The organism is Staphylococcus sp. HMSC067F07 (genome assembly GCF_001837405.1).
In the GTDB taxonomy this organism is placed as follows: Bacteria; Bacillota; Bacilli; order Staphylococcales; family Staphylococcaceae; genus Staphylococcus; species Staphylococcus capitis.
This window is the reverse complement of sequence record NZ_KV832237.1, coordinates 1-340,998: the sequence shown is the minus strand read 5'-3', so window position 1 is coordinate 340,998 and position 340,998 is coordinate 1. Positions and strand designations below refer to the sequence as shown.

The 340,998-nt window shown below is 32.7% G+C and carries 294 protein-coding genes, 1 tRNA gene, 10 pseudogenes and 1 riboswitch; of the genes and pseudogenes, 227 read left to right on the top strand and 78 right to left on the bottom strand.

Annotated features, from left to right (window positions below):
- The coding region (locus HMPREF2706_RS08565) for a YSIRK-type signal peptide-containing protein (RefSeq protein WP_256322960.1) at nucleotides 1-2,036 on the bottom strand (2,036 nt) is incomplete at its 3' end.
- A 250-nt stretch (nucleotides 2,037-2,286) separates the two neighbouring features.
- Between HMPREF2706_RS08565 and isdC the strand changes: the two genes are divergently transcribed.
- From isdC to pheT, 10 genes are all read left to right on the top strand, one after another.
- Nucleotides 2,287-2,892 (top strand): heme uptake protein IsdC, encoded by a 606-nt coding sequence (gene isdC / locus HMPREF2706_RS08560; protein WP_023350450.1) that lies wholly within the window; start codon nucleotides 2,287-2,289, stop codon nucleotides 2,890-2,892.
- 20 nt (nucleotides 2,893-2,912) lie between these two features.
- A complete protein-coding gene (locus HMPREF2706_RS08555) occupies nucleotides 2,913-3,992 on the top strand; it encodes an NEAT domain-containing protein (protein ID WP_030065241.1) in 1,080 nt (359 codons plus the stop codon).
- On the top strand, nucleotides 3,989-4,870 hold the full coding sequence (gene isdE / locus HMPREF2706_RS08550; protein WP_030065243.1) for a heme ABC transporter substrate-binding protein IsdE: 882 nt from the start codon (nucleotides 3,989-3,991) through the stop codon (nucleotides 4,868-4,870). The genes HMPREF2706_RS08555 and isdE overlap by 4 nt, the downstream gene beginning before the upstream one ends.
- Nucleotides 4,871-4,881: 11 nt before the next feature.
- Nucleotides 4,882-5,850, top strand: a complete 969-nt coding sequence (locus HMPREF2706_RS08545; RefSeq protein WP_037582579.1) for a FecCD family ABC transporter permease — start codon at nucleotides 4,882-4,884, stop codon at nucleotides 5,848-5,850.
- Entirely contained in the window at nucleotides 5,840-6,622 is a 783-nt protein-coding gene (locus HMPREF2706_RS08540) for an ABC transporter ATP-binding protein (RefSeq protein ID WP_049428482.1), read from the top strand. The genes HMPREF2706_RS08545 and HMPREF2706_RS08540 overlap by 11 nt, the downstream gene beginning before the upstream one ends.
- Nucleotides 6,615-7,343, top strand: a complete 729-nt coding sequence (srtB, locus tag HMPREF2706_RS08535) for a class B sortase (protein WP_049428483.1) — start codon at nucleotides 6,615-6,617, stop codon at nucleotides 7,341-7,343. The genes HMPREF2706_RS08540 and srtB overlap by 8 nt, the downstream gene beginning before the upstream one ends.
- Before the next feature lie 19 nt (nucleotides 7,344-7,362).
- On the top strand, nucleotides 7,363-7,686 hold the full coding sequence (locus HMPREF2706_RS08530) for an antibiotic biosynthesis monooxygenase (RefSeq protein WP_030065251.1): 324 nt from the start codon (nucleotides 7,363-7,365) through the stop codon (nucleotides 7,684-7,686).
- 246 nt (nucleotides 7,687-7,932) lie between these two features.
- Nucleotides 7,933-8,673 (top strand): TrmH family RNA methyltransferase, encoded by a 741-nt coding sequence (locus HMPREF2706_RS08525; protein WP_049428485.1) that lies wholly within the window; start codon nucleotides 7,933-7,935, stop codon nucleotides 8,671-8,673.
- A gap of 391 nt (nucleotides 8,674-9,064) precedes the next feature.
- Complete coding sequence (gene pheS, locus HMPREF2706_RS08520) at nucleotides 9,065-10,123, top strand: phenylalanine--tRNA ligase subunit alpha (protein WP_002435139.1); 1,059 nt, start codon at nucleotides 9,065-9,067, stop codon at nucleotides 10,121-10,123.
- A complete protein-coding gene (gene pheT, locus HMPREF2706_RS08515) occupies nucleotides 10,123-12,525 on the top strand; it encodes a phenylalanine--tRNA ligase subunit beta (protein WP_030065255.1) in 2,403 nt (800 codons plus the stop codon). Before pheS ends, pheT begins: the two co-directional genes overlap by 1 nt.
- A gap of 61 nt (nucleotides 12,526-12,586) precedes the next feature.
- Here the strand turns inward: pheT and rnhC are convergent, their stop codons facing one another.
- A complete protein-coding gene (gene rnhC, locus HMPREF2706_RS08510) occupies nucleotides 12,587-13,519 on the bottom strand; it encodes a ribonuclease HIII (protein WP_030065257.1) in 933 nt (310 codons plus the stop codon).
- 294 nt (nucleotides 13,520-13,813) lie between these two features.
- On the opposite strand from rnhC, the gene zapA reads away from it, so the two are divergent.
- The 12 genes from zapA to HMPREF2706_RS08450 all read left to right on the top strand — a co-directional run bounded on the left by zapA (nucleotide 13,814) and on the right by HMPREF2706_RS08450 (nucleotide 26,923).
- Nucleotides 13,814-14,080: a cell division protein ZapA gene (zapA, locus tag HMPREF2706_RS08505; RefSeq protein WP_002435154.1), complete on the top strand. Its 267-nt coding sequence runs from the start codon at nucleotides 13,814-13,816 to the stop codon at nucleotides 14,078-14,080.
- Complete coding sequence (locus tag HMPREF2706_RS08500) at nucleotides 14,081-14,602, top strand: CvpA family protein (protein ID WP_030065259.1); 522 nt, start codon at nucleotides 14,081-14,083, stop codon at nucleotides 14,600-14,602. It begins immediately after the preceding gene.
- Between the two features lie 74 nt (nucleotides 14,603-14,676).
- A complete protein-coding gene (polX, locus tag HMPREF2706_RS08495; protein WP_049428487.1) occupies nucleotides 14,677-16,389 on the top strand; it encodes a DNA polymerase/3'-5' exonuclease PolX in 1,713 nt (570 codons plus the stop codon).
- 9 nt (nucleotides 16,390-16,398) lie between these two features.
- Nucleotides 16,399-18,747, top strand: a complete 2,349-nt coding sequence (locus tag HMPREF2706_RS08490) for an endonuclease MutS2 (protein ID WP_030065264.1) — start codon at nucleotides 16,399-16,401, stop codon at nucleotides 18,745-18,747.
- A 198-nt stretch (nucleotides 18,748-18,945) separates the two neighbouring features.
- Entirely contained in the window at nucleotides 18,946-19,260 is a 315-nt protein-coding gene (trxA, locus tag HMPREF2706_RS08485; protein WP_002435174.1) for a thioredoxin, read from the top strand.
- Between the two features lie 102 nt (nucleotides 19,261-19,362).
- Nucleotides 19,363-21,147, top strand: a complete 1,785-nt coding sequence (gene uvrC / locus HMPREF2706_RS08480) for an excinuclease ABC subunit UvrC (RefSeq protein ID WP_070862319.1) — start codon at nucleotides 19,363-19,365, stop codon at nucleotides 21,145-21,147.
- Between the two features lie 383 nt (nucleotides 21,148-21,530).
- Nucleotides 21,531-22,145, top strand: coding sequence for a succinate dehydrogenase cytochrome b558 subunit (locus tag HMPREF2706_RS08475; RefSeq protein ID WP_002435177.1), 615 nt, complete (start codon nucleotides 21,531-21,533; stop codon nucleotides 22,143-22,145).
- Nucleotides 22,146-22,201: 56 nt separating this feature from the next.
- Nucleotides 22,202-23,968, top strand: a complete 1,767-nt coding sequence (sdhA, locus tag HMPREF2706_RS08470; protein WP_002435075.1) for a succinate dehydrogenase flavoprotein subunit — start codon at nucleotides 22,202-22,204, stop codon at nucleotides 23,966-23,968.
- Entirely contained in the window at nucleotides 23,968-24,804 is an 837-nt protein-coding gene (gene sdhB, locus HMPREF2706_RS08465; RefSeq protein WP_002435188.1) for a succinate dehydrogenase iron-sulfur subunit, read from the top strand. Before sdhA ends, sdhB begins: the two co-directional genes overlap by 1 nt.
- 207 nt (nucleotides 24,805-25,011) lie before the next feature.
- Nucleotides 25,012-25,812 carry a glutamate racemase gene (gene racE / locus HMPREF2706_RS08460; RefSeq protein ID WP_002435221.1) on the top strand — a complete coding sequence of 267 codons (801 nt, stop codon included), beginning with the start codon at nucleotides 25,012-25,014 and terminating at the stop codon, nucleotides 25,810-25,812.
- 21 nt (nucleotides 25,813-25,833) lie between these two features.
- Nucleotides 25,834-26,421, top strand: a complete 588-nt coding sequence (locus HMPREF2706_RS08455) for an XTP/dITP diphosphatase (RefSeq protein ID WP_030065269.1) — start codon at nucleotides 25,834-25,836, stop codon at nucleotides 26,419-26,421.
- A complete protein-coding gene (locus HMPREF2706_RS08450; protein WP_049428491.1) occupies nucleotides 26,414-26,923 on the top strand; it encodes a YfcE family phosphodiesterase in 510 nt (169 codons plus the stop codon). The genes HMPREF2706_RS08455 and HMPREF2706_RS08450 overlap by 8 nt, the downstream gene beginning before the upstream one ends.
- 309 nt (nucleotides 26,924-27,232) lie before the next feature.
- On the opposite strand, the gene HMPREF2706_RS08445 is transcribed toward HMPREF2706_RS08450, so the two are convergent.
- Nucleotides 27,233-27,306 (bottom strand) — tRNA-Arg (locus HMPREF2706_RS08445).
- Nucleotides 27,307-27,677: 371 nt separating this feature from the next.
- Between HMPREF2706_RS08445 and HMPREF2706_RS08440 the strand changes: the two genes are divergently transcribed.
- The 6 genes from HMPREF2706_RS08440 to HMPREF2706_RS08415 all read left to right on the top strand — a co-directional run bounded on the left by HMPREF2706_RS08440 (nucleotide 27,678) and on the right by HMPREF2706_RS08415 (nucleotide 29,357).
- Complete coding sequence (locus tag HMPREF2706_RS08440; protein ID WP_002435197.1) at nucleotides 27,678-27,812, top strand: beta-class phenol-soluble modulin; 135 nt, start codon at nucleotides 27,678-27,680, stop codon at nucleotides 27,810-27,812.
- 43 nt (nucleotides 27,813-27,855) lie between these two features.
- Nucleotides 27,856-27,990: a beta-class phenol-soluble modulin gene (locus tag HMPREF2706_RS08435; RefSeq protein ID WP_002435168.1), complete on the top strand. Its 135-nt coding sequence runs from the start codon at nucleotides 27,856-27,858 to the stop codon at nucleotides 27,988-27,990.
- Between the two features lie 55 nt (nucleotides 27,991-28,045).
- On the top strand, nucleotides 28,046-28,180 hold the full coding sequence (locus HMPREF2706_RS08430) for a beta-class phenol-soluble modulin (RefSeq protein WP_002435169.1): 135 nt from the start codon (nucleotides 28,046-28,048) through the stop codon (nucleotides 28,178-28,180).
- A gap of 50 nt (nucleotides 28,181-28,230) precedes the next feature.
- Nucleotides 28,231-28,365, top strand: coding sequence for a beta-class phenol-soluble modulin (locus HMPREF2706_RS08425; RefSeq protein WP_002435067.1), 135 nt, complete (start codon nucleotides 28,231-28,233; stop codon nucleotides 28,363-28,365).
- A gap of 55 nt (nucleotides 28,366-28,420) precedes the next feature.
- Nucleotides 28,421-28,555: a beta-class phenol-soluble modulin gene (locus HMPREF2706_RS08420; RefSeq protein WP_002435157.1), complete on the top strand. Its 135-nt coding sequence runs from the start codon at nucleotides 28,421-28,423 to the stop codon at nucleotides 28,553-28,555.
- Nucleotides 28,556-28,670: 115 nt separating this feature from the next.
- Complete coding sequence (locus HMPREF2706_RS08415; RefSeq protein ID WP_030065273.1) at nucleotides 28,671-29,357, top strand: YjjG family noncanonical pyrimidine nucleotidase; 687 nt, start codon at nucleotides 28,671-28,673, stop codon at nucleotides 29,355-29,357.
- A 52-nt stretch (nucleotides 29,358-29,409) separates the two neighbouring features.
- Here HMPREF2706_RS08415 and HMPREF2706_RS08410 read toward each other — a convergent pair whose 3' ends face one another.
- Nucleotides 29,410-29,850 (bottom strand): N-acetyltransferase, encoded by a 441-nt coding sequence (locus HMPREF2706_RS08410; RefSeq protein ID WP_030065275.1) that lies wholly within the window; start codon nucleotides 29,848-29,850, stop codon nucleotides 29,410-29,412.
- A 187-nt stretch (nucleotides 29,851-30,037) separates the two neighbouring features.
- Between HMPREF2706_RS08410 and bshC the strand changes: the two genes are divergently transcribed.
- From bshC to HMPREF2706_RS08260, 30 genes are all read left to right on the top strand, one after another.
- Entirely contained in the window at nucleotides 30,038-31,651 is a 1,614-nt protein-coding gene (bshC, locus tag HMPREF2706_RS08405) for a bacillithiol biosynthesis cysteine-adding enzyme BshC (protein WP_030065277.1), read from the top strand.
- A 143-nt stretch (nucleotides 31,652-31,794) separates the two neighbouring features.
- Nucleotides 31,795-32,226: a division/cell wall cluster transcriptional repressor MraZ gene (gene mraZ, locus HMPREF2706_RS08400; protein ID WP_002435248.1), complete on the top strand. Its 432-nt coding sequence runs from the start codon at nucleotides 31,795-31,797 to the stop codon at nucleotides 32,224-32,226.
- 14 nt (nucleotides 32,227-32,240) lie between these two features.
- Nucleotides 32,241-33,176, top strand: a complete 936-nt coding sequence (gene rsmH / locus HMPREF2706_RS08395) for a 16S rRNA (cytosine(1402)-N(4))-methyltransferase RsmH (protein ID WP_002435203.1) — start codon at nucleotides 32,241-32,243, stop codon at nucleotides 33,174-33,176.
- 12 nt (nucleotides 33,177-33,188) lie between these two features.
- Nucleotides 33,189-33,590 (top strand): cell division protein FtsL, encoded by a 402-nt coding sequence (ftsL, locus tag HMPREF2706_RS08390; RefSeq protein ID WP_023350435.1) that lies wholly within the window; start codon nucleotides 33,189-33,191, stop codon nucleotides 33,588-33,590.
- Entirely contained in the window at nucleotides 33,571-35,916 is a 2,346-nt protein-coding gene (locus HMPREF2706_RS08385; RefSeq protein WP_064212242.1) for a penicillin-binding protein, read from the top strand. The genes ftsL and HMPREF2706_RS08385 overlap by 20 nt, the downstream gene beginning before the upstream one ends.
- A 179-nt stretch (nucleotides 35,917-36,095) precedes the next feature.
- Nucleotides 36,096-37,061 carry a phospho-N-acetylmuramoyl-pentapeptide-transferase gene (gene mraY, locus HMPREF2706_RS08380; RefSeq protein ID WP_023350433.1) on the top strand — a complete coding sequence of 322 codons (966 nt, stop codon included), beginning with the start codon at nucleotides 36,096-36,098 and terminating at the stop codon, nucleotides 37,059-37,061.
- A 1-nt stretch (nucleotide 37,062) separates the two neighbouring features.
- Complete coding sequence (gene murD, locus HMPREF2706_RS08375) at nucleotides 37,063-38,412, top strand: UDP-N-acetylmuramoyl-L-alanine--D-glutamate ligase (RefSeq protein ID WP_002435137.1); 1,350 nt, start codon at nucleotides 37,063-37,065, stop codon at nucleotides 38,410-38,412.
- 15 nt (nucleotides 38,413-38,427) lie between these two features.
- The gene (locus HMPREF2706_RS08370; protein ID WP_070862318.1) at nucleotides 38,428-39,843 is read left to right on the top strand and encodes a cell division protein FtsQ/DivIB; all 1,416 of its coding nucleotides are present in this window, start codon (nucleotides 38,428-38,430) and stop codon (nucleotides 39,841-39,843) included.
- Nucleotides 39,844-39,946: 103 nt separating this feature from the next.
- On the top strand, nucleotides 39,947-41,347 hold the full coding sequence (gene ftsA / locus HMPREF2706_RS08365) for a cell division protein FtsA (RefSeq protein WP_002435260.1): 1,401 nt from the start codon (nucleotides 39,947-39,949) through the stop codon (nucleotides 41,345-41,347).
- A gap of 32 nt (nucleotides 41,348-41,379) precedes the next feature.
- A complete protein-coding gene (gene ftsZ, locus HMPREF2706_RS08360; protein ID WP_030065284.1) occupies nucleotides 41,380-42,567 on the top strand; it encodes a cell division protein FtsZ in 1,188 nt (395 codons plus the stop codon).
- A gap of 252 nt (nucleotides 42,568-42,819) precedes the next feature.
- A complete protein-coding gene (gene pgeF, locus HMPREF2706_RS08355; protein ID WP_049428499.1) occupies nucleotides 42,820-43,611 on the top strand; it encodes a peptidoglycan editing factor PgeF in 792 nt (263 codons plus the stop codon).
- 17 nt (nucleotides 43,612-43,628) lie between these two features.
- A complete protein-coding gene (locus HMPREF2706_RS08350; RefSeq protein WP_002435178.1) occupies nucleotides 43,629-44,303 on the top strand; it encodes a YggS family pyridoxal phosphate-dependent enzyme in 675 nt (224 codons plus the stop codon).
- On the top strand, nucleotides 44,300-44,911 hold the full coding sequence (locus HMPREF2706_RS08345) for a cell division protein SepF (protein ID WP_030065288.1): 612 nt from the start codon (nucleotides 44,300-44,302) through the stop codon (nucleotides 44,909-44,911). The genes HMPREF2706_RS08350 and HMPREF2706_RS08345 overlap by 4 nt, the downstream gene beginning before the upstream one ends.
- Before the next feature lie 11 nt (nucleotides 44,912-44,922).
- Nucleotides 44,923-45,213, top strand: a complete 291-nt coding sequence (locus tag HMPREF2706_RS08340; protein WP_023350429.1) for a YggT family protein — start codon at nucleotides 44,923-44,925, stop codon at nucleotides 45,211-45,213.
- Between the two features lie 120 nt (nucleotides 45,214-45,333).
- Nucleotides 45,334-46,122, top strand: a complete 789-nt coding sequence (locus HMPREF2706_RS08335; protein WP_049428505.1) for a YlmH family RNA-binding protein — start codon at nucleotides 45,334-45,336, stop codon at nucleotides 46,120-46,122.
- Nucleotides 46,123-46,145: 23 nt separating this feature from the next.
- On the top strand, nucleotides 46,146-46,799 hold the full coding sequence (locus HMPREF2706_RS08330) for a DivIVA domain-containing protein (protein ID WP_030065292.1): 654 nt from the start codon (nucleotides 46,146-46,148) through the stop codon (nucleotides 46,797-46,799).
- A 325-nt stretch (nucleotides 46,800-47,124) separates the two neighbouring features.
- Nucleotides 47,125-49,875, top strand: coding sequence for an isoleucine--tRNA ligase (gene ileS / locus HMPREF2706_RS08325; protein WP_049428507.1), 2,751 nt, complete (start codon nucleotides 47,125-47,127; stop codon nucleotides 49,873-49,875).
- Between the two features lie 291 nt (nucleotides 49,876-50,166).
- Nucleotides 50,167-50,964 carry a VOC family protein gene (locus tag HMPREF2706_RS08320; protein ID WP_070862317.1) on the top strand — a complete coding sequence of 266 codons (798 nt, stop codon included), beginning with the start codon at nucleotides 50,167-50,169 and terminating at the stop codon, nucleotides 50,962-50,964.
- 186 nt (nucleotides 50,965-51,150) lie between these two features.
- Complete coding sequence (gene lspA, locus HMPREF2706_RS08315; RefSeq protein ID WP_023350426.1) at nucleotides 51,151-51,627, top strand: signal peptidase II; 477 nt, start codon at nucleotides 51,151-51,153, stop codon at nucleotides 51,625-51,627.
- 12 nt (nucleotides 51,628-51,639) lie between these two features.
- Nucleotides 51,640-52,557 carry an RluA family pseudouridine synthase gene (locus HMPREF2706_RS08310; RefSeq protein ID WP_030065298.1) on the top strand — a complete coding sequence of 306 codons (918 nt, stop codon included), beginning with the start codon at nucleotides 51,640-51,642 and terminating at the stop codon, nucleotides 52,555-52,557.
- 344 nt (nucleotides 52,558-52,901) lie between these two features.
- Nucleotides 52,902-53,429: a bifunctional pyr operon transcriptional regulator/uracil phosphoribosyltransferase PyrR gene (pyrR, locus tag HMPREF2706_RS08305; RefSeq protein ID WP_002435073.1), complete on the top strand. Its 528-nt coding sequence runs from the start codon at nucleotides 52,902-52,904 to the stop codon at nucleotides 53,427-53,429.
- 240 nt (nucleotides 53,430-53,669) lie between these two features.
- A complete protein-coding gene (locus tag HMPREF2706_RS08300; RefSeq protein ID WP_002435254.1) occupies nucleotides 53,670-54,977 on the top strand; it encodes a uracil-xanthine permease family protein in 1,308 nt (435 codons plus the stop codon).
- Between the two features lie 26 nt (nucleotides 54,978-55,003).
- Nucleotides 55,004-55,885, top strand: a complete 882-nt coding sequence (locus tag HMPREF2706_RS08295) for an aspartate carbamoyltransferase catalytic subunit (RefSeq protein ID WP_070862316.1) — start codon at nucleotides 55,004-55,006, stop codon at nucleotides 55,883-55,885.
- Between the two features lie 17 nt (nucleotides 55,886-55,902).
- Nucleotides 55,903-57,180, top strand: coding sequence for a dihydroorotase (locus HMPREF2706_RS08290; RefSeq protein ID WP_002435237.1), 1,278 nt, complete (start codon nucleotides 55,903-55,905; stop codon nucleotides 57,178-57,180).
- Nucleotides 57,181-58,281 carry a carbamoyl phosphate synthase small subunit gene (locus HMPREF2706_RS08285; RefSeq protein WP_002435087.1) on the top strand — a complete coding sequence of 367 codons (1,101 nt, stop codon included), beginning with the start codon at nucleotides 57,181-57,183 and terminating at the stop codon, nucleotides 58,279-58,281.
- Nucleotides 58,274-61,447 carry a carbamoyl-phosphate synthase large subunit gene (gene carB, locus HMPREF2706_RS08280; protein ID WP_070862315.1) on the top strand — a complete coding sequence of 1,058 codons (3,174 nt, stop codon included), beginning with the start codon at nucleotides 58,274-58,276 and terminating at the stop codon, nucleotides 61,445-61,447. The genes HMPREF2706_RS08285 and carB overlap by 8 nt, the downstream gene beginning before the upstream one ends.
- Nucleotides 61,448-61,479: 32 nt before the next feature.
- Nucleotides 61,480-62,172 (top strand): orotidine-5'-phosphate decarboxylase, encoded by a 693-nt coding sequence (gene pyrF, locus HMPREF2706_RS08275; protein WP_002435242.1) that lies wholly within the window; start codon nucleotides 61,480-61,482, stop codon nucleotides 62,170-62,172.
- Nucleotides 62,172-62,783, top strand: a complete 612-nt coding sequence (gene pyrE / locus HMPREF2706_RS08270; RefSeq protein ID WP_070862314.1) for an orotate phosphoribosyltransferase — start codon at nucleotides 62,172-62,174, stop codon at nucleotides 62,781-62,783. The genes pyrF and pyrE overlap by 1 nt, the downstream gene beginning before the upstream one ends.
- Nucleotides 62,784-62,809: 26 nt before the next feature.
- A complete protein-coding gene (locus tag HMPREF2706_RS08265; protein WP_030065305.1) occupies nucleotides 62,810-63,028 on the top strand; it encodes a hypothetical protein in 219 nt (72 codons plus the stop codon).
- 374 nt (nucleotides 63,029-63,402) lie between these two features.
- Nucleotides 63,403-63,804: a VOC family protein gene (locus HMPREF2706_RS08260; RefSeq protein ID WP_002435165.1), complete on the top strand. Its 402-nt coding sequence runs from the start codon at nucleotides 63,403-63,405 to the stop codon at nucleotides 63,802-63,804.
- A 62-nt stretch (nucleotides 63,805-63,866) separates the two neighbouring features.
- Here HMPREF2706_RS08260 and HMPREF2706_RS08255 read toward each other — a convergent pair whose 3' ends face one another.
- Nucleotides 63,867-65,564: an Rqc2 family fibronectin-binding protein gene (locus tag HMPREF2706_RS08255; RefSeq protein ID WP_002435182.1), complete on the bottom strand. Its 1,698-nt coding sequence runs from the start codon at nucleotides 65,562-65,564 to the stop codon at nucleotides 63,867-63,869.
- A 360-nt stretch (nucleotides 65,565-65,924) separates the two neighbouring features.
- On the opposite strand from HMPREF2706_RS08255, the gene gmk reads away from it, so the two are divergent.
- The 4 genes from gmk (at nucleotide 65,925) to priA (ending at nucleotide 70,591) form a co-directional block, all read left to right on the top strand.
- Nucleotides 65,925-66,548 carry a guanylate kinase gene (gmk, locus tag HMPREF2706_RS08250; RefSeq protein ID WP_002435146.1) on the top strand — a complete coding sequence of 208 codons (624 nt, stop codon included), beginning with the start codon at nucleotides 65,925-65,927 and terminating at the stop codon, nucleotides 66,546-66,548.
- Nucleotides 66,548-66,760 carry a DNA-directed RNA polymerase subunit omega gene (rpoZ, locus tag HMPREF2706_RS08245; protein WP_002435135.1) on the top strand — a complete coding sequence of 71 codons (213 nt, stop codon included), beginning with the start codon at nucleotides 66,548-66,550 and terminating at the stop codon, nucleotides 66,758-66,760. The genes gmk and rpoZ overlap by 1 nt, the downstream gene beginning before the upstream one ends.
- A 223-nt stretch (nucleotides 66,761-66,983) precedes the next feature.
- Complete coding sequence (gene coaBC, locus HMPREF2706_RS08240; RefSeq protein ID WP_030065308.1) at nucleotides 66,984-68,183, top strand: bifunctional phosphopantothenoylcysteine decarboxylase/phosphopantothenate--cysteine ligase CoaBC; 1,200 nt, start codon at nucleotides 66,984-66,986, stop codon at nucleotides 68,181-68,183.
- Nucleotides 68,183-70,591, top strand: a complete 2,409-nt coding sequence (priA, locus tag HMPREF2706_RS08235) for a primosomal protein N' (protein WP_030065310.1) — start codon at nucleotides 68,183-68,185, stop codon at nucleotides 70,589-70,591. Before coaBC ends, priA begins: the two co-directional genes overlap by 1 nt.
- A 111-nt stretch (nucleotides 70,592-70,702) precedes the next feature.
- Here the strand turns inward: priA and HMPREF2706_RS08230 are convergent, their stop codons facing one another.
- Nucleotides 70,703-70,906, bottom strand: coding sequence for a TM2 domain-containing protein (locus HMPREF2706_RS08230; protein WP_002435184.1), 204 nt, complete (start codon nucleotides 70,904-70,906; stop codon nucleotides 70,703-70,705).
- A gap of 221 nt (nucleotides 70,907-71,127) precedes the next feature.
- Here HMPREF2706_RS08230 and HMPREF2706_RS08225 point away from each other — a divergent pair, with 221 nt between their 5' ends.
- The 6 genes from HMPREF2706_RS08225 to pknB are packed head-to-tail and all read left to right on the top strand — an operon-like array spanning nucleotide 71,128 to nucleotide 77,692.
- Nucleotides 71,128-71,616 carry a peptide deformylase gene (locus HMPREF2706_RS08225; RefSeq protein WP_030065312.1) on the top strand — a complete coding sequence of 163 codons (489 nt, stop codon included), beginning with the start codon at nucleotides 71,128-71,130 and terminating at the stop codon, nucleotides 71,614-71,616.
- Nucleotides 71,609-72,541: a methionyl-tRNA formyltransferase gene (gene fmt, locus HMPREF2706_RS08220; RefSeq protein WP_030065314.1), complete on the top strand. Its 933-nt coding sequence runs from the start codon at nucleotides 71,609-71,611 to the stop codon at nucleotides 72,539-72,541. Before HMPREF2706_RS08225 ends, fmt begins: the two co-directional genes overlap by 8 nt.
- A complete protein-coding gene (gene rsmB, locus HMPREF2706_RS08215; RefSeq protein WP_049428512.1) occupies nucleotides 72,538-73,845 on the top strand; it encodes a 16S rRNA (cytosine(967)-C(5))-methyltransferase RsmB in 1,308 nt (435 codons plus the stop codon). Before fmt ends, rsmB begins: the two co-directional genes overlap by 4 nt.
- Nucleotides 73,846-73,847: 2 nt before the next feature.
- The gene (gene rlmN / locus HMPREF2706_RS08210) at nucleotides 73,848-74,942 is read left to right on the top strand and encodes a dual-specificity RNA methyltransferase RlmN (RefSeq protein WP_030065318.1); all 1,095 of its coding nucleotides are present in this window, start codon (nucleotides 73,848-73,850) and stop codon (nucleotides 74,940-74,942) included.
- A gap of 6 nt (nucleotides 74,943-74,948) precedes the next feature.
- Entirely contained in the window at nucleotides 74,949-75,692 is a 744-nt protein-coding gene (locus tag HMPREF2706_RS08205) for a Stp1/IreP family PP2C-type Ser/Thr phosphatase (RefSeq protein ID WP_070862313.1), read from the top strand.
- The gene (gene pknB / locus HMPREF2706_RS08200) at nucleotides 75,689-77,692 is read left to right on the top strand and encodes a Stk1 family PASTA domain-containing Ser/Thr kinase (RefSeq protein WP_049428516.1); all 2,004 of its coding nucleotides are present in this window, start codon (nucleotides 75,689-75,691) and stop codon (nucleotides 77,690-77,692) included. The genes HMPREF2706_RS08205 and pknB overlap by 4 nt, the downstream gene beginning before the upstream one ends.
- Before the next feature lie 64 nt (nucleotides 77,693-77,756).
- Here the strand turns inward: pknB and HMPREF2706_RS08195 are convergent, their stop codons facing one another.
- Nucleotides 77,757-78,944, bottom strand: a complete 1,188-nt coding sequence (locus HMPREF2706_RS08195) for a CynX/NimT family MFS transporter (protein WP_049428519.1) — start codon at nucleotides 78,942-78,944, stop codon at nucleotides 77,757-77,759.
- Nucleotides 78,945-79,120: 176 nt separating this feature from the next.
- On the opposite strand from HMPREF2706_RS08195, the gene rsgA reads away from it, so the two are divergent.
- From rsgA to HMPREF2706_RS08180, 3 genes are read left to right on the top strand one after another with little or no spacing between them, the layout of a single operon-like run.
- Complete coding sequence (gene rsgA, locus HMPREF2706_RS08190; protein ID WP_030065326.1) at nucleotides 79,121-79,996, top strand: ribosome small subunit-dependent GTPase A; 876 nt, start codon at nucleotides 79,121-79,123, stop codon at nucleotides 79,994-79,996.
- The gene (gene rpe / locus HMPREF2706_RS08185; protein WP_030065328.1) at nucleotides 79,996-80,640 is read left to right on the top strand and encodes a ribulose-phosphate 3-epimerase; all 645 of its coding nucleotides are present in this window, start codon (nucleotides 79,996-79,998) and stop codon (nucleotides 80,638-80,640) included. The genes rsgA and rpe overlap by 1 nt, the downstream gene beginning before the upstream one ends.
- A 6-nt stretch (nucleotides 80,641-80,646) precedes the next feature.
- Nucleotides 80,647-81,282, top strand: coding sequence for a thiamine diphosphokinase (locus tag HMPREF2706_RS08180; RefSeq protein WP_030065330.1), 636 nt, complete (start codon nucleotides 80,647-80,649; stop codon nucleotides 81,280-81,282).
- Between the two features lie 98 nt (nucleotides 81,283-81,380).
- Here the strand turns inward: HMPREF2706_RS08180 and rpmB are convergent, their stop codons facing one another.
- Nucleotides 81,381-81,569 carry a 50S ribosomal protein L28 gene (rpmB, locus tag HMPREF2706_RS08175; RefSeq protein WP_002435210.1) on the bottom strand — a complete coding sequence of 63 codons (189 nt, stop codon included), beginning with the start codon at nucleotides 81,567-81,569 and terminating at the stop codon, nucleotides 81,381-81,383.
- 366 nt (nucleotides 81,570-81,935) lie between these two features.
- Here rpmB and HMPREF2706_RS08170 point away from each other — a divergent pair, with 366 nt between their 5' ends.
- From HMPREF2706_RS08170 to rplS, 20 genes and pseudogenes are all read left to right on the top strand, one after another.
- Nucleotides 81,936-82,310: an Asp23/Gls24 family envelope stress response protein gene (locus tag HMPREF2706_RS08170; protein WP_070862312.1), complete on the top strand. Its 375-nt coding sequence runs from the start codon at nucleotides 81,936-81,938 to the stop codon at nucleotides 82,308-82,310.
- A 14-nt stretch (nucleotides 82,311-82,324) separates the two neighbouring features.
- Complete coding sequence (gene fakA, locus HMPREF2706_RS08165) at nucleotides 82,325-83,986, top strand: fatty acid kinase catalytic subunit FakA (RefSeq protein ID WP_030065334.1); 1,662 nt, start codon at nucleotides 82,325-82,327, stop codon at nucleotides 83,984-83,986.
- 226 nt (nucleotides 83,987-84,212) lie between these two features.
- The gene (locus HMPREF2706_RS08160; RefSeq protein WP_030065336.1) at nucleotides 84,213-85,280 is read left to right on the top strand and encodes a Leu/Phe/Val dehydrogenase; all 1,068 of its coding nucleotides are present in this window, start codon (nucleotides 84,213-84,215) and stop codon (nucleotides 85,278-85,280) included.
- A 292-nt stretch (nucleotides 85,281-85,572) separates the two neighbouring features.
- Nucleotides 85,573-86,178: pseudogene (locus tag HMPREF2706_RS12395) on the top strand (thermonuclease family protein); the annotation flags it as partial.
- Nucleotides 86,158-86,433, top strand: a complete 276-nt coding sequence (locus tag HMPREF2706_RS12390) for an excalibur calcium-binding domain-containing protein (protein ID WP_227947188.1) — start codon at nucleotides 86,158-86,160, stop codon at nucleotides 86,431-86,433. The pseudogene HMPREF2706_RS12395 and the gene HMPREF2706_RS12390, both read left to right, overlap by 21 nt.
- Before the next feature lie 193 nt (nucleotides 86,434-86,626).
- On the top strand, nucleotides 86,627-88,675 hold the full coding sequence (gene recG, locus HMPREF2706_RS08150) for an ATP-dependent DNA helicase RecG (protein ID WP_049428526.1): 2,049 nt from the start codon (nucleotides 86,627-86,629) through the stop codon (nucleotides 88,673-88,675).
- Between the two features lie 312 nt (nucleotides 88,676-88,987).
- Nucleotides 88,988-89,557, top strand: coding sequence for a transcription factor FapR (fapR, locus tag HMPREF2706_RS08145; RefSeq protein ID WP_037582574.1), 570 nt, complete (start codon nucleotides 88,988-88,990; stop codon nucleotides 89,555-89,557).
- Complete coding sequence (gene plsX, locus HMPREF2706_RS08140; RefSeq protein WP_002435190.1) at nucleotides 89,550-90,536, top strand: phosphate acyltransferase PlsX; 987 nt, start codon at nucleotides 89,550-89,552, stop codon at nucleotides 90,534-90,536. The genes fapR and plsX overlap by 8 nt, the downstream gene beginning before the upstream one ends.
- The gene (gene fabD, locus HMPREF2706_RS08135; protein ID WP_002435219.1) at nucleotides 90,529-91,455 is read left to right on the top strand and encodes an ACP S-malonyltransferase; all 927 of its coding nucleotides are present in this window, start codon (nucleotides 90,529-90,531) and stop codon (nucleotides 91,453-91,455) included. Before plsX ends, fabD begins: the two co-directional genes overlap by 8 nt.
- On the top strand, nucleotides 91,448-92,182 hold the full coding sequence (gene fabG, locus HMPREF2706_RS08130) for a 3-oxoacyl-[acyl-carrier-protein] reductase (protein WP_002435264.1): 735 nt from the start codon (nucleotides 91,448-91,450) through the stop codon (nucleotides 92,180-92,182). The genes fabD and fabG overlap by 8 nt, the downstream gene beginning before the upstream one ends.
- 453 nt (nucleotides 92,183-92,635) lie before the next feature.
- Complete coding sequence (locus HMPREF2706_RS08125; protein ID WP_001830184.1) at nucleotides 92,636-92,869, top strand: acyl carrier protein; 234 nt, start codon at nucleotides 92,636-92,638, stop codon at nucleotides 92,867-92,869.
- Between the two features lie 140 nt (nucleotides 92,870-93,009).
- Nucleotides 93,010-93,723, top strand: a complete 714-nt coding sequence (gene rnc, locus HMPREF2706_RS08120; protein ID WP_211181602.1) for a ribonuclease III — start codon at nucleotides 93,010-93,012, stop codon at nucleotides 93,721-93,723.
- Between the two features lie 126 nt (nucleotides 93,724-93,849).
- Entirely contained in the window at nucleotides 93,850-97,419 is a 3,570-nt protein-coding gene (smc, locus tag HMPREF2706_RS08115) for a chromosome segregation protein SMC (RefSeq protein ID WP_049428527.1), read from the top strand.
- A complete protein-coding gene (ftsY, locus tag HMPREF2706_RS08110) occupies nucleotides 97,416-98,675 on the top strand; it encodes a signal recognition particle-docking protein FtsY (protein ID WP_030064764.1) in 1,260 nt (419 codons plus the stop codon). Before smc ends, ftsY begins: the two co-directional genes overlap by 4 nt.
- Nucleotides 98,662-98,994 (top strand): putative DNA-binding protein, encoded by a 333-nt coding sequence (locus HMPREF2706_RS08105; protein ID WP_002435170.1) that lies wholly within the window; start codon nucleotides 98,662-98,664, stop codon nucleotides 98,992-98,994. Before ftsY ends, HMPREF2706_RS08105 begins: the two co-directional genes overlap by 14 nt.
- A 29-nt stretch (nucleotides 98,995-99,023) precedes the next feature.
- A complete protein-coding gene (ffh, locus tag HMPREF2706_RS08100) occupies nucleotides 99,024-100,391 on the top strand; it encodes a signal recognition particle protein (RefSeq protein WP_002435148.1) in 1,368 nt (455 codons plus the stop codon).
- A 360-nt stretch (nucleotides 100,392-100,751) separates the two neighbouring features.
- Nucleotides 100,752-101,027 (top strand): 30S ribosomal protein S16, encoded by a 276-nt coding sequence (rpsP, locus tag HMPREF2706_RS08095; protein ID WP_002453071.1) that lies wholly within the window; start codon nucleotides 100,752-100,754, stop codon nucleotides 101,025-101,027.
- A 262-nt stretch (nucleotides 101,028-101,289) separates the two neighbouring features.
- Nucleotides 101,290-101,793, top strand: a complete 504-nt coding sequence (gene rimM, locus HMPREF2706_RS08090) for a ribosome maturation factor RimM (protein WP_030064768.1) — start codon at nucleotides 101,290-101,292, stop codon at nucleotides 101,791-101,793.
- Nucleotides 101,793-102,530 (top strand): tRNA (guanosine(37)-N1)-methyltransferase TrmD, encoded by a 738-nt coding sequence (gene trmD, locus HMPREF2706_RS08085; protein WP_030064770.1) that lies wholly within the window; start codon nucleotides 101,793-101,795, stop codon nucleotides 102,528-102,530. The genes rimM and trmD overlap by 1 nt, the downstream gene beginning before the upstream one ends.
- A 105-nt stretch (nucleotides 102,531-102,635) precedes the next feature.
- Nucleotides 102,636-102,986: a 50S ribosomal protein L19 gene (rplS, locus tag HMPREF2706_RS08080; protein WP_049428533.1), complete on the top strand. Its 351-nt coding sequence runs from the start codon at nucleotides 102,636-102,638 to the stop codon at nucleotides 102,984-102,986.
- A gap of 576 nt (nucleotides 102,987-103,562) precedes the next feature.
- Here the strand turns inward: rplS and HMPREF2706_RS08075 are convergent.
- From HMPREF2706_RS08075 to HMPREF2706_RS08060, 4 genes are all read right to left on the bottom strand, one after another.
- Entirely contained in the window at nucleotides 103,563-103,901 is a 339-nt protein-coding gene (locus HMPREF2706_RS08075) for a hypothetical protein (RefSeq protein ID WP_049428535.1), read from the bottom strand.
- A gap of 39 nt (nucleotides 103,902-103,940) precedes the next feature.
- Entirely contained in the window at nucleotides 103,941-104,147 is a 207-nt protein-coding gene (locus HMPREF2706_RS08070) for a hypothetical protein (RefSeq protein WP_227959510.1), read from the bottom strand.
- Between the two features lie 472 nt (nucleotides 104,148-104,619).
- On the bottom strand, nucleotides 104,620-107,232 hold the full coding sequence (locus tag HMPREF2706_RS08065) for a YfhO family protein (protein ID WP_030064780.1): 2,613 nt from the start codon (nucleotides 107,230-107,232) through the stop codon (nucleotides 104,620-104,622).
- Nucleotides 107,225-109,825, bottom strand: coding sequence for a YfhO family protein (locus HMPREF2706_RS08060; protein ID WP_070862311.1), 2,601 nt, complete (start codon nucleotides 109,823-109,825; stop codon nucleotides 107,225-107,227). Before HMPREF2706_RS08060 ends, HMPREF2706_RS08065 begins: the two co-directional genes overlap by 8 nt.
- Before the next feature lie 279 nt (nucleotides 109,826-110,104).
- Here HMPREF2706_RS08060 and ylqF point away from each other — a divergent pair.
- The 43 genes and pseudogenes from ylqF to rny all read left to right on the top strand — a co-directional run bounded on the left by ylqF (nucleotide 110,105) and on the right by rny (nucleotide 160,737).
- Nucleotides 110,105-110,988 (top strand): annotated as a pseudogene (gene ylqF / locus HMPREF2706_RS08055) (ribosome biogenesis GTPase YlqF).
- Nucleotides 110,972-111,742, top strand: coding sequence for a ribonuclease HII (locus HMPREF2706_RS08050; protein WP_030064786.1), 771 nt, complete (start codon nucleotides 110,972-110,974; stop codon nucleotides 111,740-111,742). The pseudogene ylqF and the gene HMPREF2706_RS08050 overlap by 17 nt, the downstream one beginning before the upstream one ends.
- Before the next feature lie 107 nt (nucleotides 111,743-111,849).
- Nucleotides 111,850-113,016 carry an ADP-forming succinate--CoA ligase subunit beta gene (gene sucC / locus HMPREF2706_RS08045; protein ID WP_002436291.1) on the top strand — a complete coding sequence of 389 codons (1,167 nt, stop codon included), beginning with the start codon at nucleotides 111,850-111,852 and terminating at the stop codon, nucleotides 113,014-113,016.
- A 21-nt stretch (nucleotides 113,017-113,037) separates the two neighbouring features.
- Nucleotides 113,038-113,946: a succinate--CoA ligase subunit alpha gene (gene sucD, locus HMPREF2706_RS08040; RefSeq protein WP_002436344.1), complete on the top strand. Its 909-nt coding sequence runs from the start codon at nucleotides 113,038-113,040 to the stop codon at nucleotides 113,944-113,946.
- Nucleotides 113,947-114,170: 224 nt separating this feature from the next.
- A pseudogene (gene dprA, locus HMPREF2706_RS08035) lies at nucleotides 114,171-115,042 on the top strand (DNA-processing protein DprA).
- A 177-nt stretch (nucleotides 115,043-115,219) separates the two neighbouring features.
- Nucleotides 115,220-117,295 carry a type I DNA topoisomerase gene (gene topA, locus HMPREF2706_RS08030; RefSeq protein WP_030064789.1) on the top strand — a complete coding sequence of 692 codons (2,076 nt, stop codon included), beginning with the start codon at nucleotides 115,220-115,222 and terminating at the stop codon, nucleotides 117,293-117,295.
- A 20-nt stretch (nucleotides 117,296-117,315) separates the two neighbouring features.
- Nucleotides 117,316-118,623 carry an FADH(2)-oxidizing methylenetetrahydrofolate--tRNA-(uracil(54)-C(5))-methyltransferase TrmFO gene (gene trmFO, locus HMPREF2706_RS08025; protein WP_030064791.1) on the top strand — a complete coding sequence of 436 codons (1,308 nt, stop codon included), beginning with the start codon at nucleotides 117,316-117,318 and terminating at the stop codon, nucleotides 118,621-118,623.
- A gap of 236 nt (nucleotides 118,624-118,859) precedes the next feature.
- Nucleotides 118,860-119,750: a tyrosine recombinase XerC gene (gene xerC, locus HMPREF2706_RS08020; RefSeq protein WP_023350394.1), complete on the top strand. Its 891-nt coding sequence runs from the start codon at nucleotides 118,860-118,862 to the stop codon at nucleotides 119,748-119,750.
- Between the two features lie 3 nt (nucleotides 119,751-119,753).
- The gene (gene hslV, locus HMPREF2706_RS08015; protein WP_023350393.1) at nucleotides 119,754-120,296 is read left to right on the top strand and encodes an ATP-dependent protease subunit HslV; all 543 of its coding nucleotides are present in this window, start codon (nucleotides 119,754-119,756) and stop codon (nucleotides 120,294-120,296) included.
- Nucleotides 120,297-120,379: 83 nt separating this feature from the next.
- Nucleotides 120,380-121,783, top strand: coding sequence for an ATP-dependent protease ATPase subunit HslU (gene hslU / locus HMPREF2706_RS08010; protein ID WP_002436320.1), 1,404 nt, complete (start codon nucleotides 120,380-120,382; stop codon nucleotides 121,781-121,783).
- 22 nt (nucleotides 121,784-121,805) lie between these two features.
- A complete protein-coding gene (codY, locus tag HMPREF2706_RS08005) occupies nucleotides 121,806-122,579 on the top strand; it encodes a GTP-sensing pleiotropic transcriptional regulator CodY (protein ID WP_002436324.1) in 774 nt (257 codons plus the stop codon).
- A 252-nt stretch (nucleotides 122,580-122,831) separates the two neighbouring features.
- Nucleotides 122,832-123,620, top strand: coding sequence for a 30S ribosomal protein S2 (gene rpsB / locus HMPREF2706_RS08000; protein WP_002436327.1), 789 nt, complete (start codon nucleotides 122,832-122,834; stop codon nucleotides 123,618-123,620).
- A 150-nt stretch (nucleotides 123,621-123,770) separates the two neighbouring features.
- Complete coding sequence (gene tsf, locus HMPREF2706_RS07995; protein ID WP_030064793.1) at nucleotides 123,771-124,649, top strand: translation elongation factor Ts; 879 nt, start codon at nucleotides 123,771-123,773, stop codon at nucleotides 124,647-124,649.
- Between the two features lie 136 nt (nucleotides 124,650-124,785).
- The gene (pyrH, locus tag HMPREF2706_RS07990; protein WP_002436299.1) at nucleotides 124,786-125,508 is read left to right on the top strand and encodes a UMP kinase; all 723 of its coding nucleotides are present in this window, start codon (nucleotides 124,786-124,788) and stop codon (nucleotides 125,506-125,508) included.
- Between the two features lie 17 nt (nucleotides 125,509-125,525).
- Nucleotides 125,526-126,080, top strand: a complete 555-nt coding sequence (frr, locus tag HMPREF2706_RS07985) for a ribosome recycling factor (RefSeq protein ID WP_002436295.1) — start codon at nucleotides 125,526-125,528, stop codon at nucleotides 126,078-126,080.
- A 280-nt stretch (nucleotides 126,081-126,360) separates the two neighbouring features.
- Nucleotides 126,361-127,131 carry an isoprenyl transferase gene (locus HMPREF2706_RS07980; protein WP_002436351.1) on the top strand — a complete coding sequence of 257 codons (771 nt, stop codon included), beginning with the start codon at nucleotides 126,361-126,363 and terminating at the stop codon, nucleotides 127,129-127,131.
- 3 nt (nucleotides 127,132-127,134) lie between these two features.
- Entirely contained in the window at nucleotides 127,135-127,917 is a 783-nt protein-coding gene (locus tag HMPREF2706_RS07975) for a phosphatidate cytidylyltransferase (RefSeq protein ID WP_002436308.1), read from the top strand.
- A 239-nt stretch (nucleotides 127,918-128,156) separates the two neighbouring features.
- Nucleotides 128,157-129,443 carry an RIP metalloprotease RseP gene (gene rseP, locus HMPREF2706_RS07970; protein ID WP_030064796.1) on the top strand — a complete coding sequence of 429 codons (1,287 nt, stop codon included), beginning with the start codon at nucleotides 128,157-128,159 and terminating at the stop codon, nucleotides 129,441-129,443.
- Between the two features lie 19 nt (nucleotides 129,444-129,462).
- Nucleotides 129,463-131,166 carry a proline--tRNA ligase gene (locus HMPREF2706_RS07965; RefSeq protein WP_049428545.1) on the top strand — a complete coding sequence of 568 codons (1,704 nt, stop codon included), beginning with the start codon at nucleotides 129,463-129,465 and terminating at the stop codon, nucleotides 131,164-131,166.
- Nucleotides 131,167-131,421: 255 nt separating this feature from the next.
- Complete coding sequence (locus HMPREF2706_RS07960; protein ID WP_141761280.1) at nucleotides 131,422-135,732, top strand: PolC-type DNA polymerase III; 4,311 nt, start codon at nucleotides 131,422-131,424, stop codon at nucleotides 135,730-135,732.
- A gap of 225 nt (nucleotides 135,733-135,957) precedes the next feature.
- Nucleotides 135,958-136,425 (top strand): ribosome maturation factor RimP, encoded by a 468-nt coding sequence (gene rimP / locus HMPREF2706_RS07955; RefSeq protein WP_002436317.1) that lies wholly within the window; start codon nucleotides 135,958-135,960, stop codon nucleotides 136,423-136,425.
- 20 nt (nucleotides 136,426-136,445) lie between these two features.
- Entirely contained in the window at nucleotides 136,446-137,669 is a 1,224-nt protein-coding gene (gene nusA, locus HMPREF2706_RS07950; RefSeq protein WP_002436342.1) for a transcription termination factor NusA, read from the top strand.
- Between the two features lie 16 nt (nucleotides 137,670-137,685).
- Nucleotides 137,686-137,970, top strand: a complete 285-nt coding sequence (gene rnpM / locus HMPREF2706_RS07945) for an RNase P modulator RnpM (protein WP_002436310.1) — start codon at nucleotides 137,686-137,688, stop codon at nucleotides 137,968-137,970.
- On the top strand, nucleotides 137,967-138,284 hold the full coding sequence (locus HMPREF2706_RS07940) for a L7Ae/L30e/S12e/Gadd45 family ribosomal protein (protein ID WP_002436350.1): 318 nt from the start codon (nucleotides 137,967-137,969) through the stop codon (nucleotides 138,282-138,284). Before rnpM ends, HMPREF2706_RS07940 begins: the two co-directional genes overlap by 4 nt.
- 4 nt (nucleotides 138,285-138,288) lie before the next feature.
- A complete protein-coding gene (gene infB / locus HMPREF2706_RS07935; protein WP_049428549.1) occupies nucleotides 138,289-140,454 on the top strand; it encodes a translation initiation factor IF-2 in 2,166 nt (721 codons plus the stop codon).
- A gap of 156 nt (nucleotides 140,455-140,610) precedes the next feature.
- Nucleotides 140,611-140,961, top strand: a complete 351-nt coding sequence (rbfA, locus tag HMPREF2706_RS07930) for a 30S ribosome-binding factor RbfA (protein ID WP_002436301.1) — start codon at nucleotides 140,611-140,613, stop codon at nucleotides 140,959-140,961.
- 148 nt (nucleotides 140,962-141,109) lie between these two features.
- The gene (truB, locus tag HMPREF2706_RS07925) at nucleotides 141,110-142,027 is read left to right on the top strand and encodes a tRNA pseudouridine(55) synthase TruB (RefSeq protein WP_002436304.1); all 918 of its coding nucleotides are present in this window, start codon (nucleotides 141,110-141,112) and stop codon (nucleotides 142,025-142,027) included.
- 15 nt (nucleotides 142,028-142,042) lie between these two features.
- Nucleotides 142,043-143,014: a bifunctional riboflavin kinase/FAD synthetase gene (locus HMPREF2706_RS07920; RefSeq protein ID WP_070862309.1), complete on the top strand. Its 972-nt coding sequence runs from the start codon at nucleotides 142,043-142,045 to the stop codon at nucleotides 143,012-143,014.
- 121 nt (nucleotides 143,015-143,135) lie between these two features.
- The gene (rpsO, locus tag HMPREF2706_RS07915; protein ID WP_002436359.1) at nucleotides 143,136-143,405 is read left to right on the top strand and encodes a 30S ribosomal protein S15; all 270 of its coding nucleotides are present in this window, start codon (nucleotides 143,136-143,138) and stop codon (nucleotides 143,403-143,405) included.
- A 317-nt stretch (nucleotides 143,406-143,722) separates the two neighbouring features.
- On the top strand, nucleotides 143,723-145,822 hold the full coding sequence (gene pnp / locus HMPREF2706_RS07910) for a polyribonucleotide nucleotidyltransferase (protein WP_070862308.1): 2,100 nt from the start codon (nucleotides 143,723-143,725) through the stop codon (nucleotides 145,820-145,822).
- A gap of 233 nt (nucleotides 145,823-146,055) precedes the next feature.
- Nucleotides 146,056-147,729, top strand: coding sequence for a ribonuclease J2 (gene rnjB / locus HMPREF2706_RS07905; RefSeq protein ID WP_002469869.1), 1,674 nt, complete (start codon nucleotides 146,056-146,058; stop codon nucleotides 147,727-147,729).
- A 257-nt stretch (nucleotides 147,730-147,986) separates the two neighbouring features.
- Nucleotides 147,987-148,842 (top strand): annotated as a pseudogene (locus tag HMPREF2706_RS12470) (DNA translocase FtsK 4TM domain-containing protein); the annotation flags it as partial.
- 104 nt (nucleotides 148,843-148,946) lie between these two features.
- A pseudogene (locus tag HMPREF2706_RS12465) lies at nucleotides 148,947-150,407 on the top strand (DNA translocase FtsK); the annotation flags it as partial.
- Nucleotides 150,408-150,409: 2 nt separating this feature from the next.
- Nucleotides 150,410-151,120 (top strand): GntR family transcriptional regulator, encoded by a 711-nt coding sequence (locus tag HMPREF2706_RS07895; protein ID WP_070862307.1) that lies wholly within the window; start codon nucleotides 150,410-150,412, stop codon nucleotides 151,118-151,120.
- Between the two features lie 41 nt (nucleotides 151,121-151,161).
- Nucleotides 151,162-152,436, top strand: coding sequence for an EF-P 5-aminopentanol modification-associated protein YfmF (gene yfmF, locus HMPREF2706_RS07890; RefSeq protein WP_083319932.1), 1,275 nt, complete (start codon nucleotides 151,162-151,164; stop codon nucleotides 152,434-152,436).
- The gene (gene yfmH, locus HMPREF2706_RS07885) at nucleotides 152,436-153,722 is read left to right on the top strand and encodes an EF-P 5-aminopentanol modification-associated protein YfmH (protein ID WP_030064811.1); all 1,287 of its coding nucleotides are present in this window, start codon (nucleotides 152,436-152,438) and stop codon (nucleotides 153,720-153,722) included. Before yfmF ends, yfmH begins: the two co-directional genes overlap by 1 nt.
- A complete protein-coding gene (gene ymfI / locus HMPREF2706_RS07880) occupies nucleotides 153,722-154,429 on the top strand; it encodes an elongation factor P 5-aminopentanone reductase (protein WP_023350378.1) in 708 nt (235 codons plus the stop codon). Before yfmH ends, ymfI begins: the two co-directional genes overlap by 1 nt.
- Before the next feature lie 157 nt (nucleotides 154,430-154,586).
- Nucleotides 154,587-155,414: a YmfK family protein gene (locus tag HMPREF2706_RS07875; RefSeq protein ID WP_002436330.1), complete on the top strand. Its 828-nt coding sequence runs from the start codon at nucleotides 154,587-154,589 to the stop codon at nucleotides 155,412-155,414.
- 18 nt (nucleotides 155,415-155,432) lie between these two features.
- Nucleotides 155,433-155,825, top strand: a complete 393-nt coding sequence (locus HMPREF2706_RS07870; protein ID WP_030064815.1) for a helix-turn-helix domain-containing protein — start codon at nucleotides 155,433-155,435, stop codon at nucleotides 155,823-155,825.
- Nucleotides 155,826-155,852: 27 nt separating this feature from the next.
- Complete coding sequence (pgsA, locus tag HMPREF2706_RS07865) at nucleotides 155,853-156,434, top strand: CDP-diacylglycerol--glycerol-3-phosphate 3-phosphatidyltransferase (RefSeq protein WP_002469863.1); 582 nt, start codon at nucleotides 155,853-155,855, stop codon at nucleotides 156,432-156,434.
- A gap of 141 nt (nucleotides 156,435-156,575) precedes the next feature.
- The gene (locus tag HMPREF2706_RS07860) at nucleotides 156,576-157,724 is read left to right on the top strand and encodes a CinA family nicotinamide mononucleotide deamidase-related protein (protein WP_030064817.1); all 1,149 of its coding nucleotides are present in this window, start codon (nucleotides 156,576-156,578) and stop codon (nucleotides 157,722-157,724) included.
- A gap of 168 nt (nucleotides 157,725-157,892) precedes the next feature.
- The gene (gene recA, locus HMPREF2706_RS07855) at nucleotides 157,893-158,945 is read left to right on the top strand and encodes a recombinase RecA (protein ID WP_002437037.1); all 1,053 of its coding nucleotides are present in this window, start codon (nucleotides 157,893-157,895) and stop codon (nucleotides 158,943-158,945) included.
- Between the two features lie 232 nt (nucleotides 158,946-159,177).
- The gene (gene rny, locus HMPREF2706_RS07850) at nucleotides 159,178-160,737 is read left to right on the top strand and encodes a ribonuclease Y (protein WP_070862305.1); all 1,560 of its coding nucleotides are present in this window, start codon (nucleotides 159,178-159,180) and stop codon (nucleotides 160,735-160,737) included.
- Nucleotides 160,738-161,018: 281 nt separating this feature from the next.
- On the opposite strand, the gene HMPREF2706_RS07845 is transcribed toward rny, so the two are convergent.
- Nucleotides 161,019-161,234: a hypothetical protein gene (locus tag HMPREF2706_RS07845; protein WP_002437019.1), complete on the bottom strand. Its 216-nt coding sequence runs from the start codon at nucleotides 161,232-161,234 to the stop codon at nucleotides 161,019-161,021.
- A gap of 160 nt (nucleotides 161,235-161,394) precedes the next feature.
- Here HMPREF2706_RS07845 and HMPREF2706_RS07840 point away from each other — a divergent pair, with 160 nt between their 5' ends.
- The 17 genes from HMPREF2706_RS07840 to hfq all read left to right on the top strand — a co-directional run bounded on the left by HMPREF2706_RS07840 (nucleotide 161,395) and on the right by hfq (nucleotide 181,075).
- Complete coding sequence (locus HMPREF2706_RS07840) at nucleotides 161,395-162,189, top strand: TIGR00282 family metallophosphoesterase (RefSeq protein ID WP_070862304.1); 795 nt, start codon at nucleotides 161,395-161,397, stop codon at nucleotides 162,187-162,189.
- 134 nt (nucleotides 162,190-162,323) lie between these two features.
- Complete coding sequence (locus tag HMPREF2706_RS07835; protein ID WP_030064821.1) at nucleotides 162,324-164,084, top strand: 2-oxoacid:acceptor oxidoreductase subunit alpha; 1,761 nt, start codon at nucleotides 162,324-162,326, stop codon at nucleotides 164,082-164,084.
- A complete protein-coding gene (locus HMPREF2706_RS07830; RefSeq protein WP_030064823.1) occupies nucleotides 164,085-164,951 on the top strand; it encodes a 2-oxoacid:ferredoxin oxidoreductase subunit beta in 867 nt (288 codons plus the stop codon).
- 157 nt (nucleotides 164,952-165,108) lie between these two features.
- Entirely contained in the window at nucleotides 165,109-165,726 is a 618-nt protein-coding gene (locus HMPREF2706_RS07825; protein WP_030064825.1) for a poly-gamma-glutamate hydrolase family protein, read from the top strand.
- A gap of 75 nt (nucleotides 165,727-165,801) precedes the next feature.
- A complete protein-coding gene (locus HMPREF2706_RS07820) occupies nucleotides 165,802-166,098 on the top strand; it encodes a thiamine-binding protein (protein ID WP_030064827.1) in 297 nt (98 codons plus the stop codon).
- Nucleotides 166,099-166,290: 192 nt separating this feature from the next.
- The gene (gene miaB, locus HMPREF2706_RS07815) at nucleotides 166,291-167,835 is read left to right on the top strand and encodes a tRNA (N6-isopentenyl adenosine(37)-C2)-methylthiotransferase MiaB (protein ID WP_023350367.1); all 1,545 of its coding nucleotides are present in this window, start codon (nucleotides 166,291-166,293) and stop codon (nucleotides 167,833-167,835) included.
- 3 nt (nucleotides 167,836-167,838) lie between these two features.
- On the top strand, nucleotides 167,839-168,204 hold the full coding sequence (locus HMPREF2706_RS07810) for a YlbF/YmcA family competence regulator (protein WP_023350366.1): 366 nt from the start codon (nucleotides 167,839-167,841) through the stop codon (nucleotides 168,202-168,204).
- A gap of 23 nt (nucleotides 168,205-168,227) precedes the next feature.
- Nucleotides 168,228-168,722: an energy coupling factor transporter S component ThiW gene (gene thiW / locus HMPREF2706_RS07805; RefSeq protein WP_002437014.1), complete on the top strand. Its 495-nt coding sequence runs from the start codon at nucleotides 168,228-168,230 to the stop codon at nucleotides 168,720-168,722.
- A gap of 203 nt (nucleotides 168,723-168,925) precedes the next feature.
- Complete coding sequence (gene mutS / locus HMPREF2706_RS07800; protein ID WP_030064830.1) at nucleotides 168,926-171,535, top strand: DNA mismatch repair protein MutS; 2,610 nt, start codon at nucleotides 168,926-168,928, stop codon at nucleotides 171,533-171,535.
- Nucleotides 171,536-171,550: 15 nt separating this feature from the next.
- Nucleotides 171,551-173,518: a DNA mismatch repair endonuclease MutL gene (gene mutL, locus HMPREF2706_RS07795; protein ID WP_030064832.1), complete on the top strand. Its 1,968-nt coding sequence runs from the start codon at nucleotides 171,551-171,553 to the stop codon at nucleotides 173,516-173,518.
- Between the two features lie 13 nt (nucleotides 173,519-173,531).
- Nucleotides 173,532-174,065, top strand: a complete 534-nt coding sequence (locus HMPREF2706_RS07790) for a glycerol-3-phosphate responsive antiterminator (protein WP_049428563.1) — start codon at nucleotides 173,532-173,534, stop codon at nucleotides 174,063-174,065.
- A 303-nt stretch (nucleotides 174,066-174,368) separates the two neighbouring features.
- Nucleotides 174,369-175,187: an MIP/aquaporin family protein gene (locus tag HMPREF2706_RS07785; RefSeq protein WP_070862303.1), complete on the top strand. Its 819-nt coding sequence runs from the start codon at nucleotides 174,369-174,371 to the stop codon at nucleotides 175,185-175,187.
- A 148-nt stretch (nucleotides 175,188-175,335) separates the two neighbouring features.
- Nucleotides 175,336-176,835, top strand: coding sequence for a glycerol kinase GlpK (gene glpK, locus HMPREF2706_RS07780; RefSeq protein ID WP_002433942.1), 1,500 nt, complete (start codon nucleotides 175,336-175,338; stop codon nucleotides 176,833-176,835).
- Between the two features lie 178 nt (nucleotides 176,836-177,013).
- A complete protein-coding gene (locus tag HMPREF2706_RS07775; RefSeq protein WP_030064837.1) occupies nucleotides 177,014-178,687 on the top strand; it encodes a glycerol-3-phosphate dehydrogenase/oxidase in 1,674 nt (557 codons plus the stop codon).
- A 256-nt stretch (nucleotides 178,688-178,943) separates the two neighbouring features.
- Nucleotides 178,944-179,879 (top strand): alpha/beta hydrolase, encoded by a 936-nt coding sequence (locus HMPREF2706_RS07770; RefSeq protein WP_030064839.1) that lies wholly within the window; start codon nucleotides 178,944-178,946, stop codon nucleotides 179,877-179,879.
- A gap of 4 nt (nucleotides 179,880-179,883) precedes the next feature.
- Nucleotides 179,884-180,882 carry a tRNA (adenosine(37)-N6)-dimethylallyltransferase MiaA gene (gene miaA, locus HMPREF2706_RS07765; RefSeq protein WP_030064841.1) on the top strand — a complete coding sequence of 333 codons (999 nt, stop codon included), beginning with the start codon at nucleotides 179,884-179,886 and terminating at the stop codon, nucleotides 180,880-180,882.
- A complete protein-coding gene (hfq, locus tag HMPREF2706_RS07760; protein WP_002433967.1) occupies nucleotides 180,836-181,075 on the top strand; it encodes an RNA chaperone Hfq in 240 nt (79 codons plus the stop codon). Before miaA ends, hfq begins: the two co-directional genes overlap by 47 nt.
- Nucleotides 181,076-181,339: 264 nt before the next feature.
- Here the strand turns inward: hfq and HMPREF2706_RS07755 are convergent, their stop codons facing one another.
- Nucleotides 181,340-181,816: a glutathione peroxidase gene (locus HMPREF2706_RS07755; RefSeq protein WP_023350360.1), complete on the bottom strand. Its 477-nt coding sequence runs from the start codon at nucleotides 181,814-181,816 to the stop codon at nucleotides 181,340-181,342.
- Between the two features lie 111 nt (nucleotides 181,817-181,927).
- Here HMPREF2706_RS07755 and hflX point away from each other — a divergent pair, with 111 nt between their 5' ends.
- The 8 genes and pseudogenes from hflX (at nucleotide 181,928) to HMPREF2706_RS07720 (ending at nucleotide 188,016) form a co-directional block, all read left to right on the top strand.
- On the top strand, nucleotides 181,928-183,163 hold the full coding sequence (gene hflX, locus HMPREF2706_RS07750; protein ID WP_030064842.1) for a GTPase HflX: 1,236 nt from the start codon (nucleotides 181,928-181,930) through the stop codon (nucleotides 183,161-183,163).
- Nucleotides 183,164-183,179: 16 nt separating this feature from the next.
- Complete coding sequence (locus HMPREF2706_RS07745) at nucleotides 183,180-184,418, top strand: methionine gamma-lyase family protein (protein ID WP_030064844.1); 1,239 nt, start codon at nucleotides 183,180-183,182, stop codon at nucleotides 184,416-184,418.
- 260 nt (nucleotides 184,419-184,678) lie between these two features.
- Complete coding sequence (locus HMPREF2706_RS07740) at nucleotides 184,679-185,047, top strand: MerR family transcriptional regulator (RefSeq protein WP_002433929.1); 369 nt, start codon at nucleotides 184,679-184,681, stop codon at nucleotides 185,045-185,047.
- A 19-nt stretch (nucleotides 185,048-185,066) separates the two neighbouring features.
- Nucleotides 185,067-186,407: a type I glutamate--ammonia ligase gene (glnA, locus tag HMPREF2706_RS07735; protein ID WP_002433573.1), complete on the top strand. Its 1,341-nt coding sequence runs from the start codon at nucleotides 185,067-185,069 to the stop codon at nucleotides 186,405-186,407.
- Nucleotides 186,408-186,478: 71 nt separating this feature from the next.
- Nucleotides 186,479-186,943: pseudogene (locus HMPREF2706_RS12460) on the top strand (minor capsid protein); the annotation flags it as partial.
- Nucleotides 186,944-187,365: 422 nt separating this feature from the next.
- Nucleotides 187,366-187,614, top strand: a complete 249-nt coding sequence (locus HMPREF2706_RS07725) for a hypothetical protein (protein WP_023350352.1) — start codon at nucleotides 187,366-187,368, stop codon at nucleotides 187,612-187,614.
- A 69-nt stretch (nucleotides 187,615-187,683) separates the two neighbouring features.
- Nucleotides 187,684-187,777: pseudogene (locus HMPREF2706_RS12110) on the top strand (hypothetical protein); the annotation flags it as partial.
- A complete protein-coding gene (locus tag HMPREF2706_RS07720; RefSeq protein WP_049428567.1) occupies nucleotides 187,768-188,016 on the top strand; it encodes a DUF4355 domain-containing protein in 249 nt (82 codons plus the stop codon). The pseudogene HMPREF2706_RS12110 and the gene HMPREF2706_RS07720, both read left to right, overlap by 10 nt.
- Nucleotides 188,017-188,133: 117 nt before the next feature.
- Here the strand turns inward: HMPREF2706_RS07720 and HMPREF2706_RS07715 are convergent, their stop codons facing one another.
- Complete coding sequence (locus HMPREF2706_RS07715; RefSeq protein WP_030064855.1) at nucleotides 188,134-189,159, bottom strand: threonine aldolase family protein; 1,026 nt, start codon at nucleotides 189,157-189,159, stop codon at nucleotides 188,134-188,136.
- 318 nt (nucleotides 189,160-189,477) lie between these two features.
- On the opposite strand from HMPREF2706_RS07715, the gene HMPREF2706_RS07710 reads away from it, so the two are divergent.
- The 6 genes from HMPREF2706_RS07710 (at nucleotide 189,478) to HMPREF2706_RS07685 (ending at nucleotide 194,695) form a co-directional block, all read left to right on the top strand.
- A complete protein-coding gene (locus tag HMPREF2706_RS07710; RefSeq protein ID WP_002433822.1) occupies nucleotides 189,478-189,675 on the top strand; it encodes a hypothetical protein in 198 nt (65 codons plus the stop codon).
- 60 nt (nucleotides 189,676-189,735) lie between these two features.
- Complete coding sequence (gene cls / locus HMPREF2706_RS07705; RefSeq protein ID WP_070862302.1) at nucleotides 189,736-191,208, top strand: cardiolipin synthase; 1,473 nt, start codon at nucleotides 189,736-189,738, stop codon at nucleotides 191,206-191,208.
- A 180-nt stretch (nucleotides 191,209-191,388) separates the two neighbouring features.
- Nucleotides 191,389-192,264, top strand: a complete 876-nt coding sequence (locus HMPREF2706_RS07700; protein ID WP_049428570.1) for an ABC transporter ATP-binding protein — start codon at nucleotides 191,389-191,391, stop codon at nucleotides 192,262-192,264.
- Entirely contained in the window at nucleotides 192,264-192,995 is a 732-nt protein-coding gene (locus tag HMPREF2706_RS07695) for an ABC transporter permease (RefSeq protein ID WP_002433649.1), read from the top strand. Before HMPREF2706_RS07700 ends, HMPREF2706_RS07695 begins: the two co-directional genes overlap by 1 nt.
- On the top strand, nucleotides 192,996-194,096 hold the full coding sequence (locus tag HMPREF2706_RS07690) for a sensor histidine kinase (protein ID WP_002470020.1): 1,101 nt from the start codon (nucleotides 192,996-192,998) through the stop codon (nucleotides 194,094-194,096). It abuts the gene before it with no gap.
- Entirely contained in the window at nucleotides 194,093-194,695 is a 603-nt protein-coding gene (locus HMPREF2706_RS07685; protein ID WP_049428572.1) for a response regulator transcription factor, read from the top strand. Before HMPREF2706_RS07690 ends, HMPREF2706_RS07685 begins: the two co-directional genes overlap by 4 nt.
- A 16-nt stretch (nucleotides 194,696-194,711) precedes the next feature.
- Here HMPREF2706_RS07685 and HMPREF2706_RS07680 read toward each other — a convergent pair whose 3' ends face one another.
- Together HMPREF2706_RS07680 and HMPREF2706_RS07675 are read right to left on the bottom strand one after the other, a co-directional pair.
- Entirely contained in the window at nucleotides 194,712-194,897 is a 186-nt protein-coding gene (locus tag HMPREF2706_RS07680) for a hypothetical protein (RefSeq protein ID WP_030064864.1), read from the bottom strand.
- Nucleotides 194,898-195,328: 431 nt separating this feature from the next.
- A complete protein-coding gene (locus HMPREF2706_RS07675) occupies nucleotides 195,329-195,517 on the bottom strand; it encodes a hypothetical protein (protein WP_030063687.1) in 189 nt (62 codons plus the stop codon).
- A 160-nt stretch (nucleotides 195,518-195,677) separates the two neighbouring features.
- Between HMPREF2706_RS07675 and HMPREF2706_RS07670 the strand changes: the two genes are divergently transcribed.
- Nucleotides 195,678-196,214: a thermonuclease NucI gene (locus tag HMPREF2706_RS07670; RefSeq protein ID WP_049428573.1), complete on the top strand. Its 537-nt coding sequence runs from the start codon at nucleotides 195,678-195,680 to the stop codon at nucleotides 196,212-196,214.
- 61 nt (nucleotides 196,215-196,275) lie between these two features.
- Here the strand turns inward: HMPREF2706_RS07670 and HMPREF2706_RS07665 are convergent, their stop codons facing one another.
- The gene (locus tag HMPREF2706_RS07665) at nucleotides 196,276-197,133 is read right to left on the bottom strand and encodes an NERD domain-containing protein (protein WP_030063683.1); all 858 of its coding nucleotides are present in this window, start codon (nucleotides 197,131-197,133) and stop codon (nucleotides 196,276-196,278) included.
- Between the two features lie 334 nt (nucleotides 197,134-197,467).
- Between HMPREF2706_RS07665 and HMPREF2706_RS07660 the strand changes: the two genes are divergently transcribed.
- Nucleotides 197,468-198,061: a hypothetical protein gene (locus HMPREF2706_RS07660; RefSeq protein WP_002433636.1), complete on the top strand. Its 594-nt coding sequence runs from the start codon at nucleotides 197,468-197,470 to the stop codon at nucleotides 198,059-198,061.
- A 69-nt stretch (nucleotides 198,062-198,130) separates the two neighbouring features.
- Here HMPREF2706_RS07660 and HMPREF2706_RS07655 read toward each other — a convergent pair whose 3' ends face one another.
- Entirely contained in the window at nucleotides 198,131-199,507 is a 1,377-nt protein-coding gene (locus tag HMPREF2706_RS07655; protein WP_049428576.1) for an aspartate kinase, read from the bottom strand.
- 188 nt (nucleotides 199,508-199,695) lie between these two features.
- Between HMPREF2706_RS07655 and HMPREF2706_RS07650 the strand changes: the two genes are divergently transcribed.
- The 4 genes from HMPREF2706_RS07650 (at nucleotide 199,696) to HMPREF2706_RS07635 (ending at nucleotide 203,833) form a co-directional block, all read left to right on the top strand.
- Nucleotides 199,696-200,976, top strand: coding sequence for a homoserine dehydrogenase (locus HMPREF2706_RS07650; protein WP_049428577.1), 1,281 nt, complete (start codon nucleotides 199,696-199,698; stop codon nucleotides 200,974-200,976).
- Nucleotides 200,977-200,981: 5 nt separating this feature from the next.
- Nucleotides 200,982-202,043, top strand: coding sequence for a threonine synthase (gene thrC / locus HMPREF2706_RS07645; RefSeq protein ID WP_023350338.1), 1,062 nt, complete (start codon nucleotides 200,982-200,984; stop codon nucleotides 202,041-202,043).
- Between the two features lies 1 nt (nucleotide 202,044).
- Nucleotides 202,045-202,965: a homoserine kinase gene (gene thrB, locus HMPREF2706_RS07640; protein ID WP_002433614.1), complete on the top strand. Its 921-nt coding sequence runs from the start codon at nucleotides 202,045-202,047 to the stop codon at nucleotides 202,963-202,965.
- A gap of 64 nt (nucleotides 202,966-203,029) precedes the next feature.
- A complete protein-coding gene (locus tag HMPREF2706_RS07635; protein WP_030063677.1) occupies nucleotides 203,030-203,833 on the top strand; it encodes a Cof-type HAD-IIB family hydrolase in 804 nt (267 codons plus the stop codon).
- Nucleotides 203,834-203,953: 120 nt separating this feature from the next.
- On the opposite strand, the gene HMPREF2706_RS07630 is transcribed toward HMPREF2706_RS07635, so the two are convergent.
- Nucleotides 203,954-204,268, bottom strand: coding sequence for a hypothetical protein (locus tag HMPREF2706_RS07630; protein WP_002433981.1), 315 nt, complete (start codon nucleotides 204,266-204,268; stop codon nucleotides 203,954-203,956).
- Nucleotides 204,269-204,440: 172 nt separating this feature from the next.
- Nucleotides 204,441-205,889 carry an amino acid permease gene (locus HMPREF2706_RS07625; RefSeq protein ID WP_002433697.1) on the bottom strand — a complete coding sequence of 483 codons (1,449 nt, stop codon included), beginning with the start codon at nucleotides 205,887-205,889 and terminating at the stop codon, nucleotides 204,441-204,443.
- A gap of 218 nt (nucleotides 205,890-206,107) precedes the next feature.
- On the opposite strand from HMPREF2706_RS07625, the gene HMPREF2706_RS07620 reads away from it, so the two are divergent.
- The 5 genes from HMPREF2706_RS07620 to HMPREF2706_RS07600 all read left to right on the top strand — a co-directional run bounded on the left by HMPREF2706_RS07620 (nucleotide 206,108) and on the right by HMPREF2706_RS07600 (nucleotide 210,501).
- Nucleotides 206,108-207,622 (top strand): catalase, encoded by a 1,515-nt coding sequence (locus tag HMPREF2706_RS07620; RefSeq protein ID WP_037548939.1) that lies wholly within the window; start codon nucleotides 206,108-206,110, stop codon nucleotides 207,620-207,622.
- A 94-nt stretch (nucleotides 207,623-207,716) separates the two neighbouring features.
- Nucleotides 207,717-207,866, top strand: a complete 150-nt coding sequence (rpmG, locus tag HMPREF2706_RS07615; RefSeq protein WP_001831295.1) for a 50S ribosomal protein L33 — start codon at nucleotides 207,717-207,719, stop codon at nucleotides 207,864-207,866.
- 187 nt (nucleotides 207,867-208,053) lie between these two features.
- Nucleotides 208,054-208,323: a 30S ribosomal protein S14 gene (rpsN, locus tag HMPREF2706_RS07610; protein WP_002433763.1), complete on the top strand. Its 270-nt coding sequence runs from the start codon at nucleotides 208,054-208,056 to the stop codon at nucleotides 208,321-208,323.
- 161 nt (nucleotides 208,324-208,484) lie between these two features.
- The gene (gene guaC / locus HMPREF2706_RS07605; RefSeq protein ID WP_023350332.1) at nucleotides 208,485-209,462 is read left to right on the top strand and encodes a GMP reductase; all 978 of its coding nucleotides are present in this window, start codon (nucleotides 208,485-208,487) and stop codon (nucleotides 209,460-209,462) included.
- Between the two features lie 22 nt (nucleotides 209,463-209,484).
- Nucleotides 209,485-210,501, top strand: coding sequence for a CAP domain-containing protein (locus HMPREF2706_RS07600; RefSeq protein WP_030062736.1), 1,017 nt, complete (start codon nucleotides 209,485-209,487; stop codon nucleotides 210,499-210,501).
- A gap of 232 nt (nucleotides 210,502-210,733) precedes the next feature.
- On the opposite strand, the gene lexA is transcribed toward HMPREF2706_RS07600, so the two are convergent.
- The gene (lexA, locus tag HMPREF2706_RS07595) at nucleotides 210,734-211,354 is read right to left on the bottom strand and encodes a transcriptional repressor LexA (protein ID WP_070862301.1); all 621 of its coding nucleotides are present in this window, start codon (nucleotides 211,352-211,354) and stop codon (nucleotides 210,734-210,736) included.
- A gap of 142 nt (nucleotides 211,355-211,496) precedes the next feature.
- Here lexA and sosA point away from each other — a divergent pair, with 142 nt between their 5' ends.
- The 4 genes from sosA to HMPREF2706_RS07575 all read left to right on the top strand — a co-directional run bounded on the left by sosA (nucleotide 211,497) and on the right by HMPREF2706_RS07575 (nucleotide 214,703).
- Nucleotides 211,497-211,730, top strand: a complete 234-nt coding sequence (sosA, locus tag HMPREF2706_RS07590; protein ID WP_023350330.1) for a DNA damage-induced cell division inhibitor SosA — start codon at nucleotides 211,497-211,499, stop codon at nucleotides 211,728-211,730.
- A gap of 163 nt (nucleotides 211,731-211,893) precedes the next feature.
- Nucleotides 211,894-212,130 (top strand): DUF896 domain-containing protein, encoded by a 237-nt coding sequence (locus tag HMPREF2706_RS07585; RefSeq protein WP_002433819.1) that lies wholly within the window; start codon nucleotides 211,894-211,896, stop codon nucleotides 212,128-212,130.
- 131 nt (nucleotides 212,131-212,261) lie between these two features.
- Nucleotides 212,262-214,250: a transketolase gene (tkt, locus tag HMPREF2706_RS07580; protein WP_070862300.1), complete on the top strand. Its 1,989-nt coding sequence runs from the start codon at nucleotides 212,262-212,264 to the stop codon at nucleotides 214,248-214,250.
- 216 nt (nucleotides 214,251-214,466) lie between these two features.
- Nucleotides 214,467-214,703, top strand: coding sequence for a YneF family protein (locus HMPREF2706_RS07575; protein ID WP_016898133.1), 237 nt, complete (start codon nucleotides 214,467-214,469; stop codon nucleotides 214,701-214,703).
- A 95-nt stretch (nucleotides 214,704-214,798) separates the two neighbouring features.
- On the opposite strand, the gene HMPREF2706_RS11915 is transcribed toward HMPREF2706_RS07575, so the two are convergent.
- Complete coding sequence (locus HMPREF2706_RS11915; RefSeq protein WP_080550848.1) at nucleotides 214,799-215,029, bottom strand: tyrosine-type recombinase/integrase; 231 nt, start codon at nucleotides 215,027-215,029, stop codon at nucleotides 214,799-214,801.
- 309 nt (nucleotides 215,030-215,338) lie between these two features.
- Here HMPREF2706_RS11915 and HMPREF2706_RS07570 point away from each other — a divergent pair, with 309 nt between their 5' ends.
- The 8 genes from HMPREF2706_RS07570 (at nucleotide 215,339) to sbcC (ending at nucleotide 223,222) form a co-directional block, all read left to right on the top strand.
- Nucleotides 215,339-215,779, top strand: coding sequence for a hypothetical protein (locus HMPREF2706_RS07570; protein WP_064212248.1), 441 nt, complete (start codon nucleotides 215,339-215,341; stop codon nucleotides 215,777-215,779).
- A gap of 37 nt (nucleotides 215,780-215,816) precedes the next feature.
- Nucleotides 215,817-215,999, top strand: coding sequence for a hypothetical protein (locus HMPREF2706_RS07565; RefSeq protein WP_002433834.1), 183 nt, complete (start codon nucleotides 215,817-215,819; stop codon nucleotides 215,997-215,999).
- Between the two features lie 395 nt (nucleotides 216,000-216,394).
- The gene (locus HMPREF2706_RS07560) at nucleotides 216,395-216,937 is read left to right on the top strand and encodes a phage scaffolding protein (protein WP_030062735.1); all 543 of its coding nucleotides are present in this window, start codon (nucleotides 216,395-216,397) and stop codon (nucleotides 216,935-216,937) included.
- A 118-nt stretch (nucleotides 216,938-217,055) separates the two neighbouring features.
- A complete protein-coding gene (locus tag HMPREF2706_RS07555) occupies nucleotides 217,056-217,412 on the top strand; it encodes a hypothetical protein (RefSeq protein ID WP_030062734.1) in 357 nt (118 codons plus the stop codon).
- A 49-nt stretch (nucleotides 217,413-217,461) separates the two neighbouring features.
- Nucleotides 217,462-217,620 (top strand): hypothetical protein, encoded by a 159-nt coding sequence (locus HMPREF2706_RS12230; protein ID WP_002433944.1) that lies wholly within the window; start codon nucleotides 217,462-217,464, stop codon nucleotides 217,618-217,620.
- A gap of 865 nt (nucleotides 217,621-218,485) precedes the next feature.
- Nucleotides 218,486-218,953 carry a CcdC family protein gene (locus HMPREF2706_RS07550; protein ID WP_002433613.1) on the top strand — a complete coding sequence of 156 codons (468 nt, stop codon included), beginning with the start codon at nucleotides 218,486-218,488 and terminating at the stop codon, nucleotides 218,951-218,953.
- A gap of 111 nt (nucleotides 218,954-219,064) precedes the next feature.
- Nucleotides 219,065-220,189 carry an exonuclease subunit SbcD gene (gene sbcD, locus HMPREF2706_RS07545; protein ID WP_030062733.1) on the top strand — a complete coding sequence of 375 codons (1,125 nt, stop codon included), beginning with the start codon at nucleotides 219,065-219,067 and terminating at the stop codon, nucleotides 220,187-220,189.
- A gap of 3 nt (nucleotides 220,190-220,192) precedes the next feature.
- On the top strand, nucleotides 220,193-223,222 hold the full coding sequence (gene sbcC / locus HMPREF2706_RS07540) for an exonuclease subunit SbcC (protein WP_070597794.1): 3,030 nt from the start codon (nucleotides 220,193-220,195) through the stop codon (nucleotides 223,220-223,222).
- 55 nt (nucleotides 223,223-223,277) lie between these two features.
- Here sbcC and mscL read toward each other — a convergent pair whose 3' ends face one another.
- Nucleotides 223,278-223,634, bottom strand: a complete 357-nt coding sequence (gene mscL, locus HMPREF2706_RS07535) for a large conductance mechanosensitive channel protein MscL (RefSeq protein ID WP_070862299.1) — start codon at nucleotides 223,632-223,634, stop codon at nucleotides 223,278-223,280.
- 213 nt (nucleotides 223,635-223,847) lie between these two features.
- Between mscL and HMPREF2706_RS07530 the strand changes: the two genes are divergently transcribed.
- The 3 genes from HMPREF2706_RS07530 to menI all read left to right on the top strand — a co-directional run bounded on the left by HMPREF2706_RS07530 (nucleotide 223,848) and on the right by menI (nucleotide 229,074).
- The gene (locus HMPREF2706_RS07530) at nucleotides 223,848-225,488 is read left to right on the top strand and encodes a BCCT family transporter (RefSeq protein ID WP_049428592.1); all 1,641 of its coding nucleotides are present in this window, start codon (nucleotides 223,848-223,850) and stop codon (nucleotides 225,486-225,488) included.
- A gap of 277 nt (nucleotides 225,489-225,765) precedes the next feature.
- A complete protein-coding gene (gene acnA / locus HMPREF2706_RS07525; protein WP_049428594.1) occupies nucleotides 225,766-228,471 on the top strand; it encodes an aconitate hydratase AcnA in 2,706 nt (901 codons plus the stop codon).
- A 135-nt stretch (nucleotides 228,472-228,606) separates the two neighbouring features.
- On the top strand, nucleotides 228,607-229,074 hold the full coding sequence (gene menI / locus HMPREF2706_RS07520) for a 1,4-dihydroxy-2-naphthoyl-CoA hydrolase MenI (protein ID WP_002433572.1): 468 nt from the start codon (nucleotides 228,607-228,609) through the stop codon (nucleotides 229,072-229,074).
- Between the two features lie 46 nt (nucleotides 229,075-229,120).
- Here the strand turns inward: menI and HMPREF2706_RS07515 are convergent, their stop codons facing one another.
- Together HMPREF2706_RS07515 and plsY are read right to left on the bottom strand one after the other, a co-directional pair.
- Complete coding sequence (locus tag HMPREF2706_RS07515; protein WP_002433639.1) at nucleotides 229,121-229,417, bottom strand: HesB/YadR/YfhF family protein; 297 nt, start codon at nucleotides 229,415-229,417, stop codon at nucleotides 229,121-229,123.
- Nucleotides 229,418-229,596: 179 nt separating this feature from the next.
- Entirely contained in the window at nucleotides 229,597-230,205 is a 609-nt protein-coding gene (plsY, locus tag HMPREF2706_RS07510; RefSeq protein ID WP_002433567.1) for a glycerol-3-phosphate 1-O-acyltransferase PlsY, read from the bottom strand.
- Between the two features lie 209 nt (nucleotides 230,206-230,414).
- Here plsY and parE point away from each other — a divergent pair, with 209 nt between their 5' ends.
- The 6 genes from parE to mprF all read left to right on the top strand — a co-directional run bounded on the left by parE (nucleotide 230,415) and on the right by mprF (nucleotide 241,657).
- A complete protein-coding gene (parE, locus tag HMPREF2706_RS07505; RefSeq protein ID WP_161799207.1) occupies nucleotides 230,415-232,409 on the top strand; it encodes a DNA topoisomerase IV subunit B in 1,995 nt (664 codons plus the stop codon).
- On the top strand, nucleotides 232,406-234,808 hold the full coding sequence (gene parC, locus HMPREF2706_RS07500; RefSeq protein WP_049428596.1) for a DNA topoisomerase IV subunit A: 2,403 nt from the start codon (nucleotides 232,406-232,408) through the stop codon (nucleotides 234,806-234,808). The genes parE and parC overlap by 4 nt, the downstream gene beginning before the upstream one ends.
- Nucleotides 234,809-235,022: 214 nt before the next feature.
- The gene (locus tag HMPREF2706_RS07495) at nucleotides 235,023-236,486 is read left to right on the top strand and encodes a glutamine transporter AlsT (protein WP_023350321.1); all 1,464 of its coding nucleotides are present in this window, start codon (nucleotides 235,023-235,025) and stop codon (nucleotides 236,484-236,486) included.
- Between the two features lie 171 nt (nucleotides 236,487-236,657).
- Complete coding sequence (gene glcT, locus HMPREF2706_RS07490; RefSeq protein ID WP_030062728.1) at nucleotides 236,658-237,506, top strand: glucose PTS transporter transcription antiterminator GlcT; 849 nt, start codon at nucleotides 236,658-236,660, stop codon at nucleotides 237,504-237,506.
- A 161-nt stretch (nucleotides 237,507-237,667) separates the two neighbouring features.
- Nucleotides 237,668-238,882 (top strand): AI-2E family transporter, encoded by a 1,215-nt coding sequence (locus tag HMPREF2706_RS07485; RefSeq protein ID WP_030062727.1) that lies wholly within the window; start codon nucleotides 237,668-237,670, stop codon nucleotides 238,880-238,882.
- A 252-nt stretch (nucleotides 238,883-239,134) separates the two neighbouring features.
- Entirely contained in the window at nucleotides 239,135-241,657 is a 2,523-nt protein-coding gene (gene mprF / locus HMPREF2706_RS07480; RefSeq protein ID WP_070862298.1) for a bifunctional lysylphosphatidylglycerol flippase/synthetase MprF, read from the top strand.
- A 57-nt stretch (nucleotides 241,658-241,714) separates the two neighbouring features.
- On the opposite strand, the gene msrA (HMPREF2706_RS07475) is transcribed toward mprF, so the two are convergent.
- Entirely contained in the window at nucleotides 241,715-242,218 is a 504-nt protein-coding gene (msrA, locus tag HMPREF2706_RS07475) for a peptide-methionine (S)-S-oxide reductase MsrA (RefSeq protein ID WP_023350318.1), read from the bottom strand.
- Between the two features lie 136 nt (nucleotides 242,219-242,354).
- Here msrA (HMPREF2706_RS07475) and HMPREF2706_RS07470 point away from each other — a divergent pair, with 136 nt between their 5' ends.
- Nucleotides 242,355-243,341 carry an LCP family protein gene (locus tag HMPREF2706_RS07470; RefSeq protein ID WP_002433608.1) on the top strand — a complete coding sequence of 329 codons (987 nt, stop codon included), beginning with the start codon at nucleotides 242,355-242,357 and terminating at the stop codon, nucleotides 243,339-243,341.
- A gap of 96 nt (nucleotides 243,342-243,437) precedes the next feature.
- Here the strand turns inward: HMPREF2706_RS07470 and HMPREF2706_RS07465 are convergent, their stop codons facing one another.
- Complete coding sequence (locus HMPREF2706_RS07465) at nucleotides 243,438-243,623, bottom strand: 2-hydroxymuconate tautomerase (RefSeq protein ID WP_002433883.1); 186 nt, start codon at nucleotides 243,621-243,623, stop codon at nucleotides 243,438-243,440.
- Between the two features lie 153 nt (nucleotides 243,624-243,776).
- Here HMPREF2706_RS07465 and HMPREF2706_RS07460 point away from each other — a divergent pair, with 153 nt between their 5' ends.
- A complete protein-coding gene (locus HMPREF2706_RS07460; RefSeq protein WP_030062726.1) occupies nucleotides 243,777-245,039 on the top strand; it encodes a Y-family DNA polymerase in 1,263 nt (420 codons plus the stop codon).
- 80 nt (nucleotides 245,040-245,119) lie between these two features.
- Here the strand turns inward: HMPREF2706_RS07460 and HMPREF2706_RS07455 are convergent, their stop codons facing one another.
- Nucleotides 245,120-246,211, bottom strand: coding sequence for a prephenate dehydrogenase (locus HMPREF2706_RS07455; protein WP_047796241.1), 1,092 nt, complete (start codon nucleotides 246,209-246,211; stop codon nucleotides 245,120-245,122).
- A gap of 154 nt (nucleotides 246,212-246,365) precedes the next feature.
- On the opposite strand from HMPREF2706_RS07455, the gene HMPREF2706_RS07450 reads away from it, so the two are divergent.
- The 12 genes from HMPREF2706_RS07450 (at nucleotide 246,366) to HMPREF2706_RS07395 (ending at nucleotide 259,711) form a co-directional block, all read left to right on the top strand.
- The gene (locus HMPREF2706_RS07450) at nucleotides 246,366-247,400 is read left to right on the top strand and encodes a M42 family metallopeptidase (RefSeq protein WP_049428601.1); all 1,035 of its coding nucleotides are present in this window, start codon (nucleotides 246,366-246,368) and stop codon (nucleotides 247,398-247,400) included.
- 486 nt (nucleotides 247,401-247,886) lie between these two features.
- Nucleotides 247,887-249,293 carry an anthranilate synthase component I gene (locus HMPREF2706_RS07445; RefSeq protein ID WP_049428603.1) on the top strand — a complete coding sequence of 469 codons (1,407 nt, stop codon included), beginning with the start codon at nucleotides 247,887-247,889 and terminating at the stop codon, nucleotides 249,291-249,293.
- Nucleotides 249,290-249,856 (top strand): anthranilate synthase component II, encoded by a 567-nt coding sequence (locus tag HMPREF2706_RS07440; RefSeq protein ID WP_070862297.1) that lies wholly within the window; start codon nucleotides 249,290-249,292, stop codon nucleotides 249,854-249,856. Before HMPREF2706_RS07445 ends, HMPREF2706_RS07440 begins: the two co-directional genes overlap by 4 nt.
- A 3-nt stretch (nucleotides 249,857-249,859) precedes the next feature.
- Entirely contained in the window at nucleotides 249,860-250,855 is a 996-nt protein-coding gene (trpD, locus tag HMPREF2706_RS07435; RefSeq protein ID WP_070862296.1) for an anthranilate phosphoribosyltransferase, read from the top strand.
- 2 nt (nucleotides 250,856-250,857) lie between these two features.
- Nucleotides 250,858-251,640, top strand: a complete 783-nt coding sequence (gene trpC, locus HMPREF2706_RS07430) for an indole-3-glycerol phosphate synthase TrpC (protein WP_070597799.1) — start codon at nucleotides 250,858-250,860, stop codon at nucleotides 251,638-251,640.
- Nucleotides 251,637-252,284: a phosphoribosylanthranilate isomerase gene (locus HMPREF2706_RS07425; RefSeq protein WP_049428608.1), complete on the top strand. Its 648-nt coding sequence runs from the start codon at nucleotides 251,637-251,639 to the stop codon at nucleotides 252,282-252,284. The genes trpC and HMPREF2706_RS07425 overlap by 4 nt, the downstream gene beginning before the upstream one ends.
- Nucleotides 252,262-253,470, top strand: a complete 1,209-nt coding sequence (gene trpB, locus HMPREF2706_RS07420) for a tryptophan synthase subunit beta (RefSeq protein ID WP_049428610.1) — start codon at nucleotides 252,262-252,264, stop codon at nucleotides 253,468-253,470. The genes HMPREF2706_RS07425 and trpB overlap by 23 nt, the downstream gene beginning before the upstream one ends.
- The gene (trpA, locus tag HMPREF2706_RS07415) at nucleotides 253,463-254,194 is read left to right on the top strand and encodes a tryptophan synthase subunit alpha (protein WP_002433703.1); all 732 of its coding nucleotides are present in this window, start codon (nucleotides 253,463-253,465) and stop codon (nucleotides 254,192-254,194) included. Before trpB ends, trpA begins: the two co-directional genes overlap by 8 nt.
- A gap of 143 nt (nucleotides 254,195-254,337) precedes the next feature.
- Complete coding sequence (locus HMPREF2706_RS07410) at nucleotides 254,338-254,997, top strand: type 1 glutamine amidotransferase domain-containing protein (protein ID WP_049428612.1); 660 nt, start codon at nucleotides 254,338-254,340, stop codon at nucleotides 254,995-254,997.
- 272 nt (nucleotides 254,998-255,269) lie between these two features.
- Nucleotides 255,270-256,523 carry an aminoacyltransferase gene (locus HMPREF2706_RS07405; protein ID WP_023350306.1) on the top strand — a complete coding sequence of 418 codons (1,254 nt, stop codon included), beginning with the start codon at nucleotides 255,270-255,272 and terminating at the stop codon, nucleotides 256,521-256,523.
- Between the two features lie 27 nt (nucleotides 256,524-256,550).
- A complete protein-coding gene (locus HMPREF2706_RS07400; protein WP_023350305.1) occupies nucleotides 256,551-257,804 on the top strand; it encodes an aminoacyltransferase in 1,254 nt (417 codons plus the stop codon).
- 1,142 nt (nucleotides 257,805-258,946) lie between these two features.
- On the top strand, nucleotides 258,947-259,711 hold the full coding sequence (locus HMPREF2706_RS07395; RefSeq protein ID WP_049428614.1) for an HAD-IIB family hydrolase: 765 nt from the start codon (nucleotides 258,947-258,949) through the stop codon (nucleotides 259,709-259,711).
- Between the two features lie 80 nt (nucleotides 259,712-259,791).
- On the opposite strand, the gene HMPREF2706_RS07390 is transcribed toward HMPREF2706_RS07395, so the two are convergent.
- The 5 genes from HMPREF2706_RS07390 to HMPREF2706_RS07370 form a co-directional block, all read right to left on the bottom strand.
- Nucleotides 259,792-260,487: an ATP-binding cassette domain-containing protein gene (locus HMPREF2706_RS07390; protein WP_049428617.1), complete on the bottom strand. Its 696-nt coding sequence runs from the start codon at nucleotides 260,485-260,487 to the stop codon at nucleotides 259,792-259,794.
- Nucleotides 260,487-261,266: an ATP-binding cassette domain-containing protein gene (locus tag HMPREF2706_RS07385; protein WP_049428618.1), complete on the bottom strand. Its 780-nt coding sequence runs from the start codon at nucleotides 261,264-261,266 to the stop codon at nucleotides 260,487-260,489. The genes HMPREF2706_RS07390 and HMPREF2706_RS07385 overlap by 1 nt, the downstream gene beginning before the upstream one ends.
- Nucleotides 261,247-262,083, bottom strand: a complete 837-nt coding sequence (gene nikC, locus HMPREF2706_RS07380; RefSeq protein ID WP_037549003.1) for a nickel transporter permease — start codon at nucleotides 262,081-262,083, stop codon at nucleotides 261,247-261,249. Before nikC ends, HMPREF2706_RS07385 begins: the two co-directional genes overlap by 20 nt.
- On the bottom strand, nucleotides 262,073-263,077 hold the full coding sequence (gene nikB / locus HMPREF2706_RS07375; protein ID WP_070862295.1) for a nickel ABC transporter permease: 1,005 nt from the start codon (nucleotides 263,075-263,077) through the stop codon (nucleotides 262,073-262,075). Before nikB ends, nikC begins: the two co-directional genes overlap by 11 nt.
- Before the next feature lie 181 nt (nucleotides 263,078-263,258).
- Complete coding sequence (locus tag HMPREF2706_RS07370; RefSeq protein ID WP_002433873.1) at nucleotides 263,259-263,609, bottom strand: membrane protein; 351 nt, start codon at nucleotides 263,607-263,609, stop codon at nucleotides 263,259-263,261.
- Between the two features lie 249 nt (nucleotides 263,610-263,858).
- Between HMPREF2706_RS07370 and pepF the strand changes: the two genes are divergently transcribed.
- Complete coding sequence (gene pepF, locus HMPREF2706_RS07365; protein ID WP_070862294.1) at nucleotides 263,859-265,667, top strand: oligoendopeptidase F; 1,809 nt, start codon at nucleotides 263,859-263,861, stop codon at nucleotides 265,665-265,667.
- Between the two features lie 66 nt (nucleotides 265,668-265,733).
- Here the strand turns inward: pepF and phoU are convergent, their stop codons facing one another.
- From phoU to cvfB, 6 genes are all read right to left on the bottom strand, one after another.
- Nucleotides 265,734-266,381, bottom strand: a complete 648-nt coding sequence (gene phoU, locus HMPREF2706_RS07360; protein ID WP_002453208.1) for a phosphate signaling complex protein PhoU — start codon at nucleotides 266,379-266,381, stop codon at nucleotides 265,734-265,736.
- A gap of 6 nt (nucleotides 266,382-266,387) precedes the next feature.
- Nucleotides 266,388-267,266, bottom strand: coding sequence for a phosphate ABC transporter ATP-binding protein PstB (pstB, locus tag HMPREF2706_RS07355; RefSeq protein ID WP_002433584.1), 879 nt, complete (start codon nucleotides 267,264-267,266; stop codon nucleotides 266,388-266,390).
- Between the two features lie 84 nt (nucleotides 267,267-267,350).
- Nucleotides 267,351-268,256, bottom strand: coding sequence for a phosphate ABC transporter permease PstA (gene pstA / locus HMPREF2706_RS07350; protein WP_049428624.1), 906 nt, complete (start codon nucleotides 268,254-268,256; stop codon nucleotides 267,351-267,353).
- 1 nt (nucleotide 268,257) lies between these two features.
- Nucleotides 268,258-269,184, bottom strand: a complete 927-nt coding sequence (gene pstC, locus HMPREF2706_RS07345; RefSeq protein ID WP_002433906.1) for a phosphate ABC transporter permease subunit PstC — start codon at nucleotides 269,182-269,184, stop codon at nucleotides 268,258-268,260.
- Between the two features lie 204 nt (nucleotides 269,185-269,388).
- Nucleotides 269,389-270,381, bottom strand: coding sequence for a PstS family phosphate ABC transporter substrate-binding protein (locus HMPREF2706_RS07340; RefSeq protein ID WP_002470038.1), 993 nt, complete (start codon nucleotides 270,379-270,381; stop codon nucleotides 269,389-269,391).
- Nucleotides 270,382-270,855: 474 nt separating this feature from the next.
- Entirely contained in the window at nucleotides 270,856-271,752 is an 897-nt protein-coding gene (gene cvfB / locus HMPREF2706_RS07335; RefSeq protein WP_002433676.1) for an RNA-binding virulence regulatory protein CvfB, read from the bottom strand.
- Between the two features lie 218 nt (nucleotides 271,753-271,970).
- Between cvfB and HMPREF2706_RS07330 the strand changes: the two genes are divergently transcribed.
- The 9 genes from HMPREF2706_RS07330 (at nucleotide 271,971) to lysA (ending at nucleotide 282,349) form a co-directional block, all read left to right on the top strand.
- Nucleotides 271,971-273,578, top strand: a complete 1,608-nt coding sequence (locus HMPREF2706_RS07330; RefSeq protein ID WP_049428625.1) for an ABC-F family ATP-binding cassette domain-containing protein — start codon at nucleotides 271,971-271,973, stop codon at nucleotides 273,576-273,578.
- 212 nt (nucleotides 273,579-273,790) lie between these two features.
- A riboswitch (Lysine riboswitch) is annotated at nucleotides 273,791-273,967 on the top strand.
- A gap of 85 nt (nucleotides 273,968-274,052) precedes the next feature.
- Complete coding sequence (locus tag HMPREF2706_RS07325) at nucleotides 274,053-275,255, top strand: aspartate kinase (protein ID WP_049428627.1); 1,203 nt, start codon at nucleotides 274,053-274,055, stop codon at nucleotides 275,253-275,255.
- A 68-nt stretch (nucleotides 275,256-275,323) separates the two neighbouring features.
- Nucleotides 275,324-276,313, top strand: coding sequence for an aspartate-semialdehyde dehydrogenase (locus tag HMPREF2706_RS07320; RefSeq protein ID WP_023350298.1), 990 nt, complete (start codon nucleotides 275,324-275,326; stop codon nucleotides 276,311-276,313).
- A gap of 1 nt (nucleotide 276,314) precedes the next feature.
- Complete coding sequence (gene dapA, locus HMPREF2706_RS07315) at nucleotides 276,315-277,199, top strand: 4-hydroxy-tetrahydrodipicolinate synthase (protein ID WP_002433548.1); 885 nt, start codon at nucleotides 276,315-276,317, stop codon at nucleotides 277,197-277,199.
- A complete protein-coding gene (dapB, locus tag HMPREF2706_RS07310) occupies nucleotides 277,199-277,924 on the top strand; it encodes a 4-hydroxy-tetrahydrodipicolinate reductase (RefSeq protein WP_049428630.1) in 726 nt (241 codons plus the stop codon). The genes dapA and dapB overlap by 1 nt, the downstream gene beginning before the upstream one ends.
- A gap of 26 nt (nucleotides 277,925-277,950) precedes the next feature.
- The gene (dapD, locus tag HMPREF2706_RS07305) at nucleotides 277,951-278,670 is read left to right on the top strand and encodes a 2,3,4,5-tetrahydropyridine-2,6-dicarboxylate N-acetyltransferase (protein WP_037549025.1); all 720 of its coding nucleotides are present in this window, start codon (nucleotides 277,951-277,953) and stop codon (nucleotides 278,668-278,670) included.
- Between the two features lie 179 nt (nucleotides 278,671-278,849).
- Nucleotides 278,850-280,001 carry an amidohydrolase gene (locus HMPREF2706_RS07300; RefSeq protein ID WP_049428632.1) on the top strand — a complete coding sequence of 384 codons (1,152 nt, stop codon included), beginning with the start codon at nucleotides 278,850-278,852 and terminating at the stop codon, nucleotides 279,999-280,001.
- 5 nt (nucleotides 280,002-280,006) lie between these two features.
- Nucleotides 280,007-281,083 carry an alanine racemase gene (locus HMPREF2706_RS07295; RefSeq protein ID WP_002453220.1) on the top strand — a complete coding sequence of 359 codons (1,077 nt, stop codon included), beginning with the start codon at nucleotides 280,007-280,009 and terminating at the stop codon, nucleotides 281,081-281,083.
- On the top strand, nucleotides 281,084-282,349 hold the full coding sequence (lysA, locus tag HMPREF2706_RS07290; RefSeq protein ID WP_002453221.1) for a diaminopimelate decarboxylase: 1,266 nt from the start codon (nucleotides 281,084-281,086) through the stop codon (nucleotides 282,347-282,349).
- Nucleotides 282,350-282,485: 136 nt separating this feature from the next.
- On the opposite strand, the gene HMPREF2706_RS07285 is transcribed toward lysA, so the two are convergent.
- From HMPREF2706_RS07285 to msaA, 4 genes and pseudogenes are all read right to left on the bottom strand, one after another.
- Nucleotides 282,486-283,235, bottom strand: coding sequence for an ABC transporter permease (locus tag HMPREF2706_RS07285; RefSeq protein WP_049428635.1), 750 nt, complete (start codon nucleotides 283,233-283,235; stop codon nucleotides 282,486-282,488).
- 8 nt (nucleotides 283,236-283,243) lie between these two features.
- Nucleotides 283,244-284,097 (bottom strand): annotated as a pseudogene (locus HMPREF2706_RS07280) (ATP-binding cassette domain-containing protein).
- A gap of 591 nt (nucleotides 284,098-284,688) precedes the next feature.
- On the bottom strand, nucleotides 284,689-284,889 hold the full coding sequence (gene cspA, locus HMPREF2706_RS07275; RefSeq protein ID WP_002433901.1) for a cold shock protein CspA: 201 nt from the start codon (nucleotides 284,887-284,889) through the stop codon (nucleotides 284,689-284,691).
- Between the two features lie 182 nt (nucleotides 284,890-285,071).
- Nucleotides 285,072-285,380: a regulatory protein MsaA gene (msaA, locus tag HMPREF2706_RS07270; protein ID WP_070862293.1), complete on the bottom strand. Its 309-nt coding sequence runs from the start codon at nucleotides 285,378-285,380 to the stop codon at nucleotides 285,072-285,074.
- A 159-nt stretch (nucleotides 285,381-285,539) separates the two neighbouring features.
- On the opposite strand from msaA, the gene HMPREF2706_RS07265 reads away from it, so the two are divergent.
- From HMPREF2706_RS07265 to HMPREF2706_RS07255, 3 genes are read left to right on the top strand one after another with little or no spacing between them, the layout of a single operon-like run.
- Nucleotides 285,540-285,809 carry an acylphosphatase gene (locus tag HMPREF2706_RS07265; protein ID WP_049428637.1) on the top strand — a complete coding sequence of 90 codons (270 nt, stop codon included), beginning with the start codon at nucleotides 285,540-285,542 and terminating at the stop codon, nucleotides 285,807-285,809.
- Between the two features lie 25 nt (nucleotides 285,810-285,834).
- Nucleotides 285,835-286,461 carry a 5-bromo-4-chloroindolyl phosphate hydrolysis family protein gene (locus HMPREF2706_RS07260; protein ID WP_023350290.1) on the top strand — a complete coding sequence of 209 codons (627 nt, stop codon included), beginning with the start codon at nucleotides 285,835-285,837 and terminating at the stop codon, nucleotides 286,459-286,461.
- Nucleotides 286,462-286,483: 22 nt separating this feature from the next.
- Nucleotides 286,484-287,617, top strand: a complete 1,134-nt coding sequence (locus tag HMPREF2706_RS07255; RefSeq protein ID WP_049428705.1) for a toxic anion resistance protein — start codon at nucleotides 286,484-286,486, stop codon at nucleotides 287,615-287,617.
- Nucleotides 287,618-287,696: 79 nt separating this feature from the next.
- Here HMPREF2706_RS07255 and brnQ read toward each other — a convergent pair whose 3' ends face one another.
- The 5 genes from brnQ to HMPREF2706_RS07230 form a co-directional block, all read right to left on the bottom strand.
- A complete protein-coding gene (gene brnQ, locus HMPREF2706_RS07250) occupies nucleotides 287,697-289,052 on the bottom strand; it encodes a branched-chain amino acid-like transporter carrier protein BrnQ3 (protein ID WP_049428639.1) in 1,356 nt (451 codons plus the stop codon).
- A 194-nt stretch (nucleotides 289,053-289,246) separates the two neighbouring features.
- Nucleotides 289,247-291,136 carry a vWA domain-containing protein gene (locus tag HMPREF2706_RS07245; protein ID WP_049428640.1) on the bottom strand — a complete coding sequence of 630 codons (1,890 nt, stop codon included), beginning with the start codon at nucleotides 291,134-291,136 and terminating at the stop codon, nucleotides 289,247-289,249.
- Nucleotides 291,137-291,148: 12 nt separating this feature from the next.
- A complete protein-coding gene (locus tag HMPREF2706_RS07240; RefSeq protein ID WP_049428642.1) occupies nucleotides 291,149-291,940 on the bottom strand; it encodes an ATP-binding protein in 792 nt (263 codons plus the stop codon).
- A 111-nt stretch (nucleotides 291,941-292,051) separates the two neighbouring features.
- Entirely contained in the window at nucleotides 292,052-292,255 is a 204-nt protein-coding gene (locus HMPREF2706_RS07235; RefSeq protein WP_049428644.1) for a DUF6501 family protein, read from the bottom strand.
- Between the two features lie 28 nt (nucleotides 292,256-292,283).
- Nucleotides 292,284-293,093 (bottom strand): VOC family protein, encoded by an 810-nt coding sequence (locus HMPREF2706_RS07230; protein ID WP_070862292.1) that lies wholly within the window; start codon nucleotides 293,091-293,093, stop codon nucleotides 292,284-292,286.
- Between the two features lie 199 nt (nucleotides 293,094-293,292).
- On the opposite strand from HMPREF2706_RS07230, the gene HMPREF2706_RS07225 reads away from it, so the two are divergent.
- On the top strand, nucleotides 293,293-293,466 hold the full coding sequence (locus HMPREF2706_RS07225; protein ID WP_002433919.1) for a hypothetical protein: 174 nt from the start codon (nucleotides 293,293-293,295) through the stop codon (nucleotides 293,464-293,466).
- Between the two features lie 734 nt (nucleotides 293,467-294,200).
- Here HMPREF2706_RS07225 and HMPREF2706_RS07215 read toward each other — a convergent pair.
- From HMPREF2706_RS07215 to HMPREF2706_RS11900, 28 genes and pseudogenes are all read right to left on the bottom strand, one after another.
- On the bottom strand, nucleotides 294,201-294,977 hold the full coding sequence (locus tag HMPREF2706_RS07215; RefSeq protein WP_256322949.1) for an ATP-binding cassette domain-containing protein: 777 nt from the start codon (nucleotides 294,975-294,977) through the stop codon (nucleotides 294,201-294,203).
- A gap of 207 nt (nucleotides 294,978-295,184) precedes the next feature.
- Complete coding sequence (gene sucB, locus HMPREF2706_RS07210) at nucleotides 295,185-296,459, bottom strand: dihydrolipoyllysine-residue succinyltransferase (RefSeq protein WP_049428653.1); 1,275 nt, start codon at nucleotides 296,457-296,459, stop codon at nucleotides 295,185-295,187.
- 17 nt (nucleotides 296,460-296,476) lie between these two features.
- Complete coding sequence (locus HMPREF2706_RS07205; protein ID WP_049428655.1) at nucleotides 296,477-299,281, bottom strand: 2-oxoglutarate dehydrogenase E1 component; 2,805 nt, start codon at nucleotides 299,279-299,281, stop codon at nucleotides 296,477-296,479.
- A 234-nt stretch (nucleotides 299,282-299,515) separates the two neighbouring features.
- On the bottom strand, nucleotides 299,516-300,880 hold the full coding sequence (locus HMPREF2706_RS07200) for a HAMP domain-containing sensor histidine kinase (RefSeq protein WP_002433583.1): 1,365 nt from the start codon (nucleotides 300,878-300,880) through the stop codon (nucleotides 299,516-299,518).
- On the bottom strand, nucleotides 300,877-301,536 hold the full coding sequence (locus HMPREF2706_RS07195) for a response regulator transcription factor (RefSeq protein ID WP_002433827.1): 660 nt from the start codon (nucleotides 301,534-301,536) through the stop codon (nucleotides 300,877-300,879). The genes HMPREF2706_RS07200 and HMPREF2706_RS07195 overlap by 4 nt, the downstream gene beginning before the upstream one ends.
- A 229-nt stretch (nucleotides 301,537-301,765) precedes the next feature.
- A pseudogene (locus HMPREF2706_RS12380) lies at nucleotides 301,766-301,877 on the bottom strand (hypothetical protein); the annotation flags it as partial.
- 255 nt (nucleotides 301,878-302,132) lie between these two features.
- Nucleotides 302,133-302,900 carry a DeoR/GlpR family DNA-binding transcription regulator gene (locus HMPREF2706_RS07190; RefSeq protein ID WP_002433585.1) on the bottom strand — a complete coding sequence of 256 codons (768 nt, stop codon included), beginning with the start codon at nucleotides 302,898-302,900 and terminating at the stop codon, nucleotides 302,133-302,135.
- Nucleotides 302,901-302,906: 6 nt separating this feature from the next.
- Nucleotides 302,907-304,232, bottom strand: coding sequence for an MATE family efflux transporter (locus HMPREF2706_RS07185; RefSeq protein WP_049428658.1), 1,326 nt, complete (start codon nucleotides 304,230-304,232; stop codon nucleotides 302,907-302,909).
- Nucleotides 304,219-305,073, bottom strand: coding sequence for a metallophosphoesterase family protein (locus HMPREF2706_RS07180; protein ID WP_049428660.1), 855 nt, complete (start codon nucleotides 305,071-305,073; stop codon nucleotides 304,219-304,221). Before HMPREF2706_RS07180 ends, HMPREF2706_RS07185 begins: the two co-directional genes overlap by 14 nt.
- 14 nt (nucleotides 305,074-305,087) lie before the next feature.
- Nucleotides 305,088-305,984 (bottom strand): carbohydrate ABC transporter permease, encoded by an 897-nt coding sequence (locus HMPREF2706_RS07175; protein ID WP_002433538.1) that lies wholly within the window; start codon nucleotides 305,982-305,984, stop codon nucleotides 305,088-305,090.
- Between the two features lie 15 nt (nucleotides 305,985-305,999).
- Nucleotides 306,000-307,688 (bottom strand): annotated as a pseudogene (locus HMPREF2706_RS07170) (extracellular solute-binding protein).
- 11 nt (nucleotides 307,689-307,699) lie between these two features.
- Nucleotides 307,700-308,596: an ABC transporter permease gene (locus HMPREF2706_RS07165; protein WP_211181649.1), complete on the bottom strand. Its 897-nt coding sequence runs from the start codon at nucleotides 308,594-308,596 to the stop codon at nucleotides 307,700-307,702.
- A 56-nt stretch (nucleotides 308,597-308,652) separates the two neighbouring features.
- Complete coding sequence (locus HMPREF2706_RS07160; RefSeq protein WP_049428662.1) at nucleotides 308,653-309,744, bottom strand: ABC transporter ATP-binding protein; 1,092 nt, start codon at nucleotides 309,742-309,744, stop codon at nucleotides 308,653-308,655.
- Between the two features lie 328 nt (nucleotides 309,745-310,072).
- Nucleotides 310,073-310,687 (bottom strand): phosphatase PAP2 family protein, encoded by a 615-nt coding sequence (locus tag HMPREF2706_RS07155; protein ID WP_002433679.1) that lies wholly within the window; start codon nucleotides 310,685-310,687, stop codon nucleotides 310,073-310,075.
- A gap of 12 nt (nucleotides 310,688-310,699) precedes the next feature.
- Nucleotides 310,700-311,773, bottom strand: coding sequence for an undecaprenyldiphospho-muramoylpentapeptide beta-N-acetylglucosaminyltransferase (locus HMPREF2706_RS07150; RefSeq protein ID WP_002433989.1), 1,074 nt, complete (start codon nucleotides 311,771-311,773; stop codon nucleotides 310,700-310,702).
- Nucleotides 311,774-311,790: 17 nt separating this feature from the next.
- A complete protein-coding gene (locus HMPREF2706_RS07145; protein ID WP_023350273.1) occupies nucleotides 311,791-312,294 on the bottom strand; it encodes a GNAT family N-acetyltransferase in 504 nt (167 codons plus the stop codon).
- Between the two features lie 216 nt (nucleotides 312,295-312,510).
- Nucleotides 312,511-313,989: a S41 family peptidase gene (locus tag HMPREF2706_RS07140; RefSeq protein ID WP_049428665.1), complete on the bottom strand. Its 1,479-nt coding sequence runs from the start codon at nucleotides 313,987-313,989 to the stop codon at nucleotides 312,511-312,513.
- A gap of 358 nt (nucleotides 313,990-314,347) precedes the next feature.
- Nucleotides 314,348-314,572, bottom strand: coding sequence for a YozE family protein (locus HMPREF2706_RS07135; protein WP_070862291.1), 225 nt, complete (start codon nucleotides 314,570-314,572; stop codon nucleotides 314,348-314,350).
- Nucleotides 314,572-315,072 carry a PTS sugar transporter subunit IIA gene (locus HMPREF2706_RS07130; RefSeq protein ID WP_002453251.1) on the bottom strand — a complete coding sequence of 167 codons (501 nt, stop codon included), beginning with the start codon at nucleotides 315,070-315,072 and terminating at the stop codon, nucleotides 314,572-314,574. Before HMPREF2706_RS07130 ends, HMPREF2706_RS07135 begins: the two co-directional genes overlap by 1 nt.
- A 12-nt stretch (nucleotides 315,073-315,084) precedes the next feature.
- The gene (msrB, locus tag HMPREF2706_RS07125) at nucleotides 315,085-315,513 is read right to left on the bottom strand and encodes a peptide-methionine (R)-S-oxide reductase MsrB (protein ID WP_002433862.1); all 429 of its coding nucleotides are present in this window, start codon (nucleotides 315,511-315,513) and stop codon (nucleotides 315,085-315,087) included.
- Nucleotides 315,506-316,033 (bottom strand): peptide-methionine (S)-S-oxide reductase MsrA, encoded by a 528-nt coding sequence (msrA, locus tag HMPREF2706_RS07120; RefSeq protein ID WP_049428667.1) that lies wholly within the window; start codon nucleotides 316,031-316,033, stop codon nucleotides 315,506-315,508. The genes msrB and msrA (HMPREF2706_RS07120) overlap by 8 nt, the downstream gene beginning before the upstream one ends.
- Before the next feature lie 105 nt (nucleotides 316,034-316,138).
- On the bottom strand, nucleotides 316,139-316,978 hold the full coding sequence (gene fakB2, locus HMPREF2706_RS07115) for a fatty acid kinase binding subunit FakB2 (protein ID WP_023350270.1): 840 nt from the start codon (nucleotides 316,976-316,978) through the stop codon (nucleotides 316,139-316,141).
- A gap of 10 nt (nucleotides 316,979-316,988) precedes the next feature.
- Nucleotides 316,989-317,474: a dihydrofolate reductase gene (locus tag HMPREF2706_RS07110; protein ID WP_047796278.1), complete on the bottom strand. Its 486-nt coding sequence runs from the start codon at nucleotides 317,472-317,474 to the stop codon at nucleotides 316,989-316,991.
- 67 nt (nucleotides 317,475-317,541) lie between these two features.
- Entirely contained in the window at nucleotides 317,542-318,498 is a 957-nt protein-coding gene (locus tag HMPREF2706_RS07105; protein ID WP_049428670.1) for a thymidylate synthase, read from the bottom strand.
- A gap of 187 nt (nucleotides 318,499-318,685) precedes the next feature.
- Complete coding sequence (gene brxA, locus HMPREF2706_RS07100; protein ID WP_023350268.1) at nucleotides 318,686-319,123, bottom strand: bacilliredoxin BrxA; 438 nt, start codon at nucleotides 319,121-319,123, stop codon at nucleotides 318,686-318,688.
- Between the two features lie 51 nt (nucleotides 319,124-319,174).
- Complete coding sequence (locus tag HMPREF2706_RS07095; protein WP_070862290.1) at nucleotides 319,175-320,287, bottom strand: conserved virulence factor C family protein; 1,113 nt, start codon at nucleotides 320,285-320,287, stop codon at nucleotides 319,175-319,177.
- Between the two features lie 33 nt (nucleotides 320,288-320,320).
- Complete coding sequence (locus tag HMPREF2706_RS07090; protein WP_002433917.1) at nucleotides 320,321-320,575, bottom strand: NifU N-terminal domain-containing protein; 255 nt, start codon at nucleotides 320,573-320,575, stop codon at nucleotides 320,321-320,323.
- Nucleotides 320,576-320,587: 12 nt separating this feature from the next.
- Nucleotides 320,588-320,782 carry a zinc-finger domain-containing protein gene (locus HMPREF2706_RS11900; RefSeq protein WP_023350266.1) on the bottom strand — a complete coding sequence of 65 codons (195 nt, stop codon included), beginning with the start codon at nucleotides 320,780-320,782 and terminating at the stop codon, nucleotides 320,588-320,590.
- A 273-nt stretch (nucleotides 320,783-321,055) separates the two neighbouring features.
- Between HMPREF2706_RS11900 and HMPREF2706_RS07085 the strand changes: the two genes are divergently transcribed.
- Together HMPREF2706_RS07085 and HMPREF2706_RS07080 are read left to right on the top strand one after the other, a co-directional pair.
- A complete protein-coding gene (locus HMPREF2706_RS07085; protein ID WP_064212357.1) occupies nucleotides 321,056-321,760 on the top strand; it encodes a queuosine precursor transporter in 705 nt (234 codons plus the stop codon).
- A gap of 236 nt (nucleotides 321,761-321,996) precedes the next feature.
- Nucleotides 321,997-322,389, top strand: coding sequence for a ribonuclease HI family protein (locus HMPREF2706_RS07080; RefSeq protein ID WP_047796282.1), 393 nt, complete (start codon nucleotides 321,997-321,999; stop codon nucleotides 322,387-322,389).
- A 63-nt stretch (nucleotides 322,390-322,452) separates the two neighbouring features.
- On the opposite strand, the gene HMPREF2706_RS07075 is transcribed toward HMPREF2706_RS07080, so the two are convergent.
- The coding region (locus tag HMPREF2706_RS07075; protein ID WP_141761278.1) for a DUF1542 domain-containing protein at nucleotides 322,453-340,998 on the bottom strand (18,546 nt) is incomplete at its 5' end.

The window sequence follows — 340,998 nt, the reverse complement described above, 5'->3', positions numbered from 1 at the left end:
TTTTCTTGATTATCTTGACCACTTGGTGTTGTTTGACCAGGAGTACCAGTCGCACCGTTATTAGTATCAGGAGCAGGAGTACCTGTAGTACCAGTAGTGCCTTGTCCAGCTTGGTTGTTTTGATCAGTAGTATCTGTACCAGGTTTTTGATCAGTGTCAGTACCTTGGTTAGGAGTAGTAGCACCAGCATTATTGTTAGTTTCAGGTTTAGCGACACCATTGTCATTAGGTTTTACTTCAGTATTTTGATCAGGAGAAGGCGTTACAGTAGTGCCTGCACCATTTTCACCCGTTTGAGTACCTTGACCAGGAGTACCTGTTTGAGGTGTGTCTTGGCCTTGTTGATCATTACCAGGAGTACTTGGTTTTTCTTGATTCTCTTGATCATTTGGCGTTGTTTGACCAGGAGTACCAGTTGCACCGTTATTAGTATCAGGAGCAGGAGTACCTGTAGTACCAGTAGTGCCTTGTCCAGCTTGGTTGTTTTGATCTGGAGTATCTGTTCCAGGATTTTGATCAGTGCCAGGTTTAGGTGCAGTACCTTGGTCAGGAGTAGTAACCCCAGCGTTGTTATCAGTACCTGGTTTAGATTGGTTTTCATTACCAGCTTGGTTTTGATTAGGAGAAGGCGTTACAGTAGTGCCTGTACCATTTTCACCCGTTTGAGTACCTTGACCAGGAGTACCTGTTTGAGGTGTGTCTTGACCTTGTTGATCAGTACCAGGAGCGCTTGGTTTTTCTTGATTATCTTGACCATTTGGCGTTGTTTGACCAGGAGTACCAGTTGCACCGTTATTAGTATCAGGAGCAGGAGTACCTGTAGTACCAGTAGTGCCTTGTCCAGCTTGGTTGTTATTTTCAGGTGCAGTAGTTCCAGGAGTACCAGTCGCACCGTTATTAGTTTCAGGTGCAGGAGTACCTGCAGTGCCTGCAGTACCTTGTCCAGCTTGATTATCTTTATCAGCAGGTGGAGTCACAGTAGTTCCTGCATTTTGATTGCCAGCCTCAGGTTTAGCTTGTGTATCTGTAGTCCCTGTATTTTGAGCTGTCCCTGTTTCAGTTGTACCAGGTTTAGATTGAGTACCTTGAGTATCTTGTCCTGTAGTTCCAGGTTGTGGAGTTGTGGCAGCATCATTATTAGTATTACCTGGTTGAGTATCTTGATTGTTTGGAGCAGGTGTAGCTTGATTAGGTTTAGTTTCGCCAGGAGTACCTGCAGCATTTTGAGCATTACCAGCTGAAGTACCTGTTTGTTCTCCATGATCTTCTGTATTAGGTTTCTCTTGATCAGTAGTACTAGTACTTGGTTTAGCTGAACCTGTAGTGTCTGTATTAGGTTGTGTTTCAGGTTGAGATGGAGTAGGTGTTCCAGCACCTACAGTACCAGCTTGAGCACCTTGACCTGTACTATTGTTTTCAGTAGTACCTGGTTTAGATGTAGCATCTTGACCAGTCGTTGCCTCTGGTTTTGTTGAAGCTGCTGGGGAAGTTGCATCATTTTGAGGACTAGGAGTCACAGTAGCTCCATTACCTTGATCTGCTGTTTCAGCATGAGGTTTAGCTTGAGTATCTCCAGTAGCTGTAGTTGGCGCAGTTTGACCTGTGCCAGCAGTTTGAGTTCCTTGTGGAGTACTAGTAGCTTGGTTATCTTGTCCGGTAGTATTTGGACTAGGGTTTGTTTGTGTAGCATCGGCTTGATTAGTTTGAGTTCCTGTAGCTTCTGCAGTGCCTTGACCTTGGTGGTCGGCAGTGTTTGTTTTAGCTCCATCTTGACCTGTTTGTGTAGCAGCAGGAGTACCTGTACCAGCTTGATTATTTTGGTCTTGACTTGTAGTGCTCGGTTGACCAGCTGTGTTAACGGTACCTACAGCTTCTCTTTGCCAAGTATTACCTTCCGTGCCTTCTTCAGCATGTGCCTGTCCGAAGAAAAGGAATGAACCTACAATAATAGAAGCAGTACCAACCGTGAATTTTCTAATTGAATAGTGATTTTTCTGAGTGGGTTTGTCATTTGAAAAATTGTTAGGTTTGTTCATAACTTATTCTCTCCTTTGATAAGTAGTTGTCTCAGTTGTCTTTTGAGAAGTTATAGAATTAGAGTGAAATAAAACATTATCCAATGATAATGGTCAAACAATATATTAGCATATTTTTATAACTTTAAACAACTAATTAAAAATATTATCAATTTTATATTGACGTTGATAACTATTTTCATTTATTATTTTTACAAGAATTAGGGTGAGTAATTTATCAAGTTTTATCACTCTTATGGAGGTTGTATAAATGAAAGTGACTTATAAAACGTTAAGTTTTGTTTTAGTTTTAATAATATTTTTAGTGAATTGGGGACCTAATGTAAGTTACGCAGCCGAAGGTAAGTCTATTAATTTTGAAGTTTTAAAATATAATACAAATGATACTTCGATGGCAAATGACTATTTTGAGAAGCCTGCAAAATTAATTGAAAAAGATGGGAAGAAAGTACTTCAAATCACAGTTAATCATAGTCATTGGATTACTGGAATGACTATTGAGGGTAGCAAAGAGAAAATTATTAGCAAAGATGCTAGTAAAGACATGAGAACATCTGAATTTGTGGTAAACAAAGCTTCTGGTAAAGTAAACGGAACAATTGCAGTTTACATCAATGAGCCAGTAAATGGTAAGCCATTCAAATATGATCATCATTACAATATTACTTTTAAATTTGATGGTAAAGATGGTGGAGCGACTGGATCACCAAATATTGTCCAAGATAAATCAACTGCTGAAAATCCTCAAACTAGTGGTGGAATCCCTACATATACATATTTAATTCCTATAGCTTCTCTATTTGTATTAATTACAATTTCAGTTTTGTCATTCAAATTAAAAAAAGGTAATGAATAATGAAATATTGTAGTCGCTTAATGATGAAATTATTCGTTATAGCGTTTACTTTAGGAATATCTTTAAATAATGATACTTATCAAGTAAAGGCTGATGATAAAAATCTATCATCAGCCGATTATTATATTAAAGAAAGCTTTGAAAAAGATAAAAATCATGCGAAACGCCATAGTGATCATCAACAAATTAGAAATAAGATAGAACAAACGATAGAATTTTACGTTCGTAAACAGAATAATAGGGATGTTTCACATATGGATGAGTATGTAAAACATCCTGGTTATATTGTTAATGACGGTAATCAAACATATTTTGTAATGACTTTATTAAACAGAGAATGGTGGGAAAGTTATAAATTCTACCAACATGATAAAGAATTAAAAGTGAGTATTGTAAATGAGGATAAAGAACAAGATACGGTAACCATTCAAATACCCCTTATTAACATAAAAGAAGAAGTAAAATCTCGTATCCACATTAAAATACCATCGATACATTACGACCATACGTATACCACTTATATCGTTATGAAACATAGCGAAAAGAATGATGAAAAGGTTAACCACAAAGACGCTCAGAATAACAAGTCTAATCAGTTTGATGATAAAGAGAGCCTAAGAAAAAATTTAAAAACAGAAGAAGGACAATTTAATGAAATAAAAAATGAGAATAGTCATCTAAAAGAGTCAAAACAATCAACTCAACAAGATATGTCGTCAAATCAGATTATCAATAGAGAAGAACAAAATAAATTTTCTAATTCAAATAGCAATCTATCAATTAAACCAAGTACAGATAAACCGAGCTCAGATTCATTAAATCGGACTAATTCAAATACTCCAGCTAGTTTAAATACAAATACTAATTCTAGGTATAGCCAATTGCCTCAACTTAATCCTTTTAAAAAGGAAAAAGATAAACCTAATCCAAGCTTCAATAGAGATGCTGATAAGAAGAAAGTTGCAAAAAAAGACCATAATGAGGATGTACTCCCTAATCATAGAAATACATACTATCTTCTTGGCTCTGTTATTTTATTGGCAATTTTAGCTTTAATCGCAACATATTTTGTTAAAAGAAAGAGTGAGTCGAAAAAATGAGAAAAACCCGAATAATTTTTACTATCATATTATTTATCGTTTTACTCAGTGGTTGCGAGGCGGATGATAGCAATAAAAAGAAAGATAAAGCTGAATCGAAGGATATTCGTATCGTACCTACTACCGTCGCTTTAACGATGACATTAGATAAGTTAGATTTACCTATTGTAGGTAAGCCCACATCTTATAAAAAGTTACCAGATCGATATAAAAATGTTCCGGAAGTCGGCCAACCGATGGAACCAAGTGTAGAGGCAGTTAAAAAAGTGAATCCTACACATGTTTTGAGTGTATCTACTATTAAAGATGAAATGAAGCCCTTTTATAAACAATTAAACATGAAAGGTTACTTCTATGATTATGATAGTTTAGATGGCATGGAAAAATCTATTACTGAACTTGGTAAACAGTTTAATAGGGAGAAGAAGGCTAAAGAACTAAATCATCACCTTAATTCTGTGAAAGAGAATATTGAAAGTAAAGTTGCAAAACAAAAGAAACATCCTAAGGTACTGATACTTATGGGGATACCTGGCAGTTATTTAGTTGCCACTGATAAATCATATATTGGAGATCTCGTAAAAATCGCTGGTGGAGAGAATGTCATACAAGACCATTCTAAACAGTATATTTCTTCTAACACGGAACATTTAGTTAATGTTAATCCCGATATTATATTAAGACTTCCTCACGGGATGCCAGATGAAGTTAAGAAAATGTTCCAAAAAGAATTTAAACAAAATGATATTTGGAAGCATTTCAAAGCAGTTAAAACGAATCAAGTTTATGATTTAGAGGAAGTACCATTTGGTATCACTGCAAACGTGGACGCTGATGATGCTATGACACAGTTATATAATCTATTTTATAAAAAGTGATGGGGGAAATAATGTTACAACACTACTCTAAATTACTCTTTCTAATTTCAATTATCCTCCTATGTGTGACTGTATATGTGTCATTTATTGTTGGTACGATACCTATTTCTCTTAAAGATATATTAACCCAATTTACTACTGGTCATGTTTCTAATGTAGACACAATCATTGATTTAAGATTACCTAGAATCATTATCGCTTTATGTGTTGGTGCAATGCTTTCGGTATCTGGGGCATTATTGCAAGCAGTTTTGCAAAACCCTTTAGCCGAGGCGCAACTACTCGGTGTTTCATCAGGAGCACTTGTCATGCGTATGATTCTAATATTGGTGACACCCCAATTATTTTTTGTCATACCTTTACTTAGTTTTCTAGGAGGAATGATACCTTTTCTATTATTATTTCTCTTAAGTGTGAAATTCAAATTTCAACCTACACGTATGATATTAATCGGTGTAGCAATGTATGCAATGCTAACCGGAGTACTTGATTTATTTGCACAGAATCCATTTCTGAAAATACCTCAAGGACTAACTATGAAAACATGGAATGATGTTAAGATTATCGGAATATCAGCGAGTATAGGTTTAGTAATCACAATGCTTTTAACGTCTAAAGTGAATTTATTAGCTTTAGAGGATAAACAAGCTAATAATTTAGGCTTTCACATTACTAAATATAGACTAATCATTGGGGGTGTAGCTGTGTTTCTAGCGAGTGCTTCTTCTGCAATTGTAGGTCCACTAGCTTTTGTAGGCTTAATTATTCCACATATTGTACGTAAGTTAATTGGTAGTAATTATAAAGAAGTGATACCACTATCTATAATTTTAGGAGGATGGTTTGTTGTTACAACTGATTTATTAGGTAGAACGTTACATCCACCACTCGAAATACCAGCGAATGTCATTATGATGCTTATAGGTGGTCCAATTTTAATCTATCTTATTTGTAAGGGAGCTGTTAATGATGCGAGTTAAGGGGCTTCATTTTCAATATAAGAATGATTCGGAAATTATAAAAAATCTGTCATTAACATTTAGCTCTAATGCAATTACTTCTATTATCGGACCGAATGGATGTGGAAAATCCACTCTGTTAAAGTTACTTTCTCGAAATTTGAAGCCTTCAGAAGGTGTTATATATTTAGATGAGTTAGATTTGAAAACATTTAGTAAGAGAGCATTTGCACGTAAACTTGCTACAGTGCATCAAAAGATGAATATTCCGGAAGGATTCACTGTAAGACAATACATAGAACTTGGACGATATAGTCATGAAAGTTGGTTGAAAATGGATGTAAAAAAAGAAACAAATGTTCAAAACATTCTTCAACAACTGAATTTAGTAAATCTTCAGAATAAAAAATTGGCGTCATTATCTGGAGGTGAAGCACAAAGAGTATTTTTAGCAACTGCATTAGTGCAAGAACCTCGTTACATCTTATTGGATGAGCCAACCACATATTTAGATATTCATTACCAATATCAAGTTTTAGATACTATTCGTACTTTAAAAGATCATTATCATATTACTTTTATAATGGTACTTCATGATATTAATCAAGCAATAGAATATAGTGATGAAGTGATTTGCCTAAATGATAAAGGAGTTATTGCGCAAGGTGCGCCTCAAGAAGTGATTAATGAAACAATTTTAAAAGAAATGTATCAAATTGACGCTAAAATTATAAATGACAGTGAATGTGGCATGATTGTTTGTAGAAAAAGGGTGAGGGATTCAAATGATTAAATTCGTTAGACTTATTCAAATTGTATTAATAGCAGTCATCCTTATCTTTAGTTATCAGTTGTTTAAAACATATCTTGAAGACAAAGCGTCAGCTAAAAGGTATAAAAATTTACAACAACAATTTAAGTCAGAGTCCCTGTCTAACGAAAATGAGGTACGTCCACAATTTTCTAAATTAGAATCTATTAATAAAGATATTGTTGGGTGGATACAACTTAAAGGAACATCATTAAATTATCCAGTATTACAAGGTAAAACCAATCATGACTATTTAAGAGAAGATTTTGATCATGAAAAGACACGTAAGGGAAGTATTTTTATGGATTATCGAAATTCTGTAAAAACTCCTAATTCGAATACTATTATTTATGGTCACCACATGGGTGATAATACAATGTTTGATGTACTAGAAAAGTATTTAAAACAAAGTTACTTTGATCAGCATCAAGATATTCAATACGACACGAAATATGGAAAATATCTATTACAAGTCTTTAGTGCATATCGCACTACTACGAAAGATAACTATATACAAACAGATTTTAAAACACCATCTAAATTTCAACATTTTATAGATAATACAAAGAAAAAATCGGAGATACAAACAAAAGTTCAAATTAGTAATCAAGACAAGATAGTTACTTTGTCTACTTGCGAGGACGCTTATAACCAAACATCAGGAAGAATTGTTGTTGTGGCGAAGCTAGTCAAAATAAATTAACAGAAAAGAGGAAAACATCATGAAATTTATGGCTGAAAATAAATTAAAATTAGATAAAGGAACAGCTCAAGATATAATAGAAAGGTTCTACACAAGACATGGTATTGAAACACTTGAAGGCTTTAAAGGGATGTTTGTAACAAATACTAAAGAACAACCAGATTATGATGAAGTAAAAATTTTAACAATATGGGAATCTGAACAAGCTTTTATTGATTGGTTACAATCAGATGTGTTTAAAAAAGCACATAAAAATGTTCGTCACCAATCAGCAGATGCATCAAGCCCAATTCTTGAAAACGTAGTTAAGAAATATGATATTGGATACCAATACTTTAAATAATGTGTACTGTAATTAAAAGAAGTAAGTGTGATTAATTGAAATTAAAAATACTTGATTTCGATACAAACTAAAGCAAGTCGAGAGTTTGTTGTCTAAACATAATTGAAACAAATTATGTCAATTTCAAACCTTCGCTTGCTTCTTTTTTATAGTAGTAATTAAATTTAAAAATTATAGTGGACTTTGAAATCAATTGATATTAGATTACAATATGAATACATTAACTTAAGAGTTGGAGAAATGATCATGGAACAAATTACGTCTGCTCAAAATAATAAAATAAAAAATGCAAATAAGTTAAAAAAGAAACGTGATCGTGATAAGACAGGTCTAGCTTTAATAGAAGGAATACACCTTATCGAAGAAGCGTATCAAAGTGGTATTGAAATAAAGCAATTATTTGTAATAGAACCTGACAGAACAGATGAGGACCTAATTGATTACGCGAATGAAACATATGAAATTAATATGAAAGTGGCTGAAGCTCTTTCTGGTACTGTAACTCCACAAGGTTTCTTTGCGGTGATTGAAAAGCCACATTATAATGATACCGAAGCGCAACAAGTATTATTAATTGATCGAATTCAAGATCCAGGTAATTTAGGTACATTAATTCGCACTGCAGATGCTGCTGGCATAGATTTAATTGTAATGGAAAAGGGGACTGCAGACCCATATCAAGATAAGGTAATGAGAGCGAGTCAGGGTAGTATATTCCATATTCCTATTGTTATTAAGGATTTAACAACTTACATTAATGAATTTGATGGCCCAGTGTATGGAACAGCACTCGAAAATGCAGTAAGCTTTAAAGAGATAGAGGCTCAATCACGATTTGCTTTATTATTAGGCAACGAAGGTGAAGGTGTGAACCAAGAATTATTACAACAAACAACACAAAATCTTATCATACCCATTTATGGTAAAGCTGAGAGTTTAAATGTTGCTATTGCAGGTAGTATATTACTCTACCAGTTGAAAGGTTGACCCCTTGTTCAAATTTCGGCTATAATAGTTGATGAATTTATTAAAAAATGAAGTATTCATTAGCGTTTAAACATCACTGAAACAATTAAATGATCAACCGATAAAAAGACGTAAATTATTTAGAAAGTTGAAAAGGGAGAATAACCGTGACTGAAAGTTATTCCAACTTGAAATAATTTTGTTCATCTTTTTGGTTACTTAAAGAAATTTAAGTCGGAATTGTCATTCCGTTATCAATAGATATACAAGTGTATGCTTAGGCATAAATTTGGGTGGTACCACGGAAAGCTTTCGTCCCAGTTCGATATGGGGTGAAAGCTTTTTTGATGTTGAAGTATTTGAGTTTTCATTTTCAAAAAAAAATAGTGGCATTAAAAGGAGGAGTTCGGTCATGACTCAAAATGATACGATGGCGGAATTAAAACAACAAGCTCTCGTTGATATTAATGAAGCAGATAATGAACGTGCATTGCAAGATGTAAAGGTTAAATATTTAGGTAAAAAAGGTTCAGTAAGTGGTTTAATGAAAAATATGAAAGATTTACCTAATGAAGAGAAACCTGCATATGGTCAAAAAGTAAATGAATTGCGTCAAACAATTCAGAATGAATTAGATGAAAGACAAAAGTTATTAAAAGAAGAGAAATTAAACCAACAGCTTGCTGAGGAAACGATTGATGTGACATTACCTAGTCGCCATATTGAGATGGGTTCAAAGCATCCTCTTACTCGAACAGTTGAAGAGATTGAGGATTTGTTCCTCGGTTTAGGTTATGAGATTGTAGATGGGTATGAAGTTGAACAAGATTATTATAATTTTGAAGCTTTAAATTTACCTAAGTCTCACCCTGCACGAGATATGCAGGATAGTTTCTATATTACTGAAGAAATATTAATGCGTACGCACACGTCACCAGTTCAAGCACGAACAATGGAGAAACGTGGTGGACAGGGTCCAGTTAAAATTATTTGTCCGGGTAAGGTGTACCGTCGTGACTCGGATGATGCGACACATAGTCATCAATTTACACAAATTGAAGGATTAGTCGTTGATAAAAATATTAAAATGAGTGATTTGAAAGGTACTTTAGAGTTATTAGCCAAGAAATTATTCGGTGCTGAACGAGAAATTCGTCTACGTCCAAGTTATTTCCCTTTTACAGAACCATCAGTCGAAGTTGATGTCTCTTGTTTCAAATGTAAAGGAGAAGGTTGCAATGTCTGCAAACATACAGGTTGGATTGAAATTTTAGGCGCTGGAATGGTACATCCAAACGTTCTTGAAATGGCGGGCTTTGATTCTAATGAATATTCAGGATTCGCATTTGGAATGGGGCCAGATCGAATCGCAATGTTGAAATATGGTATTGAAGATATTCGTCATTTCTATACAAATGATGTTAGATTCTTAGATCAATTTAAAGCAGTAGAAGATAGAGGTGACCAATAATGTTGATTTCAAATGAGTGGTTAAAAGATTATGTCAATGTTGATCAACCTGTTCAAGATTTAGCTGAAAGAATTACACGCACAGGTATTGAAGTTGATGACATTATCGATTATACGAAAGATATTAAAAATTTAGTGGTTGGTCATGTTGTGTCAAAAGCACCGCATCCAGACGCCGATAAATTGAATATTTGTCAAGTTGATTTAGGCGAGGATGAGCCGGTTCAAATCGTATGTGGTGCTCCAAATGTTGATGAAGGTCAGCATGTCATTGTTGCGAAAGTTGGAGGTCGTCTACCTGGTGGCGTTAAAATTAAACGTGCGAAGCTACGTGGTGAACGCTCAGAAGGTATGATTTGTTCGTTACAAGAAATAGGTATTTCAAGTCACGTTACGCCTAAAGCGTTCGAATCAGGTATTTATGTATTTCCAACAGAAGTGACTCCAGGTACAGATGCGCTTGAAGCATTATATCTTAATGATCAGGTGATGGAATTTGACTTAACTCCTAACCGTGCAGACGCATTAAGTATGGTGGGCACAGCTTATGAAGTAGCTGCTTTATACCAAACTGAAATGACAAAACCTCAAACTTCAAGTCAAGAAAGTGATAAATCAGCCAGTGATGAATTATCTGTTACAGTTCAAAATGAAGATAAAGTACCTTATTACAGTGCAAGAATCGTTCATGATGTAACGATTGCGCCATCACCAGTATGGATGCAAGCACGCTTGATGAAGGCGGGAATTCGCCCTATTAATAATGTGGTAGATATTTCTAACTATGTTCTATTAGAGTATGGTCAGCCACTTCACATGTTTGACCAAAATCAAATTGGTTCACAAAAGATTGAAGTAAGACAAGCAAATTCAAATGAAAAAATGACGACTTTAGATAACGCCGAGCGCGACTTATTAGATTCAGATATCGTTATTACAAACGGCAATGAGCCGATAGCTCTAGGTGGTGTTATGGGAGGAGACTTCTCAGAAGTTACTGATCAAACACGCAATGTTGTTATCGAAGGTGCAATCTTTGATCCAGTATCTATTCGTCATACTTCTCGTCGTTTAAACCTAAGAAGTGAATCATCAAGCCGTTTTGAAAAAGGTATTGCAACTGAATTTGTTGATGAAGCAGTAGATAGAGCTTGTTATTTACTAGAAAGATATGCTTCAGGTACAGTGTTAAAAGATAGAGTAGCAGCAGGTGATTTAGGAGCAATGGTTACTCCAATCAATATTACTGCTGAAAAGGTAAACCAAACAATTGGATTTAACTTAAGTGACGATGATATCGTTAACATCTTTGAACAACTCGGGTTTGATACCCAAAATCAAAATGGACAATTAACAGTTAATGTGCCATCTCGTCGTAAAGATATTTCAATTAAAGAAGATTTAATTGAAGAGGTTGCACGTATATATGGTTATGACGAAATTCCTTCAACGCTTCCTGTATTTGAAGATGTAACAAGTGGATCACTAACAGATCGTCAATATAAAACACGTACTGTAAAAGAAACTCTTGAAGGTGCTGGGCTTGATCAAGCTATCACTTATTCATTAATATCTAAAGATCACGCTAAGGACTTTGCTTTACAAGATCGTCCTACTATCGAATTATTGATGCCAATGAGTGAAGCGCATTCTACGTTAAGACAAAGTCTTTTACCGCATCTTATTGAAGCTGTGGCATACAATGTTGCGCGTAAAAACTCAGATGTTAAATTGTATGAAATTGGTCGTGTCTTCTTCGGTAATGGGGAAGGAGAGTTACCAGATGAAGTCGAATATTTAAGCGGTATTTTAACGGGACAATATGTTAATCATGCTTGGCAAAGTAAAAAAGAGTCAGTAGATTTCTATTTAGCTAAGGGTGTTGTTGATCGCGTAGCTGAAAAACTAAATATTAAATTTGATTATAGAGCAGGTCAAATCCAAGGTTTACACCCAGGTAGAACAGCTATAGTTTCGTTAAATGGAGAAGATATTGGTTTTATTGGTGAGTTACATCCAACACTTGCTGCAGAAAATGATTTAAAACGCACATATGTATTTGAATTAAATTATGACGCTATTATGAGAGTATCTGTTGGTTATATTAATTATGAACCAATACCTAGATTCCCAGGTGTATCAAGAGATATAGCGTTAGAAGTGAATCATGAAGTTCCTGCTTCAGATTTAATATCTACTATTCATAATAATGGGGAAGACATTTTAAATGATACGTTAGTATTTGATGTATACGAAGGTGAACACTTAGAAGAAGGTAAAAAATCAGTAGCTATTAGATTGAATTATTTAGATACTGAAAATACTCTTACAGACGAACGTGTAACAGCAGTACACGACAAAATTTTAGAAGCCTTACAACAGCAAGGTGCTACAATAAGATAATTAACTAAAAAAAGACCTATCCTTAAAATGAAATTTTTAATGAGGATAGGTCTTTGTATATTTAAGTATATTTTTTCTCGATTAAAGCTAGTGCTTTATCTCGATTTTTAAAATGTTTTTTAGATATAGCATCAAGTTGGCTTAAGCCAAATTTTTGAATGATTTTAGCCGCGAATAAATCAACTTTATTACTTGCACCTTTTGGAACTTCCATTTTAATTTGTTGTGTTATTTGGTTCATATGTTTTACGAAAGCATATCGCGAGATAATACTAGCTGCTGCAATAGCTAGTGATTTTGATTCACCCTTAGTTTCAAATTGAGTTTTTTTAGGAAATGGTAGTTCGGAAAGTGCATAATGCTGGTATACTTCCCGTTTAGCAAATTGGTCAATCACGATATAATCTAAGTGATCCACGTCAATTTTTTGAACAACATTTTTGATTGCTTCATTATGTAAAACGGCTTTCATTTTTACTTGTGACCAGCCCATCTTCTGACGCTCATTATACTTCACATTATTTAAAGTTAGTAGTGAGTGAGGGATAAAAGTAATGAGCTGTTCAGCTAGTTCAACAATTTTGTCATCTGTTAATTTTTTTGAATCATCCACGCCTAAGGTTTTTAAAACTTGTGCATTTTTCTCTGAGACGTATGCTGCACAGACGGTTAAAGGACCAAAGTAATCACCGCTACCTGCTTCATCACTACCTATGCAATTATATTTGTTATATTGAATTGACGACTGTTTAGAGGTAGATGTTTTTGATTGAGAAGATGAAGATATAGCTTGATTTGGTAACATGCGTTGAGCTACTAATTCTGCATTCTTTCCTTGGAACATGACCTTTCCTGAATGATATATATTAATTGTAGTGTTTTGGTATTTAGTTCGTGCTCTCATGCCTTGTGGCAATTGAGTTGTTTCAAATTGAATTTGTGATAATAATTGATCTATTTCACTTTGAGTTAATTTATGAACGACATTTCCCATAATAAGTAACCTCACTTTTAATTTCGTACTCATATATTCTATCAAATTTCATTTTCTATCTCATTGATGAATATAACAATATAACTATTAAATGATTTAACATGATATGATGTCTTAAATTGTTTGATAATAGCTACTTACATAATTTTTTACTCTCATGTATAATGTGTGTTGATAAGTAAAAATTGAAGTTAAATCATATAGCTATTTATTTTCAAGATTAAGAAAAAATCTTGAAGTTTTAAATTATAGAAAGTTAAAATCATTTAAATATTAGGTCAGGAGCAATTAAACATGAGTGAATTTAAAAATAGAATAAATGTTACGATCAACGATCAACATTTCACAATCATTGGCGATGACAGTCCTGAGCATATTCGTTATGTTGCACATCTTGTAGATGAGAAAATGCAAGAATTAGGTCAAAAATCCGCAGGCTTAGATACTACTCGTAAATCGATTTTAACAGCGGTAAATATTATGCATGAGAAAGTTTTACTAGAAGAAGAAAATCGTCGATTACAACAAGAAATCAATCAATTTAAACAAAGTGAAGATTAGATGGTTGTTGATTTAGTTGTCATTATATTGATTTTCTACTTTATGATGATTGGTTTCCGTAGGGGGACGTGGTTGTCGACACTACATTTTATTTCTTCAATCGTATCATTATGGATTGCATCTCAGTTTTATAAGCCTATAGCGCAAAGGCTGATTGTGTTTGTACCATTTCCTAAAACGGTAGCATATGACACAGCTTATGCAATTCATTTTAATCAATTGCAACAACGATTTGAAAATATTGTTGCATTCATTATTTTAGCTACGCTAGCTAAGCTTATTTTGTATCTAATTATTGTTACATTTGATAATATAGTAGCGTATCAGAAACATCAATTAGTTAGTCGAATTATAGGAATTATTCTAGGTTTAATAATGAGCTTAATTGTGATTCAAATTGGACTATATTTTATTTCATTATATCCCGAGCCATTAATTCAAAATCAAATAGCACAATCGTTAATATGTAAAAGGATAATTTTAAATTTACCATACGTATCACAGGTTATTTTAAATTTATAAACTAATTATATAAGGTCAGGACTAGAGCTAACTTTAATGTTGTGTCCTGGTCTTCTTTTTATGGAGAGATGTATATGACTAAAAAAGATGTAATTCAATTGTTAGAAAAAATAGCAACATATATGGAGTTAAAAGGGGAAAACACGTTTAAAGTATCTGCCTATCGAAAAGCAGCTCAAAGTTTGGAAATAGATGAGCGTCCTTTAGATGAAATTGAGGATGTTACCGAGCTTAAGGGTATCGGTAAAGGTGTGGGCGAAGTTATCAACGAATTTAGAAATCAAGGTGAGTCTAGCACCTTACAAGCCCTCAAAGAGGAAGTACCTGAAGGATTAGTCCCTTTATTAAAAATTCAAGGTCTAGGTAGTAAGAAAATCGCTAAACTTTATAAAGAACTTCATATTATTGATAAAGAAAGTTTACAGAAAGCTTGTGAAGAAGGTGAAGTCAGTAAACTAAGTGGCTTCGCAAAGAAGACTGAACAGAATATTTTAGAAGCAGTTAAAGCACTAGGAGCCAAAAAAGACAGTTATCCGATTGATCAAATGAGAGGTCTGAATAATGAAATTATTGATTTCATTAAAAAGCTTAAACATGTAGATAATTATTCTTCTGCTGGAAGTTTTAGACGTTATAAAGAAATGAGTAAAGATTTAGACTTCATTATTAGTACGGAACAACCTCTAGAAGTTCAACAGCAATTGCTTGATATTCCTAACAAAGTAAAAGAAGTAGCAGTTGGGGATACTAAAGTATCTTTAGAGTTATCTTATGATGATGAGACGATAGGTGTAGATTTTAGATTAATTGAGCCTAAAGCCTTCTACCATACGCTTCAACACTTTACCGGTTCTAAAGACCATAACATCCGTATTCGACAATTAGCTAAAGAACGTAACGAAAAAGTAAGTGAATATGGTATAGAAAAAGCTGATGGTACATTACTGCAATTTCAAAGTGAAGAAGAGATTTATCACCATTTTGACGTAAATTGGATTGCACCTGCAATGCGAGAAGATGGCAGTGAATTTGATAAAGATTTAAGTGATATCATTTCTTTAGAGGATATTAATGGTGATATTCATATGCATACAACGTATAGTGATGGTGCTTTTTCAATTAGAGAAATGGTAGAAGCAAATATTGCTAAAGGTTATCAATTCATGGTAATCACAGACCACTCACAAAGTTTGAAAGTTGCAAATGGTTTACAGGTAGAGCGTCTCTTAAGACAAAATGAAGAAATCAAAAAGTTAAATGAAGAATATGATGAAATTGATATTTATTCTGGTACAGAAATGGATATATTACCAGATGGTTCACTTGATTATGATGACGAAGTCTTAGCACAACTTGATTATGTGATAGCTGCTATCCATCAAAGTTTCAATCAATCTGAAGATGAGATTATGAAACGTTTAGAAGTAGCTTGTAAAAATCCATACGTGCGTCATATTGCGCATCCGACGGGTCGAATCATTGGACGACGACCTGGTTATAAACCTAATATAGAAAAATTAATGAAATTAGCTGAAGAAACAAATACGATATTAGAAATTAACGCGAATCCTAAACGTTTAGATTTAAATGCTGAGACTGTACGTAAATATCCTAACGTTAAGTTAACAATTAATACAGATGCACACCATACGAATCATTTAGAGTTTATGAAGTACGGTGTGGCTACGGCTCAAAAAGGTTTTGTAACAAAAGATAGAGTGATCAATGCGTTATCACGAGAAGAGTTTAAATCACTCGTTGAAAATAATATTAAATTAAAGAAATAGAGGGATTGCATGAGACAAAAGACATTAGATGTTTTGGAATTCGACAAGATTAAATCCTTTGTTGCGGATGAAACAATAAGTGATTTAGGTCGTGAAAAAGTAGATGCAATGACACCAGCAACTGAATTTGAAACTGTTGAATTTCAAATCAATGAAACTGATGAAATTTCTCAAATATACAATAAACATCGATTACCAAGTTTAAGTGGTTTAGCTAAGGTATCACCACTTATTCATAGAGCGAATATAGGTGGCGTTCTAAATGTGACTGAATTGAATGTAATTAAACGACTCATTCAAGTTCAAAATCAATTTAAGACGTTTTACAACCAACTCTTAGAAGAAGATGAAGAAGTAAAGTACCCGATATTAGATGAAAAGATGAGTCAGCTTCCGGTACTAACTGATTTATTTCAAGAAATCAAAGATAAATGTGATACTTATGATTTATATGACCATGCAAGTTATGCACTACAAGGTATTAGAAGCAAAATTTCTAGTACTAATCAACGAATACGTCAGAATTTAGATCGTATTGTTAAAAGTCAGAGCAATCAAAAGAAGTTATCTGATGCCATTGTCACAGTTAGAAATGACCGTAACGTAATTCCAGTTAAAGCGGAATATCGTCAAGATTTTAATGGTATTGTGCATGATCAATCAGCATCTGGACAAACTCTTTATATTGAACCCAGTTCAGTTGTAGAGATGAATAATCAAATCAGTCGTTTGCGTAACGATGAGGCTGTGGAACGCGAACGTATTCTTACTGAGTTGACCGGTCAAGTAGCTGTAGAAGTCGATTCCATACTTATAGCTGAATCAGTGATGGGGCAAATTGATTTCTTAATTGCTAAAGCACGTTATGCACGTTCGATTAAGGGAACGAAACCTACTTTTAAGAAAGAGAGAACGGTTTATCTTCCCAACGCGTTTCATCCATTATTAGATAAAGAAACTGTCGTTTCAAATACGATTGAATTTATCGATGATGTTGAAACGGTGATTATTACAGGGCCAAATACAGGCGGTAAGACTGTTACTTTAAAGACACTTGGACTTATTATTGTCATGGCACAATCTGGTTTATTAATACCAACGCTTGATGGCAGTCAATTAAGTATTTTCGAAAATGTATACTGCGATATAGGCGATGAACAATCAATTGAACAGTCTTTATCAACTTTCTCATCTCATATGAAGAATATTGTTGAAATCTTACATGAAGCAGATAAAAATAGCTTAATATTATTTGATGAATTGGGCGCAGGGACTGATCCTAGTGAAGGTGCAGCGTTAGCAATGAGTATCCTAGATTACGTTCGCAACCTAGGATCACTTGTTATGGCAACAACCCATTACCCAGAGTTAAAAGCATATAGTTATAATCGCGAAGGTGTCATGAATGCTAGTGTGGAGTTCAATGTTGATACGTTAAGCCCAACCTATAAATTGCTCATGGGCGTACCTGGGCGTTCAAACGCATTCGATATTTCTAAAAAGTTGGGACTTGGCCTCAATATCATTAATAAAGCTAAAACAATGATTGGTACAGATGAACAAGAAATTAACTCAATGATAGAATCTTTAGAAAGAAATTCTAAGCGTGTAGATGAACAACGTATTGAACTAGATCGACTTGTTCGTGAAGCTCAAGAAACTCACGATGCCCTTGCGAAGCAATATCAACAATATCAAAACTATGAACAATCATTGATGAATGAAGCGAAAGAAAAAGCGAATCAACGTGTTAAATCTGCGACTAAAGAAGCGGATACAATTCTTAAAGAATTAAGAGATTTACGTGACAACAAAGGTGCAGAAGTTAAAGAACATGAATTAATTGATAAGAAAAAACAATTAGATGACCAATATGAAGCGAAGTCAATTAAACAAAGTGTTCAGAAGAAAAAATACGATAAAATTAACGCTGGTGATGAAGTGAAAGTGCTCTCATATGGTCAAAAAGGTGAGGTGCTTGAACTTGTTGGTGAAGATGAAGCAGTTGTGCAAATGGGTATCATTAAAATGAAATTACCTATTGAAGATTTAGAGAAAACGAAGAAGAAAAAAGAAAAACCAGCTAAAATGGTTACACGTCAAAATAGACAAACGATTAAGACTGAACTTGATTTAAGAGGATATCGTTATGAGGAAGCACTAATAGAATTAGATCAATATCTAGATCAAGCAGTTTTAAGTAATTATGAGCAAGTTTACATTATTCATGGTAAAGGCACAGGCGCGCTTCAAAAAGGTGTTCAACAGCATTTAAAAAAACATAAAAGTGTCAGCAAATTTAGAGGTGGTATGCCTAGTGAAGGTGGATTTGGCGTAACGGTTGCAGAACTCAAATGATTAATGATTGATTAATTCAAGCACTGCATTTGATTTTTTGAGAAAATAACGTACAATAAACCCAGTATTATTAGTTAATAAAATGATGTGATGAAGCAAATGAGATAATCATACTTTAATTGAGCAATAGCAATGCAGTTGTTATTAAAGTCTGTTATAATTTGCTCATCATTTAAAAATTAAGGAGGATTGGCATTTATGGCAATCGTAAAAGTAACTGACTCTGATTTCGATACTAAAATTGAATCTGGCGTTAAATTAGTAGACTTCTGGGCTACTTGGTGCGGACCTTGTAAAATGATCGCTCCAGTACTAGAGGAGTTAGCCGGAGATTATGACGGTAAAGCTGATATTTTAAAATTAGATGTTGATGAAAACCCATCAACTGCTGCAAAATACGAAGTAATGAGTATTCCAACTTTAATCGTGTTTAAAGATGGTCAACCAGTTGATAAAGTTGTAGGTTTCCAACCAAAAGAAAACTTAGCAGAAGTATTAGATAAACATCTATAAGAATTATATGACTTAAGACTGGGGCATTTCATTATGTAAATGCTCCAGCTTTATTTAGTTTATAAATAGTAATTATAAAAATTAAAAGAAAGGAGGAAAAAATTGGAGGACTATCAAAAGAAAATTAAGGAAAAATTGAATGTAGTGCCGTTAGAACCTGGTTGCTATTTAATGAAAGATAGAAATGACCAATTGATTTATGTAGGTAAAGCAAAAAAATTAAGAAATCGTCTACGTTCTTACTTTACTGGTGCACATGATGCTAAGACGACCCGCCTTGTTAGTGAGATACGAAACTTTGAATTCATTGTGACTTCAAGTGAGACTGAATCTTTATTACTAGAATTAAATTTAATTAAACAATATCAACCGCGTTACAATATTTTACTTAAAGACGACAAAAGTTACCCTTTTATTAAAATCACAAAAGAAAAGCATCCAAGACTGATTGTTACACGCACTGTGAAAAAAGGAACTGGAAAATACTTCGGTCCTTATCCTAATGCGTATTCTGCTCAAGAAACAAAGAAATTGTTAGATCGTATTTATCCTTTTAGAAAATGTGATAATATGCCTGATAAACTGTGCTTATACTATCATATAGGCCAATGTATGGGGCCGTGTGTTTATGATGTTGATTTAGATAAATATGCACAAATGACTAAAGAAATTACGGATTTTCTAAATGGTGAAGATAAAACGATTATTCATAATTTAGAGAGCAGAATGACAAAAGCTAGTGAAGATTTAGACTTTGAACAAGCGAAAGAGTATCGTGATATGATTCAACATATTCATAACTTAACGAAAAAACAAAAAATTATGTCTACTGATAATACAATTAGAGATGTCTTTGGATATAACGTTTCTAAGGGGTGGATGTGTGTACAAGTTTTCTTCATTAGACAAGGAAATATGATAAAACGAGATGCAACAATGATACCGATACAACAATCAGAGGAAGAAGAGTTTTATACTTTCATAGGACAATTCTATAGCTTAAATCAACATATCTTACCTAAGGAAGTTCATGTTCCAAAGAACCTTGATAAAGATATGATTCATTCAGTTGTAGATACAAAGATTGTTCAACCTTCTCGTGGGGCTAAGAAAGAAATGGTTGATTTAGCTAATCACAATGCTGAAGTGCAACTTGAAAATAAATTCGAGTTAATTGCAAGAGATGAATCTAGAACTATTAAAGCTATAGAAGAGTTAGGAGAACGCATGGGAATTCAAACTCCTATTAGAATAGAAGCTTTTGATAATTCCAATATTCAAGGTGTGGATCCTGTTTCTGCAATGGTGACCTTTGTAGATGGTAAACCAGATAAAAAAGGATACCGTAAATATAAAATTAAAACCGTAGAAGGGCCTGATGATTATAAATCGATGAGAGAAGTAGTACGTCGGCGTTATACGCGCGTTTTAAATGAGGGCTTACCCTTACCAGATTTAATTATTGTTGATGGTGGTAAAGGTCATATGAACGGTGTGATGGATGTCCTTGAAAATGAATTAGGCTTAGACATTCCAGTTGCAGGACTTCAAAAGAACGACAAACACCAAACATCTGAATTACTCTATGGAGCAAGTGCTGAAATTGTACCGTTGAAGAAAAACAGCCAAGCCTTTTACTTACTCCATAGAATTCAAGATGAGGTACATCGTTTTGCGATAACGTTCCATAGACAAACTCGACAAAAAACAGGACTTAAATCAGTCTTAGACGATATAGATGGTATTGGCGCCAAGAGAAAAACTACACTTTTAAGAACTTTTGGGTCAATTAAGAAAATGAAGGAAGCCAATTTAGATGATTTAAAAGGTGCAGGCCTACCTGAAAAAGTTGCTAAAAACCTACAAAAAGCACTACAAAATAAATAAATTTCAAAAAAATGGGCATGAGAATTATTCTCATGCCCAAAAGTAGTATAAAAAATGTTACAATATGGTTAACAAAAGCTAATTTTTTTAAGGTTGTGTGGAAGCGTTTTCTAAATGAGAAATGTTATCAATTAAGTGTTGGTAACTTCAACTATGAGTCGTCACATCTTTATTAAAGAATTCTTTATAATCACTAGCCTTTTACTTTTTTAAGCCATACTTGTGTGGATTTATTTCTCATTTAATTAAAGTGTTTACACGTACAAGTACCAAATAAAGAAGTAAATGTAAGCTAGTCTTTTATATGGAATTTCAGGGCATATTGCATACAATTTTCTGGGAATTAGCAAATTTAAATATTTGTTTCACAGGGGGGACTCCTTTTGGCTCAATCAAAAAACGAATTTTACCTTAGACGACTACATTCGTTATTAGGTATTATCCCAATTGGTGCATTCTTAATTGTTCACTTATTGGTAAACCATCAAGCAACACAAGGCGCAGAGGCTTTCAATAAAGCATCTGGTTTCATGGAATCATTACCATTCTTAATTGTGGTAGAATTTTTACTTATTTATATTCCATTGCTATACCATGGACTTTTTGGACTACATATCGCATTTACTGCAAAAGAAAACATCGGTCATTATTCTTTATTTAGAAACTGGATGTTTTTCTTCCAACGTGTAAGTGGTATTTTAGCTTTCATTTTCATTGCGATGCACTTATGGCAAACACGCTTACAGAAAGCATTTTTCGGTAAAGCAGTAGATTACGACATGATGCATGAAACGTTAAAAAATCCATTATGGGCAATTTTCTATATCATTTGTATCATTGCGGTAGTATTCCACTTTGCAAATGGTTTATGGTCATTCTGTGTTACGTGGGGCTTTTTACAATCTAAAAAATCTCAACGCGTATTCACTTGGATTTCTTTAATTGTATTCTTAGTGGTTTCTTATATCGGTGTATCAGCTATTATCGCATTTATGTAACAACGATGATTTCAACATAAGTCTTAGATTTTTAATATCAGGGGAGTGACATTTCTATGGCAGAGAAAAAAGTTATTGTTGTCGGTGGAGGACTTGCCGGTCTGATGTCAACAATTAAAGCGGCAGAACAAGGTGCACATGTAGATTTATTCTCATTAGTACCTGTAAAACGTTCGCACTCTGTTTGTGCCCAGGGGGGCATTAATGGTGCGGTTAATACTAAAGGTGAAGGAGATTCTCCGTGGATTCACTTTGACGACACAGTATATGGGGGAGACTTCTTAGCTAACCAACCACCAGTAAAAGCGATGGCTGAAGCAGCACCAAAAATTATACACTTATTAGACCGTATGGGCGTAATGTTTAGTAGAACAAATGAAGGTTTATTAGATTTCAGACGTTTTGGTGGTACGTTATATCACAGAACTGCATTTGCCGGTGCTACAACAGGACAACAATTATTATACGCTTTAGATGAACAAGTTCGTTCTTATGAAGTAGATGGATTAGTAACTAAATACGAAGGCTGGGAATTCCTAGGTATCGTTAAAGATGATGAAGATGCAGCAAGAGGTATCGTTGCTCAGAATATGACAACATCAGAAATTCAATCATTTGGATCAGATGCAGTTATCATGGCTACAGGTGGTCCTGGTATCATCTTCGGTAAAACAACAAACTCAATGATTAATACAGGATCTGCAGCATCAATTGTTTATCAAGAAGGTGCAATTTATGCTAATGGTGAGTTTATTCAAATCCATCCAACAGCTATTCCTGGAGATGACAAATTACGTCTTATGAGTGAATCAGCTCGTGGGGAAGGTGGACGTATTTGGACATATAAAGATGGTAAACCTTGGTACTTCTTAGAAGAGAAATACCCAGATTATGGTAACTTAGTACCACGTGATATCGCAACGCGTGAAATTTTTGATGTATGTATTAACCAAAAATTAGGTATCAACGGCGAGAACATGGTATATCTCGATTTATCTCATAAAGATCCACATGAATTAGACGTTAAATTAGGTGGTATCATTGAGATCTATGAAAAATTCACAGGTGATGATCCTCGTAAAGTACCAATGAAAATCTTCCCAGCTGTACACTACTCAATGGGTGGACTATATGTAGACTATGATCAAATGACAAATATCAAAGGTCTATTCGCTGCTGGTGAGTGTGATTTCTCTCAACATGGCGGTAACCGTTTAGGAGCTAATTCTTTATTATCTGCAATTTATGGTGGTACTGTTGCAGGTCCTAACGCAGTTAAATATGTTCAAAACATCGAAACTTCTTATTCAGAGTTAGACGACAGTATTTATGAAAAACGCGTTAAAGAAGAACAAGAACGTTTTGACAAGCTGTTAAATATGCGTGGTACTGAAAATGCTTATAAACTTCACCGTGAGTTAGGTGAAATTATGACAGCTAACGTAACAGTTGTACGTGAAAATGATAAATTATTAGAAACAGATAAGAAAATCCAAGAATTGATGAAACGTTATGAAGATATCGATATGGAAGATACACAAACTTGGAGTAACCAAGCCGTATTCTTCACTCGTCAATTATGGAATATGCTAGTATTAGCACGTGTTATTACTATTGGGGCTTACAACCGTAATGAATCTCGTGGTGCACACTACAAACCTGAATTCCCAGATCGTAATGATGATGAATGGTTAAAAACTACAATGGCTCATTATAGAGGTAGAACTGAAAAACCAGAATTTACTTACGAGCCAGTTGATGTAAGTTTAATTCCACCACGTAAACGTGATTACACTAGTAAGTCTAAGGGAGGTAAAAAATAATGGCTGAACAATCAGTAAAAGAAACTCCAGAAACTCAAGGTAATCAACAAACAAAAGAACAGAATCAACAATCTAATCAAAAAACAGTTAAATTAATCATTAAAAGACAGGACAATAACGAATCTAAACCATATGAGGAAACTTTTGAAATTCCTTACAAAGAGAATTTAAATGTTATCGCATGTTTAATGGAGATTAGACGTAACCCTGTTAATGCTAAAGGTGAGAAGACGACTCCAGTCACTTGGGATATGAACTGTCTTGAAGAAGTATGCGGAGCTTGTTCAATGGTTATCAATGGTCGCGCAAGACAATCTTGTTCAGCAATCGTTGACCAATTAGAACAACCTATCCGTTTAGAACCTATGAGTACGTTCCCAGTTATTCGTGACTTACAAGTTGACCGTTCAAGAATGTTCGACAACTTAAAACGAATGAAAGCTTGGATTCCAATTGATGGTACGTACGATTTAGGTCCTGGACCACGTATGCCAGAGAAAAAACGTCAAACAGCTTACGAATTATCTAAATGTATGACATGTGGTGTTTGCTTGGAAGTATGTCCAAATGTAACGCCTAATAACAAATTCGTTGGGGCTCAAGCGATTTCTCAAGTGCGTTTATTCGACTTACATCCAACTGGTTCAATGACTAAAGATGAACGTTTAGATGCTTTAATGAGCACTGGTGGTTTACAAGAATGTGGTAACTCTCAAAACTGTGTGAATGCTTGTCCTAAAGGTATTCCATTGACAACTTCTATCGCAGCTTTAAACAGAGAAACATCATTCCATATGTTTAAATCATTCTTCGGTTCTGACCATAAAGTAGATTAATATCGATTATATTACGACTAAGACGTTAAAGTCTTAGTCGTTTTTTGTTTAAAAAAAATTTCCCATCAATATGAGTGTCTTTTTAAATTAGTATGCTTCTTAGAAATCATTTTCAAAATAGAAAGTAAAACTAGATTCGTAATAATAAACAGTATAAGTCCATTGTGATAAAATAAAGGTTAACTGAAAAAATAAGGATGAAGATATATGAATAAACCTATAGGTGTTATCGACTCAGGTGTGGGAGGTTTAACGGTAGCCAAAGAAATCATGAGACAATTACCAAATGAGACGATATATTATCTTGGTGATATTGGACGATGCCCTTATGGACCTAGACCTGGGGATGAAGTTAAACAGTTTACTACAGAAATTGCTCAAAAATTAATGGAATTTGATATAAAAATGTTAGTCATTGCTTGTAATACAGCAACAGCTGTTGCATTAGAGCATTTACAAACATTGTTGCCTATTCCTGTTATTGGAGTTATTGAACCAGGTGCACGAACTGCGATTATGACGACTAAAAATCAAAATGTTTTAGTATTAGGAACTGAAGGTACAATTAAATCAGAAGCTTATCGTACTCATATTAAAAAGATTAATCCTAACGTCAATGTTTATGGTGTGGCATGTCCAGGTTTTGTACCGTTAGTTGAACAAATGAGATATAATGACCCAACTATCACAAGTATTGTTATTCATCAGACATTAAAACAATGGAGAAACAGTGATGCTGATACTGTAATTTTAGGTTGTACGCATTATCCTCTATTATACAAACCTATTTATGATTATTTTGATGGTGAAAAAACTGTAATTTCTTCAGGATTAGAAACTGCACGTGAAGTAAGTGCGTTATTAACGTTTAGTAATGAACATGCGAGTTATACAGAACATCCAAAACATCGATTCTTTGCGACTGGTGATACCACACATATCAAAAATATTATTGCCGAATGGCTTAAAATGAATGTACAAGTTGAACAAATTACAGTAGGTGAGTAAGAGAAGGGAGTAAGTATAGTTATGTCAGATATTGTCATTGCATCGAATAACAAAGGTAAAATTAATGACTTTAAAGTTATTTTCAAAGAAGATAATGTCATAGGTATTTCTGAACTTTTACCAAATTTCGATGTTGAGGAAACAGGTACTACATTTGAAGAGAATGCTAAATTAAAATCAGAAGCTGCAGCCAAGGTGTTAAATAAGCGTGTGATTGCTGATGATAGTGGACTTGAAGTGTTCGCACTTAAAGGTGAACCAGGTGTCTATTCAGCAAGATATGCAGGACTAGATAAAAGTGATGATGCTAATATTGATAAGCTATTGGCTAATTTAGAGAATGAATCTGATCGACGAGCACAATTTGTTTGTGTGATTAGTATGAGTGCACCAGGTGAAGAAACTAAAACATTTAAAGGCACAGTTTCTGGTGAAATTACTCATGCAAGACAAGGGACTCATGGATTTGGTTATGATCCAATCTTCTTTGTGCCTGATAAAAAGAGAACAATGGCAGAACTTACTGACGAAGAGAAAAGTGAGATAAGTCACAGAGGAAATGCGATTCAACTGTTGAAAGCGTATCTAGAAGGTGGTCAAAATGAGTAAGTGGATTATTATTAGTGATAATCATAATGAATCAGGGATTTTGTATCACGTGTTTGAAAAGCATCAAGATGCTGATGCCTTTCTACATCTAGGTGATTCGGAGTTTCAATATAATGATACGGAATTAAGTCTATATCATCGTGTTAAAGGCAACTGTGATTTTTATCCTGAATTTCCTGAAGAAGAGATAATTGAAGAAGAGGGTATGAAAGCTTTTTACACACATGGACATTTTTACGATGTCAATCGTACGCGTATGAAACTTGCTGAAAAAGCAAAATCTCTATCTTGCCAATTTGCATTTTATGGACATACTCATGTTGCTAAATATGAGTATATTGCTGGAGTACATGTTATTAATCCAGGTAGCATCTCACAATCACGCAGTAATATAGAAGAAACATTTGCTGAACTTATTATTAATGATACCGGCTCACAGGCTGAACTAAATTTTAGAAATAGAGAAAATAAAATAATAGATACAGTTATGATAAATATTTAAACAGATAAGCATTATAAAATGATACCTGCCCGTAAATGGGTAGGTATTTTTTTAGATTACGACACTTTAGCATTGTTTAAATACAGTTAGGCACAAATAATGGAAAATTTTAACGGATTTAATGATTGTTATGCATTTTCTTTTTAGAAGAGCGATATTTAAGTAATTAAAAGATAGCGAAATTAAACTACGCATCTTTTGTAATCAATCTAATTAAATTATCCGATTTACGTTAAGGATCTTTATTAACGAAAAATGAGGGATACTACATTTTTAGTATCCCTCATCGTCTTGAAAGTATATTATTAGCGTCCTGGGAGGGATTCGAACCCCCGACCGATGGCTTAGAAGGCCATTGCTCTATCCAGCTGAGCTACCAGGACATTTTTTAACACAAGAATTATTATATCTAAATGGGGGAGTTTTAGCAATAGTTCTCTTATAAAAAATGTTTATATTTTTCACTATAGTAGTGCTTTTTATACTAGAATGTTAATTTATTGTAAAGATGCAAGGAATTTTTAACAATTGAATTGTAAACAATACACTAAGGAATTCCAAACTGTTGTGTAAACGTTTTCATTTCACAGTTTAGACCTTTAAATACCGACTTAAGAAAATATAAACAAATTGTGCTAAATCCGCTTTATAGTATAAGTAACAAAACGATAGATAAACAAACAACACAAGTTCATTCATCGTTTTAAATTAATTAACTCACGCATTATCACATTTTACTGAAGGAGTGTTTGTAATGGAAAAATTATTCGACGCAATTAGAAACACAGTCGATGCTGGAATCAACCAAGATTGGACAAAATTAGGAACTAGCATTGTTGACATCGTTGACAATGGTGTAAAAGTTATTTCTAAATTTATTGGTGCATAATTCAGATTATTAATATCGTTTTAATAATAAAGGAGAGATTATAATGCAAAAATTAGCAGAAGCAATCGCAAACACAGTAAAAGCAGGACAAGACCATGATTGGACAAAATTAGGTACAAGCATCGTTGATATCGTAGAAAACGGTGTAAGTGCATTAACTAAAGTATTCGGTGGTTAATTTTCGATAAATAAGAACTTAATTATAAATAAAATAAACTAAAGGAGAGACTATAATGACTAAATTAGCAGAAGCAATCGCAAACGCAGTAAAAGCAGGACAAGACCAAGATTGGGCAAAATTAGGTACAAGCATCGTAGGTATCGCTGAAAATGGAATCAGCTTATTAGGTAAAGTATTCGGATTCTAATTTAATCAACTTACTCATTTTTTAATAAACTACTAAAAGGAGAGATTATAATGCAAAAATTAGCAGAAGCAATCGCAAACACTGTAAAAGCAGGTCAAGATCACGATTGGGCAAAATTAGGTACAAGCATTGTTGGTATCGCTGAAAATGGTATTAACGCTATCACTAAAATCTTTGGTGGTTAATTATCACATTTAATGAAATTCTAAATCTAAAATATAAATAAAGGGAGAGATTTTAATGACTAAATTAGCAGAAGCAATCGCAAACACAGTAAAAGCAGGACAAGACCATGACTGGGCAAAATTAGGTACAAGCATCGTGGGTATCGCAGAAAACGGAATCGGTTTATTAGGTAAAGTATTCGGATTCTAATATATGATTAGATGGACCAGGGCAAGCGCTCTGGTCTTTTTTTATTTGCAGATTATTTGTTATTATTAAAAAGAATAAGAAGTTTGTTCATTAAAATTTGAAACGGGGATAAATTGTGACATATAAACATATCTTATTAGATTTCGATGATACAATAGTTGATTTTTACGATGCAGAGGAAAAGGCATTTTATAATATGGCAAAACATTACGGTCATTTTCCGACTAAACAAGATTTCCAACATTTTAGAAAGGTCAATCAAGCACACTGGGAAGCTTTTCAACAAAATGAATTGACGAAAGAACAAGTTTTATCTCATCGATTTATTAATTATTTCAATGATTATTACATAGAAGTAGATGGTAAAGAAGCGGATGAGATATTTAGAGATGAATTAGCTAAAGCGCCGCTTAAATTTTTCGATCAAACGATTGAAACTATTAACCAGCTGAAAGATAAACATTCATTATATATTGTTACGAATGGTGTGACAATCACGCAACAGCGTCGTATTGCTCAGACAAATTTTAATGATATATTTAATGGAATATTTATTTCAGAGCAGACTGGTTACCAGAAACCTATGCGAGAATTCTTTGATTACATCTTTAATGAGATTGGAAACATTAATAGAGAGGAAACAATTATAGTTGGAGATTCGTTGACCTCTGATGTTATGGGTGGCCTCAATGCTAATATTCAAACATGTTGGTTTAATTACCGTGAAAAAGAAAATAACTCTAATATACAACCTCATTACGAGATTAGTAATTTGTCAGAACTAATTAATATTGTTGAATAGAAAAAAGCCATTAAATGTATTTAGCATACATTTAATGGCTTTTTATATTATGTTAAGGTTTCCAAATTAATACATCGTGACCTTCAGGGTTTTTAGCTTCGACATCCTCAAAACCATGTTTTAAGAAATAGTCTTTTGAGTTTTTTCTAGCAATGGCTTTGATAGGTTTATTATTTTCTTTAGCAAAATCTATAAGCTTTTTAGCATAGCCACGACCTTGATATTTTTCAAGAACTTCTAATTTCCATAATAAAATGTAATCATCACAATCTGGGAAATAAGTTTCTTCAACTTCGCCTTTGTCGAGTAAAGCCATTCTTGCCGCTAATTTATCTCCTACAAAAATGCCATAAAAAGGTGAATCTGAACTTGCATCTATCATTTGACCTTTTAATTCTTCAACCATATAGAGATCTTTATTGCCGAACTCTCTAAAATCTTCAAAGAGCTCATCAGTTTTATAATTTATCTCTAGATGTTTTACCTCGCTCATATTTTCTCTCCCCTTTAATTTCTTTTCTCTATTATACCTTATTTTAATGTTAACTTTCATTTATTTAAAATTATAGAAAATTCCAGTTTTAAAATGAATATATAAATAAATTTAAGCCGTAAAATTGTCATAAATGAGTATAGTCTTTATACTATATGAGTAATAGTGATACTGAAGGAGTTAAAACATGAAGTGCAATGTAATAAAGTTAAATGAAGATGATCAGTTTATCTCTAAAATAAAAAATGGCGATTCTCAAATTGCGAGGTTTTATGAATATGATGCAAGTTTAAGCGATAGTTTCTCTAAAAGACTTAATACTCCAAATAATGGTAGAGAAGAGCAACTTTCTTCTGTTATAAAATCTTATATGAGTGATTTAGATTTGTCAGAATCACAAATTATGAATATTAAAGATTTAGCTGAGGGAGCTAAAGTAGTAATTGGAGGACAGCAAGCGGGATTGTTTGGAGGACCTCTCTACACTTTTCATAAAATTTTTTCAATTATTACTCTAAGTAATCAACTGACAAATCAATATAATGAAAAAATTATTCCCGTTTTTTGGATTGCTGGAGAAGACCATGATTTTGATGAAGTTAATCATACTTTTGTATTTAATCATAAGAAGGCAACGCTCGATAAGATTAAATATCATACGATGACTCCACCTGAAACTAGTGTTACTCGTTTTACTCCTGATAAAGAAGCTTTGTTGGAGTCGCTTAATCAATTTTTTAAAGAATTAACAGAGACTTCCCATAGCAATGAAGTGTATCAGTTATGTCGTAGCATCATCTTACGCTACGAAAATTGGACTGATATCTTCAAAGGACTTCTACATGAAATTTTCAAAGAATATGGGGTATTACTCCTAGATGCTCAATTCACAGAGTTAAGGAAAATGGAAAAGCCTATTTTCAAAGATATACTAGATAAAAGTGAAAAATTGGATCAAGCTTTTCGAGATACACAATCCAAAATTGAAGCACAAGGATTAAATCCAATGATTCAGACAGACACTAATACTCATTTATTTATTCATGATGAAAATATGAGACAGTTATTAAAATATAAAGATGGCAGATTTATTACTAGTAAATCGGAGAAGTCATATTCAAAAGAAGATTTATTTAACATTATTGAAAACGAGCCCGAGAGAATATCAAATAATGTTGTTACTCGTCCAGTTATGGAAGAGTGGTTATTTAATACTGTTGCATTTATTGGTGGACCAAGCGAAATAAAGTACTGGGCAGAATTAAAAGAAGTGTTTAATTTACTTAATGTTGAAATGCCCATTGTTTTACCTAGACTTAGAATAAGCTATATGTATGATAGAACTAAAAAATTATTGAAACAATATAATCTGAAAACTGAAACTATCATTTCATATGGAGTAGAACAAGATAGACAGAAATTTGTACGTGAAAAAGCCTCTCAAGAATTGATAGATGAAGTAGAGCAAATGAAAGTAAAACAGCAACAACTAACTGAAAGATTGAAATCTCAAGTTGCAGGAAATCATGATAATGAATTATTGATAGAGAAGAATAATGAAATTCACCAAGAACAATATCATTACTTGTTAAAACGCTACTTATTAAATGTAGAAAGAGAGAATGATATTAGTATGCGCCAATTTAGAGAAATTAATGAAGTGCTCCATCCAATGGGTGGATTACAAGAAAGAATTTGGAATCCATTACAAATAATGAATGATTTTGGGAAAAATGTGTTCCATCCCTCCACCTACCCACCACTTCATTACACTTTTGATCATATAATTATAAAACCTTGATATAAAGGCGTTTGAACCCGTTTTATCTTTTTGATAAAACGGGTTTTTTTGTGTTTGAGCAAATAAATTGAACTAATTTTGCTTAATTAGTGGAGGATAGTGGGGCGATGTGGTAAATTATAAATAAGGTGAGGTGATAAAAAATGTTCATGGGAGAATACGATCATCAATTAGATACAAAAGGACGTATGATAGTACCGTCCAAGTTTCGTTATGACTTAAATGAACGTTTTATTATCACTAGAGGCCTTGATAAATGCTTATTTGGTTACACACTTGAAGAATGGCAACAAATTGAAGAGAAGATGAAAACCTTACCTATGACTAAAAAAGACGCACGTAAATTTATGCGTATGTTCTTCTCTGGTGCTGTAGAAGTAGAATTAGATAAGCAAGGGCGTATTAACATACCTCAGAATTTGAGGAAATACGCTAATTTAACCAAAGAATGTACAGTAATAGGTGTGTCTAATCGTATTGAGATTTGGGACAGAGAAACTTGGAATGACTTCTATGAAGAATCAGAAGATAGTTTCGAAGATATTGCTGAAGATTTGATAGATTTTGATTTTTAAATGGAGGTATTCAAGTGTTTCATCACGTCAGCGTCATGTTAAACGAAACCATTGATTATTTAAATATTAAAGAAGATGGTGTGTATGTTGACTGTACGCTTGGTGGTGCAGGTCACGCCCTTTATTTACTTAATCAATTAAATGATGAAGGTAGACTTATTGCGATTGATCAAGATTTAACAGCCTTAGAAAATGCAAAAGTTGTTTTGAAAGAACACTTACATAAAGTCACTTTTGTTCATAACAACTTTCGAGAATTAACGAATATTTTAAAAGATTTAAACATTGAAAAAGTAGACGGCATCTATTACGACCTCGGTGTTTCGAGTCCGCAATTGGATGTCCCTGAAAGAGGATTTAGTTATCATCATGATGCGAAATTAGACATGCGGATGGATCAAACTCAATCATTATCTGCTTATGAGGTAGTGAATGAATGGTCTTATGAAGCATTGGTAAAGATTTTTTATCGTTACGGTGAAGAAAAGTTTTCAAAACAAATTGCAAGAAGAATAGAAGCTAATCGAGAACAACATCCAATAGAAACGACTTTACAACTCGTTGACATCATCAAAGAAGGTATACCTGCCAAGGCGAGACGTAAAGGGGGACATCCTGCTAAAAGAGTTTTTCAAGCAATTCGAATAGCTGTAAACGATGAATTATCCGCGTTTGAAGATTCAATTGAACAAGCAATTGAGAGTGTAAATGTTAATGGAAGGATTTCGGTCATCACGTTCCATTCTTTGGAGGACCGCTTATGTAAGCAGATTTTCCAAGAATATGAGAAAGGACCAGAAGTTCCGAGAGGGATACCAATTATTCCTGAAGGTTACTCGCCGAAATTAAAACGTGTAAATCGCAAACCGATAACTGCTACTGAAGAAGATTTAGACGAAAACAATCGTGCGCGTAGTGCAAAACTACGTGTTGCAGAAATTTTAAAATAAGGAGTAATTGAAATGGCTGTAGAAAAAATTTATCAACCTTATGATGAAGCAACTCAAACCAGTATTCCACAAAGACAACCGCAATCTCGTCCAGAAAAACAGACTGTTAAAAGAAAAGTAGTCGTCCAATTAACTAGATTTGAAAAAGTTTTATACATAACGCTTATTACAGTAATTGCCATGATTAGTATTTATATGCTATCTTTAAAAATGGATGCGTATGATACGCGGGGAAAAATTGCAGATTTAGATCAAAAAATAGAAAAACAATCTAGTGAAAACAGCGCATTAAAATCTGAAATCAAGAAAAATTCTTCATATGAACGCATTTACGATAAGGCTAAAAAACAAGGTATGAGCCTACAGAACGATAATGTAAAGGTAGTGCGTAGTAATGGCGAAGCGAAAAATTAAAATTAAAAAAAATAAAATAGGGGCAGTCCTTCTAGTTGGTTTATTCGGACTGCTCTTTTTTATATTGGTTTTAAGGTTCTCATATATTATGGTAACTGGTCATTCAAATGGTCAGAATCTTGTGATGAAGGCAAATGAAAAATACTTAGTAAAAAATTTTGAGCAACCAGAGCGTGGTAAAATTTATGATCGCAATGGGAAGGTTCTTGCAGAAGATGTTGAAAGGTATAAAGTTGTTGCAGTTGTCGATAAAAAGGCAAGTCAAAATAGTAAAAAGCCGCGTCACGTAGTAGATAAGAAGAAAACAGCTAAACAATTATCTAAAGTTATAGATATGAAAGCTTCTGATATTGAAAAACGACTCAATCAAAAGAAAGCTTTCCAAGTTGAGTTTGGTCAAAAAGGAACCAACTTAACTTATCAAGATAAAGAAAAAATTGAAAAAATGAATTTACCTGGGGTTTCATTATATCCTGAGACCGAACGTTTCTATCCTAATGGAAACTTTGCCTCTCATTTAATTGGTATGGCTCAAAAAGACCCTGACACAGGACAACTTAATGGTGCTTTAGGTGTTGAAAAAATCTTTAATAGCTACTTAAATGGAACGCAAGGTACGCTTAAATATATCCAAGATATTTGGGGTTATATTGCTCCTAATACTAAAAAAGAACAAACTCCTAAACGAGGAGACGATGTTCATTTAACGCTTGATTCTAATATTCAAGTCTTTGTTGAAGAAGCTTTAGATGGCATGGTAGAGAAATATGCGCCTAAAGATTTATTTGCAGTTGTAATGGACGCTAAAACAGGTGAAATACTCGCTTATAGTCAACGACCTACCTTTAACCCTGAAACAGGTAAGGATTTTGGTAAAAAATGGGCTAACGATTTATACCAAAATACGTATGAACCAGGTTCTACGTTTAAGTCTTATGGATTAGCTGCTGCTATCCAAGAAGGTAAATTTAAACCTAATGAAAAATATAAATCTGGACACAGAGACATTATGGGTTCTGAGATCTCAGATTGGAATAAAGAAGGTTGGGGCAATATACCTATGACTCTAGGCTTCACCTATTCATCTAACACATTAATGATGCATTTACAAGATTTAGTTGGTGCAGATAAGATGAAGTCATGGTATGAACGTTTTGGCTTTGGTAAGAAAACAGATGGAATGTTTGATGGAGAAGCATCAGGCCACGTAGCTTGGGCTAATGAGTTACAACAAAAAACATCTGCGTTTGGACAATCTACGACTGTTACACCTGTACAGATGATTCAAGCACAATCAGCATTTTTCAATAAAGGTAATATGTTAAAACCTTGGTTTGTAAATAGTATTGATAATCCTGTCACTAAGAAAAACTTCTATAGTGGTAAAAAAGAGTACGCAGGAAAACCAATTTCAAAAGATACTGCTGATAAAGTTGAAAAAGAGTTAGACAAAGTTGTTAATAGTAAACAAAGTCATGCGATGAATTATCGCGTTAAAGGTTACGACATCGAAGGTAAAACTGGTACCGCTCAAGTAGCAGATTCAAATGGTGGCGGATATGTTAAAGGTGAAAATCCTTACTTTGTAAGCTTTATAGGTGACGCGCCGAAGAAAAATCCTAAAGTCATCGTTTACGCGGGTATGAGTTTAGCTCAGAAAAATGATGAAGAAGCTTACGAGATGGGTGTAAGTAAAGCATTTAAACCTATTATGGAAAACACACTCAAGTATCTCAATGTAGGTAAATCAAGTGATTCTGCATCTAAAGCTGATTACAGTAAGGTACCTAACGTTGAAGGTCAAGAAACACAAAAAGCAGAAGATAGTATGAATGCTCAGTCGCTCAAACCAGTTACTATAGGTAGTGGTAAGCAAATTAAATCTCAATCTGTCAAAGCAGGGACTAAGATTTTACCTCATAGTAAAGTAATGTTACTTACAGATGGTGATATCACTATGCCGGATATGACAGGTTGGACAAAAGAAGATGTACTCGCATTTGAAGACTTAACACATATTAAAGTTTCCACTAAAGGTAATGGTTTTGTAACTAACCAAAGTATTACTAAAGGCCAAGCGTTGAAAAACAAAGATAAAGTAGAAGTGACACTATCTGCTGATAAAACTGATGATAGTGAAGATGATTCAAATGCAACAGAAGCTAGTAAAAATTCGAAAGATGAAAGTAAGTCTAAAGATAAAAACTCTAAACAAGATTCAAGCTCATCTTCTAAATCAGAATCAAAGGATAGTTCAAGTTCTGACTCTAAAAAAGACTCCAATAGCAATTCAAAAAATAATTCAAGTTCCAGCGATGACAGCTGATTGAACTAAGCAGACAACAGAGGTTGGGATGATCATTTTAGGGATTAACTAAGAGATGGTCCCAACCTCATTTGTTTATGTTTAAAGATTTATATGAAAATAAACCGAAAACTGATAAACTATTAAAGGTTATTTACAATTAAACGAATATATTAGAAAGTGAAGAAAAGGAGATTCATATGTTATTTATATATGCGATCATCGCACTACTCATAACATTTATATTAGTACCAGTGCTCATTCCTACGTTAAAAAGAATGAAATTTGGCCAAAGCATTAGAGAAGAAGGGCCTCAAAGCCACATGAAAAAAACGGGAACACCAACTATGGGTGGACTCACGTTTTTAATAAGTATTATTATTACATCTATTATTGCAATCATATTTGTCGATAAATCAAATCCTATTATTTTATTATTATTAGTCACTATTGGATTTGGACTAATTGGATTTATTGATGATTATATTATAGTAGTTAAGAAAAACAACCAAGGTTTAACGAGTAAACAAAAATTCTTAGCTCAAATTTTAATTGCAGTTATATTCTTTGTGCTAGGTGATGTTTTTCATTTAGTTAATTTCACTACAAATTTACATATTCCGTTTACTCATTTTGATTTACCACTCTCCTTCGCGTATGTAATATTCATAATCTTTTGGCAGGTTGGTTTCTCAAATGCGGTAAACTTAACTGATGGACTGGATGGCTTAGCTACAGGGTTATCTATCATTGGATTTGCTATATATGCAATAATGAGCTTTATATTAGATTCCCCAGCAATCGGTACGTTCTGTGTCATTATGGTGTTTGCATTAATAGGCTTTTTACCTTATAACCTAAACCCAGCAAAAGTATTTATGGGTGACACAGGTAGTCTTGCATTAGGAGGAATATTCGCTACAATCTCAATTATGTTAAATCAGGAATTGTCGCTTTTCTTTGTAGGATTAGTTTTCGTTATTGAAACATTATCAGTTATGATGCAAGTAGCGTCTTATAAATTAACTAAGAAACGTATATTTAAAATGAGTCCTATTCACCATCATTTTGAATTAAGTGGATGGGGAGAATGGAAAGTAGTAACTGTATTCTGGACAGTAGGTTTAATTTCAGGATTAATAGGCTTATGGATTGGAGTGCATTAGAGTGCTGAATTACACAGGATTAGAAAATAAAAATGTTCTAGTAGTTGGCTTAGCTAAAAGTGGTTATGAAGCAGCAAAATTATTAGCTAAATTGGGTGCAAACGTCAAAGTGAATGATGGAAAGGACCTTTCCCAAGACGCACATGCAAAAGATCTTGAATCAATGGGGATAGAGGTAATAAGTGGTGAACATCCTCTTTCGCTACTTGATAATAATCCTATTATCGTCAAAAATCCGGGTATCCCTTATACTGTTTCAATTATTGATGAGGCAGTTCGCAGAGGTTTAAAAATCTTAACCGAGGTCGAATTAAGTTACCTTATTTCTGAGGCACCTATTATAGGTGTGACTGGCACAAATGGTAAGACGACTGTGACATCTCTAATAGGGGATATGTTTAAAAAAAGTGTCTTAACAGGTCGTCTATCAGGAAACATAGGTTATGTTGCTTCTAAAGTAGCTCAAGAAGTTAAAGCTGATGAATATTTGATTACAGAACTTTCATCTTTCCAATTATTAGGTATTGATGAATACAAACCTCACATAGCAATCATTACAAACATATATTCAGCACATCTAGATTATCATGAGTCTTTAGAAAATTATCAAAATGCGAAAAAACAAATTTATAAAAATCAAACTGAAGATGATTATCTCATTTGTAACTATCATCAAAGACATTTAATTGAAACAGAGAATTTAAAATCAAAAACACTTTATTTTTCAACACAACAAGAAGTTAATGGAATATATATTAAAGACGGATTTATCGTATTTAATGGCGTTCGTATCATAAATGTTAAAGATTTAGTTTTACCAGGCGAACACAACTTAGAAAACATTTTGGCTGCAGTATTAGCTGCTATTTTGGCAGGCGTACCAGTTAAAGCCATCGTAGATAGTCTGACAACTTTCTCAGGAATTGATCATAGACTGCAATACATTGGTACTCACCGTACGAATAAATACTATAATGATTCCAAAGCAACTAATACTTTAGCTACACAATTCGCTTTAAATTCATTCACACAACCTATTATTTGGTTATGTGGCGGTTTAGATAGAGGTAACGACTTTGATGAACTTATACCGTATATGAATAATGTCCGTGTAATGATTGTTTTTGGAGAAACACAAGAAAAATTTGCTAAACTAGGTAATAGCCAAGGTAAATATGTAATTAAAGCAACGAACGTTGAAGATGCAGTTGATAAAATTCAAGACATTATCGAACCTAATGATGTGGTGTTACTTTCACCAGCTTGTGCAAGTTGGGATCAATATAAAACATTTGAAGAACGTGGTGAGAAATTTATCGAGAGATTCCGAGCACACTTGCCATCTTATTAAGGAGTGTGAATGCTCATGGATGAAAATAATAAAAACAAAAATGATAAAGTTTCGCGCATTGAAGATTTTACTACATCTAAGAAAGACAATAATGATAAAGATGATGTGAGTCTTTTTAGAAGAAATAAAGATTTTCGTAATAGAAAAAGAAAACGTTTCGGTGACAGAGTTAATAACGATGAATATTCGAATGAGGAAACACAAGAAAATGATGTTCCCGATAATGATTCTCCAGAGATGGAAAGTACTAATGAAGATAAAAAGATTCAATCCGAAAATGAACATGATAAAGATAGTCTAAACCACGGTGATGAAGCAATACAACATCATAAAGACTCTCAAACAGAGATTAATGAAGACAATACAAATGAAGACATCGAAGATATAGAAGAACAATCTCAATCAGATAGTAAAAGTGATGCTTCTGAATCTAGTAAAGATGAGAGTGGTAAGGCGAATAAAGACGTTCATGAAAGGAAAAGTTATAAAAAAGGTTTTATAAATAAGATGCCTTTTATTAATAATAATAGTGATCACAACTCAGAAAAAGATAAAAATGAACAACAGAAACCTTTAACATTAGAAGAAAAAAGAGCGTTACGCCGAAAAAGACAAAAAAGAATACAGTATATCATTATTACTGTATTAGTATTATTGATTGTTATATTCTTACTTTATATGTTCACCCCTTTAAGCAAGATTTCTAATGTGAATATTAAAGGTAATAATAATGTTAGTAAAAGTAAAATCAATAAAGAGTTAAATGTTACATCTCATTCAAGAATGTACACATTTAGTAAGAGGAAAGCAATTAAAAATTTGAAGAAGAATCCCTTGATCAAGGATGTTGAAATTCATAAACAATTGCCTAACACTATAAATGTAAAAGTAACTGAGTACCAAGTTGTTGGTTTAGAAAAAAGTAAAGACAGTTACGTTCCAATTATAGAAGATGGCAAAGAATTAAAAGATTACAGTGATGATGTTTCACATGACGGACCAATTATCGATGGTTTTAAAGGAAATAAAAAAACACGAATCATTCAAGATTTATCTGAAATGTCACCTGAAGTAAGAAGTTTAATTGCTGAAGTTAGTTATGCTCCAGAGAAGAACAAACAAAATAGAATTGAAATCTTCACTAAAGATGACATGCAAGTTGTCGGAGATATTACTACAATAGCCGATAAAATGAAGTATTACCCGCAGATGTCACAATCTTTAAGTAGAGATGATTCAGGTAATCTCAAGACTGATGGGTATATTGATTTATCAGTGGGTGCTTCATTCATACCTTATAGTGGAGCAACAGGTGCTGAGTCTGAATCCGACCAGAATGTAACAAAATCTACACAACAAGAAAGTGAAGCTAAAGAAGAACTTCAAAGTGTTTTAAATAAAATTAATAATCAATCAAAAGATAATAATTAAAAAATTTCGTTAATACTATGTGTTTATAGTTCACAAGCTATTCAACGTATTGTAAACTAAACATAGTGTATTTTAATAGTAATTTGTCAGGAGGTGCCTATCTATGGAGGAACATTACTATGTAAGTATAGATATAGGTTCATCAAGTGTAAAAACGATAGTAGGCGAAAAATTTCACAATGGAATAAATGTGATAGGTACAGGACAAACCTACACTAGCGGTATCAAGAATGGTCTTATTGATGATTTTGATATTGCGAGACAAGCAATCAAAGATACAATTAAGAAGGCTTCAATTGCCTCTGGTGTAGATATAAAAGAAGTATTCTTAAAGTTACCTATCATTGGTACCGAAGTATACGATGAATCAAATGAAATTGAATTTTATGAAGATACTGAAATTAATGGAACACACATTGAATCAGTTTTAGACGGAATTCGTGATAAGAATGATGTAACAGAAACAGAAGTGATTAATGTCTTTCCTATTCGATTCGTAGTTGATAAAGACAATGAAGTTTCTGACCCTAAAGAATTAATTGCTAGACATTCATTGAAAGTTGATGCAGGCGTTATAGCTATACAGAAATCTATTTTAATTAATATGATTAAATGTGTTGAAGCATGTGGCGTAGATGTATTAGATGTTTACTCTGATGCATACAATTATGGTTCAATTTTAACCGCTACAGAAAAAGAATTAGGCGCTTGTGTCATTGATATTGGCGAAGATTTAACTCAAATTGCTTTTTATGAGCGTGGCGAGTTAGTAGACGCTGATTCAATTGAAATGGCTGGTCGTGATATTACAGATGATATTGCGCAAGGCTTAAATACTACATATGATACTGCTGAGAAGATTAAGCATCAATATGGACATGCTTTCTATGATTCAGCTTCAGAGCAAGATGTATTCTCAGTAGATCAAATTGATAGTGAAGAACATGTTCAATATACTCAAAAAGATTTAAGCGATTTTATCGAACAACGTGTAGAGGATATATTCTTTGAAGTGTTTGATGTGTTACAAGAACTTGGACTTACTAAAGTGAATGGCGGATTTATTGTAACAGGTGGTTCTGCTAACTTACTTGGTGTAAAAGAATTACTACAAGACATGGTAAGTGAGAAAGTAAGAATTCATACTCCATCTCAAATGGGTATTAGAAAACCTGAGTTCTCTTCTGCTATTTCGACAATTTCTAGTAGTATCGCTTTTGACGAGTTATTAGATTATGTTACAATTAGTTATCAAGATAATGAAGGATTTGAAGAGGAAGTTATCGAATCTGAAGATAAAGATAACGAATCTAAATCGAGCGGTTTTGATTGGTTTAAACGTAAATCAAACAAAAAAGAGAATCATGAGGAAGAACCTGAATCACCTCGTGAGGAAACATATGAAGACCGCAGAGAACATCACGAAGATGATTATCATCAATCAGAAGGTAAGGACAAAGAAGAAGGTAAATTTAAAAAACTAATGAAATCTCTATTTGAATGATTATTGGCCATTAAGACTAGGAGGAAATTTAAATGTTAGAATTTGAACAAGGATTTAATCATTTAGCTACATTGAAAGTCATCGGTGTAGGTGGCGGCGGTAACAACGCTGTTAATCGTATGATTGACCACGGCATGAATAACGTTGAGTTTATCGCTATCAATACAGATGGACAAGCGCTTAACTTATCTAAAGCGGAATCAAAAATCCAAATTGGTGAAAAGTTAACGCGAGGTCTTGGTGCAGGTGCAAATCCTGAAATTGGTAAAAAAGCTGCTGAAGAATCTCGTGAACAAATCGAAGATGCTATCCAAGGTGCAGATATGGTATTCGTTACTGCTGGTATGGGTGGCGGTACTGGTACAGGAGCTGCTCCAGTAGTTGCTAAAATCGCTAAAGAAATGGGCGCTTTAACAGTAGGCGTTGTAACTCGCCCATTCGGTTTTGAGGGACGTAAACGTCAAACTCAAGCTGCCGCTGGCGTTGAAGCAATGAAAGCTGCAGTTGATACATTAATTGTTATTCCTAATGATCGTTTATTAGATATCGTAGACAAATCTACGCCTATGATGGAAGCATTCAAGGAAGCAGATAATGTGTTACGTCAAGGTGTACAAGGTATCTCAGATTTAATCGCTGTATCAGGTGAGGTAAACTTAGACTTTGCCGACGTTAAAACTATTATGTCTAACCAAGGTTCAGCATTAATGGGTATCGGTGTATCTTCTGGTGAAAATAGAGCAGTTGAAGCTGCTAAAAAAGCTATTTCATCACCATTATTAGAAACTTCAATTGTTGGTGCTCAAGGCGTACTTATGAACATTACTGGTGGAGAATCACTCTCACTATTTGAAGCTCAAGAAGCTGCTGATATTGTTCAAGATGCGGCTGATGAAGATGTAAACATGATCTTCGGTACAGTAATTAATCCTGAACTTCAAGACGAAATTGTTGTTACAGTGATTGCTACAGGTTTCGAAGATAAACCGTCATCTCAAGGTCGTAAAGCTACAAGTACTGGTTTCGGTTCAAGTGTTAATAGTAATTCTTCTAACCAAAGTCATGCTACTCCTAAAGAAGACTCATTTGCTACAAACACTTCAACTAGCTCTCAATCTTCAGAAGGCGTAAGCGAAAGAAGTCACTCTACAAAAGATGACGACATTCCTAGCTTTATTAGAAATAGAGAAGAAAGACGTTCTAGAAGAACAAGACGCTAATTATATATGATAATTTAGATAAAAAGCCATCAGAGTTTGTACTGATGGCTTTTTAAATTACAGTTTATGAATTACATAATATTACTTATTAATTTTCATGACACCAATATTAAGTATATATTTAAATTATTTATTCTTGTAACTTGTAGTTTAAATGGTAGAAAGTATGATATATAATAGTTTTATAATATACTTAATTGTCATGAATTATAATAATTACTTTTAAACATTCTCAAATGGTGGTGAAACATAATGACTGAAAAGTTTATAAAGAAAGAATATTATTTAGATTATGATGTAAAACCTACTTATAGTATTAAGCTTGGTTTCACAACTAGAGAGAATGGACTGAGTCATTATCCAAAACACGCTTTTAACATGGCTAGATACGTTGATGATAATCAAGCTAATATTACTCAACATCAGGAAATTCTTGCAAATGAAATAGGCTTCAATAGAAATAATTGGGTTTTCCCAATTCAGACACATGGAAATAAAGTCACAGAAATTACTAAAGAACATCGAGGTATGAACATTGAAGAATTAACTGATGACTTATATGGGTTAGATGGCATTTTTACTTATGATTCCAATATATTATTAACCATGTGTTATGCTGATTGTGTTCCTGTTTACTTTTATAGTGAGAAGCATGGTTATGTGGGCCTTGCCCATGCTGGATGGCGTGGTACTTATGGTGAGATCGTAAAAGAAATGGTTAGAAAAATTGACTTTGATTTAAATGATTTACAAGTGGTTATTGGACCAGCAACATCTAATTCCTATGAAATCAATGATGATATCAAAGGTAAATTTGAAACATTAACAATTGACTCATCTAAATATATTGACTCGCGTGCAGCAGACAAACATGGTATTGATTTAAAAAAAGCCAATGCTTTATTACTTGAAGAAGTAGGCGTCCCATCAGATAATATCTATATTACTGAGTATGCTACTTCTGAAAATTTAGACTTATTTTTCTCTTATAGAATTGAAAAAGGTCAGACTGGACGTATGTTAGCATTTATAGGACGCAAGTAAAGTGAGGAGGAACGTTAGTGAGTGTAAAACAAAATTTAAAACAAATTGAACAAGAAATAAGTGAACATTTAGAAAAAAGTTCTAATTCAGCACACCCTCACGTGATTGCAGTGACAAAGTATGTTACAATAGAGCGAGCTAAAGAAGCTTATGAAGCAGGTATTAGGCACTTTGGCGAAAATAGATTAGAAGGCTTCAAAGAGAAAAAAGCAGCATTACCTGATGATGTTGTATTTCACTTTATTGGTTCTTTGCAATCTAGAAAAGTTAAAGAAGTAATTAACGAAGTTGACTATTTTCACGCTTTAGATCGCCTGAGTTTAGCTAAGGAGATTAATAAGAGAGCAGACCATGTTGTATCTTGTTTTTTACAAGTTAATGTTTCTGGGGAAGAATCTAAACATGGTATAGCATTAGACGAAGTTAATGAATTTTTAAAAGAACTGAAAGCTTATGAAAACATCAAAGTAATTGGTTTAATGACAATGGCACCTCTAACTGATGATAGTGTGTACATAAAATCAATTTTCAATGATTTAAGACATAAAAAAGAAGAAATTCAACAATTCAATTTAGAACATGCACCTTGCACAGAATTATCTATGGGAATGAGTAATGACTATCAGATAGCAGTTGAAGAAGGTGCAACCTTTGTCAGAATTGGGACTAAACTTGTAGGAGAAGAGGAGTGAGCCCCTTGGCTTTAAAGGATTTATTTAATGGATTTTTTGTAGTAGAAGATGAAGAAGAAGTTGAAGCACCAGAAGAACGTGAAACATCTCAGACACGTGAGCGTGCACAAGAACGTGATGTTGAATCACGAAATGAAAACAATGTACCATCAACGCAATCACAAAACAATGTAAACAAACAAAATGCAATCAAATCTGTGCCTCAAAAGAGCACAACAAGAAAAGGTGCAACTTCTGAAGAAAGGAATTATCGTATGAATAATAATTCAAAGAGTAATTCTCGTAATGTTGTAACTATGAACCAATCATCTCAAAATTATGCGACACAAGAAAGCTCTAAAATGTGCTTATTTGAACCACGTGTGTTTTCTGATACACAAGATATTGCGGATGAATTGAAAAATAGACGTGCTACTTTAGTAAACTTACAACGCATTGATAAAGTTTCTGCTAAACGTATTATTGACTTCTTAAGTGGAACAGTATATGCGATTGGTGGAGATATTCAGCGTGTAGGAACTGATATATTCTTATGTACACCTGATAACGTAGAAGTTGCTGGAAGCATAACTGATCATATCGAAAACATGGAGCAACATTACGAATAAGGAGTCTAATTATGGATATCGGTCTACTTAGTACTATATTCCGATTTATATTATTTTTGGTTCAAATTTATTATATAGGAATGATTATTTATTTCTTCACGTCTTGGGTTCCAAGCATTAGAGAATCTAAAGTGGGGGAATTTCTTGGTAAAATTTATGAACCTTTTTTAGAACCATTTAGGAAAATCATTCCTCCCATTGGCATCATAGATATTTCTTCTATAGCAGCTATTATAGTATTAGTATTATTTCAAAGAGGTTTAGTTTCAATTTTTAACATCATACTTACACATTTATCATAAAAATGAACTAGTTTGAATTTTATATGAGTATTTTAAGCGAGGCAAAGTATTTATTAAACTTTGACCTCGTTTTTGTCATGTAAAATTGAAGTTACCTTAATTGAATGTTGTTAAAATAAAATGTTAGGAGTGTCTCACATCGATATATATCAACATTTTAGAAGAGAAGAGCAAGAATTGATAGATCAATTAATAGATAAGTGTAATCAAGCTGAAAATCACTATGCGCCTGTGCTCACTGCTTTTTTAGATCCGAGAGGCCAATACATCTTAGAAGTCATCGTGGGGAGTTATGAAATGTTAAAAGTCAACTTTTATGGGGGTCCCTACGCTGAGAGAAAACGTGCTATCATAGCTCCAACATATTATGAAGCACAAGTGGAAGATTTTGAACTGTCACTCTTACAAATCGATTATCCTGAGAAATTCGTTTCAATTCAACATCAACATGTGTTAGGCACCTTAATGTCTTTAGGTATTGAGAGAGAACAATTGGGAGATATTATAGTCGCGGATGATATACAGTTTGTTTTGACAGAGCGTTTGGAATCTTATATTATGTTTGAATTAAATAGGATTAAAGGTGCCACAGTTAAACTTAATTCTATTCCTATAAAAGATATGATACAATCAAAAGAGAATTGGAAAATTCACAGCACGACTGTTAGTGCAATGAGATTGGATGTTGTATTAAAAGATATGATCCATAAATCTCGTAATATAGCAAAGCAATTAATAGAAAAGAAAAGAGTCAAAGTGAATCATACTATAATTGATACACCTGACTTTCAATTAGAACAAAATGACTTACTTTCTATCCAAGGATTTGGCAGAGCTCAAATCACTCAAATTGGAGGAAGAACTAAAAAAGATAAACTACACATTACCTATCAGACATTATTTAAATAGTGATGAATTAAGGAGGATATATCATGCCTTTCACACCAAGTGAGATTAAAAATAAAGAGTTTAGTCGAGTGAAGAATGGTTTAGAACCCACTGAGGTTGCTAATTATTTAGATCAATTAAGCACTGAGATTGAACGACTTAAAGAAGATAAAAAGCAACTTGAAAAAGTAGTTGAAGATAGAGACACTAATATCAAATCTTATCAAGACGTGCATCAGTCTGTAAGTGATGCTTTAATTCAAGCTCAAAAAGTTGGAGAAGAAACAAAATTAGCTGCTAATAAAGATGCCGAAGCTACACTTGCTAAAGCTCAAGTTCAAGCTGATAAAATTGTAAATGATGCGATTGAAAAAGCACGTCGTTTATCCTTCCAAACTGAAGATATGAAACGTCAATCTAAAGTGTTTAGATCTCGTTTCCGTATGCTGGTAGAAGCTCAATTAGATTTACTTAAAAGTGAAGATTGGGATTACTTATTAAATTATGATTTAGATGCTGAACAAGTGACTTTAGAAGATATTCATCACTTAAATGATAATGATCTTACACCAGAAGAACGCGCTATGAAGGAAAGCCAATCTCAAGCAGAGAATAATAGTGGAACAACTTCTACTTCTGAATCTTCACGTACGTCTAATAATCAATCAGAGACTTCTACAACTCATAGTAATTTATAAGCATTCTATTGATAAATGATTAATAGATGGAGACGCAATTGAAGAATTTTAAATTTGTAAATGTATTTATGTTAAAAATACATTTTCTTAATGACAATTTATTGATATGATATAAAAAGACAGACGCGTAAGAAACACTAAACATATTCCAGCGAGTTAGGAATGGTGAGAGCCTAACATATCGTTTGTTTCTTATATCACTGGCTTTTATTTTAATATGTTTATGAGAGAACTCTAAGTTGAGTTAAATAGGGTGGTACCGCGGTTTAGCCGTCCCTTTTAATTGAACTTAGAGTTCTTTTTATCATTAGAAGGAGTGAACAGAATGAATTTCAAAGATACTTTATTAATGCCCAAAACTGACTTTCCTATGAGAGGCGGTTTACCTAATAAAGAGCCTCAAATTCAAGAAAAATGGGATGCAGAAGATCAATATAAAAAAGCATTAGAAAAAAATAAAGGTAATCAATCTTATATCTTGCATGATGGCCCACCATATGCAAATGGTAGTTTACATATGGGACATGCACTTAATAAAATTATTAAGGATTTTATCGTCCGTTATAAAACAATGCAAGGATTCTATGCACCATATGTTCCAGGCTGGGATACGCATGGTTTACCAATTGAACAGGCTTTAACTAAAAAAGGCGTAGACCGTAAAAAAATGTCAATTGCTGAATTTAGAGAAAAGTGTAAAGAATTTGCACTTAAGCAAGTAGATATTCAGAAGAAGGATTTCAAACGTCTAGGTGTTCGCGGTGACTTTGATAATCCTTATATTACACTTACCCCTGAATATGAAGCAGCACAAATTCGTTTATTTGGTGAAATGGCAGACAAAGGTTTAATTTATAAAGGTAAGAAACCAGTTTATTGGTCACCTTCAAGTGAATCTTCATTAGCTGAAGCGGAAATTGAATATCATGATAAACGTTCTGCCTCTATTTATGTAGCATTTAACGTTAAAGACGATAAAGGAGTTGTTGATTCAGATGCTAAGTTTATTATCTGGACTACAACACCTTGGACAATTCCTTCAAACGTAGCTATCACTGTTCATCCAGAACTTAAGTATGGCCAATACAATGTAGAAGGACAGAAATTTATTGTTGCTCAAGCCTTATCTGAGACTGTAGCTGATGCTTTAGGTTGGGATAAAGATACAATTCAACTTGAAAAAGAATTTACAGGTAAAGAGTTAGAATATGTTGAAGCGCAACATCCATTCTTAGATCGTACGTCACTAGTGATTAATGGAGATCACGTCACAACAGATGCAGGTACTGGATGTGTTCATACTGCTCCTGGACACGGGGAAGATGACTACATCGTTGGACAAAAATATGACTTACCTGTCATCAGTCCTCTAAATGACAAGGGTGTATTTACTGAAGAGGGCGGCCAATTTGAAGGTATGTTCTATGACAAAGCAAATAAAGCTGTCACTGACTTATTAACTGAAAAGGACGCACTTCTTAAATTAGACTTTATTACACATAGCTACCCACATGATTGGCGTACAAAAAAACCAGTTATCTTTAGAGCGACACCTCAATGGTTTGCTTCAATTAACAAAGTAAGACAAGATATCTTAGATGCGATTGAAGAGACTAACTTTAAAGTAGATTGGGGTAAAACACGTATCTACAATATGATTCGTGATCGTGGCGAATGGGTTATTTCTCGTCAACGTGTATGGGGTGTTCCATTACCAGTATTTTATGCTGAAAATGGTGACATCATCATGACGAAAGAAACAGTTAATCATATCGCTGATTTATTCGCAGAACATGGATCAAATGTGTGGTTTGAACGTGAAGCGAAAGATTTATTACCAGAAGGATTTACACATCCTGGAAGTCCTAATGGTGAATTTACTAAAGAAACAGACATCATGGATGTATGGTTCGATTCAGGTTCATCTCACCGTGGTGTATTAGAAACAAGACCAGAGTTAAGTTTCCCTGCAGATCTTTACTTTGAAGGAAGTGACCAGTATCGTGGTTGGTTTAACTCTTCAATAACTACTGCTGTAGCAACTCGTGGACAAGCACCTTATAAATTCCTACTTTCACACGGTTTCGTTATGGATGGTGAAGGTAAAAAAATGAGTAAATCGCTTGGTAACGTCATCGTTCCGGACCAAGTTGTTAAGCAAAAAGGTGCAGATATCGCACGTCTATGGGTAAGTAGTACTGATTATTTAGCAGACGTCCGTATTTCAGATGAAATTTTAAAACAAACTTCTGATGTTTATCGTAAAATAAGAAATACACTCAGATTCATGTTAGGTAATATTAATGATTATAACCCTGAGACAGATCGTATCCCTGAAAATGAATTACTCGACGTAGATCGTTATTTACTTAATCGTTTACGTGAATTCACAGCTAGTACTATCAACAACTATGAGAATTTTGATTACCTTAACATCTATCAAGAAGTTCAAAACTTTATCAATGTAGAATTAAGTAACTTCTATTTAGACTATGGTAAAGATATTCTTTACATTGAGGAGAAAGACTCTCATAAACGTCGCAGCATGCAAACAGTGCTTTATCAAATCTTAGTAGATATGACAAAATTATTAGCACCAATCCTAGTGCATACTGCAGAAGAAGTATGGTCACATACACCTCACGTTAAAGAGGAAAGTGTTCATTTAGCAGATATGCCAGAAGTTGTTGAAGTAGATAGAGAATTATTAGATAAATGGAATACTCTTATGGATCTACGCGACGACGTAAACCGTGCTTTAGAACAAGCTCGTAATGAAAAAGTCATTGGTAAATCATTAGAAGCTAAAGTGGTTATTGGCAATAATGAATCATTTAAAGCTGCTGAATTCTTACAAGAATTTAATGATTTACAACAATTATTCATCGTTTCTCAAGTTGAAGTTGTTGATTCAGTTGAAAATGGTGAAACATATAAATATGGTGATATTCGCATCGAACACGCAGAAGGCGAAAAGTGTGAAAGATGTTGGAACTATAGCGATGAATTAGGTTCTGTTGGAGAACTTGATCATCTATGTCCACGTTGCCAAGAAGTAGTGAAAACATTAGTTTAATTTCTAAATGATTGGTAACCATTAATCATAGACCTGAGGAGATTTTATTATAAAGAAGTCTTCTTAGGTCTTTTATACTTTAAGAAACAAATTGATTAGAAAAATTAAAGTAAGATTTATAAGACTTAAATGAGAAAATGTTGATATATTTAAAAATCTCTTTAAATTCACATCATAAATTAGAAATTTGAATTCTTAAATATATTTAGTCATAATGTTAAAATTATAGTAATGAAATCTTATATATAGACAACCATTCAGAGTACAAGTCATTGTTGAGAGGGTAGAATGATGTTTCATAGTAAAGATGCACATTTCGTTAATGGAATAATAATAAATGTACGTGATATAGAAGTTATAAGAGCCTTTTATGAAGAAGTTTTAGGATTTAATTTTGTTAATGAATCTATGAAGGCTGTTCAATATAAGGTTGGAGCAAACAATCAATATATAACTTTTAATGAAATTCAAAATGGTAGAGAGCCACTCATGTTTGAAGCTGGCTTATTTCATATAGGAATTAAGTTGCCAGAACTATCCTCTCTAGCTGATTTATTAGTACAATTAAGTGATTTTGAGATACCGGTTAATGGAGGAGAACAAAGTGTTGGAACATCACTCTTTGTTGAAGATCCTGAAGGTAATGCGCTTAAATTTTACGTCGATTATGACTTTGAAATGTGGAAATACGATGAAGATAATAGAGTGAAATTGGATATTAGACCAATTAACGTACCTCGATTGTTAAAAGAAGTTTCTAATGAAAAATGGCAAGGTGTACCTAATGAAGCGAAATTAGGTCATTTGCATCTTAAAACTATTAGAATCTCAGAAATTAAATCATATTATCTTAATTATTTCGGTTTAGAAGAGTCAGCTTATATAGACGATTTCTCATTATTTTTGTCCTCAAATCATTATTACAATCATTTAGCAATGAATCAGTGGTTATCAGGGACCAAGCGTGTTGATAATGAAAACACATATGGTTTAGCGTTAATAGATTTTCACTATCCTGAATCTACGCATTTAAATTTAAAAGGACCAGATGGCTTGTACTTCAGGTTTAATCGAATAAAAGATGAATAATTGAGTAAGCTAAATATTTACTAAAATTAAGTTGAGACACGATTAAGTCTCAACTTTTTGTATGATATTATTGCTCAACATTTCTAATAATTAGATTTATACTCAGCAATCTTTTTTTATGTCTTGGAGTAGGATATAATGTTAAGTGTTGTCAAAAGTGACGTTGAACTGAATGGAGGCACATGAATGAAAAAGAAATATTATATTGGAATCTCACTTCTTTTAGCATTTTTAATTATAATTTTTGACCAAATTTCAAAGTGGATAATTGCTTCATCCATGAAAATTGGCGATTCCTACGAAGTAATTCCTCATTTTCTTAATATTACTTCACATAGAAATAATGGAGCTGCTTGGGGAATTTTAAGTGGTAAAATGGGATTTTTCTATATTATCACATTAGTTATTTTAGTAGTTCTCGTGCTGTTTTATATTAAAGAAGCTAAATATAATTTATTTATGCAAGTTGCAATTACCTTACTCTTTGCTGGTGCGTTAGGTAACTTTATTGATCGTGTATTTAATGGTGAAGTTGTCGATTTTATAGATACAAACATCTTTGGTTATGATTTCCCAATCTTTAATATTGCAGATTCAAGTTTAACTATAGGTGTTATCTTCGTAATTATCGCATTATTAAAGGATACAACTAAAAAGAACTAAGGAGGTATACTTTTGGAAACACATGAATTTAAGATCACAGATGAAACACAAGTTGGTCAAAGAATAGATAAATTTCTATCTGAGTCGAATGATGCTTGGTCTCGTAGCCAACTTCAAGATTGGATTAAAGAAGATTTAGTTAAAGTTAATGATAAAGTGATTAAATCAAATTATAAAGTTAAATTAAATGATCATATCATTGTCACTGAAAAGGAAGTTGTAGAAGCAGACATTCAACCAGAAGATTTAGATTTAGATATCTATTATGAGGATGATGATGTGGCGATTGTTTATAAACCTAAAGGTATGGTAGTACATCCATCTCCAGGTCATTACACGGGCACACTTGTGAACGGCTTAATGTATCAAATCAAAAATTTATCTGGTATTAACGGTGAAATACGTCCTGGTATTGTTCACCGTATTGATAAAGATACTTCTGGTTTATTAATGGTTGCTAAAAATGACATCGCTCATCGAGGTCTTGTCGAACAACTAATGGCTAAAAGTGTTAAACGTAAATACACTGCGTTAGTTCACGGTAATATTCCGCATGATTATGGTACGGTAGATGCTCCAATTGGTCGTAATAAAAATGACCGTCAAGCAATGGCTGTAGTTGATGATGGTAAAGAAGCTGTAACGCATTTCAATGTAATAGAGCATTTTAAAGACTATACTTTGATAGAATGTGAATTGGAAACTGGACGAACTCACCAAATTCGTGTGCATATGAAATATATTGGCTACCCGCTTGTGGGTGACCCTAAATATGGACCTAAGAGAACATTAGATATTGGTGGTCAAGCATTGCATGCGGGTGTGATTGGTTTTGAACATCCAGTAACACATGAGTATATTGAAAGAAGTACTAATTTGCCTAATGATTTTAAAGATTTATTAGAAGATATTCGACGTAGAGATGCTTAAAAAAACACATTACAAAGTTAAACATTACGAGCGATTTTGTTAACTTTTAGTTTAAAGAAATCATTGACTTATTTATTAAAAAGTTTTAGACTAATAACAGTTTAAATATAAAAAACTTCGTCTTTAATTGCGAGTCCAGAGAGGCTTCGAAGACATGAATAATAGGAATAATCATGCATATCATTGTATTTCGCTTAAGAATGTATGCGCGTTCTCAAAAATGAAATACTGTAAATATATACCTGAAAGTTAATTACCTGAGTATAATTAATTTTCTTGAAGTGTGCCTTAACCTCATGTCTTTATTAAAGATATGAGGTTTTTCTATTATAAGAGGTGAAACGATGTCTGAACGAATCATTTTAGATGAAGCCGCGATACAGCGTACAATCACTCGAATTGCACATGAGATTTTGGAATATAACAAAGGCACTGACAATTTAGTGCTTTTAGGAATTAAGACACGAGGTGCATTTTTAGCGAATCGTATACAAGAAAAGATTCATTCTATTGAGCAGTGCAATGTACCAACCGGCACAATTGATATTACACATTTCCGTGATGATATTGATAATGTCACCCAGCAATCAGACATCAAAGCATTTGATATCGATGTTGACATTACTGATAAAGTGGTGATTATCGTTGACGATGTTTTATATACTGGTCGTACAGTAAGAGCTTCATTAGACGCTATATTGCTACACTCACGACCTGTTAAAATTGGACTTGCAACACTTGTTGATAGAGGCCATCGTGAACTTCCTATCCGAGCAGACTTTGTTGGAAAAAACATACCAACTGCGCGTGATGAATCCGTTTCAGTTTATTTAAATGAAATTGATCATCAGAACGCAGTCATAATAAAATAATATCCCTTTTAAAGCAGTACGAGAGACTGAAAAAGGTGGAGTAAACAAATTAAGCCATAGACGAATGATAAAGCGATGATGTAAATCTTTAAGATTTATCATACCTTTACTATTGCTTAATGTAATACTTCGTTAGAAATGTAATCTTTGAGGTGTAAAACCTTATTCGACTACATTTCAATTAGTCTCTTTGCATTCGCTGATGTAAAGAGATTTTTTTTATGAAAGGAAATGAATGACATGGAAAATGAACAAATGTTTGAGCGCACTGTGAAGCCAGTGCTTGATGTTAGAGACAAACCTAAACCAGCACAATGGGCATTCTTAAGTTTGCAACATTTATTTGCAATGTTTGGCTCAACCGTCCTTGTACCATTTTTAACACATTTACCAATATCAGCAGCATTACTTGCTTCAGGTATTGGAACACTTATTTACATATTAATCACAAAGGCTAAAATACCTGCTTATTTAGGTTCAAGTTTCGCCTTTATCACACCGATTATTACTGGTCTAAGTACCCATAGCTTAGGAGACATGTTAGTGGCTCTGTTTATGAGTGGGTTGATGTACGTCATTATAGGTTTACTTATTAGATTAAGTGGAACTGGTTGGCTAATGCATTTACTACCACCAGTTGTAGTAGGACCAGTTATTATGGTTATCGGATTAAGTTTGGCACCTACAGCCGTTAATATGGCCATGTATGAGAATTCTTCAGATATGAAAGGTTATAACTTAAGTTATTTACTTGTAGCTCTAATTACACTCATAGTCACAATCGTAGTACAAGGTTTCTTTAAAGGATTTTTATCACTGATACCTGTATTAATTGGTATTGTAGTTGGTTATATTGTTTCTATTTTCATGGGCTTAGTAAAATTTGGACCTATTGCCCACGCCAAATGGTTAGATTTTCCACATATATATTTACCATTCAAAGATTACACACCATCATTCCATTTAGGATTGGTATTAGTCATGATACCCGTTGTATTCGTCACAGTAAGTGAACACATCGGTCATCAAATGGTTATCAATAAAATAGTAGGCCGTAATTTCTTTAAAGATCCAGGATTGGATAAATCAATTATTGGAGATGGGGTATCTACAATGTTTGCGAGTATTATCGGTGGGCCTCCAAGTACAACCTATGGTGAAAATATAGGCGTACTAGCGATTACTAAAATATATAGTATTTACGTCATTGGTGGAGCAGCAGTTATCGCTATCATTCTAGCTTTCATAGGTAAATTTACTGCGTTAATTTCATCGATACCTACTCCTGTCATGGGCGGTGTTTCGATACTATTATTTGGTATTATTGCTGCTAGTGGATTGCGTATGATAGTTGAAAGCAATGTAGATTTTTCAAGTAACCGTAACTTAGTCATTGCATCAGTAATACTTGTAGTAGGTATTGGTAATTTACTTATCAATTTAAAAGGTATTGGAATTAATTTACAAATTGAAGGTATGGCATTATCCGCACTTTCTGGAATTATTTTAAATTTAATTTTGCCAAAAGATAAAAAAGAAGAAAATTAAAATTTAATCCATTAGGAGGTCGCTATATGAAAAATTTATTATCTATGGAACATCTATCAACGGATGAAATATATGATTTAGTTACAACTGCAAGCCAGTATAAATCAGGTGAAAGAGCTTTACCGCAGTTTAATGATACGTATGTAACGAACTTATTCTTTGAAAATTCAACAAGAACAAAGTGTAATTTTGAAGTAGCTGAACTCAAATTAGGATTAAAACAAGTGAGTTTTGAAACGAGTACCTCTTCAGTTAAAAAAGGCGAGTCGTTATATGATACTTGTAAAACATTAGAAAGTATTGGAGTTAATTTATTAGTCATTCGTCACTCTCAAAATGCTTATTACGAGGAATTAGAAAACATTAATATACCTATAGCAAACGCAGGAGATGGAAGTGGTCAACATCCTACGCAAAGTTTGCTAGATATAATGACTATTTACGAAGAGTACGGGTCATTTGATGGGTTGAATGTGTTAATTTGCGGTGACATTAAAAACTCTCGAGTAGCCAGAAGTAATTATCATAGTTTAAGAGCATTAGGTGCAAATGTCATGTTCTCTAGTCCTGAAGAATGGGTAGATGAGACATTAGAGGCGCCATACGTTAATATAGATGATGTGATTGATCAAGTCGATATTGTGATGTTGTTAAGAGTTCAACACGAAAGACACGGCATTGCTGGTGAAGCTAATTTTGCGGCAGAGGAATATCATCAACAATATGGGTTAACTCAGTCAAGATATGATAAATTAAAAGATGAAGCCATTGTCATGCATCCTGCTCCAGTCAATCGAGGAGTCGAAATTAAAAGTGATTTAGTAGAAGCACCCAAATCACGTATTTTCAAACAAATGGAAAATGGGATGTATTTAAGAATGGCAGTTATAAGCGCGCTTTTAAAATAGGAAGGGGTTATTTTAAAATGAAATTAATCAAAAATGGAAAAATCTTAAGAAACGGAATTTTAAAAGATACTGAGATTTTAATTGATGGTAAACGTATTAAAACAATTAGTAGTAAAATCAATTCTTCATCTCCTAATATTGAAGTTATCGATGCTAAAGGAAATTTAATCGCACCAGGATTTGTTGACGTTCACGTGCATTTACGTGAGCCAGGTGGGGAACATAAAGAAACAATTGAAACTGGTACAAAAGCAGCTGCAAGAGGGGGATTCACTACTGTATGCCCAATGCCTAATACAAGACCAGTTCCAGATTCAGTTGAACATGTTAGAGAATTAAGGCAAAGAATTTCAGAAACAGCTAAAGTACGTGTGTTACCTTATGCATCTATTACTAAAAGACAAGCTGGAAAAGAACTTGTTGATTTCAAAGAGTTAGCACTAGAAGGGGTATTCGCATTTACAGATGACGGTGTAGGTGTTCAACAAGCTAGTATGATGTATGCGGCTATGAAACAAGCAGCACGCGTTAAAAAACCAATCGTAGCACATTGCGAAGATAATAGCTTGATTTATGGTGGCGCAATGCATAAAGGTAAACGTAGTGAAGAACTTGGTATTCCAGGTATACCAAACATTGCTGAATCAGTGCAGATCGCTAGAGATGTCTTATTAGCTGAAGCTACAGGATGTCATTATCATGTATGTCACGTTTCTACTAAAGAAAGTGTACGTGTGATTAGAGATGCTAAGAAAGCTGGCATTCACGTCACTGCAGAAGTAACTCCACATCACTTACTTTTAACTGAAAATGATGTACCAGGCGATGATGCAAACTATAAAATGAACCCACCATTAAGAAGTAAAGAAGATAGAGAAGCATTATTAGAAGGTTTATTAGATGGAACGATTGATTGTATCGCAACTGACCATGCGCCACATGCAAAAGAAGAAAAAGATCAACCAATGACTCAAGCACCGTTTGGTATCGTGGGTAGTGAGACAGCTTTCCCATTATTATACACTCACTTTGTAAGAAGAGGTAATTGGTCACTTCAACAGTTAGTGGATTATTTCACTATTAAACCTGCAACAATCTTTAATTTAAACTATGGTAAATTGCATAAAGATAGTTATGCTGATTTAACAATTATAGATTTAAATAACGATAAAGAAATCAGAAGTGAAGACTTCTTATCTAAAGCGGACAATACACCATTTATCGGTGAAAAAGTTTATGGTAACCCGATTTTAACAATGGTTAAAGGCGAAGTAGTATTTGAGGAGGAAAAATAGATGCTTGAAAAACGTTATCTTGTACTGGAAGATGGCTCTTATTATGAAGGATATCGCTTAGGTTCAGATGATCTTTCAATAGGCGAAATCGTATTTAATACTGCAATGACGGGGTATCAGGAAACTATTTCTGACCCCTCATATACAGGTCAAATCATTACATTTACTTACCCATTAATTGGGAATTATGGTATTAACCGTGATGACTTTGAATCATTGACACCGACATTGAATGGTGTAGTAGTGAAAGAGGCAAGCACACATCCTAGTAACTTTAGACACCAAAAAACATTACACGAAGTACTTGTTCAATATCATATTCCAGGTATTTCTGGCGTGGATACAAGAAGTATCACACGTAAGATTCGCCAACACGGTGTATTGAGAGCTGGATTTACAGATAATAAAGATGACATTCAAGCGCTTGTAGAACATTTAAAAACTGCTGAATTACCAAGAGATGAAGTTCAAACAGTCTCTACTAAAACACCATACGTATCAACAGGTTCAGATTTAAGTGTGGTTTTACTCGACTTTGGTAAGAAACAAAACATTGTTCGTGAACTAAATACACGTGGTTGTAATGTAACAGTTGTACCATACAATACAACAGCAGAAGAAATTTTAGGCATGTCACCAGATGGAGTGATGTTATCTAACGGTCCTGGAGACCCAGATGAAGTTGAAGTTGCTATCGAAATGATCAAAGGTATCTTAGGTAAAATACCATTCTTCGGAATATGCTTAGGACATCAACTTTTTGCTTTATCACAAGGTGCCACTTCTTTCAAAATGAAGTTCGGTCATCGTGGTGCTAATCATCCTGTTAAGGATTTAAGAACAGGTAAAGTAGACATCACTAGTCAAAATCATGGCTATGCTATTGATCGTGATTCACTTGAAAATACTGATTTAGAGGTGACACATATTGCGCTTAATGATGGGACAGTTGAAGGTTTGAGACATAAACAATTACCTGCTTTCTCAGTACAATATCATCCTGAAGCAAGACCGGGCCCAAGCGATTCAAACTATTTATTCGATGAGTTTATAACGATGATGAATGAGTTCAAAGAAAAGGAGCGTCATTTTAATGCCTAAACGCGACGATATTCAAACAATTTTAGTAGTAGGTTCAGGACCAATTATTATAGGTCAGGCTGCAGAATTTGATTATGCAGGTACGCAAGCATGTCTTGCTCTTAAAGAAGAGGGATATAGAGTCATCTTAGTTAACTCTAACCCTGCGACAATAATGACTGATAAAGAAATTGCTGATAAAGTCTATATTGAGCCGCTAACTCATGATTTTATTGCTCGTATTATTCGTAAAGAGCAACCAGATGCATTGTTACCTACTCTAGGTGGACAAACTGGTTTAAATATGGCAATTCAACTCCACGATAGTGGCGTACTTGCTGCGAATAATGTGAAACTTTTAGGAACTGAGCTTGAATCTATTCAACAAGCTGAAGACCGAGAAATGTTTAGAACATTAATGAATGATTTAAATGTCCCTGTACCTGAAAGTGACATTGTTAATACTGTAGAACAAGCCTTTGAATTTAAAGAACAAGTGGGTTATCCACTCATCGTTCGACCAGCCTTCACTATGGGCGGTACTGGTGGTGGAATCTGCTACAACGATGACGATTTAAAAGAAGTTGTAAGTAATGGATTACATTACAGTCCAGCTACACAGTGTTTAATCGAAAAATCAATAGCAGGTTATAAAGAAATTGAATACGAAGTCATGCGTGATAAAAATGATAATGCCATTGTTGTTTGTAACATGGAAAATATCGATCCAGTTGGTATACATACAGGGGATTCCATTGTCGTAGCTCCAAGTCAAACGTTGTCAGATGTTGAATACCAAATGTTACGTGATGTGTCATTAAAAGTAATTAGAGCATTAGGTATTGAAGGTGGCTGTAATGTACAACTAGCCCTAGATCCACATTCTCTCAATTATTACATTATTGAAGTGAATCCTCGAGTGTCTCGTTCATCAGCTTTAGCTTCTAAAGCTACAGGTTATCCAATTGCTAAATTAGCAGCGAAAATTGCAGTAGGTTTAACTTTAGATGAAATGTTAAATCCTATTACTGGAACATCTTATGCAGCTTTTGAACCAACATTGGACTATGTTATTTCTAAAATTCCTCGTTTCCCATTTGATAAATTTGAAAAAGGTGAACGTGAACTAGGTACACAAATGAAAGCAACTGGAGAAGTCATGGCAATTGGACGTACATACGAAGAATCATTACTTAAAGCGATTCGTTCACTTGAGTATGGTGCGCATCACTTAGGTTTACCAAATGGGGAGAGCTTTGATTTAGACTACATTAAAGAACGTATTGGTCACCAAGATGATGAACGACTATTCTTTATTGGAGAAGCTATTCGCCGAGGTACAACTTTAGAAGAAATCCATAAAATGACGAAAATTGATTATTTCTTCCTAAATAAATTCCAAAACATCATCAACATTGAACACGAATTAAAAGAACATCAAGGTGATTTGGAATATCTTAAATATGCTAAAGATTATGGCTTTAGCGATAAAGTAATCGCTCATCGTTGGGATATGAATGAAGACGATGTTTACCAATTACGAGTGAAAAATGATATTAAACCTGTATATAAAATGGTTGATACATGTGCAGCAGAATTTGAATCGACAACGCCTTATTATTATGGAACGTATGAATCTGAAAATGAATCTGTTGTAACGGATAAAGAGAAAATTCTCGTATTAGGTTCAGGTCCTATTCGCATTGGTCAAGGTGTAGAATTCGATTATGCTACTGTACATGCTGTATGGGCAATTCAAGATGCAGGCTACGAAGCTATTATTGTAAACAATAATCCTGAAACTGTATCTACTGACTTCTCAATATCAGATAAATTATACTTTGAACCATTAACTGAAGAAGATGTAATGAATATCATCAATTTAGAACAACCTAAAGGTGTTGTTGTTCAATTTGGTGGACAAACTGCCATCAATTTAGCTGACAAACTTGCTAAACATGGTGTTCAAATCATGGGAACTTCTTTAGAAGATCTAAATCGCGCTGAAGATAGAAAAGAATTTGAGGCGTTACTACGTCAGATTGAAGTGCCACAACCTCAAGGTAAAACATCTACATCTCCTAAAGAGGCACTCGAAAATGCGCGTGAAATTGGTTATCCAGTTGTTGTTCGACCATCTTACGTATTAGGTGGCCGTGCTATGGAAATTGTAGATAATGACCAAGAATTAGAAAACTATATGACACAAGCAGTTAAAGCAAGTCCAGAACATCCAGTACTTGTTGACCGTTATTTAACAGGTAAAGAAATCGAAGTAGATGCTATCTGTGACGGAGATACAGTGATTATTCCTGGTATTATGGAACATATTGAACGTGCCGGTGTGCATAGTGGTGACTCAATTGCAGTATATCCACCACAAACGTTAACTAAAGAAGAGATTGATACGCTCGAAGATTATACAATTAAATTAGCTAAAGGATTAAATATTATTGGCTTAATCAACATACAATTTGTCATCGCTCATGATGGTGTTTATGTGTTAGAAGTTAATCCACGTTCAAGTCGAACGGTTCCATTCTTAAGTAAAATTACTGACATTCAAATGGCACAACTTGCTATGCGTTCTATTATGGGACATAAATTAGCTGATTTAGGTTATCATCAAGGAATTCAACCATACTCTGAGGGCGTCTTCGTTAAAGCTCCTGTATTTAGCTTTAATAAATTGAAGAACGTAGACATTACGCTTGGACCTGAAATGAAGTCAACTGGAGAAGTTATGGGTAAAGATCTTACTCTTGAAAAGGCGCTTTACAAAGGACTTACAGGTAGCGGTGTAGAAGTAAAAGATCACGGAACAGTATTAATGACAGTAAGTGATAAAGATAAAGATGAAATCGTGAAAATAGCACATCGCTTAAATGAAGTTGGCTATAAAATTTTAGCAACAAAAGGTACAGCTAAAAAACTTGAAGACAATCAAATACCTGTTGAAGTTGTAGGTAAAATCGGTGGCGAAGATGATTTACTTACTCGTATTCAAAATGGTGAAGTACAAATCGTTATTAATACGATGACGAAAGGTAAAGAGGTTGAACGTGATGGATTCCAAATCCGCCGTACAACTGTTGAAAATGGTGTACCATGTCTGACATCACTTGATACTGCAAGTGCATTGACTAACGTAATTGAAAGTATGACTTTCACGATGAGAAATATGTAATACAAAGAATGAATGATTGAAGGAGTATTTAAATGAGAAATTTACCAATCATTGCATTAGATTTTAAATCTGCAGAAGAAGTAAATACCTTTTTAGATCAATTTAATGAACCATTGTGTGTCAAGGTTGGTATGGAATTGTTTTACCAAACAGGTCCTGGACTTATTCAATCTCTAAAAAAGAGAGGCCATGATATCTTTTTAGATTTAAAATTGCATGATATCCCTAATACTGTAAGTAAAGCTATGGAAGGATTAGCGCGATTAGATGTAGATTTAGTTAATGTTCACGCAGCTGGCGGTGTGAAAATGATGGAAGAGGCTAAAAAAGGTTTAAGTAAAATTAATCCAAATACTAAAATTATTGCAGTAACGCAACTTACCTCTACTACTGAACAACAGTTGCATGAAGAGCAAAATATTCATACGACTATTGATGAAGCGGTACTGAATTATGCTCGCCTTGCTCATAAAGCTGGTTTAGACGGAGTGGTGTGCTCACCACTTGAAGCTGAGTTAATTTCTCGAGAATTAGGTCCTGAATTTATGAAAGTCACTCCCGGAATTAGACCTAAGGGCGCGGCTCAAAATGATCAACAACGTATTACTACTCCCGAAGAAGCACAAACTTTAGGATCTACACATATAGTAGTCGGGAGACCTATAACACAAAGTGATCGTCCTGTAGAGAGCTATCAAAATATCAAAGAAAGTTGGTTAGGTTAATGGCTAAAGAAATTGCAAAAGCTTTATTAGATATTGAGGCAGTCTCCTTGTCTCCGAATGATTTATATACTTGGAGTTCTGGGATTAAATCTCCAATCTATTGTGATAATCGTGTCACTCTAGGTTACCCGTTAGTGCGTAATGCTATTAGAGATGATTTAGCACGCTTAATAGATGAACATTTTTCAGAGGTAGAAATTGTGTCTGGTACTGCAACTGCAGGTATTCCTCATGCTGCTTATATTTCTGAAAAGATGGAACTACCAATGAACTATGTTCGTTCTAAAAGTAAAAGCCATGGTAAACAGAATCAAATTGAAGGCGCTAAAAGCGAAGGTAAAAAAGTTGTAGTTGTTGAAGATTTGATCTCTACTGGTGGTTCTTCAGTAACAGCTGTAGAAGCTTTAAAAGAGGCTGGTGCTGATGTACTTGGTGTGGTAGCAATTTTCACGTATGGACTGAAAAAAGCAGATGATACATTCCACAAAGCAGGAATTCCGTTTTATACTTTAAGTAATTATAATGAATTAATTGAAGTTGCGAGGGAAGAAGGAAAAATTTCTGAAGATGATATTCAGACTTTAGTTGATTGGAGAGACAACTTGTCATAAGATAAGTTTATAAAGGGGGAAAGTGAATGACTCAAAGAGATGAAAATAATCATCTTTATATTACGATGAAGCATTGTAATGATTTTCTAAAAAGACAAGATGATTATAGAACCCCAAAAAACTTAAAAAGTATTGACGAAAGTGTTCGAGATTTCTCAGAATCAGTAAATGATAATGCGTTTACACATTCTGGTGATATATTTAAAAGAGCTAAAGAAAGTTTACGTCATAAAGGTCAATTATAGACGAAAATTAAATATGAAAATTTTAAGAGCCAAAGTACTTGGAATTTCAAGACTTTGGCTCTTTCTCATTAGCGTATAAATACTTTAGTGAGCAACCAACCGATTAGTAAAACAATTAATAATATTAAAATGGGTAAACCGTAGTGAATTAACATCTTCCGTAAACCTCCCTATATATAAAATATTATATTCATATTGTTATGTGAGAATAAGATTAGGGTAAGCGATCTTATAAATCATCAAATAAACGAAGACATAGTTTTTTTCATCTGTATCACGATATTCTACAATATAAGAGTTATCATGTTAAAATAATATACGAGATACTTAAATTGGTAAAGTAATTAAATTTTTAAAACTAGGGGAGATATAAAGTGGAAATACCTAAAATAACAACATTTCTTATGTTTAACGACCAAGCTGAAGAAGCAATTAAGTTATATACAAGTTTATTCGAGGATAGTGAAATATTGACGATGGTTAAATATGATGAAGACGGCCCTGGTACTCCAGGATCAGTACAACACTCTATCTTTACTTTAAATGGTCAAGTATTTATGGCAATTGATGCTAATAATGGTGAAGAATTACCTATGAACCCTGCCATGTCATTATATGTCACTGTTAAGGATGCTATGGAAATGGAACGTTTATTTAGTGGTTTGAAAAAAGAAGGCGCTATTCTAATGCCTAAAACTGAAATGCCACCTTTTAGAGAATTTGCATGGGTGCAAGACAAGTTTGGCGTGAGTTTCCAACTCGCTTTACCAGAATAAGAATAAAATATATTAAAAACTCCGTACGGTAACTTATCAAGGTTATCGTACGGAGTTTTTTATTAAGATTCTTTCATTTGTTGAATTTTATCATAGTCAGGTGTTGCATATAATGTTTTTTGATTATCATATGTCACAAAGCCAGGTTTTGCACCTGAAGGTTTGTGAACATTTCTAATTTCTGTATAATCCACTGGAATTTGACCAGAATTTCCTGCTTTAGAGAAGTAACCAGCTAACATTGCAGCCTCTTTAATTGTTTCATCACTAGGACTATCATTTAAGATAACGACATGAGAACCTGGTATATCTTTAGTATGGAACCATATATGAGATTTTTGTGCTTTTTTATTTGTTAAGTAGTCATTCTGCTTATTATTTTTACCGACTAAGATCGTATCTCCGTCACTTGAGCGATACGTTTGTAGTTGAATTTGCGCATTCTTTTTCTTTTTAGTATTTTTACGCTGTTTCATGAAACCTTGGTCAGCTAATTCGTCACGAATATCATCTATATCGTCAACAGTAATATGTTCTAATTGTTGTTCAATATTTGAAAAGTAATCAATGTTTTCTTTCGTTAATTGTATTTGATGATCTAATTCATGTTCTCGTGTTTTTAGACGATTATACTGCTTATAGTAGTATTGAGCATTTACTGAAGGTGATTTGGTCGGATTGAGCGGAATGGTTACCTCTTCACCAGTATAATAATTTAGTGCTGTTACCGATTCATCACCTTGTTTAATTCTGTAAATGTTTGCAGTGATTAATTCACCATAAAGTTGTTGAGTTTCTTTATCCTTAGCACTCTCATATTCATCAATTAACTTACTTAATTTATTTTGTTGTTTTTGCAACTGTTGTTGTACAAATCTTACTAAATCATTTGCACGTTGTTTAACACGTTCTCGCTCTCCTCGAGCATCATAATAACGATCGAGTAAATCGTTAAGTGAATCATATTCTACTACATCATCATAAAACTGATTTAATTTCATAAAATAAAAATCTTCCTTGCCTGTCTCATGATTTTTATGAAAAACAGGGGTCGGAGATAATTGAGTTTCAGCCATAACTTCATCATATGCTTCAGGTAGCGTATCTTGCGTCATAAATTGTCGGCGACTAACTATTTCATTTGTAATAAGTGGGCTAAACCCTTCAAATGAATTTAATAATTGTTTAGAAATTTTACCTGAATTAAAATCAATATATTTTAGAGCCTCTTGTCCAGAAATTTCGTAAGGATTTAACTTATTTTGGCTTGGAGGAGCTTCATATTCAAACCCAGGCATTACCGTACGATATTGGTTAGTATTTGGTGTTAAATGCTTAAATCCTTCAATAATTTTACGATTTTCATCTACAAGAATAAGGTTACTGTGTTTACCCATAATTTCTAATATAATTGTACGATGCATTGTGTCGCCGATTTCATCTTTACTTTTTATATCAATTTCAACGCGACGGTCATTGCCAATTTGGCGTATATTTTCTATAAAGCCACCTTCTAAATGCTTACGAAAGACACGTGCGAACATAGGTGGATTAAATGGGTTATCATATTTTTTATCAGTAATTTGTAACCTTGAAAAGCTAGGGTGAATTGATAATAGTAATTGATGATTTTTGCGATTTTGTCGTACTACCATAATAATAGTATCGTTTTCCGGTTGATTGATTTTATGAATACGGCCTGAAACTAAACTTTGAAGTGACTCAACCATCTTTTTAGTGAATAAGCCATCATATGCCATATTTATCTGCCACCTTAAAAATTTTCATTCATCATATTTTAACATGCGTTGTTTATACGGTCATTGTTTTAGTTTTATAAAATATAAAATGGTGAATAATAGAAGTAAAATAATTTAATTTTTATGAAGGCATTAAGGCGTACTATTTATCAATATGAGAATTAATGGATTACATTAACTAAAGTTAATGCATTAAGAGTCACTAAATAGTTTTTTACTAGATTAAGGAATACATTAACTGAAGTTAATGCATTAAGGAGTACTATTTATCAATATGATAAAAGTACTCCTATACATTCTTTAGTTTGGTATGATATTATATTTAAATAATAGAAGAATAGCTTAGAGAGGTCGTAAGGCATGGATAATGAAAAAGGATTGCTAATTGTTCTTTCAGGTCCTTCTGGTGTTGGCAAAGGAACTGTTAGAAAACAGATTTTTGATGATCCCACTACTTCATATAAGTACTCTATATCAATGACTACTCGTAACATGCGCGAAGGTGAAGTAGATGGTGTAGATTACTTTTTCAAAACGAAAGAGCAGTTTGAAGAGTTAATTAAGGACGATCAATTTATTGAATATGCGGAATATGTAGGCAATTATTATGGTACGCCAGTTCAATATGTTAAAGATACTATGGATCAAGGTTACGATGTTTTCTTGGAAATAGAAGTTGAAGGCGCAAAACAAGTAAGAAAAAAATTTCCTGATGCATTGTTTATCTTCCTTGCGCCACCAAGTCTTGACGACTTAAGAGAGCGTTTAGTTGGCAGAGGCACTGAATCAGATGAGAAAATTCAAAGTCGTGTTAACGAAGCACGTAAAGAAGTTGAAATGATGAATCTATATGACTATGTAGTCGTAAATGATGAAGTTGAACTTGCTAAAAATCGAATTCAGTCTATAGTAGAAGCTGAACATTTAAAAAGAGAGCGCATCGAAGCTAAATATAGAAAAATGTTATTGGAGGCAAAAAAATAATGTTAAATCCACCGTTAAACCAACTTACTGCAAAAATTAATTCTAAATATCTTATCGCAACTACTGCCGCGAAAAGAGCGCGCGAGTTAGACGAAAAACATGAAACAGCACTTATTGAAAATTATCATTCAGCTAAACCAGTTGGTAGAGCTTTAGAAGAAATTGCTGATGGTAAAATTGAACCAGTCATTCCTGAAGAATACTTAGGTTAATATTTTTACTTTAATCTATAATTTTGACACACCTTATTAAGGACACATATTAGAGACGTGTGATCCGTAATGAATTAAGGTGTGTTTTTTTAATTATTAAACTTATTTGTGTATAATAAAATTAAATTTGAAGAACAGGTATCATGCTCTAATTAAGCATAGAACTTAAACATTTAAACCTTTTAAATGAATATTTTAAGTAAAGTATCAAGGAGATTATATAATGAAACACATTTTATTAGCTGTAACTGGTGGCATTGCAGCATATAAAGCGATAGATTTAACGAGTAAGCTAACACAAGCGGGTTATGAAGTGAGGGTAATGCTTTCTAACCATGCACAAGAGTTTGTCACACCACTTTCATTTCAAGCAATTAGCAGAAATCCAGTTTATACCAATACTTTTAAAGAAGAAACACCAGAAGAAATTCAACACGTGTCATTAGGTGACTGGGCAGATGCAATTATTATAGCGCCAGCTACAGCTAATACAATTGCGAAGTTAAGTGTTGGCATCGCTGACGACATTATTACATCAACATTACTTGCTACTGAAACACCGAAGTTTGTTGCACCAGCAATGAATGTGCACATGTATGAGAATCCTCGTACTCAACATAATATTGAAGTTCTCAGAGGAGATGGCTATCAATTCATTGAACCAGGAGATGGCTATTTAGCTTGTGGTTATGTAGCAAAAGGCCGAATGGAAGAACCATTGCAAATTGTGTCCGTGATTAACCAATTTTTCAACAATGATAAAGTTTCGTCTGATAGTTCATTTTCAGGAAAGAGAGCTTTAGTTACTGCAGGTCCTACGGTTGAAGTGATTGATCCGGTGAGATATGTTACAAATCGTTCTTCAGGTAAAATGGGTTTTGCAATAGCTGAGGCTCTTAGAGATAAAGGAGCTGAAGTAACACTCATAACTGGCCCTACGCAGTTAACTGATCCTACGGGTATAAACGTGATACATGTTCAAAGTGCAGAGGATATGTTTAATGCCGTAAAAGAAAGATATGATACACAAGATATTGTTTTTAAAGCAGCGGCTGTTTCAGACTATACACCCTCAGAAGTGCTTGAACATAAGATGAAGAAACGTGAAGGGGATTTATCTGTTACCTTCAAGCGTACTACTGACATCTTAAAGTATTTAGGTGATAACAAAAAACATCAATACTTAGTAGGCTTCGCTGCAGAAACTCAAAATATTGAAGCATATGCGCAAGATAAATTAGCGCGTAAGAATGCTGATGTCATTATCTCGAATAATGTAGGTGACCAATCTATAGGATTTAGTTCTGATGATAATGAATTGATGATGCATTTTAAGAATAAAGATGTGGTTAGTATAAAGAAGGGTAAAAAAGTAGAATTAGCTAAACAAATTTTAGATGAATTAGAAACTAGGTGGCAATGATGATTGCAAAAGTAATTGTTGATATACCATCCAAGAGTGTTGATTTTAAATTTGATTATATTGTGCCAACTCATTTAGAAAGTGTAGTTCAGGTTGGTGTGCGTGTAATTGTTCCATTTGGGCCTCGTACTATTCAAGGTTACGTGATGGATATTCAAGATAAGCCAGATGAAGATGTTAACATCTCCAAGCTTAAAGCTATTAAAGAAGTTCAAGATATTCAACCAGAGCTAACTACAGAGCTTGTTCAATTAAGCGAATGGATGAGTCATTATCATGTCACCAAACGTATATCTGTACTTGAAGCAATGTTGCCAAGTGCAATAAAAGCAAAATATAATAAAGCTTTTGAAATAATTAAGGGAAATGATTTATCTGAAACAATTTTGAAGAAATTTAATAAAGATGGTCATTATTTATACAAAGACGCGCAACATAATAATGATTTAGACGACATGCTTTCTCTAATGATAGAGGGATTGGTACAAGAAGTCACTTTATTATCTCAAAATATTAAGAAGAAAACACAAAGAGCAATTGCTATAAAAGAAGAATTCAATGGTGATGATGTTCTAGCTCGACTTGAAAAGTATGCGAAACAATATGATTTATACGCTTTCTTATTAGAAGAATCGCATCGTACCATATTTTTAAAAGAGATAGAAGATATTGGGTTCTCTAAGTCTAGCTTAGATTCTCTAATTAAAAAGGGCTACGTTGAAAAATATGATGCTGAGGTTAACCGTGATCCATTTGCGAATCGTATATTTGAACAAGAAGATAAACGTCAACTTACCACTGATCAACAACTTGCTTATGAAGCTGTTAAAAATAAAATTGATCATGATGAATCTAGAACATTTTTACTACATGGTGTAACAGGTTCAGGTAAAACTGAAGTTTACCTACAAACCATAGAAGCAGTTTTAAACAAAGGTAAAGAGGCGATGATGCTTGTACCAGAAATTGCACTTACGCCTCAAATGGTTTTACGATTTAAACGTCGTTTTGGAGATGATGTTGCTGTACTTCACTCAGGATTATCTAATGGTGAACGTTATGATGAATGGCAAAAAATCCGTGACGGGCGTGCACGTGTAAGTGTTGGTGCACGTTCGAGTGTGTTTGCACCTTTTAAAAATTTAGGAATTATTATTATTGATGAAGAACATGAATCTACATATAAACAAGAAGATTATCCAAGATATCATGCGAGAGATATTGCACAGTGGCGTAGTCAATATCATCATTGCCCTGTCATACTCGGAAGTGCGACACCAAGTTTAGAAACATATGCAAGAGCGGAGAAAGATGTTTACGAATTATTATCATTACCAAATAGAGTGAATCAACAAGCACTACCTCATATTGATATTGTAGACATGCGTGAAGAATTAAGCGAAGGGAATCGTTCTATGTTCTCCAATGCGCTTAAAGAAGCTATACAACAACGCTTAAATAAAAAAGAACAAATCGTACTTTTCTTAAATAGAAGAGGATATGCTTCATTTATGTTATGTAGAGATTGTGGGTACGTTCCGCAATGCCCTAACTGTGATATTTCATTGACATATCACAAAACGAGTGATCAACTAAAATGTCATTATTGTGGTTATCAAGAAACACCACCTAATTTATGCCCAAATTGTGAAAGTGATCATATTAGACAAGTAGGTACAGGAACACAACGTGTAGAGGAATTATTATATCAAGAATTTCCAGAATCAAGAATTATACGAATGGATGTAGATACAACTTCTAAGAAAGGTGCACATGAAAGATTATTAAATGACTTTGAAGCGGGTAAAGGGGATATCCTCTTAGGTACACAAATGATTGCAAAAGGTTTAGATTATCCTAATATCACATTAGTCGGAGTGTTGAATGCAGACACCATGCTTAATTTGCCTGATTTTCGGGCAAGTGAACGAACGTATCAATTATTGACTCAAGTTTCCGGTCGTGCTGGGCGCCATGAAAAAGAGGGTCAGGTCATCATACAAACATATAATCCGGAACATTATGCTATTGAAGATGTGAAACTTAACGATTACCTCACGTTTTATCAAAAAGAAATGAACTTTCGTAAACTAGGTAAATACCCACCTTATTATTTCTTAATCAATTTTACAATTTCTCATAGAGATATGAAAAAAGTGATGGAAGCGTCAAAACACATTCACCAAATATTATTGCAACATTTAAGTGAGAAAGCTTTAGTATTAGGCCCATCTCCTGCAGCATTATCTAGAATAAATAATGAATACCGTTTTCAAATATTAGTAAAGTATAAAAGTGAACCACAATTACATCAGGCACTTCAATATTTAGATGATTACTATCATGACCAGTATGTAAAAGAAAAATTAGCACTTAAAATTGATATTAACCCACAAATGATGATGTAATAATAAAAACGTGTACTAACAAGATAAATATAAAAAGGCAATTTCTGTATTAACTTTACAGAAATTGCCTTTTTTAAAATATATATTAGAAACAGCTATAAACTTCTAAATTTACATTGTAACATTACCATTTTCATCAGCTGGTCTGAATAGAGTTAAAATGGCACTGATAATAGCTAAAATATGAGGAATGGCTGTCCAACAGAATAAAAGATGCATAATACCCTGGAATGACTTACCAGCGTAAAATTTATGGATGCCGAAGCTCCCTAGAAAAACAGCTAATAAAATATATATCACTTTATTTACTTCCATGATGGTCACCTCCGGTCAGAAATTTAAGTTATTATTAAACTTACCTTACTTAGTATTTTATTAGGTCACAATATAAAATCAATTATTTTACTTTCTCTTTAATCAAATTCAGACTAAAGTTGCAAGAAATTTAAATAATTAATCACACTTTCAAGAAAGGTCGCAATTTCAATTTAAGTAAGTTATAATGATATGATGAATTTTAATGAGGAGCCGTTAGCATGACAGTAAAGAAATTGGTTAAGTCTACACATCCGTTACTAAAAAAAGAAAGCAAGATCGTGAATCAATATGATGACCAGTTAAAATCATTGTTAAAGGATTTGGAAGATACTCTATATGAAGAAGAGGCTGCTGCAATTAGTGCACCACAAATTGGTGTGAATCAACGTGTTGCATTAATCGATATGGAACTTGAAGGGCTTCTTCAATTAATCAACCCAGTCATAAAAAGTTATTCTGATGAGGAAATTACAGACCTTGAAGGTTCAGTTTCTTTACCTAATGTTTTTGGTGAAGTAACTAGAAGTAAAATGATTGTTTTACAATGCAATGATGTAAATGGAAATCAAGTTGAATTGACTGCTTATGATGATGTAGCTCGAATGATATTACATATGGTAGATCATTTAAATGGTATCCTTTTTACAGATAAAGCGAATCGTATTTTAAATGAAGATGAAGTGGAGGCATATTTTGAAAATGAGTAAAATTATATTTATGGGAACACCTGACTTTTCAACTAAAGTACTAGAAATGTTAATTGCAGAACATGATGTGATTGCAGTAGTGACACAACCCGATCGTCCAGTTGGTCGTAAAAAAGTCATGACACCACCACCAGTTAAAAAAGTAGCGCTTGAACATAACATTGATGTTTATCAGCCTGAAAAACTTAAAGATTCAGAAGAACTTGAAGAATTATTAACGTTAGATGCTGATTTAATTGTTACCGCTGCATTTGGCCAGTTACTACCTGAGTCTCTACTTAACGCACCACGTTTAGGAGCGATTAATGTACATGCTTCATTACTACCTAAATATCGTGGTGGAGCACCCATTCACCAAGCAATTATAGATGGTGAAGAAAAGACAGGTATAACGATAATGTATATGGTGAAAAAATTAGACGCTGGTAATATCATTTCTCAGAAAGCAATTAATATTGAGGAAGATGATAATGTAGGTACAATGCATGATAAATTAAGTTTCCTTGGTGCGGATTTACTCAAAGATACACTTCCTTCTATTATTAATGAAACGAATGACAGCATCCCTCAAGATGACTCAGAAGCGACATTTGCTTCTAACATTAGTAGAGAAGATGAACGAATTAATTGGAATCAAAGCGCTCAAGATATTCATAATCACATACGTGGCTTATCTCCATGGCCAGTAGCATATACCACTATGGATGACAAAAATCTTAAATTATATTCATCTCACATTATCTCAGGTAAGAATGGTGATCCTGGTAAAATCATTGAAACGACTAAAAAAGCTATCATTATTGGAACAGGTTCTAATGATGCTATTGCATTAACGGAAATGCAACTTGCTGGAAAAAAACGTATGTTAGTAGCTAATTATCTTAGTGGCGTTCAAGAGTCACTTGTAGGGAAGCAATTGATATGATGAATTCTGTAAGAGCCCATGCATTCGAAACTATCCAACATATATTAAATGAAGGCGCATATAGTAATTTAAAAATTAATGAAGTTTTATCTTCCAATATCATCGCTGATGTTGATCGGAATTTATTTACTGAGCTTGTTTATGGAACAATTAAACGAAAATATACATTGGATTATATTCTAAAACCTTTTGTTAAAACTAAAATAAAAGGGTGGGTACGCCAGCTTTTATGGATGAGTATTTATCAATATGTTTATCTCGACAAAGTTCCCGATCATGCGATTATTAATGAAGCAGTTGATATTGCTAAGCAAAGAGGTGGCCATCATAATGGTAATATCGTCAACGGTATTTTACGTTCAATGATGAGAAGTGAATTGCCTCATTTTCAAGAAATAAAAGATGATAAGAAACGAATTGCTTTAGAGTATAGTTTACCTAAATGGTTAGTTAATCATTGGGTTACGCATTATGGTCTTGTGACGACGGAAGAAATTGCTCAGTCATTATTAGCTCCTGTCAAGACAACAGTTAGAGCGAATATTTCACGTGGTTCTGTAGATGACATTATTAATAAATTGGAAAATGAAGGATTCAATGTTGAAAAAGATGATATTTTACCTTTTTGTTTGCATGTAAGTGGGCAAACTATTGTAAATTCAAGAGCGTTTAAAGATGGTTATGTCTCCATTCAAGATAAGAGTTCGATGATGGTAGCTCATATCATGAAGTTAGGTAGAGATGATAAAGTATTAGATGCTTGTAGTGCTCCTGGAGGAAAGGCTTGTCATATGGCGGAAATATTATCTCCAGAAGGGCAAATTGATGCTACAGATATACATTCCCATAAAATTGATCTTATTAAGCATAATATTAAAAAATTAAAGCTAGATAATATTCATGCGTTCCAACATGATGCAACTGAACCTTATGATGGGCTGTACGATAAAATTTTAGTCGATGCACCTTGTAGTGGTTTAGGTGTGTTAAGACATAAACCTGAAATAAAATATACTCAGTCTCAAGATAGTATTCAATCACTTGTTGATTTACAACTACAAATATTAGAGAATATTAAACATAATATTAAACCTGGTGGTACAATTACGTATTCAACATGTACAATAGAACAGATGGAAAATGAGAATGTAATTTATACATTTTTAAAACAAAACGAAGAGTTTGAATTTGAGCCTTTCCAACACCCTGTTACTGGAAAGCAAGTTAAGACATTACAGATATTACCACAAGATTTTGACTCTGATGGATTCTTTATAACTCAAATTAAAAGAAAGGAAAGTTAAGAATGATTACTGCAGAAAAAAAGAAAAAGAATAAGTTCTTACCTAATTTTGATAAACAATCGATTTATTCTTTGCGTTACGATGAAATGCAGCAGTGGTTGATTGATCATGGGCAACAAAAATTTAGAGCTAAACAAATTTTTGAATGGTTATATCAAAAAAGAGTGGATAGTATTGATGAAATGATGAATCTCTCTAAAGATTTACGTCAAGTTTTAAAAGATAATTTTGCGATGACTACGTTGACAACAGTAGTTAAACAAGAAAGTAAAGACGGAACGATTAAATTTTTATTTGAATTACAAGATGGTTATACAATTGAAACTGTATTGATGAGACATGAATACGGTAATTCAGTTTGTGTCACAACACAAGTGGGTTGTCGTATCGGTTGTACATTCTGTGCTTCAACTTTAGGTGGCTTAAAGCGAAACTTAGAAGCGGGCGAAATAGTATCTCAAGTACTAACAGTTCAAAAAGCTTTAGATGAAACAGATGAACGCGTCTCTCAAATCGTAATCATGGGCATTGGTGAACCTTTTGAAAATTATGATGAAATGATGGATTTCTTAAGAATCGTTAACGATGATAACAGCTTAAATATTGGGGCACGTCATATTACAGTGTCCACTTCTGGTATAATTCCTAGAATTTATGATTTCGCTGAAGAAGACATCCAAATCAATTTTGCAGTTAGTCTACATGGTGCTAAAGACGAAATTCGTTCTCGTTTAATGCCGATTAACCGAGCTTATAATGTTGAGAAATTAATGGAAGCAATTAAATATTATCAGGAACAAACTAATCGACGTGTTACATTTGAATATGGTTTATTCGGTGGAGTGAATGACCAACTAGAACATGCAAGAGATTTAGCACATCTAATTAAAAATTTAAATTGCCATGTTAATCTAATTCCAGTCAACCATGTACCTGAACGTAATTATGTGAAAACTCCAAAGGATGATATTTTTAAATTTGAAAAAGAATTAAAGAGATTAGGAATCAATGCTACAATAAGACGTGAACAAGGATCAGACATTGATGCAGCGTGTGGTCAATTAAGAGCAAAGGAACGACAAGTAGAAACGAGGTAAAGACATATGTTAAACGCACAATTTTTCACGGATACTGGTCAACACAGAGAAAAGAATGAAGACGCTGGCGGTATTTTTTATAACCAAACTCAGCAACAATTGTTAGTTTTATGCGATGGCATGGGTGGTCATAAAGCCGGTGAAGTAGCTAGTCAATTCGTTACGTATGAACTTCAAAAACGTTTTGAAGATGAAAACCTCATTGAAATCCATCAGGCTGAATCATGGTTGCGTTCAAACATTAAAGATATCAACTTTCATTTGTATAACTATGCTCAAGAAAATCCAGATTATCATGGTATAGGTACAACACTCGTGTGCGCTATTGTTTATGACAAGCAAGTTGTGGTAGCTAATGTTGGAGATTCTCGCGCTTATGTTATTAATCAAAAACAAATAGAGCAAATTACAAGTGATCATTCTTTTGTTAATCATCTCGTTGTCACTGGTCAAATTTCTAAAGAAGAAGCTTTTAATCATCCACAAAGAAATATCATCACTAAAGTTATGGGAACTGACAAACGCGTGTCACCTGATTTATTTGTTAAAAGAACTAACTTTTATGACTTCTTGTTATTAAATACAGATGGATTAACAGATTATGTTAGAGATTACGAAATCCAGGAGGAGCTTAATCAAGATGACACAATTGAATCACATTGTGAACGTCTAATGCGTTTAGCGATGTCCCATGACTCCAAAGATAATGTAAGTTTCATACTGTCATCGATAGAAGGTGACAAAGTATGATAGGAAAGATGGTTAATGAACGCTACAAAGTAATTGATAAACTTGGTGGCGGAGGAATGAGTATTGTATATTTAGCAGAAGATACAATACTTAATCGTAAAGTCGCAATAAAAGCTATTTCTATTCCACCTCGTGAAAAGGAAGAAACCTTAAAACGCTTTGAACGAGAGGTACATAATTCTTCTCAGCTATCACATGAAAATATAGTGAGTATGATTGATGTAGATGAAGAAGACGAATGTTTCTACCTAGTAATGGAATATATTGAAGGCCCTACATTAGCTGAATATATACATAGTCATGGTTCTCTAAGTGTAGAAACAGCAATAAAATTTACCGAGCAAATTTTAAGTGGTATCAAACACGCACATGATATGAGAATTGTGCATCGTGACATTAAACCACAAAATGTATTAATAGATAAAAACAAAACATTGAAAATCTTTGATTTTGGTATAGCTAAAGCGCTAAGTGAAACATCCTTAACACAGACGAATCACGTGCTCGGAACAGTACAATATCTTTCACCAGAACAGGCAAAAGGTGAATCAACTGATGAAGGTACAGATATTTACTCTATTGGTATAGTGCTATATGAAATGTTAGTAGGTGAACCTCCGTTTAATGGAGAAACTGCTGTTAGTATTGCCATTAAGCATATTCAAGATTCAATACCAAATATTACTACTGATAAACGCGAAGAAGTACCACATGCGTTAAGTAATGTTGTGCTACGCGCTACTGAAAAAGATAAACATAATCGTTATCATACCGTTCAAGAAATGTGTGATGACTTAACGAGTGCTTTACATGAGAACCGTGCGAACGAGGAAAAATATGAACTAGATAAAACTAAAACAGTTCCGCTCACTAAAGATGAACTCAATAAAAAGATAAATGATACTCATAACGATGATGATTTAAATAAAACAATGCAAATCCCTATTGTTAACGAACCTGTACGTCAGCAAGAATTTCAATCGTTAGAAGGTCGCTATTCATCACCACCTAAAAAGAAACACTCTAAGATGAAAATCACTGTCCTATCTTTAATATTTGCGTTATTGTTAGCGGGATTAGTTGGTTTTATAGGTATGGGTGTTTTTGGTAGTAAGTATGAGGAAATGCCAGATTTATCAGGAAAAACTGAAAAAGAAGCAGAGCAAATATTAAAGGATCATCATTTGACCATGGGTGACATATCTAGGAAATATAGTGATAAATATCCTGAAAACCAAATCATCAAATCTGAACCTAATAGCGGTGAACGGATAGAAGAAGGAGAAGCGATTGATATTATTCTTTCTAAAGGTCCTCAAAAAGTAAAAATGCCAAATCTTGTAGGACTGCCTAAAGATGAAGCAGTTAAAAAGCTGAAAAATTTAGGTTTAAAAGATATTGATGTTGAACAAGCTTATAGTCACTCAGTAGACAAAGGTTTAATTTCAGAACAAAGTGTTGAAGCAAATAGTGAAGTTGCTCTAAATGATCATCACATTAAAATCTATGAGTCACTAGGTGTGCGTCAAGTTTATGTGAGTGATTTTGAAAATAAATCTTATTCATCAGCCAAAAAAGAGTTGGAATCTAAAGGATTTAAAGTACAAGCTACTCAAGAAAATGATGATAAAGTTAAAAAAGGAAATATTATATCTCAATCACCTAAAAATAAATCTGTAGATGAAGGTTCTATAATTAATTTAACAGTTTCAAAAGGCAAGTCAGGTGAGGACGATGATGACAGTGATGATAGCGATGTGAAATCAACGTCTGAAACAGTTAAAGTGCCCTACTCAGGTAGTAAAGGTAAAAGCCAAACAGTAGAAGTCTTTATAAGAGACAAAGATAACTCTGGAAATTCCGCATCTCAAACTTTTAAAATTACTAAGGATAAAACAATAAGCATACCTTTAAAAATAGAAAAAGGTAAAACTGCGGGATACACTGTACGTGTTGATAATAAAATTGTTGCCGATAAAGATGTTGGCTACGATGACTAATAATAAAATACAAAATGAGCCCCTTTCAACTTTTGAAAGGGGCTCATTTTGTAATATTCTGTATTTATTTCGCTTTCGTTTGTTCAATAGTTGTTTGACTACCTGCTTTCGTTCCGAATAGAAGAATGAGTAGTGAAGTAACTAATAGCACACTTAGTGAAAGTGTCCAGTTATGCGTGATATCGTGGAAAATTCCAAATAAGAATGGGCCAATAGCAGCTAATAAGTAACCAATAGACTGTGCCATCCCAGACAATTTCGCTGCTGTTTGTCCACTTTCGGTACGTACAACAAATAATGTGTTAGCTAATCCAAATGCTAGACCACTTGCTACACCTATTAGTATGATGCCTAACCATACATATTTGTAATCAACGAATATTAAACAAAGTACACCTATCATGAATAGAACGCTCGTTAATAACGTTAAGGGTACTTGTGATTTCATTTTTGTAGCAACAATAGGTGTGATGAAAGTTAAAGGTATAATAGCGATTTGTAATATTGATACGTAAATACCTGAAGTTTGTATAGATATGCCATGATCCGTGAGTAATTCTGGTAACCAATTAATAATTGTATAAAAGATCAGAGATTGTGCTCCCATAAAAATGGTTACTCTCCAAGCCAATAGAGACTTCCAAATGTTGATTTGACTATGAACAGAGTTGGTAGCTTTAGGTGGTTGTTGCTTCAGTTGAAAAGTCCAAATTATAATTGTGAATAATGTAATAATAGACATTAGTCCTAATGCAATTGCATAGTTATAACGAGAGGTTAACGGACTTATGACTGAAGAACTTAAACTTCCAACTACATTCATTACTACGGTATATAGCCCTGTCATGATACCAATATGAAAGGGAAATCGTGTTTTGACTATGGCTGGTGCTAATACATTGCCGAACGCAATACCTATACCAATCAGTGTTGTGCCAATATAAAGCCAACTCAATCCAATTATTGAACGTAATAAAATACCTATAAATATCAAGATTAAAGCTACAAATATTGTTCGTTCTAATCCAAATGTATTGCCTATTTTTGACGCAAAAAATGATACAACTCCAAATGCTATTAAAGGTACTACAGTCATTAAACTAAGTGCACTATTAGTTGTATGTAATGTATCTTTAATTGAAGGTAACGCCACGCCAACAGAGGTAATGGGTGCTCGTAAATTTGCTGCTACCAACATGATTCCAATTAATAATAAAAAATTAATGTGCCTGTCTAAATTTTGCTTAGGCATGACTATCCCTCCTCTTTCACAGATGTAAAAATCGTATCACTTGCTTAGAAAAGTGACAAGATAGTTTTATCGATTTTTAATCAAAATATATACTATTGAGAAACGAAGTTATACGTATTATATTTATAACGATTTTGATATACTATGAATAGAAAAAAATCTAGAGAGGTGTCGATTTGAAGACTGGACGTATCGTCAAATTAATTAGTGGTGTCTACCAAGTAGATGTTGATGGTGTTCGATTTGACACTAAGCCACGAGGATTGTTTAGAAAGAAAAAATTTTCTCCAGTAGTAGGAGATATCGTCGATTTTGAAGTTCAAAATGAACAAGAAGGCTATATTCATCATGTTCATGACAGAGACAATGAACTCAAACGACCACCTGTCAGTAACATTGATGAGCTTGTTATTGTAATGAGTGCTGTTGAGCCTCAATTTTCAACTCAATTACTTGATCGTTTCTTAGTCGTAGCACATTCTTATGATTTAGAACCTCGTATATTAATTACTAAGAAAGATTTAACGACACAGGATGATCAAGAATATATTCAAGCTATGCTAGACCTATATCAAGATATAGGATATCCTACACAGTTTATTAGTAAAAATGATGATAGGGTCTCTATTGTAGATGAGTGGAATCATGGTTTAATTGTTTTAAGTGGACAATCAGGTGTAGGTAAAACTACTTTTCTTAATCATTATCGCCCAGAGTTAAACCTTGAAACAAATGATATCTCTAAATCATTGAATAGAGGTAAGCATACGACGAGACATGTTGAATTATATGAGAGAAATCATGGATTTATTGCTGATACGCCAGGATTTAGTGCGCTTGATTTTGATCATATTGAAAAGGATGAACTTAAAAATTACTTCGTTGATATTAAGGACGCGGGACAAGATTGTAAATTTAGAAATTGTAATCATATCAAAGAACCTAAATGTAATGTTAAACATTTAGTTGATGAGGGGAAAATTGCTCAATTTAGATATGAGCATTATTTACAGTTATTTAATGAAATCTCTAATAGAAAGGTACGATATTGATGGTTAAGGTTTTACCTTCACTTTTATCCGTTGATTTTTTAAATTTAAAAGAGGAATTAGATCATTTAGAAAAAGCGAATGTTGATGGCTTACACTTCGATGTGATGGATGGGAAATTTGTACCTAATATTTCGATAGGTATACCACTTTTAGATGCAATACGCAGTTATTCTAACCTACCAATTGACGTACATTTGATGATCGAACAGCCTGAAAACTATATTCAATTATTTGCAGATCATGGCGCAGATATGATTTCAGTGCATGTTGAAGCTACACCTCATATACACCGTGCAATTGAAGAAATTAAATTACTTAACAAGAAAGCTGGAGTTGTAATCAATCCAGGCACACCTGTAGAGTCCATTTTACCTGTGTTAAGTATTGTAGATTATGTTTTGGTTATGACAGTTAATCCTGGATTTGGTGGGCAATCATTTATTGAACAATGTATTAATAAAATCGAACAACTTAACCAAATAAAACATGAGAATAATCTTACATTTGATATTGAAGTTGATGGTGGCATTAATGATTCAACAAGTAAATATTGTGTAGAGCAGGGAGCAACAATGCTTGTTACAGGTTCATACTTTTTTAAACAAAATGATTATGCAAAGGTCACTAATGCATTGAAAGGCTAATTTATTATGAAAATTAATTTGTTATGTTCGGATCGATTATTGCCCACTCAATTATTTAAGTTAGAACAACAATCACAATGGGCCGGTATTGATAGAGGTGCATTGATACTAGTTGAAAATGGTATAGAGCCTGTATTTTCAGTAGGAGATTTCGACTCGGTTAATGAAGAGGAACGTCATATATTAAAAGATCAATTAAATATTCATCCAGTAAAAGCTGAAAAAGATGATACTGATCTCGCTCTAGGCGTGCAAAAAGCCGTTCAACAAGGATATTCTACAATAACTATTTACGGAGCAACTGGCGGGAGATTAGACCATTTTATGGGTGTACTTCAAATTTTACAAAAGCCTGAATATTTAGAGCGTCATATTCATCTTCGAGTTATAGATGTTCAAAATGAAATTACATTACTCAACGAAGGTGAACATCAAGTTAAACAAGATAGCACCTATCCATACATTTCATTTATTCCATTAAATGATGAAGTAAGTTTGTCTTTAGAAGGGTTTAAATATAATTTGAGCAATGAATATTTAGAATTGGGGTCAACATTAACTATTTCTAATGAAATTACAACAAAGGTTGCAAAAGTCAATGTGGAAAAGGGCACTGTCTTACAAATGAGAAGTACTGATTAAAATTTTTATAATAATAAAAAAGACCTTAGAAGCAAATTGCCTCTAAGGTCTAAAAATGTGCTCCTCCACATAAGGACATTTTTTGTGCATTATATTTATTAAACTCTAGTAACTTTACCAGATTTTAAAGCACGTGCAGAAACCCAAACTTTTTTTGGTTTTCCGTCTACAAGAATTCTAACTTTTTGAAGGTTAGCGTTCCATCTGCGTTTGTTCGCATTTAAAGCGTGTGAACGATTATTACCAGTCGAAGCTTTACGACCTGTTACGTAACATTGTTTACCCATGAAAGTACCTCCTTTAATAAATATAAATACACATTACTACTTACATACTTTATTAAGATAACACATAAAGGGTAATTGAGCAATAAATATTTAAGGTAATTAAAATCTAATACGCTATATCTGTCATTATTATGGTATAATTGTAAGCTGTGGAGTTATATAGTATGATACTGTAAAGCAATAGTTGAAATTATACAATTAAATTATAATTTAGGTAGAATGATAACGAAATTGAAACGATTAGTAATTGTTAATTTTTTACAATTGCTCTATTTTTTAGAAATTTTGAATTAAAGAATTTAAAATATTAAGATAAAGCTTAAACACCTTTAACATAAACCATGAGAATTCCAGGAGGAAACAAAAATGACATTAGAAATTTCAAATGATTATGGCAAAATTGATATTTCAAATGAAGTGATTGCATCTGTAGTAGGTGGTAAAGCCGTTGAAAGTTATGGCATAGTTGGTATGGCATCTAGACAACAAGTAAGGGACGGTATTGCTGAAATTCTAGGACATGATAACTATGCTAAAGGCATTAAAATAAGAGAAGAAAATGGCACGATAGATGTAGATATGTATATTATTGTGAGTTACGGAGTGAAAATTTCTGAAGTAGCAAGTAATCTTCAATCAACAGTTAAATATACACTTGAAAAAACACTTAATGTAAAAGTCAATTCTATTAATATTTTCGTACAAGGTGTACGTGTAAACGATACAGGCAAAAAGGTTTAGGAGGACATCGTGAAATGATTAGCAAAATAAATGGTAAATTATTTGCCGATATGATTATACAAGGGGCTCAAAATTTATCAAATAATGCAGATTTAGTAGATTCATTAAATGTATATCCTGTACCAGATGGAGATACTGGGACGAACATGAATCTAACAATTACTTCTGGTCGTGAGGAAGTAGAAAATAATTTATCTCAAAATATTGGTGAATTAGGAAAGACGTTCTCTAAAGGATTACTTATGGGGGCACGTGGTAATTCGGGCGTAATTCTTTCTCAATTATTTAGAGGTTTTTGTAAAAACATTGAAAATAATGATGAAATCAACGCACAGCAATTAGCTGAGAGTTTTCAAGCAGGAGTAGAAACTGCATATAGAGCTGTAATGAAACCAGTTGAAGGAACAATTTTAACTGTAGCTAAAGATGCAGCAGCTGCATCAGTTGATAAAGCTCAAGATACAGAAGATTGTATTGAACTTATGGAACATACTATACAAGCTGCCAAGGAATCATTAGACAATACACCTAATTTATTGCCAGTGCTTAAAGAAGTAGGAGTCGTTGACAGTGGTGGTAAGGGATTATTATGCGTTTATGAAGGATTTCTTAAAGGCCTAAAAGGAGAAAAAGTAGAAGCGCAAGCTCCTAAATTAGATACCGAATCACTTGTCAATGATGATCATGATTTCCACGGTGTTATCAATACAGAAGATATTGTCTATGGTTATTGTACTGAAATGATGGTTCGTTTTGGTAAAAATAAAAAACCGTTTGAAGAACAAGAATTTAGAAATGATATGAGTGAATTTGGTGATTCATTACTTGTAATCAATGATGATGAAATTGTAAAAGTCCATGTTCACACTGAACATCCTGGCGATGTATTTAATTATGGTCAACAGTATGGCGAATTAATTAAACTCAAAGTTGAAAATATGAGAGAGCAACACAGAGAGGTTATCCGCAAAGAACAAAGCGGACAAGAACAAAAGGATAATGCAGATGAACCTAATACAGTAGAAACAGCTGTGATTACAATTTCTATGGGTGAAGGTATTTCTGAATTGTTTAAATCTATGGGTGCTACACACATTATTAGTGGAGGACAGACAATGAATCCTTCAACAGAGGACATTGTCAAAGTTATTGAGCAATCACAATGTAAACGTGCAATTATCTTACCTAATAACAAAAATATTTTAATGGCAAGTGAACAAGCAGCAAATATCGTTGATGTTGATACTGTAGTGATTCCAACTAAATCGATACCTCAAGGTATTACTGCTTTATTCCAATATGACGAAGAATCATCTCTTGAAGATAATAAGAATTATATGGAAACAGCACTTGAGGCAGTTCAATCAGGTTCAGTGACTTATGCAGTACGTGATACTAAAATCGATGGTATTGAAATTAAAAAAGATGAATTTATGGGTCTAGCAGAAGACAAAATTGTAACAAGCGATGCTGATCAATTAACAGCAGTAAAAGGTCTATTAGACAAATTACTTACGGACGATAGTGAAATTTTAACTATGATAAGTGGGGAAGAATCTGATCAAGAAGTCACAGAACAATTAAGTGAATGGATTGAAGAAACTTATCCAGATGTAGAAGTTGAACAACATGAAGGCGGTCAACCAATTTATCAGTATTTCTTTGCAGTTGAATAGCAATTTCATACTTTTTATATAACAGTAATTTCTATTTTAAAGAGATAGGAATTACTGTTTTTTTATGTTGAATTTTGTTTTGGAAAACTAAGTTAAAAAAGTATAATAAGAATTTTCATATAATTCCCAATTTAGCTAATATTGTGCGTGTTTAATATTGAGATTAATAGCTATAAGTCAGGGTATGCGAATAGTGGATAAAAATTTAAGTAAAGGGGTATTCTTAATGATTTTTGAAACTATGGAGCAAAAAGACTATGAACAACTTGTCTTCTGTCAAGATGAAGTAACAGGATTAAAGGCTATCATTTGTATCCATGATACTACATTGGGACCAGCTTTAGGTGGATGTCGTGTTAGAAATGATTATGAATCCGAAGAAGAGGCCATTGAAGATGCTATGAACTTAGCACGCGGTATGACATATAAAAATGCAGCTGCTGGATTAAATCTTGGTGGTGGAAAGACTGTAGTTATGGGCGCACCTGATAAACAGAATGAAGAGGCGTTCTATAGAGCATTAGGTCGCTATGTTAATACATTAAATGGACGTTATTATACTGCAGAAGATGTTGGTACTTCTGAACATGAAATGAATTTAATATATAAAGAAACACCATATGTATGTGGAACTAGTAAGTCATTTGGTTCAGCAGGTAATCCAAGTCCTATGACTGCCTATGGTATTTATATTGCATTGAAACGCACTGTAGCAGAAAAATTTGATGGCGACAAACTTGAAGGTAAGACAGTGGCAGTTCAAGGTGTGGGACATGTATCATATGAGTTATGTCGTTTATTAAATGAAGATGGTGTGAAATTAATTGTCACTGATATTAATAAAGACAATGCACAACGAGCTGTTGATGATTTCGGTGCGGAATTTGTAGAACCTGATGATATATTCTCAGTAGATGCTGATATCTTTGCACCTTGCGCATTAGGTGGCGTCTTAAATGATGATACAATTCCACAATTAAAAGTAAAAGCTGTGTGTGGTTCTGCTAACAATCAATTAAAAGATGAAGATAAACACAGTAAAATGTTAGAAGAAAAAGGTATTCTTTATGCACCAGATTATATTGTTAATAGTGGTGGAGTTATTAATACTGCAGATGAATTGAATGGCTACAATGAAGAGAGAGCTAAAGAAAGTATTGAAAATATAGATCAAATTTTAAAACATATCTTCGACATTTCAAGTGAACACAATGAAACACCACTTGAAGCCTCTCAACATTTTGCTGAAACTAGAATGAAGCAAATTTCTCATATTAAAGATATTAGAAAATAAGAGAATAAACTTTAAATAATTTTTAGCACGACAATGATTGAATGTGAAACAATCATTGTCGTATTTTTTATAAATATATAATTAAATATTATAGGTATGGATAAGAGAGTTTTACAGAATCTAATATAATGAAGCGCAACGATACACAATATTATTTTATTTTAAGTGTTCTATTTAACTTAAAAAGTTATGACAAAAATTAATAATATAAACACTATTTACAAAAAATATACACTACTCTAAATAAAAATGTTATAGAATAAATGTATATTACAAATAAAAGAGGTGTGAAATGGAACCAATGATTCTCTTATCGATTCTAGTTATTTTTTGTTCAAGTTTTATATTTGTTCGAAAATATATGTCACAAACATCTAGTTTAAAATTCAAACGTGTCTTCTCACTAATAGCTATATTGGCTATTGTATTTTCAACATTAGGGCAAACGATTAATGCACAACAGGCACATGCAGCTAATGGATTACATAAAGAGAAAGCAACTTTAGTTAAAGTGATTGATGGCGACACAGTGAAATTAAATTATAAAGGTAAAGTTTCAACGTTTAGATTATTACTTATTGATACACCAGAAACGAAAGATCCTAGAAAACCAGTTCAAAAATATGGTCCAGAAGCAAGTGCATTTACTACAAACATGATGACTAAAGCTAAAAAAATTGAAGTAGCGTTTGATAAAGGTCAAAGAACTGACAAATACGGAAGATTATTAGCTTACGTGTATGCTGATGGGAAAATGGTTAACAATGCGGTTGTAAGACAAGGTCTTGCAAGAGTAAAATATGTTTATCCGCCAAACAATACGTATGAACAATTAATCAGAGCAAGTGAAGCTCGAGCTAAAGCTGAAAAGCTTAATATTTGGAGTGAGTCCAATAGTGTAAAAACTTCTCTAACTTCAACTAAAAAAACTCATAAAGTAGTAAAACCGACATCAGCTAAAACAACAAGTATACATCATTATTCAAAAAAATCTAAGACACCATCCAAAGCTAAAAGTACCACTAAGAAAGAATATTTTAAAAATTGTACTGCTTTAAGAAAGAAATATCCACACGGCGTGAAAAAAGGACATCCTGCTTATCAAGCTAAACTTGATCGAGATAAAGATAACTATGCTTGCGAAGTTAGATAATTAAAAAGAAAATTTTTTGAAAGCTATTAACATATTCAAAAATGTTAGTAGCTTTTTGTATGCTGACTAAGAATAATATTTAGGATTCATTTTCAAAATAAATAACGCGTGTGAATCAAATAATTAGGATGAACATGATAAAATATACAATGACTATTGGAGAAAAACATTATAAAGTTTTAGGTGATGGATCATGACAAAAGTACATTTAATCGAAAGTCCTTACACTTTAGACAAAATTAAAGGAATTGGTCCGAAACGATTAACTATATTAGAAGAATTAAATATAAAAACTGTAGAAGATCTTGTACTCTATTTACCTACACGTTATGAAGATAATACTGTGATTGACCTAAACCAGGCTGAAGATCAATCGACAGTTACTGTACAAGGAGAAGTATATTCGACACCAGCGGTAGCTTTTTTTGGTAGAAATAAGTCTAAATTAACCGTTCATATAATGGTGAACAACATTGCGGTTAAGTGTGTCTTCTTCAATCAGCCTTATCTGAAAAAGAAAATTGAATTACACGGTACCGTGACTGTCAAAGGCAAGTGGAATCGTGCTAAGCAAGAAATTAATGGGAATCGTATGTTCTTTAATGAACAAACAACTCAAGATGATGTTCAGTTAGAGCCTGTGTATCGTATTAAAGAAGGTATTAAACAGAAACAAATTCGAGATAACATTAGACAGGCATTAGAGGATGTCACGATACATGAGTGGTTATCAGACGATTTAAGAGAAAAGTATAAATTAGAAACATTAGAATATACACTACGCACTTTACATCACCCTAAGGATAAACAAAGTCTTTTAAAAGCACGTCGCACATATGCCTTTACAGAACTTTTTATGTTTGAATTACGCATGCAGTGGTTGAATCGTTTAGAGAAGTCATCAGATGAAGCGATTGAAATCGATTATGATATATCTAAAGTTAAACAATTTATCAATCGCTTGCCTTTCGAACTCACAGATGCACAAAAAACAAGTGTTAATGAAATATTTAGAGATTTAAAGGCACCCATTCGAATGCATCGTTTACTTCAAGGAGATGTAGGTTCTGGTAAAACAGTAGTCGCGGCAATTTGTATGTACGCATTGAAAACAGCAGGTTTCCAATCTGCTTTAATGGTACCGACAGAGATATTGGCTGAGCAACATGCTGAAAGTTTAATTGAATTATTTGGAGATACGATGAATGTCGCACTTTTAACTGGCTCGGTTAAGGGTAAGAAACGACGCATTCTGTTAGAGCAGTTGGAGAATGGCTCAATTGATTGTTTAATAGGGACACATGCACTCATTCAAGATGATGTAGTTTTTGAAAATGTTGGTTTAGTGATTACAGATGAACAACATCGTTTTGGTGTTAACCAGCGTCAAATGTTGAGAGAAAAAGGTGCTATGACGAATGTTTTATTTATGACAGCAACACCAATACCTCGAACGTTAGCGATTTCAGTGTTTGGAGAAATGGATGTTTCTTCTATTAAGCAATTACCTAAAGGTAGAAAGCCTATCATCACAAGTTGGGCTAAACATGAACAGTATGAGCAAGTCTTAGCACAAATGACGAGTGAATTACGTAAAGGTAGACAAGCATATGTCATCTGTCCATTGATAGAGAGTTCAGAGCACTTAGAAGATGTTCAAAATGTGGTTGCGCTATACGAATCGTTACAAGAATATTATGGCGCTGAAAAAGTTGGATTATTACATGGTAAACTAACCTCTGATGAAAAAGATGAAGTGATGCAAAGATTCAGTGATAAAGACATTGATATACTTGTTTCAACTACTGTAGTTGAAGTCGGCGTTAATGTTCCTAATGCTACATTTATGATGATTTATGATGCAGATCGTTTTGGTTTATCTACGCTACATCAATTACGTGGACGTGTGGGAAGAAGTGAACATCAAAGTTATTGTGTACTTATTGCTTCTCCTAAGACAGAGACAGGTATAGAGCGTATGACAATTATGACTCAAACTACAGATGGATTTGAACTAAGTGAGCGAGATTTAGAAATGCGAGGTCCAGGAGATTTCTTTGGAGTCAAACAAAGTGGACTACCAGACTTCCTCGTGGCAAACGTAGTAGAAGACTACCGCATGTTAGAAGTAGCAAGAGACGAAGCAGCCGAAATCATACAATCAGGACAATTCTTCCAACAACACTACACACAACTTAGAAACTTCATTCAAAACAACCTCCTACACACCAGTTTTGATTAGGGGGCCCCAGCACAGAGACTTTCGAGAGCGAAAGTCAACAGACAGTGCAAGCTGGGGCGTTGCCCTACACAGAGCATTTCGTAAAGAAATGCAACCGGTCTGAAAGTAGGAAAATATATTAAAACTAAATTGCACTATGAGGACCACTGATGTTGTATAACCTTAGTTAATAATTTATTTCTAGAAATCGGTGATAGATATTCTTAATGAATTAAAAGCCACGTTGCAGTTATTTGTTGAGGAATTGAATCAGAAAGTGTTATGATATGTTAGGAATATTTAAGACTTGGTACTAAAATGAGGGGTGAAAGTTTGAAACTAAAGAAAGACGAACGCAGAATAGCTATTCAAAATGCAATTGATGCTAACCCCTTTATTACTGATAATGAACTTTGCGAAAAGTTTGGAGTGAGTATTCAAACAATTCGCTTAGACCGTACGCATTTAAATATTCCTGAGTTACGTAAAAGAATTAAGTTAGTGGCAGAACAAAATTATGGCCAAATTAGATCGATTGAAGCTAATGAAATTATTGGAGATTTAATACAAGTTGAGCCTGATATTGAAGCACAGTCTTTAATAGAAATTACTGAAGATACTGTCTTTACTAAAACTCAAATTGCTAGAGGGCATATTCTCTTTGCCCAGGCTAATTCTTTGTGCGTGGCATTAATACATAATCCAACAGTACTGACACATGAAAGTCAGGTTGAATTTATCGAAAAAGTGAAATTAAATGATACGGTAAGAGCAAAGGCTCAAGTTATAGATAAAACATGTAAGCACTATATTATAGAAGTTAATTCATATGTGAAAGATAAATTAGTTTTTAAAGGGAAATTTAAAATGTTTTATATAAGTGAGGATGAATTCAATGGTTAAAATTGCGGTTGATATGATGGGTGGAGATGATGCACCAGGTATCGTACTCGATGCAGTTAAAAAGGCTGTAGAAGATTTTAAAGATTTAGAGATAATTCTTTTTGGAGATAAAGAACAATACAACTTAAATCATGATCGTATTGATTTTAGACATTGTTCTGAAAAAATTGAAATGGAAGATGAACCTGTTCGTGCAATTAAACGTAAGAAAGATAGCTCAATGGTGAAGATGGCAGAAGCTGTTAAATCTGGAGAGGCTCATGGATGTGTTTCGGCCGGAAACACTGGAGCATTAATGTCAGCAGGATTATTTATTGTTGGTCGTATAAAAGGTGTTTCAAGACCTGCATTAGTAGTTACTTTACCAACAATGGATGGAAAGGGCTTTGTCTTTTTAGATGTAGGAGCTAATGCGGATGCTAAGGCAGAACATCTATTACAATACGCACAATTAGGTAATATCTATGCTCAAAAGATTCGTGGTATAAAGAATCCTTCAGTGTCACTTTTAAACATAGGCACTGAAGCAGCTAAAGGTAATTCTTTAACTAAAAAAGCTTATGAATTATTTGAAAAGGATCATTCATTTAATTTCCAAGGTAACATTGAAGCTAAAACGTTAATGGATGGTAATACAGATGTAGTTGTTACCGATGGTTATACCGGAAATATGGTATTAAAGAATCTAGAAGGTACAGCAAAATCAATTGGTAAAATGTTAAAAGAAACTATTTTAGGTAGTTTTAAAAATAAAATTGCGGGTGCTATTCTTAAGAAAGACCTAGACGCATTCTCTAAGAAAATGGACTACTCCGAATATGGTGGTTCAGTACTTTTAGGCTTAGATGGAACTGTTGTAAAGGCACATGGTAGTTCAAATGCTAAAGCATTTTACTCAGCCATTAGACAAGCTAAAATCGCTGGAGAAGAAAATATAGTTCAAACAATGAGAGAAACGGTAGGTGGTAAAAATGAGTAAAACGGCAATTATTTTTCCTGGTCAAGGAGCTCAAAAAGTTGGAATGGCAAGTGACTTATATAATGAAGAAACACGTTCAACTGAAATCTTAAATCAAGCACAAGAAGCACTTGATTTCGATTTATTAGAAACAATGTTTACTGATGAAGAAGGTAAACTAGGTGAAACTGAGAATACTCAGCCAGCTTTATTAACTCATAGTGTGGCACTGTTAGAGGCGTTACAAAATTTAAATGCTGATTACACAATGGGACATAGTTTAGGTGAATATTCAAGTTTAGTAGCAAGTGGTGTACTCTCATTTGAAGATGCAGTTAAGATCGTTCGTAAACGTGGACAACTTATGGCTCAAGCATTTCCTAATGGTGTAGGTAGTATGGCTGCTGTACTTGGATTGGACTACGAAGAAGTTGATAAAATTTGTAAAGATTTATCTAATGAAGAAGAAATAATTGAACCTGCCAACATTAATTCACCAGGACAAATTGTTGTTTCAGGTCATAAAACTTTAATTGATAAATTGGTTGAAGAAGGAAAAACTTTAGGCGCTAAACGTGTACTTCCTCTAGCAGTTTCAGGACCATTCCATTCATCTATGATGAGCGTGATTGAAGAAGATTTCGCTTCTTACATTAATGAATTTGAATGGCATGATGCCAAATTCCCTGTTGTCCAAAACTTTAACGCACAAGGTGAAACGGACGCGGAAGTGATTAAACATAATATGGTTAAACAATTATATTCACCTGTACAGTTTATAAAATCAACAGAGTGGTTGATTGAACAAGGTGTAGATCACTTTATTGAAATTGGTCCAGGTAAAGTATTATCAGGATTAATTAAGAAAATTAATAGAGACGTTAAAATTACTTCAATTCAAACACTTGAAGATGTGAAAGGATGGAATGAAAATGAGTAAAAGTGCTTTAGTTACAGGTGCTTCACGTGGTATTGGACGTAGCATCGCATTACAATTAGCTGAAGAGGGCTATAATGTAGCTGTCAATTATGCAGGTAGTAAAGATAAAGCAGAAGCTGTTGTTGAAGAAATCAAAGCTAAAGGTGTAGATAGCTTTGCTATTCAAGCTAATGTGGCGAATGGCGACGAAGTGAAGGCTATGATTAAAGAAGTTGTAAGTCAATTTGGTTCTGTTGATGTATTAGTAAACAACGCGGGTATTACTAGAGACAATTTATTAATGCGTATGAAAGAACAAGAATGGGACGATGTGATTGACACAAATTTAAAAGGTGTATTTAATTGCATTCAAAAAGTGACGCCTCAAATGTTACGTCAACGTGGAGGCGCGATTATTAATTTATCAAGTGTTGTTGGTGCAGTGGGTAATCCTGGCCAAGCAAACTATGTAGCAACTAAAGCAGGAGTGGTTGGTTTAACTAAATCATCTGCTCGCGAGTTAGCTTCACGTGGTATTACTGTTAATGCAGTGGCTCCAGGCTTTATTGTTTCTGATATGACTGATGCTTTAAGTGATGAACTTAAAGATCAAATGTTAGAGCAAATTCCGTTAGCACGCTTTGGTGAAGATACTGATATTGCTAATACAGTTGCATTCTTAGCTTCAGATAAAGCTAAATATATCACTGGTCAAACAATTCATGTTAATGGTGGTATGTATATGTAAAGTAACACTTCTTTCACGAAGTGAAAGTTAGTGTTACTTATGCAACCGCAAAGCGGTTGTAATCCACAAAATAAGCACGAATGACAAGAGAAATGAGAATAAAAGAAGTTTCAAGAAAGTCATGAAGTGCAACTCCACTTCTTTCACGAAGTGAAAGTTAGTGTTACTTATGCAACCGCAAAGCGGTTGTAACAAAAGGCGTATTAAGGCAATTACTTTTTAATGATCACAATGGACAAGCCATTGTGTAAGTATCACTAATCATTAAAATGAAAGTGATACTATATAAGCACTAAAGTGCATCTTAAGGATTACAGTTACTAGCGTAACTGCATAAGAAACACTAAGCACTAAAGTGCTAAGTGTTTCTAAAAATTCTACTTGTATTTTAGAAAGTAAAATGGGAAAATATAGTAGTCTATGGATAGACACTTTTAAAGGAGGTGAATCGACGTGGAAAACTTCGATAAAGTAAAAGATATCATCGTTGACCGTTTAGGTGTTGATGCTGACAAAGTAACTGAAGATGCATCATTTAAAGATGATTTAGGCGCTGACTCACTTGATATCGCTGAATTAGTAATGGAATTAGAAGACGAATTTGGTACTGAAATTCCTGATGAAGAAGCTGAAAAAATCAACACTGTTGGTGATGCTGTTAAGTACATCAATAGCTTAGAAAAATAATAAACTTACATCTGAGTCGTCACTCACGTCGGCTCAGATTTTTTCTTTAGTTTTACTTTATTTTCACGTAAAATTAAGATGTATAATTATTTATTTTAGAGTTAGGAGGTTAGGCAGTGGCTAACCATAAAAAGAGAGAGATGGTCAAAGAATTTCAACAAAAATTTACCAAAAAAATGAATGAGTGGGGTTTTAATTTTAATAATATCGATTTGTATCAACAAGCGTTCTCACATTCGAGTTTTATCAATGATTTTAATATGAATCGACTTGATCATAATGAACGTTTAGAATTTTTGGGTGATGCGGTATTAGAATTGACGGTTTCACGCTATTTGTTTGATAAGCATCCTCATTTGCCAGAAGGTAATCTGACAAAGATGCGTGCAACAATTGTTTGTGAGCCCTCACTTGTAATATTTGCAAATAAAATTGATTTAAATGAACTTATTTTATTGGGTAAAGGTGAAGAAAAAACAGGCGGTAGAACTAGACCATCATTAATATCTGATGCTTTTGAAGCATTTGTAGGTGCTTTATATTTAGACCAAGGTCTAGATACTGTATGGAAATTTGCTGAGAAAGTCATTTTCCCATATGTAGAAGATGATGAATTAGTTGGTGTGGTCGACTTTAAAACACAGTTTCAAGAATACGTACATCGACAAAATAAAGGTGATGTGACCTATCGCCTTATTAAAGAAGAGGGTCCTGCCCACCATAGGTTATTTACTTCTGAAGTTATTTTAGAAAATAATGCAGTTGCAGAGGGTAAAGGAAAGACGAAAAAAGAATCCGAACAAAAGGCAGCCGAGCAAGCTTATAAGTCAATGAAGAAAAATGAGTCATTTTAATGTAGATGAGTGACATCTATAGAGAAGCATACGCATACATAATTATTAATTAATTAGAAATAGTAATAATGAGATTGTATTGTGATATGCTGATAAACTCAACATGAATGTGATAAGGAGAATAAGATGGTTTATTTAAAATCAATAGATGCCATAGGATTTAAGTCTTTTGCCGACCATACCAATGTCCAATTTGATAAAGGTGTGACAGCTATTGTTGGTCCTAATGGTAGTGGTAAAAGTAATATTACTGATGCAATTAAATGGGTATTGGGTGAACAATCAGCTAAATCGTTACGTGGTTCTAAAATGGAAGATATTATCTTTTCAGGAGCAGAACATAGAAAGGCTCAAAACTATGCTGAAGTAAAACTCAAATTAGATAATCATTCTAAAAAATTGCAGATTGATTCAGATGAATTAGTAGTCACTCGGCGTCTATACCGTAGTGGAGAAAGTGAATACTACTTAAATAACGATCGTGCTCGTTTAAAAGATATTATTGAAATCTTTTTAGATTCAGGTTTAGGAAAAGAAGCATTCAGCATCATTTCACAAGGTAGAGTTGACGAAATTTTAAACGCTAAACCTATCGACCGACGACAAATTATTGAAGAATCAGCTGGCGTATTAAAATATAAAAAGCGGAAAGCTGAATCTATTAACAAGTTAGATCATACTGAAGATAATCTAACTCGTGTTGAAGATATCTTATATGATTTAGAAGGTCGAGTTGAACCACTTAAAGAAGAAGCAGCAATTGCTAAAGAATATCAACAGTTATCCAAACAAATGGAACAAAGTGATGTTATCGTTACGGTACATGACATCGATCAATATACGGAAGATAACACTAAATTAGACCAACGTTTAAATGAGTTGAAAAGTCAGCAAGCAGATAAAGAAGCACAACAAGCTCTGGTAAATCAATTGTTGCAAAAGTTCAAGGGCGAACGTCAGCAAGTTGATTATGATATTGAAAAATTAAACTATGAATTAGTTAAAACAACAGAAACATATGAACAACTCACTGGGAAATTAAATGTATTAGAAGAACGTAAAAAGAATCAATCAGAAACAAATGCTAGATATGAAGAAGAACTTGAGAACTTGAATGCTCAGATTGAATCGATTAATCATGAAAAGCAACAAAATGAAGAAACGTTAAATGAACTTAAAGATAAACAGAAACATTTAAATAAAGAAGTACAAGATCTAGAGTCAATTCTGTACGTATCTGATGAACAACACGATGAAAAGCTTGAAGAAATTAAGAATAATTATTATACGCTAATGTCTGAACAATCGGACGTTAATAATGATATACGTTTCCTTGAACATACGATTAATGAAAACGAGGCAAAAAAATCTAGATTAGATTCGAGACTTGTTGAAGCATTTAATCAGTTAAAAGAGATACAAAATAATATTAATGAAACTGAAAAAAGTTATAAAACTTCTAAGAAGGCTTTAACTGAAGCGGAACAACACATTCACCGTCTTGAAAACGATTTAACCAAATCTAAAAAACAGCAATCTGAATATGAAGATAAGCTGTATCAAGCCTACAGATATAATGAAAAATTAAAATCTAGAATTGATAGTTTAGCTATTCAAGAGGAGGATTATACGTATTTCTTCAATGGGGTTAAACACATTCTCAAAGCTAAAGATAACGAATTGAGAGGAATTCATGGCGCAGTAGCTGAAGTGATTGATGTTCCATCTCAAATGACTCAAGCAATAGAAACAGCTTTAGGTGCATCACTTCAACATGTCATCGTTGATAATGAGAAAGATGGGAGACAGGCGATTCAATTTTTAAAGCAACGCAATTTAGGGCGTGCGACATTTTTACCTTTAAATGTTATTAAGCCACGACATATTGCGTCAGATATTAAAGAGATAGCTCGTCAAACTGAAGGGTTTATTAATATTGCGTCAGATGCTGTAAATGTTTCTTCCAAGTACCAAAGTGTCATTGAAAATTTATTAGGAAATACAATCATCGTTAATGATTTAAAACATGCTAATGAATTAGCTAGAGCTATACGTTATCGTACTCGAATTGTAACTTTAGAAGGAGATGTAGTTAATCCTGGTGGTTCAATGACTGGCGGTGGTGCACGAAAATCGAAAAGTATTCTTTCTCAAAAGGATGAACTATCAAAAATGCGTCATCAACTTGAGGATTATCAACGCCAAACTGCAGATTTTGAACGTCATTTTAAAGAATTAAAAGACAAGTCCGAACAATTAAGTGAGCAGTATTTCGATGCGAGCCAACAATATAATACGTTAAAAGAAAAAGTGCATCATCATGAATTAGAGTTAGATCGTTTAAAAACACAAGAGACGCATCTTAAGAACGAACATGAAGAATTTGAATTTGAGAAAAATGATGGTTATCAAAGTGATAAAAGTAAAGAAACTTTAACGCAAAAACAGGCGCGTTTATCTGAAATCCAACAACAATTGACTGAATTAGAGAGTGAAATTGAACGTTATACTCAATTGTCTAAAGAAGGTAAAGAATCAACAACTAAAACTCAACAACAACTTCATCAAAAACAATCCGATTTAGCAGTGGTGAAAGAGCGAATAAAATCTCAAAAAGTCGAGATTGAACGTTTAGTTAAACAACAAGAATCAACGCAGCAACAAATTAAGACTATTGAAGAGAAAATAAGGCTGTTTAATTCTGACGAAATGATGGGTGAACAAGCATTTGAGGATTTGAAATCTCAAATTCAAGAACAAGAAGAGGCACGTGATCAGCTTAATCAACAACATGAAGAACTTAAACAACAACGTATCAATCTAAATGAAACGATTGAGAATAATGAAAGTCAGCTTCAAGTTTGTCATCAAGATATTTTAGCTATCGAAAATCATTATCAAGATATTAAAGCAAAACAATCAAAATTAGATGTGTTGATTAATCACGCGATAGACCATCTGAATGATGTATATCAGTTAACTGTAGAGAGAGCACGCGCTTTATATGAATCTAATGAACCTATTGAAAGTCTACGTAAGAAAGTCAAACTTACGAAGATGTCTATAGATGAGTTGGGTCCAGTAAACTTAAATGCTATTGAACAGTTCGAGGAATTAAATGAACGTTATACCTTCCTCAATGAGCAACGCACAGATTTAAGAGAAGCTAAAGAGACACTTGAACAAATCATTAATGAAATGGATCGTGAAGTAGAAGGACGTTTTAAAGAAACATTCCATGCGGTACAGGAACACTTTACAACTGTCTTCAAACAATTATTCGGTGGCGGACAAGCTGAACTACGTTTAACAGAGGATGATTACTTATCAGCAGGTGTTGATATTATTGTTCAACCTCCTGGTAAAAAGCTTCAACATCTTTCTTTATTAAGCGGTGGTGAACGTGCATTAAGTGCTATAGCATTATTATTTGCAATTCTTAAGGTACGTTCTGCTCCATTTGTTATACTAGATGAGGTAGAGGCAGCGTTAGATGAAGCGAATGTGATTCGCTACGCTCAATACTTAAATGAACTATCAGAACAAACACAATTTATAGTTATTACTCATCGTAAAGGAACGATGGAGTTCTCTGACCGTTTATATGGAGTCACAATGCAAGAGTCAGGTGTTTCTAAGTTAGTTAGCGTTAACCTAAATACTATAGATGAGGTTATGAAGGAGGAACAAGCATGAGTTTTTTTAAACGCTTAAAAGATAAATTTTCAGGTAAAAGTGAAGATGAGATTCAAAAAGAATTAACTGAAGATGTGGAATCAGACGAAACAAGTGATTCGGATGCATCAAGTGAATCAGGTGAACCCAATGTCACTGATATAATCGAAGAGCCTAAACCTAAGAAAAAACCAAAAAAATTAAGTGAAGCTGATTTCGACGAAGATGGTTTAATCTCAATTGAGGACTTTGAAGAAATTGAAGCCCAAAAAATTGGTGCGAAATTTAAAGCTGGTTTAGAAAAATCACGTCAAAATTTCCAAGAACAGTTAAATAATTTAATTGCACGCTATAGAAAAGTAGACGAAGATTTCTTTGAAGCACTTGAAGAAATGCTTATAACGGCTGACGTTGGTTTCAATACAGTAATGAAATTGACAGATGAATTACGTACGGAAGCGCAAAGACGCAATATTCAGGAAACTGAAGATTTACGTGAAGTTATTGTTGAAAAAATTGTCGAGATTTATCACCAAGAAGACGATCATTCAGAAGCAATGAATCTTGAAGATGGTAGATTGAACGTTATCTTAATGGTTGGTGTCAATGGTGTGGGTAAGACCACTACAATTGGTAAGTTAGCATATCGATATCAACAAGAAGGTAAAAAAGTGATGCTTGCAGCTGGAGATACATTCAGAGCTGGCGCAATCCAACAATTAAAAGTTTGGGGAGACCGTGTAGGCGTGGAAGTTGTAAGTCAGAGTGAAGGCTCTGATCCAGCAGCAGTAGTATACGATGCAATTAACGCCGCAAAAAATAAAGGTGTAGATATTTTAATTTGTGATACTGCAGGTCGTCTACAAAATAAATCTAACTTAATGCAAGAACTTGATAAAATGAAACGTGTAATTAGTCGAGCAATCCCTGATGCACCTCATGAAGCATTACTATGTTTAGATGCTACAACAGGTCAAAATGCGTTGTCACAAGCGCGTTCATTTAAAGACGTGACAAATGTTTCAGGTATTGTATTAACCAAATTAGATGGTACTGCTAAAGGTGGTATCGTTCTTGCCATACGTAATGAATTGCATATCCCTGTTAAATATGTAGGCTTAGGTGAAAAACTTGATGACTTACAACCATTTAACCCTGAAAGTTACGTATACGGTTTATTTGCTGATATGATCGAACAAAATGAAGATATTCCTGATGAATTAATTGATGAATCATCGAATGAAACTGAAGAAGGTACTCAAGATGGGCCAAGATGATTTAGTTAAAACAATTAGAATGAATTATTTGTTTGATTTTTATCAATCATTATTAACTCAAAAGCAGAAAAGCTATTTAGAATTATTTTATTTACGAGATTATTCATTAAGTGAAATCGCTGATACATTTGAAGTGAGTAGACAGGCAGTTTATGATAATATAAGAAGAACTGGCGATTTAGTAGAAGATTATGAAACTAAACTAGGTTTATATAGAAGATTTGAGAAACGCCAAGAAATTTATGATTTAATGAAACAATCTCTTAATAATCCAGATTTACTAAAAGAATATATCGCTCAATTAGAAGAGTTAGAGTAGTAATAATTAAAAAAAGGAGGGCACTAGTAATGGCATTTGAAGGATTATCCGATCGATTGCAAGCCACGATGCAAAAAATGCGTGGTAAGGGTAAAGTTACTGAAGCGGATATCAAAACAATGATGCGAGAAGTACGATTAGCATTATTAGAAGCCGATGTTAACTTTAAAGTTGTTAAAGAGTTCGTTAAAACTGTTTCTGACCGTGCTTTAGGTTCAGATGTTATGCAATCTTTAACACCCGGCCAACAAGTGATTAAAATTGTTCAAGAAGAACTTACAAGCTTGATGGGTGGAGAAAACACATCTATTAAAATGGCAAATAAACCACCTACTGTTGTCATGATGGTTGGTTTACAAGGTGCCGGTAAAACTACAACTGCTGGTAAATTAGCATTATTAATGCGTAAAAAATATAATAAAAAGCCGATGTTAGTTGCAGGAGATATTTATCGTCCAGCTGCGATTGACCAATTACAAACTGTTGGTAAACAAATTGACATACCTGTATATAGTGAAGGTGACCAAGTTCAGCCTCAACAAATTGTTGAAAATGCATTAAAACATGCTAAAGAAGAACATTTAGATTTTGTCATCATCGATACAGCGGGACGTTTACACATTGATGAAGCGTTAATGAATGAGTTACAAGAAGTTAAAGAAATTTCTAAACCAGATGAAATTATGCTAGTTGTTGACGCAATGACAGGTCAAGATGCTGTCAATGTTGCGCAATCATTTGACGATCAACTAGATGTATCAGGTGTAACTTTAACGAAACTTGATGGTGATACACGTGGTGGTGCTGCACTATCTATACGTTCGGTGACTCAGAAACCTATTAAATTTGTAGGTATGAGTGAGAAATTAGATGGTTTAGAACTATTCCATCCTGAACGTATGGCTTCTCGTATCTTAGGTATGGGTGACGTGTTAAGCTTAATTGAAAAAGCACAACAAGATGTTGACCAAGAAAAAGCTAAAGATTTAGAGAAGAAAATGCGTGACTCTTCATTTACATTGGATGATTTCTTAGAACAATTAGATCAAGTTAAAAACTTAGGTCCTTTAGATGATATTATGAAAATGATTCCCGGAATGAACAAAATGAAAGGATTGGATAAGCTTAATATGAGCGACAAACAAATTGACCATATTAAAGCGATTATTCAGTCTATGACTCCTAAAGAACGTTCAAACCCAGAAACACTAAATGTTTCTCGTAAGAAACGTATAGCTAAAGGTTCTGGTCGTTCATTACAAGAAGTCAATCGTCTTATGAAACAGTTCAATGATATGAAGAAAATGATGAAACAATTTACTGGTGGCGGCAAAGGTAAAAAAGGTAAGCGAAGCCAAATGGAGAATATGTTAAAAGGTATGAATTTACCATTTTAATAAACATTTTTAAAACATCGGACAATTTTGTTGATTGTTCGATGTTTATTAATTGTGGAAACCCTAGCTAAAAGCTAGTGTGTAAGTCCCACTAACTAAATAAATATAAAGGTTCGCCTGAGCTAAAGCTCATATACGCCGTGATTGATTGGGAATTATGCTTATAATACCCTAATCAATTGTGCGGGGGCGAGAAGACGAATTCATGATGAATTCTGTCTCGCTCCCATAACCAAATCTACGATTTATTTCATAAATCTAGATTTGGTAAAGAAAAAAGTCTTTACAAACTTTTGTGTAACTGTTAATATTTATTCTTGTAGAAAATAAAATGAAAACACATAAAGGAGAGTAATTTAAATGGCAGTTAAAATTCGTTTAACACGTTTAGGTTCTAAAAGAAACCCATTCTATCGTATCGTAGTTGCTGATGCACGTTCACCACGTGATGGTCGTATCATCGAGCAAGTAGGTACTTACAATCCAGCAAATGTTAATGCACCAGAAGTTAAAATTGATGAAGAGTTAGCTTTAAAATGGTTACACGATGGTGCTAAACCAACAGATACAGTTCACAACATTTTATCAAGAGAAGGTATCTTGAAAAAATTTGATGAACAAAAAAATGCTAAATAATTAGCTTAAATTGTTGTAAGTCTGAGACATTATTAATGTCTCAGACTTTTTTAACTTTTGGATAGAATTAAACACATTTAAAAGAGGCATGACTTATTCTCTTTTTTCTAAAGTTTCTCTTATATATCATGCTTACATCGTTATTTCCAAACAATTTGAAATGATTGTTATATCACTTTTTATATAACCACGCATACGTGATAAAATATACATAATTCATTTTCAAAAAAGTTAAAAATAGATAGACTAGGAGGGGCGTTGAATGGAAGTAGAAGTAGGACAAATTGTAAATACACATGGAATTAAAGGCGAAATTAAAGTTAAGTCGAATTCAGATTTTACAGAAACACGATTTCAACCAGGTGAAAATTTAATTGTTAAACACAATAATGAAGATATCGAATATACTGTTTCATCTTATCGCATACATAAAGGGTTTCACATGTTAAAATTTGAAGGAATAAACAATATTAATGATATTGAACATCTCAAAGGTGATTATCTATATCAAGAACGTGATCATGAAGATATCGAGTTGGATGAACATGAGTTTTATTATTCGGATATCATAGGATGTACAGTTTTTGATGATACAGATACTCCTATCGGTCGAGTAATTAATATCTTTGAGACTGGTGCCAATGATGTGTGGGTTGTTAAAGGAGATAAAGAGTATCTTATTCCATACATTGAAGATGTGGTTAAAGATATAGATGTGGAAGGTAGATCAATTAAAATTACACCTATGGAAGGATTGTTAGATTAATGAAAATTGATTATTTAACGTTATTTCCAGAAATGTTTGATGGTGTGCTGAATCATTCGATTTTGAAACGCGCTCAAGATAAAGAAATTATTGATGTAAATACAATAAATTTTCGAGATTATTCAATCAACAAACATAATCAAGTGGATGATTACCCATTTGGCGGTGGGCAAGGCATGGTGTTAAAACCTGAGCCTGTTTTTAATGCTATGGAAGATTTAAAAAGAGATGACGATACGCGTGTGATATTAATGTGTCCTCAAGGTAAACCTTTTACTCAAGAGATAGCTCAAGTGTTAAGTAAATCGCAACATATTGTATTTATTTGTGGTCATTATGAGGGCTATGATGAACGAATCAGAGAGCATCTTGTTACTGATGAAATTTCTATGGGAGATTATGTGCTTACAGGTGGAGAGTTACCTGCAATGACTATGACTGATGCAATTGTGCGCTTGATTCCTGGAGTGTTAGGCAATGAAGCTTCCCATCAAGATGATTCATTTTCAGATGGATTATTAGAATTTCCTCAATATACAAGACCAAGAGAATATAAAGAAATGAAGGTGCCGGATGTCTTATTATCCGGAAATCACGCTCACATTGAACAATGGAGACATGAACAAAAATTGATTCGCACTTACGAAAAACGACCGGATCTTTTAGAAAATTATGAGCTCAGTCAAAAAGATAAAGAAATTTTAGAAACGTACAAAAAGCAATTGAAAAACAAGTAGCGTTATGCTAACATAATTTAAGTGTGAAAAAACACTAAAAATCACTATGATCCGCTGCTATACTTTTGTCTAGGCAAGAACATAGGTTGAAGGAGAGAATTTATAATGAGTAATCATAAGTTAATCGAAGCAGTAACTAAACCACAATTACGTACTGACTTACCTACTTTCCGTTCTGGTGACACTTTACGTGTACACGTTCGTATCGTAGAGGGTTCACGTGAACGTATCCAAGTCTTCGAAGGTGTTGTAATTAAACGCCGTGGTGGAGGAATTTCTGAAACTTTCACAGTTCGTAAAATTTCTTCAGGTGTAGGTGTGGAAAGAACATTCCCATTACACACTCCAAAAATTGAAAAAATCGAAGTTAAACGTCGCGGTAAAGTACGTCGTGCTAAATTATACTACTTACGTAGTTTACGTGGTAAAGCTGCTAGAATCCAAGAAATTCGTTAATCAGCAAACTCGACATTTTCAACACAAGTTATTTGTAACTTGTAATAAAGATAAAGCTTTCAAACATCTTAATAAAAGGTGTTTGAAAGCTTTTTTGTTTCATTTGAATGTTAAGTACTTACAAAATCGTATAAATAAAACACACCATTGTCTTTAAGAATGATATGCTTCCTAAAAGTTGGACTGAAAATCTAAAATTAGGGGCGGACATTTTATAAGTAAATATTACAAATTTAAAATCAAGTTAAAAATAGTTCAAGACTATTTAAATGAATGTCTAAGAATGTCATATTTATACAAAATAACCCATCAACAACTCTGTTGATGGGCAATATTCTAACTTATATTTAATTATTACAATTTAACATTCACTAAAAGGAAATCATTTTCCTCTTAAAAACAGAATTAATATAATAAATCCTGCAACAATATAGTAAAATAATAAAAAATATATCGCATGTATTGGATTGTTGTCTACAATAATTCCTTTATTCCAAATTACTTTAGATATTGTGTACAGACATACAAAAGCCAATGGAAATGCGAATAATATGTATTTTTTCAAAGAACCACATCCTATTTCACTTTACTATTGGCATATCTACTACATTCACCATAAGTCCATGTCAAACTAGCTGCTAATCCAACTACAGTACCTTTACCGCCTAATTTCAATATTATTTTAGCTGCTTTTTGCCAACTTCCTGTAGTCATTGCGTCAATTAAAGTACCCGTAGCAGACACACCTAATATTTCAGGAATTTTATTGTAAAGGCAACCATTACGTACTTTCAGCCATTTCTTCGCATGTTTTTGTTCTGCTGGACTTGCATTTGGCGCATCATCTCCATAATTACCGGAGGCTCTTGATGCTGTTCCGCTATGTTTATATTGATTTGCATCTTGATCTGACAAAAGTAGTCCTTTTTTACTTAACCCATTTATTATTTCTGATTAATATTTGTTATTTTGCAAATTATTTACAATGGTAGATTTTTGATATCCTATAATTTTACCTTCTGACTTTATTGAAGACTGTTCAAACGTAACCTGTAATGCTTGTGCTAATTCATCGACTTCTTTTTGATTAAATTTATGCCCTTCCTCAGCTTTAGAAGAAAATGGAGAAACTACAGTTAATGCTAATACAAACGACAGCAAAGAGATTACAAATCTTGACAATAGTTTATTCATTTTTACAAACAAAACCAAAACTCCAATCTTGATATTTTGTGATACATTTTACTTTTATCATATTGTATAGTTAGGTTTTGTATTATTGCCTATATGTCTGAGTTAAGTTCTTAAAGGTCCTATATTAGTTTTTGACTATTGTTTTAAATAATATTATAAATTAATGTCCAAGCGTTATTTATCGCCTGAGAGTTCGCTTTGACTATGTGTAGCATGACCTAGAAAGAAGTATATATGTTCAAAGAGAATCACATATTTCAAAGTATGTCTAAAAAAGGTAACTGGCTATATAATTTTTATAATAATACTAGAATTAAATCAAAATTTAAAGACTTGTCTCCTAAACAACATTGGAAACAAATCTTTAAAATAACATACTGAACTAACGTAGAACTTTTAGGGTTCAATACATAAGTTAACGCAGTGCAAATCAAAATGATTAAACTTTATTTTTTCTTACTTTTTTAGTAAACATGATACTTAAAATGACTCCAATGATACTTAAAATAATTAACCAATAAAAATGTGGCGGTGTGTAAGTCAATCTAATCGTTGTTTGTCCAGCTTTAGCTGGAATTGTAGTCATAATTCCGTTACCTTTTTTTACATCTAAAGGCTTACCGTTGGCTCTAGCTTGCATGCCATTTTCATAAGCTATAGGTAACACAATATATCCGTTATCGTTTTTATTTTTAGTAATCGTATAACCATTTCTCTCTTTTTTTACTTTTACTGAATGTAATTGTTTAGAAGCTTTTTTAAGTGTGTGATAATTTTCCCCATAAATTCCTTTAATCTTAAATCTATACGTACCTTCAGACATATGAATATTAAGTTTGTCTGAAGCTTTCACACGCATTGTCACAGGTGATACCACACGTCGATATTTATATGACAACGCATTTCGATTTTGACTATATTCATTTACGCCAATACTATGTTCCTTATCAGGAGTGAGCAGTTCAACATCCATTTCGAGATACATGTCTTTATACTTTTTAGTTAAAGAATGAGGTAATGTGAGTTGAACGCCTCCATTATTTTTATCTACCTTTAGCTGATTTTTCTTTTTCCATTGTGAATCTTTTAATTGTAGTTGAGCATCATTTAATAGATTTTTATTAGGGCTAAACGTAGTGTTAACACTTTTCGTATTATTATCGAATACCACACCTTGAAGCATCGCTTGTTCTCTATCTAGAGGTGATTTTAAGTTATTAGAATCATAGACTTTATGCGTAATGTGTGCGCTTGGATAAGAAATCGTATTCTTTGAGTGGATCCATTGATCTTTCCCATCTTTGATAAGATTTTTCTTTTTAAATCCATAAGGCATGTTTAAGTCATTGGGATGTCTTAATCTATCTTGTACATTCCATAAAGCCATCAAATTCGCTCGATTACCTAAATAGCGATATGTACTATTTTTATCTACAGGCATGTTGATTTGCATTGTTTTATCATAGTATTTTAAAATTTGACCGTTGAAAATGCTTGAATATAAAGATGTACCATTGTAGTGATATATAAATGGTGAGTTAAGTGCGTAAAATGAAAAATAATCTAATCTTTTCAAAGGATCTAGTTTATCACTAGTCATTTGATTAATTTTATTGTTTAATACTTTACTTCTATAACTTGAATCGTTAATAGTGTCCATCGTAGTTTGGTATGGTTCAATAGTTATTTTTTTTGAATCATTTACCATAATAACTTGTTCAACTAAAAATAGAATAACTAGCCCGATTGCTATCCATTTTCTTTTTAAAAGTGATTTTCTGTATAATAATAAGCCAATAACTATCATTATTATAATTGCAATATACATCCAATTTACAGAGCGATCAGTGTAAGTGATGTAAAAACAGCTATATAAAAATATAGGTATAGCTATAATTAAATAATTCTTTAGAGATAATTCGCTTAAATGTTGTATGAAAAGTGCAATTAAAGCGCCTGATGATAATGCTAAAAAGTAAACCCAACGTCTTTGAGGTAATGAGAACCCATTGAATGAACTATCAAACCATTGTGATAAAGAACCAATGAGTAGTAACCAAGTTGCAACGGCGAATAACTTATAATAATAATTTTGATATAGCTTGAATGAAAATAACGCAATAATTACAATAATAGAAATTGTTATATAAAAACCATCAGTAAATATATTATAATTTTTTTCAAATAAATTGGTTAAAAAGGTAATTCCAAATTTAGGATTCTGTGATCTATCATTATTTAAAAATGAAGAAACACCAGTATAAAGACCAAATAAACTTGATAAAACACTTAATAAAGTAGCGATAACTAATATGTAAAATTTTTGCCAACGATTAACAATATCTTGCGGATGTACTGCAATGAGGCGATATATTAAATAAAATCCTAATACAACCGCTTCATAATAACTAAAATAGAAATTAGTGAATAGTGTAAATGTAATTGCAAAGATAAACCATCCTAACTTGCGCTCTCTAAAAAATCTTTCCATAGCCCAAATTGACATAGGTAGCATGATAAGTAAGTTACCATAAAATGACCAAGTAAAATTATAATATGTCATAACGGTAGACATGCCATACAAAATAGTTGCAATAAACATAGGTGCGGGTTTGAATTTCAAATACATAAACAAATAAAAAGTAAAAATCAAAGTAATTACAGTTCGCACATATGCCATAACAAGTTGATTAGTTGGCCAAAAGCTAATGTCATGTGGATTAATATGAATAGTATGTTCAAGTCCCCAAATACATGCAAAATTGATCCACATAAGTGGTGACATTGAGTAGTAATATGCTAATGATTTCACATAATCTCCACCCAAACCAAAAGAGGCATCATAGAACCCTTTAAAAGAAGCAAAATGTTCATACAGATACATTTGGAAAGGCATCATTTGCCTAAAACCATCACCACTTCCACTGAAAACGTCGCCTTTTGTCATGTATTGATAGATAAATGGAAAGTAGAGTATTAATGAAAGGATACAGCTTAATATTAGGATAGATAGAAATCGCCTTTTAGGTGTTTGCCAAAACTTTTTAATCACGGTGAATCCTCATCTTTCTTTTTATTGAATTCGTATATCTTATATATATCATACTAAAAATAATACTTATAAATGAAATAAATATCATTGTTTTCCAATAAGGGGGCTGATATTTAATAATTATAGTTTGATCATTCTTGTTTACTGGAACACCAGTCATCATATAATTTACTTTATGAATGTTAACTTGACGGCCGTCAATATAAGCACGCATACCAGCTCGATAAGGAATATTTATGGTAGCTAAACCTTTAGAGTGTTGACCGAGATTCACTTTCACACCATTTTTAATATCATTGTAATCCATATTAAAGTTTGCATTATGATGTGCAGTTTTGAGTGTCTTATAATTTTCTCCACTGAGATTGAGTAACTTAAATTTGAAACCGCCATTTGGAGATAATTTAATAGAAATATTGCCATTTTTATCAGGTTGGGTCCGATAAAGTTGTGTGTTTATCCTCGTTTTGTAGACTGAATTATTATAAAGACGGTTATTAAAGTAATTATTAACATTTACAGTGTAATTACTGTCTGGATTACCTCGTTTAATATATAAAGTTATATAAAAGTCCTGATATTGCTTACGGATTTTTTTAGGTATATGAATGTTAACAGTTCCTATATTATTTTTAACTTCTAACTGATTATTTCCTTTACTTTTAATATTCTTAGTTGTTATACGTGCATGTTTTAGTAAATTCTTACTTTGAGAATTGAAATCTTTGCCATTTGAATCTACAATCGCTCCTTTAAGCATTGCATGTTCACGGTCTATCGGTGTTTTTAAGCTTTGACTATTATATAGGTTATTAGTCACTTTAACGCTAGGTAAATTAAGCTGATTTTCATATATGTCATATTGGCCGCTCGATTTCACTTTTTTGAAGTAAGTAGGTATATTATTTTGATATTTTTTTAACATTACATATTTAATTGAGAATAAACTATCGATATTTTGTCTAGCATTGGTCGATTGATAACGACTAAGTGATTCCTCTGCTAAATTAATTTTTAAAGCATCATAATAGAAATCCAAGATATTGTGATGAAAGATACTAGAATAAAGACTCAAACCTTTAAAGTTTTGATACATCGGTGTATTGTCCTGTTCATTAACCCGCCAATCAATACGCTGGTCATCCTTCTTACTACTCTTCATTTCTTTAACTAATGCTCTTTGTAAATCAGAGCTATATAGACTAGAATTCGCATAAAATGTATTCGCTCGATCTTGATGGTCTTGGAAGTAAATTTGATTTTTTATAAAAACAAAACTCACCATCATACTTAAGGCAACAATTGAAATAATATAAATATATGTAAGTTGTATGCGAATCTTTCTCTCTTTTAAAAATAAAATTAATAATCCAATAATTGAAACTACCGGTACAAGTATTAACCATGGTAAAAATTTATGATAACAATAGGCGCTAATATAAATAATGAGTTGGGCGATCAAACTTGTAGTGATATATGATTTAACACTCACCGTTCTAAAGTACTTTACATATAGTCCGATTAATAAAGATGATGAAAAGGCTAAAATAAAATGCCAACGCTTCTGAGGTGCTGAAAATCCATTAAAAATTTGATCTATAAGTGGTATAAAAGTAAATATGATGAGTACTACGGTCATCAGTGCAAATAATCGATAATAGTAGTGTCTATATAATTTAAAGGTTAATATACTTTGAATTGTTAAAAATAAAATGACGATAAGATAGTTATCGAAAAATATGTTTGTATTAATATTCAGATGCTCAAAAGTTGGAACATTTCCAGAGAATGATACCCGTCTATTGTTTACGAAACTTTCTACGCCGTGAAAGAAAATAAATAAGCTATTTCCTAAAGCTAATACTGCTGGGATAAGTAAAGTGCACAAGGTTCTTATTCGTGTTGAATCATCATCAGGATGCCTAAACATGATTCTAATTAAGCCATAAACACTAGCAATAATTAAAAAATAGTAAGCAAAATAGAAATTATTTATTAATACTAATGTAATAGTTAAGATTAACAGACCACTTTTACGTTGTTGAATTGACTTTTCCATGGCCAATAAAAGTAAAGGTAACCAAATAAACACATCACTGAAAAATGGCCAATAAGCTGTAAATCTGAAATAGAGTGGTGAGATTACAAATAAAAATGCGGTAAATATACTCAAAATTTTATTTTTAAAAATGTATTGAGCATATAAAAATGTACAATAAAGCGCAATCGTCCCCTTAAAAATTGAGACGATTAAAGCGTTATTCATCCAAAACATCACTTGATGTGTATCTAAAGATATGAATAATTTTACAAACGAAATAATTAGAACATTAATGATAAATAATAAATTTGTTGAAAAATAATAACTTAAATCAGTGAAGAAATCCCCACCTAAGCCAAAGTTAGACGCATAAAATAGATTCCCTTGATGCCACTGATTGTAAAGATACATTTGTATTGGAACCATTTGTTCCATGCCATCATTTGGACCAGTTGATAAAATACCATCGTGATAAAAACGATATACGACATAACTATGTCCAATAAGTGATAGCACTATAAATAATACGGTATAACTTAAAACTCTTTTCATTAATTACTCCTAAATAACTTGATGCTTGTTATCTAATTCTCTTATTAGTTATTTAAATTGTAGGCGATAGCGTCAATGAATGAAAGTGATTTTGTTTAAGATATGTGATGTTTACACAAACTTAAATTTTGAGTTATTTAATGTTGTTATTCATTTTTAAAAATAAAAGATAAGCATGTTACACTTAAAGTGGTTGTATAAACAGAATTAAAGTATAATTAGTAAGTCGAATTAATTATACGATTATTATAAATTGAACATGAAAGTAAGGTGATATTAATGGCGATACAATGGTATCCAGGACATATGGCGAAAGCTAAAAGAGAAGTGAGTGAGCAACTCAAAAAGGTTGATGTAGTATTTGAGTTAGTTGATGCTCGTATACCATATAGTTCTAGAAATCCTATGATCGATGAAGTTATTAAACAAAAACCGCGAGTGGTTATTTTAAATAAAAAAGACATGACTAACTTAAAAGAATTAGAAAAGTGGGAAGGATTCTTTAAGGAACAAGGGTTCTTTCCGGTAGCAGTTGATGCTAAACATGGTAAAAATTTAAAAAATGTAGAGGCTGAAGCAATAAAAGCTACGAAAGAAAAATTTGAACGTGAAAAGGAGAAAGGGCTTAAACCGAGAGCGATACGTGCAATGATTGTTGGTATTCCAAATGTCGGGAAATCAACTTTAATTAATAAATTGGCGAAACGTAGTATTGCAGAAACAGGTAATAAACCAGGTGTTACTAAACAACAACAGTGGATTAAAGTTGGGAAATCACTTCAATTGTTAGATACACCAGGAATATTATGGCCTAAATTTGAGGACGAGGAAGTCGGTAAGAAATTAAGTTTGACTGGTGCAATCAAGGATAGCATCGTTCATTTAGATGAAGTAGCAATTTATGGCTTAAACTTCATGATTGAACATGATTTAGAAGGTCTCAGACAACATTACAATATAGATGTAGACAAAGATGCAGAAATTTTAGAGTGGTTTGATGCGATTGGTCGTAGGAGAGGCCTTCTTCAAAAAGGTAATGAAGTAGATTATGAATCAGTCATTGAATTAATCATTAATGATATGAGAAATGCTAAGATAGGTACATATTGTTTTGATATTTTAAAAGAAATGAAGAGTGACTTATAAATGACATCAACAATTAAAGAAATACGTGATCAACTTGCATTAATTCAATCTATAGAAGAACTTGAAGCGCATGTAGCTAATGAAGATACCCGAAAAGGAGTTCAAAAAGCTATAGAATCACGTAAAAAGTATTTAATCAAACAACAAGAACTAGAAAACAATTATATTAGTATGAATCACTATGAAAATGAAATATTGAATCATGATAATGAGGCACTAATATGTGGAATCGATGAGGTAGGACGAGGACCACTCGCTGGTCCTGTTGTTGCTTGTGCAGTCATATTAAATAAAGGCCATCATTATCTTGGGTTAAATGACTCTAAAAAGGTACCAGCTAAACAGCGCTTAATTTTAAATGAAGAATTGAAAAATAATGTTACGAGTTACGCTTATGGAATTGCAACTCCACAAGAAATTGATGACTTGAATATTTATAAAGCTACACAGGTAGCCATGCAAAGAGCGATTAATCAATTAAGTATTCAACCTACACATTTACTTATTGATGCAATGAAACTTGATAATGATATTCCTCAAACATCAATTATAAAAGGAGATGCTAAAAGTGTTTCAATTGCTGCAGCTAGTATTATGGCGAAAGAATATCGTGATAATTATATGAAAGAACTAGCTAATGATTATCCTAATTACGGATTTGAAAAAAATGTTGGATATGGTACTAAACAGCATTTAGAGGCAATTGACACATTTGGTGTAATAAATGAACATCGCAAATCCTTTGAACCTATCAAGTCGATGTTAAAATAATTTGAATTTTAATTTAATTGCAAAAAATATGGTCTTTCAGTTTACAATAGCGCTTTCATTTTTTATAATTAAAAGGGAACTTAACCTAAGAAACAGGAGGATGGAAGATGAATATCCACGAGTATCAAGGTAAAGAAATATTTCGTTCTATGGGCGTAGCCGTTCCAGAAGGACGAGTAGCATTCACTGCTGAAGAAGCGGTGGAAAAAGCGAAAGAATTAGATTCAGATGTATATGTGGTTAAAGCACAAATACACGCTGGGGGTAGAGGTAAAGCAGGCGGTGTAAAAATTGCTAAATCACTTTCTGAAGTTGAAACTTACGCTAATGAATTATTAGGGAAACAATTAGTTACTCACCAAACAGGACCTGAAGGTAAAGAAGTTAAACGCTTATATATCGAACAAGGTTGCGATATTCAGAAAGAATATTATGTTGGTTTCGTAATTGACCGTGCAACAGACAAAGTTACTTTAATGGCGTCTGAAGAGGGTGGTACTGAGATTGAAGAAGTGGCAGCTAAGACACCTGAGAAAATCTTTAAAGAAACAATCGACCCAGTTGTAGGTTTATCTCCTTATCAAGCACGTCGTATTGCTTTCAACATTAATATTCCTAAAGAATCTATTGGTAAAGCAACTAAATTCTTATTAGCACTTTATAACGTGTTCATTGAAAAAGATTGCTCTATCGTAGAAATTAATCCACTAGTAACTACTGGTGATGGACAAGTATTAGCTCTAGACGCTAAATTAAACTTCGACGATAATGCATTATTTAGACATAAAGATATCGTTGAATTACGTGATTTAGAAGAAGAAGATCCTAAAGAAATCGAAGCATCTAAATATGACTTATCATATATCGCTTTAGACGGTGATATCGGTTGTATGGTTAACGGTGCAGGTTTAGCTATGGCAACAATGGATACTATTAATCATTTTGGTGGAAATCCAGCTAACTTCTTAGATGTTGGTGGCGGTGCTACTAAAGAAAAAGTTACTGAAGCTTTCAAAATCATTTTAGGTGATGACAATGTTAGAGGTATCTTTGTAAATATCTTTGGTGGAATTATGAAATGTGACGTTATCGCAGAAGGTATCGTAGCAGCAGTTAAAGAAGTAGAATTAACTTTACCATTAGTAGTACGTTTAGAAGGTACAAATGTTGAGCGCGGTAAAGAAATTTTAAACGACTCAGGTTTAGCAATTGAACCAGCAGCTACTATGGCTGAAGGTGCACAAAAAATCGTTAAACTTGTTAAAGAAGCGTAAGGAAAGGATGGGAGCACTAAGATGAGTGTATTTATTGATAAAAATACGAAAGTAATGGTACAAGGTATCACAGGGTCTACTGCCCTTTTCCATACAAAACAAATGCTTGATTATGGAACACAAATTGTCGCAGGGGTAACACCAGGTAAAGGTGGACAAGTTGTAGAAGGTGTTCCTGTTTATAATACAGTTGAAGAAGCTAAAAATGAAACTGGCGCTAACGTATCAGTTGTATACGTTCCAGCACCATTTGCTGCAGATTCAATTTTAGAAGCAGCTGAAGCTGAATTAGATATGGTTATCTGTATTACTGAACATATTCCAGTTGTGGATATGGTTAAAGTTAAACGTTATTTACAAGGACGTAAGACACGTTTAGTAGGACCAAACTGCCCAGGTGTTATTACGGCAGATGAGTGTAAAATCGGAATTATGCCTGGTTACATTCATAAAAAAGGTCACGTAGGTGTTGTATCTCGTTCAGGTACTTTAACTTATGAAGCCGTACATCAATTAACTGAAGAAGGCATCGGTCAAACAACGGCTGTTGGTATCGGTGGTGACCCAGTTAATGGTACAAACTTCATTGATGTATTAAAAGAATTTAATGAAGATCCTGAAACTAAAGCAGTAGTAATGATTGGTGAAATCGGTGGTACTGCTGAAGAAGAAGCTGCACAATGGATTAAAGATAATATGAATAAACCAGTAGTAGGATTTATTGGTGGTCAAACTGCACCTCCAGGAAAACGTATGGGACACGCTGGTGCAATTATCTCTGGTGGTAAAGGTACTGCAGATGAAAAAATCAAAACATTAAATGATTGTGGTGTTGAAACTGCAGATACACCATCAGAAATTGGTACAACTTTAATCGAAGCAGCTAAAAAAGCTGGAATCTATGATGAATTATTAACAGTTGATAAATAATTGATAGATTTTTATTAGACTCGAACCTTTAATTAGGTTCGAGTTTTTTATAGTCTTAGTGGAAGTGATATATATAATAGTAGAAACTCGTCACCGTTTAATGAAAAATGAGTTTGGAAAATTACTCCTTACAATCACATTAAATTTAACACTTATATGTCTTTGAATAGTAATAACCAACTGGGTTAAATTGAGCTATAATACTTCTAAAGGAGTAATGCATAGTGATTCAACACACTTTATTGAAGCTCTATTGGGCTAATTTCGCCACAACGCAAGTTCATCAATTTATTAAAGAATATCCAGAAGTTATTTCAGAAAATGCACTAATTCAAAATGAGATGATTGAGGATTGGGCTAAAAGACAAACCTCATCCACAGTCAGGAGAAAATTGAGCTTATTTAAATCACTTAATACAGAAGTTATATTTCAAGAAATGACTAAAATGAACCTCAAATATTTAACTTACTTTGACAAACATTATCCTCAATTACTTAAAGAAATTTATGATTTCCCATATGTAATTTTTTATAAAGGAAATAAACAACTATTTAATTGTCCTCATACTTTAGCTGTTATAGACTCAAGAAAGTCAACTTTATATACAACTCAAGCTTTGGAATACCTTTTCCCATCATTTAAATCACTGAAAATGACGATTATTTCCGGATTAGCATATGGTGCAGATAGTATAGCTCACAAGTCGCACTAAAAAATAAACTTCCAACAATAGGTGTTCTTGGCTTCGGCCATTCATATCATTATCCTAAATCATCTTTAAAGACAAGAGAGAATATCGAACGAAAAGGACTAGTTATAAGTGAGTATCCACCTCATTCTCCCATAACCAGATATAAATTTCCTGAAAGAAATAGATTGATTAGTGGACTCGCTCGGGGTCTATTAATTACAGAAGCAGAGAAAATAAGCGGTAGTCAAATAACAGTAGACTGCGCTTTAGAACAAAACCGGAATGTATATGTTTTACCAGGATCAATGTTTAATCCTATGACCAAAAGTAATTTACTTAGACTTCAAGAGGGGGCACAAGTCGTTTTAGATGAAAGTAGTATTCTTTCAGACTACATTTTCTAAAATACTTTTGAATATACCTCTATTTATAGTGAATGACATGTATTAAATTAGTTAAAGTTTTATGTGACAAAATTAATAATATTTGTAACAAAATGTGAATTTAAAAATTAAAACGTTGACAAACATAAAATTAAGCGTTTATCATTTATCTTTAGTAATTCAATTTGCAAGGGGGAAATCACTTTGGCAGATAATTTAGTCATAGTTGAGTCGCCTGCAAAAGCTAAAACCATTGAAAAATATTTAGGAAAAAGATACAAAGTTATCGCTTCAATGGGACACGTACGTGACTTGCCTAGAAGTCAAATGGGTGTCGATACTGAAGATAACTATGAACCAAAATATATTACAATTCGCGGTAAAGGTCCGGTTGTTAAAGATTTAAAGAAATATGCTAAAAAAGCTAAAAAAGTTTTTCTCGCTAGTGACCCCGACCGTGAAGGTGAAGCGATTGCCTGGCATTTATCAAAAATTTTAGAACTAGAAGACTCAAAAGAAAACAGAGTAGTATTCAATGAAATTACAAAAGATGCGGTAAAAGATAGTTTCAAACACCCTAGAGGTATTGAAATGGATTTAGTTGATGCTCAGCAAGCACGTCGTATTCTGGATAGACTCGTGGGTTATAATATCTCTCCTGTATTATGGAAGAAAGTTAAAAAAGGTTTATCTGCAGGACGTGTTCAGTCAGTAGCTCTTCGTTTAGTTATCGACCGAGAAAATGAAATACGTAATTTCAAACCAGAAGAATATTGGACTATTGAAGGGGAATTTAGATATAAAAAGTCTAAATTTAATGCTAAGTTCCTCCATTATAAAAATAAACCTTACAAATTAAATACAAAAGAAGACGTTGAGAAAATTACAACAGCTCTTGATGGAGATCAATTTGAAATTACGAATGTAAATAAGAAAGAAAAAACACGTAATCCAGCTAACCCATTTACTACTTCAACCCTTCAACAAGAAGCTGCACGTAAGTTAAACTTCAAAGCTCGTAAAACTATGATGTTAGCGCAGCAACTATATGAAGGTATTGATTTAAAACGTCAAGGTACTATCGGTTTGATTACTTACATGCGTACAGATTCTACACGTATATCAGACTCTGCAAAGTCAGAAGCTCATAACTATATTACTGATAAATATGGTAAAGAATATGTGTCTAAACGTAAGGCAACCGGTAAACAAGGTGACCAAGATGCCCATGAAGCGATTAGACCTACAAGTACTTTAAGAACTCCAGATGAAATGAAACCTTATTTAACTAGAGATCAACATCGTCTGTATAAATTAATTTGGGAACGTTTTGTGGCAAGCCAAATGGCTCCAGCAATTTTGGATACTATTGCACTCGATGTTACTCAAAATGATATTAAATTTAGAGCAAATGGTCAGACTATAAAATTCAAAGGTTTCATGACACTATATGTTGAAGCTAAAGATGATAAAGAAAATGATAAAGAAAATAAACTTCCTAAATTAGAGGAAGGCGATAAAGTTACAGCAACTCAAATTGAACCTGCACAACACTTTACTCAACCGCCTCCACGTTATACAGAAGCACGTTTAGTTAAGACACTAGAGGAACTTAAAATAGGAAGACCTTCAACTTATGCTCCGACTATAGATACTATTCAAAAGCGTAACTACGTTAAATTAGAAAGTAAACGATTCGTACCAACAGAACTTGGCGAAATTGTTTATGAACAAGTCCAAGAGTACTTCCCAGAAATTATTGATGTAGAGTTTACTGTTAACATGGAAACTTTATTAGATAAAATAGCTGAGGGAGATACGAATTGGCGTAAAGTAGTTGGTGATTTTTATAATAGTTTCAAGCAAGATGTTGAACGTGCTGAAGAGGAAATGGAAAAAATAGAGATTAAAGACGAACCAGCTGGAGAAGATTGTGAAGTCTGTGGTTCACCTATGGTGATTAAAATGGGAAGATATGGTAAGTTTATGGCTTGTTCTAATTTCCCTGATTGTCGAAATACTAAAGCTATTGTTAAATCTATCGGAGTAACATGTCCTAAATGTAATGAGGGTGAAGTAGTTGAACGGAAATCCAAGAAGAATAGAATATTTTACGGATGCTCTCAATACCCTGATTGTGACTTCATTTCTTGGGATAAACCAGTAGGAAGAGAATGTCCTAAATGTAACCACTACTTAGTAGATAAGAAAAAAGGTAGAAGTAGCCAGGTCGTTTGTTCTAACTGTGATTACAAGGAAGAAGTTCAAAAATAGATTAAATTAGGAGGAAAATGATGACTCAAACAGTTAATGTCGTTGGAGCTGGATTGGCAGGTTCTGAAGCGGCATATCAGTTAGCTCAGCGTGGTGTAAAAGTTAATTTAATTGAAATGAGACCAGTGAAACAAACTCCAGCTCATCACACTGATAAATTTGCTGAACTTGTATGTTCTAATTCACTAAGAGGTAATTCTCTGACAAATGCAGTTGGTGTGCTTAAAGAAGAAATGAGACGTCTGGACTCTCTAATTATTCAAGCAGCTGATAAAGCACGTGTCCCAGCTGGAGGAGCTCTAGCTGTAGATAGACACGATTTTGCTGGTTATATCACTGATACGCTTCGTAATCATCCCAATATAACAGTATTAAATGAGGAAGTTAATCATATTCCTGAAGGATACACAATTATAGCTACAGGTCCACTAACGACAGAACACTTAGCTCAAGAAATAGTTGATATTACAGGTAAAGATCAACTTTACTTTTATGATGCAGCGGCACCGATTGTAGAAAAAGATACAATAGACATGAACAAAGTTTACTTAAAATCTCGTTATGACAAAGGTGAAGCTGCTTATCTTAATTGTCCTATGACAGAAGAAGAATTTAATAGATTTTATGATGCTGTATTAGAAGCTGAAGTAGCACCCGTCAATGAATTTGAAAAAGAAAAATATTTCGAAGGATGTATGCCTTTTGAAGTAATGGCTGAAAGAGGTCGTAAAACTTTACTATTTGGTCCAATGAAACCTGTAGGACTTGAGGACCCTAAAACAGGTGAACGTCCATATGCAGTTGTACAATTGAGACAAGATGATGCAGCAGGAACACTTTACAATATCGTAGGGTTCCAAACACATTTAAAATGGGGCGCGCAAAAAGAAGTTATACGTCTTATTCCTGGATTAGAGAATGTGGATATCGTGAGATATGGTGTGATGCACCGTAATACATTTATCAACTCTCCTGACGTTTTAAATGAAAAATACGAGCTTGAGGGTCATGAGCATCTTTATTTTGCAGGTCAAATGACTGGTGTAGAAGGTTATGTAGAAAGTGCGGCAAGCGGTTTGGTTGCGGGAATTAATCTCGCTCATAAACTTGCTGGTAAAGGAGAAGTTATTTTCCCTAGAGAGACGATGATAGGAAGTATGGCCTATTATATTTCTCATGCTAAAAATGAGAAAAACTTCCAACCTATGAATGCTAATTTCGGCTTATTACCATCATTAGAAAAGCGAATTAAAGATAAAAAAGAAAGATATGAAGCTCAAGCAAATAGAGCGCTCGAATATCTAGATAATTATAAACAAACACTTTGATGAGCATAATAGTTCAACTGGGTAGTAAAATAATTACTACCTAGTTTTTTTATGGAATGATTCGATTGTTTTGTGGTGAATAGGTAATATTTAAATCTTGCATTATAGGTTTAATAATTCAAGGTTTTATAAATTCTTTTTGACATTAATTCTCTAAAGATTTTGAATTGATTACCAAATTACTGTATGCCCTATCATTCATATGCTACAATGCAATATGATGGAGGGGAATTATATTGAATGAAATCCAAAAAACATTTTTATACATGTTGAAGGTAGAAAGAAATTTTTCAGAATATACTTTGAAATCCTATCATGATGATTTGATTCAATTTAATGACTTTTTAGTTAGTGAACATTTAGATTTAGCTACATTTGAATATAAAGATGCTCGAAATTATTTATCATTTTTATATTCACATAATTTAAAAAGAACGACAGTATCGAGAAAAATTTCTACTTTACGTACTTTTTATGAATATTGGATGACTCAAGATGAATCAATAGTTAACCCCTTTGTTCAACTTGTACACCCTAAGAAAGAACAGTACCTTCCTCAATTCTTCTATGAAGAAGAAATGGAAGCTTTATTTCAAACTGTGGAGCAAGATAGTAAAAAGGGCATACGAGATAGGGTTATTATTGAATTATTATATGCAACAGGAATACGTGTGTCTGAATTAGTTAATATCAAAATTAAAGATATAGATATGAATTTACCTGGAGTGAAAGTTTTAGGTAAAGGAAATAAAGAACGTTTCATTCCCTTTGGTGAATTTTGTAAGCAGAGTATTGAAAGATATTTAGACGAATTTCAACCTAGAAAAACTAATGACCATGAATATCTTATAGTTAATATGAATGGTGCGCCTATTACTGAACGTGGTGTGAGGTATGTTCTCAATGATGTAGTTAAACGCACTGCTGGTGTCACAGATATACACCCCCATAAACTCAGACATACGTTTGCAACGCATTTATTAAATCAAGGTGCTGATTTGAGGACAGTTCAATCTCTTTTAGGTCATGTTAATTTATCAACGACAGGCCGCTATACTCATGTTTCAAATCAACAACTTCGCAAGGTTTATTTAAATGCACATCCTCGAGCAAAAAAAGGAGAGTAAGTTATGAGTAATACTTTACATGCAACAACTATTTACGCTGTACGTCATAATGGAGAAGCTGCAATGGCAGGTGATGGCCAGGTTACTCTTGGACAACAAGTTATTATGAAACAAACTGCTAGAAAAGTTAGACGTTTATATGAAGGGAAAGTGTTAGCAGGATTTGCTGGTAGTGTTGCTGATGCATTCACGCTTTTCGAAAAGTTTGAAACAAAACTACAACAATTTAGCGGTAATTTAGAACGTGCGGCAGTTGAATTAGCACAAGAATGGCGTGGAGATAAGCAGTTAAGACAATTAGAAGCAATGCTTATTGTTATGAATAAAGATGCAATTCTTGTTGTAAGTGGTACAGGCGAAGTTATTGCGCCAGATGATGATCTTATCGCTATTGGGTCTGGAGGCAATTATGCTTTAAGTGCTGGTCGAGCGCTTAAAAGACATGCTTCACAACTTTCTGCTAAAGAAATGGCTTATGAGAGCTTGAAAGTTGCTGCAGACATCTGCGTATTTACTAATGATAATATTATCGTTGAAACATTGTAGTTGAATTGCATAATGTGATTTTATTTTTAAGAATTAGGAAATGAATCTTAGTTACAAAGTAACAAGATGGAGGAATGTTATATATGGATACAAATGGAATTAAATTGACTCCAAAAGATATCGTATCTAAATTAAATGAATACATTGTTGGACAAGATGACGCAAAACGTAAAGTAGCGATTGCATTAAGAAATCGCTATAGAAGAAGTTTATTAGATGAAGAAGCTAAACAAGAAATCGCACCTAAAAATATTTTAATGATTGGACCAACTGGGGTAGGTAAAACTGAAATAGCTAGAAGAATGGCTAAAATAGTTGGTGCACCTTTCATTAAAGTTGAGGCTACTAAATTTACTGAAGTAGGTTATGTAGGTCGAGACGTTGAAAGTATGGTAAGAGACTTAGTTGATGTAGCTGTTCGTTTAGTGAAAGAAGAGAAGAAAGCACTCGTCAAAGATGAAGCGATTGCTAAAGCGAATGATAAGCTTGTTAAATTGTTAGTTCCAAGTATGAAGAAGAAGGCTTCTCAAGGAAATAATCCTCTTGAAAATCTTTTCGGAGGTGCAATTCCTAACTTTGGTCAAAATAATGAAGAAGAGGAAGAGCCACCTACTGAAGAAATAAAAACTAAGCGTTCAGAAATTAAGAAGCAATTAGAAGAAGGTAAACTTGAACAAGAAAAAGTAAGAATAAAAGTAGAACAAGATCCAGCAGCTATGGGCATGCTAGGAACGAATCAAAATCAACAAATGCAAGACATGATGAACCAATTGATGCCTAAAAAGAAAGTTGAACGAGAGGTATCTGTTGAAACAGCAAGAAAAATACTTGCTGATGATTATGCTGATGAACTTATAGATCAAGAAACAGCAAACCAAGAGGCTCTAGAGCTTGCAGAACAAATGGGTATTATCTTTATAGATGAAATTGATAAAGTAGCAACAAATAATCAAAATAGTGGTCAAGATGTTTCACGCCAAGGTGTTCAAAGAGATATTTTACCAATCCTTGAAGGTAGCATGATTCAAACCAAGTATGGTACTGTAAATACTGAACACATGCTATTTATTGGTGCTGGTGCGTTTCACGTTTCAAAACCTAGTGATTTGATTCCAGAATTACAAGGTCGTTTCCCAATCAGAGTAGAACTTGAAAGTCTTTCTGTTGACGACTTTGTCAGAATTCTTACAGAGCCTAAGTTATCATTAATTAAGCAATACGAAGCGTTGCTTCAAACTGAAGAAGTGACTGTAAACTTCACTGAAGAAGCGGTCAAACGTTTAGCTGAAATTGCTTACCAAGTCAACCAAGACACTGATAATATTGGTGCTCGTAGATTACACACAATTTTAGAAAAGATGCTTGAAGATTTATCATTCGAAGCACCAAATATGCCACATGCTGTTGTAGACATAACACCACAATATGTTGATGATAAACTAAAAACTATCTCAACGAATAAGGATTTAAGTGCATTTATTTTATAATATAAATAGAAGGAGAAAAATTATGAGCTTATTATCTAAAACTAGAGAATTAAACACGTTATTACAAAAACATAAAGGCATTGCAGTAGACTTTAAAGATGTTGCACAAACGATCAGTAGCGTTACAGTCACAAACGTATTTATCGTATCAAGAAGAGGTAAAATTTTAGGGTCGAGTCTTAACGAGTTATTGAAGAGTGAGCGAATTATCAATATGTTAGAGGAAAGACATATTCCTAGTGAGTATACTGAAAAACTTATGGATGTTAAACAAACACAATCTAACATTGACATTGATAATGTTTTAACAGTGTTCCCTCCTGAAAACAAAGACGTTTTTGTAAACAGTAGAACAACTATTTTCCCTATATTAGGTGGAGGAGAACGACTTGGTACACTCGTTTTAGGTCGAGTTCAAGATGACTTTAATGAGAACGACCTAGTTTTAGGTGAATACGCTGCAACTGTAATTGGTATGGAAATCTTACGTGAGAAACATAACGAAGTTGAAAAAGAGGCTCGTGATAAAGCTGCAATCACAATGGCTATCAATTCACTATCTTATTCTGAAAAAGAAGCGATTGAACATATCTTTGAAGAGTTAGGTGGAAATGAAGGTTTACTTATCGCTTCTAAAGTGGCTGACCGTGTTGGTATTACTAGATCTGTTATTGTAAATGCATTACGTAAATTAGAAAGTGCTGGTGTCATTGAATCACGTTCACTAGGTATGAAAGGTACTTTCATCAAAGTTAAAAAAGAAAAATTCTTAGATGAATTAGAAAGAACAAAATAATTAATAAAACATCAAATATAAAAAAGAGTGTCAGCTATATCATGAGCGATACTCTTTTTATATGTGATCATAAATATTATTCATTGTTCAGACACAAAGGCATTGCGTTTCTGGACAAGTTATGATATATTAATTGACGGCTATTAAGCCAATACACACATAATTAATGTAAATATAGAGGGTGCAAATCTTTGGATTTGTCTTTATATGAGTTGATTATGGAGGTAAATAACCAATAGGAGGAATTTTAAAATGGCAGTAATTTCAATGAAACAATTACTTGAAGCCGGTGTTCACTTCGGTCACCAAACACGCCGTTGGAACCCAAAAATGAAAAAATATATCTTCACTGAAAGAAATGGTATCTATATCATTGACTTACAAAAGACAGTGAAAAAAGTTGAAGAAGCATACAACTTCCTTAAACAAGTATCAGAAGATGGCGGTAAAGTCTTATTCGTAGGTACAAAAAAACAAGCACAAGAATCAGTTAAAGCTGAAGCAGAACGTGCTGGTCAATTCTACGTTAACCAAAGATGGTTAGGTGGAATCTTAACTAACTACAAAACAATCTCTAAACGAATCAAACGTATTTCTGAAATTGAAAAAATGGAAGAAGATGGATTGTTTGAAGTATTACCTAAAAAAGAAGTTGTTGAACTTAAAAAAGAATACGACCGTTTAATTAAATTCTTAGGCGGTATTCGTGATATGAAATCTATGCCTCAAGCATTATTCGTTGTTGACCCTCGTAAAGAGCGCAACGCTATTGCTGAAGCACGTAAATTAAATATTCCTATCGTAGGTATTGTTGACACTAACTGTGATCCAGACGAAATCGATTACGTTATCCCAGCAAACGATGATGCTATCCGTGCCGTTAAATTATTAACAGGCAAAATGGCAGATGCTATCTTAGAAGGTCAACAAGGTGTATCTAATGAAGAAGTAGCTGCAGAACAAAACATCAATTTAGATGAAAAAGAAGAATCTGAACAAGCAGAAACAACTGAAGAAAACACTTCTGTTGAATCAAACTAAGATATAGTTTAAATGGGTGATAAGATACTAATGCTTATCACCTTTTTTTAAAAGTAAAACAAATCGTTATAGAGTATTGGAAATATCACCTAAAATAATGGTAAAATTTGGGTATATCATAAATACAATTATATATTGGAGGAGAAATTAATGGCAATTTCAGCAAAACTTGTTAAAGAATTACGTGAAAAAACAGGCGCAGGTATGATGGATTGTAAAAAAGCGCTAACTGAAACTGATGGTGACATCGATAAAGCAATCGACTACTTACGTGAAAAAGGTATCGCGAAAGCAGCTAAAAAGGCTGACCGTATCGCTGCTGAAGGTCTTGTACACGTAGAAGTTAAAGGAAATGAAGCAGCTATCGTTGAAATCAACTCAGAAACTGACTTCGTTGCTCGTAACGAAGGATTCCAAGAATTAGTTAAAGAAATTGCTAACCAAATTCTTGATAGTAAAGCTGAAACAGTTGACGCTTTATTAGAAACTAAATTATCAAGTGGCAAAACTGTTGATGAAAGAATGAAAGAAGCTATCTCTACAATTGGTGAAAAATTAAGTATCCGTCGTTTTGCTATTAGAACTAAATCTGATAATGACGCTTTCGGTTCTTACCTACACATGGGCGGACGCATTGGTGTGTTAACTGTTGTTGAAGGTACAACTGATGAATCAGCTGCAAAAGATGTAGCTATGCACATCGCTGCAATCAACCCTAAATATGTTTCTTCTGATCAAGTAAGCGAAGAAGAAATCAACCACGAAAAAGAAGTATTAAAACAACAAGCATTAAACGAAGGTAAACCAGAAAACATCGTAGAAAAAATGGTTGAAGGTCGTTTACGTAAATATTTACAAGAAATTTGTGCTGTAGATCAAAACTTCGTTAAAAATCCAGATGAAACAGTTGAAGCATTCTTAAAATCAAAAGGTGGTCAACTTACTGACTTCGTTCGTTACGAAGTAGGCGAAGGTATGGAAAAACGCGAAGAAAACTTCGCTGATGAAGTTAAAGGACAAATGAAATAATCTGTCATAATTTTAACAAGAAAGAAGACACCTATTAAGTTTCCTTTCTAATAGTTTTAGAGCTATAGAAAGGAGCCATCCGTGTCTTCTTTACTTATATATTTTTACATATTTCTACTATAGAGAGGATAAGAAAATGGCTCAAACTTCTAAATATAAACGTGTAGTCTTGAAATTGAGTGGAGAAGCTTTAGCTGGAGATAAGGGATTCGGTATCAATCCAATTATCATCAAAAGTGTAGCGAAACAAGTTGCTGAAGTTGCTAAAATGGACTGTGAAATTGCAGTTATTGTTGGTGGCGGAAACATTTGGAGAGGTAAAACAGGCAGCGATTTAGGAATGGATCGAGGCACTGCTGACTATATGGGCATGTTAGCAACTGTAATGAATGCTTTAGCGTTACAAGATAGTTTAGAACAATTAGATTGTGATACACGTGTTTTAACTTCAATTGAAATGAAACAAGTTGCTGAACCATATATTCGTCGACGTGCAATCAGACATCTAGAGAAGAAGCGCGTAGTTATCTTTGCAGCTGGTATAGGTAACCCTTACTTCTCAACTGATACTACAGCAGCTTTACGAGCAGCTGAAGTTGAAGCAGATGTAATCTTAATGGGTAAAAATAATGTAGATGGTGTTTATTCAGCTGACCCTAAAGTTGATGAAAATGCCGTTAAATATGAACACTTAACTCATATTCAAATGTTACAAGAAGGTTTACAAGTAATGGATTCTACTGCTTCATCATTCTGCATGGACAATAATATTCCATTAAATGTATTCTCAATTATGGAAGAAGGAAATATTAAGCGCGCCGTTATGGGAGAAAAAATCGGTACGCTGATTACAAAATAAATTAGAGGTGTAAAAAAATGAGTGACATTATTAAAGATACTAAAGCTAGAATGCAAAAATCTATCGACAACTTATCACGTGAATTAGCTAACATCAGTGCTGGTCGAGCTAATTCAAATTTACTAAATGGTGTAACAGTTGATTACTATGGTGCACCAACACCAGTACAACAATTAGCAAGTATCAATGTTCCTGAAGCACGTTTATTAGTAATTTCACCATATGATAAAACTTCAGTAGATGATATTGAGAAAGCAATCATCGCAGCAAACTTGGGCGTTAACCCAACAAGTGACGGTGAGGTCATCCGAATTTCTGTTCCTGCATTAACAGAAGAAAGACGTAAAGAACTAGTGAAAAACGTTAAAAAAATTGGTGAAGATGCAAAAGTTTCAATTAGAAATATTCGCCGTGACATCAATGATCATCTTAAAAAAGAAGAGAAAAATGGTGACATTACTGAGGATGACTTAAGAAGTCAAACTGATGACGTTCAAAAAGCAACTGATAACTCTATTAAAGAAATAGATCAGTTAGTTGACGATAAAGAACAAGATATCATGTCTGTTTAATCATGTGACTTGTCACTGAGTAGATTAAAATTTATAACTACTCTTCACATGATATTTATAAAGTGTCTAAGAATTAATTAGTGAGCTCGACTTGAGGTCATACTTCTTTAATACTTTATGAATGTTTATGTTTTAATAGTCTAAACTGTACCAAGTAGGACTTTGGTACAGTTTTTTTATTTGCTTATTCAATGGAATAAATGAGTATGATAAAATGGTAGATGATTGTTTAATTAACCTATACAATAAAACAGAGATGATCAGGCTCGGAGGAAAGACCATGTTTAAAAAGCTAAAAAATAAAAATAAGACTGAAAATAATCTAAATAATGATTTAGATTTACATAATATTCCTGAACATGTTGCCATCATTATGGATGGAAATGGTCGATGGGCTAAAAAACGTAAAATGCCAAGAATAAAAGGACATTATGAAGGCATGCAAACAATCAAAAAAATTACTCGAGAAGCGAGTAATATTGGTATTAAATATTTAACACTTTATGCTTTCTCCACAGAGAATTGGTCTAGACCTGAAAGCGAAGTTAATTATATTATGAATCTGCCTGTTAATTTTCTTAAAACATTTTTACCAGAGTTAATTGAAAAAAATGTTAAAGTTGAAACAATTGGATTCGGTGAAGGCTTACCCCAATCAACTATTGAAGCTATTAATCAAGCGAAAGAAAAGACGAAGAATAATACAGGATTAACATTAATTTTCGCTATTAATTATGGTGGACGTGCTGAAATTATTCAAAGTATGAAAGAAATATTTGAAGAGTTACAATCTGCGCATCAAAGTTCTGAAGCTATTGATGAAAATCTATTAAACAAACATTTAATGACTCGCGATTACCCTGATCCGGAATTACTAATTCGTACTTCTGGAGAACAAAGAATTAGTAACTTTTTAATTTGGCAAGCTTCATACAGTGAATTTATTTTTAATGAGAAGTTATGGCCAGATTTCGATGAAAATGAATTAAAAGAATGTTTAAAAATTTATCAATCGCGCCAAAGACGCTTTGGGGGATTAAGTGAGGAGTAAAGTATGAAAGTAAGAACATTAACTGCAATTATTGCCTTATTAATATTCTTGCCATTCTTACTAAAAGGTGGCATGATTTTAATGCTTTTCGCTTACTTATTAGCTTTAATTGCATTAAAAGAACTATTAAACATGAACATGATTAAGTTCTTATCTATACCAGGATTTATTAGTGCATTAGCCTTAATTATTATTATGTTGCCTCAAGATGCTGGGGAATGGGTACAAACTATACAACTTAAAAGCTTAATAGCTATGAGTTTTATTGTCCTAAGTTATACAGTGCTATCTAAGAACAGATTTAGTTTTATGGATGCAGCTTTCTGTCTTATGTCGGTAGCATATGTAGGTATTGGATTTATGTATTTCTATGAAACACGTTCAGAGGGATTACATTACATATTATTTGCCTTTCTAATAGTTTGGTTAACAGATACTGGAGCATATATTTTCGGTCGATTGATGGGTAAACATAAATTATGGCCTGTGATTAGCCCTAATAAAACGATTGAAGGTTTTATTGGGGGAATCATTTGTAGTTTACTCGTACCTTTAATTATGCAATTTTTCGTGAATTTCCATCTAAACATATGGCTGTTATTAATAGTTACAGTGATTTTAAGTATGTTTGGTCAATTAGGAGATTTAGTTGAATCTGGATTTAAGCGACACTTTGGTGTCAAAGATTCAGGCCGTATTTTACCAGGTCACGGTGGTATTTTAGATAGATTTGATAGTTTTATGTTTGTTTTACCACTATTAAATATTTTATTAATCCAAATTTAATTTGTGGTACAGTCTATAAAATAAAATAGATGTTATAATAAAGGAGTTATTGAGATATTGGAGAGAGTGCAATGTCTCTTAACTCCTTTTGAACACTATCACTGTATAAATCGTTAACTACAATTATACATATTTATTAGAGAATGAATCTAAGCGTATTATAATGTTTTATATTATTTGTTTATTCTAGTACTTAGATTTATTGAAAATTAAACATAATATCAATAGAGGTGTAGAGTATGAGCTATTTAATAACAATAGTTTCATTTATCATCGTATTTGGTGTACTAGTTACTGTACATGAATACGGTCATATGTTCTTTGCTAAAAGAGCAGGTATCATTTGTCCTGAATTCGCGATTGGCATGGGGCCTAAAATTTTTAGTTTTAGAAAAGATGAAACATTATACACAATACGTTTATTACCTGTAGGCGGTTATGTAAGAATGGCTGGAGATGGACTTGAAGAGCCACCAGTTCAACCAGGTATGAACGTAAAAATTAAATTAAATGAAAAAGATGAAATTACGCATATTATTTTAGATGATCAACATAAATTCCAACAAATTGAAGCTATAGAAGTTAAAAAATGTGACTTTAAAGATGATTTATATATAGAAGGTATAACATCTTATGATGAAGAAAGACATCATTACTCAATCGCTAAGAAGGCATATTTTGTTGAAAATGGAAGTCTTATACAAATCGCCCCTAGAGATAGACAGTTTGCACATAAGAAACCATTACCCAAATTTTTAACACTTTTTGCCGGCCCGCTCTTCAATTTTATTCTAGCATTAGTGTTATTTATAGGTTTAGCTTATTACCAAGGTACGCCTACAAATACAATTGGAGAAGTAGTAAAGCATTCACCTGCAGATCAAGCTGGGTTACATAAAGGTGATAAAATTGTTGAAATCGGTGATCATAAAATTAAAGACTTTAGTGAAATAAGAAAAGTATTAGATGATAATAAAACTTCTAAAACAACAATTAAAGTACAAAGAGATCACCATTCAAAAACAATGCAACTTGAACCCAAAAAGGTAGAAAACAAAATTAGCAAAAACAAAAAGCAAACAAGTTACCAAATCGGATTTGCACCTAAGTTGGAGCACAGTATTTTTAAACCAATCAGTTATGGAATTTATAATTTCTTTGATAAAGGTAAATTAATCTTCTCAGCGGTTGTTGGTATGATTGCTAGCATCTTTACTGGTGGTTTTTCATTCGACATGCTTAATGGTCCAGTAGGTATTTACCATAATGTGGACTCAGTTGTAAAGTCTGGTATTATCAACCTAATAGGCTATACAGCATTATTAAGTGTAAACTTAGGTATCATGAACTTATTACCTATTCCAGCGTTAGATGGTGGTCGAATTTTATTTGTATTATATGAGGCTATTTTCAGAAAGCCAGTGAATAAAAAGGCTGAAACAGCTATTATTGCAACAGGTGCATTATTTGTTGTTATTATTATGATTATCGTAACTTGGAACGATATACAACGGTATTTCTTATAATTAGGGAGGAAAATAGAGAATGAAACAATCTAAAGTATTTATACCAACGATGAGAGAAGTTCCTGCAGAAGCTGAAGCACTAAGTCATCGTTTATTACTTAAAGCAGGTTTAATCAAACAAAGTACTAGTGGAATCTATAGTTATTTACCACTTGCAACAAGAGTTTTAAATAACATTTCTAACATCGTACGAGAAGAAATGGAAAGTATTGATGCCGTTGAAATTTTAATGCCCGCTTTACAACAAGCTGAATTATGGGAAGAATCTGGACGTTGGGGAGCTTATGGTCCAGAGTTAATGCGACTCAAAGATAGAAATGGAAGAGAATTCGCATTGGGGCCTACGCATGAAGAGGTTGTAACTTCTCTAGTTAGAGACGAACTAAAATCATACAAACGTCTACCTCTTACCTTATTCCAAATTCAATCAAAATACCGTGATGAAAAGAGACCCCGCTTTGGATTATTACGCGGCAGAGAATTTATTATGAAAGATGCATATTCTTTCCACGCTGACGAAGAATCTTTAGATGCAACATATCAAGATATGTACAATGCATATAGTAAAATCTTCAAGCGTGTAGGGATTAACGCACGCCCTGTAGTCGCTGATTCAGGCGCGATTGGTGGTAATCACACTCATGAATTTATGGCACTAAGTGAAATTGGCGAAGATACAATTGTTTATAGTAACGAAAGTGACTATGCTGCTAATATTGAAAAAGCAGAAGTTATTTATCATCCTTCAGAAAAACATACTGAAACAGCTGAACTATCAAAAATTGAAACACCAAATGTCAAAACAGCACAAGAACTCGCAGATTTCTTAAATCGTCCACTAGATGAAATTGTTAAAACAATGATTTTCAAAGTAGATGGCGAATTTATTATGATTCTAATAAGAGGGCACCATGAATTTAACGATGTTAAATTAAAAGCATATTTCGGTACTGAAAATGTTGAAATGGCATCACAAGATGAAATTGTCAATTTAGTTGGTGCAAATCCTGGTTCTTTAGGCCCAATTCATAATAAAGAAATTAAGATATACGCAGATAACTATGTAAAAGATTTAAATAATCTTGTTATAGGTGCTAATGAAGATGGCTATCATTATGTTAATGCTAATGTAGAAAGAGATTTTAACATTGATGAATATGGTGATTTTAGATTTATTTTAGAAGGCGAAATGTTAAGTGATGGTTCTGGTAAAGCTCAATTTGCAGAAGGTATTGAAGTTGGTCAAGTCTTCAAGTTGGGTACAAAATACTCTGAAGCAATGAACGCTACTTTCCTTGATAATCAAGGTAAAGCGCAACCATTAATTATGGGATGCTACGGTATTGGTATTTCGAGAACTCTTAGCGCTATTGTTGAACAAAATAATGATGACAATGGTATTATTTGGCCAAAATCAGTCACACCATTTGATTTACACTTAATAACAATTAACCCTAAAAAAGATGATCAACGTGAATTAGGAGATCAATTATATGATCAATTAAATGGTCAATTCGATATTCTTTATGATGATAGAAAAGAACGCGCAGGTGTTAAATTTAACGATGCTGACTTAATTGGATTACCAATGCGAGTTGTAGTCGGTAAAAGAGCTGAAGAGGGTATTGTTGAGGTCAAACAACGCTTGAATGGTGAAAGTGAAGAGATTCACGTCAATGATTTAGAAAATTATTTAAAAGATTTATATGACAATTTAAAATAGATTTAGATTTTGAAAGTAAACTAGTTGAAGTAGGGCGGGGAATGAATTTTGAGTTTGAAATTCAAACCTGCTCTTCTTTATTGTTTTAAATATACAAATAATTTCTCATGAAAATTAATCAAATGAGTAGTATAATATGAATCAAATTTGCTATAAGATTTGAGTGTGCAGCAATAGTAGTTCTTATCACATACATAATTAGAATTTAAATAAAAGTACAAGTATTAAAAATTTAAGGTGGTTATTATTTTGGCAATGACAAATCAAGAAAAATTCAAAGTACTTGCCGATCAAATTAAAATATCAAATCAATTAGAGACTGATATTCTAAATGAGGGTGAACTGACTCGAATTGATGTTTCTAATAAGAATAGAACATGGGAATTTCAAATCTCATTACCACGTTTTCTTTCACATGAAGATTACCTATTATTTACTCATGCAATTGAAGAAGAGTTTAAAGAAATAGCCACAGTTACAATCCATTTTTCAATTAAAGATACAACTCACCAAGACGAACATGCATTAAAATACTTTGCCCATTGTATTGATCAAACGAGATTATCACCTAAAGTTAAAGGTCAATTAAAACAAAAGAAATTGATTATGTCTGGTAATGTAATCAAAGTTTTAGTATCCAATGATATTGAACGTAACCATTTTGACAAAGCATGTAATGGAAGTTTAGTTAAAGCTTTTCAAAAATGTGGTTTTAATATAGACAAGATTATCTTTGAAACAGATACTACGAATCATGATGATGATTTAGCCTCATTAGAAGCTCATATTCAACAAGAAGATGAACAAAGTGCTAGAGAAGCTACTGAAAAATTAGAAAAAATGAAGGCTGAAAAGGCTAAACAACAAGATAACAATGAAAGTTCTGTTGATAAGTGTCAAATTGGGAAAACAATTCAAGTTGAAAACATTCGCTCTATTGATTCAATTATCGAAGAAGAATTCAAAGTAGCAATTGAAGGTGTTATTTTCGATATCAATTTAAAAGAACTTAAAAGTGGGCGTCATATCGTAGAGCTTAAAGTTACAGACTACACAGATTCTTTAGTTTTAAAAATGTTCACCCGTAAAAATAAAGATGACCTAGACCATTTTAAGGCTTTAAGTGTAGGAAAATGGGTGAGAGCACAAGGTCGTATTGAAGAAGATACATTTGTGCGTGATTTAGTTATGATGATGTCAGATATTGAAGAAATTAAAAAAGCACCAAAAAAAGATAAAGCTGACGAAAAACGTGTAGAGTTTCATTTGCATACAGCTATGAGCCAAATGGATGGTATACCGAATATCGGTTCTTATGTTGAACAAGCCGCTGAATGGGGACACTCTGCTATTGCAGTTACTGACCATAATGTCGTTCAAGCATTTCCAGATGCACATAATGCAGCAGAGAAACATGGAATTAAAATGATTTACGGTATGGAGGGCATGCTTGTTGATGACGGAGTGCCTATCGCTTACAAACCTACTGACCGCGTTTTAAAAGATGCTACTTATGTGGTATTTGACGTTGAAACAACAGGTTTATCTAATCAATACGATAAAATTATTGAGTTAGCAGCTGTAAAAGTTCATAATGGTGAAATTATTGATAAATTCGAACGCTTTAGTAATCCTCATGAACGTTTATCTGAAACAATCATTAATTTAACTCATATCACAGACGACATGCTAACGGATGCTCCTGAAATTGAAGAAGTATTAACTGAATTTAAAGAATGGGTTGGGGACGCGATATTTGTAGCTCACAATGCTTCATTTGATATGGGATTTATTGATACTGGTTATGAGCGCTTAGGCTTTGGGCCGTCTACTAACGGTGTCATCGATACATTAGAACTTTCACGTACGATTAACACTGAATACGGTAAACACGGTTTAAACTTCCTTGCTAAAAAGTATGGCGTCGAACTCACACAACACCATAGAGCGATTTATGATACTGAAGCAACCGCATATATTTTCATCAAAATGATTCAACAAATGAAAGAACTCGGCGTTCTAAATCACTTGGAAATAAATAAAAAGCTAACTAATGAAGATGCTTATAAAAGAGCACGCCCATCTCACGTAACACTTATAGTTCAAAACCAAGAAGGACTTAAAAATCTATTTAAAATCGTAAGTGCGTCTTTAGTAAAATACTATTATCGTACACCTAGAATTCCACGCTCTCTTTTAAATGAATATAGAGAGGGGATATTGGTTGGTACTGCATGTGATGAAGGGGAATTATTTACTGCTGTAATGCAAAAAGACCAATCAGAAGTTGAAAAAATTGCAAAGTATTATGATTTCATAGAAGTTCAACCACCTGCATTGTACCAAGATTTGATGGACAGAGAATTAATTCGTGATCATGAAACTTTAACAGAAATTTATCAACGGTTAATTGAAGCGGGAGAAAGTGCAAATATTCCAGTTATTGCGACGGGTAATGTGCATTATTTATATGAACACGATGCAATTGCACGAAAAATTTTAATTGCGTCACAACCAGGTAATCCATTAAATCGTTCAACGTTACCTGAAGCACATTTTAGAACTACAGATGAAATGCTAGACGAATTTCATTTTCTTGGAGAAGAGAAAGCGCATGAAATCGTAGTCAAAAATACAAACGAATTAGCCGAACGTATTGAGAGAGTTGTTCCGATTAAAGATAAATTATTTACACCAAGAATGGAAGGTGCAAATGATGAGATTCGTGAATTAAGTTATTCTAATGCTAAAAAGTTATATGGTGAAGATTTACCGCAAATCGTTATAGATCGATTAGAGAAGGAATTAGCTAGTATTATCGGTAATGGTTTCTCAGTAATTTATTTGATTTCACAAAGATTAGTTAAAAAATCACTTGATGATGGTTATTTAGTAGGATCTCGTGGTTCGGTCGGTTCTAGTTTCGTGGCTACGATGACTGAGATTACCGAAGTTAATCCTTTACCTCCACATTATATATGTTCACATTGTAAAACGAGCGAGTTCTTTGATGATGGGTCAGTAGGTTCAGGTTTCGACCTTCCAGATAAAAAGTGTCCTATTTGTGGTAATGACCTTATTAAAGAAGGACAAGATATTCCATTCGAAACGTTTTTAGGTTTCAAAGGAGATAAAGTTCCCGATATTGATTTAAACTTTAGTGGGGAGTACCAACCAAACGCGCATAACTATACTAAAGTGCTATTTGGTGAAGATAAAGTTTTCCGTGCAGGTACGATTGGTACAGTTGCTGAGAAAACTGCTTTCGGGTTTGTAAAAGGATATCTCAATGATCAAGGTATCCATAAACGTGGAGCTGAAATTGACAGATTGGTTAAAGGTTGCACTGGTGTTAAACGTACGACTGGACAACATCCAGGTGGTATTATAGTAGTTCCAGACTATATGGATATTTACGATTTTACGCCTATTCAATTCCCTGCAGATGATCAAAGTGCAGCTTGGATGACAACACACTTTGACTTCCACTCCATACATGATAACGTTTTAAAACTCGATATACTTGGGCACGATGACCCAACTATGATACGTATGCTTCAAGACTTATCAGGTATTGATCCTAAGACTATTCCAGTTGATGATAAAGATACGATGCAAATTTTCAGTGGTCCTGAGAGTTTAGGTGTTACTGAAGATGAAATATTATGTAAAACTGGTACATTTGGCGTCCCTGAATTCGGTACTGGATTCGTTAGACAAATGTTAGAAGATACGAAACCAACAACTTTCTCAGAGCTTGTACAAATTTCTGGCTTATCACACGGTACTGATGTGTGGCTTGGTAATGCTCAGGAATTAATACGACAAGGTATTTGTGATTTATCAAGCGTAATAGGTTGTCGTGATGATATTATGGTTTATCTTATGTACGCAGGATTAGAACCATCTATGGCCTTCAAAACAATGGAATTCGTGCGTAAAGGTCGTGGATTAACCGATGAAATGGTCGAAGCTATGAAAGAAAATGATGTACCTGACTGGTATTTAGATTCATGCCGAAAAATTAAATACATGTTCCCTAAAGCCCATGCTGCAGCATATGTTCTGATGGCAGTAAGAATTGCTTATTTTAAAGTACACCATCCGCTATATTATTATGCAGCGTACTTTACTATTAGAGCTTCTGACTTTGATCTCATTACAATGATTAAAGATAAAACAAGTATTCGCAACACTGTTAAAGACATGTACTCTCGTTATATGGACTTAGGAAAAAAAGAAAAAGATGTTTTAACTGTTTTAGAAATCATGAACGAAATGGCACATCGAGGATTCCGCATGCAGCCAATTAGTCTTGAAAAAAGTCAGGCTTTCGACTTTATTATTGAAGAAGACACGCTTATTCCTCCGTTTGTTGCAGTACCTGGTTTAGGTGAGAACGTTGCCAAACGGATTGTTGAAGCACGTGAGGAAGGTCCTTTCTTATCCAAAGAAGATTTAAATAAGAAAGCGGGACTTTCACAAAAAGTTATTGATTACTTAGATGAGATGGGATCCTTACCAGGTTTACCAGATAAAGCACAATTATCTATTTTTGATATGTAGTTTTCCCTTGAAAATGATTGCTATATATCAAATAGATTACCAAAATACAGGATTTAGGTGCTAAACAATAGAATGTTAATAGCACCTCTATCCCGTCTACAACTTATGAAATTTGTTTAGTATCATGAGTTATGATATACTTTAATTGTGTAAAAAATGATTAAACTCAGGCAGAAGAGTGGGCATATACCCGCTCTTTTCTATTTGCCAAAAAAGGAGGCCTGTATGAGTAAAATTACTGAACAAGTAGAAACTATAATTCAGCCTATATTAGATGATTTAAAATTTGAACTTGTTGAAATTGAATATGTTAAAGAAGGTAAAGATCGCTTTCTTAGAGTGTCCATCGATAAAGAAGGTGGCGTAGATCTTAATGATTGTACTTTAGCTTCAGAAAAAATTAGTGAAGCAATGGATGAAAATGACCCTATCCCGGAAATGTATTACCTTGATGTAGCATCTCCAGGGGCAGAACGACCTATTAAAAAAGATAAAGATTTTCAAAATGCTGTAAGTCAACCTATATTTGTTTCACTTTATGCACCAATCGAAGGTGATAAAGAGTGGTTGGGAATATTAAAATCTGTAGATGAAGACAATATAGTTATGGAAGTAAAAGAAAAATCAAAAACCAAAGAAATTGAAATACCAAGAAATAAAATCGCTAAAGCACGTCACGCTGTTATGATTTAACGTGATGAGGAGGAAAAACTGTGTCAAGTAATGAATTATTATTAGCTACTGAATATTTAGAAAAGGAAAAGAAAATTCCTAGAGAAGTACTTATCGATGCTATTGAAGCTGCGCTAATCACTGCATATAAGAAAAATTATGACAGTGCAAGAAATGTAAGAGTAGAATTAAACATGGACGAAGGTTCGTTTAGAGTAATTGCTCGAAAAGAAGTCGTAGAGGAAGTCTTCGATGATAGAGATGAAGTAGATCTAAGCACTGCATTGGTAAAAAATCCAGCTTATGAAATTGGTGATATCTATGAAGAAGATGTTACTCCTAAAGACTTTGGACGAGTAGGCGCACAAGCAGCTAAACAAGCAGTTATGCAACGTTTAAGAGACGCTGAAAGAGAAATCCTATATGATGAATTTATTGATAAAGAAGAAGATATTTTAACAGGTGTGATTGACCGTGTCGATCATCGCTATGTTTACGTAAATTTAGGTAGAATTGAAGCTGTTTTATCTGAAGCTGAAAGAAGCCCTAACGAAAGTTACATCCCTAATGAACGTATTAAAGTTTATGTAAACAAAGTTGAACAAACAACAAAAGGACCTCAGATTTATGTTTCAAGAAGTCATCCAGGTTTATTAAAACGTTTATTTGAACAAGAAGTTCCAGAAATTTATGATGGAACTGTCATTGTTAAATCTGTAGCACGTGAAGCAGGAGACCGTTCTAAAATCAGTGTTTACTCTGATAATGCAGATATCGACGCAGTAGGTGCATGTGTAGGTTCTAAAGGTGCACGTGTTGAAGCTGTTGTTGAAGAACTTGGTGGAGAGAAAATAGACATCGTTCAATGGAATGAGGATCCGAAAGTATTCGTTAGAAATGCTTTAAGCCCATCACAAGTTCTAGAAGTTATTGTTGACGAAGAAAATCAATCAACAATAGTGGTTGTACCTGATTACCAACTTTCTCTAGCAATAGGTAAACGTGGTCAAAATGCGCGTCTAGCAGCTAAATTAACTGGTTGGAAGATTGATATTAAATCTGAATCTGATGCACGTGAAGCAGGCGTTTACCCTGTAATTGAATCTGAAGAAGTTGCAGATGAAATCGTAAACACTGGTGATGAAGATGTTGAATTTGATGACGTTAATTTAGAAGAATCTAATTTAACAACAGCAGAATTAGCTGCAGAGACTGATGAAGAAAAAGACTCTGATGCTGAAGAAGATAAAAATACAGAAGAATAGATTGGAGTGTTAACTTATGAAAAAGAAAAAAATTCCAATGCGAAAATGTATTATATCTAATGAAATGCATCCAAAGAAAGATATGATTCGAGTAGTCATCAATAAAGAAGGCGAAATCTTTGCAGATGCGACTGGTAAGAAACAAGGTCGTGGAGCATATGTTTCTAAAGATGTTTCTCTAGTTGAAAAGGCTCAACAAAAAGAGTTACTTGAAAAGTACTTTAACGCCTCTAAAGAAACACTAGAGCCGGTATATAAAGAAATTATTCGTTTAATTTATAGAGAAGAGATTCCTAAATGATTAAAGATCAAATATTTAATTTCCTGGGCTTAGCAATGAGAGCAGGAAAAGTTAAAAGTGGAGAATCTGTTATTTTAAACGACATTAAAACCAATAAGATTAAACTCGTAATCGTAGCAACCGACGCGTCTGACAATACTTTGAAAGTTATGAAAGATAAGTGCAATAGCAACCAAGTTCCATTAAGGAATTTTGGAACGAGGGCTGAATTAGGGGGAGCACTTGGTAAAGGCGAGAGAGTTAATATTGGTGTAACAGATAATGGTTTTGCTAAAAAGTTATTATCAATGATAGATGAATATCGTAAGGAGTGATTATATGAGTAAAAAAAGAATTTACGAATATGCAAAAGAATTAAATCTAAAGAGTAAAGAGATTATAGATGAGTTAAAAAGTATGAACGTTGAAGTGTCGAACCATATGCAAGCTTTAGAAGACGACCAAATTAAAGCTTTAGATAAAAAGTTCAAAAAAGAACAAAACACAGACGACAAACAAAATACTCAAAATAATCACCAAAAATCTAATAATAAACAAAATCAAAATAATAAAGGCAATCAATCGAATAAAGATAAACAAAATAACAAAGGTAATCATCAAAAAAACAATAACCAACAAAAGAATCAAAACAAAAAGAATGGTCAGAACAATAAAGGCAAGCAACAAAATAAAAATAATAAAAACAACAAAAATAATAAACAGCAAAATCAAGCTGCAGAACCTAAAGAAATGCCTTCAAAAATTACTTATCAAGAAGGAATTACTGTTGGTGAATTAGCTGAAAAACTTAATGTTGAATCTTCAGGTATCATCAAAAAATTATTCTTATTAGGAATTATGGCTAACATTAACCAATTATTAGATGAAGAAACATTAGAATTAATTGCAGATGATTATGGTGTGGAAATTGAACAAGAAGTAGTTATTGATGAAGAAGATTTATCTATTTATTTCGACGATGAAACTGAAGATCCTGATGCGATCGAAAGACCAGCTGTTGTTACAATTATGGGACACGTTGACCATGGTAAGACAACATTATTAGACTCTATTCGTCATACTAAAGTCACTGAAGGAGAAGCTGGAGGTATAACTCAACATATTGGTGCTTACCAAATTGAAAATAATGGAAAGAAAATTACTTTCTTAGATACTCCTGGACACGCAGCATTTACAACTATGCGTGCGCGTGGTGCTCAAGTAACAGATATTACAATTCTTGTAGTAGCTGCTGACGATGGCGTTATGCCACAAACAATTGAAGCAATCAACCACGCAAAAGAAGCAGATGTCCCTACAATTGTGGCAGTTAACAAAATTGATAAACCAACTGCAAATCCTGACCGTGTAATGCAAGAATTAACGGAATATGGTTTAATCCCAGAAGATTGGGGCGGTGACACAATCTTTGTACCACTTTCTGCTTTAAGTGGTGATGGTATCGAGGATTTACTAGAAATGATTGGACTTGTTGCAGAAGTTCAAGAACTTAAAGCTAATCCTGACAAACGTGCAGTAGGTACAGTTATTGAAGCTGAACTTGATAAATCACGTGGACCAGCTGCTTCCTTATTAGTACAAAACGGTACATTAAACGTTGGTGATTCAATTGTAGTAGGTAATACGTATGGTCGTATCCGAGCAATGGTTAATGACTTAGGTAAACGTATTAAATCAGCAGGCCCTTCAACACCCGTAGAAATCACTGGTATCAATGATGTACCACTTGCTGGAGATCGATTTGTAGTATTTAGTGATGAGAAACAAGCACGTCGTATAGGTGAAGCGCGTCATGAAGCAAGCGTGATTCAACAACGTCAAGAAAGTAAAAATGTTTCATTAGATAACTTATTTGAACAAATGAAACAAGGTGAAATGAAAGATTTAAATGTAATTATTAAAGGTGACGTTCAAGGTTCAGTAGAAGCATTAGCTGCTTCATTAATGAAAATTGATGTAGAAGGCGTAAATGTACGTATTATCCACACTGCAGTAGGTGCAGTTAATGAATCAGACGTAACATTAGCCAATGCTTCTAATGGTATCATCATTGGCTTTAACGTACGACCAGATGCTGGCGCAAAACGTGCTGCTGAAGCTGAAAATGTTGATATGAGATTACACCGCGTTATCTATAACGTAATTGAAGAAATTGAATCTGCTATGAAAGGTTTACTGGACCCTGAATATGAAGAACAAGTGATCGGTCAAGCTGAAGTTCGTCAAACATTCAAGGTGTCTAAAGTTGGTACAATTGCTGGTAGTTACGTGACTGAAGGTAAAATCACACGTAATGCGGGTGTACGAGTAATTAGAGACGGTATTGTATTATTCGAAGGTGAATTAGATACATTAAAACGTTTCAAAGATGATGCTAAAGAAGTAGCTCAAGGTTATGAGTGTGGTATTACTATTGAAAAATATAATGACCTAAAAGAAGGCGACATTATCGAAGCGTTTGAAATGGTTGAAATTCAACGATAATAAATGTTTGAACTAATGAAATCTCCTCGCTATTTAGTAAAATAGGGAGGAGATTTTTAATAAAGCACATTGCTAAGAATAATATGATTTAATAAAATATTACTTGCTAAAGTAAATTTAATTTTAAAGAAAAATAAAATAAAGAGGTGAAATAAGATGAGTAATATGAGAGCTGAACGTGTTGGAGAACAAATGAAACAAGAAATCATGGATATCGTTAATAATAAAGTAAAAGATCCAAGAGTAGGATTCCTAACTATTACTGACGTTGAACTAACTAATGACTTATCTCACGCCAAAGTTTATCTCACAGTATTAGGTAGTAAAAAAGAGGTCGACAACACATTTAAAGCACTTGAAAAAGCTAAAGGTTTCATTAAATCTGAGCTAGGTTCAAGAATGCGTTTAAGAATTATTCCTGACTTAACATTTGAATATGATGAATCAATAGAATACGGAAATAAAATTGAACGCATGATTCAAGATTTACACAAAGAAGATAAATAAATTTTCAATTAAAGTAGGTAGGCAGATTCATACAAATTTAAATGTATCTGCTTACCTACTTTTTTATATAAAAATAGTGGTCAATTATATCTAAAGAGATGTTATAATGATTGAGGTAAAATTAACTGTAGATTAAAGGTGTGACAACATGTATAACGGTATATTACCCGTATTCAAAGAAAGAGGTTTGACGAGCCATGATGTCGTTTTTAAACTTAGAAAAATATTAAAAATGAAGAAGATCGGACACACAGGTACGTTGGACCCTGAAGTAGATGGGGTTCTTCCGATATGCCTTGGTAATGCTACTAGAGTGAGCGATTACGTGATGGAAATGGGAAAAACATATAAAGCTGAAGTTACTCTAGGAGTAAGCACAACAACTGAAGATCAAACTGGGGATACATTAGAGGTTAAAGGAATTGATAAAGACGATGTTACAGAACGGGATATTGATCAAACGCTTGAGAAATTTTTAGGCGTTATCGAACAAATTCCACCAATGTATTCATCAGTTAAAGTTAAAGGAAAAAAACTTTATGAGTATGCCCGTAATAATGAAGAAGTCGAAAGACCTGTAAGACATGTTCTTATCAAAAATATTTATAGAACTTCAAATTTAACTTTTCAAAATAACCAATGTCATTTTGAAATTGAAGTGAGTTGCGGTAAAGGCACATACATCAGAACTTTAGCTACTGATATTGGTAAGAAATTAGGTTATCCAGCGCATATGTCACGTTTGACAAGAGTTTCCTCAGGTGGTTTTCAAATCGACAAAAGTTTTAAATTAAAACAAATTAAGGACATGCATGAGCATGATTCATTACAAGATAAGCTATTTCCTATAGAATATGGCTTAAAAGGATTGCAAGAGATTGAAATAAATGATGAAGCATTTAAGAAAAGAATTTTAAATGGACAAAAATTTAATGTTAAGGACTTAGATCAAGAAATAGAGTCACAGTTTGTTTTTATTGATCAAATGTCAAAAAAAGCATTAGCCATTTATATGGTACATCCTGAGAAGATAAATGAAATTAAACCGAAAAAAGTATTTAACTAAAGGAGAAATACATTTATGAAAGTGATAGAAGTTACCCATCCCATTCAAAAAGATCAATTAATAAATGAAAATGTTGCGATGGCGTTTGGTTTCTTTGATGGCATGCATAGAGGTCATGACAAGGTGATTCAAGCTTTGAATCAAAAAGCGGAAGAAAATAATCTAAAGAAAGCTGTAATGACATTTGACCCGCATCCATCTGTGGTTTTGAATCCCGAACGTAAACGTACGACTTATTTAACACCACTTTCAGATAAACTAGAAATGATTGAACATCATGACGTAGATTACTGCATAGTTATTAATTTTTCTTCTCGTTTCGCTAGCGTCACTTCTGAAGAATTTATTCAAGAATATGTAATTAATAATAATGTAAAAGAAGTGATTGCTGGATTTGATTTTACTTTTGGGAAATTCGGAAAAGGAAACATGACTGTTTTACAAGAATCTAATGATTTTAAAACTACAATCGTAGGTAAACAAGAATTGGATTCTGAAAAGATTTCAACAACCGCTATAAGAGAAGCATTAACTGAAGGCAATTTAAGAAAAGCAAACGAAGAACTTGGTTATCTTTATAGAATTAAAGGAACAGTTGTTCAAGGAGAGAAACGAGGCAGAACTATAGGCTTCCCAACGGCAAACGTTCAACCAAGCGACGATTATGTGTTACCAAAAAAAGGTGTATATGCTGTTAGTATGGAAATTGGTCCAGAAAGTAAAATATATAGAGGCGTGGCCAATGTAGGAGTTAAACCAACTTTCCATGATCCAGCTAAAGCTGAAGTGGTTATAGAAGTAAATATTTTTGATTTTGATGAAAATATTTATGGCGAACGAGTTACTGTGTATTGGCACTATTTCTTGAGACCGGAAGTTAAATTTTCAGGTATAGATCCATTAGTTGAACAAATGAATGAAGATAAAGACCAAGCAAAATATTTATTATCTGTTGATTTCGGTGATGATGTATCGTATAATATTTAAAGTTGAGGAAGAAAAGCTAAGATAAATAGCTTACTTCTAAAATACCTTTTTCTTAGTAGGTCGAGTCTCCGACGCCTAACTCAGATTAAGGAGTTAAATTATATTAAGGAGGAAATTGATTATGGCAATTTCACAAGAACGTAAAGATGAATTAATTAAACAATACCGTGTACACGAAACTGATACTGGTTCTCCAGAGGTTCAAATCGCTGTTTTAACTGCAGAAATCGCTGCATTAAACGAGCATTTACGTGAACACAAAAAAGACCACCATTCACGTCGTGGATTATTAAAAATGGTAGGTCGTCGTAGACACTTATTAAACTACTTACGTAGTAAAGATATTCAACGTTACCGTGAATTAATTAAATCATTAGGTATCCGTCGTTAATCTTAATATAGAATAACGAAAGTACCAGTTGAATGATACTTTTATTATAGTTTACTACTAAATAAATTTAATTAAGATGACTGTTTGAAAGCACTTTTCAAACGAGGCGTCAAAATGCATTACGACGGGATTTTACTATTAATAAATGAGCTAGTCATGCATAAGACGACAATGAGTGAAAGAGCTTGTCTACAGTCAAAGGAAAGCACCAGTTGAATGGTACTTTCCTTTTTTTATTATCGTACATAATAAAAAATATAAAAATATGTGAATAAATGATATGATGTAAGTAATAGAATGAAGAGAGGAGATTCATAATGTCTCAAGAGAAGAAAGTTTTCAAAACTGAATGGGCTGGACGCTCTTTAACGATTGAGACAGGGCAATTAGCTAAACAAGCTAATGGTGCTGTGTTAGTACGTTATGGAGATACAGTTGTGTTATCAACTGCTACTGCTTCAAAGGAACCTAGAGATGGTGACTTTTTCCCATTAACAGTGAACTATGAAGAAAAAATGTATGCAGCAGGTAAAATTCCTGGTGGATTTAAAAAAAGAGAAGGACGACCAGGTGATGAAGCGACGCTGACAGCTCGTTTAATCGATAGACCTATTCGTCCCCTTTTCCCTAAAGGATACAGACATGATGTTCAGATTATGAATATCGTCTTAAGTGCTGATCCAGATTGTTCACCTGAAATGGCTGCAATGATTGGTTCTTCAATGGCTTTAAGCGTCTCAGATATTCCTTTCCAAGGACCAATCGCAGGCGTAAACGTAGGTTATGTTGATGAAAATTATGTTATTAACCCTTCAGTTGATGAAAAGGAAGTTTCTAGATTAGATTTAGAAGTAGCTGGTCATAAAGATGCCGTAAATATGGTAGAAGCTGGAGCTAGCGAAATTACAGAAAGTGAAATGCTTGAGGCAATCTTCTTTGGACATGAAGAAATCAAACGTTTAGTTGCATTCCAACAAGAAATCATCGATCATATTCAACCTGAGAAACAAGAATTTATTCCAGTTGAACGTGATGAAGCACTCGTTGAAAAAGTAAAAGCTTTAACTGAAGAAAAAGGATTAAAAGAAACAGTTTTAACTTTTGATAAACAACAGCGTGATGAAAATCTAGATGCGCTAAAAGAAGAAGTAGTTGCACATTTTATTGTTGAAGAAGATCCTGAAAACGAAGCGCTTATTAATGAAGTGTACGCAATTTTAAACGATTTAGTGAAAGAAGAAGTTAGACGTTTAATTGCAGATGAAAAAATTCGTCCAGATGGTCGAAAAGTTGATGAAATACGACCACTTGATTCAGAAGTTGGCTTGCTTCCAAGAGCTCATGGTTCTGGATTATTCACACGTGGTCAAACACAAGCGTTATCAGTGTTAACGTTAGGTGCTTTAGGTGATTATCAACTTATTGATGGTTTAGGGCCAGAAGTAGAAAAACGCTTTATGCATCACTATAATTTCCCTAACTTCTCAGTAGGTGAGACAGGACCTGTTCGTGCACCAGGACGTCGTGAAATTGGTCATGGTGCTCTAGGTGAAAGAGCTTTACGTTATATTATTCCTGACACAGCTGATTTCCCTTACACAATTCGTATAGTAAGTGAAGTATTAGAATCAAATGGTTCTTCTTCACAAGCATCAATCTGTGGATCAACATTAGCTTTAATGGATGCCGGCGTACCTATTAAAGCTCCTGTAGCGGGTATTGCAATGGGTCTTGTGACTCGTGATGATAGCTATACTATTTTAACTGATATTCAAGGTATGGAAGACGCACTTGGTGATATGGACTTCAAAGTGGCTGGTACTAAAGAAGGTATTACTGCTATTCAAATGGATATTAAGATAGATGGATTAACACGTGAAGTTATCGAAGAAGCACTTGAACAAGCACGTCAAGGTCGATTAGCAATTATGGATCATATGCTACAAACAATTGATCATCCTCGAAAAGAACTAAGTGCTTATGCACCGAAAGTTGTTACTATGCATATTAATCCTGATAAAATCAGAGATGTTATAGGACCTGGTGGTAAAAAAATTAACGAAATTATTGATGAAACAGGTGTCAAATTAGATATCGAACAAGACGGTACAATCTTTATAGGTGCTGTAGATCAAGCTATGATTGATCGTGCGAAAGAAATTATTGAGGATATTACACGTGAAGCTGAAGTAGGTCAAGTTTATAATGCTAAAGTTAAACGTATTGAGAAATATGGTGCTTTCGTCGAATTATTCCCAGGAAAGGACGCATTACTTCACATTTCACAAATATCTAAAGAACGAATCAATAAAGTTGAAGATGTATTAAACATTGGCGATTCAATTGAAGTTAAAATTACAGAAATTGATAAACAAGGTCGTGTCAATGCATCTCATAAAGCTTTATTAGATGATTAGATTTAACTATTAAGGTTGAGTATTCTTAAATGAATGCTCAACCTTTTTATTTTATTTTAAAAAATAAAATCAGTTTAAAAGTTTCATTTCAATTAGTTATTTTAATTTAAATGATAATTCAAAATGTTCAAGCGGTTCAACCGTGCAATAATAGTGTACATCACGCATATTTTAACTTATAATAAATGGTGAGTTTATATATGGACGGGTCATTATTTATAGGAGGTAACATTTTGAGTTTAATAAAGAAAAAAAATAAAGATATTCGCATCATACCACTTGGTGGTGTAGGCGAAATCGCTAAAAATATGTACATCGTTGAAGTAGACGATGAAATGTTTATGTTAGATGCGGGATTAATGTTCCCTGAAGATGAAATGTTAGGTGTGGATATCGTTATTCCTGACATTCAGTACGTAATTGAAAACAAAGATAAATTAAAAGGTATTTTCCTTTCACATGGTCATGAGCACGCAATTGGTGCAGTTAGCTATATTTTAGAGCAAATTGACGCGCCAGTTTATGGTTCTAAATTAACGATTGCACTTATTAAAGAAAATATGAAGGCCCGTAATATTAAGAAAAAAGTGCGCTACTATACAGTATCTCATGATTCAGTAATGAAATTTAAAAATGTGAATGTGAGCTTCTTTAATACTACACACAGTATTCCAGATAGCTTGGGGATTTGCATTCATACTTCTTATGGTTCAATTGTATATACAGGAGAATTTAAATTCGACCAAAGTTTACATGGTCAATATGCACCTGATATGAAGCGCATGGCTGAAATTGGTGATGAAGGTGTATTTGCTTTAATTAGTGATTCTACAGAAGCAGAAAAACCTGGCTATAACACTCCTGAAAATGTCATTGAACATCACATGTATGACGCATTCACTAAAGTTAAAGGAAGACTTATTGTTTCTTGCTATGCATCTAATTTTATTCGCATACAACAAGTTCTAAATATAGCTAGTAAATTGAATCGAAAAGTATCATTCTTAGGTCGCTCACTAGAAAGTTCATTTAATATTGCTCGTAAGATGGGATATTTTGATATTCCGAAGGATTTATTAATTCCTATCAATGAAGTTGATAATTATCCTAAAAATGAAGTTATTATTATTGCAACTGGGATGCAAGGCGAACCTGTAGAGGCTTTAAGCCAAATGGCTCAAAAGAAACATAAAATTATGAATATTGAAGAAGGCGACTCAGTATTCTTAGCAATCACGGCTTCTGCTAATATGGAAGTAATCATAGCTGATACTTTAAACGAACTTGTACGTGCAGGGGCACACATCATCCCTAACAATAAAAAAATCCATGCTTCAAGTCATGGTTGTATGGAAGAATTAAAAATGATGTTAAATATAATGAAACCTGAATACTTTATTCCAGTGCAAGGTGAATTTAAAATGCAAATTGCTCACGCTAAATTAGCAGCAGAATCAGGTGTAGCACCTGAAAAGATTTTCTTAGTTGAAAAAGGTGATGTGATCAATTACAACGGTAAAGATATGGTACTCAATGAAAAGGTAAATTCAGGTAATGTACTTATCGATGGTATTGGTGTCGGAGACGTAGGTAATATTGTCTTAAGAGACCGCCATTTATTAGCTGAAGATGGAATTTTCATTGCTGTTGTCACGCTAGATCCTAAGAATAGACGTATCGCTGCAGGACCTGAAATTCAATCAAGAGGGTTCGTTTATGTTAGAGAAAGTGAAGAATTATTAAATGAAGCCGAAGAAAAAGTGCGTACAATTGTAGAAGCAGGTTTACAAGAAAAACGTATAGAATGGTCTGAAATTAAGCAAAATATGCGAGATCAAATCAGCAAATTATTATTTGAAAGCACGAAACGTCGTCCAATGATTATTCCAGTAATTTCTGAGATTTAATCTTAATAAATAACATTTGAAGAGGTTGGGACAATTGTGTATAGCAAATCATTTAAGGGATTTAAGATGATTATGCTCTGCAACGAGGTCTTCTTAATTTTTGTTCAAACATATCTAATTGGGATATAAGAATAATTGAGATGGCTTTAAACAATTAATTGTCCCTGCCTCTTTCATCTTATTAAATATATACATAATAGTTATTATTAGGCCGTAATTAAATAACTGTGAAAGATTAAAAAAGAAGGTGTGAAATCTTGCCACAAACAAAGAAAAAAACAACGAATAGAAGGAAAAGTAATGCTACGCGTAAAAATAGTAAAAGAAAAAAACAAAATGAGAGCCCTTTACGCTACATCATTGCTATTGTCATAATCATTCTTGTCGTTTTAGGAGCTTTTCAATTAGGCATAGTTGGTCAAATGATTGATAGTTTCTTCAATTATCTATTCGGTATGAGTAGATTTCTGACTTATATTTTAGTGATTCTAGGTACAGTCTTCATTACATATTCTAAAAAAATTCCTAAAACGCGTCGAAGTATTGGTGCGCTTGTTTTGCAACTTGCTTTGCTATGTATAACGCAACTTTATTACCATTTTAGTAAAGGCGTGTCATCTGAAAGAGAGCCAGTATTATCATATGTTTATAAATCATATGAACATACACACTTTCCTAACTTCGGAGGAGGTTTAATAGGTTTTTACTTATTTAAATTATTAATACCTCTTATATCAATAGCTGGCGTTATAATTATTACTGTTCTACTAATAGCTTCAAGTATCATACTTTTATCAAACTTAAGACATAGAGATGTAAGTAAAAGCCTATTTGAAAGTATGAAATCATCTAGTAAAAGTGCTTCAGAATCATTTAGAGACAAAAGAGAAACGAGTAAAGCTAGAAAAGAAGAGAGGGCTCAATTAAAAGCAGAGAGATCTGAAGAGAAAAAGAGAAAGAAAGAACAAGAAAGATTGCAACAAGAAAATGTCAAAGATGTTAGTGATCTTCCTGAAGTTCCGCAAAGTAATGACATACCTATTTACGGGCACAGTGACCAAGAAGATAAAAGCAATAGTGCACCTAAGACACGTAAAAAGCGTATTTTTGATCATGAGGCTAATAGTAGTGAAATCACTTCAAACTCACAAGATATTAAACAGAGTGACAACAAAGGTAATGTTTCAAGTTCTAATGAAGACAATGACAATGATAGTAGTAACGCTGAAGGATCAATCTCTGAAGCTGGAGAAGTAGCAAATGTGGAGTATGTGGTTCCACCTTTATCATTACTTAATCAACCAGCTAAACAACAGTCTACTTCTAAAGCTGAAGTTCAAAGAAAAGGTCAGGTCTTAGAATCTACAATGAAGAATTTTGGTGTCAATGCGAAAGTGACCCAAATTAAAATTGGTCCTGCGGTAACTCAATATGAAGTTCAGCCAGCTCAAGGTGTTAAAGTAAGTAAAATCGTTAACTTACATAATGACATTGCTTTAGCATTAGCAGCGAAAGATGTTCGTATAGAAGCTCCTATTCCTGGACGTTCAGCAGTAGGAATCGAAGTTCCTAATGACAAAATTTCATTAGTATCACTTAAAGAAGTTTTAGAAGAGAAGTTTCCATCTCAACATAAATTAGAAGTTGGTATTGGACGAGATATATCAGGAGAACCTGTATCTATACAACTCAATGAAATGCCTCATTTACTTGTAGCAGGTTCTACAGGCAGTGGTAAATCAGTATGTATCAATGGAATAATCACAAGCATTTTACTTAATGCTAAGCCGCATGAGGTAAAACTTATGTTAATTGATCCGAAAATGGTAGAATTAAACGTATATAATGGCATACCTCATCTACTTATCCCGGTAGTAACTAATCCACACAAGGCATCGCAAGCGCTTGATAAAGTAGTTGCAGAAATGGAACGTCGTTATGATTTATTCCAACATTCTTCAACAAGAAATATCGAAGGATATAATCAGTATATTCGTAAACAAAATGAAGAGTTAGAAGAGAAACAATCAGAACTTCCTTACATTGTAGTTATTGTTGATGAGTTAGCAGATTTAATGATGGTCGCAGGTAAAGAAGTTGAAAATGCGATTCAACGAATTACTCAAATGGCTAGAGCTGCAGGTATTCATTTAATAGTAGCCACTCAAAGACCTTCTGTAGACGTAATCACTGGTATCATTAAAAATAATATTCCTTCACGTATAGCTTTTGCAGTAAGTTCACAAACTGATTCTAGAACTATTATAGGTTCAGGTGGTGCCGATAAGTTATTAGGTAAAGGCGATATGTTATATATTGGTAATGGTGAATCGACTCAAACACGTATCCAAGGTGCCTTCTTGAGCGATAAGGAGGTTCAAGATGTAGTGGACTACGTTGTAGAACAACAAAAAGCAAATTATGTAAAAGAAATGGAACCTGACGCACCAGTTGATAAATCAGAGATGAAAAGTGAAGATTCCTTATATGATGAAGCCTACTTGTTTGTAATAGAACAACAAAAAGCGAGCACATCTTTATTACAAAGACAATTTAGAATTGGTTATAATCGTGCTTCACGATTAATGGACGATTTAGAACGTAATCAAGTCATCGGTCCTCAAAAAGGAAGTAAACCAAGACAAATTCTAGTTGATTTAGATAATGATGAGGTGTAAAAATGTCGGAAATGAATGCGATTTATAGAGTTAAACAATACATTTTAAAGTTAATAAAAAATGGAGAATTAGATAGTACCGGTAAGCTACCAAGTAATTTATCTATTGCACGTGCACTCAACGTGAAAACGGACGATGTTTATGATGGAATTGGTGAATTAATTACCGAACAAATTGTAACTGATAATTTTGAAGAGGGGACTAGTGTTAAAAAACAGCCTCCCTTCTTTTATCCATTAGATAAGTTAGTAAGTAATAGTAATATGATTGAAGAAGCTGGGTATAAAGCAGGTATAGAATATTTAAATTTTGATGAACAACCAGCAACTATTCTTGATGCTGAATTATTAGAAATAAGTGATAAAGAACCTGTGACTATCATTGAAAGATTAAGAACGGCTGATCAAATACCAGTAGTTTACTGTTTAGATAAAATCGCTAAACAAAATCTAACTTGTACAGACTATCAAAAAAGTAGTGGCTCTATGTTAAGAGCTATTAAAGAATCAACAGGACATGAGGTTAAACATGCAGAAATGGACTTAGAAGCAATTAGTTATGAACCTCATATTTCAGAAGTGTTAAACGCTTCTCCACATGAAGGTTTAATGCTATTAAAGGTAGTTCATTATGATGAGCAAGACCAACCTATTTTATATTCATTAAACTATATTAAAAGTAGTTTGGTTAAATTTAAAATAAATAAAAGCTAAGTAAAAATTTAATGTTTTTACAGGAATGGGAGGTATGCCGTTTGGAAAATAATACATTAGACAACTCCAATATACATATTAACGTTTTACCAACTAAAAAATTTAAAACAACCATGGTGACCTTTAAATTTATGGCGCCATTAGATTATAAAACAATAACGGCGCGTTCAATTTTAAGCAAAGTCTTAGTACGTGCTACACAACAATGGCCTAACGATAAAGCGTTAAATAGACATTTATCATCATTATATGGTGCATATATCAATAGTTTTGTATCTAAATTTAAGGATAAACATGTGATTACAATTTCTTTAGAAATTGCTAATGAGCGTTATTTAAAGGACTCAACTCCATTATTTGAGAAGGGTCTTAAGACGCTTAAAGAACTTATTTGGAATCCTTTAATTATTGACGAACAGTTTAATGAGAACTATGTAGCACAGGAAAAATCTTTGCTCACTAAAAAGCTTGAAGCAATGATTGATAATAAAGCTCAATATTCATTTTTAAAATTAATGAACCATATGTTTGAAAATGAACCCTATAAATATTTAGCTACAGGTCAAGTAGAACAAATACCTCATGTTACTGCTAAAAACTTGTATGATACATATAAATCAATGTTACATAACGATGATTGTGCAATTTACGTAGTTGGAAATGTAGATAAACAAAATGTGATAGATACAATACAAGAAAACTTTAATATTAAACCATTCAAATTTGAAAGTAATAATCGACCTGAGCATATAGATCAAAATAAATCATCTAAATTTATCATTGATAATGATGAAGTGGACCAAGCTAAACTCAATCTTGGTTATCGTTTCCCAACTTATTTTGGGAAAGAGAACTATTATGCATTCGTAGTTTTAAACATGATGTTTGGTGGCGACCCTTCTTCAGTGTTATTCAATGAAGTTCGAGAAAAGCAAAGTTTGGCCTATTCTATACATTCACAAATCGATGGAAAGAATGGATTTTTATTTGTTCTTAGTGGAGTTTCGGCTTCTAAATATGAGATTGCCAAAGATACTATTTTAGATGAATTTGAAAAATTAAAGAATGGTAATTTTGATGATGATAAATTAGAGTTGGCAAAGAAAATTATTATCTCTCATAGACATGAATCTACTGACAGATCTAAAAGTATTATCGAACTATTACATAATCAGGTGTTATTAGACAAACCTCAATCTGAAGAAGAATTCATCACTGCAATTAATGCTGTCACAAGAGAAGATGTTATAAAATTAGCTAATGAAGCTATGCTAGATACAATCTATGTTTTAACGAAAGGAGGTCAAAGTGAATAATGAAGGTACATAATTATGAATTGATAGATGAGAAAGTCTACGAACATGAACTTGATAATGGGCTTAAGCTGTTTATAATACCTAAACCAGGATTCCAAAAAACATTTGTGACTTATACGACACAATTTGGTTCTTTAGATAATCATTTCAAACCTATTGGAAGCCAACAATTTGTAAAAGTGCCAGATGGTGTAGCACATTTTTTAGAACATAAACTTTTTGAAAAAGAAGAAGAAGATTTATTTACAGCTTTTGCCGAGGAAAATGCTCAAGCTAACGCATTTACAAGTTTTGACCGTACAAGTTATTTATTTAGTGCTACAAGCAATATTGAAAGTAATATTAAGCGTTTATTAGATATGGTTGAAACGCCTTATTTTACTGAGGAAACGGTTAATAAGGAAAAGGGTATCATTGCTGAAGAAATTAAAATGTATCAAGAACAACCTGGTTACAAATTAATGTTCAATACTTTGAGAGCGATGTATTCAAACCATCCTATTCGCGTCGATATTGCTGGTAGTGTGGAGAGTATTTACGATATCACTAAGGATGATTTATACCTTTGTTATGAAACTTTTTATCATCCATCAAATATGGTTTTATTTATTGTTGGTGACGTAAACCCTCAAAATATGATTGATTTAGTAGAACAACATGAGGCAAAGCGAAATAAGACCAACCAACCTAAGATTGAGCGTGCAGAAATTGATGAACCCATTGAAGTGAATCAACACAACGTTACAGAGCAGATGAAATTGCAATCTCCAAGGCTAATGTTAGGTTTTAAAAATCAACCACTTAAAGAAAGCTCGGAAAAATATGTACAAAGAGATTTAGAAATGACATTTTTCTATGAGTTGATTTTTGGAGAAGAAACGGATTTTTATCAAAACTTATTAAATAAAGATTTAATTGATGAAACTTTTGGATATCAATTTGTGCTTGAACCTAGCTATAGCTTTTCTATTATTACCAGTGCAACACAGCAACCGGATGAATTAAAAGAATTATTACTTAATGAATTGAAGAAGTACAGAGGACAATTAGTTGATCAAGAAGCTTTCGACTTATTAAAAAAACAATTTATCGGTGAGTTTATTTCAAGTTTGAATTCACCTGAGTATATTGCTAATCAATATGCGAAATTATATTTCGAAGGTGTAAGTGTTTTTGACATGTTAGAAATTGTTGAAAATATAACACTCGAAAGTGTTAATGAAACATCTGAACTATTTCTAAATTTTGAACAACTTGTCGATAGTCGTTTGGAGATGAAACCATAATGAAAGCACTCGTACTTGGTGGTTCAGGTACTATAGGTTTAGCGATTGTTAAGCAACTCTTAAATGAAGGGTATCACGTAATTGTTCACTATCACTCTTCTAAATTAGAAGCCTTGAAACAAAAATTTAATCATAACCAAAATGTAGAATTCATCCAATGTGATCTATCTCAAAATCTAAATTTAGAAGATTATTTTGGACACATTAATGATTTGGATTGTCTTATTTATACTAGCGGCACTGCATTATATGGCATGTTACAAGATATGAGCGATGATGATATCGATAAGAGTTACGCTCTTCACTTAAGACAATTTATACGTTTATCCAGATTTTTTGTAGATATTTTAAGAAGAAGTGAAAACGGCCGAATTGTAGTTATTTCTTCTATTTGGGGAGAAACAGGTGCAAGCATGGAAACTATTTACTCAGCTATGAAAAGTGCTCAAATAGGTTTCGTTAAAGCGCTTAGTCAAGAACTTGCGCTTACGTCAGTAACCGTAAATGCTATAACTCCAGGATTTGTTTCAGGTAATATGAGCAAGGTGTGGTCAGAAGAGGAAAGAGATTCAATACTTCAAGAATTACCTCAGAATAGAATGATTGAACCTGAAGAGGTGGCCCATGTCTGTGCGTATTTGTGTCACCCCATGTCTAGAAGTATTACAGGTACTGTTCAAAAGGTAAATGGAGCATGGTATTTATAAAAATTTAAAGTATTTTGTAAGTAATTTAGGTTTTGATTTTATATGAAAATAAATACAATTCCTAAGTGCGCGTTTCTTAATCGATGTTATAATGTTTTTAAATCATACTTTGAAAAAGCTTTCAAGTGCGTGATTGAAAACAAGGGGTGGTTATATCATGGCAGTAGCAGAAAGAAAAGAATGGTATCTTGAATATGAGATTACAATTAATCGTGCAGGATTACTTGGGGACATATCAAGTTTATTAGGTATGTTAGGAATTAGTATTGTTACAATTAATGGTGTTGATCAAGGCAAAAGGGGTTTACTTATCAAAACTGATAAACTAGAAAAAGTTGAACGTTTTGAACAAATAGTTAAAGAAATTAATGAAATTGACATTACCAAATTAAGAATACCAGAACTTAGAGATCGTCTTGCAGTTAGACATGGCAGATACATAGAACAAGATGCGGATGATAAAAAAACGTTTAAATTTGAGAGAGAAGATTTAGGTTTACTTGTAGACTTTTTGGCTGAACTTTTTAAAGAAGAAGGACATAAGTTAATAGGAATACGAGGTATGCCACGTGTAGGTAAGACAGAATCAATCGTGGCCGGAAGCGTATGTGCGCATAAAAGATGGCTGTTTATTAGTTCTACTTTAATTAAGCAGACAGTAAGAAGTTCTTTAATCAAAGGTGAATATGATTCAAATCATGTTTATATTATTGATGGTGCGGTGACAGCTCGTGAATCTAATCCTAAGCACCAAGATTTAGTTAGAGAAGTTATGACACTCCCTTCGATTAAAGTAGTTGAGCATCCAGATTTATTTGTAGAAGCGTGTAATTATAGTATGGAAGACTTTGACTATATCATTGAATTAAGAGAAAATGAGAATCAAGAAATACATTATGATGAAATGAAAAAACAGACGATTCAAAGTAAAAATAATTTAGATTTCGGTGATCCATTTGGTGGAGGATTTGGTTTCTTTGAATAGGTTTGAGGAGGGCTATGTGTGAAAACTGTTGGTGAAGCATTAAAAGGTAGACGTGAAAGGTTAGGTATGACTTTAAATGAACTTGAGCAACGAACACAACTTAAGCGTCAAACTCTGATACATATAGAGAATAATGATTTTGATTTATTAGCCAAAAAGGATTACACAGAGGGATTTATCCGTAAATATGCTAATGTAGTCAACATTGAACCTAATCAACTTATTGAGGCTCATCGTGACGAAATACCAAATAATCAGAATCAAATTGATGAATTAATTGCTGCTTTCTCGAACGGTGAAGCTCCCTCGTATCGAAGTAAGTCAAAAGAAACGATGCAATTGATAATGCTAATTGGTCTTATAGTAATAGTTTCTTTAATACTTTGGATTCTTGCAGTGTTAATTATATAAATAAAGTTTAAGAAATGAGGATTTATTATGAATATACCGAATCAGATTACGGTATTTAGAGTTATATTGATACCCGTTTTCATACTATTTGCGTTAGTAGATTTCGGATTTGGAAAGGTATCTTTTTTAGGCGGGTATCACATTAGAATTGAAATTTTAATAAGTGCAATTATTTTTATTCTTGCATCGTTAAGTGACTTTGCAGATGGATATTTAGCACGTAAATGGCAACTTGTTACAAATATGGGTAAATTTTTAGATCCATTAGCTGATAAACTTTTAGTAGCGAGTGCTCTTATTGTAATGGTGCAATTAGGTTTTACGAATTCAGTTGTAGCTATAATAATTATTGCACGAGAATTTGCGGTTACAGGCTTACGTTTATTACAAATTGAACAAGGATTTGTAAGTGCGGCGGGTCAACTAGGTAAAATTAAAACAGCAGTCACAATGGTTGCGATTATTTGGATACTACTAGGTGATCCACTCGTTCATTATATTCATTTTCCACTCGGTGTGACATTACTTTATATAGGAGTGTTCTTCACTATCCTTTCTGGCATTGAGTATTTTTATAAGGGTAGAGATGTATTTAAACAATCTAAATAATATATGAATTTACAAGACTAGGCTTTATAAAAGTAAGATTATAAAGTTTAGTCTTTTTTGAACTCTTTTTTTAGATTTATTAAATCAGAAAATATATAATGAATTTATTGCGAAAAAAGATGGTCAAAGGGGTGAAAGTTGATGAAAATATCTATAATTGCCGTAGGTTCTGAATTACTTTTAGGTCAAATAGCAAACACGAATGGTCAGTATTTATCCAAACTATTTAATAGTATTGGTAAAAACGTGGTTGAGCATACTGTAATTGGAGATAATCCGGAAAGATTGGAATACATTATCAGACAAGGATTTGAACGTTTTGATGCTCTTGTGTTAACAGGTGGGTTAGGACCTACTAAAGACGATTTAACTAAACATACTGTAGCTAAAGTTTTAGGTAAAGAATTAGTTACTGACGAGGCTTCTTTAGAATATATTGAGAGTTATTTCAAGGAGCAAGGACAAGAAATGACACCTAATAATAAACAACAAGCATTGGTTATTGATGGTTGCAAAGTATTACCAAATAAAACTGGTATGGCGCCGGGAATGTTAATTGAAAAGAATGATAAAAAGGTTGTGCTTTTACCAGGGCCTCCTAGTGAAATGAAGCCCATGGCAAAGAATGAGCTATTACCTTACTTACTAGATGACGATAGCGTCATTTTTTCAGAGTTATTAAGATTTGCCGGAATAGGTGAATCTAAAGTTGAGACGATACTCATGGATCTTATAGAAAATCAAACTAATCCAACTATAGCTCCTTTAGCTGGAACACATGAAGTTTATATTAGAATTACTGCCAATTCTGATTCAAAGAATGATTGCAAAAATCTTATTGCCCCCGTCAAGAGGGAAATACTCGACCGTATAGGTGATTATTACTATGGATCTGATGACATTACTCTTGAAGAGGCTGTGATCTCTAAAATAAATGAAACGTTTGCTATATATGATGGAGTAACAAATGGTGCTTTATATACAAGACTTAAAAATGTAGATCAAAATAATGTACTTAATGGATTGTTACCACACAATGGTTTATTTATAGACACTACAGATAGTATCCACGACCAATTATTTAATGCAGCGCAATATGTAAAAGATTTATACCAAACTGATTTGGGTATTGTTTTATTACATGAAAATGAAGACGTCTACTTAGCTATGTACGATGGAGAAGTATTAAACGTTGATACTTTTAAAATGACTCAAAGTAGAAATTTATTAAGAAGCAGAAGTCAAAATTATGCGATGATTAAATTATTAAAATGGTTTGAAAATCGATGATTATTCTTTTACTGTTTTAAAAATAAGTACGTTTGTTCGATTTTGTATCATTTATAATTATAATTACACGAACAAATATTCGCAAAATGCTTGTGTTTTGAATGGATAGCTTGTATAGTAAAGATAAGATATTAAAAAAGATTACTTTCGTAATTAGGAGGTCTCGCTTTGGATAACGAACGTCAAAAAGCTTTAGATACAGTTATAAAAAATATGGAGAAATCATTTGGTAAAGGTGCGGTTATGAAATTAGGCGACAATAAAGGTCGTAAAGTATCAAGCACATCAAGTGGTTCTGTAACAGTGGATAATGCCCTAGGTGTAGGTGGTTATCCTAAAGGAAGAATTATAGAAATTTATGGACCTGAGAGTTCAGGTAAAACAACAGTTGCTTTACATGCAATTGCAGAGGTTCAAAAAAACGGTGGAGTAGCTGCATTCATTGATGCTGAACACGCACTTGATCCTGTGTACGCTCAAGCTTTAGGCGTAGATATTGACAACTTATACTTATCTCAACCTGATCATGGGGAACAGGGACTTGAAATTGCTGAAGCATTTGTTCGAAGTGGTGCAGTTGATATTGTCGTGGTTGACTCAGTGGCAGCATTAACTCCTAAAGCTGAAATCGAAGGTGAAATGGGAGATACACATGTCGGTTTACAAGCAAGATTAATGTCTCAAGCTTTAAGAAAATTATCTGGTGCAATTTCTAAATCAAACACAACTGCAATCTTTATTAACCAAATTCGTGAAAAAGTTGGTGTGATGTTTGGTAACCCAGAAACTACACCAGGTGGACGTGCATTAAAATTCTATAGTTCTGTAAGATTAGAAGTAAGAAGAGCTGAACAATTAAAACAAGGCCAAGATATCGTAGGTAACAGAACTAAAATCAAAGTTGTTAAAAATAAAGTAGCACCTCCATTCAGAGTAGCTGAAGTAGATATTATGTACGGTCAAGGTATTTCTAAAGAAGGCGAATTAATTGACTTAGGTGTTGAAAACGACATCGTTGATAAATCTGGTGCTTGGTACTCTTATAATGGTGATCGAATGGGTCAAGGTAAAGAAAACGTTAAAACGTATTTAAAAGAAAACCCTCAAATTAAAGAAGAAATTGATCGTAAATTACGAGAAAAATTAGGTATATTCGATGGAGACGTTGAAGAAACAGACGCTGAAGAAGAAGCACCTAAAACTTTATTTGATGAAGAATAATTTTTATTCAAAAGCATATATGTAAGTTTGAAAATGGATGGCTTTTTGCTATCCATTTTTTTAGAGTAAACTTTCACAATAACTAAGGATTTTAAACGTAGGATAAGGATTTCATACCTTGACACTTCTCTGTCGAAAAACGTACAATTAGTGTGTATGATTCTTATATAATTTCATATAATCATATTGATTTTGATATACAGAGCAAACCCTAGATAAAGGAGGTGTTTATGTGAATTTATTAAGCCTCCTACTCATTTTGCTGGGGATAATTCTAGGCGTTGTTGTAGGGTATGTCGTTGCCCGAAATTTATTACACCAAAAACAAGTTCAAGCAAGACAAACAACCGAAGATATTGTCACTTATGCTAATAAAGAAGCTGACAATATTAAAAAAGAAAAGTTACTTGAGGCAAAAGAAGAGAACCAAATTTTAAGAGAACAAACAGAAAGTGAACTGCGTGAAAGACGTGGGGAACTTCAAAGACAAGAAACCCGACTTCTTCAAAAAGAAGAGAACTTGGATCGAAAATCTGATCTTTTAGATAAAAAAGATGAGATTTTAGAACAAAAAGAATCAAAAATTGAAGAAAGACAACAACAAGTAGATGCAAAAGAGAGTAGTGTTCAAACATTAATAATGAAGCATGAACAAGAATTAGAACGCATCTCCGGTCTCACTCAAGAAGAAGCTGTAAATGAACAACTTCAACGAGTTGAAGAAGAACTGTCACAAGATATTGCAATACTTGTTAAAGAAAAAGAAAAAGAAGCGAAAGAAAAAGTAGATAAAACAGCAAAAGAATTACTTGCTACTACAGTACAGAGATTAGCAGCCGATCATACAACTGAATCAACTGTATCAGTTGTTAATTTACCTAATGATGAAATGAAAGGTCGTATCATAGGTAGAGAAGGTCGAAATATTCGTACATTAGAAACGCTTACTGGTATAGACTTGATTATTGATGATACTCCAGAAGCGGTTATTTTATCAGGCTTTGACCCAATTCGACGAGAAATAGCTAGAACAGCATTAGTTAACTTAGTTTCAGATGGTCGTATTCATCCTGGTCGTATTGAAGATATGGTTGAGAAAGCTAGAAAAGAAGTTGACGATATTATTAGAGATGCAGGTGAACAAGCTACATTTGAAATTAATGTTCATAACATGCATCCTGATCTAGTTAAAATACTTGGTCGATTAAATTATCGTACTAGTTATGGCCAAAATGTGCTTAAACATTCTATTGAAGTGGCGCACCTTTCAGGTATGTTAGCTGCAGAGTTAGGCGAAGACGTTACTCTTGCTAAGCGTGCAGGTTTACTTCATGATGTTGGTAAAGCTATTGACCATGAGGTTGAGGGAAGTCACGTAGAAATAGGTGTTGAATTAGCTAAGAAATATGGTGAGAATGAAACAGTAACTAATGCTATTCACTCACATCATGGTGATGTAGAGCCAACTTCTATTATTTCTATTTTAGTTGCGGCTGCAGATGCCTTATCAGCAGCAAGACCGGGTGCTCGTAAAGAGACACTTGAAAACTATATTAGAAGATTAGAAAGATTAGAAGCTTTATCTGAGAGCTATGATGGAGTTGAAAAAGCATTTGCAATTCAAGCAGGTAGAGAAATTCGTGTAGTTGTCTCACCTGAAGAAATTGATGATTTAAAATCATACAGATTGGCTAGAGATATCAAAGATCAAATCGAAGAAGAATTACAATATCCTGGTTACATCAAAGTGACAGTTGTTCGAGAGACTAGAGCAGTAGAATATGCAAAATAATTTTAGAGCCACTTACCGAGACATCGGTTAGTGGCTCTTATGCTTGAACGAAGATTCAAGTATGACAATGAAACTTACCGGTAAATCGGTTAGTGGCTCTTATGCTTGAATCAAAGATTCAAGTATGACAATGAAACTTACCGAGACATCGGTTAGTGGCTCTTATGCTTGAAATGAAGATTCAAGTATGACGAAAGGGTTTGACATAAAATAAAAAATCAACATAATCAATTGATTATGTTGATTCCTAAAAACTTAGTTTTTAATAATTAGTTTCCAAATTATTTTAATTGTAGGTCTGCATCATTGATTTCTTTAATGATTTCAGCTGTATCGTAACAATTAGTAGCAATGTTTGAATATTTTTCAGCTAAACGGTAAGCATTAATATAGAGTGTTAAGCTTTCTTTAGCAATATCTTCTGGTTCATCAGATTTTGCTGGATTCGCGTTTACTACTAATTCTGCAAATTTTTCAGGATCAATATTAATAGACATGTATGATTTACAACTCCTAGAATTTTGTTAACTTCATATTAACATATTAAATAAATACAAAAAAGAAAAGTCTTTTAATATTCAGAATAATTAATTTGTACTGGATACTTTAATTATATGACGGTATCTATTAAACTGTTTATGAGAGGATGAACGATTTATGAGAATATTGTTTATTGGAGATATCGTTGGAAAAATCGGTAGAAAAGCAATTTCTACATATTTACCAAAAATAAAACAAAGTTATCGCCCTACAGTTTCCATTGTAAATGCTGAAAATGCAGCACATGGCAAAGGGTTAACAGAGAAGATTTATAAACAATTATTAAGAGAAGGCGTAGATTTCATGACTATGGGTAACCATACTTATGGTCAAAGAGAAATTTATGACTTTATCGATGATGCACATCGCATGGTTCGTCCGGCTAATTTTCCAGAAGAAGCGCCAGGAGTTGGAATGCGTTATATTCAAATTAATGAAATAAAATTAGCTATTATTAACCTACAAGGACGTTCATTTATGCAAGATATTGATGATCCCTTTAAAAAGGCGGATCAATTGATAGAAGAAGCAAGAAAAGTCACTCCTTACATCTTCGTCGACTTTCATGCAGAAACAACTTCTGAGAAAAATGCTATGGGTTGGTATTTAGATAGTAGAGTGAGTGCAATAGTTGGAACACATACTCACATTCAGACTTCTGATAATCGCGTCTTACCAAACGGGACTGGCTATATCACTGATGTGGGTATGACAGGATATTATGATGGAATTTTAGGTATCAATCGCGAAGAAGTGATTAATAGATTTATTACAAGTTTACCTCAAAGACACGTCGTACCAGATGAAGGGCGCAGTGTTTTATCTGGCGTCATTATTGATTTAGATAAAGAAGGTAAAACAACACAAATTGAAAGAATATTAATAAATGACGACAATCCTTTTCAGGGATAAACCCCTGTCTTGATAGTGTTTAAAGGTTATCGTCCATTAGTATGAATTTAATTTTGTACCACTGTTTACATAGTAAAACGGTGGTTTCTTTTGTTATTATTAAATATGAATTATATCCACAGGAGGCATGTGATATGAAATCACAACTATCATGGAAAGTGGGCGGACAACAAGGTGAAGGTATCGAATCTACTGGAGAAATCTTCGCTACTGCAATGAATAGGAAGGGATACTTTTTATATGGTTACAGACACTTTTCAAGTCGAATTAAAGGTGGTCATACTAACAATAAAATAAGAGTATCAACTACGCCTGTTCATGCCATTAGTGACGATTTAGATATCTTAATTGCATTCGATCAAGAAACGATTGAGTTAAATCATCATGAAATGAGAGAGGATAGTATTATAATTGCGGATTCTAAGGCTAAACCGACGAAACCAGAAGGCTGTAAAGCGCAACTTATAGATTTACCGTTTACAAGCACTGCTAAAGAACTTGGGACAGCACTGATGAAAAACATGGTGGCTATTGGAGCTACTTCAGCGCTTATGAATTTAGACACAACTACTTTTGAAGAATTAATTACGAACATGTTCTCTAAAAAGGGAGAAAAAGTAGTTGATATGAATATCGAAGCACTTAACGAAGGTTATCGTTTAATGAAAGAACACCTAAGTTCTATTCAGGGAGACTTTGAATTAGAAGCAATTAATGAAGATCCTCACTTGTATATGATAGGTAATGATGCAATTGGATTAGGAGCAATATCAGCAGGTTCTAAATTTATGGCTGCTTATCCTATTACTCCAGCATCTGAAATTATGGAGTATATGATTGCTAATCTTCCTAAAGTCGGTGGCACTGTTGTTCAAACGGAAGATGAAATTGCTGCAGCTACAATGGCTATAGGGTCTAATTATGCTGGTGTAAGAGGGTTTACAGCAAGTGCAGGTCCTGGTTTATCATTGATGATGGAATCAATTGGTTTATCAGGAATGACTGAAACACCATTCGTAGTCATCAACACTCAACGTGGCGGACCTTCAACAGGTTTACCTACTAAACAAGAACAATCAGATTTAATGCAAATGATATATGGTACACACGGTGATATTCCAAAAATTGTAGTTGCTCCAACTGATGCTGAAGATGCATTCTATCTTACAGTAGAGGCATTCAATTTAGCAGAGGAATATCAATGTCCTGTCATTATTTTAAGTGATCTACAACTTTCTTTAGGTAAACAAACAGTTAAGTCATTAGATTATAATAAGATTCAAATTAAACGCGGCGAATTACTTCAATCTGATATAGAACGTGAAGAAGATGATAAAGGCTACTTTAGAAGATATGCCTTAACAGGTAATGGAATTTCACCTCGTCCTATTCCGGGTGTAAAAGGTGGCATTCATCACATCACTGGTGTTGAACATAATGAAGAAGGTAAACCTAGTGAAGCGGCTTCTAATAGACAAGCACAAATGGAAAAACGTATGCGTAAAACAGAAAATCTAGTTATAGAAAAACCTATTGAATCTAATGAAAAATATGATGAGGCAGATTTATTATATATAGGTTTTATTTCTACCAAAGGTGCTATTAACGAAGGCGCAGAACGTTTGGAATCTCAAGGTATTAAAGTTAATACTATACAAATTCGTCAGTTACATCCATTCCCTAAAGATACGATTCAACATGCAATCGATAAAGCATCTAAAGTGATTGTAGCTGAACATAATTATCAAGGTCAGTTATCTAATATTTTAAAAATGAACACAAAAGTAGAAGAAAAATTAGTGAACCAAACTAAATATGATGGTACACCTTTCTTACCTCATGAAATTGAAGATAAAGGATTAGAGATAGTCAAGGAAATTAAGGAGTTGGTTTAATTGGCTACATTCAAAGATTTTAGAAATAATGTTAAGCCAAATTGGTGCCCAGGATGTGGAGATTTCTCAGTACAAGCGGCCATACAAAAAGCAGCTGCCAATGTAGGTTTGGAACCTGAAGAAGTTGCAATTATTACAGGCATTGGATGTTCTGGTAGATTATCAGGATACATTAATTCTTATGGTGTTCACGCTATACATGGTCGTGCCTTACCTTTAGCACAGGGTGTTAAAATGGCGAACAAAGATTTAACTGTTATTGCTTCAGGTGGCGATGGAGACGGTTATGCAATCGGTATGGGGCATACGATTCATGCATTAAGAAGAAACATGAATATGACATACATTGTCATGGATAATCAGATTTACGGTTTAACTAAAGGACAGACATCACCTTCTTCAGCAGTAGGTTTTGTAACTAAATCTACACCTAAAGGGAATATTGAGAAAAATGTAGCCCCATTAGAATTAGCTCTTTCATCAGGTGCTACATTTGTAGCACAAGGTTTTTCAAGTGATATTAAAGCATTAACTAAAATGATTGAGGATGCGATTAATCATGATGGATTTTCATTTGTTAATGTATTCTCACCTTGTGTAACATATAATAAAGTTAACACTTATGATTGGTTTAAAGAGCATTTAACTAGCATTGATGATATTGATGATTATGATAATTCAGATAAACAGTTAGCTATGCGAACAGTTTTAGAGCACGAATCGCTAGTTAAAGGTATTGTCTATCAAGATACTGAAACGCCTTCATACGAATCTCAAATTAATGAACTTGAAGATGAGGCTCTAGCTAAAAAAGATGTTCATATTACAGAAGATACGTTTAATGATTTGACAGCTCAATTTATATAATTTTTTGGTATCTGAGTGCCTACATGGGGTGCTCAGTTTTTTTATGATGAAAATCTATATTTTAATTCTTGATTAAAAATATTTAAATTGCGTAAATGACTTTTTAAATTATTTATTTTGGGAATATGCAAAATAAACAATCTTATTGGAGGTAGTCATGGATAGATTTAAATCAATGAAAGAATTAGAAAACGTAACTGTGGAAAATGAAGATTGGGAAATTGAAACAGATGATAAAGATAGTAATGTATCAATCTTAGCGATTCACGGTGGTGGTATTGAACCAGCTACGACTGAGTTAGCACAAGTGATTGCTGATAAAGGGAATTTTAATTATTTTTCTTTTAAGGGACTACGTAGTAAAGGCAATAATGAATTGCATGTTACATCTACAAATTACGATGACCCACAAGCTATTAAAATTGTTGAAAAAAGTGAAAGAGCGATAGCATTGCATGGTTGTAAAGGCGAAGATAGTGTAGCTTATCTTGGAGGCAATGATCAGCAACTTATTGATATATTAAGTGATACGTTATCAGATGTAGGTATAAAGGTACAAGAAGCGCCGAATACGATGGCTGGGAAGCAAGATGAAAATATTATTAATTTAACTAAGAATAATGCTGGCGTTCAAATCGAGTTAACTTCAAGTCTTAGAAAAGAATTATTTGTGAATAACAAAAGTTCACGTAAAAGTCGTGAAGACCGAGATAACTGGGGTGACTTAATGTACGACTTTGCAGATGCAACAATTAAAGCACTACAACAAGTTTAGTCTTTAGCGTATACTTACTTTATGAATGTTAAAATATGAGTATATGATTGTATAAATAAAAGGAGTGATATTGTAGTGCAAGATACTTTAATGAGTGTACAAATAATTCCTAGAACTCCAAACAATGAAGATGTGATTCCTTATGTTGATGAGGCAATTAAAATTATTGATGAATCAGGAATGCATTATAGAGTAGGGCCATTGGAAACAACTGTTCAAGGAGAAATGAGTGAGTGTCTTATTCTAATTCAAAAACTTAATGAGAGAATGGTTGAATTAGAATGTCCAAGTATTATTAGCCAAGTTAAATTTTATCACGTCCCTGAAGGAATTGATATTGAGACATTAACTGGCAAATATGATGAAGAATAAACAAAGCATCACATAATAAACTAATGTTAAATTTTTTATAATAGGTTAGAGACAAATTAAGCTTAAAAGGTTTGATTTGTCTCTTTTTATATGTCATTTTTGAAAAATAAAACAAAACGTCTTTTTGCACTTTAACTTTAAATTTAATATAATGTAGTAATGATTATGGGCTTATAGAAAGGATTTTTCAAAGTGAATGAAGAACAAAGAAAAGCTGGTACGATAAACATTTTAGCTGAGCGTGATCGTAAAGCTGAAAAAGACTATAGCAAATACTTTGAACAAGTGTATCAACCACCTAGTTTAAAAGAAGCAAAAAAACGTGGGAAACAAGAAGTACAATATAATAGAGATTTTCATATTGATGAAAAGTATAAAAACATGGGTAACGGTCGTACTTTTTTAATTAAAACGTATGGTTGTCAAATGAATGCACATGATACTGAAGTTATGGCGGGGATATTAAAGGCTTTAGGTTATAGTGCGACAACTGATATTAATCAAGCAGATGTAATTTTAATTAATACTTGTGCTATTCGGGAAAATGCGGAAAACAAAGTTTTTAGTGAAATTGGAAATTTAAAACATCTTAAAAAAGAACGTCCTGATTGTCTAATCGGGGTATGTGGATGTATGTCTCAAGAAGAATCAGTAGTAAATAAAATTCTAAAATCTTATCAAAATGTAGATATGATATTTGGTACACATAACATCCATCACTTACCTGAAATTTTAGAAGAAGCGTATTTATCTAAAGCAATGGTAGTAGAAGTTTGGTCTAAAGAGGGAGATGTTATTGAAAATCTTCCTAAGGTAAGAGAAGGTAGTATAAAAGCTTGGGTTAATATCATGTATGGATGTGATAAATTCTGTACATATTGTATCGTACCTTTCACGAGAGGTAAGGAACGTAGCCGTCGCCCTGAAGATATTATTAATGAAGTAAGAGAATTAGCAAGAGAAGGCTATCAAGAAATTACTTTATTAGGTCAAAATGTAAATTCCTATGGTAAAGATATCGAAGATCTAGATTATGGACTTGGTGATTTACTAGAAGATATATCTAAGATTGATATACCAAGAGTAAGATTTACAACAAGTCACCCTTGGGACTTTACGGATCGTATGATTGAAGTTATAGCAAATGGTGGTAATATAGTTCCTCACATTCACCTACCAGTTCAATCAGGGAACAATGCCGTTTTAAAAATTATGGGTCGTAAATATACTCGTGAAAGCTATCTTGATTTAGTAAATAGAATAAAAACTGCAATTCCTAATATAGCGTTAACAACAGATATTATTGTAGGATATCCTAATGAAACTGAAGAACAATTTGAAGAAACGCTATCGTTATATGATGAAGTAGAATTTGAACATGCTTATACTTATCTATACTCTCAAAGAGATGGAACACCAGCTGCTAAAATGAAAGATAATGTGCCTACTGAAGTGAAAAAAGAACGATTACAAAGGTTAAATAAAAAAGTAGGTGAATACTCTCAAAAAGCTATGAGTAAATATGAAGGTAAAATCGTTACAGTATTGTGTGAAGGAGCAAGTAAAAAGGATGACACAGTATTAGCTGGTTACACTGATAAAAATAAACTAGTCAACTTTAAAGCTCCTAAAGAAATGATTGGAAAACTTGTTGATGTTAAAATCGATGAAGCAAAACAATATTCATTAAATGGAACATTTGTGAAAGAACATCAAAAGGCAATGGTGGTTCATTAAACAATGTATTCAAAAGAGGATATCTTAAAACATGCAGATATACTAGCGCAACGCATTAATGACCTAGATGTTGTAAAAGATTACCAATCGATTGAACAGCAAATCCATAATAATAAAACAATTGAAAGTAAGATGAAAAGTCTAAAAAATCAACAAAAACAATCTGTCAACTTTCAAAATTATGGGAAAGATACTGCCTTCCGACAATCTGAAAATCAAATTCATCATATTGAAGATGAAATAAATAATTTACCAATAGTCGAAGAATTTCGTTCTGCACAATACGATGCGAATGATTTATTACAAATGATGATCAAAACAATGGAAGATAGACTTAATGAACATAACAAACGAGAGCATAAGGAATAAAAGCTAATTGAGGAGTAAATGCTATGAAAATAAGGAATTTGACTATAACTGCATTTTTAATCGCAATCAACGTTGTATTAAGTAGTCTTATTGTAATACCTTTAGGACCTATAAAAGCAGCGCCTGTTCAACATTTTATTAATGTTTTATGCGCTGTGTTTGTAGGACCGTGGTATGGATTAGCTCAAGCGCTTATTTCTTCAATTTTAAGAATTAGTTTTGGAACAGGTAGTCCTTTTGCTTTCCCGGGTAGTATGATTGGAGTTCTCTTGTCTAGTCTATTCTACATGTATAGAAAACATATTTTCATGGCATCAGTTGGAGAAGTTTTAGGAACTGGTGTCATAGGAAGTTTAATGTGTATACCTTTAGCATGGTTTATGGGAATGGAAGACTTCTTTGTAAAACCATTAATGATAGCGTTTATGGTTTCAAGTGTAATTGGTTCTCTAATTAGCTATATAATACTTATTATTTTAAAAAGACGCGGGTTATTAGATAAATTTAAAAAGAAATAATTAATTATCATGTACGCTTTATTATTAAGGGATTAAATAAATGGGGTAACTCTGTTTAATTCGTATAATAGAGCGTGCTTTTTTATTCACTTTTTGATTAAGCGAGTTACATGTTTATATGTTAAAATGTATGAGTTAAAACAGTGCGTAAAAAATTTTAAAAAATAGAAAAATATTTATAAATAAGGGTTGTGAAAATAGAAATGGCGAATGTAACACCGATGATGCAACAATATTTAAAAATAAAATCAGAATATGATGATTGTTTATTATTTTTTAGACTCGGCGATTTCTATGAAATGTTCTTTGAAGATGCCAAAGAAGCCTCAAGAGTACTTGAAATCACCTTAACTAAAAGAGACGCTAAAAAAGAAAATCCAATCCCAATGTGTGGCGTACCTTATCATTCAGCAGATAGTTATATTGAAACCTTAATTAATAATGGGTATAAAGTAGCGATTTGTGAACAGATGGAAGACCCTAAACAAACAAAAGGCATGGTTAAAAGAGAAGTTGTAAGAATTGTCACTCCTGGTACAGTCATGGAACAAGGTGGCGTAGATGAAAAACAAAATAACTACATTCTTAGTTTTGTAAAAGATGAAGAAATAGCACTTAGTTATTGTGATGTTTCTACTGGAGAATTTAAGTCTACCCATTTTCAAGACGAAGCGACGTTATTAAATGAAATAACGACGATAAATCCTAATGAAATTGTTGTTAATGAAGCATTATCTGAAGAACTCAAACGCCAAATTAGTATGACTACAGAAACAATTACAGTACGTGAGACTCTATCAAATGAACAATACGAGACTAATAAGCTTGCTCATAATCTAATGTATAAATCTGCACAATTATTACTAGATTATATTCATCATACTCAAAAGAGAGACTTATCTCATATAGAAGAAGTTGTACAATATGCGGCTGTTGATTTCATGAAGATGGACTTCTATGCCAAACGTAATCTAGAACTAACAGAAAGTATTAGACTCAAATCTAAAAAGGGTACTTTACTTTGGTTGATGGATGAAACAAAAACACCAATGGGTGCTAGAAGATTAAAACAATGGGTAGATAGACCTTTAATTAGTAAAGACCAAATTAATGATCGATTAAATATAGTTGAAGAATTCATTAATCGTTTTATCGAAAGAGATACCTTACGTAATTATTTAAATCAAGTTTATGATATTGAAAGATTGGTAGGTAGAGTCAGTTATGGCAACGTGAATGCCAGAGATTTAATTCAGCTCAAGCACTCAATATCAGAAATTCCACATATTAAAGAATTACTTAATGAATTAGATGCTCAAACTACTACTCAATTTAGTGAACTTGAGCCGTTAGATGATCTTTTAGAACTATTAGAAGAAAGTTTAGTAGAAGAACCTCCAATTTCAGTTAAAGATGGTGGATTATTCAAGACAGGTTTCAATGAACAACTAGATGAATACTTAGAAGCTTCTAAGAACGGTAAAAATTGGTTAGCAGAATTACAGGCTAAGGAACGTGAGCGTACAGGTATCAAGTCTCTTAAGATAAGTTTTAATAAGGTTTTTGGTTATTTTATTGAAATCACACGTGCTAATTTGCAAGGATTTGAACCTAGCGATTATGGCTACAATCGCAAACAAACATTATCCAATGCAGAGCGTTTTATTACAGATGAATTGAAAGAAAAAGAAGATATCATTTTAGGTGCCGAAGATAAAGCGATTGAATTAGAGTATCAATTATTCGTTAAATTGCGTGAGCACATTAAAACTTACACTGAAAGGTTACAACAACAAGCTAAAATTATTTCTGAATTAGATTGTCTACAGAGTTTTGCTGAAATTGCGCAAAAATATAATTATGTAAGACCTTCTTTCAGTGATGATAAAACCTTACATTTAGAGAATTCGAGACATCCAGTGGTAGAGAGAGTTATGGATCATAACGATTATGTGCCGAACGATTGTAGTTTAAACAATGATACATTTATTTATCTCATAACCGGGCCAAATATGTCTGGTAAGTCAACTTACATGAGACAAGTAGCAATTATTAGCATTATGGCACAAATGGGAGCATACGTACCTTGTGATTCAGCTATATTACCTATATTTGATCAAATTTTCACTAGAATAGGTGCAGCTGACGACTTAGTTTCAGGTAAAAGTACATTTATGGTAGAGATGTTGGAAGCACAAAAAGCGTTAACTTATGCTACAGAAAATAGTTTAATTATTTTTGATGAAATTGGTAGAGGGACATCTACTTATGATGGACTTGCTTTAGCACAAGCCATGATTGAGTATGTAGCACAAACTTCTCATGCTAAAACATTATTTTCAACTCATTATCATGAATTAACTTCACTAGATCAAATGTTACCATGTTTAAAAAATGTACATGTAGCTGCTGATGAATATCAAGGAGAACTGATATTCTTGCATAAAGTTAAAGATGGAGCCGTCGATGATAGTTATGGTATACAAGTAGCTAAATTAGCTGATTTGCCAGAAGAAGTAATAAGTCGAGCTCAAGTAATACTAGATGAATTTGAACAAAAACCATCTAATCAAATTATGCCTAATGAATTACCAAATAATCATACAAATGATGAAAATGTAAAAAATGAGCATCACAATAGTGACGACAAATCAATGATCAAAGATTCATTTGAACAAGCTGCATTTGATTTATTTGATAATAGTGAAGAACAAAGTGAATTAGAATTAGAAATTAAAAATTTGAATTTATCCAATATGACGCCTATAGAAGCACTTGTGAAATTAAGTGAGTTACAGAATCAATTAAGATAGAGGTAGGTGTAAGAAATGGGAAAAATAAAAGAATTACAAACCTCATTAGCTAACAAAATTGCAGCCGGCGAAGTTGTAGAGAGACCCAGCTCTGTAGTTAAAGAATTATTGGAGAACGCGATTGATGCAAAATCCACCGAGATAAATATTGAAGTGGAACAATCAGGTATTTCTTCAATTAGAGTTGTTGATAACGGAACAGGTATTGAGCAAGATGATTTAAGTCTTGTCTTTCATAGACACGCAACAAGCAAATTAGATGTTGATGATGACTTATTCCATATTAGAACTTTAGGATTTCGTGGTGAGGCTTTAGCCAGTATTTCATCAGTATCTAAAGTGACATTAAAAACGTGTACAGATAATGAAAATGGCTTTGAAGTATATGCTGAAAATGGTGAGATCGTTAATCGTAAGCCAGCAAAAGCTAAAAAAGGTACAGACATATTAGTTGAATCCTTGTTCTATAATACACCAGCGCGCTTAAAATATATTAAAAGTCTTTATACAGAATTAGGGAAGATAACTGATATTGTTAATCGAATGGCGATGAGTCATCCTGATATTAGAATCTCTTTAGTGTCTGATGGCAAAACACTAATAAGCACGAACGGTTCAGGTCGCACGAATGAAGTGATGGCAGAGATATATGGAATGAGAGTTGCTAAAGATTTAGTACATATTTCAGGAGATACAAGTGATTATCATCTTGAAGGTTTCTTTGCAAAGCCTGAACATTCAAGAAGTAACAAGCATTATATTTCAATTTTTATTAATGGTAGATATATCAAGAATTTTATTCTTAACAAAGCTATTTTAGAAGGATACCATACATTATTAACTATAGGCAGATATCCAATTTGCTATATCAACATTGAAATGGATCCTATTTTAGTAGATGTTAATGTGCATCCAACTAAGTTAGAAGTTCGTTTATCAAAAGAGGACCAGTTATATGATTTAATAGTTGAAAAAATTAGAGAGGCCTTCAAAGATAGAATTCTAATACCTCAAAATGATTTAGACCGAACACCTAAAAAGAATAAAGTCCTTGAATCATTTGAACAACAAAAAATGGATTTCGAAAAACGAAATTCTGAAGTGACAAATGACGACTCAACAACCGCCCATCCTTCATCTAATAAGGACCATTACAATACTAATGATTCAGAAATTAGAGAAGGTATCAATAATTACCAAGATACAAATACTACTTTATCAAACCATGAAAATGAGAAAGGATTTACCTCTCATAATATACAACGTTCCGAAGAGGATAATTACTCTCAAGTTCAAAAAGACATACTTAATGATATGGAGGACGATTACCTTTTAAATACTGAATCAACCTCTAATAATGAAGAAGATATTAAAGGTACAGTGAGTCAAGATCCTAAGCGACGTGTACCATACATGGAAGTTGTGGGCCAAGTTCATGGAACATATATTATTGCTCAAAATGAAAATGGTATGTTTATGATAGATCAACATGCAGCGCAAGAGAGAATAAAGTATGAATATTTTAGAGATAAAATAGGAGAAGTATCTAACGAAGTTCAAAATTTACTTATACCTCTTACATTTCATTTCTCAAAAGATGAACAAATGATTATTGACCAGTATATAGATGAATTAGATAAAGTTGGAATACAGCTAGAGCATTTTGGTGGTCATGATTATATTGTAAATAGTTATCCAGTATGGTTTCCAAAAGCTGAAGCACAGGAAATAATTAAAGATATGATTGAGTTAGTTTTAGAAAATAAAAAAGTAGATGTGAAAAAGATAAGAGAAGATGCAGCGATTATGATGTCTTGTAAGAAATCTATTAAAGCTAATCATTATTTAAAAAATAATGAAATGTCAGATTTAATTGATCAACTAAGAGAAGCAGAAGATCCATTTACGTGTCCGCATGGTAGACCAATTATAATCAATTTTTCAAATTATGAATTAGAAAAACTATTTAAACGAGTGATGTAGAGGAGCTGTTATCTTGAAAGAAAATATTTTACCAGCTATTAGAAACATGAGAGATCTTGAAAGATTAACGAAGACGAACTATAAAGCTTGTGTATTGTTAGATATGCATATCGGCCATTTAAAAAGTATTATGGGGTTACTAAAGCAATATAATATAGAGTGTTATATTCATATCGATTTGATTAAAGGATTGAGCCATGATGAATTTGCTTGTGAATATATCATTCAACAATATCAACCAAAAGGTATCGTTTCTACAAAAACAAAAGTGATTAGGAAAGCTAAATCATTAAATACCTTAACGATATTTAGAGTGTTTATTATTGATAGTCAAGCACTTACTAGAAGTATAGAGTTAATTGAAAAAGTCGAACCAGATTTTGTCGAAGTATTACCAGGTATAGCTAGTAAAGCGATTAATCAAATTCAAAAAGAGACTACAACATCAGTTATTGCGGGCGGATTAATCAATGATGAAGCAGAAATTCAAGAAGCCATATCTAGTGGAGCTAAATATGTTACTACAAGCTATCAAAAGCTCTGGTAGTTACAAATTATGAGTTGTTTAAAGAATGATTTTCTTCTTTGAGCAACTCTTTTTTTATAAAAAATTATCAATAAAACTAAAGTATTTAATAAGTGTTTTGGTTATCAATAATATTTCATCACTATTTTTATAATTATAAATACTAATTATGACAATTATTTTACAAAGTTATTGACAACGCTTACAACACAATAGTAAAATTGTATCAAGTTTAAAAGTTAATAATAGAACAGAGACTGGGAGATTTCTACGAGCTTAATATCGCTATGGTAGGGGTCTCTCTGTTTTTTGGGAGGAATTTATATGAATGCTTATTTAGCAGAATTTTTAGGAACTGCGATTCTAATCCTTTTCGGGGGTGGCGTATGTGCAAACGTCAACTTGAAGAGAAGTGCAGGCAACAACGCTGACTGGATTGTTATCGCAGCGGGTTGGGGACTTGCCGTGTCAATGGGTGCCTACGCTGTTGGTAAATTCTCAGGTGCACATTTAAACCCAGCTGTAACTATAGCTCTTGCCATGGATGGCGGATTCAGTTGGGCTCAAGTACCAGGATATATCATTTGCCAGATGTTAGGTGGTATCGTTGGTGGTGCACTCGTTTGGTTAATGTATCTTCCACATTGGAAAGTCACTGAAGAACCTGACGTTAAATTAGGCGTGTTCTCTACAGCACCTGGTATCAAAAATTATTTCGCCAACTTTTTAAGTGAGATAATCGGTACAATGGCTTTAACTTTAGGTATTCTATTTATTGGTGTAAATAAAATTGCTGACGGATTAAACCCACTTATTGTTGGCGCTTTAATTGTAGCAATTGGTTTAAGTTTAGGAGGCCCTACTGGTTATGCAATTAACCCAGCTCGTGACTTAGGCCCACGTATTGCCCATGCAATATTGCCAATTGCAGGAAAGGGTAAATCTAATTGGTCATATGCTATAGTGCCTGTATTAGGTCCTATTGCAGGTGGTATGCTCGGTGCAGTCATTTACGAAGTATTTTATAAACAAACTTTTAATGTAAGTTGTGCCGTTGGAATTTTAGTAGTAGTAATCACTCTAGTATTAGGGTTGATATTAAATAAATCTTCAAAAAAAGGTGTCATTGAATCAATTTACTAATAGTAACAATATATTAGATAATTATAATTATCGGGATTAAAATTTCTCAATTATGTGTATAGATATAATGGTTGATACTTTATAAATAGTTTTAAAATGTTAACTTTATAAAGCTTATTATTAATCACATCAAAAGGAGTCAAAACCTATGGAAAAATATATTTTATCAATCGATCAGGGAACAACAAGTTCACGTGCAATCTTATTTAATAAAGATGGAGAAATTAAAGGTGTTTCTCAACGTGAATTTAAACAACATTTTCCACACTCAGGTTGGGTAGAACATGATGCTAACGAAATTTGGACTTCAGTTCTTTCAGTAATGGCTGAAGTTATGAATGAAAATGATATTCAATCTGAACAAATTGAAGGTATCGGTATTACTAACCAACGTGAAACAACAGTGGTTTGGGATAAAAATACCGGACGACCAATTTATCACGCGATAGTTTGGCAATCACGTCAAACGCAAGATATTTGTACTGAATTAAAAGATCAAGGTTATGAAGAAACATTCAGAGATAAAACAGGTTTACTACTAGACCCTTATTTTGCAGGAACTAAAGTAAAATGGATTTTAGATAATGTTGATGGCGCAAGAGAGAAAGCAGAAAATGGAGACTTATTATTCGGAACTATTGATTCTTGGTTAGTTTGGAAGTTGTCAGGTAAAGCGGCTCATATCACTGACTATACGAATGCTAGTCGTACTTTAATGTTCAATATTCATGATTTAAAATGGGATGATGAACTATTAGACATTTTAGATGTTCCTAAACAAATGCTTCCTGAAGTTAAAGAATCAAGCGAAGTGTATGCTAAAACTATAGATTATCACTTCTTTGGTCAAGAAGTACCTATTGCCGGTATCGCTGGTGACCAACAAGCTGCATTATTTGGTCAAGCTTGTTTCGACCGTGGTGACGTTAAAAACACTTACGGTACAGGTGGCTTTATGTTAATGAACACTGGTGAAGAAGCGGTTAAATCAGAAAGTGGATTATTAACAACTATTGCATATGGTATTGACGGCAAAGTGAACTATGCGCTTGAAGGTTCAATCTTTGTTTCAGGTTCAGCTATCCAATGGTTACGTGATGGTTTGAGAATGATTAATTCTGCACCTCAAACTGAGAACTACGCTTCACGTGTGGACTCAACTGAAGGCGTTTATATGGTTCCAGCATTTGTAGGCTTAGGTACGCCTTATTGGGATTCTGATGCTAGAGGCGCATTCTTCGGATTAACTCGCGGTACTGAAAAGGAACACTTCATCCGTGCAACATTAGAATCACTATGCTATCAAACACGTGATGTTATGGAAGCAATGTCAAAAGATTCATCTATTGAAGTACAAAACTTACGTGTAGATGGTGGTGCAGTTAAAAATAACTTCCTAATGCAATTCCAAGCTGATATCGTTAATACAGCAGTTGAAAGACCTGAAATTCAAGAAACTACTGCTTTAGGTGCTGCATACTTAGCAGGTTTAGCTGTAGGATTCTGGGACGATAAAGAAGATATTAGAGAACGTTGGAAGCTTGAAACTGAATTTGAACCAAAAATGGAAGATGAACAACGCACTAAGTTATACAAAGGCTGGAAAAAAGCTGTTGAAGCAACTCAAGTATTCAAATTAGAAGATTAAGACAAATTTTTTAAAGGAAAAATGAGCAATAAATGGACTTGATTTTCTTAAATGTGATATACTTTATTTAAGTTAATAAGAAAATCGAGAAACGAGAGATCTGTTCGTACAAAACAATTAAATGTTGTTGTGGGATAGGTGTCTCGTTTTTTATTTATTTCTAGGAGGCGTTTAGATAATGGCATTATCTACATTGAAAAGAGATCATATCAAGAAAAATTTAAGAGAAAATGAATATGACGTTGTTATCGTCGGTGGTGGTATTACAGGTGCAGGTATTGCTCTTGACGCTAGTAACCGCGGTATGAAAGTAGCATTAGTTGAAATGCAAGATTTCGCACAAGGTACAAGTTCTAGATCTACTAAACTTGTTCATGGTGGTTTAAGATATTTAAAACAATTACAAGTTGGCGTTGTTGCTGAAACTGGTAAAGAACGTGCAATTGTTTATGAGAACGGTCCACATGTAACTACACCTGAATGGATGCTGTTACCAATGCATAAAGGTGGTACATTCGGTAAATTCTCAACAGCTATCGGTTTAACAATGTATGATAGACTAGCTGGTGTTAAAAAATCTGAACGTAAAAAAATGTTATCTAGACAAGATACACTAGATAAAGAACCACTAGTTAAACAAGAAGGCTTAAAAGGTGGCGGTTATTACGTTGAATACCGTACTGATGACGCTCGTTTAACTATTGAAGTTATGAAAAAAGCAGCTGAAAAAGGTGCAGAAATCATTAACTATACTCGTTCAGAACATTTCACTTATGATTCAAATAAAAAAGTTAATGGTATCGAAGTATTAGATATGATTGACGGAGAAACATACGGTATTAAAGCTAAAAAAGTAATTAATGCTTCTGGTCCATGGGTTGATGAAGTGAGAAGTGGTGACTATGCACGTAATAATAAACAACTACGTTTAACTAAAGGTGTGCACGTTGTTATCGACCAATCTAAATTCCCATTAGGCCAAGCAGTTTATTTCGACACTGAAAAAGATGGTCGTATGATTTTCGCTATACCTCGTGAAGGTAAAGCATATGTTGGTACAACTGATACTTTCTATGATAACGAAAAAGCAACACCATTAACTACACAAGAAGATAGAGATTATCTCATTGATGCGATTAATTACATGTTCCCAAGTGTTAATGTTAAAGATGAAGATATCGAATCAACTTGGGCAGGTGTTCGTCCATTAATCTTAGAAGAAGGTAAAGACCCATCTGAAATTTCTCGTAAAGATGAAGTTTGGGAAGGTGAATCAGGCCTACTTACTATTGCTGGTGGTAAGTTAACAGGTTATCGTCATATGGCACTAGATATTGTTGACTTATTAGCTAAACGTTTAAAACAAGAACATGGACTTAAATTTGAACCATGTGCAACTAAATATCTTAAAATTTCTGGCGGTGACGTAGGTGGTAGTAAAAACTATCAACACTTTGTTGACCAAAAAGTTGACGCAGCCAAAGGATTTGGTATTGAAGAAGATGTTGCACGTAGATTAGCTAGTAAATATGGTTCTAACGTAGATCATTTATTCAACATAGCTCAAACTGCTAAACAACAAGATAATCATTTACCATTAGAAATTTATGTGGAATTAGTTTACGGAATTCAACAAGAAATGGTTTACAAACCAACTGACTTCTTAGTACGTCGTTCAGGTAAATTATACTTCAATATTCAAGATGTTTTAGATTATAAAGAGGCTGTTATTGACGTTATGGCTGACATGCTTAACTATTCAGATGCTCAAAAAGAGTCTTACACTAAAGAAGTAGAAGAAGCAATTGATCAAGCACGTACTGGAAATAATCAACCAGCAGTTAAAGAATAATCATGTTGAATTAATACGTATGAATATCTAATAAACTACTTGTGAATGTTGGCTCTCGCTTTCATTCATAAGTAGTTTTTTAATTTGCAAATTTTGTGCCATCATTTTCTAAAAATAAATGATTAATAAGGGTAATGTTAATATGCAAACGATTTGATTACATCAATGTCTCACGGTATATTATTTATAAAATGGTTTTAATAAACGCATTGAATTAAACCTAAATTTGAAGTTAGAAAGATCGGGGGCATATGTTGTGAGTCAAAGTCAATTTAAAATTACTGTTGAAGATGGAACAATGATTGAAGTTAAAGTTGATAAAGCGAAGAAAAATACTATCGGTATTATTCATCTTTTTCATGGTATGGCTGAACATATGGACCGTTATGACGAGTTAGTAAATGCGTTGAATATACAAGGATACGATGTTTTAAGACACAATCATCGTGGTCATGGTAAAGATATTGATGAAGTTGAACGGGGTCATTTTGAGAGTATGTCTCAGATTGCTGATGATGCGTATGAGATAGTTGAAACACTATATGGTACTGAACTTAAAGTTCCTTACGTTGTTCTTGGACATTCTATGGGCTCTATTATTGCAAGATTATTTGTTATGAGATACCCAGAATTTGCAGATGGATTAATATTAACAGGTACTGGCATGTTCCCAAAATGGAAGGGTGTTCCGGCGACTTTCGCTTTGAAGCTCATTACGATGATCTTAGGAAAACGCCGTCGAGTAAATTGGGTGAATAAATTAGTTAATAAATCATTTAACAAACGAATATCCAATCCCTTAACTGAAAGTGATTGGATATCTACAAGACGTGATGAGGTAGAGAAATTTGTTAAAGATGAATACTGTGGTTTCAAAGTATCTAATCAGTTAATTTATCAAACTGTAAAATTTATGATGCTAACAATAGAACCTAAATGTCTAGATAAACTTAACAAACAATTGCCAATTTTATTGATTTCAGGAAAAGAAGATCCATTTGGTGATTATGGAAAAGGAATCAAACAATTAGGTAAATTGTATAAAAAATCAGGTATTAAGCACATTACTGTTCAGCTATATAAAAATAAAAGACATGAAATTTTATTTGAGGACGATTATCAAACAACGTGGCAACATATGTTTGAATGGATAGAGAAACAAATTTTAAAGAAAAATAAAGTGAGTGAATAACGAAATGACGAATCAACATAAGCCATTTATTGTTGTTATTGTCGGACCAACAGCATCAGGTAAAACTGAATTAAGTATTGAAGTTGCCAAAAAATTTAATGGAGAAATCATTAGTGGCGATTCAATGCAAGTATATAAAAATATGGATATTGGAACAGCTAAAGTAACACAAGATGAAATGGATGGTATCACGCATCATATGATAGACATCTTAGAACCAGATGAGTCGTTTTCGGCATTTGAATTTAAAAAACGTGCAGAAGCATGTATTGAAGATATTACAAATAGAGGTAAATTACCTATTATCGCGGGTGGCACGGGCCTTTACATACAATCATTACTTTATAATTATGCATTTGAAGATGAAACTATTTCAGAAGAGCAAATGAAACGTGTTCAAGCACAACTTGAAGAATTAAAACACTATAATAATGAAGAATTGCATCAGTATCTAGCATCATTTGATAGTGACTCTGCAGAAGATATTCATCCAAATAATCGAAAAAGAGTACTTCGAGCGATAGAATACTATTTAAAAACAAAAAAACTTTTAAGTTCTCGCAAGAAAGTGCAACAATTTACTGAAAATTATGATACATTATTATTAGGGATTGAAATGTCGCGCGAAACATTATATTTTAAAATAAATAAACGTGTCGATATTATGTTGGGTCACGGATTATTTAAAGAAGTGCAAGACCTCGTAGAACAAGGTTTTGAATCAAGTCAAAGTATGCAAGCAATTGGATATAAAGAACTCGTACCTGTAGTAAAAGGTCATATACAGATGGAAGATGCCGTTGAAAAACTTAAACAGCATTCACGTAAGTATGCGAAACGACAATTAACTTGGTTTAAAAATAAAATGGACGTTCGTTGGTTAGATAAAGAAAAAATGTCACTTCAGATGATGTTAGATGAGATTACAACCCAAATAAATAAAAGGAGTTCTAAACATGATTGCAAACGAAAACATCCAAGATCAAGCACTAGAGAACTTTAAAGCAGACAAAACTGAGGTCACTGTATTCTTTTTAAACGGCTTTCAAATGAAAGGTGTTATTGAAGACTTTGACAAATATGTCGTAAGTTTAAATTCTCAAGGCAAACAACATCTGATTTACAAACATGCGATCAGCACTTTCACAGTTGATAATGAAGCAGAAGAATCAACTGAAGAAAAAAGTGAAGAATAGAAGTTGTAATCAAAGTGCATTAATAACGCCATTTTGTTGAAAGTAAAATCTAATCGTTGGTTTTACTAATCAACGAAATACATTTAAGTATTGAAGATAATGTTTTAAAACACTAAGCACTTTAGAACAAATCAAGGGAATGTTTGTAATAAAAAAATGCTTCATGCAATGTGTTGATTGAAGTTCGTCTTAATTTCAATAATTACACATTACATGAAGCATTTTTCATTGTAGTTACACTTTATATTACTCTTACATATTTAATTATAATAATTTTTCAATTTCACTTGCGATTTGGTCTGGTTTTTTCTGAGGAGAAAAGCGTTTAATAACATTACCCTCACGATCAACTAAGAATTTAGTGAAATTCCATTTAATTTTTTCATTTAACATACCTTTTGCAGCGTCAGTTAAATAACGGAATAAAGGATGTTGATTGTCGCCTTTAACGTCTACTTTCTCATGAATAGGGAAAGTAACGCCATAATTAATTTTACAATTTTGAGCAGCCTCTTCTCCTGAACCAGGTTCTTGTCCGCCAAATTGATTACAAGGGAAACCTAAGACGATAAAGCCTTTATCTTTATAGTTATCATATAACTTCTGTAATCCTTCAAATTGTGGAGTAAAACCACATTCACTAGCAGTGTTTACGATTAGCATTACGTCGCCTTTATACTGTTCTAATTTATAATTTTCACCATTATTTTTTTGTACTACGAAATCATAAATTGTTTCCATATCTATCACCCTTTCGATTTACTTCAAATTTAACATAATTTAATCGTATAGTCTTTGTTTATACTCTATGATAGAATGTTTTGAGTAACTTTTTAAAAGGAGATGTATATCATGGCACAGCAACCACATCCGACTAAGAAGAAATTAGAGACTGCTGTTTTAATCGGTGTACATGCTCAAACGGATAATCAATTTAATTTTGATTCAACTATGGAAGAATTAGAAGCTTTATCTCAAACTTGCCGTTTAAATGTTAAAGGACAAATCACTCAAAATAGAGAACAATTTGATCATAAATATTATGTAGGTAAAGGTAAAATAGAGGAAATTAAAGCTTTCATCGAATTTCATGATATAGATGTTGTCGTTACAAATGATGAATTAACGACGGCTCAATCTAAAACATTAAATGATAATTTGGGCATAAAAATCATCGATAGAACCCAATTGATTTTAGAAATATTCGCATTAAGAGCAAGAAGTAGAGAAGGTAAATTACAAGTTGAACTTGCACAACTTGATTATCTTTTACCACGATTGCAAGGTCATGGAAAGAGTCTTTCTCGTTTAGGCGGTGGCATAGGTACAAGAGGTCCAGGTGAAACAAAACTTGAAATGGATCGACGTCATATTAGAACACGCATGAATGAAATCAAGCATCAACTACAATCAGTAGTTGAACATCGTGAAAGATATAGAAATAAACGAGAACAGAATCAAGTTTTCCAAGTTGCCTTAGTTGGTTATACGAATGCTGGAAAATCATCTTGGTTTAACGTTTTAGCGAATGAAGAAACCTACGAAAAGGATTTACTCTTTGCAACATTAGACCCAAAAACACGTCAAATACAAATAAATGAAGGGTTTAATCTTATTATTTCAGATACAGTAGGTTTCATTCAGAAATTACCTACAACACTTGTTGCTGCGTTCAAATCTACGCTTGAAGAAGCTAAAGATGCAGATTTACTATTACACGTTGTTGATGCGAGTCATCCTGAACATCGTACGCAATATGATACAGTTAATCAAATCATTGATGATTTAAATATGGATCAAATACCTCAGGCTGTCATTTTCAATAAAAAAGATTTATGCACAGAAGCTCAAGAGGCTCCAGTTGCTAAATCGCCATATGTATTTGTATCTAGTCGTGATGAAAATGATAAAGATAAAGTTAGAAACTTAATGATTGATGAAATAAAACATCATTTAGACTATTATGAAGAAACAGTTGATAGTACAGATGCAAATCGATTGTACTTCTTAAAGCAACACACACTAGTTGATGAACTTTATTTCAATGAAGACAATGAGACTTATAGTATTAAAGGTTATAAAAAATAAAGAAGGAAGAAAAATCATGGAAGAAATGACCAAATTAATTGAAGAAGTTGAAACGACTTTAGCACCATTCTTCAAAGATATTGAGAAAACTGCGTTAATCAATCAAGAAAAAGTATTAGACGCATTTCACCATGTCAAAGCTACAGAGAGTGACTTGCAAGGATCTACCGGGTACGGTTATGACGATTTTGGTAGAGATCATTTAGAAGAAATTTACGCTCACACATTTAAAGCTGAAGATGCACTTGTCAGACCACAAATCATTTCAGGTACCCATGCAATTACGCTAGCTCTGCAGAGTACTTTAAAATATGGCGACGAGTTGCTATATATCACTGGAAGTCCATATGACACTTTACTAGAAGTAATAGGTGTGAACGGAAATGGTATAGAAAGTTTAAAAGAACATGGTGTGCACTATAACGAGGTCAAATTGAATAATGGTAAAATTGATATTCCTTCTGTACTTAGTGCAATAAATGAGAAAACGAAAGTTGTCGCTATTCAACGTTCTAAAGGTTATGATCAACGCCCGTCAATTCCGGTGGATGAAATTGAAGAGGCGATTGATACAATTAAAACACAGCATCCGAATGTCATTATATTCGTAGATAATTGCTATGGAGAATTTGTTGAAGATAAAGAACCTATTGAAGTAGGGGCTGACTTAATCGCAGGTTCACTCATTAAGAACCCTGGTGGTGGCCTAGCTAAGATAGGCGGGTATATAGCCGGTCGTAAAGATTTAATTGAGAGATGCGGTTATCGCTTAACTGCGCCAGGTATTGGTAAAGAAGCGGGAGCATCTTTAAATTCTTTACAAGAAATGTATCAAGGATTCTTTTTAGCTCCTCATGTAGTCAGTCAAAGTTTGAAAGGCGCATTGTTTACCAGTCTTCTTCTTGAAAAGTTAAACATGAAAACGACACCTAAATACAATGTGAAACGTACAGACTTAATCCAAACGGTACAATTTGAGACGAAAGAACAAATGATATCTTTCTGTCAAAGTATACAACATGCTTCTCCAATTAATGCACATTTTAGTCCAGAACCTAGTTATATGCCTGGATACGAAGATGATGTCATTATGGCAGCAGGTACCTTTGTACAAGGCTCCTCTATAGAATTATCAGCGGATGGTCCTATTAGACCACCATATGAGGCATACGTACAAGGTGGACTTACTTATGAACATGTTAAATTAGCTGTAACACGAGCAGTTACACAACTGCGAAAACAAAACTTGATATAAAGATTAATTTAACTCTCTAAATAAACTTAATTTAGAGAGTTTTGTATTTGTTTGAACTTTTTGTCAGAAAATTATAAAATTATTTTAGAAAGTATAAGTTGTTGCCTGAAATTAATTAAAAATTTTGAATGAATTTGGTAGTAGAAATATTGATATGACAGTTTTTTGATATTTTATGTTAGAAAACCTTACATACTTTTGTATTATCGATAAAACTATGCTAAATTAATGATAAGTTCAAAAGTAGAGGAGAGGTTCAAGTGCAGTCTAATGATTCAATCAGACGTAACATGGCCGTATTCTCTATGAGTGTAGTGAGTAAATTAACCGAATTAAGTCCAAGACAAATTCGATACTATGAGACACATGAACTCATTACACCAGAAAGAACTGAAGGTAACAAAAGGTTATTTTCAATGAATGATTTGGATAGACTTTTAGAAATTAAATCTTTAATTGAAAAGGGTTTTAACATTAAAGGTATTAAACAAATCATTTTTGATGATCAAGATCACTTATCGACAGACGAACAAGAGACTAGAAAAAGAATGATTGTAGATGCAACGCAGAAACCGCGTAGCGAAACATTACCAATAAATCGTGGTGACTTATCAAGATTTATTAAATAAAATTTGGAGGATTAAAACCATGCCAAAACGTAGTTTTACAAAAGATGATATTCGTAAGTTTGCTGAAGAGGAAAACGTAAGATATTTAAGATTACAATTTACTGATATTTTAGGAACAATTAAAAACGTAGAGGTTCCTGTTAGCCAATTAGAAAAAGTTTTAGATAATGAAATGATGTTTGATGGCTCTTCAATCGAAGGATTTGTAAGAATTGAAGAATCTGATATGTATTTACATCCAGATTTAGATACTTGGGTAATCTTCCCATGGACTGCTGGACAAGGTAAAGTTGCACGTTTAATCTGTGATGTATTTAAAACAGATGGTACTCCATTTGAAGGCGATCCACGTGCTAACTTAAAACGAGTTTTAAAAGAAATGGAAGATATGGGATTCACAGACTTCAACTTAGGGCCTGAACCAGAATTCTTCTTATTCAAATTAGATGAAAAAGGTGAACCAACATTGGAACTTAATGATGATGGTGGTTACTTCGACTTAGCACCTACAGACTTAGGTGAGAATTGCCGTCGTGATATCGTATTAGAATTAGAGGATATGGGCTTTGATATTGAAGCAAGTCACCATGAAGTTGCACCTGGTCAACATGAAATTGACTTTAAATATGCAGATGCTGTAACAGCATGTGATAATATTCAAACATTCAAACTTGTTGTAAAAACTATTGCTCGTAAACATAATTTACATGCGACATTTATGCCTAAACCATTATTTGGTGTTAACGGAAGCGGAATGCACTTTAACGTTTCACTATTCAAAGGTAAAGAAAATGCATTCTACGATCCAAATGGCGAAATGCAATTAACAGAAACAGCTTATCAATTTACAGCAGGTGTTCTTAAAAATGCACGTGGTTTCACTGCAGTATGTAACCCTCTAGTAAACTCTTATAAACGTTTAGTGCCAGGTTACGAAGCACCATGTTATATCGCTTGGAGTGGTAAAAACCGTTCTCCATTAGTACGTGTACCTTCTTCAAGAGGATTGTCAACTCGTATTGAAGTACGTTCAGTTGACCCTGCAGCTAACCCTTACATGGCTTTAGCAGCAATCCTTGAAGCAGGATTAGACGGAATTAAGAATAAACTAGAAGTACCAGAACCAGTAAATCAAAATATCTACGAAATGAATCGTGAAGAACGAGAAGCAGTTGGCATCCAAGACTTACCATCAACATTGTATACTGCGTTAAAATCAATGCGTGAAAATCCTTCAATCAAAAAAGCTTTAGGAAATCACATTTACAATCAATTTATTAACTCTAAATCAATTGAATGGGATTATTACCGTACTCAAGTTTCTGAATGGGAACGCGAGCAGTACATGAAACAATACTAAAGCGCTAAACAAAATAGGGGAACCACATTAGGGGTAAGAGCTGAGGCGAAACTGTCTCGGCTCTTTTTTGTGTTGTTAATAATAATTTTAAAGGTGTGAAATGGTCTAGAAGAGTATGGCAAGATAGTGCCGTAATTCAAAAAGTAGTGGAAAGAACGGCTAGTAATGTGTCACTTAGGGGAAGACATCCTAATGAGTATGTAACTGTTTATGAGAAACATACTGTTACAAATATTTATAATGCAAGTAGATTGTTAGTTACTGAATCAGCACGTGTTCAAGCTGAATCACAGAAGCTAACTTATCTTAAAGATTTAGGTGAAGATGGCGAATATAAATATGTGGCCAAAATAGATAAAAAAACATCTAAAATATGTCACTCTTTAAATGATAAAGTATTTAAAGTTAAAGATATGATACCTGGAGTTAATGCTCCACCAATGCATCCATGGTGTAGAAGTACTACAGTACCGCATTTGGGAAACTGGCGGGATAAATTCTTTAATGAACGTAAAGATAAGTATCAGATTAAAGATTACCTTAGCGAGTCAGGTGCACTTAGTAACAAAAATGATGAATACGGTGTTAAAAGAAGAAAGCACGCACAAACGTATTATAATTCAGTAAAAAATCGTGATAAACTGGCAGAGATAAAAACTATTGCAAACAATGTGAATATGAATGAAAAAGCGATTAAAAGAGTTTATGAACACCTATTTGAGAACAAGTATCTACTAGACAGTGGCATTAAACAATTTGACCCTGATTTTTATATGGCTCAAAGTTGGCAAAGATTGAGAAAAGGGAAAAATATTAAATCTATGGATGTAATAATGCTAAAGCACGAAGCACTTGAACACTTTTTAATGAATAAGTATAATTTAAGTTATAAAGAAGCACATATACTATCTGAAAAAAATACAATTACAGCGCATTAATTAAATAGAGGTGAGATTATTTGCTAATTTTAAAACTTCAAGAAAAAAATAACCAGACTGTTATATATAAATATTATCCTAATGATAATGAAAATATTAAGCCAGGTGTTATTCATGTGAATATAGACAGTCTTCAAATTATCAATGCTGAAAAATCTGAGATAGAAGATAAAGAAAAAGATAATTATTTTATACATGCTATCGAAAGAATAGAATTGAATACCAGTAAAAAAATGTTTCCCAAATCTGAACTTGTAGCTTGGGGATAGAGCACCTAACAAAGATATAGATTAAGGTGCTATTTTTATACACTTTTTTAACCTTCTACGGAAGGTTATTTTTTATGTCCAAAACGTGCTGATGACGTTATAAAAGCAAGTATGGAATACGCAGTCGACAGACTATAAACGGAGGTATATCTCATGGAAAACAACCAAAGTAATATTACTGAAGAAACGAAGCACAATGATAATTCAGAAACAATTCATGAACAATCGCAACAAAAGGAGAAAACATTCTCCCAAGAAGAAGTATCTCAAATGATTAAAGATCGTTTAGCAAGAGAAAGAAGAAAATCTGATGAACGTATTAGAAATGCAATTAAAGAAGCTAAGAAACTGGCAAAAATGAAACCAGTTCAATGCTCAATGAGTCCGGTGTTCAAATTTTAATAAATTAACCATAATAAAAAGATCTCGTCTCATTCTCACAATAATCAATCATTAACCTTTTATTTTCAAAGTAAATTAAGAATAGACGAAATCTCTTCAAATTTAAATAGCAGTATATTAAATTAACTTCAACAACTGTTCTACATTTTCTTCAGTAGTTGCCCAACTAGTCGCAAATCTTACAACACGGTGATTATCATCATATTTTTCCCACACTGCGAATTTAACTTTCTTCTCTAATTCTTTTATTTTATCGTTACTGAGTACAAAGAATAGTTGGTTCGTGGGTGAATCAAAATAGACTTGATATCCTTTTTCTAAAAATCCGTTTTTGACTTTCTTAGCCATATCAATCGCATGTTTACTAATTTTAAAATATAAATCATCTGTAAATAACTCTAAGAATTGGATACCAGTTAATCGACCTTTAGCTAGTAAAGCGCCATGGTGTTTAATAATGGTTGTAAAATTTTTTGGCTCATTATTCTTAGTGAATACAATTGCCTCACCACATAGTGCACCTATTTTAGTACCACCAATATAAAAGATGTCACAATATTTAGCTACATCTTCAATAGTGACGTCGGTATTTTCACTCATCAACCCGTAACCGAGTCTAGCACCATCCATAAATAATGGTATCTCATGTTGACGACAAACTTTGGCTAAACTATCTAATTCCTCTTTTGTATATAGTGTGCCATATTCTGTAGGATGAGAAATATAAACCATCCCCGGAAATACCATATGTTCTTTTTTGAAGTCACTATAAAAAGTTTCTAAGTAAGCTTCAACACCTTTAGCGGATATTTTCCCTTCTTCTGATGGGATGGCTAAAACTTTATGGCCACTAAATTCAATCGCGCCACCTTCATGAACCGCCACATGTCCCGTATCTGCTGATATAACACCTTCGTAACTTTTCAACATAGAATTGATAACTACTTGGTTTGTTTGAGTTCCACCAACTAAAAATCTTACAGTTGCCTCAGGACACTTGATAGTTTCTCTAATTTTATCAGCTGCTTGTGCTGAGAAGTCATCAAAGCCGTATCCAGCAGCTTGAACCATGTTTGTATCAATAAGTCGTTTGAGTACTTTCTCATGTGCACCTTCTAAGTAATCATTTTCAAATGAAATCATTAACTTTCCCTCCTAAGTTAAATCCAATCTTCAATATTATTCAATACATCTTGATGATTCACTTTTATTAGAAAAATAAATTCTCATTTTTAGGGGTAGTAAACAAGAAATGATTAACTAATAAAAATATCAAAAGATAGATAATTCTGAATATTCAATCGAATATTGTTATTATACATCATGATAACTAAAATTAAAATATATTCCGAACAACCTATTTAAATAATTGGCAATTAAACAAATTGTTTCTGTAATAATTGAATTTTTATATGAAAAGTTCTATCATTTAATCAACATAAAGAAAGGGGAATGTACCTTATGCAACAAATTAAATTCAAAACATTTACAGAAGATTCTATTGAAAGATTGGAAAAAAGCGTTAATGATTTTCTTAAGTCAGATGAAGGTAGTGCATATAGCTTATTAAATATCACTATTAAACAAATTGAGGAGCGAAAGTTTCCAAATATAGAAGAAGATTATAACGCAATAGTAACTTTAGTTACTAAAGAATAATATAAGAGAAATATCCACTTGATATGATTCAGGTGGAAATACATATAGGAGTTAACATTCATGAATTTAGGATATTTTGGTACTATTTTAGCGATTTTATTAGTCCTAGGATTTATCATTAATTTGATACTTGCTTTTATTATCATTTTCTTGGAAAAGGACCGACGAAGTGCAAGTTCCACATGGGCATGGCTATTTGTACTTTTCTTATTACCAATAGTAGGATTCATTCTTTACATATTCCTAGGTCGAACTGTTTCTAAGAAAAAGCTAGAGAAAAATAACGGAAAAGAGTTGGATGCTTTCCAAGATTTAGTTAAAGCACAAGCAAATAGCTTTGAAAAATTAAATTTTAATTCTCCAAACGACCAAGTTACAAAACATCATGATTTAATCCGAATGTTATTGATGAAACAAGATGCTTTTTTAACAGAGAATAATAAAATTGAATTATTTACGGACGGTCATCAACTATTTGATAAAGTTATAGAGGATATCTATAACGCTAAAGATTATATTCATCTGGAGTATTATACATTTGAACTTGATGGCCTTGGAAATCGTATTATCGATGCGTTAGAAACTAAACTCAAAGAAGGCTTAGAAGTCAAATTATTATATGATGATGTAGGTTCGAAAAAAGTGAATATGGCTAAATTTAAAAAATTTAAGTCTCTAGGTGGAGAGGTTGAAGCCTTTTTTGCTTCTAAATTACCTATCATCAACTTTAGAATGAATAACCGAAATCACAGAAAAATTATTATCATAGATGGTCAAGTTGGCTATGTCGGTGGTTTTAATATAGGTGACGACTATTTAGGTCTAGGTAAATTAGGTTATTGGAGAGATACACACCTTCGTGTTCAAGGTGATAGTATTGACGCATTGCAACTAAGATTTACTCTGGATTGGAACTCACAAGCACATCGACCACAGTTCGAATATGACCAAAAATATTTCCCTAAAAAGATTGGGGAAAAAGGAGATAAAGCATTACAAATTGCATCGAGTGGACCAGCGTTCGATCTTCACCAAATTGAATATGGTTATACAAAAATGATAATGAGTGCAAGAAAATCAATTTATCTTCAAAGCCCTTACTTTATACCAGATCAATCTTATATTAACGCGCTGAAAATGGCTGCAAATAGTGGGGTAGACGTCAATTTGATGATTCCATGTAAACCTGATCATCCATTTGTATATTGGGCTACATTTTCAAATGCAGCTGATTTGTTAGATAGTGGTGTGAAAATTTATACTTATCAGAATGGATTTATACATTCTAAAATATTGATGATCGATGATGAAGTTTCATCTGTAGGTAGTGCGAACATGGACTTTAGAAGTTTCGAGTTAAACTTTGAAATTAATGCCTTTGTGTACGATAAAGAAATTGCACAACAATTGCGTCATGCTTTTGAAGAAGACGTGAAGAAATCAAAACTTCTTACCAAAGAAAAATATGAGCAACGTCCACTTTCAATTAAGTTTAAAGAAGATTTAGCTAAGTTAATTTCACCAATTTTATAAACTAATAATTAAGTAGAATCCTCGTTCGAAAGAGCGAGGATTTTTAGTTGGTAATAACTTTATTATGTAAACTAAAAAAATAAATGACAAATGTCACGTACTAATAATGACAAAATGAACTAAATTATGTACCTAGTAATTGATAAATTGTATATATCCTAAAGAAAAGGCGTGATTATTATGATAAAGATTAACAATTTATCTAAGTCCTTCAAGAAGACTAGTGTACTCAATGATATTAATTTAGAAATTAAGGAACATTCTTGTACAGCTTTGATTGGTAAAAATGGTGCAGGAAAGTCAACGCTTATAGATATATTAATTGGTAATATGCAAGGTGATAAGGGGGAGATTATCGATAAGTCTAGAATGATCAATCATCATAAAATGGCAATCTTATTTCAAAAAACTAATTTTCCTAAATTTTTCAAAGTAAAAGAATTATTTAAACTTCATCAGTCTTTTTACGCAAATTCGATATCAACATCACGTTTTTTAGATATTACTCAATTTAGTGAAACCCAAATGAATCAGATGGCAAATCAGTTATCTGGAGGACAAAAACGTATTCTTGATTTTGCATTAACACTCGTTGGTCGACCTGAATTTTTAATACTAGACGAGCCTACAACTGCTATGGATATTGAAACAAGAGAACATTTCTGGAGAATGATTGAGGATCTCAAATCAAAGAATGTCACGATTCTTTATACTTCTCATTACATTGAGGAGGTTGAGCGAATGGCTGATCATGTCGTCTTACTAGATGAAGGTCGAATTCAATTAAGTGATTCTCCTGAACAGATTAAAAATCAACAGACTTATTCCACAGTAGTTTTACCACCAATTTGTAAAGATATGGTTGAAGAGTTAGAGAATGAGTTTGAAATTGCAAAGTATAAAAATAATTATGTAGTGAGAACGAATCACGTTGATACAGTTATACAAAAGTTAATTGATAATCACATTGATTTAAACCAAATTGAAATTCATAAAACTTCATTATTAGATATTATGTTTTCGAATAATAGTGATCAAGAAGGAGTGACTTTATAATGGTAGCCACATTTTTTAAAACTGAATTTAAAGTGATGTTTAGAAAGAAGCTATATTTATTCATGTCTATATTTCTACCATTAGCATTCTATCTTTTATTTACTTCGTTGTTGGATTTACCTGAAGAAGCTAAAGAACCGTTTTATAAGGAGTATATGTACAGTATGACTGTATTTAGTTTATTAAATTTTTGTATGTTGTCATTTCCTCTAGACATGATTGAGGAGAGAAACAATGGTTGGTATAAACATTTGATGTCTACTCCTTTAAAGCCATCACAATATTATTTAGTAAAAGTCTTAAAAACCATGTGCCAATTTTTAGGAGCGATTATAGTTATTTTCACAGTGGCACACTTTTATAAAGATGTAAGTATGAATTTATCAGATTGGTTACTATCTGGAGTTACTTTATGGGTGGGAGCAAGTTTATTCTTAACTTTAGGACTGATTATTGCACAATTTAGTGATAGTCAAAAGGCGAGTAGTGTAGCAAATTTACTTAATATGGCTATGGCTATAGTAGGTGGTTTATGGTTTCCGATTAATACTTTTCCAGATTGGTTACAGACCATTTCTAAAAAAATGCCTACTTATCACTTAAAGCAAATGTCGTTAGATTTAGGTAAAGATAAAGGTATAAATTATGAGTCACTTGGCTTTTTACTTGTGTATAGTATAATTTTCCTAAGTATTGCTTTACTGATTAATAAAAAGAAAGATGTGTCTTAAATGAGATCAAAGCGTGGTTTTGGAGTAAGGATGGGTGAAATTTCTTCACTTATATATTTAATATTTCCGATATTTGGATTATTTTATAGTGAACATCAATATAATATTTTGGTGTATAGTATTATTTTATCTATCTTTACTATCTCGTATCTAATCCTTGTCCTCTTTCACACTAAGATAAATAAAAATCACTTATATATCTTTTTGCTTATCCATTATCTCTGCATCATGTATTTTGTTTATGCTTATGAACCATTATTGAGTATGTTCTTTTTTTATAGTGCATTTGCTTTACCCTTCATTTTCGATGTGGGAGTGAAATCAAAAGAATTTATAAGTTTTATTACTACAATGATTATATGTGCCTTTTTAACCTATATTACGCATCATGATTATGTGTATACGATGATAATTTACTACATCGTCATCTTGATGATTGCGTTTGGTAATTTTCAAGTGCGTAAAGATCGTAGGGTGCGTAAAGAACTCGAAGAGAAGAATAAATATATTAACGTACTTATAGCAGAACAAGAACGAAATCGTATTGGTCAAGATCTTCATGATACTTTGGGTCATGTGTTTGCAAGTTTAACGTTAAAATCTGAACTTGCCACTAAACTCCTTGATACCGACAAAGAGGCGGCTAGAAATGAAATGCGAGCAATTAATGAGTTATCTAGAGAGACACTTAATAAAGTACGCACTATTATAGATGACTTGAAAGTCCAATCATTTGAAGAGGAAGTTTTATCAGTAGAATCTATTCTTCATGATGCAAATTTGAATTTTATTTTCAAAAATAAAAGTGCTGCGAGGTCATTAAACCCGGCCAAGCAATCCATACTATCGATGATATTAAGAGAAGCGATTAATAATGTAATTAAACATGCACATGCCACAGAAGTTGTAGGGAAAATTAAAGAAAAGCAACACGAAATCACATTGATTGTGAGTGATAACGGGGTAGGTATCGATGGCGAAGTCGCGAGTTCGCTGAAAAGTATTAGAGAACGTACTGCATATTTAAATGGAGAAGTTGAAGTTCAATCAAATGAAGGCACTACAATAATAGTCAGAATTCCTAGGAGTGAATTAATGTGATATCACTAATAATAGCTGAAGATCAATTAATGTTAAGACAAGCCATGGTACAACTTATTGAAATGCATGAGGATATGAAAGTTTTAAATGATGTCGAGAATGGTGAAGAAGCACTTCAATTAATTGAAAATAAAGAACCCGATGTAGCCATCTTAGATATAGAGATTCCTGGTATGACTGGGTTAGAAATTTTAGCTCAAATTCGAGCTAAAGGGATAAATACTCGTGTAATTATAGTGACAACATTTAAGCGACCTGGTTACTTTGAGAAAGCTGTAGCTAACGATGTAGATGCCTATGTGTTGAAAGAACGTTCTGTAGAAGATTTAGTCAATACAATTTATAAAGTTATGAATGGTGAAAAAGAATATAGTACCTCATTGATGACTACTTTTTTTAGTGAGTCAAATCCATTAACGCATAAGGAACAAGTTGTATTAAAAGAAATAGGCAACGGTTTAAGTAGTAAAGAAATTGCTGAAAAATTGTACTTGTCTAATGGTACTGTTAGGAATTATACAAGTACGATTATTGATAAAATGTGCTCTGAAAATCGCTTTGATGCATGGAAAAAAGCGATTGCTAAAGGATGGATATAAACTTTGATAGAATATATTACTTTTTAATTATTAATTTCGGGCGGTCAGTTTTATCTACATAATTAGATAATAGTGATAAAATTTCTACAACTTTGTGTGTGGGTGTTTCAATACTCAAGGTGTGTTGAAATATTTTTCCTTTAGCTGTTTTTACTTTATGCGTCACAGAGTTTGTGTCGATGATACAATCTAAAATTTCCATCGTTTCGTACCTCCAATCATAAGTTTTGTAAATATGTTAGTCTTAATAAAATTGTAAATAAATTTAGACTTTATCTACTTACAACTTTTATGTCGGAGATACATTTATAAAAATTATTCTTCTATAAAATAAAGCTGAATAGTTTAGTTGTAAAAATAGATATTATATTATTTCTGTAACTATACCACTTTAGATAATTATTACTCCTAATTTGTAAAATATTTTAAATTTGGTTTTAGCTAAATATATTTTTGCAAAAGCCTTATTAATATAAAAAACCATACGCTTTGCGTATGGTTCGTAAAAATTCTATTATCATTAATTGAATTTTTTAATTTATAACGACTTCTCTTCCTTAGGATAGTCTAACTTAAGAGAAGCCATTTGAATTTTCCCCTTGAAGTTTAAATTTTCCTTAGACCATTTTACCTTCACTTTTTCCTTTTATTTAGTGTTGATTGAATAATGTATACAATGAAACCAACTAAAATGCCTAATAATAAGGCTACTACAACACTTACTATAATAGGTAATTTAAATACTATTTGTAATACTACGCCTATGATTATTGCTACAATAATTGCGATTAAAGATATTTTACTTTCATTAGATGAATCCATCTATTTCACTCCTAACATTACATATTATAGCATGAGCTTACATTTTGAAAAAATAACTATTAGAAGAAGCTTTTGATTTATCAGTTTAAATTTAATATTGACTACAAAGTGATTTTTATTTAACATAAATCAGAATATAACGTGAAGTAAGGTGACATCTATGAAATCAAAAAAAGGATTATCGCTAATTGTTGTTGCATTAATCGCAATAATAGTAATACTATTTCAATTTATTAACCATGATGGGCCATTCGGTGCTCATCAATCAACGGAAGAAAATCAAAGCGCAGATTTGAAAGGGAAGGACAAAGTCTACGTTGAGCGTGTAGTGGATGGAGATACTTTTCTTGCTAAGAAAGATGGTGAGCGCATTAAAGTTAGAATGATTGGTATGGACACGCCTGAAACGGTTAAACCTAATACTCCTGTTCAACCCTATGGTAAAGAAGCATCAAATTATAGTAAGAAAGAGTTAACACATAAATATGTTTATTTAGAGTATGATAAAGAAAAAAATGATAGATATGGTCGAACTTTAGCTTACGTTTGGCTAAGTAAAAATAAGATGTTTAATAGAGAGCTAGTTGAGAAGGGGTTAGCTAGAGAGAAATACTATTCTCCAAATGGTAAGTACAGACAAATTCTTAAAAAAGCACAAGAAGAGGCGAAACAAAATAAAGTGAACTTATGGAGTTAATATATTTAAAGGCCAAGAGGATTTATTAGCAATCTTCTTGGCCTTTTTAATCTATGAAATGTTATTTAAAACTCTCAGATATTTCTTGGACTTGTTCATCATTGAGAGGGTGCTTAGAAAGTTGTATAGCATCTTCTATGACCTTTTCAAGAGAAGATTGAGTAGATACTGTATCCACATATTTATCACTTTCATCTGAACCTTCAATAATATTTACGCTACCATCACTGAAATAAACAACGCCGATACTTTGTATCTTAAATCGATAATCTGATTCAATTTGATCTTTAAGTGCTTTAGCATTGTTTGCAGCTTGTTGGTATGGATCTTGATCATAAAACTCGTATATCACACGATTATCTTGTAAGATTTCTGTAAATGTATAGACACCTGTACGTGTCGTATTGAATTGGCTATGATATCTACTACTTACATAATGACCTACTATTTGATCAGTATCATAGGGTTGATTCTTTTCTTCAAAATGTTTATCTGGAACGTCGAAATGGTAGAAAGTTTTTTGATTCCAATTTTTTACGTCGACATTGATGAGTCCTACATCAGTGACAATAATAAAATCAAATGATCTTGCATATTCAAATAATGGGTGTTTCACAGCTAAATTATTTGTAGAAACAATTGAATATGTTTTTAATCGACCGTTGTTTTTAAAGCGATCCAAAATCTTTTGTAACTCACGCTTAGCATTTTTAAAAGCATGGTGTCCTACATCGTTATTAGAACTTAACATTTGATTCTTTAAAGCTAAATTTTCTTCGCTTAAAGTTGAATTTTTAGCAATTAATTGATTTCTAGCGTATTCTTCAGTCTCAACTCTATCTTTCATATATCTTTGATTTAAGACAATAGCTATAATCAAAATAATAATAATTACAGATAAAATGACCGTTACAGACATAAATATTCACCCAAATCTTAAGATTTTAAATTCTAATTTCAAAACAAATTATATACGTCTTAAAATTTGAGTTCAATCATTATGAGTACTAATAATGATTAAACTTTCTTGCGCTATATTTAATGTTTACAAAATTTTAAGAAATCGAAATCTTTACTCAATATCTAAAAGAACGTAATATAACTCTTTTTGTTTTTATGTATATATGAAAAGGCTATACTTTATAAATATATTAATTTTAATTTACTAAATGTTCACAATTCTGCGTTTGATAATTGTATATTTCGAATGTATAATTAAATTTATGAAAGCGCTTGCTTAAGGAGGTGTACGAATGAAACTTGAAGCACAAAAACCAGTCGACCAAATAGTTAAGATATTAATGGATACATCTACTCATATTTTTAAATTTCATGGTGAAGTTGCGATGCAGTTGTTTTTGAATGATGAGTTTAAGTTACCTAATAAAGTGGATATTTGCGTTGAACGCAAAAAATTAATTGAAATCGTCAAAGTTATACCTAAGGATTTCACTATAGAATATTATGGTAAGGCAAATGGGGTTTCGAAGAATAAAAAACTTTCATTATCTGAAGTTGCCCATGTAGAAGTATTCAAAGATGGAAATATGGTTCTCAATATTTTCGTTTATGATGTAGTAAATGATCAGTGGATATTCAGATTAGATAATAAAATCCGTTTACCAAAAAATAATATTTATTTTCACTCATTAAACTGGAATGTAGATTATATAAAACCTGAAATAGTTTTAATGTATGATTTAATGGATAATCAAAATTATCATCAATTTTCAAATTATAAGGCTGTGATTGATTCACTAAGTTATTATCAATTTTATATTTTAAAATTAGTAGTAGGGAAAAAACGTATTGAAGAAGCGGTAATAAATAATAGAAAAATATCATAAAAAGATTTCTACGACATACACTTGATATAGACTAAAGTAGTATATGTATTGTAGAAATCTTTTTATCTTTTATGAACATAAATTTTTTAAACAAATACCATGGTAACAAAATTCATAAGTTGATAGGACAGCTTTTTCTGCATCTTCAACTCGTATACCGAACATCATTGATATTTCAGAAGCCCCTTGGTTAATCATTTTTAAGTTAATATTAGATTCTGAAAGTGCATGAGTGATTTTACTCGCTGTACCAACTACTTGATTCATTCCTTCTCCAACGATCATTAAAATTGCTAGGTCGTGGTCAACGCTAAGTTCATCTACTTCACACCGTTTTCTGATTTCATTTAAAACTTGACTTTCTTTACCTTTGATTTGATTCGTACGCATTATAATACTGATATTATCAATACCAGATGGCATATGATCAAATGAGATATTAAACTCCTCTAATACGGCTAGAATCTTTCGTGTAAATCCTACCTGTCTATTCATCAAATATTTCTTAATATTGATAACTGTAAAGCCTTTGTCGCAACTTATACCACTAATTACATTGTCCGAATTTACTTCTCTGTCATGCCGAATATAGGTACCTTTATCATTTGGGCGATTCGTATTTTTTATTACAACAGGTATCCGATCCTTATATAAAGGTTGTAGCGCTTCATCGTGAAAAACTCCAAACCCTGCATATGAAAGTTCTCGCATTTCTCTATAAGTAATCTCTTCAATTAACTCCGGCTTATCTATAATTGTTGGATTTGCTTTGAAAATACCTGACACATCAGTGAAGTTTTCATAAAGAGATGCTCTTACACCTCTAGCAATTATAGCACCGGTAATATCTGAACCGCCTCGGGGGAAGGTTACAATATAATTTTGTTTAGAAATTCCAAAGAAACCAGGGATAATAAGCTTTTCTTTATAATTACGTAATTTATAAATCTTTTCATATGAAGAATCTATAATTTGAGCTTGTTGTGGCAAATCCGTCACAGTGAGTCCGGCTTCTTTAGGAGAAACATACCGTGTAGGGATACCTTGACTATTATTGTAGCTTGCAATCAATTGCGCATTGAAATCTTCTCCACATGATAATAAAGCGTCGTATAAACGTGAAGGTTTATCATAAAGTTGGTTAATGTAAAGTTCTAACGTTTCATCAATGGTAGTTAATATTTCATCATCCATATCTAACTCTTTTACAATGTCAGCATAGCGTTGAATAATTTCTTTTTTCTTATTTTGATAATCTAAACCATTGAGTATTTTTTCATATAAACGAATGAGTAAATCAGTTGTTTTGGTATCATTATTACTCCTTTTACCTGGGGCAGAAACAATAATTATCTTGCGCTCAGGGTCTCCATTTACAATATCTAATACCTTTTTAATTTGTTTAGCATTGGAGACAGAACTACCTCCGAATTTAGCAACTTTCATGAGTTATCAACCTTTCTAAAAAATCAGAAAATTCTATTCAGTTTTCTGATTAAGCATGGTACTATAGATTTATATTTTCAATATTAAGAACTTTACAAAAATTAAGAATAATTTTATACTAAACCATTATTTAGTATTTTTCAACTGTACAATTGTTTTTCTCAAAAGCACAATAGGAGGTATGATACATGAAAGAATTGAATATTGCATTACTTGGTCTAGGAACTGTTGGATCAGGTGTTGTCAAAATTATTGAGGAGAATAGGCAACAAATTAAAGATACCATCAATAAAGATATTGTCATTAAGCATATTTTAGTACGTGATAAATCAAAAAAGCGTCCATTAAATATTAGCCAATATCATTTAACTGAAGATATTGATGAGATATTAGGGGATGAATCAATTGATATTGTTATTGAGGTAATGGGAGGTATAGAACCTACAGTCGATTGGTTAAGAACTGCACTTAAAAATAAAAAACATGTGATAACTGCTAACAAAGATTTATTAGCAGTTCATTTAAAATTATTGGAAGATTTAGCAGAGAGTAATGGCGTAGCCTTAAAGTTTGAAGCAAGTGTTGCGGGCGGTATTCCAATTGTTAATGCGATTAATAATGGTTTAAACGCTAATAATATTTCAAAATTTATGGGTATTTTGAACGGAACTTCTAATTTTATTCTTACAAAAATGACCCGAGAACAGACAAGTTTCGAGGATGCTCTTGATGAAGCTCAAAGATTAGGATTCGCCGAAGCGGATCCTACAGATGATGTGGAAGGTGTCGATGCTGCGCGTAAAGTTGTCATTACATCTTATCTATCATTTAACCAAGTAATTAAACTTAATGATGTGAAGATAACGGGTATTAGTGGAACAACATTATCAGATATAAATGCTGCTGATCAATTAGGCTTTAAAATAAAACTAATTGGTAAAGGTACATATGAAAATGGCCATGTTCACGCTTCAGTTGAGCCAACGCTTATTCATAAGTCACATCAACTTGCAGCTGTTGAGAATGAATATAACGCTATTTATGTTATAGGTGATGCTGTAGGAGACACAATGTTTTATGGTAAAGGCGCTGGTAGCTTAGCCACGGGAAGCGCTGTTGTAAGTGATTTACTCAATGTAGCTTTATTCTTTGAATCGAACCTTCACACGTTGCCACCTCATTTTGAATTAAAAACTGATGAAACGAGAGAGATGATGGATGGGGAAGAACCTGTTGTAATCCAAGAAAAGTTAAATTACTACATTGTTTTACAAAATAATCATTTAACATTTGATAAGATTGAAAATGATATCAAAGCACTGTTGCCATTCCATAAGTCACTTCAAATTGCTGAAAGAGATGAGAATACAGTAGCAGTGATAATTATAGGATTGGATCAATCTCCAGAGGATGTTCTTAATAAATCAGGATACGAAGTCGAAAAGATTTATCCTGTAGAAGGAGTTTAATAAATATGAAAAGATGGCAAGGATTAGTACAAGAATTTAAAGAGTATTTACCAGTTAATGAAGAGACACCACAAATTACTCTAAACGAGGGTAGTACGCCACTTATTTATTGTGAAAAGTTATCTGAAAAACTTGATATAGAATTGTATGTGAAATATGAAGGTGCCAACCCTACAGGATCATTTAAAGATCGTGGCATGGTTATGGCGGTCACTAAAGCTAAAGAACAGGGTAAAAAGATAGTGATATGTGCATCTACAGGAAATACATCAGCTTCAGCAGCGGCTTATGCAGCGCGAGCAGGTTTAAAAGCAATAGTAGTTATACCTGAAGGTAAGATTGCACTCGGAAAATTATCACAAGCTGTAATGTATGGTGCAGAAATTGTCTCAATTGAAGGCAACTTTGATGAAGCACTAGAGATTGTTAAAGAAATTGCTAAAGAGAACAGCGATATTGAATTAGTGAACTCAGTGAATCCTTTTAGAATTGAAGGACAGAAAACTGGGGCATTCGAAATCGTTGAACAATTAGAACAAGCTCCAGACGTATTGGCAATTCCTGTTGGTAATGCCGGAAATATTACTGCTTATTGGAAAGGTTTTAAAGAATATAATGAGAAAAAAGGTAGTCAATTACCTCAATTGTTTGGTTTCCAAGCAGCAGGTGCAGCGCCAATTGTTCAAAATAAAGTCATAAAAAATCCAGAAACAGTTGCTACAGCCATCCGTATCGGTAACCCAGCAAGTTGGCAGAAAGCAGTTAAAGCATTAGAGGAATCTAACGGATTAATAGATAGCGTAACAGATGATGAAATACTTGAAGCTTATCAATTAATGACTACAAATGAAGGTGTGTTTAGTGAACCAGCAAGTAACGCATCAATCGCAGGTTTAATTAAACTTCATAGAGCAGGTAAACTTCCAAAAGGTAAAAAAGTAGTGGCAGTTTTAACTGGTAATGGCTTAAAAGATCCAGATACAGCAATCTCCTTATTGGACAACCCAATTCAACCTTTACCTAATGACAAGGACAGTATCATAAAATACATTAAAGGGGCAATTTGATATGGAAGAAGTTTTAAAACTTAAGATTCCAGCTTCAACTGCTAATTTAGGCGTAGGTTTTGATTCTATAGGAATGGCATTAGATAAATATTTATACATGTCTATTAAAGAAATAAAAGGATATGCTTGGGAATTCTTGTATTATAGTCCTGAATTAGAAACGTTACCCAAAGATGAAAGTAATTATATATATAAAGTTGCACAAGAAGTTGCAGAAAAATATAAAGTAACATTACCTTGTTTACAAATTGAAATGAGAAGTGATATCCCACTAGCTAGAGGATTAGGTTCCTCTGCTTCAGCGCTAGTGGGCGCTTTATATATTGCAAACTATTTTGGTAATATTCAATTATCACAATATGAGTTATTGCAATTAGCTACTGAAATTGAAGGTCACCCTGATAATGTTGCTCCAACTATATATGGGGGATTAATTTCTGGCTATTATAACCCAGAGACAAAAGTTACAGATGTCGCACGTATAGATGTTCCTAAGGTTGATATTATTCTAACGATTCCACCGTATGAATTACGTACAGAGGACTCTAGAAATGTTTTGCCTGAAACCTTTTCACATAAAAAAGCAGTACAAAATAGTGCGATTAGTAATACTATGATATGTGCCTTAATTCAACATAAATACGGCTTAGCTGGTAAAATGATGGAACAAGATGGGTTTCATGAACCGTTTAGACAACATCTTATTCCAGAGTTTGAGGAAGTACGCCAATTATCGCGAGAACACCAAGCATACGCAACTGTCATCAGTGGTGCAGGTCCTACAATTTTAACTTTGTGTCCTAGAGAACGTAGTGGCGAATTAGTAAGAGCATTAAGAGATCGAATCACTCATTGTACCTCTGAGCTTGCTACAATTAATGAGAAGGGCGTTATAGAAGAAGTTGTGTACCTAAAGTCCTAAACTATTGTAAAATATAGATAAGAATGATTTTTTGATTAAGTCACGGAAGGAGTTCTTTTGCTATATGAGTAAATTTAAAATGATAGTTTTGGATATGGATGATACTTTAATGAACAGTGACAATGAAGTGTCAGCCGAAACTAAATCCTATTTGATAGATATTCAAGATAAAGGATATAGCGTAGTTCTAGCATCTGGTAGACCTACGGAAGGGATGATACCCGTAGCTAGAGAATTACAGTTAAATCACAATGAGAGTTTTATAATTAGCTACAACGGTGGCAAAACAATTAAAATGTCCAATGAAGAAGTTGAAGTAAGTAAACCAGTTTCTAAAGACAATTTTGATTTAATTGTAGATTATTGTAGAGAAAGAGGATTTCTAGTTTTAACGTATGATAACGGTTATATCATTCATGATAGTGATCACGAATATATGAATATTGAATCTGAATTGACTGGTTTACCAATGAAAAGAGTCGAAGATATTAAATCATGTATTAATCATGATGTACCTAAAGTTATGGGTGTAGATTATGTAGGTAATATTACTGAAGCGCGTGTAGATCTTAATGGTTTCTTCAATGAGGACATAGATGTAACGACAAGTAAACCATTCTTCTTAGAATTTATGGCTAAAGATGTCTCTAAAGGAAATGCAATCAAAGCATTATGTAAGAAAGAAAATATTAATTTAGAAGAAGTAGTAGTGTTTGGAGATAGTTTAAACGATCAATCTATGTTTGACGTAGCTGGTTATTCAGTTGCGATGGGTAATGCTAGTGAAGAACTTAAAGAAAGCGCTGATGTAGTTACCTTAGATAACAATTCAGAGGGGATTCCTCATATGTTGAAGAAATTAATCTAACTTAAAATAAAATTACTAAAAATACAGGTTTTAACATATTTAAATGGACTGGGAAGAAGAGTTATTCATACCAGTCCATTTTTGCGTTATTCCATTTTGACAATAGCTTGAGTGTTTATTTTATTTAGCAGTATGTGTCCAATCATGTTTCCCTTTATATCTTTTTATGTGTGCATAGACTTGGTCAGCAGCATAATCAAGATTAGTATATACAGTAATAGTAAAAGCTGATTGATTGTCTTCGAAGGGTTCTTCTAAAAATACATCTTTGAGATGTGTAAATAAATCATTCATTTGATCATGTTTTAAACTAGGGTATTCCCTTAGCGTGTGCTTTAATAAGTTGCCATTTTTTTCTTCAAGGGCTTGAACCACAATGACAAAACGTTCATCTTGTTTTATAACATCATCGAATAAGTTAGTTTGTCCAACCATATTATCCACCTCTAAACCTTTTTATTACTTAAATTATACATGATTACTTTTCAACATAAAATATTCAAAGCTGTCGTAAAAGAAGTTTATTTTAAAAAAAGAATAAAGTAAATTAATGAAAGTAATAAAATAAAAAGACGACAATTCTTATTAGGAATCATCGTCTTTGTAATTAATTTTTATAATTATGTGGAGTTAAATCCATTTCTTCTAATTTAACAAAATGAGTGCGTTTAATTAATTTATGCACGAAATAAATAATTGAAAGGATAATGATAGGTGCAAAGTTTCTTAAAACGCTTAATAAATCTCCGGTAATAATACTACTGTAAGAATTACCTAATAATAAAAACAATAACGTAATAATTACAATTATTGGACCTACTGGATAAAATGGTGCTTTATAAGGGAGTAATTCATCAGGATTTTTACCTTGTCTTTTAATTGCCCTACGCAATCTAATCTGAGACCATATACTAGATCCCCATACTACAATAACCATTGAACCAATGATGTTTAATAGATTAAACACAGCATTTGCATTGAAATTTGCATATATTATAACAAGTATAATAAGGATGTAGGTTGTAACTAAAGCACGCATAGGTAATTTAGTTTGTTTGTTTAATTTGCCGAAAAATTTAGGAGCCTGACCATCGGCGCTTAGAGAAAATAGCATTCTACTCGTTGTATATATACCTGAATTTGCTGCTGATAATAATGAAGTCAAAATAACTGCATTAATAACTGATGCAGCAAATGCGATTCCAATTCTATCGAATACAATAGTAAATGGACTTTGTGAGACCGATTTATGCTCATTTAATAATAATGGATCAGTATAAGGTATAATTGCAGCTATAACTGCGATAGATAACACATAGAATAATAAAATTCTCCAGAATACTTGTTTTATAGCTTTTGGCATTGATTTTTGAGGATTATTTGATTCACCTGCAGTAACAGCGACGACTTCAGTACCGCCTACAGAGAAACCAGCTACAAGTAATACGCTTAATAATCCTGATATACCCCCAACAAATGGTGCTTGACCTTTAGTATAATTATCAAAGCCGTAAGAATGACCACCTAATATACCAAATATCATTAATATACCAACAATGATGAAAACAATGATTGTTATTACCTTGATGAGTGATAACCAAAATTCAGTTTCTCCAAAAGCTTTTACTGAAAATATATTAATCAAGAAAATAAAAGTTAAAAATATTAAACTCCATGCTAGGGGACTAAGTACTTTAAATACATCCCAAAATTGGAGGACATTCGATGCCACAATAATGTCTACACTTGTTACAAGTGACCACATTCCCCAATATAACCATCCCATCGTGAAACCTAGAGATGGATCTACAAAGCGAGTTGAATAAGAACTGAATGATCCTGATACTGGGTAAAAAGTTGCTAGTTCTCCAATAGATGACATTAAAAAGTAAAGCATAATTCCTATTAGAATATAAGCTAATATAGCGCCACCGGGACCTGCTTGCGAAATCACACTAGCAGTTGCAACGAATAAACCTGTTCCGATAGCGCCACCAATTGCAATCATGGATATGTGTCTCGATTTGAGTCCACGTTTCATATTGTTATCTTCCATAAGGTGTCTCCCATCTATTTAAATATATCCACCATTTTAATCTTTTTAGGTATAGTATTCAATAACTTTTTAGCACTTTAAAGCGGAAATATTTAAAAATTTTCTGAAATTTAAATTTAATTAGGAATTGGGTTTAATAACTACTTAAAACGGGTTTATTTAAAATATATATTAGATTATAATTATTACAAATTAGAATTTGTGAGGGGGAGCTAGCCATGTCTAAACAAGATGGTAGATTAACTGGTCTATTTGGTGCACCAGTATCAGATAGAGAAAATAGTATGACAGCAGGGCCACGAGGTCCATTATTAATGCAAGATGTTTATTATTTAGAACAAATGTCACATTTTGACAGAGAAGTAATTCCAGAGCGACGTATGCACGCTAAAGGTTCTGGCGCATTTGGTACTTTTACTGTCACAAATGACATTACTCAATACACAAATGCTAAAATTTTCTCTGAAGTTGGTAAACAAACAGAAATGTTTGCACGTTTCTCAACAGTTTCAGGTGAACGTGGTGCGGCTGACTTAGAAAGAGATATACGTGGATTTGCGTTGAAATTTTATACTGAAGACGGTAACTGGGATTTAGTTGGGAATAATACACCAGTGTTCTTCTTCAGAGATCCTAAATTATTTATTAGTTTAAATCGCGCTGTTAAAAGAGATCCACGTACTAACATGAGAAGCCCTCAAAACAACTGGGATTTTTGGACTGGCATTCCAGAATCTTTACATCAAGTAACAATTTTAATGTCAGATCGTGGTATGCCTAAAGGTTTCCGTAATATGCACGGTTTCGGCTCACATACTTATTCAATGTACAATGACGCAGGTGAACGTGTATGGGTGAAATATCATTTTAGAACGCAACAAGGTATCGAAAATTATACTGATGAAGAAGCTGCTGAAATCGTAGGTGGAGATAGAGATTCATCTCAAAGGGATTTATACAATGCCATCGAACGAGGGGATTATCCTAAATGGAAAATGTATATCCAAGTGATGACAGAAGAACAAGCAAAAAATCATCCACATAATCCATTTGATTTAACTAAAGTATGGTATAAAGATGATTATCCATTAATTGAAGTAGGCGAATTTGAATTAAATCGCAATCCTGAAAACTATTTCTTAGATGTAGAACAGGCTGCATTTGCACCAACTAATATAGTACCAGGGTTAGATTTTTCTCCGGATAAAGTGCTGCAAGGGAGATTATTCTCTTATGGAGATGCTCAGAGATATCGTTTAGGTGTCAATCATTGGCAAATCCCTGTCAATCAACCTAAAGGTGTTGGCGTTGAAAACTTATGTCCATTTAGTCGCGATGGGCAAATGCGTTTCTTAGATAACAACCAAGGTGGCGGTCCTCACTATTATCCAAATAACCAAGGTGTATATGATTCACAACCTGAGTTTAAAAAACCATCATTCCCTGTAGATGGTGATGGATATGAATATAACTTCCGTCAAGATGATGATAACTACTTCGAACAACCTGGTAAGTTATTCAGACTACAATCAGATGATGCTAAAGAACGTATCTTTACTAACACAGCTAATGCAATGGATGGGGTGACTGAAGACGTTAAAGTACGCCACATTCGTCATTGTTATAAAGCTGATCCTGATTATGGTAAAGGAGTAGCAAAAGCTTTAGGTATCGATATTAATCAAATTGATTTAGAAACTGAAGAAGATGAAACATACGAAAACTTTAAATAATATAATTGTAAAAGATGAGATTGCATGTTGACATCAATTATGATAAAATTTTAAATCGTAAGAATTCCTAACAACATTAGAAAGGGTGTTTAACGTGCGCGTAAATATTACTTTAGCTTGCACAGAATGTGGCGATCGTAACTATATTACAACTAAAAATAAACGTAACAATCCAGAACGTATTGAAATGAAAAAATATTGTCCTAGATTAAACAAATATACGTTACATCGTGAAACTAAATAATTTCTTATCTTTCAAATACGACAATTTGAAATTTATAGTCTCTCCTATAATGAAATAGGAGAGACTTTTTTTATTGAAAAGATATAAATCAGGTTTAGTAGCTTTAAAATTTTTCCTTGTATAAATTAAAATTTATGTTATTCTATAAAACGTAATAATTACGATTTGTGAAAAGAGGTTAAATTAAATGGCGAAAAAATCTAAAGTAGTTAAAGAACAAAAAAGAGAAGAACTTGTAAATAAATATTATGAATTACGTAAAGAACTAAAAGCAAAAGGTGATTATGAAGCGCTTAGAAAACTCCCTAGAGATTCTTCACCTACGAGATTAACTAGAAGATGTAAAGTAACAGGACGTCCAAGAGGTGTTTTACGTAAATTTGAAATGTCTCGAATTGCTTTCCGAGAACATGCACATAAAGGTCAAATTCCTGGTGTGAAAAAATCAAGTTGGTAAAAATGAATTTATGTCTTTTGTCCATTTACATTAGTAAAAAAACAATGTACAGTTAATAAGGATAAAGAATAACTGAATAATATGTGTAAATTTAATATAATTATTCGGTTTTAAAGCGTTATCCGATTAAAATTTTTAATTGTAAGGGGCAAATTACAAAAATGAAGATTTTTGACTATGAAGATATACAATTAATACCTAATAAATGCATTGTTAACAGCCGTTCTGAATGTGATACTTCAATTAAATTTGGACCACGCACATTCAAATTACCAGTAGTTCCGGCTAACATGCAGACGGTAATGAATGAAGAGCTTGCACAATGGTTCGCACAAAATGATTATTTTTATATTATGCATCGCTTTGATGAAGAAGCTAGAATTCCATTTATTAAAAAGATGCAAGATGAGGGGCTATTCGCTTCTATTTCTGTTGGAGTAAAAGAAAATGAATTTAAATTCATTGAAGAACTTGCTTCAAAATCTTTAGTTCCAGAATATATCACAATTGATATTGCGCATGGCCATTCAGACTCAGTCATCAATATGATTAAACATATTAAAAACCACATACCTAAAAGTTTTGTTATTGCAGGTAATGTTGGCACACCTGAAGGCGTTAGAGAACTTGAAAATGCTGGTGCTGATGCAACAAAAGTTGGTATTGGTCCAGGTCGTGTATGTATAACTAAAATTAAAACAGGATTTGGTACTGGAGGTTGGCAATTAGCTGCACTTAACATTTGTAGTAAAGCAGCTCGAAAACCTATTATTGCTGATGGTGGTTTAAGAACTCATGGTGATATAGCTAAATCAATTCGTTTTGGTGCATCAATGGTAATGATTGGTTCGTTATTCGCTGCACATGAAGAGTCACCAGGAGAAACTGTTGAACTTGAAGGTAAAAAATATAAAGAATATTTTGGAAGTGCCTCAGAATTTCAAAAAGGTGAACATAAAAATGTTGAGGGTAAAAAAATGTTTGTTGAACATAAAGGTTCACTGAAAGATACTTTAATTGAAATGCAACAAGATTTACAAAGTTCAATATCTTATGCCGGTGGAAAAGATCTGAAATCACTAAGAACTGTAGACTATGTTATCGTGAGAAACTCAATTTTCAATGGTGATAGAGACTAAGTTTAAATAGTAGGTGTAAAAAATTAAAAGATTTCTATTATTCTTTGTAGTTTTATTATGTATCATTATTTTCACACCCATTAAAGAAGCTAAGCCATTAGTAGATTTTCAAAAAGAAGTTCGACAACAAGTTGATACATGGATTAACCACGATTCAAATGTAAACGATAAATCATTATCTGTTCCTAAAAAACAAGAATTTGCACTTAGTAATATCCAAATGAATATGTCTAAGCAAGCCGTTGAAAGTAAATTAGGTCATCCAAAACGTATGACTTCTAATGAATATGGAACTAAGTGGTACACATATTATAATAAAGATTATGATAACTTTATTATGATTAGTTATATTAAAAACCACGTTAATGCCATGTACTCAAATCAAAATATTATATCTTCAAAATCTAAAATTAAGTACGCTACTCCTAAACATACTGTAAGAGAACGGTTAGGTAATCCTATAGAATATATTAGTAAAGGGCGATATCGTTTTGAGGTAAAAAATAATGAATATGATGTTTTCCATAAAGATCACATTTATACAACAGTTTTTTACGACAAACATGAAAAAAATGGAGTGACTGCATTATTACAAGTAAGTGAAAATATGGAAAATCGCTTGCGTCAACAATATGGCGTGCCATCTAGAGAATTAGAAAAAAGCTTTGAATTACAAAATTATGATTTAGTTAACTCGGAAAGAAAGCAACATGGCTTAAATACACTAAATTATTCAAGTAAAATTTCTAATACTGCTAGAAAGCATAGTAAAAATATGTCTGAAAATAACTTTTTCGATCATACAGATAATAAAGGGGATTCTCCTTTTGATAGATTGAAAAAAGATCGTATTGATTTCAATGCGGCAGGAGAAAATCTTGCTTATGGTCAAATCAATAGTATTTATGCTCATGAAGGATTAATGAATTCACTAGGTCATAGGAAGAGCATACTAAATACGCATTATCGAAATTTAGGCGTAGGTGTAGATTTTAATAAAGAGAAGCAACCATTTTGGACTGAGAATTATACAGAATAAGAGTTTATCTTAAGTAGATAAGGGTAAAATAAATTCGTAAGGATGTAGATAAGCATGAAAACGAATAAAGATAAACAACCCGATATACTTGATAAAATAAAAGATGTATTAAACAAAGATTCTAAACAGAAGACAAGGTAGTTCGATAAGAACTACCTTGTCTTTTAGTATTTATATGAGATTTTTATAGAGGTCTTGATATAGGAGGGCTTAAATAGAGAGAAATTGATAGTTACATTTCTCTGTATAACCCTATGACTTTACCAACAACAATAACATTATCTAAATAAATAGGATCCATAGTACTATTTTCAGGTTGTAATCGGTAACGGTTTTTCTCTTTATAGAAGCGTTTAACAGTAGCTTCTTCGTCTTCAGTCTTTGCTACTATAATGTCGCCGTTTTCAGCTATCGTTTGGCTTCTTACAATCACTTTGTCACCGTCTAGAATACCAGCTTCAATCATACTTTCTCCTACTACATTTAATATGAAAATGTCACTATTATGTGTTGAAGTTAAATGTTCAGGTAGTGGGAAATACTCTTCAATGTTCTCAACAGCTGTAATAGGAACACCGGCAGTAACTTTACCTATTACTGGTACGTGAATCGTTTCCTCAACATTAACTTCCTCTAGTTGTTCACTAACAATTTCAATAGCTCTAGGTTTAGTAGGGTCTCTTCGAATATAACCTTTTTCTTCTAATCTTGATAAATGTCCATGTACGGTTGAACTAGATGCTAAGCCCACTGCTTCGCCAATTTCTCTAACACTAGGTGGATAACCCTTAGTTTGTACAATGTGTTTAATGTAATCATAAATCTCACTTTGACGTTTAGTTAATTCTCTCATATATAGGCACTCCCTAATTTTATTTAAGTACATTATAGCATTAATTATCTTCGAAAACAAACGTTTGTTCGTTTTAGTGTTGACACAGAACATTCGTTCTGATAAATTAAATATACAAACAAACGTTCTAGGAGTGAGATTAATGTTAATTAAGACAAAACAAAAGTTTTTAATATATATAGCTGTAGTACTCATCTCTTGCATGGTTTTCCTAACATTCTTTTTAAGTGTAAATCAAAGTGCGCATTCAGAACAAACGTACGAAATGACAGATCATGAAATTCATCAACAGGATAATAATAAATCAAACTATAAAGTTGAAGACAAACAAAATAGCGAACAAAATGACACTTCAGTGTTCGCTTTAGTTAATTAGTAATTTATTAAAAATATGATGAGTAAGTATTGTTAATGAGCGTAACTATTTGGTTACGTTCATTTTTTTGATATATTCTACACAAGAATTTAAAGTAGGAAATCATATATATTTTAAGAGTCTTACACATTTTGTTTAAAATTTAACAAGGAGCGTGACGATAATGTCTAAGGAAGATTTAAATATAGATAGAATCAATGAGCTAGCTAAAAAGAAAAAAGAAAAAGGTTTAACAGAAGAGGAAGCTAAGGAACAATCTAAATTAAGAAAGCAATATTTAGATTCATTTAGAAAAGGGTTCAAGCAACAGCTTGAAAATACTAAAGTAATAGATCCTGAAGGAAATGATGTTACACCTGAAAAGCTTAAAAAAATTCAATCTGAGAAAAACAATAAATAATGGAAGAAGGTTGTTCAAGGTAGTTCTTGAACAATTTGTATGAGCTGATTTATCAGATTTTTCTTTATCATTTTAATTTAAAATAAGTTATAATTATATTTAGATATTATTTAAGAAGGGAAGACACAACGATGTTTAACGAAAAAGACCAATTGGCTATCGATACAATACGTGCACTAAGTATTGATGCTATCGAAAAAGCAAATTCTGGACACCCTGGTTTACCAATGGGAGCTGCCCCTATGGCGTATACATTATGGATACGTCATCTTAATTTTAACCCCCAATCTAAAGATTATTTTAATAGAGATAGATTCATTCTTTCAGCAGGACATGGCTCTGCTTTACTATATAGTTTATTACATGTATCAGGTAGTTTAGAATTAGAAGAACTAAAACAATTTAGACAGTGGGGTTCTAAAACTCCAGGTCATCCAGAGTTTAGACATACAGATGGAGTAGAAGTAACAACTGGGCCACTAGGTCAAGGATTCGCAATGTCAGTGGGAATGGCACTTGCTGAAGATCACTTAGCTGGTAAATTTAATAAAGATAATTTTAATATGGTTGATCATTACACATACGTTTTAGCTTCAGATGGAGATTTAATGGAAGGTATTTCACATGAAGCTGCTTCATTTGCGGGCCATAATCAATTAGATAAGTTAATCGTTTTATACGACTCTAATGATATTTCACTTGACGGTGATTTAAATAAATCATTCTCAGAAAATACACAATCTAGATTTGAAGCATATGGTTGGAATTATATTTTAGTTAAAGATGGCAATGATTTAGAAGAAATTGATAATGCTATTAATAAAGCTAAATCACAACAAGGCCCAACTATTATTGAAGTTAAAACTGTTATCGGTTTTGGCTCTCCAAATAAAGCTGGTTCAAATGGAGTACATGGCGCTCCGCTAGGTGAAGATGAAAGAAAACTTACTTTTGAAGCTTATGGACTTGATCCTGAACAACGATTCAATGTACCTGAAGAGGTTTATGAAATCTTCCAAACTTCTATGTTAAAACGTGCTAACGAAAATGAAGATGCTTGGAAAGCTAAATTAGAAGATTATAGCAAAGAACATCCTGAATTAGCAGAAGAATTTAAGTTAGCAATTAGTGGTAAATTACCTCAAAACTATGAAAAAGAGTTACCTAAATATGATTTAGATCATAAAGGAGCATCTAGAGCAGATTCTGGAGAAATTATTCAAAAACTTAGTCAAACAGTACCATCATTCTTTGGGGGTTCTGCTGATTTAGCAGGGTCTAATAAATCTAATGTCAAAGAAGCTAAAGATTATGATAAAGAAACACCAGAAGGTAAAAATGTATGGTTTGGTGTACGTGAATTTGCGATGGGTGCAGCAGTGAACGGAATGGCTGCTCATGGTGGATTACATCCTTATGCAGCGACATTCTTCGTATTTAGTGATTACTTAAAACCTGCATTACGTTTATCAGCTATCATGGGTCTTAACTCAACATTTATCTTTACACATGATTCAATAGCTGTAGGTGAAGATGGTCCAACACACGAACCAATAGAACAATTAGCGGGCTTACGTGCTATTCCGAATATGAATGTTATTCGACCTGCAGATGGTAATGAAACACGTGTAGCATGGGAAGTAGCATTAGAATCAGAACAAACACCAACTTCTCTAGTTTTAACACGTCAAAACTTACCAACATTAGATATTGCTGAAGAAACGGTAGAAGCGGGAGTTCGTAAAGGAGCTTACGTAGTATTTGAATCAGAAAAGGATCCAGAATACTTATTATTAGCATCTGGCTCAGAAGTTAGTTTAGCAGTAGAAGCTGCCAAAGATTTAGACAAACAAGGTAAAGGTGTTAGAGTTGTATCAATGCCAAACTGGTTTGCATTTGATAAACAATCAGATGATTATAAAGAATCAGTATTACCGTCCTCAATTACTAAGCGTGTAGCAATTGAAATGGCATCTCCATTAGGTTGGCATAAATATGTTGGAACAGAAGGCAAAGTTATTGGTATTGATGGCTTTGGCGCAAGCGCACCTGGTGATTTAGTAGTTGAAAAATATGGATTTACTAAAGAAAATATATTAAATCAAATTCGCACATTCTAATATCTTAAATTATTAATAATTAGAGAAGGGTTACTAGCTCAAGTTTATTAGCTAGTAGCCTTTTATTTTATATAAGTTTAATAGTCAATTTGTTAAGAAAAACAAATATTTGTTATCATTGCTAATGGTAGGTATTAGTTATCACTTTAAAGTGCCTCTTGAAATAACAAAGTGAATTTAGTAAAATTCAGTAGGATAAAGAAAGTGGGTGAAACAATGGCAACTTGGTTAGCAATTATTTTAATCATTTTAGCACTTATCGTAGGATTAATCGGTGGTTTCTTTTTAGCAAGAAAATATATGATGGATTACCTCAAAAAAAACCCACCTATCAATGAAGAAATGCTACGTATGATGATGATGCAAATGGGTCAAAAACCATCTCAAAAGAAAATCAATCAAATGATGACAATGATGAACAAAAATATGGACCAAAACATGAAAGGCAAATAAAGCCTATAATGACGGGCGTTACAGTGATTTTAGATTTTCACTGTAACGCCCGTTTTTGTTTACTGGTAACACTATGGTAACAAAATATTTAGTTTTTAATTGCTTTCTTTGTATCGCTCATTAAGTATTCCAGCTATTTCATTTTCAGTGTTCGGATATAAGTGGCCGTATGTGTTCACGGTTGTTTGTATATCGCAGTGACCTAAATGACGAGACACAACGTATAGTGAGACACCCGCATTAATCAATAAAGACGCATGTGAGTGTCTATGGGCCACAAGTATTTTAGGCAATCCGGCGCGCTGTGTGCCTCTCTTGAGCAACATATTAACTGTTGTATTAGGACACTTAGGCGAGATATTAAACACTTAAGAACTAATATTTTATTAAAGTTTAAATATGTTAATTTATAATTGCAACATAATTATTTTCTATAAGGAGAGATTAAATTGAAAAAGTTATTAGTTTCAACGTTAACTGGCTCAATTGCAATTGCGACTTTAGGTAATACTTATGTTTCAGCGTAAGAGGTGGAGAAAGCGAACAATTAACAAGTAGCTAGTACCAGTGAAAAAGCGAATACTACTCAAACTAAATCAATCAATAACTACAGTAAAAAAGAAATCGACAAACAGATGACTGAAAGAGGATGGCATAAACACAAAAACGCTGATGGTACTACAACATATACTCAATACGAGGGCGATACAATAGCAAATATGCAAAAACATGCTACACCTCAACAAAAAGAAAAAATGAACAAAGAACTTAGACATAACCCTATGCCATTCAAACAGGGCGTAAATTCTTTCAAAATGAGTAAAGATGGGAAACATTTCACTATTAAATTAAGTAAAACAACAGCGAAAGCTATAGCTACAACTGGCACTGCGGCAGCAGGTGGCTTATTCGCTTTACTTGGGCCATTATGGGGATACGGAGCATCTATAGCAACTTCATTAGCGAACGTATACGGTTCAGGCTCAATTAAAAACGGTGTAGTAGGTCATGGAGTTGTTAAAACAAGTCCTAAAGGCGACGCTACACCTTATATCACTAGTTGGGGAAATCAGTAATTTTTAATAACGTTCTGAAATAACAGGGGTGTATAGTATGCATTTGACACCAGAATCTATCATTATTGGTATCGCTACTTTCATTGCAGTTATTGTAGCGTCATATATTGGCAGGAAAATCAAAGATAATGTAATTTTAAGTATGGTAGTAACAGTAATTCTTACTTTGATATTGCTTTTTGTCATATATAAAGTAGGAATATGGATATATTATAAATGACACTTTTTAAATTATATTAAATCACTTATAATTCTTGTGAAATGCGATAGCCATGCATACTAAGTGTGGTTATCGTGTTTTATTTTACTTTTATATAACGGTATACGTGACTATAATTGTAATTAGTAACACATTTTTTTATAATATACTCATATCGCAATAGCGCTAAATAAAAATAGCGTTATTATGTATAACATTATTTAGTTTGCTTTATTAGATTGTATTACACTCATATATATTTTATATGTTTACAGGCTAGTCCACGATAAAGGTGGGCTAGTCTTTTTTGTTGTGTCCTCTTCGCAAGACGTTAAAAGGCGATGACGTAAGTCCGGCGTTAACGGATAATCTTATCGGTGTCGAACACCGTTATCAAAACGTAAGGAACGAATTTTATGGCATTTAGTAGAGAAGAACTCAAAAATATCGGTATAGATGACGAAAAAATCAACGACGTGATGACGTTATACGGTAAGAATATTCAAAGTCTTAAAGATAGCGTTGATGAAGAAAAACGAAAAGCCGAAGAAAATAAGAAAGAAGTTGAATCTTATCGTAAACGTATCAACGAACAAAACGATGAGTTAGATAACTTGAAAGAAAAGATCAATAAAGGCGAAAACTTAGAGGAGCAAATAAATGCACTCAAGCAAGTCAATAAAGAAAAAGACCAACAACACATCAATGAGATGAACGAGGTTAAATTGCAATATGAAATTGACAAAGAACTAAACAGTGCAGGCGCTAAAAATACAACATCAGTCATGGCGTTAGTCAATCGCGACAACATTTCGTTTGATAGTGAAAAAGGTTTACGTGGCTTAAAAGAGCAATTGGACGACCTTAAAGAAATGAAAGTTATCTATTCGTATATGATAACGATGATAAAGGCGGCTCAAAAAATGCCGATAGTCAAAGCAATTCAAACAGTAATATGAACTATAGCGTAGGTAAAGGCAAAGGTAACAGCGGCTCAGAGGCTGAAGCTAACGCATTAGGCGAAAAGTATTACGATGAATTATTTGGAGCGAACAAAAAATAAGGAGGTTAAACCCTATGAGTTTAAAACCGAAAGTAATTAATGGTTTTGGTTTCAATCCAGAGTTTATACGCGACGCTAAATACTTAGAATACACTGTAGGTAATCCAGTGTTAGATGCGTCTAAATTCACAGAGCCAACAACAGTTAAAGCAGGTACAGCTATTTCATGTAATGAAGATACTGGTTTATATGAGTTGGTTACTGATAGCACTTCAAACATCGTTGCAGGTGTATTAACAACAAATGAGGTTGTTGTGTACCCTAACAAAAACAAAGAAGTGCCAGCAGTACGTAAAGCGTCAGTAAGACCCGAACGTATCCACGGTGCTACAGACGCATTTAAAGAGGCTACAAAAGGCCGTATTTCTTAAGATATTTAATCGTATCTATTAATCATTTTAACTATAAGGAGGCATATGAATGGTATTAGAAGATAAGGCTTTCCAAAAGGCTACCTTACAAGCATTCATTAACAAAGGCGACGCAGACCGCGACGTTAGTTTATTCCCGTTAGCGCAAGCGTTCCCAACTGAACAAGTTAAAGATATTGAAAATGTTTACAATATCATCAAAATATAATTAAATGTAGCAGCGTTTATCGCAGGCTTTAATTCAGGTTCTCCCATCAGAAATAAAGGTCAAGGTAGGCAAGCTATGGCGAAACTTACTAAAATTCAAGACGCTTATTTCCTAGTTATAATGGAATTATTACGTTACAACAACGCACATTCAAATGATGAACAATAATAAGTCTTAGACGCAGTATTGATTAGCTCAGAAAACTTGAGTGCAGGCGTTGAAAAAACGAAAGAATTACTACGTACGCAAATGGCTTATCATGGTATTAAAGACCAAAACATGAAAGGCAAATAAAGCCTATAAGTTCAGGCGTCACAGTGTTTACAATAACCACTGTGACGCTTTTTTTATTACTTATTAAGATATGATGATTAATTTTATTTATGAATTAGTAATTTTTAAAGGCAAGTTTTGTAATGATTGATTAAAATATATTGTAAATCGTAACTTAAAAACAAAAGAGTATTAAAAAAGTTAAAATTATTAAGTTACATAGCAATAAGTTTGGTTTACTATTTAATTGGGGGCGATAAATAATGACAAGTCGTAATAAGGAATTACTCAAATTAGGTTTTAATATAGTAAACTTAACTATCTATATCGTTTTAATCTATTTATTAATTAAATTATAGACGTGTTACTTATATATTAGTGATCAAACCTTCAATAACACATGCCTTAGCAAAAAATAATTTGCTAAGGCATTTTTAAAACTGTATGGGAACTTAAATTAGTTATTGATAAAACTGGTTTTTAAATCTTTAGAATTTTAGAAAGTTTAAAGTAGTCATTGATATAAGGATAGTGATATACTATCATATGATGAATTAAGAGTATTAAGTTTATGTCATAAGAAGGTGTCAAATTGGCTTATTTAATTTTTTCTATTGTCGTTGCTTTTTTAATGGGCGCAGTAGTAATTGTAATAAGAATGAAAGCACAAAAGTTTCCAGTTAATGAAAAAAAAATCATTTTACCTCCATTCTTTATGGCTACTGGGGCTTTAATGTATATTATTCCATATTTCAGATTAACAGGTATGGAAATGTTAGAATCACTAATTTTAGGTGTACTATTCTCAACTGTTTTAATTTTCACATCAAGATTTGAAGTCAAAGGCAGCGAAATTTACATGAAGCGTTCTAAGGCATTTCCAGTAATTTTAATTTCGTTATTAGTTATTAGAACTATTATTAAAATCTTTATTAGCAATGAAATTAACCCAGGTGAAATAGCTGGTATGTTTTTCTTACTAGCGTTTTGTATGATTGTACCTTGGAGATTAGCAATGTTTTATAAATATAAAAAGTTAAAAAAATCACTAGTTAAGTAGTGTATTGGCCACTTGTCATATTATTTGATGAGTGGCATTTTTTACTTGAAAGTTGATATTAATAATTATAAAATATAAATACGAACAAATGTTCTATTTAGGAGGATGATTATGAAAATTATACATACTGCTGATTGGCATCTTGGTAGAATCTTGAATGGTAAACAGTTATTAGATGATCAAAAATATGTATTAACTAAATTTATTAATCATATGGAAAAAGAACAACCTGATGTCATTGTTATAGCAGGTGACTTATATGACACCTCTTATCCGAGTAAAGAAACGATGAGTTTACTTGAAAATACAATTGCAGAGTTGAATATAATACTTCAAATACCTGTAATTATGATTAGTGGGAATCATGATGGAAAAGAAAGATTGAATTATGGGTCATCATGGTTTGAACATAATCATTTGTTTATAAGAACCAAACTTAAGGATATACATAAACCTATAGAAATAAACGGGGTACAATTTTTTGCTTTACCTTTTGCGACAATAAGTGAAGTACAACACTTTTTCGAAGATAAAGAAATCAATACTCATCAACAGGCTTTAAATCGCTGCATAGAATATATGTCTCAAAATATAGATGAAAATAAAGTGAGTATTTTAATTGGTCATTTAACTATTAAAGGTGGTAAAACATCTGATTCAGAGCGACCTTTAACTATAGGAACTGTAGAGTCAGTTGAAAGACAGTCATTTGATCAATTTGAGTATGTTATGTTAGGACATTTACATCATCCCTTTAGTGTAAATGAAAAAAACATTAAATATAGCGGCTCATTACTACAATATTCATTCTCTGAAGTGAATCAAGCAAAAGGTTATCGCATAGTTAATATCGATGAAGTTTATCATGTAGAAGATACATTTAAATCTATTGAACCTTTAAGAGAATTAGAGGTTATAGAAGGGGATTATGATGATGTTATTGAAGAACGAGTTTCTGTGAAAAATAAAGATAATTATTTTCATTTTAAACTCACTAATATGTCACATATTAATGATCCAATGATGAAACTTAAACAAATTTATCCTAATACATTAGCATTAACTAATAATACATTCGAACATATTGAAGAGTTTAATAATGTAGAGATAAAGAAACAAGATGATCAATCTATAATTAAGTCGTTTTATGAATCAATGACTAATGAGGAAATTAGCGAAAATCAATCTAATAAGATAGCTGAAATTTTAAATAATATTATGAGAAAGGAAGTCTAATAAATGAAACCATTAAATTTGAAGTTAAACAATTTTGGACCCTTTCTTAATGAGACAATAAATTTTAGTCAAATTGAAAATAATGAACTCTTTCTAATAAGTGGTAAAACCGGGTCTGGTAAAACAATGATTTTTGATGCTATTGTGTATTCATTATTTGGAGAAGCTTCAACTAAAAATAGAAAAGAGGGTGACTTAAGAAGTCATTTTGCTAGTGGTAAAGAACCTATGAGTGTGACATATGAATTTAAACTAAATAATCAAATATTTAAAATTCACAGGGAAGCTCCTTTTATTAAAGAAGGCAATACTACTAAAACCCAAGCAAAACTTGATATTTATGAGTTAATTGATGATGTTTATGAACTAAGGGAAAGTAGAGTCAATGCGGGTAACCAATTTATCACTCAAATTATGGGCGTGAATGCTGAACAATTTAGACAATTATTCATTTTGCCTCAAGGTGAATTTAAAAAGTTCCTACAATCAAATAGTAAAGAAAAACAATCTATTTTAAGAACGTTATTTAATAGTGAAAGATTTGAAGAAATACAAAAGTATTTAATAGAAAGCGTTAAAAATGAAAAATTACAAATAGAAAATAGATATAATGAAATAGATTACTTATGGAATGAACTTGCTACGTTTGAAGACGATTATTTACTTAAAATAAAAAATATAGAGAGCTCGCAAACCGAGAAAATTTTAGAACGTTTACCAAAATTTATAAATCACGGTAAAAAAATATTATCTAACTATAAAAAGCGAAAAGATATGTTGGACCACGAAGTTGAAAAAGTTACTAATGAATATACATTTAGTAAAGAGTTGAACCAAAATATAAACTCTCTAGAAGAGAAAAAGAAATCATTCGAACTCCTCAAACAAAATCAAGATAGTATTGATCATCTTAAGGTTGAACTAAAGAAAATAAGGGAATCTAATGTTTTGATTAATTATTTCAAAAGGCAAAAAGTTGTTAATAAAGAGATTGAGGAATTAGAGACTGAAATCACTAAATCAAAATCTAAAGAAGAAGAATACGAAACTCAAATTAATAATGTAGAAAAAACTCTTAAATCTTTAGAATCAGAAGCACCAGAAGTTAACAAAGCTAACAAATATCTTGAACAAACTTATAATTTTTACAATAATCTTGATGATTATATTAAAGTCTTTGAGCAAAAGCCTATTTATCATGAGGAATTAAATAAGTTAGAAAAAAAGTATTCCGATTCAAAAGAGCAAAAAGAAAATCTTCTGAATCAAGCTAAAGGAAAATCAAGAAATTATGAAATAGTTGATCAATATATAGATGAGATAAATAAAATCAAAACTTTAATCGATGATACTGAAAGGTATTTGAAAAGTGAAGAACAAGTTCGGAAAATTAAACAAGAACAATCTGAAAATGTAAGACAAATTAAAGATTTAAAAGACAAATATGCAAACTTAGAGCATATTATTTCACAGGTTGATGCAACTAATATTGATTTAAACAATAAGGAGACATTTGTTAAAGAAATTCAAACGGCTCTTTCAATTGGAGATACATGTCCAGTTTGTGGTAATGAGATTCATTCACTTGGAGAACATATTAATTTTGATTTGATTGCTCAAAATAAAAAGCATTTAAAAGAGCTTGAGGATAGTAAAATCTCCATCAATGAGAATATCATTAGGTTAGAAAGTAAAAATGAAGAATTGACTAAACGAGAAGAGGACATCAATTTTAAAGATCAAGAAATTCAAGATTTAGATGAACTTAAATCGAAGTTAGAAGAGATAGAGAACGCTAAAAGGCTTCAACAAAAAGAAAATAAATTTTTAGAGTCAATTAATGAAGAAGAGAAGAATTTAAATCAAAATCTTCATACATTTGAGCTAGACCTAAATAATAAAAAAGCGCAACTTGAACAAATAGATATTAAATTAAATGATTTTAAGAGAAATACACAGTTTGAATCATGTACATCATTTAAGCAGTACTACGAGAATAAAAAGCAAGAGACTCAAACTTTTAATGAGCGTAAAGAAACTATAAAAGACCAACTAAATGAACTTAAGAATAACTTAAATATAGAGTCAACTAATGTTAAGCATTACAATCAAAATTTAGAAGCTAGAGTTGAAGAAGAAAATCAGCTTACTATTAACATTAAAGATGAGATGAACCGAAATGGTTTCGAAACTTATGAAGAAATTGAAGAAGCAATAAGTTTAAGTGAAAATAAAAGTAATATTGAAGAAAAAATTAATGACTATAACAAACAGTATCAAACCTATGAGATTGAGATTAGCCAATTGGAAAAACTTGTTGACGGTAGAGAACTTACTAATTTAGAAGATATTGAAACGCATCTAAAAACAAAAAAACAAGCATTAGAGCAAATTAATTCAGAAGTTGCAACAATAGCATATATGCAAGAAGCAAATATAAAAAATATTGATAAAATTGAAGACTTAATCAATACATTAAATGAAGAATTAAAAGAGCATAAAGAGATATTTTTACTAACGGAAATTCTCTCAGGCAAAAATAGTCATAAACTAACACTAGAGAATTATGTGCTCATTTATTACTTAGAAAAAATTATCTTTAAAGCTAATCAACGTCTATTAACAATGAGTGGAAATAGGTATCAATTGATAAGAAGAGAAGCTATTTCTCAGGGCTTCAGTGGTCTTGAAATAGATGTATTTGATTTTCATTCTAATAAGTCTAGACATATTAGTTCTCTTTCTGGAGGGGAAACATTCCAAGCTTCTCTTGCATTAGCATTAGGTTTAAGTGAGATTGTTCAACAAGAATCTGGTGGCATTAATTTAGAATCAATGTTTGTTGATGAGGGATTTGGTACGTTGGATCAAGAAACATTAGAAACTGCCCTTGATACTCTAATTAACTTGAAATCTTCCGGTAGAATGGTGGGAATTATTTCACATGTAAGTGAACTAAAACAGAGAATACCACTTATTTTAGAGGTATCTACTAACCAGTATCAAAGCCAAACTAGATTTAAAAGAAATTAGTAATATACAAAACAGCCGTTATGAGATAATCATAACGGCTGTTTTTATAATATTATTAATTTTTCTCTCTAAGTAAATCTCTAATTTCAGTTAATAAAACTGTATTTTCTTCAACTTCTTCCTCTTCTTCTTCTTTTTTCATAATAGTGTTAGCTATTCTAACGAAGATGAAAAGGGCAAAAGCAACAATTATAAAATCAATAATAGATTGTATGAAAAGACCATACTTTATTCCCCAGAAAGACCAATCTTTAGCAAAATCAACTGAACCGAAAATTTTGCCAATCAATGGCATAATGATGAATTGAACTAATGATGTAACGATTTTATTAAACGCCGCGCCCATTACTACAGCGATAGCTAAATCTAATACATTTCCTTTGAGAGCAAAGTCTTTAAATTCTTTTAACATATACTTAATTCCTTTCTAATTAAAATATAAAATCAATTATACAACATATAAATATTTTAGCAAATACTATATTTAAGTAAATTTGATTATGAAAAAGACGTTTGTTATGCTAAAGAGGTGCATTAGTAAAATTAAATTTTTTAAGATAAAAAAAGAATTTTTTAATTTTACTACTTTGAAAATTTAATATTCGGATGAAGGGAGTAATTAATTATGAATTCTTCTTCTCAAGAGAAGAGAAACAAGAAGTTTTCATCAGTGTTTATCTATAGTTCAATCATTGTTGCAATTGTAGTAATCATTGGTGCCATTTGGCCTGATAAGTTCGACTACATTACTAACAATGCTAAAATGTGGATTACTGATAAACTTGGATGGTATTACTTAATTTTAACTACTATTATTGTTTTCTTCTGTATCTTCCTAATTTTCAGTCCAATTGGGAAACTCAAACTAGGTAAACCTAATGACAAACCAGAATTTAATACTATTTCTTGGTTTGCAATGTTATTTAGTGCAGGTATGGGTATTGGATTAGTGTTCTATGGTGCAGCAGAGCCAATGGCTGACTTTGCCGCTCCACCTACAGCAGATCCTAAAACTACAGAAGCTTATACAGAAGCTCTGAGATCAACATTCTTCCACTGGGGATTCCATGCTTGGGCTATCTATGGTGTAGTAGCATTAGCTCTTGCTTATGCGCAATTCCGTAAAGGAGAGCCAGGTTTAATTTCAAGAACATTAAGACCTATTTTAGGTAATAAAGTTGAGGGACCTATAGGAACTTTAATTGATGTTCTTTCAGTATTTGCTACATTAGTAGGTGTAGCAGTTTCACTAGGTATGGGAGCCTTACAAATTAATGGTGGTTTAAACTATTTATTTAATGTTCCTAACAATACATTTGTACAAGGGATTATTATCGTAATTGTTACAATCTTGTTCATTGCAAGTGCATGGTCAGGTTTAAGTAAAGGTATTCAATATTTAAGTAACTTAAACATTAGCTTAGGTGCTATTTTAATGATTATCACTTTAATCATTGGCCCTACAGTTCTAATTTTAAACATGATGACTAGTTCAACTGGTAGCTTATTAAATACTTTCTTATTTAATAGCTTTGATACAGCTGCGCTTAATGGACAAAAACGAGATTGGATGTCAACTTGGACACTATACTATTGGGGTTGGTGGTTAAGTTGGAGCCCATTCGTAGGTGTATTCATTGCCCGCGTTTCAAAAGGTCGTTCAATTCGTGAATTTATTTCAGGTGTTTTACTTGTACCAGCACTTGTAAGTTTCGTTTGGTTCAGTGTATTTGGTGTGCTTGGTATTGAAACAGGTAAAAAACATCCTGAACTATTCAAAATGTCACCTGAAACACAATTATTCGGTGTATTCAATCACATACCTATGGGTATAGTATTATCAATTATTGCATTATTATTAATCGCATCATTCTTTATTACATCTGCAGACTCAGCAACTTTCGTATTAGGTATGCAAACAACATTTGGTTCACTTAACCCAAGTATTATGGTTAAAGTGACATGGGGAGTTGCTCAAGCACTTATTGCATTTGTTCTATTATTAGCAGGTGGCGGTGATGGTTCTAAAGCCTTAAACGCTATTCAAAGTGCCGCAATTATTAGTGCCTTCCCATTCTCGTTTGTCGTCATAATGATGATGATTAGTTTCTATAAAGATGCAAACCAAGAACGTAAATTCTTAGGATTAACATTAACTCCTAACAAACATCGTTTACAAGACTATGTGAGATATCAACAAGAAGATTATGAATCAGATATTCTTGAAAAAAGAGAATCTAGAAGAAATAAAGAAAAAGAAGAATAATTCGTAATTAACTTTAAAGCCTATAAGTGTGAATTGACTTTCATACTTATAGGTTTTTTTATTAATAAATTTAAATGGGATTGATAACCATTCTCAATTAATAATATTTACTTATTGCACCATAAGCTAATGATAACTTTTTCTTATATAACCTGATTAAAAATGCGAAATGAAAATAAAGCGTTTTCTAATGGTACACAGTTGTTTTGATAAACATATAATAATACAATTTAATTAACGGCATATAAATATATAGAAATATCAAGGGGGATAACAAATGGCTTCTAATATTAAAGAACAAGCAAAGAAACAATTCCAATTAAATGGCCAATCATACACTTACTATGATCTGAAGACATTAGAAGAACAAGGTTTAACTAAAATTTCTAAATTACCTTACTCAATTCGTGTTTTACTAGAGTCTGTATTACGACAAGAAGATGATTTTGTAATTACTGATGATCACATTAAAGCGTTAAGTGAATTTGGTAAAGATGGTAATGAAGGTGAAGTACCATTCAAACCGTCACGAGTTATTTTACAAGACTTCACAGGTGTACCTGCAGTCGTAGACTTAGCATCATTACGTAAAGCAATGAATGATGTAGGCGGAGACATCAATAAAATCAACCCTGAAGTGCCAGTTGATTTAGTCATTGACCACTCAGTTCAAGTAGATAGCTATGCGAATCCTGATGCATTAGAACGAAATATGAAATTAGAATTTGAACGTAACTATGAACGTTACCAATTCTTAAACTGGGCTACTAAAGCTTTTGACAACTATAACGCTGTACCTCCAGCAACTGGTATCGTACACCAAGTTAACTTAGAGTACTTAGCAAATGTTGTACATGTACGCGACGTTGATGGTGAACAAACTGCTTTCCCAGACACTTTAGTAGGTACCGACTCTCACACTACAATGATTAATGGTATTGGTGTATTAGGTTGGGGTGTAGGTGGTATCGAAGCTGAAGCTGGAATGTTAGGTCAACCATCTTATTTCCCAATTCCAGAAGTTATCGGTGTTCGTTTAACTAACTCATTACCTCAAGGTTCAACAGCAACTGACCTCGCTTTACGTGTAACTGAAGAATTACGTAAAAAAGGTGTTGTTGGTAAATTCGTAGAATTCTTTGGTCCAGGTGTTCAACACTTACCTTTAGCTGACCGTGCTACAATCGCGAATATGGCTCCAGAATATGGTGCAACTTGTGGTTTCTTCCCTGTTGATGAAGAATCACTTAAATACATGAAATTAACTGGACGTAAAGATGATCATATTGCACTTGTAAAAGAATACTTACAACAAAACAATATGTTCTTCGACGTTGAAAAAGAAGATCCAGAATATACTGATGTTATTGACTTAGATTTATCTACAGTTGAAGCTTCATTATCTGGTCCAAAACGTCCTCAAGACTTAATTTTCTTAAGTGATATGAAAACTGAATTTGAAAAATCAGTTACAGCACCAGCTGGTAACCAAGGCCACGGTCTTGATAAGAGCGAATTTGATAAAAAAGCTGAAATTAAGTTTAATGATGGCTCTACATCAACTATGAAAACTGGTGACATTGCTATCGCTGCGATTACATCTTGTACTAACACATCTAACCCTTACGTTATGTTAGGTGCAGGTTTAGTTGCTAAGAAAGCGGTTGAAAAAGGACTTAAAGTTCCTGAGTTTGTTAAAACTTCATTAGCTCCGGGTTCTAAAGTTGTAACAGGTTATTTAAGAGACTCTGGATTGCAAGAATACTTAGATGACTTAGGATTTAACTTAGTAGGTTACGGTTGTACAACTTGTATCGGTAACTCTGGTCCATTATTACCTGAAATTGAAAAAGCAGTTGCTGATGAAGATTTATTAGTTACTTCAGTTCTATCTGGTAACCGTAACTTTGAAGGTCGTATTCATCCATTAGTTAAAGCTAACTACTTAGCTTCACCACAATTAGTTGTTGCTTATGCATTAGCTGGTACTGTAGATATTGATTTACAAAATGAACCAATCGGAAAAGGTAAAGATGGTGAAGATGTATACCTACAAGATATTTGGCCTTCAATTAAAGAAGTTTCAGATACTGTTGATAGTGTTGTTACACCAGAATTATTCTTAGAAGAATATAAAAATGTTTACAACAATAATGAAATGTGGAATGAAATCGATGTTACTGATGAACCTTTATATGATTTCGATCCAAACTCAACATATATTCAAAACCCAACATTCTTCCAAGGTTTATCTAAAAAGCCTGGAACTATTGAACCACTTAAAGATTTACGCGTAATGGGTAAATTCGGTGATTCAGTAACAACTGACCATATCTCTCCAGCAGGTGCTATTGGTAAAGATACACCAGCAGGTAAATATTTATTAGATCATAATGTTCCAATCCGTGACTTTAACTCTTATGGATCTCGTCGTGGTAACCATGAAGTAATGGTACGTGGTACATTTGCTAATATTCGTATTAAAAACCAATTAGCTCCAGGAACTGAAGGTGGCTTCACTACTTATTGGCCAACTGAAGAAATCATGCCAATTTATGATGCTGCTATGAAATATAAAGAAGATGGCACAGGATTAGCTGTTTTAGCTGGTAATGACTATGGTATGGGATCATCTCGTGACTGGGCAGCAAAAGGTACAAACTTATTAGGAGTTAAAACTGTTATCGCTCAAAGTTATGAACGTATTCACCGCTCTAACTTAGTAATGATGGGTGTACTACCATTACAATTCCAACAAGGTGATTCTGCAGAGTCATTAGGTTTAGATGGTAAAGAAGAAATCTCAGTTGAAATTTCTGAAGATGTTCAACCACATGATTTAGTTAAAGTTAAAGCTAAAAAAGAAAATGGCGAAGTAGTAGAATTTGAAGTAATTGTACGTTTCGACTCATTAGTTGAATTAGATTACTATCGTCATGGTGGTATCTTACAAATGGTATTAAGAAATAAATTAGCTCAATAATCATTTAATGCTAACTAGCGTTAAAGTTAAATTAAGTTAAACAATTGCCGTGCTAACATTTGTGTTGGCACGGCTTCTTTGTGTTATCCTTAAGTTAAAAACAGAAATGATGAGTTGAAAGAAGGACTAAAGTTTATGATTTATAGTTTGACAGAAATAGAAGCAAGATATCAGGAAACGGATAAAATGGGAGTTATATATCATGGGAATTATGCCACATGGTTTGAAGTCGCGCGTACGGATTACATAAGAAAACTTGGTTTTAGTTATGCTGATATGGAGAAGACAGGTATTATATCACCAGTTACTGATTTAAATATTAAATATAAGAAGTCAATTTTTTATCCTGAAAAAGTAACTATCAAAACTTGGGTTGAGAAATACTCAAGATTGCGTTCTTTATATTGTTATGAGGTTTATAACGAAAAAGGAGAATTAGCTACAACTGGTTCAACAGAATTAATATGTATGAAAGCTGATAACTTTCGACCTATACGTTTAGATCGTTACTTCCCTGATTGGCATGCTACTTATAGCAGAGTTGCTGAACTGAATAAAGAAGGAAAAGAAGCTGAAGTAACAGACGGCATTAATAACCTATAAATGACTTAAAATAACCCGCTTCTGACTCAGTCAAAAGCGGGTTATTTTATTTTTTAGTATATGAGATTTCATCTTCATGATCGACGACATCTACTAGTATTACATCATCTTTGAAGTACCATAAATCCTTTTCCGCTACGACAATATTTAAACCATCATAGCTTTGTTCAAAACCTATTTCTACATCATCTCTTCTATCTACACTGAAAGCAGGGCTAAAGCCTTGTTTAAGTTGAAATTCGCCACCATATCTTACATAAAATTGAAGTACTTTATTTTCTTCAGGTAAATCAAGTTCATCTTTGAACCATTCAACTGCCTCTTTAGTTAGCTCGATATCCATTTTTATACCTCCAATTTTAATTAGCATTTATAGTTTATTGCTATGTTAAAGGTATACGCATTATAGCACAATTAATATAACTGCTACATTTATACTGATTCACTTTAATCAGAGTTAATAAATTGATTATAAAAAAACACTAGAAGTCATTAACTTCTAGCGTAAAGAAAAATTTTAAGTTACATCCATTTAATTTTAGGCTCTTCACCTTTGAAAATTCTAACAATGTTAGTTCTATGACGAATGATTAGTATGATTGATACTAGAGCACTCATTCCCAATAATATATAGTCATGAATAATGACCGAGCCTATGACGCAACAAATTGCAGCAATTATACTTGATAAAGAAACATATTTAAATATCTTTAATATTCCAAAGAATATAATTGCTAAAACGAGTAGTAGTAAAGGATTTACGCCTAATACGACACCTGCACTTGTAGCAACTGCCTTCCCACCATTAAATTTAAGATAAATAGGATATACATGTCCCAAAATTGCAAATAATCCTACTATCAATCCATTCGTAAAGAATGTACTGATTATGCCATCAGCATGAACAGGGAACCATAACGGGAAAAAGACCGTTATAAATCCTTTGAAGATATCTAAAAATGTAACTACGAAACCAGCTGGCCTCCCTAAAACACGAAAGCTATTTGTTGCTCCAGTATTGCCACTGCCATACTGTCTAATATCTTTTTTAAAAAATAATTTACCAATGACTAATCCACTTGGAAATGCGCCAATAAGATAACTTAAAACTAACATGACGACAATCATCATAAAAACTTACACATCCTTTAGTGACTTAGCTTCATTCTACCATATTCATATTCGATTAGAACATTCATAATTCAAATTATTGGAATAAAGCAATCAAAACAATTTGATTGTATAAATGATACTTGCAATTTAAGTCAATTTATATAAGAATAACTATTGTATAGTTTTAAAAACGAACGTACGTTTGTAGGAGGGCGAAATCATTGGCAGTGAATAAACAAAATACTTATTCAGATGATTCTATTCAGGTACTTGAAGGCCTTGAAGCTGTTAGAAAAAGACCTGGGATGTACATAGGGTCAACTGATAAACGCGGATTACATCATCTCGTATATGAAGTTGTCGATAACTCCGTCGATGAAGTTTTAAACGGTTATGGTGATGAAATCACTGTAACAATTAATCAAGATGACAGTATTTCAATTGAAGATAACGGTCGAGGTATGCCAACGGGTATCCATGCGTCTGGTAAACCAACTGTTGAAGTAATTTTCACAGTATTACATGCCGGTGGGAAATTTGGCCAAGGTGGTTATAAAACTTCTGGAGGACTTCATGGTGTTGGTGCATCTGTAGTTAATGCATTAAGTGAATGGTTAGAAGTTGAGATACATAGAGATGGTAATATTTACACTCAAAGTTTTAAAGACGGTGGTATACCAGCAACAGGACTTAATAAAAAAGGGAAAACTAAAAAGACAGGTACTAAAGTTACATTTAAACCTGACCCTGAAATTTTTAAGGCCACAACGTCCTTTAACTTTGATGTTTTAAGTGAACGCTTACAAGAATCGGCTTTCTTATTGAAGAATTTAAAAATTACGCTTAATGATTTGCGTAGTGGTAAAGAGCGTGAAGAAGTTTACCATTATGAAGAAGGTATTAAAGAATTTGTAAGCTATGTTAACGAAGGTAAGGAAGTACTTCATGATGTTACTACATTTTCAGGGTTAGCGAATAATATCGAAGTTGAAGTGGCTTTCCAATATAATGATCAATATTCTGAAAGTATTTTAAGTTTTGTAAATAACGTTCGTACTAAAGATGGCGGTACACACGAAGTAGGTTTTAAAACTGCTATGACTCGTGTGTTTAACGATTATGCGCGTAGAATTAATGAATTAAAAGATAAAGACAAAAATTTAGATGGTAATGATATTAGAGAAGGACTCACTGCAATTATTTCTGTACGTATCCCAGAGGAGTTACTTCAATTTGAAGGGCAAACTAAATCTAAACTAGGTACTTCTGAAGCGAGAAGTGCTGTTGATTCAGTAGTTTCTGAAAAGTTGCCTTTCTATTTAGAAGAAAAAGGCCAATTATCTAAATCTTTAGTTAAAAAAGCAATTAAAGCTCAACAAGCTCGTGAAGCAGCACGCAAAGCTCGTGAAGATGCGCGCTCTGGTAAAAAGAATAAACGTAAAGATACTTTGTTATCAGGTAAATTAACTCCTGCACAAAGTAAAAATACAGATAAAAATGAACTATATCTTGTGGAGGGTGACTCAGCAGGTGGATCTGCCAAACTAGGTCGTGATCGTAAATTCCAAGCAATCTTACCACTTCGAGGTAAAGTTATTAATACTGAAAAAGCACGACTAGAAGATATCTTCAAAAATGAGGAAATTAACACAATTATTCACACTATTGGAGCAGGTGTTGGTAACGACTTCAAAATAGAAGATAGTAACTATAATCGTGTGATTATAATGACCGATGCCGATACTGATGGTGCGCACATTCAAGTATTATTATTAACGTTCTTCTTTAAATATATGAAACCATTAGTACAAGCTGGTCGTGTCTTTATAGCATTACCTCCCCTCTATAAATTAGAAAAAGGCAAAGGTAAAACTAAGAAAGTTGAATATGCATGGACAGATGATGAATTAGAAAAATTACAAAAGCAACTTGGTAAAGGATTTACGTTACAACGTTATAAAGGTTTAGGTGAAATGAATCCTGAGCAATTATGGGAGACAACGATGAATCCTGAGACTCGTACATTAATTCGTGTTCAAGTTGAAGATGAAGTACGTTCTTCTAAACGTGTAACTACACTAATGGGTGATAAAGTTGCACCACGTCGTGAATGGATCGAAAGCCATGTTGAATTTGGTATGCAAGAAGATCAAAGCATTTTAGATAATAAAGAAGTTCAAGTTCTTGAAAACGAAGAATATATTGAGGAGGAAACGAATTGAGTGAGATAATTCAAGACCTATCCCTTGAAGATGTTATCGGTGACCGCTTCGGACGTTATAGTAAGTACATTATTCAAGAACGTGCATTACCAGATGTACGTGATGGATTAAAACCAGTACAACGAAGAATTTTATTCGCTATGTATTCAAGCGGTAATACATTTGAAAAGAATTTCCGTAAAAGTGCTAAAACAGTCGGTGACGTTATTGGACAATATCATCCTCATGGTGATTCTTCCGTATATGATGCTATGGTGCGTCTAAGTCAAGATTGGAAACTTCGACACGTACTTATCGAGATGCACGGTAATAATGGTAGTATTGATAATGATCCACCAGCTGCTATGCGTTATACAGAGGCTAAGTTAAGTCAATTGTCTGAAGAGTTATTAAGAGATATAAATAAGGAAACAGTAGCCTTCATACCAAACTATGATGACACTACTTTAGAGCCAATGGTTTTACCGTCAAGATTCCCTAATCTTTTAGTAAATGGTTCTACAGGTATATCTTCAGGATATGCGACTGATATTCCACCACATAACTTAGCAGAAGTTATTCAAGCTACTTTAAAATACATCGATAACCCTGATATTACTGTAAATCAGTTAATGAAACATATTAAAGGACCTGATTTTCCTACTGGGGGAATTATTCAAGGTATCGATGGTATAAAGAAAGCTTACGAAACTGGTAAAGGTAAAATAGTCGTACGTTCAAGAGTGGATGAAGAAGAATTAAGAAGTGGTCGTAAGCAACTTATCATTACAGAAATTCCATATGAAGTGAATAAAAGTAGTTTAGTTAAACGTATTGATGAATTACGAGCTGACAAAAAAGTTGATGGCATCGTGGAAGTACGTGATGAGACAGATAGAACTGGTTTGCGTATCGCAATTGAACTAAAGAAAGATGTTAATAGTGAATCAATTAAGAATTATTTATACAAAAATTCTGATCTTCAAATTTCTTATAATTTTAACATGGTTGCTATTAGCGATGGTCGACCTAAATTAATGGGATTACGTGAAATTATTGAAAGCTATTTAAACCACCAAATTGAAGTCGTAACTAATAGAACACGTTATGATTTAGATCATGCGGAAAAACGTATGCATATTGTTGAAGGTTTAATGAAAGCACTATCTATCTTAGATGAAGTCATAACTTTAATCCGTAATTCAAAAAATAAAAAAGATGCAAAAGATAACTTAGTTGCTGAATTTGATTTCACTGAAGCACAAGCTGAAGCTATTGTAATGTTACAACTGTATAGATTAACAAATACTGATATTGTAGCATTAGAAGAAGAACACGCTGAATTAGAAGCTTTAATTAAAAAATTAAGAAATATTTTAGATGATCATGATGCACTATTAAGTGTGATTAAAGACGAACTTAATGAAATTAAGAAAAAATTTAAAGTGAATCGTTTATCAACAATTGAAGCTGAAATTTCTGAAATAAAAATTGATAAAGAAGTCATGGTTCCTAGTGAGGAAGTGATTTTAAGTGTTTCACATCATGGCTATATCAAACGCACATCTACGCGTAGTTTCAATGCAAGCGGTGTTACTGAAATTGGCTTAAAAGATGGAGATCGTTTATTAAAATATCAAGAAGTGAATACTCAAGATACTGTCTTAGTGTTTACTAATAAAGGGCGCTACCTGTTTATTCCAGTACATAAGTTAGCAGATATACGTTGGAAGGAACTCGGTCAACACGTTTCACAGATTGTTCCTATAGATGAGGATGAACAAGTGGTTGATGTTTATAATGAAAAAGACTTTAACTCTGATGCATTCTATGTCATGGCAACTAAAAACGGTATGATTAAGAAAAGTAGTGTTAGTCAATTTAAAACTACAAGATTCAATAAGCCACTTGTAGGTATGAAAGTAAAAGACCATGATGAAATTGTCAACGTGATACGATTAGAATCTGATCAATTAGTAACAGTACTTACACATAAAGGTATGTCGCTTACTTACTCAACTAGTGAGTTATCTGATACAGGTTTAAGAGCTGCAGGAGTTAAATCAATTAACCTTAAAGATGAAGATTGTGTTGTAATGACAGAGAGCGTTTCTGACTCAGATTCTATCTTAATGATAACGCAACGTGGTGCTATTAAACGTATTAGTTATAAAGTTTTACAAGTCGCTAAACGTGCACAACGTGGTATTACCTTATTGAAAGAACTTAAGAAAAACCCACATCGTATTGTTGATGCTGCAGTGGTTAAAGAAGGACAAGAAACTTATACGGTTTTCTCTAACAATCACGAAGAATCTGGTAATATTAATGAAGTACATCTCTCAGAACAATACACAAATGGTTCATTTATTATAGATGTCGATGATTTTGGTCAAGTAGTAAGCATGACCTTAGAGTAAATTAAGTATATGCAACCATAGCATTAAATGATAAAATAAAGTTTAATAATATTAACTAAAGTAAGCACAAGGGATTTATGTCTATTTAAAAGAATCAAAATGGGACTTAATGATTTAAATTAGTATATTTATTAAGTTTTTAGATTCTAAATGGGAACATAAATCTCTTGATGCGTTAAAGAGAATAAATTTATTAAGATGAGAGGGATTCAATTTGCAAGATTTCGATAATTTGATTCCTGGCTGGTTTAAATCTTTTGTTCAGGTCGGGAATGATTTGATTTGGTCGCAATATCTAATTGGACTTTTATTAACTGCAGGCTTTTTCTTTACTATAAGTTCTAAATTTGTTCAATTAAGAATGTTACCTGAAATGTTCAGAGCGCTCACTGAGAAACCTGAAACGCTAAGTAGTGGTAAAAAAGGTATTTCGCCTTTCCAAGCATTTGCTATTAGTGCTGGATCTCGTGTAGGTACTGGTAATATTGCCGGAGTAGCTACAGCTATTGTATTAGGTGGACCTGGAGCAGTATTTTGGATGTGGATTATAGCTTTTATTGGTGCGGCTAGTGCATTTATGGAAGCAACATTAGCTCAAGTATATAAAGTGCATGATAAAGAAGGTGGTTTCCGTGGGGGACCAGCATACTATATTACTAAGGGTCTCAACCAGAAATGGTTAGGTATCGTATTCGCAACATTAATCACCATCACATTTGCATTTGTATTTAATACTGTTCAATCTAATACAATTGCAGAGTCATTAAACACACAATATCATGTTAGCCCAGTTATAACTGGTATTATATTAGCTGTAATTACTGCAATCATTATTTTTGGTGGCGTAAGAAGCATCGCAACATTATCATCACTTATAGTACCTATTATGGCAATCATATACATAGGAATGGTTTTAGTTATCTTGTTATTAAATATAGATCAAATAGTTCCAATGATTGGTACTATCATTAAAAGTGCTTTCGGTTTACAACAAGTGACTGGTGGCGCTGTTGGTGCAGCGATACTTCAAGGTATTAAACGTGGATTATTCTCAAATGAAGCAGGTATGGGTTCAGCACCTAATGCTGCAGCTACTGCTGCTGTCCCACACCCTGTTAAACAAGGTTTAATACAGTCGCTAGGAGTATTCTTTGATACTATGTTAGTTTGTACAGCAACAGCTATCATGATTCTTCTATACTCTGGATTAAAATTTGGTGAAAGTGCACCTCAAGGTGTAGCTGTAACTCAATCAGCTTTAAATGAACATTTAGGTTCAGCAGGTGGTATTTTCTTAACAGTGGCTATAACTTTATTTGCTTTTTCATCAGTTGTAGGTAACTATTATTACGGACAATCAAATATTGAGTTCTTATCTAAAAACAAAGCCATTTTGTTTGTATTTAGATGTTTAGTAGTTGTGTTAGTATTCATTGGAGCAGTTGCAAAAACTGAAACAGTTTGGAGTACTGCAGACTTATTTATGGGCCTAATGGCCATAGTTAATATTATATCTATTATAGGATTGTCCAATATCGCTTTTGCTGTAATGAAAGATTATCAACAGCAACGTAAAGAAGGTAAGAAACCTGTATTTAAACCTGAAAATCTAGAAATTAATTTATTTGGTATTGAATCTTGGGGATCTCAAGCTAAAATACCACGTAATGATAAATAATTTAGTTAGAGTAACGACTTGACGCATGATTGCCTCTCAAGTCGTCTTTTTTTAAATTACATGATTTATATTCGTTAGTATGAATGTAAATATCAACACTTTAGTAACTCGCTTTTCATTTTTAAAAAATAGAATTATAATCTTACTAATGATAAGAGAAAGGTGATTATAATGGGGAATTACGAAATAACGAAAACACTAAATAACAACGTCCTCATATGTAAAAGTAATAATCATGAAGTTGTGTTAATTGGCAAGGGTATTGGTTTCAATAAAAAAGTGGGAATGATGCTTGATGAGAATGCTTCAATTGAGAAAGTATATAAATTAGAACAGCAACAGCAGAAAGAACATTATAAAACGTTGGTCGAGATGGGGGAAGACCATGTTGTCCAAGCTGTTATCGAATCGGTCAATATGATTTCTGAGGCCTCGCTTCAAACTGATGATAAAAGCTTAGTTGTTGCTCTTACAGATCATATTATCTTTGCATATAAAAGACTTAAACAGAATCAAGTTATTTCTAACCCATTTGCAATAGAGACGCAACATCTTTACAGTGATGCATATCAAATTGCTAAGCGTGTCATTGATAAATTGAATCAGACGTTAGATGTTCGATTCCCTGAAGATGAAATTGGTTTTATAGCTTTACATATTGCTTCTAATTCTGAAGATTTATCAATACATGATATATCAGTTATCAATAAATTAATTAATAAAAGTATGACGATTATTGAAACAGATCTTAATCATGAAATTGATAAAACAACAACGCAATACCAACGTTTTATTAGGCATATACAGTTTTTAATTTATAGGTTAACTAAAGGGGAAAATGTGGATGCGCAAGACAATTTTATTTTAATGGTTAAAAATCTTTATCCACAATGTTTTAATACTGCTTATAAAATTTTAAAAATGATACAACGTCAGTTTGATGTGATTATCAATGAGTCCGAAATTGTATATCTTGCGATACATATACACCATTTTGAAGCTCAAATTAAAATCGAATAATATGTAACGTTTATTATTCGATTGTGTTTGGGTAAAAATGATTAACTTTATTCATTTTGTGTTATCATAAATATTGTATTTTTAAATATTTTGTTTATGAGTCTAAATTATTTTAAATCATAATTTTATTTGATTTATAAATGTGAGGTATGGTGATCTTGATGTCAAACGAAAATAAATCTAGTGAAAAGAAAAACCATATATTTAGTTTTTCTGAAACAAGATTTATGAGATTTTTAGGTGGCAATGATCTTATATATGGTTTAGTTGCACTTGTTTTATTAGGTATTGTAATCTTTATTTTCGATAAAGTTTCCTATGTATTTGAACCATTTATTATTATATTTAATACAATTGCTGCACCTATTATTGTTTCATTAATCTTATTTTATCTATTTAATCCATTAGTTAACTTAATGGAGCGTTATCGAATTCCAAGACTGTTAGGTATTACGATTATTTATGTGGCAGTTGTGGGAATCATTACATTAATTGTTAATTTACTTATTCCTATCATTGGTTCACAAATTGAAGGATTAATTAAAAACTCTCCGCATTATTTAAATAAAATTACTCAATCAATTGAGAAGATAACTACTAACTCTTTCCTATCTAGTTATATGAGTCAAGTTAATGACTGGTTAGAATCAGCTCAGAAAAAAATTCCTTCAATGTTATCAGAGTACTTTGATGGATTTGGGCCTAAGCTTGCATCTTTCGCTGAAGCCGTTTCAAATGTTGGTGTTGTCATAGTAACGACGCCATTCATATTATTCTTTATGCTAAAAGATGGCCATCGTTTTAAAGATTATACAACAAAAATTATGCCACCTAAATTTAGAAAGGATTTTCATGATTTACTTGAAAAAATGAGTGTTCAAGTAGGTTCTTACATTCAAGGTCAAATCATCGTTTCTTTCTGTATAGGTGTATTACTATTAATTGGATATTCAATTATCGGTCTTAAATATCCTTTAGTATTAGCGAGTATTGCAGCAGTTACAAGTGTTGTTCCATACTTAGGACCAACGATTGCAATTTCACCAGCTATTGTAATTGCGATTATCACATCACCTTGGATGTTACTTAAATTAGTTATCGTTTGGACACTTGTTCAGTTCTTTGAAGGGCACTTTATTTCTCCAAACGTTATGGGTAAAACACTCAAAATACATCCATTAACAATTATCTTCATTTTGCTATGTGCTGGTAATTTAATGAATGTCGTGGGTGTAATTATTGGTATTCCATTATATGCGGTACTTAAAGTACTAGTATCTCATATATTCTTACTATTTAAACGAAGATATAATCGTTACTATGGTGAAGATGCTGGAGATTATAGTATTAAACAAGAAGAAGAAATTACAGATTAATATTTATAGAATCCCCTTGAATAGGGGATTTTTTATGAATAATTTTGTTTTAAGTTAATATTCAATAAATAGCTCTCATTTATGCTTACATTTCCCATAAATGAGAGCTAAAATTATGTGTCTAAGTCAGAGAAATAATTTTAGCATTACAATAATGTTAGGTACTTATCTATCAATATATATTCTATAAAACCTTTCTTTATGATATATTTTTGTCATGTAATAGATTTAAATTAGAATTGAAGTGAAAAAATGACGCAAGAAGTGAAAAGTAAATTATTATCTATTTTGAAATTTATCTTTGCCACAGCGTTATTTATTTTTGTCATTTTCACATTGTATCGTGAATTAGCTCATATTAATTTTAAAGACACTTTGATGCAATTTGGCAAAATAAATAGATTGTGGCTTGTTTTATTATTTGCAGGTGGGGGAGCATCGCTCATTCTTTTGTCACTATATGACATTATTTTAGTGAAATCGTTAAAGCTTAACATGTCAGTGACTAAAGTATTAAGAGTTAGTTATATTATCAATGCTCTCAATGCTATCGTAGGTTTTGGTGGCTTTATCGGTGCAGGAGTCAGAGCCTTCGTTTATAAAAACTATACAGATGATATTAAGAAACTCGTACATTATATTTCGATTATCTTGATTTCAATGCTCACTGGACTTAGTCTCTTGTCCATATTAGTTGTTCTACACGTTTTTAACGCTTCTCATATGATGGATAAAATTACATGGGTACGCTGGATTTTATATGTTGTAGCACTATTTTTACCTGTATTTATCATTTATACTATCGCTAAACCAGCGGATAAATCTAATCGTTATATGGGTGTGTATTGTACACTTGTATCTTGTATCGAGTGGATGGCAGCAGCTACTGTTCTTTACTTTGCTGCACTTATCGTAGGTATTCATGTATCATTTATGACATTTATCGGCATCTTCGTGATCGCGGCGTTATCAGGATTAGTTAGTTTTATTCCTGGTGGTTTTGGTGCCTTCGATTTAGTTGTTTTACTAGGACTTAAATCTTTAGATGTTTCAGAAGAAAAAATATTATTAGCATTACTTCTATATCGATTTGCATATTATTTTGTTCCAGTCATTATTGCACTTATACTATCTACATTTGAGTTTGGAACAACTGCTAAAAAATATCTTGAAGGTTCGAAATATTATGTTCCTGCTAAGGACTTTACGTCATTCTTGATGTCCTATCAAAAAGCCATTTTAGCTAAAATACCTTCATTTTCACTCGCAATATTAATATTTTTAACTAGCATCATTTTCTTCATTAATAATTTAACGATTGTTTATGATGGACTATATGATGGAAATCACTTTGCTTATTATTTAACTTTATCTATCCATACGAGTGCTTGTTTATTATTAATTTTGAATGTGAGAGGTATTTTTAAACAGAGTCGTCGTGCGATTATTTATGCGATGATTTCTATTATTTTAATTGCGGGAGCTACAATTTATACTTACGCATCTTTCTTATTGTTAACTTGGCTTGTAGTCATGTTTATTTTATTAGTTTTAGCTTATCGTCGTGCTCAAGTGCTTAAGCGTCCGTTCCGTTTTAGAAAATTAGTTCTCATGCTTATACTCAGCGTGATTGTTTTATATCTAAATCATATTTTAATTGCGGAAACATTATACGCATTAGATATTTATCACATTGAAGTAGATACATCATTATTAAGATATTACTTCTGGGTTACTATTTTAATTGTGATTATTCTGGTTGGTCTCATTGCATGGTTATTTGATTACAAATTTGACCGTCCTCATCAAATTACAGATTTATCAATATGTGAAGCTATTATTCATGAATATGGTGGTAATTACTTGAGCCATCTTGTTTATAGTGGTGATAAAGATTGTTTTATCCATGAAAATGAAAAATCATTCCTCATGTATCGTTATAAATCTAATGCCTTAGTTGTATTAGGAGATCCTATAGGCGATGCAAATACGTTTGAATCATTGTTAGAATCATTTTATCAATATGCAGAATATAGAGGTTACGACATTATTTTCTATCAAGTTAGTGATAATTATATGCCTTTATATCATCATTTCGGGAATCAATTTTTCAAACTAGGTGAGGAAGCTATTATTGATTTAACATCATTCACTACCTCAGGTAAAAAGCGTCGTGGCTTTAGAGCTACACTCAATAAATTTAATGATTTAAATATTTCTTTTGAAATTATTGAACCACCATTTTCACAAGATTTCTTTAACGAACTCAAATATGTTAGTGATAGATGGTTAGATGGTAGAAATGAAATGCACTTCTCTGTAGGTCAATTTACACAACCATATCTTTCTAAAGCGCCTATAGGTGTAATGAGAGATGAACATGGTAAGATGATTGCATTCTGTAGTTTAATGCCTACGCACTTTAACGATGCAATTTCTGTCGATTTAATTCGATGGTTACCAGAGCTCGATCTACCTTTAATGGATGGACTGTATTTACACATGTTGTTATGGGGTCAGGAAAAAGAATATAAAGCCTTTAACATGGGAATGGCCACCCTCTCTAATGTTGGTACTTTACATTACTCTTATTTAAGAGAACGTTTAGCAGGGCGAGTCTTTGAACATTTTAATGGATTATATCGTTTCCAAGGTTTAAGACGTTATAAAGAAAAGTATAGTCCTAACTGGGAACCAAGATTTTTAGTTTATCGTAAAGATAGCTCTCTATGGGAAAGTATGTTGAAAGTGATGAGAGTCATTCGACATAAATAAAAATAATAGCGATAGTACTGAATTGTAACATTCAGCACTATCGCTATTTTTTGTCCATTATTTATAATAATTCGCTCTATCTTGTTGTTCTTTAGCGTAACGTTCGGGATTCTTTTTATAGAAATCTTGATGGTATTCTTCAGCTTCAAAGAAAGTTGAAGCGGGTAAGACTTTTGTAGCTATTGCTTTGTCTGCATTTAAAGTATCTTGAAGTGCTTCGATATATGATTCGGCAGATTTCTTTTGATCTTCATTAGAGTAAAAAATGGCTGTTTGATATTGGGAACCTCTATCTTGAAACTGTCCATCTTCATCTAGTGGGTCGATTACTGAAAAAAATATTTCCAATAGTTTATGATATGAAAAAAGTGCTACATCATATTCAATTTTTACTGTTTCATAATGACCAGTGTTACCACTTTTAACATCTTCATACGTTGGATTCTCTGTATGTCCACCCATGTAACCAGAAGTTACTTTTTCGATACCGTCAAATGTATCAAAAGGTTTGGTCATACACCAAAAACAACCACCGGCAAAGTATGCCGTATTAATATTCATTCATGACATCCTTTCATTGGACCTTAGTACCATTTATTAAAAAAACTCTTGCAATTTGAATACTTTTTATATAACGTTAATACATATTAATTATAGTATATAGATATGTAATTTTGAAGATATAAGGTAGGTAAATATGACAGAACAGAAGGAACATAGAGAAACAGAGTATCGACGTCACACTGGCACAACATCGACACCTTCTAGGCGACGAAATAAAAAAAGACTACGCAAATTACCTTTTATCATTTTAATCATTCTCATCATTCTTATTTCAATAATTGTCTATATCACTCATCAATATAATAGTGGTATGAAGTATGCGAAAGAGCATGCTAAAGATGTAAAGATGCATCAATTTAATGGAGCCGTTAAAAATGATGGCAAAATATCTGTATTAGTACTTGGAGCAGATAAAGCTCAAAGCGGTAAATCTCGTACAGACTCAATTATGGTTGTACAATACGACTATATTAATAAAAAAATGAAAATGATGTCTGTAATGAGAGATATTTACGCAGATATCCCTGGTTATGATAAATACAAAATTAATGCAGCTTATTCACTTGGTGGACCTGAGTTACTAAGAAAGACACTTAATAAAAATTTAGGTATCAATCCTGAATATTATGCGGTAGTAGATTTCACTGGATTTGAGAAAATGGTTGATGAACTTGAACCTAATGGTGTACCTATAGACGTAGAGAAGGACATGTCTGAAAATATAGGTGTTTCATTGAAAAAAGGTCATCATAGATTAAATGGTAAAGAGCTATTAGGTTATGCGAGATTCCGTCACGATGCTGAAGGAGATTTCGGGCGTGTTCGCCGTCAACAACAAGTTATGCAAACTTTAAAACAAGAGTTAGTAAATTTTAATACCGTTGCAAAACTTCCGAAAGTTGCAGGTATTTTAAGAGGATACGTTAATACTGATATGCCTAATTCAGCTATTTTCCAAACTGGATTAAGCTTTGGTATTCGTGGTGATAAAGATGTTAAATCACTAACTGTACCTGTTAAAAACACGTATCAAGATATTAATACTAATAATGATGGTAGTGCGCTTCAAATTGATAAAGAAAAAAATAAAAAAGCAATTCAAGACTTTTTCGATGATTAAAACTAAGATGATTAGAAAAAATAAGTGATAAAATAATTGAATCCCTGAGATGATAGCTTCTATGGTAAATAGCTTTCATTTCAGGGATTTTGCGTTTTATTGATCTGATTTTCTTACTCCACCAACGGCGTAATGGCTCTTTTTCATTTCTTCGATTACGACGTGGATGGCCTCTTTGTTTGCTCCAGTAGTTTTTTCTACTGCATTTGTAACCTCATTCACTAAATCTTTTAATTGATCATCTGTACGTCCTTCTAATAACTTTACATTTACGATTGGCATATCATGCATCCTCCTTAATTAATTAGAAATGTCTTCTTTAGTATATCACGAAATTAACGATAGAGATTCAAATTAAATAGAACATTCGTTCTTGTTTGTATTGAATAAGAACACGTGTTCGTATATAATAGATTTCGTAAGGGAGGCATAGTTATGTATGACTATAATCTATTAGAGGATAGAGATGTATTATGCATTGATCAGAAGAGCTTTTTTGCGAGTGTGTCATGTATGGAGAAAGGCTTGGATCCTTTAGAAACCAAGTTAGCAGTAGTAGCTGATACGAAAAGGCAGGGGTCAGTAGTGTTGGCTGCTACACCGAAATTGAAAGAAATAGGTATAAAAACGGGATCTAGACTTTTTGAAATACCACATCGAAATGATATTTATATCATTAACCCAAGTATGAGAAAGTATTTAAATGTTTCTGTTGCTATTTCAAAAATTGCACTACGTTATGTACCACCTGAAGACTTACATCAATATAGTATTGATGAATTTTTTATGGATGTCACAGATAGTTATCATAGGTTTAGTTCTACAGTTTATGCGTTTTGCGAACGATTAAAAAAAGAGATACTGGAAGAGACAGGTATCCATTGCACTGTTGGTATAGGTTCTAATATGTTATTAAGCAAAATAGCAATGGATATAGAAGCAAAGCATACAGAAGATGGAATTGCAGAATGGCGTTATCAAGATGTACCTGATAAGTTATGGCCTATTCAACCGTTAAGAGATTTCTGGGGTATTAATAAACGTACTGAAGCGAAATTAAATAAGAGAGGGATATTTACAATTGGCGATTTAGCACAATATCCTTATCGCTATTTAAAGAGAGATTTTGGTATTTTAGGTGTAGATATGCATTTACATGCTAACGGTATTGATCAAAGTAAAGTAAGAGAAAAATACAAAGTAACAAATCCTTCAATATGTAAAAGTCAAATTTTGATGAGAGATTATCGATTTGAGGAATCAAAAGTAGTCATGCAAGAACTCATTGAAGATGTAGCAAGTAGATTAAGAGCACAGAAAAAATTAGCGCGTACGATACATTTTTCATTTGGTTATGCTGATGATGGAGGTGTACACAAGCAGTATACTTTAGAAGATCCTACAAATTTAGAAAGAGATATTTTTAAAGTGATTAATTATTTTGCGAATCGATTATGTGATAAAAATGCTTTGTATAGGACGCTAAGTGTATCTTTAACACAGTTTGTAGATGAACAAGATCGACAGTTAAATTTATTTATTGATGAGTATGAGCGTAAACGAGATGAAAAACTAGCTAAAACAATTGACCATTTACACCTAAAATATGGTAGAGGTATCGTTTCTAAAGCGACATCTTATACTGAAGCAGGGACTAAGCATGGTCGATTAGGACTTATGGCTGGCCACAAAATGTAGGTGATTAACGTTAAAAATTTAGAAATAATCCCCTAAAGCGATGATTGATATGTTATTCATCACACTTTAGGGGACTTATATTATTCAATATAGGTATCGAAATTTTTTAAAGCTTTGATACCACGTTCTCGATCTTCAGGATTTTTAAAGCTTATTTGCAATGCGCCATAGATATCTTCGCGGACTTCTAAAATTTTAAGGTTGCTTATAGAAATATTATGTAAACTTAAGATATGTGTAACTTTGCTTATCATACCCGGTTTATCCGGAATGTCTACATATAGATCATACGCCACAGATAGGGCACCTCGTTGTTTAGCGGGTAGGCGATCACGATAATTTTTAGCTTTAGCAAAGAACTCGTAAATGTTTTCATCATTATTAGAATTTATCATCTTTTCAAATGCTGTAATTTGATTTTTTAGTTCGTTTAACAAAGACAAAATATGCGTTTGGTTATTTAAAGTGATATCTTTCCACATTTGAGCATTACTACTGGCAATTCGCGTAATATCTCTAAAACCTCCAGCAGCTAATTTTTCTACTAATTCATGTTGATCTACATGATTGGCACTTAAGTGTACTAAGCTAGATGCGATAATATGAGGGACATGACTAACTACACCAGTTACAAAATCATGTTCATCAGCATTCGTTGTAATAAACTTAGCTAAAGTATGCTTGAATAAATTTTGTAAATATTTAGCTGCTTCTTGATTTTCTTTTTCATTAAATACAAGAATGTAATAGGCGTTTTCAAATAAATGCTTTTTAGAGTTTAATACTCCAGATTTATGACTTCCTGCCATAGGATGACCACCAACTAAATGAATATTGTTATCTAGTAGTTGTTGTTCAAAAGTTTGAATAGTAGATTTAGTGCTTCCGGTATCGGTCACTATCAAATGAGGCTTGGTTTTATAATTGGGAAGTTCTGATAAATACTTAATTGTTTGTTCTACAGGCGTTGCATAAACAATGACATCAGCTTTTTCAACTGCGGTTTTGTAATCAGTTATTTTTTTATCAATAATACCAATGGACAATGCTTTATCTAACTGTGTTTCATTAGCGTCATAAGCCATAATTTGTACGTCGGAATTATAATATTTTAAATTACTAGCTAAACTACCACCAATAAGACCAAGGCCAACAAATAATATGTGTTGCATAAACAATCACCTTATTTCAAAATTTTCAGAATAGTATTATTGTAAATGAGAGAAGAAAAGTAAGCAATACTCTAAAATAGTAATCTATAATTGTTAGAGTATGAAGGTGGTTTAGTTTAAAATAAAAAGTGATTTAAGAAAAAAGGGGGATAATATGAGCGGAATTTTAGAAACTATAAAAACATTAACTGAAATCAATAGCCCATCTGGTAATGCTGACGAAGCGATTAATTATGTCAAAAACTATGTTGAAGATCTAGGTTATCATACAAAAGTTACTAATAAAGGCGGACTCCTTATTACTGTTGATGGTACAAATGAAAATAAACAGCGGTGTATAACAGCACATGTGGATACATTAGGGGCAATGGTTAAAGAGATTAAAGAAAATGGCAGATTAGCTTTAGACTTAATAGGTGGATTTCACTTCAATGCTATAGAAGGTGAGTATTGTGAAATTCAAACCCAAACCGGTCAAACATTTTCAGGAACAATCTGTCTACATGAAACGAGCGTGCATGTTTACAAAGATAACCATAATATTCCAAGAGATAAAGAGCATATGGAAGTAAGAATTGATGAAATAACTCATAATGCTCAAGAAACAAAAGATTTAGGCATAGAAGTGGGTGATTTCATATCATTTGATCCTAGAACAGTTATCACTCAATCAGGATTTATTAAGTCTAGACATCTAGATGATAAAGCGAGTGTCGGAATGATTCTAGAACTTTTGAAAAAGCTAAAAAACGAAGGTACAAAATTACCGCATACAACACAATTTTATATTTCTAACAATGAAGAAATAGGGTATGGTGCAAATTCAAGCATTTCAGAAGATATTGTCGAATTTATAGCTTTAGATATGGGAGCGCTAGGGGATGGTCAATCTTCTAATGAATATACTGTTTCAATTTGCGCAAAAGATGGATCTGGTCCATACCATAAAGCACTAAAAAATCATCTAATTAACCTTTGTAAAATTAATGACATACCATACAAAGTAGATATTTATCCATATTATAGTTCAGATGCTTCAGCAGCTCTAAAAGCAGGATCTGATATTCGTCATGGTTTATTCGGAGCAGGTATTGAATCCTCACATGCAATGGAGAGAACACACTTAGATTCGATTAATGCCACTCAAGAATTACTTTATGCTTATTGTTTGTCGCCAATCAATGAATAAAAAAAACAAGTTTATATTGACAAAGTTAACATTAATATGTATGATACTGAATAATTAGAAAAATCAGACAATTTTAATGAATAAGTAGTTACTGCATGTTGTAGCACTAAGAAAGCTAATGGTTGATGTAAATTAGCACAATGCAATAAACGAATTGGGCTTTCAAATTACAATTAAATAATTTAAAAGTGAACAAATAAAATTGTTAACTAAGGTGGCACCACGGTAACGCGTCCTTATTGCGAGATAAGCGTTATTGTGGTGTTTTTTAAGCAAAATGTAGTATTTAAAGAATAGGTAGCAACAGAAAGTTAGTGGTTGATGTAAACTAACACCTACTTTGAAGAAATTGGGTTTTGTGAAATAAAAAATAAATACAAAGAGTGAGTTTTGAATATTACGAATATTCGGCTAATTAAGGTGGTACCACGCGTCAGCGTCCTTTTTCATAAGGAGGCTGATTTTTTAATGGAAAGGAGAAGAAATATGGATGTAGTTTATAAAAAGTTAAATGCGCTAATGACGCCAGAAGCTTTAGCACAATTAGGAGAAGCAAAAATTATATTTGAAAGTACAAATCAAGATAAATTAAAAGGAAGATACTCCATCGTTGTCTTAGAAGACTATGGTTCAGTTACTCTTGATAATAATCAATTAATTATTAATACAAGAGAAAAAATAAAAGTGGTGAATGAACATCCGTATGATTATTTAAAAAGTTTAGTCAATCAGTACTACGTGAATATTGCAGATGATCAATTGAAGCATTTACCTTTTATTTCAGGTTTTATAGGGACATGTAGTTTTGATCTTGTAAGGCATGAGTTTCCTAAACTTCAAGAAATTGAATTAGATGATCATCGGGATCATGACGTTAAATTTTATCTGGTAGAAGATACTTATGTTTTTGATCACTATAAAGATGAGTTGTATGTGATTTCAACAAATTTATTCTCAAATACTTCTAAATCTCAGTTGGAAGCAAAAGTTAAACAAAGAATTGATGAATTAAAAAACATCAATTTAGCTCATGAAAGAATAAAGTTGAAACAACCTGAACGACAAATTGAGACAAATATAGGAGAACAAGAATTTTTAAAAATAATAACAGAATTAAAAAAGAAAATCGCAGAAGGGGATATGTTCCAAGTTGTGCCTTCAAGAATTTATTATTACAAGCATAACTTTGTAACTCATTTGCATCAATTAAGTTTTCAACTTTATCAAAAATTAAAGAGACAAAATCCTAGTCCATATATGTATTATATGAATAAAGATATTCCTATAGTCGTAGGCAGTTCACCTGAAAGTTTCGTTAGAGTTAAAGATGGATTGGTTTATACCAATCCAATAGCTGGAACTACTAAGCGAGGTGCTAATAAAGATGAGGATAAGAAAAATAGTCACGCTTTACTTAAGGACGAAAAAGAGATAAGTGAACATAGTATGCTTGTAGATTTAGGTAGAAATGATATTCATAGAATTAGTAAAGTAGGAACTTCTAAAATCACAAAGTTAATGGAAATTGAGAAATATGAACATGTCATGCACATAGTGAGTGAAGTCGTAGGTGAATTAAAGGAGAATTTATCTCCAATGAGTGTCATTGCAAGTTTATTACCCACAGGTACAGTATCGGGGGCACCAAAATTAAGGGCCATTCAAAGGATTTATGAAGCTTATCCGTTTAAACGAGGGATTTATAGTGGGGGAGTTGGCTACATCAATTGTAATCATAATTTAGATTTCGCGCTTGCTATACGTACTATGCTCATAGACGACAAACAAGTAAACATTGAAGCAGGTTGTGGTGTAGTTTATGATTCCATACCTGAGAAAGAACTCGAAGAAACTAAACTGAAAGCAAAGAGTTTACTGGAGGTGACTCCATGATTTTAATTATAGATAACTATGATTCTTTTACCTATAATCTCGTAGATATAGTATCAAAACAAGCAGATGTGACTGTTAAATTTCCCGATGACAGTGAAATTTATGAACTTAAAAATATCTCAGCAGTTATTATTTCTCCAGGTCCAGGGCATCCATTAGATAATAATTTATTGATTAAATTAATTGAATATTTCGAAAACAAACCGATATTAGGTGTCTGCCTAGGATCACAAGCATTGACTTGTTATTACGGTGGAGAAGTTATTCAAGGACTAAAAATTATGCATGGTAAAGTGGATGATTTAGAAATAGTGAAATCAACACCTTTGTACCAAGGTTTACCTAATCATTTTAAAATAATGCGATATCACTCATTAATAAGTAATCCTAAAACATTTCCATCCGCTTTAGAAATTACTGGTCAAACGATAGATTGCATACAGTCATTTCAACATAAATACAAAAAACATTATGGAATCCAATATCATCCTGAATCCTTTGCAACAGAACATGGAAAAAAAATAATTAACAACTTTGTAAGACTAGCAATGAAAGGTAGTTAAAAAATGAAATTATTAAAAGATATTGAAGATAATAGACAGTTAACGGAAGAACATATGAAGGAATTTATCGATATTCTTCTTAATCCAAATGTGAAGGAAGACAATAAACTTAAGTTATTAAAGTCTTACACTAAAAAGGAAATGCAACAAATTGAACTAACCTATTTAGTTAAACATCTTATAAGCACAATGTATCCAGTTCAACCCTATTATGAAGGAGCGATGTGCGTTTGTGGTACTGGAGGAGATGGTTCAAACAGTTTCAATATATCAACAACAGTAGCATTCATAGTAGCAAGTGCCGGTGTACCGGTAGTTAAACATGGCAAGAAAAGTATCACATCGCATTCAGGTAGTACCGATGTTCTTCAAGCAATGGGGATTCAAACAAGTGAAGTAGCTAGTGTGATAAAACAATTAGATACAAAAGGTCTCTCTTTCATTAGTGCCACTGATTCTTATCCAATTATGAAATACATCCAACCCATTAGGAAGCAGATAAAGTCTCCAACAATATTTAATTTAGTAGGGCCTCTTATCAATCCATTTAAACTAACTTATCAAGTGATGGGTGTCTATGATGTTACACAACTAGATAAGATTGCTCAAACTATCAAAGATTTAGGTAGGAAGAGAGCTATTGTCGTTCATGGTGCAAATGGTATGGATGAGGCAACGCTATCGGGAAACAATATCATTTATGAAATTAACCAAAATAAGCCAATCAAACAGTATACAATTAATGCTAAAAATTATGGTTTAACTATTGCTGACAATGACGCACTCAAAGGGGGAACACCTGAAGAAAATAAAAATATAGCCATAAATATATTAAATGGAAACGATCAATCGAGTAAAAAAGATGTCGTTATACTCAATGCAGCAATTGCTTTATACGTGGCTGAAAAAGCAAAAGATATTCACTCAGGTATTAAACTAGTACGTCATCTTATAGACAGTGGTCAGGCTATGAAACAGTATTTAAAGATGGGGGTATAGTGATGACGATACTTAATGAAATAGTTAATTATAAAAAGTCACTACTTAAGGAAGGATATTATCAACAAAAATTAGAAGAATTAGAATATGTTGATGTTTCTAATAAGAAGAAATTAATAAATGCATTGAAAAATGAAAAAAAGTTATCGGTTATTGCAGAAATAAAGACTAAAAGTCCAACGCTAAAACAATTACCTCATAGAAACTTAATAGATCAAGTAAAAGAATATGAATTATATGGTGCAAATGCAATTTCAATCTTAACAGATGAAAAATACTTTGGTGGTAGTTTCGAAAGATTGAGTGAACTCACCGTCGAAACATCTTTACCAGTACTGTGTAAAGATTTTATAGTAGATAAAATTCAAATTGACGTAGCTAAAAAAGCAGGTGCTTCTATTGTTTTGCTTATTGTTAACATTCTCACAGACAAAGAGTTAAAAACTTTATATGATTATGCAACAGAACTTAACTTAGAAGTTTTAGTTGAGGTACATGATAGAAATGAATTAAATAGAGCACATCAATTATCGCCAAAAATAATTGGAGTTAATAATCGAGATTTGAAACGGTTTGTTACTAACGTGGAACATACGAACCAAATTTTAAAATTTAAAAAGAAAGGATTTCATTATATTTCAGAAAGCGGTATTCATAGTACTCATGATGTTGAGCACATTTTACAGTCAGGTATAGATGGCTTACTAGTGGGTGAATCATTAATGAAATGCAACGACTTAAGTCAATTTTTACCAAGCTTAAAAATGGAGAAGATTCATCAATGATTTTAAAATTTTGCGGGTTTAAAAATGAAGAAGATATCGAAAAGGTTAAAAATCTAAATGTTGATGCAATAGGGTTTGTCCATTTTCCTAGCAGTAAACGACACGTGAGTATGAATCAATTAAAATTACTGTCCAAACGAGTTCCAGACCATATTCATTGCGTGGTAGTCTTGGTAAATCCAACATTAGACTTAATTAAGCAAGTCTTCAATGAAACTAATATCAACGTAATACAACTTCATGGAAGTGAGTCTATTCAATTAATAAAAGCAATTAGAAAGTTAAATCCTACGATTAAAATTTTTAAAGCAATTCCTGCTGATAAATATTTAAATAAAAATATTGAAAAATATGAGAAAACCGTTGATTTATTTATTATTGATACACCATCTCAAAATTATGGTGGAACAGGTGATACATATGATTGGAATATGCTTAGTAATATTCGGAAATCACGTTTTTTAATAGCTGGCGGGTTAGATATAAATCATATTAGTAAACTAAAATACCTTAAATTAGGTCAGTGTGGTTACGATATTGCTAGTGGGATTGAGACAGATAATATTAAAGATTTAGCAAAAATGACGCAAATTATAAAAATAATTAAAGGAGATGAAAGAAATGAACATACAAACAGAAGCTGACGAGCTAGGTTTTTTTGGTGAATATGGTGGCCAGTATGTCCCTGAAACACTGATGCCTGCAATCATAGAACTCAAAAAAGCTTATCAACAGGCTAAACAAGACGAATCATTCCAAGAGGAGCTCGCAAGTTATTTAAAAGACTATGTCGGAAGAGAAACACCACTTACTTACGCTAAATCATTTACCGAAGATTTAGGAGGAGCCAAAATATATTTAAAACGTGAAGACTTAAATCATACTGGGGCACATAAAATTAATAACGCTTTAGGTCAAGCATTGTTGGCGAAGCGTATGGGAAAAACAAAATTAGTTGCTGAAACAGGTGCTGGGCAACATGGTGTGGCGAGTGCCACAGTAGCTGCTTTATTCGATATGGAGCTCATCGTTTTTATGGGAAAAGAAGATGTTAAAAGACAACAATTGAATGTATTTAGAATGGAACTTCTAGGCGCAAAAGTTGTTTCAGTAGAAGAAGGACAAGGAACATTGTCTGATGCTGTCAATAGAGCTTTAAAATATTGGGTAAGCCATGTAGAGGACACACATTATTTATTAGGTTCAGCCTTAGGACCTGATCCTTTTCCTACAATGGTTAGAGATTTCCAAAGTGTGATTGGAAACGAAATAAAAAGACAAATTAATCAAAAAGAAGGGCGTTTACCAGAGGCTATAGTTGCATGTGTAGGTGGGGGTTCTAATGCGATAGGGACCTTCCATCCATTTATTAATGATGACGTAAAACTTTACGGGGTTGAAGCTGCAGGTAAAGGAGTTAACTCAAATAAACATGCATTAGCTATAGGAAAGGGAAAACCTGGTGTTCTACATGGATCTAAAATGTATCTTATTCAAGATGAGGATGGACAGATAGAGTTAGCCCATTCAATATCTGCAGGACTAGATTACCCAGGAATAGGTCCGGAACATTCATATTATAATGATATAGGTAGAGTGAAATATGTAAATGCCTCTGATGAAGAAGCCATGGAAGCTCTAATAAGATTCTCTAGAGCTGAAGGTATTATTCCTGCAATTGAAAGTGCTCATGCGATTAGTTATGTTGAAAAGTTAGCTCCAAAAATGAGAAAAGATGAAATTATTGTTATTACTGTCTCTGGTAGAGGGGATAAAGATATGGAAACAATTAGAAATTATACTGAAAGTCGTGGTGATATAGATGAGTAAGTTATTTATTCCTTATATAATGGGAAATTTAAAGTTTATTGAGAACTTAAAGATACTAAGTGAAGCAGGTGCTGATATTATAGAAATTGGTGTTCCTTTTTCAGATCCAGTAGCGGACGGTTCAACAATCATGAACGCTGGAGCAAAAGCCATTGAAGAAGGCGTGAATATTAATTTTATATTTGAACAGTTAATTAAAAATAAAGAGACTATAACTTCTAAATATGTTTTAATGACCTATTATAATATTATCTCATCATTTGGGGAGAATGAATTTTTAAATAAATGTGAGGAAGCAGGTGTATATGGTTTAATCATTCCAGATTTGCCGTTTGAACTAACCCAAAAGTTTAAAAAAGATTTCCCTAATGAGAAAGTTAAATTAATCTCACTTATAGCAATGACTACTTCTGAGGAAAGAATTAAAAATATTGCTAAAAAGGCAGAAGGTTTTATTTACACGGTTACGATGAATGCTACTACTGGAGAAAATGGTCAATTTCACCCTGAATTAAAAAGAAAAATCGAATTAATTAAAGGTGTCACAGATGTACCTGTGGTTGCTGGATTCGGTATTAGAAATCAAGAACATGTGAAAGATATTGGACGTATAGCAGATGGCGTTGTCATCGGCAGTGAAATTGTAAAAAGATTCGCTGAGAGTGATCCTAGTGAGATGTTTCAATTTTTAAGAAGCATAAGAAAGACACTCGATCAAATTTAAAATGGCAGTTAATAGGTTGGGATAAATGGGTGTTCCAACCTTTTTTTAATTTTGAGGGGATAGCTATATTAAATTTATATTTGAATATTTCATAGCTAATCGGGGTAAATTAATTTTATAACAAGTTAAAGAGGTGAAAGTGAATGAGTAAAAAAGTATTATTTGTTCTAACTAGTACGAGTCAGTATCCTGATGGTACGGAAACTGGTTTATGGTTAGAAGAAGCCGGAGAACCTTATGATATTCTTAGAAACGAAGGGATTGATGTTGATATAGCGTCAATCAAAGGTGGTAAGGTTAACTTAGACCCTAACTCCACTTCAGATGAGTTATTAAACAAATATACTTCATTTACTTCGCAGTTAAATCATACACCAAGTATTGAGGACATTGATGTTGATGAGTATGAAGCAATTTATTTACCAGGTGGTCATGGTACAGTTTTTGATTTTGCTAATAATGAAAAATTAGCAAATATTTTAGTACATTTTAGAGACCATGATAAAATTATTTCATCAGTTTGTCACGGACCAAGTGCATTTGTTGGTGTTAAAACAAGTAATGGTAAATATCTTGTTGATGGTATACGCTTAACCGCTTTTACTGATAGTGAAGAAAAAGCAATGGGACTGGAAGATAAAGTACCATTTTTAACGCAATCTAAATTAGAAGAACAAGGTGCTCATTTCATTACAAGTGATGATTTTACTTCACATTTAGAAGAGGTTCGTAAGTTTATTACTGGTCAAAATCCTCAATCAAGCGAAGTCATTGGTAAAGCACTTGTAAATGCATTAAAATAAAACTGGTTATAAAATAATATGGGCTCAAACCTTTGTTTAGTCCATATTATTTTTTACATAATTATTCAAATCTAAAGTTGATTACCAATTTAGTGCAATTTTTAAATTAGTTAATATTTTAGTTTTGGGTTTAACTATTGTATACTTGTTAAGATTAAAGTATAGATAACATATATAATCATAAAGTTACATATAATGTATATTTAACAACAATCTATCATACTTAATGTTAAATAAAGAGAGTTATAAAGAGATTAATAGGAGTTATGATAATGAAGTTTACGAATTTAACAGCCAAAGAATTTAGTGACTTTACTGATCAAATGCCTTATAGCCATTTTACTCAGATGGAAGGTAATTATGAACTTAAAGTTGCTGAAGGAACGGATTCACATCTTGTAGGAATTAAAAATAATGACAATCAAGTGATTGCTGCATGTTTATTAACTGCTGTACCTGTAATGAAAATTTTTAAATATTTTTATTCAAATCGCGGGCCAGTAATTGATTATGATAATAAAGAACTTGTTCACTTTTTCTTTAATGAACTAAGTAAATACGTAAAAAAGTATAACTGTCTTTATCTAAGAGTTGACCCTTATCTTCCATACCAATACTTAAATCATGATGGTGAAATTATTGGAAATGCTGGCCATGATTGGTTTTTCAATAAAATGGAAGAATTAGGATTTGAACATGAAGGCTTTCATAAAGGCTTCCATCCTATATTACAAGTAAGATACCATTCTGTTTTAGATTTAAAAGATAAAACATCTAAAGATATTCTTAAAGGAATGGATAGTTTAAGAAAGCGAAATACTAAGAAAGTACAAAAAAATGGTGTTAAAGTTCGTTTCCTATCCGAAGATGAATTACCTATTTTCAGATCATTTATGGAAGATACTACTGAAACGAAAGAATTCGCTGATAGAGATGATAGTTTCTATTATAATAGATTCAAACATTTCAAAGACAGAGTGTTAGTACCATTAGCATATATTGATTTCGATGAATATATCGAGGAACTTAATAATGAAAGAGATGTTCTCAATAAGGATTTAAATAAAGCGCTTAAAGATATTGAGAAGAGACCTGACAATAAGAAAGCTTATAACAAAAAGGATAATCTTCAACAACAATTAGATGCAAATCAACAAAAAATTGATGAAGCTAAAAATTTACAACAAGAACATGGTAATGAATTACCTATTTCAGCAGGATACTTTTTCATTAATCCTTTTGAGGTTGTATATTACGCCGGTGGTACTTCAAATCGTTATCGTCATTATGCTGGTAGTTATGCAATTCAATGGAAAATGATAAACTATGCTTTAGAACATGGTATTGATCGTTATAATTTTTATGGAGTTAGTGGGGACTTCAGTGAAGACGCTGAAGATGTAGGAGTAATTAAGTTCAAAAAAGGCTATAACGCTGATGTTATTGAATATGTAGGTGATTTTATAAAACCAATCAATAAACCTATGTATGCAATCTATAACGCACTTAAAAAGTTAAAGAAATAGATTTTTTAGGAAGGGAATTATCTAATTATGAAATTTACAGAGTTAACAGTTAAAGAATTCGAAAACTTTGTACAAAATCCATCATTAGAAAGCCATTATTTTCAGGTAAAGGAAAATATTGCTACGCGTGAAGCAGATGGATTCCAAGTTGTATTATTAGGTGTTAAAGATGATGACAATAGAGTAATTGCAGCAAGTCTTTTCTCTAAAATTCCTACAATGGGAAGTTATGTATATTATTCAAATCGTGGTCCAGTTATGGATTATTCAGATTTAGGTTTAGTTGATTTTTATTTAAGAGAATTGGAAAATTATCTACACCAACATCAATGTTTATACGTAAAATTAGATCCTTATTGGATATATCAAGTTCATGATAAAGACATCAATCCTTTAACTGAGAAGAACGATGCTTTAGTTAACCTCTTTAAATCACATGGTTATGACCACCATGGTTTCACAACTGAATATGATACTTCTAGCCAAGTAAGATGGATGGGCGTTTTAGATTTAGAAGGTAAGACACCTTCTTCACTGAAAAAGGAATTTGATAGTCAACGTAAAAGAAATATTAATAAAGCGATAAACTATGGAATTAAAGTAAGATTTCTTGAGAGAGATGAATTTGATAAATTCTTAGATTTATATCGCGAAACTGAAGCTAGAACAGGCTTTGTATCTAAAACAGATCAATATTTCTATAATTTCATTGATCACTATGGCGATAAAGTTCTTTTACCATTGGCCTATATAGACTTAGATGAATACATAGAAAAAGTTCAACATTCTTTAAATGATAAAGAGAATCGTCGTGATGATATGATGGCTAAAGAAAATAAAAATGATAAGCAATTAAGAAAAATTGCCGAATTAGATAAACAAATTGAGCATGACAAAAAAGAATTACTAAATGCTAGTGAGATTCGTCAAACTGAAGGATCCATTCTAAACTTAGCAGCAGGTGTATACTTCGCTAATGCATATGAAGTCAATTATTTCTCAGGAGGTTCTTCAGAAAAGTTCAACCAATATATGGGACCTTATGCAATGCATTGGCATATGATAAATTATTGCTTCGATAATGGTTACGCAAGATATAACTTTTATGGTTTATCTGGTGACTTTACTAAAGATAGTGAAGATTATGGTGTTTATCGCTTTAAGAGAGGATTTAATGTTCAAATTGAAGAATTAATTGGCGATTTTTATAAACCAATTAATAAAGTGAAATATTGGTTATTCACGACATTAGATCGTATACGTAGTAAGGTTAAAAAATAAATATCTATATTTGAGAGCATATTGGGATAGAGCCAATATGCTCTTTTACCATATTAGAGAAGGGTTGGAAAACTCTAACTGGTTAGTGTAGGTAGAATATAAATCTTAGTTGTCGAAATCATGTTGTTCCCTACACATTTAATAATAGCATATTATTTTTATTGCACAATAATGCACTTAGATTAATTTTAAATAAAGTTTTTATATCTATAAGAGTTACTATTATTATAATCGTTTAAATAAAGAGAGAATGACAAATTTGAATGATGAAGTTTTTATAAAAAGCTAAAAATGAAGATTATACAACTGATATTTTCTAAATTTTTTGGAAGTTTGTTAATTTAATCGACAGTATACTAAAGATATTTAAAGCGAAGTATAGTATAGAGATGATTATAAAAGTATTATGTAAACTAAGGATATATATTTGCTTTTAAAAACAATTAATTAAGGAGATTTCATCTAATCTAATCTAAAGCACCTTATAACAAGAGATTGAGAGGCATTTTGGGCCATACATCAATTAAAAAAGTGATATTAAAGTTTGTTTCAATTAAATACAGCAAATTTATGGTGATTATTATCCAACAATGGCTTGTAATTTAGCAAATTAAGTATATAAACAAACGCTTATGGAAGATATTTACGCCTTAACTCTATATATATATAGCGATAAGTTATAATAAGCTCGTACGATTGCATAGCGCATAATAATCTTGGAGATTTAGTGGCTGTGTTAGAAGAAATAATTCAAATTAATTCAGCACACATTTAAAATACTAATAATAACCATAATTATAATAATCAGTTGTATATATGCGCGCTGGGATGTTTTTAATCTTTTAGTTTACATAATATATATTATAGGAAGTTGTGTATATTTGTTCAGGGGCCTTACTTGTTGTCTATAAAATATTACTTACTCGCGTTATTTGTTGTTTAACTATTTGTTTTATTTCTCTATTGTCTTACATTATTAATAAGCTAGATTACTATCATTACTCTATGATATTAGTTAATAGAAATTGCAACTATATATGTATTCACACTTATAAATCTAATGAGTAGCTATAGTTAATCATTTTGATGTATTTTGTATGCTATACTGAATTCATTATTACTAAATTTGGAGTGACTCGATAATGAATTTTATTTTTGATATAGATGGTACAATTTGTTTTGATGGTCATCATGTTGACCAATCTATTAAACATCGGCTTGTAAAACTCAAAAATGCTCACAATAATGTAATATTCGCATCTGCACGTCCTATAAGAGATTTGCTACCAGTAATTCCTGAATTTGCGGATTATACTTTAATTGGTGGAAATGGAGCTATTATTTCTCAAAATGGACAAATCGAAATTATTTCGGAAATAGACGTTCATGATATTACGCTTATCAAACAAATCATTAAGCAATACAATTTAACATATATCATTGATGATAAATTCAATTACTCGACAAATCTAAATGCTGATACTGAATTGTATCAGCGTATAGACCCTAATCGTACGGCACAATCTTTACATATGGATGCTATAAAGGATCCGATTAAGGCTATACTTTTAAATATTAAATCTGAAGAATTTGCTACTATTACTAATACTTTAGAAACTGAATCTAATGGAATTGAGCTTATACACCATTACAATGAATCATACATTGATGTTACTGCTCAAGGTATAGATAAGCATACGACGATTCAATACATATTGGGTGCTGAAGTGGATTATATCGCATTCGGCAATGATCATAATGATATACATATGTTAAATAATGCTTCTCATGGTTATTTCGTCTCAAATGCTAATGTAGAGTATCAATCTTTTTTAAAGAACCCTAATATAGAAGTTATAAATAATACTAATGAAGCAATTTGTAATGTCTTAGATAGATATCTTTAAGAGGTATTAATCGTAGAACATAAAAATCAATATAAAACTTCCCACTCAATATCAAGCATGTATGAAGCGGGGAGTTTCTATTATTCAAATGTTTCAATTAATAATTTAGTGTACTCATTACGTTCAGAATCAAATAATTCATTTGTTTTGAAATCATCAACAATTAATCCATCTTTTAAAACGATAATTCGATTTGTTAAACGTTGCAACACTGATAAATCGTGTGATATAACAATCATCGTTTGAGGTATGTCAATTTCGGATTTCAATAAGAAATCAATTACCTTTTGTTCTGCGATAACATCAAGATTTGATGTTATTTCATCGCATATCAAGATGTCTGGTTGAGCTAGTAAAGTTCTTATAATATTTAATCTCTGCAATTGACCGCCACTTACTTCATTTGGATACTTTTGCAACAATTGATGAGATAAGTGAAAAGCATCTAAATGATTTAAAATTTGTTCTTTTATAAATGAAGCTTTAACTTTATTGTAATAAATAAGGGGCTCCTCTAATGATTGTTGAATTGTATAGTGTCTATCAAAACTTTCAAATGCATGTTGATATATAGGCAATACACGTTTGGAATCTACATTAACTTTACCTCTTATAGATTTGATTTCATTTAATATTAGTTTAACTAGGGTAGTTTTACCTGCCCCGCTCTCACCTAGAATACCTACCTTTTCATTTTCTTTAATGTCTAAATTAATACCATTAAGTACTGGATGATTTTTACTATATTCATAATAGACGTTTTGTAATCTAATCATTATTCATTTATCTCCCTTTGACTCAAGGTATTTCTGTTTTCTAATAATTGTTTTGTATAGGAATGAGATACTCTATTTTCTAAGAGGTTGCCAACTTCACCAGTCTCTACCACTTCCCCATGCTTCATAACAGTAAAATAATCTCCATAACGAAGGACATGATTCATATTATGAGTAATAAGGAGTACCGTATTATGATGATCTTTGACAATGTGTTGAAGCAGTTGCATTATTTTATGACCATTAACCACATCTAATGAAGCTACAGGTTCATCTGCGATAATAAGTTTAGGATCTAGCATTAGTACACTAGCAATATATACGCGTTCTAGCTGACCACCTGAAAGTTCAAAGCTATATTTTTTTATAATATTAGAATCATCTAAATTCACCCATTTTAATGCGTTCTTTATCTTTTCTAATGCTTCAAAACGACTTGCATCATGATGAGTACGGTATATTGCGATGAGTTGTTTTTCTAAACGTGTATGTTCGTTAAAGCTTTGAGCATAATTTTGAGAAATATAACCAATGTCCTTACCTAAAAATTTTTTTATGTCACGAGCCTCATTATTCTCAAATTGATATTCCGTAAAACTCATATCAAGACCTTTAGGTAAATAATTTAACAGTGCTCTAGCTGTGAGACTTTTACCTGCCCCACTTTCTCCAATAATTACATTTAAGATTCCTTTGCGGACATCTAAGTTTAGGTTTTTAATTAAACTTGTACCATTTAGATCGCTAATGTTAAGATTTTTAATTTTTAAAAGAGTCAAACTCGGCACCTCTCTTCTCTAATAAGCGGTCTCGAATTGCATCACCAGTAAGATTGAATAACAATATTGTGATTGAAATAAGTGTGGCTGGTGCAATAATCATAATAGGATGAGACGTGATGAAATTTCGTCCTGCTTGCAGCATAGCTCCCCATTCAGGAGAAGGCGGTTGTGCCCCTAATCCTAAGAATGATAGCGAACTAATGTATAATATAATTTTACCGAAATCTACTACCATAATGACCAAAATAGATGGTATGACCTTTGGTAATAAATGTTTAAATAAAATATTAAAAGTTGACACATTGAATAGTTTAGCCATTTTGATATAGGAATAATTCATTTCAGAATTAACAATCCCTCTCGTTACACTTGTATAATTCATCCATTTAATAAGTGTAATCGCAATGACTAAATTCCATATACTTGGATGAAAAAAGCTTGCTAAAGCAATCATTATGACAAACTCTGGAATACTTAAACCGATATCGATAATCCTCATAATGATTGAATCAATAATCCCTTTTTTATAGCCTGCCAAAAGACCCAATGGCACACCTATTAAAATAGTAAAAAGTAACGTAAGTAATGTAATGAATAAAGTTGTACGAGCGCCTATGATAAGACGGCTAAACAAATCGCGACCATAATCGTCAGTGCCTAATAAATGTTTGAAGCTTATAGGTTTAAACGTCTCTGATAAATGAACATTGAAAGCTGCGTCTGGACTTACAAATAATTGTAAGGCAATGATTATAAAGATATAAATACCAAACACATAAAAAATATAATTACGGTTGGCTAGTTTACGCTTCATGTCGATCACCTTCTTGTCTATGCTGGCTTTGGCGAGAGGATTTGAAAATATTTATTCCATCTTTAGAGTTATAACGTTGTTTAGGATCCATCATCAAACTTAAAATATCTGCAATCGTATTGATAATCACTACGAAACAGCCTATAAATAAAACGCAACCTTGTATTAAAGGATAGTCTCTTGATTTGATGCTATCTACTAAAATGTAACCTAAACCTGGAATATCGAATAAGTTTTCAATGACTACAGTGCCCCCTATTAAACTACCTACTGATAAACCTAATAATGGGATAATGGGAAGTAATGAAGGTTTAAAGATGTCGTTAAATAAAATATAACGTTCTGACATTCCTCGTAACCTAGAAGCTTCCACAATTGGACTTTGGTATTGTTCTAATAAATTAGATCGAATGAGTCGAATATAATATGCACACATTCCAATGCTCATTGTAAGTATAGGTAATACATATATGGCTATAGACCCCTCCTCCGATGTTGGTAAGAGATTGAGTTTTTGATTAAAAATAAATAATAAAATTAATCCAAAAAAAAATGAAGGTAAGCTTACCGAAAGAGAAGTAAAAATACGTATCAAGTGATCTAAAGTTTTGTGATAGTTTAATGCCGCAAAAATACCTAATGGTATAGAAATAAGCATAGATACAATTAGAGTGCCAAAGGTAATAATCAATGTTGGGCCAATATAACCTGTGATTTCTTGTGTTACTGGTTCATTAGTTTGAAAACTTGTACCTAAATTGAAGTGTAATAAATGACTCATCCAGTGCCACCATTGAACAAATATTGAGTCATTTAAACCTAATTTCTGTTCTGTTGCTCGAATTTGGGATTGAGAAACCTGAGTTGTATCAAGATGAAGGATTTTATTAACAGGATTACCTGGTGATAATTTCATCAGAATAAATGTGAGCGTTGTGATTACAAACAGAACAATCATCATTTGCAATATTTTGGAAATGATTGTTTTAAACATTATAGAAGCATCCTTCCACTTTAAATGAATTAAATATTTATATAATAAAATTTAACATTAAATTGTTTTTGTTATCATCTTTCTATTATAGTAGTGATTTTAAAAAAATAATAGTAAGAGCGTTAAATAAAAAAGACTCAACACTTTCGAATTACCGAATGTGCGGAGTCTTTAAAAAATTTTATTTACGAAAACGATGTCTCGACTTTTTAAAATCGTCATCATCTTCATATTTACGAATTTCTTTCTCAAGTTTATTTTTCTTACGCTCACGTCGCCATTTACGAGTAAAGAACCACAATAAGAAACTTATGATTAAACTCATTATAGCTAAAAAGGCAGCATAACCTAATAAAGGTTGATAAGAAATATCATGGAAATTTGGAATAAAGAATGCTAATAATGCTAAAACTACAAACGTGATGATTGCGGCCGAAAACCATTTATGTAAAACAAGAGTACAGAATACTGTTAACAAAATCATTGCTAAGATAGTAATCCATAAATAATTAGGCATATCAAAAATTGTCATTATACTATCTCCTCGTTCTCTAATTAATAATAATTTTATTATACTATTGATGTGCATTAAACTACTCAGGCTCAAGTAGGAAAGTTTTATAAATCACGCTTAATTCTAACCTATTCATGATACAAGATTAAATATTTAATTCCCTGCTTATATATTAGATAAACAAACAATTAGATAACCACATGAAATGTTATTCTGAATTGAGTTTTGTATAATATAAGTAATTCTAATTTAAGGAGTGTGTGACTGATGACACAAGGTCTACCTTTAAGAAAAGATGTTCCAAAGCAAGAAACATGGGACCTCAAAGATCTTTTTATTAATGATGAAGCATTTTATGAAACTTTAAATCAAGTATTTAAGTCTTCTAAAGAGTTTAATTCTAAATATAAAAATCAACTTACTAACATTGAGAATGTCGAACGAGCGTTGAAAGATTATGAGGACATTCTAATTCAATTAGATCGCCTATATAATTATCCTGAATTAAGAGTTAGTGTTGATACTTCTAATGAAGAGGCACAAAAAGTAAATGCTAAACTTAATACGATGTCTGGAAAAATTGCTGGTTTATTATCATTTGTAGATTCAGAAATCTTGGCATTATCCGAGGAAACGTTAAATGAATTACAAGAAAAAACTAATTATCCTCACTTTATTAAGAGATTACATGATAGAAAGCCGTATCAATTATCAACTGAAGTAGAACAAGTACTTGCCACATTAACACCTACTTTAAGAAGTCCGTTTGAATTATATGGCACCACTAAAAGTTTGGATATAGACTTCGAATCATTTGAACATAATGGTGTTACCTATCCATTAGATTACGCAACTTTTGAAAATGAATACGAAGATCATCCAGATGCTGAATTTAGAAGAAAGAGTTTTAAAACATTTAGTGATGCTATACGTAAATATCAAAATACAACGGCAGCTACATATAACATGCAAGTACAACAAGAGAAAATTGAAGCGGATTTACGTGGGTATGACTCCGTAATAGATTATTTACTTCAAGAACAAGAAGTTACGCGTGATATGTTTGACCGTCAAATTGATGTCATTATGAGTGATTTAGCTCCTGTAATGCAGAAATATGCTAAACTCATTCAACGTGTACATGGTCTTGATAAAATGCGCTTTGAAGATTTGAAAATATCTATTGACCCAAGTTATGAACCTGATATATCTATTGAAACTTCAAAAGAATATATTTATGGAGCGCTTAACGTTTTAGGTGATGATTATGTAAATATGTTAGAAACTGCTTACAACAATCGTTGGATTGATTTCGCACAAAATAAAGGTAAAGAGACAGGCGCTTATTGTGCGAGCCCTTACTTTACGCACTCTTATGTGTTTATCTCTTGGACAGGCAAAATGGCTGAAACTTTCGTTCTTGCTCATGAGTTAGGTCATGCAGGACATTTTAAATTAGCACAAGACCATCAAAATTTACTGGAATCTGAGGCATCAATGTACTTTGTTGAAGCGCCTTCTACAATGAATGAAATGTTAATGGCTAACTACCTATTTAACAGTAGTAATGATCCTAAATTCAAACGTTGGGTGATTGGTTCAATTCTATCAAGAACTTATTACCACAATATGGTAACGCATTTATTAGAAGCTGCATATCAACGTAAAGTATATCAATTAGTAGATGAAGGAGAATCACTCACAGCTCCGATCCTAAATAAAATTATGCTAGATGTGTACGAAACATTCTTCGGTAATGTGGTTGAAATGACTGATGGCTTCGAACTAACATGGATGCGTCAGCCACATTATTATATGGGTTTATATTCATACACGTACTCTGCTGGTTTAACTATTGGTACAGTTGTATCTCAAAAAATTAAAAATGAAGGTCAACCAGCTGTAGATAACTGGTTAAATACATTAAAAGCTGGCGGTAGTATGTCTCCAGTTGAATTAGCTCAAACTGCCGGTGTTGATATCACTACTGAAGCTCCATTAAAAGCTACAATAAAGTATATCTCAGAGTTGGTGGATGAATTAGAGAGATTAACAGATGAAATTGAAGCTGAATAAAGAATAATTGAATATGAAAAATCGCCCCTACAGGATATAATTTATCCAATAAGGGCGATTTTTTTATTAGTCAAATGTATCGTAATGCTCTCCGGTTAAATAATAATAGACACTTTCGGCAATATTACTAATGTGATCTCCAATGCGTTCTAAGTGTCGAGCGGCTAAATGTGCTTGACCAGCAACGAATGGATCATTATCAATTAAGTATGTTGTGTTAACGATATTAATGTATAAATCATCAATGTCTTTATCTCTTTCAATAATTTCCTTAATTAATGTTAAATCCTCGGTTTTAACTGCTGTATTTAAGTCTTCTAGCATAAGCATTGCTAACTTACCCATCGTCTTTAAACGTGTAAACACATAATCATCGTTAATCTTCACTCTTAAACGTATATGTGCGATGCTTGCAGCATTGTCCCCCATTCTTTCAAAGTCAGTAGAAATTTTTAATGCTGCCATCATCATGCGTAAATCAGTAGCAATTGGTTGCTGTTTAGTGATTAACATAATGACTTTTTCATTAATCTCATAATCTAATTGATTAATTTCCTTATCTTTCTCAATGGTTTCTCTAGCAAACGTTCTTTTTTCTTCACTTAACGACACTAATGCATTTTTGATATTAAAATAAACACGAAGGCCAAGACGACGTAAATCTTTGATTAACTCATCTAGCTGACCTTCGTATTTATGTCTAATGATTGCCATATATAATTATCCGAAACGTCCTGAAATATAATCTTCTGTTTGTTTATCAGAAGGATTAGAGAAGATTTTATCAGTGTCGTCGTATTCGTTTACATAACCATTAAGGAAGAATGCTGTTTTATCAGATACACGTGCAGCTTGTTGCATGTTATGTGTAACCATAATAATTGAATAATTTTGTTTTAAGTCTTGTACTAATTCTTCAACTCTTAAAGTTGAAATTGGGTCTAATGCTGATGTTGGCTCATCCATTAAAATTACATCCGGTTCAATTGCTAGGCATCTAGCGATACAAACACGTTGTTGTTGCCCCCCTGATAAGCCATAAGCATTAGTGTGTAATCTATCTTTCAATTCATCCCATATTGCAGCGCCACGTAATGATTTCTCTACAATTTCGTCTAAAACTTTTTTATTTTTAATACCATGTGTTTTAGGACCGTAAGTAATATTATCGTAAATTGATTTAGGGAATGGGTTCGGTTGTTGGAAGACCATTCCTACATTAGTTCTTAGTTTCTCTTTAGAATATTTAGCATCAAAGATGTTTTGATCGCGATATAAGATTTTACCAGCTGTTTTAACAGAAGGTACAAGCTCAACCATACGATTTAAAGTTTTGATGTAAGTTGATTTACCACAACCTGATGGTCCGATAATTGCTGTTACATTATTTTCTAAAATATCTAAGTTAATGTTTTGTAACGCATGATTTTCACCGTACCACAAATCTAAATTTTGAGTAGAATATACGATGTTTTTTTGACTATCAGGTGTCTTGTCTTTTTTATCATTTTCAGTAGTAATAATCGTAGACACAGAGCCATTATTTTTCTCTGTTTGCTCATTTAATTTATTTTTTTCTGCGACTTGTGAATTAGCCATAATTAAAAACTCCTTCTATATATAGTCGAGGTTTTATACGTATCACCCTCGACTATTTGAATAACTATTTCCCTATAAGTTTAATTAATATTTTTTACTGAATTTATTACGTAAAAGAATTGCTACTGCATTCATTGCTAATAAAATAATTAGTAAGACGATAATTCCTGCTGATGCAACATTCTGGAATTCAGCTTGAGGCATTTTAGCCCAAGTGTAAATTTGAGTTGGAAGTGCAGAGAATTGATCTAATAAGCCAGAAGGTGTAGCTAAAAGAATAGTTGGGATACCAATAACTACTAATGGTGCAGTTTCACCTAATGCACGAGATAACGATAAGATAAACCCAGTTAAGATACCAGGTAATGCTGCAGGTAATACGACTCTTCTAATCGTTTGCCATTTATTAGCACCTAATCCAAATGACGCTTCTCTCACCGAACCAGGTACAGCTCTAATAGCCTCTTGACTTGAAACGATGATAACTGGAAGAATCAATAATGACATTGCCAATGCAGCTGCTAAGACACTATTGCCCATACCTGCTGCTCCAACGAAAAGTGTGTAACCTAATAAACCGAATACGATTGAAGGTACACCAGCTAAGTTTGAAATACTTATTTTTACAATACTTGTAAAAATATTGTCCTTTGCATATTCTTCAAGATAAATCGCTGTACCAATTCCAAGAATGATAGTAATTGGAATAATAGTAACAATTAACCAAATGGATCCAACCAACGCACCTTTAATACCGGCATCTGCAGGTGTTGAAGATGAGAAATTCGTAAAGAATTCAGGTGTTAAATGTCCTGCCCCTTTAATAATTGTTTGTGCTAGTAAAGCAACTAATACTACGAGACCGATGACTGTGCATAGAAAAAATAATCCTTTAAATATTTTATTCTTAGTACCACGAGTAGAAATGTTTTTATCTACCTTATTTTTATCTATTAACGCTTTATTAGTAGGATTTGTTGTTGCACTCATATTAATACTCCTCTCTGAATCGTTTTGAAATCCATTGTGAAAGTAGATTCATTATTATAGTGAAGATAAATAGAGTAAATCCTACCGCATAAATACTGTAGTAGATATCTGAGCCAAATGGCGCGTCACCAGTTGCAACTTCAACAATATAACCAGTCATTGTTTGAATGGAACTAGTTAGACTTAATGAAGATGTAGGTGTACTACCAGCTGCTAATGAAACAATCATAGTTTCACCAATCGCTCTTGAAACACCCAATACAATTGATGCGACAACACCTGAAGTGGCTGCAGGTAAGACAACTTTAGTAGCAACTTCAAATTTAGTTGCACCAAGACCATAAGCGCCTTCACGTATTTTATTAGGTACAGAAGACATTGCATCTTCACTCAAACTTGTAATAATAGGCACGATCATAATACCAACAACTATACCGGGACTTATAGAGTTGAACTCGCCTAAACCAGGAATAATACTTCTTAAAATTGGTGTTACAAAAGTTAAGGCAAAGAAACCGAATACTATCGTAGGTATACCTGCTAATATTTCTAGGATTGGTTTGATGATACGACGTGTTCTATCACTTGCATATTCATTAAGATAAATTGCAGCGCCTAGTCCAATTGGAACTGATACGATAGTTGCAATGAAAGTAATTTTTAATGTACCTATAATCAATGCCCAAATGCCATATTCAGGATTTGAACCCGTAGGATTCCACGTTCCTGTTAAAAAGAATTTAGAAAATGGTACACGTGTAAAGAAAGTGATTGTCTCAGTGAGTAAAGTAAATAAAATAGCAATAGTGGTTAAGATTGAAATAGCTGAAATAATACCCAAAATGATAGGAACGATTTTATCACTTGCTCCACCCTTTTTAGCATTATTCTTGGCTATCATTTCTCTAACATTTGTTTGTGAAGCCATGTAAATCCCTCTTTCTAATTTCTCCCAAAATAATTTAAAAAAGATTGGGAATTACTTTAGGGAATGATGAGTTCAAATGAATCAATTGTTTATAAAAACTCAATAATCTTCCCTGAAGAAAAAAGTACAGACAAAGTGGTTGTTCTCCACTTTGTCTTATACTTTTGCAAATTCCCAACCCTTTTATATTAAGTACACTAATTTTTATTTTTTGTCGTCTGATTTTTTATCTGATTTCTTGTCAGATTTTTTATCAGATTTTTGATGTTTATCTAAAAACTTATTTAACTCTTTTAATTGAGATTTATAAGTTTTCTTAGGAGCAGCTACTTCATCTTTAGCTTCAGCAGATTTACCTTCATCTTTAAGAACGAATTTCATGAATTCAGACATTACTTTGTTATCTTTTAATGATTTATCTTTAACGTAGATGAATAATGGTCTACTTAAAGCATATGAACCATTTTTGATTGTTTTCTTAGTTGGTTCAGTTAATTTGCCGTTATCATCTTTGATCTTAACTTCTTTTAATTTGTCTTTATTTTGTTCGTAGAACGCATAACCGAAGTAACCAATACCTTCTTTGTTTTTAGTTACAGAGCTAACTAATTGGTTAGTATCAGCATTTTTCTCAGCCTTGATATCTTGTTTGTTCATTACTTCCTCTTCGAAGAAGTCGTATGTACCATGACTTGAGTTAGGTGATACAGCATTGATTTTTTTGTTTGGCCATTTAGAATTTACATCTTTCCAAGTTTTAGCTTTTCCAGAATAAATATCTTTTAATTGAGATTTAGTTAATGATTTTACGAATTTATTATCTTTATTTACTGCGATAGTAACAGCATCTTGTGCAATTTTAAATTCGTGGTATTTAATACCTTTATCTTCTAATTTTTTCTTTTCTTCGTCTTTAATAGGTCTTGAAGCGTCTGAGAAATCAGTTTCGCCAGCAATGAATTTTTGGAATCCAGCACCTGTACCAGCTTGTCCAGAAGAAATTTTAGCGTCTTTGTGATTTTTCGCCCATTTTTCATTTAATTTTTCGACGATAGGAGCTACAGTAGATGAACCTTCACCTTTTGCAGAACCTTTAAGATCACTTCCGCTACCAGAACCTCCATTATTACCACCGCAAGCGCCAAGTAAGAATGAAGCACCTAATACAGTAGTACCGACTAATTGCCACTTTTTCATTGAAACATCCTCCTAGTATAAATAACCCTAATGTTATATGTATTTCTTACAGCTTTTATAATACATACCTTTTGTTAATTAAAAATAGAGTAATTGTAAATCTTTTGTTAAGAATGTTTAAAGGTTGGTATAACGCGCTTTATAGAGGTATAGATGAAGTTTATATTTTTGAAAAATTACTTTAATTCATAAATACAATAGTTGTTATTTAGAAAACATACAGGTGTGAGTGTGTATAGTGGCGATATCACAAATTAAAAATTGTACTTAGATAGTCAGACAGATCACAAGCCCCCGCTTATTAAAGATGTTTTATACTTAATTCTCTATTTAAAATAATTCGATAAAAAAAGCTTATTCCTAGAATTTTAGGAATAAGCCTTTGCATTAGATTTGAATTTTTCTAATTCTATTCTTAAATTAACTACATTAAAGTATGTTGTACATCAATCATTACTTACTAATATATACTTCTTATTCTTCTACTCTACTCCAACCTTTTTTAGTAAGCGTGATTTTACCAGTTTCAATATTAATTATTTTCTTCTTATATAAATGACCAATAGCACGTTTGAATGAGCCTTTACTCATATTGAACACTTCTTTAATGGCTTCAGGACTGGATTTATCCCAAAATGGTAATTCGCCATCATATTCTACGAGTAGATCGAAAATAACTTGTCCATCATCGTCTAAACGTTCATGAGCTAGCGGTAAGAATGAACCATTGAGTTCACCTTTATCATTATGTCCGATGATACGCACTTCAACTTTCTCTCCTAAACGAGGTTCTTGCTTACGTTCAGATTCATGGACGAAAATTTTGTAGCCATCTTCACTCAATAAGAAACTTCCTACTCTTAATAAGCGATATGCTCGTGCTTCAATCATTTCATTTTGTTTACTATCATCCATTACTGGTGTGAACATACCTTCAACAATTGTTTCACTAGCGAGGCGTCCAAACATCTGATTATTACTATCAATTCTTAGAGTAACAAGGAGGTAATCTCCAGCTTGAGGCCATAATTCTTTAATTTTTGGTAGGTCTTCCCATGGAACTAACACTTCACGTGGAAGCCCTACATCAATACGTGCACCGTCACGGTCAGTTTTTAAAACTTTTGCAAAATCATATTTATCTTTGGTGATATCAGGCATGTTTTGTGTTGCAAACAGTTCACCTGAACGGTTTGGATAGACAAAGAAGCTATACTCTTCCCCTATTTCAAATTCGTCTTCATCGGCTACTTCTGATTGATTAAGTTTAACTTGTTCCCCATTGGGCCCCTTTAATAAATAAGTTGAGCCTTGTAAGCCCTCAACTTCTAAAAATTCTATTGAACCTACGATATCTTTATCTAATGCCATTATTTTCTCCTTATACTAATGTGATTTCTAAATTTCATTATTGTTTCTTCTATATAAATAGTTATTTTCAAAATTAAAATAAATGATTCACTACGATAAAATTCCTTTTAATTATAACATGAGTCACTTATTCTATCATTACTATGTCAACGTGGTCGAAACTCCTACTATTATATGATATAATTTCTCCGTTAGAATAACGATAAAGGAGCAAATGCATGTTACAAGTAACTGATGTAAGTTTACGTTTCGGAGATCGTAAACTATTTGAAGATGTAAATATAAAATTTACTGAAGGTAATTGTTATGGCTTAATTGGTGCTAATGGTGCTGGTAAATCAACATTTCTTAAAATTTTATCTGGCGAAATTGATTCGCAAACAGGTCATGTTTCATTAGGAAAAGATGAACGTCTAGCAGTATTAAAGCAAGATCACTTCGCATATGAAGATGAACGCGTATTAGATGTCGTAATTAAAGGATATGAGCGTTTATATGAAGTTATGAAAGAAAAAGATGAGATTTATATGAAGCCAGATTTTAGTGACGAAGATGGTATTCGTGCTGCAGAACTTGAAGGTGAATTTGCAGAAATGAATGGCTGGAACGCAGAAGCCGATGCTGCTAACCTACTTTCTGGTTTAGTTATTCAAGCAGATTTACATGACAGAAAAATGTCTGAACTTGAAAACAATCAAAAAGTAAAAGTATTATTAGCGCAAAGTTTATTTGGCGATCCCGATGTACTTCTACTAGACGAGCCTACTAACGGTTTAGATATCCCTGCAATTAGCTGGTTAGAAGATTTCTTAATTAACTTTGAAAATACAGTTATTGTTGTATCCCACGACCGTCACTTCTTAAATAACGTATGTACGCACATTGCTGACTTAGACTACGGTAAGATCAAACTATATGTAGGTAACTATGATTTCTGGTATCAATCAAGTCAGTTAGCCCAAAAAATGGCTCAAGAACAAAATAAGAAAAAAGAAGAAAAAATTAAGGAATTGCAAGATTTCATTGCACGATTCTCTGCGAATGCTTCTAAATCAAAACAAGCTACAAGTCGTAAGAAACAATTAGAAAAAATTGAATTAGATGATATTCAACCATCTTCAAGAAGATATCCATATGTTAAATTTACTCCTGAACGTGAAATTGGAAATGATTTATTAACTGTTGAAAATCTATCTAAAACAATTGACGGCGAAAAAGTATTAGATAATGTTTCATTCACAATGAATCCTAACGATAAAGCTATTTTAATTGGTGATAGTGAGATTGCCAAAACAACATTGCTTAAAATTTTAGCTGGTGAAATGGAACCAGATGAAGGAACATTTAAATGGGGTGTCACTACTTCCCTTAGCTATTTCCCTAAAGATAATTCAGAGTTCTTTGATGGCGTCGACATGAACTTAGTTGATTGGTTAAGACAATATGCGCCTGAAGATGAACAAACTGAAACATTTTTACGTGGTTTCTTAGGTCGTATGCTATTTAGCGGAGAAGAAGTTAAGAAGAAGGCAAGTGTTCTATCCGGTGGTGAAAAAGTTCGTTGTATGTTAAGTAAAATGATGTTATCAAGTGCTAACGTTTTATTACTAGACGAACCTACAAACCATTTAGACCTAGAAAGTATCACTGCAGTTAATGATGGATTGAAATCATTTAAAGGTTCTATCATCTTCACTTCATATGACTTCGAGTTCATCAATACAATTGCAAACCGTGTTATCGATTTAAATCAACCAGGTGGTTTATCTAAAGAAGTTCCTTATGAAGAATATCTTCAAGAAATTGGTGTTTTACAAAATAGTTAATAAATTTTCTTTAACTCTAGAGCATCTTCATGATTCTCTAGAGTTTTTCTTTTGGAAATTGATATTTAAGCAATCAATAATAAAGTTTTATTTATAATAAATCACAAATTGTGTTATATTACTCTTAAATTTTCAGTATATTTTTAAAAATCTAACATATCGGTTTACAGAGATATACACTCTATGTATAATAAACTCATATCAATTGAATAAGATTTTGATGAGGAGCATCAATCATGAGTAAATTTTAGTATTTTGTCTGCTAACAACTAATTTTGAAAGGGTGCGATGCCGAAACAATTCATAATAGCAGTTATGAGTCGTTGGACTTTTTGGTTAAGAGCTGAAAGTTTGTCATTATTACTAAATAATGGAGTGCATCACTTGTACATAAATGTAGAGCAAGTTCGCGCATTCCGAACTTGTTCTTTTTTTATATCGTGTGAGCCTCCCCTAATTTTAGGAGGACTGAAATTGAACAGAAGTGTTTTGAAATTTGGCGGGTCTTCCGTCAGTGATTTTACAAAGATAAAAAATATTGCTGAAATGCTTAAAACACGAGTTGAACAGGGAGAAGAATTAATCGTTGTAGTTAGTGCAATGGGTAAAACAACTGATCAATTAATGGAAAATGTGTCAACGTTGACTTCTACACCTAAAGATCAAGAACTTGCCCTACTACTTACTACGGGTGAACAACAGACAGTCTCCTATCTTTCAATGGTACTTAATGATATTGGTGTAAAAGCCAAAGCAATGACTGGATACCAAGCAGGTATTAAAACAATTGGTCATCATTTGAAAAGTAAAATTGCAGAGATTAATCCAGATACATTTAATCAAGCATTTGAAAATAACGATGTACTGGTAGTAGCTGGTTTCCAAGGTATAAATGATGAGTTTGAGCTTACTACTTTAGGCCGTGGAGGTTCTGATACTACTGCTGTGGCTCTAGCAGCAAGTAACCAAATCCCTTGCGAGATTTATACTGACGTTGATGGAGTTTATGCAACAGATCCAAGAATATTAAGTCATGCTAAGCGTTTAGAATACGTGTCATATGAAGAAATGATGGAAATGAGTGCGCTTGGTGCTGGAGTACTTGAAACTAGAAGTGTTGAACTTGCTAAAAACTATGAAATCCCCCTTTATTTAGGGAGAACTTTATCAAATGTGAAAGGAACGTGGATTATGTCTAGATCAGATTTATTAGAGAAAAAAGCTGTTACAGGAGTAGCTTTAGATACGCATATGATGCACGTCACAATTAGTTATCCCCTACCTGACAATCGCTTATTAACTCAGTTATTTACTGAGTTAGAGGAAGGTTCTGTCAATGTCGATATGATTTCGCAAATCGTTAATCTCGAAGGATTACAGCTATCATTTTCGATTAAAGATAGTGACGTTAATCAAATTTCATCTATATTGGAAAATCTATCCACTCACTTTGAAGCCTTAGATTATAAAATTAATGAAGAATACGTCAAAATTTCGTTAATTGGATCAGGTATGAGAGATATGTCTGGAGTAGCATCTAAAGCATTTATCACTTTAATCAATTCTGAAATTCCATTCTATCAAACAACGACTTCAGAAATTAGTATTTCATATGTTATTGATGCAGAAAATGGTCAAAAAGCGGTAGAAGAATTATATAACGCATTCGATATCTAAAATTGGTATGATATATTTATAAAGAATTTTCTTAAAATTAACAATATTACAAATGGAGTGACTTTATTATGACAAGATTAGCAGTAGCCGGAGCAACAGGATTAGTAGGAACAAAAATGTTAGAAACATTGGATCGTAAGAATATTCCTTTCGATGAATTAGTACTCTTTTCTTCAGCGCGTTCAGCGGGTAAGGAAGTAGAATTCCAAGGACAAACATATACTGTTCAAGAGTTAACAGATGAAGCAGCAAGTGAACACTTCGACTACGTGTTAATGAGTGCTGGTGGAGGTACAAGTGAACATTTCGCCCCACTATTTGAACAAGCAGGTGCTATCGTCATTGATAACTCTAGTCAATGGAGAATGACCGAAGATGTAGATTTAATTGTTCCCGAAGTGAATGAACCTAAACTAACTCGTGGCATTATTGCTAATCCTAACTGTTCAACAATTCAATCCGTAGTGCCACTTAAAATTTTACAGGATGCATATGGCTTAAAACGTGTTGCTTATACAACATATCAAGCAGTTTCAGGCTCAGGTATCAAGGGTAAAAGAGATTTATCTGAGGGGCCTAATGGAAAAGCTCCTGAAGCGTACCCTCACCCTATTTATAATAATGTGTTACCACATATTGATGTTTTTCTTGAAAATGGCTACACCAAAGAAGAGCAAAAAATGATTGATGAAACAAGAAAAATTTTAAACGATAAAGACCTGAAAGTTACAGCTACTTGTGTACGTGTACCAGTGCAAGACAGTCACAGCATTGAAATTGACGTTACTTTAGATAGAGAAGCTAACGTTAAAGATATCCAAAACCTTTTCGACCAAGATAGCAGAGTTGTACTTGTAGATAATCCTGAAAACAATGAATACCCATTAGCAATTCACTCTACAGGTAAAGACGAAGTCTTTGTAGGCCGTATTCGTAGAGATGATTCATTAGATAACACTTTCCATGTATGGTGTACATCAGACAACTTACTTAAAGGTGCGGCATTAAACGCAGTTCAAGTATTAGAGCAAGTTTTAACTATGAAAGGAGAACGATAATATGACACACATGTTTGAAGGCGTTGGCGTAGCTCTAGCTACACCATTTACTAATAATGAAATTGATTTTGACGCATTAGAAAGACATGTAAAATTTTTATTAGAAAATAACACACAAGCGATTATAGTTAATGGAACAACAGCTGAAAGCCCTACTTTAACAGATCAAGAAAAAGAACAAGTACTTGAAACTGTAATTAAATTAGTTGATAAACGTGTACCTATCATTGCTGGAACTGGTACGAATAATACTCAGAAATCAATTGAAGCCTCTAAAAGAGCTAAAGAAATTGGTGCTGATGCAGTGATGCTTATTACGCCCTATTATAATAAAACAAACCAACGAGGATTAATTAAACACTTTGAGACTATCGCAAATGAAGTAAAATTACCGGTTGTACTTTATAACGTACCATCACGGACGAATATGACGATTGAAGCAGAAACTGTTGAAACATTAAGTCACAACCCTTACATTGTTGCACTTAAAGATGCGACGAATGACTTTGATTATATGGAAGAAGTTAAAAAACGCATTAATGAAGATGAATTTGCATTATATAGTGGCAATGATGACAATGTTGTTGAATTCTATCAACGTGGAGGTAAAGGTGTTATCTCAGTTATTGCAAATGTTATCCCTCAAGAATTTCAAGATTTATACGATGCTAAACAAAGTGGAGAAAATATTTCAAGTCAATTTGAACCTATTGGGCAATTATTAGACTCATTATCTGTGGATGTTAACCCTATTCCTATTAAAGCACTAACGGCACATTTAGGTTTTGGTAATTATGAATTAAGATTACCACTTATCCCATTAGATGACGCAGAGCGTAATGTATTAGAGCAAGCTTATGATCAGTTTAAAGCAGGTGAACATTAATGAAGATTTTACTTATAGGCTATGGAGCGATGAATCAACGAGTTGCTAGACTAGCTGAAGAAAAAAATCATGAGATTGTAGGAGTCATAGATAGAACTCCTAAAGATTCAACACCATACAAGCATTACAATAGTATAGTTGAAGCTCAAGACGTTGCTGATGTAGTGATTGACTTTTCAAACCCTGAATTATTAATACCATTACTAGATGAGTCATTCAATTTACCGTTAGTTATTGCTACAACTGGTGAGAAAGATACGCTCATTCAAAAGCTACAAACATTAGGTCAACATATGCCTGTATTCTTTAGTGCAAATATGAGTTATGGTATACACGCCCTTACTAAGATTTTAGAAACTGCCGTACCCCTACTACAAGATTTTGACATTGAATTAACTGAGGCTCATCACAATAAGAAAGTAGATGCTCCTAGTGGTACATTAGTTAAATTGTATGATGTGATCAAAGAACTTAGAGACCAAGTAACGCCAGTATATGATCGTCATGAGAATACTGAGAAACGTACGAAAGATGAAATTGGTATTCATGCTGTGCGTGGAGGAACAATCGTTGGTGAACATGATATTTTATTCGCTGGCACAGATGAGACAATCACTATTTCTCATAAAGCACAATCTAAAGACATTTTTGCAAATGGTGCCATTGGTGCCGCTGAAAAGTTAATTCATAAAGAAAATGGATATTATACTTTTGATAATTTATAAAAGTAAACAAAGGAGAGGTTTAAATTATGGTACAACATTTATCAGCTCAAGAGATTATTCAATATATCAGTGATGCAAAAAAATCTACACCTTTAAAAGTTTATGCGAATGGTAATTTTGAAGGCGTAACTTTCCCAGAAAGTTTTAAAGTATTTGGATCAGAACATTCTAAAGTTATCTTTTGTGAAGCGGATGACTGGAAACCCTTCTATGAAGAAAATCAAACAAAAATTGAAGATTTAGAAATTGAAATGGATCGACGTAATTCAGCGATTCCGCTTAAAGACTTAACAAACACAAACGCACGTATTGAACCAGGTGCATTCATTCGTGAACAAGCGATTATTGAAGATGGTGCTGTAGTTATGATGGGCGCAACAATAAATATTGGTGCGGTAGTTGGTGAAGGTACAATGGTTGATATGAACGCAACGCTTGGTGGTCGTGCAACAACTGGTAAGAATGTACATGTTGGTGCAGGTGCTGTATTAGCTGGAGTAATTGAGCCCCCTAGCGCCTCTCCAGTGATAATCGAAGATAATGTCTTAATTGGTGCTAATGCAGTTATTCTTGAAGGCGTTCGCGTTGGCGAAGGTGCTATTGTTGCTGCGGGTGCTATTGTAACTCAAGATGTTCCAGCTGGTGCTGTTGTAGCAGGTACCCCTGCTAAAGTAATTAAACAAACATCTGAAGTTGAAGACTCTAAACGTGAAATTGTCTCAGCTTTAAGAAAGTTAAATGATTAATAGCTTGTATGTTTTAATCATTTTCATATAAATGAATGTTAAAGGTTGAAGCAAATGATGATGTTGAACACTCTTATATGTAGGTTCGCACGTTTGTTTCACCTTTTTATTATAACTAAGTAAAAAAGCGTCATCATTACATAATGAATTAAAACAATTTCATATAAGGGATGATTAATATGAGTGAATTAGAATTTGTAACAAAACATAGAAGACATTTACATCAATATCCAGAATTAAGTTTACATGAGTTCGAAACAACGAAGTATATTAAAGAATTTCTTGATAATTTAGGCGTTGAATATGATTGCCCTCTTGAAACCGGAGCAATAGCGTATTTAGAAGGTCAAAGTAATCATACGATAGCATTTCGTGCTGATATCGATGCTTTACCAATATTTGAGGAAAATGATATCGACTATCGAAGTAAAACGGACAATGTGATGCATGCATGTGGTCATGATGGTCATACAACAGCATTAATGTTATTTGTAAAACGTTGCAAAGCGATGGCGGATAAAGGTGAACTTCCCCACAATGTTGTGTTTATCTTTCAGCCTGCTGAAGAAACTGGTGGTGGTGCTAATCGCTTAATTAGAGCAGGCGCCTTTGAAAAGTACCCTATCGAAGCAGTATTTGGTATTCATGTGAACCCGTTCGCTGAAGAAGGTAAAGTAGTGATTCGTGATGAAGAAATCACTGCAAGTGCGACTGAGTATCGCTTTTATTTAAATGGTTTATCAAGTCATGTGGCTGATAAAGAGCAAGGTCATTCATGTGGTGAAGCGTTACAACATGTCTTAGCACAAGTAGGACAAATACAACAGTACCATCTTAATGGTTTAAAACGTAATATAGTTCATATGGGACATTTTGAAGCTGGTGAAGCTATAAATACAGTACCGAGTCATGGTTATCTTGAAGGTACAATACGCACGTATGATGTAGATGACTTAACTGTGGTTAAACAACAAATGTATAAAATAGCAGAAAGTGTCCAATTACTATTTAATGTAGATTGCCAAGTAAAATTTGAAGAAGGCTATCCTCCTACTATGAATAGTCCTGAACTTCGGAAAAGTGTAGAACAAGCCTTAAATAAGGCTAATCTAGAAGTCATTGATAAACCTACCCCATTCTTATTTGGAGAAGATTTTAGTTTTTATGGACAACAATTAGCTCCTGCATATTTTGTATTTGTAGGCACTCAGAATAAAGCTAAAGGTTATGTTACAGGTTTGCATACCTCTCATTTAAATTTTGATGAAAAGATTTTAATTGATGTAGCAAATTATTATGAAGAATTATTAAGAAATTACAAAGAGGTGTAAGTCAATTGACAGCAATTTGGTCAGTAGATACAGAAGTGTTTTATCAGAATGCTGTAAAAGTTAGAAATGAACAATCAATAATGGCAGTAGTAAAAAATAATGCTTATCATTATGGATTAGAATTTTCAGTTAAAGAGTTTTTAAAAGCAGGCATTCAAACATTTAGTACAACATCATTAAAAGAAGCTATCCGTGTGAGAGAAATCGCACCTCATGCAACTATATTTCTAATGAATGCTGTGTATGAATTTGATACAGTAAGAGAGTATGAAATTCATATGACACTACCCTCTTTAACTTATTATTATGAACACAAAGAGGATTTAAGAAATATACATGTGCATTTAGAATTTGAAAATCTTTTACATCGCTCAGGTTTCAAAGATTTAGAAGAGTTGCATGAAGTTTTAGAAGATCATGCTCAAAATAAAAGTGATAACAAAATGATTATTTCTGGTATATGGACTCACTTTGGATATGCTGATGAGTTCGATGTTCCAGAGTATGATATTGAGAGACAGGCATGGTTAAATGTTCTAAATACTTTGTTGGGTGAAGGTTACTCATTTGATATGATACATGCACAAAATAGTGCAAGTTTTTATCGTGAAGGTCAAGTAGTCCTACCTCACCATACCCATGCACGTGTAGGTATTGCACTTTATGGTTCTAGACCTTATAGCAAATTAAAAGAATCTGAAATTCAACAATCCTTGACAGTTAAAGGTAATGTGATTCAAGTTCGTGAAGTTAATGCTGGAGATTATTGCGGATATAGCTTCGCTTATGAAGCTACTAAGAATCAAACACAATTGGCAGTGGTTGATATTGGGTATGGAGATGGCATCCTCAAATCCAGAGCTCAACATGAGGCGATTATTAATGGTAAACGTTATCCGATTAGAGCGCTAATGATGAGTCATATGTTTGTTGAAGTGGATGATGAAGTTCATGCACAAGATGAAGTAGTATTATATAATAACGATATACGCATCGATGAATTTACTTTTAAAGGTGTGGGCGCAAACTCTGAACAATTAAGCGCTATGAATCATGATTCTCTAATAAAGGAGTACATATAAATGGTAGTCAAATATAATGAGTATGGCGAATTAACAATGGGAGGTACAAGTTTAAAGACTGTAGCTCAAAGCTTTGGTACCCCTACTATCGTATATGATGAAGATCAAATTCGTAATCAAATGCGCAGATATCATAGTGCATTTGAGAAAAGTGGTTTAAAATATAATATTTCTTATGCTTCTAAAGCATTTACTTGTATTCAAATGGTTAAATTAGTGCAAGAAGAAGATTTACAATTAGATGTGGTGTCTGAAGGAGAACTTTATACTGCTCTAGAAGCTGGTTTTGATGCAAACCGTATTCACTTTCACGGTAATAATAAAACTAAGCGAGAAATTCAATACGCATTAGAAAATAATATCGGGTACTTTGTTATAGATGCATTAGAAGAAATTGATTTAATTGATAAATATGCAAGTGATGAAGTGAATATCGTATTACGTGTTAATCCTGGCGTGGAAGCACATACACACGAATTTATACAAACTGGTCAAGAAGATAGTAAGTTTGGTCTATCAATTAAACATGGATTAGCTTTAGAAGCGATTAATAAAGTAAAAGCTTCTAAACACTTACAATTAAAAGGAGTTCACTTCCATGTAGGGTCTCAGATTGAAGGTACCGAAGCTATGATAGAAACTGCTAAGCTTGTGCTTCATTGGTTATCTGAAAATGAAATCAAAGTAGAATTACTTAATTTAGGTGGCGGTTTCGGTATCAAATATGTTGAAGGTGATGAAAGTTTCCCTATTGAAGAAGGCATTGCAGAAATTGCTGATGCAATTAAAGAAACTGCTCATTCACTTAATTATGAAGTGCCTGAAATTGGTATAGAGCCTGGTCGTTCAATTGTTGGTGAAGCAGGAATTACTTTATATGAGGTCGGTACTATAAAGGAAATACCTGAAGTGAATAAATATGTTTCAGTTGATGGAGGTATGAGCGATCATATCCGTACAGCCTTATATGATGCTAAATATCAAGCGTTATTAGTTAATCGTAATGAGGAAGCAGATGATACTGTGACGATTGCAGGTAAACTATGTGAATCCGGTGATATTATCATTAAAAAAGCTAAGTTACCCTCCTCTATTAAGCGTGGAGACTATTTAGCAATTTTATCAACTGGTGCATATCATTATTCAATGGCATCAAATTATAATCAAATGCAGAAGCCATCAGTATTCTTCTTAAAAGATGGAAAAGCACGTGAAGTGATAAAGCGTCAGTCACTAAGACAATTAATAATTAATGATACGAAATGATAGTAAAAATGAGCAAGCGAAACTCACCTACTATAGTATAATTTTAATTTAATGAAAGATGAATTTTAAAACGCCTTGGATAGATGTTGTCTCAACATTTCCAAGGCGTTTTAAGTTCTATTGAAATGAACAAGATTTAAAATTGAATTTTCCTGAATATCGTAATTGCTAAAACATAAAAAATAATTATATAAACAACAGTAATAGTGCTCATTGCTAATAAGCTGAAAATGAAATCTTTATCGGTATTTAAATTTGTAAAATTTGAAGGAAAAAACTTGATTTTATTAATATTGTCTGTAAGCTTTATGACTACATAACATAAAATCATACTGATTATAGTTATCCCAGAATTAAATTTTACAGAAAAAATAACTACATAAAAGATTAAGAATAAATCTGTTAAAAAGATTCCAAGAAGATTTAAGATTAGAGTTTGATTTAATTTATAGTTATTTAACATAAAAGAATGAGAGGAGTATTGATGGTTGTTAACATAAAACAAATAAACTACTAACGTTGATAATAGTAAAATGGATAAGAATATAAAATAACTAGAAATAATAGATGTTAATTTAGAATTAAAAATTTTGTAACGACTTTGATCCTTGTAAAATAAAAGTCTTCCGGTGCTAATTTCGCTATAAAATAGTAATGAAGCTAAATATCCCACAATTATAAGTGATATCATTGCTTTTTGCTGGGTGTCATATATTGCGATAAATAGTTCTAAAAAGCTTACGCTATTTGTTTGAGTTGCTGATAATGAAAGGAAATTACTATTAAGTAATTCAGCTAGAAATATCAAAAGAGGATAAAGTCCGATGAGGTAAAGCAACCAAGTTGCACGAATTTTTGAAATATATAAGAAGTTAAATTTAAACATAATATTACCTACTCTTTATAGAAATATGAAGATAAGAGATTGTCATTACTCTCTATTTTAATTAAGGGATTTTTACCTACTAATTCAAGTAAATTTGTAAGATTTACTTCTTCATCCTTATTAATAATTGTTATTAGATTGTCCTCTATACTTTTGATGAATTTGAAATTAGCTTTTAGTTCCGAAGCATTGCTAATAGAATTCTTGAATATTAACTTTTGAGTGATTATTTTATTCTGTAAGTCAATTTCTTTAATTTTACTGTTTTCTAATAATAGAAATCTATCACAAAGACCTTCTAATTCTTTTAACTGATGGCTAGATATTAAAAATAAAGTGTTTTTTTCTTTTGAAAACTTTTCAATTATATTGTTTAATTCTCTCACGCCTAATGGATCTAGACCTAAAAATGGCTCATCTAATACAGCTACTTTTGGTTGAGTAATTAAACATATAGCTAAACAAAGCCTTTGTTGCATTCCATACGAATAATTTTTCACTTTCTTTCCATTATTTTCTAAATCTACTATATTAAGTATTGATTGAATTTCGTTCATATAGCTAATCTTATTATTAATCTTTAGATAATTTTCAATATTTTGCCTTGCATTTAGCTCAGGATAATATATTTGTCCTATCATGAACGAATCATAGTGTGAGAGTTATGTATATCCATATTGTTGAAATAAACATTTCCTTTAGATGGTAATTGAGTTTTAGCTATAAGTTTCATTAATGTTGATTTTCCAGCCCCATTTGAACCTATAAGCCCCACCTTCTCAACTGCAGATAATTTGAAATTTACATCACATAATACTTCTTTTTTCTTAAAAGATTTATATACATTTTTAAATTCTAGCATTATTTTCACCTCTTTTATGTTTAATAAAAACTACAATCAATTGAGGCATTAAGTAAAAAAAAATAAGAAAATTATCTGAGATAATTCAAGCATATTAAGTAGGTATTATTATAAAACTTAATATAATAGAAAGATTCAGCGATAAATATTCGGAATATTCAGATATCTTCAAGTATGCTATTATACCTATGCTTATATTTAATACAATTACACTAATGATAATGATGCTTATTGATATGAATAAATTAATCAGCTTAAAATTTTCAATTTTAAGATTTACCATTTAATGAAACGACCACGGTAACCAAAATAAAAACGACCAATTGAAACTTGTAATAATTTAAAAGGATTTGGCATAATATTGTCTCCTTTCTCCTACTAATCACTTAAATTATAAAAAAATGGATTAATAAATCAATAAAAAATATATTGCAGACTATATTATTGTAAAGAAGTTTTGTTTCTTTTTGTGCATAAAAAAAGAAAGAAATTAACATCAATTTCTTTCTGAGCTACTGTATGTATTGATATAAAAAAACACCCTACATCTTGGTAAGGTGTTAGTTAAAGTCAATAATTATAATCTATTTATTATAGTTTAACAACGTTTGCAGCTTGAGGACCGCGATCGCCTTCAACTACTTCAAATTCAACTGATTGACCTTCTTCTAATGATTTGTAACCATCTTGGTTGATTGCTGAGAAATGTACGAATACGTCGTTTTCTCCTTCAACTTCGATGAAGCCGAAACCTTTTTCAGCGTTAAACCATTTAACTGTACCTTGTTTCATATTTTTTAAACCTCCAAGACTAAATTCTTTCAATATGCGTTATTCGCATATTACAAAAAATACGTGTGCTTATATGTATGATAAATCCAAATATTCTTTGCAATATGGAATAAAACAATTGCTTAATAATCATTATAGTTTAGTCATAGCTAAATTGCAATACAATTATAGAAAATTATCATTTAATCAATTTTTGTAAGATTAAAATAAACCTCATTATTTTTTAAAATAATAAAACTATAAAATATTTGTAAATCTTCATCGCAATCTTCGCAAAAATTTAAGTCACAGTTGTTATAGAAAGCATAAATGTTATGTTTACCTACTACATAATTATCGAAACAATCCTTACAGTCTTGAAGAAGTTTTGTGTATTTTTCAAGCATTTCTTCGTATGTGTTGAAGTTTAGTGTTTCGATAACTCTTTCAGGCCAATCACTAAATAGCCACCAACCTTCGTAGTCAGCTCTCATTTTTGCAACTGTCCACATGTTTAAAATCCCCTTCCACGGTTAAACCTTTAAACTTAATTGTAACTTTTCAGAATTCAAAATCAAGTTTCAAGGCTCATACTTTTGGCCGATAAATCATATAGCAAATATTAGTTTTTTACAACTAAAGTACGTATAATGAAGTTATGAGGTGATATTATGGAACGTAAACATATTCAAATTTTTGGAACTGTTCAAGGTGTGGGCTTCAGATATTATACTGAACGCATTGCTAACCAATATCACATTAAAGGTACAGTCCAAAATGTTGACGATTATGTAGAAATATATGCTCAAGGTGAAGATAAGGAATTAGAACAATTTATTCAATCTGTAATTAAAGGTGCTTCACCTGCGTCATCAGTATCCGATTATAATATTAAAAATCTAGATATTGATGACTCATTAACAGAATTTAAAACTATATAGACTTTAATATAAAGGAAGATGACATTTGAGATATAACATTTCACGTTTATTTGGAGTGTTAGTAGGCATACCAGTAGCATTTATTGTTTGGATGGTTACTGTTTTCGCATGGGATTTATCATTCCTGATTGATGCTATCGTTGGTGCAGGTGGTTTTCTATTATCGTACTTCCCTACTCAAAGGCTTACTTCACGCAAATATCTTAATGAAATCGGATTGTCACGTAGAGATTATAGATATGTTAGAACTCAGCTTAATCAAGCTCAATTAAAAATTAGAACTATTTTAAAATCATTTATGAACATCAGATCTATAAAAGATTTTAGACAAGTTAATGATATTTACCGTATATCACGTTCTATATATACAAGTATAAAACAACGTCCGGGTATGTTTTTCAAAGTAGAGGGTTTCTTCTATTCTCATCTAGATAATGCTCTGAATCTAGTAGATTCTTATACTCGCCTTTCAAGGATGCCACGTAAATCAAAAGAAGAAAAACAAAAACTAGAACAGACGCGTATTACTCTAGATGAAGTTAAACGTACACTAATTGCTGATTTAAAAAGATTAAATGAAGAAGATTATGAACGATTAGATGTTGAAATGGAATTAAACAAATTAGAACAAGAACGTCGCAAAGATGTATAAGAGAAATGGAGAGATGAATGAGATGACGCATAAAATTAATAGCAATCAATCACATCCACTCGATCAATATATTGAAGATAATACAAATACTAATCCTACAGTAGCTCAAGACTTCAACCCTCAATTTAGTGATGAGGACAAGAAAAAAATAGAAACAATTAGTCAACAAATAAAGCTTTTAGACCATGATGGCTTATTACAGTTTGGTACTAACTTACAACAAAGTATGTCTCAATTTTCACATCAAATGCTAGATGAAGTTCAATCTAAAGATATGGGGCCTGTTGGAGATTCATTAAGTCAATTAATGGGCAAATTAAAGTCAGTTAATCCTAATGATTTAGATCCAAATAAACAATCTAAACTTAAACGTATATTTAGAAGAACAAAAGCTTCAATTAATGAAGTCTTTTCAAGAATGCAATCAGTAAGCTCTCAAATTGATCGTATTACGATTCAACTAGACAAACATAAAGGGAATCTAACTAAAGATGTTGAATTATTAGACGGTTTATATGATCAAAATAAAAAATACTTTGACGATGTAACTTTATATATTGCTGCTGCACAACGTAAGAAACAACAGATTCAATCTGAAACAATACCTGAACTACAAGAGAAAGCTCATAACTCAGGAAATCAAATGGATATTCAAGCTGTGGCGGATATGGAACAATTTGTAGATCGTTTAGATAAACGTATTTATGACTTACAATTGTCTAGACAAATTGCTATTCAAACAGCTCCACAAATTCGTATGATTCAAAACGTGAATCAAGCATTAGCTGAAAAAATTCAAAGTTCAATTCTCACAAGTATTCCTTTATGGAAAAATCAAATGGCAATTGCCTTAACCTTAATGAGACAACGTAATGCAGTTTCAGCACAGCGTGCCGTAACAGATACTACAAATGATTTACTCACTCAAAATGCTTCAATGTTAAAGCAAAACGCTATTGAAACTGCCACTGAAAATGAGCGTGGCATCGTTGATATTGAGACTGTGAAAACAACTCAAAATGACATTATAGAAACAATTGAACAGACATTACAAATCCAACAAGATGGTCGTCAAAAGCGACAAGCAGCTGAAAAAGAGCTTAATGGCTTAGAAAACGACTTGAAGCAACATCTATTGTCAATGAGAAAAGAATAATAATTGAAAAAGGCACTCGTATTCTTTAGTGATGGTTAAAATCACTTATGGTACGAGTGCCTTTATATATATTTAAGTTTTAGTTGTTATTATCTTCTTTTTGATAAACTATAAAATCTTGTTTAACGAAATATGAAATAATATAACCAAAGATGGTTGCTATTACCGCGATTGGAAACCATTCAAGTGAATGCTGTTTAAGTGGTAAATGGTCTATAAATGAAATTTTAAACCATCCTTGAGTAGTAATAAGACTTAATATAGATTCTATTGCAACAATAAGCAATGGAATTTGTTGCGCAATTGGTTTCGTCGGTATAAATCGAGCCACTAATATTAGTAAAACAACTGTTATAGCTATTGGATATACAATACTTAATACAGGTACTGACATAGATATAACTGAATTTAATCCTTGATTGGCTATGATAAAGCTTATTAATGTAAATAATATTACATAAACTTTATAAGAAATTTTAGGGAAAACTCTGTGGAAATATTGACTTACTGAAACAATAAGACCACAAGCTGTAGTTATACAAGCTAATGCAACGATAATTCCTAATAAATATTTACCGAAGGTACCAAATCCCTTCGCAGCCATAGTAGTTAGTAAGTATGTACCAATATTTTGATCATTAGCAGTGAGTTCTTTCATCTTTCCTGAAGTAATATGCATATGATTTCCAATAAATCCTAATGAAATATATATAAAGATTAAAGCTGTAGCAGCAATAAGTCCTGCAATCACTGTTTGCTTAAATATTTTATCAGAATGTTTAATTCCGGTAGCTTTAATAGCGTTAACAACAATCATTGAAAATGCAATTGCAGCGATTGCATCCATTGTTAAATAACCTTGAGTAAACCCTTGTGAAAAACCGGAAAAACTTGAATGGAATAATTTTGTATTACCTTCTCCGGGAGCATTACTTCCAAAGTCTATAAATCCTTTTATAATCATAGCTAATATAGTTATTAATAACAATGGAGTTAACAATGAACCAATGCGATCTATCATTTTATTAGGATTAAGACATAAATAAAGCACAATTAAGAAGTAAATAATAGTGAAAATTAATAATGCTATATTCCCATTAGTATTAGCGATTGGCGTGACAGTCATTTCAAATGAAGTCGAAGCTGTACGCGGAATCGCGAACAAAGGTCCTATTGTTAAATAGATAACAATTAAAAAGATTAAAGAGAATTTTGGTGAAATTTTATTAAAAGCACCGATATATCCTTGATGATCTAGTGCCCCAACAACGACACCTAGTAATGGTAAACCAATACCAGTTAGTGCGAATGCGAGTATAGCTGGCCAAAGGAAATGTCCACTATCAAGGCCTAGATTCGTTGGAAAAATAAGGTTCCCTGCGCCAAAAAACATAGCGAACAAAGTAAAACCTATAATCCAAGTGTTTTTATTCATAATGCTGCTCCTTTTTATCTAATAATGCAACATTAAACATTCTATCATAATCAGGAATTATAAGTCTATATAATTTCAGAAAATTTAAAAACTTATACAAATTTAATTGGTAATTATTTAAAATATATGGTTGAATGCCATTTATCAACTATTAAATACATACAATTAATTTTGATGTTTAATTAGTGTGATTATTAAAATGATTTAAGTAAAAGTTTCTTCAATAATGGAGATAAAAGGCTTGGTAAGTGTTCAACGCCTTCTACAAATATTGAGAATTGTCCATAAATATTATGAATCGTTTGTTCAATATCTTCAGTAATAGCTTCTTGACTCAGAAATACATTAAAGACTTCAATACCAAATTTACGAGCAGTTTCTACGGCTTCATACGTATCTATGATGCCATCTTGGCTATAGTTAAATGCAGATGGTTCTCCATCCGAAAATACAATTAAAAAACGTTGTTGATGACTACGTTGTAGTAGTCTTTCACTAGCTATCCGAATAGCTACACCATCACGATTATCATCTTGAGGTTCTAAAGACATGATACGTGGGCCTTCTTTTTCAAAAATTGAATAATTATAATTGATAATTTCATCTATAATATTTGGTTGTTCACGATCATCTGCTTCGAATGCATCCTCATTAAAAGCTAAAATTTCGTGTTTAATGTTTAACGATTTCAAAGTTTCATGGAATAGTACAACGCCCTTAATGGTCTCATCCATTTTATCGTGCATGCTTGCAGACGCATCAACTAACAATGTGAACGTTGCATCAAATGTTTTACTTAAATCCTGCTTTTTATAAAATAATTTATATTGATCATCGATAAACCAATTGATTAAATCTTTTTGAAGACGCCCTTTAGTTAGATTATGACGTTCATCTTGATGCTCTCTATCGATTGTCTTTTTAATGATTTGAATAAGATCCTTGATTTCAAATTGAACATCATTTTTAGAATGTTGATAGTCTAAAATATGTTGTGGTTGGATGTTTGGAACCTTCCATTCAACTTTTACATTTTTATTAATTCCTTCTAGTGCAAATGCTTGATTCTGACCTATGAAACCACCTTCATCATGGTCTAAAGTGTTCTGAGAGCCCTTGCCTTTCTTAGTCATCATATCTGTTATATCGTCTGTGGAATCCCCTTCACGAGCAGTATCATTATCAGCTATCACTTCACTGTTTTCTCCCTCGTGAAGTTCCATCTCTAAGTAAGCGCCACCTTTAGTTTCGCTATCCGCTGCTTTAGTTTCAGCTTCAGCTGTTTCAGCATCTTCTTCAGATTGATGTTTATCGTTACCATCTGTATTACTCGCGTCAGTTCTTTTCAAGTCCTCAAAGGTGGTTGCTTGAATGTCTTCATACAGTTTTTGAGGTAAATAATAATATTCATTTAACATATCTTCTTTAAGCAAATCATCTACCTGATACATCATACGTTCAGCCAGATACATGTTATCTTCTGAGGTTTTGTTTTGGAAAATATTTGGCAAATACTGATACATATTCACTAGTACATCATCAAATGTCGGATGAATTGATGGTACGTCATAGAAGTTTTGACTAAGAAAAGCACGTTCTAAATTGAGAAATAGCAAATCAGTGAATACAGTTTTAGTTTTATAAACATTAATTTGTGAATCAGTAAAAGCTAACCGAGTATCCAAGCGTAGATCTATATACTTAGCAGTGCTAGGACGTTCTTTTCGAATAAGTTCGAGAATACGTACATCTTCAAGTAACTTAAATAATTGATGGAAAAATTTAGTATGATGAAAATCATCATTATGTAAAACATGATTAACAATGTCTATATCTATATGTTGATATCCATATGCAGCGAGTAAAACATCAGTTTTTAAGCCGGCTTGCTCAATGTGATGCGGACGGTGTGACCAAAACCAACTTGTGATTAGGGTATTGCTGAAAGGATTGTAAAAAGGAAACTTTTGTATTTTCACTTGTGTTTGTTCATCTTTTAATAATAGACGAGCTAAGTCTTGTAACATCATTACCTGCTTAGCATCTAACTGTTCATCGTTGAATTTTATAAAACGATCACTCATAAGTATCCCTCTTTAAAAATTTAACTCAATCGCATTAATAATTGCTTGTTGTTCACGCTCATCTTCTAATTTATCGATAATTGTTCTTTTAATTGCACGTTCGATTGGAATCACTGTAGCTAAATCACTTAAATCTATGAGGACACGAATACTAGCAGCTTCCTCAGAAATTTGTCCTTGTTTAGTCATTGTTCTTAAGTCCTCATTAAATTTAATGATTTGTTCAATTACTTTGTCATCCTGTAATCGACTTTGTTCTTTTATAACAGTCTTTAAAATATGTCCATCTATATAATCTACTTCTATAACGATAAAACGGTTTTTAAGTGCCTCATTCATTGGTAATGTGCCTACGTAACCTTCATTAATTGCTGCTATCACATTGAAGCCAGGTGCAGCTTTAATGACCTCACCTGTATATGGATTAGTAATTTGACGGCGATAGTCTAAGACACCATTAAGAATCGGAAGCGTTTCTGGTTTAGCCATATTAATTTCATCGATATATAAAATATGTCCTTGTTTCATAGCTTTAATTACAGGCCCATCAATGAAGACAATTTCTTGTTGCCCCTCTTCGTTAGTTTGAATTGTCTTAAATCCAAGCAAACTTTCAGTATCTAAATCGACAGAACAGTTAACCTGATGCATTGGACGTCTAACTTCATCGCTTAACGTTTCAGCAAGTTTTGTTTTTCCTGAACCTGTAGGTCCCTTAAGTAAAATATTTTTATTTAATTCAAATAGAACTTTCGCATCTTTAAATACTGATTCATCAGAATTTTTATAAATTGATTTAGTCATAATTTCCCGTCCTTTATGTATAAAAAGAGACTAAGACAATTAAGTCATTATTGACCTGTCTTAGTCTTATTAATAATTAAATACACGTACTGTTACTTTACGTAATAAAACTTAAACTTCTTTGAAGTAATCTTTATAATAGCCACCTACTAAACCAGAATTATCAACGATTTGATAATACTCTTCGGTTACATTAACAACATCATATTGTTTACCTACAGTCAGCATATCAGCAACTGTAAATTTCTTCGCATCTGTATTCGTAACTTCTACCTTTTTAATAGGTGTACGTTCTTTCCAAGTTTCATGTAACATTGTATAACCTTCCTCTATTTAAAATGATTTACTTTTCAAGGGTGAAAATAAATGAAATACCACTACTTTCGGTGATTCTTAACGATTCAGATTCTTCTTGTTCCAAGGTTTGATACGGTATTCCTATTTCATCTAATTGTTCTTTGGCTTGAACAAATTCATTTCGGTGATGTGTAGAAAATTCAACTTGTTCAACTGGTCCATACTCTGAAAGTTGTGTTTCCTCATGTGCTTGGTATAGGTGTAATTCTCCGCCTAAGCCACCTTCTCCAATTTTGAAAACTTGGATATTTTCATTAGCATCTTCACTTGGTAGATATTCAGCAAATAAATCTAATCCAAATACTCTCGTTAAAATTGATGTAGTGATTGATAATTCATTGACTTTAAGAATAACTGGTCCTAAACCTTGAATTTGGTGAAGAGGATTTACAGAACTATCAAAAGATGGCATACCTAGCCCGACTCCAGTATTGTGTTCATTGGAGTAGATATCATAAGTTTGATGATTATCATCTTCAAAACTAAAATGTTTATTGCCATTGAGTTCAGTAAATGAGCTATAATTAATATTATGATTTGAAAGTATGTTTTGATATTCATCTAGCCCTAAATCAGATGGTGTTCGTAGTCCTATGCTATCAATATGTTGATTGCTATAGTCCTTATTAGAAATTTCAACAAAGTGAATGCGAGTACCTGGACTTAAGTTAGCATCTCCAAATCTTAAAGCATTTTCATTTTTATCGGAATATTGTAATCCTAGAATATTTCCAAAAAGTTCTTTCGTTTTAGACAGGTCACTTGTTCCTATAGTGACACTTCTAAGTCCGCTCATAAACTGACACCCCTAGTTTTTGTCTTTACAATCCTTATTATAACGTATTTTAATGCGAATGAATATGATGAACCCTCATTCTATATGAGTTAATTTATGATTCAGTATTGTCATTAATTTGAAAGTTATCATTTCGCATTGGATAAAATATTTGTATATATTAAAATATAATAAATGACATGTATAAGGAGGCGTACATATGTCTAATTTGTGGATAATATTTGCGATTACAGTTTTAATAGCTGTTTATTCAGGTATACAAGTATTTACTAATTTAAACAATAAGCAGAAGTCTAGTTTTAAATATTTCACAATTGCATTTATTGTTTGTGTCATTCTTGCAATTATTGAAATCATATTCCTAGCTCGATAATTAATAATAGCGTCCTAACCTATTTGGTTAGGACGTTTGATTTTGATCTAATTTAGAAAAGATGATGAGATTGAGTATGAATAAAATGATAATGTATATTAACGTCCATAAAGTTAGTAATAAAAGCACATCATAATTGGGGTTGTCAGAATGATACAACTTTATTAAATCACCTATTGGTGGTATAAGCCATAAAATATATTTTATAAATGGATAGGATTGTATTAAAATCGGACGTAATATACTTACCACTCCAATTAGACTAATAAGCAACCACATGTATTTTTTAGAAATCACATTAAGATTTTTAATTAAAGTGGAAATCAAAATACATATCATACATACAATAAGATGCAAAAATATGGCTAATACACCCTGTTTAAAATAAATGTGATTTTTGAAACTACCTAATAGTAACGGATATATTATTGAAAATACAATTAATACACAATTAATTAAAAATATAAATAACCATTTAACTATGAGATATTTGAGTTTAGATTCTAGTTGTATAAATAATAAGTATTTTTCATTTAATGACTCTAAATTTAATATATTTAATGTTAACCAACATGTAATGATAAATAATCCTAAACAGCTAGATGCATAGCTAGATAATATAGGTTGTTCATTATATAAATATTGAAGAATAATCCAAATTACAAAAATCATCATTGGAGGTATAAATTGGTATGAGCGCAAGTAATTTTTAAACTGATATTGTATAAAAGCAATCAAAAGTGGATCACATCCTTAATTTCAATGATCTCGCACTGATGAGTAATTAATTGCATTAGCAATTCATTTAAATGTTGCTGATGCGTTTTTATATACACCTTATTGTTTTCAGTATAGATGTTTGTGATATTTTTATAATTAGTTAAGCGTTTAGTAATATTTGAATCATAGTTAATTACTATAACTTTAGCAGCAGTATTAGAAAGATTATTTTCTACTTTGAGATTACGAAATTTACCGGTCTCAATATTCAACGTATGAGTGATGATATGGTTGTGATGATGAAATTCATGAGAAGTCATGATAACAGTAGCAGATAATTTTAACTCAGCTAAATTTTTTAATAGAAAATCTGTTGTCTCTTGATCTAATCCAGAAAATGGTTCATCTAATATATATATGTCTGCACTTTTAGTGAGGCATTGTATAATATTTACTTTCTGCTTAGTACCTTTAGAACAGTCTTTTAATTTACGATTTAAAAATGGAGTAAGATTTAAATGTTCGATAAAATAATGAACTTGCTTTCTTGACTGTTTATATGAGTTAAATTTTGATAAGAATCTCAAATATTCCCTGATAGTTAAATTTAAGTTTCCAGGAAAAACATCTATTGCATAACTGACACTTCCCGAAATGAATAATGATCCTTCATAATGATTAATTAATCCAGTAATTATTTTTAAAGTGATACTTTTTCCAGAACCATTATGTCCCTCGATTAAAGTTATTGAATTCTTAGGAATATTGAAATTTATATTATGGATAATCATATGATTATTTATCTTCTTAGTTATATGATGCCCTTCTATTATGTTATAAGACATATTAAACTCCCAATAATTGTGACTTATCTTTATTTCTATATATCTTAGCATTAATCATAATAAACTTATCATACTTAAGTTATATTCAAGTAAAAAATACAACGACGTTTAACGACGTTGTATGAGTATTAATAGATTGTATTAAGTTCAGAATTATGATTCTAGTAGTAAATCTTCTGGATTTTCAATTAATTCTTTGATTGTTTTTAAGAATCCAACTGCTTCTTTACCATCAATGATTCTGTGGTCATAGCTTAACGCTAAGTACATCATTGGACGATTTTCGATAGTATCTTTGTCAATTGCAATTGGTCGAGTAATGATTGAGTGCATACCTAAGATAGCAGCTTGGCTACCGTTGATAATTGGTGTACTCATCATTGAACCGAAGATTCCACCATTAGTGATAGTAAATGAACCATTAACCATATCGTCTAGGCCTAATTTTTTATCACGTGCTTTAACTGCTAAGTTCGCAATTTCTTGTTCAATTTCAGCAAAGTTTTTCTTATCACAATCTCTAACGAATGGTACTAATAAACCATCATCAGTAGATACGGCAATACCGATATCATAGAATTGTTTTGTAATCATATCTTCGCCGTCAATTTCAGCGTTAACTTCTGGATATTTCTTAAGCGCTGCGACTGCTGCTTTAGTGAAGAATGACATGAAACCAAGTTTAGTACCGTCATGATCCTTCATAAATTGTTCTTTTTTACGTTTACGTAATTCCATAACATTAGTCATGTCAACTTCATTGAATGTAGTTAACATTGCTGTTTGGTTTGACACTTCTAATAATTTTTTAGCAGCAGTTTTCTTACGACGAGACATTTTCTCACGTATTACTGGCTTAGACGGATTATCGTTAGATTTTTTAGAGCCACTATTTTGTGATTTGCTTTCGCTTTGAGATGGTTGGCTAGCTTGTTTTTGACTGTTATCAACGTCGTCTTTTCTTAAAACGTCATTTCCTTTACCAGAAACTTCGCTTAAATTAACACCGTTTTCGCGTGCATGACGACGAGCAGAAGGTGTAGCATTTACACGTTGATTACTGCTATCTTGGTCGTCTAGTTTATTATCTGAAGATGATTGTGATTGTTGTGATTTATCTTGAGATTCGCTAGCATCTTTAGATTCTTCTTTTTGTGGAGTTTCATTTGAAGAACCACTTGATGCGTTGCCACTGCCTTCACCAACTACGGCTACAGCTTGACCTACTTCAACTGTATCTCCTTCTTCAGCTAATTGTTCAGATAGTACGCCTGCTTCCTCTGAAACTACTTCAACGTTAACTTTATCTGTTTCTAATTCTAAGATAGCTTCACCTTTATCGACGCTATCTCCAACGTTTTTTAACCATTCTGCAATGGTACCTTCTGTGATTGATTCAGCTAATTCTGGAACTTTTACCTCTGGCATACTTTATTTCCCCCTAGTTAATTATTAATGCTACTTTCAATAATTCTGTTTTGAACAAGTTTATGAATTTCTCCATCACCTTCAGCAGGTGCTGCCCTTTGTATTCTACCATGATAGCTAAGGTCATATCTATCAGCAACAAGTGCTCTAAGATAAGGATAAACGAATAACCATGCACCTTGGTTTTTAGGCTCTTCTTGAACCCATGATACTTCTTCAAGATTTGGTAATGATTCAAGTACTTCTTGAATTTCTTCTTCAGGGAATGGATATAATCTCTCAATTGCAACAATTAAAGTAGATTCGTCTGGATTTTTCTCTAAATGTTCTTTTAAGTCTATAAACATTTTACCTGAAGCTAAAATCACTTTCTTAACTTTTTCTGCATCATGTTCTTCGGTGATAATAGGTTTAAAACCACCAGAAGTAAATTCATCGATAGGTTTAGCAACAGTTTTATTACGCAATATACTTTTCGGTGACATGACGATTAATGGTCTCATTTCTTGAGAATCAAGACTTGCTGCTTGAGCACGTAATAAGTGGAAGTAGTTACTTGAGCTAGATAAGTTCACTACTGTGCTGTTATTTTCAGCGGCAAGTTGTAAGAATCTCTCTAAACGAGCTGAAGAGTGTTCAGCACCTTGACCTTCATATGAATGAGGTAAGAATAATGTTAAGCCTGAACGTTCTCCCCATTTGGCACGAGAACTAGATAAGAAGTTATCAAAAATCATTTGTGCCATGTTAGAGAAGTCACCGTATTGTGCTTCCCAAATGTTAAAGCTATTTTTATTTTCAACATTATAGCCATATTCGAACCCAACAACTGCTGCTTCAGAAAGCGGTGAGTTGTGAATATCAAACGTCGCTTGCTGATTTGGGACATGATGTAATGGAGTGTATGTGTCGCCATTCTCTTCATCATGCAACACAGCGTGTCTATGACTGAAAGTACCACGTTCACTATCTTGACCAGTTAAACGAATTGAAGTGCCATCTTGTAAAATAGTTGCAAAGGCAAGTTGTTCTGCTTGAGCCCAATCAACTAAGCCGCCTTCTTTTTCAAATGGTTCTCTACGTTTTTCAAGTACTTTGTTCAATTTTTTAAGAACGTGGAAATCTTCAGGATAAGTTAGCATAGCGTCATTAATTTCTTTTAAGTGATCAAATGAGAAGTCTTTGTCATCACTTTGCAATGGCAATTGAAGTGACTCAGGTTTTTCCATGTCTGGATTATCCATCTTATCAGACTTATCAATTTTATCATGCGCTGCACGCATTTCTTTTTGAACACTATCGATAACGTCATTCATTTCGTCTTCAGAAATGATGCCGTCTTCAACTAACTTTTTACCATAAAGCAATTCAACTGATTCATGTTTACGAATATTATGGTAAGGAACTGGGTTTGTAATTGAAGGCTCATCCATTTCATTATGACCATAACGACGATAACCAACTAAATCGATAACAACGTCTTTATGGAACTCTTTACGGAATTCCATCGCGATATCAATCGCTTCAATTGTTGCTTCAACATCATCTGCATTAACGTGCAAGATTGGAACATCGTACCCTTTTGCAACGTCAGTAGAATATGTTGTTGAACGGCCGTCAGTAGGTTCAGTTGTGAAGCCAATTCTATTATTAGTAATAATGTGTAATGAACCACCAGTAGTATACCCTTTTAAGCTACCTAAGTTCATTGTTTCAAAGTTAATACCTTGTCCTGGGTAAGCAGCATCACCATGAATGATAATTGGCATGGCTTTATGGAAATCAGTTGAAGGAGAACCTGCTTGATGCGTCTCATCTTGTGCAGCACGTGTTCTACCTTCAACAACTGGAGCAACAATTTCCAAGTGACTTGGGTTGTTAGCTAAAGAAATACGTTGTTCAGTGCCATAAGAATCAGTTGTCTTCACGCCACCTAAGTGATATTTTACGTCTCCAGTCCAACCTGAAGTAAGTTCTAAGCTACCGTCTTCTGGTAAGAATTTCATCGGATCTGTATGCATGAATTCTGAAATCATCATTTCGTATGGTTTCTCAAGTACGTGAGTTAATACGTTTAAACGACCACGGTGAGCCATACCGATTTGTATATTTTTAATTCCCTCGTTACCCGCTAAAGTAATTGTATGCTGAAGCATTGGTACTAACGTGTCTACCCCTTCAATTGAGAAACGTTTTGCACCTACAAAGTTTTTGTGTAAGTATTTTTCAAATCCTTCGACATGTGCTAATTTTTTGAAAAGTTCTTTTTTCTGATTATTGTTTAAATTCGCTTTATAAGGCATTTCGATACGTCTTTTCAACCAAACTCGCTCTTTGTTGTTATTAATGTGAGTGTACTCAAAAGCAATTGGCCCTTTATAGCGTTTTTCCATACGAACTATCGCTTCATAGGCATTGTCATAAATATCTTCAAAGTGTTCTGATACAATACCAGCTGATATTTGTTCCAAAGTTTGTTGATCTAAATCAAAATCTTCAATTCCTAATTTAGGGACATGTTTACGCTCTGGAGGATTAACTGGATATATGCCTGCTTTTAAATGTCCGTATTGTCGAATGTTATCAATTAAGCGCATTACACGTTTAATAGTGCTATCTCCCGCTTGTGAACCACTTCCTCCAGTGGCCGGTTTAGCCTCGACATGAGCTTCACCTGTTTTAATTGTACTAAATAAGACTTGTAAATCTTCTGGAACTGATGATGGATCTTGTAGGTAATCATCATACAAATCTAGCATTAAACCGAGATTTGCACCGAAGTTTACAGGTGCCTCTGTAACTTCTTTTTTGTCCTTAGTCATTTTTACACCCTCCACAAAAATGTTGAAACGCTTACAAGATAATAATAGCATTATTTCAAATTTTGTTAAAGTGCATTTACCTATTAATATACAAAAAGCAGAACCAAATATAGATCGGTTCTGCGTTATTTTGAAAATTGCATTGAGTTGCGTATTTGAAGTTGTATTTTATACCAATTTTTAGCAATCTAAATTCTCTAATTTCTTTTGAATTCAAACGGTTCTAACCTTACTTTATAAAGGGAAATTAATCTTAAATGTCGTAAATTTTTGAACTTCACTTTCTACCTGGATCGAACCACCATTTAATTGCACAATTTTCTCAGCGATTGATAAACCTAAACCATTTCCACCCTGACTACGGGCACGAGATTTATCAACTCTGTAAAATCTATCGAAAATGAAATCTAAATCTTGTTTAGGAATACCCATGCCGTGGTCTGTAATTTCGATACTGATGACTTTGTTCTTTAGAGAGGTATTGATCATTATATATTTATTATCAGTATCATACTTCATTGCATTATCTAGGAAAATAAGTAATAATTGTTCAAATTGATGTCTATTCATTTTCATTTGTATTGGCTTATTGGACAAGTGCGTTTCAAATTGGTAATCAGGATGTAAATGTCTTAATGACTTCACGCGTGATTGAATCTCATTGTTAATGTCTACATTTTCAGCTTCAAGAACATGACTATTCACACTATCTTTAGTCAATAAGAGTAATTCTTCGACAAGTTTAGTGATTCGATTGACTTCCTCTATAGAAATATCTAGAGATTCTTCAAGAATTTCTGGGTCTTTCTTCCCCCACCTCTGAATTAAGTTGAGATGACCTTGAATGATTTGTAAAGGTGTTCTTAATTCGTGAGAAGCGTCTTCAACAAATTGTCGTTGCTGATTAAATGATTCTTCAATTTGGTACATCATGTCGTTAAATGTAACGATAAGATTATCTGTCTCTTCGTAATTAGTTGTTAATTCTAGTTTCTTTTGGAAACCATCGCGCCTAATTTGATTCATCTTGTTCGACATAGTCACAATGGGTTTTGTGATTTGAGATGAGAAGATATAACTAATTCCAGCAGTTATCACAGTAGCGATTAAACCGAATGCTAAAGCTACTATATATAGTGAACGTACAAGATTGTCATAATTTTGTAGAGAATGTACTAGTACACTGTATCCATTAAAATCTTTCGAATGAATGGGTTCAGTGATTACTAAGTAATTAATGCCATGACTATTATAGATGTTTATACGTTCTGGATGGTTCATATCAAATTTCTTATTGTAATTAACGATATTGTCATTTGATGTTTGAATTAACTTCTTCCCTTTTTCATCATATATAATGACTTCTTGAAAGTTTTCTAATGAAGCATTTAAATCAAGTGCTGATATTTGAGCCAAAGATTTAGAATGAAATAAATTCGCAATATCAGTAGAACTTCTTTCAGCTTCATCAAGTTCGCTATTTCTAAGAGTATCTTTTAAGAAAAAGATAATAATTAAGCAAAATAGTAATATAGTGGTAAACGTAATGAGTGTCGTTATGATCATCCATTTATATTTTAATTTACGACGTTTGATCATCTAATCACGTATCCTACGCCACGTACAGTTTCGATAGATTTCTCCTTATTAAAAGGCTTTAATTTATTGCGTAAATATCGAATGTAAACATCAACAACATTTGTTTCTACTTCGCTGTTAAATCCCCATACGTGGTCTAAAATTTGCTCACGCTGCATCACGTGATTTCTATTTTCAGCTAAAACATATAACAAATCGTACTCCGTCTTCGTCAGTTCTAGTTGAGTACCATCTACAGTCACCTTGAAGGCATCTTTGTCAATAATAATGCCGTTAATATCGATAACATTTTTCTGCGGTTGTCTACGTAAAATAGCTCTTATACGAGCGAGCAACTCTTCAATATCGAATGGTTTGACGATGTAATCATCTGCACCATAATCTAATCCGGCTACTTTATCATATGTTTCACCTTTAGCAGTAATAATGATGATAGGTGTTGATTGTTCTTGGCGAATTTGTCTACAAATTTCTAAGCCATTAATATTAGGTAACATTAAATCCAATATAATAAGATCATATGATTTATTAAGTGCTTTATCTAAACCCGTGCGTCCGTCATATTCTATATCAACGTTGTAATCTTCATGTTTAAGTTCAAGTTCAATAAATCGAGCAAGATTCTGCTCATCTTCTACGATTAAAATATTTGTCATATTTGCACCTCATGCTACATCTTAACTAATCAAGTATGAATGAAAAAGATGTAATCCCTAATTGTTATGAATTGTTAATAATTAATCTATATTTACTTGATTCATTTTACCATATATCAATTGTAATTGATGAAACATTATAATGAGGTTATTGCTGAAAATGATAGCTTTTCAACGTTGTTATGACAAGGATTTTATACATTTATAGGGAATTTATAGAAAAAGTTTATGTTTCTAATTGACAATGATTCTCAATCATGTATAATACTAGTTGAAAATGATTATCAATACCGAATAGAACATTCCCCCCACATATATTTCGTTCTTATTGGATTGGTCATTTTCAATTATCCCCTTTTATATGCCCGTAAAAGACTAACGTTGAGAAACAACGTTTCAATAAAGCAGTAAACCTTTGACACTTGAGGTTTACTGCTTTTTAGTTGCTCTTTCGCTTTAGCGATTAGAGCAACTTATACTTGAGCGAAGCCTCAAGTGTTTCCAACTTATCTGGTTGCTAGTGGCACTTATACTTGAGCAAAGCCTCAAGTGTTACAAAAAATATTTTCGCTTTAGCGATAAGCTTAACTAATATTTTAAATTTGTAACCATGATTTATGATTAAAATGCTCCATATCCTGTGGCTTAGCGTAATCAGAAATCATATAATCAATCTCACTAAATTCACTAATACGATACGATGCACGAGCATCTCGTTTACTACTATCTGCTAATAAATAACTTAATTGACTTTGTTGAATCATAATTTGACTGACGTGTGCTTCCTCTAAATCGAATTCATAACAATCGTTCTTATCAAATGAACCACATGAAATAAAGGCTTTATCAAATTTGAAACGTTGCAATAATTCGTTTGTTAAATGTCCCTTTACTACATCTTGCTCAGTATTTGTCTTACCTGCGAGCATAATAATTTCGCCTTGAATACGTTGCTCCTCTATTGCACGATTCAATTCATTTGCAATCTTTAGGGAATTAGTGATTATAGTAGTTTGTATAATATCATTTAAATACTGAGGAATTCGACCTGTTGTCGTCCCACCATCTATAACCACGATTTCTCCAGATTGAATTTGTGAAGCTGCTTTTTTTGCTATTCTTTCTTTCACATTTGATTGTTTCTGCCATTTATTCGCGTATGATTTCTCCTTGTTAATATGATTATATTTAACTGCCCCACCGTGCGTGCGAGTAATAAGTTTGTCATATTCTAATGTTTCTAAGTCTTTTCTCACAGTTTCAGGTGTGACTTGTAAAAATAATGCTAAATCTTTAACAGCAACCTCACCGTACTGATCAACACGTTTACGTATAAGGTTTAATCGTTCTTTTCTCTTGTACATTGTTATCTATACTCCTATCTGCTTCATGCGTGCGCGCCATTTATCATTTCGCCATCTGAAATACATGATAATAAATCGCAGCGCTTCATCTGCAATACTCACTAGAATAATACCGGTGTAACCAAACCCCAAATGAATGCCTAATAGAAAGCTTCCGGGCAACAGTAACAACCAAGTAGTTATGATATTGACTGTAACAGGAAAACGCACATCCCCAGCTACATTTAATAAATCTACGATTAAATTATTAATTGCACGAATCGGTTCCAATCCTATAAGAATAACTAGATAGTAGATAATTAAATGGTATGTTTGAACATCATGTGTAAGCCATCTACCGACAGCGACGAAACCTACTAAAACGCATACCATGATAATTAAGGATTGAATCACATTAAACCATATACTTCTTAACACAGTTTTCTTTAGTACACTATAGCGATGTCTAGCTATAAAATGGCCTAAATAAATTTGGCATGCAGCGCTAAATGCCATCGCACAACTGAAAGATAAGCCACTTAACACAGTTGCAACAGATTTAGCTGCAATAACTTGTGTTCCTAACATTGCTATAAATGCTGTCGTAAATGTTTGTGCAAAGTTATATGAAATTTGCTCGCCAGCACTAGGTATACCTAATGTTGAAACTTGATAAAGTATTTTAAAATTAATTTTAAAGTAATGCAGTTTCGGTCTGTAAATTTTTAAAAGTGCTATGAATGCCAAGAGACATCCAAGCAGACGGCTAATGGCTGTAGCATAAGCAACTGCTAATACAGGATTACCTACCAAATCTGGAATTATAAAAAGTACGAAAGCATTTAGAATGATATTAGTCAAATTACTAATTACTGTGATGCGTGTAGCAATCGCAGCATAATTCATAATACGAAGTACGGTTCCTATATACATTTGAGTTGAGGTCAAAGTTAAGACACTCAATATAACTAAACCAAATTGATAAGTTAGATTAAATATGTCCTTAGGTACTTGAAAAAGATGTAATAACGGTGAAAACACCATACCTACAACTAATGTAAATACAATCGAAACGATGATATTGAAAAGAAGATTGTGATAAACTTCTTTTGGAATCATTGATGTTTGGTGTGCTTTTAAATGAACAATACGAATATTAGTTCCCACGTGAATGATTGTAATAAGAAACGTAATGAGCATTAATATTTGACTCGTCATTCCGGATGCTGCAACTGCATTCGTACTATAACTGTTGAGCATTAATGTGTCAGCTTGCCCCATGAGAAGTATGAACAGTTGTTCAATAAGTATAGGTACATATAAGGATCTAAATGCCCCTTTAGTAACGATCATCAAATTCTAATACTTTCGATTTAAATATTTCATGAGGTTGTAATTCTATTAATCGTGCACCACGTTGTAAGTCACCATAAGTGTTATAGCCGCCGACGCGACCAAAACTTAGACGAATTCCATATAAGTTAATAGTGAAATCATTATCATGATCGTGACCACAGAACATCCCTTCAATATCTCCATTTAATAGCATTTGACTAAATAATCCAGAATTAATTTTAGAGCAAGCAATAGGTTCATTAAATATGCCATGGAATTCCTTGATATTCTCTACTTCTCGATATTCCTGTAGAGGAATGTGTGTAAATAGTAAATTATGTTGAAAGCTACGTTTGTATTGTGACTGATACGCTTCATAAGTCTCTTTAAGCCAGTTAACGTGCTCAGGTCTGATAAAGTCGTAATCACCTATGCCAAATGGGTTATAATCCCCTCCGTCAATCACATAAAGAACGTGTATAAGTGTATCTTGAGAGCTTACTTCAATAGTATAAGCTTCTTTATCATCAATAATTAAACTATGATGTTTTTGGACATAATTTTTAGAATATTGTTCTTCTATGGCGCGTAAATCACCCCGTTTAAGATGTCCTTCAGTGTCATGATTACCAAATGTTGTTGCAATTTGAGTATCGAATTGATTTAAATATTCGATAAGTTCTTTATAAACTCGACCAGAATCAATGACTCCTTCAGACCATATTTGATCACCAGTTAATACAGTGATATCGGGACGATAATGTGTCATCATATGTTGAATCAAATCATATGTTTTTTGATCTTTGGCGTCATTATGTGGGCCAATGTGTAAATCACTTAATTGTAAGATTTTCGTCATTTTTTAAATCTCCTTTACTCCTTAGTTGAACCTATATTGATTCCTTTTACAAAATGTTTTTGAACAAATGGGAACAAGAATAATACTGGAATTGTTAACAACACTATCATTGCCATTTGCATAGAATCACCAGTAATTGTTACTTTATCCAACATTGCATAAGAACCTGATTTCTGTTTAAGTGCTTCAGCTATTGCGGCTTGCTTAGTGAGCATATCCTGTAATACTGTTGCTAAAGGTTTTAAATTTGGGTTGCGTACGAAGAATGCGCCTGTAAACCAGTCGTTCCATTGACTCACAGCATTAAATAAAGTAATTGATGCGACTACCGGTTTACTCATTGGAAGGACTATTTTCCAAAAGATTTGAAAGTCATTACATCCATCTACCCTCGCAGCTTCGATAACACTTGTTGGTAACTGATTAAAAAATGTACGCATGATTAAAATGTTATAAACACTATAGAGTGAAGGTAAAATATAGACCCAGAAAGTGTCTGTTAAATGTAATTGATTTAATAAAATGTATAGTGGAACAACTCCAGCACTAAATAACATCGTAAATACTAAGAAGAATGAAATGATTCTTCGGAATGGCAGTGTTTTTATTGTTAAGACGTACGCTGCCATGGCGGTTAATATCACGCTTAAGATTGTTCCTATGACAGTTTTAGCTACACTAATAAACAATGCATTCAATAATGTTCCTTGTTTAAATATTTCTTTAAAATTATCTAGCGAAAACTTACGAGGAAAGAATGTGATACCACCTTTTTGCGCATCGACACCGGAATTAAATGCTAAGGCAAAGATATTAATTAGTGGCAATATAATAGTAATAACTAAACCTATTATGATAATTAATGAAATGATGCGAATGACAATAGCACTTTTATCTTGGGATATTTTCATTGTCTAATACACCTCTTAGTAAATAATTTGCGTTCCTTTTTTATCTCTTTGATTTTCCACATAACGTTCAAACTGATTTAAACCAGCTTCGTTCAAGCGTTGTTTCGCACTATCGATTATTTGCTTGGCTTCTTTGTCAGTTCTTGAATAATAAGCGCGTTTAATTGCGTCGCTATAATCATCAAGTGCTACCTCTAAATCTTCACCATACTCATATTTAGATAAGAAAGATTTTACTGTTAGACCATTAACAATTTTTGCGTGCTTTTGGCGTTCGTCATAATGCCACATATCAGCAATCTTTTCAGGTGTGGTTTTGCTTGTTTTAGTATTATCGCCGTATTCGATTTCACCAAAGTCAGCTTTATTATCTATATCTGTATAACCAAGATGATCAGCCCAGTATGAACCCGCGCCTCTGAAACCACGTTTTTTCGCTTTGTCAGGGTCGTTTTTGACTTCTTTTAATACTTCTGGTTTGACGTGTGGGTTGCCTTTTTTATCTAATGTGTAATCACGACCTTTAATGCCATATTGTCCTAATAATTTACCTTCACGACTAGCTAAGAAATCAGCAAGTTTAACTACGTCCTCTGGATGTTCAGTCGTACTTGGGACAGCCCATCCGTTTGCACCAGATTTATAAGGTTTCTCAACTCTAAATTTACCTTTGACTGTATTGAGTGGGCCAAGAGGTACATATTTCATGTTTTGATTTTCAGTGACGTAATTATGTAAATCTGAAACTATGCCCCATGAACCATTAACAAGTCCTTCTTTAGCTTTGTTCTCTTCCATTGTGTAAAATTCTTTCGTCATGAGTCCTTTTTGCATTAATTCTTTGACATATCTCACTCTTTTAAGTGGATAATCAGTTTGAGATTCGTGAACAATCTTTTTCCCTTTGTTTAAAAATTTCTCATCTGACTGTCCAGTCCATACGAGGTCGTTGTAGAATTTAGTGCGATCGTCGCCTCCCCAAGCTGTAGGACCAATTGGTGTGATTTCTTTACCATTATCATCTTTAAAGTGATGATCCTTCATTTTTTGTGCTAGCTTTTCTACATCTTCGGAAGTTTTTATTGATTAAGGCTTAATATGAAGTTTATCCATAATATCTTTACGAACATAGGGACCTCCTACTGTGCGACGTTCTTCTTGACCTGGATGACGATTGATACCCATGTGTACAAGGTAAGTGCCGTCCATTTCTTTATTGAACATAATATTATCTTTCGTATCTTTAGGAAGGTAGCCTTTCTTAAAATATTTACTATAGATTTTTGTGTTTTTAAGCATCTTTGTAAGATCAGTGAGTCGACCTTGTTTAGCTGCTTTATTTAGAACTTTCATTTCAGGGCGACCACTATCGTCTAAGTAATAAACGATGAAGTCAGGTAAATCACCAGAAGCGAGACCTGATGTTAGTGCTTCAGTCGAATCTTCATTTGAGACTGTCTGTAATTCTAAAGTGATTCCGGTTTTTTTCTTTAGTTCTTTAGCAACCTCTTTATTCATCTTCGGAGAGGCATCATTATCACTTTGGAAGACTAAACCTTTTAATTTTCTATCAGCAATCCATGTATCTGGCTTCCCTTTGGCATCTGCTTTTCTCTTTGCTTCATCTTGTGATTTATCTTTGCCACACGCCGATGTGAGTATCATTACCGCAATTAGTAAGATGAGTATTGATTTTCTAAACATGTACATTCTCCTTAATATAATGAAGTATCCAGTTTTTTATCGGCAAATCTATTGATAATGACGACCGCGATAAGACCAATAACACCTTGTAAAAGTCCTATAGCTATGGCGTAACTGAAGTCTCCCTGTTCGATTCCCGTGCGTATTACAAAGGTGTCTAATATTTCTGATACACTCGCATTTCCAGGTGTCTTGAGTAAATAGATTTGATCAAAGCCAGCTTTTAAAATATCTCCTAATGAAATAATAAATAGAATAACTATTGTAGGCGTGAGCATTGGTAAGGTAATATGTATAATTTGTTTGAAGCGGTTCGCCCCATCTATTGCTGCTGATTCGTAAATTTCAGGGTTGATGCTCATGATTGCAGCAAAATAAATGATGGAGTCCCAGCCGACATTTTTCCAAATATAACTAGAAAACATGATGGTATGGAAATATTCAGGGTTCATCATAAAATAAGTTGAGCCATCACCACCGAATTTGTGAATAAGTTGATTCATTAAACCATCATCTGGTGCGAGTAACTTCTTGAATATACCTATCACAACGACCCATGATAAAAAGTGAGGTATATATAATATTCCTTGGAATAGTCCTCTGATTTTACCTAATTTAGAATCCTTAATTTCATTAAACATAATGGCTAAAATGATAGGAAAAGGAAGAGCTAGAATGAGCTTCATTCCACTGATAACAAGTGTATTTATAATGATTTGTACACATCTTGAATCAGTGAAGAATCTTTGGAAGTAGTGTAGCCCTTTCCAATCACCACCAATAATACCCGTATCAAAACGGAAATCTTTAAACGCTAAAATTAGACTTGTCATAGGTATATAATTGAAAATAAGGAAAAAAAGTAAGCAAGGTAAAATCATAAGATATAAAACTTTATGTTCCCACATTCTTTTGAGCAAAGATTTTTGATGAGTGGATTGAATTCCATGTTGCTTGATTTTACTCACGATACAACCTCCTCTTTCATTCGTTCACCTGACTCAGAATTGAAATAATGTGCATCTTTCGAATGAATGCCGAAAGATACGTTCTGTCCTAATTCAAAATTAAGGTTACTATCTACGGCGGCTACAATTTTATGATCGTCATGATGACAATGGAGTAATTTGTAAGAGCCCGTCAATTCGACTAAATCGATTTTTAAATTTGTGAGTTGAATAGGATATGCATGCGAATCATCGTTAGTAATGAGATGCAAATCTTCAGGACGAATACCAAGTCTACATTGTGAATGTGACGAAAGTTGTACTACAGATTGATCAGCAACTTTTTGAGCGTCGAAATACCATGCGTCCATATGATAAGTTAACGGGATAATATTCATCGAAGGGCTACCTATAAATGTTGCAACAAATTCATTCACTGGGTGACGGTAGATTTCTTCTGGCGTGCCAATTTGTTGAATTTCACCTTGATTTAGTATCACAATGCGTGAGGCCATCGTCATTGCTTCCGTTTGATCATGTGTGACATAGATTGTTGTTGCATTCATTTCTTTATGTATTTTAATGATTTCGCTTCTCATGTTGCTTCTTAATTTGGCATCTAAATTTGAAAGTGGCTCATCCATTAAAAAGATTTGTGCGTCTCTCACTATTGCTCGTCCTAACGCTACACGTTGACGTTGGCCTCCGGATAATGCTTTAGGTTTACGTTGAAGAAGATTTTCTATTTCTAATATTTTGGCAGCATCTTGAATTTTCTTATCATAAACTCTCTTCTTAATACCACGCATTTTTAATCCAAATGCTAAGTTTTTATAAACAGTCATATGAGGATAAAGTGCATAATTTTGAAACACCATAGCTATATTACGATCTTTAGGCTGTAAATCATTAATCACTTTATCGTCGATACTAATTGTTCCCTTACTAATATCTTCTAGACCTGCTATCATACGTAAGGTCGTAGACTTCCCACATCCCGATGGTCCAACAAATACAACAAATTCGTTGTCATGAATATTTAGATTAAAATCTTTAACTGCGTGACTACCATTTTCATAAACTTTGTTTAAATCCTTGATTTGTATCATGTCTTTGCTCCTTTGAAGATGTAATCGCAAATTCAGTATAAGAGTTTTCTATTAAAGGAAACTTTTTTCAAAATTAAGTTTTCGTAAATCAAAAACTTTTGTTTATTATTTTTCAAAAACAAAAAGACTATAAACACTTATATAAAAGCATTTATAGTCTATATTGATTCAAAAATAAAACAAAGATATTTATATTATATAAATATTATTTACATTAAACTTACATTCAAGAAGGCATAAATAAATTCTCATTAAAACACAAAAAACCACTGAAATCTTCTTTTTAAGAATCATTTCAGTGGTTAGGTTATTATTTGTCGTGCAAGGTTTATATGGCGAGTTGTTTCTTTAGGATAAGTGTCGATAGTACAATACAAAAGGCGCCACCAATAATACCTGCAATAATATCAGTAGGATAATGAACGCCTAAATAGACTCTTGATGTTGAAATTAATAATATGAATAATGCACTTAATCCTATTAACACACCTTTAGAAATACCTGAATCATGGCGATTTAAAATGTAAATGATGCTTCCAAAGTATGAGGTTGCGCCCATTGCGTGTCCACTAGGAAAGCTAAATCCAGAAATATCAATTAAACGTAGGAGTGTTGGACGTTCTCTGTCGAAAATATTTTTAAGGACAGGATTAAGTATGCTTGAAAGACCCATTGCTATAGCAAAGAATAATGTTTCAATTTGATAACGTTTTAACATTAAATATGCTACAAGTGTGAGTGATAGACATAACATGGCCCAAACTTCACCAATTTTAGTCGCACCTAGCATAATTGATGTAGTGATAAAACTCTCTGATGCATAAATAAAATCATAAACCTCATTATCAATCCACTTTCCTAGACGAGATTCATGGAAAAATGCGATTATCCCAAAAACGAGTGTGAAAACAATGAGTAATGAAATGCGCGTCCAACGGTTCATGCTTGGTGCCCCCTACTTATTTAATGCATCATGTACAATTTTATCAAATAAATCTTCTTTAGTGTAACTTTCTTTATATGTTTTCATTTGTTTAATGATATCTTCACGATTTGTTTCAATATCATTTAACTCTTGTAATAAACCTACTTGAGTTAGTTCATCTTCAAGTGTATATCGGCCATAGCCTTTCGATGAAAAGTTTTTAGCGTTATCAATTTGGTCTCCACGAGATTGATCTAAACCTAATGGGATTAATAACATAGGTATTCTTAATGTTAAGAATTCATAAATCGCATTTGCACCGGCACGACTTACTACTGTATCTGTTATAGCTAATAAATCAGTTAAATCATCTTTAACAAATTCATATTGAACATAACCTTTTTTATCAATAGTGTTATCAACTAGTCCTTTACCAGTTAAATGGATAATTTGATAATCATGTAATAAGGCCTCTAGATTTTCACGAATTGTTTCATTGAGTTTCTTACTACCAAGACTACCACCCATTACGAGTAAGACCTTTTTATCTGTGTTAAAACCGGTTAATTGATAACCACGTTCTTTATTACCTTGTTTCAAATCCTCACGAACGGTTGCGCCAACAAAGTCAGCTTTGTCTTTAGGAAGATATTGAAGTGTATCTTCAAATGTCGTATAAATTTTTTTAGCGAATTTAAGTGCGATTTTATTCGCAAGTCCTGGTGTTAAATCAGATTCGTGGATGATTGTAGGTATTTTTAGTGAGCGGGCTGCAATGACCACAGGAACGCTTACGAATCCGCCCTTTGAAAATAATAAATCAGGTTTATGTTTTTTTAGAATTTTACGTGCATCTAACACGCCTTTTAATACTTTAAAAACGTCTTTAGCATTTTCAAATGATAAATAACGACGTAATTTACCACTAGAAATAGGATAGTATTTTATATCTGGTAGTTGAGATTCAATCATCTCTCTTTCAATTCCTTGTTTAGAACCGATATAAAACGCTTCATGACCTTTTTCCACAGCAGTAGGAATAAGACTCAAGTTAACAGATACGTGTCCTACTGTTCCTCCACCGGTAAATGCAATTTTCGACATAGTTACAACCTCTATTCCTATATTTTTTTATAATAAGCGTAAAATGGTGCGCCTCTATCGAAAGGATGATAATCCATTTCTGCTTCTCCAGCTTTAGTAAATCCAAATTTCTCAAAAAGATTTTGCGCGGGTTTATTTAGCGCAAACGTGTCAGTAAGAATAACATGTATGCCATGTTCCTCTGTTAAATCTACCGCAAATTGGAAAAGTTCAGTTGCTGCACCTTTATAATCTTTTGATCCAGCTAATCTATGGATAACATAAGCACCTTCACGATTAACTGGCCATTCAATGTCATCATACCACTCTGATTGTGTTTGGTCGATAACAATAAAACCGTAAATTTTACTATCTACATCCAATACATAAAGTGTTTCGGTTTCGATGTCTTTCTCAAAATGTTCGGTTACAGGGTATTTATCGTCCCATTGATTATTATTAAATTCTTTCATTTTTTCTTTTGCTTCATCAACGAGTTTTTCAATTACAGGTAAATCATTTTTTGTTGCTGTTCTAATCATCTGCCAAAACACCTCTTTTTTATAGTATTAAAAAAATGATACGCCCCATTTCTTATATAATTTAACAAATGAGGCGTATTTTAAACTTATATAACTAAAGTCGCTAACTATTATATAGATTGTGTTAAATAAATGAGTGATACATTCTCTCTAATAGTACTTTAAGTCATATAAATAAGATTTAATCAAACCTATATTTACTTTTCAAACAATATCTTACTTAAGTTTTTGAAGTAATTTGTCTAATACAGTATCATGTTTATTTGATTTTTCAACTAATTCTTGAGTGAATTTATCATTTGTCGTTTTATCAAATTTTCCGGTTACTTCCAAATGATTGTCTTTCTGGAAGGATTTAATTGCAGATTCTAATTCTGAATCAAATTGGTTAGACTCATTATTCACTTTATAACCTAAGGCTGTGAGTCCAATTTTCATCGTTTTAACATTTTTATTCTCGTCACCTAAATGATAAGTTTTATTATTAGGTATGACGTTAAGAGATTGATATTTAGGTGTAGCTATTTTACTGTCCGGTTGAATACCTTTACCATGAATATAATGATCATCAGGTGTTAACCATTTCATTTCAGTATATTTTAGTAATGAACCATCACCGAATTCACGTGTAGTTTGAACAATTCCTTTACCAAATGTTTTAGAGCCATAAACCTTAGCTTTATGATAATCTTTCATAGCACCTGTAAAGACTTCTGATGCACTTGCTGAACCATCATTTACTAAGATAGAAACATCCATATCTTTTGCTTGTTTCAACGAATCATTTGATGTTTTCAATTGCTCCTTATCATCGCCTTTTTCTAATTGAACAACTGTTTTTCCTTTATCAATAAAGATGTTCGCCATTTTAACAGCTTCGTCTAGAAGACCACCAGGATTGTTACGTAAATCTAATACTATTTTACGTACACCTTGTTTGTGTGCCTTGATAATTGCAGATTTTAATTCTCCAGATGTATTACTTTGGAATTTATTAATAGTAAAGACACCAACGTTGCCTTTTTTCTCGTATTCGACACTCTTAACATGAATCGTATCACGTTTAATCTTAATGTCTTTTTCTTGAGAACCTCGTTTGATAGTTAAAGTTACTTTAGTACCTTTTTTACCTCTGACTAGTTTTACGACTTGGTCTAATGGTTTGCCTTCAACAGATTTACCATTAACTTTCGTTACGACATCTTTCGGTTGTATTCCTGCTTTTTCAGCTGGTGAGTCTTTCATTGGGCTGGTAATACTAATTTGATCATTTTTCTTCTGCATTTCTGCGCCAATGCCAACGAAATCTCCTGACACACCTTCATTGAATTGTTTAGTTTCCTCAGAAGTCATATATTCTGAATATGGATCCTTTAATTCTTTAACCATTCCGTCAATTGCTGATTGTGTTAATTTATCTGAATCTTGCTTTTTATAATAATCTTTATTTAGCGTCTTATATACATATTCTATCTTTTTTAAATCTGCACGTTGATCTTTATTGAGTCCGCTCATCTTATGACTAATCAATATCGTCGCGGCCACAGTGATTCCTGCTGTTATTAAAATAACTCCAAGGAGAATCAACAGAAACTGCCAAAGTTTAAATCTTACTTGTTTGTTTTTATTTTGAGAATTTGATTGACTTTCGTCGTCTTGTTGTTGTGCATCATTACGTTCTGAATCATTACTCACTTTATCACATCCCTTGTACTTGCTAAATTTATAATAATCATTATGTATATGCTCTTAGTTCTCCCTTTTTTATGAAAATGAAGTTAGAAAATATATAAAATAGACAACTTCTCCAACTGTGAAGCAAATTAAGCGAGGACTACTCTTCATTATTATATAACTATGTTTCATATACATGAGTCGTAAGATGTATCTTAAATTAATTTGAAAAATTGAGAATCATGCTAACATATGTAAATGATGGCTTTAATTTATATACAAAATCAAACAAAAATGTGGGAGTGAAATAGTATTCAACTTTAATCGTTTGAACACAAAGTTCACTCCCTTTTTTTATTAGTAAAAACTTTGTTTAATTTTAAAATTTTAACCATTCAGTATACTCTTCGTATAAATCATCAAAGACATACATGGGTACAGTAAACTCACTTTGAGTTTCAATGTACTCTGAAAGGACGTTGAAGTCATCTTCATGTTTAGGAAATGCAAGGTCATCAAAGATTTGCTCAGCTAATTCCCCTTTATCGTCTTTACGACCACGAACAATCATAACAAATTGATAGAATGAGTAATTTTTAACCATTAGCTTACAGTCACATCAATAACTTGAGTCTCGCCTTTAACAACTGCTTCTACATCTTCTAAATGAATAGACTCAGTTTGGTCAGAATTTGTGATAATAATTGGTGAAATGACTGATTTAGCATTATTTTTAATATATTCTAAATCAAAACGAATAAGTGGGTCGCCTACCTTCACAGTGTCACCACTTTCGACTAATACTTCAAAGCCTTCACCATCAAGTTGAACAGTATCTAGACCAATGTGTACGAGTAGTTCTAATCCATTGTCTGCTTTAAGTCCTACAGCGTGCTTAGTTGGGAAGACATTGTCGACCTTGCCTTCAATTGGTGCAACGACTTCACCTTCTGTAGGATTTATACCAAAACCCTCACCCATCATTTTTTGTGCAAATACAGGGTCAGGAATATCTTCAATTTTCACATATTCACCTGTTAACGGTGCGTATATTTTAATATCTTTATTGATTTCTTTGCCTTTTCCGAATAATTTTTTAAACATTGTTGTTCACTCCTATTTTTCAAAGTGTGGAATTAAATCACCATATCCAAGTTCTTCTAACTTTTCATATGGAATAAATTGAATAGCTGCTGAATTAATACAATAGCGTAGACCACCGGTTTCCTTCGGACCGTCATTGAATACATGTCCTAAATGACTATTAGCATCTTCAGAACGTACTTCAGTTCTTATCATACCAAAAGATTTATCAACGAGTTCAATGATTTCATCATCATTTAATGCTTTGGAGAAACTTGGCCAACCACAGTTAGATTCAAATTTTTCTTCTGATGTGAATAAAGGTTTACCAGATAATTTATCAACATAAATACCCTTATCAAAATGATTCCAATATTCATTTTGGAATGGTGGTTCTGTGCCATTTTCTTGAGTGACAAGATATTCCATTTCATTCAATTCATCTTTATTTTTCTTAATCATTTTGAGACCCCCAATGTGATTCTATAAATGCTTTTCTGCCAGATCCACGTTGGTATTGCTCATAGTGCAATGGATTTTTCTCATAATAGTCTTGGTGATAATCTTCAGCAGGGTAGAAGTTTTTATAAGGTTTGATTGGTGTGATGACAGGTTTATTAAATATACCTTGCTCATCAATTTGTTGTTTTTTCAATTCAGCTGCCTTTTTCTGATGATCATCATGATAAAAGATTACTGGCTGATAACTTTCACCTCTATCGAAGAACTGACCACCATCATCTGTGGGGTCGAATGTTTTAAAGTAAACATCTAATATATTTTCGAAGGAAGTAATTTCAGGGTCGTATTCAATTTGTACAGCTTCAACGTGACCAGTTTGATTCGTACAGACTTGTTCATAAGTGGGATTCTCAACGTGACCACCACTATATCCTGAAACGACAGATTTTATTCCTGGGTAAGAAGTAAATGGTTTTACCATACACCAGAAACAACCTCCTGCAAGCGTTGCATATGCCATAGTAGTACCTCCTTAAGTTGTCTCTTTTTTAATAATTTACGCTAAACACCATGTAATTTAAAGTATTTTACTCAACATTAAATAGCTAGAGTTTATCCTAAAGAATTAATCTCTAAGTACAACTAGACCAATAGCACCTTGACCTGTGTGAGTTGAAATAACTGGAGTTGTGACGTTGACATCAAATTGATCAAAATGAAAAGCATCGCTAAATGACTTTTTGAGTTTATCAACAAATTCAATCACATTCGCATGAGCAACACCTATTGATTTAACATTATGATTTTCAATAAATTCAGTTATTTCTTTCTTTAAATATTGAATGCTAGATTTTTGAGTTCTAGCATTATGAACAAGTTCTAATTTTCCCTCATTTAATGTACCTATGGGTTTAATCTTCATAATATTCCCTATTAAACCTTTAGTTTTACTAATACGTCCGCCCTTAATAAGTTGATTCAATTGCCCTATGACTACGAAAAGTTGAATATTATCGCGTAGTTTGTCGACACTTTCAACAATGTCAGTTGTAGGTGTTCCCTTTTCAACTAAATCAACGATGTGCTCAATTTGATAACCTAAGCCATATGAGATTGATTTAGAATCGATAACAGTAATTTTACCGCCTACCATTTGACTAGCTTGAACGGCAGTATTATAAGTACCACTCAGACCTGAAGATAGATGTATGCTAATAATCTCTACATCTTCTTTAATTAACTCTTCATATTTTTCTATAAATTTACCGATGGGCGGTTGACTCGTTTTGACGTCTGCATCTGCCTCGATATATTCAATATATTCTTTAGAAGAAATGTCTTCTTGATCAGTATAAGAATTACCATCAATAGTGATACTTAAAGGAATAACGTGAATATCATGTTTCTTTAAGTATTCATGTGATAAATCAGAGGTGGAATCCGTGACGATAACTTGTTTAGTCATAAATAGCCTCCTATTGGTCATTTCTGCGCACTAAATGTAAAAATGTATGCGGAATAGTATTTTTTTCGTCTAATTGTCCTTCAACAGAACTCTCAACTTCCCAATCTTCAAATGTATAAGGAGGGAAGAATGTATCTCCTTGGAACTTACCGTCGACAACAGTGATATACATGTCATCAACTTTATCTATCATTTCTTCGAAAAGTGTTTGTCCACCAAAAATAAATACTTGTCCAGGAATATCATTAATTTCTTCAATAGAATGAATGACATCGACACCTTCGTGTTTAAATGAAGGATTGTTTGTTAATACAACATTTCGTCTATTTGGTAAAGGTTTCCCAATAGATTCGAAAGTTTTTCTACCCATTACCAATGTGTGACCAGTTGATAATTGTTTAACGTGTTTTAAATCATTTGGAAGGTGCCAAGGTAATTGATTTTGATATCCGATAACTCTTTGTTTATCATGTGCGACGAGGATGGATAAAGTCATCGTCTTCCCCCTTTCTTATGGTAAATATGATTAGATTTCTATATTTTTATTTATAAAGTAAGTCAATCTATACCGCTATAGGTGCTTTGATAGCAGGGTGTGATTCATAATCCACAATTTCTAAATCTTCATAGTTGATATCGAAAATGGATTTGTCTGAATTTATCTGTAAAGTCGGTGCTTTGTAACTCTCACGAGAAAGTTGAGTTTCAATAGCTGACATATGGTTTGAATAAATATGTGCATCTCCGAAGGTATGAACAAATTCACCTACTTCAAGTTCACATTCTTTTGCGATGAGATGAGTAAGTAAGGCGTAGCTCGCAATATTGAAAGGTACACCTAAGAAAATGTCAGCACTACGTTGATAAAGTTGGCAACTTAACTTACCATCTTGAACGTAAAATTGGAACATAGTGTGACATGGTGGTAGCGCCATGGTCTCAATCTCTGTAGGATTCCACGCAGACACAATATGACGGCGAGAATTAGGATTTGTTTTAATTTGCTCAATCACTGTTTTTAGCTGATCGTAGTGATTACCATCTTTATCTTCCCAGTCTCTCCACTGTTTTCCGTAAACATTACCTAAATCACCATATTGGCGAGCGAATTCATCATCATTTAGAATACGTTCTTTAAATTTTTTCATCTCTTCTTTATATTGCTCATTAAATTCTGGATCTTCTTGAGAACGATGTCCAAAGTTAGTCATGTCAGGTCCTTGATAGTCTTCAGAATTAACGTAATTTTCGAAGGCCCACTCGTTCCATATATTATTATTATATTTAAGTAAATATTGGATGTTTGTATCACCTTTAATAAACCACAACAATTCTGTAGCTACTAATTTAAATGAAACTTTTTTAGTTGTTAATAAAGGGAACCCCTTTGATAAATCAAATCTTAATTGATGACCAAACTTAGAAATTGTACCAGTATGAGTACGATCATCACGTTGATTACCTATTTCTAATACCTCTTCGCATAAGCTATGATACGCTTTGTCGAATGGATTATACATATGTACAGCTCCTTTAAGTAAATCACTTTATTTTAGTTATTATTAATAAATTATATTACTGAATATTATACTAGAAATCATTAACTGTTGATAGGGAGAGCTATTTAAGATGACAAATTTCTTTTTTTGGATAAAAAAACCGAGTTACATTGTGAAATGCTGTAACTCGGGTAGTACAATTAAAAAATTATTGGCAATGGTCATCAAAAGCGTCTTTTAAATCCATTGCGATATCGTTAATATCTCTGCCTTCAATATGTTCACGAGGGATAAAGTGAACTAAGTTTTGCCCTTTAAACAAGGCATATGAAGGACTAGAAGGCACTTGTTGGATGTATTCACGCATTGTTTGTGTTGCTTCTTTATCCTGACCTGCAAAAACAGTTACTTTATTTGTGGGTTTCACTTCGTTTTGTTCAGCAACCGCTACAGCAGCTGGTCTAGCTAATCCTGCTGCACAACCACATGTTGAATTAATAACAACGAATGTTGTTTCATCATCTTTTAAGTCATTCATGTAACCCTTCACATCGTCACTAGTTTCTAAACTTTTAAAACCATTTTCAGTAAGTTCAGAACGCATTTGTTGCGCTAATTCTCTCATATAAGACTCATAGCCGTTCATATTAACACTCCTTGATACTTCTTTTGTCATTTATTATTAAACATTAATAAGTTATCTTTTCCGATTAGCAATTTGTTTCCAAACTGAACCTAAAGCCTCATCTCCATTTTCTATTCTGGAGATAGCCATTTCTATTTGAAGTTTGACTTCATACGCTGAATCATCTGCATGTGCTTTTAGTGATGCCAATTGTTCCTCATTACCCTCATCAAAAATAAACATCGCTGCACGCCATCTTACGATTTTTTGAGGGTCATTAAGTGCTTTTTCCATTTCTGGTAAAGCTTCTTTGAAACCTAAGTCACTAAGGCAATCGCCAGCAGTTCTTCTTACAGCTGGACTTTTGTCGTGAAGACCTTGATAAATATAAGGTAAAATTTTAGGATCTTCAATCATCCCTAGTAGCACAACAGCTTCACGTCTTAAAGGGACTTTCTCTTCATTAAGTGCTGTTTCTAACAACGGGATATCATCAAATGTAGGTGTTGGAAATGCCTTAAGCATTCTGAGACGTGCTTTCCAATCTTGTGCTGAATCATACTCATCCAATGTGACATGTTGATAATGTTGTTCTGGAACTATAATATCAGTTTCAAGTGCTTCTTTAACTAGCGAATCAAGGCGTTCTTCGGGATAAAGTGCGATAACTTCTTCATAAACGCTCTCCATTACTTCTTCCATATTACCATATCGAATGCCGAAATTTTCCCATTTTCTCAAGAATACTACATTATCATTTTCTTTTTGGGCTTCTAGCATTTTATCGATATAAATTTCTGGTAATTGTTTACGTTGTTCATCTTTATTTGTTGTAATCTTAAGTTGATAAGGTATCCCTTTAAACATTAGAACTTCCGCACGAACTTCACCATAATGTTCGTCTGGTTGAGGTTCTTGATTATAGCTTGATTCATTATTAAGTGTTGAAGTGATTTGAGGTAAGACGTCTTCCCAATAGGCCTTTGGTTGTTTGTCTATTGCTAGGAAATCCATCACATAAAAGATGGATTTTACGCCTTCAAGTTTGAGAAGATCGTTAATAAATTGTGGTTGATTTTCTCTTACTTCAGTATAAGTATTGGATTGATTATCTTCTCTTTTTTCAGATAATACAATTTTCATTGTATTAGGACTAGGAGTAGGTTCTACACGAACAATCTCCATTTTTTAGCCCCCCTTTTAAATAAAACGTTTATATTAATGATTAAAAGCTGCTTGAATTTGTGGTAATAAATCATCCCAGTTTGCGTCATCTTCTTTGTCAACTGAGATGAAGTCCATCACATAAAAAATAGATTTGACGCCATCGATATCGAATAACCGATTAATGAATTCTGGTTGCCCTTCTTTAGCAGAAGTATAAGTTGTTGAAGAATTATCTTGACGTGGTTCACTTAAAGAAATTTTCATAGTGTTGTGATTTGGTGTTTCTGAAATTGCTACGATTTCCATATTGGTGTCCTCCTATTGTAGCTCGTTCCCTATTTGTTTGATTTGTTTACCTACTGAACACTCATTAATGCAAAAATGATGCGCTTGTGTTTTACCTTGCGTTTTTCTGTTGTGCGCTTTTAGTGGGCATTGGTAACAATAAGTGTTCATGAGCTCGTCGATTTTATTAATCGCTTTTTGTTCTGAATAAGTGAGTATAGCCTCCACTTCCTTTAGCTATATACTTTATTAATGTTACATCTCTTATTTCACATGTTTGTATTATAGCATTGTTAGGGATGTATTTTGAAATAATCAATTTATATTTAATTATTGGAAGTTTGTTGCAAATGGTACTGAGAAAGAATGCTGATTGAGTTGTATGTATTATGTAAATTTTAGTAACGCTATTGCATATTTTTGTTTTTTAAAGTAAACTAATTAGGTTGTTTTTTCGCGGTTTCTAAACACCCGCTTTAACAAAATTTAGGAGGATGTAAGATGTTTAATGAGATTTTTGGTGTAGCTTCGTTTATAGTTACATTTATTTTAATGGTTCTCATGTATCGCTTTTTTGGGAAGCATGGTTTAATTGCATGGGTAGCAATGGGAACAATTATAGCTAATATTCAAGTCATAAAGACAGTTCATATATTTGGCATTTCGGCGACATTAGGGAATGTTATGTTCGCCTCTATCTATCTTGCTACTGACATATTGAATGATATTTACGGCAGAAAAGTAGCAAAACGTGCCGTTTGGTTAGGTTTTTCTTCAACATTAGTAATGATTATGGTAATGCAAATGTCTTTACACTTTATACCTGCACCTGAAGATACTGCTCAAGGTGCGCTTAAAACAATCTTTGATTTAGTGCCTAGAATTGCTTTAGGTTCAATCGTTGCATATATTATCGGGCAACATGTAGATGTGTTTATCTTTTCTATGATTAAAAAGATTTTTAGTTCAGATAAAACGTTCATTATACGTGCTTATGGTAGTACGATTTTAAGTTCAATTATAGATACAGCATTATTTGTTATCATTGCATTTGCCGGTACTTTACCTAATATGGCTGTGTTCGAAATATTTATAACAACTTACCTACTAAAACTTATTTCAACTATATTCAATGTGCCTTTCGGTTACATTGCTAAATCTTTCTATCGCAAAGGTAAGATTCAAAAACTTGATGAAGGCTATTAATTCTTAGTCGACCTATTAAAGGACTAAGTTAATTGAGACTGTCGATAAAGTCTAAGGACTTTGTTGACAGTTTTTTATGTGCGCGTTTTTTCAGGATCTTGTCTCAATATACAGGTATAAAACAAGTCTTTAAAGGTAATCATTTTCAAGAAAAAGTCAGGAAAGAAATGATTTGACCTGTCTATTTATAAATTTGCTACAATATAGTCAAACTTACAAACGAAGGTGTATATGAGATGGCAAAAATATACTTTGATGCGGCAACTAAAGGTAATCCGGGTAGAAGTGCATGTGCAGTTGTAATTAAAGAAGAATCTGAACGTCACGTGTTTACTCATGATTTAGGAGAGTTAGATAATCATAGTGCGGAATGGGCAGCAATGATTTATGCGTTAGAACATGCAAGAGAGCTCAATGTTAGAAACGCCCTACTTCATACTGATTCAAAATTAATTGAAGATAGTGTTAATAGTGGTCGTGTAAAAAATGCTAAATTTAAACCTTATTATGATAATATGGAAATTCTCGAACAAAGTTTTGATTTAATGTTTGTTAAATGGGTTCCTAGAGATAAAAATAAAGAAGCAAACCAGCATGCGCAACAAGCTTTATATAAATTGATTAAATAAAAAAAGAACAGGCTATAGGATTTCCTATAACCTGTTCTTACTTTAGAAGCGGTTATTTATTTTTTACTTTTTTGAGCGCTTTTTGTTTTTAGTAGTACCCTTTTTTGACTTAGTGTTTGAAGAAGGACGTTGAGTTTTATTTGTTTTTGCTTTTTTCGAAGAACATGTCTCTCTTCTCATCTGTTTGTTCTCCTCTTTTTCTCTTTTATTTTTCACTACAGGAATTGCTTTTTTATTGTCTTCTTCAATAACAGTTTCTTCTTCTTTATCTTTTTTTCGTTTAGCTATAATCAATGGTTCTACTTTTTTAGAATCGGAAATATGAAGATCCTTCTTATCATTCAGTTTTTCTTTTTCCTCTTCTTTTTTACGTCTTTTAGCAAGCGCTAGCCAGAATCCTGAAAGTAAACCAGTTAGTGTGATGAAGCCTACTGCTTTGCCAAAGTCATCGATAACTCGATTGATGAAATTATTATCATGATGTTTAACATGTTTAGGATCATCTTCTTTATGTTTATTCTTACCTGATTTAATACCTGAGTGACTTAATACTTCTTTGTAAGATTCTGTTTGACCTATATGACTTTTTACATCATTTTTTCTTAGACGGACGTCTTGTTTATAAGCGTTGTTAGCAGCGCGTTGTTGATTGGAAATTGAATCAAATGAACCTTCTAAACCTACTTCCATGATTTTACGAATACCATTCAGTAACGCGTCTTGGACTTCTTTGATTGATTTAGCACGATGAATTGCATTCATAGTATCTAATTCTATTTGTCTAATACGATTGATTGCCAATTGTCTTTGGTATTGACTTGCTGACATATCATTAATAATTTGTTGAGTTCTATTATTAACAACGTTATTGAGTCTACGTTCAGCTTTATGTTTTTCACCGAGTAAATGAGCTTGTGCAATGATGTGATCGCGTTGCGCTTTGAAATCTTTGAGAATGCGTTTGAGTTCGTCTAGATTTTTTGCATTTTTAATCATGTTATAAACTTTAGATTCAAGATCTTTTAGTTGATGATTGAATTGAGCTTGTTCTTCAGGTGATAAATCAGAAATATGTTTAATTTCTTGTACACCTTCTTGTGTAAGTTTATTAACTTCAGCTTTATTAGCTTCTTTAGCTTTGTCCAATGTAAATTGTCTAGGATCAAAATGATTAATATCATTTAAATCTTTATTTTGATTATTTTCAACATCTTTTACATTAGTTGAATTGTTAATTTTATCAATAGCTTGATCTTTAAGTTTTTGAACTTCAGCTTTAGCTTGTTCTTTTTGCTGTTCGGTTAAAATTTTATCATTATCAATTTCATCTAACTTTTGTTTAGTAGCTTGATCAATTTGTTGTGATGCTTCATCTTTTGCAACTTGAAGTTCTTTTTCAATAACATCTACAGGGACATCGACAATAACTGATGTATCGTTCGCAAGAGTCACTTCAACTTTCGCAGTTAGGTTATCTGCAACTTTATCTGTGTTAGGTAATGAAATGATTCTAACTTTAAGACCATCAGCTAAAGTCATGGCACTTTCAATTTCACTAAGTGTAATCGTAGCACCTCTATGCACGATGACTTTTCCTGTAACTAACGCATCTTGTATGCTTAAATCAGGACGATGAAGTATTGATGGCTGTTGATCAGTATCCCATATTACAATTTTCGCAATGTGGTTAAGACTATCATCTTTAACTTTGTTAATTTGATCTACAGAATTAGAGTTCTCTATTTGTTTAATAGCCTCTTTTTCCGCTTTATTGATTTCAGCAAGTGCGTGTGCTTTTTGCTGGTCAGTCAAATCAGGATTGTTATTGATTGCATCTCGCTTACGTTGTGCTAAATCTTTAATTGATTGTTTAGCTTGTTCTTTTGCAGATATGATATCTTGAGTACCTTTCATTAATTGATCTGCTTTAGCTTTTTCATCTGCAACAGCTTGTTTATTAGTAGCACGATCAATCTCGTTTTTAATGTTCTCGATTGCATGATTTAAATCATCTTTGAGTTTCTCTTTTTCTTGATTAGATAAATTAGGGTTTTGATCAATATTATTCAATAAACCTTTTAATTTTTGATCGATATCATTATTAGCATCAATTTTAGCTTTTGGTAATTCATCAGCATGCGTATGTTTAATAGCTGTTGTTCCTTCATTTTCAGCGTTATAAACGCCTGTATTAGAACTTGCATGATCAATATCAGCATTAGCATGTTTAGCTGCATTCTCTAAAGATTTAATAGCTTGTGCTTTTGATTCATCTGTAGCATTAGCATGATTGATTTCATCAAGTTGATGTTTAAGTGCATCGTCAATAGCTTTATGTGCAGCTTGTTGAGCATTTTTAAGGCGTTGTTCACCATTAAGTGCGTCTTTAGCATCTTTAATCGCTTGAGTCATACCTTCAATAACAGTGATATCTAAGTTGTCGCCATCTTTTTTGTTTAAAACATTATTAGCTATATTTATCGCATTATCAAATTGTAATTTTAAATCTTCGTCTGCATTTTGATAATTAATACTATCTTTATTAGATTGGTTTAATTGTGCAACGGTATCTCTAAGGTCTTTCATTGCATCATTTAGACTTGAAGCATTATCTACTATGTTTGTTATATCTTTAATATTATCAGATTTATTAATCTCATTTGTTAAATAATTGTTTTGAGCATTATTAAGAGTATCAAGTTGTTTTATAAATTGTTTAGATTTCTCTTTAGCTTCGGCAAGACGTTGTTCACCATTTAATGCATCTTTAGTGCTATCAATTGCTTGAGATAATCCTTGAATATATCTTTCGTTGAGGTTGGCGCCTTTAGTTTTACTTAATGCTTCTCTAGTGTCTTTAATTGCTTTATTAAATTGACGTTTTAAATCATAGTCGGCATTAATGTAATTGATGCTTGATTTAACAGGATTAACTGTTTCTTTTAATTTGGCTTTTAATTCTGACATAGCATTATTTAAATCTGATGCAGTAGAAACGATTTGCGATAAATCTTTTAGATTATCAGTATCATTTGCTTGTTTAATTGAGTCTACACGTTGAGCATTATTTAAATCTTTTAATTGATTAATAAATATCTCAGCTTTAAATTTAGCTTTAGCAAGACGTTGATCACCATTTAATGCATCTTTAGTATCTTTAATAGACTGAATTAAGCCTTGAACTTCTTCAATTGAAGCAGGTTTACCTGTAGCTTTAGACAATGTATTTCTTGCTTGTTGAAGCGCTTGATCAAATTGATTTTGTAAATCCTCGTCTGCATTGATGTAGTTAACACTCGCATGAACAGGTGTTGCATTACTTATTAAAGCATTGTGTAAATCTTCCATAGCTTTATTTAATTCAGTAACTTTCGAGATTGATTCAGCTAGTGAATTAAGATCTTCTGAATTAGTGATACTATTTTCAGCAACTTTACGTTGAGCATTATTTAAATTTGATAATGTTTGAACGTATTCTTGTGCTTTAGCTTTAGCTTTAGCAAGACGTTCTTCCCCGTTGAGAGCATCTTTCGTATCTATAATTGCTTGTTTTAAACCGTCTACTTGATTTTCATCTAAGTCTTTACCTGTTGATTTGGCTAGGGCTTTTCTAGCGTTATTTAATGCTTCATCAAATTGATTTTTAAGATCGTTATCAGCATTAATATAATTTGAGCTCGCTTGAACAGGTGCAGCATTATTGATTAAGCTATCTTTTAATGCATTCATAGCGTCGTCTAAGTTCATAGATTTGTTAATTAGACGAGATAATTTAGTTAATGAATCTGTACTTGCTACATCTTTGAGTGCATGAGTTAATTGAGCTTTATTAATGTGATTTAAACCTTCTATAAATTTATCTGCTTTCAGTTTTGCAGCTTTCAAACGTTCAATACCATTTAAAGAGTCTTTAGTTTCTGAAATTGCATCTTTAAGTGCGTCAACAGCTTCGAAATCTAGGTTTTGACCTTTAGTTTTATTAAGAACATTTCTAGCATTGTTAATCGCTTGTTTAAAGTTATCTCTTAATTGTGTATCTGCATTAATATAGTTGATGCTCGCCTTAGTTGGTGCATAGTTATCGATAATTGATTGAGCTAACTCGTGCATGATGTCATTTAAGTTTGTTCCATCATCAACGATGTGATTAATTTCAATCAAATCATGAGATTGATTGATCTTATCTACTAAAGCGGTTCTTTGAGCATCATTAATTTTATCTAATGAATTAATGTAAGCTAAAGCTTTAGGTCTAGCCTCCACTAATCTAGCGATACCATTTAAGTCATTTTTAGCGTGGCTAATTTGATGAATTGCTTCTTCTATTTCTTGTTGTGTTGCATTTGTTTTAATTACGTTTTGAGCGTGTTCTAAAGCATCATCATATGCTGTGATTCTATCATCATCTGCTTGACGATAATTATCTCCATGCTCAACAGAATCAGCATCATCGATAAATTGTTTTAATTGTCCCATTGCTTTATTTAGAGCTTGGGCATTTGCTTTAGCAGTTGCTATTTCATCAAGTTTAGTAGCATGTTGAACGTTATCTTTGGCTGTTTGTTGTTGACTCGTATTTAAATATTTAAGTTGATCGATAGTATTATTTGCGTCAGTTTTAGCTTCTTGCACACGTTGATCACCATTAAGGTTTTCAGAAGCTTGATTAAGTTGATTTAGAACTTGCTCTACTTGTTCTTTATTAGCATCTGTACCATTAGTTTTATTAATTATAGCTTCTGCATTATTAAGTGATTGATTAAGTGTTTCTTTTCTATCATCTGAAGACTCAGTATAGTTAGGTGACGCTTTATCTATAATCACTTGTTGGGTTTTATCCTTAAGAGCTTTCATGTCGTTATCAAGATCTTTAGCTTGTTGGAGCAATTGTTTTACTTCTGTTCTTAAAGGCGCATTTTTAATCGCTTTAACAATTGATTGTTTTTGTGCGTCATTAAGGTTTTTCATATCATCAATGTCATATTGTGCTTTAGCTTTATCGTAGGCTAATTTTTCAGCGCCAAGTAGATTGTTCTCAGCAGCCAATACTCTATTTTTTATAATATCAACTTTATTAGGTTCTAATGTTGGATTAGTAGTTTGATTAATCAAATCTTTAGCTTCTGTTACTTTTTGATCATACTGGTCTTGGAATTTAGAATCCTCGTTTAAGTACTTACTACTATTTTTCACATTATTACTTTCAGCTACGACATTTTCTAAAGATTTCATTGCTTGATCAAGTGCTTGCGCGTTATTTAAGTTTTCTGCTACTTCACTACGAGTTTTAGAATTAGTATTTTTGTTGATGATTTGTTCGCGTTGTGCTGTATTAAGATGAGTTAAACCATTAATTGTGTTTGCAGCATCTTGTTTTGCTTGGGCAAGTTTTTGATCACCGTGTAGGTTGCTTTGAGCAGCTTCAAGTCCATGCGTTAAGTTATTTATTACAGTTGGATCCATTTCAGGGTTATCCTGTCTATAAATAACTTTTTCTATGTTTTGAAGTGCTTGTTTATAAGCATCTTGTTCAGGTTGATCTTCATTAATAAATTGGCTACTATTCAAGACATTTGTACTTTGATCGAAGACATTGTTAAGTGCATTCATAGCTTTATTTAATGCTTGCGCTTTATCTAGAGCTTGAGTCACTTCAGCTCTTGTATCTGCGCCATAGATTTGTTTAGCAATGTCGCCACTTTGAGGTGAAGTTAAACTTGATAATTTACGTAATTGTTTAGCAGCTTCGTCTTTGGCAATGTTAAGTTTATTTAAGCCATGAAGGTTATTTTTCGCATTTCGAACATTATCAATGGCACTTTGGATGTCGCTAACAGACATTGTTGGTTGAGTCGTTTGATGCAATATATTCTCTACGTTTGTGACAGCATTATCATACGCCTGTTGTTCGGCAGGGTCTTCATTAATATAATCACTAGAATTTTTAACTTGATCTTTATCTTTGATACTATTTTCCAAAGCTTTCATCATGTTATTTAAAACATCTGCTTGTCCTATGATTTGTTGAACCTCAGCTCTAGTTGGTGCATTGTCAATTTGTTCATTAAATGCTTGTTGTTGAGCTGTGTTTAAATGATTCAATGTAGAAATAGTTTGATGAGCAGTTTGTTTATCTCCGTTTAGTAATTTTACACCATTTAAGGCATCTTTAGCCTGATTAACTTGTTGAGTCAACTGTTCAATTGTGTCTTTATTTAATGTTGGATTGTGCTCATTGATAACACTTTCTGCATCAGTTACTGCATGATTATAAGCTTGTTGTTTATCTTCGTTTTCATTGATGTATCTACTTTCTTGTCTTACAGTCGCTTGATCTTGAATACTGTTTCTTAGTTTACCCATTGCATCATTAAGTTCTTGTGCAATATGCATTTGCTGAGTAACGTTATCTCTGGTTGTAGCTTTATTAATAAGTGCTTTTTCAGCAATTTTCTGAGGAGTGTTTAAATTACTTAAGCTATCGATAACGTTATTGGCATTTTCTTTAGCTACTTGTAATTTATGTTCTCCCTCAAGAGCAGTAACTTTTTGTTTTATTTTATTAATCGTATTTTCGATTTCGTCATTTGACATAGTAGGTTGTGTCGTTTGATCAATGATTGCTTGGCCCTGTGCAATAGCATCGTTATACGCTTGTTGCGCTGTACTATCTTCATTAACATAATTGCTAGTTTTTCTTACGCTATCTTGTTGTCCCACAATGTCTTTAAGTTTTTGCATTTCGGAATCTAAAGCTCTAGCTTTGTTGTAGACATTATTAACATCAGAAACTCTAGTTGCTTGTTGTATTTCATGTGTTAAAGCTTCTTTTTGAGCTTGGTTAAGATTATCTAAATGATTTACTGCATATGTTTGTGTGCGTTTATCATCATTAAGTACACGTTCGCCGTGAAGGTTATTCTTAGTTGTTTGAACATTTGAAGTATCACGCTCTATTACTAAAGGATCCATAGTTGGATTAGAAGTTTGATTAATAATTTGTTGAGCATGATCTACAGCATTGTCATAAGCATTTTGAATACTTGGTACTTCATTGATGTAATTGCTTGTTTGTTTAATATCATTAGCATCAGCAATACTGTCTCTTAATTTTTTCATTGCTGTATCTAATGGTTTAGCTTTATTAACTGTAGCAACGATGTCTGGTCGTGTTTGGGCTTGTTGAATTTCATGATTTAGCTCGTCTTTTTGAGCTTGGTTCAAGCTCTTCATTTGATTAATATGTTCAGTTGCTTGTTGTTTATCTTGTTCTAATTTTTGTTCTCCATGAAGATCATTTTTAGCAGCGTCTAGTTTTTGAGTAACTTCATTAATATTTTCTGGAGACATATTAGGGTTGTCTTGTTGATCTACAATTTGTTTAGCTTGGTTTACATAGTTATCATAGTTTCCTTTTTGAGCTGTATCTTCATTAATGTAATTACTAGTTTGTTTTACAGTTTCATTGCCAGCTAATGCGTCTTCTAATTTTTTCATCGCATCGTTAAGTTGGTTGGCTAATTTAGCTACACTTTGAACACCAGGTCTCGTAGTTGCATCACGAATTTCTTCATCAAGTTCTTGTCTTTGCGCATGGTTTAAATGCGTTAAATGATCTAAAGTATCTTTTGCATTTGTCTTATCAGTCGCAAGTTTTTGATCTCCATGTAAATTGTCTTTAGCTTGAGTAACTTCATTTACAATATTTTGAACATCACTATTGGATAATGTAGGGTCAGGATTGTCGTTGATAATGTTCTTAGCTTTTGTTACCGCTTGATTATAAGCTGCTTGTTGTTCAGGGTCTTCATTAATATATTTGCTACTATGAAGAACTTGTTCATTATCAGCAATTGAATCTCTCAGTGCTTTCATTGTGTTGTTAAGTTGTTTTGCATTTTCCAATACTTGAGCAACTTGAGTTCTAGTCGGTGCATTGAAAATGTCATCAACTAGCTTGCCATGTTGACCGTTAGTCAAATTGTTAAAGTTGTTTAATTGTGATGAGGCCTCTTTTTGGGCTTCAAGCAATTTATCGCTACCATGTAAATTATTAAGTGCTTGATTAACATTTGCTAAAGCTTTATCTATTTCTCCTTTGTCCATAGTAGGAGGTTGAGCATTGATTAAATCTTTAGCAGCTTGAATTGCTTTATCGTAGGCATTTTTTTGAGTAGGATCTTCATTAATATAATCACTACTTTGTTTAACGTTACTAGCGTTGTTGATAGCTTGTTGCAATTGTTTCATTGAGTCATTTAATTGATTAGCGTCATTAATGATGTTATTCACTTGTGCTTTAGTTGACGCTTGATTAATCAATTCACGTTCTTTATTCTTTTGAGCCTCTGTTAGTCCATCTAATTTATCAATAGCTTGATTACCAGTTGTTTTAGCTTCAGTTAACTTAGCTTCCCCATTTAAGTTGTTTTGAGCATTAATGATAGTCTGAGTCGTTTTATTAATTACATCTTTGTTAAGCTCTGGTGGTTGTGACGTTGTAATAATTTGAGTACCTTGGTTGATGGCAGAATCATAGTTAACTTGATTAGTGTGATCAGCATTAATGTATTTACTTTCTGTTTTGACTTGATTTTCTTTATCTACTTCAGCTCTAAGAGATTTCATGGCTTCATTAAGTTCTTTTGCTTTTTGAAGTGCCTCTTGAACACCAGGTATAGTTTGAGATTGATTAACTAATGTTTTTTCTGCTAATACTTGTCCAGGATTAAGTGATTCTAATCGATCAATTTGACTATTAGCTTGATCTTTCGATTCTTGTAGTTTTTGTTCACCATGTAAAGCTTCACTTGCACTTTGTAATTGATTTAATGCTTGCTCAATTGTAGTTTTATCTAAAGTTTTATCAGGTACTGCATTAATGATATTCTTCGCTTTTTGTAAAGCATCATTATAAGCATTTTGAGAGGCTGGGTCTTCATTAATATAGTTACTTGATTGTTTAATGCTATTCTCTAGATGAACTTCGTTCTCTAACTGATGCATCGCTTCATTTAATGCTTTAGCGTTATTTAAATCACTTTGAACTTCTGTTCTTGAAGGTGCACTATTAATTTCTTTGTGCTCTGCTTGTCTTTGAGGGTCATTCAAGTTTCTTAATTGATCTATTTCGTTATTAGCATCTTGTTGAGCTTTTTGTAATTTTTGTTCTCCATGAAGATCGCCTTTTGCTAGTTCTATATTTTGAATAGCATTACTAATATCATTTTTACTTAATACATCAGTAGTATTTCCACTGATGATGTCTTGTCCGCTTTGAATAGCTTTATCATATATTCTTTGAATTTCAGGGTCTTCATTCAAATAATTGCTTTGCTTATGAACGCTAGGTTGTTGTTCAACTAATGATTTGAGTTTGCCCATTTCGCTATTAAGTTCATTTGCTTGGTTAACAATTTCTGCTACTTTTTGTTTAGTTGTAGCTTGATTAATTAAATTATTTAGAGCTTGTTTTTGTTTATCATTTAAGTTCGGTAAATGATTTATAGTTTCATTAGATTCATTTTGGCTTTGAGTTAATTTATCTGCACCATGTAATGCATCTTTAGTTTCTTTTACTTTTTGAGCAGCAGCATTAATTTCTCTTGGATCCATCGTTGGATCATTTTGTTGATTTAACAAATGTTCAGCATTACTCAAAGCATTATCATAAGCTATTTTCTTATCTGGATCTTCGTTAATGTAGTTACTAGAGTTAAGCGTATCGTTTTTGTCGGCAATACTTTGTTTCAATTCTTTCATTGCTTGATTTAAAACTTTAGCTTGTTCTAATTGATGTTCCACAGCTGTTCTAGTTTCAGATGCTTGAATATCCTGAACTTCTTTGGCAGTTTGAGCACGATTTAAGTTATTCAAACCATAAACATCATTTATTGCGTTGTTTTTGGCTTGTTGTAATTTTTGTTCTCCATGTAATCCATGTTCAGCGCTATTAATTTGTTGAATAACATTACTAATGTCACTTCCATTCATTGTTGGATCGTTATGTGCATCAATAATTGCTTGTCCTTTTTTAATAGCATTATCATAAGCTTCTTTTTGAGGTGTATCCTCGTTGATATAGTCACTAGTTTGTCTAATATTAGAAGCTTTTGCGACAGCTGCTTTTAATTCTTCCATTTCATTATTAAGGAATTTAGCTTCTTTTAATTTTTTACTTATCTCAGTTCTATGTGTTAACTGATCTATAGCTTCATCTAAGGCGTGTTTTTGAGAATCAGTTAAACCTGTTAAGTTTCCAATTTCTTGTTTAGCATTATTTTTATCGTCTTGAAGTTTTTGAGCTCCATTTAAAGCATGTTTTGCGTTCTCTAATGCTTGAGTAGCTTGATTAACACTTTGAGGATCCATAGTCGCATTAGTTTCAGTAATAATATTGTTGATATTATTAACAGCATTATCATAAGCGTGTTGTTGAGTAGAATCTGCATTTGTATAATCACTACTTTGTCGTACTTGATCTTGATCCTTAATATTAACTCTCATAGCCTTCATAGCGTTATTAAGCTCTTTAGCTTTTTGTAATTCTTGAGATAATCCATCTAATGTCGTTGCATTGTTTAAATTATCTTCAAGTTTTTTACGTTGCGGTTGATTAAGGCTATTTAATGTACCAAGTTCTTTGAGTGCCTCTTTTTGAGCAGCGTCAAATCTTGATTGACCATTTAATGCGTTTTGAGCATCATCAATTTTATTAATCAATTTTTGAAGTTTAAGATGATCTAATGTATCAGGATGATTATCTATTAATTCTTTAGCTTCTTTAATAGCATTATCATAAGCCTGTTTAGTAGCATCGTCAGCATTAACATAATTACCTGATTGATGTACTATGCTTTGTTTTGCAATTTGATCTTTAATGTCTGACATATCACTATTTAATTGTTTAGCAATATCTAGTTGTTTTTTAACTTCGGCTCTAGTATCAGCGTTATCAATTAATGGTTTAAAGTGAGCTTTTTGTTCATTAGTTAAATCATTTAAATGATTTAATTGATCATTTGCTTCTTGTTTAGCTTGTTCTAATTTTTGCTCGCCATGTAAATGATTAACAGCATTCTGGATGTTGTGAAGCGCATCATCAATTTTATTTTTATCTAATGTTGGATTAGAAGTTTGATTGATAATATCTTTAGCAGCGTTTATAGCGTTGTTATATGCTTTTTGTTGTTCTGTATCTTCATTCTCAAACTTACTACTAGATGTAATTGCTGGATCTTGATTAACTTGATCTTCAAGTTGTTTCATGGCATTATCCAGTGCTTTCGCTTCTTTAAGTTTTTCTGCTACTTGCTCTCTAGTTGTAGCGCCATCGATAGCTTGTTTTAAAGCATCTTTTTGTGGTTGATTAAGATGCGTCATATGATCAATTGAATTATTAGAAGTGTCTTTTTCATTTTGTAGACGTTGCTCACCATGTAAATTATCTGTTGCTGTTTTAATATTATTTAATGCTTTAATGATATCTTGTGGATTGATATTTGGATTATTAGTATTTTTGATAATGTCTTCAGCATGTTTAATCGCGTCGTCATATGCTTGTTTTTGAGCAGAATCTTCATTGAAATAGTTACTACTTGAATGAACGCTATCCTTAAGGGCAACTTGATTTTTAAGTTGTTCCATTGCGTTATTAAGTTGCTTAGCTTGTTCAAGTTCTTGTTTGATATCATCTCTACTATCAGAATGGTTAATTAATTCTTTAAGTTTCTCACGTTGGGCATCTGTTAAGTTAGTCAAATTATTTAGCTCTTTTGAAGCAGTAGTTTTATCTTGATTTAATTTTTCTACTCCATGAAGGGCTTGTTCAGCATTTTGTACAGCCTGAGTAGCTTGTTCTATAGTGCCTTTATTGAGTTCTGGATTTTGAGTCGCATTAATAATATCTTCAGCACGTTGAACAGCTTGATCATAATTTGCTTTTACAGTTGGATCTTCATTTAAATATTTGCTTTCGGATTTAACTTGATCTTGGTTAGCGATACTTTGTCTTAAAGCTCCCATAGCACGATCTAAATCTTGAGCAGTTTGCAAGTTTTGTTGAACTTGCTCAAGTGTAGGTGATTGATTAACTAATTGTTTCTCAGCAGTTTTTTGAGCGTTATTTAAATTAGTTAAGTTAGTTATGGTTTGATTCGCAGTATTTTGAGCTTCTTCTAATCTATGATCACCATCTAATGCAACTTTGGTATTATTTACTGTTTGTGTTGCTCTTGAAACATCGTCTTTATTAATAGTTGGTTGATTTGTACCATTAATGATGTCTTTAGCATGCTGAACAGCTTGATCATATGCTTGTTTTTTTGTTGGTTCAGCATTAATGTAGTTACCATTTGAAATAATTGTGGCATTATCTTTAATACTCTCTTTTAAAGCACCCATTAAACCATTTAATTCTTGAGCTGCTGTTATATTTTGATTCACATTCGTACGTGTATCTTGACTATCTATTATTGAATCTTCCATGTGTTTCTGAGCATCATTGAGATTTGGTAATTGAGAGATAGCTTGTTTAGCACGATCTTTATCTTGTTGTAACTTAGTATCACCATGCAAATTCGACTCAGCTCGTGTAACGGCGTTAGTTAAATTATTAATAGTGTTTGTATCTAATGTTGCTTGAGTTTCATCGATAACCTGTTGTGCATTGGTAACAGCGTTATCATATGCTTGTTGTTCAGGTTGATCTTCGTTTATATACTTACTACTATTTTTAATCTCTGCTTTATCTTTTATGCTTTCTCTTAAACCATGCATAGCAGTATTTAAAGTTTTTGAAGATTCAAGTAATTGATTAACCTCTGTACGAGTTGTTGCAGCTTTAACTTTTGCAATTTCCGCAGTTTTTTGTGGGTCATTAAGACTCGTTAAACCACTTATCTCAGTTTCTGCTGATTGTTGCTCTTTTTTGAGTTTTTGAATACCGTGTAAAGCATTTTCCGTATTATTAACAGTGTGAGTTAATTGTTCTATTTCTGCTTTATCTAAGACTGGATGAGTATTGTTATTAATAGTACTTTCAGCATTATTAACTGCATTATTATAATCACGTTGTTGAGTTGGATCTTCATTGATATAATTACTACCTTGTTTGACTTGGTTTGTATTTTGAATGCTATCTCTTAAAGCTTTCATCGCAGTATTTAATCCATTAGCTTGAGTTAATAGTTCTTGAACTTTAGGTCGAGTTTCTGCATTAGAAATGAGTTTATTTATTTCGCGTTTTTGACCATCGTTAAGACTAGTTAAACCATTTACATCCTGAGTTGCAGATTGTTTAGCTGAAGCTAATTGACTTACACCATCGAGTGCTTGTTGAGTTTGTTGAACACGTGTTAACGCTTGTTGAATTTTATCTTTATTTAATTCAACTTGAGGTGCGGCGTTAATGATGTTTTCAGCATTTTGTAGAGCTTGGTCGTAGGCGGAGATCTTTGTAGGATCAGCATTGATATAAGCACTACTATGTCTTACTTCATCTTTATTGTTAATACCATCTCTTAAGGCTTTCATTGCATCATTTAACGCTTTAGCAGATGCTAAATCTTGTGCAACGTCAGTTCTTGTTGTTGCTTGATTTACTTGATTCTTTTCAGCACTTATTTGTTGAGGATTTAAGCTCGTTAATCCCTCTATCTCCCTATTAGCATTTTGTTGATCAGTGTGTAATTTATTTTCACCATCTAATGCATTTTTAGTTGTGTTGATTTGGTTAGTTGCTTGTTCAATTTCACTTTTATTCATTACTGGATCGTGTGTTTTATTAATAATGTTTTGTCCAGCTCGAATTGCTGCATCGTAATTATTTTTAGGTTGTTGATCTTCATTGAAATAGTTACTTTGTTGATGAACTTGATTTTGTTGATTAACAGCATCTCTTAACAATTTCATAGCATTATTTAATTCTTTATCAGTAGTTAATTGTTGGTTAACATCTGGAATTGTGGTTTGTGCTTGAATATTTTGGATTGCTTTTTGACGTTGTGCATCGTTTAATCCTGAGAGTTTATTAATTTCACTAATAGCATTATTTTTAGCATTGTCAAGAAGACGTGCTCCATGTAATGCATTTTGAGCATTAGTTAAGTTTTGAACTTTTTGTTCAATTACTGTTTTATCTAAAGTAGGCTTACTACTTTCATTAATGATTGATTGTGCTTGTTGAAGCGCTTGATCGTATGCGCTTTTATGTTCAGGAGTCTCATTAATATAATCACTACTTTGTTTTACTCTAGTACTTTCGGCAACTTTATCTCTCAACTGTTTCATTGAGTTATTCAAAGCTTTAGCTTCGTTAAGTTGATTTGCAACGTCAGTTCTAGTAGTTGAACTATTTACAAGAGCCTCTTCTCCAGTTTTTTGAGGATCATTTAAATAACCTAATTGATTGATAGTTTGATTAGCTTCATTTTTAGCTTGTTGTAATTTATTAGCACCATGTAAAGCATTTTTAGCGTTATTGATTTGATTAATAGCTTGGTCAATTGTTGTTTTATTCATAATTGGATTTTGTTGACCGCTAATAATGTCTTCGCCATTATCAATTGCATTATTATAAGCATTTTGTTGAGCTGTATCTTCATTAATATAGTCACTTGAATGGTGAACTTGATCCTTAGCGTTGACCAAATTACGCAAAGTTTTCATAGATTGATCTAATGCTTGAGCTTCACTTAAAGTGCTAGAAACTTGGTCTCTAGTTTTAGCTGAACTTATAGTGTTATTTTCATTGGATTTTTGGGCATTAGTTAAACCATTGAGATTGTTAATTGTTGCTTGAGCATCTTGTTTAGCTTTAGCTAATTTAGTTTCTCCATTTAAGTTATTAATCGCTGAATTAATTTGATTAATAGCTTGTTGAATTGAATTTTTATCTAATTCAGGGTGCTGAGTTTTATCTTTAATTGCTTCAGCATTCGCTATGGTAGAAGTATAAGCGTTTTGTTGAGCTGTATCTTCATTTATATACTTACTACTACTTAAAACATTATTCTTATCATTTATAAGATTATTAAGTTGTTCCATCACTTTATTAAGTTCTTTAGCTTTACTTAATTGTGATGCAACTTCTGGTCTTGTTTGAACTCCATTAATCAATTCTTTTTCTTTAGTTCTCTGAGCATTTGTAAGTTGATTTAATGAATTTATCGTATTATCCGCATCTTCTTTAGCTTTACGAAGCTGAGCTTCACCATCTAAGGCATTTTTGGTAGTTATAATAGCTTGTGCTTTTTGATTAATAATATTTGGATCTAAAGTCGCTTGTTTTTCATCAATAATACCTTTAGCTGTATTAATAGCATCTGTATAAGCTTGTTGTTTATCTGGTTCAGCATTAATGTAATTACTTTGAGTCGGTACATTAGCGTTATCAGTAATGTTTTGTCTTAGCGTATGCATTGCATTGTTTATAGTTTTAGCTTTTTCCAACTCTGATGATATCTTAGTTCGTGTATTAGAGCTATCTATTACGCCTTTAATAGCCTCTTTTTGAGGTGTGTTTAAATTAGATAATTTATTTAAAGAATTATTTGCACTAGTTTTATCAGCTTCTAATTTTTGTTCACCATGAAGTTCTGATTTCTTAGTATTAATATTATTTATTGCTTGTATAACAGTATTGTTATTTAATATTGGATCAGAAGTTTTATCAATGATAGTTTGTCCCTCAGTAATAGCGTTGTTATAGGCAGTTTTCTGAGGTTGATCTTCATTAATATAGTTACTTGTTGATTGAACTTGACTTTGATCATTAACTAATGATTTTAAAGAGCCCATTGAACTATCTAAAGTTTTAGCATCATCAAGTTGTGTTTGAACTTCTGTGCGAGTGTTTTTGTTATTGATTAATGCTTTTTCAGCTGATTTTTGTGCTGGTGTTAAGTGAGTTAAATTATCTATTTCAGTGTCTGCATTATGTTGTGCTTCTTGTAATTTTTGTTGACCATGTAAATTATTTTGAGCTGTAGTCACAGCTTGAGCTTTTTCATTTACAGTGTTTACGCTCATAACAGGATTGCTTGATGCATTTATTAATGTCTGAGCATTTGTTACAGCTTGGTTATATGCTTCTTTAGGTTCATTATCTTCGTTGATATAATTACTACTTGCTTTAATATGATTAACATTATTTACGCTCTCGCGTAACGATTTCATAGCATTATTCAAGTTAGCGTAGTCTTGTAATTGGCTAGTAATATTTGATCTAGTAGTAGCATGCTCAACATTCTCTTTAGCTTTAGCACGTTGTGCATCATTCAAATATGTTAAACCATCAATTGCATTCTTAGCATTAGTTTTAGCTTCAGCTAGTTTATTATTACCGTTCAAATCATTTTTAGTTGAGTTAACTTTTTCAGTAATTTTACTTATCTCACTAGGGTTTAGTTGAGCATTAATTTTATTGGATTCATTAATGATTTGTTTAGCTTGATTAACTGCACTATTATAAGCGTCTTGTTTATCTTTATCCGCATTTATATAGTTGCCTTGTTGAATTTCACTATCGTTGTCTGCGACACTTTGTTTTAATCCAGTCATTGCTGTATTAACGGCATTTGCATTGCCTTTAATTTGATTAACTGATGTTATGTTATCTGAATGATTAATTTGATCAGTTAAAGCTTGGCGTTGAGCATTATTCAAATCATGTAAATCACTTAGATGATTAATAGCTTGTTCTTTAGCTTCAGCTAATCTTTGTTGACCGTCTAACGCGTCTTTAGTTTGTTGTACCATTTGAGCTTTTTGATTTACTACATCACTACTCATTGTTGGGTTATGAGTTTGATTTAAAATCTCATTAGCTGAATTAACAGCGTCATCATAAGCTAGACGTTTATCATTTGATGCATCGATATAATTTTCAGTTTGTTTAACATTTTGATAATTAGAAATGCTGTCAGCTAAAGTTTTCATAGCTTGATTTAATATGTCAGCGTTATTTTGAATAGCTTTTAAGTCACGATAATTACCAGCGCTATTAATTTGTTGAATAAAGTTCTCTTTTTGTGGTGAGTTAAGATTTCCTTCACCATTGATATGTGTAATAAATGGCTGTCTATCTAAAACTAATCGGGATCTTGCGTTATCTAAAGCCTGTTGAATTTTACTTGTCTCACGTGCGGCTGCTCTAATCTCTGCTACTGTAGGACTTCCGCTTAATATACCTTTATCTTTATTTAATTCTTGTTTAGCGGCTTCTAATTTTTCATTATAGTTTTGTAAAGATAGTGTAGTCATGCCCTCTGTATCAGTTTGCTGAGTGATGCTATTTTCAAGTGCTTGCTTAGCTATTTCGAGTGGATCTTTGTCAGGTATTAAAGAATCGCGAGCGTGATTTAGATTCTTAATGACTTGATTAGCATCTGCCACTGCTTGGTTGACTTGTTCTACTGTTAGAGTATCTGGGTGTCTTGTTAATTTATTGATTTTTGTTTTTTCACTAAGTGCTTCACTCAACGAATCATTAAAATCTTCAACTGAGTCGGATGTCATACCGTCAGTGTTAGTACCTGCGTCAATTGCTGTTTGAATATTTTTCATAGCTGTTTTTAAAGGTTGTATATCAACTTTGAGCGCTTGTTTAGCTTGAGTTAATTCATTATTAATTCGCTCTGCGGTCGCTTTATTAGTATTAATAGCTTCAACATTAGGGTTGTTAGCAAGTACGTTATTAATAGTATTGATTTCATCTTTAGCCGCTTGCAGTTTTTGATTGTAGACTTGAACAGACTGCTTTGTCATACCCACAGTACTAGGGGCAGAATCAATATTGTTTTGTAATTGTTGTTTTGCTGATTCTAGAGGTTCTTTATTAACAGTTAAACCATTTATCGCTGATGATAAATTATCAAGTTTTTGGTTTACTTTTTCTATTTCTGTTGAAATCTCTTGATCAGTAGCATTACCATTATTAATTAAAGCTTGAGCTAAATTTGACTCAGCTTGAGCTTCTTGTTTGGCATGTTGATAAGCATTTACAGACTGTTGCGTCATACCTTCCGTATGAATAATTTCATTTATTTTATCTTCAAGTTTAGTTCTCGCTACTTTCAGTGCTTCATTATTTGCTAAAGGTTGAAGTTTATTAATCGCTTCAGTTAATTGTTGGTTAACTTGATTTACTTCTTGTAAAGCTTGATCCACTTCATTTACAGTGCGAATAGCCTTTTGAATTACTGTATTTGCATTATTTTTAGCAGCAGTAATTTGAGATTGTAATGCTTGCATCGCTTTATTATAAGATTCAATACTATTTGGTTTTTTATTGTTAGTATCACCTGTTCTATTCAATCCATTCAATGCATTTTGTAATTTACTTGTATCAGCAGTTAAATGTTGCTTAGCATCATTAAGTGCTTGCAATGCTTGATTAACTTTAGATTTTTCATCCGCAATTTGTTGAGCAGTAGCATCGCCATTATTAATTACTTGATCAGCTTTTTGAAGTTCAGCTTGTGCCGCTTGTTTTTTGGCATTGTAATTTGTAATTGTTTGAGGAGTCATACCATGTGTTGGATCAGGTTGATTTAAAGCTGCTTGTAATTGATTTTTAGCAGTAACTAATTCGTTATTGTTAGCCTTGTT

What these genes read in the sequence shown, in the direction of transcription:
- fabG (WP_002435264.1), top strand. Translation starts at nt 91,448, where the DNA reads ATGAGTAAAAGTGCTTTAGTTACAGGTGCTTCACGTGGTATTGGACGT.
- HMPREF2706_RS07255 (WP_049428705.1), top strand. Translation starts at nt 286,484, where the DNA reads ATGACGCATAAAATTAATAGCAATCAATCACATCCACTCGATCAATAT.
- HMPREF2706_RS07515 (WP_002433639.1), bottom strand. Translation starts at nt 229,417, where the DNA reads ATGGATATCGAGCTAACTAAAGAGGCAGTTGAATGGTTCAAAGATGAA.
- HMPREF2706_RS07745 (WP_030064844.1), top strand. Translation starts at nt 183,180, where the DNA reads ATGGAAGAAATGACCAAATTAATTGAAGAAGTTGAAACGACTTTAGCA.
- HMPREF2706_RS07340 (WP_002470038.1), bottom strand. Translation starts at nt 270,381, where the DNA reads ATGAAAAAGTGGCAATTAGTCGGTACTACTGTATTAGGTGCTTCATTC.
- brxA (WP_023350268.1), bottom strand. Translation starts at nt 319,123, where the DNA reads ATGAACGGCTATGAGTCTTATATGAGAGAATTAGCGCAACAAATGCGT.
- HMPREF2706_RS07460 (WP_030062726.1), top strand. Translation starts at nt 243,777, where the DNA reads ATGTATGACTATAATCTATTAGAGGATAGAGATGTATTATGCATTGAT.
- HMPREF2706_RS07085 (WP_064212357.1), top strand. Translation starts at nt 321,056, where the DNA reads ATGTTTAATGAGATTTTTGGTGTAGCTTCGTTTATAGTTACATTTATT.
- HMPREF2706_RS08265 (WP_030065305.1), top strand. Translation starts at nt 62,810, where the DNA reads ATGACTCAAAGAGATGAAAATAATCATCTTTATATTACGATGAAGCAT.
- HMPREF2706_RS08410 (WP_030065275.1), bottom strand. Translation starts at nt 29,850, where the DNA reads ATGAGCGAGGTAAAACATCTAGAGATAAATTATAAAACTGATGAGCTC.
- HMPREF2706_RS07675 (WP_030063687.1), bottom strand. Translation starts at nt 195,517, where the DNA reads ATGGATTCATCTAATGAAAGTAAAATATCTTTAATCGCAATTATTGTA.
- HMPREF2706_RS07875 (WP_002436330.1), top strand. Translation starts at nt 154,587, where the DNA reads ATGGCAGTAGCAGAAAGAAAAGAATGGTATCTTGAATATGAGATTACA.
- HMPREF2706_RS07185 (WP_049428658.1), bottom strand. Translation starts at nt 304,232, where the DNA reads ATGATCGTTACTAAAGGGGCATTTAGATCCTTATATGTACCTATACTT.
- tsf (WP_030064793.1), top strand. Translation starts at nt 123,771, where the DNA reads ATGGCAATTTCAGCAAAACTTGTTAAAGAATTACGTGAAAAAACAGGC.
- HMPREF2706_RS07445 (WP_049428603.1), top strand. Translation starts at nt 247,887, where the DNA reads ATGGATGTAGTTTATAAAAAGTTAAATGCGCTAATGACGCCAGAAGCT.
- HMPREF2706_RS07960 (WP_141761280.1), top strand. Translation starts at nt 131,422, where the DNA reads ATGACAAATCAAGAAAAATTCAAAGTACTTGCCGATCAAATTAAAATA.
- guaC (WP_023350332.1), top strand. Translation starts at nt 208,485, where the DNA reads ATGAAGATTTTTGACTATGAAGATATACAATTAATACCTAATAAATGC.
- codY (WP_002436324.1), top strand. Translation starts at nt 121,806, where the DNA reads ATGAGCTTATTATCTAAAACTAGAGAATTAAACACGTTATTACAAAAA.
- HMPREF2706_RS08545 (WP_037582579.1), top strand. Translation starts at nt 4,882, where the DNA reads ATGTTACAACACTACTCTAAATTACTCTTTCTAATTTCAATTATCCTC.
- fmt (WP_030065314.1), top strand. Translation starts at nt 71,609, where the DNA reads ATGAGTAAAATTATATTTATGGGAACACCTGACTTTTCAACTAAAGTA.
- menI (WP_002433572.1), top strand. Translation starts at nt 228,607, where the DNA reads ATGATTTATAGTTTGACAGAAATAGAAGCAAGATATCAGGAAACGGAT.
- ftsL (WP_023350435.1), top strand. Translation starts at nt 33,189, where the DNA reads ATGGCTGTAGAAAAAATTTATCAACCTTATGATGAAGCAACTCAAACC.
- carB (WP_070862315.1), top strand. Translation starts at nt 58,274, where the DNA reads ATGCCTAAACGCGACGATATTCAAACAATTTTAGTAGTAGGTTCAGGA.
- infB (WP_049428549.1), top strand. Translation starts at nt 138,289, where the DNA reads ATGAGTAAAAAAAGAATTTACGAATATGCAAAAGAATTAAATCTAAAG.
- mraZ (WP_002435248.1), top strand. Translation starts at nt 31,795, where the DNA reads ATGTTCATGGGAGAATACGATCATCAATTAGATACAAAAGGACGTATG.
- HMPREF2706_RS07285 (WP_049428635.1), bottom strand. Translation starts at nt 283,235, where the DNA reads ATGTTTAAATTTAACTTCTTATATATTTCAAAAATTCGTGCAACTTGG.
- racE (WP_002435221.1), top strand. Translation starts at nt 25,012, where the DNA reads ATGAATAAACCTATAGGTGTTATCGACTCAGGTGTGGGAGGTTTAACG.
- HMPREF2706_RS07650 (WP_049428577.1), top strand. Translation starts at nt 199,696, where the DNA reads ATGAAAGAATTGAATATTGCATTACTTGGTCTAGGAACTGTTGGATCA.
- HMPREF2706_RS07825 (WP_030064825.1), top strand. Translation starts at nt 165,109, where the DNA reads ATGGATAGATTTAAATCAATGAAAGAATTAGAAAACGTAACTGTGGAA.
- HMPREF2706_RS08525 (WP_049428485.1), top strand. Translation starts at nt 7,933, where the DNA reads ATGGAACAAATTACGTCTGCTCAAAATAATAAAATAAAAAATGCAAAT.
- sbcC (WP_070597794.1), top strand. Translation starts at nt 220,193, where the DNA reads ATGAAACCATTAAATTTGAAGTTAAACAATTTTGGACCCTTTCTTAAT.
- rlmN (WP_030065318.1), top strand. Translation starts at nt 73,848, where the DNA reads ATGATTACTGCAGAAAAAAAGAAAAAGAATAAGTTCTTACCTAATTTT.
- msrB (WP_002433862.1), bottom strand. Translation starts at nt 315,513, where the DNA reads ATGATTAAGAAAAATAAAGATGAATTGAATGAAATGGAATATCTTGTC.
- HMPREF2706_RS08450 (WP_049428491.1), top strand. Translation starts at nt 26,414, where the DNA reads ATGAGTAAGTGGATTATTATTAGTGATAATCATAATGAATCAGGGATT.
- HMPREF2706_RS08320 (WP_070862317.1), top strand. Translation starts at nt 50,167, where the DNA reads ATGTTTCATAGTAAAGATGCACATTTCGTTAATGGAATAATAATAAAT.
- HMPREF2706_RS07200 (WP_002433583.1), bottom strand. Translation starts at nt 300,880, where the DNA reads ATGATCAAACGTCGTAAATTAAAATATAAATGGATGATCATAACGACA.
- ffh (WP_002435148.1), top strand. Translation starts at nt 99,024, where the DNA reads ATGGCATTTGAAGGATTATCCGATCGATTGCAAGCCACGATGCAAAAA.
- HMPREF2706_RS07715 (WP_030064855.1), bottom strand. Translation starts at nt 189,159, where the DNA reads ATGATTTCATTTGAAAATGATTACTTAGAAGGTGCACATGAGAAAGTA.
- HMPREF2706_RS07105 (WP_049428670.1), bottom strand. Translation starts at nt 318,498, where the DNA reads ATGTATAATCCATTCGACAAAGCGTATCATAGCTTATGCGAAGAGGTA.
- HMPREF2706_RS08555 (WP_030065241.1), top strand. Translation starts at nt 2,913, where the DNA reads ATGATGAAATTATTCGTTATAGCGTTTACTTTAGGAATATCTTTAAAT.
- HMPREF2706_RS07835 (WP_030064821.1), top strand. Translation starts at nt 162,324, where the DNA reads ATGAAATCACAACTATCATGGAAAGTGGGCGGACAACAAGGTGAAGGT.
- HMPREF2706_RS07090 (WP_002433917.1), bottom strand. Translation starts at nt 320,575, where the DNA reads ATGGAAATCGTAGCAATTTCAGAAACACCAAATCACAACACTATGAAA.
- lspA (WP_023350426.1), top strand. Translation starts at nt 51,151, where the DNA reads ATGAAAAAGAAATATTATATTGGAATCTCACTTCTTTTAGCATTTTTA.
- rpmB (WP_002435210.1), bottom strand. Translation starts at nt 81,569, where the DNA reads ATGGGTAAACAATGTTACGTAACAGGTCGTAAAGCTTCGACTGGTAAT.
- sdhB (WP_002435188.1), top strand. Translation starts at nt 23,968, where the DNA reads ATGGCTGAACAATCAGTAAAAGAAACTCCAGAAACTCAAGGTAATCAA.
- cls (WP_070862302.1), top strand. Translation starts at nt 189,736, where the DNA reads ATGAATTTAGGATATTTTGGTACTATTTTAGCGATTTTATTAGTCCTA.
- recG (WP_049428526.1), top strand. Translation starts at nt 86,627, where the DNA reads ATGACAAAAGTACATTTAATCGAAAGTCCTTACACTTTAGACAAAATT.
- HMPREF2706_RS07180 (WP_049428660.1), bottom strand. Translation starts at nt 305,073, where the DNA reads ATGACGAAAATCTTACAATTAAGTGATTTACACATTGGCCCACATAAT.
- HMPREF2706_RS07110 (WP_047796278.1), bottom strand. Translation starts at nt 317,474, where the DNA reads ATGACTTTATCCATCCTCGTCGCACATGATAAACAAAGAGTTATCGGA.
- HMPREF2706_RS07700 (WP_049428570.1), top strand. Translation starts at nt 191,389, where the DNA reads ATGATAAAGATTAACAATTTATCTAAGTCCTTCAAGAAGACTAGTGTA.
- bshC (WP_030065277.1), top strand. Translation starts at nt 30,038, where the DNA reads ATGAAGTGCAATGTAATAAAGTTAAATGAAGATGATCAGTTTATCTCT.
- HMPREF2706_RS07710 (WP_002433822.1), top strand. Translation starts at nt 189,478, where the DNA reads ATGCAACAAATTAAATTCAAAACATTTACAGAAGATTCTATTGAAAGA.
- ileS (WP_049428507.1), top strand. Translation starts at nt 47,125, where the DNA reads ATGAATTTCAAAGATACTTTATTAATGCCCAAAACTGACTTTCCTATG.
- HMPREF2706_RS08300 (WP_002435254.1), top strand. Translation starts at nt 53,670, where the DNA reads ATGGAAAATGAACAAATGTTTGAGCGCACTGTGAAGCCAGTGCTTGAT.
- thrB (WP_002433614.1), top strand. Translation starts at nt 202,045, where the DNA reads ATGGAAGAAGTTTTAAAACTTAAGATTCCAGCTTCAACTGCTAATTTA.
- HMPREF2706_RS07320 (WP_023350298.1), top strand. Translation starts at nt 275,324, where the DNA reads ATGACAAGATTAGCAGTAGCCGGAGCAACAGGATTAGTAGGAACAAAA.
- HMPREF2706_RS07785 (WP_070862303.1), top strand. Translation starts at nt 174,369, where the DNA reads ATGAATGCTTATTTAGCAGAATTTTTAGGAACTGCGATTCTAATCCTT.
- HMPREF2706_RS08435 (WP_002435168.1), top strand. Translation starts at nt 27,856, where the DNA reads ATGCAAAAATTAGCAGAAGCAATCGCAAACACAGTAAAAGCAGGACAA.
- HMPREF2706_RS07410 (WP_049428612.1), top strand. Translation starts at nt 254,338, where the DNA reads ATGAGTAAAAAAGTATTATTTGTTCTAACTAGTACGAGTCAGTATCCT.
- HMPREF2706_RS08430 (WP_002435169.1), top strand. Translation starts at nt 28,046, where the DNA reads ATGACTAAATTAGCAGAAGCAATCGCAAACGCAGTAAAAGCAGGACAA.
- HMPREF2706_RS07620 (WP_037548939.1), top strand. Translation starts at nt 206,108, where the DNA reads ATGTCTAAACAAGATGGTAGATTAACTGGTCTATTTGGTGCACCAGTA.
- HMPREF2706_RS07810 (WP_023350366.1), top strand. Translation starts at nt 167,839, where the DNA reads ATGTATTCAAAAGAGGATATCTTAAAACATGCAGATATACTAGCGCAA.
- HMPREF2706_RS07655 (WP_049428576.1), bottom strand. Translation starts at nt 199,507, where the DNA reads ATGAAAGTTGCTAAATTCGGAGGTAGTTCTGTCTCCAATGCTAAACAA.
- trpA (WP_002433703.1), top strand. Translation starts at nt 253,463, where the DNA reads ATGAGTAAGTTATTTATTCCTTATATAATGGGAAATTTAAAGTTTATT.
- sosA (WP_023350330.1), top strand. Translation starts at nt 211,497, where the DNA reads ATGTTAATTAAGACAAAACAAAAGTTTTTAATATATATAGCTGTAGTA.
- msaA (WP_070862293.1), bottom strand. Translation starts at nt 285,380, where the DNA reads ATGTGGACAGTTGCAAAAATGAGAGCTGACTACGAAGGTTGGTGGCTA.
- HMPREF2706_RS07470 (WP_002433608.1), top strand. Translation starts at nt 242,355, where the DNA reads ATGACAGAACAGAAGGAACATAGAGAAACAGAGTATCGACGTCACACT.
- rnhC (WP_030065257.1), bottom strand. Translation starts at nt 13,519, where the DNA reads ATGGGAAATGTCGTTCATAAATTAACTCAAAGTGAAATAGATCAATTA.
- HMPREF2706_RS07920 (WP_070862309.1), top strand. Translation starts at nt 142,043, where the DNA reads ATGAAAGTGATAGAAGTTACCCATCCCATTCAAAAAGATCAATTAATA.
- HMPREF2706_RS08500 (WP_030065259.1), top strand. Translation starts at nt 14,081, where the DNA reads ATGGTTGTTGATTTAGTTGTCATTATATTGATTTTCTACTTTATGATG.
- lexA (WP_070862301.1), bottom strand. Translation starts at nt 211,354, where the DNA reads ATGAGAGAATTAACTAAACGTCAAAGTGAGATTTATGATTACATTAAA.
- HMPREF2706_RS08335 (WP_049428505.1), top strand. Translation starts at nt 45,334, where the DNA reads ATGTTAGGAGTGTCTCACATCGATATATATCAACATTTTAGAAGAGAA.
- mscL (WP_070862299.1), bottom strand. Translation starts at nt 223,634, where the DNA reads ATGTTAAAAGAATTTAAAGACTTTGCTCTCAAAGGAAATGTATTAGAT.
- HMPREF2706_RS07230 (WP_070862292.1), bottom strand. Translation starts at nt 293,093, where the DNA reads ATGAGCGGACTTAGAAGTGTCACTATAGGAACAAGTGACCTGTCTAAA.
- rpsN (WP_002433763.1), top strand. Translation starts at nt 208,054, where the DNA reads ATGGCGAAAAAATCTAAAGTAGTTAAAGAACAAAAAAGAGAAGAACTT.
- hflX (WP_030064842.1), top strand. Translation starts at nt 181,928, where the DNA reads ATGGCACAGCAACCACATCCGACTAAGAAGAAATTAGAGACTGCTGTT.
- HMPREF2706_RS07095 (WP_070862290.1), bottom strand. Translation starts at nt 320,287, where the DNA reads ATGGAGATTGTTCGTGTAGAACCTACTCCTAGTCCTAATACAATGAAA.
- HMPREF2706_RS11915 (WP_080550848.1), bottom strand. Translation starts at nt 215,029, where the DNA reads ATGTTGCTCAAGAGAGGCACACAGCGCGCCGGATTGCCTAAAATACTT.
- rpsO (WP_002436359.1), top strand. Translation starts at nt 143,136, where the DNA reads ATGGCAATTTCACAAGAACGTAAAGATGAATTAATTAAACAATACCGT.
- HMPREF2706_RS07370 (WP_002433873.1), bottom strand. Translation starts at nt 263,609, where the DNA reads ATGACAATTTTTGATATGCCTAATTATTTATGGATTACTATCTTAGCA.
- ftsA (WP_002435260.1), top strand. Translation starts at nt 39,947, where the DNA reads ATGGAGGAACATTACTATGTAAGTATAGATATAGGTTCATCAAGTGTA.
- glpK (WP_002433942.1), top strand. Translation starts at nt 175,336, where the DNA reads ATGGAAAAATATATTTTATCAATCGATCAGGGAACAACAAGTTCACGT.
- HMPREF2706_RS08290 (WP_002435237.1), top strand. Translation starts at nt 55,903, where the DNA reads ATGAAATTAATCAAAAATGGAAAAATCTTAAGAAACGGAATTTTAAAA.
- rpoZ (WP_002435135.1), top strand. Translation starts at nt 66,548, where the DNA reads ATGTTAAATCCACCGTTAAACCAACTTACTGCAAAAATTAATTCTAAA.
- HMPREF2706_RS08540 (WP_049428482.1), top strand. Translation starts at nt 5,840, where the DNA reads ATGCGAGTTAAGGGGCTTCATTTTCAATATAAGAATGATTCGGAAATT.
- HMPREF2706_RS08160 (WP_030065336.1), top strand. Translation starts at nt 84,213, where the DNA reads ATGATTTTTGAAACTATGGAGCAAAAAGACTATGAACAACTTGTCTTC.
- rpsB (WP_002436327.1), top strand. Translation starts at nt 122,832, where the DNA reads ATGGCAGTAATTTCAATGAAACAATTACTTGAAGCCGGTGTTCACTTC.
- HMPREF2706_RS08205 (WP_070862313.1), top strand. Translation starts at nt 74,949, where the DNA reads ATGTTAAACGCACAATTTTTCACGGATACTGGTCAACACAGAGAAAAG.
- HMPREF2706_RS07400 (WP_023350305.1), top strand. Translation starts at nt 256,551, where the DNA reads ATGAAATTTACAGAGTTAACAGTTAAAGAATTCGAAAACTTTGTACAA.
- glnA (WP_002433573.1), top strand. Translation starts at nt 185,067, where the DNA reads ATGCCAAAACGTAGTTTTACAAAAGATGATATTCGTAAGTTTGCTGAA.
- HMPREF2706_RS07160 (WP_049428662.1), bottom strand. Translation starts at nt 309,744, where the DNA reads ATGATACAAATCAAGGATTTAAACAAAGTTTATGAAAATGGTAGTCAC.
- HMPREF2706_RS08490 (WP_030065264.1), top strand. Translation starts at nt 16,399, where the DNA reads ATGAGACAAAAGACATTAGATGTTTTGGAATTCGACAAGATTAAATCC.
- msrA (WP_049428667.1), bottom strand. Translation starts at nt 316,033, where the DNA reads ATGGCATATGCAACGCTTGCAGGAGGTTGTTTCTGGTGTATGGTAAAA.
- HMPREF2706_RS07975 (WP_002436308.1), top strand. Translation starts at nt 127,135, where the DNA reads ATGAAAGTAAGAACATTAACTGCAATTATTGCCTTATTAATATTCTTG.
- HMPREF2706_RS07240 (WP_049428642.1), bottom strand. Translation starts at nt 291,940, where the DNA reads ATGACTAAATCAATTTATAAAAATTCTGATGAATCAGTATTTAAAGAT.
- HMPREF2706_RS07465 (WP_002433883.1), bottom strand. Translation starts at nt 243,623, where the DNA reads ATGCCAATCGTAAATGTAAAGTTATTAGAAGGACGTACAGATGATCAA.
- fakA (WP_030065334.1), top strand. Translation starts at nt 82,325, where the DNA reads ATGATTAGCAAAATAAATGGTAAATTATTTGCCGATATGATTATACAA.
- HMPREF2706_RS07680 (WP_030064864.1), bottom strand. Translation starts at nt 194,897, where the DNA reads ATGGAAATTTTAGATTGTATCATCGACACAAACTCTGTGACGCATAAA.
- dapA (WP_002433548.1), top strand. Translation starts at nt 276,315, where the DNA reads ATGACACACATGTTTGAAGGCGTTGGCGTAGCTCTAGCTACACCATTT.
- lysA (WP_002453221.1), top strand. Translation starts at nt 281,084, where the DNA reads ATGGTAGTCAAATATAATGAGTATGGCGAATTAACAATGGGAGGTACA.
- mraY (WP_023350433.1), top strand. Translation starts at nt 36,096, where the DNA reads ATGTTATTTATATATGCGATCATCGCACTACTCATAACATTTATATTA.
- miaA (WP_030064841.1), top strand. Translation starts at nt 179,884, where the DNA reads ATGACGAATCAACATAAGCCATTTATTGTTGTTATTGTCGGACCAACA.
- pyrR (WP_002435073.1), top strand. Translation starts at nt 52,902, where the DNA reads ATGTCTGAACGAATCATTTTAGATGAAGCCGCGATACAGCGTACAATC.
- HMPREF2706_RS07570 (WP_064212248.1), top strand. Translation starts at nt 215,339, where the DNA reads ATGACTGAAAGAGGATGGCATAAACACAAAAACGCTGATGGTACTACA.
- HMPREF2706_RS07660 (WP_002433636.1), top strand. Translation starts at nt 197,468, where the DNA reads ATGAAACTTGAAGCACAAAAACCAGTCGACCAAATAGTTAAGATATTA.
- rnc (WP_211181602.1), top strand. Translation starts at nt 93,010, where the DNA reads ATGGTCAAAGAATTTCAACAAAAATTTACCAAAAAAATGAATGAGTGG.
- pknB (WP_049428516.1), top strand. Translation starts at nt 75,689, where the DNA reads ATGATAGGAAAGATGGTTAATGAACGCTACAAAGTAATTGATAAACTT.
- HMPREF2706_RS07235 (WP_049428644.1), bottom strand. Translation starts at nt 292,255, where the DNA reads ATGTTACATGAAACTTGGAAAGAACGTACACCTATTAAAAAGGTAGAA.
- acnA (WP_049428594.1), top strand. Translation starts at nt 225,766, where the DNA reads ATGGCTTCTAATATTAAAGAACAAGCAAAGAAACAATTCCAATTAAAT.
- hfq (WP_002433967.1), top strand. Translation starts at nt 180,836, where the DNA reads ATGATTGCAAACGAAAACATCCAAGATCAAGCACTAGAGAACTTTAAA.
- HMPREF2706_RS08440 (WP_002435197.1), top strand. Translation starts at nt 27,678, where the DNA reads ATGGAAAAATTATTCGACGCAATTAGAAACACAGTCGATGCTGGAATC.
- HMPREF2706_RS07245 (WP_049428640.1), bottom strand. Translation starts at nt 291,136, where the DNA reads ATGAGTGATCGTTTTATAAAATTCAACGATGAACAGTTAGATGCTAAG.
- HMPREF2706_RS07625 (WP_002433697.1), bottom strand. Translation starts at nt 205,889, where the DNA reads ATGGAAGATAACAATATGAAACGTGGACTCAAATCGAGACACATATCC.
- glcT (WP_030062728.1), top strand. Translation starts at nt 236,658, where the DNA reads ATGGGGAATTACGAAATAACGAAAACACTAAATAACAACGTCCTCATA.
- HMPREF2706_RS07665 (WP_030063683.1), bottom strand. Translation starts at nt 197,133, where the DNA reads ATGTCTGTAACGGTCATTTTATCTGTAATTATTATTATTTTGATTATA.
- sdhA (WP_002435075.1), top strand. Translation starts at nt 22,202, where the DNA reads ATGGCAGAGAAAAAAGTTATTGTTGTCGGTGGAGGACTTGCCGGTCTG.
- HMPREF2706_RS07425 (WP_049428608.1), top strand. Translation starts at nt 251,637, where the DNA reads ATGATTTTAAAATTTTGCGGGTTTAAAAATGAAGAAGATATCGAAAAG.
- pyrH (WP_002436299.1), top strand. Translation starts at nt 124,786, where the DNA reads ATGGCTCAAACTTCTAAATATAAACGTGTAGTCTTGAAATTGAGTGGA.
- HMPREF2706_RS07635 (WP_030063677.1), top strand. Translation starts at nt 203,030, where the DNA reads ATGAGTAAATTTAAAATGATAGTTTTGGATATGGATGATACTTTAATG.
- HMPREF2706_RS08530 (WP_030065251.1), top strand. Translation starts at nt 7,363, where the DNA reads ATGAAATTTATGGCTGAAAATAAATTAAAATTAGATAAAGGAACAGCT.
- phoU (WP_002453208.1), bottom strand. Translation starts at nt 266,381, where the DNA reads ATGGCAATCATTAGACATAAATACGAAGGTCAGCTAGATGAGTTAATC.
- hslV (WP_023350393.1), top strand. Translation starts at nt 119,754, where the DNA reads ATGAGTAATACTTTACATGCAACAACTATTTACGCTGTACGTCATAAT.
- HMPREF2706_RS07405 (WP_023350306.1), top strand. Translation starts at nt 255,270, where the DNA reads ATGAAGTTTACGAATTTAACAGCCAAAGAATTTAGTGACTTTACTGAT.
- sbcD (WP_030062733.1), top strand. Translation starts at nt 219,065, where the DNA reads ATGAAAATTATACATACTGCTGATTGGCATCTTGGTAGAATCTTGAAT.
- rsmB (WP_049428512.1), top strand. Translation starts at nt 72,538, where the DNA reads ATGATGAATTCTGTAAGAGCCCATGCATTCGAAACTATCCAACATATA.
- HMPREF2706_RS07450 (WP_049428601.1), top strand. Translation starts at nt 246,366, where the DNA reads ATGAGCGGAATTTTAGAAACTATAAAAACATTAACTGAAATCAATAGC.
- HMPREF2706_RS08455 (WP_030065269.1), top strand. Translation starts at nt 25,834, where the DNA reads ATGTCAGATATTGTCATTGCATCGAATAACAAAGGTAAAATTAATGAC.
- pstC (WP_002433906.1), bottom strand. Translation starts at nt 269,184, where the DNA reads ATGGCTTCACAAACAAATGTTAGAGAAATGATAGCCAAGAATAATGCT.
- HMPREF2706_RS07455 (WP_047796241.1), bottom strand. Translation starts at nt 246,211, where the DNA reads ATGCAACACATATTATTTGTTGGCCTTGGTCTTATTGGTGGTAGTTTA.
- nikC (WP_037549003.1), bottom strand. Translation starts at nt 262,083, where the DNA reads ATGAAGCGTAAACTAGCCAACCGTAATTATATTTTTTATGTGTTTGGT.
- HMPREF2706_RS08050 (WP_030064786.1), top strand. Translation starts at nt 110,972, where the DNA reads ATGACATCAACAATTAAAGAAATACGTGATCAACTTGCATTAATTCAA.
- sucC (WP_002436291.1), top strand. Translation starts at nt 111,850, where the DNA reads ATGAATATCCACGAGTATCAAGGTAAAGAAATATTTCGTTCTATGGGC.
- gmk (WP_002435146.1), top strand. Translation starts at nt 65,925, where the DNA reads ATGGATAATGAAAAAGGATTGCTAATTGTTCTTTCAGGTCCTTCTGGT.
- HMPREF2706_RS08230 (WP_002435184.1), bottom strand. Translation starts at nt 70,906, where the DNA reads ATGGAAGTAAATAAAGTGATATATATTTTATTAGCTGTTTTTCTAGGG.
- fakB2 (WP_023350270.1), bottom strand. Translation starts at nt 316,978, where the DNA reads ATGACTAAACAAGTTATCGTCACGGATTCCACCTCTGATTTATCACAT.
- HMPREF2706_RS07080 (WP_047796282.1), top strand. Translation starts at nt 321,997, where the DNA reads ATGGCAAAAATATACTTTGATGCGGCAACTAAAGGTAATCCGGGTAGA.
- HMPREF2706_RS07395 (WP_049428614.1), top strand. Translation starts at nt 258,947, where the DNA reads ATGAATTTTATTTTTGATATAGATGGTACAATTTGTTTTGATGGTCAT.
- HMPREF2706_RS07225 (WP_002433919.1), top strand. Translation starts at nt 293,293, where the DNA reads ATGTCTAATTTGTGGATAATATTTGCGATTACAGTTTTAATAGCTGTT.
- mutL (WP_030064832.1), top strand. Translation starts at nt 171,551, where the DNA reads ATGGGAAAAATAAAAGAATTACAAACCTCATTAGCTAACAAAATTGCA.
- pnp (WP_070862308.1), top strand. Translation starts at nt 143,723, where the DNA reads ATGTCTCAAGAGAAGAAAGTTTTCAAAACTGAATGGGCTGGACGCTCT.
- HMPREF2706_RS07560 (WP_030062735.1), top strand. Translation starts at nt 216,395, where the DNA reads ATGGCATTTAGTAGAGAAGAACTCAAAAATATCGGTATAGATGACGAA.
- HMPREF2706_RS07215 (WP_256322949.1), bottom strand. Translation starts at nt 294,977, where the DNA reads ATGATTATCCATAATATAAATTTCAATATTCCTAAGAATTCAATAACT.
- HMPREF2706_RS08385 (WP_064212242.1), top strand. Translation starts at nt 33,571, where the DNA reads ATGGCGAAGCGAAAAATTAAAATTAAAAAAAATAAAATAGGGGCAGTC.
- fabD (WP_002435219.1), top strand. Translation starts at nt 90,529, where the DNA reads ATGAGTAAAACGGCAATTATTTTTCCTGGTCAAGGAGCTCAAAAAGTT.
- dapD (WP_037549025.1), top strand. Translation starts at nt 277,951, where the DNA reads ATGGTACAACATTTATCAGCTCAAGAGATTATTCAATATATCAGTGAT.
- HMPREF2706_RS07980 (WP_002436351.1), top strand. Translation starts at nt 126,361, where the DNA reads ATGTTTAAAAAGCTAAAAAATAAAAATAAGACTGAAAATAATCTAAAT.
- trpB (WP_049428610.1), top strand. Translation starts at nt 252,262, where the DNA reads ATGAACATACAAACAGAAGCTGACGAGCTAGGTTTTTTTGGTGAATAT.
- HMPREF2706_RS08195 (WP_049428519.1), bottom strand. Translation starts at nt 78,944, where the DNA reads ATGCCTAAGCAAAATTTAGACAGGCACATTAATTTTTTATTATTAATT.
- HMPREF2706_RS07195 (WP_002433827.1), bottom strand. Translation starts at nt 301,536, where the DNA reads ATGACAAATATTTTAATCGTAGAAGATGAGCAGAATCTTGCTCGATTT.
- HMPREF2706_RS07155 (WP_002433679.1), bottom strand. Translation starts at nt 310,687, where the DNA reads ATGAACCGTTGGACGCGCATTTCATTACTCATTGTTTTCACACTCGTT.
- HMPREF2706_RS07390 (WP_049428617.1), bottom strand. Translation starts at nt 260,487, where the DNA reads ATGATTAGATTACAAAACGTCTATTATGAATATAGTAAAAATCATCCA.
- HMPREF2706_RS07130 (WP_002453251.1), bottom strand. Translation starts at nt 315,072, where the DNA reads ATGTTTAAAAAATTATTCGGAAAAGGCAAAGAAATCAATAAAGATATT.
- polX (WP_049428487.1), top strand. Translation starts at nt 14,677, where the DNA reads ATGACTAAAAAAGATGTAATTCAATTGTTAGAAAAAATAGCAACATAT.
- dapB (WP_049428630.1), top strand. Translation starts at nt 277,199, where the DNA reads ATGAAGATTTTACTTATAGGCTATGGAGCGATGAATCAACGAGTTGCT.
- HMPREF2706_RS12230 (WP_002433944.1), top strand. Translation starts at nt 217,462, where the DNA reads ATGGTATTAGAAGATAAGGCTTTCCAAAAGGCTACCTTACAAGCATTC.
- rbfA (WP_002436301.1), top strand. Translation starts at nt 140,611, where the DNA reads ATGAGTAATATGAGAGCTGAACGTGTTGGAGAACAAATGAAACAAGAA.
- HMPREF2706_RS07965 (WP_049428545.1), top strand. Translation starts at nt 129,463, where the DNA reads ATGAAACAATCTAAAGTATTTATACCAACGATGAGAGAAGTTCCTGCA.
- rimM (WP_030064768.1), top strand. Translation starts at nt 101,290, where the DNA reads ATGGAAGTAGAAGTAGGACAAATTGTAAATACACATGGAATTAAAGGC.
- pyrF (WP_002435242.1), top strand. Translation starts at nt 61,480, where the DNA reads ATGAGAAATTTACCAATCATTGCATTAGATTTTAAATCTGCAGAAGAA.
- HMPREF2706_RS07775 (WP_030064837.1), top strand. Translation starts at nt 177,014, where the DNA reads ATGGCATTATCTACATTGAAAAGAGATCATATCAAGAAAAATTTAAGA.
- HMPREF2706_RS07630 (WP_002433981.1), bottom strand. Translation starts at nt 204,268, where the DNA reads ATGGTTGGACAAACTAACTTATTCGATGATGTTATAAAACAAGATGAA.
- HMPREF2706_RS08285 (WP_002435087.1), top strand. Translation starts at nt 57,181, where the DNA reads ATGCTTGAAAAACGTTATCTTGTACTGGAAGATGGCTCTTATTATGAA.
- msrA (WP_023350318.1), bottom strand. Translation starts at nt 242,218, where the DNA reads ATGAATATTAATACGGCATACTTTGCCGGTGGTTGTTTTTGGTGTATG.
- rpe (WP_030065328.1), top strand. Translation starts at nt 79,996, where the DNA reads ATGGTTAAGGTTTTACCTTCACTTTTATCCGTTGATTTTTTAAATTTA.
- HMPREF2706_RS08180 (WP_030065330.1), top strand. Translation starts at nt 80,647, where the DNA reads ATGAAAATTAATTTGTTATGTTCGGATCGATTATTGCCCACTCAATTA.
- ftsZ (WP_030065284.1), top strand. Translation starts at nt 41,380, where the DNA reads ATGTTAGAATTTGAACAAGGATTTAATCATTTAGCTACATTGAAAGTC.
- HMPREF2706_RS07530 (WP_049428592.1), top strand. Translation starts at nt 223,848, where the DNA reads ATGAATTCTTCTTCTCAAGAGAAGAGAAACAAGAAGTTTTCATCAGTG.
- HMPREF2706_RS07135 (WP_070862291.1), bottom strand. Translation starts at nt 314,572, where the DNA reads ATGGTTAAAAATTACTCATTCTATCAATTTGTTATGATTGTTCGTGGT.
- HMPREF2706_RS07190 (WP_002433585.1), bottom strand. Translation starts at nt 302,900, where the DNA reads ATGTACAAGAGAAAAGAACGATTAAACCTTATACGTAAACGTGTTGAT.
- HMPREF2706_RS07845 (WP_002437019.1), bottom strand. Translation starts at nt 161,234, where the DNA reads ATGTCTATTAATATTGATCCTGAAAAATTTGCAGAATTAGTAGTAAAC.
- HMPREF2706_RS07175 (WP_002433538.1), bottom strand. Translation starts at nt 305,984, where the DNA reads ATGAAAATATCCCAAGATAAAAGTGCTATTGTCATTCGCATCATTTCA.
- brnQ (WP_049428639.1), bottom strand. Translation starts at nt 289,052, where the DNA reads ATGAATAAAAACACTTGGATTATAGGTTTTACTTTGTTCGCTATGTTT.
- isdC (WP_023350450.1), top strand. Translation starts at nt 2,287, where the DNA reads ATGAAAGTGACTTATAAAACGTTAAGTTTTGTTTTAGTTTTAATAATA.
- tkt (WP_070862300.1), top strand. Translation starts at nt 212,262, where the DNA reads ATGTTTAACGAAAAAGACCAATTGGCTATCGATACAATACGTGCACTA.
- sucB (WP_049428653.1), bottom strand. Translation starts at nt 296,459, where the DNA reads ATGCCAGAGGTAAAAGTTCCAGAATTAGCTGAATCAATCACAGAAGGT.
- pstB (WP_002433584.1), bottom strand. Translation starts at nt 267,266, where the DNA reads ATGGCTAATTCACAAGTCGCAGAAAAAAATAAATTAAATGAGCAAACA.
- HMPREF2706_RS07440 (WP_070862297.1), top strand. Translation starts at nt 249,290, where the DNA reads ATGATTTTAATTATAGATAACTATGATTCTTTTACCTATAATCTCGTA.
- HMPREF2706_RS07840 (WP_070862304.1), top strand. Translation starts at nt 161,395, where the DNA reads ATGAGAATATTGTTTATTGGAGATATCGTTGGAAAAATCGGTAGAAAA.
- coaBC (WP_030065308.1), top strand. Translation starts at nt 66,984, where the DNA reads ATGAAACACATTTTATTAGCTGTAACTGGTGGCATTGCAGCATATAAA.
- HMPREF2706_RS07555 (WP_030062734.1), top strand. Translation starts at nt 217,056, where the DNA reads ATGAGTTTAAAACCGAAAGTAATTAATGGTTTTGGTTTCAATCCAGAG.
- thrC (WP_023350338.1), top strand. Translation starts at nt 200,982, where the DNA reads ATGAAAAGATGGCAAGGATTAGTACAAGAATTTAAAGAGTATTTACCA.
- frr (WP_002436295.1), top strand. Translation starts at nt 125,526, where the DNA reads ATGAGTGACATTATTAAAGATACTAAAGCTAGAATGCAAAAATCTATC.
- HMPREF2706_RS07330 (WP_049428625.1), top strand. Translation starts at nt 271,971, where the DNA reads ATGTTACAAGTAACTGATGTAAGTTTACGTTTCGGAGATCGTAAACTA.
- ymfI (WP_023350378.1), top strand. Translation starts at nt 153,722, where the DNA reads ATGAAAGCACTCGTACTTGGTGGTTCAGGTACTATAGGTTTAGCGATT.
- pyrE (WP_070862314.1), top strand. Translation starts at nt 62,172, where the DNA reads ATGGCTAAAGAAATTGCAAAAGCTTTATTAGATATTGAGGCAGTCTCC.
- rseP (WP_030064796.1), top strand. Translation starts at nt 128,157, where the DNA reads ATGAGCTATTTAATAACAATAGTTTCATTTATCATCGTATTTGGTGTA.
- mutS (WP_030064830.1), top strand. Translation starts at nt 168,926, where the DNA reads ATGGCGAATGTAACACCGATGATGCAACAATATTTAAAAATAAAATCA.
- trpC (WP_070597799.1), top strand. Translation starts at nt 250,858, where the DNA reads ATGACGATACTTAATGAAATAGTTAATTATAAAAAGTCACTACTTAAG.
- HMPREF2706_RS08420 (WP_002435157.1), top strand. Translation starts at nt 28,421, where the DNA reads ATGACTAAATTAGCAGAAGCAATCGCAAACACAGTAAAAGCAGGACAA.
- HMPREF2706_RS08330 (WP_030065292.1), top strand. Translation starts at nt 46,146, where the DNA reads ATGCCTTTCACACCAAGTGAGATTAAAAATAAAGAGTTTAGTCGAGTG.
- smc (WP_049428527.1), top strand. Translation starts at nt 93,850, where the DNA reads ATGGTTTATTTAAAATCAATAGATGCCATAGGATTTAAGTCTTTTGCC.
- HMPREF2706_RS07145 (WP_023350273.1), bottom strand. Translation starts at nt 312,294, where the DNA reads ATGATTAGAACAGCAACAAAAAATGATTTACCTGTAATTGAAAAACTC.
- trmFO (WP_030064791.1), top strand. Translation starts at nt 117,316, where the DNA reads ATGACTCAAACAGTTAATGTCGTTGGAGCTGGATTGGCAGGTTCTGAA.
- HMPREF2706_RS08340 (WP_023350429.1), top strand. Translation starts at nt 44,923, where the DNA reads ATGGATATCGGTCTACTTAGTACTATATTCCGATTTATATTATTTTTG.
- HMPREF2706_RS08225 (WP_030065312.1), top strand. Translation starts at nt 71,128, where the DNA reads ATGACAGTAAAGAAATTGGTTAAGTCTACACATCCGTTACTAAAAAAA.
- rnpM (WP_002436310.1), top strand. Translation starts at nt 137,686, where the DNA reads ATGAAAAAGAAAAAAATTCCAATGCGAAAATGTATTATATCTAATGAA.
- HMPREF2706_RS07575 (WP_016898133.1), top strand. Translation starts at nt 214,467, where the DNA reads ATGGCAACTTGGTTAGCAATTATTTTAATCATTTTAGCACTTATCGTA.
- sucD (WP_002436344.1), top strand. Translation starts at nt 113,038, where the DNA reads ATGAGTGTATTTATTGATAAAAATACGAAAGTAATGGTACAAGGTATC.
- HMPREF2706_RS07940 (WP_002436350.1), top strand. Translation starts at nt 137,967, where the DNA reads ATGATTAAAGATCAAATATTTAATTTCCTGGGCTTAGCAATGAGAGCA.
- plsX (WP_002435190.1), top strand. Translation starts at nt 89,550, where the DNA reads ATGGTTAAAATTGCGGTTGATATGATGGGTGGAGATGATGCACCAGGT.
- HMPREF2706_RS07150 (WP_002433989.1), bottom strand. Translation starts at nt 311,773, where the DNA reads ATGTCGAAAATTGCATTTACCGGTGGAGGAACAGTAGGACACGTATCT.
- HMPREF2706_RS07695 (WP_002433649.1), top strand. Translation starts at nt 192,264, where the DNA reads ATGGTAGCCACATTTTTTAAAACTGAATTTAAAGTGATGTTTAGAAAG.
- yfmH (WP_030064811.1), top strand. Translation starts at nt 152,436, where the DNA reads ATGAAGGTACATAATTATGAATTGATAGATGAGAAAGTCTACGAACAT.
- HMPREF2706_RS07720 (WP_049428567.1), top strand. Translation starts at nt 187,768, where the DNA reads ATGGAAAACAACCAAAGTAATATTACTGAAGAAACGAAGCACAATGAT.
- HMPREF2706_RS07860 (WP_030064817.1), top strand. Translation starts at nt 156,576, where the DNA reads ATGAAAATATCTATAATTGCCGTAGGTTCTGAATTACTTTTAGGTCAA.
- HMPREF2706_RS08255 (WP_002435182.1), bottom strand. Translation starts at nt 65,564, where the DNA reads ATGGCATATGATGGCTTATTCACTAAAAAGATGGTTGAGTCACTTCAA.
- cspA (WP_002433901.1), bottom strand. Translation starts at nt 284,889, where the DNA reads ATGAAACAAGGTACAGTTAAATGGTTTAACGCTGAAAAAGGTTTCGGC.
- plsY (WP_002433567.1), bottom strand. Translation starts at nt 230,205, where the DNA reads ATGATGATTGTCGTCATGTTAGTTTTAAGTTATCTTATTGGCGCATTT.
- HMPREF2706_RS07755 (WP_023350360.1), bottom strand. Translation starts at nt 181,816, where the DNA reads ATGGAAACAATTTATGATTTCGTAGTACAAAAAAATAATGGTGAAAAT.
- pheT (WP_030065255.1), top strand. Translation starts at nt 10,123, where the DNA reads ATGTTGATTTCAAATGAGTGGTTAAAAGATTATGTCAATGTTGATCAA.
- nikB (WP_070862295.1), bottom strand. Translation starts at nt 263,077, where the DNA reads ATGTTTAAAACAATCATTTCCAAAATATTGCAAATGATGATTGTTCTG.
- HMPREF2706_RS08170 (WP_070862312.1), top strand. Translation starts at nt 81,936, where the DNA reads ATGACATTAGAAATTTCAAATGATTATGGCAAAATTGATATTTCAAAT.
- HMPREF2706_RS07565 (WP_002433834.1), top strand. Translation starts at nt 215,817, where the DNA reads ATGCATTTGACACCAGAATCTATCATTATTGGTATCGCTACTTTCATT.
- isdE (WP_030065243.1), top strand. Translation starts at nt 3,989, where the DNA reads ATGAGAAAAACCCGAATAATTTTTACTATCATATTATTTATCGTTTTA.
- trxA (WP_002435174.1), top strand. Translation starts at nt 18,946, where the DNA reads ATGGCAATCGTAAAAGTAACTGACTCTGATTTCGATACTAAAATTGAA.
- trmD (WP_030064770.1), top strand. Translation starts at nt 101,793, where the DNA reads ATGAAAATTGATTATTTAACGTTATTTCCAGAAATGTTTGATGGTGTG.
- pgsA (WP_002469863.1), top strand. Translation starts at nt 155,853, where the DNA reads ATGAATATACCGAATCAGATTACGGTATTTAGAGTTATATTGATACCC.
- HMPREF2706_RS07265 (WP_049428637.1), top strand. Translation starts at nt 285,540, where the DNA reads ATGGAACGTAAACATATTCAAATTTTTGGAACTGTTCAAGGTGTGGGC.
- HMPREF2706_RS07165 (WP_211181649.1), bottom strand. Translation starts at nt 308,596, where the DNA reads ATGTGGGAACATAAAGTTTTATATCTTATGATTTTACCTTGCTTACTT.
- cvfB (WP_002433676.1), bottom strand. Translation starts at nt 271,752, where the DNA reads ATGGCATTAGATAAAGATATCGTAGGTTCAATAGAATTTTTAGAAGTT.
- rpsP (WP_002453071.1), top strand. Translation starts at nt 100,752, where the DNA reads ATGGCAGTTAAAATTCGTTTAACACGTTTAGGTTCTAAAAGAAACCCA.
- zapA (WP_002435154.1), top strand. Translation starts at nt 13,814, where the DNA reads ATGAGTGAATTTAAAAATAGAATAAATGTTACGATCAACGATCAACAT.
- HMPREF2706_RS08105 (WP_002435170.1), top strand. Translation starts at nt 98,662, where the DNA reads ATGGGCCAAGATGATTTAGTTAAAACAATTAGAATGAATTATTTGTTT.
- HMPREF2706_RS08295 (WP_070862316.1), top strand. Translation starts at nt 55,004, where the DNA reads ATGAAAAATTTATTATCTATGGAACATCTATCAACGGATGAAATATAT.
- thiW (WP_002437014.1), top strand. Translation starts at nt 168,228, where the DNA reads ATGAAAATAAGGAATTTGACTATAACTGCATTTTTAATCGCAATCAAC.
- HMPREF2706_RS07585 (WP_002433819.1), top strand. Translation starts at nt 211,894, where the DNA reads ATGTCTAAGGAAGATTTAAATATAGATAGAATCAATGAGCTAGCTAAA.
- pgeF (WP_049428499.1), top strand. Translation starts at nt 42,820, where the DNA reads ATGACTGAAAAGTTTATAAAGAAAGAATATTATTTAGATTATGATGTA.
- HMPREF2706_RS08060 (WP_070862311.1), bottom strand. Translation starts at nt 109,825, where the DNA reads ATGAAAAGAGTTTTAAGTTATACCGTATTATTTATAGTGCTATCACTT.
- HMPREF2706_RS07485 (WP_030062727.1), top strand. Translation starts at nt 237,668, where the DNA reads ATGTCAAACGAAAATAAATCTAGTGAAAAGAAAAACCATATATTTAGT.
- mprF (WP_070862298.1), top strand. Translation starts at nt 239,135, where the DNA reads ATGACGCAAGAAGTGAAAAGTAAATTATTATCTATTTTGAAATTTATC.
- rplS (WP_049428533.1), top strand. Translation starts at nt 102,636, where the DNA reads ATGAGTAATCATAAGTTAATCGAAGCAGTAACTAAACCACAATTACGT.
- HMPREF2706_RS07690 (WP_002470020.1), top strand. Translation starts at nt 192,996, where the DNA reads ATGAGATCAAAGCGTGGTTTTGGAGTAAGGATGGGTGAAATTTCTTCA.
- HMPREF2706_RS07895 (WP_070862307.1), top strand. Translation starts at nt 150,410, where the DNA reads ATGTCGGAAATGAATGCGATTTATAGAGTTAAACAATACATTTTAAAG.
- ftsY (WP_030064764.1), top strand. Translation starts at nt 97,416, where the DNA reads ATGAGTTTTTTTAAACGCTTAAAAGATAAATTTTCAGGTAAAAGTGAA.
- priA (WP_030065310.1), top strand. Translation starts at nt 68,183, where the DNA reads ATGATTGCAAAAGTAATTGTTGATATACCATCCAAGAGTGTTGATTTT.
- srtB (WP_049428483.1), top strand. Translation starts at nt 6,615, where the DNA reads ATGATTAAATTCGTTAGACTTATTCAAATTGTATTAATAGCAGTCATC.
- HMPREF2706_RS08370 (WP_070862318.1), top strand. Translation starts at nt 38,428, where the DNA reads ATGGATGAAAATAATAAAAACAAAAATGATAAAGTTTCGCGCATTGAA.
- rimP (WP_002436317.1), top strand. Translation starts at nt 135,958, where the DNA reads ATGAGTAAAATTACTGAACAAGTAGAAACTATAATTCAGCCTATATTA.
- truB (WP_002436304.1), top strand. Translation starts at nt 141,110, where the DNA reads ATGTATAACGGTATATTACCCGTATTCAAAGAAAGAGGTTTGACGAGC.
- pepF (WP_070862294.1), top strand. Translation starts at nt 263,859, where the DNA reads ATGACACAAGGTCTACCTTTAAGAAAAGATGTTCCAAAGCAAGAAACA.
- pstA (WP_049428624.1), bottom strand. Translation starts at nt 268,256, where the DNA reads ATGAGTGCAACAACAAATCCTACTAATAAAGCGTTAATAGATAAAAAT.
- HMPREF2706_RS07300 (WP_049428632.1), top strand. Translation starts at nt 278,850, where the DNA reads ATGAGTGAATTAGAATTTGTAACAAAACATAGAAGACATTTACATCAA.
- HMPREF2706_RS07670 (WP_049428573.1), top strand. Translation starts at nt 195,678, where the DNA reads ATGAAATCAAAAAAAGGATTATCGCTAATTGTTGTTGCATTAATCGCA.
- HMPREF2706_RS08425 (WP_002435067.1), top strand. Translation starts at nt 28,231, where the DNA reads ATGCAAAAATTAGCAGAAGCAATCGCAAACACTGTAAAAGCAGGTCAA.
- HMPREF2706_RS07205 (WP_049428655.1), bottom strand. Translation starts at nt 299,281, where the DNA reads ATGACTAAGGACAAAAAAGAAGTTACAGAGGCACCTGTAAACTTCGGT.
- trpD (WP_070862296.1), top strand. Translation starts at nt 249,860, where the DNA reads ATGAAATTATTAAAAGATATTGAAGATAATAGACAGTTAACGGAAGAA.
- pheS (WP_002435139.1), top strand. Translation starts at nt 9,065, where the DNA reads ATGACTCAAAATGATACGATGGCGGAATTAAAACAACAAGCTCTCGTT.
- hslU (WP_002436320.1), top strand. Translation starts at nt 120,380, where the DNA reads ATGGATACAAATGGAATTAAATTGACTCCAAAAGATATCGTATCTAAA.